We start from the raw sequence: 461,373 nt of genomic DNA, 5'->3' as shown, positions 1-461,373 counted from the left end.
GCCTACCCGACGTACGAGGTGGGGGCCGCCCTCGTCGGCGCCCGCACCCTCGCGACGGACTCGCTCACCGCGATCGGCCCGGAGCGCCCGTCGCTGCTCTGGCTGAACTCGCCCTCCAACCCGTCGGGCCGCGTGCTCGGCGTCGACCACCTCCGCAAGGTCGTCGACTGGTGCCGCGACCGGGGCACGCTGCTCGTCTCCGACGAGTGCTACCTCGAGTGCGCCTGGGACGACGAGCGTCGTCCGGTCTCCGTGCTCCACCCCGACGTCTGCGGCGGCAGCCACGAGGGCCTGCTGACGGTCCACTCGCTCTCCAAGCGGTCGAACCTCGCGGGCTACCGGGCGGCCTTCGTCGCCGGTGACCCGACCGTGGTGGCCGAGCTGCTCGCCGTGCGCAAGAACCTCGGCCTCATCGTGCCCGCGCCGGTGCAGGCCGCCATGGCGGCGGCGCTGGACGACGACGCGCACGTCGAGGAGCAGCACGCCCGGTACGCCGCCCGCCGCACCCGCCTGCGCGCCGCACTGGAGTCCGCCGGGTTCCGCGTCGACCACTCCGAGGCGTCGCTCTACCTCTGGGCCACCCGTGACGACGACTGCTGGGCCACCGTCGACTGGCTCGCGGAGCGCGGCATCCTCGTGGCGCCCGGCGCCTTCTACGGCGCGGCCGGGAGCCGGCACGTGCGGGTCGCGTTCACCGCGACCGACGAGCGCGTCGCCGCGGCCGCCGAGCGTCTCGCCGCCGCGGTCTGACCCGTCCGGCCCACCCGGGACGACTCGGAGACGGCCGGGGACGGCCCGCGGTCAGCTCGCGTACGGCAGCAGCACCCGGAAGGTGCTGCCCGCGTCGGGTGTGCTCCGCACCTCGACCGTGCCGCCGTGCGCCTGCGTGATCGCGCGGACGATCGAGAGACCGATGCCCGCACCGGGCGTGCACGAGCTGACCGCCGACGGCGTGCGGTAGAGCCGCTCGAAGATCACCGGCAGCTCGTCGGCCTCCATGCCGACGCCGGTGTCGGTGACCGAGAGGCAGGCGCGTCCGTCGAGGTCGGTGCAGGTGACCGTGACGGTGCCGCCGGCCGGGGTGAACTTCAGGGCGTTCGAGACGAGGTTGTCGACCACCTGGCGCAGCCGGTGGGCGCGACCGCGCACCGGGGCGAGCCCGCCGTCGAGGCGGGGCAGGACGACGACGTCGCGGCTCGTCGCGTTCGGGCCCGAGACGGCCAGCGCGGCCTCCACGATCGCCGGCAGCGAGACCAGCTCCTCGCCCGGCCCCTCGTCGCCCACCGAGGCCACCGTGAGCAGGTCGTTGACCAGGGCCAGCTCGCGGTGGGCGTTGTTCTGCACGACCGTGAGCATCTCGGCGGCGGTCGGCGTGAGGTCGTCCTCCATGTCGAGCACGAGCTCGAGGTAGCCGATGATCGACGTGAGCGGCGTGCGCATCTCGTGCGACACCGTCGCCACGAGGTCCTCGCGCACCTGGTCGACCTGGCTCTGGATCCGGTGGCGCTCGGTGAGGTCGCGGATCGACGCCGACAGCAGCACCTCGTCGTCCGTCACGAGCGGGGCGAGGGAGATCTCCACCGGCATCTCGGTGCCGTCGCTGCGGACGGCGTGCAGCTCGCGCACCGAGCCCGTCGGCCGCCGGTCGGGGTCGGCGGCGAAGACCGGGCGCGGGTCGCGGCCTGCGCGGTAGCGCGTCGGCACGAGGATCTCGGCGGGCTGACCTATCAGGTCGTCGACGGCGTAGCCGAACACGGCGAGGGCCTGGTGATTGGCGAGCACGACGACGCCCGCGGCGTCGGTGATGACGAGCGGGTCGGGGGAGGCGTCGACGAGCTGGCGGAACCGCTCCTCCGAGCGCTTGCGCTCCGTGATGTCGCGGATGGTCGCGCAGACCCAGCGCTGGCCGGCGTCCTCGATCGTGGCCAGCGAGATCTCGGCGGGGAACTCGGTGCCGTCCCTGCGCACCCCGCTGAGCTCGAGCAGGTCCATCCGGCTCCCGTCGTACCCCTCGCGGAGCGCGGGGTGGTGGGCGCGGAAACGGGGCGGCATGAGCAGCTCGACCGGCTGGCCGAACAGCTCCGCCGCCGTCCAGCCGAAGACCGCGGTGGCATGGGGGTTGGTGAGCACGATCCGACCGGCGTCGTCGGTGACGACGATCGCGTCGGGGATGGCGTCGACGATGCCGCCGTGCAGCGACGGGGCCCGGAGGGCCCGTGTCGCTGCGTCGTGCAGGTCGGTCTTCATCCGGGCCCGTTCCGTGGAGGGTGCAACTGTTCCCGTCCATGGTCGTCCCGCACGCGGTGGGGGAGAAGGGACTTGAGGGACTCTTGCGCAGGTCTGGACCTGGCGTCCCCGCCCCGTCGCCCGCCCCGTGCCCCTGGCCGCCCCCGGCGTCAGAACACGTCGACGTGCACGTGGTCCCGGTGCTCGAGGATCGCGGCGGTCTCGGCGTCGCGACCCGCGGTGTCGACCTCGTAGGTGCGCCAGCCCTGGCCGGAGCGGCGCGCCGTCCAGATCATCCCGTCGTAGATGACGGTGGCGACGTCGAGCCGCTCCGCGTGCGCCACGAGGTAGTGCGCGATCGACCAGCCGGTGCGCTGGGTCTCGTCGGTCACCGGCCGCGTGAACACGTCGAGGGCGCGGCCCTCGTAGTGGGCCGACCCCTCCTGGTGGCCGCTGTCGACCCCGCCCGGGGCGAAGCCGCCGAGGGACAGCTCGCCGTACGCCGCCGCGAGCTCCGTGCGCACGATCGCCGCCCGCTCGGTGAGGCCCGTCTCGTCGAGCTCGTCGCTGGCCTCCGTGAGCCGCACGTCGGTGTCGACCCGGCACGTGAACGAGCCCGGCGACCACCCGGTGAGCGACGAGGCGAGCACGCGGGCGTCGGCGGCGTGGTCCTCGTAGGCCTCGGGGAACCCCGAGCGCTGCACCTGCTGGGCCGCCTCGGTGATGCGGAGGTCCTGGTAGCCCTCCACCTCCTCCAGGCCGTCGTAGAAGGCGTTGGTGGCGTAGAAGGGATCCATCACCTGCTCCTCCGTGCCCCAGCCCTGGGAGGGCCGCTGCTGGAAGAGCCCGAGCGAGTCGCGGTCGCCGTACGTGATGTTGCGGATCTTCGACTCCTGGTACGCCGTCGCCAGGGCGATCGACGCGGCCCGCGCGGGCATGCCCCGCTGGACCGCGATCGCGGTGATCAGCGCCGCGTTCTCGGCCTGCTCGGGGTCGAGGTCGACCGTCGTGCCGTCGACCTCCGCGGTGCAGCCGTCACGACCCGGGATGAAGGGCTCGATGCTGCGGTAGACCCACACGCCCGCCACCACGACCACCCCGACGACGAGGGCGCCCACGGTGAGCCCGACGACGGTCCGGCGCGCGTTCCCCGTCGTCACGGGGCGTCAGTCGTTGGCATGGAGTGCGGCGTTGAGGGCGACGCCCTCGCTCTTCCAGGCCACGGCCTCGACGGCGCCCGTGACGGAGTTGCGGCGGAACAGCACGTTCGAGGCGCCGGAGAGCTCGGCGGCCTTGACCACGCGCTTCTCCGCGCCGGGCTCGACCATCGTGACCTTGGTGCCGGCGGTGACGTAGCAGCCGGCCTCGACCACGCAGTCGTCGCCGAGCGAGATGCCGAGGCCGGCGTTCGCGCCCAGCAGGCAGCGTCGGCCGATGGAGATGACCTGCTTGCCGCCGCCGGAGAGCGTGCCCATGATCGAGGCGCCGCCGCCCACGTCGGAGCCGTCGCCCACGACGACACCGGCCGAGATGCGGCCCTCGACCATCGAGGCGCCGAGCGTGCCGGCGTTGAAGTTCACGAAGCCCTCGTGCATCACGGTGGTGCCGGGGGCGAGGTGGGCGCCGAGGCGCACCCGGTCGGCGTCGGCGATGCGGACGCCCGTGGGCACCACGTAGTCCGTCATGCGGGGGAACTTGTCGACGCCGTGGACGCTCACGTGCAGGCCCGCGGCGCGCAGCCGGGCGCGGACGATCTCGAAGCCCTCGACGGCGCAGGGGCCCGCGGAGGTCCACACGACGTTGGCGAGCAGTCCGAACTGGCCGTCGAGCGAGATCGCGTGCGGCGCGACGAGGCGCGTGGAGAGCAGGTGGAGGCGCAGCCAGACGTCCTCGGTCGAGGTGGGCGCGGCCTGCAGGTCGGCGATCTCCACGCGGCGCACCTCGCGGGTGACGCCCCGCAGCTCGTCGACGCCGGCCAGGGCGTCGAGGTCGGCGCCGGCGGCCTCCGACGGCGCGTCGCCGTGGTCGGGGCTGCCGAGGGCCGGGGCCGGGAACCAGACGTCGAGCACGGTTCCGTCGGCGGCGATCGTGGCCAGCCCGACGCCCCAGGCGGCGGTCGGTGCGGCGGGCGTGGAGGTGGGGGAGCTCGTCTGCGCGGTCACGTGGACCGATGGTACGGACCTCCGCCCGACACGCCGAGGCCCGTCCCGCTACCGTCGTGGCATGCGCGACGTGTTCCGACGCCGGTCGGCCGACCACTCCTTCGACGTGCCCTTCGACGGGTCCGACCTCTGGCCCACCGCCGACCCGCTGGCGGCCCGCGGTCCGCTCGCGGCCGCGCTGCCCGTCGGGCTCGCTGCCGTGGCCGCCGGGGCGCTCACGCTCGTGGACCCCGCGCAGCTCTCCGGCTGGCGCCGCGGCCTCTACCGCGGGGCGACCGCCGCGGTCACCGGCGCCCTCACCTGGGCGGTCGCGCGCGACGACGACGAGCTCGACCAGCTGCCGCCCGAGGTGGCGGCCGCGATCGCCGCCGCGGGCCTCGCCCTCGCCGGCGCCCCGCTCGCCGAGCGGGCCGACGCGGGCCTGCGCACCGGCCTCGAGCGCCTCGGCGTCGCCCGTCCCCGCCTCGTGCTGGCGGGTCTCGCCGTGGGCGGCACGCTCGCCGGTCCGCTCTCCGAGCTCGTGGCGCGGCGGTACGCCGACCGGCTCGGGCCCGACGACGGCGCCGAGGGGTTCGACGCCCCCGTGTGGGAGGAGCGCGCGGTCGACGAGGACGTGCGCGCCCTGGTCGACGCGATCCTGGCCCGCACGGAGGACTACGGCGCCCTGGCGCTGCGGGCCCAGCTCGCGCGCGCCACCACCACCGACCTGCCCCGCGAGGACGACCCGGAGGCCGGCACGTCGGCCACCTTCGAGGTGCCCGAGGACGTCCCGCTGGCCGTGCCGGCCCAGGGCGTGTTCCCGGTCCGGGCGCGCTACCCCAGCGCCCAGGGCGAGCCGATGCTCGCCTCCGTGCACGTCGAGGGCGGACGCCTCGGCATGGTGATCTCCGAGCCGGTCGACCCCGACGGCGACGACCTCGCCGACTTCTTCGACGACGCGTCTCCGGTCGCGTGGCCGCGTCCGGACGACGTCACGTTCTGGATCGACACCCGCACCGGCCCGGAGCCGATCGTCAGCGCCCCGGCCGGGGAGTGACGCTCACGCGGTAGCGCACGAACGCCGGTACGGCGAGCGCCGCGAGCACCACGAACACGACGCTGAGCAGGCCGCCGCCGGCAGCCGCGGCGGACGCCCCGACGAGCGCGGCGGCGCCGCCGTGGGCGACGTCGGCGATGCGCGGCCCGCCGGCCACGACCGCGGTGAACACGCCCTGGAGCCGGCCGCGCACCTCGTCGGAGGCCGCCGCCAGCAGCATGGCCTGGCGGAACGCCGAGGACGCCATGTCGGCGGCGCCCGCCACCGCGAGGAGCACCACCGCCACGACGAGCCACGGCATCGCGTCGCCCCCGGCGAGCCCGGCCGAGACGCCGAACCCGGTGATGGCGAGCCCCCACACCACGATGCAGACGATGACGGCGCGGCCCTGCCGCTCGACCCGGGAGACCCAGCCCGACAGCACGCCGCCGACCACCGCCCCCACCGGGATGGCCGCGAAGAGCAGCGCGAACGCGAGGCCGCCCTCGTCGGGCCCGCCGAAGTCGAGGTGCGCGATCTCGGGGAACAGCGCCCGGGGCATGCCGAAGAGCATCGCGATGATGTCGACGACGAACGACATCATCAGCACGGGCTGCGTGCGCAGGTAGACGAGGCCCTCCACCACCGACCGGATCCCCGGCGTGCCGATCATGCGGTTCTCCACCGGCAGCGGCGGCAGCGCCAGCACGGCGTACAGGGTGGCCAGCAGGCAGACCGTGTCGGCGAGGTAGAGCCACGAGAACCCGACGAACGGGATCAGCACGCCCGCGGCCATCGGGCCGGCGATGGCCCCGGCCTGCATCACGGTCATGTTGAGGGAGGCGGCCGCCGGCAGCAGGGACGTGTCGACCAGCATCGGCAGGATGGCCGTGCGGGTCGGCTGGTTGACCGCGAAGAAGGCCTGCTGCACCGAGAACAGGCTGAGCAGCACCCAGACGTTGTCGAGCCCCGCCGCCGCCTGCGCCCAGAACAGCGCACTGGTGACGATGAGGCCGGTGGTGGTGACGACCAGCAGCAGGCGGCGGTCGAGGTGGTCGGCGAGCGCGCCGCCCCACAGGCCGAAGACGAGCAGCGGGACGAGCCCGAAGACGCCCGTCAGCCCGACGTACGCCGAGGAGCCCGTCATCGCGTAGATCTGCGCGGGCACCGCGACGACCGTCAGCTGGGCGCCGACGACGGTGACGATGTTGGCGACCCAGAGGCGCCGGAACGCCGGGACGGCCAACGGTCGGGTGTCGGCGAGGAGGCCGCGGATCTGCACGGTGCGGGAGGCTACGCCCGTGCTCCTGACGGGCGGTCCGCGGGCGGGCGCGGTCGCAGCCATGACCTAGCCTCGGGCGCGTGTCCGGATCCTCCCAGCCGATCCCTCCCGCCCGACCGACCCGCGTGGCCCTCGCCCTCGGCTCCGGGGGCGCCCGCGGCTACGCCCACCTCGGCGCGGTCCGCGAGCTGCGGGCGCGGGGCTGCGAGATCGTCACCATCGCGGGCACGTCGATGGGCGCCGTCGTGGGCGGGCTCGTCGCGGCCGGCCGGGACGACGACTTCGCCGCCTGGGCCACCGGCCTGCGGCAGCGCGACGTGCTGCGGCTCATGGACTTCAAGCTCTCGGCCCCCGGGGCCGTCGCGGCCGACCGGCTCCTCGGCGCCATCGGCGACCTCTTCGGCGACGCGCTCATCGAGGACCTCCCGATCCCGTTCACCGCGGTCGCGACCGACCTCGGCTCGCGGCGGGAGGTGTGGTTCCAGCGCGGTCCGCTGCTGCCCGCGGTCCGGGCGTCGATCGCCATCCCGGGGTTCTTCACGCCGGTGATGATCAACGGGCGGCTGCTCGTCGACGGGGGACTGCTCAACCCGGTGCCGGTCGACCCGACCGCCGGGGTGCCCGCCGACCTCACCGTCGCGGTCTCCCTGCTCGGCAAGCGCTCGCGGCCCGGGCGCGTGACCCCCACCCAGGAGTCCGCCGCGCCGCAGCGCCTGGAGGAGTGGCGCGGCCGCTTCCGCCGTACGGTCGCCAGCATCACCGGCCGGGACGGCCACGTCGTCGACGACCTGCTCGAGGCGGCGGAGACCCCGGGCTCGGTCGAGACCGCCGCGGTGGTCGAGGTGGCCGGACCGGCCGAGCCCGTCGCCGAGCCCGGCCTGCCCGGCATCGACCCGCTCCCGAAGGACCTGCGCCTCACCGACGTCACCGGCCAGGCCTTCGAGGCGATGCAGGCGCTGGTGCAGCGCTACCGCCAGGCGGCGTTCCCGGCCGACGTCACCGTCGACGTGCCCGTCGACGCCTGCCGCACCCTCGACTTCCACCACGCGGCCGCGATGATCGAGCTCGGCCAGCAGCTCACCGCGGAGGCGCTCGACGCCCACGGGGTTGCCGGTTTCACCGGCTAGGTGACGAACCCGGCACCCGGCGCACGAACCTTCACGCGCCAGGTGCTGGTGTCACCGGCTAGCCGGTGAAACCGGCGCGCACCCTTCGGCCCCGAATCCGATTGGCAGCCCGCCACGTGACCGGCGTACGCTGCGCGGCAGAGGCGTCTGAGCCGTCATCAGCGGCGAGCCTCCGGAAGAACGGCACCGGCGTCCGCGCCGGGGCTCAGTAGAACCGGACGGATGGGCCCGTCACAGCCCCTGACGAAGCGGTCGCACCGGAGCACGATCCCGGAGCGGCAAGCGAGGTGGTACCGCGGTTCCCGCGGCCGGTCATCCGGCACGGGCGTCGTCCTCGTGGCCCCGAGCCCGAGCCCGACGTACCGCAGGAGAGTGCCACCGATGACCTACCCCAAGGTCTCCACGAGCGGGTCCGACCGCATCCCCACCTCCCCGCGCTTCCCCGAGATCGAGAAGCAGGTGCTCGCCTACTGGGAGGGCGACGACACCTTCCAGGCCTCGGTGGACGCCCGGGACGCGGGCGCCGACGGCAGCAACGAGTACGTCTTCTACGACGGTCCGCCGTTCGCGAACGGGCTGCCGCACTACGGCCACCTGCTGACGGGCTACGTCAAGGACATCGTGCCGCGCTACCAGACGATGCGCGGCAAGCGCGTCGAGCGCCGCTTCGGCTGGGACACCCACGGCCTGCCCGCCGAGCTCGAGGCCATGCGCCTCAACGGCATCAAGACCACCGACGAGATCCTCGAGCTGGGCATCGAGAAGTTCAACGACGCCTGCCGGGCCTCGGTGCTGAAGTACACGGGGGAGTGGCAGGACTACGTCACCCGCCAGGCCCGCTGGGTCGACTTCGAGAACGACTACCGCACGCTCAACCCCGACTACATGGAGTCGGTCATCTGGGCGTTCAAGACCCTGCACGACAAGGGCCTCGTCTACGAGGGCTTCCGCGTGCTGCCGTACTGCTGGAACGACGAGACGCCGCTGTCGAACCACGAGCTGCGCATGGACGACGACGTCTACCAGAACCGCCAGGACCCGGCGGTCACGGTCGGCGTGCGGCTGGCCGGCCACGGCCCCGAGGGCGGCGACGACCTGCTCGCCGGCGCGCTCGCGCTCGTCTGGACGACGACGCCGTGGACCCTGCCCTCCAACCTCGCCGTCATGGTCGGCGAGGACATCGAGTACGTCGTGGTCGAGTCCGCCTTCACCGGGTCGACGGAGCGCTACGTCATCGCGGCGGCGCGGCTGGCGTCGTACGCCCGCGAGCTGAAGAACGAGGACAGCGAGTCGGTCGAGGAGCAGGTCGTCGCGCGCTACAGCGGCGCCGAGCTCGCCGGGCGCCACTACACGCCGCCGTTCTCCTACTACCTTGGCCACGAGAACGCCTTCCGCGTCGTGACGGCCGAGTTCGTCACCACCACGGACGGCACGGGGCTCGTGCACACCGCGGGCGCCTTCGGTGAGGACGACAAGGTGGTGACCGACCGCGAGGGCATCGAGGCCGTCATGCCCGTCGGCAAGGACGGCCGCTTCACGGCGCCGGTCACCGAGTACGTCGGGGTGCAGGTCTTCGACGCGAACCCGCTGATCATCGAGCACCTCAAGCACGCGACCTACAGCCTCGACCACGTGCAGCGCCGCGAGGACGCCGACCTCGGCGCCGTCACCTTCGGCACCGTGCTGCTGCGCCGCGAGACCTACGACCACTCCTACCCGCACTGCTGGCGCTGCCGCGAGCCCCTCATCTACAAGGGCGTCTCCAGCTGGTTCGTCGAGGTCACGAAGATCAAGGACCGGATGCTCGAGCTCAACCAGCAGATCCGCTGGGTGCCCGACCACATCCAGGACGGCCAGTTCGGCCGCTGGCTCGAGAACGCCCGCGACTGGTCGATCACCCGCAACCGGTTCTGGGGCTCGCCCGTGCCGGTGTGGAAGAGCGACGACGAGGCCTACCCGCGCCTCGACGTCTACGGCTCGTTCGCCGAGATCGAGCGCGACTTCGGTCGGCTGCCCCGCAACGCGGCCGGCGAGCCCGACCTGCACCGCCCGTTCGTCGACGACCTGACCCGCCCGAACCCCGACGACCCGCGGCCCGAGGGCGAGCGCTCGACCATGCGCCGCGTGACCGACGTGCTCGACGTGTGGTTCGACTCGGGCTCGATGAGCTTCGCCCAGGTGCACTACCCGTTCGAGAACGCCGAGTGGTTCGACGGCACCGCGTCGCTCCAGGGGCACTTCCCGGCCGACTTCATCGTGGAGTACATCGGCCAGACCCGCGGCTGGTTCTACACGCTGCACATCCTCGCGACGGCGCTCTTCGACAAGCCCGCGTTCTCCACCTGCATCAGCCACGGCATCGTGCTGGGCAGCGACGGCAACAAGATGAGCAAGTCGCTGCGCAACTACCCGGACGTCTCCGAGGTCTTCGACCGCGACGGCGCCGACGCGATGCGCTGGTTCCTCATGGCCAGCCCGATCCTGCGCGGCGGCAACCTCGTCGTCACCGAGCAGGGCATCCGCGACTGCGTGCGCCAGGTGATGATCCCGCTGTGGAACAGCTGGTACTTCTTCAGCCTCTACGCCAACGCGGAATCGTACGACGCGGTGCGCCGCACCGACGCGACCGACCCGCTCGACCGCTACGTCCTGGCCAAGCTGCGCCAGTACGTCGCGACCATGTCGACCCAGCTCGACGACCTCGCGATCGCCGACGCGTGCGAGACCACGCGCGGCTTCCTCGACGTGCTGACGAACTGGTACATCCGGCGTAGCCGCGAGCGGTTCTGGTCGACGGGCAGCGACGCGGCCACCGCGACGGGCGCCTTCGACACCCTCTACACGGTGCTCGAGACGGTCTGCCGCGTCACGGCGCCGCTGCTGCCGCTCACGACCGAGGAGGTGTGGCGCGGGCTCACCGGTGGGCGCTCGGTGCACCTCACCGACTGGCCGACGCTCGACGAGCTGCCGGAGGACGACGCCCTCGTCGCCGCCATGGACCTCGTGCGCGACGTCTGCTCGGCCGGCTCCGCGCTGCGCAAGGCCGCCAAGCTGCGCAACCGGCTCCCGCTGGCGCGCCTCACGGTCGTCACGGAGGACCCGGCCGCCCTGGTCGACGTGCTCCCCGGCTTCGCCGCGCTCGTCGCCGACGAGCTCAACCTCAAGGACGTGCGGCTCCTCGACGCGTCGGCCGCCGAGGCGGCGTCGTACGGCGTCAGCCAGCGGCTCGCGGTCAACGCGCGCGCCGCGGGCCCGCGGCTCGGCAAGGACGTCCAGCTCGCGATCAAGGGCTCGAAGTCGGGCGACTGGTCGGTGGCCGAGGACGGCACCGTGACGGCGGGCGGCCTCGCGCTGGTCGAAGGCGAGTACACGCTCGAGACCGTCGCGCAGGGCGGCGAGGGCGAGGCCATCGGCGTGCTGCCGGGCGGCGGGTTCGTCGTGCTCGACACGACCGTCACGCCCGAGCTGGCGGCCGAGGGCCTGGCGCGCGACGTCGTCCGCGCGGTGCAGCAGGCCCGCAAGGACGCCGGCCTCGACGTCTCCGACCGCATCCGTCTCGCGCTCGAGGGCTCCGAGACGGTCACGTCCGCGCTGCGCACCCACGAGGCGATCGTGGCGGGGGAGACCCTCGCGACGGCGTACGCCGTGGGCACCCACGTCGTCCCGGCCCACGCCTTCACGGCCGAGGCACCCGTCGGCGACGGCGACACGGTGCGCATCGCGCTCGTGAAGGCCTGAGGGTCGGCGGTCCGGCCGCCTCGCCGCCTCGTGCAACGCGGTGTCCGGGTGACTGCACACGGGTCAGAACACGTGTGCAGTAGCTCGGACACCGCGTTACACGGGGGCGGGTGGACCTCAACACCCACCCTTGCCCCTCGGAGTTAGGCTGACCTAACTCGCGCTCCCGTACGTCGGCGCGCGTCCACCGACCGAGGAGTCACCCTGCCCGCCGCCACCCGCCTCACCGTCACCGGCTCGGCGCCGCTGACCGAGCACCTCGTCCGCGTCCGCTTCTCGGGCGACCTCGCCTCGTTCGCCGACAGCGTCGAGACCGACCGCTACGTCAAGCTCGTCTTCGAGCAGCCCGGCGTGGTCTACCCCGAGCCGTTCGACCTCCAGGAGATCCGGGCGACCTTCCCGCCCGAGCAGATCCCGGTCGTGCGCACCTACACCGTGCGCGACCTCGACGTGGCCGCCGGCACGCTGGCGATCGACTTCGTGGTGCACGGCGACGAGGGCGTCGCCGGACCGTGGGCCGCGACCGTCGAGCCCGGCACCGCGATCCACGTGCTCGGCCCCGGCGGCGCCTACGCGCCCGACCCGGCCGCCGACGCGCACCTCCTCGTGGGCGACGAGTCGGCCCTGCCCGCGGTCGCCGCCGCCGTCGAGGCCCTGGGCCCGGACGCCCGCGGCCACGTCCTCCTCGAGGTCGCCGGTCCCGGCGACGAGGTCGACCTCCCGGTGCCGGCCGGCGTCGAGCTGCGCTGGCTCCACCGCGGTACGACGGCGCACGAGGCCCCCGCCGAGCTGGTCGGCGCCGGCTCGCCGATGACGACCGCCGTGCTCGCGCTCGCCGAGTCCGCGTGGCCCGAGGGTCGCGTGCAGGTGTTCGTGCACGGCGAGGCCGAGGCGGTCATGCACCACATCCGGCCGGTGCTCAAGGCCCGGGGCGTCGCGAAGGCCGACTTCTCGGTGTCCGGCTACTGGCGCCGCGGCCGCACCGAGGAGGGCTTCCGGGTCTGGAAGTCCGAGCTCGCCCGCACCGAGGGCGACTGACGGGCCCCGGCGACGCCCGGGCGATCCCGCCCGGCTCGCCCGGCGGCCGGGGGGAGGCTGGTTGGATGGTGGCCATGCCCGACCAGCCCCTCCTCGACCTCTCCGCCGACGTCGTCACCCTGACCGCCCAGCTCGTCGACATCGAGTCGGTCAGCCGGGACGAGACGTCGATCGCCGACGCCGTCGAGGCGGTGCTCTCGCCGTACCCCCACCTGCAGGTCGTGCGCCGCGGCAACACCGTCGTGGCGCGCACCGACCTCGGTCACGCCGAGCGCGTCGTCATCGCCGGTCACCTCGACACGGTGCCGCTCAACGCGAACCTGCCCCACCGGCGCGAGCAGACGCCCGAGGGCGAGCTGCTCCACGGGCTCGGCACGTGCGACATGAAGGGCGGCGACGCGGTCATCCTCAAGCTCGCCGCCGAGGTGACGGAGCCGAACCGCGACGTCACCTACATCCTCTACGAGGCCGAGGAGATCGACGCCGAGTTCAACGGCCTGCGCCTGCTCGCCGAGTCCGACCCGGCGCTGATGGAGGCGGACTTCGCGATCCTCATGGAGCCGTCGAACGCGGCCGTCGAGGCCGGCTGCCAGGGCACGCTGCGCGTCGAGGTGCGCACGACGGGGGAGCGGGCCCACTCCGCCCGGGCGTGGCGCGGCGTCAACGCGATCCACGGGGCCGCCGAGGTGCTCGCCCGCCTGAACACCTACGAGGCCCGGCGCCCCGTGATCGACGGGCTGGAGTACCACGAGGGCCTCAACGCGGTCTTCATCCGCGGCGGCGTCGCCGGCAACGTGCTGCCCGACGAGTGCGTCGTCGAGGTCAACTTCCGCTTCGCGCCCGACCGCTCCGAGGCCGAGGCCGAGGCGTTCTGCCGCGAGTTCTTCGCGGGGTACGACGTGCGCCTGACCGACACCTCGCCGGGCGCGCTGCCGGGTCTCGCCGTGCCGGCGGCCGCCGCGTTCGTCGAGGCCGTCGGCGGGCAGGTGGCGCCGAAGTTCGGCTGGACCGACGTCGCCCGCTTCACCGCGCTCGGCGTGCCGGCCGTGAACTTCGGCCCCGGGGACCCGATGCTCGCCCACAAGCAGGAGGAGTTCGTGCCGGCCGCCGACATCGTGCGCTGCGAGCAGCAGCTGCGGGCCTGGCTCGGCGCACCGACCGAGGAGGGACGCGCATGAGCGACACCACCGGCCGCGAGGGCCGCAACGGTCGGGACGGGCGCACGCCCATGCCCACCGGCCCCGAGCGGGTGCGCACCGAGACGGTGCCGCTGCGCGACCGCACGAAGCGCCGCGGCCCGATGCTGCTGCGCCGCGGCCAGGTCGACCTCACCACCACCGACCAGCGCCTCCTCGACTCCGCCGGCGACGCCGACTGGGTGCACACCGACCCGTGGCGCGTCATGCGCATCCAGGCCGAGTTCGTCGAGGGCTTCGGCGCCCTCGCCGAGCTGGGCCCGGCCATCGGCGTCTTCGGCTCGGCCCGCACGCCCGTCGACCACCCCAACTACGCCCAGGCCGAGCAGGTCGGGCGCCTGCTCGCCGAGGCGGGCTTCGCCGTCATCACCGGCGGTGGACCGGGTGCCATGGAGGCGGCCAATAAGGGCGCCTCGGAGGCCGGCGGCGTGAGCGTCGGCCTCGGCATCGAGCTGCCCTTCGAGTCGGGTCTCAACGCCTGGGTCGACAAGGGCATCAACTTCCGCTACTTCTTCGCCCGCAAGACGATGTTCGTGAAGTACGCGAGCGGCTTCGTCGTGCTGCCGGGCGGCGTCGGCACCCTCGACGAGCTGTTCGAGGCGCTCACCCTGGTCCAGACGCAGAAGGTCACGTCGTTCCCGGTCGTGCTGCTCGGTACGGCGTACTGGCAGGGGCTGCTGGACTGGATGCGCGACGTCGTGCTCGCCGACGGCAAGATCCGCGCCTCCGACCTCGACCAGATCCAGCTCACCGACGACCCCGAGGAGGCCGTGCGCCTCGTGGTCGACCAGCTGGCCGACGGTACCGGCGCCCGCCCGTCGGGCTCCTACCCGGACTAGGCGGAGGCGCTCCCATGATGTGGGTCTTCGCCCTCCTGGCCGTCGCCGCGATGGCCGGCGTCGCCGCGGTCGCCGCCGGTCACGGCGACCCGCTGCGCGACGAGTACGTCGACCGGCCCGACACCACCGTGCCGGCGGCCGGCCCCGTGACGGCCGACGACCTGCGCCGCCTCCGGTTCCCGGTCGTGCTGCGCGGCTACCGGATGTCCGAGGTCGACGCGCTCGTCGAGCGCCTCGTGCGCGAGCGCGACGTCGACCTCTACCGACCGACCACCGAGGCCGTGCCCGACCCCGACCCCGCCCCCGACCGGGACGACGCCCCCGCGGAGGCCGGCGACGGCCCTGATGGCGACGCCCACCGGTCCTGAGGCACACTTTCCCGTCGTGCCCCTGTCGTTGACGGTCTACGTCCTCACCGCGTTCGCCACGCTGGTCGTGGTCGTGACCCGACGGCGCCTCCGCGCCGGGGGCGACCGGCACGGCCACGGCGTCTCCAGCCTGGTGCTCGGCGTGCACACGTGGGCGGGCCTGGCCGCCGCGGTGCTCTGGACCGTCTTCCTGCTCCTGCCCTACGACGGCGCCGTGTGGCACTCCCTGCTCGGTCTCGCCGGGCTCGGCCTCTGGTGGACGACCTCCTGGTTCGGCCTGCTGCTCCTGGGCCGCTGGCTGCCCTCGCGCGGCCGCCACTCCGACGACCGCGACGCCGGCTGGTTCGTCGGCCTCGGGCTCTCCCTGCTCGGCCACCTCGGCCTGGCCGCCTCGGCCGTCGCGTTCACCTGGGGCTACCTGACGAACGCGGTCTGAACCACCGACCCGTCCAGACCGGTCACGGGGGAGTCGAGACCCCTCCCGGTGGGGCCCCGCGCGTGGCACGATGCGGCGATGAAGCCTCGTCGCAGCACTTCTCGGGTCCGACTGCTCACGACGTCGCTGGCCCTGGTCAGCGGTCTCTGCCTCACCGCCCTCGTCGGGGTGCCGGCGTCGAGCGCGGGTCCGCGTCTCGTCACCCCGGCGCCCGCGGCCCCCGCGGTCACCACCGCCCCGGCGTCGTCGGCCGCCGCCACCGGCATCATCGGTCGCTGGTCGTTCGGCCGCACCGTCCGCGGCCGCGAGATGGTCGGCTACCACATGGGCAACCCGAACGCCGCCTTCACGGCCGTCGTCGTCTCCGGCATGCACGGCAACGAGGCGGGTACGACGCCCCTCGCGCAGGGCGTCATCGACCTGGCGTCGCGGGGCCGGTTCAGCGAGGTGAACCTCTGGGTGATCCAGGGCTACAACCCCGACGGTCTCATCGCCCGCGACCGGCAGAACGCCCGCGGGGTCGACCTCAACCGCAACTTCGACAACAACTGGCGCCCGCTGACGGGCAACTACTACTCCGGCCCGCGCGCCAACTCGGAGCCCGAGACGCAGGCGATGATCAAGTTCCTCACCCGGGTCGCGCCCGACGTGGTGCTGAGCTTCCACCAGCCGCTCAACGGCGTCGACGTCGACACCAAGTTCCCCAGCTTCGCGCGCAAGACCGCCGAGCTCCTGGCGCTCCCCGAGAAGCGCTTCACCTGCGGCGGCGTCTGCTACGGCACGATGACGGGCTGGTTCAACAGCCGCTTCCCGGGCGTCGCCCTCACGGTGGAGTACGGCCGCAACCCCGACCCGACCTACATGCGCGTGCACGCCGCCGCCCGCGTGGCGGCGCTCCTGCAGCGCTCGGCGGGCTCGGCCTGACCCTCCCCGACGGTGCGCTCGCCGGGTCGGTCGACGCACGCCGCGCGAGGTCGGTCGGTGCGGTGGACGCCAAACCTTCGCTGATGGGGGATAATGGCGGGAGCGAGCCGGCACGGGGGTCAACGGAGATCCCCAGCCGGCTCTTCGACGGCAGCAGCACGAGAGAAGAGGTGCACGGATGGCGGCGATGAAGCCGCGGACCGGCGACGGTCCGCTCGAGGTCACCAAGGAAGGGCGCGGCATCGTGATGCGCGTGCCTCTCGAAGGAGGTGGCCGGCTCGTCGTCGAGCTGAACGCCGAGGAGGCGGGAGCGCTCGGTGACGCCCTCAAGGACGTCGTCGCCTGAGCTGTGTCGCTCCCTGAACCCCTGCCCCTCGACGGTCTGCCCGAGCAGGCGCGCTGGCCGCGCCTGACCCGGACCGACTCTCTGGGCCACGAGCTCGACGCCCACCCCGTCCCCGAGGTCCTCGTTGTCCCGGTGTTCCCGCCGCACGACGAGCCGGCCCCGACGACGGAGCCCGACGACGACCCCGGTGCCGCCGCACCCCCCGCGCTCGTCGTGGGACCCGGCGGCGCCGAGGTCGCCGAGCGGTGGGGCGTCGACCTCCTGGCCGTGCTGGAGGCGCACGGCGCCTCGGGCACGGCGGGGGAGGTCACGCGTCACCCGCTGGTCGCCCCGACCGACGCGCCCGACGCAGGAGCCACGCTCCTCGTGCTCGTCGGCGTCGGCGCGGGCCGTCCGGCCGACTTCCGGCGTGCGGGCGCCGCGACCACCCGCGCCGCCCGCGGCCGTGACCGCGTGGTCACCACCGTCGCGGCCGCGGCCCCCGACGCGGCGACGCTCGAGGCCTACGTGGTCGGTGCCGTGCTCGGGGCCTTCGCGTTCGCCTGGACCCGCGAGCCGTCCTCGCAGGGCCCCGTCGCCGAGGTGCTCCTCGCGGGCCCCGCGTCCGGCGACGACGTCGACGCCACGATCGACCGGGCGCAGGCCCTCGGCCGTGCCGCCTGGACGGCCCGCCTCCTGGCGACCGTCCCCTCCAACCTGAAGTCGCCGGCCTGGCTGGCGTCGCAGGCGGTGGCGGCGGGCGACCAGGCCGGTCTCGAGGTCGAGGTCTGGGAGAACGACGAGCTCGTACGACGCGGGTTCGGCGGCATCGTCGGTGTCGGTCGGGCCTCGGCCACGCCGCCCGTCCTCATCCGCCTCGACTACACGCCGCCCGGGCTCTCCCGCGCGGCCGCGCGCCGTACCCCGCGGGTGGTGCTCGTCGGCAAGGGCATCACCTTCGACACCGGCGGCCTCTCCATCAAGCCCGCCGACGGCATGCGCACCATGAAGCGCGACATGACGGGCGGGGGCGTGGTCATCGCGACCCTCGCCGCGCTCGCCGCCGTCGGCTGCCCCGTCCGGGTCACGGGCCTGGTCGCCACCGCGGAGAACGCGATCGGCGGCGACGCCCTGCGTCCCGGTGACGTGCTCCGCCAGTACGGCGGGCGCACCACCGAGGTCACCAACACCGACGCCGAGGGCCGGCTGGTGCTCGCCGACGCCCTCGCGTACGCCGTGGACGAGCTCGACCCCGCGGTGCTGGTCGACGTGGCCACCCTCACCGGTGCGGGCAAGGTCGCGCTGGGCCAGCGCACCGGCGGGCTGTTCGCCACCGACGACGCCCTCGCGGGTGCCCTCCTCGAGGCCGGGGCCACCTCGGGCGAGCCGCTGTGGCGCCTGCCGCTGGCGGGGGTCTACGAGGAGAAGCTGGCCTCGACGATCGCCGACGCCGACAACGCCCCCGGCGGACCGGGCGCCATCACGGCCGCCCTCTTCCTGCGGCACTTCGTGGGCGACGTGCCGTGGGCCCACCTCGACATCGCGGCGGTGGGCGACTCGCCGGCCGACGCGCACGAGTGGTCGTCGGGCCCGACGGGCTTCGGTGCCCGGCTGCTGCTCACGTGGCTCGCCGGCCTCGACCCGTCCGCGCCGCTGGGCCCCCGGGCCGACTGACCCGGAGCGATCCCGCCGTACCGGACCGTCGTGCCGGACCGCCGTCCACCCCGACCGGACCGGTCGGGCTGCCGCGGGCTCGGGTCAGGCGTGCTTCTTGGCCGCGAGGAGTCCGTCGCCGACCGGGAGCAGCACGGGCGTGAGCTCCTCCGACTCGGCGACCGTGCGCACCAGGTCGCGGATCGCGAGCGTGGTCTCGTCGCGCTTGGCCGGGTCGGCGACGCGGTCGTGCCACAGCGCGTTGTCGAAGACCACGACGCCGCCGGGCCGCAGCAGGCGCAGCGCCTCGGTGAGGTAGGCGGCGTACTCGATCTTCTCGCCGTCGCACAGCACGAGGTCGTAGTGGCCGTCGGTGAGGCGGGGGAGCACGTCGAGGGCGGCGCCGGGGATGGAGCGCACCCGCTGCGAGGGCACGCCGGCCTCGGCGAAGGTCACCTTGGCGAGCCGCTGGTGCTCGGCCTCGACGTCGACCGTGGTGAGGACGCCGTCGGGACGCATGCCGCGCAGCAGCCACACGCCGGAGACGCCGGTGCCGGTGCCGATCTCGACCACCGAGCGGGCGTCGAGCACGGCGGCGAGGAAGCGGAGCGCCGCGCCGGCCCCGGGGCTGACGGGCACGACGCCGACCTCCTCCGCGCGGGCGCGCGCGGCGACGAGCACGTCGTCCTCGGCGACGTACTCCTCGGAGTAGGTCCAGCTCGCGGGGGTGATCGGGGTGGTGATGGTGGGCCTCCTGGGTGCGGGTCCGGCTCCTCGAACTCTAGTGCGTCCACCGCCCCCCGGAGGCCCGCGGCGCGGCGGGGCGGGCGCCGCTTTGAACGGGAGGCCGTTCCCAGGAACACTGGGCGGCGCTCACAGGTTCCTTTCAGCAGCGGTGACTAGCCTCGGGCAGGTCGTCGCTCTCGTGCGACCGGCACGTGTGAGGTCCGCGTCGAGCGGGCAGATCGCAGCACGGCGCGGCCCCGGTGGAGGGGTCGCGGTCAGGCAGCAGGAGGAGGACGCAGTGACCGAGGTGTCGCCCACGAGCCACGCGAGTCCGAGCAGCGGTGCGTCCGGCCCCGACGCCGGCGGTGTGCCCAGCTGGGACGAGGTCGTCGCCCAGCACTCCGACCGTGTGTTCCGCCTGGCCTACCGCCTCACCGGCAACCGCCCCGACGCGGAGGACCTCACGCAGGAGGTCTTCGTCCGCGTGTTCCGCAGCCTCGACTCCTTCACCGAGACCAGCACGGGCTCCTTCGAGGGCTGGCTGCACCGCATCACCACCAACCTCTTCCTCGACCAGGCCCGGCGTCGTCAGCGCGTGCGCTTCGACCAGCTCTCCACCGAGCGCGCCGACCAGCTCGCCGCCCCGGCCCCCGGCCCCGCCGCGGCCGTCGGCGACCGCACCTTCGACGACGACATCGAGCACGCGCTCGCCGAGCTGCCCCCGGACTTCCGCGTCGCGGTCGTGCTCTGCGACATCGAGGGCATGTCCTACGACGAGATCGCCGACATCGTCGGGGTGAAGGTCGGCACCGTGCGCTCCCGCATCCACCGGGGGCGCACCCAGCTGCGCGCCCTCCTGGCCCACCGCGCTCCGAGCGCGGGCCGCACCCGCTACTCCGGTCCCCGGACGGCGCCCCTCCCGGTCGTCGTGCGCGACGCCGCGCAGGCGGCTGCCCGACGCGTGGCCGACAGCGCCGACGGCCTGATGGGCCCGCGGGTCTCGGCGACGGGTCCGCGGTGATCCGATGACGATGCTCGGACACCTCGGCACCAAGGTCAGCGACCTGCTCGACGACCGTCTCGGCGACCGCGACTCCGCGGCCGCCTGGGCCCACGTCGACGGCTGCGCCACCTGCCAGGAGCTCGTGGAGACGGAGGCGTGGGTCAAGAACACCCTCTCCGGCCTCGGCTCCTCGCCCACCTGCGCCTCCGCGAACCTCAAGGACAGGCTCGCGAGCGGGCCGCTGCTGGCGTCGTACGCCGAGGCGACCCCCGCGTGGAGCCTGCCCGAGCCCGACGACCACCGCCGCAACCGCTGGACCCTGGCCGCCCTGGGTGGCGGCGCCGCCGGCGCCGCGGTCCTGGGCATCGTCGCGATGGGCGTCGTGCCCAGCCACGCCCCCGTGACCGACCGCCGCTCGCCCGTCACCAGCATCCGCCAGGTCGCGGACCAGCTGCGCCAGGCTCCGACGGGTACCGCGACCACACGGAGCGCCCCCGGGCACCTGGAGAGCGTGGGCGCCCGCACCGAAGGGACGACCTCCGACCATGACCAGCCCGAGTGACCCGTACGGCGACCGCGACCCGCAGGACCCGTCCGCGCAGGACCCGTCCGCGCGCGATGCGGGCGACCCCGGGACGAACGCCACGCAGCCGCTGTCGTTCCAGCTGAACGACCAGGACGCCGAGCGCCCGGCCGAGCAGCCGTCGCAGGGCGAGGAGCGGCCGGCCACCGCGTCGTACGAGTCGACCCCGCCGCCCGTCGACCACGGGGCCCCCGCCCCGTCGGCGGCGCCGATGCCGGCGTACGGCGCCGGCTGGACCCCGCAGGAGCCCGCGGCGGCCCCCGACCGGCAGGGCTCCTACGAGCAGCAGCGCCCCTACGACCAGCAGGCAGGCGCGCCCGACGCGTTCCCGCCGCCCGGCGCCCCGGCGTCGAGCGTCCCGGCGTACGGCCAGCACGCCGGCGGCTCCCACGCCGCCGAGGGCGTCGGCTTCCTCGGCGGGGTCGGCGCGGCCGGACCCGCCGGCACGCCGTCCCGCGCCGAGCGCAAGGCGGAGAAGAAGCGGGCGAAGCGTCAGCGTCGGTCGCAGACCCCGCGCGGCCGGGTGCCGGGCTGGATGTGGCCCGCCGTCGTCGTGCTCGCCCTCGTGGTGGGCGCCGGTGGCGGCGCGCTCGGCAGCGTGGCCTACGAGAACCTCAACGACGACGGCTCGGGGTCGGGATCGTCCGACACCTCGCTGCCCTCGGCCCCCGGGGTCGACGTCTCGACGACCCCGCCGCTGAGCGAGGACAACACCTCCGTGGCCGCGGTGGCCGAGCGCCTCCTGCCCAGCACGGTCCAGATCTTCGCGTCCGGCGGCGGCGAGAGCGGCACCGGCTCGGGCTTCGTCTTCGACGACGACGGCCACATCATCACCAACGACCACGTCGTGGCCGCCGCGGCCGAGGACGGCGAGATCGAGGTCGTCGGCACCAACGGGGTGCGGTTCTCGGCCGAGGTCGTGGGCCGCAGCTCCGTGTACGACGTCGCGGTGCTCGTCGCCGACGAGGCCCGCGACCTCGAGCCCGTCTCGTTCGGTGCCTCCCGCGACCTCGTCGTCGGTGAGGGCGTCGTCGCCATCGGCTCGCCGCTCGGCCTGAGCTCGACGGTCACGTCGGGCATCGTGAGCGCGCTGAACCGGCCCGTCACGACGGGCAGCTCGGCCGACGACTCGTCGTACATCAACGCCGTGCAGACCGACGCGGCGATCAACCCGGGCAACTCGGGCGGTCCGCTCGTGGACCTCTCCGGCCAGGTCGTGGGGGTCAACTCGGCCATCGCGACCACCGGCGGCACCAGCGGCGCCACCGCCGGCAGCATCGGGGTGGGCTTCGCGATCCCGGCCGAGCAGGTGCTGCGCACGGCGGGCCAGATCATCACGGACGGCGAGGCCAGCTACCCCGTCATCGGGGCCACGGTGCAGACCGGCGGCGAGCAGACCGGTGAGGGCGCGCGGGTCGACGACGTCAACGGCGGCAGCCCCGCCGACGAGGCCGGCCTCGAGACCGACGACCTCATCACGGCGGTCAACGGGCAGGTCGTCACCGACGGCATCGGCCTGATCGTGGCCATCCGCACCTACGAGCCGGGCGAGACCATCCAGCTGACGGTGGTGCGCGGCGGCGACGAGAGCAACGTGGACGTCACCCTCGACGCCCAGACGGGCTGATCCGGAGGGGCTGAGCGGGCGCACCGACCCCGGGGGGCGGGCGGGTCACACCTCGGTGGAGCTGTCCGCCTCGACGTAGGGGTGGGCGTCGACGAACTCCCGCGTCTGGGTGTACATGCGCTGGATGTAGGTCTCGAGCTGCTCGCTCTCGACCCGCCACTGCCCGCGCCCGCCGATCTTGATGGCGGGCAGGTCGCCCCGGCGCACCAACGCGTAGACCTGCGCGCTCGAGGTGTTGAGCACCTCGGCGACGTCGGCGAGCGTGAGGAAGCGGGGCGTTCCGGCCATGGTCCCTACTCTGCCACCGAACCGGGTACGTCGCCCGCACCGGGCCCGTCGGCTGTGGACGAGTCGGTGACCGAGCTGTGGAGAGACACGTGACGGCGCGGGCCGTCGCGGTGATGATGTCTCCCGTGAGTGATCTCGGGGGTGCACGACCAGCAGTCCGTACGACGACGCCGGGCTGGCGCGACCCACGGCTGTGGGTCGGGGTCCTGATCGTCGTCGTGTCGGTCGTCGCCGGCGCGCGGCTGTTCGCCTCGGCCGACGACAGCGTCGCGGTGTGGGCGGCCGACACCGACCTGGTGGCCGGGTCCGCCGTGAGCGCCGACGACCTGCGGGTGGTCCACGTGAGGTTCCGCGACGGCGACGACCTCGAGGGCTACGTGCTCGCGGCCGAGGCGCCCGACGGCGATGCCCTGCTCACGCGCGACGTCGGGGCCGGCGAGCTGCTGCCGTCGGGGGCCCTCGGGTCCGGCGACGACGCCGACGTGGTGCACGTCCCGGTCCCGGTCGAGGGGGTCCGGGTGCCGCCGTCGGTGCGGGCGGGCAGCGTGGTCGACGTCTGGGCGTCGGGCGACGCCCTGACCTCGGCGCAGGACGGCGCCGGCGACGGCTCCGGGTCCCCGGGCAGCGAGGCGCCGTCCCCCGGCGCCCTCCTGCTCCTCGAGGAGGTCCAGGTCGTGGAGGCCCCGTCGGGCGACGCCCAGCTCGGCAGCACGAGCGACCGCCAGCTGGTGATCGCGGTGCCCGACGAGCAGCAGGACGCCGTCGGTCCGGCGCTCGCCGCCATCGCGACGGGCGTGGTCACCGTCACCGTCCGGGCGTGACCCCGTGATCTGCGTGCTCGTCGTGGGCTCCGGCGCGACCTGGGAGTCGCCCGTGCTCACCGCCCTCGGCTCCCGCGCCGACCTCACCGTGCTCAAGCGCTGCGTCGACGTCAACGACCTGCTCGCCACCGCCACGCTGGGACAGGCCGACGTCGCCGTCGTGGGCGTCGACGCGCCCGGGCTCGACGCTGCCGCGGTCGAGCACCTGCGCCGTCACCGCGTCCGGGCGGTGGGCGTCGTCGAGCCGGCGACCGGCACCAGTCCCGAGGTCGTGCGCGCCCGGGCGGCGCGCATCGGCGTGCGCTCGTTGGTCCGGGCCGACGACACCGACGGGCTGCTCGCCGCCGTGGCCGCGGCCCCGGAGCCCACCGCCGTGCGGTCGTCCGCCCCCGGCGGCGGGGGCCGTCCGCCGTCGGAGGTCTCGACGACCACGGCGCCGGCGGTCGCACCGTCCGGCCGCCCCCGGAGCCCCGACGGGCTCGACGGTCCCGACGGGGCCGCCCCGCCGGACGACCAGGGCTCCTCGGGTGGCCGGGCCGTCGCGGTGTGGGGCCCCGCCGGCGCTCCGGGCCGTACGACGGTGGCCGTCACCCTGGCGGCCACGCTCGCGCGCCGGGGCGAGGCCACGCTGCTGGTCGACGCCGACCCCTGGGGCGGCACGGTGGCCCAGCAGCTGGGCGTGCTCGACGAGGTGTCCGGCCTGCTGACGGTCGCCCGCAACAGCGCGGCCGGCGACCTCGAGCAGACCTGGCTGGGCGCCACCCGCACCCTCGAGCCCCACCTGCACCTCGTCAGCGGTCTGCCCCGGGCCGACCGGTGGGCGGAGGTGCGGCCCGACGCGGTCGAGCACCTCGTCGAGCTCGCCCGGGTCGCCGGTCACGTGGTCGTCGACACGGGTTTCTCGCTGGAGGAGGACGAGCTGGCCGACCTCGGCGGACGCCCCGCCCGCAACCAGCTCACCACCTCGACGCTGGCCGTGGTCGACGAGGTGGTGGTGGTCGGCAACGCCGACCCCGTCGGTCTCGCCCGCCTGGCCCGCGGTCTGGGCGACCTGCGGGAGGTGGTGGGCCCGACGCCGGTGCGCGTCGTCGTCAACCGGATGCGCCCCACCCTGGGCTGGTCGGAGCGCGACGTGCTCGCGATGGTCCACGACTTCGCCCGACCGGCGTCGGTGCACTTCCTGCCCGACGACCGGGCGACCACCGACAAGGCCCTCGTCACCGGCCGCCACGTGCTCGACGGGGGTGACTCCCCGCTCGTCCGGGCGGTGGCCGAGCTGGCCGACGCAGTGGTGCCGACCGGCGCCCCGAGCACCGGACGGTCCCGCCGGGCGCGTCGCCGGCGGTGACCCCGCCGTACGGCGGTGCCCCGCGTCAGGAGGCGAACAGCAGGTAGAGACCGCCGGCGGTGAGGGCGATCATCAGGCCCAGCATGGGCAGCTGGCCGGTGAGCTGGTGGTTCTTCGGCAGCAGCGCCAGCGAGCGGTCGTGGGAGGCGACGGCCGCCACGATGTGGCCGACCACGACGCCGCCCACCTGCAGGAAGGCGAGCAGGCCCACGTTGTCGGTGAGGAAGTACGACGCTTGCAGGTCGGCCGTGCCGAGCAGGTTCGAGCCGTTCGCCAGCGGGTCGCTCATGTAGATGACGACCTGCTGGCCGTACTCGAAGAGGTAGGTCAGGTAGTGGGCGCCGATGTAGCCCACGATGATCGGCACGATCGAGTGGCCCATCTGGGCCGGCATCCGGATCCGGGGGATCCCCGCGTCGCTGCCCGTGGCCGCCGACGCCGCCGCGAGCAGCAGCCCGACCAGCACGACGAGGCCCAGCAGGGTGACGTTGAGGATGAGGTCGGAGTCGATGGTGGTGTCCTGCACGAACCGGATGAACGGCAGCGACTCGCGGAACGAGTCGAACGCCGTGCTGCCGAAGAGCACCGCGACGACCGCGGCCAGACCGGGCACGGGCACGATCGTCGAGAGGTTCGCCAGCGGGCTGCGGACGAGCAGGGTGCCATGGTCGTCGCGGCCCCAGATCGAGAGGTGGCCGACGAGCGTGGAGTAGACCTCGAACGGGTCCGCGTGCTCGTAGAAGCGGTTGCCGAACACCGCGCCGCCGATGAGCATGATCGCGAAGTAGGCGGCGAGCCAGAGCCGCACGCTGCCTGTCTCGACGCTGCTGACGCTGACGAGCTCGAGCCACACGAAGGCGTAGAGGCCGACCGCCGCCGGCCAGTAGCCCACCCAGGACGGCAGGTCCCGCATGCCGTGCTCGGGGTCGGTGCCGGCCACGCGGGCGAGCGCGGCGTTGATGGCCCGGACGGGGCTGAACGCCCGGTAGAACCGGCCGAACAGCAGGGAGGCCGGCACGATCCCCACCCACAGCAGCACGTAGAACATGCCGAGCCCCGGGTTGATCGTGAAGTTGGGGCCCGCGACGAGCGCGAAGAACAGGTAGGCGAAGAAGGCCACGCCCAGCAGGCGGGTGACCACCGTCGTGGCCGGGTGGTCGGTGACGACGGCCACGCGCCGTACGAGGTCGGGGCGCCACGGCGCCATCCGCGTCGTGCCGGGGGTGGGGCCGTCGTACCGCGGCCGGCGCCAGGCGACGGCGAGCACCGTGAACGAGGCGGCGAGCGCCAGGACGGAGCCGAGCACGACCAGCTCGAACGGGATCGGCAGGTCGGGGTTGTTGCCGAGCCCGCTGTGGGCGACGACGATCGAGCCGGAGTCGGTCACGGCGGAGGTGACGGCCGACGTCACGGGCGGACGTCGATGCGCACCAGCAGCCGCTCCGGCTCGTGGAGCTCGACGTCGACGCTGCTGGGCGTGTCGATGGTGACGGTGTGCTCGGAGGTGCCGGCCTCGGCCTCGATGGTGAACTCGGGCGACGAGTGCCCGTGGATCTCGGCCGGCACGTCGGTGGTCACGCGGAAGACGATGGGCTGCCCGACGGTCGCCTCGAGGCGCTCACCGTTGGGCCGGACCTCGCCACCCTCGATGGTCACGTCGACGACCAGGGAGTCGGCGGTGTCGCTGCTCCCGGGCGCCGACGGCGCGGTGCTCGCCGAGCCCGATCCGCCGGAGGTGCTCGAGCTCTCAGAGGAGCCGTCGGACCCGGTGTCGTCGGCGTCGTCGGCCTGGCCGCCGCAGGCCACGAGGCCGAGGGTGAGGGCACCCGCCACCAGTGCGGTCGCCGTGCGGCGGTGGGGTCGTCGGGTCACGTGTCTCTCTTTCCTCGCGCGCGGCGCTGCCGCTGGCCGGCTCTGACAGAATCCGTTGAGAAGATTACGGACCGCACGCGAACGACCTCGGAGAGGGGCACGGGATGGCCGAGCGCCTGCGCACGCGCGACATGGCGATCCTCGCGACCGACTCCGCGACGACGCCGCTGCACAACGCCACGCTGGAGGTCTTCGACCCCGGTGCGTCGGGCTTCAGCCACGAGCGTCTGGTCGAGCTGATCGACGACCGGATCACCTTCGTGCCGCGCTACCGCCAGCGCATCCTGGCGGTGCCCGGCCGGCTCGCGAACCCCGTCTGGGTCGACGACCCCCGCTTCGACCTCGGCTTCCACGTGCGTCGCTCCGCGATCCCGCGCCCGGGCACCATGGAGCAGCTGCTCGAGCTGGTGGCCCGCATCGTGTCGCGCCCCCTCGACCGCGGCCGCCCGCTGTGGGAGGTCTACTTCATCGAGGGCCTCGAGAACGGCCGCGTGGCCGTGCTGTCGAAGTCCCACCAGATCCTTGTCGACGGGGTCGAGACGGTCGACCTCGGCCAGGTGCTGCTCGACGTCGGCTCCACTCCGAAGACGATGGAGCACGACGGCTGGCGGCCCGCACGCCGCCCCGCCGGGGCCGGGCTCGTCGTCGACGCCGTGCGCGACACGATCAGCTCGCCCGAGACGCTGCTGGCGACCGGTCGCGGGCTCGGCCAGTCGCTGGCGCGCAGCACGGCCGAGACCCGTCGCCGCCTCACGCACCTCGCCGGCCCGCTGGCGCCGCTGGCCGGCCCCCTCGCGGTCCGCTCGCCCGTCGCGGAGTCGGCGATCACGCCGGCGTCGCTCTCCCAGCAGCGCCGGGTGGTCGGGGTGCGCACCGACCTCGCCGACTACCGCCGCGTGCGGGAGGTGCACGGCGGCACGATCAACGACGTCATCCTGGCCACCGTCGCCGGCGCGCTGCGGGGCTGGCTCATGTCGCGCGACGAGCGCATCGGCGCCCAGCGCAAGCTGCGCGCGCTGGTGCCGATGTCGGTGATCGACGACGAGCTCGAGGCCACCTCGCTGGGCACCCAGATCGCCGGCCACCTCGTCGACCTGCCCATCGGGGAGCCGAGCGCCGTCGTCCGCCTGCACCAGGTGTCCTACTCCTTCAAGGCCCACGGCGAGACCGGCCGCGCGGTCGCCGCCAACCGGCTCGCGGGCATCGCCGGCTTCGCCCCGACGACGTTCCACGCCCTCGGTTCGCGCGTCGCGTTCGCGGAGGCGAGCCGCGGCAAGCGGTTCCACCTCAGCGTGACCAACGTGCCCGGCCCCCAGTTCCCGCTCTTCGCCGCCGGTGCGCAGATGGTCGAGACCTACCCGGTGCACCCGCTGCTGCCGGCCCACGCGCTGGCGATCGGGGTGACGTCGTACGACGGGAAGGTCTCCTACGGCCTGACGGGCGACCGCGACCAGCTGCCCGACCTCGACGTGCTCGGCCAGTGCCTGCGGGAGTCGCTCGACGAGCTCGTCGACAGCGCCAGCGAGGCCCGCCCGCGGGCCCGCCGGGGTCGCCGCCGACCCGACACGTCGCGGACGGAGGCGGGCTCGTGACCGTGCGCGTCTTCGTGCCCGTGACCTCCTCGGGCCTCGCCCGCCTGGTCGCCGACGGCCGGTTGTCGGGGCCGCTGCGCGCCCACGCGGTCACCGACGCGATCCGCTCCGCGTGGCCCGACGGCTCCGAGGAGGAGTGGGAGTACGCCGCCCAGGCGGCTGCCGGGGTCGACTCGCTCGCGCTGCGGGCCGAGGGCGACCGGCCGCGCCGCCTGGTGGTCGCCGCCGACGTGCCCGACGTCGCGCCGGTGGCCGACGACGCGGAGCCGACCCTGGTCGAGGTGAGCGCCGACGTGCCGTGGAAGCGGGTGGCCTCGGCCCACGTCGACGTCGTCGACCTGCCCGCGGCGGCGGTCGCGGCGTACCTCTCGGGCGACGAGCTGCCCGACGAGGTCGACGGTGTGGAGATCGACCACGACCTCGCCTGGTTCGCGACCCAGGAGATCCACACGATCGTGTGAGGGCGCGGGTTTGAGGTGCTCGGGTCCGCCTGACACGATCGAGCGCATGGACGCGATCAGCACGCCGCCCGCACCGGTCAACGAGCCGAACCTCACCTACGCGCCCGGGTCGCCCGAGCGCGCGGGGCTGCTCGCCGAGATCGAGACCCTCGAGAGCAGTGCGCGCGACCTGCCGGCGTACGTCGGGGGCTGGGTGCGCGGCAGCGGCGCCGAGGCCCACGTCGTGCAGCCGCACGACCACGCGCACGTGCTCGGCACCTACCGCAACTCCACCCGCAGCGACGCCGAGAAGGCCGTCGCCGCCGCGCAGGAGGCGGCGCCGGGCTGGCGTGCGCTGAGCTACGACGACCGCGCCGCGGTGATCCTGCGGGCCGCCGAGCTGCTCGCCGGGCCCTGGCGCCAGCGGCTCAACGCCGCGACCGTGCTCGGCCAGTCGAAGACGGCCTACCAGGCGGAGATCGACGCGGCCTGCGAGCTCATCGACTTCTGGCGCTTCAACGTGCACTACGGTCGCGAGATCCTCGCGGAGCAGCCGATCGCCAACAGCCGCGGCATCTGGAACCGCACCGACCACCGCCCGCTCGAGGGCTTCGTCTACGCGATCACGCCCTTCAACTTCACCGCCATCGCGGGCAACCTGCCGACGGCGCCGGCGCTGATGGGCAACACGGTCGTCTGGAAGCCGTCGCCCACCCAGCAGCTCGCCGCCTCGCTGACGATGGAGCTGCTCACCGAGGCGGGCCTGCCGCCGGGCGTCATCTCGATGCTCCCGGGCGACGGGCTCGAGGTCTCCGACGTGCTGCTCGGCCACCGCGACCTCGCGGGCATCCACTTCACCGGCTCCACGCCGACGTTCCAGCACCTGTGGAGGACGGTCGGCGAGAACATCGGCGGCTACCGCTCCTACCCGCGCCTCGTCGGCGAGACCGGCGGCAAGGACTTCATCGTCGCGCACCCCTCGGCCGACCCGGACGCCGTGCGCGTCGCGATGGTCCGCGGCGCCTTCGAGTACCAGGGCCAGAAGTGCTCCGCGGCCTCGCGGGCGTACGTCGCGCGCTCGGTGTGGGAGCAGGTCCGCGAGCAGCTGGTGGCCGACGTCGACGGGCTCGCCATGGGCGACCCGACGGACCTCTCGAACTTCATGGGGGCCGTGATCGACGAGCGCTCGTTCGCGAAGCAGCGCGCCGCGATCGAGCGGGCCCGGGCGACGCCGCACCTCGACGTCGTCGCGGGCGGCGAGACCGACGACTCCGTCGGCTGGTTCGTGCGCCCGACGGTCGTGGTCTCCACCGACCCGACCGACGAGATGTTCAGCACCGAGTACTTCGGCCCCGTGCTCGTCGTGCACGTCTACGAGGACGGCGACTTCGAGGGCGTGGTGCGCCAGCTCGAGGGCATCGCGCCGTACGCGCTCACCGGCGCCGTGCTCGCCCGCGACCAGCGCGCCATCGCCTGGGCGACCGAGGAGCTCCGCTTCGCCGCGGGCAACTTCTACGTCAACGACAAGCCCACCGGCGCGGTCGTGGGCCAGCAGCCCTTCGGCGGCGCGCGCGGGTCGGGCACGAACGACAAGGCGGGCGCGGCCTCCAACCTGCTGCGCTGGACCAGCCCGCGGTCGATCAAGGAGACCTTCGTGCCCCCGACCGACCACCGCTACCCGCACATGGACTGAGGCCCGGGGGGCCGGCCCGTCGTCGGGCCGGCCCTGGCCACGCTCCGCAGGGGGGGTGCTCACGCCGTACGGCGTGGAGGTCCTGACGCGCCTGGTGCGTCAGGACCCGCACGACCTCGGCGGCGCGGGTCAGCGGGCGCCCTCGTCAGCGGCGCCCCTGGGAAGCGGCGTTCAGGCCTTCGCGAGCCAGGCGACGCCGGCGCGGTTCTCGGCCTTGAGGGCCTTCAGGAGCATGTCAGCCACGAGGCCCTCGATCTTGCCGCCGACGAGCGGGATCGACACCTTGATCTCGAGGTCGACGGTCTCGACGGTGCGGGCGTCGGAGCCGCGCAGCTTCGCCGTCCCGACCATCTCCCCGGGCTTGCCGGGGATCGTGACGTGGATGTCGGCGTCGGTGGCCGACCACGTCTCCTTCTGCACGACGGTGATCTCGTCGCCGACGAACTTCTTCGCGAACGACGGGATGCCCTTGGCCGGCTGCACGGTCTCGAAGGTGACGTCGCCGCCCGTGATGCTGACGTCGGAGCGCAGGGCGCGCTGCTCGACGGCGACGCTCCTGCGGAACTCCTCGTCGAGCAGCATGGCCCGCACCGCCTCGATCGGGGCGTCGTAGGTGAGGTCGTGGGTCAGGCGCTTGGCCATCGTCGTTCTCCGTCCAGGATCGGCGTCTGAGCACCCGGCGCGGGCTCGGATCGTCAGCCATCATGGCGCACCGCCCCAGGCGCCGGCGGGAGGCCCGGGGGCGCGTGCGGGGCGAGCGCGGGGGCGCGCCGACGGCGCCGCCCACGCGCCGCGCGGATGCCCTATGGTCGAGTCGTGGCGACGACGCTGGACGGCAGGAAACTCGACAGCAGCAAGGCCGACCTGGTGGCGGACGCCGCCGCCCTCGCGAGGGGGAAGGGGTCGGGTGGTCCTGGGCCGGAAGCGGCCGAGGCGCTCCTGACGGCCTACTACCGCCACGGTGCCCCGGAGGACCTGCTCGACCGGTCGCCGGTCGACCTCTACGGCGCGCTCGCCTCCCACCACCGGCTCGGGCTGCGCCGGGCACCGGGCACCGCCCTCGTGCGGGTCTTCACCCCGACCGTGGCCGACGACGGCTGGACCGCCAACGGCCACTCGGTCGTGGAGGTCGTCACCGACGACATGTCGTTCCTCGTCGACTCGGTGACGATGGAGCTGCAGCGGCAGGGCCGCGACGTGCACGTCGTGCTCCACCCGCAGCTGGCCGTGCGCCGTGACGCCGAGGGCGACCTCACCGCCGTACGCCCGGTCGAGGAGGGCGCGGTCGTCGAGGAGGGCGCCGCCACCGACGGCGGCCACGTCAGCCGCGAGTCCTGGATGCACGTCGAGATCGGCCGCCTGGCCCCGGACGAGGAGGCCGACGACCCCGCCGTGGTCGAGGTCGCCGTGCGCTCCGTGCTCGCCGACAACCGCGCCGCCGTCGAGGACTTCGTCCCGATGCAGGAGGCCATCGGCCGCATCGTCGAGGCCCTGGCCGAGCGGCCCGACGAGGTCGCGCCCGGGATCGACCCGGCCGAGCGCCAGCAGGGCCACGACCTGCTCGCCTGGCTCGCCGACGACCACTTCACCTTCCTCGGCTACCGCGAGTACGAGCTGCGCGCCGCCGGCAGCGACGAGCCCGTCGTCGGGAGCAACGACCCCGACGGGACCGACGTCGCCGAGGCGACCGTGCTCGAGGCCGTCCCGGGCTCGGGGCTGGGCATCCTGCGGGGGGCGGAGCGCCGTACCGACGACGGGCGCGCCGACGTGGGCCGCGGCGACGGACGGGCCACGGCCGCCGACGACGCGCCCGACGGGGGCGCCCGCCGCCTGCCGGCCGCCGTCAGCGCCCACGCGCGCGACCAGGTGCTGCTCGTGCTGGCGAAGGCCAACTCCCGCGCCACCGTGCACCGTCCGGCCTACCTGGACTACGTGGGCGTGAAGACCTTCGCGCCCGACGGCACCGTGACCGGTGAGAAGCGCTTCCTCGGCCTGTTCAGCTCGGCGGCCTACACCGAGTCGCTGACCCGCATCCCGCTGCTGCGCGAGAAGGCCGGTGCGGTGCTCGACCGCCTCGGTTTCGACCCCCGCAGCCACGCCGGCAAGGCGCTGCTCGACACGCTCGAGAACTACCCGCGCGACGAGCTGTTCCAGACGCCCGTCGAGCAGCTGGCGCCCATCGCCGAGGCCGTCATGTACACCCGCGAGCGTCGTCGCCAGCTGCGGATCTTCGTGCGCCGCGACACCTACGGCCGCTACCTCTCGGTGCTCGCCTACCTGCCCCACGACCGCTACAGCACGGCCGTGCGCGAGCGGTTCGCCGACGTGCTGCGCACCCGCCTCGACTCCGACTCGATCGAGTTCGCGGTGCGCCTGAGCGACTCCGCGATGGTGCGCGTCCACTTCGTCGTGCGCCCGCGCGGCGGGGGCCTCGTGGCCGAGACCGACGACGCGTTCGCGGCCGACCTGGAGCACCGCTTCGCCGACGTCGCCCGCTCGTGGCGCGACGACCTGCACGGGGCGCTGCTCGCCGAGTACGGCGAGGTCGACGGCGCCCGCCTGGGCCGTCGCTACCTCGGAGCCTTCCCGGAGGCCTACAAGGAGGACTTCGACGCCCGCACCGCGGCCAGCGACATCGGTCGCCTCGAGGCGGTACGACGGGCGGCCGGCGAGAACGGCGGCTTCGACGTCACGCTCGGTCAGCCCGTGGGCACGCCCGACGGCGAGGCCATGCTCAAGGTCTTCTGGATCGGCGAGCCGCTGTCGCTGTCGGCGGTGCTGCCGATGGTGTCGTCGATGGGTGTCGAGGTGCTCGACGAGCGTCCGTACGAGCTCGAGGGCACCGAGCAGCGCACGTTCGTCTACGAGTTCGCGCTGCGCTACGACGGCGCCCTCCAGTCGGAGGCCCGCGACCTCTTCGGCGACGCCCTGCGCGCGGTCTGGGACGGTCGCAGCGAGGTCGACCGGTTCAACGGGCTGGTGCTCGGCGCCGGCCTGACGTGGCGCCAGGTGATGGTGCTCCGCGCGTACGGCCGCTACATGCGCCAGGGCTCCTCGCCCTTCTCGACGTCGAGCATGGCCGACGCGCTGGCCGGCAACGTCGACATCACCCGGCTGCTCGTGCGGCTCTTCGAGACCCGCTTCGACCCGGACCTGCCCGCCGGCGGGCCCGGCGGCACCGGCTCGGACGCCGACCGTGACGACACCCGCCGCTCGATGCAGGAGAAGATCGAGGGCAAGATCCGCGAGGCGCTCGACCAGGTCGTCAGCCTCGACCACGACCGCATCCTGCGGGCCTACCTCACCCACGTGCGGGCGACCCTGCGCACCAGCTACTACCAGCGGCCTGACACGGGCGGGGTGCGCTCGCACCTGGCGCTCAAGCTGGAGCCGTCCGCGATCCCGGACCTCCCGGCCCCCCGGCCGAAGTTCGAGATCTTCGTCTACTCGCCGCGGGTCGAGGGCGTGCACCTGCGCTTCGGCTCGGTGGCGCGCGGCGGCCTGCGCTGGTCGGACCGGCGCGACGACTTCCGCACCGAGGTGCTCGGCCTCGTCAAGGCCCAGATGGTGAAGAACACGGTCATCGTGCCGGTGGGCGCGAAGGGCGGCTTCTACGCCAAGCAGCTGCCCGACCCGGGTGACCGCGAGGCCTGGATGGCCGAGGGGATCGCGGCGTACCGCACCTTCATCTCGGGCCTGCTCGACCTCACCGACAACCTCGTCGACGGCGCGGTCGTGCCGCCGGAGCGCGTCGTGCGCCACGACGGCGACGACACCTACCTCGTGGTCGCCGCCGACAAGGGCACGGCCACGTTCTCCGACATCGCCAACGCGCTGTCGAAGGACTACGACTTCTGGCTCGGTGACGCCTTCGCGTCGGGCGGCTCGGTCGGCTACGACCACAAGGCCATGGGCATCACGGCCCGCGGCGCGTGGGTCTCCGTGCAGCGCCACTTCCGCGAGATCGGCCTCGACACGCAGACCGAGGACCTCACGGTCGTCGGCGTGGGCGACATGTCGGGCGACGTGTTCGGCAACGGGATGCTCTGCTCCGAGCACATCCGGCTGGTCGCCGCGTTCGACCACCGCGACATCTTCCTCGACCCCGAGCCCGACGCGGCCGCGTCGTACGCGGAGAGGAAGCGGCTCTTCGAGCTGCCGCGGTCGTCGTGGAAGGACTACGACGCGTCGCTGATCTCGGCCGGCGGGGGCGTCTACCCGCGCTCGGCCAAGTCGATCCCGATCTCCGCCGAGGTACGGCGCGCGCTCGGCCTCGGCCCCGACGTCACCGCCCTGCCCCCGGGCGACCTCATGCGGGCGATCCTGCTCGCGCCGGTCGACCTGCTGTGGAACGGCGGCATCGGCACCTACGTCAAGGCGTCGACCGAGACCCACGCCGACGCGGGCGACAAGGGCAACGACGCCATCCGCGTCGACGGCGGCGAGCTGCGCGTGCGCGTGGTCGGCGAGGGCGGCAACCTCGGCCTCACGCAGCTGGGGCGCATCGAGTACGCCCGGTACGGCGGACCGCGCGACGACGCCGGCGCCGGCATCGGGGGCCGGCTCAACACCGACTTCATCGACAACTCGGCCGGGGTCGACACCTCCGACCGCGAGGTCAACATCAAGATCCTGCTCGACCGCGTGGTGCTGGCCGGCGACCTCACCGGCAAGCAGCGCAACGACCTGCTCGCCTCGATGACCGACGAGGTCGGCGAGCTGGTGCTGCGCGACAACTACGAGCAGAACATCGCGCTCGCCAACGCGGCCGCCGTGGCGCCCGCGCTGCTGCACGTGCACGAGGACTGGATGCAGCACCTCGAGCGCGAGGGCCACATCGACCGCCGGCTCGAGGGCCTGCCGTCGTCGGCCGAGGTGCGACGCCGCCTCGAGGCGGGGGAGTCGCTCACGCTGCCCGAGCTGTCGGTGCTGCTGAGCTGGACGAAGATCGTGCTGGCCGACGAGCTGCTCGCCTCCGACCTGCCCGACGACCCGTACCTGCGCGGCGACCTCTACCGCTACTTCCCGACGCCGATGCGCCACCGCTTCCGCGAGCAGATGGACGCCCACCCGCTGCGCCGCGAGATCGTCGTGACGCAGGTGGTCAACGACCTCGTGAACACGGCCGGCATGACGTTCTGGCACCGGCTCGGCGAGGAGACGGGGGCGAGCGCGGCCGAGCTGGCCCGCGCGAACTTCGTCGCCGGCGAGATCTTCGGGGCGGCCGCCGTGCGCCAGCAGCTGGCGGAGCACGACAACCGCATGGACGCGGCGCTCCAGACCCAGGTGCGCCTCGAGATGCGCACGCTCGTCGAGCGGGCGTCGCGCTGGCTCGTGCTCAACCGTCGTCCTCCGATCGACGCCGAGGGGGTCGTGGACTTCTTCGGGGTCCGGATCCAGCAGGTCATGGCCGGCGACCCCGGGCTGCCGGGGCTGCTGAGCGGTCGGGAGCTCGACGCGTACGTCGCCCGCCGCGACGCGCTGACGGCCGACGGGGCCCCGGAGGCCCTCGCGGTGGGGGTGGCGGCGCTGCCGCCGGCGTACGCCCTGCTCGGCGTGATCGAGACGGCGACCCGCATCGACGTCGACCCCGAGACCGTGGCGCGCGTGCACTTCGCGCTGGGGGAGCGGCTGGGGCTCTCGACGCTCCTGGCCCGCATCCTCGTGCTGCCGCGGGCGGACCGCTGGCAGACCATGGCGCGGGCCGCGCTCCGCGACGACCTCCACGCGGTGCACGCCCGGCTCACGGCCCAGGCGCTGGCGTCCTCCGACGCCGACGACTCGGCCCCCGCCCGCGTGGCGGCCTGGGAGGAGAAGGACGCCCGGGCGGTCGACCAGGCGGCCACGGTGCTCGAGCAGGTCTGCGCCGAGGAGCCCGACCTGGCCCGGCTCTCCGTGGGGATGCGCGTCGTGCGCGGACTCGTCGCGAGCGAGCCCGGGGGCGCGTCGGCCGGCTGACCGGTCGACGCCGGGTCACCGACGCCGGGTCACTCCCCGCGGAACACCGGGCGTCGCTTCTCGACGAAGGCGGTCATGCCCTCGCGGGTGTCGGCCGTGCGGAAGAGCGCGACCTGGCCGAGGTTCTCGCGGTCGAGCGCCGCGTCGAGCTGGTGGAGCGTGGCGGCGTTGACGGCGCGCTTCGTCGCCGTCTGGGCGAGCGGTGCCCCGGCCAGCAGCCGGGCGGTGACCTCGTCGACGTACGGCGCGAAGCCGCCGGCGGGCGCGAGGTGGCTGACGAGCCCGGCGTCGTACGCCTCGGTGGCCGTGAGCGGCTCGGCGAGCAGGGTCATCCGCATCGCGCGGGCCCGGCCGATCGCGGCGGCGACGGTGGTCGTCGTCCCGCCGTCGGGCATCAGCCCGATGCGCCCGAAGGTGAGCGCGAACGACGCCTCGGCGGCGGCGACCTGGAGGTCGGCGGCGAGCGCGAGGGAGCAGCCGACGCCGGCCGCGACGCCGTTGACCGCCGCGAGCACGGGCTTGTCGAGCCGGACGACGGCGTGGACCAGCCGGTTCGCGCGGGTGACGGCGTCGTCGTCGAACGAGGCCAGCGGGTCGTCGCCGACGAGAGCGGCGCCCGAGCTGAACGCCTTGCCGCGTCCGGTGAGCAGCACGACGCGCACGTCGGACCGGCCGTAGCAGCGCTCGAGGGTGACGGCGCACGCCTCGGTGATGGCGGCGTCCAGCGCGTTGTAGGTCTCGGGCCGGTCGAAGGTGATGCGCAGGAGCCCGGCGTCGAGGGTGATCTCGACACCGGGCGCCTGGGCGGCGAACGCGGGGACCTCAGACAACGGACGCGCCGGCCTCGCGCATCGCGCCGAGGGCGGCCTCGGTGCTGTCGGGGGCGACGCCGGCCACGAGGTCGCCCAGCACGCGCACGGTGAAGTCGGCGGCGACGGCGTCGAGCACCGTGGCGCGCACGCAGTGGTCGGTGGCGATGCCGACGACGTCGACGTCGGTGACCCCGCGCTCGCGCAGCCAGTCGGTGAGCGTCACGCCGCCCTCGGCCGCGCCCTCGAACCCGGAGTAGGCCGCCTCGTACTCGCCCTTGAGGAAGACGGCCTCCACGGCGCTGGTGTCGAGGTCGGGGTGGAACTCCTCGCCCGGGGTGCCGACCTCGCAGTGCACCGGCCAGGAGTCGACGTAGTCGGGCTGGTCGGACCAGTGGGCGCCCGGGTCGATGTGGTGGTCCTTCGTCGCGACGACGTGGGCGTAGCCGTGGTCGCCCGCGAGGAGCGCGCTCACGTCGGCGGCGACCTTCGCGCCGCCGGTGACGGCCAGCGAGCCGCCCTCGCAGAAGTCGTTCTGCACGTCGACGACGATGAGGGCCCGGGTCGGGGTCGTGGCTGCGGAGGTCATGGTGTCCACCTTAGGTTCGGGTGCGGGTCGGTCGTGCGGTCGTGGCGCGGGGCGTGCGCGGCGGGCGTGCGCTCAGTCGTCGTACACGGTCGGGATGACCGCGTCGCCCCGCGTCAGCGACTGCGCGGCGACCGGGAGCTCGGCCCGGGCCGCGGTGTGGCGGGCGCGGGCCTCGTCGAGGGTCTCCCGGCCGACGACCTCGCCCTTGGCCACCAGCTGCACGTGCAGCGGGCGGTCGGTCGTGCCGGGCTCGGGGGTGGGGAAGTGGTCGATGCCGATCACCTCGGCGGTGGCCACCCCGCGGGCGTCGAGCCGGCGGTAGGCGAACTTGCGGCCACCGACCGACGTCTTGTTGGTGCTCTTCTTCGCCACCGGCACCATCGCGCCGTCGTCGCCCTCGCGGGCCACGAGCTTGTAGACGAACGCGCTCGTGGGGTGGCCGCTGCCGGTCACGAGGCGGGTGCCGACGCCGTAGCCGTCGACCGGCGCGGCGGCCAGCGAGGCGATCGCGTACTCGTCGAGGTCGCTGGTGACGACGATCCGGGTGCCGGTGGCGCCGAGCCCGTCGAGCTGGCGCCGGACGTCGTGCGCGAGCACGCCCAGGTCGCCGGAGTCGAGGCGCACGCCGCCCAGCTCGGGGCCGGCGATCTCGACGGCGAGCCGCACGGCCTCGGCGACGTCGTAGGTGTCGACGAGCAGCGTGGTGCCGGTGCCGAGGCTCCGCACCTGCGCGCGGAACGCGTCGGCCTCCGTGTCGTGCAGCAAGGTGAAGGCGTGGGCGCTCGTGCCGGTCGTCGGCACGCCGTACCGGGCGCGGGCGGCGAGGTTGCTCGAGGCGCTGAACCCGGCGACGTACGCCGCGCGGGCGGCGGCGACGGCGGCCTCCTCGTGGGTACGGCGCGAGCCCATGTCGATGCAGGGCCGGTCGCCGGCGGCGAGCGTCATCCGCGAGGCCGCCCCGGCGATCGCCGAGTCGTGGTTGTAGATGGAGAGCAGCAGCGTCTCCAGCAGCACGGCCTCCGCGAAGGTCGCCTCGACCACCATCAGCGGCGAGCCGGGGAAGTAGGCCTCGCCCTCGCCGTACCCCCAGATGTCGCCCGAGAAGCGGAAGTCGGCGAGCCAGTCGAGCGTGGGCCGGTCGACCACGCCGCCCTCGGCGAGCACCGCGAGCGTCGGCTCGTCGAACCGGAACCGCTCGATGGCCTCGAGCGCCCGGCCGACGCCGGCCACCACGCCGTACCGGCGGCCCTCGGGCAGCTTGCGGCCGAAGAGCTCGAACACCGACCGACGGTGCGCGGTGCCCGAGGCGAGGGCCGCCTGGAGCATCGTCAGCTCGTAGTGGTCGGTGAGGAGGGCGGTGGAGCCTCCAGCAGTAATAGTCATGCTGACAATATAGACAGGTCGGTGGGGCGGGGACAAGGGGTACGTCGGAACCGACCGCCGCAGCCGGTCCGCGGCCGGCTCGCACCGTGGCCGTTTCGTCCATGCGGCCGCGGCTCCGTGGGTCGTAGCGTCGGGGCATGACCACCGACGCCACCCGGCCCGTCCCGTCCGTCCCGCCCGGCCCGCCCGCCCGTGCCAACGCCCTCGGTCTCGTGGTCGCCGACCTCGAGGCCTCCGTCGCCTTCTACCGCCGCTGCGGCGTGGCGTTCCCGTCCGAGGTGGCCGGCCCGCACGTCGAGGCCGAGCTCGTGCCCGGGTTCCGGCTGATGCTCGACTCCGAGGACGTGGCCCGCTCGCTCGACCCCTCCTGGACGCGGGCCGTCGGCGGCGGGGTGTTCGCCCTCGCGTTCGAGTGCGAGGACGCGGCGGCGGTCGACACGCTCCACGCCGCGCTCGTGGCCGCCGGCAGCGCGAGCACCCTGGCGCCGTTCGACGCACCGTGGGGCCAGCGCTACGCCTCGGTGGCCGACCCCGACGGCAACGGCGTGGACCTGTACGCCGCGCTCCCCGCCTGACCCGACCCGACCGGCCGGAACTCCGTGGGCCGCCGACCGGTGAGCGCCCGCACGTCGCGGAAGAGGTGGGCGTAGTCGGCGTACCCCTCGTCGGCGGCCACCCGCGACGGGTCGTCGCCGCGGCGCAGGGCCGCGAGCGTGCGCTGCAGGCGCAGCACCCGCTGCAGCAGCTTCGGTCCGTAGCCGACGTGCTCCCGCGCCAGCCGCCGCAGGGTGCGCTCGCCGAGACCCAGGTCGTGGGCGGTGCGCCGGACGTCGTCGCCCGCCGCCATCCGGGCGGCCAGCGGTGCGGCCCAGGTCGGGGGCGGCCGTTCGTCGAGGCGCGCGGCCACCAGGTGCTCCAGGGTCCGGTCGGGGCGCGGGCTCGCGGCGAGGGCCGACGTCCAGACGGCGACGCGGTCCCCGGGCCAGAGCGCGGCGAGGTCGACCCGGGCGTCGCCGAGCAGGTCGGCCCTCTCGCCGAGCAGGCTCGGCGCGACCCCGGGCGCCAGGCGCAGGGCCGTCAGCCGCGCGCCGACGGGGGCGCCGCCGTACGTGACCGGCCCGGTGTCGGGGCCGGCGACGAGCAGTCCCTCACCGGTCCAGATGACGTCCATGCAGCCGTCCGGGAGGATCACCTGCGGGCCCGGTGCCGGGGTCGCAGTCCAGACGACGGCGGGCACGTGGGTGGACGGGCGCTCGGCGTACGGCGCCCGCGCGGCCGGTGCGGCCCGTGCGGCGGTGTCCATCGCCCCATTCGAGCACGGCCCGGCGCCGGGTGCGGGGGCGACGGTCGAGGGGCCCACCTCCGGTGTGTCACGATGAAGGGGTGTCTGCTGCCAGCCCGGTCGAGCTCGAGCCGACGCTCACTCCCGAGGGCGAGGCCAACCTGGCCAGCCCCTGGGTCACCATCGTCTGGAACGATCCGGTGAACCTGATGAGCTACGTCTCCTACGTCTTCCAGAAGTACTTCGGCTACTCCGAGAAGCATGCCGAGAAGCTCATGCTCGAGGTGCACAACGACGGCAGGAGCATCGTGTCGACGGGCAGCCGCGAGGAGATGGAGCGCGACGTCCAGGCGATGCACGAGCACGGGCTCTGGGCCACGATGGAGAAGGCCGAGTGAGCGGGTTCGCGCGGCACCGCCGCAGCCGCCGCGTCATCGCCACCTTCACCGGCTTCGAGGCCGACCTGCTGCGCTCGCTGGCGGGCCAGCTGGTCGAGCTGCTGCGCAACGAGGCGGCCGTCCCCGACGAGCACGCCGACCCGCTCGAGGCGTTGTTCGACTTCTCCGGCCCGACCACCGAGCCCGAGGACCCGGTGCTCGCCCGGCTCTTCCCGACGGCCTACGTCGAGGACGAGGAGGCGGCGGCCGAGTTCCGGCGGTACACCGAGGGCGGCCTGCGCGACGGCAAGTCGAAGGCGGCCTGCCGCATCATCGACGACCTCGAGGAGGCCGGCCTCCCGGACGAGCTGACCGAGGACGGCCTGATGATCGACGTCGAGCTCGTCGAGGCCGACGCCGAGACGTGGATGCGGTCGTTCACCGACATCCGCCTCGCCCTCGCCACCCGGCTCGGGGTCGAGGACGGCGACGAGGCCCGCTGGCAGTCGCTGCCCGACGACGACCCGCGCGCCCAGGCCCACGACATCTACGAGTGGGTCGGCTACCTGCAGGAGACCCTGGTCGCTGCGCTGACGCGCTGAGCAGGCGTACGACGGGAGCCGCCGCGCCCGGGCGGCCTCGCCGTGACACCCACGTCGGCGGCGTGCTCGAATGAGACGCATGGCAGCTCTCGGACGCCCCCTCGCCCGCCCCGCCCGGTCCTCCCGCGGTCGACGCGCCCTCGTGGCCACGGCCGTCGCCGGTCTGCTCGCCGTGACGACCGCCTGCAGCGGTGACGACGCGGCCGACCCCGAGGTGCCGGACGACACGTCCGAGACCACCGGTGGGGCGTCGCCCGACCCGACGGCGTCCGCCTCCGAGCCGCCGGCCACCGTGTCGCCGAGCGAGACGCCGCGACCGCCCGACGAGGTGCCCGACTCCGAGGTCACCGGGGTGCCGTTCCCGCTGCTGGAGGGCGAGGAGTGCGACGCCGAGGTGACCCTCAGCGGCGTGCGCGAGGCCGAGTGGTCGAGCGCCGGCACCGTCGCGCCGTCCACGGGCGACACCCAGCCGACCACCTACCAGAGCGCCGACGGGGCGTCCGTCGTCACGGTGTACGCCGCCGACGCCGGCTTCGACGCGGCCGTCGTCGTCCAGCTCGAGGGCGCCGCGTTCTCGTCGAGCCCCGGTGACCCCGGGCTGGACGTGGCCGCCGACGGCAGCGGCGCCGTCGTCGACGTCGAGGCGCTGGCCGCCGAGGACCCGGGCACGACGCTCCGCATCCAGGCCACCTTCACCTGCTGAGGCCGCGCCTGGTTGGCTGACCCGTGCGCCGACGGCCTTCCGCGCCGGCGCCTCCCCGAGCAGAGAGACACCGACGTGCCGATCCCCGACTTCATCGTCGCCCTCCGCCAGAAGGTCGGTAACGACGAGCTGTGGCTGCCCGCCACCACCGCCGTGGTCCGCCGGGCCGCCTCCGACGCCGAGGACGGCGTCGAGCTCCTGCTCGTGCGCCGGGCCGACAACGGCGCCTGGACGCCGGTGACCGGCATCGTCGACCCGGGCGAGGAGCCCGCCGTCGCCGCCCGCCGCGAGGCGCTGGAGGAGGCGGGGGTGACCATCACGGTGGACCGCCTCGCCCTCGTGCGCACGACGCCCCTGGTGAGCTACCCGAACGGCGATCGCACCCGCTACCTCGACCACACCTTCGCCTGCACCTGGGTGAGCGGCGAGGCCCACGTGGCCGACGACGAGTCCAGCGAGGTCGGCTGGTTCCGCCTCGACGACCTGCCCGAGCTCAGCGACGAGATGCGGGCCCGCATCGACGCCGCGCTCTCCGGCGAGGTCGCCGCGCGCTTCGACACCTGAGCTCGGCAGACTCCTCGCCATGCGTGCAGTGGTGATCGACGAGGTCCGCGGCCGACCCCGGGTGCTCGAGGTCGACGAGCCGGTGTGCCCGCCCGACGGGGTCGTCGTGCGGGTGGGGGCCACGGGGCTCTGCCGCAGCGACTGGCACGCCTGGGCGGGCCACGACGACATCGCGTTCCCCCACGTGCCGGGCCACGAGCTGGCCGGCGAGGTGGTCGCCGTCGGGCCCGAGGTCACCCGGTGGCGGGTCGGTGCCCGGGTCACCGTGCCGTTCGTCTGCGGGTGCGGGCGCTGCGAGTGGTGCCGCTCCGGGAACGCCCAGGTCTGCCCCGACCAGCAGCAGCCCGGCTTCACCCACTGGGGCTCCTTCGCGGAGCTCGTGGCGCTCCACGCCGCCGACACGAACCTGGTGGGCCTCCCCGACCAGGTCGACCTCGCCACCGCCGCCAGCCTCGGCTGCCGCTTCGCGACGGCCTACCGTGCGCTGGCTGCCCGCGCCCGGGTGCGCGAGGGGGAGTGGGTGACCGTGGTCGGCGCCGGCGGTGTCGGCCTCAGCGCCGTGATGATCGCCCGCGCGCTCGGGGCCCGCGTGATCGCGGTCGACCGGCACCCCGACGCGCTGGCGCTGGCCGCCGACCTCGGGGCCGAGCACGGCCTGCTCGCGAGCGACGGCGACGTGCCGGAGCGGGTCGCCGCGCTCACCGGTGGCGGCAGCCACGTCGCGGTCGACGCCGTGGGCAGCGAGAGCACCTGCCACGACGCGATCCTCAGCCTGCGCCGACGCGGCCGGCTCGCCCAGGTCGGCCTCCTGCCGCCGGTCGACGGCCATCCCCGGGTGCCGATGGCGCGGGTGATCGCCTGGGAGCTCGACGTGCTCGGCAGTCACGGCCAGTCGGCCGCCGACTACCCCGCGATGATGGCGCTCGTCGAGAGCGGCGCCCTGCAGCCGCAGCGCCTGCTCGAGCGCACGATCGGTCTCGAGGAGGCGGCCCGCGCGCTGCCGGGCTTCGACCGGGCGCCGGTCGCGGGCATCACCGTGGTCGACCCGACGCGCTGACGGCGCGGGGCCGGTCTCAGTACCCCGAGAAGTAGTCCGTGCGGACGCCCGCGCACCGGCCGCGCAGGCTGCGTCGTACGGCGTGCACCATCGCCGGCGGGCCGGAGACGTAGGCCCGGCGCGCGGCGAGGTCGGGCACGGCCTCGGCGAGCACGTCGGCGTCCGGACCCGGGGCCGCGACGTGGCGCCAGCCCGCGGGCAGGTCGGTCGGGGGCGTGGGCGAGACCAGCACGACCGGCACGCCGGTGGCGACGAGCTCGTCGCGGTAGGCGACCTGGGGCGGGGTGCCGCCGGGGCCGTCGGGCACGCCGTACACGAGGACCAGGTCCTGCGTCCGCTCCGGCGTCGGGTGGCGCAGCTGGCTGGCGAACGGGGTGATCCCGATGCCGCCGGCGACCAGCACGGCCGGCTCGTCGGCGGGCAGGAGGAAGTCGCCGCCGACGCTGGTCGCCGTCACGACGGTGCCGGGCTCCGCGTCGAGCAGGGCCCGCTTGAAGCTGGACGACCGCTCCGGCACGCGGAGCGCGATCGTCACGTGGGCGGCGTCGGGGGCCGAGCTGATGCTGAACACGCGTCGTACGCCGCGACGGTCCGCACCCGCGTGCGGCACGTGCAGCTCGACGTACTGGCCCGGCGTGAAGCGGACCGGCCGCAGCGGCTCGAAGGCGACCTCCCACGTGCCGGGCGCCAGCTCCCGGTGGCCGACGACCTGCAGGCGCACGCCCCGGCGCTGGCCGAGCGCGAACCCGACGAGGTTGGCCGCCACGAGCGCGAGCTCGGGGGTGGACTCGAAGATCCAGAGGTCGATGGTCGTGCCGGGAGGCAGCAGCAGCGACTGCAGCTGGGGCCACGCGAAGACCAGGGCGGCCAGCACCGCGACGGCGAGCTGCTGGCGGCGCCGCGGGGGCAGCGTGAGGGGCTCGCTCAGCATGAAGCCGGCGAGGAAGACGATGGGGTAGGACCAGAACGCGGTGGTGACGGCGTCGCCGAGCGTGGCGCCGCCGTTGACGAGACCGCCGACCACCACGGCGGCCGTGACCGCCACGAAGGTCGCGCCGACGGCGAGGCGGTGCGTGCGGCGGAGCACCACGAGGGCTCCGATCGCCACGAACAGCAGCGCGGGCTCGTTCGCGACCCACCAGGTCGTGTAGACCCGTGAGGCCGGGTCGACCTGCAGCAGCTCCTGCAGCAGCAGCATCAGCACGACGCCCGCCGCGGCCGGGTTGAGCACGTGGCGGCCGCGGAACGCGAGCACGTACTTCGACACGTTCGCCAGCACGGCGACACCGGCCAGCCACGCGAGCGTCGAGGCGTCGCTCGAGGGCCAGTAGAGGAACCACAGCAGCAGCGCCGTGATGACGGACGACTCGAGGTGCGGCCGGATCCGCCACACCAGGCCGAGCAGCACGTTCGAGAGCACCGACGCCGCGACCACCACGACGAGCGTGAGCGCCATCGCCTCGGTCGTGAAGACCGACTGGATGAGCGAGTTCGTCCACGTCAGCCCAAACGAGACCACCACGAGCGCGACCAGCACGATCGTGACGAGGCGGTACATGGTGACGCGGCCGAGGAGGTCGTCGACCAGCGAGAGCGGGCCGCCCCGGGGCTTCGGGGGGTGCGCGGGCCGCGGGGACGGGGTCGTCTGCGGGGTGTCCTGGGTCATCGGAACAGCTCTCCGGGGAAGTCGGGCGAGGCACGGAGCGCGCCGAGCGCGTCGTACGTGACCCACGTGAAGTCGAGCTCGCGCCGCAGGGTCTCGGGCGGGGCGAGGAAGAGGGCGGTGGCGACGGCGTCGGCCGTGCGGGCGTCGTCGGCGACGACCCACGTGGCGAGCACGTCGGTCGTCGGTGCTCCGGTGCGGGCGTCGAGCACGTGGTGCACGCCGTCGGCCCACGTGCGGCGGTTGGTGGCCGAGGCGCACAGCGCGCGGCGGCCGGGCGCGCCGTCGAGGGAGGCGACGCCGACGGCGTACCCGGGCCGGCGCGGGTGCTCGAGAGCGACCCGCAGCGGCGGTGCGCCCTGCCCCGGGCGGTGGACGAGGTCACCGCTCGCGTCGACGGTGACGCCCGCGCCCGCCACGTGCTGCTCGAGCACCTCGGCGACCAGGTCGACGAGGTAGCCCTTGCCGGCCGCGCCGACGTCGAGCACGAACGGCTCGCCCGTCACGAGGTACGGCGGCTCCCACCGCACGGCGCCCCAGTCGGGGGCCGGCACGTGGCCGGGCGCCGGGCGCAGGGAGTAGGCCGCGTCGTACCCCAGGTGCTCGAGGCTGCCGCCGACGGCCGGGCTCATGGCGCCGGCCGTCAGGCGGTGGAGCGCGTCGTAGACCTCGACGAGGGGCCCGGCGTCGTCGGGGAGCCGGTGGCGCCCCGCGCCCGCCCGGACCGCGTCGACGACCGATCCGGACCGGAACCGCGACCAGTCACGGTCGAAGGCCTCGATCCGGTCGGCGACGGCCCGGCGTGCGGCCGGCCCCACCGGGCGGTCGACGTCGACCGTCCAGGAGGTGCCGATCGCCTCGAACGACCACGACGACACGTCGTCGTCGGTCGTCGGGGCCGGGCCGGGGGTCGCCACGGGTCAGGCCTGCGCCTCGGCGAGGATCTCGTCGATCGCAGCGTTGAAGCCGCCGCTGGTGAGCGACGAGCCCGCGACCTTCGAGACCGACAGGCCGTCGATCTTCTGGCCGACGACCTCGTCGGCGATGCCGTCGGCGAACTCGTTCTGGAACTGCACCGAGTTGCCGCTCTCGGCCTGCGGAGTGACCTCGACGGCCTCGATGGTGCCCTCGGCGTCGATCGTCACGTCGACGGAGACGGACTGCGTGCCGCCCGGGGTGTCGTAGCTGCCCTCGGCTTCGTACTCACCGGCGGTGTAGGTGCCGCCGGTCTCGGCGCCGGCGCCGGTGTCGTCGGTGCCCTCGTCGGTGCTGCTCGAGCCGGTGTCGGTGGACTCGGTCGAGCTGGAGGTGTCGTCGGCGCTGCTCGTGTCGTCGGCCTGCTGACCGATGCCGCAGCCCGTCGTGAGGGCGAGGGTGGAGGTGGCCACCACGGCGAGGAGCCAGCGGCGGGCGGGGGAGAAGGAGGACATGGGTGGGGCTCCTGGTCCGAGAGGGGGATGGGCGAGGGATGCTCGTCGCTTGTAAGTGCAACTGTCGACGATCAAACCCGACGGGCGGGTGCGACACCAGGGGTAAGGCGGACCTAACAGGGAGTTCACAGGAAGAGGGTGGTCTCCCCACAGACCGGGCGACGGACCGGGCGCGGGGGTCCGGATGGTGGCGGCGGTGCGGGCCGCGCCGCGTGCGCCGTACGCTGGACGGGTGCTGACGATCGACCGCGCGACCCACGACGCCATCGTCGCCCACGCCCGCCGCGACCACCCCGACGAGGCGTGCGGCATCGTCGCCGGCCCCGAGGGCTCGGACCGGCCGGAGCGACTGGTCGAGATGGTGAACGCCGCCGGCAGCCCCACGTTCTACGAGTTCGACTCCACCGAGCTGCTCCAGCTCTACAAGGAGATGTGGGACCGCGACGAGGAACCCGTCGTCGTCTACCACTCCCATACCGCGACCGAGGCCTACCCGAGCCGGACCGACATCGGTCTCGCCAGCGAGCCCGGCGCCCACTACGTCCTGGTCTCCACGCGCGAGACCGGGAATAACGACGGCCCTGTGGAGTTCAGGTCGTATCGAATCGTCGACGGCGAAGTGACCGAGGAACCGGTCGAGATCGTCGAGCAGCTACCAGCAAGGAGTGCAGTCTGATGGCCATCGAGGTCCGGATCCCCACGATCCTCCGCACGTACACGGGCGGCGAGAAGGCCGTCCCCGCGAACGGCGACACGCTCGCGAAGCTCATCGACGACCTGGAGGCGAACCACCCGGGCATCCGGGAGCGCCTCGTCGACGGCGAGGGCGGCGACGCCGACCTGCGCCGCTTCGTGAACGTCTACATCAACGACGAGGACGTCCGCTTCATCGGCGGCCTCGAGGCCACCCTCGCCGACGGCGACCAGGTCGTCGTGCTGCCCGCCGTCGCGGGTGGCTGCTGACGCTGTCGAGCGTCTGGCTGCCGGTTTCACCGGCTAGCCGGTGACACCAGCACCTGGCGCGCGAACCTTCGTGCGCCAGGTGCCGGGTTCGTCACCTAGCCGGTGAAACCGGCACACCCCCGGGCACCCCGCCGCCCCCCGAGCCCCCGGAACGCCGGGCACGGCCCGCTGACCTGCGTAGAGTGCCGCTCATGACCGAGCTGGCCGTGCCGCAGCGGCGCACCTTCGTCCTCGTGGACGGCGAGAACATCGACGCCACCCTCGGCAACTCGTTGCTGGGCCGTCGGCCGACCTCGGAGGAGCGGCCGCGCTGGGAGCGCGTCACGACGTACGCGCAGCAGCTGTGGGACCAGCCGGTCACCGGCCTGTTCTTCCTCAACGCGAGCCACGGCTCTCTGCCGAGCGCGTTCGTGCAGGCGCTGCTCGCCCTCGACTACCGTCCCGTCCCGCTGTCGGGGCGCAGCGACCAGAAGGTCGTCGACGTCGGCATCCAGCGCACCCTCGACGCGCTCGTGGGCCGCGACGACGACGTGCTGCTCGTCAGCCACGACGGCGACTTCGTCGACAACATCCGGCCCCTCATGGGCGAGGGGCGCAAGGTCGGCCTGCTGGCGCTGCGGGAGTACGCGAGCTCCGGGTTCACCGCCATCGGCCTCCCGATCCACGACCTGGAGGAGGACGTCCAGGCGTTCAACGTGCCCCTCCCGCGCGTCCGGATCATCCCGCTCGACGACTTCGACCCCGAGTTCTTCCTGCGCTGAGACAGGTCGACCGCCGGGCCCACGCGGGCCCGGCGGCCCGGCCACGCCCGGTCGGCGGCCTGCCCACGCCCGGGCGGTGGCGTGGGTGCCCCAGGCGCCGGGTGGGAGGATGGCGCCATGCGCTACGACGACCTGGTCGCCTCCGTCGGTCACACGCCGCTCGTGGGCCTGCCGCGGCTCTCGCCGAGCCCCGACGTACGCGTCTGGGCGAAGCTCGAGGACCGCAACCCCACCGGCTCCATCAAGGACCGTCCCGCCATGCGGATGATCGAGCAGGCCGAGAAGGACGGGCTGCTGCGGCCCGGCTGTACGATCCTCGAGCCGACCTCGGGCAACACCGGCATCTCGCTGGCGATGGCGGCCAAGCTGAAGGGCTACCGGCTCGTCTGCGTGATGCCGGAGAACACCTCCGAGGAGCGCCGCCAGCTGCTGCGCATGTGGGGCGTCGAGATCTACTCGTCCCCGGCCGCCGGCGGCTCCAACGAGGCCGTCCGGGTCGCGAAGGGCATGGCCGAGGAGCACCCCGACTGGGTGATGCTCTACCAGTACGGCAACGCCGCCAACGCGCTCTCCCACGAGGAGGGCACCGGCCCGGAGATCCTCGAGGACCTGCCCGAGATCACCCACTTCGTCGCCGGCCTCGGCACCACCGGGACGCTCATGGGCGTCTCGCGGTTCTTCCGGAAGGCGAAGCCCGACGTGCGCATCGTGGCGGCCGAGCCGCGCTACGGTGAGCTCGTCTACGGCCTGCGCAACCTCGACGAGGGCTTCGTGCCCGAGCTGTACGACGCCGACCTCATCGACGCCCGCTTCTCGGTGGGGCCGCGCGACGCCGTACGGCGGGTGCGCGAGCTGCTCGAGCTCGAGGGCATCTTCGCGGGCATCTCCACCGGCGCGATCCTGCACGCCGCACTGGGCCAGGCGGCCAAGGCGGTGAAGGCCGGTGAGAGGGCTGACATCGCCTTCGTCGTGTGCGACGGTGGATGGAAGTACCTCTCGACCGGCGCCTACGAGGGCACCGTGGACGAGGCGGAGGACCGGCTGGAGGGCCAGTTGTGGGCGTGAACCGAGCATCGACCGGAGGTCTCCGCCGAGCCGTGCGCCTGGTGGCCCTCGCCGCCGCCACGACCCTGGCGCTGACGCTCGCCTCCCCGGTCGGCTCCGCGGGTGCGACGACCCCCGCCGCCACGGCGGCCAGCGCCGCGGCCGCCGCCACCGCTGCTCCGCCGGTGCTGCCGGTGACCGGCCCGCACACCATGAAGGGCACGGCCCGCCACGGCTACCTGCTGACGCTGGTGGTGGCGCCGTACAACCCGCGGGCGACGTCGTACTCCTACCAGTGGTACCGCGACTACACGCCCATCTCGGGCGCCACCGCGCAGACGTACCGCATCACCGCCGCCGACGTCGACCACCGGCTCCGCGCCGTCGTCACCGCCCGCCGGGCCGGTTGGACCGACGCCCGCACCCTCTCGCAGCCCACCCCCGTCGTGGGCGACACCACCCCGCGCCGCCGCACCGTCGTGTACGACGTGCGCATCGACGGCGACATCCCCGGGTTCCGGGTCGACGAGTTCGGCGTGCAGTCGGGCGAGACCCTGCAGGACCCCCGTGGCTGGCGCGCCGGCGGCACCCACTTCCAGCGCACCGCCAGCCGGGCGCCGTCGGACTTCACCCTCATCATCGCGACGGCCGACCGCCTCCCCAAGTACGCCGGGGAGTGCAGCGTGCAGTGGAGCTGCCGGGTCGGGCGCAACGTGATCATCAACTACACCCGCTGGATGCAGGCCTCCCCGTCGTGGAACGCCGCCGGCGGCTCGCTGCGCGACTACCGCCACATGGTCGTCAACCACGAGGTCGGCCACTTCCTCGGCAACGGGCACGTGGGCTGCGGCTCCGCCGGCTCGCGGGCGCCCGTGATGATGCAGCAGTCGAAGGGCCTCGGGGGCTGCCGCTTCAACCCCTGGCCGCTGCCGAGCGAGTGGTGAGGCCCGCGTGCGATCCGTCGCACGCGACTTCGCCGTACGTGACCTCGCCGACGTCACGTCGCGTCCCCTTCGTGCAACCTCTAGATTGACCTGCTGTGGCACCCCGCTCCGCCGACGCTCCCGTCGGCATCTTCGACTCCGGCTTCGGTGGACTCACCGTCGCGCGGTCGGTCATCGACCAGCTCCCGCACGAGTCGATCGTGTACCTGGGTGACACCGCCCGCCAGCCCTACGGCCCGAAGCCGATCGGGGAGGTCCGGGAGTACGCGCTGGAGTGCCTCGACCACCTCGTCGACCGCGGGGTCAAGGCGCTCGTCATCGCCTGCAACTCCGCCTCCGCCGCGATGCTGCGCGACGCGCGGGAGCGGTACGACGTGCCCGTCGTCGAGGTCATCTACCCCGCCACCCGCCGGGCCGTCGCCGCGACCCGGTCGGGCCGCATCGGCGTGATCTGCACCCAGGCCACTGCCACCTCGATGGCGTACGACGACGCCTTCGCCGCCGCGCCCCAGGTCGAGCTCGTCACGCAGCCGTGCCCCCGCTTCGTCGACTTCGTGGAGCAGGGCGTGACCGGTGGCGACGAGCTGCTCGCCGCCGCCCACGCCTACCTCGACCCGCTGATCGCGGCGGACGTCGACACGCTCGTGCTCGGCTGCACGCACTACCCGCTGCTGACCGGGGTGATCTCGTACGTGATGGGGGACGGCGTGACGCTGGTCAGCAGTGCGGAGGAGAGCGCCAAGGCGGTCTACCAGATGCTCGCGACCACGGGGCTCATGCGCACGACGGGCGACGCGACGTACGAGTTCGTCACCACCGGCGTGGCGGAGGAGTTCGAGCGCATCGGACGTCGTTTCCTTGGCCCCGAGCTGGCGTTCGCCAGCCAGTTCGCCGGAGGTGTCGTGTGAGGCTCACGGTCGTCGGTTGCGCCGGCTCCTACCCGGGGCCCGACTCGCCCGCCAGCTGCTACCTCCTCGAGGCCGAGGGGCCGGACGACGCGCCCGGCGCCGCGGCCGGGGCCACCCGCACGTGGCGGATCCTGCTCGACCTCGGCAACGGCTCCCTCGGGGCGCTGCACCACCACGCCGACCCGCTCGCCATCGACGCGGTCTTCGTCAGCCACCTCCACCCGGACCACTGCCTCGACCTCTGCGGCTACTACGTGCTGCGCAAGTACCACCCGCAGGGCGCGCAGCCCCGCATCCCGGTGTGGGGCCCGGACGGCACGGCCGACCGCCTCGCCCGCGCCTACGACCTACCGCTCGACCCGGGCATGAACGAGGAGTTCGACTTCTCCGACTACGCCCTCGAGCAGCCGCCGATCGTGGTCGGCCCCTTCAGCGTCCTGCCCTTCGAGGTCTTCCACCCGGTCACGGCGTACGCCCTGCGCGTCACGGCCGACGACCGCGTGCTGACCTACTCGGGCGACACCGCGCCGTGCCTCGGCCTCGACCACGCGGCCGAGGGTGCCGACCTCTTCCTCGCGGAGGCCGCCTTCCGCGAGGTCGACACCAACCCGCCGGGCGTGCACCTCACGGGCACCGACGCGGGCAGGATCGCGACCCGCGCCTCCGTCGGGCGCCTCGTGCTCACCCACGTGCCGGCCTGGTTCGACACCGCCGACGCCCGCGCCGAGGCCGTCACGGCCTACGACGGGCCCACCGACATCGCCGTCGCCGGCGCGACCTACGAGGTCTGAGCGCCGCTCAGGCCAGCCCGGCGTCGTGGACGCAGATGGCGATCTGGACGCGGTTGGTGGCCCCCAGCTTCTCGAAGAGCCGTGAGACGTGGGCCTTGACGGTCGGCACCGAGAGGTAGAGCTCGGCCGCGATGTCGGCGTTGGAGAGGCCCCGGCCCACCGCCACGGCCACCTCGCGCTCCCGGTCGGTGAGGGTGGCGAGACGGGCCTCGGCCTCGGCGGCCCGGGGGTCGGTGCCCTCGCGGACCCGGCGGATCAGGGTCTGGGTCACCTTCGGCGACAGCATCGGCTCGCCGTCGGCGACGCGACGGATGGCGGAGACGATGTCGGCCGGGGGAGTGTCCTTGAGCAGGAAGCCGTCCGCGCCGGCCGCGAGCGCGCCGAGCACGTAGTCGTCGGCGTCGAAGGTCGTCAGCACGATCACGCGCGGCGGCGACGGACGGGCGTGGAGGGCGGCGGTGGCCTCGAGCCCGTCCATCACCGGCATGCGGATGTCCATGAGGACGACGTCGGGGCGCAGCGACGCCGCGAGCGTCGTACCCGCCCGGCCGTCGGCCGCCTCGCCCACCACCTCGAGGTCGGCCTGGCCACCGAGCATGAGGCCGAGCGCCGAGCGCACGAGCGGGTCGTCGTCGACGACCAGGACGCGGATCGGGGCGCTCGCGCCGGCGGGCGCGCTGTCGTCGGTGCCGGGGGTGCTCACGGGGTCCACGGTAGCCACGCGCGGACGACGAACGTCGAGCCGTCCCGCTCGGCGAGGAACCGGCCGCCCGCGAGCTCGACCCGCTCCCGCAGCCCGATGAGGCCGAGGCCGGAGCCCGGGGCGGCGGACTCGCCGAAGCCGAGCGGGTTGCGCAGCAGCACCTCGACGCCGTCCTCCGCCGACCCGGCCAGCCGCACGGTGAGCAGGGCGCCGCGGGCGTGCTTGTGGGCGTTCGTGATGCCCTCCTGCACGACCCGGTAGACGGTGCGGCCCAGCTGCTCGGGCACGGGCTCGTCGCCGACACGGTCGGCGAGCAGGTCGTCGATCCACACCCGGACGCCCGCCGACCGCGACTCGGTGACGAGCACGTGCACGTCGTCGTACGTCGGCTGGGGGCGGTTCGCCAGCTCGCCCGTCTCCCGGTCGCGGAGCACGCCGAGCACGCTGCGGAGGTCGGTCAGGGCGGCGTTGGCCTTGACCTGCACGTCGCCGATGCCGCTGCGCAGGGCCTCGGCGTCGAGGTCGGAGCGGAACGCCAGGGCGCCGGCGTGCATGGAGACCTGGCTGATGCGGTGGGCGAGCACGTCGTGCATCTCCCGCGCGATCCGCGCCCGTTCCTCGGCCCGCGCCTTGCCGACCCGGAGGTCCTGCTCGCCCTCGGCCCGCTCGGCCCGCTGCCGCAGCGTGTGCAGCAGCTCGCGCCGGGAGCCGATGTACATGCCCCACGCGACGAGCGCGCCCGAGGCGGCGAGGTTGCCGGTGAAGGTGACCCACACCGGGTCACGGCTGTCGGACGGCGAGATGTACCAGTACACCTGCGCGGCGGCGGTGTTGGTGACGATCAGGAAGGCGATCTGCCAGTAGACGCGCCGCGTGGCCACCGAGACGGTCGCCAGCAGCGCGGGGCCCGCAGCGACCCCCGACACCACGCTCAGCAGCAGGACGACCGTGGCGACCGTGAGCGGCCGGCGGCGGCGGAAGTGCACGACCACGTAGGCCAGGAGCCCGAGCGCCACGTCGACCACGATGCGCCAGGTGTTCTCCCGCCACGAGGTGCCGAACGAGTCCAGGAGCACGGCGCCGCTGATGAACAGCATCACGGCCGTGCGCCACACGTGGCCCCACCGGCTCAGCCGAGGCTGGTAGTCCTCGGGCGCCGTCCGTGCACTGCTCACGCAGCGAGGCTAGTGCCGCCGGGAGCGTCGCGGACCCTGCGCCCGATCACGGTCGCCCCTACTTTGGTCGGCCCGGACCCGCCTCGCGGCCGATGCCCAGCACCCGGCCGGTCGGGCAGGATGAGCGACATGATCACAGTCGAAGGACTCACGAGGACGTACGGCGGGTTCACCGCCGTGAACGACGTCAGCTTCGTGGCGCAGCCCGGTGAGGTCACGGGGTTCCTCGGGCCGAACGGCGCCGGGAAGACGACCACGATGCGGATCCTGGCGGGCCTCACGCGGGCCGACCGGGGCACGGCCACGATCGGCGGCCACGAGTACCGCCAGATCCCCAACCCCGGCCGCCACGTCGGCGTCCTGCTCGACGCCTCGGCCCAGCACGCGGGCCGCACGGGCCGCGAGGTGCTGACGATCGGCGCGAGGACGATGGGCCTGCCCTCCTCGCGCGTCGACGAGATGCTCGCGCTCGTGAGCCTCAGCGACGCCGAGTCGAAGCGGCGCATCCGCAACTACTCGCTCGGCATGCGCCAGCGGCTCGGGATCGCGCACGCCCTCCTGGGCGACCCGCAGGTGCTCATCCTCGACGAGCCCGCCAACGGCCTCGACCCCGCCGGCATCCGCTGGATGCGCGGCCTCCTGCGCGGGTACGCCGAGCGCGGCGGCGCCGTCCTCCTCTCCAGCCACCTGCTGCACGAGGTCGAGCAGATCGCCGACACGATGCTCGTCATCGGCCACGGCCGCATCGTCGCCTCCGGCACGAAGGCCGAGCTGCTGACGTCCACCGGCACGTTCGCCCGCTCGGTCGACGACGCCCGCCTCGCTCCCGCCCTGCAGGCCAAGGGCCTCGCGGTGCGACCCGACGGCAAGGGGCTCGGCATCGTCGTCGACGGCGACGCCCAGGTCATCGGCGAGACCTCGCTCGAGGTCGGCGTCGCCCTCCTCGAGCTGCGACCGGCCGACGGCGCCGGTCTCGAGGACCTGTTCCTCCAGCTGACCGCCGAGACGCAGCGCGAGACCCGCACCGAAGGAGTTCCGGCATGAGCGCCCCCGCCACCGCCCACGGCCCGTCGACGTTCGACCTGTCGAACACGCCGCGCACCCCCCTGACCCGCCTGCTCGCGGTCGAGCTGCGCAAGCTGGTCGACACCCGCTCCGGTCGCTGGCTGCTCATCGTCATGGGTGCCCTCATCCTCGTGGGCAGCGCGATCTTCGCCTACGCGTCGCGCAACGGCAGCGTCGCCTTCTTCGACTTCACCAGCGTCGCCGGCGGCGTGACCAGCGTGCTCCTCCCGGTGCTCGCCATCCTCGCGGTCACCAGCGAGTGGTCGCAGCGCACCAACATGACGACGTTCACCCTCGAGCCCCACCGGGCCCGCGTGGTGGTCGCCAAGCTGCTCGCGACGATCATCGCGGCGGTGCTCTCGATCGTCGTCGCGGTCGCGATCGGCGCCGTGATGACCGCGTTCGCCGGAGCGCTCGGCGCGCAGGTCGACTGGGACCCGAACGTCGAGGGTCTCCTCGGCTTCACCATCGTCCAGGTGATCGGCCTGCTCGTCGGCTTCGCGCTCGCGACCCTGCTCCTCAACACCCCGGCCGCGATCGTGGTCTTCTTCGCCTACTCGTTCGTGCTGCCGGGCCTCCTGGCCATCGCGGGCGTGTACTTCGACTGGTTCGAGGACATCCGCCCGTGGATCGACTTCACGCAGGCGCAGGTCCCGCTGTTCGAGGGCTTCAGCGGCGTCGAGTGGGGCCACCTGCTGGTGTCGGGCCTCATCTGGTTCGTCCTGCCCCTGACCGCGGGCATCACCCGGGTGCTCCGCGCCGAGGTGAAGTGACGATCCACCCCTGACCGGGGGTCGGGCACCGGAGGACGCACGGGGGAGTGTTCACCAGTTCCTGACCGACACGTCACCGCCGTGGCGGCGCAGCGTTCCTGCTGCGCCGCCACGCTGGCGTCCGTGGCCACTCCTCGGAGCCCCCGCCCCGTCAGCCCCGGTCCTGCGACCCCCTCCACCTACCTCCGCTTCGCCGCCGTCGGCGACAGCACCACCGTGGGCGTCGGCGACCCGACGCCCGGCACCCCGGTCGGTCTCGGCGCCGGCGCGACGGGCCGGGACGGCACCTGGCGCGGCTGGGCCCGCCTGCTCGCCGAGGCGCTCGAGGCGTCGTACGACGTGTCGTTCTGCAACCTCGCCGTGTCGGGGGCGACGACGCGGGACGTCGTGGCCCACCAGCTCGCCGAGGCCGTCGACCACCGCGCCGACCTCGTCTCCCTGGTCGTCGGCGTCAACGACACGATGCGCTCCAGCTGGGACCCGGCGGTGCTGCGGCGGGACCTGCTGCACGCGGCGGACGCCCTCACCGCCGACGGGGCGCTGCTCATGACCGCGCGCTTCCACGACCACGGCGAGGTCTTCGGGCTGCCGCGCCTGCTGCGTCGCCCGTTGCAGCAGCGCATCGAGGCCGTCAACGAGGTGTACGACGAGGTGCACGCGACGTACGGCGGGGTGCGCGTCGACCTCGCCGGGTGGCCGGAGGTGCGCCGCCGGGAGTTCTGGTCGGTCGACCGGCTCCACCCCTCCGAGCTCGGTCACCGCGCGCTGGCGCGGGCCTTCGCCGCCGAGCTGGCGGCGGTCGGGTGGTCGGTGGTCCCCCCGGCGGCCGTGGCCGACGGACTCCACGTGCCGAGCTGGCGCACCGACCTCGCGTGGATGGTCAGCGAGGGCGCGCCGTGGGTGGGCCGTCGCGCCCGGGACCTGGCGCCCTGGGCCGCGCGCGCCGCGTGGCAGGGCGCGGTCGCGCGGCGTACCGACCTCGTGCGGGTCGGTGCGGCCGGCCGTCGGGCCGAGGGGTCAGCGGGCGGTCATCACGATGGGGTCGCCGTGGGTGATGGCGATGGTGTGCTCGCTGTGGGCCCCGCGTGAGCCGTCGGTCGAGAGGATCGTCCAGCCGTCGTCGGCCATCTTGATCTCGTCGGTCGTGGCGAGCAGCCACGGCTCGATCGCGATGACGAGCCCGGGGCGCAGCTTGAACCCGCGGCCGGCGCGGCCGTCGTTCGGCACGTGCGGCTCGCCGTGCATGGTGCGGCCGACGCCGTGCCCGCCGAACTGGGTGTTGACGGAGTAGCCGGCGGCGCGGGCGACGCCGCCGATCGCGGCGCCGATGTCACCGAGCTTGTTGCCGGCGCGGGCGACCTCGATGGCCGCGGCGAGGGCCTCCTCGGTGGTGGAGATGAGGGCGAGGTCGGCGGGGTCGGGCGTGCCGACCACGGTGCTGACCGCCGAGTCGCAGACCCAGCCGTCGACCGAGACCGCGAAGTCGAGGCTCAGCAGGTCGCCGTCGGCGAGCGTGTAGTCGTGGGGGAGCCCGTGCAGCACCGCGTCGTTGACCGACGTGCAGAGCACCTTGCCGAACGGCCCGCGGCCGAAGGAGGGCGCGTAGTCGATGTAGCAGGACTCGGCGCCGCGCTCCTTGATCATCTCGTGCGCCAGCGCGTCGAGCTCGAGGAGGTTGACGCCCACGTCGGCCACCTCGACCAGCTTCGTCAGCACCTGGCCGACGAACTCGCCCGCCGGTCGCATCTCGTCGATCTGGCGGGGGGTGAGCAGCTCGATCATCGGTTCTTCCTTCTCGGGGTGCCGGGGGCCGGCGTGGTGGGGAGGCCGGCGGCCCGTGCCTGGGCGAGCAGGCCGACGGCGGCGATCACCAGGGCGGCCACCCCGACGTACGCCATCGTGCGCACGGCGAAGACGCCGTCGGCGCCCTCGGCGGTGGCCGCGGCCGTGATGCTGAAGCCGCCGACCATCACGGCCAGGAGGGCGGCGTGCATGCGCACGGTGCGCACCGGCGGTGCGCCCCAGAACGAGTAGACGGTGCCGGCCGCGACGGCGGCACCACCGATCGCGAGCACGACGCCGACCGTGCGGTTGTCGTCGAAGGCGCCCCCGAGGTCGGCGACCAGCACGAGCAGCGCGACGACCGCGCCGGCGATCGTGGCGTTGACCTGCCAGCGCGACGGGCGGGGCTCCGCCGGGGGTCGGGAGGTGGTGGGCACGGGCATCAGGGTACGGGGCCTCCGCGGAGCGCCCGGGTCTGGCTACGCTCGCCCCATGAGCCCTGACGCCACCGCCACGCCCGCCCCACGCCCCGACGGGCGCGCCGACGACGAGCTGCGTCCGGTGACCATCACGCGCGGGTGGCTCGACCACGCCGCCGGCTCGGTGCTCGTGGAGTTCGGCAAGACGAAGGTGCTGTGCGTGGCGTCGGCCTCCGAGGGCGTGCCGCGCTGGCGCAAGGGCTCCGGCCTGGGCTGGGTGACGGCGGAGTACGCGATGCTCCCCGGCTCGACCCACACGCGCTCCGACCGCGAGTCGGTGAAGGGCCGCATCGGCGGCCGCACCCACGAGATCTCCCGTCTCATCGGCCGCTCGCTGCGCGCGGTCGTCGACTACCAGGCGCTGGGCGAGAACACGATCCAGCTCGACTGCGACGTGCTGCAGGCCGACGGCGGCACGCGCACCGCGGCGATCACGGGCGCGTACGTCGCGCTCGCCGACGCCGTCGCGCACCTGCGCTCGACGGGCGCCCTCAAGGGCGACCCGCTCACCGGCTCCGTGGCGGCCGTCAGCGTCGGGATCATCGACGGCGTGCCGCGCCTCGACCTCCCGTACGTCGAGGACGTGCGCGCCGAGACCGACATGAACGTCGTGATGACGGGCGACGGCGCCTTCATCGAGGTGCAGGGCACCGCCGAGGGCGCACCGTTCGTACGGCGCGAGCTCGACGCCCTGCTGGGCCTGGCCGAGAAGGGCTGCGTCGACCTGACGCGCCTGCAGCGCGAGGCGCTGGGCGCATGAGCGCCGCCGCCGACGCGAGCGCGTCCGCCCCGGGCGCGCGCGTCTTCCTCGCCTCCCGCAACCGCAAGAAGATCGACGAGATGGAGCGCATCCTCTCGGCCCACCTGCCGGGCGTCCAGGTCGTCGGCATCGACGACGTCGAGGGCTACGACGAGCCCGTCGAGGACCAGCCGACCTTCACCGGCAACGCGCTGCTGAAGGCGCGCGCCGGCGTCGAGGCGACCGGCCTGCCGAGCATCGCGGACGACTCCGGCCTCTGCGTCGACGCCCTGAACGGCATGCCGGGCGTGCTGTCGGCCCGCTGGGCCGGGGTCGCCGACGCCGACCGGGCCACGAAGGACGCCGCCAACAACGCGCTCCTGCTGGCCCAGCTCGGCGACGTCCCCGACGTGCGCCGGGGAGCCCACTTCGCGTGCGCCGTCGCGTTCTGCCGCCCGACCGACGACGGCTCGCTGGCCGTCGAGGTGGTCGAGGGTCGCATGGACGGCCACGTGCTCCGCGAGACCCGCGGCGAGGGCGGCTTCGGCTACGACGTGCTCTTCGTGGCGATCGAGCACGACGGCTCCGACGGTGCCCCCGTGCGCACGAGCGCCGAGCTCACCCCCGACGAGAAGGACGCCGTCTCCCACCGCGGCCGCGCCATGCGCCAGCTCGCCCCCCTCGTCGCCGAGGCGCTCGGGGGCTGAGCCGGTCCGTCCTCCGGGCTGGTCCACCCCTGCTCCCGTGCAACGCGGTGTCCGAGTGACTGCACACGCGTCAGAACACGTGTGCAGTAGCCCGGACACCGCGTTACACGGGCTCGGTGCCAGGCCCCCCGCACCCACGCAGCCCCCGGCGCGTGACCACCGCCACCCTTGACCTCCAGCTCGCTGGAGGTCCTAGCGTCGCGGCCATGACGGTCCCCCTCCAGCTCCGCGACGTCTGGGACGAGTTCTGGGCCGCGCCCCGGCTCGCCACGCTCGGCACCGTGCGCGCCGACGGCACGCCCCACCTCGTGCCGGTGCGGGCGATCCTCGACGGCGACGAGCTGCTCGTGCTGACCCGGGCGGCGAGCGTGAAGGCCCGCAACGTCGTACGGCGTCCCTGGGCGGCGGTCTCCGAGCTCACGCCGACGACGTGGTGCACGGTCGAGGGCAAGGCGGTTGTGAGCGAGGACGCCGACGACCTGGCGCGGGGGCGCGCGGCGTACGAGCGGAGGTTCGGCCGCGACGGCTGGACGGGCGCGGACTGCGTCGTGCTGGTCAGGATCGAACGGGTGCTCGGCGGCGGTCGGTGAGGCGCACGACGACCATCCCCCACAGGGCCGCGAACACGAACATGAAGATCGAGTAGACGGCGGCCGGGATCGAGATCTCGGTGGTGTCGAGCACCTCGACGGCGACGTAGATCGCGAGGGTGCCGTTGTGCACGCCGATCTCCATGGACGACGCGATCGCCTGGCCCTCGACGATCCCGAGGGCGCGCGGCACGACGTACCCGATGACGAGGCTCGCCGCGCAGAAGAGGGCGGCCGCGAGGCCGACGTCGGCGAGGTAGTCGCCCACGTTCTCCCGCTGGTCGAGCAGGATGCCGAGCACCAGGACGGCGAGGATGACGGCCGAGCCGATGCGCACGGGCTTGTCGGCCGACGCCGCGAACGCCGGCGCCTTGGCGCGGGCCAGTATGCCCAGCGCGACCGGGGCCAGCACGATGACGAAGACCTCGACGACCTTCGAGAACTGCAGGCTGACGGTGTCGCCCTGGTCGTAGTAGGCGATGGCCAGGTTCGTGATGACCGGCAGCGACACGATCGCGATGACGGAGTTCACGGCCGTGAGGGTGACGTTGAGCGCCACGTCGCCACGGAAGAGGTGGCTGTAGAGGTTGGCGCTCGTGCCGCCCGGTGACGCGGCCAGCAGCATCATGCCGATCGCGAGCAGCGGCGGGAGGTCGAGCAGGAGCACGAGCCCGAAGCAGAGCGCCGGCAGCAGGAGCAGCTGGCAGCCGAGCGCGATCGCCACCGCCTTCGGGTGGCGGGCGACCCGACGGAAGTCCTCCGGCGTCAGCGAGAGGCCGAGCCCGAACATGATGATGCCGAGGGCGATCGGCAGACCGACGGTGGTGAGCGCGGAGTCCATGGCCGGACTCTAGTGACCTGAGTCACAGATGTCCCGGGCTCGGCCGGTCTCGCGGGGGTAGTCCCTGACGATGTGGTCGTCCCTGAGTCGTCCCGGCGACCCGTGCGTCAGGGACTACCCGGGCTGCCGGGGTCGTGCCACCGCCGGGAGGCGTCGGATAGGTTCCGCGCGTGAACCGACACTTCCTCGTCCGCCGTACGTTCGCGCGGGTGGCCCTGCGCCTCTCCCGCTGGAAGGTGGCCGGGGAGGCCCCGCCCAAGGGCATCCTGGTCGGCGCCCCGCACACCTCGAACTGGGACTGGGTGCTCACCATGCTGCTGGCGTGGGACAGCAGCGTGCAGATCCGGCTGCTGGTGAAGAACTCGCTGTTCAAGGGCCCGCTCGGTCCGCTTCTGCGGGCGACCGGCGCCGTCGAGCTCGACCGGAAGAACCCCGGGGCCACCATCCGGGCCCTGCTCGCCGACTCCGCCGTCGACGACGCCTTCCTCCTGGGCATCGCGGCCGAGGGCACGCGCAGCAAGGGCGAGTACTGGAAGTCCGGCTTCTACCGGATCTCGCGACAGACCGGCATCCCCGTCACGCTCGCCTACCTCGACGCGCCGTCGCGCACCGTGGGCTGGGGGCCGACGTTCGAGCTGTCCGGCGACGTGGGCGCCGACATGGACCGCGTGCGGGACTTCTACGCCGACAAGCGCGGCTTCCGGCCCGACGACGCGACCCCGCCGCGGCTGCGCGAGGAGGACGCGCCGCCGGCGGAGTGACGGGCGGAGCGGCGGGCCGGGGGCTCCGGGGGTGCGCCCGGAGAGATTCGAACTCTCACTGGCCAGGACCTAAACCTGGTGCCTCTGCCGTTGGGCTACGGGCGCGCGGGCGTCAGCCTAGGGCCAGCCCGAGGTCCTTGCGCAGCTTCGCCACGTGGCCGGTGGCCTTGACGTTGTACTGCGCCACCTCGACCTTGCCGTCCTCGTCGACGACGAACGTCGAGCGGATGACGCCCTGGACGACCTTGCCGTAGAGCTTCTTCTCGCCGAACGCGCCGTACGCCGCGAGCACCTCCTTCTCGGGGTCGGAGAGCAGCCGGATCGTCAGGCCGTCCTTCTCACGGAACCTCGCGAGCTTCTCCGGCTTGTCGGGCGAGATGCCGAGCACCTCGTAGCCGGCGGCCTGCAGCGAGTCGAGCGAGTCGGTGAAGTCGCAGGCCTGCTTGGTGCAGCCCGGGGTCATCGCGGCGGGGTAGAAGTAGACGATCACCTTGCGGCCGCGGAGGTCGGCGAGGGAGACGGTCTCACCGGTGTCGGACGTGAGGGTGAAGTCGGGCGCGGTGTCGCCGGCGGCGAGGCGGGAGTCACTCATCGGGCAGGTCGATCCTCTCTGGTCGGACAGTTGCTGCGAAGTATCCGCAACAACGTAGAGTTCGTGACGGCCGATGGTGGACATCGACCCGGTCGGGCCCTCGGCCCGACCGATGTCCTCAACCTAGAGGAGACGGCCGTGCACGTGCCTGACGGGTTTCTCGACGCCCCCACCTCCGTCGCGACCGGTGTCGTCGCCGTCGCCGGGGTGGGCCTCGCCCTCCGGGGCGCCCGCCGCGAGCTCGACGACAGGGCCGCCCCCATGGTCGGCCTCGTGGCCGCCTTCGTCTTCGCCGCGCAGATGGTGAACTTCCCCGTCGGCGCCGGCACCAGCGGCCACCTGATGGGCGGTGCGCTCGCCGCCGTGCTGGTGGGGCCGTGGTCGGCGATCCTCTGCCTCAGCGTCGTGCTGCTCGTGCAGGGCCTGCTCATGGCCGACGGCGGCATCACCGCGATCGGCACCAACATCACCCTCCTCGGGCTCGTGGCCGTCGCCGTCGGCTGGGGCGTGTTCGTCCTGCTCCGCGCGGTCCTGCCGTCGCGCCCGTCGATGGTGGCCCCCGCAGCAGCTGTCGGGGCGCTCGTGAGCGTGCCCGTCGCCGCCCTCGTCTTCACCGGCCTCTTCGCGGTCGGCGGCACCGCGCCGGTGGCCCTCGGTGACGTCGCCACCGCCATGGTCGGCTGGCACAGCCTCATCGGCATCGGTGAGGCCGTCGTCACCGGACTGGTCGTGGCGAGCGTGCTCGCGGCCCGCCCCGACCTCGTGCACGGCGCCCGCCCGCTCCTGGCCGACGCTCGCCTGGAGATCCGCACGGCCTCCGGCCGACCCACCACCACCCCGCAGGCCTGAGCGGAGACCGACATGTCGACGACCACCCCCCGAGCGACCCGCCCCCGCCGCGTCAGCCGCCGCGCCTTCTACGCCACCGCCCTCGTCGTGACGATCCTGGTCGCGGGCGGCCTCAGCTACTTCGCCAGCTCGCACCCCGACGGTCTCGAGCACGTCGCCGGGCAGACCGGTTTCCTCGGCTCCGCCGACGACTCGCCGACCGCCGACAGCCCGTTCGCCGACTACGCGACCCGGGGCGTCGACGACACCTGGCTCAGCGGCGCCCTCGCCGGGGTCGTGGGCGTGGCGGTGGTGCTGCTCCTCGCCGGTGGGCTCGCGCTCGCCGTACGACGTCGTGGGCGCCACGACGCCGACGACGCCGACGGCACCGACGACAGCCGCGACACCGTCGACCGCCGGGTGGGCTGATGGGCGCCGGCCACGGGCACGGCGCCGGCCGCTCCCTGCACCACCCCGGTCGCAGCCGCGTCCACCGCGCCCCCGCGCACCTCAAGGTGGTCGCGCTGGTGACGTTCATGCTCGTCGTGGTGGCCACGCCCCGCGGTGCGTCGTGGGCGCCCGTGGCCTACGCGGCGTACGGCGCGTGCGTGCTGGCCGTGGTCCTCGCGGCCCGGGTGCCGGTGCTGTTCGTCGTCCGCCGGATGGTCGTCGAGCTGCCGTTCGTCGTCTTCGCGGTGCTGGTGCCGTTCGTCGCGACCGGGCCGCGCACCGAGGTGCTCGGGCTCACCGTCTCCGAGCCCGGCCTCGTCGCCGCCGGCCACCTGCTCGCCAAGGGCACGATCGGTGTCGCGGCGGCGCTCACGATGGCCTCCACCACCACGGCCCGCGAGCTGCTCGGCGGCCTCGAGCGGCTGCGCATGCCCGCGCTGCTGGTCGAGATCATGGGCTTCATGCTGCGCTACGTCGACGTCGTCACGGGGGAGTGGTCGCGCATGCTCGTGGCCATGCGCTCCCGCGGCTGCGACCCCCGTTCCCCGCGTCACTGGGGCACCCTGGCCCGCGGTCTCGGCGCGCTCTTCATCCGCTCCTACGAGCGTGGCGAGCGCGTGCACCTCGCCATGCTCTCGCGCGGGTACGACGTGGGGCGGGCCCGGTGACCGGCGTGCCCGTCCTCGACCTGGCCGGGGTGGCGTTCGCCTACCCCGACGGACGTCAGGCCCTCTTCGGCGTCGACCTGCGGGTCGACCGCGGCGAGCGCGTCGCGCTGCTCGGCCCGAACGGCGCCGGCAAGACCACGCTCGTGCTCCACCTCAACGGCATCCTGCGCCCCGGCGCGGGCTCGGTGACCGTCAGCGGCACCCCCGTGGAGAAGGCCACGCTGGCGCAGGTGCGGCGTCAGGTCGGCATCGTCTTCCAGGACCCCGACGACCAGCTCTTCTCGGGCACCGTGGCCGACGACGTCGCGTTCGGGCCCCGCAACGCCGGCGTGCGCGGCCCCGAGCTCGACCGCAGGGTCGCGGCGGCCCTCGAGCAGGTCGGCATGGCGGCGTACGCCGACCGCGCCCCCCACCACCTCTCCTTCGGCCAGCGGCGCCGCGTCGCGATCGCCACCGTGCTCGTCATGGAGCCGGAGGTGCTCGTGCTCGACGAGCCGTCCTCGAACCTCGACCCGGCGTCGCGACGCGAGCTCGCCGACCTCCTCGGCACGCTCGACGTCACCGTCCTGATGGTCACCCACGACCTGCCCTACGCCCTCCAGCTGTGCGAGCGGTCCGTGGTGCTCTCCGAGGGGGTCGTGGTCGCGGACGCCCCGACGTACGACGTGCTGACCGACGCCGCCCTCATGGCCCGGCACCGGCTGGAGCTGCCCTTCGGCTTCGATCCACGGGCCGTTGGTAACGTTCACCCCTGACCGCCAGACCCGCCGTGGGCCAGGAGCCGTCGACCCCGTCGACGTAGGAAAGTGGTGCGCAGTGAGCAATGAGCTGAACTCCCTCGAGAGCGACATCGAGGAGACCCGCGAGCGGTTGGCGACGACGATCGACCAGCTGCTCTACCGCTCGAGCCCGAAGACGATCGCGCGTCGCGAGGTCGCCTCGGTGAAGGCGTTCTTCGTGGACGAGAAGACCGGTGCCCCGCGCACCGACAACATCCTCAAGGTCGTCGGCGGCGTCGCCGGCTTCGTGACGGTGATCGTGGTCGTCCGCAAGCTCAGCAGCAAGTGAGCGACAAGACCCCCATCAAGATGCTCCACGACCGCCTCCTGGTCGAGCTCGACCGGGAGGCGGGGGAGCGGCGTTCCTCGGGCGGCATCGTCATCCCCGCCACGGCGGCCATGGGCGCCAAGCGGCTCGCGTGGTCGAGGGTCGTCGCGATCGGCCCCCAGGTGCGGTCGGTCAAGGCCGACGACCGGGTGCTCTTCGACCCCGAGGAGCGGGCCGAGGTCGAGGTGCACGGGGAGACGTACGTCGTGATGCGCGAGCGCGACGTGCACGCCGTGGCGGCCGACCGGTACGGCGACTCCGCCACCGGCCTCTACCTCTGACCGACCAGCGCGGGCCCTCCCGACCGGTGGCGTGGGGACGGCTCCCCACGTCGAGCCGGTGATCTGACACACCCCCTGACCTGCGCGTTTGCGGGTGGAGGGGCCGGGTAGGACGGGTCCGGCGCCGCACCGTCGGCGCCGTCCCGAGATCCCGACCCGGAAAGAGTTCACCCTGATGCGACGCCGCCACCAGCTCGCCGCCGTAGCCGTCTCCGCCCTCCTCGCCACCTCGCTCACCGCCTGCGGCGGCGACGACGAGGCCTCCGACCCCGAGCCCAGCGAGACCTCCTCGTCCGCCGACGAGCCCACCGACGACGCCTCCGACGACGAGGACCGCGGCTGGGGCTCCGACGACGAGACCACGGACGACGCCGACGACGCCGACGACACCGCCGGGTCGGCCGGGGGCGCCGCCTTCGACGGCGAGATCACTCCCGGGGGCACCGAGCTGGCGCTGGGCGAGACGGCGTACGTGCCGTTCTCCTACGCCGGGGACGACGGCGTCATCGCCATCACCGCCACCGAGATCCGCGCCGGCGACCCCTCGGAGATCGCCGAGGCCGAGGGCTCCGAGGGCATGGTGCCGTGGCACATCACCTACACGGTCGAGGGTGTCGAGGGCGCCGACCGCATCGGCGGGGCGCAGCCGTCGCTCGACGCCGTGACGGCCGACGGCACCGTGGGCGGCCAGTTCATCAGCTTCAGCGGCGGCGTCGGCGGTTGCGAGATGGAGTCGGCCGACACCGACTGGGACGGCAGCCCCTACGAGAGCTGCAACACCACCGTGCTGCCGGAGGGCCAGGAGGCCACGATGGCCGGCTTCACCTCGGGCGACGACTACAGCGTCTTCATCGGCGAGCCGGTGCTCTGGCAGTGACCTGACGACGACCGCGGCACCCCCGGCGACGGGTCAGCGACGGCTGGTGGTGCCGCGGTCGGAGCGGGGCTCCGCGCGGCGGGCGCCGCCCCTGCCCGTCTCCGCGGGCCTGGTCTGCTCGTCGCCGGCGGCGACGGCGCGGCCCGCTGCGGCCTTGGCGCCGCGGCCCTTCTTCTTGCCCTTCGCGTCGTCCTCGCGGTAGTAGTACCCGCCGTAGTAGCCGCCCGCCGAGTTGCGGCGGGGCACCCGGTTGAACACCACGCCCAGCACCCGCCCCTTGACCGAGGCCAGGTTGCCGAGCGAGCTCTCGAGCTCGGTGTCGACCGTCGTGCCGTGGGAGACGACCACGAGGGCGCCGTCGGCGAGCGTCGTCAGCACGGCCGCGTCGGTGACCGGCAGGAGCGGCGGCGCGTCGAGCACGACCATCGCGTCCTTCGACATCCGCTCGAGCAGCGCCCGCATCGTCTGCGACCCGAGCATCTCGCTGGGGTTCGGAGGCACGCCGCCGGCCGCCAGGACCGAGAGGTTCGGCACGTCGGGGTGCTCCTGGAGCACGTCGTCGAGGTCGACCCGGCCGATGAGCACGTCGGTGAGCCCCGCGCCCTCCACCAGGCCGAGGGTGGTGGCGACGACCGGACGGCGCAGGTCGGCGTCCACGAGGATGACGGGCTGACCGGACATCGCGATCGCGGCGGAGATGTTCGTGGAGATCGTGGACTTGCCGTCGGACTGCTGCGAGCTCGTCACCACGATGATCCGCGGCGGGTTGTCGATGTCCATGTAGGAGAGGTTGGTCCGCAGCTTGCGGAACGCCTCGGCCGCGATGAACGACTGGCCCTCGGCCTGGTCGGAGACGGCCAGCACCGCGGGCTCGTCACGGGCCCGCTCGAGGCCCTTGGTCGCGGGGATCGCGCCCACGACGGAGACGCCGAACTTCTTCTCGATCTCGGCGCTGCTGCGCAGCTTGCGGTCGAGCTGCGAGCGCAGCGCGGCGTACGAGACGCCGAGGAGCAGGCCCACCAGCAGCCCGAGGGCGCCGTCGCGCAGCGGCACGGGCGAGATGGGGGTGCTCGGCAGGGCGGCTGCCTCGACGGGACGGACCCCGAGCGCCGCGACCTCCTGGCCGTTCGGGTTCTCGATGGCGTCGATCTCGGCGGCGAGGGCCGTCACCCAGGTGTCGGCGAGCTGCTGGGCGAGCTCCGGCGTCGAGGCCCGCGCGGTGACCTTGAGGAGCACCGTGTCGACGGGCACCACGACGTCGATCTGGCCGATGAGCCCGTTCGGCGAGACGTCGAGGTCGAGCTCGTCGATCACCCGGTCGGCCACGGCCCGGCTCTGGGCCACGTCGACGTACGACTTCGCCCGCGACTTGGCGAGCGAGTCGGCCACCGAGCCCAGCCCGGCACCGCCGCCACCCTCGCTGCTGCCGGTGTCGGCCGTGACGAAGCCGTTGGCGTTCGCGGCGTAGACGGCCGGCTGGCTCAACGAGTAGGCCAGGGCTCCGCTGAGGCAGACCAACGTCAGCACGACCGCCCCCACCCAGTGGTTGCGGAGCGCGCGCAGGTAGTCGCTGAGGGACATGGTGACCTTCCGTCGGGATCGCCAGCGATTGTTCCCCGAACCGCGCGCTTCGGCAGCAGAACGGCGATGCTCGTGACAGCGTGGGAGCGTGAGGATCCTCGTCGTCTGCATCGGCAACATCTGCCGCTCCCCGCTGGCCGAGCGGCTGCTGGCGGCCCGGCTCGCGCCCGAGGTCGCCGCCGGTCGCTGCAGCGTCGGGAGCGCGGGTGTCGGTGCGGTCGACGGCCACGCGATGCAGTCGCAGGCGGCGGTACAGCTGGCGCGTCTCGGCGGCGACCCGGACGGCTTCGCGTCGCGCCGGACGACCACCGACCTGGTCAGCGCCCACGACCTCGTGCTCACCGCCACCCGCGACGTGCGGGCGAGCGTCGTCGGTGTCGCCCCGGCCGTGCTGCACCGGGCTTTCACGCTGCGCGAGCTCGCGGCGCTGGCCCCCGTGGCGGCCGAGCTGTTCGACGGGCCGGCCGGTGACGACGTACGTCGCCGCGTGCGCACGCTGTCGTCGCGGCGGGCCACGGTGGCGGCCGGCGATCTCGACGTGCCCGACCCGATGGGCCAGGACGACGCGGTCCACGAGGCGGTCGCGGACCTGCTGGCGGCCACGGTCGACCCGGTCGCGGCGGTCGTCCGCGCGGTGCTCGACGGCCGCCCGGTCGAGGCGCGGGGATGAGCAGATCGTCCCCGGTGGTCCAGACCGGTCAGCCCAGTCGGAGCAGGCCCCGCTCGGAGAGGGTCGTCAGGAACGTCTGCACGTCGCGCCGTACGACGTCGCCCTCCACCCCGAACTCGGCCGCCAGCTGCACCACGAGCGCTCCGAGCGGGCGCGGGGTCTCCAGCGCCTCCCAGACGGCGACGCCGACCGGGTTCAGCTCGAGGTACTCGCCGCGGGCGTCGAGCAGCACGACCGTGTCGCCCATCGGTGTGCCGATGGCGGCGGGGTCGCGGGTCAGCAGCGTGGCGTCGTCGAGGGGCACGGCGTGATCCTGCCACCGACGACGTCGACCACGGGGGTGTTCGCCGAGGTCGCGCTCGGCGGCCTCGGGGTCCGGCTGGTGCTGCGGCTCACCGGTGACCGGGCGCCCGAGCTGCACGAGCGGGTGCTGCGGGCCTGGGACCGCTGCCTCGTGCCCGACGGGCCCGGGGACGCTCGCCGGGTCGTCCAAGCTCCGGTCCTCGAGGTCTGCCTCGCGACCGACGCCGCCGAGCTCACGGCGGCCCGGACCCGGGGGGCCGTGGCGTCCGACGACGTCGACGACCTGCTCCACCACCTCTCGCCCGCCGTGACCCTGCGCCTCATCGAGGCGCGGGCAGGCAGCCTGATGATGCTCCACGCCTGCGCGCTCGCCCACCCGGCGACGGGCCGCGTCACCGTGCTGGTCGCTCCGTCGGGCACGGGCAAGACCACGCTCAGCCGCACGCTCGGTCGCGACTTCGGCTACCTCACCGACGAGACCGCCGGCGTCGACGAGCAGGGCCGGTTGCTGGCCTACCCGAAGCCGCTGTCGGTCATCCCCACGCCCGGAGCGGCCGTGAAGCAGCAGGTCTCGCCGAGCGAGTACGGGCTGCGCGCCCCGGTCGGCGAGACGCGGATCGGGGCGCTCGTGCTGCTGGAGCGCGATCCCGAGGGCCCCGACGCCCCCGAGGTCACGCCCGAGCCGACGGTGCGTGCGCTCGCCGCGCTGGCGACCCAGACGTCGTACCTCGACCGCATCGAGCGGCCGCTCCACCGGCTCGCCGCCGTGGTCGAGCAGGCGGGCGGCCTGCGGCGCGTGCGCTACCGGGAGTCCGCGACGCTGGCGCCGCTGCTGGCCGAGTGGACCGGGAGCGGCGCATGAGCGGGCGGGTGCGGCGCACCGACTGGCGCGACTGGTACGTCGACGGGGGCGAGTCCGCGGTGATGGTGGGGTCGAACGTCGTGGTGCTCTCCGAGCTGGCGTCCGCGCTGCTCGAGGCCGTCGAGGAGGACGGGTGGACCCCGGTCGCGACCGTCGCCGCGGCGCTCCGCGAGGAGTTCGGCGATCCGCCCGGCTCCACCGCCGCCGCGGCGACCGGGGTCGCGCTGGCCGACCTGGCGGCCGAGGGCGTCGTCGAGCTCGACTGAGGCAGCTCGGGTCCCGTTCCGGCGGGCGCCGGGGGACCCGATCGGGTGGTGCCGCGCCTTGGGTCGGGTGCGACGCTCGGAGGCATGACTGACGAGAACCTCGCTGCTCCGTCCGGCACCTTCCGCATCGGGGGCGACCTTCCGGTCGTCCGCCTCGGGTACGGCGCGATGCAGCTCACCGGCGAAGGCGTGTGGGGATGGCCCGCCGACCGCGACGGCGCCATCGCCGTCCTCCGTCGCGCCGTCGAGATCGGCGTGACCTTCTTCGACACTGCCGACTCCTACGGCCCGACCGTCTCGGAGGAGCTCATCGCCGAGGCGCTGCGCCCGTACGCCGACGACGTCGTGATCGCCACCAAGGCCGGCCTCACGCGGACCGGTCCGGGGGAGTGGGTCCCGGTCGGGCACCCGGCGTACCTGCGCCAGCAGTGCGAGCTGAGCCTGCGTCGCCTGGGCGTCGAGACCATCGACCTCTTCCAGCTGCACCGCATCGATGACGCCTACCCGCTCGCCGACCAGGTGGGCGAGCTCGCGAAGCTGCGCGACGAGGGCAAGGTCCGTCACATCGGGCTCTCCGAGGTGACGATCGGGCAGACGCAGGAGGCGCGCGAGGTCACCGAGATCGCCACCGTCCAGAACATGTTTAACCTGGTGAAGCGCGACGCGGAGCCCCTGCTCGACTACTGCGAGCAGGAGGGCATCGGCTTCATCCCGTGGTTCCCGCTCGCGACCGGCGAGCTCTCCCAGGCCGACGGCCCGCTCGCCCAGGCCGCCGCCGACCACGGTGCCGAGCCGTCGCAGCTCGCCCTGGCGTGGCTGCTGCGCCGCTCGCCCGTGATGCTGCCGATCCCCGGTACGAAGAGCGTCGCGCACCTCGAGTCCAACACGGCCGCGGCCGGCATCACGCTGAGCGACGACGAGTACGCCACGCTCGACGCCGTCCGCTGAGCCGTCCGGGTCGGTACCGGGGGCTCACGACCCCGGGCCGCCCAGGGTGGGCGCCGCGCGCAGCAGTGCGGCGTCCACCCAGCCCTGCCGGATGAGCGGGCCCTCGTCGCCGGGCCGCACCGGCAGCGCGTAGACCACCCATGCCTGCCAGACCGAGCCGCCCCGGCGGTCCCAGCGCCGCCACATCACCATGAGACCGGGCACCTGGGTGCCCCCGAACGCACCGCTGAGGTCGACCCAGACGTGCTTCGGCTGCGCGAGCCGCGTCGTCGCGGAGGGCACACGGCCGGGGGCGGACGACATGACCACGATTAGAACATGTGTTCGATGGTCGCCGGACGTCGTCGGGTCGGTCGCGGCCTCGTAGTCTGACCCCGCCGGTCCACCGTCCTCGGGAGCCACGATGTCCCTGCCACCTCTTCCGCCGCCGCCTCCGGGCGCACCGCAGGGCGGGTACGACGCTGCGCGCCCCGCCCGCCGACGGGGCCGCACCTGGCTCGTCGCGGCCGGCGCCGCGCTGGTCCTCGTCGTCGCGGCCGTCGCGGGCACGGCGGTGCTGAGCGACGACGGCGACGACGGGGCCGCCGGCGACGGCCGGACGCCGACATCCGACGTGACGACCTCCGAGGCGACGGCCACGCCGGAGCCGTCGGACGACCCCACCGGGCAGCCGACGGAGGCGGAGGGCGCGCCTGAGGACCTGCCGGCGCTGGAGGCGTCGCTGCCGTACGAGCTCGGCCCCGTGTGCGACTCCGAGGCCACGCTGGCCGGAGGGGTGCCCTGGTCGGGTGAGCCGGCCGACCTGCGCGTGCTGTGGCTGCTCGAGTGGCCGGACCTGCCGGGCTACAACGAGTACGACCTGCTGGGCGCCGAGGGCGAGCCCTGGAACGTCACGACCTCGCCCGGCAGTTGGGGCGAGCCCAACGCCGTGCTCTGCACCCGGGTGGTGCCCGGCACGACCGAGGTGCGGCAGCGGTGCGAGGGAACCTCCCGCGAGGGGGAGCCCCTCGTCTGGGACGTCCACACCGCCGACCTGCGCTTCGACCTGGTCGAGGCCACCACCGGGGAGGTCATCGCCCGGGGTGACCCGTTCCCGGCGGCGGACACCCTGCCGGTGGTGGGGTGCGCGTTCCCGCCGATCAACGCCGTGCCGGGCGAGGTGCTGCCCACCGTGGGACTGCAGCCGGACCTCCTGATCCCGCTCGCGGACGCGTTCGTCACGGGAGTCTGAACGCGGAAGGACCGGCCGCCCCGCGAGGGGTGGCCGGTCCTGTCCGGATCGATCGGCGCGCAGTGCTCAGCGCAGCACGTCGGGCCCGGTCGTGTCGTCGTCGAGCCACTCGTCCTGGATCACGAGGTGGTCGCGGTCCTGGTCACGGTCGTCCTGGCCGCGTCGTCCGCCGCCGGCGCCCGCACCCGCGACCCCGCCACGACCGCCCTGGCCACCGCCCTGGCCGCCCAGCGACGTGCGCGACCCGCGGGACCCGGCCGGGCCGCGCCCGCCGGTGCCGCCGCGGCCTGCGCCACCGCCGCCGACCCCGCCACCGCGGAGCCCGCCGGCGCCGCGCCCACCGGCGCCCGCGCCACGGCCGGCGGCACCGCCACCGGCCGGCGCGACGCCGCCGGTGCGTCCGAGCGCGCCGGGGCCCGCCGTACGGTTCGTGGCGCCGATCGCGCGGGGAGCCGCACCGCCACCGCGGCCGGCCGCGCCGCCACCGCCGGGCACGATGCCCGGACCGGAACCGATGCCGCGGACGGCTGCAGCGCCGAGCGCGGCACCGCCGAGGCCGATGGCGGGTGCGGCGGGGGAGCTGCTGGGCGGACCGACGGACGATCCGCCGCCCCCGATGCCGCCGGCACCGCCGGGACCGGGACCGAAGAGGCCGGTGTCGACGGCCGGCGGTCGGCCGGGCAGCGTGCTGATCGGGTCGCGACCACCGGGGTCGGTGGGCTCGGTCGGGTCGGTCGGACCGATCGGGTCGATGTCGGGGTCGCGATCGATGTCGATGTCCGGGTCGCGGTCGGGGTCGCGGTCCGGGTCGCGCGGGGGGTCCCACTCCGTGACGACCGGCCCGCCGCCGACGCGGCGGATCCCGGAGGTCGGGTCGTTGGGTCCGCCGCCGCCGTTGCCGCCGGGCCCGTTGCCGCCGCCGTCGTCCGGCTGGCGCGAGTAGTCGTTGATCGAGGCGAACATCCGGGCCGTGTCGCCGAGCTGGGGACGCAGGCTCTCCCTGATCTCCCGGCACCGCTGCTCGCGGGCGGCCTGGTCGGCGGCGTGGGAGGACGCCGCCGAGGAGTACTGCCGGTCGACCTCGGCCTGCTCCTCGACCGTGCGGGTCGGGTCGGCGGGCGGACGAGTGGGGCCCTCGCCGACGGGCGAGAGCTGCGCGTACTGGTTCGTCGCGATGCGCAGGGCGGACGCGGCCAGCCGGTTCGCGTCGCGGCCGGTGTCGAGGGAGGCGGCGCGGCGCTCGAGCGCCCCGCGGACGCGGTTGGCGGCGTCGACCATGCTCTGGCGGGCCTCGGGACCCATGAGCTCGTCGGTCCGGACCTCGTCGATCGCCTGGTCGAGTCCGACGGCGAGGGAGCGGATGGACTCGCCGCCCTCGCCCCAGATGCCTGCCTCGGTGTCGATCGCCTCGACGGGGGCGTCGCGCAGGGCGGCGATGAGGGACAGCTCTTCTTGTCCGGGCTGGGGCATGGCTCAGGCCTCCATCACTCGGCCGCCGCGGGGCTGCGGGGCGGGGGTGAACACTGCTGCGATGGCGTCGGCCGCGGCGGTGAAGCCGGCGGCGACGACCTCCTCGGTGGCGCCCATCTCGCTGACGGCCGCGTCGAACGCGACGAGGATGTTGTCGAGGGTCACCATGTCCTGCTGCACGGCCTCGCGCTGCGTGCGCAGGGCGCCGGTGCGCTCGACGGCCGCCCACTCGCCGTTCGGCGAGGCGCCGAAGCGCTGGTCGCCGAGCGCCAGGAAGTTCGACATGGACTGCTGGCTGATGTTGACCAGGCTCACGAGGGTGTTGCGCACCTTCGCCAGGCTTTCGGGTGACATGTTCGTGTTGGTCGCCATGGAGTGAGGCCCCTTCGTTCTCTCCTCGAGAGTCGCCGCCGAGTGCGGGCGCCGCGAAGGTCTTGACCGTTCTGGGGATGGTTCAAACCTCGAACGGCCCAGATGTGCTAGGGCGGACGGAGCCGTCGGCCCGGAATCGCGACAGCCCCCGATCGCAGTGCGATCGGGGGCTGTCGTCCGGCTGGTACGGCATCAGGGACTCGAACCCCGAACCCGCTGATTAAGAGTCAGCTGCTCTGCCAATTGAGCTAATGCCGCGCGGTGAAGCGGGTGCAACCTTAGCAGCGAGTGACGGGGGAGGAAAATCGAGATCGCGTGACGTCGTGCACCCCGCGTTCAGCGCGCGGCGAGCACCGCCTGGGCCGCGTTGTGGCCGCCGAGACCCGAGACCGCGCCGCCCCGTCGGGCGCCGGACCCGCAGAGCAGCACGGACTCCACGCCCGTGTCGACCCCCCAGGCGCGGGCGGGGGTGTCGAGCGCCGCCCGCTGCGGGGCCCAGGGCCAGTCGAGGTCGCCGTGGAAGATGTGGCCGCCGGGCATGGCGAGGTCGGCCTCGACGTCCTGGGGGATCTTCGCCTCGATGCACGGGTCGCCGTTGCCGTCGCGGGCGACGCAGTCGGCGATCGGCTCGAGCAGGTGCTGGTCGAGGCTCGCCAGGGCGCGCTCGACGGCGAGCGCTTTGGTCGCGGCCGGGTGGGCCGTGAACAGCGACGCCGGGGTGTGCAGCCCGAAGTAGGTGAGGGTCTGGGCGCCGGAGCCCGCCAGCTCGCCCAGGATCGACGGATCGGTCAGGGAATGGCAGTAGACCTCGCCGGGCAGCTCGGTGGGCACCCGGCCGGCGGCGGCCTCGGCGTACGCCCGCTCGATGTGGCTCGCCGTCTCGTTGAGGTGGAGCGTGCCGGCGAAGGCGACGGCCGGGTCGGCACCCGAGCGCAGGCGGGGGAGCCGGTCGAGCAGGAGGTTGATCTTGAGCTGGGAGCCCTCCGGCTTCGTGGCCTCGTCGGGGGTGCCCCCGAGCAGTCGCTCCAGCACGTACGGCGCGACGCCCGACAGCACCTGGCCGGCGGCGACGGTGTGGGTGCCGTCGGCGTCGGCCCAGGTGACCTCGGCGCCCCGGGAGCCGTCGGCGACCACGCGTCGTACGTCGGCGCCCGTCACCAGCTCGGCGCCCGCCCGGGTGGCCGCGGCGGCCAGCGCGTCGGTGACCGCGCCCATGCCGCCGACCGGCACCCGCCACTCGCCGGTCCCGTTGCCGATGAGGTGGTAGAGGAAGCAGCGGTTCTGCACCAGCGAGGGGTCGTGCAACGAGGCGAACGTGCCGATCAGGGCGTCCGTGCCGACGACGCCGCGCACGGTGTCGTCGCGGAAGCGGCGGTCGATCGCCGCGCCGAGCGGCTCGAGCACGACGTCGCGCCAGATCTGCTCGGGCACCCGGGCGGCGAGCTCGTCCTCCCGGGGCAGCGGCGCCAGGAGGGTGGGGGCCACGGCGCGCGCGAGCTCCTCCACCTCGGCGTAGAAGGAGACCCACGCGTCGTACGCGTCGTCGGACCCGGTCAGCGCCGCGAACGACGCACGGGTCGCGGGGCCCTCGGGGCGCTCGACGAGCAGGCCGCCCGCCTCTCCCCCCGCCCCGGCGCCGGTCGCGGTGCCCGGCAGGTACGGCGTGTACGACGCCGTGGTGCGCGACTCGAGCCGCACGTCGAGGCCGAGGTCGGCGACGAGCTGCTCCGGCATGAGGCTGACGAGGTAGGAGTAGCGCGACAGACGCACCGGCGAGCCCGGGAACGCGCGGGCCGACACGGCGGCACCGCCGGTGTGGTCGAGCCGCTCGAGCACGGCGACGCTCAGCCCGGCGCGGGCGAGGTAGGTCGCGGCCACGAGGCCGTTGTGCCCGCCGCCGACGACCACGGCGTCGTACGTCGAGCGGGTGAGCCGGTGCGAGTGGGTGACGGGTGCCTCCATGGCGGCCAACCTAGGGGGTCGTCGCGTCCGGAGGGTGGACCCAGGTGGTCTGGACCGGCGGGTGGGTCCGTCCCGTCGTGGGGTGAAAGCCCTGCCGATCGGCGGGGGCGAGGACACAATGACCGCCGTGAGTGCGGCGGCTCGGCGTCGTACCGGACTCGTCGGAAGGGCGCGGTCGTGAGGGTCAAGGGCTCGACGCTGCTGGTCGCCGCCGCGCTGGCGACGCCGCTGCTCGCCCTGGTCGCGGTGCTCGCGACGTCCTCCTGGGTGCAGGCGCTCGTGCTGTGGCCGACCGGGCTCGTGACGGCGACCGCGGTGCTCGCCCCGCCCCGGTGGCGGCTCCCGGTGGTGGCGGCGGGCGGTCTGGTGGCCGGCAGCACGTTCTGGCTGGTCGACGTGCCCCACGGTGCGGCCCTCGGCTTCGGCGCCGCCACGACCGCCCAGGCGTTCCTGGCCCAGCTGGTGCTCTGCCGCGGGTGGCGGGGCCCCCGACCCGGACTGCGCGACCAGCACGACATGGGGCGATGGATCCTCGCCTCCTTCGCCGGCGCTGCCCTCGGCACGACCGTGCTCGGGGTGGTGGTGACCGTCGACGGCTGGCGGTTCGACCTCGGGCAGGTGGTGATGGTGCTGCTCGCGGGGGTCTTCTCGCAGCTGCTGCTCGTGCTGCCCTTCCTCGAGCTCGACGCCGCGGCGCCCGGCGTCTCGCAGCTCGAGCGGGGCGGCCAGTGGGTCGCGACGGTCGCGTCCACGGCAGCGGCCTTCGGTATCCAGGACAGTGCCTACTGGGCCTTCCTCACCGTGCCGTTCCTCGCGTGGGGCGCTCTGCGCCTGCCGCTGCGCGAGATGGTGCTCCAGCTGCTCGTCATCACCGTGACGGTGCTGACCCTCGGCTCCGTCGGCATCGGTCCGCTCGGGTTCGACCAGGCGGGCGACGCCGCGGTGGAGACCGCGACGGTGCTCCACCTGTTCCTCATCGGTGGCGTCCTCCTCGTGGTGCCCTACGCGCTCGTCTCGCAGCAGCTGCGCCGCCGGTCGGCCGAGGCGCACCGGGAGGGGGAGCTGGTGCGCCGGATCATGGACTCGGCGACGCGGACCGCCATCATCGCCACCGACCGGGCGGGGCGGATCACGCTCGTCAACGTGGGGGCGGAGAACCTGCTCGGCTACCGCGGCGACGAGCTGCTCGGCCGGACGCCGGAGGTGATCGTGCCGCGTGGCGAGATCCAGTCCCAGGCCGAGGCCCTCGGCACCGCGCCCTCGTTCGTGAAGATCGCCAAGGTCCTCGCGAGGAACCCCGCCGAGCCGCGGGACTGGCGCCTGCGCCGCAAGTCCGGCGAGGTCCGCAGCCACTCCATGGTCCTCACGCCCATGACCGACGAGGCGGGCGCCGTCGCCGGCTACGTGCTCACCTCGGAGGACGTCACCGCCCGGGTCCAGCGGCAGGAGTCCCTGCTCGCCGCCCTCCTCTCGGAGCGCGAGGCGGTCGAGCGGCTCGAGCAGGCCGACCGGATGAAGGACGCGCTCGTCTCGACCGTCAGCCACGAGCTCCGCACGCCGCTGACGAGCATCCTGGGCTACGCCACGATGCTGGCCGACGGCGACTTCGGCGACCTCGACGGCCCCGCCGAGCAGATGCTCGACCGCATCATCAAGAACGGCGAGCGGCTCCGCTCCCTCGTGGAGAACCTCCTCGTGCTCGCCCGCGTCAACGCCGGGCACCTCGAGGTCGACGCCCACGTGCTCGACCTGCGCGACGTCGTGCGGTCGGCGCAGGAGGTCGTCGTGCCCAGCCTGGTGGCGCGCGACCTCGACGTCCGGATCCGGCTGCCGGAGGGACCGGCCCTCGTCGACGGCGACGCCGGGATGCTCGAGCGGGTGCTGCTCAACCTGCTGACGAACGCCCTGAAGTTCACGCCCGACGGTGGCCGCGTCGACGTCGTCGTGGGCGTGGAGGACGAGGAGGTCGTGATGGACGTCAGCGACACCGGCCTCGGCATCCCCCTGGAGGAGCAGGACCAGCTGTTCACCCAGTTCTTCCGCTCCTCGGTCGCGAAGAAGGAGGCGATCCAGGGCACCGGCCTGGGGCTCTCCATCGCCCACTCGATCGTCGAGCAGCACGGCGGCGTCATCGGTGCCACCTCCGAGGCCGGTGCCGGCTCGACCTTCCTCGTCGTGCTGCCGCGCCTCACCGAGGCGGCCGCGACCGCCCGGGGATGGGCGCCGACCGAGGTCGACCCGGCGGCGCAGGGACTCGAGATCGTCGGCGGCCCGCCCCCGCCGTACGAGCGCGGCCGCACCCGCCCCGCCTGAGGCGTACGGCGGGTCGCGGTGTCAGCGACAGGGCGGATGGGGCGCGCACACCGCAGGGCAAGGGGGGACGGCGGGTCGCGGTGTCAGCGACAGGGCGGACGGGGCGCCCACACCGCGACCGTCGGGGTCTCGAGACGCGGCTCGCTGGGCTCCCTGCTCCTCGACCCCCGGAGACGCGAGAACCCCCGGCCACCGCGAGGTGACCGGGGGTTCCGGTGTCTGGGGTGAGTAACGGGACTTGAACCCGCGACATCCGCCACCACAAGGCGGCGCTCTACCAGCTGAGCTATACCCACCACGACCGCGATCGCGACGTACATCGCGATGGGCCGGAGAAGAGTGTAGCGGGTGTCAGGGAGTGCTCTGACCATCCGGGTCGGGGGCCGGATCGCCGGTCAGACCGGTGAGCGATCCGCCGTGGCGGCCGGCGAGCTCGCGGGCCTGGGCGGAGGTGGGTCCGGGGCGGGGCACGAAGACGGCGTCGCGGTAGTAGCGCAGCTCCTCGATGCTCTCCTGGATGTCGGCGAGCGCGCGGTGGTTGCCGCGCTTCGGGGGCGCCTGGTAGTAGGCACGGGGGAACCAGCGGCGTGACAGCTCCTTGATGGAGGAGACGTCGACGATGCGGTAGTGGAGGAAGGACTCCAGCATCGGCATGTCACGGGCCAGGAACGCGCGGTCGGTGGCGACCGTGTTGCCGGCGAGCGGGGGACGGCTGCCCTCGCCGCAGTGCCGTCGCACGTAGGCGAGCACCTCGGCCTCGGCCTCGGCGAGCGTGATGCCGTTCGCCAGCTCCTCGCTCAGGCCGGACTTCGCGTGCATGTCGCGCACGAAGTCGCCCATCTGCTCGAGGGCCTCGGCCGGGGGCTTGACGATCAGGTCGACACCCTCGCCGAGCACGTTGAGGTCGAAGTCCGTCACCAGGGCGGCGACCTCGATCAGGGCGTCGGCGCCGAGGTCGAGCCCGGTCATCTCGCAGTCGATCCACACCAGTCGGTCGCTCACGACCGACCACCTTACTCACGGGTCCACCGGCGCCGGACCGCCGCCGGGGTCCGTGCGGTGCTCAGGGGGGCCTCAGGATCCCCTTCTAGGTTGTCCGTAGGTTGAGGGTCGCAGCACCCGACGGTGACAGCAGCGACGTAGGCGCGCGAGCAGAGGACGAGGGACGGGACCATGGCGAAGGCGGGCAGGCCGAACAAGGGCGGCGCGGGCAAGGGCGGCAAGCCCGCCGGCACCGGTCCGGCGAAGCAGAGCGCGGCGAAGCGGACCACCGGCTCGGCGACGACGCCTCCGAAGGGAGGCCCCACCCGGGCCCAGAAGGCGCAGGCCGCCCAGCGCGAGCAGGCCCGCAAGGAGCGTCTGCGCGAGTGGACGATCGTCGGCTCCGTCATCGCCGTCGTGGCCGCGCTGATCATCGGTGTCGTGCTCCTGCAGGGCGGCGACGAGATCGATCCCGACGCCGCCGTGCCCGGCTCCGGTCAGTCGGAGAGCTCGGCCGACCCCGGCGCCACGGACCCGACCGCCCCCGCCACCGACCTGCCGGGCGAGGTCACCGAGGACTACGGCATCGCGTTCGGCGACCCCGACGCCGAGCACCGCGTCGTTATCTACGAGGACTTCATCTGCCCGTTCTGCGGTGCCCTCGAGGCCGAGACGAGCGACGACCTCACCGCGCTGGCGGCCTCCGGCGACATCGTGGTCGAGTACCGCGCCTTCAACCTCCTGACGCGCTTCGGCGACTACTCCGAGCGGGCGGCCAACGCCTTCGCGGTCGTCATGGACGCCGCCGGCCCCGCCGCGGCCAAGGAGTTCCACGACGCGCTCTTCGAGGAGCAGCCCTCGGAGTCCGGCCCGTACCTCTCCGACGACGACCTGGTCGACCTCGCGGTCGCGGCCGGCGCCGAGGAGTCCGCCGTGCGCCCCGGCATCGAGGACCTCTCCTTCGGTGACTGGGTCTCCAACGCCACCATCGCGGCCGAGGACAACGACGTGACCGGCACCCCGACCGTGCTCGTCGACGGCGAGTCCATCGGTGGCCAGACCGTCGCCGACCTCGCCGACAACATCTTCAGCGCCGTCGGCGGACGTCCCTGACGGACGCCTCCGACCGACGCCCCAGACCTAGGTGAGCAGCACGCCGGGGTCGGGCAGCGACGTCGGCCGGAAGGCGTAGACGCCGACCAGCCGGAGGCGGGTGGCCTCGACGTACGTCGGGAGCGCGGCCCGGACGGCGGCGTCCGCGCCGTACCCCTCGAGCAGCGCGGCCGTGGCCGGTCCGACGGCTTCGGGCGCGAGCAGGCCCTGCGCGGCCCGCAGCTCAAGGTGGGCGACGAGGTTGCCGAGGTCGAGCGCGGGATCGCCGACGGCCAGGAGGTCGAGGTCGATCAGGCCCAGCGCCCCCGGGCCGTGCCCCGGGGCGAGCAGCAGCTGCTTGTCGTGGAGGTCGCGGTGCAGCGGGACGGCGCGGGTCGGCGTCGGCAGCGCGCCGAGCCGGACCTCGCACTCCCGCAGCCGCTCCGCGAGGTCGCCCGTCACGGTGCGGGCGAGCGCGTCGTACGTCGCCGCGAGCCCCACTGCCCGTCGGGTCGCGGAGGCCTCGTCGGCCGCCGTGTGGGCGCCGGCACCGTCCGGCGCGGCGACGCCGTGCAGCTGCCGCACGAGCGCCCCCACCCGGCGGAGCACCGTGAGCGTCACCTCCCCGGTGGGCAGGAGCTCGTGCAGAGTGCGGCCCGGCAGGGCCTCGGTGACCAGCAACCCCTGCGCGTCGTCGACCCCGAGCACGCGGGGCACCCGCGGGCCGAGCGGTGCCTCGCCGAGGTGGCGCAGCGTCGCCGCGGCCGGCGCCGCCCGACCGGGTCGCAGCACCTTCACGTAGCGCGTGGCGCTCACGTCGCCCGCCTGGTCGTGGGCCTCGGTGCGCAGGACCGCCCGCCGTTCGGGCCGGTGGGCGACGAGCCGCGTGCCGGGCACGGCGAGCAGGGCGGCGAGCTGTGGCAGGCGCCGGTCGGCGCCGTGGCGCTGCACGAGCGCGTGCTGCCCCACCCGGGCGACGGACCCGGGCCGCACCGCGTCGGTGCGGCGCGCGACCTCGGCCGCGCGGGCGCGGTCGGCGAACCACTGCCCGACGCACGGCTTGGAGCCGCCGGCGGACAGCTGGAGCAGCAGGTGGTCGGCACCGCGCGGCTGGGCCTGCCGCAGGTGCCAGCCGTGGGCGGCGAGGTCGGCGTCGATGCGGGCCAGCGACGGCGGGGGGACGGCGCCGAGGCCGTCGTGGTCCACCGGGAGGGCGCTCATCGTGCGGCTCCCGAGGTCGCGGCCCCGACGGCCCCCACGGCCCCGCCGGCGAGCAGCGCCTCGACCTGCGACAGCAGCCCGCGGCAGGCGTCGGGCCAGTCGGCGTGGCACGTGCGGAAGGGGTCGGTGGTGCGCCGCAGCAGGTGGGCCGCGGTGTGGGCCGCGAGCACCGCGGGCGGCGGCAGGTCCCGCCGGTCGGCGTAGCCGGCGAGGAACGCGTCGGCCGCGCCCGGCCCCCGGCCGGAGGCGACGTCGTCGGCGAGCAGGCAGCCGAGGTCGTCGGCGGCGGGTCCGCGGGCGGCGCGGTCGAGGTCGAGCAGCCCGGCCGGCGCCCCCGGCCCGCGGGCGACGAGCTGGTCGCGGGAGAGGTCGCCGTGGAGCACGACGTCGTCCCCGGCGGCGCCGGCCGCCTCGCGCAGGCCGACCTCGCAGGCCGTGACGACCCGGCGGATCCGGTCGGCGTCGGCGGGCAGGAGGAGGGCGAGCTGCTCCCCGGCCTGCCGCACCGCGGCCCGCAGGTCGCGCGTCGTGCGCCGCGGCAGCGTCGCCGTACGCGCGGAGGGTGCCAGGTCGTGCAGCGCGGCGACGAGGTGCCCGGCCTCCGGGAGCGACGGTGCGGCGGCGGCCCGGTCGAGGGGCGTGCCCGGCACCCACGACAGCGCCGCCAGGCCGAGGGCGTCGTCGAGCCCGAGCAGGGCGGGGACGCGCCCCGCCAGGGCGGAGCCGGCCAATGCCCGGGGCCCGCGGAGGGCGTCGGCGAGGTCGCCGGGGCGGACGGCGCGCAGGAGCACCGGCCCGGCGGTGGTCTCCAGGCGGGCCACCCAGCGCCGCTGGGGGTTGTAGGAGAGCGCCGTGGGCGGCCCCATCGGACGCGTGCCCGTCACCCGGGCGAGCAGCTCGGGGCCGAGCCGGTCCTCGGCGAGCGGCCGGAGCGCGGGCAGGTCGCGGTCGGCCTCCGCGCGCACCGCGATGACCCCCCGCTCCGGGTCGACCGCGACGACGCCACCGGGCCGTGCCTTGCGCTGCGTCTTCGCGAGCTTGGCGCGGGCCGAGCCGGCGTACGCCTGCACCAGCAGCAGCTCGGGACCGCAGCGGACCGCGGCGACGGCGCTCGTGCCGGCCTTCATGCGCAGCCGCACCCGCTCGGCGTCGCTGCGTCCGCGGTGGGCCGGGGCGTGCGCGGCCAGCCAGCGGCGGAGCGCCCCGTCGGAGGCGAGCACCCCGAACCCGGGCACGCCGAGCTCGGGCACGAGGTGGGAGTCGGTCTCAGGCACGGGAGGCCTCCGGGAGCGAGGTGACGACGGCCAGCGGCTGCGTGGCGTCGGGGTCGAGCACCGGTGCGGGCGGGTGCGGGGCGCCGGGCGTCCGTACGGCGGGCGCCGTCAGGTCGGCGCCGAGCACCTCGTCGGGCGGCCCGTCGGCGACGACGACGCCGCGCTCGATCCAGACGACGCGGTCGCAGTCGCGGGCGTGGGCGAGGTCGTGGGTGATGACGACGGTGGTGCGGCCGGCGGTGAGGCGACCCAGCGCGGCGAGCACCTCGGACTCCGTGCCCTCGTCGAGCCCGGTCAGCGCCTCGTCGAGCACGACGATCGGGGCGTGCCGCACGGCGGCCCGGGCGATGGCGATGCGCTGGCGCTGGCCCCCGGAGAGGGTCGCGCCGCGCTCGCCGACGACGGTGTCGTAGCCGTCGGGCAGGGCCATGACGAAGTCGTGGGCGCCGGCGAGGCGGGCCGCGGCCTCGATCTCCGCCGGGGTGGCCCCCGGTCGGCCGTACGAGATGTTGTCGGCGATCGACGTGGCGAACAGGACGCTCTCCTGCAGCACCACGGCCACCTGGCTGCGCACCGACTCGACGGTGAGGTCGACCAGGTCGTGGCCGTCCACGAGCACGCTGCCGGACTCGGGGTCGCGCAGCCGGGAGAGTAGGGAGGCGACGGTCGACTTGCCCGACCCGGACGGTCCGACGAGGGCGATGCGCTGCCCGGCCCGCACGTGCAGGTCGACGCCTCGCAGCACCGGGTGGCCCGGCGTGTAGGAGACCCAGACGTCGCGCAGCGTCACGTCGCCGCGGAACGGGCGGGCCGGCTTCGACCAGCTGTGGTCGCGCACGCTCGGCTCCTGCTCGAGCAGCTCGACGATCCGCTCGCCCGAGGCGGCGGCGGCCGCGATCCGGCCGGTGTACTTCGCGAGGTCGCGCAGGGGCTTGAAGGTCGCCTTCAGGTAGGTCAGGAAGACCACGAGGTCGCCCGGCGTGAGCGCGCCGGCGAGCACGCGCTGGGCCCCGACGTACAGCACGACCGCGGTCGCGATGCCCACGAGCACGTCGGTGGTGCGCTCGAGCTGGGCCGAGAGGCGCTTGGTCTGCACGCCGTCGCGCAGGCTGCGCTCGTTGCTGTCGGCGAAACGGCCCTGGAGCCGCTCGGCGAGCGAGTAGGAGTGCACGACCCGCATCGACGACAGCGTCTCGGTGGCGAGCGAGGCGAGCGCGCCCTCGGCCTTGCGCTGCTTGCGGGAGACGGTGTGGATGCTCTTCGTGACGTGGGCGCCGCTGACGAGGAACAGCGGGATGACGGCCACCATGCAGAGCGCCAGCGGGAAGTCGAGGATCGCCACGACGACGACCATCCCGACCATCGTGGCGATGTTGCCGACGAGCGGCAGGCCGGCGGTGACCGCGACCTCCTTGAGGCGTCCGACGTCGGAGGTCACGCGCGTGACGAGGTCGCCGGTGCGCGACTGGTCGTGGAACGCCATCGGCAGGCGCTGCAGGTGGGCGTAGACGTCGCCGCGCACCCGGGTGAGCAGGCGGTTGCCGGCCAGCGCGAAGCAGAGCGTCATCGCGTACGCCGCCGCGGCGCGCAGCAGCACGACGGCCAGCAGGGCGCCCGCGGCGATGATGATCGTCGCCTGCACGTCACCGGGGCCGGAGGCCGCGATGTCGGCCCCGGAGGCCTGCACGACGGCGTCGATGACGAACTTCAGCGGCCACGGCTCCGCGAGGCGGAACAGCACCTCGAGGAACATGGCGAGCAGGCCGCCGGCGAGCAGCGGACGCTCCGCCTTGAGGTGCGGGCGAAGGTGGTGCGCGGTGCGGCGCAGGCCGGGCACGGCCTCCCGCAGGTTCGAGGGCTTCTCACGCGACACGGTCTGCTCCCGGGGTGGTGAGGGCGGGCTCGCCGAGGCCGAGCGGCGCCAGCGAGGTGGCGAGCACGTGGTCCCAGTCGGCGGCCAGGGCGGCGGTGCGGTTGACGGTGCGCAGGGTGCGGCGTCGTACGACGTCGGCGCGCAGCGCCGCGACCGCCGTGGCGAGGGCGGCCGGGTCGTCGGGGGCGACGAGCGTGCCGTGGGTGCCGCCGTCGAGCAGGGCCGGCAGGTCGCCGACCGCGCTGGCCACGACGGGCAGGCCGGCGGCGAGGTACTCCGTCACCTTCAGCGGCGAGAAGTAGAAGTCGTCGAGGGCGGGGTACGGCGCGCAGGCCACGTCCATCCGGTGCAGCTGCGCGGGCACCTCGGCGGCGGGCAGGGCGCCGGTGGTCTCGACGTTCGCGGCGATCCCGAGGTCGGCGGCCTGCGCGCGCAGCGCGTCGGCGCGGGGGCCGTCGCCGACGAGCAGCAGCCGGTACGACGGGTCGTCGGCCATGAGTCGGGCCGCGGCGGCCACGAGCGTCTCGACGCCGTGCCAGGCCTTGAGGGTGCCGACGAACCCGAGGGTGAAGGGTCCGTCGGTGCCGGTCACGGGGCGCGCGGCCGGGGTGACGGCGCGGGTGTCGACGCCGTTGGCGACGGTGCGCACCCGGGTCGGGTCCGCGGCGTACCGGCGGGCCCAGGCGGAGACGGTGTCGCTGACGCCGAACGCGGCGGTCGCCGACGAGAGGGCCGCGGTCGCCACCGCGTGGGCGCCGGCGACGTCGACGAGGCCGCGGTGGGCGGACTGCTCGTCGGGCAGCGGGGCGTTGACCTCGAGCAGCGAGGGCACGCCGGACCGGCGCGCCCAGGCCGTCGCCGTCCGCCCCCAGAGCGCGTAGCGCTCGTAGACGAGGTCGAAGGGCACCTCGCCGGTCAGGGAGTCGAGTGCGGGGGCCACGGCGGCGTCGGAGGCGACGGCCGAGCGCTCGCGGGCGGCGAGGCGCTCGGTGGCGTCCCCGTCGCGGCGGCCGGCGACCGCCGGCAGCTCGTGCACCCGGACGTCCTCGAGCCCGGCCGGGGCGGGACCGCCGGGGCGCGGGGTCAGCAGGTGCACCTCGGCGCCGCGTCGCAGCAGCGCCCGGAGCACCGCCTGGGCGTGGACGGAGGCACCCTTCGTGCCGAACACCGGGATGCCCGGGTCGGTGCAGACGTAGGCGACCCGGAGACGGCGGCGGAGCGTGCTCACGCGCCCACCCCCGCGAGGTCGCGGGCGGTGGCACCCGGAGCAGTGGTGCGCCGGTCCGTGACCGGGCGGGCCACCGAGCGGAAGACCTCCGCGAGCACGGCGGCGTTGCGGCGCACGTCGAAGCGCTCCTCGACCAGCGTGCGGCCCGCGTCGGCGTACGACGCGGCGGTCGCCGGGTCGTCGAGCACGGCGCGCAGCGCGTCGGCCAGCGCGGCCGGGTCGCTGCTCGGGACGATGCGGCCGGTCACGCCGTCGACGACCGCCTCGGGGATGCCGGTGACGGGCGTGGCCACGCACGGGGTGCCGAGCGCCAGCGCCTCGAGCAGCACCGTGGGGAGGCCGTCGCGGTTGCCGTCCTCGGCGACCACGCACGGGGCGGCGAAGACGGCGGCCGAGGCCACGACCTCCTTCATCCGGTCCTGGGGGAGCGCGCCGAGGAAGTCGACGGCGTCGGCCACGCCGAGGTCGCGGGCCAGGGCGTGCAGCCGGTCGCCCTCGGCACCCGTGCCGACGACCTGGAGGCGCACGTCGTACGACGCGCTGCGCAGCGCCGCGACGGCGGCGAGGAGCACGTCGAAGCCCTTCTTGGGCACCAGCCGTCCGACCGTCGCGATGGTGCGGGGGGAGCGCGGGGCGTGCGACCGGGCGAAGCGGTCGAGGTCGAGGCCGTTGTAGAGGCGCACGACGCGGTCGGCCGCCGCGGGCTGGAGCCGGCGGAGGAAGTCGGTGTTGAAGTCGCTCACGGTGACGACGGCGTCGGCGCCGGCCAGGTTGGCGTGGAGGGCGTCGGCGTCCAGGCCGGTGTGGAAGATGTCCTTCGCGTGGGCCGTGAACGAGCAGGTGATCCCCGCGATGCGGGCCGCGACGCGGGCGACGGTGGCCGGGCTGTTCGCGAAGTGGGCGTGCAGGTGGTCGAGGCCCTGCTCGACGGCGGCGGCCGCGACCTCGAGGGCGGCGACCCCCTCGTCGACGGGCAGGGCGAGCACCTCGTCGAGGTGGGCGGCCAGCCCGGGCAGCCGGTGGTGCGTGCGCTGGAGCGCCGCCCACAGCGTGGAGGCCTTCGGCGTGCGGGTCAGGTAGGTGACGGGCGCGCGGACGTCGGCGACCGCGGCGTGGAACCGGCCGTCGTCGGGCTGGCGCATCGAGAACACCGACACCTCCACCGCGGCGCGTCCGGACGGGTCGGCCGACCCCTCGAGGGCCAGGCCCTCGAGCGCCAGCAGCTCGCTGAGCACGAACGTCTCGGAGAAGCGGGGGAACATCGTCAGCACGTAGCCGACGCGCAGGGGAGCGGGGCCGGTCGGGGCGCCGGTGCTGGTGCTGGTGCTGGTCGGGTCAGGCAGAGACATGGCGGAGCTCCAGGGCGTGGTCGGGGGCGAGGAGGGCGTCGGCGAGGGCCGGCAGGCGCTCGAGCCCGTCGAGGTCGACGGTGTGGTGGGCCGGCGGGCGTCGTACGGCGTCGGCCAGCCACGAGGCGAGCGCCTCGGGGGTGGCGGCGTCGGGGGCGAGGTGGTCGAGCTCGGTCCAGGGGCCGAGCTCGTGGACGCGGAGCGTCTGCTCGAGGCGGGGCGTCGTGCGCGGCACCACGAGCGGTGGGCGACCGGAGGCCAGCAGCTCGCAGACCGTGTTGTAGCCGCCCATGCTCACCACCGCGGCGGCGCCGGCGATGAGCGGCAGCGTGTCCTCGACGAACGTGTGCACGACGAGGTCGTCGCGGACGGCGGCCAGGGCGGCGAGCCGCTGGCGCTCCGCGAGCGGCATGCAGGGACCGGTGACGAGCACGGCGTGGTGCCCGGCCGGCAGGGCGGTGCGGGCGAGGGCGTCGGCGAGGGCGTGGCCGTCCTGGCCGCCGCCGACGAGGCAGAGCACGTACGGCGTCGGCGCGGCCGCGGTGCCCGGGGTGGGCGTCAGCGGCGACGGGACCGGCGGGAGGTGCCGGCCGCGGCCCCGGGCGAGGTAGCCCGTGAAGCGGACCATCGCGCCGACCTCGGGGCCCAGCCCGTAGGCGACCACCGGGTCGTGGACGCGGGGGTCGCCGTACACCCAGACCTCGTCGTAGAGGTCGAGCACGGCCTCGGTGGTGCCGGCCGCGTCCCACTCGCGGCGGGCGACGGCGGGGGTGTCGAGGATGTCGCGGAGGCCGAGCACGGTGCGGGTGGGCAGCCCGCGGGGGCCGACGGTACGGCGAGCCGTGCGCAGCGCCGCGTCGAGCTCGCCGCCCATGCCCCGGGCCACCTTGTCGACGACGAACAGGTCGGGGGCGAAGGCGGCGATCGCGGTCTCGATCATGCGGCTGCGCAGCTCGAGCAGCTCGTCGAGGCCGAGGCCCAGCGACGCGGGGGAGTAGCCGCCGTCGCCGTCCTTGGCGACGCCCGGCAGCACGACGAGCTCGGTGCCGGCCGGGAGGGGGAGGGCGGCCGCGGCCGGCGTACCGGTCAGCAGCAGGACGTCGGTGTCCGGGCGGCCCGCGACCAGGCTGGCGGCGATCTCGATGTTGCGGCGCACATGACCCAGCCCCTGGGTGTCATGGGAGTAGAGGGCGATACGACGACGTGGCATGGGGGCTCCCGAGGACTGGGGCGGATCGGTGGCGACGCTCCTCGACGAGCGGCGTGCGACCACGGTGCGTCCGGGAGATGACGTGTCCGTGAGGGGACGGTGAGAGGGCTCTCATGTGCCCGAGGTGGTGGAGGGGCTCCGAGCGCGGCGAGCCGCGTCCCGACCGCCGACGGTCAGGCGGCGCGGTGCCCGAGGCCCCGGGCGAAGCGCAGCACGGCGGCGGCGAAGGCGGCGGGCTGGTCGAGCGGCGCCATGTGGCTCGCCCGCGGCACGATCGCGACCCGTACGTCGCGCCCGGCGCGCACGAACGCGCGGTAGCCGAGGCGGAACTGGTCGAACTGGCCGTTGAGCAGCAGCACGGGGGCGTCGACCTCGGAGAGCATCGACGGCCGGCAGTGCGTCATGACCTCGCTCCAGGCGGCGGTGGTCGGGGTGAAGTAGTAGCCGCCCGCGATGACGGGGTCGATCGTCTCGGCGCCGTACACGCGCCGGAGCACCCGGTCGTTGAGCCGGGTCATGCGCTCGGGCCCGATGCGGTCGGTGACGGCGGCGACACCGCGGTAGAGCGCGGCGCCCGGGCCGACCGGTGTCGTGGACGCGCCGGCGAGCACGAGCCCGGCCAGGCGGTGGCCGTGGTCGGCGCCGTAGGCCATCCCGACGTACCCGCCCAGCGAGTGGCCCACGACCACCGGGAGCTCGTCGTCGGGCACCGCGCGGACCGCCTCGTCGACGACCTCGACGCAGCGCGCCATCGTGAACTCCTCGTCGACCCGGGCGCCGTGGCCGGGCAGGTCGACGAGGGTGACGGCGGCGTCGGCCTCGAGGTGGGGGAGCACGGGCAGCCACTGGGTGCTCGAGAGCCGCGAGCCGTGCACGAGGACGAGGTGGGGGCGCATGTCGCTCCTGGTCAGGCGGGGTCGGTGACGTCGGCGACGGTGGCGGCCACGACACGTACGACGTCGGCGGCCTCGACGCGCAGGCCCACGCCGTGGGCGCCGCCGCCCAGCGAGACGGTGCCGGTGACGCGCTCGTCGGCGACGACGGGCCAGGGGCCGGCCGGGCCCTCGAGCGCCCCGAACGGGGTAATGGTGCCGCGGGCGTACCCGGTGGCGCGCTGCGCCTCGTCGGCCGACGGCATCGAGAGGCGGGAGACCCCGAGGAGGGTGCGCAGCTTCGGCCACGAGATCGACCGGTCGCCGGGCACGAGCACGAGGAGGAAGTCGTCGTCCCCGCGCCGCACGACGAGGGTCTTCACGATCCGGTCGGGGGTGACGCCGAGCAGCTCGGCGGCCTCGGCCAACGACCGGGCGGGTCCGGCCTCGGTGACGGTGAAGGGGATCCCGGCGGCCCGGACGGCGGCCGCCGCGCGCTCGGCGCTCACGCGGTCGCTCCCGCGTCCGTGCTCGGCCGCCACCCCAGCGCCGGGCCCAGCTTCTCGGCGATGTCGGTGATGATCTGCACGTAGTCGTCGTGGCCGAACGTGAACGGCAGCGCGAAGACGACCTCGTCGACGGCCTGGAACCCGGCGTGCTCGTGGAGGCGCTCGGCGATCTCGTCCGAGGTGCCCACGAGGTCGGGCGCGAACATCAGCCGTCCCGGACCCTGGGGCGTCGCGGTGCGCTCGAGCCGGCTGGCGGCGTACGCCGTGTAGCGCTCCCGCTGGTCGGCGGTGGCGCTGTCGGTCGGGATCACGACGAGGCCCTGCGAGACGCGGGCGGCGGCGCCGTCGGGGTGGGCGGCCCGGAACGCGTCGATCTGGCTGCGCTGGATCGTCGCGAAGTCGTACGTCGGGCCGTCTCCCTCGGCCTTGACCACGCTGCTGGTGAGCAGCGACAGCCCCTGCTCGCCGGCCCAGGCGGCCGACCGGAGCGACGCCGCGCCGTACCAGACCCGCGACGCCAGGCCGGGGGAGTGCGGCTGCACGTGGTCGGAGAAGGTCTCGATGCCCTGGACGCCGGAGAAGCTGCTCGCGGGCTCCCCGCGCAGCAGGCCCAGCAGCCGCGTGACGCGGGCGTAGGAGAAGTCCTCGGCGTCGGCGGTGTCGGGGTAGAGGCTGCCTTTGACGTCGTCGAAGTGCATCGGCGGGCCGACGCTGACCCCGGGGTTGAGCCGCCCGCCGGAGAGCAGGTCGACGGTCGCCAGGTCCTCCGCGAGCCGTAGCGGGTTCTCCCAGCCGAGGGGCGTCACCGCCGTGCCGAGGTCGATGCGGCTCGTGCGCTGCGTGGCCGCGGCGAGGAACGTCAGGGGCGACGAGATGCCGTGCTGCAGGTGGCGGTGGCGCACGTAGGCGCTGTCGAAGCCGAGCCGCTCGCCCAGCGCGATCACGTCCAGGGTGCTCTCGTGGCCGGCGCGCGGGTCGGCGGGGTCGAAGAGCCCGATGGTGAGGAAGCCGAGTCGTCGCAGCGGCACGTCGCGGAGGGGCACGGGCCCAGCGTAGGTCGGCGGCCCGAGTCGCGACGGTGGTCTCGCCGACATCGACGGACGACCGCCGTACCCCGGGTTCGGTACGACCGTCATGACACCCCTCGGCGCGACGGCCCAGCCGCTAGGCTGAGATCTCGTGGCGGTCTGGTGGCCGCCCCCGAGGTCAGGAGTGGGCTTGTGCCCGAGACCAGGCTGTGCCTCACCTGCGGTGCCGTCGTCGACGCGACGAAACTGGCGCTGCACCGACAGTTCCACGAGCAGATCGACCACGTCCAGCGCGCCACCGACGACCTGCGCGCCACGCTGCGCCGGGTGGAGCGGCGGTCGATCGACAACTCGACGTCCTGACCTTTCACCCCTTAGCGCACGTGCGTTTCCCCACAATTGAGGCGGTAGGCAGTAGGTTGATTGAAGGACCGCAGGCCCAGGTCAGCACGACAGGACGACACCGGGTCCCGCGGCGACACCGAGGCGGCGAGATGAGCGCGCACCGCGAGCTCCGACGTACGAGCCCCGTCACGCGTGTCCGCACCCCTCTCCACGGAGACCGCCGTACGGCGGAGGTCCACCCCTAGCCGCGTTGCAGGTCGGACTGTCCGCCTCGACACGCTCAGGCGGCGCATCTCGACCAGCACGCATCCACGGAACGCCCCGTCCTCACGCAGGACGGGGCGTTCCGGCGTCCGGGGGTGGGGAGTCCCGGTCAGTGCGAGTCGCCGGGCGCCCTGGCCCCGAGCGTGCTCTCGCGGGCGGACAGCGTCGGCTCGAGGGTCGTCGACGACATCTCGGCCCCACCGATGCCCGCCACCAGGACCTCCATGGCCGTCCGGCCCATCTCGTGCAGCGGTGACCTCACCGAGCTCAGCGGCAGGGGGAGGTCGCTGGCCAGCGGGATGTCGTTGTAGCCGATGACGGCCATGTCCTGCCCGACGGCCACACCGGCGGCGCGGAGCGTGCCGAGCGTGCCGATCGCGGCGAAGTCGTTGACGGCGAAGATGCCGGTGGGCGCGTCGCCGGGCGTGCGGAGGATCTGCTGGCAGGCGCGGCGACCGCCCTCGACGTCGAACCGTGAGGGCACCACGAGGTCCGGGTCGAGCGGGTGACCGGCCTCGCGGAAGACGTCGGAGAAGCCCTGCAGGCGGTCGACGGCCGTGCTGGCGAACGGCTCGCCGGCGACGACGGCGACCCGGCGGTGGCCCAGGTCGAGGAGGTGCTGCGCCGCCAGTCGCCCGCCTGCGCGGTCGTCGCAGGTGACGCTCGGGTGGTGCTGCGACCGGCGGCTCACCAGGACGAACGGGACCTTGCGGGCCTCGAGCCGGTCGATGACCTCGTCGTGGTCGACGCGGGCGTCGCCGAGCACGATGCCGTCGACCTGGCGGGCGAGCAGCATCTCCAGCTTCGCGGCGCGCTCGGCCTCGTCGTCGTTCGTGTTGGTGACGAACGTCTGGTAGCCGTGGCGCCGGCCCTGCTCGTCGATGCCCTCGTAGATGGTGGCGAGGACGAGGTCGGTCAGGCGCGGCACGAGGACGCCGGCGAGCGAGGTGCGCTGGGTCCGCAGGCCCGCGGCCTGCAGGTTGCGGGCGAACCCGACCTCCTGGGCGACCGCACGGATCCGCGCCACGGTGCCGGTCGACCCGACGCGCACCCCCGCGGGCACCGAGGCGGAGAGCGCCCGGGAGGCCGTGGACGGGTGCACCCCGGCGAGCGCGGCGACCGTCGCGAGCGTGGGCCGCCCGGCCTTGTCCAGGTGGGGCAGGTCGTCCCGCACGGCTCTCGACATCAGGCTCCTCCTCGTGGCTCCCGGGGGAAATCTACTGGTGAGCCCTTGCCACCGGGAGCGGCCGCCACTACTTTAGCGCAATCGATTGGCACAAACGATTGGGCACAATGCGCACCGTAGTGGTCGTCACGACCGGAGGAACCATCGCCAGCGCCTCGGACGCGTCCGGGGCGAAGGTCGCGAGCGTGTCCGGCACCGCCCTCCTGGCGGGGCTCGACGCGCCCGCCGGCGTCGCCGTCCGCGTCGTCGAGGCGATGAACCGCAACTCCTACGACATCGACCTCGCCCACATGGACCTGCTCTGGCGCACGGTGGTGGACGCGCTGGCCGACGTCGACACGTGCGGGGTGGTGGTGACGCACGGGACCGACACCCTCGAGGAGTCCGCGATGCTCGTCGACCTCCTGCACGACGACGCTCGCCCCGTGGTCTTCACCGGAGCGCAGCTGAGCCACGACGACCCGGCGACCGACGGCCCCCGGAACCTGGCGGACGCGATCGCGGTCGCGGCGTCCGCGAACGCCCGTGGTCTGGGCGTCCTGGTCTGCTTCGCCGGCGTCCTCCACGCCGCACGGGGCACCCGCAAGGTCCACAACAGCGCGCGGTCCGCCTTCTTCGACGCCGACCACGGCCCGCTGGGCATGGTCGTCGACGGCTGCGTCCGCGTGCACACCCAGCTCACCCGCCCCGCCACGGGCCTCGGAGCGGGCCTCGCGCTCGCCGGCACCCGCGTCGACATCGTCGCGGTCTACCCCGGCGCCGACGCCACCGCGCTGGAGGCGCACCTCGCCCGCGGTGCGCACGGGATCGTCCTGCAGGCGACCGGCTACGGCAACGCGAACGCCCGGATCGTCGCCGCGGTCGGGGACGCCGGGGTGCCCGTCGTCCTCTCCTCCCGCGTCGCGGCCGGCGAGATCAGGCCCGTGTACGGCGGGGGAGGCGGCGGCGTCGACCTGGTCGCCGCCGGCGCGATCCCCGCCGGCCACCTCCGCCCGAGCCAGGCACGCATCCTGCTCGCCGCGATGCTCGCCGCCGGGCGCGACGCCGAGCAGATCGCCGCCGCGTTCGCCGACGCGCCGGTGCGGTTCGTCGAGGCCCCCGAGACCGTCACGCCCGCTCGCGCCTAGCGCGATCTCCCCGTCCGACCCGTCCGACCCGTCCGATCCGTCCAGCAGCCCCACCCCGAAGGAGCCCACCATGAGCGAGACCCCCCGCTCGGCCATCCACCCGCCGGTCAGCCAGGTCCGCGTCGCCGCCGTCCAGTCCGACCCGCAGGTCGGGCTCGAGAACAAGGAGGCCAACGTGGCCGCCACGCTCGAGCAGATCCGGGAGTGCGCCGCCGAGGGCGCCCGCCTGATCGTGCTCCCGGAGCTGGCGAGCACCGGCTACTCGTTCGACACCCGCGACGAGGCGTACGCGCACGCCGAGCCGGTGCCCGACGGTCCGACGTGCACCGCCTGGGCGGAGCTCGCCCGCGAGCTCGACGTGTACGTCGTGGCCGGCATCGCCGAGAGCGACGGCGTCCACCTCTACGACACCGCCGTTCTCATCGGGCCGGAGGGCTTCATCGGGAAGTACCGCAAGACGCACCTCTGGAACCGCGAGAAGCTCATCTTCACGGCCGGTTCGTCGTACCCCGTCTTCGAGACGCGGATCGGGCGCATCGGCCTCCTCGTCTGCTGGGACATCTGGTTCCCGGAGGTCGCCCGCATCCTGACGGCGCAGGGAGCGGACGTCATCTGCTCCGTCAACAACTGGGTCTGGACCCCGCCGCCGCTGTTCGACGACGCCGGCAACTGCATGGCCAGCTACCTCACGATGGGCGCCTCCCACGTCAACAGCGTGCCGATCGTCGCGGCCAACCGCGTCGGCGGTGAGCGGGGCGGCAAGTTCCTCGGCTGCTCGCTGATCACCGGCGTGAACGGCTGGCCGACCTCGCGGATCGCCGACGCCGAGAAGGAGGAGGTCCTGTACGCCGACCTCGACCTCGTCGCGTCCCGCTCGGCCGTGGTGTGGAGCGAGCTGAACGACCTGCCGCGCGACCGTCGTACCGACCTCTACGACCCCCTGCTCGGCTACACCGGCGGCACGCCGGTCGTCCGGTGAGCCGGTCGGTCGCGACGCGGGAGCGCGAGGAGCTCGCCCTTCCCGGGCTGCTGCTCGGCGGCGCCCTGGTCGTCGGTGCGTTCGGGGCCATGGCAGCCGCGCTCTCGGCGGTGCCGACCGGGAACCAGGGCATCGCCGACTACCCGGAGTGGCTCGCGGCGGTGCCCGACGACCTCGTCACCCGGCTCCAGTGGGTGCTCGGCGACATCACGGAGCCGCAGTTCTACAAGTCGTGGATCGCGTCGCTCGGGCTCCTCGTGGGAGCGACCGTGGGCTGGTGGGCCTTCCGGACGAAGAAGCGCTGGGCGGGGGAGCCCATCGCCTACGGCTCGGGCCTCTGGCCGTGGATGCTCGGCGCGGCCGGCACCAGCCTGCTGCTGTCGAACCTGCTCTTCGCGGGTCGGCTGGCGGACGGCTGGCAGCCCACCTTCGTCCCGTTCGTGTGCGTCGCTCCGGCGGTCGTGCTGATCTACGGCCGCGGGTGGTCGACGCTGCTCACCGGCGCGACCCTCGGCGTCGTCACGACGCCGCTCGCGATGCTGCTCATCGACGTCGTGACCGTGCCCCTCGAGCTGCCGGCGGTCGTCGCGAACACCGCCTCGATGAGCATCGGCACCGCGGCGGTGTTCGTGCTCTGCCGGTTCCTGCCGTGGATGACGCTGCCCGTCGCCGCGCCGGAGTCGCAGGAGGAGACGGCGGCGGCCGAGACGAAGGCCCCGACCCTCGTCAGCGACACGGTGTGGATGGTGCGCCGGGTGATCACCGACTTCACCGAGACCCAGTTCTACGCCAATGAGTGGGCCAGCCTCGGGCTGATCGCGGGCGCCGTGGTCACGACGCTGCTCAACCCGGAGTTCGCGTCGTACGGCAGCGGCCTCCTGCCGCAGATCATGCTGGCGCAGGCGCTCACGTCGGCGGTCGGCATCGTGCTGTGGCGCCACCTCTACCGCGGTGGCGGCTGGGCACCGACCTACATCTCGCTCGTGTCGGTGACGCCGGCGACGGTCCTCGCGTACGGCGACAGCTCCCTGGCCCTGGTTCTCGGGGCCGTCGCCGGGGCGGTGCTGTGCCCCGTCATCGCGCGGCCCGTCTCGAACGCGCTGCCGCACGACTTCCACCCGTTCATCGGCAACACCGTCTCGATGGCCGTCGCCACCTCGATCATCGTCCCGGTGATCGGCCTGGTGGTCTGACGGAACCGGGCTCCCGGTCGCGATCGCGGCCGGGACCCCGGTGCGCTCGCCGTCGATCTGGGGCACGCTGGGGTGATGAGGACCGGGACCGCGAAGGACGAGCACACGCTGGTGATCGCGCGGGCGCCGGCGGCGGGACCCGCGTGCCTGACGGGCGCATGAGGGGCCTCGCGCTCATGCTCGTGGCGCCGGTCCTCCTGCTGTCGGCGTGCGCGGTCGGTGACCAGGCCAAGCCGGGCGGAGGGACGACCAGCAGGCTGGAGACCGAGTGCAGCGCGTCGTTGCGCGCGCTGGCGTCGTACTCGGACATCGTCGACGACCTCGACACCCCGCAGTTCGTCGCGACCCTGACGGCCTGCGGCTCCGCGGACGAGTGGCTCGCGGCGGCCCGGTGGCACCCGGAGTCCGTCGGTGTGGCCGACCCGGACAAGGTCGACACGCGCCGGCTCGACGCGGCCTGCGCGGTGCCCGACCGTCAGCGGACGCCCGTGTGCCGGGACCTCGCCGGGTGAGCGGCGCAGCGCCCCGCGGTCAGGGCAGCGGGCAGACCGCGCCCTCGATCGGCTCGAACACGGCCTCGCCGTCGGCGAGCCCGGTGATCGACGCCCCGGTGTCACCGACGGCGTAGCGGCCGGTGCCGAGACGGCCGGGACCGACGCCCTCGGGCCGGCCCGTGCAGTCGATGACGACGTAGTAGCCGCCCTCCTCGTCGTACTCGCTGCGCACCGCCTCGAACACGGCGTCGAGGTCCTCGAGGGTGTCGGTCTCGACGGTGAGGTCGGTCCCGAGGTCGGACTCGGTCACGTCGACGACCTCGTACGGCGGGGCGTCCGGCGCCTCGGGCGTGGGAGTGGCGTCCTCGCCGTCGCCCCCGCTGCAGCCGGCCAGAGCGAGCAGGGCGGCCAGGGTGACGGTGGTCGTCGCGAGCGTCTTCACGGGGGGCAACGCTAGCGATCAGACGGCCGTCGCGTGACCGGATCGCGGGTCGACGCGCGACAGCCCGGTGCCTCGCTCCTGCCCACGCATGCCGTCCGACGCGCAGCCACCGGCCACAGATAGCTCGGCACACAGAAACAGCCGCCCCCGGCGACGTTCGTGCCTAGGCTCCCGGCTATGGACAAGCCGCCCGCCCAGGAGCGCGCCGAGCGCCTGCTCTTCATCGCCGTCGTCCTCGGGATCGCGGGCGCCGTCCTGCTCGGTGTCGGCGCGTCGAGCACCGACGACGGTGCGATCGTCGCGCAGATCCTGGGCTATGTGGCCCTCGTTGTGGGAGGAGGTGTGATGCTCGTCGGCGTCGTCGCACTGGGTGTGCAGCTCGGCGTCACCGCTGCCGACCAGCAGAAGCACATGGAGCAGTACCGGCCCTCGGGCGAGTAGCGGTGGTCACCGCCCATGGCGGGCGCAGAGCCACCAGCTGACGGGTGACGTGCCTCCACTCCGTCACGGTTGCGGAGGCCACCGACCCCACCGGCCGGGTTGAGAACGTGGAGCTGCGCGACGACGCGGAGCTGCTCCCGACCAGGCTCTTGCTCCGGCCCGCGACCGCCGAACAGGAGCATCCGTGACCCGACCCCCGACGGAGGAACCATGAAGACGTCCGTGACTGCTCTGCTGGCATCGACCGCGCTGCTGCTGACGGCGTGCGCCGGCGCAGACGAAAGCGAGGATAGGCGCGTCGCGCCAACCCAGGACGTGACCTCGTCTGCCGCCACGGGTGACGACCGGATCTGGCCGAGCGGCAACGCGCTCAGCACCTACCGCGACAACGAGTCATACCCGTGGCGGGTCAGCATCGTCGACAACGAGGGTGCGCTGCTGACCGGGATGCAGTCCGTCTCCTCGCACCTCGAGCAGCGTGACCTCAGCGACGTCCTCAACACGTGCGACGCCATCTCCCGCGGCATCGGGGGCGACCAGCTCGTCGACCAGACCATTCAGCGCTTCTCCGGGTCTGTCGCTGTCGACGCCGCCCAGGCCGCCGAGCTCATCGAGCTGACGAGGGACTTCGCGTGCCCGGACCTTTGACCGACCTGATCGAGCAGCGGTGGTGAAGCGCCGACGAGTGGCACTTGCTCCACGTCAGCAGCGTGTGACGGGCGACCAATGGGGATGCGCCAGCGTCTAGCGGCCCCGTGGGGACCGAACGGGTTTCCGTGGGGTTTCCGTGGGGCCGCCCGGCTTGGACGGCCCCGCAGCGGCTAGAGGCCGCGCCGTGGGTGCCCCCGACAGGATTCGAACCTGTGACCCGCGGATTAGAAGGCCGCTGCTCTATCCAGCTGAGCTACGGAGGCCGGTGGATCCCCGGATCGCCTGCGGGCGAACGGATCCGGGTGTCAGTATGGCGCACCGCCACCCCCGGATGCTCGGCCGAGGGTGACCCCTCTCGTCACCCCGACCTGGAGAACAGCCGTGCCCGACGCGCCGTCCTACCCGCCGCCCGGCCCGACCGACAGCCCCGGCCCCGACCCCCACGCGCCGTTCCGCCCGCCGACCTCGTCGGGTGCGTCGTACGCGCCGTCCTACCCGACGCAGCAGCCGGTGCCCCACGCCCCGTACGGCGGGCCCGGCTGGCAGCAGGTGCCGCCGCACGCGCCCCAGCAGAAGCCCGGCGGTGCCGTCGGCGTCGTCGCGCTCGTGCTGGCCTGTGTGCCCCTCGTCGTCACGAACATCGTGGGCATCGTGCTCGGCATCATGGGGCTGGCTCGTGGGCGGGAGGGCCGCGCCGGGTACGGGACGTCCCTCGCCGCTGTCGTCGTCGGCACGACGGTGCTGTCGCTGTTCTCCGTCGTCGGCCTCGTCGTGGCGCTGGGCGCCGAGGACGAGCCCGGCACCACCGCGGGCTCCTCCGGCGACGACGGCGACAGCGGGTCCGGCCCCGCGGACGACGTCTGGGAGGACGACCTCCCGGAGTGGGAGCGCCCCGTCGACATGGCGGTCGCGACGACGGCGTTCGGCGACCTCCAGCCCGGCGACTGCTACTGGGACGACGGCTTCTGGGAGGCGATGTATCCGGACGCGCCCGAGGAGGTCGACGTCGTGCCGTGCGACGAGGTGCACGGCTTGCAGGTGCTCGGCAGCTACGAGCTCGACCTCGAGGAGTGGCCCGGCCGGATGGACATGTACGACGAGACCGACCTGGGGTGCGGTGATCTCTTCTTCGAGCTCACGACCGAGGAGTACGTCGACGCCTACGAGACGTGGTGGGTCGGCTACGGGCCGGACCGCGACGCGTTCGAGGCCGGGGAGCGCGCCGTCACCTGCGTCTTCGTGCACGACGAGCTCATCGACGAGTCCGCCGTGCTCCCGTTCAACCGGGGCGCCTGACGTGCTCGGCCGGCGCGAGCGGCGCTGTACCCCTCCCGTGCCGAGCACGGACTACGTGACCTACGGGTCCGGCTACACGCCGCTCGAGGGCAACAGCTGGAACCGCACGACGACCTCGAGCCCGCTCGCGGTGCTCGCCCTGGTGCTGGCCTGCGTGCCGCTCATCGCCACCAGCTTCCTCGGAGCGGCCCTCGGTGTCGTCGGGCTCCTGCGCGGGCGCGACGACCCCCGGGGCGGGTGGGGCGTGTCGCTCGCCGCGGTCGTCGTCGGGGTGCTGCTCGGCGTGGCCGTGCTCGCCGCCCTCCTGGCCGGGATGGAGGCCGAGCGCGACCGCAACCGCGGTGACTTCGGGGCCGGGACGCCGGGCGTCGCCGGCGCTCTGGGGAGTGCTCCCCACGCCTGAGGAGACTGCCGTCACAGGGTCTGGGGGAGTTCCGCCGAACCCCGCGCGCGGCCGTCGTCCGCGCCGTACCGTCTCCGCGGTTCCACCCCCAGCGAGGAGATCAGCGTGAGCGAGCAGCACCCGCCGCCCGGCGGCCCGGTCGACCTGTCGGGGCACCACGACGAGCCGACCCCGCAGTCCGGGCCCGGGGAGTGGTCCTACGCTCCGCCGTCGTCCTCCACGGGGGCGCCGTGGCAGTCCGCACCCGACCAGGGGTACGGCCAGGGGTACGACCAGGGCTACGGCGGCGGCTCCGGGTACGGGCAGGGCTGGGGCCAGGGCCAGCAGTGGCAGCCGCAGCCCCGCAAGCCCGTCAGCAAGCTGGCGGTCACGGCGCTCGTGCTCGCGATCATCCCGGTGACGTTCCCGATCGGCCTGGTGCTCGGCGTCGTCGCCCTCGTGCGGTGCGGCGGCGGCAAGCGCGGAGGCTGGGGCGTGGCCCTCGCTGCGGTGCTCGTGGGCGTCGGGTGGGCCGTGATCGTCGGGCTCAGCGCCGCCATCTCCGCGTTCTCGTTCTCCGAGGACGCGGAGCGTGACGAGTCGGGCTCGGTCGTCTCGGCCGACACGATCGACGTCTTCGCGCTGCGCGTGGGCGACTGCTTCAACGACGACTCCCTCTTCGGCGACAGCGCCGACGAGTACGAGGAGGTCATGACGGTCGACGTCGTGCCGTGCTCGGAGGCGCACGACGCGGAGGTCTACGCGCTGTTCGACCTCGAGGGCACCGAGTACCCCGGCGACGACGAGGTCTTCGAGCTGGCCGAGGAGGGCTGCGAGGAGGAGCTCGACGCGAGCGGCGTCAGCGACGAGGTCTACTACGAGGCCTACGTCAACTTCCTCTCGCCCACGCGGGACAGCTGGTTCGGCGGCGACCGCGAGATCGCGTGCATGGCCTACTTCGACGACCGCACCACCGGCTCCATCCTTGACGCCCCGTGACCGGGCGCCCCGTGACGAGTCGTCGGCCCGCGCCCGCGCGGCCTATCCTTCCGCGGTGAGCCAGCCGCAGCACCCCGGTCCCGAGCACGGCCCCGACGGCCCGGGCATCGACCCCGACGACCTCGCGACGACCCTCCGGGTGCTGAAGCAGGTCTCGACCCTCCACCCCGCGCACCCCGACGTCACCACGGTGAAGCGGGGCGCGTCGTTCATGTACAAGCTGATCAAGAAGACGCGTCGCGCCGAGATCCGCGAGACCCGCCAGTCGCACGACCAGGCGATCATCGAGAGCACCGCGACGGGTTCCGCGCTGCGCATCGACGACGAGACCGCGGGCCTCCCGCTGGTCTCCACCGCGGCGGGTGCCTTCGCGGGCGAGCTGATCACGGCGCGCGGCTGCTACATGTGCAAGGAGGACTTCACCCTCGTCGACGCCTTCTACCACGGGCTCTGCCCGCGGTGCGCCGCGTTCTCCCACACGAAGCGCGACCAGCGCACCGACCTCACGGGCAAGCGCGCGCTGCTGACCGGTGGCCGCGCCAAGATCGGGATGTACATCGCGCTGCGCCTCCTGCGCGACGGCGCCCACCTCACGATCACGACGCGCTTCCCGCGCGACGCGGTCCGCCGCTTCTCCGCGCTCGAGGACTCGGGCGACTGGCTGCACCGCCTCAAGGTCGTCGGCATCGACCTGCGCGACCCGACCCAGGTGATCGCGCTCGCCGACGACGTCGCCGCCGCGGGTCCGCTCGACATCCTGGTCAACAACGCCTGCCAGACCGTACGGCGCTCGCCCGGCGCCTACAGCCAGCTGCTCGAGATGGAGAGCGCGCCGCTCCCCGAGGACAGGCCCCTGCCGGAGATGGTCACCTTCGACCACATCTCCGAGGCCCACCCCGCCGCGATCGCCGGCGCGCTGGGCGACGTGGCCGTGGCCCACCACGAGGGCGAGTCGTCGGCCCAGGCACTCGCCGCCCACAACGCCGCCAGCCTCACCGCGCTGGCGCTGCGGGCCGGCAACGCCAGCCTCGAGGCCCACCTCGCCGGCACCGCCGTCGACGCGGGCGGGCTGCTGCCCGACGTGCAGGTCAACAACTCCTGGACCCAGGTCGTCGACGAGGTCGACCCCCTGGAGCTGCTCGAGGTGCAGTTCTGCAACTCGATCGCGCCGTTCCTGCTGATAAGCCGGCTGCGCCCGTCGATGCGCGAGGCCGTCCGGCGAGGTGCGCGCCGCGCGTACGTCGTCAACGTCTCCGCGATGGAGGGCCAGTTCTCGCGCCGCTACAAGGGTCCGGGCCACCCGCACACCAACATGGCGAAGGCGTCGCTCAACATGCTTACCCGCACGAGCGCGGGCGAGATGTTCGAGACCGACCAGATCCTCATGACCGCCGTCGACACGGGCTGGATCACCGACGAGCGCCCCCACCACGAGAAGCTGCGGATCGCCTCGGAGGGCTGGCACGCGCCGCTCGACCTCGTCGACGGCGCCGCTCGCGTCTACGACCCGATCGTCCGCGGCGAGGCGGGCGAGGACCTGCACGGCGTCTTCGTGAAGGACTACGAGCCCAGCCCCTGGTGACCCGTCGGGGCCCGCGTCGTTGACGCCGGCATGGACACCATCGCCCTCCACGTCCTGCTCGTCGAGCAGATGACGCGTGCCGTCGACGAGCTGGTGCGGCCGACGGGCACGGCCCGCTCCCGCTTCGTCGACCTCGGTGTCGAGGGCGCCCTGGCGTGCGACGTGCTGAGCGACGACGGCCGCGTCTCCGCCGACCGTGGGTCGGCCCGCCGCGCGCGCTGGGCCACGTCCGTCTTCTGCGAGCTGGCGGAGCCCGACCTGGACTCCGGCACGCGCCACCACGTGGCGATGGCGTGCGAGGTCGCGGTCACCCGCTTCGGGCGACTGGTCCGCGGCACGCGCTGACCCCCTCCGGAACCCGCGCGGCGCCGCCCGCGCCGTACGGCGTGGCCTCAGGGCAGCAGGCTGCCCATCCACGCCTCGACGTCGGCCGCCGTACGGGGGAGCGCGGCCGAGAGGTTGTGGGCGCCGTCGGCGGTGACGAGCACGTCGTCCTCGATGCGGATGCCGATGCCGCGCAGCTCCTCGGGCACGAGCAGGTCGTCGGCCTGGAAGTAGAGGCCGGGCTCGACGGTGAGGCACATGCCCTCGGCGAGCTCGCCCTTCGGGTAGACGTCGGTCGAGGCGCGGGCGCAGTCGTGCACGTCCATGCCGAGCATGTGGCTGGTGCCGTGCAGGGTCCAGCGGGCGTAGACGCGGCTGTCGGGGGAGAGGGCCTCCTCCGCGGAGACGGGCAGCAGGCCGAGCGCCTCGAGCCCGTGCGCGAGCACCGACATGGAGGCCTGGTGGATCGACTGGAACGCGACGCCCGGCCGCACGGTGTCGATGCCGGCCTGCTGCGCCGAGAGCACCAGGTCGTAGAGGTCGCGCTGCAGCGGCGTGAACGTGCCGTCGACCGGCAGGGTGCGGGTCACGTCGGCCGTGTAGAGGTTGCGGTTCTCCACGCCCATGTCGAGCAGGATCAGCTGGCCGGGCAGCACGGGGCCGGTGTTGTCGATCCAGTGCAGCGTCGTGGCGTGCGACCCGGCACCCACGATCGAGTCGTAGCCGAGGTCGTTGCCCATCGTGCGGGCGCGCCGGAAGAAGGTGCCCTCGAGCCAGCGCTCGCCGTGCTCGCGGACGCGGTCCCACTCGCGCACCGAGTCCTCGAAACCCAGCGTGGTGATGTCGCAGGCCTCCTGCAGCTGGTCGACCTCCCACTCGTCCTTGACCAGGCGCAGCTCGGAGGCGACGCGGGCGAGCTCGTCGTCGCGGCCCTCGTCGGCGGGCACGAGCGCGTCGACGCGGGCGTCGAGGCCGCGGTGCACACGGGTCTTGCCCGCCTGGGCGAGCACGTCGGGCAGCTCGTCCACGTGGCGCACGGGCAGGCCGAGGGACTGCTCGAGCTCGGCCAGGGAGGGGCGCTCGCCGGCCCACAGCGCGCCGTACTGGCGGTCGCGAAAGAACTCGTCGCTGTCGCGCCCGGAGCGCGGCCGGGCGTAGAGCACCGCCTCGCCGTCGGTGACCACGAGCGTGCCGTCGGTGGTCTGGGCGCCCGAGAAGTAGGTGTGCGCGGTGTCGGGGCGGAAGCGGTAGTCCGTGTCGTTGGAGCGCACCTTGAAGGTACCGGCGGGCAGCACGAGCCGCTCGCCGGGGAACGCCTCGGCCAGACGGGTACGGCGGGCGGCCGCCCACGGCACGACCGGGTGGGGCGGGACCTCGCGCTCGACGTCGGCCCAGCCGGTGCGCATGAAGGCGGCGTACGCCTCCGGGACGGCCGGGTCGTGGGTCTCGACCTTCGGCTCGGCGGCTGACCCGGTGGACCCGGTGGGCTCGGTGGGCTCGGTGGAGGTCTCCTCGCTCATGCGCGCCACCCTACGCCCGGCCCCGGGAGCGGGTCGGGGGAAGCGGGCCGGGCGAAGCCCCTGCTCAGATAGGCTGAGAGGCATGCCAGCACGCCATCGGGACAACGTCGCCTTCACGGTGATCGTGTGGTCCCTGGTGGGTGTCGGGGCGGTCGGCGTGCTCCTCGTCCTCGCGCTGGCGGGGGCGCCCAGCACGCTCCTGGTGGCCACGGTGCTGGCGGCGCTGCCGGTGGGGCCGGTGGTCGCGACCTACCTCTGGCTCGACCGCTACGAGCCCGAGCCGCGCAGCCTGCTGGTCGCCGGCCTGCTGTGGGGCGCGGTCGTCGCCACCACCGCCGCGATCATCCTGGGCGGCATCGGCGGGCTGGTGGCAGGCTTCGACGACACCCGGGCCACGGTGCTGGTCGCGCCGGTGACCGAGGAGGCCACGAAGGGCCTCTTCCTCGTGCTGCTGCTGTGGTGGCGTCGCCACGAGCTCGACGGCGTGCTCGACGGCATCGTGTACGCCGGCATGGTCGGCGTCGGCTTCGCCTTCACCGAGAACATCCTCTACCTCGCCGCGGCCTACAACGGCACGAACGGGCTGGGTCCCGGCGGCGTCGAGGCCCTCACCGGCACGTTCCTCCTGCGCTGCGTGATGAGCCCGTTCGCCCACCCCTTCTTCACGGCCTTCATCGGCATCGGCGTCGGCATCGCCGTCGGGTCGCGCTCGGGCCTCGTGCGGGTGCTCGCCCCAGTGGTGGGGTACGCCGTCGCCGTCGGCTGGCACGCGCTGTGGAACGGCTCGAGCTACCTGCCCGTCGGCTTCCTCGGCACCTACGGGCTCCTCATGCTCCCGGCGTTCCTGCTGCTCGTGGCCGTCGCCGTCTGGTGCCGCTCCACCGAGCGCCGCGTGCTCACCGCGGCCCTCCACGACGCCGCCTCCCGGGGGCTCCTGCCGGCCTCCGACATCCCGTGGATCGCCGACCTGCGGCTCCGCACGCGCGTACGACGCGACGCGCGCAGGGGTGGCGGGTCGCAGGCCGCTGCCGTCGTACGGGAGTATCAGCAGGCAGCCGTCGAGCTCGGGTTCCTCCATCACCGGGTGCTGCGCGGCACGGCACCCACCGACTTCGTCCAACGCGGCCAGGGGCACCTCAGCCGGATGTCGGCAGCCCGGCCCCAGATCCCGATCCCCGCACAGGTGGTGACCGTCCGATGAACTCCCCCGACCCGGGCCCGCAGCAGACCGCGAAGCCGGACAGCAAGCCGGGCACGAAGCCGGGCGCGTCCGGTGCCTCCGGCACGTCCGGGAGCTCCGCGATGCTCACGGCGCTCGTGCAGCTGCACAGCGCGCTCCAGGCGGCCGTCCTGCCGCTGGAGACCAGGGGCGTGGCCGAGCACCGGACGGCCCAGGCCGACATGGTCGACCAGCTGGAGGACTACGCGATCCCGCGCCTCATGTCGGTCGAGGCCCCGCTGCTGACGGTCGTCGCCGGCTCCACGGGCGCGGGCAAGTCGACGCTGGTCAACTCCCTCGTCGGTCACCGCGTCACCCAGGCCGGCGTGCTGCGGCCGACGACCCGGTCCGCCGTGCTGGTGCACCACCCCGACGACGGCACGTGGTTCGGTCCCGACCGGCTGCTGCCCGAGCTGCGCCGCGTCACGGAGCCCACGACGGACCCGGGCTGCCTCCAGCTGGTGCCGACCGACGCCGTGCCGAAGGGCCTGGCGATCCTCGACGCGCCCGACGTGGACTCGGTCGACAAGCACAACCGCGAGCTCGCCGCGCAGCTGATGGCGGCGGGCGACCTCTGGCTCTTCGTGACCTCGGCGGCGCGGTACGCCGACCAGGTGCCGTGGGAGTTCCTCAAGGAGGCGAGCGAGCGCTCGACCGCCGTCGCGATCGTGCTCGACCGCACGCCCGACGACGCCGTCGAGACCGTCGCGACCCACCTCGCCCGCATGCTCGCCAGCCGCGGCCTCAAGGACTCGCCGCTCTTCATCGTGCACGAGGGCGACGTCGGCACCGACGGCGTGCTGCCGCCCGACGAGGTCAACGACGTCGTCACCTGGCTCGCCAGCCTCGCCGCCGACCAGGGCGCCCGCGAGGCCGTGGTGCAGCAGACGCTGTCGGGCACGATCCGCACGCTGTCGCGCCACAGCCACCAGATCGCCGACGCCGCCGAGGACCAGATCGACGAGGCCCGGCGCCTGCGCCGCCACGTCGACAGCACGTACGACGCGGTCGCCTTCGACCTCGAGCAGACGATGACCGACGGGTCGCTCCTGGCCGGCGAGCTGCTCGCCCGCTGGCAGGAGTTCGTCGGCACGGGCGAGCTGCTGCGCTCGCTCGAGACCCGCGTGGGACTCATCCGCGACCGCATCGTCAACGCCGTCCGCGGCAAGCCCCAGCAGGCCGAGCAGCTCGCCGCCGCGGTGGCGGCCACCGCCGGCGCCGAGATCCTGGGCCACGCCGAGCGGGCGACGACCGAGCTCGTCGCGCACTGGCGCGAGTCCGGGGCGGGCGCGGCGCTGGTCGCCGCCGGCGACCGGCTCGAGCGCCCGGCGCCCGAGGTGGGGCGCGCCTCCGAGCGCACGGTGCGCGAGTGGCAGCGCGAGCTCAACGACCTCGTGCGCGACGAGTCCACCGACAAGCGCACGTCGGCGCGGTTCATGGCGTTCGGCGCCGAGGGCCTCGGCGCCACGCTCGCCGTCGTCGTGCTCAGCGGCGACCCGGCCTCCGTCGGTCGCCAGCTGCTCGACGCGGTGCTCGGCCCGCAGACCACGGCCTCGCTGGTGGAGCGCGGCACGCGCACGCTCAAGGAGCGGGTGCGCGTCGTGATCGAGGGGGAGCGGGCCCGGTACGCCGGGGTCGTCGACCGTCTCGAGGTCACGGAGGACGCGTCCGGCCGGGTGCGCGCGGCCTCCCGCCGGGTCGACGACATCCGCTTCTCCGAGCGCTCGCCGCTGAAGGCCACCCACCGCTGATCCGCGCCTGCCGTGACCTGGCGGTGCCCTAGTCTGGGCGCTGCCACGACGACCGGAGTCTCTCGAGATTTCGCATGAGGGAGAACATGAGCTCGACAAGCCCCACGGACGCCATCGGCTCCGCCCAGCCGCGCATCGACCTGGGCGGTCGGGTGACCGCGCTCGAGGAGGCGGCCGAGGCTGCTCGGGGCAGGCTCGACGACGCCCTGGTCGCCCACGTCGAGGATGTGGCCGCCCGCGCGACCGAGCGCATCCGCCTCTCGGCCGGCCACACGGTGGTCGGCATCGCCGGCGCCACCGGGTCGGGCAAGTCGTCGACCTTCAACGCCCTCACCGGGCTCGAGCTGTCGTCGGTCGGCGTGCGCCGTCCGACCACCTCGTGGGCCACGGCCTGCATCTGGGGCAGCGACGGCGCCGAGGAGCTCATGGAGTGGCTGGGCATCCCGCCGCGCCACCAGACGAGCCGCGACTCGATGCTCGACTCCAGCGAGCAGGACCACGACCTCGACGGCGTGGTGCTGCTCGACCTGCCCGACCACGACTCCACCGAGGTCTCCCACCACCTCGAGGTCGACCGTCTGGTGACGAAGGCCGACCTCCTCGTCTGGGTGCTCGACCCGCAGAAGTACGCCGACGCGGCCCTCCACGACCGCTACCTCAAGCCCTACGCGGCGCAGCAGGACGTCATGCTCGTCATCCTCAACCAGGTCGACGCCATCCCCGAGGAGCGCCGCGAGGCGATCCTCGACGACGTCCGCCGGCTCCTCGTCGACGACGGCCTCGAGCGGGTCCCGGTCGTGGGCGTGAGCGCGCGCGAGGGCTGGGGCATGGCCGAGCTGAAGGCCGAGATCGTCCGCCGGGTCGAGGCGAAGAAGGCCATGGTCGCCAAGCTCGACGCCGACATCGTCGAGGCGGCGGAGAAGCTGGCCGCGGCCACCGGCGACGCCCGGGCGCCCGAGCTGGCCGACGGCAGCATCGACGAGGTCCAGGCGGCCGTCGCCGTGGCGGCCGGCGTGCCGCCCCTCGTCGACGGTGTCGCCACCGTCGTCGCCGAGCGCACCCGCCGTGCGACGTCCTGGCCCCCGCTCACGTGGTTCAGCCGCGACCCGCTCCGCCGGGTCGAGGTCGACCTGGGCGACGACGCCGCCGCACTGCTGCGCGGCGCGGGCGAGCACCGTCCCGAGACGGTCAAGGTCCAGCGTGCGCGCCTCGAGGTCGCGGCGCGCGGCCTGGGCGACCGCGTCTCCGAGGGCCTGGTGCCGGCCTGGGCCGAGTCGGTCCAGCGGGCCGCGACGGGCCGGATGGACGAGCTCGCCGGGCGCATCGACTCCACCGTCGCCGACACCGACCTGCGGGCCACGTGGCTCCCGGGCTGGGTCAAGGCGCTCCGGGTCCTCCAGTGGGTGCTCCTCGTCGGGCTCGTCGTCGGCGTGCTCTGGTGGGTGCTGGGCGACCTCGCCGGGGTCGGCTCGCTGCCCACCCCGTCCGTCGTCGGGCTGCCCGCCGGCCTCGCGCTGGCCCTGGTGTCCCTGGTGCTCGCGGGCGTGATCGCGCTCGTCGGTCGCAGCGCGGCCGCCGGGGCGGGACGCCAGGCTGCCGAGGACGTCGACGGCGACCTGCGCTCCGCCACCGACGAGGCCGTCGACTCGCTCGTCCTCACGCCGGTGCGCGCCGAGCTCGAGGCCTACCGGTTGGTGCGGGCCCGCATCGCCTCGGCCCGCGTACGTCGCTCCTGACGCGCCGCTTCTCCTCCCCAGGCCGCTCCCGCGTCCTGCTCGTCCACCGGTCGCGCCGAGCCCCACCACGGGGCACGGCGCCCGGGGTTGGCTTGCTCCCGACGCCCGGCAGCAGCCGGGCCCGAGGAGAGGAGCAGCACCCATGAGCACCACGCAGATCACCGTCCAGGGCTGGGTCGGCAGCGACGTCAGCCACGACATCGCGCCGTCGGGCGTCGCCGTCGCGTCGTTCCGTCTGGGCTCGACGCCCTCGCGCCTGCAGCGCGACGGCTCGTGGCAGGACGGGGAGACGGCCTGGTACACCGTGAAGGCCTGGCGCGCGGTCGCCGACCAGCTGCGCGACTCGGTCCGCAAGGGCCAGCCGGTGCTGGTCACGGGCCGGCTCGTCGTCGACACCTGGCAGCGACCCGACGGCACCACCGCCGTCCGTCACGTCATCGAGGCCGTCGGCCTGGGCCACGACCTCACGAAGGGCACGGCCCAGTTCACGCGGTCGCGCTCCGCCGCCGCCGAGACGGGGGAGCAGCAGGACGGGCAGCGCACCGCCGAGGTGGAGCACCAGGCGGCCTGAGCCGTGTGGCCCCGGTCCCACCGCCCGGTGGGGCCGGGGAACCGTGGTGCGGGGGCGCTCCGGCGTGGCCTACGCTCGTCCTCATGGCCGATTACATCTTCACCCTGAAGAACGTCCGCAAGGCTCACGGCGACAAGGTCGTGCTCGACAACGTCACGCAGTCGTTCCTCAAGGGCGCCAAGATCGGTGTGGTCGGCCCGAACGGCGCCGGAAAGTCGTCGCTGCTGCGCATCATGGCCGGGCTCGACCACGCCAACAACGGTGAGGCGATCCTCGACCCCGACTCGACCGTCGGCATGCTCCAGCAGGAGCCGCCGCTGAGCGAGGGCAAGACGGTGCTCGAGAACGTCGAGGAGGCCGTGGCCGAGACGAAGGCCAAGATGGCCCGGCTCGACGAGCTCTACATGATGATGGGCGACCCGGACGCCGACCAGGACAAGGTCGCGACCGAGGCCGGTGACCTCCAGACCGAGCTCGACGCCTCGAACGTGTGGGACCTCGACAGCCGCCTCGACCAGGCGATGGACGCACTGCGCTGCCCGCCGCCGGACGCGATCGTCGACAACCTCTCCGGTGGTGAGCGCCGCCGTGTCGCGCTCTGCAAGCTGCTGCTCCAGGAGCCCGACCTCCTGCTGCTCGACGAGCCCACCAACCACCTCGACGCCGAGTCGGTGCAGTGGCTCGAGGGCCACCTGGCCACCTACAAGGGCGCCGTCCTCGCCATCACCCACGACCGGTACTTCCTCGACAACGTGGCCGAGTGGATCGCCGAGGTCGACCGCGGTCGCATCCACGGCTACGAGGGCAACTACTCCACCTACCTGGAGACGAAGAAGGACCGGCTCAAGATCGAGGGCCAGAAGGACGCCAAGCGCGCCAAGATGCTGGAGAAGGAGCTGGAGTGGGTCCGCTCCAACGCCAAGGCCCGCCAGACCAAGAGCAAGTCGCGTCTGGCCCGCTACGAGGAGATGGCGACCGCGGCCGAGCGTGACCGCAAGATCGACACCTCCGAGATCAACATCCCCGCCGGCCCGCGTCTCGGCGACATCGTGCTCGAGTCGAAGAAGCTCACCAAGGGCTTCGAGGACCGCGTGCTCATCGACGACCTGTCGTTCTCGCTCCCGCGCGCCGGCATCGTCGGCGTCATCGGCCCCAACGGCGTCGGCAAGACCACTCTGTTCCGCATGATCACCGGCAACGAGGAGCCCGACGAGGGCAAGCTCGACGTCGGTCAGACGGTCAAGCTGTCGTACGTCGACCAGAGCCGCGGCGGCCTCGACCCGAACAAGAACGTCTGGGAGGTCGTGTCCGACGGGCTCGACTTCATCAAGGTCGCCAACTTCGAGATGAACTCGCGCGCCTACGTCGCGTCGTTCGGCTTCAAGGGCCCCGACCAGCAGAAGAAGGCCGGGGTGCTCTCCGGTGGTGAGCGCAACCGCCTCAACCTGGCCCTGACGCTGAAGATGGGCGGCAACCTGCTGCTGCTCGACGAGCCCACCAACGACCTGGACGTCGAGACGCTGTCCTCCCTCGAGGACGCTCTCCTCGACTTCCCGGGCTGCGCCGTGGTCACGTCCCACGACCGGTGGTTCCTCGACCGGGTCGCGACCCACATCCTCGCCTGGGAGGGCGACAACGAGAACCCGGCCAAGTGGTTCTGGTTCGAGGGCAACTTCGCGGCGTACGAGGAGAACAAGATCGAGCGCCTCGGCATCGACGCCGCCCGCCCCCACCGCGTCACGCACCGCCGCCTGACCCGCGACTGACCTCGCGCCCCGCCGACGCCGACGGCCGCCGTACCCCCGCCGGGTGCGGCGGCCGTCGGCGTTCCCGGACCTCGGCGCCCGTCCCACCCGCTCACCCGGTCACCCGGTCACCGGCTCACCGGCTCACCGGGTTGCGGTGTGGGCGCCCCGTCCTGCCTGTCGCTGGCACCGCGACCCGCCGAGCTCGTGAGGTTGCGGTGTGGGCGCCCCGTCCTGCCTGTCGCTGGCACCGCGACCCGCCGAGCTCGTGAGGTTGCGGTGTGGGCGCCCCGTCATTCGCGGTAGGAGATACCCGTGTCATGGGTACGACGTACCGCGAACGGCGGGTCGGGGAGCGCTCACGGGCGTTCGCGGTAGGAGATACCCGTGTCACGGGTACGACGTACCGCGAACCGCGCGCCCGAGCCCCACCCGAGCCCCACCCGAGCCCCGAGCGCGACGAGGACTCAGACCGTCCCGGTCAGCGGATCTCCATCTCGGGGTGACCACCGATGAGGTTGTCGGTGACGGCGTCCATGACGCGTCCGAGGGCGGTGAAGTCGTCCTCACCGGCCACGTCGACGAGGTGGCGTCGTACGCCGGCGACGTGCGCCGGGGCCGCGCGCTGGAGGACCTCCCAGCCGATGTCGGTCATGCCGCAGAGCACGCCCCGTCCGTCCTCGACGCAGTTGTTGCGCAGGACCAGCCCGGCCTTCTCCATGCGCTTGACCGTGTGGGTGACGCGGCTGCGGCTGTGGCGCAGGGCGTCGGCGAGCACGGCCATCCGGAGCTGCCGACCTTCGCACTCGGAGAGCCGGACGAGGATCTCGTACTCCGCCAGCGAGAGCCCGAAGTCGTTGCGCAGCTCTTCGTCGAGCTTGTCCATCAGCAGGGTGGTCCCGATGACGAGGGCGCGCCACGCCCTCTGCTGGTCGGCGTCGAGCCACCGGGTTCCGTCGTCCACGGACCGATCCTAGTGAGTCCGGACGCTGCGTGTGCCTCCGTTCGGGCAGAACCCCGGCCCGTTGTCGGCCGGCGGTGGTAGACCAGGCTCATGGAGGTCACCCGCGACCAGGTGATGGCGTTCCGGGCCGCGGCCCACGGGCTGGGCGACGCGTCGGTCCCGCCCGTCGACCCGCTCGAGCTGCGAGTGCTCGACGTCGGGGTGCAGGACACGGGTGCCGACGGGGCACGCTGGGCGCTGGCGCTGCGGGGTGCCGATCCGGGTCCCGATCTGGACCCCGACCACCTGGTCCTCGCCTGGACGCTGCGCGGGGCGCCGCACGTCTACCGCCGCGCCGACGTGGCGGCCGTGGCGGCCGCGGTGGCGCCGTACGACGAGGGCGACGCGAGCAAGCGCATCGTCGACGCCGGCAGACCGCTGCGCGCGGCGGGCCTGACGGTGCGCGAGGGCCTCGCCGTGGTGGCGTCCACGATGCGCGAGATCGTCACCGGCCCCACGGTGAAGGGCGACCTCTCGCGGGAGCTGTCGGCACGGCTGCCGGCGCCGTACCTGCGGGAGTGCCGGCCCTGCCAGGCGGTCCACACCTACGAGCAGCCCTTCCGGCTCGCGGCCCTCCAAGCGGGGCTCGAGCTCGAGCCGGGCACCTCGCCCCCGGTCGTGCGGCGCGTCCCGGGATGGGCCGGCCCGGCGGCGGAGGTGCCGGCCCGGCTGGACGCGGTGCGCGCGGTGCTGCGGGTCAACGGGCCGATGACACCCGCTCACGTCGCCGGCTACCTCGACGGCACCCTCGCGGCGACGAAGGCCCACGCCGCCGGCCTCGGCGACCTCGTCGACGTCACGCTGCCCGACGACCCCGCCGGTCCGCGCGCCGTGCGGTGGCTGGCCGAGGCCGACCAGGCCCTGCTGGCCGACCCGCCGACCCCGCGGGGCGTCCGTCTGCTCGGCCCCTTCGACCCGTTCCTGCAGTCGAAGGACCGGGCGCTGCTCCTGCCCGACGAGGCCGCCCGCACGGAGCTGTGGCGCACGCTCGGTCGGCCCGGTGCGATCTGGTACGACGGGGAGCTCGTCGGGTCCTGGCGTCCCCGGACCTCCGGCCGCCGGCTCCGGCTCGCGGTGGCGACCTGGTCGGGCGACGCACCCGCCGGAGCGCTGGCGCGGGGCGTCGAGGCGGCCGCCGAGACGCTCGCCGGGGTGCGCGGCCAGACCTACGACGGGCTCGCCTGACGAGCGCGCGCCCGGGGGAGCGGTCAGACCGGCGGGGCGTCGTCCTTGCCCGCGGAGGCGCCCGGCGTACCCGCCGTGCCCGGTGCCGCATCGGGACCCGCCGCGTCGCCCGCCGCGCCGGAGCGGTCGTCGCGGTGCCAGATGACGCGCTGCTGGAACGGGATCTCGATGCCCTCGTGGTCGAACCGGGCCTTGATGCGCTCGCGGAGCGTGCGGGCGACGGCCCACTGCTGCATGGGGGCGGTCTTCACCAGCACGCGCAGGTTGACGGAGTCGGCGGCCAGCATCTCGACCCCGGTCACCTCCGGCTCCTCGATGATGATGCCCCGGAAGTCCTCGTCCTCCCACATGTCGTGGGCGACCTCGGTCAGCACGCGCTTCACGCGCACGAGGTCCTCGCCGTACCCGACGCCGACGTCCACGACGGCCCGCGCCCAGTTCTGGCTCATGTTGCCGATCCGGAGGATCTCGCCGTTGCGGACGTACCAGACGGTCCCGTCCTGCGCGCGCAGCCGCGTGACCCGCAGGCTGACGGCCTCGACCGTGCCGATGGCCTCGCCGGCGTCGATCACGTCGCCCACGCCGTACTGGTCCTCGATGATCATGAAGATGCCGGAGAGGAAGTCCTTCACCAGGCTCTGCGCGCCGAAACCGAGGGCCACACCGACGACCCCGGCGCTGGCGATGAGGGGCGCGACGTTCACGCCGATCTCGGCGAGCACCATGATGCCGACGATCCCGTAGACGACGCCGGTCACGGTGCTCTTCAGCAGCGACCCCATCGTCGCCGCGCGTTGGCCGCGGCGGGCGGCCGCGGCGGAGGTGGCCGTGCCCGCGTCACCGTGCTCGCGCGCGGCGACGTTGCCGAGCGAGATCCGGCCGGACCTGCCGGCGAGCACGCCGTGCTCGGCGCGGCGCACGACGCGGTCGATGAGCCGGTGCAGCAGCCAGCGCGCGAACCAGCCGAGGAGGATGAGGCCCAGCACGGCGGCCGGCTTGCCGAGGAGCACCTCGGCGAGCTGGGAGGCGGTCTCGTTCTCGGTCATGGACCACATGACGCGGCACGACCAGGCTTGGTTGGGGTCACAGACAGCGGGAGTGGCGAGTACGTTCATCGCCGACCAGTATCAACACACCGCTGGTGAGCCCGGGGCACCGACGGGCCCCCTGGGGCCGTGAACGGGACGCGGACCCTCCTCCCGCCGGGTTCTGGCACCATCAGGCCGTGCGCCACCTCTACCTGTGTCCCCTCCGTTGGGCCGACCTCGACCTGCTCGGCCACGTCAACAACGTCGTGTACGTCGACTACCTGCAGGAGGCGCGCATCGACATGCTGACGACGCACGCCCCCGACCGCCGGGCCGACGAGCTCGCCGAGGGGGTGGTCGTGGCGCAGCACCGGGTGACCTACCTGACCCCGTTGACCCTGCGCGACAGCGTCGCGGTGGAGTGCTGGGTGACCGAGATCCGGGCCGCCTCGTTCACGATGGCCTACGAGGTCTTCGACACCGACGCCGACGGGGAGCGCATCGTCTTCCTGCGCGCCACCTCGGTGCTCACGCCGTTCGTCTTCGCCGAGGAGCGCCCGCGGCGCATCACGCCGGAGGAGCGTGAGGTGCTCACCCGCTTCCTCGAGCCCGAGGAGGCCGCACCGCGCCTCTCCCTCTCGACGCCCGAGCTCGACCGCGAGGCCCACTGGCCGCTGCGCATCCGCTTCTCGGACGTCGACGTCTTCGGCCACGTCAACAACGTGAAGTACTTCGAGTACTTCCAGGAGGCCCGCATCCACGCCGCGCGCCGCATGTTCGCGGGCCTGGCGGAGCAGGCGGCCGAGGAGCGCATCGACGTCGTCGTCGCCCAGCTCGACGTGGAGTACAAGCGCCCGATCCTGTTCCGGTCCGAGCCCTACGACTCGTGGACGTGGGTCTCCCGGGTGGGGCGGTCGTCGTACGACGTGAGCAGCGAGATCCGCGACGGCGACCAGCTGCTGTCGCGCTCGCGGTGCGTGCTCGTGAGCTTCGACGCCCGTACGCAGCGTGCGGCGACCCCGCCGCCCGAGTACCACGAGCGGCTGCTGACGAGCCTGCGCTCCTGAGTCGTCACCGGCGGCCCCGACGATCTCGGTGCACACGCGTGCACCGGTGGGTGATTCAAACTTCAACGTCTTTGCTCATACGTCAGTCGGCGCGGGGGTACTGGGGGCTCAGGCCACGGATCCGGGGCTCATCCACCACCAGCACGAGGAGCACCCATGTCCACCCACTCCGCCACCCCCGCAGACCGCCACACTCCCGCAGACCGCCACGCCGTCGTCGAGCGTGAGAAGGAGGCCTTCGGCGGGGTCAAGATCTTCTGCGCCTTCTTCGGCTGGCTGGCCGCCATGGGCATGACGGTGCTGCTGACCGGCCTGGTGGCCGCGGCCGGCGCCGGCGTCGGCCTGGTCACCGACGCCTCCGACGCGGCCGACGCGGCCTCCGCCAACGGGATCTCGGCCGAGGAGATCGGTTGGGCCGGCGTGATCCTGGTGCTGGCCATCGTCTTCGTGGCCTACTACAGCGGCGGGTACGTCGCCGGCCGCATGGCCCGCTTCGACGGCATCCGCCAGGGCATCGCCGTCTTCGGCTGGGCGGTCGTCGCCGCCGTCGTCCTCGCGATCCTCGGGGCCGTCGCCGGCGCCCGCTACGACGTGCTCGACGACCTGAACGTCTTCCCGCGCATCCCGGGCGACCTCTCCGACCTCAGCATCGCCGCCGTCGTCGTCCTGGTGGGCGTCGTGGTCGCCAGCCTCGTCGGCGCGGCGCTCGGCGGTCTCGCGGGCATGCACTTCCACCGCAAGGTCGACCGCACCGGCCTCGGTCGCTGAACCGAACCGGGGGCGAGGCGGCGTCAGTCGTCGAGCGTGTTGACCATGAACTGCGCGGCGTGGGTGACGTACTCCCAGAACCGCTGGTCCTGCTCGGGCGTCAGCGCCGCCTCGTCCAGCCCGGCCCGGAAGTGCACGAGCCAGCGCTCGGCGGCGGCGGGCGTCACGGTGAACGGTGCGTGCCGCATCCGCAGGCGCGGGTGCCCGCGCTCCTGCGAGTACGTCGTGGGCCCGCCCCAGTACTGGACCAGGAAGAGCCGGAAACGCTCCTCGGCGGGGCCGAGGTCCTCCTCGGGATACATCGGTCGGAGCAGCGGGTCGTCGGCGACGCCCGCGTAGAACCGGTGGACGATCGTGGTGATCGTCGGCTCGCCGCCGATCTCGTCGTAGAAGGTGGTCGTCATCGCTCCCCATCATGGCGCACGGGCGAGCACGCGGGGCGGCGGGTGGCACCGACCACGGATTGCTGCCTGGGTGCCCGCGGCCACCGCGGGGGCGATATCCTCGGCTCCGTGACCGCACTCGCGCAGCCCCGTTCCGCTCGACGTCCGCACCGGCGCCTCGCTCGACGCGCTGCCACGCTCGGGGTGGCGACCGCGGCGGTGCTCCTCGTCGCCCACCCGGCCCACGCCGACGTCCCGCTCGGATGGGGTCCGCCGGAGCAGACCGACGGCACCGACTTCCTCACCGTGCTGTGGCTGCTCATCGGCATCCCGCTCGGGCTCATCCTCCTGATCGTGGCCGCCATCTACCTGCCGGCGATCGCTCGCGGGGAGAGCGTGAAGCCCGGCGCCGACCGCCGGGCCGACGCCGAGTGGCTGGGCGGCCCGCGCCGCGCACCGAACGAGCTCGCGGCGCCCGACGGCGAGAACTCCCAGGCGGGTGGCGCAAGTGGGCGCTGGTGACGGGCTCTCCAACCGTGAGCGTCAGCTGATCGACGCCACGATCCGCACGGCGGAGCAGCTCTGCCGCTTCGAGTTCTCGGTCTACCTCGGCCCTGCGCGCGGTGAGCCGCGGGCCTACGCCACGCAGCTCCACAACTCGCTGGTCGCCCCGGCGCGCAGCATCCTGATCATGGTCGACCTCGACGCGCGTGCGGTCGAGATCGTCACGGGTGGCGTCGTGCGCCGCACCCTCGACGACACCCAGGTGCAGCTCGCCATCGCCCAGATGCAGTCGTCGTTCGCCGACCACGACGTCGTCGGCGGCCTCAACCGCGGCATCGTGCACCTCGCGGAGCACGCGCAGACCCCGCGCGACCCGCACGCCGTCACGGGCTGAGCAAGCCCGGGCAAGCCCCAGCAAGCCCGGACGAGACTCCGGTACGACGAAACGCCCCTCCCCGACCAGGTCGGGGAGGGGCGTTCGTCGTACGACGGCAGCCGGCCGGGGTCAGCCCGCGTCGCGCTCCTGGGCGGCGAGGGCACGGGCCATGTCGGACCGGCCCTCTCCGACGTACCGCTTGGCGGCGGGGTTCGCGTCCGAGGTGAGGATCCACTCGTCCACGCGGGCGAGGGTCTCCGGCGAGGTGAGCGGCAGCGGGAACATGCCGACGAGCACCGTGGAGGCGCGCTGCGTGCCCTTCTCCTCCCAGATGGTCTCGGCCGTGGCCAGGTACTTCTCCAGGTACGGCGCGAGCACCTCGGCCTGGTCGGAGCGGCAGAACGAGTAGGCCACCTGGCGCTGCGTCTCGTTCGCGACGTCGTCGCGCTCGACGGCGTCGCGCCACGCGGCGGCCTTGGCCTCGGCGGTCGGACGCGCGGTGCGGGCGGCCGCGGCCCGCTCCTGGCCGGAGATGGTGGTGTCGCGCTCCAGCTCCTCGGCGATCCGGTCCTCCTCCGCGCGGCCGGCGGCCGCGAGGGAGGCCACGAGCGCCCAGCGCACGTCGGTGTCGACGTCCAGGCCCTCGATGACGACGGAGCCGTCGAGGATCGCTGCGACGAGGTCGACCGCCTCGTCGGTGTGGGCGGCCGCCGCGAAGGCGCGGGTCAGCGCGAGCTGCGCGTCCGAGCCCGGCTCGGCGTTCTCGAGCAGCTCCCGCAGGCCGCTCTCCCAGCGGGCGCGCACGGCGGCCCGCCCGGCGGGGGCGGTGTAGTAGGCGACGGCCTGGCCGGCGTACGTGGGCAGGCGGCCGACGGCGGTCATGTCGGTCTCCGTGGCGAGCCCCCGCAGCACGAGCTCGACGAAGTCGGCGGCGCGCATCTCGGCGTCGCGCGTCATGTCCCAGGTCGCGCCCCAGAGCAGGGCGCGCACGAGCGTGTCGTCGAGCGTGTCGACGTGGGCGACCGCCGTGGCGAGCGAGACGTCGTCGAGGCGGATCTTGGCGTAGGTGAGGTCGCCGTCGTTGAGCAGCAGCAGCGCGGGGCGCCGTACGCCCGCCAGCTCGGTCACGACGGTGCGCTCGCCGCGCACGTCGGTCTCGACGTAGCCCTCCTCGCCGGCACGGCGCACGAGGCGGCCGTCGACGAGGTCGTAGAGGCCGATGCCGAGGCGGTGGCGCCGCAGCGTCGGGTAGTCGGGGGCGGCCGACTGGAGGACCGCGAACGAGGTGATGACGCCGTCGGCGTCGGTCTCGATCGCCGGCGCGAGCGTGTTGACGCCCGAGGTCTGCAGCCACTCCTGGGCCCAGCCGGCGAGCTCGCGGCCCGACGCCTTTTCGAGCGAGGCCAGGAGGTCGGCGAAGGTCGAGTTCCCGAAGGCGTGCGCCTTGAAGTAGGCGCGCAGGCCGGCGAGGAACTCGTCGATGCCCACCCAGGCCACGAGCTGCTTCAGCGTGGAGGCGCCCTTGGCGTAGGTGATGCCGTCGAAGTTGACCTCCACGGCCTCGAGGTCGTGGTTGTCGGCGGCGATCGGGTGGGTCGAGGGCAGCTGGTCCTGGCGGTAGGCCCAGTTCTTGCGGGCGTTGGTGAAGCCCGTCCACGCGTCGACGTACTTCGTCGCCTCGACGAGCGCGTGGTGCGACGCCCACTCGGCGAACGACTCGTTGAGCCAGAGGTCGTCCCACCAGCGCATGGTGACGAGGTCGCCGAACCACATGTGCGCCATCTCGTGGAGCACCGTGTTGGCGCGCTGCTCGTAGAAGGAGTGCGTCTGGCGCGAGCGCGGGAGGTACTCGTCGCGGTAGGTCACGCAGCCCGCGTTCTCCATCGCGCCCATGTTGTACTCCGGCACGAACAGCTGGTCGTACTTGCCGAACGGGTAGGGGAAGTCGAACTTCTCCTCGTAGAACGCGAAGCCCTGCTTGGTCAGCTCGAAGAGCTCGTCGCGGTCGAGGTAGGGCTCGACGGACGCGCGGCAGTAGAGGCCGAGATCGATCTCGCCGTGCGCGCCGACGTACGTGTCGCGCACCTCGACGTACTCGCCGGCCACGAGCGCGGTGATGTAGGTCGACATGCGCTCGGTGACGGGGAACCGCCAGACGCCGCTGCCGTCGCCCGTGCGCTCCGGCTCCGGGGTGACGGCGTTGGAGACGACCTTCCAGTCCTCGGGCGCCGTCACGGTGAAGGTGAAGACCGTCTTGAGGTCGGGCTGCTCGAACGTCGTGTAGACGCGGCGGGCGTCGGGCACCTCGAACTGCGAGTAGAGGTAGACGCGGCCGTCGGCGGGGTCGACGAAGCGGTGCAGGCCCTCGCCGGTGTGGCTGTAGGGCAGCAGGGCGCTCACCCGCAGCTCGTTGTCGGCCGCCAGACCGGCGAGCTCGATGCGGCTGTCGCGGTAGACCGCGGCGGCGTCGAGCTCGGTGCCGTTGAGCTCGATGCGCACGTCCGTGCCGCCGACGAGGTCGGCGAAGGTCGTCGCTCCGGGCTCGGCGCAGGTGAAGCGCAGCACGGTGGTGCTGGCGAACATCGCGTCGCCGACGGTCAGGTCGAGCTCCACGGTGGCGGAGGCGACGTCCAGGAGGTCGGCCCGGGAGGCGGCCTCGTCGCGGGTCAGGTTGGTTCCAGGCATGCGCCCGATCATGTCACCGCCCTCCCCGCGGGGGCGGTCGGGGGAATCGGCGGGCACCGGCCCGTGTTGACCTCGGCATGACCACCGATGCGTCCGCAGCCGTCGCTGCGCCCGAGAAGGCCGACAAGACCACCGCCGACTTCTGGTTCGACCCGCTGTGCCCCTTCGCCTGGATCACCTCGCGCTGGATCCTCGAGGTCGAGAAGGTCCGCGACATCGAGGTGAGCTGGAGCGTCATGAGCCTCGCCTACCTCAACGCCGACAAGGACATCCCGGAGGACTACCGGAAGATGCTCGAGACCGCCTGGGGCCCGGTGCGCGTCTGCATCGCCGCCGAGCAGGAGCACGGCAAGGAGGTGCTGCTGCCGCTCTACACCGCGCTCGGCAACCGCAAGCACCTCGAGCAGCAGGACTTCACCCGCGAGGTCATCGAGGCCGCGCTGACCGAGGCCGGGCTGCCGACCGAGCTGGCCGACGCCGCCGACTCGACCGACTTCGACGAGGCGCTCAAGAAGTCGCACCACGCCGGCATGGACCAGGTCGGCATGGAGGTCGGCACGCCCGTCATCTCCATCGACGGCACCGCGTTCTTCGGCCCCGTGCTCACGAAGATCCCGCGCGGCGAGGAGGCCGGCAAGCTCTGGGACGCCTCCGTGGCCCTCGCGGCGTACCCCTACTTCTTCGAGCTCAAGCGCACCCGCACCGGAGAGCTCGACTTCAGCTGAGCCCCCGCGCCTCCCGGTCCGCCGGCGAGCGCGTACGACGACCCGCCCGCGGCCCTGCGCCGCCGGCGGGTCGTCGTGCGTCGGGCTCGGGTCAGCTGGAGGCCGCAGCGGCGGACGAGCTGGCGACGACGGCGGTGATGACGGCGGTGTTGATGGCCTCGACGGCACGACGCACGGCCGCGGAGGCGACCTCGCCCTCCGCGACGGCCTTGGCCCGCTTCTTCACGGCGCGACCCTCGGAGCCCGTGGCGCCGATCGTCTTGTGGGCCCGGTCGATCGCGTGCAGGAGTCCGACCAGCGCCGCCGTCCGCTCGTCCGGCTCCGCGCCGTCGAGCAGCACGGCGCGCACGGTGCGCCGTACCTCGTCCTCGTGGGCCGAGTCGACCGTCGGCCAGGTGGTGCGCGGGAAGAGACCGAGCACGCGGCCCTCCTCCCGGCGGAGGATCCCGCGCTCCACGAGCCGGTCGGTGAGGCGCTCGCGCAGGTCCTTGCCGAGGGGGCCGAGCAGGGCCTGGGCCGTGCGGGGCTTCTGGGCCACCACGGCGAGGGCGTCGGCGAGGAGCGGGTCGTCGACGGACGCCCCCTTCGCAGGTACGACGTGGGGCTGCGCCCCGAAGCCGAGGACCGTCCGCTCCTCCATCTCGACGGCGTCCGCGACGGCGAGCTCGGCGAGCACCGCTCCGGCCAGGGCCTCCTTGACGAAGCTCTGCTGCACCAGCGCGCCCGAGTCGTCGTCGAGCAGGAGCAGCAGCAGGTCCTCCGCGATCAGGCTCATGGAGCCAGCCAAGCAGCCCGGGGCCCTCCGATCCAGGGGCGTCGGGGTCCGTCCCTCGGACCCACCCCGTCGGGGCATCGACGGCCCGGGGGGTCGTGGTCCACCATGGATCGATGGTCTCGGACAACCTCTCGGGTCACACACGTCGCCGCGCCCTGCTGACCGGGGCCGGCTCGATCGCCGCCGCCGGCGCGCTGGCCGCGGCCGGCCCAGCCGCAGCGGCGGCCGCTGCCGCTCCCGCCCGCACCCCCGCCCGCACGACGGCGCGCCCCGCCGCCGACCCCGCCCGTGCCCGGCTGGCCGCCGCCGGCCACGGCGGGCTGCGCCGGGGATCGCTGCCGCTGGGCCTCACCGGCCCGGGCGGGCCGCGCACGGCCACCGCCGCCGGCGACCGGTTCTCGACCGTCGCGGTCACCTGGTCCACCGGGTCGCCGGCGCTCTCGATCCGCACCCGCACCCCCGACGGGGTCTGGCGGGGCTGGGAGCCCTTGAGCCACCTGCACGACGGGCCGACCCGCGACACCGACGAGTGGCGGGCCGCCCGCCGTACGCAGGCCTCGGTGCCGCACTGGGTGGGCGACTCCGACGCCGTCGAGGTCGCCGCCGACGGGCCCGTGCGCGACCTGCGGGTCGAGCTGCTCGACGCCACCCCGCAGGAGCTCGCGCCGGCCACCTCGGGCGTCCAGGCCAGGTCGGCGCCGGTGTCGAAGATCTACACCCGCGCTGAGTGGGGCGCCGACGAGTCGCTCCGCGACGGCACGCTGCGCTACCTGCCCGCGCTGCAGCAGGTGCACGTGCACCACACGGCGGGCGCGAACGGCTACGCGGCGGCCGACGTGCCGCGCATCCTGCGCTCGATCTACGCGTACCACACGCTCACGCTGGGCTGGTCCGACGTGGGCTACAACCTGTTCGTCGACAAGTTCGGCCGGGCCTTCGAGGGCCGGGCCGGCGGGGCCCGCCGGCTGGTCCGCGGCGCCCACACCCTGGGCTTCAACCACAACTCGTGCGGCATCGCGCTGCTCGGCAACCACGAGGGCGCGCGTCCGAGCTCGACCGCGGTCGCGCAGGTGGTGGCGCTGGCGGCGTACAAGTTCGACCTCTACGGGCTGCGCGCCGACCGCAAGATCAACGTGGTCTCGGAGGGCAGCGACAAGTACCCGAAGAGCGCGAAGGCCTACCTCTGGGCGATGGACTCGCACCGCGACACGAACGACACGGCGTGCCCGGGTCGCTACGTGCACGAGGCGATGACCAACATCCGGACGATGACCCAGGCGCGCATCGACGCCTACTGAGTCCGGCGGGTGGCCCGTCGACCGCCGATGGGTGGGTCGGCGGGCCCGGCTCCTAGGATCGACCCCATGAGCCACGTCCTGTCCGCCGTCGCCTGGCCGTACGCCAACGGCCCCCGCCACATCGGCCACGTCGCCGGTTTCGGCGTGCCCTCCGACGTCTTCTCGCGCTACATGCGCATGGCGGGCCACGACGTGCTGATGGTGTCGGGGTCCGACGAGCACGGCACGCCGATCCTCATCGCCGCCGACGAGGCCGGCATGACGGCGCAGGAGCTGGCCGACAAGAACCACCGCCTCATCGTCGAGGACCTCGTCGCCCTCGGCATCTCCTACGACCTCTACACGCGCACCACGACGCGCAACCACTACGCCGTCGTGCAGGAGCTGTTCACCGGCGTCTACGAGAACGGCTACTTCGTCGAGCAGACGACGTACGGCGCCATCTCGCCGTCGACGGGCCGCACGCTGCCCGACCGCTACATCGAGGGCACCTGCCCGATCTGCGGGTACGACGGCGCGCGCGGCGACCAGTGCGACAACTGCGGCAACCAGCTCGACCCGGCGGACCTGAAGAACCCGGTCTCGCGCATCAACGGCGAGACGCCGGAGTTCGTCGAGACGCAGCACTTCTTCCTCGACCTGCCGGCCCTGGCCGACGCGCTGGGGGAGTGGCTCGACGAGCGCGAGGCGTCCGGCACGTGGCGCCCGAACGTCATCCGCTTCTCGAAGAACATCCTCGGCGAGATCCGCCCGCGCGCCATGACGCGCGACATCGACTGGGGCATCCCGGTGCCGCTCGACGGCTGGCGCGACAACCCGACGAAGAAGCTCTACGTCTGGTTCGACGCGGTCGTCGGCTACCTCTCGGCGTCGATCGAGTGGGCCCGCCGCACCGGCGACCCGGAGGCGTGGCGCGCCTGGTGGAACGACCCCGAGGCCCTCGCCTACTACTTCATGGGCAAGGACAACATCACCTTCCACAGCCAGATCTGGCCCGCCGAGCTGCTGGCGTACGCCGGCAAGGGCAGCCGGGGCGGCGAGCTGCACACGTACGGCGACCTCCACCTGCCGACCGAGGTCGTCAGCAGCGAGTTCCTCACGATGGAGGGCCGCAAGTTCTCCTCGTCGAAGAAGGTCGTCATCTACGTGCGCGACCTGCTCGCCCGCTACCAGCCCGACGCGTTCCGCTACTTCGTGGCGGCCGCCGGCCCCGAGGCCCAGGACAGCGACTTCACCTGGGCCGAGTTCGTGCGCCGGACCAACGACGAGCTCGTCGCCGGCTGGGGCAACCTGGTCAACCGCACCGCCACCCTGATCGCGAAGAACTTCGGCCAGATCCCGCCGGCCGGTCCGCTCGAGGAGGCCGACGTCGCGCTGCTCGCGCGCGTCGAGGAGACGTTCGACCTGGTGGGCGACCTCGTGCGCCGCCACCGCCAGAAGGCGGCGATCGGCGAGGCGATGAAGACCGTCGGCGAGGTCAACAAGTACGTCACCGACACCGCGCCGTGGACGCTCAAGGGCGACGACCAGCGCGAGCGCCTCGGCACCGTGCTGCACGTGCTCGCCCAGTGCGTGAGCGACCTCAACACGGTCCTCTCGCCGTTCCTGCCGCACTCCTCGAACGCCGTCGACGTCGTGTACGGCGGGGCCGGCGACCTGCAGCCCATGCCCGCGATCGACGAGGTCGACGACCTCGACGGCGGCGCCGGCTACCCCGTCATCACCGGCGACTACACGACGGCCCGCGCATGGCGCCGTACGCCGCTCGAGGTCGGCCGCCCGGTCGCCAAGCCGACCCCCGTCTTCACCAAGCTCGACCCCGCCCTCGTCGACGAGGAGCTCGAGCGCCTCGGTTCGTGAGGCCGGGCGGGTCGGGCCCTTGCGCGCCGGCCCTGCTCGCGCCCGGCCCCGTGTAACGCGGTGTCCGAGCTACTGCACACGCCTCAGAACACGTGTGCAGTTGCCCGGACACCGCGTTGCACGTGGGTGAGGTGGAGCGACACGACCCCTCTCAGGGCCTGCGCTCGGCGGTGACGTCGAGCTCGACCACGTCGGCGCCGAGCACCTGGGCGGCCTGCTCGTCCGCGGGACCGCTGCCGCGGAACGCCTCGACGGCCGCCTGCGACTCCCAGCGTTCGAGGATGTTGATCCGCCCCTCGTCCAGCAGGTCGGCCGACAGGGCGAAGTCGAGGCAGCCGGGGGCGGCGCGCGCGAGGCGCACCACCTCGCGGCACCCGTCGAGGTACGACGCCCGCTCGGCGGCCGCGACCCGCAGGTGCCCCGCGACGACCACCTGGGGCCCGGTCCGGTGATGGGTGCTCATGGTCCGTGGTGACCCGTGCGGGTCGCCGGACTCATCGGTCGCCGGGTCGCCCCAGCAGCACGGACAGCGGCGAACCGCGTCGTACGACGCCTGCCGGCTGGCTGCCGGCGAAGGTCGCCGCTTCTCGTGCCGGTCGGTCCTCGACCCGGTCGGCACGAACTGCAACGCCCGAGGCGTCTGCCACGTAGAGGGTGTGTGGGCAGAGTCGAGGGGGTGGCCGTGGCCGACGCGCGACGGGCGACGAGGGGTGGGCTCCGGCAGGACCTGAGTAGCGACTTCGCCGAGTGGGTCGCGGCCCGCGGCCCTGCCCTGCACCGGTTCGCGCACCTGGTCACAGGTGGCGCGACCGTGACGGCCGACGCGGCGGACCTCGTCCAGGACGCCCTCGTCGGGGCGTACCCGCGGTGGCAGGAGCTGGCCCGGTCGGGTACGGCGGAGGCCTACGTCCGACGCAGCATCGTCAACGCCTCGGTGACCCGGTGGCGCCAGCAGCGGCGGCTCGTCGCCGTACCGGACGCCGAGCCCCACGTGGCGGCCGACGCCCACCACCCCGACCCGACCGCTGCGCTCGCCGACGCCGCGCTCGCCTGGCGGCTCTGCGCCGACCTGCCACCGACGCAGCGGGCCGCGGTGGTGCTGCGCTTCTACGACGACTGGACGTTCGGCGAGATCGCCCGCGTCCTCGACTGCACCGAGTCCACCGCCCGCTCGCACATCCACCGCGCGCTCGCCGTCCTGCGCACGCGCCTCGCCGAGGAGGGCGACGATGACTGAGGACCGAACGGATCGAGCCGAGGAGGCCTTCCGTGCGGCGTTCGCGGAGCAGGCTGACGACCTGTCGGTCACCGGCGCCGACACCACCGCGTGGGCCGAGGCCGCACGCTGTACGACGCGTCGACGACGGCTCCCCGTCGCCGTGGCGGCTGCGGTCGTCGCCGTGCTCGGAGGCACCCTGCTCGTGGTCGACGTGCTGGCGGAGCCGGGTGGTCCGGCCCCGGCCGAGGCCCCGGTGGTCGAGACCGAGCGGGTCGACGGCGCGATCGCGCCCCGCGACGGGTGGCGTTGGGTCGAGCGTGGTGGTGTGGCCGTGCAGGTGCCGGAGGGGTGGGCGCAGGAGTCTCTGATGTGCGGGGGTGCGTGGACCGGGGGCGCTCCGGCGGTGGCGAGCGTGGGTGCAGACGACTACGCGACCCTGGCGGACTGCATGGGGCGCCCCGGTCGCGACAGCCTGGGCACGGACGCCGTCACGGAGGAGGCGTTCCCTCCGGTCGCGGTCAGCCTGTGGCGCACGATCCTGATCATCGAGGACGCCGGCACGGTCTACGACGGCGACCGGCAGGACGCGGTCGAGGTGCCGGACGGCACGTACACCTACGAGGGCTGGACCCTCGACCGGACGACGTACGGCGGCACCCGGGTGACCCTGCTCAGCGACGAGGAGCACGAGGAACTGGCGACCGAGGTCCTCGCGTCGGTCGTGGTGGACGACCTCAGTCCCTCCGGTTGCCGGGCGATCGAGGAGTTCGGGCAGGAGCGGCACCCGGCGTCGGAGACCGACACCGTGGCCCGCGCCGCGACGGTGTGCGGGTACGGCGCCTTCCCCAGGAAGAGCGGCGACGAGCCCGTGCACGGTCTGGAGGCATCCCGCCGCCTCGATGCCGGGGCCGCCGCCGGGCTGACGGCCGCCCTGCGGTCCGCACCCCTCCTGCCGGAGGACCCCGCCCTCTGCGAGTACCGGCTCGACGTCCCCTACGTCCAGCTCGTACGCCTCTTCGGCGACGACGACGTGCGCGAGCTCGAGGTCGCCGTCTACGACTGCGCCGTCCAGTTCGACGGCACCTGGCGGACCCTCACCGACGAGGTCGCGTCGTTCCTCGTCCGGCCCGACCCCGTGTGACGGGGGGTGTCGGCGGTGCCCCGTCGCCCCCGGGGTCGCTACCGTCCCTCCCATGAGCGCACCCATGTACCTGCCGAAGTTCTTCGTGAAGCAGCGCATCACGATGATGGTGAACCGCTACGAGATCATCGCGGCCAACCCCGACGGCAGCGAGGGGCAGCTGATGGCCGTGGCCCAGCAGAAGCGGATGGCGCTGAAGGAGGAGGTCGTCTTCTTCACCGACGACAGCCGTTCGCGGGCCGTCTTCGGGTTCAAGGCGCGCCGCAAGCTCGACCTCGGCGCCGGCTACGACGTCACCGACGAGAACGGCCAGCCGATCGGCTACTTCAAGAAGGACTTCGGCAAGAGCTTCCTGCGCTCGACCTTCCAGATCGAGGGCCCGGGCTTCGCGGGCTCCGGCCAGGAGCGCAGCCCGTTCGTCGCGATCCTGCGTCGCATCAGCGACTTCCCGTTCCTGCGCTTCCACTTCGACTTCACCGACGCCGCGGGTCAGCCGCTGCTGTCGTCGCAGCGCCAGGCCTCCCTGCGCGACAAGTACACGGTCGACGTGCACGACCCCCGGGTCGACTTCCGCGTGGCCGCCGCCGTCGCCGTGGGGCTCGACGCCCTGCTGGCCCGCTGAGGCCCGCCGTGCTGCACCCGCAGGCCCGCGCCGCCGTCGAGGCCGGCGCCGCCGACCTCTCCGTCACCGACCCCGCGTTCGACGTCGTCACCGCCCGCGCCCTCTCCGTGCAGGCCGCGCTCGCCGTTCCCAAGGAGGCGGTCGCCGAGGCCCTCGACGTCGACGCCGACGGCGTGCCCTGCCGGCTCTACCGGCCCGCCCAGCCCTCGCCGGTGCCGTCGTACCCCGTCGGGCCGGGCGTGATCGTGCACCTGCACGGCGGCGGCTTCGTGCTCAACGACGTCGAGGTGCACGACGCGGTCGCGCGACGCCTGGCCAACCGGTCCGGCCTCGCCGTCCTCAGCGTCGACTACCGCCGTCCGCCCGAGCACCGGTTCCCGGCCGCGCCCGACGACGTCGACACGGTGCTGGGCTGGCTCGACGCGCACGCCGACGAGCTGGGGCTCGCGGGCCCGACGTACGCCCACGGCGACTCGGCCGGCGCCAACCTCGCGCTCGTCGCGGCCCTGCGCCACCCGGGCCGGTTCGCGGCGGTGGCGCTCATCTACCCGTTCCTCGACCCGACCGCGGGCCACGAGTCCTACCGCACGAACACCGAGGGCTTCGACCCGAGCGAGGCGGCCTGGTACTGGGAGCAGTACGCCCGCGACCGCTCCGACCTCGAGCACCCCGACCTCGCGCCCCTGCGCTCGACGGCGCTCGGCACGCTGCCGCCGACGCTCGTGGTGACCGCCGAGCACGACCCGCTGCGCGACGAGGGCGAGGTGCTCGCGGAGCGCCTGGCCGAGGAGGGCGTGCACGTCGTCGGCGTCCGCTACCAGGGGATGGTCCACGGGTTCTGGCGCCACACGGACGTCTTCGACGCGGCCGAGCCGCTGATGGTGCAGGTCATCGGGTTCCTGCGGCTCCACCCGTAGGCCGCGCGCCGGTCGCCGGACCGGACCGCCGCGTGGCGGCAGGGCTCTGAGACACTGCCGCCATGCGCGTTCACCTCGGTTCCGACCACGCCGGCCTCGAGCTCAAGGACCACCTCCTCAACTGGCTCGCCGACCACGGCTACGAGGCCGTCGACCACGGCCCGTTCGCCTTCGACGCCCAGGACGACTACCCGGTCTTCTGCCTGCGGGCGGCCGAGGGCGTCGCCGCCGAGCAGGCCGACGGCCAGGACAGCCTGGGCGTCGTCATCGGCGGCTCCGGCAACGGCGAGCAGATGGCCGCCAACAAGGTCGTCGGCGTGCGCGCCGCCCTCGTCTGGTCGACCGCGACCGCCGAGCTGGCCCGCCAGCACAACGACGCCAACGTGATCTCGGTCGGCGGCCGCCAGCACACGCTGGAGGAGATGACGAGCTTCGTCGACACCTTCCTCACCACCCCGTTCTCCGACGAGGAGCGCCACGTGCGCCGCATCGCGCAGCTCGCGGACTACGAGGTCACCCGCGACCTCCCGCCGCTGCCCGCCTCCGCCCTGCCGGGGTACGACGCCGGCTCCGGCACCTCGGTCTGAGCCCCGCGACGTGCCCGAGGGCCACACCCTCCACCGCCTCGCCGGGGAGCTGGGCGACGCGTTCGCCGGCCGGCGGGTGCGTGTGGGCAGCCCGCAGGGTCGTTTCGCGACCGAGGCGGCGCAGCTCGACGGGGCCGTGCTCGAGCACGCGGAGGCGTGGGGCAAGCACCTCTTCCTCGACCTCGGCGCCGACCGCCTCGTGCACGTGCACCTCGGTCTCTACGGCAAGCTCGACGTACGGCGTACCGACCCCGGCGAGCCGGTGCCCGACCCCGTCGGCGAGGTGCGGCTGCGGCTCGTGACGGCCGGCCCCGACCCGGACGGCACCACGGCGTACGCCGACCTGCGGGGCGCGACGGCCTGCGAGCTGCTGACCGGCGCCGGACGCGACGCGGTGGTCGACCGGCTCGGCCCCGACCCGCTCCGCGACGACGCCGACCCGGACCGTGCCTGGGCCCGCCTCTCGCGCAGCCGCACGAGCATCGCGGCCCTGCTCATGGACCAGAAGGTGCTCGCGGGGGTCGGCAACGTCTACCGCGCCGAGGTGCTCTTCCGCCACCGGCTCGACCCCTACCGCGCGGGTACGACGCTGCGCCGGGGCCGCTTCGACGAGCTGTGGGCCGACCTGGGGGTGCTGATGCGCGAGGGCGTGCGCACGGGACGCATCGACACGGTGCGGCCCGAGCACACGCCGGAGGCCATGGGACGACCCCCGAGGGTGGACGACCACGGCGGCGAGGTCTACGTCTACCGACGCCACGGCCAGGCGTGCCTGGTCTGCGGGGCGACGGTCCGCAGCGCCGACCTGGTCCAGCGCACCCTGTACTGGTGTGGGCGATGCCAGCGCCCGTTCCGCCCCCGCGGCGTACAGTGAACGGATCCGACCGTGAAGGGCAAGGCATGACTGCACTCCACGCGTCGTCTCGGACCACCCCCGTTCCCCGTTCCCGGAGCGTCGTGCGCCGTGACGCACGCCGCTACCTCGCGACGAACCGCGCCCTCGTGGCGCTGGTGGCGACGACCTCCGTGCTCGGCGTGCTCATCTCCCTGGCCCCCACGCGCTTCCCCGTGAACATGCTGATGGTGCCCGTCGTGGTCTCCACGCTGTTCCTGCGACCGCGCCAGCTCGCCCGCTTCATCGTGTTCGCGATGGCGGTGCTCGCCGTGACGCTGCTGTTCCAGCCCGTCTACTCGGCACGGCTCTGGGCGTCGGTCGGTGTCTACTCCTTCGTCGGCCTCTTCGTCTTCGCCACCTCGATGCGCCGCTCGCGGCTCGGCCTCGGCGGCGTCGAGGGCGAGTCGATGCTCGTCGACCTGCGAGACCGGATCCAGGCGCAGGGGCGCCTGCCCGAGCTGCCGGCCGGCTGGGAGGCCGACGCGCTCGTGCGACCGGCCGACGGCACACCGTTCAGCGGCGACTTCTTCTGCGTCTCGGAGTCCGCGTGCGCGGGTCGGCTCGACGTGGTGCTGGTCGACGTCTCGGGCAAGGGCGTGAAGGCCGGCACCCGCTCGCTGCAGCTGTCGGGCGCCCTCAGCGGCCTGCTCGGCGCCGTCGGACCGGAGCAGCTGCTGGGTGCGGCCAACGACTTCCTGCTGCGGCAGAACTGGAGCGAGGGCTTCGCCACCGCGGTCTACCTCTCGGTCGACCTGGGGTCGGGCCACTTCGACGTCTACACCGCCGGACACCCGCCGGCGCTCGTGCTGCGCGCCGGCGAGGCCCTCGAGCGCATCGACCTCTCCGGCCCGCTGCTCGGGGTCATGCCGGACGCCGCCTACCCGGCCGTGAGCGGTCGGCTCGAGCCGGGGGACGCGCTCGTGGTCTACACGGACGGCCTCGTCGAGGCGTCCGGCGTCGACATCGACGACGGCATCGACCTGCTCGGCGAGGTCCTGCTCCGGGAGTCCGCCCCCGCGGGCGACGGCGCGGTGCGCCAGCTCGCGTCCCGGGCGGCGACGGGCGGGCCGGCGGTCGGCGTCGTGGAGCGCGTGGTCGACGAGGTGGGCACCCCGTCCGACGACTGCGCGCTGCTGGTGCTGCGCCGCACCTGAGTTGGGGGCCGTGCCGACCCGTGTGGCACGATGACATCCGCGTGTCGCGGGCCCCGGGGACGGGGCTTCGAGGTGTGTGCGCGGATGTAGCTCAATGGTAGAGCCCCAGTCTTCCAAACTGGCTACGCGGGTTCGATTCCCGTCATCCGCTCCAAGTGTGGTCAACGAGGCCCCGTCTGCGCAGGTCAGGATGCGCGCAGGCAGGTCCGAGCGGGCCCTCTTGGCGGGGCGTAGCGTAGTGGCTAGCGCGCCTGCTTTGGGAGCAGGAGATCGCAGGTTCGAGTCCTGTCGCCCCGACGAGACAACCGATGCATCCCTGCCGAACGACTGAGGAGAAACACCTGTGAAGAGCGCCGTCGAGTCCTTGAGCCCGACCCGGGCCAAGCTCACCGTCGAGGTGCCCTTCGAGGAGCTCAAGCCGAGCCTCGACAAGGCGTACAAGACGATCGCCCAGCAGATCAACATCCCCGGCTTCCGTCGGGGCAAGGTGCCGCCCGCGGTCATCGACCGCCAGGTCGGCCGGGGCGCCGTGCTCGACCAGGCGATCAACGAGGCCCTGCCGAAGGCGTACTCGGAGGCCCTGAACGAGAACGGTCTCGAGCCGCTGACGCAGCCCGAGATCGAGGTGACCCGTCTCGAGGACCGCGAGCTCGTCGAGTTCACGGCCGAGATGGACGTCAAGCCCGAGATCGAGCTCCCCGACTACGAGGGCCTCGAGGCCGAGGTCGAGGATTTCGCCGTCACCGACGAGGACGTCGACACCCAGGTCGAGGCCCTCCGTGAGCGCTTCGGCACCCTCATCGACGTCGAGCGCGCCGCCGCCGACGGCGACTTCGTGACGATCGACCTCGTGGCCACCAAGGACGGCGAGGTCGTCCCGGGCGCCGAGGTCTCCGACATGTCCTACAAGGTCGGTCGCGGCGGCATGCTCGACGGCCTCGACGAGGCCATCGAGGGTCTCTCGGCCGGCGAGTCGAAGGACTTCACGTCCGAGCTCGTGGGCGGCGACCTGGTGGGCGAGAACGTCGACGTCACCGTCAAGGTCTCCGCCGTGCAGGAGCAGGAGCTGCCCGAGCTCGACGACGAGTTCGCCCAGATGGCGTCGGAGTTCGACACCGTCGACGAGCTGGTCGCCGACGTGCGTGCCCGCCTCGAGCGCGGCAAGCGCCTCGAGCAGGCCGCCGCCGCCCGCGACGCGGTGCTCGAGGTCCTCCTCGAGAAGGTCTCGATCCCGCTCCCGGAGACCATGGTCACCGAGACGCTCAACTCGCAGCGCGCCAACATCGAGCAGCAGCTCGGCATGGCGAACCTGACGATGGACAAGTACCTCGAGGACGAGGGCAAGACCATCGAGGAGTTCGAGGCCGACATGGAGCGCAACGTCCGCGACGCGGTCGCCGCCCAGTTCGTGCTCGACGAGATCGCGAAGAAGGAAGAGCTCGGCGTCGAGCAGGCCGACCTCTCGCAGCACATCGTGCGTCGCGCCCAGCAGTCCGGTCAGGACCCGCAGGAGTTCGCGAACCACATGTTCGAGCACAACCACATCCCGGAGCTCATCTCCGAGATCCTGCGCGGCAAGGCCCTCGCGACGCTCGTCGAGTCGGCGGTCGTGAAGGACGCGTCGGGCAACGTGGTCGAGCTCAAGAACCTGCGCCCGGACGGCACCATCGGCGAGCCTGAGGACGAGGCCGCCGAGGGTGACGACGACGCCGCGGTCGAGGCCGCTGCCGACGACACGGCTGACGCGACCGACGCCGACGCCACCGCGGCCAACGAGGCCCCCGCGGCCGACGAGGCCGAGGGCGCCGAGAAGAGCTGACCGGACGACCGACGTAACCAGGTGCGATGACGGGTGACGGGGGCAGGACCGACGGCGCATGGCGCCCGCCTGCTCCCGCGCCCGTCGCGAGCACCGGACCGGAGAACATCCCGGGGTACGTCGACCTGACCGTGGTGGGGCGCGGTGGCGACTCGATCGTCTACCGCGCCCGCCAGGTCACCCTCAACCGCGACGTCGCCATCAAGGTGCTCGGCGTCGACGACGAGGCCCGCACCGCCCGCTTCGCGCGCGAGGTCGAGATCACCGTCGACCTCGGGCGCCAGCACCCCAACATCGTCAACGTGCTCGACATCGGCACCACCGACGACGGCCGCTCCTACCTCGTCATGGACTTCGTCGAGGCCGGCACGGTCCACGACCGGCTCAAGGCCCACGGGCCGCTGCCGGTGCACGAGGTCGTCGAGATCGGCTACGTGCTCGCCGACGCCCTCGCCTTCGCCCACGGCCGCGACGTGCTGCACCGCGACGTGAAGCCGCAGAACATCCTCGTGCTCCCGACCTCGTGGGTGCTCGCCGACTTCGGCATCGCCCGCCTGGCCGGCTCCGAGCACACCGCCTCGGTCGAGACCTTCACCTACCGCCACGCGGCCCCGCAGATCCTCGACGGCATGAAGCCGTCGGCCGGTGACGACCTCTGGTCCCTCGGGTCGACGCTCTACACGCTCCTCGACGGCCGCCCGCCCTTCGCGAGCGACGACCCCGACGAGGACTCCGCCCTCGCCTACATCCGCCGGGCCCGCACCGAGCCCCACCGCCCGCTCACCGTCGAGGGGGCGGAGGGCGTCGCCGCGGTCATCGACCGCTGCCTGGCCAAGTCCGTCGACGACCGCTGGCCCAGCGCCGGCGAGCTGCGCGACGCGTTCGCCGCCCTGCGCTCGACGGCCTGGCTCCCGGGTACGGCGGCCCCGGCGCGGGCCGTCACCCCGTCCCCGGTTGCGGCAGCTCCCGCCGATCTGTCCCCGACACCCACCGCGCCCCGCACGGCGCCCGCCGAGCAGCCGCCCGCCGAGGAGCCGTCGGTCGCGGCGCCCGCGCCGATCTCCCCGGCACCGGTCTCCCCGGCACCGGTCTCGTCGGCACCGTCCTCCCCGGCACCGACCGACGAGAAGCCCCCGGTCGCCGCGCAGCCGCCCGTCGCGCCCGCCCCCGTCGAGGGCGGCTGGGCCCCGTCCGCCGATCCCGAGCCCGTGGCGCTCTCCGTGCTCTCGCACGCCCCGGTGGCCGTCGAGCCCGACGCAGCGCCCACCGGCACCGGCCCCGTGCCCGGCTCCCGGCCCCAGCCCGCCGACGACGGCGGCGCCCGGGGCGGGGAGACACCGCCCCCGGCGCCCTCGGACGAGAAGCGGCCGCGGTCGCGCCGTACGCGCGTGCTCGTGGGGCTCGCCGTCCTGGCCCTCGTCGTGGGCATCGGCCTGAGTGCGGTCGGGTCCGCGCTCCGCGGGGGCGACGACGAGGACGCGGCGGCGGGGGAGACCCCCACGGCCGACGTGATCCCGACCGAGGACACGACCCCGTTCGACCCCGAGGCGCTCGAGGCGCCGCCCGACCCCGAGCTCGCCGTCTTCTTCCAGCGCCTCGACCAGGTCGGGCTCGACGTGGAGATGGAGTGGGTCGACCCCAGCGAGGGGGAGGGCAGCTTCATCATCGCGAAGACGTCCGGACCCGGCGGCGAGATCGTCAGCTACGAGGCGTACGTCGACCCGGGCGTCACCAGCCACGTCATCTCCGGGGCGCTCGCCACCGGCGGCCGCTACTGCTACGCCATCATCCTCACGCTCGCGACCGGCGAGTTCGGCGTCTCCGACGTCCGCTGCCTGACCGTCCCCGAGCGCTGACGGCCCGAGCGCCGACGGCCCGAGCGCTGACGGCCCGAGCGCTGACGGCCCGAGCGCTGACCCGCGTCGGGCAGGGCGCTCAGCGGCGCCCGAGCACCCGCGGGTCGAACGGCCACCACCACCGGCGCCACCACGGCACCTGGCGGCGCAGCGCGCGCCGTACGCGACGCACGGCCGCACCCAGCCGTGGCGCCGGGGCGCCTGCGTCGGGGCCGAACGCGGCCCGGTCGGCGTCGCTGCCCAGCCGGAGGGCCTCGGGCACGCCGTACGTCATGGCGAGGTGCTCCGCGATCCGGGTCGAGGAGTCGGCGGCCGACGGACGTCGCCCCGAGAGCACGAGGCCGTCGAGCACCTCGGCCCACGCGCCACGGGGACCGCGCCGCCGGTGGCGCCACGACCGCAGCGCCCGGGCGACGAGCAGCCCGACGAGCACGAGCACCACGAGGCCGCCGGCAGCGGCGTACGGCGTCCAGCCCTCGTCGAGCACACCGCCCGTGCCGTCCTCGTCGTCGCCACGGGCCTCGGCGGCCGGGTCGGGGTCGGGTGCGGGCGTCTCGGTCGCCTCCGGGTCGGGCACCGGCTGGGGCTGCTCGGGCTGCGGCTCGGGACGCTCCTCGAGGAACTGGTCCTCGTCGGGCGTGGGGGAGAAGGGCACCCAGCCGAGGCCTTCGAAGTAGACCTCCGGCCAGGCCAGCGCGTGCTCGCCCCGCACGACCCGCGTGCCGTCGGCCTGCTCGTCGCCGGGCCGAAACCCGACGACGACCCGCGTCGGCAGCCCCGAGTGGCGGGCGATCACGGCGAACGCGGTCGCGAACTGCTCCGAGGTGCCCTGCTGCGCCCCGGCGACGGTCGCGGGGTCGCCGAGCAGGAAGTCCTCGATGCGCCAGAGCGCGGAGCCCGACAGCGCGGACTCGCTCACCTCGCGCTGGCCGCGGACGGCCCGCTCGATCGCGACCGCCCGCTGGTACGGCGTGGTGGTGCCCGCCACCACCTGGCCCGCGTAGACCGCGAGCTCGTAGGGCATGTCGGGCAGGGCGAGGAACTGCTCGACCGGTACGCCGGGGCCGTCCTCGGCCAGGCCGGCCGCCGGGAGGTCGGAGGGCAGCGGGGCGTCGACGACAGCCGTCACCTCGTACTCCGCGTCCGCCGCACCCTCCGGCGCGAGCAGCGTGCCCGTGCGGGGGTCGACCAGCGCCTCGGTGCCGCTCAGCCCGGTCGGGTCGCCCGGCACGGGCAGCCAGGCGCCGCCGAGGTCGGCCACCCGCACGGCCGTCGTGAACCGGGCCCGGTCGCGGCCGTCGGGCAGCCGGTCGCCGCCCTCGGCCCCGAGCGGCCCGTAGCGGGTCGCGGCGCGCCAGGCCTGGCCGTCGTACTCGTCGAGCACCACGAGCCGCATCGGCGCGACGTCGCCGGAGGTCGTGAACAGCTCGACGTCGGGGTTGGCGGCCCAGGCGGCCAGCTGCGGCAGGGGGCTCGAGACCTCGGTCTGCACGATCGGCGGGTCGATGCGCGAGCGCGGGTCGAACGGTCGGTCGGCGGGCACGAGGGCCGACGACGCGATGAACCCGACGGCGACCACCAGCACCGGGCCGATGAGCGTCAGGCGCGTACGGCGCGAGTCGTTCGTCTCGTCGAGCACGACCCAGCCGATGACGGCGAGCACGACGACGAGGGCGGCCACGAGGCCGATCCGGTCGCCGCGGCCCCCGGTGAGCAGGGCGCCCGCGCCGTACAGGACGAGCGCGCCGAGCAGGGGCGCGACGCGGGCCGGGCGCAGCGAGCGCAGCGCGACCAGCAGCGAGACCAGTCCGGCGAGCAGCAGCGGCGCGACCACGAGGTCGGCGCGCAGCGGGAGGGGCTGCGGTTCGCTCAGGAGCAGGGGGATGGCGTCGCGGACCGTGCCGAGCAGGGTCGTGCCGGCTCCGGCCCCGAGCACGTAGGCGAGCAGCACCAGGAGGGTGGCGAGCACGCTCGCGGTGGCCCACCGGGAGACGCCGAGCCGGGTGATCACGGTCAGCAGCACGAACGGCAGCACGGTGGCGGCGAGCATGATGAGCGGCATCCGCCACCCGCCCCAGGCGAGCGCGACGGACAAGGACCCGGCCGCGGGCAGGGAGGCGCTCCACACGAGGGTGGCGATCGTCGTCCGGCGCTCGCTGCCCGCGGGGGCGTCGGGCTGGCCGGCCGGGGGAGCCACCGGGGCGCGCCGGGCGGGGGCGACGGTGCTCACGCGTCCACCGCCACGTCCCACTGGTCGGCGAGGTTGTGGGAGGTGCCGCCGCGCAGCACGAGCAGGTCGCTCGACTGGCCCGAGGTGACGAGCGGGCGCGGGTCGAGGGAGAGCAGCACGCGGCGCGGGGCGTCGCCGAGGAACAGGTCGAGCTCGGACTCGGAGGCGTGCGAGCCGGAGACCGCCACGACGATGTCGGCGGCGCGGGAGCCGTGCACGCCGGGGCCGGCCCGCTCGACGGTGCCGATCTCGGCGAGGAGGTGCTCGATCTCGGTGCCCTCCGCCCGCGGGAGCCCCGACGGGGAGCCGGGCGAGTCGACCTCGAAGCGTCCGCTGACCACCCGGAACTGCAGCGGGTGGCCGCCCTGGACCGTGACCCGGCACAGGGCCGCCGCGAGCTCCACGGCCTCCTCGAAGAGGTCGGCGTGCTGCTCGGTCGGATAGCTGCCCCACCGGTCGTCGAGGAGGACGCACACGTGCGGCTCGGCGGGCTCGGCGTCGTCGCGCACCATCAGCGTGCCCGACCGTGCGCTCGTCGCCCAGTGGAGCCGGCGCAGGTCGTCGCCCTGGGTGTACTCGTGGAGGCCGACGAGGTCGGTGCCGCCGATGTCGAGGCTGTCGGCGGTGCCGATGGCGGCGCGGCGGGCGCCGGTCAGCATGCGGGTGACGGGGATGCGGCGGGGCAGCACCCGCACGTCGACCACCTCGCCGACCTCGGCGGAGTGCGTGGCCAGCCCCGCGATCCCGTGCCGGCGCACCAGCAGCGGACCGACGCGCAGCACCCCGCGTCGGGGCGTCGGCACGTCGTAGGTGACGTCGACCTCCTCGGCGCTGGTGCTCTCCGGCAACCGCACCGGCACGAGCCGCCCGTCGACCAGCTCGGCGGCCTCGAGCCGCGCCAGACCGCGGCGGCGGCGCGAGGCGACGCGCAGCACCCCGTGGCAGGGATCGTTGCGCACGACGACGGTGGGCTCGACCCTGCGGCGCAGGGCGACCGCGTACGGGCGCAGCACGGCGACCAGCTCGGCGACCAGCAGGCCGAGCAGGCAGAGCCCGACGCCGACGACGACGGGGTAACGCGCGTACGCGCCGGCCGCGACGAGCAGCGCGGCGAGCAGGCCGACCCAGCGGCCGCGCGGGGTGGTGGCCCGCCAGCAGGCGACGAGCCGGGACGGGGGAGCCACGGGCGGGGCCTCAGCCCTGGTCGGGCTGCGGCGGGTGCACGACGTCGAGCACCTCGTGCACCACGTCGATCGGCCGGTGCCCGGCGAGCAGCGCGTCGCGGGTGAGCACCGTGCGGTGCGCCAGCACGGGTTCGGCGAGCCGCTGCACGTCGTTCGGCACCACGTAGTGGCGGCCCTGGGAGGCGGCGTACACCTGCAGGCAGCGCACGAGGGCCCGCAGCCCGCGGGTGGAGGCCCCGAGCCGCACGCGCGGGTCGGTGCGGATCGCGACGCCGATCTCGCGCACGAACCGCAGGAGCGGGTCGGCGACGTGCAGGTGGGTCAGCGCGCGCGAGGCCGTCGCGACCTCGGCGGGCGAGCTGACGACCGGTACGTCGCCGATGCGGCCCGCGGAGCTGCCGGGCCGCAGCACGTCGAGCTCGTGCTCGGCGTCGGGGTAGCCCAGCGAGGTGCGGATGAGGAAGCGGTCGAGCTGGGCCTCGGGCAGCCGGTAGGTGCCGTCGAGGTCGACGGGGTTCTGGGTGGCGATGACGAGGAACGGGTCGGGTACGGCGCGGGTCTCGCCGTCGGTGGTGACCGTGTGCTCCTCCATGACCTCCAGCAGCGCCGACTGGGTCTTGGCGGCGGCGCGGTTGATCTCGTCGGCGAGCACGACGTTGGAGAAGACCGGGCCGGGCCGGAAGCGGACCTCGCCGCTGCGGGGGTCGAACACGGTGGTGCCGGTGACGTCGCCCGGCAGCAGGTCGGGGGTGAACTGCACCCGGCGCATCTCCCCGCCGAGGGCGCGGGCCACCGCGCGGGCGAGCGTCGTCTTGCCCGTGCCCGGCACGTCCTCCAGCAGCACGTGACCGCCCGCGACCGCCGCGACCAGGACGAGGTCGATCGTCGCCCGCTTGCCGTGCACGGCGAGCTCGACGGCGTCCCCGAGCCGCTGGTGCAGCCGCCGGAACTCGGCGACGTCGGCCTCGGAGGGAGGGCCGGGGACAGCCGGGCGGGTGCCGTCGGCGAGTGCGGTCACGAGGGGGTCCTCTCGGGTGGTGACGGGGGACGTGGGCCGGGCGTCGTCGGGTGACGCCCGGCGTGGCGGGTCAGGGGATCTGCTGGCCGTCGCAGAGCGCGATCTGGGTCGTGGTCCACGAGTACGTGAGGCTCTGCACGGTGTTGTTCCCGTTGTCGGCGGTGAACACGACGGAGTGGTTGCGGGTGATCTGGCGGTTGCCGCCGCCGCTGCCGACGCCGCAGGGTGCCCACTGGTAGCCGTACGAGTAGTTGAAGCTGATCGAGGTCGCGCCGCACTCGACCTGCTGGCTGCCCTGGTCCGATTCGGCGCGGCACGTGCCGGCGAAGCCGGCCCAGTCGGCCGCGGGCGCCAGGCTGAGGGTGACGTCACCGGTGCCCTCCTGGCCCAGGTTGCCGCCCGACTCCCCGGTCACGTGCTGGCGTCCGCCGGCCGGCAGGCGGGGAGCGCTCGGCGCACCGGCGTCGATCTGGCGGACGCTGGCGGGGCCGTCCCCCTGCGCGTTGGTGGCGTGCACGCTGGCGCTCGTCGCACCGGAGTCGCACTGCTCGTTGCCGGTGTCGGCGCAGGGCAGCGTGAAGGTGGCGGTGCGGGCGTCCGCGCCGACGCGCTGGGTGGTGGTGGTCTGCGGGTTGCCGCCGGTGACCGTGACGACGTACCCCGTGACGGCCGAGCCCATGGCGTCCGCCTCGCCCCAGGTGACCGTCGCGGTCACGGACCCCGCGTTGTAGGCGCCGCGCGACACGCTGCCGCCCACCGTGCCGGGGGCGGTCGGGCGTCCGCTCGAGACGACGGCGGCCGACGGGGCCGACGGGGCTCGGTTGGTGGCACCGATCGCCGTCACCACGAACTGCACCGACTGGCCCATGGGGATGGTGATGCGGGCCTGGCGGGCGGTGCCGGCGACGCTCGTGAGCGCGACCGAGCTGTTGGTGATGGAGACGTCGAAGTTGAGTGCCGGGACACCGCCGTGGGTCCAGGTGACGTCGACGACGCCCTCGGAGACGATCGTCGCGGTGACGTTGCCGGGCGCCTGGACCTGCTCGGGCGGTGCCACGGTGCCCGGATCGGTCGGCTCGGTGGTGCCGGGCGTGCCAGGGGTGCCGGGCGTGGTGGGCTCCCCGGGACCCGGGGTGTCGGGGGTGCCGCCGGTACCCGGGCCGGTCGGCACACCGGGAGGGGCGCCGGTGCCCGTGCCCGGGGGGATCCCGGGGGGCAGCGCCGGCACCGTGTTCGTGCCGGTCGGCGCCGACGAGCCACCGGTCGGCGGCGTGGCCGTGCTCGACGGCGGATTGCTCGAGGGGTTGGCGGACGGCCCGGACGAGGGGTTCGTGGGCGGGTCCACCGGCGGGACCGGGGGCTCCCGGTCGCGGTCGGCGATCTCCTGGATGTCCTGCACCGGCGGCGGGGTGGTGCGGCCGCCGGAGATCGGGGTCGGCTGCACGCGCTCGTCGTACCGGGTGAGGTCGTCGATCCGCCCGTCGGCCCGGACGATGAGGCCCGCCTGGGAGCCGGGGACGTTGACGATGAGGTTGCCGTCGTCGACGACCAGCTCGGCGTCGCGGTCGCCGGGAACGGTGATGTCGTCGGTGGCGCGAAGGCCCTTGTCGTCGAGCACGACGATCTTGCCGGCCCCGTTGCAGGGCACGTAGACGAGGTTGCGGTGCACCTCCGGGCGGGCCGGGCGGGCGCAGCCGATGCTCGCCATGTCGACCTCGCGGATCTCGCTGGCGCCGACGATGAGCACCGTGCCGGTGGCGGTCGAGGAGACGGGGGCGAGGTCGGCCGGTGCGGAGGCGGGGGCCACGAGCTGGCCCTGCAGGCCCGGCGCGTTCGCGACGACGTCGCTGCCGGTGCCGACCTGGAAGACGATGCCGGCGTCGGGACCGAAGACCGTGACGCCCGCGGGGTGGCCGACGAGCACCGAGTTGTCGCCGGAGTAGTCGACGGTCTCGGTCTGCTCCGTGATGAACCGGCGCTCGTCATCGGACCAGCGCAGCTTCTCGAGCCGGCCGACCTTGTCGATGGCCCAGACGAAGCCCTCGCCGTCGATGGTGGCGTCGGCGAGGCCCTCCGGTGCGAGCCAGCGCTCGCCGATCGCGTCGGTGGTGCTCGTGTCGATGCGGGAGATGGAGCTGGTGGAGCGGTCGACGAGGAAGGCGTTGTCGTCGTGCAGCAGGATCTGGGTCGAGTCACCGGCGCTGACCCGGCGCTGGCCCGACACGAGCACGGAGGCCAGGTCGAGCGAGAAGACCTCGCCGGTCGTGCGGTTGGTGACGAAGAGCCGGCCGTCGGCCTGGGTGACCTCGATGTCCTCGCCCGGGGCGCCGACGGTGAGGCGCTTCTCGGGCTGGCCCGTCGCGGGGTTGATCTGGATGACCTCGCCGCTGGGGTCGTCGCTCACCCAGGTGAGGCCGTCGGTGATGTCGACGACGGTGCGCGACAGTCCCTCGCCGAACGCGAGGCCGGCGACGAGCGAGGCGGCGACGACCACGACGGAGAGCTCGGCGCTGCCGCGCGAGCCGCGGGACTTCCGGGTGCGCTGCGACCGTGGCGCTCCGCCCAGGCGCGCGGGCAGGACCTGCCGGAACCGGTCGCCCAGCGAGCGCCCCGGCCGGGCTGCCCCGTTCTCCTGCGTCATGGTCGTTCCCCGTCCCTCGTCACTCGCTCCCGGCCACCAGCTGTGCCACGGTCGCCGAGCCGTTCTCGCACCACAGCCCCCGACCCGGCCCGGTCAGCGGCTCCACCGACTTCGTCGGCACCGAGACGCCGAAGACGTCCCCCTCGTTCCACTCGGGGTGGACGAGGAAGCCCCGTCGACGCTGCTTCATCGCCGTGACCAACCCGGGCGCGAGCCCGGGCCTGCGGGCCTCGGTGACCTCGACGGACATGACCACCGCGAGCCGTGAGGCGTGCTCGTCGATCATGCGGAGCAGGCGCTCCCGGGCGGCACGGTGGTCGTCCGTCGTCGTAGCAGTGTCCCACCGGTGCACGCCGTCCACCACGAGCAGCAGCCACGGGAAGGAACCTTCCGCGCCCGCGCCGTCCACGTCCGGGGTGCCTCCGAAGAGGGCTGCCTCCAGCTCGTCGACGCAGGTCAGCAGGTCGTCGGGACGCAGCACGCGGGGCGGTGCGTCGGAGCGCAGGGCCACCTCGACGATCCCGTCGAGGGCGCTGGTCTTGCCGGTGCCCGCCCGCCCGGCCACCAGCACCGGCCCGGCCCGGAGGTCGGTCGCGATGACGGCCACGGCGTCGGCGTCGACGGCCACGGCGACGTGGCTGCCGCTCGGGGCCGGCAGGGCGTTGGCGGGCAGGCGGGTCGGCATCGGGGGTACGGCAGCCCCCGCGCGGCCCGCGGTGCGCGGCGCCAGCAGCTCGGAGGCCTCGCGGACCCGTTCGGCCTGCACCGGCGTGCCGGCACCGCCCGTCGTGGCCACCTGCACCATCTGCTTGCCGATCAGTCCGGTGCCGGGAGTGGTCTCGGAGTCGAGGACGTTGCCGGGCACGCCGATCATCAGGTAGTCGTCGCTCGTCGTCATGCGCAGCACGAGACGCCGCCCGAACGAGGCGGCCAGCGCCGTCGGGACCCCCGTGCGGCCGGGGGCCGTGGCGATCACGTGGACCCCGACGCGGCGACCGTTCTGCAGCACGTTCTGCAGGTGCTCGACGTGGTCGCGGGCCAGGCCGCCGGCCTTCTCGAACGACTCCAGCAGCGACGGCAGGTTGTCGAGCAGGAGGTAGACGCGGGGGAGGACGTGCCCGGCGCGCGCCAGGTCCTCGAGGTCGGAGCAGCCCTGGGCGGCGAGGGCCGCGCTGCGGTCGGTGACGGTGCGGCGCAGCAGCCGCACGAGGCGCAGCACGCGCCCCAGCTGCGTCTCGCCGACGATCGCCTCGACCGTCGGGAGGCCGGCGATCGCGGAGAGTCCGCCGCCGGCGTAGTCGATGCCGTAGACGTACGGCGCGACGCCGTGGCCGCTGAACGCGTCGCCCACCGAGGCCGAGATCGCGACCGTGCGCAGCAGCTCGGTCTTGCCGGACCCCGACGCACCGTGCACCAGCAGGTGTCCGACGGAGGTCAGGTCGACCTCGAGGCGCGGCTGGCGCTGGTGGGCCGGGTCGTCCATGCCGCCGACGTAGAGGTGGCCGGAGGGGTGGCGGCCCGCCTCCCGGGCGAGGTCGTCGACGTCGAGCAGCAGCTCGGCCGGCAGGGGCGGGAGCCAGGGCTTGGGCGGCGGCGGGGTGCCCGAGCGCCGGAACGCGGTGACGATCGTCGTCACGCAGCGCTCGAGGTCGGAGCGGGGGTCGAGCCGGGCCTCCCCGGGGGAGTCGGCACGCGGCGGGGCGGTGGCGCTGAACGCCGAGACGTGCACCTTCGAACCGGTGCCGTCGATGGGTTGACGGGCTCCCGTCCAGGCCGACTGCACGAGCTCGGCGGTGCCGTGGCCCGTCCGACGCAGCCAGGCACGACCCGGCGTGCGGCGCGAGATGTGCGCCGCCTCGGGGCTGTCGATGACGTCGCGCGAGTCGTCGGCGCTCGACACGCGCAGCGCGATCCGCAGGTCGGTGTTGGCGCGGATGTTGCCGGTCACGACGCCGGCCGGGCGCTGCGTCGCCAGGAGCACGTGCATGCCGAGGGAGCGTCCGCGCTGGGCGATGTTGACCATCCCGTCGACGAAGTCGGGCACCTCCGCGTTCAGCGCGGCGAACTCGTCGACGCAGATGAGCAGGCTCGGCGGCGCCGCCTGCGGGTGCTCGCGCTCGAGCTGCACGAGGTCCTTCACGCCGTACTCGCCGAGGAGGTGCTCGCGGGCGGTGATCTCGGCGCCGAGGGACGTGAGCGCCCGCTGCACGAGGGCGGGCGTGAGGTCGGTGATGTAGCCGACCGTGTGGGGCAGGTCGGCGCACTCGCGGAACGCGGCGCCGCCCTTGTAGTCGACGAGCAGGAAGCTGATGCGCTCCGGGGAGTTGTTGAGGGCGAGCGAGCAGATCAGGGTCTGCAGCAGCTCGGACTTGCCGGAGCCCGTGGTGCCGGCGACGAGGCCGTGCGGGCCGTCGTCGCGGAGGTCGATGGTGACGGTGCCGTCGATGCCGGTGCCGATCTGGGCACGCAGGCCGCGCGAGGCGCCCCAGCGGCGCAGCACCGCCCCCGAGTCGTCGAGGTCCTCCAGGTCGCCGCTCACCTCGGGCAGCCGGACGACCGACGGGATCGCGGTGCTGGCGGGCAGCACGGCGGCCTCGTCGACGTACGACGTCATGGTGCGTGCGCTGCGCCACGCCCGGGAGAGCGACACCTCGTCGGGGGTCTCGATCCGGGAGACGCCGCCGCGGTCGCCGATGTTGACGCTGCCGTCGGAGAGGTCGACCAGCAGGCTCGTGGCCGCCGGCACCTCGGCGCGGGTGCGACCCAGCCAGAGCAGGTGGAGGTTGCGTTGGGCGGCCACCGAGGCCACCGCCTCGACGGTACGGCGGGGGATGCCCGCGTCCTCGTCGACGATGCAGAGCGTGTGGCCGCGACCGCCGTCCTCGCTGGCGAGGTGGTCGAGCAGCGCGGTGGCGGCCCGGGGACCGACGGCGACGGGCGGCTCGCCGCCCACGCGCACGGTCGCGTGCGGCAGCCAGCGGAGCCACGCCTCGTGGTGGGCCCGACCCCGGCCGAAGCAGCCGGCCACGGTGAGGTCGGACGGTGAGTGGTCGAACGCCAGGCGCAACACCATGGCCCGCACCAGCCCGTCGACGGCGTCGGCGTCCCCGGTCATCGCGACCAGCGGGTGGGCGGTGAGATCGGCCATGACCGGCATGTCGGGCAGCGAGTCGCGCTCGGCGAGCTGGGCCACGACCTCGCGGCGCAGGGGTCGATCGCCGCCCTCCTTGATGCTGCCGCGCAGCATGGCCGGCACGGTGCCGATGCCGAGGCGCGTGTGGAGGAACGCCTGCCGGGTCTCGCTGCGGGCCCAGAGGTAGGGGTCGCGGCCGGCCGCGCGGGTGCGCAGCGTCTCGGCGTCGGGGTAGTCGTCGTGGAACTGCTCGCGCTGGCGGCGGGCCTGGTCGTCGATCACGGCGAGCATGCCGTCGACGTCCGTGCGCCACTCGGCGGCCTCCTCCTCGAACTGCCGCTTGGCGGCGCGCTGCTGCTGGCGCCAGCCGAGGTAGCCGATGATCGGCCACGCGAGCATGTAGACGAGGGCGTACGACGTGCGCGAGCGCGCGAAGATCGCGAGGCCCATGATCATCGGGAGCGCCAGCATCGCCCACGGCAGCGGCGAGGGCCGGTTGCGGTTGGGCGGCGGCGGCACGTCGAGCTCCTCGGTCAGGAGCGGGTCCCCGAAGCGCGGAGGCCGGTAGACCGAGACGGCGGTGTCGTCGACCGGCACCTCGCCCGGGTCGACCACGACGGTGGTGCGCCCGAGCCGGATCGGGGTGCCCCAGTCGACCTCGCGACCGGTCGTGACCTGCTCGCCGGCGATGGTGGTGCCGTTGGCGGAGCCCGCGTCGTACACGGTGGGGCGCGTGCCGAGCACGACGCGCACGTGCTGCTGGGAGACGAGCGGGTCGGAGAGCCGCATGGTGCAGGTCGTCGCGCGCCCGAGCGTCAGGGAGTTCGAGCGGATCGGCAGGCGCTGCCCGCTGTCGGGGCCCTCGGTGACCCGCAGGACCGCGCGGGGCCGCGCTGTCGAGCTCGACCGGTGGAGCCACGAGGCGGGCGCGGTGACGACGTCGAGGAGGTCGCCGGTGCGCAGGCCGCAGTCGGCGACCGCGCGGTCGGCGGGCCACGGGTGGCCGCCGTCGACCGGCACGAGCATCAGGTTCGTCTGGTGGGGCGCGAGGTGGCGGCCGAAGGCGCGGGCCAGGTCGGCGACGGTGGCCTCGTCCTTCGCGTTGACGGCGACGTCGACCGACGGCAGCCCGGACTCCGGGGGAGTGGCCAGCGAGAGCGTCCACTGCTGCACGGACTGCTCCTTCCTCGCTCGTCCGGTTGGGACCCGGGTGCGGACTACCCCGCGATGACGACGTTCAATCCTGCGGCGATCGCGCGGGTGACGCTGCGGGGACGACGACGTCACCGGTGCGCGAACGGGGAACGCGAACGGGGGCCACCGGCGATGCCGGTGGCCCCCGAGCGGCCCGGCGGGGTCGGCCGGGCCGGGCAGGTCAGGCGGAGACCTGCTCCTGCTCCTGCGCCTGGTTGTTGATCAGCGTGGAGAAGTCGTTCAGCTGGGCGACGACCTGCGTGAGCATGGTGCGGTACTCGGAGTTCCACGACGTGCGGGTGCGCTCGGCGTCGGGGCCGACCCACTCGAAGCTCTCGAGCGACTGGGTGAGGCGGGCCGTGAGCTGCTCCAGCTCGCCGGCGCCCTGGGTGATCTGCTGGGCCGACTGACGGCCACCCTCGATGTCCATACCCTTCATGGCCATGGCGGTGCTCCTTCTCGTTTCGTGACTCGTGGGTCAGATGTGTGTGCGTGACTGGTGAAGCGGGTTGAGGCTGGTGCTGCGGCGTGCGCCCGAGGGACGCGGCAGGTGGTCGTCGCTCAGTTGCTGCCTCCCATGCGGCTGCGGACGTGGGAGGTGGCCTCGGCGGCCGTGATGCGGCCGTCGCCGTTGATGTCCAGCTCGCGGTTCTGGTGGTAGGACTGCGTGCCCTGGCTGAACATCGTCGTCTCGGCGTCCATCGGACGTCCGCCGAGGACGCTGGTGTAGACGCCCTCGAGGTCGCCGACGCGACCGCGGTGGGGCTCGAAGTAGCGCTCGACGTACGAGAGCTGCTCCGTGGGCGTCATGCGGGAGAGGGCCTCGGTGCTCGTGCCCAGGCCGGCCGCGGTGTCGGGCATGAACTGGATCAGCCCGGTGGCGCCGCTGCGCGGGTTGACGACGTCGGTGCTGAACCGGCCGCCGGTCTCGAAGCTCATCGTCGCCAGCAGGTGCTCCGGCTGGGCGCCGATGCGGCCCGCCACGCCCTCGAGCTCACGGAGGAACTCGGGGGTGACGTTGCGGTTGCCCTGCACGCCCGTGATCTGGTTGTAGTCGTAGCCGCTCGGGGCCGTGAAGCCGGTGCCCTGCGCGATCTGCTGCGGGTGGTCGGCGCGCCAGGCCTCGTAGGCCGCCTGGGTCTTGCCGCCCCACTGCCCGTCGGTGCCCTGGGTGTCGTAGCCCGACGCCGTGAGCCGCTGCTGCAGCTCCTTGACGCCCTCGCCGCGGCTGCCGCGACCGTTCTCGCCGACGAGCTTCTCGATGGCGGAGTCGCCACCCTGCCCACGGCTGGCCAGGGCCGCTCCGCCCAGGCCGAGGGCGGCCGCGCCGCCCGCCAGCCCGGCTGCCGCGCCGTACGACGGGCGATCGCCGCTGGTGGTGAGCGAGTCGCCGGTCGGGTTGAGCGCCGGGGTGCCGAGCGAGTCGGCGCCGGGGATGGCGCCGCCGGTGGGGGTGACGCCCGTGCTGCTCGACACCGGGGCGCCCTCGGGCACCGAGCGTCCGTCGATGCTGCCGGAGCCCAGCGCCGGAGCGCTGCCGCCACCGGTGCCTCCACCCGTGCCGCCGCCGGTGCCGCCGCCGGACCCGCTGCCGAGGCCGCCACCCGTGCCGCCACCCGTGCCGCCCCCGGTGGAGCCGGAGACCCCGGTCGGCAGCGCGCCGCCGAGCTCGGGGGTGGACGACGCCGTGGTCGGCGCCGCGGTCCGCAGCAGCGAGTCGGGCCCGGAGCCCGGCGTCGTGATCGCCGGCACGGGCTGGGCGCTGAGGCCGCCGCCCCCGCCGAGCGGGCTGGTCGTCGTGGTCGTGGTGCCGGGGATGGTGACGCCGTCGGCCGTCGTGGTCGTGCTCGACGTGGTCGTGGTCGTCGTGCCCGGGGTGCCGGGCATCAGCGGCTGCGTGGGGGCGATGGCCGGGCCGTCGAACTTCGTCAGCGGCGACTCGGACTGCAGGGGGCTCGTGTACTTCGGCAGCGTGCTGAAGTCGACCGTCTCGCCGGCGCTCACCTGGTCCTGGGCCTCGGCGTTGGCGCCGAGCACCTGGGCGAACATGCCGAGGGCCATCGAGATCTTCTGCAGCCAGGGCAGGACCTGGGTCTCGAGGAACGTGGCGTAGGCCGCGCTGGCGCCGCCGGTGAAGAACGAGGCCGCCCGGAGCATCGCGATGAGGGCTCGGACGAACGTGATCACCTGGTCGGTGGTCTCCTTGCCCTCCTGGCACTTCTGCGCAGCCTCGCGGAGTTCGTCGGTGTCTGCTCCGAGAAAAGCCATCGTCCCCTCCTTCGGTCGGTCGCCGGTCCGGTCCGTGCCGGGCCGTGTCGGTCGGTGTGAGCAGGACGCTAGGGCGGCGTCGAGCACCGGGTCGAGAGCTGCGCGGGTGGAAGGTTCCGCCCCGTCGGGGCGGCTCCGGGGCGGTTCGGGGGCGGCTCGGGGGCCGCTCTGGGGCCGCTCGGGGGCCGCTGGGAACGCGAACGGGGCCGGCGGCCTCGGTGGGAGGCGGCCGGCCCCGGTGCGGGGACGTGCGGGTGACGACGGCGGGGACGGGCAGGGATCAGCCGCTGGCCTCGTCCTGGCGGTCGGCGTGCACGCAGAGCACGCGGCCCTGCTCGGAGAGGGACTCGGAGGCCGCGTTGGCGCTGGGCGCGAACGATCCCGTCCAGTCGCTCTCGAAGCCGCTGCGGTCGGGCCCCTCCCACTTCAGGCCCGAGATCATGGCGCTGATGCTGGAGACGACGCCGGCCACCTGGCCGGCCTGCTCGCCCATGTTCTGGCCGACGTTGCGGGCGTACTCGGTGTCCATGCCCTGCATGCTGGAGCTGCTGCTCATGGTGGGTCCTCCCTGGCGGTGGCTGGCGGTCTCTGCTGGCGGGCCGCGACGCGCGGCCGCGGGGATGCTCGTGCCAGGAGGCTAGGAAGACCGGGGGCGGCGGGCTAGGGCTGCCGGGGTGGAACGTTCCGCCGCGTGGCGGCCCGTTCGACGCGATCCAGGTCGTCCGCGGTCACCAGCTGGACCTCGGCGGTGCGTCGGCCGATCGCGAAGCGGACGTTCTGGGCCCGTCCCGTGCCCGCACGGAAGGGGTCGTCGCGCGGACCGAAGGCCAGCGCGGAGATCGAGCGGATGGCGTCGTCGACCCGCTGGGCGCGCTCGAGGTTCCAGGCGTAGCCGTGCCAGTGCAGCACGCGCTCGTAGATCTCGCGGTTCGACGGGGGACGCGGGTAGTCGTCGGTGCCGGTCAGCCACGGCTCGGAGAGAGCGAGTGCGACGTACCACTCGCGGCTGAGCGGCGGCAGGTGCGGCGCGGGGGCGGTGGCGCCGGCGTCGACGTCCTCCTCGTCCACCCCGGGGCGGGGGAGCGTGACGACGGGACCGCTGCCGCTGAGGGTCACGTCGACGACGATCGACAGGTCGTCGTAGGTGCCCTCGGCGCCCGAGCCGACCCGACCCCGCATGACGACGAGCTGGTTCTCGCCCTCGTCGAGCAGCAGGGACATGCCCTCGGCGAGCGTCACGCGCCGCGCGCCACCGGGGGCGTCGAACAGGCTGGAGACCTGGGTCTCGCCGGACCCGTGCCAGCGCAGCCGGGCGATCTCCTCGCCGACGATCAGCTCGCCGAGCACCCGCGAGACGTGGGGGGCGCAGCGGGGGAGCGCGATCGCGGTCACGCGCAGGGCATTCTCGGGCGTGTCGTCCGGGACGGCGTGGTCGGGAGAGCGACCGAAGAACAGGGTCTCCCCCGAGCCCAGGGTCACCGTCGGCAGTCCGGCGCCTCTCAGCGTCACCCGCAGCATGTGTCGATCCAACCACACCTGACCAGGGGTCGGGCCCCCATGCAGGCCGTTCACCAGGGACGATGCGGCCCGACCGAGCCGGTTGAGCCGGTTCGGTGGACGGGTGTGCACCGGATCTCTTGACCTGCTCGCGCGCGCGGCGGACCCTGGGGGCATGTCCGTGCCCGCCCCCCTGCCCGACCCGCCGCGCGCCACCGCCCCGGCCGGCCCCGGCGTCCTCGACGCCCTCGCGCTCCTGCTCGAGGTGGCCGACGAGCTCGTGGTGGGGTCCGTGCGCGACACCCACCGCGCCGTGGCCGACCGCGTGTACGGCGCCGCCTCCGCCGGCACGGGCGGGGTCGCCCGGGCGCTGCGCCCCGGCCACGACGCCGTCGCGGGAGCCGTGTACGCCGCCGTGGGCGGGTCGTTGCGCGGCGCCGCGCGCGGCGTCGGCGCCCTCGCGGACGCCGGGGTCGGGCCGCGACTCGAGGCGCGACCCGCCGGCGCCCTCGTGCGGGCGGCGGTCAACGGCCTGATCGGCGACCGGCTCGACGCCGAGGCCAGCCGTCTGGCCATCCCGTTCTCGGTGCGCGCCGCGGGTCGCGACGTGCCCCTCGACCCGGACGCGCTGGCCGCGGCGTACCCGACCGCGGGCCCACGCCTGGTCGTCCTGCTGCACGGCCTCGGCGAGAGCGAGGCGGCCTGGGGCCTGCACCGCGAGGAGCGCGGCACGACGTACGTCGAGGAGCTCGCCGACGACGGGTGGACCCCGGTGCTGCTGCGCATGAACTCCGGCCTGCCGCTGCGGGCCAACGGGGTCGGGCTCGCCTCCCTGCTCGACCGGCTCGTCGAGGCGTGGCCGGTGGACGTGGAGCGGATCGCGCTGGTGGGCCACTCCATGGGCGGTCTCGTGGTGCGGGCGGCGTCCGCCGTGGTCGCCGCCGAGCACGGGGGCGGCCCCGCGCCGGCCTGGGCCGACCGCGTCACCGACGTCGTCACGCTGGGCACCCCGCACCGCGGTGCCCCGCTCGCGGGCATCGTCGGCCACGGCAGCGACGCGCTCGGGCGGTTCGCGGAGACCGGGGCGTTCGGGCGCATCCTCGACCAGCGCTCCGAGGGCATCCGCGACCTCGTCGACGGGCTCGCCCACGACGTCCCGGCGCTGCCGCACGCCCGCTACCGGCTCGTCTCCGCCACGCTCAGCCGCTCGCCGCGGCACCCGGTGGGGGCCGGCTTGGGCGACCTGCTGGTGCGCGAGCAGTCGGCGTACGGACGCCGCGGCCGGGCGGGGGACGACCTGTTCTCCGAGGTGGACGTCGAGACGCTGCACGTCGGCGGCACCGGGCACTTCGGCCTGCTCAACCACCCCGAGGTGTCCGCCCGCCTGCGGGCCTGGCTGGCCTGAGCGCGCCGGGCGGGGCGCTGTGGGGGTCGGCGGGGGTCGGCCGGGGCCCGGAGAATCCGCTGTTGGCGAACAGGGCCGGGATACCCGTGGAACTGTCCGTCGTGGCGGCTACTGTCGCCGACGTGAACCAGAACCCACAGATGAACGGTGCCGGGGGCTTCAACCCGCTCGACGACCACATCTACTCGCGTCTGCTGCGCGAGCGGATCGTGTTCCTCGGTTCCGAGGTCCGCGACCAGAACGCCAACGCGATCTGCGCCCAGCTGCTGCTGCTGTCGGCGGAGGACCCGGAGGCTGACATCTTCCTCCACATCAACTCGCCCGGTGGCTCCGTCGACGCCGGCATGGCGATCTACGACACGATGAACTACATCCCGAACGACGTGGCGACCGTCGGCATGGGCCTCGCGGCCTCGATGGGGCAGTTCCTGCTCTGCGCCGGCGCCAAGGGCAAGCGCTACGCCCTGCCGCACGCGCGCATCATGATGCACCAGCCTTCGTCCGGCATGGGCGGCTCGGCCTCCGACATCAAGATCCAGGCCCAGCAGTCGCTGCACATCAAGAAGGTGCTGCTCGAGCTCATCGCCGAGCACACCGGCCAGACGATCGAGCAGGTCACGACCGACGCCGACCGCGACCGGTGGTTCACGGCGCAGCAGGCGCTGGAGTACGGCCTGGTCGACAAGGTCGTCCGCAGCGCCCGCGAGGCCGCCGACGAGGGCCGTCCGGCCCACACCCAGGACTGAGAGGTCGAGACGACATGAACTACTACATCCCGCAGTGGGAGGAGCGGACCTCCTACGGGTTCCGCCGCATCGACCCCTACGGCAAGCTCTTCGAGGACCGCATCATCTTCCTCGGCACGCCGATCTCCGACGACGTCGCGAACGCCGTCATGGCGCAGCTGCTCTGCCTGGAGTCGATGAACCCCGACCAGGACATCCAGATCTACATCAACAGCCCCGGTGGCTCGTTCACCGCGCTGACCGCGATCTACGACACGATGCGCTTCATCAAGCCCGACGTGCAGACGGTGTGCCTGGGCCAGGCGGCCTCGGCCGCGGCGATCCTGCTCGCCGCCGGCGCGCCGGGCAAGCGTCTCGCGCTCCCGAACAGCCGCATCCTGATCCACCAGCCCTACACCGAGGGCACGTTCGGCCAGACCTCCGACATCGAGATCCAGGCGAACGAGATCCTGCGCATGCGCGAGCTGCTCGAGACGATGATCTCGGAGCACTCCGGCAAGGACCGCGAGGAGGTCAGCCGCGACATCGAGCGCGACAAGATCCTCACCGCCGAGGCGGCCCTCGAGTACGGCCTGATCGACGGGGTCCTCGACTCCCGCAAGACCTCGCTCCTCGTCTGAGCGAACCTGCTGGTGTCGTCCTGGTTCTTGGTTCGGCGCCCCGTGTCGGCCCGCGCAGCGGGTCGTCACGGGGTACCGTCCGGGATGCGGATCGGGCCGGCACCGCACGGCGTCGGCCGCTCCCGCGGCCGGTGAGCCGCACCTGTTCGACGCACGACCGTCCGACGCCACCGCGCGTCGACGAGACCGGAGGATGATCACCCGTGGCACGCATCGGTGACGGAGGAGACCTGCTGAAGTGCTCCTTCTGTGGCAAGAGCCAGAAGCAGGTGCAGAAGCTCATCGCCGGCCCCGGCGTCTACATCTGCACGGAGTGCATCGAGCTCTGCAACGAGATCATCGAGGAGGAGCTGGGTGAGGGCGCCGAGGTCGGCCTCGACGAGCTGCCCAAGCCCCGCGAGATCTTCGAGTTCCTCAACTCCTACGTGATCGGCCAGGAGCAGGCGAAGAAGTCCCTCGCGGTCGCGGTCTACAACCACTACAAGCGGGTCCAGTCCGCCGCGGCGGCCGCCGGTCGCCACAGCAAGGACGAGAACGTCGAGGTGGCGAAGTCCAACATCCTCGTCGTCGGCCCCACGGGCTGCGGCAAGACCTACCTCGCGCAGACCCTGGCGCGCATGCTCAACGTGCCGTTCGCCATCGCCGACGCCACCGCACTGACGGAGGCCGGCTACGTCGGCGAGGACGTCGAGAACATCCTCCTCAAGCTGATCCAGGCCGCCGACTACGACGTCAAGAAGGCCGAGACCGGCATCATCTACATCGACGAGATCGACAAGGTGGCCCGCAAGGCCGAGAACCCGTCGATCACGCGCGACGTCTCCGGCGAGGGCGTGCAGCAGGCGCTCCTCAAGATCCTCGAGGGCACCACCGCCTCGGTGCCGCCGCAGGGCGGGCGCAAGCACCCGCACCAGGAGTTCATCCAGATCGACACGACGAACATCCTGTTCATCGTGGGCGGTGCCTTCGCCGGGCTCGAGCACATCATCGAGCAGCGCGTCGGCAAGAAGACCCTGGGATTCACCGCCGAGGTGCGCGGCGAGGCCGAGCGCGAGTCGGAGGACCTCCTGGCGCACGTCCGCCCCGAGGACCTCACGAAGTTCGGCCTCATCCCCGAGTTCATCGGCCGGCTCCCGCTCATCGCGAGCGTCAGCAAGCTCGACAACCCGGCGCTCGTTCAGATCCTCACCGAGCCCAAGAACGCCCTCGTGAAGCAGTACGAGAAGCTCTTCGAGCTCGACGGCGTCACGCTGGAGTTCACCGAGGACGCCATCGCCGCCATCGCCGACAAGGCGATGGAGCGCGGCACCGGCGCCCGCGGGCTGCGCGCCATCATCGAGGAGGTCCTCCTCCACTCGATGTACGACGTCCCCTCCCGCGGCGACGTGGCCACCGTGGTCGTCACGGAGGAGTCGGTCAACGGCGACGTGCCCCCGACGCTGGTGCTCCGCGAGCCCGAGGCGAAGAAGAAGAAGTCCGCCTGACGCGCCACGCGCGCCGCACGGCCTGAGCCGACGACCGAGAGCCGGTCCCCACCGCGGGGGCCGGCTCTTGTCGTACGCCGGGGTGGACGTCCGACGACCCACCCGGGTAGTCCCTGACGACGTGGTCGTCCGGGCGGCCCGGTGGCGACCGGTTCGTCAGGGACTACCTCGCGGGGTCGGGATAGTCCGTGACGACCTGCCGTGCGACACGCCGGGGGAGGGCGGCAGATCGTCACGGACCACCGACCGCCGCGAGCCGAGCGGGACGTCATCCGGATGGTGGTGCGGGGAGCGCGGTCCGGATGACGTCACGCCCCGGGTCCCGCACCACCACGAGCCGGGCCCCGAAGGACCCGGCTCGCGGAGGTGGTGCGTGCGTACGACGCGGGTGGGCGCCGTACGGCGGGGTGTCAGCCCTCGGTCGGCGCCTCGGGGGCGGCGAGGTCCGCCGCGACGCTGAGCTCGGTCGCGTCGGCGGCGACGACGAACTCCAGCTCACCGGTGACGGCGCCCGCGGCCCGCAGGTCGGGGGCAGCGGCCTCGGCGGCCCGGATCTCCGCCTCGGGGCCGGTGACGACCGCGCGGGTGACCTCCGTGCGCATCTTGACCTTGGCCTGCGACTTCACGCCGCGCACGCCCGCGAGCGCCTTCGAGATCGCGCGCAGGGTGGCGGGGGAGGCGGCGGCCGCGGAGCCGAGGTCGGCCTCGACGGGCCAGGCGGCGTGGTGCACCGAGCCCTCCTGCCACCACGACCAGACCTCCTCGGTGACGTACGGCAGGAACGGCGCAAGCAGCCGCAGCTGCACGTGCAGCGCGATCGCCAGCGTCGCCCGGGCGGAGGCGGAGGCCTCGGTGCCGGTCGCGTACGCGCGCTCCTTGACGAGCTCGAGGTAGTCGTCGCAGAACTCCCAGAACGTCTTCTCGATGGCCTCGAGCGCCGTCGTGTAGTCGTAGGCCTCGAACGCGTCGGTGGCCTTGGCGACGGTCTCGCGGAGCAGGCCGAGCATCGCGCAGTCGACGGCCTCGGAGACCTCGAAGCGGTTCAGCTCGGTGGCCTGCACGCCGCCGATGACGAACTTCGACGCGTTCAGCACCTTCATCGCGAGACGACGGCCGACCTTCATCTGGGTCTCGTCGAAGGGCGAGTCGAGGCCGGGGCGGGCCATCGCGGCACGCCAGCGGACGGCGTCCGCGCCGTACTTCTCGAGGATCTCGGTCGGGACGACGACGTTGCCCTTGGACTTCGACATCTTCTTGCGGTCCGGGTCCAGCACCCAGCCCGACAGCAGCGCGTGGGTCCAGGGCGCCGTGCCCGACTCGTAGTGCGCCCGCACCACGCGGGAGAACAGCCAGGTGCGGATGATGTCGTGGCCCTGGGTGCAGAGGTCCATCGGGAACACCCGGGCGAAGAGGTCGGGGTCGGACTCCCAGCCGCCGGCGATCTGCGGCGTGAGCGACGAGGTGGCCCACGTGTCCATGACGTCGGGGTCGCCGATGAAGCCGCCCGCCTGGCCGCGGCGGCTCTCGTCGTACCCGCGGGGCGCGTCGGTCGACGGGTCGACCGGCAGCTCGGCCTCGCTGGCCACGAGCGGGTGCTCGTAGTCGGGCTGGCCGTCGTCGTCGAGCGGGTACCAGACCGGGAACGGGATGCCGAAGAACCGCTGGCGCGAGACGAGCCAGTCGCCGTTGAGCCCGCCGACCCAGTTGTCGTAGCGGTGCTTCATGTGGGTGGGCACCCACGTGATCTCGTCGGCGCGGTCCTGCAGCTCGCGGCGCAGGCCGGCGTCGCGGCCGCCGTTGCGGATGTACCACTGCCGGGTCGCCACGATCTCGAGCGGCTTGTCGCCCTTCTCGTAGAAGTTCGCCATGCGCTGCGTCGGGCGGGGGTCGCCGTCGAGGTCGCCGGCCTCGACGAGCTTGGCGACGGTGGTCTCGCGGGCGGAGTGGACGGTCTTGCCGGCGAGCTCCTCGTACGCCGCCCGCGCGGCGTCGCTGGTCAGCCACTCCGGCACGTCGCGCAGGAAGCGGCCGTCGCGGCCGATCACGGTGCGCACCGGCAGCTGCAGCTCGCGCCACCAGGTGACGTCGGTGAGGTCGCCGAAGGTGCAGCACATCGCGATGCCGGCGCCCTTGTCGGGCTCGGCGGCGGGGTGGGCCAGCACGGGGATCTCGACGCCGAACACCGGCGAGGTGACGGTGGTGCCGAAGAGGCCGGCGTACCGCTCGTCGTCGGGGTGCGCGATCAGCGCCACCGCGGAGACGACCAGCTCGGGGCGGGTGGTCTCGACGTACAGGGGGGTGCCGTCGGGCTTGCGGTAGGCGACCCGGTGGTAGGCGCCCGGGTACTCGCGGGCCTCGAGCTCGGCCTGGGCGACCGCGGTCTGGAAGGTGACGTCCCAGAGCGTGGGCGCCTCCTGCAGGTAGGCCTCGCCGCGCGCGTGGTTGCGCAGGAAGGCGCGCTGGCTGGCGGTCTGCGCCTTGGTGCCGATCGTCGTGTACTGCTGCGACCAGTCGACCGAGAGGCCGAGCGTGCGCCACAGCGACTCGAAGACCTTCTCGTCCTCCTCGACGAGCGTGGCGCACAGCGCGATGAAGTTGGGGCGGCTGATCGAGACCTGGCGCTTCGGGTCCGGCTTCTCCGGCGGCGTGAAGTCGGGATCGAAGGGCAGCGACGGGTCGCAGCGCACGCCGTAGTAGTTCTGCACGCGACGCTCGGTCGGCAGGCCGTTGTCGTCCCAGCCCATGGGGTAGAAGACGGTCTTGCCCTGCATCCGCTGGTAGCGGGCCACCAGGTCGGTGTGGGTGTAGGAGAAGACGTGGCCGACGTGGAGCGAGCCGGAGACGGTCGGCGGCGGGGTGTCGATGGAGTAGACCTCCGCCCGCGGGCGGGTGCGGTCGAAGGCGTAGGTGTCGTCGGCCTTCCACTGCTGCGACCAGCGGGACTCGAGGCCCTCGAGCGCCGGCTTGTCCGGTACGACGACAGCCGCGCGCTCTGGCGTCGTCGGGGACTGCTCGGTGTTCTGGGTCTCGGTCATGGGGGGCATGTTACGAAAGGTGACTGCCACCCGCGAAAGCGCGTCGTCGCACGTGAGGTGGGCCGTCGGGCGTCACCTCCCCACGGGTGAGGGTGCAGGCGTGACGCACGGGCACCTCAGGGACACGTCGTTACGTTCGACCACGACCCGTTCCCCGACCGTTCCCGGACCTCTGGAGGCCCCATGACGAAGATCGCGATCATCTACTACTCCTCGACCGGCACCGTCGACGCGATGGCCCGGCGCCTCGCGGAGACGGCGGAGGCGGGCGGCGCGGACGTGCGCCTGCGCCACGTCGCCGAGATCGCGCCGGACGAGGCCGTCGCGAGCCAGGACGCGTGGGCCCAGCACCGCCGCGACGTGGCCGACGAGCCCGTGGCCACGCCCGACGACCTCGACTGGGCCGACGTCGCGCTCTTCGGGTCGCCGACGCGCTACGGCCACGTCGCCAGCCAGCTGCAGGCCTACATCGACACGCTCGGCCCGCTGTGGGGCGCCGGCAAGCTCGCCGACAAGGTCTACGCCGGCTTCACCGCCAGCCAGACCGCGCACGGCGGCCAGGAGTCGACGCTGCTCAGCCTCTACACGTCGTTCTTCCACTTCGGCGGCATCGTCGTGGCCCCCGGCTACACCGACCCGCTGAAGTTCAACGACGGCAACCCGTACGGCGTCGCCAAGGTCACCGGCGCCTCCACCGAGCTCGACGAGAACGACCTCGCCGCGCTCGACCACCTCGTCAACCGTGCGGCCGCGATCTCGCGCCGCCTCGAGGCCGGCGGCAACGGCGCCAGCCGCGACGACGCCTGATCCACCTCGACGCCTGATCCACCTCGACGCTTGATCCATCGCGACGTGGCGGCCGGCACGGGCCGGGCGCGGGGTCCTCACGACCCCGCCCCGGCCGTGTCGGCGGCTGCTGCGGCGCGGCCCTAGACTCGGCCGTGCGATGACTGACTTCGATCCGGGGACCACCCCCCAGGCACGGCCCGCCCGCACGTTCGCCGAGGTCGAGGACGCCCTGCTGTCCCGGTGGCCCGAGACCCGGCTGGAGCCCTCGCTCGACCGCATCGCCGCGTTCACCGAGCTCCTGGGCGACCCCCAGCGGGCCTACCAGGTCGTGCACCTGACCGGCACGAACGGCAAGACGTCCACGGCCCGGATGATCGACCTCCTGCTCCGCTCCCTCGACCTGCGCACGGGCCGCTTCACCAGCCCCCACGTCGAGAAGATGAGCGAGCGGATCAGCATCGACGGCGCCCCCCTCTCCGACGAGGCCTTCGTGCGCGCCTTCAACGACGTGGCGCCCTACACGCACCTCGTCGACGCCGACCAGCCCCACCCGCTCTCCTTCTTCGAGACCGTCGTCGGCATGGCGTTCGCGGTGTTCGCCGACACCCCGGTCGACGTGGCCGTCGTCGAGGTGGGCATGGGCGGCTCGTGGGACGCCACCAACGTGGCCGACGGCGACGTCGCCGTCGTGCTGCCCGTGACGATGGACCACGCCGCCTACCTGGGCGACTCCTCGACGGCGATCGCGGAGGAGAAGGCGGGCATCATCAAGCCCGGCTCCACCGTCGTGCTGGCCTCGCAGGAGGACGCGGTGGCCGAGGTGCTCCTGCGCCGTGCGGCCGAGGTGGGCGCGACCGTCGTCGCCGAGGGCGTCGACTTCGGCGTCGTCACCCGGGCCCCGGCCGTGGGCGGGCAGGTCGTCACGCTCCGGGGGCTGCGCGGCACCTACTCCGAGCTGTTCCTGCCGCTGTACGGCGCCCACCAGGCCCAGAACGCCGCCGTCGCGCTGGCCGCGGTCGAGGCCCTGGCCGGTGACCGTCCGCTCGACGACGACCTCGTGCGCGCCGCGTTCGGCGAGACGACCTCGCCGGGCCGCCTCGAGATCGTGCGCCGCAGCCCCACGATCCTGCTCGACGCCGCCCACAACCCGGCCGGCGCCGAGGCCACGGCGGCGGCGCTCGAGGACTCCTTCACGTTCTCGCCCGTCATCGGTGTCATCGGCGTGATGGCCGACAAGGACCTCGACGGTCTGCTCGCCGCGTTCGAGCCCCACCTGGCGCACCTCGTCTGCACCCGCAACTCGACCCCCCGGTCGCTCCCGGCGAGGGCGCTCTACCAGGCGGCGGTGCCGATCTTCGGCGAGGACCGCGTGACCGTCGCGGCCGACCTCGCCGAGGCCATCGACGCGGCGGCGGCGCTCGCGGAGGCCGGCGAGGCCGGCAGCGGCTCCATCGGCTCGGGCGCCGTGCTCGTCACCGGCTCCGTCGTCACCGTCGGCGAGGCACGGGTGCTGCTGGGAGGCCCCAAGTGACCGAGCCGCACCCCGAGTCGCCTCGCGAGTCGCGTCGTGAGCGGGCCCGGCGGCGCCGGGAGGCGATCGCGGACCCCGAGGTCGTGGTCTACGACCCGGACGACCCGGAGAACCCCGAGCGCCACAAGTCCCCGCGCCGCGGCATGTGCGCCGCCGTCCTCTTCCTCGAGGCCATCGCGCTGGGGCTGGTGACCCCCGTCCTCATCCAGCTGACCGACGTCGGCGTGACCACGGCCGTCGTGATCGGGGTCGGCCTGAGCGTCGCGTGCCTCCTGCTCTCGGGGCTGCTCCGCAAGGAGTGGGCCTACACTGCCAGCTGGGTGCTGCAGGTCCTCGTCGTCGCGACGGGGTTCCTCGTGCCCGCCATGTTCTTCCTCGGCGCGGTGTTCGCGGCCCTGTGGGCCGGCGCCGACCTGCTCGGACGCAAGATCGACCGCGAGCGCACCGCGGCCTGGGCGGCGTACGACGCCTCCCGCGCGGACGGCTGACGTCGATGGCTAGGCTGCGGGCATGACCCAGCGCACCCTCGTCCTGCTGAAGCCCGACGCCGTCCGGCGCGGTCTCGTCGGCGAGATCCTCTCGCGGTTCGAGTCCAAGGGCCTCGCGCTCGTCGCCCTCGAGCTGCGCACGATCGACGCCGCCCAGGCCGACGCCCACTACGCGGAGCACGTCGACCGCGACTTCTACCCCCCGCTGCGCACCTTCGTCACGAGCGGCCCGCTGCTCGCCGCGGTGCTCGAGGGCGACGAGGCGATCGAGGTCGTCCGGGCCCTCAACGGTGCGACCGACGGACGCAAGGCGGCCCCCGGCACCATCCGCGGCGACCTCTCGCTGAGCAACCGCGAGAACCTCGTCCACGGGTCCGACAGCCCGGAGTCGGCGGCGCGCGAGATCGCGCTCTGGTTCCCGGCGCTCTGACGCGCGTCCCACCCCCGACCACCTGACGGCCGGTCGGCAGCCTCCTGCTGCCGATCGGCCGTCGTCGTTCCCGGGGGCGTTTGGGGCGTGCTCCCCACGGGCACCCCTGTTCCCGGTGCCGCACCGTCCGGGTCGTGCGGCGACGAGCGCAGGAGGCGTCGATGACGAACCAGACCGTGCCGACGGGTGGCGGTGGCCCCGGTGGCCCCACCCTCGTCTTCGAGCGTCGGACCGGTTGGACCGGCGACCCGTTCTGGGACGAGGTGCGCCGCCGGTGCCCCGACCTCCCGATCGTGCTGCTGCCCCCCGAGCCGCCGCCGGCGTCGTCCGGCACCGCGCCCCTCGATCCCGTGGGCGACGACGAGCTGCTGGGTGCCGTCCGCAACACCGGGGTGCTCGCCACCGCGCTCCTGCGCACCGCGTTCGCCGACGAGACCCGCCCCGAGGTGACGGCCCGGCTGCGGCCGACCACCGGGGGCGCGACCGTGCTGGCGTCGACCGCCGTGCGGGACGAGCCGGACGCCGCCGAGGCGCTGGACCGTCTCGCCGCCTGGCTCGGCGCCCCCGGCCGGGGCTGGCGCAGCGACGACGTCGACGGTCCCGTGCGGGTGCTCACCGCCGCCCGGGGGCCGCTCACGGTCGTCGCGCGCCACCACGCCGAGACCGGCACGCTCGTCCTCGACGTGCGGCACGGCCGCCTGCCGGCCACCTCCGCGCAGGTACGACGGCTGCGGGCCGCCCTCCGTGAGCACGCCGTCACGACCGGGGGTGACGACCGATGACGCTCGCCGTCACCTTCCTCGAGGTCGGGCGCCGCGCGCACGGCTGGGACGAGCAGAACCTCCAGCTGCTCGCGTCGGCCCGCCAGATCTCCGACGCCCCGACCGGGGGCCTGACGTCGGCGGTGAAGGGTGCGGCCGACGCCTTCCTCACCTCGTGGCACCGCCACGTCACGACGCTCGCGGAGGAGGCGGAGTCGACGGGCGACGACCTGCGCGGCGCCGTCGAGGACTACATGCTCACCGACGACTACACCGCGTCGGCGTCGTACGACCTCTCCATGGACGAGTACGCCGAGTTCCACCAGAACCTGGTGGACCGCTGATGTCCGCCACCATCACGATCCCGGCCGCCTGCCGCACGGTGCCCGAGCTCGACGTCGACACCGCCTCCATCGGCGAGCTCGCCCAGGACCTCCTCGTCGCCTCCACGCAGATCGACGACGTCGGCGAGGTCGCCGGCGGCTCGGCCCGCGTCCCGGACTGGACCGGCGCCGGCTCCTCGGCGTACCACGCCTGGCTGGGGCCGTTCGGCTACCGGGCCGACGCCATGTCGCTCGCCCTGCGCCGCGTCGGGCGTCGCGTCGAGGACCACCAGACCGAGATGGCGCGGCTGGACGACCTGCGGGGCCGGCTGGCCCAGGCGGTCGGTCAGCAGATGTACGCCCTCGACGACTTCGAGCGGCGGGTGCGCGTGCACGTGAACAACCCGCCGGGTGCCGAGGAGGACCCCGCGTCGTACGACCCGACGACCACCGCGCTGCAGCAGGAGAGCCGCACCCTCGACCAGGCCCTGCGCAACCTCGACGAGCAGATCACGAGCTGGGAGACCGACGTCGACACCGAGGAGACGGCCATGGCGGCCGCCTTCCGGCAGGTCATGACGACCGACCAGGTCGAGGACCGGTACGGCGGGGTGGCCGACCCGGCCGACGCCCCGCTCTCCCGGATGCCGCCCGAGTCCGCCGGGCCCGCCGCCGCCCGCGAGTGGTGGGAGAGCCTGACGCCCGCGGAGCGGGAGGCGATCATGACCGCCGCCCCGGGGGCGATCGGCAACCGCGACGGCATCCCCGCCGTCGCCCGCGACGAGGCGAACCGGGTCTCGCTCGACCGCGACCTCGAGCTGTGGGAGGGCCTCGGCGACGACCGGACCCCCGAGGAGGACCGCCAGCTGGAGAACGCGGCCGCCGCCCAGGACGCCCTCGAGGAGTACGAGGGGGAGCGGGACCCGAACGGCAACGAGATCCCGTCGATGCTGTGGATGTACGACCCCGACGCCTTCGGCGGCGACGGTCGCGTCGCCGTCTCCATCGGCGACCCCGACACGGCCGACAACGTCGCGGTCAACGTCCCGGGTCTCACCACCGACGGGCGCGAGATCGGCCAGTACACCGACCAGGCGTTCAACCTGCACCAGTCGGCCACGACGGCCGACCCGTCGCAGACCTACGCGTCGATCGCCTGGATCGGCTACGACGCCCCCAACGACAACCCGTTCACCGGTGACTCGGCGCGGGTGCTGGGGGAGGGGGCGGCCGAGGACGGCGGCGCGCTGCTGGCCGACAGCCTCAACGGGCTCAACGCGGCCCGCGACGACGACTTCAACCTGGTCCCCATCGGCCACTCCTACGGCTCCACCACCCTGGGCCACGCGCTCACCGACCACGACGTCGACGTCGACCGCGCCGCCGTCGTCGGCAGCCCGGGCCTGGGCAGCGGCGTCGACGGTCCGGGCGACCTCGACGTGCCCGAGGGCCAGTTCTACGTCGGCCGCAACTCCGACGACGGGGTGTCCGGGCTGGCCGGCAACGGCTGGGCCCACCTCGGCCCGCTGGGCCTGGGCTACGACCCCTCCGACGTCGACTTCGGCGCGAACCGCTTCCAGGCGGAGGACTCGAGCCGCAACGGCACCAACGACTTCGGCGACAGCCACACGTCCTACTACGACCCGAACACCGAGTCGCTCTCGAACCTCGGCATCATCCTCTCCGGCGGCGAGCCGGTGGGCGCCGAGGGCGTCCACGACCCGTTCTTCCCGTCGTGGGGCAACCTCAACGCCTCCCCGGAGGACCCCGAGGCCGACCGCGACGTCACCCACCCCCAGACGACGCCGTGAGGCGTCTCCTCGGCCCCGTCGCCGCGGTCGTGCTCCTGGTCGGAGCGCTGGCCGCGTGCGACGATGCCGACGTGGCGAGCGACGGGTCGGGCAGCGGGTCGGACGGCGGGTCGGGCGGCGGGAGCAGCGCCACCGACCGGTACGACGACCTGGTCGCCGAGCGCGCCGCGGTGCGGGCCGCCGTGCCCGAGCTGCTCGCGACGCTCACCGACGGGGTCGGGGGCAGCGTCCGGTTCGTCCAGGGCCGCTACCAGGCGTGCGAGAGCACGCTCGACGCGTCGACCTCGTTCCTCTACTCCGCCGACGCCACCGTCGACCTCGACACCACCGGACCCGCCGCGCTCGACGCGGCCCGTCCGGTGCTCGAGGCCGCGGGCTGGTCGGTCGCCGAGCCCACGCAGGAGGCTGCGAACCGCACCCGCGTCGAGGCCACCCGGGACGGCGTGACCGTGGGCCTCACGGCGTACGACGACCTCGCCCCGCTCCGGGTCGGCGCCACCTCGGCCTGCCTGCCCGTCGCCGAGGAGCACCGCGCCGGGCTGGGCACCGACGACGAGCCGTTCCCACCCGCCTGAGGGCGCCGCTGCCCCGCCCCGGACGGCGCGCTGCGGCGCCCGCCACCACGCCGGCCCCGGCGTGCCTCCCTGATCGACCCCCCACGCGCTCCTAGTCTCACGCGTGGGGACGGCCGCTCGCCGTGCCCACCTTCCCCGAGGGCCGCGAGGCCCGCAGCAGACGAGCGAGGCAGCACGCGATGGTGAGAGGCATCATCGGCCGCGACATGGCGGTCGACCTGGGCACGGCCAACACCCTGGTCTACGTGCGCGGGAAGGGCGTGCTGCTCGACGAGCCCTCCGTGGTCGCGATCGACACCGCCTCCCAGGAGATCCTCGCGGTCGGCCACGAGGCCAAGCGCATGATCGGCCGCGCCCCCGACACGATCACGCCCATCCGCCCGCTGCGCGACGGCGTCATCGCCGACTTCGAGGCCTGCGAGCAGATGCTGCGCTACTTCATCCGCCAGGTGCACAAGCGCCGCTACCTCGCGAAGCCGCGCCTGGTCATCTGCGTGCCGAGCGGCATCACCGCCGTGGAGCAGCGCGCGGTGAAGGAGGCCGGCTACCAGGCCGGCGCCCGCCGCGTCTACATCGTCGAGGAGCCCATGGCCGCGGCCATCGGCGCCGGCCTGCCCGTGCACGAGGCGACCGGCAACATGGTCGTCGACGTCGGTGGCGGCACCACGGAGGTCGCCGTCATCTCCCTCGGCGGCATCGTCACCTCCCTCAGCATCCGCACGGCCGGCGACGACCTCGACCAGGCCGTCATCGCCTGGATGAAGAAGGAGCACTCGCTGCTGCTCGGCGAGCGCACGGCCGAGGAGATCAAGACGACGGTCGGCTCGGCGTTCCCGACCTCGGTCGAGCCCGACGCCGAGATCCGCGGTCGCGACATGGTCACGGGCCTGCCCCGCACGGTCACCGTGTCGGCCTCCGAGATCCGCCAGGCGATCGAGGAGCCGATCCACGCCATCGTCGACGCCGTGCGCGCCACGCTCGACCAGACGCCGCCCGAGCTGGCCGGCGACATCATGGACCGCGGCATCGTGCTCACCGGTGGCGGCGCGCTGCTGCGCGGGCTCGACGACCGCATCCGCCACGAGACCGGCATGCCCGTGCACGTCGCCGACGAGCCCCTGACCTCGGTGGCGCTCGGCGCCGGCCGCTGCGTCGAGGAGTTCGAGGCCCTGCAGGCCGTCCTGGTCTCGGACCGCCGGAGGTACTGATGGCGCGCAGGTCCTTCCGCTGGCGTCCGCCCGCCTCGTTCTCCGCCCGCGAGCAGGGCGAGCGCCGTCCACCGACCGCGCTCGTGGTGGCCCTGGCCCTCGCCGGCGCCTCCCTCATCACCCTCGACCACGTCGGCGGCGACAGCTCGCCCGTGGCACCCGCCCGGGCGGTGGTCGGCGAGGTCGTCGGTCCGCTGGAGACGGGGGCGAGCACCGTCGTACGCCCGTTCCTGGCGATCCCGGACTTCTTCACCACCCGCGGCTCGCTGCGCTCCGACGTCGAGGCCCTCGAGGCCGAGAACGCCGAGCTGCGCGGCCAGCTCTCGGCGAGCGACGTCGACCGGGCGCGCCTGGCCGAGTACGACGGGCTCGTCGCCACCGCCGAGCAGCAGGGCGTCTCGCTCGTGCCCGCGCGCGTCGTGGCCCACGGCCCGGCGCAGACCTTCTCGCGCACCGTCACGATCGACGCCGGCAGCCGGGCGGGCCTGACGGCCGACATGACGGTCGTCAGCTCCGACGGCCTGGTCGGCCGCATCCTCGACGTCACGACCTCGACCGCCACCGTGCTGCTCGTCGTCGACGCCGACTCGACCGTCGGCGCCCGCGTGGGCCGCTCGATGGAGGTCGGCTTCCTCTCGGGCCGCGGCCACCTCGACGACCCGGGCCGCCTCGACCTCGAGCTGGTCGACCGCTCCGTCGTGCCGGCGGAGGGCGACGTCGTGCTCACGTGGGGAAGCGAGGAGAGCGGCCCCTACCGGGCCGGCATCCCCATCGGCACGGTGAAGGAGATCTTCTCCACGCCCCGCGACACCACCCAGCGCGCGGTCATCGAGCCGTTCGTCGACTTCAGCACCCTCGACGTGGTGGGCGTGATCGTGCCCGACGGCACGGCCAGCGACCGCACCACCATCGAGGCCGACGGGGGCGTCGGATGACCGCCACCCGCACGGCCGTCACGGCCGGCGCCGTCCTCGTCGCGATCGTGCTGCAGGCCGCCCTCTTCCCCCACGTCGCGTGGCGCGGCGTCGTCCCGAACCTCGTGCTGCTCGTCGTCGTCGCCGGTGCGCTCACCCGCGGCGCCCAGTTCGGCGTCGTGCTCGGCTTCTGCGCCGGGCTGGCGCTCGACCTCGCGCCGCCGGCCGAGCACCTCGCCGGCCGCTGGGCGCTCGCGCTCATGGCGGTGGGGTACGTCGCCGGCATGGTGCGCCGCGAGGCGCGCCCGACCCTGCCGACCGTCGTCGTCACCGCGGCCGTGTGCTCCTTCGTGGGCACGTCGGTCTTCGCGATCCTCGGGCTCGTGCTGAGCGACCCGGCCGTGCCCGTCTCCCAGCTGCTCACCGCGGTGGGCATCGGGGTGGTCTGGGACGTGCTCGTCACGCCGCTGGTGCTGCTCCCGCTCCTGCTGCTGCTCGTGCGGCTCGAGCCCCAGCGGAGGTTCGCGTGAGGCAGGAGACGCCGGGCGCCCGGCGCAGCCGCCTGCGCCTGGTCGTCGTGCAGGCGCTCGTGCTCACCCTCTTCGCCACGCTCTTCGCGCGCCTGTGGTTCCTCCAGGTGCTCGACGGCGAGGCCTACCAGGCGCAGGCCGCGTCGCAGTCGGTGCGCGAGATCGTCGTGCAGCCCCCGCGCGGCCTCGTCGTCGACGCCCAGGGCCGCCCCCTCGTCGCCAACCGCACCGCCTGGGTGGTGGGCGTCGACCGCACGTTGGTCGGCCGCATCGACAGCACCGACCGCGAGGTCGTGCTCGACCGCCTCGCCGGCACCCTCGGGATCGAGCGCGCCGCGCTCGACGCGCGCCTCCTGGACTGCGGCGACGCCGGGTCGGTCGAGGGCAGCTGCTGGAACGGCTCGCCGTACCAGCCGGTGCCCGTGGCCGTCGACGTCGACCGCGCGGTCGCGCTGCGCATCCTCGAGCAGGCCGAGGACTTCCCGGCCGTCGTCGCCGAGGAGCAGACGGTGCGCGACTACCCGCAGCCGTACGGCGTGAACGCCGCCCACCTGCTCGGCTACCTCAGCCCCATCACGGAGAGCGAGCTCGACGCCGCGGAGGCCTCCGACGACCGGTCGGTCAACGGCGCCTCGAACGTCGGCCGGGCCGGCGTGGAGCAGGAGTACGACGAGTGGCTGCGCGGCATGCCGGGCTACCGCCGGGTGGCCGTCGACTCGATGGGCCGCGTCGTGGGCGACGACTCCTCGGTCGAGGCGACGCCCGGCGACACCCTCGTGACCTCCATCGACGCCCAGGTGCAGTCGGTGGTCGAGCAGCAGCTCGCCTCGACCATCGCCACGGCGCGCGCCACGCGCGACGAGGTGACCGGGCGTGACTACGTCGCCGACTCGGGCGCCGCGATCGTCATGGAGGCCGACACGGGCCGCATCGTCGCGATGGCGAGCCAGCCGACGTACGACCCCGAGGTCTGGTCGGGCGGCATCTCGTCCGACGAGCTGGCCTACCTCTACTCCGAGGAGGCGGGCACGCCGCTGCTGTCGCGGGCGATGCAGGGCCAGTTCGCGCCCGGCTCCACCTGGAAGCCGTTCATGACGGCCGGGGCGCTGGAGAACGGCTACAGCACCGACACGCGGCTCGACTGCTCGTCGTCCTACCGCGTCGGCAACCGCGAGTTCCGCAACTACGAGTCCGGGGCCTACGGCAGCATCGGCTTCGACAAGGCCCTCGAGGTCTCGTGCAACACGTTCTTCTACCGGATCGGCCACGCGTTCTGGCAGCAGGCCGGCGGCGACCCCGCCGACATCGACGCCGCCGACCCGCTGGTGGAGGAGGCGAAGGACTTCGGCTTCGGCACCGCCACGGGCATCGACGTGCCGGGCGAGACGTCGGGACGCATCGCCGACCGCGCCTGGAAGCAGGAGTACTACGAGTCCCAGCGCGACTACTACTGCACCGTCGGCGAGGAGGAGGGCGACGACTTCCAGCACCGGTTCGCCCGCGAGTTCTGCGCCGAGGGCAACCTCTACCGCGCCGGTGACGCCGTGAACTTCTCCATCGGCCAGGGCGACACCCTCGTGACGCCCCTGCAGCTGACACGGGCGTACGCCGCGCTGGCCAACGGCGGCACGCTCTACGAGCCCCGCGTCGCGAAGGCCGTCGTCAGCCCCGAGGGCGACCTCGTGCGCGACATCCCCCCGGTCGTCGCGGGCCAGGTCGACGTTCCGGCCGACTACATCTCCTACATCGACGCCGCGCTCTCGAACGTCACCGCCCAGGGCACCATGGCGTGGCGGATGGGCGGCTTCCCGCTCGACCAGGTCGACATCCGGTCGAAGACGGGCTCCGCCGAGGTCTACGGCAAGCAGTCGACCTCGTGGGTCGCGTCGTACTCCGACGACTACGTGGTCGTGATGATGGTGTCGCAGGGCGGCACCGGCTCCGGCACCTCCGGACCCGCGATCCGGGCGATCTGGGAGTCGCTGTACGGCGTGCAGGGCGAGGAGGTCGTGCCCGACGCGGCCGCGATCCCCGGCACCGTGCCGCCCACCGGGCTCCCCACCTTCACCGAGGACGGCTCGATCCTGCCGCCGGTCCGCGACCCCCAGGAGGCCTCGTGAGCATGGTGACCCGGGGCACCGGTCGCGCCGCCCCGTCGGCCCGCGCCGCGTTCCGCACGCGCGTGCCCGGCCTGGACTGGGTGCTCGTCGTGGCGGTCGCGCTGCTCCTCGTCGTCGGCACGCTGCTCGTCTGGTCGGCGACGTCGACGCGGGAGGCGCTGGTCGGCGACGACACCACGGCCTACCTGCGGCGCCAGCTGGTCAACATCGCCATCGGCGTCGTGCTGATGGTGGTGGTGATCGCCACCGACCACCGCTGGCTGCGCATCCTCGCGCCGCTGGTCTACGTCGTCTCGGTCATCGGGCTGCTGCTCGTGCTGGTGATGGGGACGACCATCAACGGCTCGCGCTCGTGGGTCCAGGTCGGCGGCATGTCGATCCAGCCCGCCGAGTTCGCGAAGCTCGCCGTCGTCATCGGGATGGCCCTGCTCGTGGCCGAGCGCTCCGAGGCGTCGTGGCGCCGGCACGTCGGCACGGGCGACGTCGTCGGCATGCTGGCGATCGCGGCCGTCCCGGCCGTGCTCATCCTGGGCCAGCCCGACCTCGGCACGATGCTCGTGCTCACGGCGACGGTGCTGGGCGTGCTCGCCATCGCGGGCGCCCCGCGGCGCTGGCTCGTCGGGCTCCTGGCCGGCGGGGTCGGCGTGGCCGCGCTCGCCGTCACCCAGGGCGTGCTCAAGCCCTACCAGGTCGACCGGTTCATGGCCTTCACGAACCCGGACCTCGACCCCCGCGGCGCCGGCTACAACGTCGAGCAGGCCCGCATCGCGATCGGCAACGGCGGCCTCTTCGGCCAGGGCCTCTTCGACGGCTCGCAGACCCGGTCGGGGTTCGTGCCCGAGCAGCAGACCGACTTCATCTTCACGGTCGCGGGGGAGGAGCTGGGCCTCGTCGGCGCCGGCGCCCTCGTGCTCCTGCTCTGCGTCGTGGTGTGGCGCGCCCTGCGCATCGCCACGAGCTCGCCCGACATGTTCGGCCGCATCGCCGCCGGCGGCATCGCCTGCTGGTTCGGCTTCCAGGCCTTCCAGAACATCGGGATGTGCCTCGGCATCATGCCGGTGACGGGCGTGCCGCTCCCGTTCGTCTCCTACGGCGGCTCGTCGCTGTTCTCCTGCCTGCTCGCGGTCGGGCTGCTGCAGAACATCCACCTGCGCTCCGGGGCGGCCCAGCCGAACCGGTACGTCGCGGGGCCGCGGGTGCTCGCGGGGCGCTGACCCCCGCGTCGTACGCCGAGGTGGTGCGGACGACGTACGCTGGTGCGGTCCTCCCGACCCCGATCCGCCGAGGTGTCCCCGTGCCCGCCGCTGCCCCAGCGTCCGTGTTCCCCCGCCTGGAGCCCAAGCTGCCGAGCGTCTCCAAGCCGATCCAGTACGTCGGCGGCGAGCTCAACTCCACCGTCAAGGAGTGGGACTGCGGCGACGCGACCGACGAGGGCGTGACCGTCCGCTGGGCGCTCATGTACCCCGACGCCTACGAGGTCGGCCTGCCCAACCAGGGCGTCCAGATCCTCTACGAGGTGCTCAACGAGCGCGACTGGATCGTCGCGGAGCGCACCTACTCGGTGTGGCCCGACATGGAGGCCGTGCTGCGCGCCGGTGACGCCCAGGGCCCGATCCCGCAGTTCACCGTCGACGCCCACCGCCCGGTGCGGGCCTTCGACGTCTTCGGCCTCAGCTTCTCGACCGAGCTGGGCTACACCAACATGCTCACCGCGCTCGACCTGGCGGGCATCCCGCTGCACGCGGTCGACCGCACCGAGGACGACCCGATCGTGCTCGCCGGCGGCCACGCCGCCTTCAACCCGGAGCCGGTCGCGGACTTCCTCGACGCCGCCGTGCTCGGCGACGGCGAGGAGATCGTGCTCGCGATCTCCGACGTCGTGCGCGAGTGGAAGCAGCAGGGCCGTCCGGGCAACGACGCGCTGGGCCTGGGCCCGCGCGACGAGCTGCTGCGCCGGCTCGCCGTGTCCGGCGGCGTCTACGTGCCGAAGTTCTACGACGTCGACTACCTGCCCGACGGCCAGATCGCCGCCGTCGTGCCGACGCTGGCCGGGGTGCCTCACCGGGTGCGCAAGCACACCCTGATGGACCTCGACGCCTGGCCCTACCCGGCCAAGCCCCTCGTGCCGCTGGCCGAGACCGTGCACGAGCGCTTCTCCGTCGAGATCTTCCGCGGCTGCACCCGCGGCTGCCGCTTCTGCCAGGCCGGCATGATCACGCGGCCCGTGCGCGAGCGCTCCATCGAGACCATCGGCGCGATGGTCGAGAACGGCATCCGCAAGTCGGGCTTCGAGGAGGTGGGCCTGCTCTCGCTCTCGAGCGCCGACCACACCGAGATCGCCGACGTCGCGAAGGGCCTCGCCGACCGCTACGAGGGCTCGAACGTCTCGCTCTCGCTGCCGAGCACGCGCGTCGACGCGTTCAACATCAACCTCGCCAACGAGTTCTCCCGCAACGGGCGGCGCTCCGGGCTCACGTTCGCGCCCGAGGGCGGCTCCGAGCGGATGCGCAAGGTGATCAACAAGATGGTGACGGAGGAGGACCTCATCCGCACCGTCGCCGCGGCCTACTCCCACGGCTGGCGCCAGGTGAAGCTCTACTTCATGTGCGGCCTGCCCACCGAGACCGACGAGGACGTGCTGCAGATCGCCGACCTCGCCAAGCGCGTGATCGCGAAGGGCCGCGAGGTGACGGGCCGCAACGACATCCGCTGCACCGTCTCCATCGGCGGCTTCGTGCCCAAGCCCCACACGCCGTTCCAGTGGGCCTCGCAGCTCGACCACGAGACCACCGACGAGCGGCTGCGCAAGCTGCGCGAGCTGGTGCGCCAGGACAAGAAGTTCGCCCGCGCCATCGGCTTCCGCTACCACGACGGCAAGCCCGGCATCGTCGAGGGACTGCTCTCGCGCGGCGACCGTCGCGTGGGTCGGATCATCGAGGAGGTCTGGCGCGACGGGGGCCGCTTCGACGGCTGGAGCGAGCACTTCTCGTTCGAGCGCTGGATGGCGGCGACGGAGCGCGGGCTCGCGGGCACCGGCATCGACCTCGACTGGCTGACGACGCGCGAGCGCGGGTACGACGAGGTGCTCCCCTGGGACCACCTCGACTCCGGGCTCGACAAGGACTGGCTGTGGGCCGACTGGGAGGACGCCCTCGCGGTGGCCGACGGCAGCTCCGACGTCGAGGTCGAGGACTGCCGCTGGACGCCCTGCTACGACTGCGGCGTGTGCCCCGAGATGAACACGGAGATCCAGATCGGGCCCACGGGGCAGAAGCTGCTGCCGCTCAGCGTCGTCTGAGGCCGGGTCCGCCCGTGCCCGTCGCTCCGGCCCCGGTCCCGCTGCGCCTCGTCGACGACGTGGAGCGGCGGGCCCGGATCGCGCGGCGGCACGGGGTCGCGCCCGCCGAGCGGTACGACGACGTGATGAGCGCCGTCCGGGCCATGACGGTGCTGCACGCCACCGAGCCCGCCACCGTGCACCTCTCGCTGCGAGCCCGGGTGCACGACGTGACGGTCGCCGACGTCGAGGCGGCGATGTACGACGAGCGTGTGCTGGTGAAGCAGCTCGCGATGCGCCGGACGCTCTTCGGCTTCCCCCGCGAGCTGCTGCCCGCGGCGTGGGGGAGCGCCAGCGCGCGCGTCGCCGTGACCGAGCGGGCCAGGCTCGCGAAGGACGTCGTGGCGGGCGGGCTCACCGACGACGGCGACGCCTGGGTCGAGGCGGCCACCACGGCGGTGCTCGCCCACCTCGCCGACGGCGCCGAGCTGCCGGCCCAGCGGCTGCGCGAGGAGGTGCCGGCGATCGCGGGCCGCCTCACGTACGACGGGCCCGGCGGCGCCGCTTCGCAGCCGGTCGGCCCACGGGTGCTCACGGTCCTCGGGGCCCACGGCGCGCTGATGCGCGGCCGCAACGGCGGCCACTGGCGCACCTCCCGTCCGCAGTGGACCCGCACCGAGCGCTGGCTCCCGGAGGTGCCGGAGCCGCTGGCCCCGGACGAGGGGTACGCCGAGATCGTGCGGCGCTGGCTGTGGACCTTCGGGCCCGCCACCACCGCCGACCTGCAGTGGTGGCTCGGGTCCACCAAGTCGGCCGCGACCCGCGCGCTGGGCGACGTCGGCGCCGTCCCCGTCGAGATCGAGGCCCGGGGACCCGCGCCCGCGGACCGGGCGCCCGCGTGGCTGCTGCCCGACGACCTCGAGCCCGTGTCGTACGACGCGCCCTGGGCCGCGCTGCTGCCGGTGCTCGACCCCACGGTGATGGGCTGGAAGGACCGCACGTTCCTGCTCGGCGACCACGGGCCGCAGCTCTTCGACCGCAACGGCAACGCCGGCACGACCGCCTGGTGGAACGGCGAGGCCGTCGGCTGCTGGACGCAGGACGAGGCGGGCACGGTCGAGCTGCGCCTGCTGGGCGACGTCGGGGCGGAGGCGCGCTCAGCCCTCGACGTCGAGGCCGAGCGGCTGGGCGCGTGGCTCGACGGCACCCGGGTGCTCACCGTCTACCCCTCGCCGCTGATGCGCGCCGCGGGCGGCTGAAGGGTGCACCGTCACGGGGCGGCTATCGTGCTCCGGTGCCCCAGCCCCCCGAGCAGCAAGCCCCTCCGGTCCAGCGTCTGAGGATCCGGTACGCCAAGCGCGGGCGACTGCGGTTCACCAGCCACCGCGACTTCAGCCGGGCGTTCGAGCGGGCCGTGTTCCGCGCCCGCATCCCGATGGCCTACTCGTCGGGCTTCAACCCGCACCCGCGCATCTCCTACGCCAACGCGGCCCCCACGGGCTCGGCGAGCGAGGCGGAGTACCTCGAGATCGCCCTCGCCCAGGTCGTCGACCCCGCCGACGTGCACGCCCAGCTCGACGAGGCACTGCCGCCGGGGCTCGACGTGCTCGAGGTGGTGGTCTCCGCGGGCGGCTCGCTCTCCGACCGGCTGGAGGCCAGCCGCTGGCGGATCGGCACCGCCGTGCCGCTCGCGGAGGCGACGGCCGCCGTCGCCGCGTTCCTCGCCACCGAGTCGGTCCCCGTCTCGCGGATGACGAAGAAGGGGGTCCGCGAGTTCGACTGCCGCACCCCCGTCGTCACCTTCGAGGCCGTCCTGCCCGACGGCGCGGGCGAGGCCGGGACGCCGGGGTCCCTGGTCGAGCTGGACCTGCTCCTGCGCCACACCGTGCCGTCGGTCCGACCCGACGACGTGCTCACCGGCCTCAAGGCCGTCTCGGGGCTCGACGTCGGCGAGGCCCCGCGGCTCACACGGCTCGCGCAGGGCCCGTACGACGAGGAGACCGGCCTCGTGGGCGACCCGCTGGAGGCTTGACCGTTCCGGGTCGACGAGACCCGTGTGCGATACTCGGCGACGGCGAGTGTGTTCCGACACTCCGCCGCGACGTGGTCCGGATCGGTGACAGCGATCCACGGCCAGCGACCGCGGCAGGTGGTCATGGACGCCCGCTGACGGCCCAGCCCTCCGGCTGCCGTCCCACGAAGGCTTTGCGCCCGCGCTCCGGGCCCTCACCCCGGCGCTCGTGGCGTCCGACCGCCCCGTGTGCTCTGCGCGCGGGGTCGATGAGGAGCACAGTGCTCGACGAGAACCAGGTCGACGACTCGGCCACCACCGACACCACCACCCCCGGCAACGACGGGCCCGCCGACGGCGGCCTGTTCAGCGCCCCGGCGGCGAAGAAGACCGCCCGCCGGACCACCAAGAAGGCCGCCGCGGCTCCCGCGGACGCGCCGGACGGCGACGCCGGTGCCGAGGCGCCCGCGAAGAAGGCCGCCGCCAAGCGGGCGCCCGCGAAGAAGGCACCCGCCAAGAGGACGGCCGCCAAGAAGACGGCACCCGCCCCGGTCGACACCCCCTTCGCGGTGCCCGCCGAGGCGGCCGCACCCGCGGAGCCCGCCGCCGCGGAGACCGTGACCGAGCCGACCGAGGCCCCGGCCGCCCCCGCCAAGAAGGCGCCCGCGAAGCGCGCGCCCCGCAAGACCGCCGCGAAGAAGACCGCGGCGTCCGCCGCCGAGCCCACGCCGGCCGCCGAGCCCGCCCTGGTCGCGGTCGACGCGCCGGTCGCCGACGGCGTCGCCGAGCTCGTGGTCGAGCCCGCCGCGGAGGCGCCCGCCAAGAAGACGGCTGCGCGCAAGACCGCGGCCAAGAAGGCGCCGGCGAAGAAGGCGGCCGCCAAGAAGTCGCGTGCGAAGAAGACCGCCGCCCCGGCCGACGCCCCCGAGACCGTCGCCGACGAGCCGGCCGCCGAGACCCCCGAGACCCCCGAGACCGCCGAGGCCACGACCGTCGGCGGTGCGATCTCCGTCCCCCTGTTCCAGGCCCCCGAGCCGACGACGCCGGTGCGTCGGCGTACGCGCAAGAAGGCCGAGCCCGCCCCGGTCGTCGAGACCCCCGCCGAGGAGACCGACGAGGACGAGGAGGCCGTGGCCGAGGCGCCCGTCGAGACCCCGGTCGTCACGGACGCCCCCAGCGCTGACGACGAGAGCGACGACCCCGCGGACTCGGACGACGACTCCGACGACGACACGAACGACGACGCGGACGACTCCGACGACGACAGCAATACGGGCGGCGGCCGGCGCCGGCGCCGTCGCGGTGGTCGCCGTCGCCGCAAGTCCGGTGGCGGTGGCGGGTCCGACGACTCCGACTCGTCCGACGACTCCGGCAGCGACAACGACCGTCCGGGCCGCAACGCCCCGAAGGACGCCGGCACGTCCGACGCCGACGACTCGTCGGACTCCGACGACGACTCCGACGACGACTCGGACGACAACGACAACGAGGGCGGCCAGGGCAGCGGCTCGTCGCGCCGCCGTCGCCGTCGTCGCCGCAGCGGTGACGGTGGTGGCAGCAGCGACAACGGCGGGGACGACCCGGCCGGCACGGTCACCCGCGTGCGCACCGCCCGCCAGGCCGAGGACGAGATCACCTCGATCCACGGCTCCACCCGGCTCGAGGCGAAGAAGCAGCGCCGCCGCGAGGGCCGCGAGGCCGGTCGCCGTCGCGTGCCGATCGTCAGCGAGGCCGAGTTCCTGGCCCGCCGCGAGGCCGTCGACCGCGTCATGGTCGTGCGCCAGCGCGACGACCTCACCCAGATCGCGGTGCTCGAGGACAAGGTGCTCGTCGAGCACTACGTGAACCGCGAGTCGCAGACGTCGCTGATCGGCAACGTCTACGTCGGCCGCGTGCAGAACGTGCTGCCCTCGATGGAGGCCGCGTTCATCGACATCGGCAAGGGGCGCAACGCCGTCCTGTACGCCGGTGAGGTCAACTGGTCGGCGCTCGGCCACAAGGACGGCGCGCCCCGCAAGATCGAGCAGGTGCTCTCCTCGGGCCAGACCGTGCTCGTGCAGGTCAGCAAGGACCCGATCGGCCACAAGGGCGCCCGCCTCACCAGCCAGATCAGCCTGGCCGGTCGCTTCCTCGTCTACGTGCCGGACGGCACCACCAGCGGCATCTCGCGCAAGCTGCCCGACACCGAGCGCTCGCGCCTCAAGGCGCTGCTCAAGGAGATCGTGCCCGACACGGCCGGCGTCATCGTGCGCACGGCCGCCGAGGGTGCCAGCGAGGAGGAGCTGACCCGCGACGTCGAGCGGCTCAAGGCCCGCTGGGAGGACATCGAGGAGAAGGCGTCCGGCAAGGGCGGTTCGCCGCAGCTGCTGTACGGCGAGCCCGACCTCACCCTCAAGGTGGTGCGGGACCTCTTCACCGAGGACTTCAGCAAGCTCGTCATCGAGGGCGACGACGCCTGGGAGACGGTGTCGTCGTACGTCGAGCACGTCGCCCCCGACCTCGCGCCGCGCCTCGAGAAGTTCGAGCACGACACGTCGGCGAACATCTCGAAGGACGTGTTCGAGAAGTACCGCATCGACGAGCAGATCGCGAAGGGCCTCGACCGCAAGGTCTGGCTGCCCTCTGGCGGCTCGCTCGTCATCGACCGCACCGAGGCCATGACGGTCGTCGACGTCAACACCGGCAAGTTCACCGGCTCGGGCGGCAACCTCGAGGAGACCGTCACCAAGAACAACCTCGAGGCGGCCGAGGAGATCGTGCGCCAGCTGCGGCTGCGCGACATCGGCGGCATCATCGTCGTCGACTTCATCGACATGGTGCTCGAGTCGAACCGCGACCTCGTGCTGCGTCGGATGGTCGAGTGCCTCAGCCGTGACCGCACCCGCCACCAGGTCGCCGAGGTCACCTCGCTGGGTCTCGTGCAGATGACGCGCAAGCGCATCGGCACCGGCCTGCTCGAGGCCTTCAGCGAGAACTGCACGCACTGCCAGGGTCGCGGCCTCGTGCTGCACGACCACCCGGTCGACAACGCCCGCAACGGCGACGACGACCGCCGCGGTGGCGGCGGCAACGGCGGCGGCAACGGCGGCGGGAACGGCGGTGCGCGCGACAGCGGCGGTCGTCGTGGTCGCGGCCGCGGTCGTGGCGGGGACCAGGACACCCAGGGCAACCAGGGCAACCAGGACGGGGGCCGCCGCCAGGGCGGCAACGGCGGCCAGAACGGTGGGGGAGCGGCGAAGCCGATCCCGACGCCGGCCGCCGTCGCCGCGATGGCCAAGGCCGAGAACGCCGATCGCCCGCCGCTCGACGAGCTGGACGACCTCGAGGCCGTGGACTCCACGGACACCGAGATCACGTCGACCACCGCCGAGTCGGCCGTGCCCGAGGCGTCCGAGCCCGAGACGAGCGGGACGAGCACCGAGGCGGCGACCGAGGCTGCTGCGCCCCCCGTGGTGCAGCGCACCACCCGGACCCGGCGCTCGCGTCGGTCCGAGCGGTCGGAGCCGGTCGAGCAGGCCGACGAGCAGACCGACGAGGCGGACGCCCCTGCGGCCCAGGTCACCGAGGCGCCGGTCGCCGAGGCGCCCGTCGCGGAGGCTCCGGTGGCGCCGGTCGACGAGCCCGTCGTCGCGGAGCCCGTCGTGGCCGAGCCGGTCGAGAAGCCCAAGGTCGGGACGGTCACCACGACCACCCGCCGGGTCGCCCGCACGGCGACGGTGACCCCGACGCGCGAGGCCGTCGTCATGACGGTCGACGCCGCCGAGGCCCCGGCGCCGGTCGAGACCAAGGCGGCCCCGGCCGTCACCGTCGTCACCCGCACGCGGGGCGGCGCGAAGCGTGGCGGGTCGGGCACCTCGGCCTGATCCCCCGACCACCCCGGAGGGGCGGTCCGCACGACCCGGCCTCGCGTCGCGTCGTACGGGCCGCCCCTCCTGCGTGTCGCCGACGGTCGACGGATGCGTGGCGGACGGATGTGCCTCCGGGGAGCCCCGGCCGGTATCGGTCCGCCACACTCACCGGCCAGCACGTCCGGGCCGCCCCTCCTGCGTGTCCCGGGCGAGGTCGCTCCTCGCCGCACGTGTCCACCTCGTCCACACCTCGGGACCCCGGCGCGGCCCCGTCAATCAACACTAGGTTGATCGACATTACGTAACATCCACGACACACAGTGAGGTGCTCGCCATGTCCTACCGCCCCGAGACCGTGACGGTGCACGCCGGCCAGGAGGAGGCCGACCCGGCCACCAACGCCCGGGCCGTGCCGATCTACCAGACGACGTCGTACGTCTTCGACGACACCGAGCACGCCGCCAACCTGTTCTCGCTGGCGGAGCCCGGCAACATCTACACGCGGATCATGAACCCGACCCAGTCGGTGTTCGAGGAGCGCCTCACCCAGCTCGAGGGCGGTGTCGGCGCGCTCGCGACGGCGTCCGGCTCGGCGGCCGTCACCTACGCCGTGCTGAACCTGACCTACGCGGGCGACAACATCGTGGCGCTCTCCACGCTGTACGGCGGCACCTACGCGCTGTTCGCCCACACGCTGCCGCAGTTCGGCATCGAGGTCCGGTTCGTCGACCCGGAGAAGCCGGACGAGCTCGCCGCCGCCGTCGACGAGAGGACCAAGCTGGTCTTCGCCGAGACCATCGGCAACCCGCGGCTCAACGTCGTCGACATCCGCGCCTGGGCCGACGCGGCCCACGCGCAGGGCCTCCCGCTGGTCGTCGACAACACGACGCCCTCGCCCTACCTCGCCCGTGTCTTCGACCACGGCGCGGACGTCGCGGTGCACTCGGCGACGAAGTACATCGGCGGCCACGGCACGTCGGTCGGCGGCGTCATCGTCGACTCCGGCGCCTTCGACTGGACGGCGCACGCCGAGCGCTTCCCCGGGCTCACGCAGCCCGACGGCGCCTACCACGGCGTCGTGTGGACGGAGGCCGTCGGCAACCTGGCCTACATCATCCGCGCGCGGACCGTCCTGCTCCGCAACACGGGCGCGGCCGTCGCGCCGCTCAACTCCTGGCTGTTCCTCCAGGGGCTCGAGACCCTGCACCTGCGCATGGAGCGCCACAGCGAGAACGCGCTGAAGATCGCGCAGTACCTCCAGGGGCACGACGCCGTGTCCTGGGTCAGCTACCCCGGCCTCGAGGGCGACCCGTCGAAGGCCGTCGCCGACCGCATCTTCACCGGCAAGGGGTACGGCGGGCTCGTCAGCTTCGGTCTGACGTCCGGGCGCGACGGCGGCCGACGGTTCGTCGAGGCGCTCGAGCTGTTCAGCCACCTGGCGAACATCGGCGACGCCAAGTCGCTCGCCATCCACAACGCCACCACCACCCACAGCCAGCTGACGCCCTCCGAGCTCGAGGCCGCCGGCGTGCCCGAGGACCTCGTGCGGCTGTCCGTCGGCATCGAGAACGCCGACGACCTGATCGCGGACCTCGAGCAGGCGCTCGCCCAGGCGAAGTGACGCGGACGAAGTGACGCGCGTCCGATGAGCGGGCTCGGCCGGGTGGAGACGCGGACAGCCGTCGTCGCCACGCCCGCCGACCCGCTCCGGCTGGTCGGCGGGGGAGTGCTCACCCACGTCGAGGTGGCCTACGAGACGTACGGCGACCTGGCCCCGGCGCGCGACAACGTCGTGCTGGTGGCGCACGCCCTCACCGGCGACGCCCACGCCGCCGGCCACCACGGCGACCCGTCGCGCCGGGGCTGGTGGGACAACCTCATCGGCCCCGGGCGGGCGGTCGACACCGACCGGTTCTTCGTCGTCTCGCCGAACCTGCTCGGCGGGTGCCGCGGCACGACGGGCCCGTCGTCGACCGACCCGGCGACGGGAGCGCCGTACGGGCCCGACTTCCCCGACCTCCACGTGCGTGACCTCGTGGAGGTGCACCGGCGGCTGCTGGGCGTGCTCGGTGTCGGGCGGCTGCACGCCGGGGTGGGCGGCTCCCTGGGCGGGATGCAGGTGCTGCAGTGGCTGGCCGACGAGCCCGGGCGGCTCGACCGCGCGGTGCTCGTCGCCGCGACGTCGCTCCTCACCGCCGAGAACATCGGCTTCTCCGCGATCGCACGCGAGGCCATCACGAGCGACCCCGACTACCGGGGCGGCCGGTACGCCGAGGTAGGCGTCCGGCCGGACCGCGGGCTCAAGGTCGCCCGGATGGCGGCCCACCTCACGTACGTCTCCGCGCAGGGGCTGGAGGAGAAGTACGGCCGCGCCGGCATCGAGGGCTACCTGCAGCACCAAGGGGACGTGTTCGTCGACCGCTTCGACGCCGGCTCCTACCTCGTGCTGACGCGCCTGCTCGACTCGTTCGACCCGTTCGCCGACCCCGCGTTCGCGCCGGCCGTCGCCGGTGGCGCGCCCCGGGTGCTCCTGATCAGCTTCGACTCCGACTGGCGCTTCGGCACGGCGCACTCGGCCCGCATCGCGGAGCACCTGGGGGCGGCGGGGCTCGCCGTCCGGCACCACGAGGTCGCCTCGCCGTGGGGCCACGACTCGTTCCTGCTGCGGCCCCCGGGCTACCACGAGCTGGTCGCCGACTTCCTCGTCGAGCGGTGAGGGCCCATGATGGTCGGCGGGTCGCGCGACCGGTCGAGGCCGTTTTGCGGTAACCGGTCGGCGTCCGTAGTATTGCTCCTCGGTGTGCTCAGGTGCGCCGTCTCTGCGTGGCGCCGCGCTCCGGCGTACGACGCCCGGGTCTTCTCGACCTGGACGTCGCGCTGTGCGGTCCAGCAGAACCCCCGATGCGTGATGAGACAAGCAATGACGAAGGAGACCGCGGTGTACGCGATCGTGCGCGCAGGCGCCAAGCAGCAGAAGGTTGCCGTGGGCGACGTCATCGAGATCGACAAGAGCACGGTGGCCGTCGGTGACTCCGTCACCCTCCCCGTGGTCCTCGTCGTGGACGGTGACAAGGTCACGGCCACGAAGCTCGACAAGGCGTCCGTGACGGTCGAGGTGCTCGGCGCGACCAAGGGCCCGAAGATCGTCATCCAGAAGTACAAGAACAAGACCGGCTACAAGAAGCGCCAGGGTCACCGCCAGAAGTACACCCAGGTCAAGGTCACCGACATCTCCGTCTGAGCCTCGTCCCGAGACTCGTCACCTCCGCTCGACTTCACTGAAGGACTGAACTCATGGCTCACAAGAAGGGCGCCGCGTCCACCAAGAACGGCCGCGACTCCAACTCGCAGCGTCTGGGCGTCAAGCGCTACGGCGGCCAGTCCGTCAACGCCGGCGAGATCATCGTCCGCCAGCGTGGCACCCACTTCCACCCGGGCAGCGGCGTCGGCCGCGGCGGCGACGACACGCTGTTCGCCCTCCAGGCCGGTGCCGTCGAGTTCGGCACCCGTCGTGGGCGTCGCGTCGTCAACATCGTCCCGGGCGAGTGAGCTGACGCTCTCTCTCCGCAGCATCTCTACGAAGGGCGTCCCGATCTCCGGGGCGCCCTTCGTGCTTTCCCCCAACTGAACTCCCCAGGAGCCCCCGCATGGCCGTGCCCACCTTCGTCGACCGCGTCACGCTGCACGTCAGCGCAGGACGGGGCGGCAACGGCGTCGCCTCGGTGCACCGGGAGAAGTTCAAGCCGCTCGGCGGACCCGACGGCGGCAACGGCGGTCCGGGCGGGTCGATCATCCTGCGCGTCGCCTCCGAGGTGACGACGCTGCTCGACTACCACCACAGCCCCCACCGCAAGGCCGAGAGCGGCGGCCACGGCGCCGGTGCCCACAAGAACGGCACCCACGGCTCCGACATGGTGCTGACCGTGCCGGACGGCACCGTCGTGCGCGACGACACGGGCGAGGTGCTCATCGACCTCGTCGGGGCCGGCACCGAGATCGTCATCGCCCAGGGCGGCCGCGGCGGCCTCGGCAACGCGGCGCTGGCGTCGTCCAAGCGCAAGGCCCCCGGGTTCGCGCTGCTCGGCGAGCCGGGCGACGACCTCACGATCGTGCTCGAGCTCAAGGTCGTGGCCGACATCGGCCTCGTGGGCTTCCCGAGCGCCGGCAAGTCCTCCCTCATCGCGTCGATGTCGCGCGCGCGGCCGAAGATCGCCGACTACCCCTTCACGACCCTCGTGCCCAACCTCGGCGTCGTCACCGCCGGCGACACGGTCTTCACCGTCGCCGACGTGCCCGGCCTCATCGAGGGCGCGAGCGAGGGGCGCGGCCTCGGCCACGACTTCCTGCGCCACGTCGAGCGCTGCGCCGCCCTGGTGCACGTCATCGACACCGCCACCATCGAGCCGGGTCGCAACCCCGCCGACGACCTCGACGTCATCGAGAACGAGCTCAGCCGGTACGGCGGGCTCGAGGACCGCCCGCGTCTCGTCGCCCTCAACAAGGTCGACGTGCCCGACGGCAGCGAGATCGCCCAGATGGTCGTCGAGGACCTCGAGGCCCGGGGCCTGGAGGTGCACCAGGTCTCCGCGGCCTCCGGCGCCGGCGTCCGCGAGCTGACCTTCGCCATGGCCGCGATCGTCGAGGCCGCCCGCGCCGAGAAGCCGGTCGTCGAGACCGAGCGCATCGTCATCCGCCCCAAGGCGGCGACCGGCGGCGACGACTTCACGGTCACGGCGACGGGCGAGGGCTGGCGCGTGCGGGGCACCAAGCCCGAGCGCTGGGTGCGCCAGACCGACTTCAGCAACGACGAGGCCGTCGGCTTCCTCGCCGACCGGCTCGACCGGCTCGGCGTCGAGGCCAAGCTCGTCTCGCTCGGAGCCCGGGAGGGCGACACCGTGCTCATCGGTCACCCCGACGACTCCGTGGTGTTCGACTTCAAGCCCGGCATCGACGCCGGCGCCGAGATGCTCGGCCGCCGCGGCGAGGACCAGCGCTTCACCGAGGAGCGCCCCGCCCGTGGCCGCCGCCGCGCGATCGACGACGCGTTCGAGACCCGCGAGGAGCACGAGGCCCGCGCCGACGTCGCCCGCCGGGTCGACGGCCCGATGGCCTACGAGATCGGCGGCGACGACGACCCCGACCGTGCCCCGGAGCCGGCCCTGCCCGCGGACCTCGGATGGAGCGAGGACGACCCCTCCCGCGAGAAGAAGTGACCGGCACCCGGGCCGAGGTCACGGGCGCCCGCCGGATCGTCGTCAAGGTCGGCTCGTCGTCGCTGACGACCGCGGCCGGCGGCATCGACCCCGGTCGCCTGCAGGCGCTCGTCGACGCGCTGGTCGCGGTGCACCGCACCGGCACCGAGGTCGTGCTGGTCTCCTCGGGCGCGATCGCCGCGGGCCTCGCGCCGCTCGGGCTGCGTCGCCGCCCGAAGGGCCTCGCCGCGCAGCAGGCCGCCGCGTCCGTGGGCCAGGGACTGCTGGTCGCGCAATACACGGCGGCGCTCGCGGCGTACGGCGTGACGACCGGGCAGGTGCTGCTCACGGTCGACGACGTCACCCGTCGCTCGCACTACCGCAACGCCCACCAGACCTTCGCCAAGCTGCTCGAGCTGGGCGTGCTGCCGATCGTCAACGAGAACGACACGGTCGCCACCCAGGAGATCCGGTTCGGTGACAACGACCGCCTCGCCGCGCTCGTCGCGCACCTCGTGCACGCCGACCTGCTGGTGCTGCTCTCCGACGTCGACGGGTTGTACGACGGCAACCCCGCCCTGCCGGGCACGACGCTGCTGAGCGACGTCCGCACCGACGACGACCTCGCCGACGTGGCGATCGGCTCCGTCGGGTCGGCCGGCGTGGGCACCGGCGGCATGGTGACGAAGGTCGAGGCGGCCCGGATCGCGACCGGCGCCGGCATCCCCGTCGTCCTGACCTCGGCCCCACAGGCCGCCGCTGCCCTGGCGGGGGAGGGCGTCGGCACGCTCTTCCACGCGACCGGCCAGCGCCGCCCCACCCGCCTGCTGTGGCTGCGTCACGCCACGGAGGCCAAGGGGTCGCTGCTCCTCGACGCCGGCGCCGTGCGGGCCGTCGTGGAGCGCGGCGCGTCCCTGCTGGCCGCGGGCGTGACGGGTGCAACCGGCGACTTCCACGCCGGCGAGCCGGTCGACCTGGTCGGCCCCGACGGCGGCGCCGTCGCCCGCGGTCTGGTCAACTTCGACGCCGCCGAGATCCCGCTGCTCGTCGGTCGCAGCACCGGCGAGCTCGCCGAGTCGCTCGGCGCGACGTACGAGCGCGAGGTCGTGCACCGCGACGACCTCGTGGTGCTCTGAGGCTCGTCGACGGTCAGGCGGGCTCTCAGGCCTCCCGGGTGACGATCGTGTCGACCGCCGCCGCGCCCTGCGGGCCCCCGTCGTACGCGTGGGGCACGTCCGCGCCCCAGCGGTGCGACCGCCCGGGACCGAGGTCGACGGGGTCGGCGCCCGCGACCGTCACCGTGAGCCCGCCCCGCACGACCAGCACGTGCTCGACGACGCCCGGCGGGTGCGCCGGCGAGGAGCGGTGCCCACCGGGCGGCAGCTCGATCCAGTAGACCTCGGTGGTCGTCGTGCCGTCGTCGTCGCTCGTGCGGTCGACGTGCAGCAGCCGGGCCGAGAGCGCGCCGTCGTCGGTCGTGGCGCCCGGGGTGTCGCCGAGGAGCGCGACGAGGGGCACGCCCAGGGGGCCGGCGAGGGCGTAGAGCGTCGCCAGGGTGGGGTTGCGCCGGCCCTGCTCGAGCTCGGAGAGCGACGCCTTGCCGACCCCGGCCAGCCGGGCGAGCGCGCTGAGGGTGTGGCCCGCCTCCTCGCGCAGGGTCCGGACGCGCGCGCCCACGGCGGCGGCGGTGGGGTCCGGCGGGGCGGGGACGGGCGGAGGCACCCGCCCATCATCGTTGTTCCGTATACGGAACGCCAGGGGTAGGGTGCGCGACGTGCGTCGTACCCCCACCCACCGCTCCGGCGACCAGACGTCGGCCCCGAGCGCCGCTGGTGCCCGCTCGGCGCCGTACGTCGCCGGTGTGGTCACCGCCCTCGTCGGCTTCACCTCGTCGTTCGCCGTCGTGCTCGCCGGCCTGCGCGCGGTCGGCGCGACGCCCGAGGAGGCCGGGTCGGGGCTGTTCGCCGTGACCGTCGCGTTCGGCGTCGGGATCATCGTGCTGGCCGCCTGGCACCGGGTGCCCGTGACGCTCGCGTGGTCGACCCCCGGGGCGGCGCTGCTCGTCGCCACGGGCACGGTCGACGGCGGGTGGCCCGCGGCCGTGGGCGCCTTCGCGCTCGTCGGGGTGCTGGTGGTGCTCACGGGCTTCGTGCCCTGGCTGGCGCGTGCGGTGGAGCGGATCCCGCCGGCGCTCGCGCAGGCGATGCTCGCGGGCATCCTGCTGCCGCTGGTGCTCGCCCCGGTGGAGGCGGTGGCGGCGATCCCGCTGCTCGCCCTGCCCGTGGTGGCCACGTGGCTGGTCGTCACCCGGCTGGCGCCCCGCTGGGCCGTGCCCGCCGCGCTCGTGACGTGCCTCGTCGTCATCGCGGTCGAGCTCGCGCGCACCGGCACCACCGTCACCGGCTCGCTCCTGCCGGCGCTGACGTGGACCACCCCGACGCTCACCGTGCCCGCGGTCGTCGGCATCGCGCTGCCGCTGTACGTCGTCACCATGGCCTCGCAGAACGTGCCGGGCGCCGCGGTGCTCCGCTCGTTCGGCTACCCCGTGCCGTGGCGCTCGGCGATGGCCGTCACCGGCGTCGGCACCCTGGCCGGAGCGCCCCTCGGCGGTCACGCCATCAACCTCGCCGCCCTCTCCGCGGCGCTGGCCGCGGGGGAGGAGGCCGGCCCGGACCGCGACCGCCGCTGGCTCGCCGCCCTGAGCGCGGGCGTCACCTACCTCGTGCTGGCCGCGCTGTCGGGAGCGCTCGTGGCGGTCACCTCGGCCGCGCCCGCCGGCCTGGTCGAGGCCGTCGCCGGCCTGGCGCTGCTCGGGGCGTTCGGTGCCGCCGCCCTCACCGCGCTCCAGGACACCGCCGGCCGCACGAGCGCGCTCGTCACGCTGCTCGTGGCCGCCGCCGGCGTCACCGTCGGGGGCATCGGCGGCGCGTTCTGGGCGCTGGTCGCCGGGCTCGTCGTCCGCGCCGTGCTGGAGCGGCCCGCGAGAGGTGAGACGCCGCCCACGGGCTGACTCGACGGCCCCCCGGTGGGTACCTCTCCCAGGACGCGGGACGACTCCGCGACGGCGGCAGCCACCACGCCGCCAGCACACGGCCACGACACGGACAGCACACGGGGGACCGGCACGTGACGACGACGGACGGACGGGTGCTCGCGGGCCGCTACGCCCTCGGTCCGCTCCTCGGGCGCGGCGGTCTCGCGGACGTCCACCGGGCGACCGACCGCCGGCTCGGTCGTGACGTCGCCGTCAAGCTGCTGCGCGACCTGCACGCCGACGAGGCCGACCGTGCCCGGTTCGACAACGAGGCCCGCCTGCTGGCGCTGCTGGCCCACCCCGGCCTCATCACCGTCCTCGACGTCGGCGCCGCCGACGACGACCGCCCCTTCCTCGTGCTCGAGCTGGTGGAGGGCGGCACCCTGCGTCAGGCGTACGACGCCGGGCCGCTGCCCGTCGCCCGGGTCGCCGAGATCGGGGCACAGGTCGCCGACGCCCTGGCCCACGTGCACGCCGCGGGCGTGGTGCACCGGGACGTGAAGCCGAGCAACGTGCTCCTGGACGCGCACGGCCGGGCCCGCCTCGCCGACTTCGGGATCGCCCGGTTGGCGGGGGAGTCGCTGCGCGTCACCCGCACCGGCGCCACGATCGGCTCGCCCGCCTACCTCTCGCCCGAGCAGGTGCGCGGCGAGCCCGACCTGACCCCGGCCACCGACTGCTACGCCCTCGGGCTGGTGCTCCTCGAGGCGCTGACGGCGCGGCCGGCGTACGTCGGCTCCGTCCTCGAGGTCGCCGTCGCGCGGCTCACCCGCGCGCCCGCCGTGCCGGCCGGCCTCAGCCCGTCGTGGGTGGCGCTGCTCAGCGGCCTCACCGCCGCGGACCCGACCGCGCGGCCCACGGCGGCCGAGGCAGCGGCGCGCCTGCAGCGTCTCGCCGCCCACGAGTCCCGGGACGCAGGACCCCTCGTCCTGCCCGCCGCCGACGACACCCAGGGCTGGTCGCCGCTGGAGGCCTCCGAGCTCGCGCTCCTCGGCCACCCGCCCGTCGGGGCCGGGCCGGCCGCCACCGGCACCACCGACCTCGTCGTCCCGGTGGCCCCGATCGTGCCGGTCGCTCCCGCCGACGTCCGCGACCGACGCCGACGACGCGTGCTGGTGCCCGCGCTCGCCGGGCTCGTCGCCGCGGTGGTGCTCGCGATCGTCCTCACCGTGCGCGGCGCCGCCCCGGCCCCGGCCGGACCCGACCCCGTCGCCGAGGACCCGGCCCCCGCCGCGCCGACGACCTCGGCGACCCCGGCGCCGTCCGCGAACCCGGTGCCGGCCGGCTCCGGCGGCTCGTCGTCCTCGACGCCCCGGACCACCGCGCCGAGCACGGAGCCGACGACCGAGCCGACCGCCGAGCCCACGAGCGAGCCGACGACGGAGCCGGTGACGGCCCCCGTCGCCGAGGCGACGGCCGACCCGGTGACCGACCCGGTGACCGAGCCCGACCCCGCGACCCAGCCCGACCCCGGCACCGACCCCGGCACCGCACCCGGGAACGACCTCGTCCCGACCCCCACGACGGGCCCGGGGAACGGTGGCGGCAACGGACCGGGCGGAGGGGGCGCCCCCGGCAACGGGCCGGGGACCGGCCCCGGCAGCGGTGGTGGCAGCGGTGGTGGCAGCGGTGGTGGCGGTGGCGGCCCTGCCACCGGCTCCGGGCCCGTCACCGGCGGCTGAGCCCCTTCCGACGCCCTGGCACGCTGTCGGGGTGACGCCGAGCGACGCGCCCCGGCGCCCCACCTCCCCGTCCCGCCTGCTGCCCGCGCTCGGCGCCGTCGTGCTCGCGGTCGTCCTGCTGCCCGCCGCGGCCCTCACCCTGGCCCGCCTGATCGAGCCGTGGGCGCCGCTGCGCGACGCGCTGGTGCTCGTCGTGCCCTTCACCCCGCTGGCGCTGCCGGCGTACGCCGTGGTGCTGGTCGGTCTCGTCGTCGCGGCGCTGGTACGGCGCCCGGTGCGACGCCGGCGCTCCTGGCGGGCCGCGGCCGTCGTCGCGACCGTGGGGCTCGTGGTGCACGCCGCCTGGTTCGCCCCGCAGGTCACGGGCGACCCGACGGACGCCGACGGCCACGAGCTCGTCGTGATGAACCTCAACCTGCTCGAGGGGCGGGCCGCGACCGCCGAGGTCGTGGCGCTGGTCGAGGAGCGGGACGTCGACGTGCTGGTGCTGGAGGAGGTGCCCACCGACGCCCTGGCCCGCCTCGACGCCGCCGGCCTCGCGACGCTCCTGCCCGAGCGCGCCGGCGACACCCGTGACGACCGCCTGACCGCGGGCACGATGGTGCTCTCGCGCCTGCCGCTCGGGCCGGCGGAGCCCCTGGGCACGGTCTTCGACTCCTGGCGCACCACCGTGACGACCGAGGCCGGGGAGCTCGACCTGCTCGCCGTCCACCCGTTCGCGCCCGTGGGCGACCGGGCCGACGCCCGCCGCGACCACGACCTCCTGCGGGCCGCCGTCCGCGACGACGGCGCCGACCTGGTGGTCGGCGACCTCAACGCGACCCCCGACTCCGTGGCGCTGCGCCGGTACGGCGACGTCGGCCTCCGATCCGCCGCCGAGGTCGTCGGGGCGGGGTGGATGCCGACCTGGCCCCAGCACGGCGGCTGGGGCGGGATCTGGGCGCCGCCGCTGCTCCAGATCGACCACGTGCTCGTGGGCGAGCGGGTGCGGGTGGCCGACGTGGGCACGACGAGGGTCACGGGGACCGACCACGCCGCGGTGGTGGCCGTGCTCGTCGTACCCTGGTGAGGTCATGTCCGAGACCTCCCCCCTCCCCGCGGCCCCGCGCCGCGCCTACCTCGACCACGCGGCCACCACGCCGATGCGGGTCGAGGCCCGTGAGGCACTCGTCGCGCACCTCGACCTCGTCGGCAACCCCAGCTCGCTGCACGCCGCCGGACGCGAGGCGCGCCGGGTCGTCGAGGAGTCGCGCGAGACGGTCGCCGACGCCCTCGGCTGCCGCCCCGGCGAGGTCGTGCTGACCGCCGGCGGCACGGAGTCCGACAACCTGGCCCTCAAGGGCCTCTTCTGGTCGCGCCGCGCGGCGGACCCGCGCCGCGTGCGCGTGCTGGTCTCGGCGGTGGAGCACCACGCCGTGCTCGACACCGCCGTCTGGCTGGCCGAGCACGAGGGCGCCACGCTCGAGCTGCTGCCGGTCGACGCCCGTGGCCGCCTCGACGTCGCGGCGCTGGAGGCCACGCTCGTGGCCGACCCCACGTCCGTCGCGCTCGTCTCCGTCATGTGGGCCAACAACGAGACGGGCGTGCTGCAGCCGGTCGAGGCGGTCGTGGCGGCCGCGCACGCCCACGGCGTCCCCGTGCACACCGACGCGATCCAGGCCGTCGGCTCGGTGCCGGTCGACGTCGCCGCCTCCGGGGTCGACCTGCTGACGGCGACCGCCCACAAGGTGGGCGGCCCCCACGGCGCCGGCGTCCTCGTCGCCCGCCGCGGTCTCGACCTGACGCCCCTGCTGCACGGGGGCGGGCAGGAGCGCGACCTGCGCAGCGGCACCGTCGGCGTCCCGGCGGTCGCCGGCCTCGCCGCCGCGTTCGAGAGCGCCGTCAAGGAGCAGGTCGACCACGCCACCCGCGTCAGCCACCTGCGCGACACCCTCGTCGAGGGCGTCCGCGCGGTCGTGCCCGACGTGGTGCTCAACGGGGGCGACGCCGAGAAGCTGCCCGGCATCGCCAACCTGCGGTTCCCCGAGTGCGAGGGCGACTCGCTGCTCATGCTGCTCGACGCCCAGGGCGTCGAGGTCTCGACCGGCTCGGCCTGCTCGGCGGGCGTGCCGCAGGCCAGCCACGTCCTCCTGGCGATGGGCCAGTCCGAGGAGGAGGCCCGCTCCTCGTTGCGCTTCTCGCTGGGCCACACCAGCACCGAGGCCGACGTTGCCGCGCTCGTCGCGGCGATCGGCCCCGTCGTCGAGCGCGCGCGCACGGCGACGCGGCGGGTCCGGCGGTGACCGGCCGCCTGCGCGTGGTCGCCGCGATGTCCGGCGGCGTCGACTCGGCCGTCGCGGCCGCCCGCGCGGTCGAGGCCGGCCACGACGTCACCGGCGTGCACCTCGCCCTCTCGCGCAACCCCGCGTCGTACCGCAGCGGGGCCCGCGGCTGCTGCACCATCGAGGACAGCAACGACGCCCGGCGTGCCGCCGACGTCATCGGCATCCCGTTCTACGTGTGGGACATGAGCGCCGAGTTCCACGACGACGTGGTGGTCGACTTCATGGACGAGTACGCCGCGGGCCGCACCCCGAACCCGTGCCTGCGCTGCAACGAGAAGATCAAGTTCGCGGCGGTGCTCGACCGGGCGCTCGCGCTCGGCTTCGACGCGGTCGCGACGGGCCACTACGCGCAGCTGCGCACGGGCGCCGACGGGCTCGTCGAGCTGCACCGGGCGGGCGACACGGCGAAGGACCAGTCCTACGTGCTCGGCGTGCTCGACCAGTCCCAGCTGGCGCACTCGCTCTTCCCGCTCGGCGACTCGGAGAAGCCCGCCGTACGGCGCGAGGCGGCCGAGCGCGGCCTGCTCGTCGCCGACAAGCCCGACAGCACCGACATCTGCTTCGTCGCCGACGGCGACAACACCGGCTGGCTCGCCGAGAAGCTCGGCGACCGCGCCCCGAACCACGGGGGCGACATCGTCGACGACGCGACCGGCGAGGTGCTGGGCCGCCACACCGGCACCTACGGCTACACGATCGGCCAGCGCAAGGGCCTGCGCATCGGACGTCCCGCGCCCGACGGCAAGCCCCGGTTCGTGCTCGACATCGAGCCCGTCTCCGGCACGGTGCGGGTGGGCCCGAGGGCGGGCCTCCGCGTCGACGCGCTGCGGGCGGACCGGCCCCGCTGGTGCGGTGCCGCTCCGAGCCCCGGCGCGCCGATGGCCTGCACGGTGCAGCTGCGCGCCCACGGGGCCGAGCACCGCGCCGAGCTGCGGGTCGACGACGACGGCGAGGGCACACAGACCGTGCACGTCGACCTCCTCGACCCCGCCGAGGGCATCGCCCCCGGCCAGGCCGTGGTCGTGTACGACGGCACGCGCGTCGTCGGCTCCGCGACGATCGCGGCCACGGTGCGCGCCACCGCCACCGCCACCAGCGCCACGGCCGCCGCGGGGGCCGCCCGATGACGCTCGCGACGGGCGTCGGCTCGCACCCCGGGGAGACCCAGGGCGACCTCGACGAGGCGGTGCGGATGGTGCTGGACCTGCTCGGCACCGGCGACGGCCTGCCGTACCTGCCGGAGGTGCCCGGCCGCGGCGCCGGCGCCGCGATGACCGGTCGCACGCTGGGCCTGCAGACCGGCCTCGACGCCGACCTCCAGCCGGCCGGCTGGCGCCTCACCGGCACGTCCGGGGCGCCCAGCCACGACCAGCGCCGGGCCCGCAGCCTGCTCCGCCAGGACCTCGACACGCTCGAGGACCGGGTGCAGGGCTACACCGGCCCGTTCAAGGTGCAGCTCACCGGACCGTGGACCCTCGCCGCCACCACCGAGCGGCCCCGCGGCGACAAGATCCTGGCCGACCACGGTGCGCGCCGCGAGCTGGGCGAGGCGCTCGCCGAGGGCGCCGCGGAGCACGTGGCGGAGATCCGGCGCCGGGTGCCCGGCGCGACCCGGATCGTCGTGCAGGTCGACGAGCCCGCCCTCACCGCGGTGCTCGAGGCCCGGGTGCCGACGGCGTCCGGGTTCGGCCGCCACCGCACCGTCGACAAGCCGGAGGCCTCCGACGTGCTCGCGCGGGTGCTGGGTGCCGTGCGGGACGCCGGCGGGGAGCCGTGGGTGCACGCGTGCGCGCCGGGCGTGCCGTGGGCGCTGCTGCGCGGGGCCGGGGCCCAGGGGCTCCTGCCCGACCTGTCGCTCCTCGGTGCGACCGACATCGACGCGCTGGCCGAGGCGAACGAGGCGGGGGTGACCCTGGTGCTCGGCGCCGTCGACCCGCGGGCCGAGACGGTCGTGGGCGAGCGGGACGTCGCGACGACGGTCACGCGCTGGCTGGAGATGGTCGGGCTCGAGCCCGGTCCGACGTTCGGGCTCGCGCCCGCGTGCGGGCTCGCGGGGACGCCGGCGTCCGCCGTGCCCGCGCTGCTGCGGTCGGTGTACGACGCCGCCCGCCGCCTCGACGACGCCTGAGACGCGCCCCCGGTGCGCCCCCGGTGCGCCCCCGGTGCGATGCGCCGGGCGACCCGGGCGACTGCCACCCCTGAGGGCGATGGGTGGGCGCGGATCGGCTCGTACGTTCGGGAGGGAAGCCCCGGCGACGGGGAACCACGAGCGAAGGAGCCGACATGAGCGAGACCGCCACCACCGGACTGAGCGGCCGCAGGATCGCGATCATCGCGGGCGACTACTTCGAGGAGGTCGAGCTCACGACGCCGCGTGACGACCTCACCGCCCGGGGCGCCGAGGTCAAGGTCTTCGCGCCCGAGGGCGACTCGATCCAGGCGATGCAGGGCGACACCGACAAGAGCATCACCGTCGACGTCGACGGCAGCCTCGACGACCTCGACGTCTCCGCGTTCGACGCCGTCGTGATCCCCGGTGGCACCGTCAACGCCGACCACCTGCGGACCAACGCCACCGCCCAGAAGGCCGTGAGCGCCGCGCTCGAGGCCGGCAAGCCGGTCGCCGTGATCTGCCATGGTCCGTGGCTGCTGGTGTCGGCGGGCCTGGTGCAGGGCCGTCGGCTCACGAGCTTCCCGAGCCTGGCCGACGACGTGCGCAACGCCGGCGGCGAGTGGGTCGACGAGGAGGTCGTCGTCGACGGCACTCTCATCACGAGCCGCAACCCCGACGACCTGCCGGCGTTCGTGGACGCGATCGCCACCGCGCTGCAGGCCGGCTGACGCCCGGCCGTCCGAGGCGGGGACCCGCGGTCCTCGCTCCGCACCTCGACGGGTGCGGTCCCACGCCCGCGACAGTTGTCGGGCCGGGACCGCACCCGTCGGTGCGTCGGGGGCCGGCTCGCGTCGGCTCGGGTGGGGTCGCGTCGGGTCGCGTCGGCGGGGGTGCGTCGGCGCGGGAACGGCGCGCCGCGGGGTCAGCGGCGGTCGGACAGCTGGAGCAGGTCGAGGCAGCCCTCGACCGCGGCCGCGTTCCACGCGGCAGCCCGGCGGAACATGTAGTGCCCGACCGGGCCCATGTCGCGGAACTCGGCGTCGGCCCCGACCTCGCGGGCACGCTCGACGTACGCCCGGGTCGCCCGCGGGGACGTGATCTTGTCGCGGCTGCCGTGCGCGGCGAGGAGACGCTTGCCGGCCAGGGCCCGCACCGGCTCGCCGGGCGGGAACCACGGGGCGAGGGCGACCACGCCGGCGACGACGTCGTGGTCGGCGACGTGCGCCGCCGTACGCCCGCCCATGGAGTGTCCGAGCAGCACGACCGGGAGGCCCGGGTGGGTGCGCGCGACCTGGTCGAGCGCCGCACGGGCGTCGGCGACGGGGGCGCCGCCGTTCCAGCCCCGGACGGCGTAGCGCAGCAGCCAGGTGGAGAGCCCGCGCTCGGCGAGCTCCGGGGCGACCGAGCGCTGCATGGCCGCCGACCGGCGCCACGAGGCGCTCCGGCCGTCGACCGGCGCCTCCGACCGCTCCTTGCCGCCGTGGAGCATCAGCACGAGCCCGACCGGGTCGGTCACGTCGTGGCGGGTCAGGGCGTCGTCGGGCAGGGCGCGTGCGGTCACGGTGGTCCTTCGTACCCGAGCGGTGGCTGGATGGGCGCGGTCCGGGAACGGTGCCCGCCCCAGGAGCCCAGAGACGTGTAACGCGGTGTCCGAGTCACTCCACACGTGGCAGAACACGTGTGCAGTGACCCGGACACCGCGTTACATCAGGCGGTGCTGCACCAGGCGGTGGTGAGCCGACGTACGGCTCAGCCCATGTGCACCGGGGCGTCAGGTCCGTCGGTGGCGAGCTCCTCGTGCTTGACGTCGAGGAAGGCCCAGACCACCGCGGAGCCGAGCAGGATCATCCCGGCGCCGACGAGGAACGCGGTGGTGCCGCCCTCGGCGAAGGAGCCCAGGTAGGTCGCGGTCTCGACGAGGCCGCCGGCCTGGTCGGCCGGGAGGCCCGCGCCGGTGACGGCCTGCCCGACCTGCGGGGCGAGCTCGTCGGCCCGGGTGCTGGCCACGTGGCTCGCGACCGTGCTGAGAGCGGCGAGCCCGAGGGCGCCGCCGACCTGCTGCATCGTGTTGAGCACGCCCGAGCCGATGCCGGAGTCCTCGGCCCGCACGTGGTGCACGGCGGTCAGCGTCAGCGGGACGAACACGAGGCCCATGCCGAACGACATCAGCAGCAGGAACGGGAAGACCGCGCCCCAGTAGTTGAGGTCGACGATCGGGTCGCCGGCGGCGAGCGACGAGACGACGTCGGCCGCGGCGAAGTCCGACGGCAGCCGCGAGAACCCGAAGAGGGCGACGGCGGCCAGCAGGGTGCCGACGCCCGCGACGAAGCGCGGGTCGATCCGGTTGACCAGGTTCGACGAGAGCGCGGCGCCGCCAACGACACCGAAGGAGAACGGCAGGAACGCGAAGCCGGTGTGCAGGGGCTCGTAGCCCGCGATGTTCTGGATGTAGAGGCTGAGGAAGAAGAACATCGCGAACATGGCGGCCGGCACGATCATCATGGCCACGAAGCTGGCGGCCCGGGTGCGGTTCGCGAAGATGCGGATCGGGAGCAGCGGGTCGGTCACGCGCGACTCGATGACGGCGAACGACACGAGCAGCGCGACACCGGCGCCGAGGGACGCCAGGGTCCACGGGTCGCCCCAGCCGTGCGCCTCCTCGCCGGCGCGGGTCAGGCCGAACACCAGCGCGAGCAGGCCGAGCGTGCCGGTGACGGCGCCGGGCACGTCGAGACGGCCCGTGTTGCGCTCCGACTCGGGCAGGAACCGCGGCGCGAGCACGGCGGCGACGATGCCGATCGGCACGTTGATGAGGAACGTCAGGCGCCAGCCCTGGACGTCGAGGCCCGCGAACGAGTCGAGGCCCGTCAGCCAGCCGCCGAGGATGAGGCCGAAGGCCGCCCCGATGCCGGACATGGCGGCGTACACCGCGAACGCGCGGTTGCGCGCCGGGCCGGCCGGGAACGTCGTCGTGATGAGCGCGAGGGCCGCGGGGGACGCCAGCGCCGCGCCGAGACCCTGGAGGCCGCGGGCGCCGAGGAGCAGGCCCTCGTTGGTGGCGAGGCCGCCGAGCAGCGACGCGACCGCGAAGACGACCAGGCCGATCATGAAGACGCGGCGTCGACCGAGCAGGTCACCGAGGCGGCCGCCGAGGAGCAGGAGGCCACCGAACGCGAGGGCGTAGCCGGTGACGATCCACGACAGGTTCGCGGAGCTGATGGAGAGGTCGGCGCCGATGTAGGGCAGCGCGATGTTCGCGATGGTCGCGTCGAGCACGACCATCAGCTGGGCGACGGAGATGAGCACGAGTGCCCACCCGAGGCGCATGGGACGGCCGTCCTTCTCGGGGGTGGAGGAGGCGTTCGTGCCGGCGGACGGGTCGGGCTTGCCCGCGTCCGGCGCCGGGGCGGAGCCCGCCTGGGACAGGTCGGTCATGGGGTGGTCCTTCGGGTCGTGAAGGGACGAGGCACGCCGTACGGCGCCCGCGGCCGAGCAGGAGGGAGCGCGCCGCGTCGTGCGGTGGCTCGGTGGGGAGAGGAGAGTTGCGGGGTGGAGCGGGGCGTGACGTCCGTACGGCGGGGAGCCGCGGGGCGTCAGGTCGTGGGCCCTGCCGGGGGCCTCGTTGCGGCCGGCAGGATGATCTCGTCGATCACGCGAGTGATCAGGTCGGGGGTCGGGAGGTCGCCCAGCACGCAGGCGCGGTGGAGCACGATGCCCGGGAGGGCGGGCTCGAGCAGGTCGAGGTCCAGGTCCGCGCGGATCTCGCCGCGCGCCTTGGCGCGCACGTAGATCTGGTGCGCGACGGCGAGCTTCGGGCCGAGCACGCGCTCGCGGAACACGGCCGCGAACTCGGGGTCGGTCGTGATCGCGGTCATGACGCTGGTGAAGCTGGCGAGGGTCTCGGGCTCGACCATCCCGCCGGTGCCGCAGAACGTGGCGATCAGGTCGCCGCGCAGCGTGCCGGTGTCCACGGCGTCGGCCGGCGGCTCCTTCAGGGACCCGAGCGCGTCGACGACGAGCTCGGCCTTGTTCGTCCAGCGCCGGTAGAGCGTGGCCTTCGAGGCCTTGGCCGCCGTGGCCACCGCGTCCATCGTGAGCCGGTCGTAGCCGACCTCCGCCAGCACGGCGAGGGTGGCGTCGAGCAGCTGCTGCTCACGGTCGCCCTCGACCCGGGGGCGAGTGGCAGTGCTGGGCGGGGGAGTCATCGTGGTCCTGTCAAGCGATGGAACGAAACAGTTTCGTTCCGTCGAGAAAGGTACGCCCTCTCCCCGATGAAACCAAGTCGTTTCATCAGGTTTCTCGGTGAGGCGCGGGTCACGGTGGCCGGCTGGCGGCGGCAGTTTCGCCGCTCGAGCGGCGAAACTGGTGCTCTGCACCCTGAACTCAGAGCGCAGAGCACCAGTTTCGCGCACCGAGTCGATGCAGCCTTCAACCGCCCCACCCCGACGGCAGGCCGTGACCGTGCGGCTCGCCCTCAGCGCCAGCCGAGCGCCGGGGCGAGGTGGGTCATCACGGACTCGAGCACGTGCGCGTTGTACTCCACGCCCAGCTGGTTCGGGATGGTGAGCAGGAGGGTGTCGGCCGCCGCGACCGCCTCGTCGGCGGCGAGCTCCTCGACGAGCCGGTCGGGCTCCCCGGCGTACGTCTTGCCGAAGCGCGCCTTGCCGCCGTCGATGTAGCCGACCTGGTCCTCGCCGCGCCCCTCCTGGCCGAAGAACGCGCGGTCCTGGTCGTTCACGAGCGGGAAGATGCTGCGGCTCACCGAGGTGCGCGGCGTGCCGGCGTGGCCGGCGGACTCCCACGCCTTGTGGAACAGCGCGATCTGCTCGGCCTGCAGCTGGTGGAACGGCACGCCGGTGTCCTCGGTCAGCAGCGTGCTGCTCATCAGGTTCATGCCCTGCTCGCCGGCCCACTCGGCGGTGGCGCGCGACCCGGCGCCCCACCAGATCCGCTCGCGCAGGCCCGGGGAGTGCGGCTCGATGCGCAGCAGGCCCGGCGGGTTGGGGAACATCGGCCGCGGGTTCGGCTGGGCGAAGCCCTCACCGCTCAGCACCCCGAGGAACACCTCGGTGTGGCGGCGCGCCATCGCGGCGTGGTCGTTCTCCTCGCCCGGGTCGTAGCCGAAGTAGCGGTAGCCGTCGATCACCTGCTCCGGTGATCCCCGACTGATGCCGAGCTGCAGCCGCCCGCCGGAGATGAGGTCGGCGGAGCCGGCGTCCTCCGCCATGTAGAGCGGGTTCTCGTAGCGCATGTCGATGACGCCCGTGCCGATCTCGATGCGGCTCGTGCGCGCACCCACGGCGGCCAGCAGCGGGAACGGCGACGCGAGCTGCCGGGCGAAGTGGTGCACCCGGAAGTAGGCGCCGTCGACGCCCAGCTCCTCCGCCGCCTCGGCGAGCTCGATCGACTGGAGCAACGTGTCGGCCGCCGACCGCGTCTGCGAGTGCGGTGACGGCGTCCAGTGGCCGAAGGACAGGAACCCGATCTTCTTCACGTCCGCCCCAACAACGCAGCGCGCCGGTTCATGCCGCCCCGTCACGTGGTGGGCGCCACCCAGCCCGAGAAGACGGGCACGTCGCGCCAGGGGCCCGCGTGGTCCCCGCGCACCACGGCCACCACGGCGTACGGCCGGTCGAACGTGGCGGAGAGGCGCCGCACGGTCTGCGTGCCCTGCGGCCGGAAGGAACCGGCACGCATCATCGCGGTCACCGCCGCGGCCTCGAAGCCGGTGGCCGAGTACGACGCGACGCAGCGCTGCAGGGCGGCGGTGCCGTTGCGCGCGGTGGTCGGGAAGACGTCGGCCAGGGCCCGGCCGGCGGTGCCGACACCGATGCCGGGCACCTCGGTGAGACCGAGGAGGGTGTCGGCCGACCAGGGCGGCAGGAGCGCCGTACCCGCCTCGACGGGCTCTCCCGTCGGGCGCTCGAGCTCCGTGACCTCGCCCCACGGACCCGGCCCGAGCGGGAGGTCGACGAGGGGGACCGATGTGATGTCGTCGGCGTCCGTGGCGACGGCGTAGGCGGCGTCGAGCGCGGTGCCCGCGTCGGTGCCCCCGGCGGGCAGGACGCTGAGGACCGCCAGGCCGCCCGCGCTCGTGGCGGTGTGGACGACGTACCGCCCACCGGCCACGTCGACCACGCGCACGGCGTGCGCGGCGGGGGAGAGGAGGGCGTGGGGGACGCGCCACGCCCCGCCGAGGCGGTCGGCGGGCACCTCGGTGAAGGGCTCGCGCCACGAGATCCGGGTCGCGAGGGCGGTCGCGAGCATCAGGGTGGTGTCCGGCGGCACGTCGGCCGGGAAGGCGTCGATGAGTCCCAGGGTGTGCTCGCGGGTCCAGGCGTCGAGGTCGGCCTGCGAGGGGATCGGACCCGTCGCGGTCGCGGCCGGGAGCGCCTCGCGCCAGGCGGCGAGCCTCGCGGGGTCGGCGGCGTCGGTCGTGGCCGCCTCGCTCCAGGCAGCCGTGGCGGCGGCGACGTCGGGGTGGGGCTCGGCGAGCAGGCGCCGAGCCGTCGCGGCGGCCGTGTCGACGTCGAGCCCGAGCACCTCGCCGACGGCGGCCCGGGTCGCGTCCTCCCGCGCGGCGGAGCCGGCCAGCGCCACCAGCAACCACACGCCCAGCGGCGAGAGCACGTGGTGGTGGTCCGCGACGTCCTCCGCGGCGTGGAGGCGGGCGCCGTAGGCACGGAGGGCGGGGCCCAGGGCGACCGAGGGGGCGACCGGAGTGTCGACGGAGGGGACGGCAGCGTCGGAGGAGGCCATGACGACGAGTCTGCTCCAGGCGCGGGTACGACGACAGGGCTCGCCCCGCGGGCCGCTCACCGTTGTCGGGGGCGCACGGCAAGATGTGCGTCATGAGCACGAGCGACGAGACGGCCGCCACCCCCGCGCCGCCGGAGGCACGGGAGCGGCACCGCGAGCTGTCGGAGCAGGTCGAGGACGCGCGCTGGCGCTACTACGTGCTCGACTCGCCGACGCTCTCCGACGCCGACTTCGACGCCCGGTTGCGCGAGCTGGAGGCGTTGGAGGAGTCCTACGCCGAGCTCCGCACGCCCGACTCGCCGACCCAGAAGGTCGGCGGCGCCGTCTCGACGGAGTTCACCGCGGTCGACCACCTGCGCCGCATGGAGAGCCTCGACAACGCGTTCTCGTACGACGAGCTGGCGTCCTGGTACGAGCGGCTGGGCCGCGACGGCGTGGAGAAGCCGGCCCTGCTGTGCGAGCTGAAGGTCGATGGGCTCGCCATCAACCTGCTGTACGAGGACGGCCGCCTGGTGAGGGCGCTGACGCGCGGCGACGGCCGCACGGGCGAGGACGTGACGCCCAACGTCAAGACGATCGCGTCGGTGCCCCACCGGCTGACCGGCACCGAGGAGCACCCGGTGCCCGAGCTCGTCGAGGTGCGGGGCGAGATCTTCCTGCCGGTGGAGGCGTTCGAGCGGCTGAACGTCGCGATGACCGAGCAGGGCAAGCAGGTCTTCGCCAACCCGCGCAACGCCGCGGCCGGGTCGCTGCGCCAGAAGGACCCCCGGGTCACCGCGACACGTGACCTCGGCATGGTCTGCCACGGCATCGGCGAGCGGCGCGGCTTCGAGCCGACGGCCCAGTCGGTGGCCTACGAGGCGCTCGCGGTGTGGGGCCTGCCGGTCTCGGAGCGGGTCGAGGTGCTGCCCGACCTGGCGGCGGTGGAGAAGTACGTCGAGCGGTACGGCGCGGAGCGCCACAGCGTGGAGCACGAGATCGACGGCGTCGTGGTGAAGGTCGACGACGTGAGCCTGCAGCGGCGCCTGGGGTCGACGAGCCGGGCGCCCCGGTGGGCGATCGCGTTCAAGTACCCGCCGGAGGAGGTCAACGCGAAGCTGCTCGACATCCTCGTCAACACGGGCCGCACCGGCCGGGTCACGCCGTTTGGGCTGATGGAGCCGACGCGGGTCGCGGGGTCGACGGTCGAGATGGCGACGCTCCACAACGGCCACGAGGTGAAGCGCAAGGACGTGCGCCCCGGCGACACGGTGGTGCTGCGCAAGGCGGGCGACGTGATCCCGGAGATCGTCGGGCCCGTGCTGGCGCTGCGTCCCGAGGGCCTGCCCGAGTGGGTCATGCCGACGACGTGCCCGGCGTGCGGCACCGAGCTCGCCCAGCAGAAGGAGGGCGACAAGGACCTGCGCTGCCCCAACCACCAGCTCTGCCCGGCCCAGGTGCGGGAGCGCGTCTTCCACGTGGCCGGTCGGGGCGCGTTCGACATCGAGATGCTCGGCTACGAGGCGGCCGTGGCGTTCCTCGACGCGGGTGTCGTCGCCGACGAGGGCGACGTGTTCGACCTCGACGCGGCCAAGCTGCTGCGCACCGGGCTGTTCACCCGCGCGGCGAAGAAGGCGGAGCGCGACGCGGGCGCCGACGAGCGGGTGCTGAGCGCCAACGGCCAGCGTCTGCTCGACAACCTCGCGAAGGCCCGTCAGGTGCCCCTGTGGCGGGTGCTCGTCGCGCTGTCGATCCGGCACGTCGGCCCCACGGCGGCCCGTGCGCTGGCCACCGAGTTCGGGTCGATGGCGGAGATCCGCGCGGCCGACCGCGAGCGGCTCGCGGCCGCGGAGGGCGTCGGCCCGACGATCGCGGACGCGGTCATCGAGTGGTTCGACGTCGACTGGCACCGCGCGATCGTCGACAAGTGGGAGGCCGCGGGCGTCAGCATGGAGGACGAGCGCGACGACTCCGTCCCGCGCACGCTCGAGGGCCTCACGGTCGTCGTCACCGGCTCGCTCACGGCCTTCAGCCGCGACGAGGTCAAGGAGGCGATCATCGGCCGCGGCGGCAAGGCCTCGGGCTCGGTGTCGAAGAAGACGAGCTACGTCGTCGTCGGCGACAGCCCGGGCTCCAAGGCCGAGAAGGCCGAGCAGCTCGGTGTGCGCATCCTCGACGAGGCGGGTTTCGTCGCCCTGCTCGACGGTGGCCCCGAGGCCGTCGGCGACGGGCCGGAGGAGGAGGCCGCCGAGGAGGACGCCGCCGAGGAGACGTCGGGGGAGAAAACGGGGGAGTAGGCGGCTCGGTGGTCGAGGAGCGAGCGCAGCGAGCGTCTCGAGACCCACGGTCCACGGCCCGGTGGTCGAGGAGCGAGCGCAGCGAGCGTCTCGAGACCCACCCAGGTGGGACTTCCGTCGTACCCGGTGCGTCGGATCGTCCACCCGCGGACGGGCCCGCCCGGGGCCCGGGCGGAGCGTGTGCGATCGGTGCCACCCGGTGACACCGATCGAACGCACTACGTCGCCCGTGCCCCGCAGCCCGACCCACTGTCGGCCCTCGCACGGTCCCGACGCCGCCGATGTCGTCGTTCGTCCCTAGGATGGAGCCCATGCCCGCACGCGCCGAGATCTCACGCGACGAGGTGGCCCACCTGGCCGAGCTCGCCCGCATCGACCTGTCCGACGCCGAGCTCGACCACCTGGCTCCCCAGCTCTCGGTGATCCTCGAGTCCGTCGCCTCCATCACCGCCGTGGCGGGTGACGACGTGCCGCCGACGTCCCACCCGATCCCGATGACGAACGTCTTCCGCGACGACGTCGTCCGGCCCGGGCTGACGGCCGAGGAGGCGCTGTCGGGCGCCCCGGCCGTCGAGGAGCAGCGCTTCAGCGTCCCGCGCATCCTGGGGGACGAGCAGTGAGCGACCTGACCCGCCGCACCGCGGCCCAGCTCGTCGACGCCCTCGCCACCGGCGAGGTCACCTCGGTCGAGCTCACGCAGGCCCACCTCGACCGGATCGCCGCCGTCGACGGCACGGCCGACGCCGGCATCCACGCCTTCCTCCACGTCGACGCGGAGGGCGCGCTCGCCCAGGCGGCGGCCTCCGACGAGCGGCGCGCGGCCGGCCGGGTCGCCCACGCGCTCGACGGCGTCCCGATCGCGGTGAAGGACGTGCTGACGACGACGGGCCTGCCCACCACGTGCGGCTCCAAGATCCTCGAGGGCTGGGTGCCGCCGTACGACGCGACGGTCGTCGCCCGGGTCAAGGCCGCCGGCCTCCCGATCCTCGGCAAGACCAACATGGACGAGTTCGCCATGGGCTCCTCGACGGAGCACTCGGCCTACGGCCCGACGCGCAACCCGTGGGACCTCGACCGGATCCCCGGCGGCTCCGGCGGCGGTTCCGCGGCCGCGGTCGCGTCCTTCCAGGCGCCGCTCGCGCTCGGCACCGACACCGGCGGCTCGATCCGCCAGCCCGGCGCCGTGACCGGCACCGTGGGCGTGAAGCCGACGTACGGCGGGGTCTCGCGCTACGGCCTCGTGGCCCTCGCCAACTCGCTCGACCAGGTCGGCCCGGTCACCCGCACGGTGCTCGACTCCGCCCTGCTGCACGAGCTCGTCGGCGGGCACGACCCGCTCGACTCGACGAGCATCGACCGTCCCGTCGGCGGGCTCGTCGAGGCCGCCCGCCAGGGCGCGACCGGCGACCTGACCGGTCTCAAGGTCGGCATCATCAGCGAGCTGGCCGGCGACGGCTGGCAGCCCGGCGTCATGACCCGGTTCGCCGAGTCGGTGGCGCTGCTCGAGCAGGCCGGGGCCGAGGTCGTCGAGGTGTCGTGCCCGAGCTTCGTGCACGCGATGGCGGCCTACTACCTGATCCTCCCGGCGGAGGCGTCGAGCAACCTCGCGAAGTTCGACGCGATGCGCTACGGCCTCCGCGTCCTGCCCGAGGGCGTCGACGCCCCCAGCGCCGAGCAGGTCATGCGCGCGTCCCGCGACGTCGGCTTCGGCGACGAGGTGAAGCGCCGCATCATCATCGGCACCTACGCGCTCTCGAGCGGCTACTACGACGCCTACTACGGCCAGGCCCAGAAGGTACGCACGCTGATCAGCCGCGACTTCGCCGCGGCGTACGAGAAGGTCGACGTGCTCGTCAGCCCGACGGCGCCGACGACGGCGTTCCGCCTGGGCGAGAAGCTCGACGACCCGCTGGCGATGTACCTCAACGACCTCGCCACCATCCCGGCCAACCTGGCGGGCGTGCCGGGCATCTCGGTGCCCGCGGGCCTCGCCGACGAGGACGGCCTGCCGGTCGGCTTCCAGGTGCTGGCACCGGCGCTCGCCGACGACCGCGTCTACCGGGTGGGTGCGGCGCTCGAGGCGCTGCTGGAGGAGAAGTGGGGTGGCGCGCTGCTGACGCAGGCGCCCGAGCTGGACGGAGCGGCCCGATGAGCACGACCGAGCTGAAGACCTTCGAGGAGGCGCTCGAGAGCTTCGACCCCGCCATGGGCCTCGAGGTGCACGTCGAGCTGAGCACCCTGACGAAGATGTTCTGCGGCTGCCCGACCGAGTTCGGCGCCGAGCCCAACACGCAGGTCTGCCCGACCTGCCTGGGCCTGCCGGGCGCGATGCCGGCGGTGAACGCGAAGGCGGTCGAGGCCGCGATCCGCATCGGGCTCGCGCTCAACTGCGAGATCGCGGAGTGGTGCCGCTTCGCGCGCAAGAACTACTTCTACCCGGACATGCCGAAGAACTTCCAGACGTCCCAGTACGACGAGCCCATCGCCTTCGAGGGCTACATGGACGTCACGGTGCCGGTCGAGGGGGGCGAGGACGAGATCGTCCGCGTCGCCATCGAGCGCGCCCACATGGAGGAGGACACGGGCAAGTCGCTGCACGTCGGCGGCGCCACCGGTCGCATCCACGGCGCCGACCACTCGCTGGTCGACTACAACCGCGCGGGCATCCCGCTCATCGAGATCGTCACGAAGCCCATCACGGGCATGGGCGAGAAGGCGCCGGCCGTTGCCCGGGCGTACGTCGCGCAGCTGCGCGAGCTGATCATCGCGCTCGGGGTCTCCGACGCGCGCATGGACCAGGGCTCGATCCGCGCCGACGTGAACCTCTCGCTCGCCCCGAAGGGCGCGGGCGGCCTCGGCACCCGCAGCGAGACGAAGAACGTCAACTCCCTGCGCTCGGTCGAGCGCGCGGTGCGCTACGAGATGCAGCGCCACGCGGCCCTGCTGAGCAGCGGCGGCTCGGTGCTGCAGGAGACGCGGCACTGGCACGAGGACACGGGCATCACCACGTCGGGCCGGGAGAAGTCCGACGCGGAGGACTACCGCTACTTCCCCGAGCCCGACCTCGTGCCCGTCGCGCCGTCGCGCGAGTGGGTCGAGGAGCTGCGGGCGACGCTGCCCGAGAACCCGACGGTGAAGCGTGCCCGCCTGCAGGCCGAGTGGGGCTTCTCCGACCTCGAGATGCGCGACACGGTCGGTGCGGGCGCGTTCGGCCTGGTCGAGCAGACGATCGCTGCCGGCGCGACGCCCACCGCGGCCCGCAAGTGGTGGCTCTCCGAGCTCGCCCGCCGCGCCAACGAGGCCGGCGTCGAGATCACGGCGCTCGCCGTGACCCCGGCCGAGGTCGCCGCCGTGCAGGGCCTCGTCGACGCGGGCACCATCAACGACAAGATGGCGCGCCAGGTCTTCGACGGGCTCCTCGCGGGCGAGGGCACCCCCGAGGAGATCGTGGCCTCCCGCGGTCTCGCGCTCGTCTCCGACGACGGGGCGCTCGGTGCGGCCGTCGACAACGCGATCGCCGCGAACCCCGACGTCGCCCAGAAGATCCGCGACGGCAAGGTCGCCGCCGCGGGAGCGCTCATCGGCTCGGTCATGAAGGAGATGCGCGGCCAGGCCGACGCCGGTCGCGTGCGCGAGCTGATCCTCGAGAAGCTCGCCTGACGCGTCGGCCCCGACGCCGTGCGTCGTACGACGGGGTGCCCCGGCCCGGTCTTCGCTCCTCGAGGGGCGGGGCCGGGCCGGTGCTCGTCGAGGACAGTGACCCCGGGGCGAGCCGGGAGTAGGGTGAGGCCGCCCGTCGTCCGACGGGCGCCCTGCCACGCCCGCAACGGGGAAAGCCGGTCGAAGTCCGGCGCTGACCCGCAACCGTAGGCCGCTCCGGGAGATCCCTCCCGCCGCGGCGAGCCGGACCGCCTGCTGCGACGCGTCCTGAACGATCGCTGTCGAGGAACGCAGCGGTGGCTCGCTCACCCGGGTCCGCCGCTGCCGCAGCGGGAAGGAACCCCATGTCCCTCGTCTCCCCGCGGAGCGCCCTGCGCCGCCGCGCCTGGGCCGTCGCCGGCGTCAGCACCGCTGTCGCCGTGGCCGCCGCCGTACCGCTCGCGTCGCCCGTCGCCGCCGCACCCGCCGCACCCGCCGTCTCCGCTGCCCCGGCGGCGTACGACGGGCTGCCGCGCACGTACGCGGCCGGGTGGCTGCTCGATCAGATGAGCGACGGCATCATGACCAACGGCTACGTCTCCGGTGGCCAGGAGTTCTACTTCGAGGACTACGGCATGACCGCCGACGTCGGGCGCGTCCTGGTCGAGTCGGGCTTCGGGAACGAGACGATCGCCGAGATCCTCGACGCGCTCGCCCCGAACACCGCCGAGTCCACCGCTCCCGGCGGCTACGTGAGCGCCGGGTCGACGGCGAAGCTGGCGGCCTTCGTGGACCTGGCCGGGCAGGACGCCCGTGCCTTCGGCGGCACCGACCTGGTCGCCCAGCTCGAGGGACGGGTCAGCACGACGGCGCCGACCGCCGGCCGCGTGAGCGACGACTTCGACCCGTCCGACGAGTTCGGGGCCGACTACGCCAACGTGTTCGGCCAGAGCTACGCCGTCGAGGCCCTCCGGTCCACCGAGAGCGACCTCACGGACAGTGCCGCCGGCTTCCTCGCCCAGCAGCAGTGCGCCGACGGCTCGTTCCGCCTCTACTTCTCGCCCGCCGACGCCCCGGACCAGTCCTGCGACGGCGCCGGCGACACCGGCAGCGTCGACGCGACGGCCCGCGCCGTGCTGGCCCTGCTGCCCGACGCCTCCGGCGACGCCGAGCTGCGGACCGTCGTCGCGGACGCCGTCAGCTGGCTGGTGCGCGTGCAGAAGGCCAGCGGCGCGTTCGACGACGGAGACCAGCTCGGGCCCAACGCCAACAGCACCGGCCTGGCCGGTGAGGCCCTCGGCAAGGCGCGCGCCCTCGAGGGCAACCCCTTCCGCATCGGCGGCCAGGCCGAGCGGGCTGCGGTGTGGCTGCGGCTGCACCAGGTCGCCGAGGCGCCGGGCTGCATCACGGCGCTGGCGAACAACCGGGGAGCGGTCGCGTACGACGACGCCGCGCTCGTGCGCGGTCAGGCCCGCGACATCGACGGCCTCGACGCCAACTACCAGTGGAAGCTGGCGACGGTGCAGTCGGCCGGTGCGCTCGCGTTCGCCCCGGCCGCGTCCGGTCCGCTCGGTTTCCGCTCGCCGACGGGCCGCGTGCGGGCCGGCACGGCCATCCCGCTGGTGGTCGCGGGCCTTGCTCCCGGCCAGCGTGGCTGCTTCACGGGCAGCGGCATCCCGCAGGCCTCGACGACGGGCACGAGCGCCCGTGTGGTGATGCCTCGCGGCAACGGCCTGCGCAACCTCTACCTCAGCACGGGCGACTACCGCCAGCCCGCCCTCCGCATCCAGGTGTGGGCCCTCGACGCCGCCCGGTTCCAGATCTCCACCACCCGTCAGGTGCGGGTCGGCGCCGAGGTGCAGCTGACGCTCGCCGGTCTCGCGCCGGGTGAGCGCTTCACGGTGTCCTACCGCGGCCAGGCGCGCCGGGCCGGTGTCGCCGACGGATCGGGCCGCGCGCAGCTGCGCTTCGTGGGCGCGCTCAACCCGGGCACGTTCGGGCTGAGCGTCGTCGGCGAGTACGCCGACCGCACGGCCAGCTCGTCCTTCGTCGTCACCCGGTGAGGCTCCTCGTCCGTCTCGTCGCCGCCACCGCCCTCGCGGTGACGGCGACGCCGGCGCTCGTGGTCGTCGGCGGGCCCACGGTCACGACCTCCGCCTCGGCGGCGGCGTGCGAGGGGGCCGGCGGCGTGACCGTGGTCGTCGACGGCACCCGGCTGCCCGAGGGCGGCGGGGTGCTCCAGGAGTGCGTCGGCTCGGGTGGCACCGCCGACACGCTCTTCCGCTCGGCGGGTGTGGCGCAGTTCGACAACCCGAGCTCGCCCGGCTTCGTCTGCTACGTCAACGATCGACCCGCCAGGAAGCAGTGCGGCGCCGACACCCAGGCCAACAGCTACTGGAGCCTGTGGTGGTCCGACGGCGAGTCGGGCACGTGGCAGTACTCCGGGCTCGGCTACCGGAGCCTCGACGTGCCCGACGGCGGGTACGTCGCCTGGGCCTGGCAGAACCGTGGGTCGCGCACCCCGCCCCAGGTCGCCGCCGCACCGCGCGCCAGCGCCGAGCCCGGCGGCGGTGCCGGCGGTGGCTCGGGTGCCGGCTCGGGCGGCAACGGGTCCGGTAGCGGCGGTTCCGGTGGTGCTGGCTCCGGCTCCGGATCCGGCGGCTCCAGCAGCGGCTCGGGCAACGGGGGAGGCAGCGGCTCGGGCAACGGGGGCGGCAGCTCCGGCGGCAACGCCCCGTCGCCCTCGACCCCCGGCAGCCCGGGGGCGTCCGCCGTACCCTCGCCCGGCGCGACCTCGACGGCCACCCCGCCGCCGAGCACACCGCCGACCACGGCGCCGACCGATCCTGCCGCGACCACGTCCTCGGCCGCGCCCGGGGAGGTCGCGACGACGCCGGTCGATCCCGACGCCGCGGAGCCGTCGGCGACCGACGAGGCCGACCCCGCCGAGACGTCCGGGGGTCTGCCCTGGTGGGTCGCGCTCGTCGCGCTGCTCGGCCTGGGTGGCGCGGGCGCCGCGGTGGTGCTCGTCCGACGACGCTCGACGGGCCCGGGCCCGCTGCTCTGATGGTGGTCCGATGGCGTCCGTCTCCCGGCTGAGCCGCGAGCTCCACCCCCTCGCGTGGTGGGGCTGGGCGGTCGGTCTGGCGACGGCGGCGTCGACGACGACGAACCCGCTGGTGCTGTTGCTGATCGTCGCGACGGCGTCGGTGGTGGTGCTCGCGCGTCGTACGGACCAGCCCTGGGCGCGCGTCTTCCGGCTCTACCTGCTCTTCGGCGTGGTCATCGTCGTGGTGCGGGTGTTCTTCCGGCTCCTGGTGGGCGGCGCCTACGGCACGACGGTGCTGGTCGAGCTGCCGGAGATCCCGCTGCCCGACTGGGTGCTCGGGATCCGGCTGCTGGGGCCGGTGACGCAGGAGGCGCTGCTGGGCGGCCTGTACGACGGCATGCGGCTCGCGACCATCATCATCTGCGTCGGCGCGGCGAACGCGCTGGTCAACCCGAAGCGCCTCCTGGCCTGCCTGCCGGCGGCGCTCTACGAGGTGTGCACGGCGCTCGTCGTGGCGGTGACCGTCGTGCCGCAGCTGGCCGACAGCGTCCGCCGGGTGCGGGCGGCGCAGCGGCTGCGGCCGTCGCCGCAGGGACGCGGTCGTCGCCACCAGCGGCTGCGGCGCGTGCTCGTGCCGGTGCTCGAGGACGCCCTCGACCGCTCCCTGGCCCTCGCCGCGGGCATGGACGTGCGCGGCTACGGACGCTCCGGCGGTCTCGGTCGCCGCCAGCGCCTGCTCACGGGTGCCCTCATGCTCGGTGGCCTGCTCGGCATCGCGACCGGGGTGTACGGCGTGCTCGACACGACCGCGCCGCGCTGGCTGGCGGCGCCGATGCTCGTCGTCGGGGTCGCGCTCGCCGTCGCCGGGCTGCTGAGCGCCGGGCGTCGCGTGGGCCGCACGCGCTACCGCCGTGACCCGTGGCGCTGGCCCGAGTGGGTCGTGGTCGCCTCCGGGATCGCGACCGCCGGCCTGCTGACGCGGGTGGCGCGCGACCAGCCGCTCCTGGCCCTCCCGAGCCCCCTCGAGGTGCCGACGCTGAGCGTGCTGGCGCTCCTCGGCGCCCTGCTCCCGCTCGTCGCGCTGGTGGCGCCCGCCCCGCCGCTCGTCCGGACGGCGACGCCGGCGCCGCCCTCGACGAGCACCCGCGAGAAGGTGGACGCGTGATCGAGCTGCGAGGGATCACCCTCACCTACGACGACGGCCCGCCGGTGCTGTCCGGCGTCGACCTCGCCGTCGACGAGGGCGAGCTGGTGCTCGTCGCCGGCCGCACGGGCGTCGGCAAGTCGACGCTGCTGGGCGTGCTGCCCGGGCTCGTCCCGCGCTTCACCGGCGGCACCCTCACCGGCGACGTGCTCGTCGACGGGCGCAGCGTCATCGAGCTGCCCCCGCGGGAGCGCGCCCACCTCGTCGGGTACGTCGGGCAGGACCCGGTGGCGGGCTTCGTCACCGACACGGTCGCCGACGAGCTCGCCTACGGCATGGAGCAGCTCGGGCTGCCGCCCGCGACGATGCGGCGCCGGGTCGAGGAGACGCTCGACCTCCTCGGCATCGCCGACCTGCGCGACCGCGACCTGCGCACCCTCTCCGGCGGCCAGCAGCAGCGGGTCGCCATCGGTGCGGTGCTCGCCGTGCACCCCCGCCTGCTCGTGCTCGACGAGCCCACCTCCGCGCTCGACCCGACGGCGGCCGAGGAGGTGCTCGCGACCCTCACCCGGCTCGTGCACGACGTCGGCCTCTCGGTGCTGCTCGCCGAGCACCGGCTCGAGCGGGTCGTGCCGTTCGCCGACCGCATCTGCCTGCTCACCGGCGACGGGGGCGTCCACGTCGGCGACCCCGCCGACGTCCTGCGCACCTCCCCGGTCGCCCCACCGATCGTCGAGCTCGGCCGCGCCCTCGGCTGGGAGCCCCTGCCGCTGACCGTGCGCGAGGCCCGGCGCCGCGCCCGGCCCACGCTGTCCGCGCTGCGCCCGCCGGTCGACGTACCCGAGCCGCCCGCCGAGCCGGACCACGGGCTCAGCGCCTCCCGGGTCACCGTCGTGCACGGTCGGCACGTCGCCGTCCGCGAGGTCGACCTCGACCTGCCCGCCGGGTCGGTCACCGCGCTGATGGGCCGCAACGGCGCCGGCAAGTCGTCGCTCATCTGGGCGCTGCAGGGCAGCCGCAGGCGGTACGCCGGCACGGTCGCCGTCACCGGGCCGCGCGGCGACCGCGTCGACCCGGCCCGCCTCTCCGCCGACGAGCGCGTGCGTGCGGTCGGCCTCGTGCCGCAGTCCGCGGCCGACCTGCTCTACCTCGAGACCGTCGACGACGAGTGCGCCGCCGCCGACGCCGGATCCGTCCGGGAGCCGGGCACCTGCCGCGCGCTGCTCGCGCGCATGGTGCCCGACGTCGACGGCACGCTCCACCCGCGCGACCTCTCCGAGGGCCAGCGCCTGGCCCTCGTGCTCGCGATCGTGCTCGTCGCCGAGCCGCCGGTGGTGCTGCTCGACGAGCCGACCCGCGGCCTCGACTACCCGGCCAAGGAGGCCCTCGCGGTCACCCTGGCCGACCTCGCCGCCCGCGGGCGGGCGGTGCTCGTCGCCTCCCACGACGTCGAGTTCGTCGCCCGGGTCGCGGGCCGTGTCGTGGTGATGGCCGAGGGCGAGGTGCTCTCCGCGGGTCCGGTACGGCGCGTGCTCGCCGAGTCGCCCTCCTTCGCGCCCCAGGTCAGCAAGATCGTCGGCGGCGGCTGGCTGCGGGTCGACGAAGTCGTGGCCGCTGCCGCCGCTCCCGACCGACCGGCCACCGGGGAGGCGTCGTGAGCGAGGTGCGCACCCGCGCCGCGGTCGCCGTACCCGTCGGGCGACGGTCGGCCCTCGTGCTGGCGGTCGCGTCGGTCGCCGGTCTGATGATGCTGGTGTGGCCGCTGCTGGTGCAGGTGGAGGCCGGCACGCGCGTGCAGCCGCCGTTCGTCTTCCTCGCGCTCATGCCGGTCGTGCTGGCGGTGGTGCTGGCCGAGCTGAGCGAGGGCGGCCTCGACTCCCGGGCCCTGGCCATCCTCGGCGTGCTCGTCGCGATCAACGCGGTGCTGCGGGGGATGGGCGCCGGGGTGGCCGGGATCGAGCTCGTGTTCTTCCTGCTCATCCTGGGCGGGCGGGTGTTCGGGGCCGGCTTCGGCTTCGCCCTGGGCTGCCTCTCGCTGTTCGCCTCCGCCCTGCTGACGGCGGGAGTCGGGCCGTGGATGCCGTACCAGATGCTCGTCGCCGCCTGGGTCGGGATGGGCGCCGGGCTGCTGCCGCGTCGCGTCTCCGGACGCGCCGAGATCGTGATGCTGGTCGCGTACGGCGTGCTCGCCGCCTACGCGTACGGGATGTTCCTCAACCTGCAGGGCTGGCCGTACCTGCTCGGCATCGGCATCCCCGGGGTCGACGGCGACGGCCTCATGTTCGTGCCCGGCGATCCGCTGCTGGAGAACCTGCGCCGCTTCGGCGTCTACACGCTGGTCACGTCGACGAGCAGCTGGGACACCGGCCGCGCCCTCACCAACGCCGTCGCGATCGCCCTGCTCGGCCCCGCGGTGCTCACCTCGTTGCGCCGCGCCGCCCGCCGCGCCCGCGTGGTGCGCGTGCCCGTCGACGACTGAGGCGGCGGGCCGTCGCGTCTGCATGCGCGGGAGGTGCCGAGCTGCCGCGTCTGCGCGGAGTGGTCAGTCGGCGGCGGTGGCGAGGCGGCGTCGTACGTCGAGCCAGGCCGCCAGGTCCTCGGCCTCGACCTCGAGGTGGCGCGGCAGGTGTACGACGCCCCCGGGCGCCCGGCCCGGCTCGACCTCGAGCACCACCCGGTCGGTGCCGGTCGAGCGATCCAGACCGACCGAGGTGATCGCCGACCAGGGGTACGTCGCCGCCGCATTTCGCGGGTCGGTGCCGATGGACACCCCGTCATGGGTGACCGTCACGACCAGCGGCATGTGCGGGGCGTCGAGGAACGTGTCGAAGGCGATCTTGAGGAGGAGGACGAGACCAGTCGCCAGCACGGCCCCGGCCAGGCCACCCCACGGGTCGTCCCAGGAGAGCACGTAGCCGAGGGTGACCACTCCGGCGACGACCACGACGACCAGCAGGGCCAGCCCAGTGGCTCGCCGTGCCCCGGCCGCGAGGGCCGTCCGACGCTCGGCGTCGAGGTCGGTGCGCACCTCGACGACGCCCTCCCTCTGCAGGGTCGCGTCGAGACGGGCCGCGACCTCGCCGGACGTCATCGGAGGTCCGGATTCGTCGCCGCGCGGCGTCGTACGTCGAGCCAGGCCGCCAGGTCGCCCGGCGCGACGTCGAGGTGCTCGGGCAGACGGATGGCTCCCTCGGGCTTGCGAGGGCGTCCCATGGCCCGCCCGAGCCGTTTCTCGAGCCACGCGATCGGCCTCGCGGGCTCCTGGGGGCCGACGAGCACCCACGTCGCGTCCTGATGAGCCCCGGTCCGCTCCGCGCGTGCCCAGCGGGAGTCGAGCACGATCGCGGCACACACCTCCGGCGTCGTCTCGTGGTCGATGACGACGCGGGTGACAGCGGTCCAGGGGACGCTCACCCGGTCGTCTCCAGTGCCGACGTCGACGGTCTCGCGTGTCACCGTGACGACCGGCGTGGTGCGAGCCCGGCGCGGGTGCCGAGCCTCCTGGGGCCAGAGGAAGGCCCCGGCCAACGGGGCTGCGAGGACCGCAGCGCTGTCGGGCAGCGGGCTGACCATGACGGCAGCGATCAGGACGCCGAGGATCGAGAGCACCCAGGGCAGTCGCCGAGCGCTGGCCTCTGCCCGGGCCAGTCTTAGCGAGGACCGATCGATCCGGAGAGAGACGACGCCGAAGGTCGCGAGCTCCTGCTGGAGGTCGGCGAAGGTGCGCGGCGGTCGACGACCCACGACACCCCCTCCGACGACGGCCGGACCGAGCGACCACGAGCACGAACGGGCCCAACCTAGAGGGGCCAGGCCGACGACGGGGCGTGAATCATGAACTCCCACCCGTCGGCGACGCCGAGGTGTCGGGTCTGCACGCGTACGACGTCAGCCCCGGCGCTCGCGGAGCGACAGGCGCACGGTCGAGCCCCAGCCGAGCGCGAGCAGCAGTGCCCCGGCCACGAGCAGGCCGAGGACCGGCAGCACCCGCCAGGCCGGGCCGAGGTTGTCGATCCACGCCGGCAGCCAGGGACGGGCCTCGACGTGGGCGGTGGCCGGATTCGTTCCGCCGGACCAGGCGATGGCGCCGCAGGTGATCTCGACGTCTCCGTCCCGCGTGGTGAACGCGAGCTCGGGACGGTAGTCGCCGGCGCTCCCGCCCTGCCGCACGAAGCCGGTCCTCGCAGGGCGAAGGTCCAGGTCGTCGCCCGAGGCGGCGTCGCGGACGACGCAGTCGGGCGCCCGGACGGACTCGTCGCCCCACAGGTAGACGGTCGCCCCGGCCGGGAGCTCGAAGACCCGCGGCACGCCGTCGTCGACCACACGGTCGTCGTCCGTCCACCGGTAGCCGTCGACGCTGAGCAGCAGCACCAGCGCCAGCCCGAGGAACCCGAACGTCAGAAGGGTGGCGCCCTGGAGCCGCAGCCGCTCGGCCCGGAGGAGGGCGCGCGAGGGCAGGCCGGGGTGCAGGGGTGAGACGGTCACCGGTCGATCGTCGACGCGTCCGGCACCGGGGTCGATGGAGCGGCGTACTCAGGCGCCCCGGCCGTCACCCGCCGACGTCAGGGGCGACGCCCCGTCACGAGGTACTGCGGGCGCACCTCGTGGCCGGGCGCGACACCGAAGCGCTCGTCGAGCTCGAGGAGCGCGTCGAGGCGCGTCAGGGTGACGTCCTCCAGCCCCGCGGCGCGGAACAGGTCGGCGGCGTCCTCCATCGTGTGGGCGGCCGCGAGGGGGAGCGCGGCCTGGACCTCCGCGTCGTACGCGCGGGCGAAGGCACCGGGGCCCTCCGTGGTCTCGACCTCCTCGCCGTGGCCGGCCTCGGGGCGGATGCCCTCGGGGTACCACGTGGCGTCGACGCACGCGACGAGCCCGCCGGGCCGCAGCAGCCGGATCCAGCGCTGCACGGCCACGTCCGCGTCGCGCAGGGTCCACAGCACGTAGCGGCTCACGACGGCGTCGAACGCGCCCTCCTCGACCTGCGGCGTGGCGGCCGGGTCGACGGCGTCGCCGCGCACGAACCGCGGCGCGGGGCGGTCGTCCCCGGTGAGCCGGTCGGCGTGGTCGCGGGCGCGCTCGAGCATGCCCTCGGCGCTGTCGAGCCCCGTGACGCGGTGGCCGAGCCCGGCGAGGAGGGTCGCGACGTACCCGCTGCCCGTGCCCACGTCGAGCACGTCGGCCGGGGCGGTGGGGAGGGCGGAGGACCAGACGTCCGCCCAGGCGGCGCGGTCGAGGGCGTAGCGCTCCCCGCCGACCTGGTAGGCGTCGTACGCCGTCGCGCGGCCGCTCCAGTACTGGTCGAGCTTGTCCTGCACGCTCGTCGCGTCGGTCGTGGTGCTCGTGGTGAGGGTCATGCGGACCTCCTGAGGGAGTGGGCGGGACGGAAGAGCAGGTTGATCTCGCCGTCGAGGTCGACACGTCGTACGCCGACCTCGTAGACGGGCTCGAGCACGTCGGGCACGAGGACCTCCGCGGGCGGGCCCTGCGCGACGACGCGGCCCTCGCGCAGCAGCACGACGTGGTCGCAGTAGCGCGCGGCCAGGTTGAGGTCGTGCAGCACGACGACGACGGTCGCGTCGAGGGAGTGCACGAGGTCGAGCACCTCGTGCTGGTAGCGGATGTCGAGGTGGTTGGTGGGCTCGTCGAGCAGCAGGTGCTCGGCCTCCTGGGTGAGCGCGCGGGCGATGAGCACGCGCTGCTTCTCGCCGCCCGAGAGCCCGGAGAACTCCCGCTCGGCGAGGTGGAGGGCCCCGACCCGCTGGAGGGCGGCGGCCGCGAGCGCGTGGTCGTCGGTGGTCGTGCGCTGGTAGGCGCGGCGGTAGGGGAGCCGCCCGAGGAGCACGAGGTCGGCGACCCGCAGCGGCAGGTCGCCGCCGTGCTCCTGCACCACGACCGCGATCTCGCGGGAGACCCGCTCGCGCGGCAGGCCGGCGACGTCGTCGTCGCCGAGCAGCACGTGGCCGGTGGCCGGCTGGAGCGAGCCGTAGAGGGTGCGCAGCAGGGTCGTCTTGCCGCTGCCGTTGGGTCCGACGAGCCCGACCGTCGCGCCCTCGGGCAGGTGCAGCGTCACGTCGTCGACGACGACGTGACGGCCGTAGCGGTGGCCGACGCCGTGGGCGCGGATCACGGCGTGCCGGTGGGGGTGGCGGCCAGGAAGTCCACGATCTGGCCGAGGCCGTCGATGCTCAGCGGGCTGGGCGGCTCGGTGTAGTTGAACAGCAGCGGCAGCACGGCCCCGTCGCGGACGGCGCTGATGCCCCCGGCGCCCGGCTGGCTCGTGACGGCGTCGACGACCTCGTCGGGGTCGCCGTCGCCGTACAGGAGCACCAGCACGTCGGGGTCGCGCCCGATGAGCTCCTCGGCGGTCACCTCGAACACGCGGTCCTCGACGTCGCCGAAGACGTTGGTGAGGCCGGCGGCCTCCAGCTGCGGGGCGGCCATCGAGCGGGTGCCGTACGCGTAGGTCACGCCGCCGCCGACGGTCGGGTAGAGCACCGCCGCGGTGCGGGTCTCGCCGGCGGGCACCCGGGCCGTGATCTCCTCGACCTGGCCCTCGAGGTCGGCGACGGCGGCGTCGGCCTCGTCCTCGGCGTCGAAGATCGTGCCGAAGAGCCGCACCTGGTCGTAGACGTCGTCCATCGACGCGTCCCCGGTCGCGCCGCAGAGCACGGGCTCCTCGATGAGCGGGATGTCGGAGGACGCCAGCGTCTCCCGGTTCAGGTTCTCGACCTCGCCGAGCACCAGGTCGGGCCGCTGGGCGATGACCTCCTCGCGCGAGATCTGCAGGTGGCCGCTGGCGTCGGTGCGGTCGGTGAGCAGCGGGATGTCGGCGAGGGCCGCGTTGGTCTCGTCGTCGTAGTACTCCTCCGGGTACTGCCCGGCGCGCGCGACGACCCGGTCCAGCAGGCCCAGCTCGGCGAGCGCGGGCACGGCGGCGCTCTTCAGCATCACGATGCGCTCCGGCGTCGACTCGAACGTCACGTCGGTGCCGCAGTTCTCGACGGTGACGCCACCGGCGGCGTCGGCGTCGTCGCCGCAGGCGGCCAGGGGGAGCAGCAGCGTCGCGCAGGCGAGGGCGCTCGTCGTACGGCGCAGGGCCGCTCGGGCCGGGGCGGGCGTGGTCATCGGGGGCTCCCTCGGTCGGGTGGTGGTGGGGTACGGCGGGCGCGGTGCCGTGGGGCCGCGCGGGCTGGTCGGCCGGGTCAGGTCGGGACGGCCTGGAACCGGCGGACGAGCAGCAGCAGGAAGGGGGCGCCGACGAGGGCGGTGATGATGCCGATCGGGATCTCCTGCGGGGCCAGGGCGACCCGGGCGACGAGGTCGGCCCACACCAGCAGGATCGCGCCCATGAGCGCGGCGACCGGCACGACGACGGTGTGGGCGCCGCCGACGCAGCGTCGGGCCAGGTGGGGCACGACGAGACCGACGAACCCGATGCTGCCGGCCATGGCGACGACGACGCCGACCATCAGCGAGACGAGCACGAGCAGCTGGGTGCGGAAGCGCTCGGGGGAGACACCGACGGTCAGGGCGGTCTCGTCACCGACGACGAGGGCGTCGAGGCGTCGTCCGAGCAGGGTCAGCACGGCGGCGACACCGGCGACCACGACCACGACGACCGCGAGCGCCTCGTTCCACGCAGCCAGGCCGAGCGAGCCGAGCAGCCAGAACATCACCGAGCGCGAGCCCTCGGCGGAGTCGGAGGCGAAGATCAGGAAGCTGGTGGCCGCCGAGAGGGCGTAGCCGATCGCGACGCCGGCCATGAGCAGCCGGACCGAGGTGATCCGTCCCGCGCTGCGGGCGATGGTGAAGACGAGGAGCGAGGCGCCGAGCGCGCCGAGGAACGCGCTGCCCTGGAGGGCGTAGTCACCGAGCCCGGCACCGAGGCCGAAGAGGATGGCGCCGGCCGCGCCGCAGCTCGCCCCGGAGTTGATGCCGAGCACGTAGGGGTCGGCCAGGATGTTGCGCACCATCGCCTGCAGCGCCGCGCCGGCGACGGCGAGCCCGGCGCCCACGAAGACGGCGAGCACGACGCGCGGCATCCGGACCTCCCAGACGATCGCGTCGTCGGTGACCTCCCAGGTGACGTCACCCGGCACGCCGAGCAGGTGGTGGCCGATGATCCTGGCGACGGTGGCGGGGGAGACGTTGACGGACCCGAGCCCGACCGCCAGCACCACGGAGACCACGAGCAGCGCGGTCAGCCCGAGGAGCCAGGCGATGCTGCGCCGTCGGCGGCCGACCATGCCGAGCGGGTCGCTGTCGCTGCTCGGGGTCAGGCGGGGCGCAACCGAGCCGGAGGGTGCGCCCTTCACGAGCGGCACGCGGGCCGTGTCGGTGGGGGCGGGGGCGCCGGGCGTCATCGTCGTCCTGGTTCTCGAGGGGGGCTCTTGCTGCGAACTCTTTGCAACAGCACCCTACTGGTGGACGGCGGTGCGTCGACTGCCCGGTCGGGCAGGTCGGGTACGTCGGGTGGGTCGGGGCGCGGGTCGTGCGGTGGTGGGGTGGAGGGGCGAGCGCCGCCCGGTGGTTGAGGAGGGCCGCCAGCCGTGTGGTGGTTGAGGAGGGCCGCCAGGCCCGTCTCGAAACCACGGTGGATGTGGCCTCGGTGGTGGAGGAGCGTGCGCCAGCGAGCGTCGTTCGGTGGTTGAGGAGCGAGCGCCAGCGAGCGTCTCGAAATCACGCCGGCGGTGGTTGAGGAGAGGCGCCGGGCCCGCGCCCACGGTGTTGAGGGGTGAGCATCGGCTCCGCGCCTGCGGTGGTTGAGGAGGGCCGCTAGGCCCGTCTCGAAACCACCCCCCTTCTCTGCACTTGAAGGTCGCCTGACCTGGTCAAACAGTTATCCCCAGATCACTCGTCGACCCTGGCATTCGAACGCGTGAGCGAATAGAATCAAGGCATGAGCCAGCCCACCGCCACCTCCGAGCGCACCGCCTTCCCGGCCGCGCTGCTCGACGGTGCGCGGGCCGCCCTGGCACGCCAGCGGACAGCTGAGGTCGAGGTCCTCGTCGCGGTCGCGGACTGGGCCGACGCGCACACCGAGGACGGTGTCGTCGCCGACCAGCACGGCCCGTTCGGACTCCTGCGTTCCGACGCCCACCTCCTGCCCGGCGCGGACGTGTTCGGCGAGCTCGGCGGGCCGGGCGCGCCGTTGGTGTCGGAGTTCTGCGTGGTCGAGATAGCGGCTGCCCTCGGTCTCTCGACCGACTCGGGTCGGCGGCTCGTCGGCAACGCGGTCGAGCTGCGCCACCGCCTTCCGCGGCTCTGGAACCGGGTGGTCGCGGGGGTGCTGCCGGTGTGGCGGGCACGCAAGATCGCCGACGAGACCACGCAGCTCACCCCGGATGGCGCGGAGTTCGTCGACCGGCACCTCGCCCCGGTCGCCCACAAGACCGGCCTGGTGACCGCCCAGAAGCTGGTTGCCGAGGCCATCGCCCGGTTCGACCCCGAGAAGGCCGAGCTCGACCGCGCCGACTCCGACGCCACCCGACGGTTCGACATCGACTTCGACGCCCAGGTGGATCCGGCCCGAGGGGTGGTGCCGGTATCGGGGACCCTCGACCTCGCCGACGCCCTCGACCTCGAGAACGCCGTCTCCCGCGTGGCCGCCGACCTCGCGCTCGCGGGGTCGCTCGACTCCCTCGATGCACGACGCGCATCCGCGGTCGGGGAGATCGCGCGGCGCCAGACGACCCTCGACCTCAGCGGCTGCGACAACGCCGACGCTGTGCGGACCACGACGGGCGAGGCCAGCGACCAGACCGGCAGCGACACCGCGCCGGCCGCGTCGGCTGCGACGCGGTCGAAGGCCCGTCAGGTCGTGATCCACGTCCACCTCTCCGAGGCCGCACTGACCGACCTGGACCCGAACGCCTGCGGCGGCGTCGACCTGGCCCGGGTCGAGAAGACCCGCAGCTTCGTGCTCGCCGAGCAGGTCCGCGAGTGGTGCCGCGCCACCTCCACCCAGGTCGTCGTGAAACCGGTGATCGACCTCCGCGACCAGATCACGGTCGACGCCTACGAGATCCCCGACCGGATCGCCGACCGCGTCCGCCTCACGAGGCCCACCTGCGTCTTCCCCCACTGCACGAGGCCGGCGCGGGGCTGCGACCTCGACCACATCGAGGAATACGCCCCGCCCGACCCGCACCACCCAGGCGACGGCGGGCCACCGGGCCAGACCTCCACGACCAACCTCGCCCCGCTCTGCCGGCGACATCACAGGGTCAAGACCCACCCGTCGCCGAGCGGCATCGGGAGGGAACGCAAGTGGCGCTACCGGCGCCTGCCCGACGGGTCGTTCGTCTGGACCAGCCCCCACGACCAGCAGTACCTCGTCGACCCCCACGGCACGATCCCGCTACCGCCTGACCGCGCCGCCTGACCCACCGCGCGTTGTACCCGCCTGACCGCACACCCCAGCGACACCCGTCACTGGGGTGTGCCGTCATGCCCGGAATCGCGAGGTGGCTTCGAGACGCTCGCTGCGCTCGCTCCTCACCCACCGGTAGTGCTGCGCTCGCTCCTCACCCATCGGCAGCGCTGCGCTCACTACGCTGCTCCCGTGGAGCTGGACGAGGTGCGGGCGGCGATGCGTGCGTTCTACGACGACGGTCCCCTCGGCTCCGTGTCGTGGCCGGACCCGTTTCGGCCGGAGGGGCCTCCCGAGGAGGCCTACAGCCGGGTGACCGACCCCGACCGCTACCGGATCGTCGGGGCGCGGGTCGACGCATGGCGGCACGCGGTGGTGACGCTCGGGCTCGCGGAGGAGGAGCGGAGCGCGTCCGCGCCGACGGGATGGAGCAGTGCGCCAGGGTCGACCGGGGTTCTCTGGCTCCGCCCTCGTCGCCCGGCTGCGCAGCCCCTGCTCCTGGATGTCGGCGCCGTCGAGGTGGCCGGTGACCACGTGCGGATCGGCGTCGGTGACCCGGCGCTCGTGGTCGGTGCCCGGCCGCAGTGCGGATGCGATGCCTGCGACGACGGCTCCGAGAACCTGCTCGACGAGATCGACCGGGTGTTCGAGGCAGTGATCGCGGGCGACTTCGTCCATGCCGAGGACGAGCACTGGTCCGTGACGACGGGCCCCGACGGTTGCTGGTCCGCCTCGGGAGTCGTGGGCGGCGAACAGGCTCCGCGCATCATCGCTGCCGTTCGGTCCGGCGCGACGGTTGGGCGGCGGAGCCTGCTCGGTGGTCCCTGGTGACCTGAGCCTCGCCGACCGTCGAGACGTCAGCCCAGCGCGAGTCGCAGGATCCGGTCGTCGTCGGGGCCGGGCTCGAGGCGCCCGTCGGTGTTGTTGGTGAGCAGCCACAGCGTGCCGTCCGCGGCCGGGGCGACGGCGCGCAGCCGGCCGTACTCGTTGGTGAGGAACGGGGTGGGATCGCTGGCCTCGCCACCGGCCACGGTGATGCGCCACAACGTCTGGCCGCGGAGGGAGGCCATCCAGAGGGTGCCGTCGGCGTACGTGAGGCCGGAGGGGGAGGCCTCGTCGGTGGTCCAGGTGACCTGCGGGTCCACGAAGCCCTGGTCAGTGCCGCCCTCGCCCTCGACCTCGGGCCACCCGTAGTTGGCGCCCGCGGTGATGAGGTTGAGCTCGTCGAAGCGCTGGTCGCCGAACTCGCTCGCCCAGAGGTTGCCGTCGGGGTCGAAGACCAGGCCCTGCACGTTGCGGTGGCCCATCGACCACACGGGCGAGGACGGGTCCGGGTTGTCGGGGGCGGGGTCGCCGTCGGTGGTGATGCGCAGGACCTTGCCGGCCAGCGACGAGGCGTCCTGGGCGAGGTCGGCGTCGTTCGCGTCGCCGGTGCCGACGTAGAGATAGCCGTCCGGACCGAACGTCATCCGCCCGCCGTCGTGACGGTTGGCGCTGGGGATCCCCGTGAGGATCGGCTCACTGTCGCCCATCGTGCCGGCCTCGGTGAGCTGGCGTCGTACGACGCGGTTGTCGTCGTCGGTGGTCAGGTAGAAGTACAGGCTGCGGTCGGTCGAGAAGTCCGGCGACACGGCCACACCGAGCAGGCCCGCCTCGCCGCCCGGCTCGGCCTCGTCGAACTCCCCGACCTCGGTGGTCGTGCCGTCGGGGGCGACCGTCTTCACGATGCCGCTGTCGCGCTCCGGGACGACGGCCGTGCCGTCGGGCAGGATCGCGACGTCCCACGGGGCGTTCAGTCCGGTGGTGACGTCACCGCTCACGGTGGGGGTCCGGGGGGCGACGGCGGGTGCCGCGGACGCGGTCGCGTCGGGCGTGGCGGTCGACGAGGGCTCGGACGGGCTCGGGCTGTTGGTCGCGGGGGACTCGGCCTCCTGGGTGTCGCTCGCGCAGGCGGCCAGGAGGACCAGGGCGGTCGCGGTCAGGGCGGCGGTTGCGGTACGGCGCACTCTGGCGACGCTAGCCGACCGCTGGGCACCGGCCCGGTCAGTAGCCCCGGACCGGATAGCCGAAGCTGACTCGCAGGAGGTCGGGGCCGGCTTCCACCTGGTACCAGACCGGGGCCGGGTCGAGCACGTGCCGGCCCCACTCGTCGTCCTCGAACCCCTCGTGGAGGGGAAGCCCCATCTCGTCGGTCGTTCCTCCCGGGCCCCCGCCCCCGCGCCCACGACGCGGCCTACGACCCCGGCGTGCCGGGTCGGCCCGGCTCGCTCGCCGCAACCCGCACCAGCAGGTCGCGCAGCAGCTGGTGGACCTCGTCGGGCCGCTCCATCGCCACGAAGTGCGTGCCGGGCAGCTCGACGTACGTCGCGTCGCTCATCCGTGCCGCCGCCGACCGCATCGAGCCCGGACCCGCGAGCACGTCGTGGGAGCCCGAGACGAACGCCGTGGGCACGTCGATCGCGCTCAGCGAGACCCGCTGGTGGCGGGCGGTGTGCAGCGCCATGTGGAAGTACCAGTCCAGCGGGGTGGTGAGGAACTCCTTGACCGCGACTGCGGCGGCCTCCTTGTCGGCGATGTCGCCCATGAAGCCGACGGCGCTCAGCAGGTCGATGGTGCGCGGCCCGATCGGCAGGTGCGGCACGACGGCGTTGAGCGCCGGACCCAGCGCCCGGCCCACGTGGGTGATGCCCACGGCGAGACGCCCGCGGACGGGGGCGGGCAGGTGGGTGATCTCGAGCATTGTCGAGAAGGTCGCGCCCGGCACGCCGGCGACGGCGAGCAGGCCGCTCACGCGACCGGGGTGCAGCGTGGCGAGCTCGAACGCCGTGTTGACGCCCATCGACCACCCCATCACGGGCGCGCGGTCGAGGCCGGCGTCGTCCATGATTGCGAGCGCGTCCTCGACGAACGCGTCGATGCCGATGCGGCAGACCTCCGCGGGCCGCGCCGAGCCGCCGACGCCCCGGTGCTGCCATGACACGACGCGCACGTCGCACGCGGGGTCGAGCAGCGCGGGCCACGTGTGGGGGTTCGTGCCGAGCCCGTTGCACAGCAGCACCGTCGGCCCGGGGAGCACGTGGTCGGGGTCGTTGGTCCACGCCCGCAGGAGGGTGCCGTCGGTGCTGGCGACGTCGTGGAACGCGAGGCGGAGGCCGGTGGCGCGGGGCTCGTCGTCGTCGACGGCCCTCAGGGAGGGAGGCACGAGGCCCGATTGTGCACCACGAACCGTCCCGCCACGAGGTGTTCACCCGGGTGAGAGGCGCTCGTCGACTCGACGGCGTGGTGTCGCAGGCATGCATCCATCTCGGAGAACTGTCCTGGGTGCGGGCGCCCTCGTCGGCCCTGCCCTGCTCACCTCGACCGGTGCGGTCGGCTCCGGCGCGGCCGTCGCCGCGGCGCCCGACTCCCGCCGTACGGCGGCCACGCGGCCGTTCCCCACCAGCCCCTTCACCCTCGGCATCGCCTCGGGCGACCCCGCCCCCGACGGGTTCGTCATCTGGACCCGGCTGGCCCTCGAGCCCCTCGCCGACGACGGCCTCGGGGGCGTGCCCTCGCGCCGGTACGACGTGGTGTGGGAGCTGGCGGAGGCCGAGTCGTTCCGCCGGGTCGCGCGCCGCGGCACGGTCTCGGCGGGCCCGGAGACGGCCCACGCCGTCCACGTCGAGCTCACGGGGCTGCGGCCAGGGCGCGAGTACTGGTTCCGGTTCCGCGTCGGGCGCCACGTCTCGGGCGTCGGCCGGGGCGTCACGGCTCCCGCGCCGGGCAGCCTCCCGGCGTCGATGACCGTGGCCTTCGCGTCGTGCTCCAACTACCCGGCGGGCTTCTTCACCGCCTACCGCCACCTCGCCGACGAGCGCCCCGACCTCGTGCTCCACCTAGGCGACTACCAGTACGAGGGCCCCGCCAACGCGGCGAACCTGCGCCCCCACGCCGGGCCCGAGACCACGACGCTCGCCGGCTACCGGCAGCGCCTGGCGCAGTACAAGACCGATCCCGACCTGCAGGCCGCCCACGCCGCCGCCCCCTGGCTGGTGGTCTGGGACGACCACGAGGTCGACAACAACTACGCCGCCGAGGTGTCGGAGAAGCCGGCCGAGCAGCGGCAGTTCGTCGACCGTCGGGTCGCGGCCTACCGGGCCTACTACGAGAACATGCCGCTGCGGCGCACGTCCGTGCCGAGCGGTCCGGGCATGCAGCTGTTCCGCCGCATCAGCTGGGGCCAGCTCGCGACCTTCCACATGCTCGACACCCGGCAGTACCGCTCCGACCAGGCGAACGGCGACGGCTTCAAGCCGCGTGGCGGCGGGTACGACGACCCGGCCCGCTCGCTGCCCGGCCACTTCCAGGAGGACTGGCTGCTCGACGGCTTCGCCGACTCGACCGCGCGGTGGGACGTGCTGGGCCAGCAGGTCTTCTTCGGCGGCCGCCAGAACGCGGAGGCGGCCGTGCCGACGGTGTCGATGGACGCGTGGGACGGCTACCCCGCGTCCCGGCAGCGGATCACGCAGGGCTGGGTCGACGCGGGCGTCCGCAACCCGGTGGTGCTGACGGGCGACGTGCACGCCCACTGGGGGTCCGACCTGTTCCTCGACTACGCCGACCCCACGACCCCGGTCGGCTCGGAGTTCGTCACGACGTCGATCACCTCGGGCGGTGACGGCTACGACGACCCCGACGGCGCCCACCCGTGGGCCGACGACAACCCGAACCTCACGTTCTGGACCAACCTGCGCGGCTACGTCTCCACCACCATCACGCCGCAGGCCATGACGGTCGACTACCGGTGCCTGCCCCGGGTCACCACGCCCGGTGCGGAGGTCTTCACGCGCCGCTCGTACGTCGTCGAGGACCGCGTCCGCGGCATGCAGCAGACCGCCGACGCCCCGCTCGTCACGACGGCCGCGCGGCGCGCCCTCCCCAGCGACGAGCAGGTCGTGGCCGACACGATCCGGGAGGAGACGGGGTACTGAGCGGTCCGGGCCCGGGCGGGCTCAGTCCGGGGCGGGCTCGGCGATCGTCGGCCCGCCCCGGCTCGTGCTCGTGGCCCCCGCCACGGCGGTGACGACGCAGACCAGCGCGGCCACCTGCAGGGCGCTGAGCACCTCGCCCAGCACGAGCAGCGCGGCGAGCGCGGCCGCCGCGGGCTCGAGGCTCATGAGGATGCCGAACACCGACGGCTTCAGGGTGCGCAGCGCGACGAGCTCGCACGTGTAGGGGATCACCGAGCTGAGCAGCCCGACCGCCAGCCCGATGAGCAGCACCCGGACGCTCAGGAGCTGGTCGCCGTGGGCGCCGAGCACGTACGGCGTGAGCGGGATCGTGCCGATGAGGCTCGCGATCGCCAACCCGTCGATGCCGGGCCAGCGGGCGCCGGTGCGGGCGCTGAGCAGGATGTACGACGCCCACGCGGCCCCGGCGACGAGCGCGAACGCGACGCCCACCGGGTCGAGGTCGGCCGGTTCGGCGCCCAGGAGCACCACGCCGGCGGCGGCGAGGCCGACCCACAGCAGGTCCCGGACCCGTCGCGAGCCGAGCAGCGCCAGCGACAGCGGGCCGATGAACTCGATCGTCACCGCGATGCCGAGCGGGATCCGGGAGAACGCCTGGTAGATCGCCCAGTTCATCGTGCCGAGGCTCAGCCCGAAGCCGATCACGACGTACCAGTCCGCCCGGCTGCGTCCCCGCAGCCGCGGACGGGCCCAGGCGAGCAGCACGAGCGTGCTCGTCAGCAGCCGCAGCCACACGAGCGTCGTGGGGGAGAGCTCGTCGAAGAGCCCCTTGGCGACCGCGGCGCCCAGCTGCACCGACACGATGCCGACGAGCACGAGCCACACGGCGCGGGTCACGGTGCTCCTCGGGGACGGGCGGCTGGGGTGGGGTGGGTCGTGGAGCGGGCCGGGTGATCGTAGGGGCACGCGGCCGCCCCCGTGCAACGCGGTGTCCAGGTGTCTGCACACGCGGTGGAACACGTGTGCAGACACTCGGACACCGCGTTACACGGGATGGACGGGATGGACGGCTGGCTGCCCCCCGTGCCCCCGACCCGGCTCGGAGCCGGCGTCAGGCCGGCGGCGGGTCGCTCGGGACGGTCTCGTACGCCGCCTCGACGTCCGCGGTGTCGGTGGTGTCCTCCGGCGACGGCATCGGCGTCGGGACCCCGGCCGTGATGATCGTGCCGTCGGCCCGGTGGCCGCCGATGAGCGGCCGGTCGCCCAGCTCGCCCTCCTGGCACGGGCCCTGGCCGTCGAGCTCCACGTGCACCGGCGCGCCGCGCCGCGCCACGTGCTCGACGCCGCGCACCCGCAGGGGCACCTCGCCGTCGCCCGCCGTGACCGCGACGGTGAAGTCGGTCTGCGTCACCGTGACCTGCACGGTCGTGCCGTGCCACTGCAGCGGGAAGGTGAGCGACGGCCAGTCGGCGGGCAGCCGCGGGTCGAACGAGAGTCGTCCGCCGTGGTTGCGCATGCCGCCGAAGCCCGACACCAGCGCCGACCAGACGCCGCCGGCCGACGCGATGTGCAGGCCGTCGACCGTGTTGCCGTGGAGGTTGGAGAGGTCGACGTAGAGCGACGCGCGGAAGTACTTCATCGCGACCTCGTGGTAGCCCACCTCCGCGGCCATCACCGACTGCACGACCGCCGACAGCGTCGAGTCGCCCGTCGTGATCGGGTCGTAGTACTCGAAGTCGGCCTTCTTCTCCTCCGCCGTGAAGCGGTCGCCCTGGAGGAAGAGCGCGAGCACGACGTCGGCCTGCTTCAGCACCTGGAACCGGTAGATCACCAGCGGGTGGTAGTGCAGGAGCAGCGGGCGCAGCTCGTTGGGCGTGCGGGAGAGGTCCCAGACCTCGCGGTCGAGGAAGTGCTCGTCCTGCGGGTGGATGCCCAGCGCCTCGTCGAACGGGATCGTCATGCCCTCGGCGCAGCGGGCCCACTCGTCGACCTCCTCGACGCTCAGGCCCGTGCGGTGCACGATCTGCGTGTACGACGCGGGGTCGTCGGCCTGCACGGAGCGGACGGCCTCGACGGCCCGCTCCAGGTTGTAGCGGGCCATCACGTTCGTGAAGAGGTTGTTGTTGACGACCGTCGTGTACTCGTCCGGACCGGTGACGCCGTGGATGTGGAACGAGTCGTCGCCGTTGGTGCGCCAGAACCCGAGGTCGGCCCACATGCGGGCCGTCTCGATGAGGATGTCGACACCGTCGCGCGTCAGGAACCCGACGTCACCGGTCGCGTCGACGTACTTGCTCAGCGCGTAGGAGATGTCGGCGTCGATGTGCACCTGCGCGGTGCCCGCCGCGTAGTACGCCGAGGCCTCCTCGCCGTTGATGGTGCGCCACGGGAAGAGGGCGCCCTCCTGGGCCATCTCGCGGGCCCGGTCGCGCGCGGCCGGCAGCATCCGCACGCGGAAGTGCAGGGCGTTGCGGGCGGCGTCGGGCTGCGTGTAGGTGAGGAACGGCAGGACGTAGACCTCGGTGTCCCAGAAGTAGTGACCCTCGTAGCCGGAGCCGCTGACGCCCTTGGCCGGCACGCCCTGCTGGTCGGCGCGCGCGCTGGCCTGGGCGAGCTGGAAGAGGTTGAAGCGGATCGCCTGCTGCAGGGCCGGCTGGCCCTCGACGACGACGTCGGCCGAGGCCCAGAACCGGTCGAACCACTCGCGCTGCTCGGAGTGGTAGTGCGCGACGCCGAGACGGCGGGCCCGGTCGAGGGTGCGGTCGCACCGGTCGGACAGCTCGCGCACGGGCACGCCGCGCGACGAGTGGTAGGCGACGAGCTTGTCGAGGATGACCGTGCGGCCCTCGGTGGCGTCGACGCGCAGCACGTACTTCGCCGAGTCCTCCTCGGCGTGGCGGATGACCTCGTAGCGGTCGTCGCACGTGAGCAGGTGGTCGGCCGCGACGGCGATCGTCATCTTCGAGCGGGCGGCCTGGTAGCCGAGCATCATCCGCTGCTCGTTGGCGTAGTGGCCGCGGGGGAGGAGCACCCGGTGGTCGAAGCCCGCCGACTTGCGGGGGTCGACACCCTCGCCCAGCGAGGCGTCGGGCACGTGGTACTCGTCCTTGCCGTCCTGGCGGTTGAGCATCTGCGAGGAGATGACGATCGGCGCGTTGCCGTCGAGCATCGTGACCTCGAGGCTGAGCAGCGAGAGGTGGCGCTCGGTCATCGACACCATGCGGGTCGACACGACGCGCACCCGCTTGCCCGAGGGCGTGCGCCACACGAGGGTGCGCTTCAGGAGGCCGGAGGCGAAGTCGAGCGCACGCTCGTAGTGCTCGAGGTCGGCGGTGCCCAGGTTGAGGGGCTCGTCGTCGACGTACAGCTTCATGACCTTGACGTCGGGCACGTTCACGATCGTCTGGCCGGTGCGGGCGAAGCCGAACGCGCTCTCGGCGTGCTTGATCGGCCACGTCTCGTGGAACCCGTTGATGAAGGTGCCGTGGGCGTGGGCGTCGCGCCCCTCGGCGGGGTTGCCGCGCATGCCGAGGTAGCCGTTCGCCACCGTGAAGAGCGTCTCGGTGAGCCCGAGGTCGTCCGGGTGGTGGTCGGTCTCGAGCAGGCGCCACTCGTCGACGGGGAAGCGCCCCCGGTCCATCGGGTCCGCGGCCACCTCGTGGGTCATCTTCGCCATCAGCCGGCCTCCTCGGCGGTGTCGGTGTCGGTGTCGGTGCCGGGCACGAGTTCGGCCAGGTCGTCGACGACGAGCGTCGCGCCTGCGTCGACGAGCACCTGGGCGCCCACGCCGCGGTCGACGCCGACCACGGCGCCGAAGTCGCCCGCGGCGCCGGCGCGGACGCCGGAGACGGCGTCCTCGAGCACGACCGAGGTGGCGGCGTCGGCGCCGACCACCGAGGCGGCGTGCAGGAACGTGTCGGGGGCCGGCTTGCCCGGCAGGCCTAGCTCGGTCGCGACCGCGCCCGAGACGACAACCTCGAAGCGGTCGAGCAGCCCGGCGGCCTCGAGCACGGCGGGGGCGTTGACCGACGACGACACGACCGCGAGACGCAGGTCGGTGCCGGCCAGGTGGTCGAGCAGGGCGACGGAGCCGGGGTAGGCCGTCACGCCCTCCTTCTCGAGCACCTCGTTGAACGCGTCGTTCTTGCGGTTGCCGAGCCCGCAGACGGTGTCCTCGCTCGTCGCGTCCTCCGGGGTGCCCTCCGGCAGCGTGATGCCACGGGCGGCGAGGAAGTCGCGCACGCCGTCGTAGCGCGGCTTGCCGTCGACGTGGTCGAAGTAGTCGCGGTCGGTGTACGGCGCGGTGTCGCCCTCGCCCTCCCAACCGGCCAGGAAGGCGTTGAACATCGCCTCCCAGGCCCGCATGTGGACCTCGGCGGTCGGCGTGATCACGCCGTCGAGGTCGAAGAGCACGGCGCGGTACGCGGACCAGTCGATCTTGTTCGTCACGCGCCCAGGCTAGGTGCCGTCGGCCCCGCGCGCTGCCGCGGCCGGGTAAACGGGGTGTGACGTCGTGATCCGGGGGCGCGGCGTACGCTGCCGCCCATGACCGGCGGCTCCCCCCAGACCCCCCAGCAGACCGACGACGGGTCTGCCCCCACGCCCGAGATCGACATCAAGCCCCGCTCGCGGGACGTGACGGACGGCCTCGAGAAGGCCGCCGCGCGCGGCATGCTTCGTGCCGTCGGCATGGGTGACGACGACTGGGTGAAGCCCCAGGTCGGGGTCGCCTCGTCGTGGAACGAGATCACGCCGTGCAACCTCTCGCTCGACCGGCTCGCGAAGGCCGTGAAGAACGGCGTGCACGCCGCCGGCGGCTTCCCGCTGGAGTTCGGCACCATCTCCGTCTCCGACGGCATCTCGATGGGCCACGAGGGCATGCACTTCTCGCTCGTCTCCCGCGAGGTCATCGCCGACTCGGTCGAGACCGTGATGATGGCCGAGCGCCTCGACGGCTCCGTGCTGCTGGCCGGCTGCGACAAGTCGCTGCCCGGCATGCTCATGGCCGCCGCGCGCCTCGACCTCTCGAGCGTCTTCCTCTACGCCGGCTCGATCATGCCCGGCAAGGTCGACGGCCGCGACGTCACGATCATCGACGCCTTCGAGGCCGTCGGCGCCTGCCTGGCCGGCAAGATCAGCCGCGACGAGGTCGACAAGATCGAGCGCGCCATCTGCCCCGGCGAGGGCGCCTGCGGCGGCATGTACACCGCCAACACCATGGCCGCCGTCGGTGAGGCGCTCGGCATGTCGCTGCCCGGCTCGGCCGCCCCGCCGGCCGCCGACCGGCGTCGCGACGGCTACGCGCACAAGTCGGGTGAGGCCGTCGTCGAGCTGCTGCGCAAGGGCATCACCGCCCGCCAGATCATGACGAAGAAGGCGTTCGAGAACGCGATCACCGTCGTCATGGCGCTGGGCGGCTCGACCAACGCCGTGCTCCACCTCCTGGCCATCGCCCGCGAGGCCGAGGTCGACCTCACCCTCGACGACTTCAACCGCGTCGGCGACAAGGTGCCGCACCTCGGCGACCTCAAGCCGTTCGGCAAGTACGTGATGTACGACGTCGACCAGAAGGGCGGCATTCCGATGGTGATGAAGGCCCTGCTCGACGCGGGCCTCATGCACGGCGACTGCCTCACCGTGACCGGCAAGACGCTGGCCGAGAACCTGGCCGACATCGACCCGCCGCTGGTCGACGACGACGTGATCCGCAGCCTCGACCGGCCCATCCACGCCACGGGCGGTCTCACCATCCTCAAGGGCACCCTCGCCCCCGAGGGCGCGGTCGTGAAGAGCGCCGGGTTCGACGAGTCGGTCTTCACCGGCACCGCCCGGGTCTTCGACGGCGAGCGCGCCGCGATGGACGAGCTCGCCGCCGGCGGCCTGAAGGAGCGCGACGTCGTCGTCATCCGCTACGAGGGCCCCAAGGGCGGCCCGGGCATGCGCGAGATGCTCGCCATCACGGGCGCGATCAAGGGCGCGGGCCTGGGCAAGGACGTCCTGCTGCTCACCGACGGTCGCTTCTCCGGCGGCACGACCGGCCTCTGCGTCGGCCACGTCGCCCCCGAGGCGGCCGACGGCGGCCCGATCGCGTTCGTGCGCGACGGCGACACGATCACCCTCGACGTGGCCAACCGCCGCCTCGACGTCGACATCGACGACGAGGAGCTGGAGCGCCGCAAGGTGGGCTGGGCGCCGCTGCCGCCGAAGTACACGCGCGGCGTGCTCGGCAAGTACGCCAAGACGGTGCAGTCCGCGGCCCACGGCGCCGTCACCGGCTGACGCACGTGACCGACTCCGCCGGCGGGGCCGACCGCACGGGTACGGCGCACGCCGCCGCGCTCGACGCGGCGGACCCGCTGGCGTCGTACCGGGAGCGGTTCGTCGGCGCCGGGACGCCGCTCGTCTACCTCGACGGCAACTCGCTGGGCCGGCCGCTGGCCGTCACCGCCGAGCGGCTCGCGGGCTTCGTCACCGACGAGTGGGGCGGGCGCCTGATCCGGGGCTGGGACGAGCGCTGGTTCGACCTGCCGCTCACGCTCGGCGACGAGCTCGGCCGCCTGGCCCTCGGCGCCGCGCCGGGGCAGACGGCCATCGGCGACTCCACGACGGTGCTGCTCTACAAGATGCTCCGGGCGCTCGTCGACGACGCCCGGGCGCGCGACCCGCGCCGTACGGAGATCGTGGTCGACACCGACAACTTCCCCACCGACCGGTACGTCGCCGAGGCCGTCGCCGCCGAGCGCGGGCTGACCGTGCGGTGGCTCGAGGTGCCGACCGACGGCGGCATCGAGGTCGACGCGCTCGGCGAGGTGCTGGGGGGGCGGACCGCGGTCGTGGTGGTCAGCCAGGTCGCCTACCGCTCCGGCCACCTCGTCGACCTCGGGGCCGTCACGGCGGCGGCCCACGCCGTCGGCGCGACCGTGCTCGCCGACACCTGCCACTCCGCCGGCTCCGTGCCGGTCGCGCTCGACGCGGACGACGTCGACGTGGCGGTCGGCTGCACCTACAAGTACCTCAACGGCGGGCCCGGGTCCCCGGCCTACGTGTACGTCGCGGAGCGGCTCCAGGGCTCGCTGGCCCAGCCGATCGCCGGCTGGATGGGGCACGCCGACCCGTTCGCGATGGGTCCCGGCCACACGCCCGCGTCCGGGATGCGCCGGTTCCTCTCCGGCACGCCGTCCGTGCTCGCGATGCAGCCGCTCGCCGACCTGCTCGGGCTGCTCGACGAGGTCGGCGGGGCGAGCGGGGGCGACGCGATCACCGCCGTCCGCGCCAAGTCGGTGGGGCTCACGTCGTACGCGATCGAGCTCGCCGACGCGTGGCTGGCGCCGTACGGCGTCGAGCTGGCCACCCCGCGCGACCCCGACCGGCGCGGCGGCCACGTCACCCTGCGGCACCCGCGCATGCGGGAGGTCGTGGCCGCGCTGTGGACGGCCGACGTGCTGCCCGACTACCGCGACCCCGGGGGCCTGCGGATCGGGCTGTCACCGCTGTCGACGAGCTTCGACGAGGTACGGCGCGGGCTCGCCGCCGTGCGGGACCTGCTGGCGGCGTGACCCCGCCGCCGGGGCGCGGGTTCAGGCCCGGGCGTCGGCGGTCTTCTCGGCCCTGGCCCCGTGCCCGGCGTGCTGGGGAGCCTTGAAGAAGAGCACGGCGAGGATGCCCACGCAGAGCGCTGCCGCGGGCAGGAGCGTGGCCTGCGCCATCGCGTCGGAGAACGGGCCGGCGACCGCGCCGGGCATCGCCCCGCCGCCCGTCTGCACCTGCTCGACGGACGCGCCCGCCCCCGGCAGGTTCGCCGTGAGGCGCGACTGGATGAGCGCGGCGATCGCCGCGCTGCCGAGCACGGCGCCGACCTGGCGGGTCGTGTTGTAGACCCCGGCGCCCGCCCCGGCCGAGGAGAGCGGCAGGTTGCGGGTGGCGGTGGTGCTCAGCGGCGCCCAGAGGAACGCGCTGCCGACGCCGAACAGGCCGAGCGGCAGCAGGATCTGCCACACGTGGGTGTCCGGCGTCATCACGCGGCTGAGCCACAGCAGCGCCGCGGCGGACGCGGTGAAGCCGACCAGCGTGATGCTGCGCGGGTGGGCGCGGTCGACGAGGCGCCCGACGACGGGGGCGAGGAAGCCGGTGCAGATCGCCATCGGCACGAGCAGGAGACCGGTCTCGGTCGGGCTGTAGCCGCGGACGGCCTGGGCCCAGAGCGTGAACGGGAACGCGAACGCCGTGATGGCGAAGGAGACCAGCGTGATGCCCGTGTTCGCGAGCGAGAAGTTGCGGTCGCGGAAGAGGCCGAGGGGCACGAGCGGCTCCGTGCGGATGCGGCTCTGCCACAGCACGAACAGCACGAGCACGACGAGGCCGGCGCCGATGAGCAGCGGCACGGAGAGGACTCCGCTGATCGTGCCCCAGTCGTACTTCTCGCCCTCCTGGATGCCGAAGACCAGCAGGAACATGCCGACCGCGCTCAGCACGACACCGAGCCAGTCGAAGTGGTGGCTGTGGGTCGGCAGCGACGGCACGAGGCGCCAGGCGAGCACGAACGCCACGACGCCGACGGGCACGTTGATGAAGAAGATCCACTCCCAGCCGGGGCCGTCGACGAGCACGCCGCCGAGGATCGGTCCGACGAGCGTGGCGACGCCGGCCGTGGCGCCCCACAGGGCCATGGCGCCGCCGCGGCGGGCGGCGGGGAACGTGCGGGTGATGACGGCCATCGTCTGCGGCGTCATCATCGAGGCGCCGAAGCCCTGGAACACGCGCGCCAGGATCAGGCCCTCGACGCTCGAGGTGAGGCCGCACCACAGCGAGGCCAGCGTGAAGAGCGTCAGCCCGACGAGGTACACGTGCTTGGGCCCGAAGCGGTCACCGAGGCGGCCGGTCACGAGCAGGGGCACGGCGTACGCCAGCAGGTAGGCGCTCGTCACCCAGATGACGTTGTTCACGTCGGTGTCGAGGCCGGTCATGATCGCGGGCGTCGCCACCGAGACGATGGTGGAGTCGACGAGGATCATGAAGAACCCGATCACCATCGCCCAGAGGGCGGGCCAGGGGTTCGTCTCCGGGGGAGTGTCGGTGCGCCCGGCGGGTGCGGGCGGGGTCAGGTCGGCCACGGGAGGTCTCCGGTCGTGAGTCGTGCGACGAGGGTGTCGAGCCAGTCGATCTGGGCGGTGCGCAGCGCGAGGGCGTAGTCGCCCTCGATCCAGTAGGCCTCGGCCACGTCGCGCCGACGCGCGTCGTCGAGCAGCGCGCCGATCTCGTCGCGGTCGGCGCGCAGGGTCGCGACGTACGCCGTCAGGTCGGCCACGACGGTGTCGCGGGGCAGGTTGTGGGCCTCGGCGAGGCCGAGGACGTGCTCGGGGTAGGACGGCGCAGGCTCCCGCAGCAGGTCGCGCAACCGCGCGGTGAGGGCGGCGCGACCGGCGTCGGTGACGGCGTACGTCGTGCGCTCGGGCCGGTTGCCCTCGCGGTCCGTGCCCACCGTGACGACGAGCTCGGCGGCCGCCAGGCGCTCGACGGCGTGGTAGAGCGAGCCGGGCCGGACCTTGAGGATGCGGTCCTCGTGACGGGCCAGCAGCAGCTGGTACATCTCGTAAGGATGCATGGGTCGTTCGGCGAGGAGCGCCAGCGAGGCGACGGCGATCGGGGTGAGCGCCATGGGTGCGTCCCCCCATCATTCGACGATGAATATTCCGCGTGGAATATAGGCGCGCCGGGACGCCGGTGTCCAGACGCGGCGCCTCCGTAGGGTGCGGGCATGACTTCCGAGCAGGAGCAGGAGCACGGGCGGGACGGGCAGGGGCAGAGCGGGCACGGGCAGCCGGTCGGGGCGCCGCTGGACTGGGCGGGCGCGACGGCGGTGTCGCCGGACGTGCTCGAGGGCCGGTGGGTGCGCCTCGAGCCGCTCTCGGCCGACCACGTGAGCGACCTGCACGCCGCGACGGCCACGCCCGAGGAGGACGCGTCGTGGACCTACCTCCCCGAGGAGCGGCCGGGGGACGTGGCCGAGACCGCGCGGCGGGTGGCGGCCGTGGCGGCCGACCGCGCGATGGTGACGTGGGCCGTCGTGCCGGCGTCGACCGGACGGGCCGAGGGCCGGATGTCCCTGATGCGCACCGACCTGCCGAACGGCACCACCGAGATCGGCTGGATCCTGCTGGGCCCGGCGCTGCGACGTACGACGGCCGCGACCGAGGCGGTCGCGCTGCTCGCCGACCTGGTCTTCGCCCACGGTTTCCGGCGCCTGGAGTGGAAGTGCGACAGCCTCAACGCGCCGTCACGGCGTGCGGCGGCGCGCCTCGGGTTCACCCACGAGGGCCGGTTCCGGCAGGCCGTCGTGACGAAGGGCCGCAACCGCGACACGGACTGGTTCTCGATCGTCGACCACGAGTGGCCGGCGCTGCGCGCGTCGTACGACGCGTGGCTCGACCCCGCGAACCACGACGACGAGGGCCGGCAGCGCCGCGGCCTGGTCGAGCTGCGTGGGCCGAGGGCCTGAGGCTCAGGCCACGGGCTCCGCGAACACGACCCGGTTCTCGGTGTAGCGACCGGCCGCGCGGTCGTACGGGCCCGTGCAGGTGATGAGGCGCAGCTGGTCGCCCGCGGTGGCGCCGAAGACGGCCGCGGTCGGGAAGTCGGCCTGGAGGAAGTCCTCGGTGCGCGTGACGGCGTAGGTCACGGTCGTGCCGGCCTCCGTCGTCACGGTGACCTCGTCGCCCGCCACCAGGTCGGGCAGGTCGGCGAAGACGGCCGGGCCGGTCGCCGAGTCGAGGTGGCCGACGAGCACCGTGGGACCGGGGCCGCCGGGTCGCCCGCCGCCGGTGAACCACCCGACGCGCGCGGCGTCGGCCGGCACGTCGAGCTCGCCGCTGGCGGCGATGCCGAGGTCGATGAGCTGCTCGTCGACCCCGATGGCCGGGATGGTCACGGCGGTCGGGTCGGCCGGAGCCATCTCCTGGCTCTCCCCGGGGGCGGACGTCGGCGCGGACGTGGGTGCGGGCGTCGGCGCGGGCGGGGGAGCGCTCGTGGTGGTCCCCGGTGGTGCCTCGGTCACCGACGTCCCCGCGGCGCCGTCCTGCCCGCCGCACCCCGTGAGGAGCGCGACGAGCAGGACGGACCCGGTCAGCCGGAGGCCGAGGGGGCGGTGCAGGTTCAGCGCAGCGCCCCGACGCGACGGCGCAGCATCACGCCGGCCGCGGCGAGCAGGCCGAGCGAGGTGGCCGCGAGCGGCAGCACGGCGGTGCCGGAGCCCGACTCGCCGGCGGCGGTCGCGAGGCCACCGGCGCCGGTGTCGACGCCGCCGACCGGGATCTCCTGCAGCTGGCCGCGCACCGCGCCCGCGGCGAACTCGGCCGTGTGCGTGTCGGCCGAGAAGCCCGAGCCACCGTCGGCCTCGATCTGGGCGAGCGTGAAGCCGTCACCGGTGTCGGTGCCCTCGGGGGCGAGGCCGGTGGTGAACGGCCCCTGGAGGCAGCCGCTGCTGGTGCGCGTGTCGCCCTCACCGGTGGGGTTGGGGAACGAGATGCGCGGCGGGCCGGGGTTGCCCGCGGTCGCCTCGTGGATGTGGGTGGCCGTCTTGGCCGGGCTCTCGTACTCGCCCGTCACGCCCTCGAGCGTGATGTCGTAGCAGATGATCTCCTCGTCGGAGTTGACCATGAAGGTGAAGGTGCCGGTGGCGCCGTCCTGGCCGGGCACGGCCTCGCCGTCGTTGTTGATGATCGTGTCGGGCGTCGCCATCACGGTGTAGGCGCTCGTGAACGTGTCCGGGCGGTCGACCTCGGTCTCGGCGGAGGCCGGCGCGGCGCCGGCCATCACGGCCAGGGGCGCGGCCACGGCGAGGGCGGCCAGTCGGGTGGAGCGTCGGTGCGTCTTCTGCGTCGTCATCGATCTTCCCGTCGTTCGCGGGCCCCGGTCCGGTGCCCTCGTGACGGGGTGTACGACGCGGGTCGGCCCCGCGTTCACCCGGTTCCGAGAATTTTCTGCCGACCACCGGTGAACGCGGCGCCGCGGCCCGACGTACCCCCGGCATGGCCCTCTCGCTCGCGCTCCCCGTGGCGTCGCCCCCCGACGTGGGTGGACGACGGGTCGCGGGGGCGGTCGCTAGGTTGGCCCCCGAGGAGCCCGGACGGCCGGGCGCGACGGAGCGTGCAGGGAGCGGGGAGCAGGTGGGCATGGGGGACGACGAGCTCGACGTCGCCGCCGCCTACCGGTTGCACGGGCGCGACCTCTTCGGCTTCGCGGTCAACGCGACCCAGGACCGCCACCTCGCCGAGGAGTGCGTGCAGGACACGTTCACCCGGGCCTGGCAGGCCCGCGCCCGCTTCGACCCGGCGCGGGGGAGCCTGCGCACCTGGCTGTTCGCGATCGCCCGCAACGTCGTGGTCGACCACGTGCGGGCCCGGCGCCGCCGGCCGCTGCGCGCGGTGGGGGACGACGAGCTGGCCCGCGTGCCCGACGAGACCGACCAGCCCGAGCGTCTCGACGCCCACATGACGCTGCTGTGGGCGCTGGCCCAGATCAGCGAGCCGCAGCGCCGGGTGGTGGTGGCGGTCCGGCTCGAGGGACTCACCTACGAGCAGCTCGCCGAGCGTGACGGGGTGCCCGTGCCCACGTTGCGCACCCGGATGTTCCACGCCCTGCGGGCGCTGCGCGCGATACTCGAGGAGGAGGAGGGAGACGCATGAGCACTGCTGACGAACGCCGCGACGAGCTGGTCGCCGCCGCCGTGACCGACGACCTCGACGACGCCGAGCGCGCCGAGCTCGACGCCCTCCGGGCGAGCGACCCACGGGTGCAGGCCGAGATCGACGAGCTGCGCGCCGTGAGCGACCGCCTCGGTGCGTTGGCCCCGGGCCCCGGTGCGTCCGCGTGGCGTGACGACGAGCCGTCGCCCGCCCTCGCGGGGGCCGTCCTGGCCTCGACCGAGGGGAGCGGGTCGGCCCGTCCGTCCGCTCGTCCGTCCGCTCGTCCGTCCGCGCCGCGCCGTCGGCTCGGCATGGTCGCCGCCGCGGTCGCGCTGGTGGCCGTCGGGGCCGGGGGAGCGCTCGGGGTGCAGCAGCTCGTCTCCGACGACACCGCGGAGGACGACCTGGCCGTCCAGGGCCCGCCCGGCACGCTGGGCGCCGTCGAGCCCGTGGCGTTCGCCGCCGACGACGACCCCGCCGACGTCGACGCCGCCCTCGTCGCCCACACCTGGGGCACCGAGGCCGTGCTCGACGTCGAGGGGCTCCCTCCCGGCCAGGTGTACGACGTGGTCTTCCTCGACGCCGACGGCACCGAGGTGAGCGCGGGTGCGTTCCTCGGCTCGGCCGTCGAGATCCACTGCAGCGTGAACGCGGCGATCCTGCGCGAGGACGTCCGCGTGCTCCGGATCCAGCTGCCCGACGGCACCGTGGTCCGCTCCGCCGAGCTCCCCGCCGTCGCGACCTGACGCTCCACGCCGCCCCGCATCGGGTCGCGGTGTGCGCGCCCCGTCCGCCCTGTCGCTGACACCGCGACCGGTCCGCCCCCATTGGGTTGCGGTGTGCGCGCCCCGTCCGCCCTGTCGCTGACACCGCGACCGGTCCACCCCCACGCACGACACCGGCCGCCGACCCCCTCGCGGGGGCCGACGGCCGGTGTCGTGTCAGGTGCTGCGGGTGGAGCCCCCGGTCAGGAGGCGCCCCCCGGGACGGTCACGACCTCGCCGCGACGACCCGGTGCACCGTAGAGGTGGAGCACGAGGGCGTCCGCGCCGCCCGTGCCGACCAGGTCGATCGTCGCGCCGTTGGTGTCCACGAAGAGCGGACCCTGGGTGGCGACCGCCGGGGTGCCGGCGTCGAACTCGATCGCCCCGGTGGCGTCAGCGGTGCCACCGGCGAAGGCGTCGGCGATCCCGGCCACGTACGTGATCGGGGCGCTGCTGCCGTCGCTCGGGAGACCCACGCTCTCCTTCAGGACGGGCAGGAGCACCACGTCCGTGTCGAAGACGTTCGTGTCCACGTTGGCGTCGAAGAAGTTGACCGGCTGTGCGTCGACCTCCTCGCCCGTGTTGAGGTCCACCGTCACGGCGTAGAGCACGTCCGTGTCGGCGAAGAACTGCAGGTAGACCTCGTAGTCGGGAGCGCCGTCGCCGTCGACGTCGAAGTCGACGAACGGGATGTTGATCCGACCGACCGTGGCCCAGTCGCCCCAGGTGTCGATGCCGAACCAGAGGTAGTCGTCGTCGGCGCCGGCCCCCACGTGCTGGAGGTCCTGACCGCGGTCGGAGTCCTGGTCGACACAGCCGGAGACCGCGCCGCCGGTGCAGACCGGCAGCTGGCCGCTGCGGGCACCGAGCTCGAGCACCGACACCAGCGAGCGCTGGCGCGCCGCCGGGTCGTTGCCCTGGTTGACGCCCGCACCCGAGAGCACGAGCTGGTCGCCCTGGACGGCCGAGGTGGTCGTCGAGTTGGCGCGGGCGGTGCCGTAGACGGGCACCCGGACGGCCGGGGTGGTGCCCTGCTTGATCGTCACGCGGCCCGAGGCGGCGCTGACGTACTGGCGGGGCGCGCCGACCTGGTTCGTCTGCATCGTCGGGTCGATGACGCGGGCGAGCCGGTTGGGGTAGACGACCATGTTCAGCGTGACCGTGCGCGTGGAGCGCGCCGGCACGGTGACCGAGGACGTCGACACCGTGTAGGCGACGCCGGGCTGGCTGGTGATCGGCTCGTAGGCGACCGCGTACGTCCGCGACTGCGACGAGAGGTTGCGCACGGTGATCGTCTTCTGCTTGGTCACCTTGGCCGTCGTGACCGGCGCGTTGACGACGCCGAAGGTGGCCGAGACCGGGTTGTTCTCGCCGGTGGTGTAGGCGAGCGTCGTGGCGGTGGTGGCCGAGCGGGCGTCGATGCGACCGGCGCCGACGCGGGCGGGGCCGTAGCGGCTGCCTGTGCGGTTGAGGCCCGCGAACAGGTCGTTGGTGGCCGTGTTCATCATCGCGGCCTTGACCTCGAGCGGCGCCCACGAGGGGTTCTGCGCCATCACCAGGGCGGCGACACCGGCGGTGACCGGGGCGGCCATCGAGGTGCCGGAGAGCGTGGCGCTGCCGGCGCCGGAGCCGACGGCGGCGGAGCTGATCGTGTCACCGGGGGCGGCGACGTCGGGCTTGACGCCGTTGTAGGAGCCGTGGCCACCACGCGAGGTGAAGCCGGAGATCGTGTCGGTGATGCCGTTGTTGTACGTCGACACGCTCTGCGCGAGCGCGCCGTCGAACTCGACGGTGAGGGTGCCGGCCGCGACCAGGGGACGCAGGCGGGCCGTCTCCGAGCCGGTCAGCTGGATGACCGGGATCGCGGCGTTGCCGGAGATCCCGGCGGCGAACACGTCGAGGTTGCTCGTGAAGATGGCGCCGACGGCGCCCGCCTCGGTGAGGTTGTCGGCACGGGCGACGGAGCCGCAGCGACGGGTCGCGTCGACGTCGTCCCACTCGAGCCACGCCACCTTGCCGGCGACGAGGGCGGCCTCCTCGGGGGTCAGCGCCGTGCAGCCGTCGGCGTTGGCGCCGGGGAGGGCGGCGACGGCGCCCGAGACGGGCGCGCCCGTCGGACCGTTGTTGAGGTAGTCGTAGGCCTGCGAGAACTGGCCGAGAGCGGTGCCCGCCACGTTGGACGGGGCGGTGACGCGCACGGCGTCGCGACGCTCCTGGGAGTCGACCGAGCTGGCGACCGTGAGGGCGCTGGTCGCGCTGCCCGGCGAGCCGCCCGCATCGGTGAGGTCGCCCTCGTTGCCGGCGGACGCGACGGTGAGCACGCCGTGGCGCGTCAGGGCGTCGACGACGTCGTTCTGCGGGTCGTCGGTCGGGGCGTAGGAGGAGCCCAGCGACATGTTGACGATGTCGAGCTTGTCGGAGAAGTCACCGTCGCCGTTCGGGTCGAGCGCCCAGTCGAGCGCCGCGATCGTCTGGTCGGTGCTGCCGCCGCAGCCGAACACCCGGAGGCCGTAGAGCTCGGCCTTCGGCGCCATGCCGGGACCGATCTTCAGGCCGCGGAGCGTGTTCGGGCCGACGTTGGCGTAGTTGCCGGCGAACGTGGAGCCGTCGGGGAGGACGCCGTACCCGCCGGCGCTGCCCGCGACGTGCGTGCCGTGGCCCTCGCAGTCGAGCGGGTTGTCGTCGGGCACGGGGACGGGGCTGTAGTCCGGCGAGGTGGGGTCGGCGTTGTAGTCGTCACCGGCGAAGTCGTAGCCGCCGACGACCTTGGCCTGGCCCAGCGCGGGCAGGCCCTCGGCCCAGCCCGGCTCGGTCGAGGTGGCCGCGGCGGCCTCGAAGGCCTCCACGGTGCCCGCGCCGCCGAAGGTGGCGTGCGTGTAGTCGATACCGGTGTCGATGATGCCGATCTTCACGCCCTCGCCCGTGTTGGCCGAGGCCGACCAGACGTTGTTGGCGCGCAGGAGGCCGGCGGTGTTCGCGTTGTCGATCGTGTGGCGCGTGACCCGCGAGACGCGGACGACGTCGTCACGCTCGGCGATGGCCGCGATGCCGGCCGCGTCGGTCGAGACGGCGACGCCGGGGACGGCGTTGCTGACCGTGTAGACCTCGACGGCGGACGGGTCGGCGGCGGTGGCCGTGTCGACCACGGACTCCGCGTCGTTCTGGACCTCCGCGCGACGGTTCTCCGCACGACGCTTCGGGGTCACGCCGCGCAGCGAGCCCTGGGCCGCCACGTCGGCGGCACCGGCACCCTCGAGCTGGACGAACACCGTCTGCTGCTCGGTGGCGTCGAGGTCGAGGGAGGGGGAGATCTTCGCGCGCTCGAGATCGGGCGCGGCGGGGGCGGGGATGTCCAGCGGGGTGGCGCCGTCACCGGGCTCCGCGGGGCTGGACGTGGCGGGGGCTGCCGTCAGCATGGTCGCCCCGAGGGTGAGCGCGGCGAGGCCGACCCACCGATGTGATCGAGATATGGACACCCGAGAACTCTCTTTCGAATCGGTCCCGCCGGCGTCCGCGGGGCCGAGTGTCCGCGGCCGGAAAAGCTCCGGCGGTTCGTGCACTGTAGATCCGTGATCCCCTCCCGGGACAGCGTCAGGGAGGGGAATTTTCCAGAACGTGACCACCGCGGGGTTGCTCGGTGGGGGCCGGCCCCCACGCGCCAGGGGTGGTCTCCCTTCCCGGCTGTCCCCGGTCGGTGGTCACATGGAGACATGAACGCGACCCTCGACGGTGACCGCATCCTCGACGCCGACCTCCCGGACTGGCGCTTCCTGCTGCGGCGCCTGCACGCCCGTTTCACGTACGACGACTACGCCGTCGGGCTCGCGCTCGTCGCCGCGATCGGCGAGCACGTCCAGGAGGTCGACCACCACCCCGACCTCGACCTGCGGTACGGCGCGCTCGCCGTCGCCACGTCGAGCCACGACGTCGGGGGCGTCACGGAGCGCGACGTGGCCCTCGCCCGTCGGGTCAGCGAGCTGGCGGCCGAGCTGGGCGCCCGTCCCGCGCCGTCGTCGGTGCAGGTGCTGGAGATCGCGCTGGACACCCCGGACCTCGCCGCCGTGCGCCCGTTCTGGCAGGCGGTCCTCGGACTCTCGTACGACGACGCGCGGCCCCACGAGCTCACCGACGGCACGGGCACGGTGCCGGCCCTGTGGTTCCAGGAGTGCGCACCGGAGCCGGCGGGTGCCCCCGAGGGCCGGATGCGCTTCCACCTCGACATCACGGTGCCGCACGACGTGGCCGAGGCGCGGGTGGCCGCCGCTCTCGAGGCGGGCGGCACGCTCGTCAGCGACAGCGCCGCACGGGCCTTCTGGGTGCTCGCGGACGCCCAGGGCAACAAGGCCTGCGTGTGCACCTGGCAGGACCGCGACTGATCTCGGCGCGGCACCTCCCCGACGCCGGGGAGGTGCCCGGCATCTGGGACCGCCGTACCAGGATGTGGAATGCGTGGCAGAGTGGGTTGACGTCGTCACCGTCTGACGGCGACCGTAGGCGCATGCGCATGAACCTTCTCGTATGCACGCGACGCGTGAGCTGAGACCCACAGGTCGAAGTTCCCGCGTCCACCCCTCGTTGCCGTCAGGCCGAGGGGTTTTTTGTTGGGCGGAGCACGGTGGAGGACCATCGGTGACGTCGAACAGCCGGACCCGGACGACACGAACCCGCCGCACCGTTGCGGCTGACCAGAGAGATGCGTCAGATGAGTGAGCAGAGCGCGGCATCCGCCCCGGAGATGACCGGGGCCCAGAGCCTGGTGAAGTCGCTGGAGAACGCGGGCGTCGACACCATCTTCGGCATCCCGGGCGGGGCGATCCTCCCCGCCTACGACCCGCTGATGGACTCCACGCAGATCCGCCACATCCTCGTGCGCCACGAGCAGGCCGGCGGCCACGCCGCCCAGGGGTACGCCGCGGCCACCGGCAAGGTGGGCGTCTGCATGGCCACCTCGGGCCCGGGCGCGACCAACCTGGTGACGCCGCTGGCGGACGCGCACATGGACTCGGTGCCGCTCGTCGCGGTGACGGGCCAGGTGGGCGCGGCGATGATCGGCACGGACGCCTTCCAGGAGGCCGACATCCGCGGCATCACGATGCCGGTCACCAAGCACAACTTCCTCGTCACGGACCCGGCCGACATCCCGCGCACGATCGCCGAGGCCTTCCACATCGCCTCGACCGGTCGCCCCGGCCCCGTGCTGGTCGACGTGGCGAAGTCGGCGCTGCAGGCGATGACGAGCTTCGACTGGCCGACCGGCATCAACCTGCCGGGCTACCGGCCCGTGACGCGGCCCCACAGCAAGCAGATCCGCGAGGCCGTCAAGCTGATCCTCGAGGCGCGTCGCCCGGTGCTGTACGTCGGCGGCGGCGTCATCCGCTCCGACGCCCACCGCGAGCTCCTCCGCCTCGCCGAGTTCACCGGCATGCCGGTCGTGACGACGCTGATGGCCCGCGGTGCGTTCCCCGACAGCCACCCGCAGCACCTCGGCATGCCCGGCATGCACGGCACCGTCGCCGCGGTCGCCGGCCTGCAGAAGAGCGACCTGATGATCAGCCTGGGCGCGCGCTTCGACGACCGGGTCACGGGCAACCTCGACTCGTTCGCGCCGAACGCGCTCGTCATCCACGCCGACATCGACCCGGCCGAGATCGGCAAGAACCGCCACGCCGACGTGCCGATCGTCGGCGACGCCAAGGAGGTCATCAACGAGCTCCTGGCGCTGCTGACCGCGCAGGCCGACGCCGGCCACACCGGCGACTACGAGGCGTGGGTCGCCTTCCTCGCGGGCGTGAAGAAGAAGTACGCGCTGGGCTACGACGCGCCGACCGACGGCTCGCTCGCCCCGCAGTACGTCATCGAGCGGCTGAGCGCGATCGCCGGTCCCGAGGCGGTCTACTGCTCCGGCGTCGGCCAGCACCAGATGTGGGCCGCGCAGTTCGTGCAGTACGAGAACCCGCGCACGTGGATCAACTCGGGCGGCCTCGGCACGATGGGCTTCTCCGTCCCGTCCGCGATGGGCGCGAAGGTCGGTCGTCCCGACGCCACGGTCTGGTCGATCGACGGCGACGGCTGCTTCCAGATGACCAACCAGGAGCTCGCCACCTGCGCCATCGAGGGCATCCCGATCAAGGTCGCGATCATCAACAACGAGTCGCTCGGCATGGTGCGGCAGTGGCAGACGCTGTTCTACAACTCGCGCTACTCCAACACCGACCTGCACTCGAAGCGCATCCCCGACTTCGTGAAGCTCGCCGACGCCTACGGCTGCGTGGGCCTCTCGTGCGACAGCCCGGGCGACGTCGACGCGACGATCAACAAGGCCATGGAGATCAACGACGTGCCCGTCGTGGTCGACTTCCGCGTGCACCGCGACGCGATGGTGTGGCCGATGGTCGCCGCCGGCACGAGCAACGACGACATCAAGTACGCGCGTGACCTCGCGCCCGACTTCGACGAGGACGACCTCTGATGACCGACAAGCACACGCTGTCCGTTCTCGTGGAGAACAAGCCGGGCGTCCTGGCCCGGATCGCCGGCCTGTTCAGCCGTCGCGGCTACAACATCGACAGCCTCGCGGTGGGCCCGACGGAGCACCCCGAGATCTCGCGCATGACGATCGTCGTCGACGTGGAGTCCTCGCCGATGGAGCAGGTCGTCAAGCAGCTGAACAAGCTCGTCGAGGTCATCAAGATCGTCGAGCTCGACCCCACCAACTCGGTGAGCCGCGAGCTGATGATGGTCAAGGTGCGGGCCGACACGGAGACCCGCGGCCAGGTGCTCGACACCGTCCAGCTGTTCCGCGCGAAGGTCGTCGACGTGGCGCCCGACGCGGTGACCATCCAGATCACCGGCAACTCGGCGAAGCTCGCCGACTTCCTCCGCATCCTGGAGCCCTTCGGGATCCGCGAGCTCGTCCAGTCCGGCATGGTCGGCATCGGACGCGGCTCCCGCTCCATCACCGAACGCACGATCCGACCGGTGCCCGTCGCGGTGCCGGCGCCCCCCGCCGCGGTCGTGGTCTGAGGCGCTCGCACCCGCGAGCGACCCCCGGGCCCGGCCCCCGACGTACCCCACCCAGCAGTCCAACCAGAAGGAGAAGCCCGACGTGGCTGAGATGTTCTACGACGACGACGCCGACCTGTCCCTGATCCAGGGCAAGAACGTGGCCGTGCTCGGCTACGGCAGCCAGGGCCACGCCCACGCGCTCAACCTGCGCGACTCGGGCGTCGACGTGCGCATCGGCCTGCCCGAGGGCTCGAAGAGCCGCGCCAAGGCGGAGGAGCAGGGCCTGCGCGTCCTCACCCCCGCGGCCGCGGTCGAGGAGGCCGACGTCATCGTCGTCCTCGCGCCCGACCAGGTCCAGCGCCACCTCTACACGGAGTCGATCGAGCCGAACATCGCCGAGGGCGACACGCTCGTCTTCGGTCACGGCTTCAACATCCGCTTCGGCTACATCCAGCCGCCCGCCGGCGTCGACGTCGTCCTCGTGGCGCCCAAGGCCCCGGGCCACACGGTGCGTCGCGAGTTCGTCGCGGGTCGCGGCATCCCCGACATCATCGCGGTCGAGCAGGACGCCAGCGGCACCGCCTGGGACCTCGCGAAGTCCTACGCCAAGGCCATCGGCGGCACGCGGGCGGGCGTCATCAAGACGACCTTCACCGAGGAGACCGAGACCGACCTGTTCGGTGAGCAGTCCGTGCTCTGCGGCGGCATGTCCCACCTCGTGCAGGCGGGCTTCGAGACGCTGACCGAGGCCGGCTACCAGCCGGAGATCGCCTACTTCGAGGTGCTGCACGAGCTCAAGCTCATCGTCGACCTCATGTGGGAGGGCGGCATCGCCAAGCAGCGCTGGAGCATCTCCGACACGGCCGAGTACGGCGACTACGTCTCCGGCCCGCGCATCGTCGACGCCGGTGTGAAGGACCGCATGAAGGACGTCCTCGCCGACATCCAGAGCGGTGCCTTCGCGAAGCGCTTCATCGACGACCAGGACGCCGGCGCGCCGGAGTTCAAGAAGCTGCGCGAGGAGGAGGCCGGTCACCCGATCGAGGCCACCGGCAAGACCCTGCGCGCGCAGTTCGCGTGGCAGCAGCAGGACGCCGACTACACCGAGGGCTCCGCCGCTCGCTGATCGTCACGCCGTACGGCGCCGCTCGCGGCCCGCACGCACCCGAACGCCTCCGGTCCCCGCGCGGGGACCGGAGGCGTTCGTCGTTCCGGGGAGCGTGGCCCGCGATCACTTCACCTCGGAGCGGGTCACCAGCCACAGCCCGACCAGCATCGGCAGCACCAGCCAGGGGAGCGAGGAGACGCCGAGCTGCGCCCACTGCTCGCCGTCGGGCCAGCCGTCGAAGAGGGCGGTCTGGGCGTAGCCGAAGTCGGCCCACGGCTGGGCGTCGGCCCACCGGTCCTGGAACGCGGCGAGGGTCATCGAGAGCGTCGGCACGACGAACGTGAAGACGAAGTAGCCGACGATCGCGGCGGGCGAGCTGCGCAGCAGCACGCCGAGCATGAAGCCGACAGCCATCCCGAGCAGGTTGGCGACGCCGAGCGAGGCGAACTCGCTCGGCGACACGTCCCACACGGGGTCGAGCCCGGTGAGGAGCGAGCCGACGAGGGTGCCGAGCGCGCCGACGCCGAGGGCCACCACCATCGAGACCACCCCGACGAGCAGGCTGACGACGGCCTTGGCGGCGATCACCCGCCCCCGGGACGGGACCATCGTGAAGGTGGCGAGCCCGCTGCGCTGGCTCCACTCGCTGGTGATCGAGAGGATCGCGAGCATCGGGAGGATCACGGCCATGGGGATGCCGATCGCGGAGGCGAACTGCTCGTAGGTGAGGGCCTCGTCGGGGGCGAAGGCGATCACGGCGCCCGTGGCCAGCACCGCGAGCACGACGATGGAGGCGGACAGCCAGAGACCGGCCCGGGTGTCGAAGGTCTTGCGGGCCTCCACGCGCACGAGGCGGCCGAACGGCGGGCGCGTCAGGTCGGTCCGCGGAGCCCGGGCCGGCGTGCCGGTCGGTGCGGCGGGTGCCGGGGTGAGGGTCGTGCTCATGCTGCTGCTCCTCTCAGGGGCGCGGGGGTCTCCCGCTGGGTGTCGGCGGTGAGCTGGAGGAACATCTCCTCGAGACCGGCGCCGTCGGCGGCCCGCAGCTGTGCGAGCGGCACGTCGGCGCGGTGGGCGAGCCGGCCGACGGCGGGGGCCTCGGCCTCGACGCGCAGGCCGCCGTCGGAGTCGCGCACGACCTCGACCCCGGCGTCGGTGCAGGCGCGCACGAGGGTCGCGGCGTCCGCCGGGTCGGCGGGCACGACGAACGTCCCGGCGCCGGCGAGCAGCTCGGCCTTCGTGCCCTGGGCGACGATGCGCCCGTGGCCGATGACGACGATGTCGTCGGCGACGACCTCGATCTCGCCGAGCAGGTGCGAGGAGAGCAGCACCGTGCCGCCACGCTGCGAGAACCCGCGCAGCACGTCGCGCATCCAGCGGATGCCGGCGGGGTCGAGGCCGTTGGCCGGCTCGTCGAGGATGAGCACGTCGGGGTCGCCGATCAGCGCGGCCGCGATGCCGAGACGCTGGCGCATGCCGAGCGAGTAGTGGCGCACCCGGCGGTCGGCCTCCGTGGCGGTGAGGGAGACCTGCTCGAGGCTCTCGCCGACCCGGGAGATCGGCAGGCCGATGGTGCGGGCGGCGATGGTGAGGATCTCCCGGCCGGTGCGGCCGGCGTGCTGGGCCGAGGCGTCGAGCAGCACCCCCACCTCGCGTGGCGGGTTGGGCAGGTCGGCGAAGCGGCGACCGCAGACCGTGGCGGTGCCGGAGGTGGGCGGCGTGAGGCCGACCATCATCCGCATGGCGGTCGACTTCCCGGCGCCGTTGGGGCCCAGGAACCCGGTGACCCGCCCGGGGCGGGCCGTGAAGGTGAGGTCGTCGACGGCGCGGTGGGCGCCGTACGTCTTGGTGAGCGCGGTGACATCGATCATGGGTCCGAGCCTCGTCCTCCGCAGGTGCCGCGCACATCGGGGAGATGCCTGGCCCGACCCTGAGCGGACCCCGGGGAATGCCGGCCGGCGGCCCGGGGTTGGACGGGTCATGCGCATCGACATCTGGTCCGACGTGGTCTGCCCCTGGTGCTTCGTCGGCAAGCGCCGTCTCGAGACGGCGCTGGCGGGCTTCGACCACGCCGACGACGTGGAGGTCGTCTACCACTCGTTCGAGCTGGACCCCTCCGCCCCGCAGCACGGCCACGAGCTGACGACGGGCGTCCTCGCCCGCAAGTACGGCAAGAGCGAGGCCGAGATGCGGCAGATGCAGCAGGGCCTCATCGACACCGCGAAGCTCGAGGGCCTCGACATGCGGCTCTTCGACAACGTGCACACCCGCACGGTCGACGCGCACCGCCTGCTCCACCTGGCCCTGGCCGAGGGGGGTCCGGCACAGCAGCGGGCGTTGAAGGAGGAGCTGCTCTCGGCGTACTTCCTGCGTGCGGAGAACGTGGGCGACCACGGCGTGCTCCGCGCCGCCGCCCTGGCCGCCGGGCTCGACGCGGGCCGGGTCGACGCGGTGCTGGCCGGTGACGAGTACGCCGACGCGGTCGCCGCCGACATCGCCCAGGCGCGGGCGTACGGCGCGACCGGCGTCCCGTTCTTCGTCGTCGACAGCCGCTACGGCATCTCGGGCGCCCAGCCCGCCGAGGTGTTCACGCAGGCCCTCGAGCAGGCGTGGGCGGAGAGCCACCCGACGCTGGCGACCGTGCCGGGCGCGTCCGACGACGCCGCCGCGTGCGGTCCGGACGGCTGCGCGATCTGATGCCGGCGCGGTGCGTGACGCACCGCGCACGACCAAGGTGAGGCTGGCCTCACCTTTTCGCCGATATGGGGATAGCATCCCATCTCGTGCTCGCCAGCTACCTGATCGGCCTGCGTGAGGGCCTCGAAGCCGCCCTCGTCGTCAGCATCCTCGTCGCCTACCTCGTGAAGACGGGGCGTCGTGCCCTGCTCTGGAAGGTGTGGGCCGGGGTCGCGGTCGCCGTCGCGGTCAGCCTCGCCTTCGGGGCCGCGCTCACCTTCGGCCCGCGCGGCCTCACCTTCGAGGCCCAGGAGCTCATCGGCGGCAGCCTCTCCATCGTCGCCGTCGGCTTCGTGACCTGGATGATCTTCTGGATGGCGGGCAATGCCCGGAGCATGGCGGGCGAGCTGCGCGGCAAGGTCGACGGGGCCGTCGACGCCAAGCCGTGGTCGCTGGTGCTCATCGCCGTGCTGGCCGTCGGTCGCGAGGGCCTCGAGACGGCGCTCATCGTGTGGTCCACGAGCCGGTCGGTGACGGGCGAGGGCACGGCCGACGGCGTCCCGACCTGGGAGCCCGTCCTCGGCGTCGTGCTCGGCCTCGCCACGGCCGTCGCCATCGGCTTCGGCCTCTACCGCGGCGCGGTGACCCTCAACCTGAGCAAGTTCTTCACCTGGACCGGCGGCTTCCTCGTGGTCGTGGCCGCGGGCGTGCTCGCGTACGGCGTGCACGACCTCCAGGAGGCCCGCTTCCTGCCCGGCCTCAACAGCCTCGCCTTCGACGTGACGAGCTGGTACGACGCCGGGTCCTGGTACGGCACGCTCCTCAAGGGCGTCCTCAACTTCTCCCCGCAGACCACGTGGCTCGAGGCGATCGCCTGGGTCGGCTACCTGGTGCCGGTGATGTTCCTCTTCCTCCGCGCCGTACGACGGCGCCCGGCGGCCCCCGGCACCTCGCCGGCCGCTCCCACCCAGCAGAAGGAAATCGCATGACCCGCTCCCTGCGTCCCGGTGCCCGGCGCACCCTCGCGGTCGTCGCCGCCGCGGCCCCGCTCGCCCTCCTCGTGGCGGGCTGCACCGAGAACGTCGACCCCGACGACGCCGCCGAGGGCACGCGTGCGCTCAGCGTCACCGCGTCCGACGACGGCTGCGAGGTCTCCGCGACCGACGCGCCCGCGGGCACCCTCACGTTCGACGTGACGAACTCGGGCGACGAGGTCACGGAGTTCTACCTGCTCGACGGCGACGGCCTGCGCATCGTCGGCGAGGTCGAGAACATCGCGCCCAACACGAGCGCGAAGCTGACCGTCAACGCCGTCGAGGGCGACTACCAGACCGCCTGCAAGCCGGGCATGGTCGGCGACGGCATCCGCGCCGACTTCGCCGTCACCACCTCCGACGAGGAGGTCGAGGTCTCCGAGGACGACCAGGCCGTCGTCGACGACGCGCTCGCGAACTACGCGGCGTACGTCGAGGACCAGGCCGGTCAGCTGCTCGTGAAGACCGAGGAGTTCGCGGCCCTCGTGCAGGCGCGCGACGACGACGCCGCGCGGGCCCTCTACCCGGAGGCCCGCGTGCACTGGGAGCGCATCGAGACCGTGGCCGAGTCGTTCGGCACGCTCGACCCCGACATGGACCTGCGCGAGGCCGACCTCGAGCCCGACCAGGAGTGGACGGGCTGGCACCGCCTGGAGAAGGAGCTGTGGCCCGAGGACGCGGTCGGCTACACGCCGATGACCGACGCCGAGCGCACGGAGTACACCGAGCACCTCGTCGGCAAGACCGAGGAGCTCGTCGCGCTGGTCGCGGAGACCGAGTACACGATCGACGACCTCTCCAACGGTTCGCGCGGCCTGCTCGAGGAGGTCGCGACCGGCAAGATCACGGGCGAGGAGGAGGCCTGGTCGCACACCGACCTCTGGGACTTCCAGGCCAACGTCGACGGCGCCCGCGTGGCCTACGAGGGCGTGCGCCCGCTCGTCGAGAGCAGCGACCCCGACCTGGCCACGACCCTCGACGACGAGTTCGCGTCGTTGCAGGCCCTCCTCGACGCGCTGCGCGAGGGTGACGGCTTCGTCTCCTACGACACGGTCGGCGACGAGCAGCGCGGCGAGCTGTCGGACGCGGTGAACGCGCTCTCCGAGCCGCTGTCGCTGCTGACCGCTGCCGTGGTCTCCTGACGACCGTGCCCGACCAGGAACCCGCGCAGCCCGGGCCCGACGCGCCCCGCCGGGGAGTCTCCCGCCGGGGGCTCCTCGGCGGAGGCGTGCTGCTCGGCGGCGCCGCGCTCGCGACGGGCGGGTACGTCGCGGGCCAGGCCGGTGCCGAGGCTGCGGGCGGCGGGGGCGACACCGCGTCGTACCCGTTCCGCGGCACGCACCAGGCTGGCATCGTCACCGAGGCCCAGGACCGCCTGCACTTCGCGGCGTTCGACGTCATCACCGACGACCGGGACCGGCTGGTCGACCTGCTGCGGCGCTGGACCGACGCGGCCGAGCGGATGACGCAGGGCCAGTCCGCCGGTCCGCTGGGGGCGGTCAACGGGGGCCAGAACCTGCCGCCCGACGACACGGGCGAGGCGCTCGACCTGCCGCCGTCGGGACTCACGGTGACGTTCGGCTTCGGCCCGGGCCTGTTCGACCACCCCGACGACGGCGACCGGTTCGGGATCGCCGACCGCCGTCCGGCCGCGCTCGAGCCTCTGCCGCACTTCCCGGCCGACGTGCTCGACCCCGCGCGCTCCGGCGGCGACCTGTGCATCCAGGCCTGCGCGCACGACCCCCAGGTGGCGGTGCACGCGATCCGCAACCTGGCGCGGATGGGGTTCGGCACCGTCTCGGTGCGCTGGTCGCAGCTCGGCTTCGGCCGCACGTCGACCACGACGACGAGCCAGTCGACGCCGCGCAACCTGTTCGGGTTCAAGGACGGCACCATGAACATCCGGGCCGAGGAGACGCAGGCGCTGGACGACCACGTCTGGGTCGGCGCCGACGACGACCCCGCGGCGGCGTGGCTGACCGGTGGCTCCTACCTGGTCGCCCGCCGCGTCGCGATGACCATCGAGGTCTGGGACCGGCAGCCCCTGGGCGACCAGGAGCGGTTCGTGGGCCGGTTCAAGGGCTCGGGCGGTCCGCTCTCGGGCGGTGCGGAGGACGTCGACCCCGACTTCGAGATGCAGGGCAGCGACGGGCCGATCATGCCCGTCGACGCCCACGTCAGCATGGTGCACCCGAGCCGGTTCGAAGGCGCCCGGATGCTGCGGCGCGGCTACAACTTCGTCGACGGCACGACCGAGCTCGGCGGTCTCGACGCGGGTCTGTTCTTCATCGCGTTCGTGCGCGACCCGCGCACCGGCTTCATCCCGGTGCAGACGGCGATGGCCCGCAGCGACCTGCTCATGGAGTACCTGCGCTTCACCTCCTCCGCCCTGTTCGCCGTGCCCCCGGGCGTCGCTCCGGGCGAGCACGTCGGGCAGGCGCTCTTCGCCTGACGCACCCGTCGCGCGGAGGCCCATGGTGCCTCCCGACCGGCCCTCGCGCGACCGGTCGTCCGCTCGCCTGTGGACGAGCCGCCGGGTCGTCGCGGTCGTCCACAGGCCGGCCGGCGGGCGCTTCCGTCGTACCCCCTCGTCGGGCCACGCTGGTGCCCGTCGACCGGTGTCCGTGCCGGTCGCGACACCGACGAGGAGACGGGGGAGACATGGGCGAGGAGCAGGTGCCGTACGCCGGGGCCGCGGAGGCCCGCGCGGCGATCGACGAGGTGGTGCGCGACGCGGAGGCCCGGGCGGAGCGGGCGCGCCGGTACGCCGCCTCGCTGGAGGAGGTCCGGGTCGTCGGACGCCACGCCGCGGGCGCGACGGTCACCCTCGACCACCTCGGTGCCGTGGTCGCGCTCGAGGTCGACGACCGGCTCGCGGCCGGCGGGGGCGACCGCGTGGGGCGCACGGTCCTGGCGGCGGTCGGGGCGGCGCGGTCGCGTCTGCCCGGCGTGCTCGACCACATCGCGTCGGACGCCTTCGGGCCCGGCTCCGCGACCGCGCAGCACCTGCGGGAGCAGGCGGCCCTGGTCTTCGGGGTCCCGACCCCGTCAGCCCGTACGGCGCCCGCCGGCGCCCTGCCCGACGGGGTGCTCCGGTGACGGCGCGGCTCGCGGCGACCACCGAGGAGCTGCGCCGCCACGCCCGCCGGGTCGAGGCGATCGCGGACGAGTCGGCCGTCGTGCTCGACGCGGCCGCCGGCACCGCGGTCTCGGCCGACGCCTTCGGGCGGCTCTGCTCCTTCGTGCACGGGGCGCTGGCGCCGCTGCAGGTCGGGGGAGTGGCGGCCTGCGCGACGACGGTGGGTGCGCTGACGCTGGCCGCCGGCGAGCTGCGCGCCACCGCCCTCGGCATCGACGTGGCCGACGGTCTCTCCGCGGACGTCGGCCGGGGGCTGGGCGAGGTCGTCGAGCACGTGCGGGGGCTGCCGTGGCGCGAGGTCGGGACGGTGGTCGGCGCATGAGCGACAACCCGTACGTCGCGACCGCCGTCGACAGCACGGGCCCCACGACCGGCTCCGGCCCCCTCGACACGCTCCACACGCTGGGGGTCGCGGCCCGCGACGGCGACTGGATCGAGAGCACGGTGCTCTCCGGCTGCCTCGCCGCCGAGGCGGGCGACCTCGCCCAGGAGGCCATGGCCCAGCGCAGCCTGTTCGGCCCGCTCGTCTCGTTGGGCATCGGCTGGGTGATGGAGCACTTCGACCCCCTCAGCCGCATGCTCGACGACCTCGCGGGCGACCCCGACGCCGTCATGGCGCTCGCCGCGACCTGGGACAACGTGGCTGCCGGTCTCGACACGGTCGCGGACGACTACGGCTCGGCGGCCCGCGTCGCGACGGCGGGCTGGGACGGCATGGCCTCCGACGCGTACGGCGCGTTCGCCGGCTCCCGGGCCCTCATGGTCGAGGCCTGCTCGGTCGCCGCGGCGGGCGTCGGCGGCGCGATGCGGCTCGGCGCGTCGTTGGTCGCCGGGGTGCGCCAGCTCGTGCGGGAGACCATCAGCGGGGTGGTCGCCTGGCTCCTCGAGCGGGCCCCGGCCCTGCTCACCGGGGTCGGCGTGCCCGTCGTGCTGGGTGACCTGGGGAGGCGCGTCGCGAGCGAGACGAGCCGGGTGCGCGGCGTGCTCGACGACCTCGTCAGCGCGTTCAGCCGGCTGCGCGACGACATCGGCGGCATCACGGCGGCGCTCGACGCCGTCGCGATGACCTCCACCGTCGGCCTCGGCGCGGTGCGCCACGCGCTGACGTACGACGACCTGTGAGGCGCGCGTCGGTGGTCGAGGAGCGAGCGCCGGCTGAGCTCCCGGTGGTTGAGGAGCGAGCGCCGGCGAGCGTCTCGAGACCACGCTTCCCGCCCGGGGGGTGAGCCGGTGAGGTGCGCTCCGGTGCCACCTGCTGACACCGGAGCGCACCTCTGGACCGACGCCGTGCGCCAGCCGGGTGATCCGGTGCCACCAGACGGCACCGGATCACCCGGATCGCCCGGGTCTCACGCCTCGGGGCCGGGTGCCTCGGCCGACAGGTCCACCACCCGGTCGATCTCGAGGTCGTCGAGGAACCGCTGGTCGTGGCTGACGACGAGCAGCGCGCCGCGGTAGGCGGCGAGGGCGCCGAGGAGGGCGTCGTACGTCGCGAGGTCGAGGTTGTTGGTGGGCTCGTCGAGGAGCAGCAGCCGGGGCGCCGGTCGGGCCAGCAGCAGCGCCGCGAGCTCGGCGCGGAAGCGTTCGCCGCCCGACAACGACCCCACGGCCCGGTCGGCGCGCGCACCGCGGAAGCCGAACCGGGCCAGCCCGGCGCGGACGTCCTGCAGCTCCGCCTCGGGTGCCTGCGCGCGCACCCCGTCGACCACCGTCGCGCCGGGGTCGAGCCCGTCGAGCCGCTGTCGCAGCAGACCGAGCGGCACCCCCACGTCGACGGTGCCGGCCCGGGCTCCGACGAGCCCCGCGACCGTGTGCAGCAGCGTCGTCTTGCCCGTCCCGTTCGCCCCGACCACCGCGATCCGCTCGGGACCGGTGACCACGAGGTCGATCGCGCGACCGGTGCGGAGCACGAGGTCACGGGTCTCGAGCACGGGGGTGCCACGCCGTACCTCGGTGTCGGGCAGGTCGATGCGCACCGAGGTGTCCTCACGCACCCGCGCCTCCGCCTCCTCGACCTGCTCGCGGGCGTCGTCGACGCGCTCACCGTGGGTGCCGCGCAGCGAGGCGGCGGATCCCTCGGCACAGTTCTTGCGGGCGTTGACCAGGATCTTCGGCAGGTTCTGCGTGGCCTGCGTCCTCCGGGCCACCCGACGGCGCTGCGCGAGCAGCTGCTCGGCCTCGGCCCGGCCGCGCTCCCGGCGCCGCAGCTCGCCGCGCGCGGCGTCGAGCGCCGCAGCGGCCGCCTCCTGCTGGGCGTCGCGCTGCTCGACGTACGACGACCAGCCCCCGGCGTACCAGGTCAGCTCGCCGTCGTGGAGCTCGCCGACCCGCTCGACGCGCTCGAGCAGGTCGCGGTCGTGGGAGACGACGACGAGGTTGCCGCCCCAGGACCCGACGACGTCGTGCACGCGGGCCCGGGCCGCGGTGTCCAGGTTGTTGGTCGGCTCGTCGAGCAGCAGCACGTCGGGCGCGTCCAGCAGCTGGCGGGCGAGCCCGAGGCGCACGACCTCGCCGCCCGACAGCTCACCGAGCCGGCGGTCGAGCACGTCGTGGGGCAGCCCCAGCCGGTCGAGGTCGGCGAGCAGCCGCTCCTCGGCGTCCCACCGTCCGTCGAGCGCGTCGAAGTGGCGCTGGTCGAGCGACCCGCCCTCGATCGCGGCCCGGGCCGCGCGCAGACCGGCGATGCCGACGAACCGGTCGACGGGCTCGGCGACGGCGGAGGTGAGGTCCTGCGCCAGGTAGCCGACCCGGCCGGCCACCGAGGCGTGGCCGGCGACCTCCGCGGCGCCCGGGGGCAGCGCGCCCGCCAGCACGCGGAGCAGGGTCGACTTGCCGGACCCGTTGCTGCCCACGAGCCCCGTGCGTCCGGGTCCGAAGCGGGCGTCGAGACCGCGCAGGGCGGTGGTGCCGTCGGGCCAGGTGACGGTGAGCGAGGCCAGGGTGATGACTGCGGAGGGGAGTGACATGCGTGCTCCTGAGGTGACGTCGGGAGCCGACCGGGGCGCGGGCACGGTGGTGTCGGGCACGGTGGTGCGCGGGGCCTCGGCGGTCGGCAGGGGGCGACGTCAGACGAGCAACAGGAGCCTCTCGAGCGGCAGTGGGACCCGTCGAACCTAGGGGCGCCCCGAGGTCGGGTCAACGGGTTTTCCCGCTCGCTCGCCGGCCCCCGGTAGCATCGGCCCCCGCACACCGTGGTGCAGATCCTCCCGACGCGCGCGCCCGAACGAGGCCCGCGCGCTGCACCGAAGGTGGCGCCCCCGTGATCGACGCGTGATCCAGCCCGAGCCCGGCCGACGGCCCGTCGTCGTCCTCTCCGAGCCCCTGAGCCCTGCGACGGTCGCCGCCCTCGGTCCCGAGTTCGACGTCGTCCGCGTCGACGGGTGCGACCGCACGGCGCTCCTCGCCGCGGTGACCCGCGCCGACGCGCTCGTCGTCCGCTCGGGCACCCGCGTCGACCGCGCCCTCCTCGACGCCGCCCCCCGGCTGCGCGTCGTCGCCCGCGCGGGCGTCGGCCTCGACAACATCGACGTCCGGGCCGCCACGCAGAACGGCGTGATGGTCGTCAACGCCCCCTCGGCCAACGTCGTCAGCGCGGCCGAGCTCACCGTGGCCCTCGTGCTCGCCGCCGCCCGGCACGTCCCGGCCGCCCAGGCGTCCCTCCGGGCGGGGGAGTGGGACCGCTCCCGTTTCGTCGGCACCGAGCTGCACGGCAAGACCGCGGGCATCGTCGGGCTCGGACGCGTGGGCGTGCTCGTCGCCCAGCGCCTCGCCGCCTTCGGGATGGACCTCGTCGCGTACGACCCCTACGTCCAGGCCGGCATGGCCGCGCGCACCGGCGTACGCCTCGTCGACCTCGACCAGCTGCTCGAGCAGGCCGACGTGCTGACCGTGCACCTGCCCCGCACCGCCGAGACCGTCGGCGTGATCGGCGCCGCCGAGCTCGCCCGGGTCCGGCCCGGCGCGATCCTGGTCAACGCCTCGCGCGGCGGGGTCGTCGACGAGGACGCGCTCCACGCGGCCTGCAAGGAGGGCCACCTGGCGGCCGCCGGCGTGGACGTCTTCGCGCAGGAGCCGCCCACCGGCAGCCCGCTGCTCGAGCTCGACAACGTGGTCACCACGCCCCACCTCGGCGCCGCGACCCACGAGGCCCTCGAGAAGGCGGGCCTGGCCGTCGCACGCTCGGTGCGCCAGGCCCTCGCCGGTGAGCTCGTGCCCGACGCCGTCAACGTGCAGGGCGGGGTGATCGCCGAGCCCGTGCGGGCCGGCATCGGCCTCACCGAGCGCCTGGGCCGGATCTTCACCGCCCTCGCCGGCGAGGTGGCGCAGCAGGTGGACGTCGAGGTGCGCGGCGAGATCACCGAGCACGACGTGCGGGTGCTCGAGCTCGCGGCCCTCAAGGGCGTCTTCGCCGACATCACCGGCGAACGGGTCTCCTACGTCAACGCCCCGCTCCTGGCCGCCGAGCGGGGCATGGCCGTCCAGCTCGTCACCGACCCGGAGAGCCCCGACCACCGCAACGTCGTGGCCCTCCGCGGCACGCTCGCCGACGGCACGCGCATCCGGGTCGCCGGCACCCTCGTCGGCATCGCGCAGCGTCCGCGCCTCGTCGCCGTCAACGGCTTCGACGTCGACATCGAGGCCGGCGAGCACCTCGCCTTCCTCTCGTACGACGACCACCTCGGCGTCGTGGGCCAGATCGGCATGCTGCTGGGCCAGGCGGGCGTGAGCATCGCCGGCATGCAGGTCTCCCGCGGCACCGGCCGGACCGGCGGCGCGCGGGGCGACAGCCTGGTCGTGCTCTCCACCGACCGCGCGATCGACGAGCGCGTGCTCGCCGACATCAGCCACGCGATCGACGCCACGGACGCCCGCGCGGTCAGCCTGGTCTGAGGCCGCTCACGCCACCATGACGGGCGATCCGGCGCGGGACCGCCCCGACCCCGCGCCGTCGGCGACCCGGGCCCACGCCCGCGCGAGGCGGGCGACGGCGAGGTCGAGCTGCCCGGCGTCCTGCGCGTAGGGCAGCCGCACGAACCTGTCCAGCCCGCCCGTGGCGGCGAACTGCGGACCCGCCGTGATCACGAGACCGAGCCGCTCCGCCTCGTGGGCGACCTGGCTGGCGCTCGCGTGGGGCACGTCGGGCAGCTCGCACCACAGCACCATCCCGCCGGCGGGCACCGTGAACCGCCAGTCGGGGAGCTCCCGGCGTACCGCGGCGACCAGGTGGTCGCGCTGGACCCGCAGCCGGTCGCGCTGCGCCACCAGTGCCGCCCCGTCCCCGGCCAGCAGGTGGGTGAGCACCAGCTGCTCGAAGACAGGTGCGCCGAGGTCGAGCCCGAGCCGCGCCTCGACGGCCTCGCCGACGCGGGCGGCCGGCATCCGGATCCAGCCCAGCCGCAGCCCGCCCCACCAGGCCTTGCTGGCGCTGCCCAGCGTGATCGTGGAGGGCGCGTACGTCGCGAACGGCGCCGGCACCTCGACCTCGTCGAGCACGAGCGCGCGGTGGGCCTCGTCGACCACCGGCGTCACGTGCGCGTCGGCGAGGTGCCGCGCCAGCGTCGCCCGGTCGGGGCCGGACATGAGGTGGCCGGTCGGGTTCTGGAAGTCCGGGATCAGGTACGCCGCCCGCGGGGCCGCCTGCCGCAGCGCCGCCCCGACCGCGTCGAGGTCCCAGCCGTCGCGGTGCACCGGCGCGGTGGTGATGCGTGCACCGAAGTTGCGCAGGGCGCTGACGGCGTTGGGGTAGACCGGCGACTCGACGAGCGCCCGGTCGCCGGGCCGCAGGAGCGTCCGGGCGGCGACGGCCGTGCCGGAGAGCGCGCCCGTGGTCACCAGCACCTGCTCGGGCCGGGTCGGCAGGCCCTGGCGCTCGTACGACGCCGCGATCGCCTCCGCGAGCTGGGGGAGGGCGGTCGGGAAGTAGCCGTGGCCGCCGAGGTACGCCGGCAGGTCGGCCGCCGCGGCGGCGTACGCCTCCGCGATGCCGGGCGGGGCCGAGGTGGCGGCGCAGACGAGGTCCTGCACCTCGCCCGAACCGACGTCCCGGGTCGCCGGGCTCGACGGGGTCAGGGCGCGGTCGCGGGCCCGACCGCGCCCACCCGGCACCCGGGCGAACGTCCCGGAGCCGCGGCGGGCGACGGCGTACCCCTGGTCGACGAGCAGGGCGTAGGCCCGCGCCACCGTGGTGCGCGAGACGCCGAGCACGCCGGTGAGGTCGCGCTCGCTGGGCAGCTTCGCGTCGTACGGGATGCGGCCGTCGCCGATGGCCAGCCGCAGGGCGCCGGCCAGCCCGTCGTACGCCGGAGTGCGGGAGAACCCGTCGACGAGGGTGGCCATGCGCTGAGGGCTGATCGTGACGCTCATGCAGGCCACTCTTCCGCAAGTGGCTATTCAGGACAAGGCCAATGGGCTGCAGGCTGAGTCCATGAACGTTCCGCGTCGCTCCCTCGTCGACCTCGGTCCCCTCGCCCAGCTGCGGGCCGGGCGCCTCGCGCGCCGGCTCCCGCAGATGACGGTCGGTCTCGTCCTGTACGGCGTCTCGCTCGCCCTCATGGTGCGCGGCGCCGTGGGCCTCGCGCCGTGGGACGTGCTGCACTCCGGGCTCGCCGGTCTCGTGCCGCTGACGCTCGGCCAGGTGCTGATCCTCACCAGCGTCGTCGTGCTCGCGCTGTGGTGGCCGCTGCGGGAGGTGCCGGGGGTCGCGACGGTCGCCAACCCCCTGCTCATCGGGCTCAGCGCCGACCTGTTCATCGCGCTCATCGCGCCGCCCGAGGCGATGGCCGCCCGGATCGCGCTGATGGTCGGCGGCGTCGTGCTCTGCGGCTTCGCCTCCGCGCTCTACATCGGCGCCCAGCTCGGGCGCGGTCCGCGCGACGGGCTCATGACGGGGCTGTCGCGCCGTACCGGCTGGTCGCTGCGGTCGGTGCGCACCGGCATCGAGGTCTCCGTGGTGCTCGCCGGGCTGGCGCTCGGGGGCGTGGCCGGCGTCGGCACGCTGCTCTACGCGCTCGCGATCGGCCCGTTGGCCCAGCTGATGCTGCCGTGGTGCACCGTCGAGCTCGCCTCACCGGCGGTGGCGGTGGGGGAGGGCGACGCGGGCGAGGGTCAGCGGCGCGTGGCGACGACGGCCGAGGCGTCGGAGGCGACCATCACCTCGACCGCGGTGAACCGCTCGTCGGTCAGCCACTGCTCGCGGAGCGTGTCGACCCGCCCGTAGGTGATCGGCGGCCACATCTCGCACGGCACGAAGTCGTCGAGCACGACGATGCCGCCCGGCTCCACGAGGTCGGCGATCTGGTCGACGCCGACCGAGCCCGGGTCGCCCGAGTCCAGGAAGAGCAGCGAGAACGGGCCCTTGCTGCCGAGGGTCGACCAGTCGGCGGCGAGCACCTCGACCTGGGGGTCGTCCACGAAGATCTCGGCCGCGGCGCCGGCGAGCTTCTCGTCCAGCTCGGCGGTGAGGATGTGGGCCGCGCCCCGCACTCCGCTGCGCAGCCAGGCCGTCCCGACGCCGCACCCGGTGCCGAACTCGGCCATCACGCCGCCCCGCGTGGCGGCCAGCATCGCGAGCAGCCGGCCGGTCTCGTTGCGGCAGAAGGAGACGTAGCCCGCGCGGCGGGAGACGTCGAACGCACGGGCCACGATGTCGGGGAGTTCGGGGGGTGCGCTCACCCCGACGAGTCTGCCATCCCGGCCTCGTTGTCTCGCATCGTGAGCCAGTTCACGTGACCCCCTCCTCGGGGACCCGACCGGGGAGTACGGTCGCCCCACTATGCGGAGCGTTCTCGTACTTATCGAGTGCCGCGGCGAGGCCTACTGACGGTGAGGCCACCTCGCCGCGGCGTTCGGCGTTGAACTCGGCCTCATCGGATCCCCGCACCACGGCGACCGGCTCCCACCCCTGATCGGTCGCCCGTGCGGGCCTGACGCCCCGCGACGGAACGCAGCAGGTGGTCACCCCCCGCGCGATCCGCAGCTCCGCCTGGTCCTCTCCCTTGTGATCCATGGGTTCGACAGCCCCGTCGTGGGGGCGTCACGCCGGTCCTCCGGCGCCGCTGCACCCGGCCACCCGTGCCGGCCGCACACCCCGATCCCGCGCCGCGTCCCAGCGGCCACCCGACACCGCGCCCGACCTCGCCGTCGGTGCGCCAGCACCCCAGGAGACCAGCCATGTACGACATGTATCCCGAGTGGGGACCCGCCAGCCACGACCCCGCCAACCCGCACAGCCACGAGGCCGTCCAGCGGTCGCTTGACCTGCGAGACACGCGCGGCGACCGGCCCGACGACAACTAGGCTCGCCCGCCATGACCGACTCCTCCACCAGCCCCACCGGTGCCACCGCACCCGGCTCGCTGAAGCTCGCCGTCATCCCCGGCGACGGCATCGGCCAGGAGGTGACCGCCGAGGCCCTCAAGGTCCTCGAGGTCGCCGCTCCCGCCGGTGTGAAGTTCGAGCCGACCCGCTACGACCTGGGCGCCGAGCGCTACCTCGCCACCGGCGAGGTGCTGCCCGACTCGGCGCTGGAGGAGATCCGCTCCCACGACGCGATCCTGCTCGGGGCCGTCGGCGGCAAGCCCGGCGACCCGAACCTGCCCCCCGGCCTCCTCGAGCGCGGGCTGCTCCTGCGGCTGCGCTTCGAGCTCGACCACTACGTGAACCTGCGCCCGTCCCGGATCTTCCCCGGCGTCACCTCGCCGCTGTCGGAGACCGTGCTCGGCCAGGGCGACGTCGACTTCGTCGTCGTGCGCGAGGGCACCGAGGGCCCCTACACGGGCAACGGTGGCTCGCTCCGCGTCGGTACGCCGGCCGAGCTCGCCACGGAGGTCTCGATCACCACGGCGTTCGGCGTCGAGCGGGTCGTCCGCGACGCGTTCGCGCGGGCCCGGCGCCGCCCCCGCAAGAAGCTCACGCTCATCCACAAGACGAACGTGCTCACGTACGGCGGGGCCGTCTGGAGCCGCCTCGTGAAGGAGGTCGGCGCCGAGTTCCCCGAGGTCGCCGTCGACTACCTGCACATCGACGCCGCCACCATCTTCATGGCGACCGACCCCGCCCGCTTCGACGTGATCGTCACCGACAACCTCTTCGGCGACATCATCACCGACCTCGCCGCCGCCATCACCGGTGGCATCGGCCTGGCCGCCTCCGGCAACGTGAACCCGGACCGCACCACGCCGTCCATGTTCGAGCCCGTGCACGGCTCCGCGCCCGACATCGCGGGCCAGCAGAAGGCCGACCCCACCGCCGCGATCCTCTCCGCGTCCCTGCTGCTCGACCACCTCGGGCACACCGACGCCGCCGCTGCGATCGAGGACGCCGTCATCGCGGACCTCGCCGCCCGCGGGGAGCAGGGCGCCGCGCCGCGCCGTACCGCCGAGATCGGCGACGCCGTCGCCGCGCGAGTAGCCGGCTGAGCCCCGCCACCGACGCACCACCCCCTCGTCGGACCAGCGCCGGGCACGCACGACGTGCCCGGCGCTGGTCCTATTTCGAGCGGATCCACCCCGTCCCCATGCCTCCTCCGGCCCGGAAGGTCGACTAACGTGCCCCCCATGCAGATCAGCACCACCCCCTCCGACGCGGCCGTCCCCGACGAGCGACTGGCCGGGATCCTGGCCGAGCCCGGCTTCGGCACCCACTTCACCGACCACATGTTCACGGTCGAGTGGACGCCCGAGAAGGGCTGGTACGACGCCCGCATCACGCCGTACGGCCCGCTCACCCTCGACCCGGCGACCGCCGTCCTGCACTACGCGCAGGAGACCTTCGAGGGCATGAAGGCCTACCGCCACGCCGACGGCTCCGTGTGGACGTTCCGTCCCGAGGCCAACGCCGACCGCATGGTCCGGTCGTCGCACCGGCTCGCGCTCCCGGTGCTCCCGGCCGACGAGTTCGTGCAGGCCGTCGACGCCCTCGTCCAGGTCGACCAGCGCTGGGTGCCCGACGCGAGCGCGCCCGGCGCGGGGGAGAAGAGCCTCTACCTGCGACCGTTCATGTTCGCGTCCGAGGTCTTCCTCGGGGTGCGACCGTCGCAGCACGTCACCTTCATGGTCATCGCGAGCCCGGCGGGCTCCTACTTCAAGGGCGGCGCGAAGCCGGTGAGCCTCTGGCTGACCGAGGAGTACTCGCGCGCCGGCCGTGGCGGCATGGGCGCGGCGAAGACCGGCGGCAACTACGCCAGCTCGCTCGTCGCGCAGCAGGAGGCCATCGGCCACGGCTGCGACCAGGTCGTGTTCCTCGACGCCGAGGAGGGCCGGTACGTCGAGGAGCTCGGCGGCATGAACATGTACTTCGTGCACCAGGACGGCTCGATCGTCACCCCCGCCACCGGCACGATCCTCGAGGGCATCACGCGCTCCTCGATCATCGACCTGGCCGGCAAGCTCGGCCACCGCGTCGAGGAGCGCCGCATCTCGATCGACGAGTGGCGCGACGGCATCGCGAGCGGCGCCATCACCGAGGTCTTCGCGTGCGGCACGGCCGCCGTCGTGACGCCGGTCGGTCGGCTGCTGTCGCGCAGCGGCGAGGTGCCGAGCGCCACGGGCGACGACGAGGGTGGCCCCGTCACCGCGACCATCCGCCAGGCACTGGTCGACATCCAGTACGGCCGGGCCGACGACACCTTCGGGTGGATGCACCGCGTCGTCTGAGCGTCACTTGCGGTTGTAGAGCCGCATCGTGATCGGGCCGAACACGGCCACGAAGCCCGTGCTGACGGCGGCGACGGTGAGCAGCTCGCCCGTGTCGGGGGTCCCGGCGCAGAGCGAGCGCACGCAGTCGACGACGAGCGTGATCGGGTTGACGTTCACGAACGCCTCGAGCCAGCTCGGCATGGTGGCCGGGTCGACGTACGTGCTCGAGAGGAACGTCAGCGGCATCAGCACCATCATGCTGACGCCCATCACCGACTTCTCCGAGCGCAGCAGCAGGCCGAACATCGTCCACACCCACGAGAACGCGAAGCAGAAGACGAGCAGCACGGCCACGCCTGCCGCGACCCCGACCAGTCCGCCCTCGGGGCGGAAGCCGAGGACGAGGCCCATCGACACGATCACCACGGCCGCGATGAGGTAGCGCAGGAGGTCGCCGAGCAGGTAGCCCACCATCGGTGCCGGACGCCAGATCGGCAGGGTGCGGAACCGGTCGAAGACACCCTTCTCGATGTCGGTGTTGACCGAGACGCCCGTGTACATCGTGATCATCGCGATGCTCGACACCAGGATCCCGGGCAGGAAGAACTGCAGGTACGCCGACGTGGAGCCGGCCAGCGCGCCTCCGAAGAGGTACGTGAACATCAAGGTCATCATGATCGGGAAGAGCGTGACGTCGAAGAGCTGCTCGGGCACGTGCTTGATCTTCAGCACGGCCCGCCAGCCGAACGTCACCGAGGCCGACCACGCCGTCGGGCGGGCGGGCGGCGGGTCGGCGAGGAGGATGCGCGCGATCGACGAGGGTGCCGGGGCGCTCTCGGCCGCGGGCGTCGCGGTGGCCTTCTCGGGCGTCGTCTCCGTGGTGCTCATGCCGCACGCTCCTCGTCGGTGGTGGCGGGTCGGTCGGTGAGGGCGAGGAAGACCTCGTCGAGGCTCGGCTGCCCGAGCGAGAAGGTGTCGACGACGATGCCGGCGTCCGCGAGGGCCCGCAGCGCGGTCGCCGAGCGGTCGGCGGCCAGGGCGGTCGCCGTACCCGCGGCGCCGGGCTCGTCGCCCGGCTCGATGCGCACCGTGAGCGCGACGGGGTCGCTCTCACGCTGGGCGTCGGAGCCGAGGATCGTGGTGAGCAACGTGGCCGCCTCGTCGCGCCGGTCGGGGTCGCGGAGGCGCACGTGCACGGAGCCGAGCCCGACGGAGGCCTTGAGGTCGCCCTTGGTGCCCTCGGCGATCACCCGGCCCCGGTCGATGACGGCGATCCGGGAGGCGAGCTGGTCGGCCTCGTCGAGGTACTGCGTCGTCAGGAGCACGGTGGTGCCCTGCGCGACGACGGCGCGCACGATGTCCCACACCTGGTTGCGGCTGCGCGGGTCGAGCCCGGTCGTCGGTTCGTCGAGGAACAGCAGCCGCGGGGTCGACAGCAGGCTCGCTGCGATGTCGAGCCGGCGCCGCATCCCGCCCGAGTAGCCCTTCGCCTGACGTCCGGCCGCCTCGGTGAGCCCGAACGCGTCCAGCAGGTCGGCGGCGCGGCTGCGCGCCTGCGGCTTGGAGTAGCCGATCAGGCGGCTCAGCAGCACGAGGTTCTCGGTGCCGGTCAGGTCCTCGTCGACCGAGGCGTACTGGCCCGTGAGGCTGATGAGGCTGCGCACCCGGTCGGCCTCGGACGCGACGTCGTGGCCGAAGACCCGGGCCTCGCCGCCGTCGGGCTTCAGGAGGGTCGCGAGCAGCTTGACGGTGGTGGTCTTGCCGGCGCCGTTCGGGCCGAGCAGTCCGTAGACCGTGCCGGGGTCGACCACCAGGTCGACGCCGTCGACGGCACGGTTCGCACCGAAGGTCTTCACGAGGCCGTGGGCCTCGATGGCCGGTGGTGAGGAGGTCACGAGGGCTCCTTGGTGGAGGGGTGGCGGGGTGTCGAGGGAGTGGACCGCGCTCGCCCCCGGAACTCATCGCTCTGCCGCTGTCGGATCCGCACGGCAGGATGAGGTGCCATGACCCATCCGCTCGCCTTCGACGCCGACGACCCCCACCTGGCGCGGGTCCGCGAGATCGCGCTCGCGTTCCCCGGTGCGGAGGAGGCCGTGTCGCACGGTCGGCCCGTCTTCCGCGCGGGCAAGATCTTCTGCCTCTTCGGGGCGGGGGAGAAGCTGGCGCCCGGGCAGCACCGGCCCCACCCGGCCGCCGTCGTGGTGAAGGCCGACCCCGGCGAGGTGGCCGCCCTCGACGAGGACCCCCGCTTCTTCCTGCCCGCCTACTGGGGGCCGTTCGGCTGGCGCGGGCTCGACCTCGACGTCCCGGACGTCGACCTCGGTGAGGTGGCCGAGCTGGTCGACGCCTCCTACCGGCTCGTCGCGGGCACGCGGCTGGTCGCCGAGCTCGACGCTCGTGGCGAAGCGTGACCGACCGCCCCGGGGGGTAGCCTCGCTGCCGTGACGACGGCACCCCCGTCGGGGCAGGAGGCCCCGGGCCACCGCCCACCCGCAGGTCTGCGCGTGGGCGAGTACCGCCTGCTCGCCCGCATCGGCGAGGGCGGCATGGGCGTGGTGCACCTCGCGCAGAAGCCGGGTGGACGGCGCGTGGCCCTCAAGGTCCTGCGCCCCCACGTGGTCGGCGACGACGAGGCCCGCGCCCGGCTCGCGCGCGAGGTGAACTCGCTGAGCCGCATCAAGTCGCCCAAGATCGCCGAGATCGTCGACGCCGACCCGTGGGCCGACATCCCGTACGTCGCCACCCGCTACGTGCCCGGCCTCAGCCTCCACGACCACGTGCGCCAGGAGGGGCCGGTCGACGAGCGCGATCTCTCCCACTTCGCCAGCGAGCTCTGCGCCGCCCTCATGGCGGTGCACCGCGTCGGCGTCCTGCACCGCGACATCAAGCCGTCGAACGTGCTCATGGAGGGCCGCAACCCGATCCTCATCGACTTCGGGCTCGCCCGCGTCGCCGACGACCCCCGGCTGACCCACACGGGCTGGCTGCTGGGCACCCCCGGCTACCTGGCGCCCGAGATCCTCCACGGCGAGGACGCCTCTCCGGCCGCGGACGTCCACGCCCTCGCGTCCACCATCGCGTACGCCGGCCTCGGCCGCGCGCCGTTCGGCCGCGGTCCCGCGATGGCCGTGATGGACCGCGTACGGCGGGGCGAGCACGACCTCGACGGACTGCCGACCGAGCTGCGGGCCGCCCTCGAGGCCGCGCTCGACCCGGAGCCCGCCCGCCGGCCCACGCTGGACACCCTGCGCGCGTGGATCGACCCCGCCAGCGCGGGGGACTCGACCCGCACCCGCCCCGCACCGCTCGGGGTCACGGGCGCCATCCCGTCGACGATGCCCGTCACCTCCAGCCCGCCGGCCTCGGCGCTCGCCGGGGGTGCCCTCGCCGGTGGTGCGGCCGCCGCCGCGGGAGGGGCAGCCGCCCGCGACCTCGGCGACGACGACGGGTGGGACGGGTGGGACGGCTACCCGGCGGACACGCCCGTCGACCCCGAGGCCCGCACCGTGGTCGACGGCCCGGCCCTCTCGCCGCAGGCGGCGGCCACGAAGCGCCTGGCCGACGACGCCCCGACGCTCCTCGACACCCCGGTGGTCGCGCCGACCCCGGCGCCCACGCCGACCCCGGCCCCGGAACGGTCCCCGCGCACCGCCGCCGACCTCCACCCGCCGGCGCAGCGGGCGCCGTACCAGCAGCCCCCGGCCCCGCCGCCGGGTGCGTGGCAGCCCTCCCAGGAGCGGCCGGCGCCCACGCCGTACGCCGGGCCCGTGCCGCTGCGCGACCAGCAGCGACCCGACCCGCGCGCCCGTCCCGCTGTGCCGCCCGACGGGTACGGCGAACCGCCCGCCCCACGGCGGACCGTCGGGGAGCGACTCCGGGCCTCACTGCTCGTGCTGGCGCTGGGGGCACTGCTCACGGCGAGCACCGTCGTGGCGCCCTGGCTGACCCTGATGGGGGTCGGTGTCGCCGTCTGGCTCGTGCGGGCGGTGTCGCTGTCGGGCACGGCGCGACGCGAGCGCCGGGCGGTGCGCGGCGCGCACTGGTCCGACGGTCCGCGCTCCCTGCTCGGGGCGCCCTGGCACCTGGTCGTGTCGGTGCTCGGCTCGTCGATGCTGGTGCTGTGGGCCCTGATCCTCGCGCTCAGCGCGGCGCTCGTCGCCCTCGCCCTGGGCGCGCCCACGGCCGGCTGCCTGGCCGTCGGCGGTGCGGTGCTCGCCGTCAGCGTCTGGACCGGTCCGGGCGGTTCGCGCGTGCGCGGACCGGTGCGCGCGGTGGTGCGGCCGCTGTCGCGCGCGGTGCCCGCGTGGGTGCTGTCGTGGGCGCTCGTGGTCGCCGCCGGGGCGGCCGTCGCGGCGCTGGCCATCGAGTCCGGCACCAGCTGGGCCCCGGCGGGCGACGCGCCCTCGCGCCCGGCCTCGCCGGAGCGGATCGCGAGCGACTTCGTCGACTCGCTGCTGCCCGGGCGCTGACCGTACGGCGGAACGACCCTCGCCGTCGCCCGTGGCTCGTGCCACACTGATCGACGTGGCAGGACCAGACCGACAGCCCGGGCACCCCCGTCCGATCGTCATTCCCTAGCGCGCCGTACCTCCCGGCGCGCCCACCTCTCGTACCCCGAGAGGTTTTTTTGTGCCCGGAGGACGACGCCACGACGAACGAGCGGAGCAGCACCCGGGTCGACGGCCGGTCGACCGACGTACGGAGAAGAGCACCGAGATGACCGACCTCCTCAGCACCGACGGAGCCGTCCTGGACCTCCAGGGTGCGTTCCACGTCTACGACACGACGCTGCGCGACGGCGCCCAGCAGGAGGGGCTCAACCTCTCCGTCGCCGACAAGCTCGCGATCGCGCGCCAGCTCGACGCGCTGGGGGTCGGCTACATCGAGGGCGGCTGGCCCGGGGCGAACCCGAAGGACACCGAGTTCTTCCGCCTGGCCCGCACCGAGCTCGACCTCAAGAACGCCCGGCTCGCGGCCTTCGGCTCCACCCGGCGCGCGGGCACGGCCGCCGCCGACGACCCGCTCGTGGCGGCGCTGCGCGAGAGCGGCGCGCGGACGGTGTGCCTGGTGGCGAAGTCGCACGACCGCCACGTCGAGCTCGCCCTGCGCACCACGCTGGCGGAGAACCTCGCGATGGTGCGCGACACGGTCGCCCACCTGCGGGCCGAGGGCCTGCAGGTCTTCGTCGACGCGGAGCACTTCTTCGACGGCTACCGCCGCAACCGCGCCTACGCGCTCGACGTGCTGGGAGCGGCGTACGACGCCGGTGCCGAGGTCGTCGCCCTCTGCGACACCAACGGCGGCATGCTGCCCGCCTGGGTGGGCGAGATCGTCACGGACGTCGTCGCCACGACCGGCGGTCGGGTGGGCATCCACTGCCACAACGACACCGGCTGCGCGGTCGCCAACACGGTGGCGGCCGTCGAGGCCGGCGCGACCCACGTGCAGGGCTGCATCAACGGGTACGGCGAGCGCACCGGCAACGCCGACCTCATCACGGTGGTCGCCAACCTCGAGCTCAAGCTGGGGCGGCCGGTGCTGCCGCCGGGCAGCCTGCGCGAGGCCTCCCGCATCGCCCACGCCATCGCGGAGGTCACCAACGTCCCGCCCGCGTCGCGCCAGCCGTACGTCGGCACCTCGGCCTTCGCCCACAAGGCCGGCCTCCACGCGAGCGCCATCAAGGTCGACCCCGACCTCTACCAGCACCTCGACCCGGCGGCGGTCGGCAACGACATGCGCCTGCTGGTCTCCGACATGGCCGGACGCGCCTCGATCGAGCTCAAGGGACGCGAGCTCGGCTTCGACCTCTCGGTGGACAGCCCCGAGGGCAAGGCGCTCGTCACGCGCATCACCGACCGCGTGAAGGTGCTGGAGTCGCGCGGCTACACCTTCGAGGCGGCCGACGCGTCGTTCGAGCTCATGCTCGTCGAGGAGGTCTCGGGCCGCCGCCCGGCGTACGTCGACGTCGAGTCGTGGCGCGTGATCACCGAGAGCCGTCCGGGGGCCGACGCGCTGTCGGAGGCCACGGTCAAGCTGAACGCGGGCGGGTCGCGGATCGTCGTGACGGGGGAGGGCAACGGGCCGGTCAACGCGCTCGACCAGGCGCTGCGCTCCGCCATCGGCCAGGTGCACCCGGAGGTCGCCCGCTTCCAGCTCATCGACTACAAGGTGCGCATCCTCGACCAGGGCCACGGCACCGACGCGATCACCCGCGTGCTCATCGAGACCACCGACGGCGAGTCGACCTGGGTGACCGTGGGCGTCGGGGCGAACGTCGTGGAGGCCTCGTGGGGCGCGCTGCTCGACAGCGTCACCTTCGGGCTCTACCGCCGGGGTGCGGGCGCGACCGGCGCGGACGGGGTGTGACGAGCGCCCCGGCGGGGCGTGTGGCGTCGCGTCAGGATCCGCCTGGCAGGATGCGCGCATGACCCTCTTCGGTGCCCACGAACCCGAGCGCGAGCCCACTCCCGGCGTCTTCGGGGTCGACGCGCAGGCGGCTCCCGGCTGGCTGTCGGGCGAGTCGCTGGCCGAGACGCGGGGCCGCGTCCCGATCCTGTACGTCGAGGCCGTGCCGGTGCGCGTCGACCACCTCGGCAACGTCGAGGAGGTCGGCATCCTGCTCCGGGCCTCGGCCGCCGGCAAGATGACCCGCAGCCTGGTCTCGGGTCGCGTGCTCCTCGGCGAGACCGTGCGCCGCGCGCTGCTGCGCAACCTCGAGAAGGACCTCGGTCCCTCGGCGTTCCCGCAGATCCCCGCCAACCCGGTGCCGTTCACCGTGGCGGAGTACCTGCCCCTGCCGGGCGTCTCCCCGCTGCACGACCCGCGCCAGCACGCGGTGGCGCTGGTGTACGTCGTACCGGTCACGGGCGACTGCCAGCCGCGGCAGGACGCGCTCGAGCTCACCTGGCTGACGCCGGCCGACGCGCTGGCGCACGAGGTGCTCGCCGACATGGAGGGCGGTCGGGGCGTGCTCGTGAAGCAGGCCCTCGCCCACCTGGGCGCCATCACCGTCTGACCCCTCCCGAGGCCCCGGGGCCGGGGTCAGAGCCCGGCGACCCGCCGGGCGAGGTCGACCCACGCGGCCTCGAGCCGCTCGACCGGCAGGTGCTGCACCTCCACCTGGGAGCGCAGCACCGGCACCTCGAGCGGGGAGAGCAGCGCCGCCGCGAGCAGCGGCAGGTCGCCGCCGACCTCCAGCTCGGCGAGCAGGTGGCGCACGTGCAGCAGGTTGAACGAGTACGCCGCGTGGGAGCGGCCGTGGATCGACGCGGCCGCCTCGAGCAGGGCGCCGTGCAGGAGGTTCTGCCGGAGCCGTGCCGGCCCGAAGGCCAGCAGCCGCTCGGCCGTGCCCGCCCCCGGCCCGAGCGGCGGGGGGCCCGAGATGACCCGCTCCTGGAACTCCGTCTCCGCACCGTTGAGCACCGCCGCCATGAGACCGGCCCGGCTGCCGAAGCGGCGGAACACCGTGCCCTTCCCGACGCAGGCCTCCGCAGCCACTCGGTCCATCGTGACGGCGTCGACGCCGAGCTCGGTCACCAGCCGGGCAGCGGCACACATCACGGCGTCGCGGTTGCGCGCCGCGTCGGAGCGCTCGCGGGGAGCGTCCGCCATCGGCAGCGGCGAGAAGTGCGTCACGCGGGAGAGCCTAGACGACGGGGGTCGAAACGGACTATGGTCCGGAATGAAAACGGACTGTGGTCCGTTTGAACGTCGAACTGTCACCGACCGCCCGCCGCGGTCCGACCTCCCGGAGATGAATCCCATGACCAGCACCCCCGTCCGCGTCCTCGCCCTCGTCGGCAGCGTCCGCACCGGCTCCGTCAACCGCCGCCTGGCCGAGCGCCTGCGCGACGAGGCCCCCGAGGGCGTCGAGGTCCAGATCGCCGAGGGTCTCGCCGACCTGCCGTTCTACGACGACGACGTCGACGCCGCCGGCGCCCCCGAGGCCGTCGCGCGCGTCCGTGAGCAGATCGCCGCCGCCGACCGCATCCTCTTCGTCACGCCGGAGTACAACGGCCGCATGCCGGCCGTGCTCGCCAACGTCATCGACTGGGGCTCCCGCCCGTACGCCGCCGGCGCCCTCAAGGGCAAGCCGGTCGCGGTCGTGGGTGCGTCCTTCGGCCAGTACGGCGGCGTGTGGGCCCACGACGAGGCCCGCAAGTCCGTCGGCATCGCCGGCGGCGTCGCGCTCCCGAAGGGTCTCTCGGCCACGCCGACGTCGCCCGACCTCAGCACCGACGGCCAGCTCGTCGCCGACGCCCTCGTCGTGCTCCAGGACCTCGTCGCCCACGACGACTCCGTCGCCGCCTGAGCCCCGGCCGTTCGCGGTAGGAGATACCCGTAGGACGGGTACGACCTACCGCGCAACGGTCACCCGTCGTCGAGCCTCGGCCCTTCGCGGTAGGAGATACCCGTCAGACGGGTGCGACCTACCGCGAACCGGTCGCTCGAGGTCGGTCGCGCTCAGTCGTCGCCGAGGCCGCGGGCGTGGAGCGCGTCCCCGGTCGCCCGGGCGTTGGCGACCACCCGCACCACCATCGGCACCAGCAGGGCCCGTGGACTCCTCCCGAGTCCGCGGGCCCGCGCTGCGTCCCGGGTCTGCAGGGCGATCTCGAGGGTCGTGGGCAGCGCCCGGATCATCAGCGAGAACGCCAGGCCCACCCGCGCGGGGTCGACGCCGAGCCGGCGCAGCGGGCCGAGGGCCCAGGTGATGACGTCGATCAGGTCGTCGACGGCCGTCGTGGTCGTGAGCACCGTGGCGAGCAGGATCATCCCGAGCAGGTCGCCCACGGTCTCGACGGCCGGGGCCCAGCCGCGGGTCCACGCCTGGTACGCCGTCAGCGCCACCGCGACCAGGGCGAAGCCGCGCAGCGAGCGCAGGGTGCGCCGCAGCGGTGCGCCCGACCACGCCACGAGCGCGGTCGCCAGGACGACGAAGCCGACGGCGCTGAGCGGTCCCCGCACGACCGTGACCACGACGGCGGTCACCAGGAGGGCGAGCAGCTTGGCGCCCGCCGGCAGGCGGTGCAACCACGTGCGTCCGGGCCGGTAGGCGCCGAGCGGCAGCGTGGTCACGCCGTCGCCCGGTAGTGGGCGACGACGTCGGCGGCCGGGCCGTCGGCCACGACGCGACCCCCGTCGACCATCAGGGCCCGTTCGCAGCGGGCGGCGAGCTCGAGGTCGTGGGTCACCAGGACGAGCTGCTGCTCCAGGCCGAGCAGCAGGTCGCCGACGAGGCGCGCGTTGCGCAGGTCGAGCAGGGTGGTCGGCTCGTCCGCGACCAGCACGTCCGGGTCGGTGGCGAGCACCCCGGCCAGTGCGAGCAGCTGGCGCTGGCCGCCGGAGAGCGCGTGCACGCTGCGGTCGCCCAGGTCGCCCAGCCCGAACCGCTCCAGCACGAGCTGCGCCGCGGCGCGGCGCGCGGTCTTGTCGCGGTGGGTACGGCGCAGGGAGAGCGCGACGTCCTCGAGCGCCGTCGGCATCACCAGCTGCGCGGAGGGGTCCGTGAAGACGAAGCCGACGCGTCGTCGCACGGCGGGTCCGTCGTCGACCACGTCGAGACCGTCGACGAGCACCCGGCCGGCGCTCGGCTCGACGAGCCCGTTGACGAGCCGGGCGAGCGTGGATTTGCCGGAGCCGTTCGGACCGACGAGGGCGATGCGGCGTTCGGTGAGGTCGACCGTGGTGGTGTCGAGCACGAGGAGGTCACCGTCGGCCGTGTCGGCGTGGACGGTGACCTCCTCGAGCTGGATGCGACCCAAGGGGTGTCAGGCGGCGGGCGCGGCGCGGCGCGGGCGGCGTCGCGGCAGGAGGTCCGGGAAGGCGCGGTGGACCGTGTAGGCCACGACCGCCATCGCGATGTTCTTGATGACGTCGCCGATCCAGAAGACCTTGTCGACGTCGAACGCCGCGCTCCAGGTCAGGTCGGCGTTGAGGACGAGGCCCGCCATGCCGAGCGTGTGGATGAAGACGGCGCTGCTGAAGAGGCCGGCCGCGAAGATCGCGGGCGCGGCGAACGCCCGGCGGGGGAGCCGCTCGACGATGAACCCGCACAGGCCGGCCGCGAGGGCGAACCCGAGCAGGTAGCCGCCCGTCGGTCCGACGATCACGCCGAACCCGGAGGCGCCGCCCGAGAAGACGGGCAGGCCCACGGCGCCCGCGGCGACGTACAGCAGCACCGCGAGGAAACCGCGGCGCGCGCCCAGGATGGCGCCGGTCAGCAGGACCGCGAACGTCTGGAGGGTGATGGGCACGGGGCCGGCCAGCTTGATCGCGGGGAGGATCGCGCTGATCGCGATCAGGGCCGCGAACCCGGCGATGAGGGCGATGTCGGTGCCGGTCGAGCGACGGGTCCGGGTCTTCGTGGGCGTGCTGCTGCTCAAGGGATCATGCTCCTGGGATCGTGACCTGAACGGTGGTCAGGTGAACGGCGTTCAGGTTAGGGTCTGCCCGGACCCTGGTCAACGAGGTCCGAGGAGTGGGAGGAGCACGAGATGGGGCGGTACCACCGCCAGGCCCTGGTCGACCGGGCCGTCGACGTGCTCGACCGCTTCGGCCTGGCCGACCTGACGATGCGTCGCCTCGGCGCCGAGCTCGGTGTCCAGCCGAGCGCGCTCTACCACCACTTCGCCAACAAGCAGACGCTGCTCGCGGCCGTCGCCGACGAGATCCTCGTGCGCGGCCGGCGTTTCGAGACCGGGCCCGACGCGCCGTGGGACGACCGCGTGGTCGCGGTCTGCGCCTGGCTGCGTGACGGGATGCTCGCCTACCGCGACGGGGCCGAGCTGGTGGCGACGTCGTACTCGTTCGGGCTCGGGGCGCGGGCGCCGTACGACGCCCTGCGCGAGGCCCTGCGCGCCTCCGACGCCCCCGACGACCTCGTCGAGGTCGGAGCCCGCACCCTGCTGCACTTCGTGTTCGGCCACGTCACCGACGAGCAGACCCACCTGCAGGCGACGAGCGCCGGCGCCATCGTCGACCCGCCCCGCGAGGGGTCGGACTTCGCCCTCGGGCTCGGCATCGTGCTCGACGGCCTCCGGGTGCGCGTCGGCGCCTGAGCCCGTGCCCCGGCTCAGAGGGTGTCGAGGTCGACCGTGCCGCCGGAGCGCCAGTACTGGTTCGCCTCCCGGGTGAGGAACCCGTTCTCGACGAGGTAGCGCCGCAGCGCCGCCACGTCCGGGTGGGAGCGGCGGAGGATCGCGTTCACCTCCAGCTCGGCGTAGACCACACCGAGCTCGAAGCCCTGCGCGAGGTGGTCGAGCACGACGAGGCGCTTCGCGTGCTTGGTCGGGATGGTGTGCAGGCGGCCGTCGGCGTCGAGGAACTGGCGCAGCGTGCGCGCGTTCGCCGCCGCTACCTCGCCGGGGTCGTTCGAGGACATGCGCCGACCGTACGACGCGCTGCTCGCCCCCGCACGCGCGTTTCCGCCGGTGCCGCGGAGGGGACCGTGGACCCATGGCGCCCATGCCCCCTCCCCAGCCGCCCGTCGACCCCGTCGACGGCAAGAGCCCGTACGACGCAGGCCCGTACGCCGGCACCCCGTACGCCGGCACCCCCTACGAGCAGTCGCCGTACCCGGGGGCTTCCCACGGCGGCACGCCGTACGGCGCAGGTGCGTACGGGGGCCCGCCCGTGCACCAGTCGTCCCCGGTGAACGTGGCCGACGTCGTCGTCACCCTGGTGCTGCTGACCGTGCTCGGCGCCTTCACCCTGCTGGGCTCGTTCTTCGGTCTCTTCTTCGGCATGGCGTCCGACGGCTGCTACGACGACGACGCCTGCTACGACCGGGTGGGGGTCGGGGTGGGCCTCGCGTCGGGTGGGCCGTGGGTCGTCCTGCTGCTCGCGACCGTCCTCGCCCTCGTGCTGATGGTGCGACGCAAGCTGGCGTTCTGGGTGCCGCTCGTCGCCGCGGTGGCGTCGATCGCCGTGTGGCTCGCCGGGGCCGCGGTCGCCGCCGGAGGTGCTTCCTAGGAACCGACGCCCGCCGGGGCGTCCGCCACGACCAGCAACCGCTCGCACTCCGCGACCAGCCGCTCGCGCAGCGGCGCGCCGCGCTCGGTGAAGCCGCGCTGCGCCGCGACGTACGCCGCCTTGCCCTCGGGTGTCTCCACGCGCAGCGGCTCGACGCCGAGGTCGCGCAGGTCGTACGGCGCCGCCCGCATGTCGACGAGCCGGATGTCGCGCGCGAGCTCGAAGCAGTCGGCGACGAGGTCGGAGCAGATCATCGGTGTGAGCCGGAAGGCGTGCTTGTAGAGGTCACTGCACCTACCATCATGCAGGCAAAGGCTTGGAGGCTCTCGCGATGACGCTCAACGTCAGCATCTACGTCCGGCTCTCAGAAGACGAGCACGGCACCTCTCTCGGTGTCGCCCGCCAAGAAGAAGCATGCCGCAGGCACGCAGAGGCGCACGGCTGGCGGGTCCACAGTGTCCACATCGACAACGACCTGAGCGCCACTACGGGCGTTCGACGTCCGGCGTTTGAGCGCCTACTGGCCTCCGAGCCTGAGGCGATCCTGGTCTGGCACACCGACCGACTGGTGCGCCTGTCGAAGGAACTAGAGCGGGTCATCGACCTCGGCATCAACGTCTACGCCGTTCAGACCGGTCACGTCGACCTCTCCACCCCGGCTGGTCGCGCAGTCGCCAAGACCGTCACGGCGTGGGCCCAGTACGAGGGCGAGCAGAAGGCGGAGCGCCAGAAGCTCGCGGCCCGCCAGCGCGCCGTGGCGGGGAAGCCGTGGTGGCCCACCAGACCGTTCGGGTTCGAGATGGGCGGCGGTCACCGCGAAGACGAGGCTGCGGCGCTCAGAGAGGCGTACAGGGGCCTCTTGCGGGGCTTCTCCCTGGCCCGCGTAGTCCGTGACCTGAACGCCGCTGGGCACGCCACCAACAAGGGGCGAGCTTGGACCGCTCCGACGTTCCGCTCCGTGCTGCTCAACGCGAGGAACGCGGGTATCCGCGTCTACCGGGGCGAGGAGATCGGCCCTGCCAGTTGGTCCCCGATCGTGACCGAGGAGGAGTTCCGCGCTGTCGTCCACCTGCTCAACGAACCCAAGCGCTTCCGCAACGGTGGACGCGGCGGCAAGGGACGGCGCGAGAACCTGCTCACCGGCCTTGCGACCTGCGGCAAGTGCGGCGGTCCCATCCGAGCCGCTTGGCGTGGAACGCGGGGCGAGGAGGGGGCCTACAAGGTCTACCAGTGCGGCGGCAAGCATTGCGTCAGCCACCCGACGACCTGGGTGGACGGGCGGGTGATGCTGGAACTGACCAAGCGTTCGGAGCAATGGGTGGGAATGGTCTCCGAGGCGAAGGATGACGCGGCGCATGACGTGCCCGCGCTCCAGGCGCGGGAAGCAGCCCTCCAGCACCGCAAGGCAGAACTGGCGGAGATGTTCGCGGACGGGACGATCGACCGAGCCACCTTCACCGCTGGTGTTGAGCGGGTGGGGCAAGAGGCCACGGCCGTGGCGGCAGAGCTACGTGAGGCCGTTAACGCGATCTACGGCTCCGACATCTCCGGGGACCTAGAAGCCCTTGCCGACTTCTACGCGGGTGACGTTGAGGAGGTGCTACTGCCCTCCGGCAAGCCGGACCCGACAGTGGCTTACTTCGATGTTGACCGAGTGCGGGGAGTGGTCGAGCGCATGTGCGAAGAGATCACGCTCCACCCGATCGGCAAGGGTCGGAAGGTTCGCCAGTACGGCGACCACCTGCGGATCACGTTCCGAGAGATGCGCTAGCGGGCCCTCTGGCGAGTTCTGGGGTGCTGGTACTCAAGAGGCCCAGAACCGCACTGGCTGCCTTCCTCGAACGGCTGAGGGGACGTCTGAGAGCCTCTCTGGAGACGAAGCTCTGCCTCTCAGGGCCCGGCTATCAGCCCTCGGTGCCCCTCACGCCGCCGAAAGGATTGATGACGACGCCCGTCGCAGCCCGCTCGCCGGGTGACCGACCCTAGATGCGTCATCAATCACGCGGCACTTCGTCGCGGGCGCTGTCCCTCGCAACTCGTCGCTTCCGGAACCAAGGTCGAAGCACGATCATGACACCGGAGAACGCGGCGAGAAAGACGGGCAGTGCAATTGTAAAAATTGTCCAGCGTGCCAGTTCAAGTTCCTGCAACGTAATCAAAGCCGCCATAGTCGCAACGATCTGAAAGAACACTCGCCACTGTTCAGCGGGGTCACTGAAATCGGTAGTCCGATTGGGCCGCAGAGTCCACTTCTGCCCCTCTGGCGTGAAAACTAGGAAGCCTAGAAGCAAGATGACCGATAGTGAGAGCAACTGTCCGACAACCCGCTCGACCTGGGATACCTCGACCCAGAATCCCCACACGAAGAACACCACGTAGAGAACGAGGTAAGCAAGTTCAGGGATGAATTTGCGGAGCGGGCGGGGTGCTCTCACGACTGCTCGCTAGTCATCCCATTGCCAACGGACTTGCTCTTCCTGTTTGACGAGTCCGTCATGATGACCAGTTTAAAGATTGCAGCGAAGATCGACCCAGCGGCAACCACAATCAGGAACCAGGCCCACAGGTCAACTTTAAGAACGATGTTGGCGGCAATCAGGGTCGCGAACATAATCAGGGCCACCGTGTAGTACAGGATTGTGGTTCGTCGGTCTATCCACTTCCTTGGCCGTCTCTCTCGGGTACTGGCCCGCCCGTGAGGGGTGAAAAGAAGGTACGCGGACAGGCAGAAAATGCCAACAAAGAAAATCTCGACGGCAACTAAGTCAGGTGTCGAATAGTCAAGGAATAGCGAGACAATTGCCCAGAACCCCGACATGACCAGACCAAGCACGAAGATTGCGTTCAGCAGTTTGACGCGCTTCTCGTTGTCCACGGGTGGGCTCACTTCCTATTAGGTTAGGGCAGTCGGTGGGTGGGGTGCCGAGAATAAGACTTCTCGCTTAACCACCTAGCATCCATTTTGATGATGGCTTTAGTGGCAACGGTAAGCGCGGCACCAATAATAGGTACTGCAATAAGCCACAGAGACCAATACGGAATGTCGTACGCCAGAAGCAGAATTCCCATGGTGACAAACATTAAGACGAACGCCCCCCAGTACAGAGTCAACCCGCGACCGGTCTTGGGCAGACTGAACTCAGCCTGCTTGCGCAACCTGACCTGTCCACCGGTCGTAAAAAGCAGATAGCAGCTGTAGAGCGCCAAGCAGGTCCAAAAGACTAGAGCGGCCACACGGTCAAGCGTGGAGTAAGTGGAATTGAATCCGTTCACCAGAACCTGCGTTGCAAAAATTTGCTAAAAGGAAGTACTGATTTCGTCTCGTCGACTTGATCTTCGCGCCACTGACCATTTTCGCCCTATGCCCAATGTTCGTGAAACGCAAACGTAAAATCTATTGGGGTGGGGAGTAGTCCCCATGGGAGTGGGACACCAGGCCACGCGGCCAGTGGCAAATACCCCCCCGGCTCCAATACGCCATCAATAACGGAACCTCTACTTCGACCTAAATCGCAGGTAGAGATTCACGGCTGCCGAGATGACGCAGAGCCCGAAAAATAGAATGACAAAATACCCGGCCAATCTGCCGGTTCCCGTTTCGCCAATCACGATGACTACACCCATAGCCACAAAGATGGCGCTCCCAACCAACCCGATGAACAATTGCGGAGTCGACGGTACCGTCCATGCGGGGGGTTGGTATCTCGCCCTGCCTTTTTTCGCCATGCACTTGACGCTAGCCGCAGCACATCTATCTGCGCTTGGGTTTCGACAAGGACGGAGGGCCGGTGATCAGGTAGTCACCGGCCCTCCCCGGCCTCATCGGTCGAGTCGGATGACCTCTAACACCAGCCGCAGCACGTTAGCTAGGGCGCTGACTGCCGTCAGTACCGTCCGCTGACGCTCGTGCGGGTTCCTCGTGGGCTGTTCCTCGTGCATCATGGCTCCCGTCTGTACCTACGCTGGCATGGACAACGAGACGGCTCCGGTTGCACCCGGGGCCGTTTCTCCGTTTCGGAGAGACGACCGGCCTCGCGTCAGTTGGCGTCCGGCTCAAACCACCGTGTCCTGCGAACAGGCCAAGGAACTACATCCGTGTAACGCCTACCGACGGCTCAAGGAGAGCACACTCCACCGACGCAGGCACGCCCGTCGTCCACACCGCCTGTGCACAACCGACAGAGTTAGGCAACACCAGGCAGGAAACCTGTGGATAACTCGCCGCCTCTTGTTGCCTCTTAACTCCTCTTCGACCATCTTCGACATGCGTTGAGAGGCGTTCATGTGCGTCTATGTGCGTCCGTGTCAGTCTTTGCGCAGGTCAGCGGCTTTCCTCTCCGTGGAGCCCTGCGTTACCAGATTGTTACCCAAATTGCTCGGGTGCATCTTCATCTGGTTGACCAAGTCTTGCCCGCGAAGCCGACGGACTGCCTTTACGGGTGTGGAGGCACTCCGCGTCCCGGTACTAGATGACCTCGATGACCATGCACACGTTGGGGGCATCGTGCTGGCGCAGGCTCCGCTTTGAGCGTCAGTCCGAACGGCAGCAGACCCTTCGAAATTTCCTTCGGTACGAACGAGCTGAGCGGGACTGTGGCACCAGGGTCGGGGGACAGGGTGGTGTCGAGTAGCAGTGATGGCCCCGTTCTCAGTCGAAGTCGTCCTCGCCTAGCTGCTCACATGCCGACGAAAGATGCTCAACCTCGGTCTCGAACTCGTCGAGCACGTCTGCCAGTGAGTCTTCGTCGGCCACGGCGACCCGCATAGCCGCGACGGCGTACGGCGTCACGAAGGGTCGAGCGGAGGGCAAGCCCACGGCGGTGAACACGCTGCGTGCGTAGCTGTCCCACTCAGCCTGGTACCCCGAAGCGCTCTCAGGGGCGGAGGGGATCGAATCGCCCAACTCGTCACAACTGCGACGGATCTGGCTGGGTGCGATTGGCTCGGGCTCCAGATCTGCGATGCTGGTTACGGACGAGGCAAGCGCGGTCCCCGCCTGGCTCCAGGCGGCTTGTATCTCCGTGTCTGTGTCGGCGTCATCGATCGAGCACCCGTAGGCGTCGATGCAGTTGTTCCAGATCTGGTGAGCCTCGACGTAGCTGTTGAGAGCGAGTTCGAGTCCCACCGCTGTCAGCGTGCAATCGAGAGCCCCTTGGGGGTCGTCTGCGAACGTTGACTCGTCGGCGAAGTACACGTCGTACTCAACCTGAACGTCACCGAGATACGTCGTGTAGTCGAGAAGGTTCATACCAACACCAAGTCGCGAGTTCAGTTGCTGAAGCGCGCCTACCAGCGGAGCTGACTTGGTTTCGCAGGTCTCGGCGGCCTCTTCCTGCCGCTCGGCTTCTTCGGTCGCCTCCTCACGTGCCTGGATGGCCTCCGCGCCCTGATCCTCGAAGTCTTCGATCCACGCCACAGCTTCAGCTCGCTCGGGCGGCGGGGCATCGGCGCTCTCGTCAGCAGCGTTGCTGTCGGAGCATCCGGCCACGAGCAGCGAGAGCGCCGCTACGAGGGATAGGTGGGCAGTTCGCTTCATTGATCTGCTCACCGTCAGCGACGGAAGCCGACAACCTGGTGTGAGGTGCACGCCATGACCAGCGCCGCGATCCAGCCGATGATCGTCCAGCCCACCAGAAGGTTGACGAAGAAGACGCCGCCAGCGTTCGACTTGCCCCGCATGCTCGCGATCATCCACGGCAGCATGTAGCCGAGGGTAATGATCGCGAGGACGATGCTGATGGTGACGCTGATGGGGCGGCTCTGGCGGTCGGTAACGAAGTGCTGCTGCATGGGAGTTCCTGTCTCGGCCGTATGGGTGGCCTAGATCGTGGGCTCTCCGGGGTGCGCCTGCACTGTGAATGCTCAAACTTTCACCAAAGCTGACCAGACCAGGGATGGTTTCCAGCCCTCCCGTGCAGCGGCTCGTCTGGCTATGCTCTAGACGTCAGGTGACTCATTCTCGGGGGTTCACAAGATGGCGTACTTGCATGATGGCGGCGGGCCAGGGACTGGCGGCGACCGCCTGGGCTTCGAAACGGACAGCCTCATCACGGCTGCTGGCGGCATCCGGCGCATCATCGACGCGCTCGATACGAATGCGCTCACCATGTTCCAGCTCGATGAGAGCGTGACGGGCTGGCCCGTTGTGGCGCAGTCGCTCACGACCTTCACCGACTCGTGGGACGGGGGACTGCGCACCCTGTCGGGCGATCAACTAGGGATCGCTGACGCGCTAGAAGCGTGCGTAGAAGACTTCCTAGGCGTGGATCTCGACGTGGCTGCGGGACTGCGCTACGCGGAGACGGGTGAGGACTTCGCGTTGTGACCCCGGAGTCGTCGCGGGCTGATCTCGACGCTGGGCTGACGCCGGAGGAGCTGGTGGTCGGGCAGCCCGAGGTAATCGAACAGGCCGCGGCTGAAGCCGACCGGATGGCTGAGCAGCTTCTCGACATTCGCCAGGCCCTCGAATACATCGAGGTGGACTGGGAGGGGGAGGCAGCGCAGGCGTTTCGCAACCTGTTCGACTTCCAGCCCGACCGGTTCAGAGACGCTGCACTTCGCTTTCAAGAGGCCAGCATCGCACTGTCTGACTACGCCGCCACGCTGGCGGCTGCCAAGGCGGTTGCCAGCAACGCGTGGGCCCTCTACCGAGTGGCGAAGGCGGCGATGCCGCAGCAGCTCAGCGTCCCGACTCCCTATGCACCCGACTACGTCGCCCCCGGCAGTTCAACGCCGGAGATGGACCACGCCGTGGAGCGTCTGGCTACGGCACGACACGAAGTTGCCCGCGCAGCGACCACTACGAGCACAGCGCTCACCTCGGCCCGGTTCATGACGCTGGGGGAGACTCACGTGATCGCTCAGCGCCCCGACATCGGGGGCGACAGCGGCGACCTGCTGAGCTTCGCCGCAGGAGCGCTGCGAGCCGTAGGTGACACCGCCATGTTGATGGGTGGCAATCCCGACGTTTTCCGTCCGAACAACGACCTCGATCGCTTGGAGGCTCACTTCGGCGTCGAGCAAGACGAGAACTACCTCTTCGCCTCCATCCTCGTCGGCTTCTGGAATCCCGGCGTTGGGACCACTCGCGCTCCGTTACTTGCCAGCCTTCCGTGGCGACGAACCCGCTTTGGTACTCCTCAGCTTGCAACTCAACTCGCGGAGACCGGCCTAGCTGCTCGCAACTTTGCCGGGCTCGCCGGGATCTCGATGCGTGAACCAGGCGCGTTGTCGCACGCTGCCGTCTACACGATCGGAATGCACGCTGACGCGATCCCGCCGCCGACTCACTGGTCAGCCGAGGCGACACAGCGGTGGGTGTACTTCATGGAGAACCACCCAAGCCGCGGCGTGGCCGACATGGGGACCGAGGCTTCTATCGCCTACGAGCGCCGTGGCGGTGGCACGCAGGGTGTCTTGATCTCTAACTCAGACGGCACCTCGACAGTGCAAGCCGACGGGCTCGGCATCGACGCTGACGGTGTGGTCGCCTTGGAGATGAAGTACGTGAACAACCCTGGCAACGCCACTTCAGTCCATGAGGGGACGATGCCAGTACCCCACGTGCAGGAACAGGCCGACCGAGACCTACGGGACCAGTTGCGCCGATACGGCGATGTGGCGGCCGATGCGGGCAACCCGGTAGATAGGATTCGGATCCCAACTACGAGCGAGCTTGCCGCAGAGCGTGTGCGTCAGTTTGCTACCGAGGCAATTGGTGACCGAGCTGACTGGGAAGTGGTGGTCATGCCATGAGTGTGATCGTGACTGCGCTCAGCGGGAACGCACTGCCGGTCAGCGACTCGCGAGCGTTTCGCGAACTCGTCCTCGCTCGATGGCCCGACGCGCAGTTCATTTCATACGTGGGCACGGCGATGGAAGAGACGACCGACGTTGCAGTCGATGTCTTCGCTGCCGACGAGACGCATGGACGGATCCGGCACTCGTCAAATGGCCTGTCGGTCGCCTGCGACGAGGAAGACTTCAGGTCCGAGCTGGCGGCTTGGGCGAGTGAGTGGAGCGAGAGTGTCCCAGACCTGTTCCTCATGGACGACGGAGCGACCTACGTCATCCCTATCCGTCCCGGCATGACGCCCGAGGATGCAGAGGCTGCGATCGTCACCCCCGACTGGTCAGCCACGCCTCCGTTCTAGGCGGCGCTGGGTGCGCCAGTACCGCCGGTCCTCTGGATTCCGCCCCGCAGCCATCTCAGCGCCGCTCGTAGCGAGCCTGAGGGGCCTCTAGGCGGCAAGACTGACGGGTCTTGGTCGAGGGATAGTTTGGCGTTCTTGTCCGGTCCGGCTGACTGGAACAGACGCGCACCCGGTGCTTCAACGTCGCGCCGCCGCCACGAGTTCGATCAGTTGTCCCATCGGAAGAGGCGTCTCGTCACCTGATCCAGTGGGTGGAGCCCCTAGGACGCGCCGCGCGAACTCCTCGTGAATTCGCTGACGAGTGGCGGAGTCGTCAATGGTGGCAATGAAGTCTTCGAACGAGTCCATTTGAACCTTGATGGAACGGGCCCAGTCCGCTGTGAGTCGGTGGGAGGAACCGAGTCGAGCCACGTACGCCGACAGCCCTCCGATAGCCAGAACAATCGCAGCGTGCGCAAGGGCGTCACCCCAACCGGTGGTGCCTGGACCCAGTCTCACGCCGACAACCCCGGCAGTAATCGCGAGGACAGACGCGCCAGCGCGGAACAACCAGCTTGCGACTCCCTGTTCTCGTGCCAACTTCTCGAAGTGACCGGACAGTTCGGCTTGGGCTTTGCGACTCGTTAGTTCCCTGATCTCTTGCTTCAGTTGCTCTAGCGCGACGCGGTCCTGTTCGACCCTGAGCGCTACTGTCTGTGCCGCCTCTAAGGTCGACGCGCCACGCCGCTCTAACTCGGTTAAGAGCCGAACGTCGTGGATGTGTCGGTGCAGGTCATCGAATCTGGCTACGTGCGTCCTCTCAAACGCAAGATTTCTCCGCTCAGCCTCGCCCGGCTTGTGACTGGTGGGAAAATCAAGCCAGTGCCGAGCGAGATTCAGCACGTTGCTTGTCCGATCCTCCAGCCAGTGCAGGATCTGCACGTCTGAGGCCCACGCATGTTCGTCCTCAGTCGGAAACTCATCGATCCCAAACGCGAACACATTGTTCCTTGCATAATCGAGCAGGACGCCCGCCAAAGGCTGAGATTCATTGGCAGGGTCGAGTAGGTGCTTCCAAGCAAAGTGGTGAACATTGAGCAACAAACGCACTGTCGGAGAAACCGAGCGCTCTTCGAGCACGGTGTCCACGGCTTGTCGGAACTTTTCTAGTTCCGTGTAGGTCTCAGGCGCTTCTTCATGGTGAGCAGTCACAGTGGCACCGTAGTCCGACGGTGACGGCAACGCGCCCTTTTCCCTCGACCCCTAGCCGCAATGGCCCATGACCGTTCCCGTTCTCTCTCGGTAGAGCCACACAGGGAACACGCTCCACGCCGCCAGGAGGCCCTAGTGGCGATCGTTGAACTGGGCAAGGACTCCGGCGCCGCGCGCTCCCCCGCCTCCTCGTGACACCGCTACCTTCGCTCCTGACTGCCAAGGAGCAGCACCGCAGTCCGTGTGACCGTCGCGGCTGTGACGATGCATCGCCGTTCCTCTGCACACCTATCTCACTTGATTCATCTAAGCGGGCGATGGCATTGTGGATTTAGTCAGACGGGTTTCGAGATGCGCGTGATCAAGAATTGCCATGCAGTCACCTGCACGGTGGCGTAGTGTCGCTGCCGAACTTACCGATCCAGCCAGCGATTGGGTCCGTTATCGAATGGACTAACCGGGTAGTCCGCGACTGCATTGAGCTGTGCAGTCCGTTCTGCCACGGCCTCTAGAAGATAGTCCTCTTCAACGTATGGCTCCGTGGCCCAGTTGGCGGTGAGCATTTGTTCAGGATCAACGCCAGTCTTCCTCATGACCGCGCCAGACAGGTTGACGTCCGTCAGGTCCACCATCGGAAGTGCGGCTGAAGTCAAGTTTGCCGCCCAAAAGTCCGATCCTGCCATTTCGCACTGCATGAATGTTGCGCTGCGCAGGTCCGCCAACTCGAAGGTGACGCCCCGCAGGTCACAACCAACAAACTTAGCAAACTTCAAGTCGGAAAAGTTGAACTTGGCCCTTCGAAAATCGACGCCCGAGAACGTCGAGTGACTAAAATCTGCTGACCAAAACTCGACACCCCGGAAATCAGCGCCCGAGATCTCTACTTCTCCGACGCTGTGCCCAGCGAAACTGATCGAAGTTTGCGGCTTTGGGGACAGGCGACCAAGTACCTGCATGGCTCCAGCCACGTCGGCTGGAGCCCGCTTCGCTGGCAGTTCATAAGTTGGCGCCTCTGTTTGAGAGAACCGGAGACGAGTAAGCGACCGCGCCGCCGTCCGGACTCGTCGTCTTCCGGACCTCAAAAGACCCGAGGGCCAGAACCGCACCCGCCAACGAGATTTCAATGCGTGGTTTCGGTTGGCGGCTGACACGAAGGTCATCAGGAGATTGCCAATAGTATCCCGGTCACGAGGAGAGTCGGCGTAGATACGTTCGAGGGCATAGATTCCGCCAAGACGGATAGTTTCACTCTCGGCGGCCAACTGCTCGACGGCCTTGGTGTATCGATCGGTCACGTTCGCGTCACGGCTGGCCGCCAGTTCCCTCGTGCGAGTGGCCTGTCCGTGCCCAGCGACCACAGCTGCCACGAGCCCCACGACCAAGGCAGCGGCTGGCACAGCTACTCGCGACGCATCGCCCCAGTGGACAGGATCCTTGCTAAGCCACGGACGAGCTGCGCCCGTGGAGATCACGCCGGTCGCGTATATCGCCAACCCAACGAGTACCACGCCGCCAGCCATCGCAAGTACCACATCTGTGGAGAGCGACCGCTCTCCTTTCAGTCTAGTCACCCCGGAACTCTATGCCTCCCCGAGTCCATGGCATACCGAGACCTGACTTCTTCGAGAAGGGAAAGAAGCTGGACTATTCTGAACAGGCCGAGCCAGAGTTCCGGGGTCTGAAGGAAGTGAACGTGCGGCAAGTGGTCCTGGCTGCTACCGAACTGGGCGCTGTATTCAATCCCGACCTGTCCATTGTCTGCGTTGCGCTGTTGCGGCACTTCGAACTACGTCGGCCGGTCCGATTGATCGTCTAGCATGCAGGGCATGACGAGTGAAACGACGTACCGTGGCATAGGCAACTGGGATGCGCCCTTTACTCTCACAAAAGTAGCGGTCGCGAGACAGAGAGAGTCGGAGCGCATAACCGCATCGGTTCGATGTACGGAGCCGCCCCTTTCTTGGCAGTCCTATCGCGACGGCGCTCCTTGCCCAGGATGCCTGCTGCCCTATCAGGATCCCGAACCTTGGGAGTTCAAGGGAACTATGCACATGACACTCAACGAACTTCGAGTGTGGGAAGGTGAGAGAGCGCGTTTCGATTCCTTGCACCAAAGTTGCAAAACGGCGACGTTCCACATGGCAAGTTCACTCACTCTGCATTGCGTGAAATGTTGCCCGATGCCGCCTCTATCCCCGGACGTCTTAGAATCGCTCCAACGAGAGCGAACCAAGCCGACGCCGGACCACGACCTGGTTCGCTGGAAGCTCCGGCTCTTCTGCGGGCACGTCACGGAGCGGCGTTCTCACAAGACGTACAGGTCAGCCTCCGATGCGTTCGGTGGTGGCACGACTTGCGACGAGTGCGGCCTCTATCCGGCTACCGTCGTCGACGCGCTGCCCCTCGGGCCGGTCGAGGTCAAATCGCCCAAACCGTCCGGCGCCGCCTCCCGGCCAACACGCTCTCAGCTCGAAACTCGGGTTCGGCAACTGGAGGCTGAAGTCGAAGCACTTAGGGGACGCGACCCAGGGAACTGAGATTTTGGTGGGCGATAAGAGGTTGAATCAATCGCGATGTTTGGGATCTCTGACCAGGTCGGCATCAATGCCCTCACGGCGTGCCACTATGAAGAAGCCCTGCTCGGTCTCAGGGTCGTAGTGAACAACTCCGTCGACGTCGGCTAGGCCTCGTTTCCACGTGTCCAGTTGCGCCTGCACGATGGTGGTCAGTTCGTGCCCGGCCCTGCGTCTCCGCTCTGCTCGAAGCATGTTGTTAGCGTGAGCCCGTGAGTGCTTGGTGGCAACGTCCCAAGGAATCAGTTCGCCTTCCCAGACATATCGGGGCTCCCACCCTCGCTTGATCCGAAGGTTCGAGAACGCGGATGGTGAGATCTGGATATTGTATCGACGCGCATATTCTTCCGTCATCCAGCGGTAGGTCTTGCCCTGCTCAAACCACCGACGAACTTCGGTCTCATCTTGAATTTTTCCCACGACACCCGTCCTCCGAGATGTCTGCGGTGCGTCGAGGTGACGCCCGCCTGCCGACCTATGTCTAGAGTATTGCACCATGGGCGGTCGGTCCCACCGTCCGTCACGAAGGAGGCTCCAAGTTGGTCTCGCGCCGAGTAGTGACCCGATCCTGCGACATGTGCGGGCGCACGCCTGCCGAATTCTTCAGGATCACTGCCGACCGCGTCACGCACGAGGTCGACCTATGCATGACTCATGCGGCGCCTCTGCGCGATATCATGGAACGGTCCTCGCGAAACTGTCACACTGAAGGCAGCGCCTTGCAGGCGGAGAAGAGCAAGGGTCGGGATGATGGCGGAGATTCGCAGTCACGGCCGCGGAGGTCGCGCATGAAGTTAACTACCCTGGCTGAGATCGAAGCTCAGAAGCGCTCATCTGAGTAGCGGATGGTGGTCCTTGGGGGTCATTGAGACCTCCTCTGCCCAAGAGGGAAATCGTTCGAGCGGCCCGTGGCTGCTCAGTAACAGAACACGTCGCCCGCTCCGGCGATGTCCAGCTGCACTCGGTGGGGTAGGTACTCCCACGAGGCAAATAGTGACTCCTGCCGTCGTTTCCGTACCACCTCTTCTTGGAGTACGTCCACTAAATCGAGAAGATAGCTGACATCGTCCGCGGCGTACGCTACCTGCGAATCCGTGAGGGTGGTGGATAGCCAGTCGGACCGCTGTTCATTCTTGGATATGTCGACGCCCAGGTGGCGTTTAAGCACGGGACTGAGACTATGCTCGTGATGCGCGAGGGTTGGCGACAGGATCTTGGAAGCGATCTTAGTGCAGCCCAAGTTGTGCGGTCTTACCGACCACTGATAGGTCATGAATCGAAGGTCAAATGGCGCGTGATGGAAAATCTTCTGCACGTCGGGAAATTGTAGAAGTTTACTCAGACGTTCGGGAACTTCGCCTCGGTCAAGAAGTATGACATGTACTTTTTCCCGGTAGGCGATCTGACAGGTGCCAATCTGGTTTTGCCGCCAGTTCAAGCCGGACGTCTCTATGTCCCACGCGACCCTGCCGGAGTCAACGACTTCATCAAAAGTTTCGGCGTCGATGTCAGCATTTGAAATGAGGATCTGGCGGTTCATTCCGGTGCCCCACGTGGCGGGGAGGGCAATGCAACGGCACTTTGCGCCGCAATGACCTCTATCTCGTCGTGAACAAACTGCCAAAGACTTCCGGTCTTTACGACAAATGTGGGCACGTTTGAACGGCGCTCACGCGAGTGTGAGTAAAGTGTGAGAACTGCTTGCCCATCGAACCGATAGCAGCTAAAGACAAGGTCTCCTTTTCGAACATGGATGCTTAGATCTGCGCCGCCGGTACCACGAAGTCGACCGAACTCCGAGATTGCTTCCTCTACTTTTGTCCGGACCTCGGGCGGCTTCTTCCCAAACCTCTCACTAAGTAGACGCATGGTCTGGGGGTCTCCAGGGTCGGGCAGAAAAACTCTTATCTGGGCTTTCGGGTTAGCTGCCAGTTGCTCAAGACGACTCCAATGCGCGTTGCGCCAGGTGCTTGCGTAGGCGACGACGATATCGACTTTGGTTGCGCCAGTCATGAGGTCGTCCCACGGCACAGTGTCAAGATAGGCGTCAGTAACGTGCTGGATCCCCGACTTCTGTATGTCTGCGCCGAGATTCGCCATAGCCATCACCTCCGAGGCGAGGGATCGTTTGCCAAACAACTCCCAGGCGGCTGAGATAAGCGTTGTCGCGACGACAACGCCACCCATGTTGGAGAAGACCGACTGCCATGTCGGGTTCAACGAGTACGCCCCATCCCGCGCCGCGAGCCACAGCAGAAGAACGCCTACCGCCAGACCGCATGCCGAGTAGAGCGCGACGGACTTGTTCGTACCGGCGATTAGGCCCTTCAAGCGCTCTCCCAAATTCGACGTTGTCGTTCGGAGATCCTATGGCTCCGCGAGCGCTTCGGGGGCTACAAGCACGTGTCTGACATGTTCAAGGAGTCAGCGGGTCAGCTCGCACGAGGCAACAGGGGCAGCGGTCGTAGAGGGTGTGACGCCACCACTCTCGACGCAAGAAACGCCCCCACCGTCCCGAAGGATGGTGGGGGCTTCTTGTTGCTGCTACCTACTCGTCGTGGGGGCCGGGGCTCACGTTGCGATCGGCAACACCGAGCACCGCCGAGAACACTCCTACCCACAGCAGGGCCAGCTCTCCAGTGAGTAGGCCGTAGCCGACGAGCACTGCCGTCAGTGCCAGTGCCACGCGGTAGAGGTACTTCCGCTGGGCCGGGGTGAGCTTGTCGACGATCGCTAGTACGTTCTTCACTCTACACTCTCCTAGTGTGGGGTAAGCAAGGCTCTACACATGCCCTCAGGCTTGCGAGGATGCGTTCTACGGGGCCGCGAGGGGCGGGGTGGCAGGAGCGCCCGCTACCGCTTCGATAGCCCGCCACATGGCCGTCTGCTCAGCCAAGCGAGACTGCCGCTCGGACTCCGAGTCCGTCATGTGGTTGACGATCTGCTCTTGCAGCGTGTTGAGACGACCGTGAATGGTCTCCATCTGGGCGAACACCTGCGTGGTGCGCTGGTCGTTCACCGCGAGCTGACTCATCACCTCTTCGATGTGGGCCAGACGTACTCCGAGTCCGGGGATGGGCGGCGCTAGCGACATGCCGGTGGCCGGATCGATGACGGCCTCTCGACCTACGAGCGCCACCAAACCTCGGTTGAAGTTCTGTATCGGCTCGCGGACCTTCTTCTTGATCCAGACGAACAGCCCCGCCAGCATGATCACCGCAGCCCCTACCGCCGTGATCCATCCGGCGTGAGCCTGAATGGCGGTGGCGATAGAGAGTGCGGCTACCAACGCGGTCATGTCCCGATGGCCGTCCAACGGATAGCGATGGAATCGGTAGACACCACGTTATCTTTCTGACGGACGCCAATCGTGGTGTGGACAGTGCTGGTCGTTCCACCAACCACCACCCAATACCCTCCGCCACTGAAGGCCGTAGCCTGCACGATCGGGGGAGAGGTGAAGGTCTTGGTGAAGGGAATGTTCACCGTTCCCGAGAGGCCGCCAGTAATGTCGATAGTGGCAGTGCCCGTCTCGATAATCGGCACGGCCCCGAAGAGGGCCTCCAGTCGGTCGGCAAGTGCGCGGGTGTGTGCAGCGCCGTCCTTTACGGGATCGGAATCCTCGACGTAGGGAATGTCAAAGTCTTCTGTTGTTCCAGGCATAACGTCTCCCGCCCTACGTCAAGTCGCTGTAGGTGATCAGAGGGTTGATGTTCGAGTAAGTGATGAGCGGATTCAGGTCCGCGTAGGTCATGCGGGTCTTCACGGCGTAGTGCCGCTCAATGGCGGAGAGTCGGGTCTCCAACCCCTTTACGCGGCGACGCATGGCGGACATGGCGTTGAAGCCAGCAGGATCGCCAAGCACCACACCGTGACGCACTCCCTGAGAGCTGACGCGCAGCGAGCGACCGGAGACGATGGAGACGAGTTCCTGTCCGTCCACCACGACCGTCACCTTGTCGCCCATGCCCCAGTCGCGGCCGAAGAGAAAGGCGGAGTCGTCGTTGACCGTGATCTCCGCACTCACCTGCGCCACGCCCTCGGAGGCGAGGAGGTCGATAGCCGACTTGGTGAACTCTTCCTCGTCAAGTACGTAAGCCTGATCAACGAAGCGCTCTACGCGCCGTCCCCACGCCTCGCTAGCGGCCACGGAGTCCTCGGTGGTGACTGTGGTCCACAGGCGGTCTAGCGACTCTTCCTTGGCCCCCACGATCGCGTGTGTGGCCGTTGGAGCGCCCACCGATACGCGGTAGCCGTCCAGGCCCCGGCCGATCGTCAGACGCACCTCTGCGGTGCGGTCTCGCACCTGCTCCACCTCGAAGGACAGGTGGTCGCCACGCTGCACGAGCTGGAACGAGAACTCTCCAGCGGCCACCTCTGCCAGCAGATCTCCGAGGTTGTCGAAGCGTGCTGTCTTGGTGACCACCGGGCCGCGCAGGCGGTTGGTGCTCTGTGCCAGGCGATTGACCCGACGAGCCAGTGGAGCGGTGGGGCCACAGTTCGCCATTGCGAAGCCGTGAAGCACGTGCTCGATAGGCCCCGTGCGGGAGTCGTACTCGCTGCCCTGGTGCTCGGTGTCGTCCGTGCTGGGGTCGGGGTAGGCGAGGCGGTCGAAGAGGTGGATCTCGTCCGACTTGCCGTTAAACTCGACCGTGCTAGGAGAGTCGGTGCTTGCCGAAGTGGTGGGCTTGTCCGTGGGGCCCGAAATAACCACTCCGAAGCGGTCGGTAATGCAGATGCCGGAGCCGGGGTTGAGCAACTGCGGCACCATCGGGTGATCCCTGGGAAGTCGCACCAGCCACGTGCCAATCCCGTTACGAACGAGGGTTACCTCGAAGTCCATCACCTGCGCTTCGATCACACCCACACGGCCGAGGCTCAGGTTGCGAACCTCGACCGTGTAGTTGGCTGCTGGCGAGAGCGTGTCTCGCGGGTAGGAGATGAAGGACAACTAGATCACCAGCCAGTCCCGCACCGTCCAGCGGCAGCGAATGAGATCGGGCCGCTCAGGGATTCCCAGCGGCGTAGCGATAGAGACGGAGTTGTTGGGCTCGCCCGTCCACTCATAGGAGTAGTAGGCATCGTTGGCGTCGTCGCCCGAGAAGAACGCAGAGCCACCACCCACGAAGGGCTTAGAGATGGTGGCAGTAGCAATACGACCATTGAAGGCACGCCCACCCGTGACGGTGATGGTGACTACCTCTTCACCCTCCGGCACGACCACGCGAGCACGGAACTGCTGCTGCCCCTTGGTGACGAACGTGTAGAACCACGAACTGTCGCCAGCAGAGACACGCACCTGCACCGGCCACGAGGGGTTAGCGTCACGCGAGATGTTCAGGTCGAGGCCCACTGTCACCTCGCCAGCCTCCGGCACTGCGGCGTAGCCAATGGCGTTACCAGTAGTGCGCAGAGAGGGCGTGGGGCTGTCGAAGCCCACGAGGATCGACCCGGGGGAGTGGGTGTAGTTCGAGCCGATCCAGTCGAGCGCGTCGGTGAGGTTCGGGTTGAGCATGTAGTTGCGCTTCTCCCACGGCTCCACCTCGTCAACCTCCACCTCGAAGAGGTGCTGTCCCGGGGGAAGTGTTCCTAGTTCGGGAGCGGTGCCCATGCCGTCGTAACGGCTACTGCCGGTCTGGTCGTAGACGGCTCCAGTGGAGGAGTCGACGTAGAGGGTGTCCTCTACGGCCAGCTCGCCTTCCCACTCGAAGGAGTGGCCTTCGTCGTCTTCGACGTAGATCCGATTGGCGGGGCCTCGAAACTCCCACGTCTGGTAGGTGTCTGCGCTGCCCTCGTTGTTGACGATGAAGAGGCCGGGATCGCCAGCCTGTTCCACCGTCTCGGTTGCGTGGTACCAGTAAGGGTCTCCAGCGCGGAGGATGACCGTGGAGGACCACTCGTAGAGCCCTACGGTGTCTTCGCCGTAGGAGAACTCACCACCACCAGCGCGGATCACCTTGGTCCACACATAGGACTCCGTGTCGGTGTCGTGCACCTTGAGAGTCATCTCGCCAGCGAAGACGCGAGCGATCTGGTTCACCTTGTCGCGCAGCTCGGGACGGCTAGGTGCGTACACGTGGAGGGGGAGTTCGATATCCCGCATCTCCACCCGACGCGACCGAAGTCGCCCACCATCTCCTGCTCCCTCGAAGAACTGCAGGGAGACCGAGGGGAGGCCGAAGCCAAGCGCTCCCGCGATGGCCTCGACCCCCTGTCCCTCTTCGGAGATCTCGTGGAGGCTCAACGCCTCGGTGGCGTTCTCTACTGTGACGTAGACCGTCATGATCAGAATGCCTTCCCGATAGCAGCGAAGAGATCCTCTTCGGAGGAGATGGACTGCCCGGGGGCAGCGTTGTAGACGAGCGTGCGGTTGTTGATCGTCGTGCCGCCCGAGGAACTGGCTACGCCTGCGCTGTTGGCGCGAGCGGCAGCCATCGTGTTGGCACTAGCGGCGACCGTGCTGGACGTGGCCTGAGCCGCCTGCACCGCCTGGAGCAACTGGTTAGCGCCCTTGATGTTCGCCAGTGCCGCCGTGATGGTGCTGGAGGCAAGCTGGGTGTTCATGGCGTTGAGCAGCGCGTTGGCGTAGTTGACGATCTGCGTCTGGAGAGTTCCCAGCGAGGCGGTCAACTGCTTGACGCCGTTCTGCGCAGCAACCAGCGCGGGGCCGTACACCTGGTCGCCTGCACTGGCAGCGAACTGAGCGCCCTGTGAGGCGATCTGCTGCTGGAGTGCGGCCACCTGTGCAAGACCCGCCTGTCCGCCCTGGAGAAGGGCGCGTACGGTCGCTAGACCGGCCTCTGGGCCTGCGGCAGCAAGCTGCTCCAGCGTGGTGTTGTCGAGCCCCATCTTCTGGAGCTGCTGCATCGAAGCGGTGAACTCGGTTGCCCGGTCCCTCGCCTGCTGCATTCCCTTGATGATGCCGTCGAAGGTCTTAGCGCCACCGGACACGGGGTTAGCCATGCTGGTGTAGCCATCGACGATCGACTCGCGGAAGTTCTCGACCTCCGAGGTGAGGGAAGCGAGTTCCTGGCGAGCATCGGTGAGCTGCTCAGCCATCGCCTCAGCGAGCTTGGTAGCCGTGCTGAGGTTGCCGAGGTCGTCGCCAAACATGTTGGAAAGCTGCTTGTTCCGGTAGGAACCGGAGAACTTCTCCCCGAGATCCTTCCAGACGTTCTGCACCTGCGACATGAAGCCACCGACGTAGCTGGAGTTGCCCAACGTCTTTTCGGCAGCGGCGATGATGGAAGCGGACATCTCGGTGACGGCCTTGACGACGTTAGCCGTCTTGGCCTTGATGCCGACCTCCATGCCCTGAGCGAAGAACCCACCCACGACCTTCATCACGCGAGAGGGTGAGGCGATACCGAGAGCAGCCCTAGCGGCAGATGCCGCAGACGCGGCCATTGTTGCTGCTGCGCTCGCAGCGGCCCTGGCGGATGCCTGAATGCCCGCAGCCATACCGGCCGACAGCTGAGATCCCATCTTGGAACCAGCGCTGTACATAATTCCGCTCAGGCCGTTAACGCCCGACTGAAGCCGACTCGACGCGCCAGAAGCTGACGAGTTGTTGGTCAGTCCGGTAGTAAGACCCTTGCCCGACTTGGCCCCGATGTCTCGCACATACTTGACGAGGGGGTTGAGGGTGGCGGCGGCGCTCTTGGCAACTCCACCGAGGTTCGGGCGGAGGTTCTGAAGGCTGATCGCCTGGTCGCCAACGCCACGGATCTTGTCGCTGATGCCGTCAAGGCCCGACTCCTCGAACACCGTCGCAACGAGTTCGGGAGTGAGGTTGATGGTGTCGGCGTAAGCGGCAGCCTCGGTAGCGCTGAAGCCAGCCGCTACCGCGTTGTCGATGAACGCCTGACGGGAACGACCGATGATGCCACGCAGGTCTTCACTGCTGGCCCCAAGCTCGCCCTGGGTCTGGACGACCTGAAGGAGGGACTGGAGGTAGGCGTCAGCATTGGCGCTGGCGTCTCGTCCGATCGAGCCTGCGGAGATATCGAAGCCCTGGGAGGCGTCTGTGTTGCGGAGGGCCTCTAGGGCGTCGTAGTAGCCACGCAGCGCCTCGCGGGCGTCGAGCCCGGGAGTGAAGAGGTCGGTGAGCGACTGGTTGAGAGCGTCGAGTTCACCCTTGGTGTAGTTCGCTTCCCACCCGAGGTTGTCGAGTGCCGCGCCCACCTCTTCGGTGCGCCCCGCAACGGATCGCGTGCCAGCGGTGTACTTCTCGATCTCGCCGTTCAGCTCTCGCAGCCTGTCGGCAGCGATCTGAGCAGTGGCGTCACCACCCATGAACATCAGGTTGTCGCTGTTGGCGATACGGCTAAGCGCGTCCAGCTCCGTCATGGAAGAACCGATCTCACGAAGGATCGGGTCGAGCGAAGCGGCTGCCGCCTCTACCTCCTGGAGCGAGGCCCCCACCTTCGGGATCTCGATGCCAGCAGAGCGGGCGGCGTCAGCGATGGTGCCGCTGTAGCGCTTCCACGACTCCTCCTGGACGGCGAGCACTCGCTCCATCCGGGCGAAGTCTTCCTCCGCCTGGGTGAGTCCGTTGTTCGTCCACCCGTCGCCGGAGAGGCCGCTCTTGAGCTGGTCGAGACCGAGCTTAAGAGACTTGATCGGGTTGTTGACGGCGTAGGCCGCGCGCCCCCCGAAGGTGTCGAGCTGGTAGCCGCTAACGTCCCAGCCCTTATCGAACTCGGACCGCGCCTTGCCGATAGCGTCGAACTTCTCCTCGAAGGAGGCGGTAGTGCTACTGAGCGTCTGGTCGAGTTCTCCAAAAATCCTCTCGGCGTCAGCCCCGGCCTGCGAGATCCCAGCGAGCGCACCTGCCCCGGCGCCAATGGCTGCCGTGATGGGGCTGCCCATAGCGAAGCCCATGAGCGCGCCAGATGCGGTGAGCCCGAGCGTTCGCAGTTGGTCATCGGCGATGGATGAACTCAGCGCCAGACCAGCGAGACCGCCAGCCATCAGACCACCGTTGCTACCGAGCTTCTTGAGCGCTCCCGTGAGGCGGCTAGCGCCCGTAGCAGCGCCGTTGAGGCCGGTGCTGGAGGCGATGGTCTGCGTAGTGACGTTGCGCATGGAGCCGGTGAAGGTGGCGAGCTTGCTTACGATCGCGGGACCGAGGAACGAGGCCGCAGCGACGGTGAGACCGATGCCTCCGAGGGGGCCGAGAGCGCCTTCAGCGCCACCACCCAAGTCGCGTATCCCGTTGATCATCGCGTTGATGGGAGTGAGCAGCCCGGTAAGGGTGTCGGCTACGCCTCCGAGGATGCCGCCGAACGACTCCAGGGCGGGGCCAGAGATGGAGATAGCGCTCGTGAGCAACTGCCCCAACTGGTCTACCAGTGGAATGATCTTGGGGGCGAGGTCTGCCGCGATGTTGCCCGCAGTCTCGAACGCCGGAGCGAGAGACTTGGAGATGCTGACGGTGAGCGCACCCACCACATCAACAACGCCCGCGAGCCCCACAGCAAGTGGGGCCATCGAGGGAGAGAGGTTGGTGACAGCCTTCTCGATGTTGCCGAACAAGCCCTCTACAGAGCGCTGAATCTGCGGCTGGTCGAGAGCGTCGAAGATCGTTCCGAGGGCGTCCCCGAAAGCCCGCCCCGCCGAAGGAAGTACCGTCTCCATCGTGCGTCCGAGACGCTTCATGAAGGACTGGAACTCAGGCCCACTTCGCTCGGCAACGAGCGACATTCCTTCGTGTGCTGCATAGAAAACAGCGCTCATGCGGTCCTGGAACTGCACGCCGTTGACTACCTCAGCGACACCCTCCATCGTCTCGCGCATCGTGGAGAGAGTGGCTCCGCCACCAGCCTCCGCAGCACGCGCCAGACCGGCGAAGGTGGAGCCCGTGGCAGAGATAACGCCACCGAGATCCTTGAGGGCGGTAACGCCCTGGTCGATGAAGTTCGTCAGACCCTCGGGGCCCTGCTTAGCAAGCCACCCATCGAAGTCCTGGGTGATGTTTCCGAACCACTCGGCAAGGCGGGGGAGATATCCCGCTCCAACCTCTCCGAGCTTTTCGATAACGCCAACAAAGGAATCTGTGTACCTGGAGGAGACGACGATCGACTTAGCCAGGTCGTCGAACATTCCCTGGAGTGATCCGCCAAGAATGCCGTTAGCACTGTCTGCGAAATTGCCGAAGAAGGTTCCGAGGCTCTTGGAGGTGTCCTCCATGCCGCGAGCGAACTGGGGGAAGGTGTCGTCGATGAAGTTGCGGAAGGGCTCTTCAGCCTTGTCCCAGAAGCCCTGAGACATCGAGTCCTGGAGGTTGCGGAAGCGCTCTCCGACCTCAGGCAGGACGTCATTGAAGTCCTTCAGCACCGCGATGGTCGCGCCCGCACCGATCGCCAGTCCACCGAAGATGCCGGGGAGGGCTAGTGCCACTCCGGCGATGGAGGCGAAGGATGCGCCGAACGTGAGTACGTTGCTGGTGGCGGTGAGCAGGTAGCTGGAGAGGTTAAGCACTCCGAGGCTTACCGCAGCCATCTTCGGTACGGCCCGGTCGAGGTTGCCGATCCAGTCCGCGAAATCTGTGGCGACGCCACGGATGGCTCGTCCGCCAGAGAGGGCAGCGAGAGTGGCCTCTGCCTTAGCGATGCTGTCCTGTCGGACGTTCGCCACGATGTCTGCGATGCGAGTGCGGGAGACGGTGGCAAGGCGGGCCTGCGTAGTGCGAAGCCCCGCCTCGTTGAGACCGACCGTGATCTCAGCGTCGATGTTCTCGATAGCGCGCTTGAGCTTGCGCTTCTCTTCCTCGGTGACGTTGAGCTGAATGTTGATGGCGTCTCGCGCCACCCGCTCCGCCTCTACGAGGGCGTCGTGCACCTCACGCACAGCCTGATCGACGTTCGCTTCGAAGTCGATCTTGACGGGCCGCATGGACTTCTCGGCACGATCGAGCGCCTTCTTGGCGTCGTCACGAAAGTCTGAGGTATCGGGGATTACCTTTACGGCAACCCGACCGATAATCGTTGCGCCTTCAGGCATGTGTCACCTACTTTGCTATTTGATGACGGGAGCCTGCGCAGCGAACAGGCTGTAGATCTGCGAAAGGGAGCGAGGCTTCTTACTTTCCTCGCTCAGGCGCTTAACCTTCGGGCGCTCGATGTGGGGGAACTTCGGCTCCTTCTTCCAATGGATCGTCTTAGCGACGAGAATGGAGAGGAGGTCGTGCAGGTCGGCGGCGATATAGCGGTCGTATCCCCAGCCGTAATGCTCCTTGCCGCCAAGTTCCATGGCGTGCGTAAGAGAGGTGTCGGGCAGTCCCGCGATGTACTGCAAAACAAGAGAAGGGGGCTCCCCGTGACCTTCAATCGTCGCTACGAGATCAATCCCGTAAAAGCGACGGAGGTCAACGAGAAGCCCCTCTCCGTACTTGTTGATCAGAGACGCGAGACTCAGGCTTCCCCCGCCTGGGTCTCCTCCGTCCAGTGCGCCATCACCTGTGCCAGCTCGGTAAGGTCGCCACCGATCTCCTCAAGCAGTCGGTCGGCAAGATCCTTACGGTCCGACAGGGTGCGGATCTGGTGCTCCAGCGAAGCCCGCGTCTCGGCGGTGGTCTCACGGACCGGCTCGCCGTCCTCATCCACGTTCTTCTCGTCCTTGGAGAAGAGGCTGTCGCGCTCCTCGTCGGAGAGCTTCAGGGCGTTGCGAAGGTTGAACGTCTGGCCGTCAATCTCGAACTCGGCGCTACCAAACTTCTTCTTCGCGGCGTTACGAATGTCGTCAAGGGAAAAAGCCATTGTGCGGACTCCTAGCAATTTGCGGACTCTGCGGACTCGGGAAAGGGGTGTAGCCCCCACCCCCTCGGAGTCCGCTCACGAGGGGGTGGGGTGTCTCTGGTGTTGCTCAGGCCCTCAGATGGATCAGGAACCGAGCGGGAGCAGGCCGTAAGCCCACGTGTTCGAGCCGTGCGTCATGGGCCGGATCGAGAGGGGAAGGCTGGCGAGCGAGTCGGTGTCGGGGATCGACACGTCGTCGCCACGGAAGATCTCCGCCTTCGGGCAGTAGATGGCAAACGCCTGGTCGCCGTCGTAGAAGACCGCGAGGAACGAGGCGATCGTCGGAACGGGGGACTGGGGGATCTGGAGCAGACCGTCGACACCCACCGTGGCGTTGGAGCCGTAGTAGAGCTTGAGACCCGCCTCGTCCCACTGCTGAAGCGTGATGTTGAACGTCTCCGTGCGGTCGGCGCGCGTGGTGCGCAGCGAGCGCTTCTGGAGCGTCCCGATGACGGTCTCCTCGCCACCCTCCGAGGTAATCGTCAGGATCTCGTCGAGCGAGGTGTGACCGATCGCGGACCAAGGCGTGCCGATAGCCATAAGGTCGGCGGGCAGATCGGCAACGTCGGACTCGACGTAGGGGGCGGTGAAGTAGTTGCCGGAGTTGACAACGAGAGTTGCGGCGTCGTTAACGGCCACGAATTCCTCCAAGGAATGCAAAAAGCCCCCGCCGTTAGGCAGAGGCTTTGAATGGAAAGACTGAGTTGGTTACTTGATGCGAAGGCTCAAGTCGAAGACGGTTTCGTAGCGAACGACGCCCTTGGGCAGATCGGCGTATTGCACGGGACCAACCGCGCTAGCCCAGTCCGTTACTCGTCGTGGCGATTCCAGAAGCCGTACCTGAGTGAGATGGCCGTTACTGGTGGTCGTCGATACCGGCGTGTTGATCGAGTCGTAGAGGATGACGCGCACAGCCTCGGAGAGAATGGCGGCGTCAGAGTCTGCGTCGATGCCGGAGCAGAACGCTTGGATCGAGACAGCACCCGAGTCGATGAACCGCTTGTGCCCGGACCACTGACCCCAGTTGCTTGCTCGGCGTACGAGCACGATGGGGAAGGTGACTTCTTCGGGGATGAGCGACCTGACCGGAATGGAGTCGGGGAGTCCTGCGCGAAGCAGCGTCAGGCACACGTCCTCAAGGGGCGAGAACCGTGCCAGCTCGAAGATCTCCGGGGGGAGTGAGGTGGCGATGCGTGATCACCCCCTGTTCTTCGACGGCTTGACGGGAACGCCCGTAGCGCGGTGGAGGACGTAAAGCCCTTCCATGCCGCCCTTGCCGGTCTCCTCGTCATCCTTGCGCCCGTACTCGATGCTGAGAGCAGCCTTCTGGCCTCGCTCGTCAGACAGCACGAGGTACCGGTCGATCTCGCCGCTCTCGACCTCGATGGACGCATGGCCCTGATCGCGGTGCTGAGCGAGGAGTGCGCTTGCTGCGTGCTCCATGCGAGAGACGTGGCTGTCGAGAGCCCCTTGGACGGGAGCAAACTCCGCCAACCACTGCTCGAACTTCTTGCCCTTGATCTCGGGGTAGATCTCAGCCATTACGGACGCTCCCGAAGATCGATGGACCAGTGGCGGTTGTGTCGAGTGCCGTGGTGGTACGCGGGAGGATTGGCAACGTCCCAAGACTTGCCCATCATGTCGACACGACCCCACAGGCTGACTCCCTCGATGGGAGCCACTCCGATGCGAGTCATATTGATTTCCTGCTGCCCAGCAACCTCGGCCTGAGCCGAGCGCTGCGGGTAGTACCAAACACGTACCTGAACGGGGTTATCGAGGTCGGGAACCTTGTGTGGATTCCCCCTGCCGTCCATCTGCTCAGTGATGAGATAAACGGTTGCGTCGATTCCCCGGCGTCTCTGATAGACCACAGGGAATCACCACGGCTCGGTGTCGGAAGCGAAGAATGGGAACGTGCCACCTGTGCTGGTGGGAACGCGTCCCACAACCTGACGGCGAGGCTTGCTCTCCCAGGCGTAGACGCCAGCGGTGTGAAGACCACTGTGGAAGCGGCCAGCCATCTCGCCCAGACGCTTCTTCTCGCTAGCAGAGAACGTGGCAGAGCCAGCGTCCTCGCCCTTGTGGTCGCCCCACGAAACTGACTCGTCGCCAGCTCGGGAGTTGGTGTAGCCCTCGTAGTTCTTCATGTGCCGCACTGCGGCCTTGATGACGAGGTTGATCACCTGACGAGGCGAAGAGGCTTCGTCGACCCAAGAATCACTGCCGAAGTCGCGGGCGTCATCGGAGAGGTATGCGATAGCGCCTTGGCACTCTCGCTGCTCACCTTCGTCCATATCGAACGGCAGCCAGTCGGCCACCTGCTCTACGGTTGCAAGCGGGTCCATCACTCACCTCCTTCAGTAACGGGCCGGGGAGCGGAGTAGTTCTCCCCGGCCTCGTCGACTAAGGGGTGGGATCAGGCGCCGTCGCTCAGGCCGTCCGAAGACGTGATGCCCGTGAAGGTCGTCAGCTCCGTGTTGGCGACCTCGACCGAGTAGGCGTTGCCGACCTCGATCTTGACGCCGCGCACGAAGTGGTTCGCAGCGGTCACCTTCGGCTGGCCCGTGGTGCCGTCGAGCACAACCAGCGGGTCCTTGGTGACGTGGAAGGAGTGGTAGGCGTTGAAGACCGACAGCTCCTGCGACTTGCGGATCTCGAAGTCACGAACCCAGCGGAGCGCAACGCCGTTGACCGAAGCCGAAGCGCCGAAGGCGGCAGACTCGGGGACGCTCGGGGCGGCGGTAACGAAAATCATGCCGCCGTTGGTGAGGCCGTAGGACGTACCGCCCGTCAGCTCCTGGGCGCGAACGAAGTTGAAGCCGTAGCGCTTGAAGAGCGTGGCCTCCTTGAGCGCGGTGTCCGCATCGGAGTCCGAGATGTGCGAGCTGGACGCGAGCTTGTCGTCATCAAGCAGCATCAGCTCAAGGTCGGTGTCCGTGTAGATGGTGCGAGCACCCGGCACGAGGAGCTTGTCGAAGACCTGCTTGAGCCTCAGGAGCGAGTTGCGGAGCTTCGCCTGGTCGAGCGTGACGACCACCTCGTAGGGGGCGTCCTCAAGGGCGTCCGCAGCCTTCTTGTTCAGACCGCGACCGATGGCCTCGCCCTGCTTCGTGGCGAGCTTGGCCCAGCCGTCGAAGTCCATAGTGCGCTGCTCGTCGGTGAGGATGACACCCGAGTAGATGTCGTCGCCGAACGTAACCGGCTCCTTGCGCTCGCTGTACTCGTCGAAGATGAGCTCGGTCGAGCGGTTGTTGCGCCAGCCGTAGGTGCGGTAGGGGAGAACGCCCTCGACCTTGATATTGATCGTGTCGTCCTTCGCGCCCTTAAAGGGCTCGATCCCCTCGCGCTGGAAAGCGCCCGGGAGAGTGACGCTGGCCTCAAGGGCCGCAGCGGCGGTGGCGACAATGCGCTCGGGCTTAACTGGAGTGTGAGCCACTTAGGCTCTCCTTTCGAGAGCCCGAAGCGCAGTATATTACTCTACACTTCGGGAGGTAAGAATGAAGGGGGAAAGTCAGAAGCGATTGGATCGAAGGGCGCGGGCGGTCTTCACGGGGTCGAAACCCCCGCCGCCGTCAGCGCCAGCGAGCCCGCCAGAAAGGTCGGGGTCGTCGCTCTCGTCCGAAGGTGCGTACTTGGCAAGCTTGGCCGCGTGAGCCTCAAGCTCCTCGCGGGTGTCACCCTTGAGAACCTCACGGAGGTCGTCGGGGAGCTTGTGCTTGAGGGCAATGTTCTCGACGAGAAGGTTGTGGGTCTCTGCCGCACTCTCGGCCTGAGCCGCAGCGGTAATCTCCGCAATCTCCTCGGGCGTCTTGGCGTCGGCGTACTTGGCCTCCAGGGCCCGGTACTTGGTGCGCCAGTCGCCGTTCTCCTTGCGAACCTTGGAGAGCGCCTTCTTGGCGTCCTCGATAGTCAGCGTGAACTCCTCGTCCGACTCCTTGCCGGAGTCGTCGTCAGAGTTGTCAGAATCGCCCTCAGGGCCCTCGGAAGAGTCGCTTGAGGCATCGGTACCCTCGTCGCCTGCGGGAGCGTCAGAAGCCCCGTCAGAGCCGTCAGAGGACGTGTCTGCGTCGTCGTCAAGTTCCATTCGGAAGCCGCTATAGCGAGCCTTGTTCTCAGCGAAGACCTTCGCCAGGAACTGCTCCTGCTCAGTGGTGAGGGTGATGTTCGGGGATGCCACTAGTAACGCCTCCAGGACGCGTAGAGAGATGCCGCCTCCAGGGCGGCAAGGATGGTTTACAGATAGGTTCGTTTTCACGCAGCGATCTGTTGCGCCGCATTCCTCTCGCGGATTACCTTGCGGAACTCAGCGAGGGCGTCTGACCCCGTGTACTTGCCGCGAATGCGACTACGCCACAGGCCACTCATCTCTCGGGTGAAAGCGAACATGTCGCTATCCATCTGAGATTCGAGGAAGATGGGAACCGCTACGCAACGGCAGTTGTCGTGGTACTGGTCTTGCTCGTCAGAGCGTCCAGCACGAGCGGCAGTTGCCTGCTTGCGCGTCTTGTAGGCGAGGCCCCGAGAGATCAACATGGCACACCAACCGCACGGCTTTCCTGTGAGGGAGAAGCGTGCCCAGCCGATGATGCGGAGGTCGGTCTCTGCGAGGTTGTAGACAAGGCCCCTGGCGGCGTTCTGCGTGATCCGCATAGCCGCTGCGGCCTGACGGTTAGCCGCCTGCTCGAAAGCCTCCGAGATCGCCGCCTGGGCGTCTTCCTTGCCTTCGAGTTCGTCGAGCTTGGTTACGAAGTTTTCGATCCCGAGCGCGTCGAGCACTGTTGCTGCCTCTTGTTCGGAGGCTGCGTTCATGTCGTCGAGCAACTCGTCTAGGTCGAGAAGTTCTTCAAGCTCGATCTCGGCGTCTACATCGCCTGCATCTAGTTCCGGCTGGTCGTCGTAGGTGACGTTCTCTTCGTCGCCCCAGTTGGGAGCGACCTCTCCAACCGTCTCCACCTCAATGTTGTCGACCACCTCTTCGAACTCGCGGCGGAGCTGCTCAAGAGTGACAGGCCCGACTTCTCCAGGAAGTGAGGGAGCCACGCCTGTGCGCAACGCCGAAACGAGGCGGTAGTAGGCGACGGCGAGGTCTTGCGTCTCGCGGCGGATGCCTACGAGGTACTGCAAGATCCGCACCAGCCACGAGGTGTTCGTGACGGCCTGAGCGGTAGAGGGAACTTCCTCTCGGAAGATCTGTAGCGAGTCGACTGCCGAGGCGTTGCCGAGCTGCTGCAACGCCCAGTAGTAGACGAGTTCTACGCGGTCGGCCTCAGCCTGCCTGAGCGGCGTTGTCACGCAGCATCAGTGGCCGCACCAACCGCCTCCGAGGGCTGGGCGCCTGCGCGGAACGAGGGCCGGGTGCGATTGCTGGCGGCAGAGGTCGTCTGCGCCAGGGCGACTGCGGGGCTCTCGCTCTTCTTCTCCTCGTCCCACCACGCCAGTTCGTTGGCGTTGGTGCCGGGAATACGCGGCCAGAGGCCACGTGCAGGCACTCCGAGGTCGCGGAGCTTGAGAAGAGCGTCCGACGTCTGTGACATGGAGATGTTGGAGACGTCGCGCCACACAACCTCGCCAGCGAAGTCGTCTGCGCCCTCGTGCTCGCCAATCTCGGCAGCCACTCGGAAGACCCGCTCCCACGACTCTCCGAAGGACGACTTGAACTCGCCCACCTTGCGGAGCAGGGAGGTCTCCGCAGCGCTGAGCGCCTCTGCCGAGAGGTTCGAGATCTCACCGAGAATGTGGTGAGGGGGAGTCTGGGACAGCGCCGCCATGTGACGGAAGCCCAGCTCGATAGCGGAGATAAAACCGTCGAGCGGCGTCTCGTCGAGAGTGCCGAAACGGCTGTCGGGGTCTTCTGCGAACATGATCCGCTTGGCCGACAGGTTCACGCCGTCAGGAATCGGCTTGCCGTTGGCGTCAAGATCCGGCACCCAGTCGTCCACGTCTTCGAGACGTGAGGCGGGGTCGTCGATCGTGTTGCCGTTGGCGTCAATCGCCTTCATCTTCATGGGCGGAGCCATGCCGGTGACCGTGCGCACCTTGAAAGAGGCGAAGGTCTGGACGATGAGGAGATCGAAGACCGTCTGGTTGATCCGGTCCTGAAGCATGAACATTGGCTCGACGACGCCACAGGTGCGGCCCTCAAGGTCGACGGCAGCGGCGAAGCGAGTGACGGGAGTGCGCGAAGCACCGTGGCGCTTGCCCTCCAGGACGGTTACCGACTCACTGTCTCCGAGACTCTTAAAGCGAACCTCGTAGCGGAAGGTGTCGTCCCACATGACGGCCTTGCCCTTGTCGGACTCGCCATCTCCGTCGCTAGGCCAGCGCGTGACCGTGAAGGCCACGTAAGGCTCGTCGTCGTTAGCAGGGTCTTCATACAGAGCTACCGTCCGCAGGGCCGACAGGCCCCGTGAGACGACGCCTCGCTTGGCGTCCTTCTCGGTGAGCACGAAAGAGTGACCGAACTTGAGGGCGCCCCGGTAGACCGCAGACTGTCGGGCGTCGAGCCCTGACTTCTGCCAGTGATCCCACTCGGGAAGCACGATGCTCTCTGCGGCGTTCTTCGGCTTCTCCTCGCTAGTGTGACCGCGCTTGAAGGAGTCGACGAAGAGCATCTGAGCAGAGGTGCCGGTGATGAACGGGATGACGTTGGTGATCGCCCGGTGGGCGTGCAGCTTGTACTCCGCGTCCGCCAGGTCCGGCATGAAGGGGAGGTCTTGGTCGCCCTGCTCGTAGCGGTCGATCTTCTCCAGACGGTCTAGGTCGTCGTGGAGCACGGCCATAGCGCGGCGTGCGACCTTTAGCTTGTCTTTGACCGCCATTGGGCTCCTTCGATTTTCAGAGGAAATAGCCCCTGCCGGTACGCGGCTTCTTCTCGGTCTTCGCTCGACCGGTACGGAAGTCGTGATACGCCTCGTGCGCCAGCATTAGTGCGGCGTAGGCGTCGACCTTCTTGGGGGATTCACGTGACTCCTTGCCGAAGCTCACGCCAAAGTTGTTCTCTCGACGACGTGCGTTAAGTGCGTGACGTCGGAGTTTCGGATTACCGTCCGTGCGGATTGCCTTGTCGAAGACGGCTGCTAGCAGTCGCTCGTGAGCCATCGTGTTCTTCTTCTGAGAAGCGCGCATGTCCCATGCGATAGCGTGACGCTCGCTAGCCTTTACACTAAGCGTCTCGCGGTACTGCTCTGCCCAGTTGTCGATCTGCGACTCCCACTGCGCAACGTCGGCGTAGAAGCCTTGGACGTTATAGAGACGGAAGGCCAGGTGGACTTCGCTCTCCACGCGGTCTACGTTGACGTGCCAGCCCTCGCCAGCAGGGCCCTCGGGCTTCTCTTCGAGGCAGAGCAGGAAGACCATGCCGTCGTTGATCCTGATGGCTACGAGGGCCGTGGAGTCGTCCGTCTTACCACCGTCGAAGCCGAGAACGATCTTCTCTCCAGCTCGCAGGATCGGTTCGTCTTCACCAATCTGAGGCTCGATGGCAGACCAGTCGGCAGGGCCGATGAGGCTGTCTTCGTCGGCAACGATCTGGTTGAACCACATGCGGCGGTTTCGAGACTTGCTGATCATGGGGTCGTAGAGCGACGGGATTACGTCGTCCACGTTGGACCAAATGGCATCGCCCCGAATCTTCGGGAAGACAATGCGCATGGCCTCTGCGGTGAGTGGCGTCTGCGGGTGAGCCTCTACGGAGTCGTAGAGCATCTTCCCGTCGAACGTTCCCTCTTCCAACGCCTTCTCGTAGCCCTCGCGCATGATCTGCGCTACGGAATCCTCTCCGGGCTCGTAGGCGTTGGTGATGGCGAGGAAGCGGCCACCGACCTTGCGGGCGTTAAGGGCTGTGACCTTGTACATCTCGTGGCCCTTGTTCGCGGCAATCCAGTGCTGCGTCTCTCCGAGGACCGCGAACGTAACTCGCTTACCCTCTAGGGCTCGCGGGTTACTGGTAACGCCCCAAAGCTGCTGTCGGCCACCATTCGCACGGATGGACTCGACACCAGCCTGAACGTCATAGGTCTGCTTGAACGTCTCCGACATGATCGCCGCGAAGACGTCCATTGTGTTGCGGGACTGCGCCTGGTTGACGCCGATGATCTGCACGTAAGCCTGTGGGTGGGCGACGGCTCGCGGAGAGCCATCTGCGTTCCAACCGCCAAACTTCGACGGCCCACAGAGTTCAACGAGGGAGAGCACGGCAAGAAGTGGGTCCTTGCTCAGCTAACCCCAGCCCTTCATGCGCTGGAGAACACCGGTACGCCATGAAAAGCGCCCCTGCTCATCCACCGCATACCAATGGAGGATGAAGCGGAGTTGCTCTAGGGTAAAGGTCCAGTGCGTACCGTCATTCGCCAGCAGGTAAGTAGTTACCCACTCGGCAATCTGCCAGCCGAGAGTGTATTCGGGAAGAATCCACTCTCCGTCTTCGTTCTTCTGCCACGTCGGCCCAATGTAAGTAGGCTCCAGCGCTTCGATTTCCTCGATGGTCAGGGCTGAGATAAGGCTCACCCCCTCTCTCTAAGTCGTCGCCTCCACTCGACGAGGAGGCTGTCGTTCTTTGACCCATTGCACGGAGGGCAAGCGGGTAGAATGTTGGCAATTGCGTGGCGACCACCACGCTTAAGCGGAATCACGTGGTCGCGCTGTAAATCATCTCTGCGCTCATTGCAGTAAGCGCAACGTCCGCCAAGGCGGTTGACAAGGGCTCGCCATTCCGAATCGGGAAAGTGGCGGTAATCAGGATGGCTACGAATCCACTCGGCTCGACGGTCATGAGCACGTCGCCTACGCTCCGGATACTCGCGTCGATAGGCACGAGATCGCTCGACGTATGCCTCGCGGTTCCGGTCGTACTGCGCTCTTGCGTACTCTCGACGATGCTCGGCTTCACGCAGATACCGTTCAGCATCCTTGGCGCGGTGCCGGGCGACCCATTCTTCGTCTTCCCGCTGATCGACGTACCACTTCTTCGTCTTGCAGCTACGCGAACAGAATCGAGCGTCCCGACGCTTATGCGAGATGTCTACCTTGCATTGCTCGCACTCCCGCACGAGCGTCAGGATTCGACCACCTTCAGGCGGTTTCGGTAGTTGTCCATCTGCGCCACCGTCGCTGCGTTCTCGTCGGGCTCCGGGGAAGTAAGTTCGATGCGAACGCGCCTGCGGTCGCCCTCGGTAACGAGAAGGCTGGTGAGCGAGGCGAGGAGCGCCTTGAGCATCTCGGGGGAGCGCTTGTGGTACTCCTCGCCGGTCTCCCGATTGATCTTCGGAGACTTGTAGAGGGAGAGTTCCTCGCACGTCGACCAGGCGAAGGCCCAGTCGGAGTTCTGGAAGAAGTCGGCCTGGCCGGAAGAGACCATGCCGTCCCAGACCATGCGAGCGATGGGGTGCCAGTCCTCATCGGGCTCTGGCACTGCCACGGGGCGAAGCTCGCCCTTGGTTACTGCCTGCTGATCGCTGCCCTTGCGGGCTCGTGGACGGGCCAGTGCGTCTTCACGTTGGGGAATCGGTCCGGGCATCTGGCCCCTCCCTTCACTTCTTGGTCTTGGAGAGCTTGAGACTGTCGAGGTAGGCGATCTGGAAGACGAGACCCTCGTAGGTCTTCTTCATCCCGACCCGCTTGGCGTACTCGGCGTCAGCGCTCTTGTCGGCCCGGAGGGCGTCGAGCTGCTTGACGGTGAAGTAGGCCCGCAGGGGGGCGATCTGAGCCCAGAGGCCCGCGTGGGTGTTCTTCATGCCCTTGGGCGTAGCGCCCTTGCGCTGCTCTAGGTCGTAGAGCCGCTTGAAGGCGGCATTGACCAGGGGGCCCGTGGCGCGCTTGCGCGGGATCGGGGGAGCGACCTTGGGGATGATCACCTTGGGGCCGTCGTCGTAGCCGTTGCTCGCCAGGCCGTTGCGCCCGTTGGCCCACGCCACCACCTGCCGCTCTGCGGAGGGGTGGAGGTTCGGGTTGCCGTAGTCGATCGCGTGAATGTGCGGATCGAAGCCCTGCGCCTTGGTGCGATACCAGGCGACGAAGCCTGCTCGACGCAGCGCCTCTACGGCACGCTGTGGCGTGATGAGCGGCAGCAGACTCCACGAGCGAATGTCGATGACTCCGCCACCGTTGTGCGTCGCGGCGGAAGCCGCAGCGCCGCCAGTGCCCATGTACGAGCCCTGCACGATGGTGAGCTTCTTGCCAAGCAGGTACTCGGCGTAAGCCAGCTTTTCTCGGGTGGACTCGTCTACGCGGAGCCTGCGCCCCGAGGAGTCCTTGCCCAGTTCAACGATCGCCACTAGGGCCTCCTCGAAATGCAAGAAGCCCCATCCCGACTGGGACAGGGCTTGCGGTGATGTGGGGGCGAACCAACCGTGCAGAGTTGGCCGGGGCAGAGTGCTAGCACTTCCTTGCTGTGTCACGGGGTTCGCTGACACCTTGAACCCCGTGAAGACAACGAGCATCCAGTACTGCCCGACCTGCGACCGCCAGACCCGTCACGGGCGGATCGTCGAGAAGAACTTCGGCGGAGAGATCTTCGTCGACATCACGACTTGTGAGGACTGCGGTCGCGACTCCTGAAGGGAGGGCGACGGCGCAGAGTGCGCGGCCTCAGGTGAGGGCGACGTGTGTAGTGACGGGGTTGGTACGGGACCTACAGATCTCCTGGTCGAGGTGTTGTCTTGGTAGAACGTAAATGCCCCGCCTCGAAAAACAGACCTTACGAAGGCGGGAGGTGTCGCTTCGCGAGGCGAGTGGGGCCCGGTCCGGGTTGGACACCCGCCGACAGGCGCAGGCCGCTCGGCTGTTTCGTCAACACATGCCGCACCGGCCGCCTAGATTGCCGGGCATGACGTCAGCCGGGGGAACAGAAGAGGCGAGCATCGAGGCAGCGGAGATGAGTCTCGTCTACACCGACCCGACTCGGGCCACCGATGAGATCGGTGGCCTAGCCGGGCGCGTTCTCATGTCGCTCAACGAGCAGCCCACCGAGTTCTCTATCGCGGTGGGGGCGCGTGCGCCTTGGGCGGGGTCACTTCTTGGCTGTGTGCACGTTATGGCTGATTCATTCTGTTACTACCCTCCCATTGGCTGGAGCGGAGCGCTCGGGATGGCTCCGCCGCCGGAACTGGAGATGCTGCTCGACCGGCTTCGGGCTCTGGCCGATTTGGGGGGAAAGTCTGATAAGGCGGACGCGGCGGTCGAACTTCTCGACGGGATTCTTCTGAATGCGCGGGTGGCTTTCGTCTCGTTTCAGGCCGCCCTTCCACCGGCTTTCTCGGAAGATCTAGAGAGTCAGGGGGCGGCATTCTCCAGATGGGCCGAGGCGTCACGAGCCCGGCGGCAAGTCGATGAACTGGAGACCAGTGGCGCAGCCCAGCAGGTACGGGACGTCCGACGGTTGGCCGAGAACGCGTGGGAACGCCTAAGTGTCCCCGGGGACGATGGTCTTGCGGACCCCGTTGCGGTCTCGCTGTTCCATATGGCTTGCGGCACGACGATCGAGATCAGCCAGCAGGCGTGGGCCGTGGACAGGGACAGCAAGAGGAACGGCGTCGCGATGACCCTGGAGAATCTCGCTGAGGGGCTTCCTAGGGTCGGAACGGCTTTAGATGCCGACGACGTGTACCCCCTGCTAGCCGATCTCTGGATCGCCCTGGATGGCTGGGTAGGTACTACGACGGGTCACATCGCCGGCACTGTGAGGCCGGGCCTGGCGGACAATCCGCTTGCAACGAAGCTGTGGGATCGCGTGGAGGCGGTTTCGGCGATCACGGGAACGCTGAAGGTCAAAGAGGCAGACCGAAACGAGGTGCGCGATCGCGAGGAGCGCGAGAACCAGAGGCAGCGCGACGCGCTGGAAAAGGCCCGCGTTAAGTACGAGAGCGCCATGGATGCGCAAAATGCACTGAAGGCCGCGTTCCAGCAGATGTCCGACGATGAGGCTGGCACGGCGAATCAGCTGCGCCTGCTCGTGTTCTACACGCTGACAGGTCTCGCCGTGATGGCGATAGCCATAGCTCTCATCTTCGCCCGCCAGACCGGGATAAGTACGTGGACCAGCGTCGCGACCCACCTCGGCGTCAGTATCCCCGTGCTGGGACTCGCGGGCTATCTGGCGAAAGAGTCCGCTCAGCATAGAAGAATCAGCAGGTGGGCCGGAGTGATGGCCGTTCAGCTGGCCACAATCCGCAACTATGTTGAGCCGCTGGAGAAGGATCAGGCGCGTGAGCTGATGAAGGCTTTCGGAGACCGTGTGCTTGGCGAGCTGCCACCCGACACTAAGAACGAATCGGACAGCGGCAACCTCACGACCGCGCTCGACATCATCCAGCGATTCGCTACGCAACGGGGCGCATAGGCACCGGCCAGGAGATCAGCCGACGGGCAGGTGCTCGTTCCACCACGCCGCCAGCACGGGCGCCAGCATGGTGTTCCACGCGGCGTTGGGGTGCACGCCGTCTGTGGTGCGTGTGGTCGCACCGGACTGCCCAAGCTGGCCGTGCTGGGTGAGGTCAAAGACGGGGCCGCCGTAGCGCTGGCCGAGTTCGAGGATCGCGGTACGCGCCGCGGCGGTGGTGGCGTGGTAGCCCTCGTTCGCCGGGGTGTAGAGGCTGTGGGGGGTCTCGAACGACACGGTGATCGAGGGCTTGGCCTCGAAGACCTTGCTGAGCACGTAGTTGTAGGCGCCGTACAGCGTGGCCCGGTCGGTCGAGGTGGGCGTGCCGATCGGCTTGTCGCGGTCGTTGTAGCCGTGCGCGAAGTGCAGGTGCTTGATGTTCGCGATGCGGTCGATGATCCGGGCCTCATAGGACTGCCCGCCCCACCCGGGGAACGCAGCCTCAAGCTCGGCCTTGGTCGCTGAAAACGATCGGTCCCGGGTGCCGTCCCACACGATGCCGGACGAGCCGACAGCCTGATTGTCGAGCACGATCCCGGCGAGGGCCGCGGCCTGGGTGACATAGGAATTGGCAGTGGCGATGATGGACGTTCCGAGAACGGTCACAGGCAGCCCCGTGAGACGGGCACCGGGGAGCAGGTTGGCGGGCACCTTCCCGCCCGCGTCGAGGCGCGGGTAGCCGCCCGGCTGATTCGCCCACCGCGACGCCACGACGACAGCCTCGTGGCTGGTGGTCCACGTGAGCGCGGGCAGGTACTGCGTCTGAATCTTTGGGTCGCTGGTTCCGGCCCCAGGGGTGATGGTGTCCCCGACGGCCGGGGCCGGGGAGTTGGCGGCAGGCTGGTACAGAATCGACCCGATGGCGGGCCCGCCCGAGCCCGCCCAGTAGAGGCCGTTAGCGGCGACGTTGGTGGCGGTCCAGACGCCCGGCACGTCGCCGGGCAGGAGCCGCAGGTACGACGCCGGGGTCCACGTGTAGGTCCCGGCCGTGGCCGCTGCCTGGGCGCCGCTGCGGTAGACGACCGTGTAGCCGCCCGAGCCGTTGGGCCGGTAGACGTAGAACTCGATGGTGCGGGCGGCCTCGTCGTTGGCGACCCGGCCAGACATCGACCGGAGCACCGAGGGCTGCGTGATCTTGTGGGTGTCGGCGACCGCGATGAGGACGCGTCGACCACCGCCGACGTTCGCGGCCACCGGGTTCAGGGTGCCGAGGGTGACGGTCGGGGTGGCGGGCGGGGCGGTGTAGCCGTCGGAGACTCCCGTGATGGTGACCGCGGTCGACGCTGCTGCTGCTGCTGCTGCACCGGCCTGGGTGGCAGCCTGGTTCAGGATGCTGGGGTTGGCGGTGATCGCGTCCGAGGCGGCGGCCTGGGCGATCGGCGTGACGCCCGCGCGGATGACGCCGCCCGGGGCCATGCCGGTGTCGATCACCCCGCCGACTGCGGCCCCTAGTTCGTTTGCGATCGGGGTGCCCGGGGTGGCGATATCGGCAGCCACGCGAGTGCGCAGGGCTCCGGTGAACTCCGACTCGTCGTCAGTGGCCGCACTTGCCATGACAGCGTCAGTGGTGCCGAACGCCTCTAGCGTCTCGGTCTTGAACGCCTCGTACTCAAGCCGCGTGATGGGCGTAAGGCCGCCGGGGTTGTTCGCCTCCGTGGGAGCTGCGAGCGAAATGTCCACGCCAGTCGAGATCATGCTCAGCGGCACGTCGATGTCGTACTTGTAGCCACCGTTGAACTCTTCGACCACGCCGTACGTGAAGCCGTTGGGCACGATGTCCAGGTCGTCGCTGGCAGGCAGCATGACCTCAAACGCGCCGTTGTCGAGCACTGCGGCGATCGGACGAGCAATGAGGGTGCGGAGTGCAGCGGCGTCTACAAGGCGCTTAGAGCGAGGCGTGAAGACCACGCGGCCGGTAACTGGCGTGCCGTCCGTACCGACGTAGCGGCCACGGACAGGAACCAAGTCCCAGTTGGGGGAGGGGGAAGCCATCAGTGGCCCTTTCGTTGTTTGGGCAAGAGAAAAGCCCCCTTGGGAGCGAGCGGGAGAGGGGCGCTCTAGCTGCAACCAAGGGGGCGGAGCGGGCGAGCCTGCGTGCGAGGGGAGTCGGCACGTCTCTTAGGGCTCAGCCCGGGCATTAGAAGTCTGGACGGCGTAAGCGAGAAGAGATCGACTCTCGCTTCTTGATACTCGCCGCCGCACCTTCGAGCGAGGATTTGCGCGTGTGATGCCATTCGCATAGCGATTCAAGATTCGCTGGCGAATGATCATCTCCAGGTCGAATGTGATCGACCTGATTCGCGGGCATCGCACAGATGCTCCGCGTCGTTTCCATCTTCGCCTGACAGACGCCACGGTCTCGACGAAGAATGGACTTGCGTAGCGATTGCCAGTTCGCCGGAAGTCGGGAACGTCTATCGCTATTGGCCCAGGAGTTAGACAATCGACAATCTCCTTGGGCAAGTAACGCCTCGACCACGTTTCTCATAAGCTCAACGGCGAATGAAGTGAAAGTGCTAAAGAACACTTCCGTGGACCCGAGGCAGAATCTAGAGGCCGTAAGGCGTGACTCCGTGAGGAGTGAGAGGCAACGGCGAGAAGTGAAGAAAGAGAGTTAAGACGTTAGAAGTGAAGTCTGAGGCTAAAGGCACCGGCGAGTAAAAGAAGTGATGGGCCGTCAGGCCCCAGAAACTTCTACCGCAATGACGGGATAGGACTAATGAGTAAGTAATAACGTCTAACTACTTACTTCCTATTACCTACTTCCTTCTATCTTTCTACTTAGTTAGTAGAAAGGAGTTAAGAGTAAGTAGTTAGTTGTAAGAGAGAAGAAGTAGTAGAGGAGTAAGGGTAGTAAGAAGATAAGGCGTTAGCCTTCTCTTCTTACTACTAAGAGAGTGGAGGTAGAAGAGGAGTAAGAAGTAACGTCTTAGTCTCTTACTCTCTAACCCTCTAGGGTTAGAGTCCAGACGAGCGACTCGTTTCGCACCCCCCTGGCTCTACATCTTGAGAATCTCTTGAGGAACTAGGTACTGACGTCTCATATTTTGGGACGCCCTAGGGGTCAGAAGCCGTTTTCCGATCGCGCCATATATGCCAGCTCGAAGGTGTCTGAGAGCACCGGCAGAGGGTGTTCAAGAGGGCTCGCCGTTCACGTTTCCTGAACGCTTTGCTTTAGTGAAATAGGCGGGTGAAGAATGTCACCTAAGGGGCCATTCAGTGACATTCCCCGGCGTCCGAAGGCCGGTCAAGGCCGTCCGTTAGTCGGTGGAATTGACTCTAGAACCGTGGCAGGGCGACGGTTGCTAAGACTGGGCGGTACCCGCCTATCACTCGAAGGGGGTCATACCCCCCACCTCTTTGGAATCCACCTCGCCTGTCGCCCCCGCCATTCGTCCGGCTGGCGTCGGCTAGGCATAGCCCTAGGGCTGTCTGTGTGGCGTTCTGCGGGCCTATCTCTACGCCAGTGGGCCCGAGTGCCACTGCGTGTCTGTTAGTCCGTTAGAGCACTAGCAGCGTGTATCTCTCTGAGCTTCCTGGGTGGGTAGGGGGCTAGGTGGCGCTGTTGTTGTGTTCTGTATGGGCTGCTGTAGGGCCTGGCGTATGTGCGTTGAGGTAGTTGCTCACTCGTTAGCTGCCGGTGGCTTAGAGGTGCGGTAGTCATACGCAACGCCTAGGGCTATGTGTGGGGTTTGAGTTCCAATGTGCCCTACCTCTTTTGACCCAGGGATGCCCGGCTGTAGGCGGCTGGACCGGCACGCCAACTGGTGTATTGACACCTACGGAAGCGAGCGACTACGATCAACCTGCTGGTGTAAATACACCAATCTCTGTTACTCAACTCGCTGGAGGCTTTGCAATGTCTACTCACGCAACCCGGACCGAGATCGCGAACCGACGTACCGTCGGCGGGTTCCTCGCTCGCACTCCCACCTCTCGCCCGCTCAGACTTGTCGCCTCGGAGATGTGCGCCAATATCGGGGATGGTCGCGTCGAGCTGCGGTTCGATGAAGCCGAGGGTGGCGGATACATCTCCTACGCCCTGTCCGACGCCGAGCGTTTGGACTGGCGGCAGATCTTCAACGAGTTGGGCGCGTTGGGCTGCCAGCTTGTTTCGTACGACTTGGACGAGGGCTACTACACGGACGAAAATCAGATCTGCTGGGGTGTGGTGGCGGCGTGATCGCTCGCGACTCTTTCGCTCAGCGATAGCGGGTGCGGAGCGCCCCCTTCGGTAAAGGTTCACGAGTCCGCTGACGTTCCGGAATTGAGGATCGTCCCACTGTTCGGGCCGCGCGCTACAGCGCCGTTGCGCTGCCGATCGCGGTGAGGACCGAGAAGCCTTTGCGCTGCTAGGCTCGCCGCCTTCGACAAGGAGGGGTGCGATGGGTAGCGCCGCGACCAAAGGGCGGGTAGTTCGTGTCTCTGACGTGGTTTGGGAGGCGGCAATGCGGAAGGCTGCGTCTGAAGGTCGTCGACTCTCGGATGTCATGCGGGGAATGCTTGCCGAATACGCCGGGCTGCCGGACGAGACCGGGCTAGAGGGGTCACCCCGTGACCGGCGTTCGACCGCTAGTCGATCCGACAAGTCTGCGAACTGAAGTCGAAAAGGGAAATTTTCCTAGACACTGTCGTGTAGAGTCTCGCGAGATCGTGTAACGTATCGCGCAACCGAAGGGAAGGGGCAGTAGTGGCACTGATTGGTAGGGACGAAGCACGCAAGCTCGTTGACGAGTTGAAGGCTGCGCTGGTCGCGGTGGATGAGAAGTGGAGGCTCGTGCTCCACACCGAAGCGTGGCGCTCCCTGGGGTACGACTCGCTTCGGAGCTTCTGGCGGGAGGAGATGGCAGGCGTGCGGGTAGGAGATCCCAACGCACTCACCTCGATTGCCTACCGGATGTTCGACGAAGGCGCTGACGAGCTGGAGGTTGCGACTCACGTGACTGGCATGGGCGGAGTCGCAATCGCCAATGCTCTTGCTGGTCATCGGGCTTCCCTGCCCCCGCAGAACCTGGTTGCGGGAATGCGGGTTTCCAGGCCGCTCACCCCAGTCCCAGGGCCCGACGAGACGCTGGTGTCGGCGCACCTGAGGGTCAAGGAGCGTGCGCGTCCGAGCATCCTTCGCGTCTACATGACCAACGACGAGTTGCGGGAAGTGCGTGCGGCAGAGAAACAGATCTCGTCGGAAGGACTGGGAGATCTGTTTCGCCAATTGATCCTTGCGCAGGTTCGGGCGCTTCGTGATGGCCGATAGTCGTCACGGCACCTCTGCGGGGTACATGAGGGACCGTTGCCGGTGCGAGGACTGCCGCACTTGGCAACGGGAGCGCATGCATCGCTACTACAACGGTGCGGGCCGTTCGGCTATGAGGGCTGCCAGTGACGCGTATATGGACCGAGGGATCGTCCGGCAGGTGACGTTAGCGAAGAAGAAGCGTCACGACGTCCGAGTCCAAGAGCACACGCGCTCGCATGCTTACCGCCATGGACACCCGTGGACCGAAGACGACGACCGCGCACTGGTGGCAGGCGTCGGACTCACGTCGTGGGCGCTCGCTCTCAAGCTGGGCAGGACGCGCCGGGCGGTACGAGATCGTCGAGAGAAGTTGGCGCGGAGGGTGGGTGGTTAGAGCTTCGGTTTTCCGTTCCAAGGCTGGCGTTATTACTTCGGGGAGGAGGGGGTAGGTGTGAGCGGGTGTCTGGCGACGCCGCTGGGGCGGACGTTAGGAGTGGCAAGTGAGGCTCTGCCTCGATCCGCCTTGTTGTTGTGACACGTTCCCGAGAGGGGGCTCGGTCCGTTGAAGTGGGCGGGCGAAGACGCAAGCGTTCGGCGGTAGCACTGGACAGCCGGGCTGCATGAGTTTGCCGAAAGAACTGCCGCCGGGCGCGCCTGGGTGCGGTCCCACCCAACGCTCGCGAGATTGTCAGTCGTCGTGTTGGGACGCGCGTACGAACGCAACGATGGCTGCCGCTCGTTCTCGTAGATCGAGCGGCAGTGGCGCGTCAGCCTCCCAGAACTGGACTGCCGCGCGAGCTACGGCGACTTTATCGACGCGGGTGGGTGTGCCGCCAATGATGGCCAAGGGGTCGGCCCACTGACTACCGTCCCAGGTAAGGGTAGCGTTCGGATGGGCGGCGTTGACAGCCCGTGAGAGGACGGCGGGCGGCACGTAGTTCTCGATCGTGCGACCGGCGGTGACCCACGCGAAGCCATGGGAGCCTGGGCGGTCTCCTGCACGGTCGTACTCCTCAACGATGCGCCGCTTCGTGGCGTTGATCGCATCGTCAGGGGTCGTCTTATCGCTGTCGATGAGCACGAGGCTGTTGCGGTTAAGGCGACGTAGCGAGATGAGGTCGTCGGCGAGCGCTTCGGCGTCCGGGTCGTCGCTGGTCAACGAGTTCAGCATGCGACCGCCGTAAAACATCACTGAGTAGTCGATGCCCTCGATGAGTCGTTCGCTGCTCAGCACGTCAAGCCAGTGACGCAGGTAGACCCGGTCGGAGGGGCCCTCGACCCAGATGACGCAGTTTGTCTGAATGAGGTCGGAAGGGCGATACCCGAGGTCGACACACACCGCCGAAGCGTCTCCGGCCGAGCGGACGTGCTGAGCGGTGGAACGGCCGTCGCGTTTTTGAATGTGGACAACGTCTGCCCGGTTGTAGTCGAGGATGTGGGCTGAGTGTGTAGTGACCACATACTGATTGCTGGTGTTCTCGTGCAGATATCGCATCAGTTTTCGCTGGAGCAGTGGGTGCAGGTTGACCTCGGGCTCTTCGATACAGACGAGGTGGTCCTGGAGGACGGTTGCCGCGGCGGCAATGATGATGACTTGGTGTATGCCGGTCCCCATGGCTGCGAGTGACCTAGTGTCGCCGCCCTGTCGGATGAGAATGCCGTCCTGGTTGTGTGGGATGACGATATCGACGCTTTCGTCAGAGAACACGCTCCGCGCGAACCGGTTGATTGCCTCGAATCGCGCTCGCTCCTCGTCGAACGTCTCCAGCTCTGGAGACTGAAGGCGTGCGAGACGTTCAACTAGGCCCTCGCCGCTGTGGATGAGGTTGCTGGCGTCGGCAGATGTCGCGCTCGGCCCGACCCGTCGAAACGCCTCGACCACTTCAACCTGCGGCCATGCACTCGCGGGCCATATCAGTCCAATGAGGTCGACCGCACCTGCGTGCCCGCCGTGCGTATTACCGCCACTCATCGCCTGGTAGGCGTTGTAGTAGGGCGTCTCGTGGGGATAGGAGGCCGTTGCGCCCCGGATTTCCTGGATCCAGTTGGAGTCCACTTCCCACGCAACCCGATCGAAGCCGGGGCGTTGTGACGCTGGTGCCGCTGGCCGGTACCGCACCCAGAACAGGTCGTCCTGGGTGGGACGAAAGTTGGGAGCTTGAAAGAATGACGCCAGCCGGTCCAGATCGTGCACGCTGCCGAGTCGCGGGTTCAGTTTGGCCCAGTTGAAGAGTGGATCGCTCGTGGCTAGACGGTGACCTACCTCAAGGCACAGGCCTCCGGCGTAGGCGGGCTTTGGGATTGCCTCGCCTTCCTGCCCCTTCGAGACGGGCTTAAGATGGTCGTGCACGAAGCGGACCACATTGGACTTGCCCGCATTGTTCTGCCCGGCCAACACCGTCACCTTCCCCATAGGAGAGATGCGTTGTAGGTCGCCGTAGGAGCGGTAGCCGCCGATGCCGATGCCGTCAATCACGCGTCCGATTGTGCTTCACGGGACCGACAGTGGGTGAGGAGCGAGACCGGCAGCGCCGCGCTTGCGGACGTCGCGACGTGGGCCCAGGCATGGCCTCCCCGTTTGGCTGTCAGCGGTGACGCGCCCCGGACCGCTTTGTCGCGCGAAGCGCGCTACATCCGGGGCCAGCGGCGCGCTGGCGTGGCCCATGCCGCCGACAGTCACGATCGCGCGACAGGAGAGTCTGTGGTCCTTGGATTGAGATGCTTGCCGCGACGTTAGGCAGTGGAGCACTGTCTCGGGTGACCGCCCGCTGACGATCACTATGTGCAGGCTCTGCTCTCTCAACGTCAGTGGTTACGACGGTCACACTGTCGCGGTATCGAGCTTGCGGTGGAGCAGACTGGCGAGGGTGCTCAGAGGCTTCGTGAGTCGTCAGCGACGATCGCTAGCAGCGAAGCGGGGTGTCCGGGGCTACGACGATCAACAATCGCACGCTGGTCTACAACGCGGCCCCTGGCTGATCGCAAGGCGTTCTAGTCCGCAGAAGCGACAAGGCCCCCACCGCAACCCAGCGGTGGGGGCCTTGTTGTCGTGAGCAGCTACCGGCGACGAGCGCACATCGACCAACCGATGAGTGCGCCACCGATCGCAGCGGTGAGGTGGGTCAGCAGGAGGAAGCCGTCCATGTCACCTGGTTATCACGTGAAGGAGCTGGTGACATTCCGGAACCTCGGAGAGCAGCGCGTCGTAAGCCGTCTGGTAGTCCGCGCCTTCAGCCTCGATGGGCGAGCTGGGCGCGGTCGGGTCGGACTTCGGTCGGATGGTGCCGGTGAGCGTCACCTAAGCACCGTCGCACGACTTCGAACACCTGTTCTAGTTTCGGAGGATGTCCGACGATCGTGGTCGCATCATGATCGCCACAACAAGGCTGGCTCAGCCGCGACACGTCTGGGTGGATCTGACGGGGTGCTGGGACGGTGGCCACCAGCAGCCCGGGTTGGTGGTCATGTGGCGGCGGTACGACCGGGGCGGACGCGGAAACTTCTTCTGGCAGGGCTAGGTGGTGCGGGCCGACCACGCAGGAGCGCGGAGCCGATGCTCACGCACTCGCGGGTCGATGCGGCCAACATGCGGGCGGCATAATTCTAGGAGGTCACCCCTCTGCTTAGACAGAGGGGTGACTCCAGGCGTGTTATATCGCGATTGCGATTACGGCCAAGATAACTAGTACGAATACCAGTACCTCCAGAGGAGTCCACTGTGCCACGACTTCCTCACCTCCCTCTCCGGTTGCCCGGAGCGGCGAAGCCATCATGTCGCACAGGCGGATCTCGTGTTGCTGATCGGCGAATCTTGTCTCCCGGGTCTCCTGACGGACGTGGTGCAGTACTGCTAGCGTCCGCTGGGTGACTGACGGTGGAGGTAGCGAGGTGGAGGGCGCGGTGCCGCCACCGTTCGCCTTCTTTTCGCTGGACGGCGAACGGTTCAAGGCCGTGGGTATGCCTGCCGATTCTGCTCGTGAGGTCGGGTACTTCAGGGACGCCGTGTTGGAGATCGCGCGTTCTCTGTGGCTCGATCAGAACCCGGGTAGGAAGAAGCTGCCAGACGGGTTCTCGGCCGCATTTGACCTCCGACTCACTTCAGTGGAGCCGGGTAGCGCGAGACCCCATTTGGTGCTGCACCGGGGGGCAGATGCGATCACAGACGAGCACTGGGATGAGTGGGTCACTCTCTACTTTGCTGCTCGCGACGAGTTCACCCATCTCGTCCAAACAGCGGGCGAGCCAGAGGCGCCGTCTCCCGTCTTGGCTAACAGGGCCCTCCAAGCGGTTCGGCGTGTCGGAAGTTCGCTGAGTGAGTCCGAAGAGATTGTCGTCGGTGACCCCGAGCCCACTGGGCGCCGGGCAACTCTTAATCAGGCGACGCGCCGCGTCTTCGTCAGGCCCGAAGTTCCGACACAGTTGCTGGAGCCGACCGAGTGGCACCTGGAAGGCGTAGTCACCGAATATGACGGGGTAGGTCAGAGCTTCCAACTCCAGACGAATTACGGCGTCTCTAAGTGTGTAATCGAAAGTTTCAATGTTGAACTTGCGAACTTTGTTCGCGACGTTTTAGCCCTCGACGGCATTACGGCACCGGATGTCGTCGTCACTGGTGAAACGTTGGACGCAAAGCAGTCGACAATTCAACTCTTCAATGTTAGTTCGGTGCGTCTGGTTAGATCCGTAGAGGAAAAACTGTTGAGTAGTCGTCTGGATGCGCTTTACGCGCTTGAGGCTGGGTGGGACGGTCCCGACTCGCTGCCACCCAGCCTCGCTCTGCGAGCCCCCTTGGAGTTGGCGCTCTCAGAGCTGGCGGCGTTCGGCGTTCCCGTGGATCTGATGCCCACTGGCGATGGTGCGATAAAAGTCGAACTCAAACGTGGGTCAGTTGAGTTGACTGCAGAGTTGATTGATGACGAGATGACCTTGATATCCGATAACTTGGAGACGGACGAGCTTCGCGAGGCTCACCTGCCCTACTCCAGAGACGGTTTTCTAGCATTTTTGCGCGGGGGGCTGATGTGACTGAAGAGACACCGGACCCGAGTCCCAACCCGATCGCACCGCCGCCGGATGAGACTCTTTACCGACAAGCCCACCCCATTCACAAGAAGCTCGACGGTTCGTTGTCGGCAGGAATTTTTACGCCTACCAAGCGCGATCAAGGGATGCTGTCGACTCACCGAGAAAAGATCGGCGCAGCAGAGTCCTATCGCCGATGGACTGAGGATCTCGATCACGATTCTATGGGAACTCTTGGCGTTTCGCTTGAAGAGATCGATGCGGTCGGCGTTGCGTCGGACGACGGGTCAGGACAATATTACGGCCTGCAGGCGATTGACGATGCTGACATGATCGGCGTCCCTGATCACGCCTCGGTGGACTTCGTCGGCGTTCCAACGCCTGGAAAACGTAAGCAGGCGGGTCGCAAGTTGCTCGAAGCCGCTGTCGCCCGCGGTTTTCTATACCAGCCGTAGGTGGCGAGGGCTCCAGCCAGGTGGACTGGACCCCTCGCCCACGCCTAGGGCTCAGTGAGCCCCGTCGTACGCCTCTCGCACCTCGGCAGAGACTCGGCCACGGTCGGGGACGTCCCAGCCATTCTCGCGTGCCCACTCCCGAATCTCCTTCGGGCTGGGGCCGTCACTCGCAGGCTTAGCCGCGGCGCCACCGGCCTTGCGGGCTCGACGCTGACCGCCCGCCTTCCGCGCGTGTCCGACCCACGGAGCAAGAGCCTCGCGCAGAGCTGAGGCGTGCTCGTCGTTAAGGTCGATCTCGTAGGTGACTCCATCAAGACCAAACGTCACGGTCTCGCTCGCTTCGGATTCATCGATGTCGTCGACGAGCAGAATGCTGACCTTCTGTGCCACGTCATTGCCTTTCGTTGTTTTCGACTGTCTATGCCGCCCAGTCTGATGCAGCGTCTCTAGTTGAGCAAACTGGCCGTGGGCGTGTCCGGGCGTCGTTTAGTAGCCCAGACTGGTTAAGTCATTGGCGATCGTCGGACGGGGGGCTGCGATGATGCATACGGTCGCGAAGTGACTACGCCGAATCAGCCGCCGCCCTATGTTCCGCCGAATCGTGAGGCGGCTCCGCTACCCCCGCGCTCGACTGGCCCAGTCCCTGACCGCAGTCGCAGACAGCCCCGAGAAGCAATGCCACTCCATCGGCGTGGCTGGTTCGCACCGGTCGCTGCCCTCGTTGCTGCGACTGTCGGTATCGCGATCGGCGCTCTCGCCACTCCTAGTGACGAAGTTCCTGATCCGACGGACTCTGCGGAGTATCGGGAGGCGGCTTCTGAGCTCGCCGACTCTCAGGGCGAGATCGCTCAGCTTGAGGCGTCACTGGAAGACGCGGAAGGTGCTGCTGACGACGCGGCCGACGAACTGCAAACCGCGATGGGCGACCTGCCGGAACGCGAGCAGGCGCTGGAAGACGGGGCGGCGTGGATCGCAGAACGCGACGCTGCTCTGGACGTGGCCGAGGCGGAGGTCGTGTCTCGGGAGACCGCCGTGGGCGTGATCGAGGAGACGATTGCTGCCAACACGTTCTCGGGGAATGGGCTGTACATCGTTGGCGACGACATTCAGCCCGGCACCTATCGGACAGAGGGTGGCGCAGGCTGCTACTGGGAGCGGCTGTCTGGTCTTTCCGGCGAGTTCGACGACCTCATCGCGAACGAGTTCGCCGAAGGGCCGCAGGCGGTGACCATCTCTAGTGGGGATCGCGCGTTCTCAACCCAAGGATGCGCCGAGTGGACCTTGGCGAACTAGTCAGGCTGATCGGTTGCATCCAGCAGTCGCTCGCACTCCGCAACGAGGCGCGCCCGCAGAGGTTGACCCTTCGCGGTGAACGACCGCTGAGCAGCCACGTACTCGGCCTTGCCCTCTGGCGTCTCAACGCGAAGGGGCTCGTACCCAAGGTCAGAGAGGTCGTAGGGAGCTGCCCTCATATCCAGCTCGCGGATCTCTAGCGCCAGCTCGAAGCAATCCGCAACGAGGTCGGAGCACACCATCGGACTAAGCCTGTATGATGCCTTGTAGAGGTCCATCCCGGCGTGCAGGCAGCCGGGCTGCTCGAAGTCGGGGCGGTCGTCGGCCTGCGGCGCGAGCAGGTTGAGCGGGCGGGCCGGCTCGGTGAAGAACCGGAACGCGTCGAAGTGGGAGCACGCCACCTTGTGGCCCTCGACGACCTCGTCGGTGCCGTCGGCGCCCAGCCGCAGCGGCCAGTCGGCGTGCCGGACCTGCTCGGGCGTGAGGCGGTAGACCATCGCCCACTCGTGCATGCCGAAGCAGCCGAAGTTCGCGGGGCGGTCCAGCGTCGCCCGCAGGAGCCGGCGGAGCGCGGTGAGCAGGGGCCGCTGGCGCTCGACGTACGCCCGCTCGACGCCCACGCGCCCGTCGCCCAGGTCGCCGTACCCCTTGAGACCCGCGTACGCCGCGGCGTCGTCGCCGGCGAGGGCGACGCCGTACCCCGGGTGCCAGCGCCGCAGCTGCGCCGGCCGCTGGGAGTAGTAGGTGAAGAGGAAGTCGTGCACCGGGTGCTTCACGCGCTCGGCCCGGCGCGCCAGGTGGGGAGCGACGAACGCGTCGACCCGGGCCTCGTGCGCGGCCCGTCGCCCGGCGAGGGTCGCCGGGTCGATCGTGGGGGTGTCAGGCAGCACGGAAGGCACCGCACGAGCCTACGAGACCGCACCGTTAGGCTCGAAGGGTGCGTATCGCCCGCTTCACCACAGGAGAAGACCCCCAGTACGGCGTCATCACCGGCGACCTCGACGAGCACGGCCAGCTGAGCGAGGACGCGACCATCGTTGCGCTCGCCGGCGACCCGCTCTACGTGGGCGTCAAGCTGCTCGACGAGCAGCACCAGGTGTCCGACGTCAGGCTGCTCGCCCCCGTGCTGCCCCGCAGCAAGGTCATCGGCATCGGCCGCAACTACGCGGCCCACGCGGCCGAGCTCGGCAACGACGTGCCGACGGAGCCGCTGATGTTCTTCAAGCCGAACACCTCGGTGGTCGGCCCCGGCGACGCCATCAGCTATCCCGTCCAGTCGACCAACGTGCACTTCGAGGGCGAGCTGGCCGTGGTCATCGGCCGCATCTGCCGCGACGTGCCGGCCGAGAAGGCCACCGACGTCATCCACGGCTACACGATCGCCAACGACGTGACGGCTCGCGACCTGCAGAAGTCCGACGTGCAGTTCACCCGCGCCAAGGGCTTCGACACGTTCTGCCCGCTCGGCCCGTGGATCGAGACCGACCTCGACCCGAACGACTTCGCCGAGGGGCGGCGCGTGCAGACGTTCCTCAACGGCGACGTCGCCCAGGACGGATCCACCAAGGACCTGATCTTCGACATCCCGACCCTCATCGCCTACGTCAGCAGCGTCATGACCCTGCTGCCCGGCGACGTGATCCTCACCGGCACCCCCGAGGGTGTCGGCCCGATGCTGCCGGGCGACGAGGTCGAGATCTCGATCGAGGGCCTCGGCACCCTCACCAACAAGGTGGTCGCGCGATGAGCCTCCCCGCCCCCCGGCTCACCAGCGACAAGCCCGTGCGCGTGCGCATGGCGCCGTCCCCGACGGGCAGCCCGCACGTCGGCCTCGCCCGCACGGCGCTCTTCAACTGGGCCTTCGCGCGCCACCACCAGCGTCACGGCGCCGGCGGCACCTTCGTGTTCCGCATCGAGGACACCGACGCCGCCCGCAACACCGACGAGTCCTACACCTCGCTGCTGGAGGTGCTCCGCTGGCTCGGCATGGACTGGGACGAGGGCCCCGAGGTCGGCGGCCCCTTCGCGCCGTACCGCCAGAGCGAGCGCAGCGAGATCTACCGCGACGTGCTCGCGAAGCTGCGCGCCTCGAACTACACCTACGACTGCTACTGCACGACCGACGAGGTCACCGAGCGCCGCAAGGCCAGCGGGTCCAAGGTCATGGGGTACGACGGGTTCTGCCGCGAGCTGACCGACGACCAGGTCGCTGCCTTCGTGGCGGAGGGCCGGGCGCCGGTCGTGCGGTTCCGCATGCCCGACGGCAGCATCACGTTCGACGACCTGGTGCGCGGCGAGATCACCTTCGAGACCCAGTTCGTGCCCGACTTCGCGCTCGCCCGCGCGAACGGCGACCCGCTCTACACGCTCGTGGCGCCCGTCGACGACGCGCTCATGGAGATCACCCACGTGCTGCGCGGCGAGGACCTGCTCTCCTCCACGCCCCGCCAGGTGGCCCTGCACGACGCCCTGACCGCCGTGGGTGTGGGCAACGGGACCGCCCCCCGGTTCGGTCACCTGCCCTACGTGATGGGGGAGGGCAACAAGAAGCTCTCGAAGCGCGACCCCGAGGCGCACCTCCTGGCCTACCGCGACCAGGGGTTCCTGCCCGAGGGACTGCTCAACTACCTGGCGCTGCTCGGCTGGGCCATCGCCGAGGACCGCGACGTCTTCACCCTCGACGAGATGGTCGACGCGTTCGACATCGCCCGGGTGAACCCGAACCCGGCGCGCTTCGACCTCAAGAAGTGCGAGGCGATCAACGCCGACCACCTCCGGATGCTGACCCTCGAGCAGGTCACCGAGCGGTCCGTGCCCTTCCTCGTCGCCGCCGGGCTCGTCGCCGACCCGCCGACGCCCGCGCAGGCGGCCGTGCTCGCCGGCGGCATGCCGCTCGTCGCCGAGCGCATGAACAAGCTCACCGAGGTCGTCGACATGCTCCGCTTCCTCCTCGTCGACGAGGCGGACTTCACCCGGGACCCGGCCGACGTCGAGAAGGTGCTCGACGAGAAGGGCCGCGAGGTCGTGCAGGCGTCGTACGACGCCCTCGCCGACCTCGAGACCTGGAGCACGCCCGCGATCGAGGAGGCCCTGCGCCTCGCCCTGGTCGAGCGGCTCGGCCTCAAGCCGCGCAACGCGTTCGGCCCGGTGCGCGTGGCCGTCACCGGACGCCGGGTCTCGCCGCCGCTCTTCGAGTCCCTGGAGCTGCTGGGTCGCGAGCGCGGCCTGGCCCGCCTCGAGAGCGCGCTGGTCCCGTGACCACGACGCCGCCGGGCCCCGGCTTCCCGCCTCCGCCGGGTGGGTCGCCCGGGCCGGCGGCGCCGTACGACGACGCGGTGAGGCCCGTCGGACCCGTGGGCCCGGGCGGCCCCGGCCACCCGGCCGTCGGCCCGACCATGGACCCGGCCGTCGACCTGGACAAGGCCTATCCGCCGCTCGAGTACCACCTGCTGCAGCGCGCCGGGGACCGCGGCTGGTGGCGCGGGCTCGTGGGCGTGATCGCCCTCGCCGCGGCCATGATGCTCGTGCTCCCGATCGTGACGCTCGTGGTCTTCATCGCGGGCGTGGCGGTGACCGGCGGCGACGCCGGCACCGCAGGCGACCAGATGCTCGACATCGAGAACCTCACGCCGCTCGGCCTCGCCTACCTGATGACGACCCTGGCGTTGCTCATCCCGGCGGTCTGGATCGTCGTGCGGCTGCTCCACGGGCTGAAGCCGCGGTGGACGACGTCCGTCGCCCCGCGCATGCGGTGGGGCTACTTCGCCGCCTGCGTCGGGCTGTCGGTCGTCGCGCTCTTCGCCAGCCTGGTCATGGGCGTCGTGGTGAGTGCGCTCGACCCGAACGCCCTGCCCGGCGACACGGAGGTCGCGGGCCAGCTGAACGCGTTCACCAGCACGACCCGCGACTTCCTGGTCGTGGTGCTGCTGCTCACCCCCCTGCAGGCGGCGGGGGAGGAGTACCTCTTCCGCGGCTACCTCACCCAGGTCTGCGGCGGGATCTTCGCGACCCCGCGGGCGGCCAAGGCCGTGGCGGTGCTCGTGCCGGCCCTGCTGTTCGCCCTGGCGCACGGGGTGCAGGACCCGCCCGTGTTCTTCGACCGCTTCGCCTTCGGGGTGATGGCGGGCATCCTCGTGATCCTCACCGGGGGGCTCGAGGCGGCCATCGCGATGCACGTGCTGAACAACTGGGCGGCCTTCGGCCTGGCCCTGGCGTTCGGTGACATCGCGGCCACGCTGACCCCCACGGGCGGCTCCTGGCTGAGCATCCCGGTCACCCTGACGCAGACCCTCGTCTACCTCGGTCTGGCGGTCTTGGTGCACCGCTGGATGGGCCTCGCGCGCACCGCGGAGTCGCCCGTTTTGATCGCGTCCCGGGGGCGCGTGTATGGTTTCTCCTCGGCCGCCTAAGGGGGGCCTGACCATGGGATATGGTGTAATTGGCAGCACGACTGATTCTGGTTCAGTTAGTCTAGGTTCGAGTCCTAGTATCCCAGCGAGACCGCGGTCACCGGCCGCGGTTTTGATGTGAAACGAAGGCTTTGCTAGAGTTTCACGAGTTGCCCGAAGCCACTGGCTGAGGGTGAGGCCCCCGTTGTGTAGCGGCCTAGCACGCCGCCCTCTCACGGCGGTAGCGCCGGTTCGAATCCGGTCGGGGGTACCTCGAGGCGAAGGCCCCGGTCCATCAGGACCGGGGCCTTCGTCGTACCCGGGGGCGTCCGGACCGTGTGCACGTTCCTGGTGCTCCACGCCCTGCATTCAGGTCGCAGGGTTCCGGTTTCGCCGCTCGAGCGGCGAAACCGCCGCAGGCCGCCGGCCCCGGCTCAGTGCCCGATGCCCAGGAGCCCGACGCCGAAGAGCACGGCGGCGAAGCGCAGCGTGCGGCCCACGAGCACGTTGCCGATGAAGACGTAGCGGTTGATGTTCAGCTGACCGGCGATCACGGCGATGACGGCCAGCGGCGGCACGCCGAGCGAGGCGGCGGCGAAGACGAGGGCGCCGGCGCCGAGGCGGTTGCTGTCGACCTTGGCGCGCCACCGGGTCAGGCGGTCCTGCCACTTGGGGGTCTCGGTCTTGCGCCGTACCCACGCCCACTTCAGCGAGCTGCGTCCGAGCTCGTAGTAGATGACCTTGCCGATCGTCTGACCCACGGCCGCGACGAACGAGAGCAGCCACAGGGTCGCCGCGTCGCCCTGACCGCCACCGACCCCGGTCGCGGCGAGCGCGCCCAGGTAGGCCTCGGCGTTGACGAGCGGGATGAGCGCGGAGGCCACCCCGATCCCCAGGGTGGCGAACAGCCAGCTCACGGGGTCGTGGCCCCCGGGGCGCCGGTGGGGCCGGTCGGCCCCGGCTCGACGGGCCCGCCCGCCGGGATCGGCAGCCCGAGGCGCACGAGCCGCAGGAGCGACCACGACTTGAGCGCCAGCAGGGCCAGGGCGATGGCCCCGCCGAGCCAGACGTTCTCGGTGACGACGAGCAGGATCGCGAAGAGGGCCGAGTTCACCGTCTTGCCGGGCTTCGACCAGTTCCAGAGCCACAGGGTGCGGTCGACGACGTAGAAGTAGTTGGGGCTCGTGACCGGCCACGCCAGGAAGGCGATGGAGAGGTACATGTCCACGACCATGAACTGCACGAGGTAGATCGCCACGGCGACCGACACCTCGGGCACGAGCCACATGAGGCCGACGTAGAACGCGGCGCAGCAGAGGCGGTCGCAGAGGATGTCGAAGATCGCGCCGGCGCGGGTCTCGCGGTCGGTGATGCGGGCGACCCAGCCGTCGAGGGAGTCGCCGAACCAGTAGACGCCGAGGGCGACGAGCAGCAGCGTGCGCGACTCCTGCTGGGCGGCGGCGACGGCGAGGCCGACGGAGAGCACGGTGCGCACGAGGGTGACGGCGCTGGCGGCCGTCAGGAACGTCTCCCGGGCCGGGTCGGCCCAGATCCGGTGACCCGGGCGCGACTCCGTCGGGAGCTTCTTCTCCGACGTGCTGGCGCTGCGCTGCATTGCTCGACCTCGCTCGTTGCTCCCCCACGGTGCGTCGTGCTCCGCTGCTCGACGTCTCCCCGTCCGGGCCGGACCCCCGGCGTGCGCGGGCGCTGCTGACCGTACCGCCTGGGTGCGCCGCCCAGCGGCAGGGACGCGGCGACCGCTCGACGAAGCCTGGACGAACGCCGCGCTCACGTGTCCGATTCCCGCCGTCGCCGGTGGGTGGGGTCCGGCAGGATGGACGCATGTCCTCCTCCGCCCCGACGGCCCCCGGGGCTCCCGTGCTCGACGCGGAGCTCTGCTACCGCGCCGTGCGCAGCCGGGACCGGCGCTTCGACGGCATGTTCTGGACCGCCGTCCGCACGACCGGCATCTACTGCCGCCCGTCGTGCCCGGCGCGCACCCCGGCGTACGGGAACGTCACCTTCCACCCGAGCGCGGCCGCCGCCCAGGGCGCGGGCTTCCGGGCCTGCAAGCGGTGCCTGCCGGACGCGACCCCCGGCAGCCCGGAGTGGGACGTGGCCGGCGAGCTCGCGGGCCGTGCGATGCGGCTGATCGGTGACGGCGTCGTCGACCGCGAGGGCGTCCCGGGGCTGGCGGAGCGGGTCGGCTACACCCCGCGCCACCTCACCCGGCTGCTGACCGCCGAGCTCGGCGCCGGGCCGCTGGCCCTCGCCCGCGCCCGGCGGGCCCAGACGGCGCGCACCCTGCTCGAGAGCACGACCCTGCCGATCACGGACGTCGCCTTCGCCGCCGGCTTCTCGAGCGTGCGCCAGTTCAACGCGACGGTGCGCGAGGTGTACGCCGCGTCGCCCGGCGAGCTGCGGGGTCGCGCGGGCCTGGTCGCCGGTGACGCCCCGGGGGCAGCGGGCACGGCGGGCACGCTCACCCTGCGCCTGGCCGTGCGGACGCCCTTCGCCGCCGCCGCGATGCTGGCCTTCCTCGCCTACCACGTGGTGCCCGGCATGGAGGTCGTCGACGGCACGACGTACGCCCGCACCCTCGACCTGCCGCACGGTCCCGGGATCGTGGTCGTCGACCTGGCGGAGACGGGCGCGACGGACGTCGCCCAGGTGCCGGTGACGTTCCACCTCCTCGACCTCCGCGACACGACGGCCGCCCTCGAGCGGGTGCGGCGCCTCCTCGACGGCGACGCGGACCCCCTCGCCCTCGCCGAGCACTTCGCCGGCGACCCGGTCGTCGCGCCGCTCGCCGCCGCGACCCCGGGCCTGCGCGTGCCGGGCGCCGTCGACGGTCCCGAGCTCGCGCTCCGCGCGGTCGTCGGCCAGCAGGTCAGCGTCACGGGCGCCCGCACCGTCACGGGGCGGATGGTCGCGTCGTACGGCGTGCCGCTGCCCCCGGCGCTGCGCGACGTCGTGCCCGGGCTCACCCACCTCTTCCCCCGGCCCGCCACGCTCGCGGAGGTCGCCGACGTCGACCTCCCGATGCCCCGGGCCCGCGGGCGGGCGCTCGCCGGGCTGGCCGGCGCCCTGGCCGACGGGACGATCCGGCTCGACCGCGGCCCCGACCGCGACGACGTACGACGCGCGCTCGTCGCCCTGCCCGGCATCGGCCCCTGGACGGCCGACTACGTCGCGCTGCGGGCGCTGGGCCACCCCGACGTCTTCCTGCCCACCGACATCGGCGTGCGCAACGCGCTCGTCGGCCTCGGTCACGACGCCACCGCCGTGCCCGCCCTGCTGGCGTCGGCCGAGCCCGGCTGGCGCCCGTGGCGTTCCTACGCGCTGCTCTACCTCTGGAACACCCTCATGCCCGTCGTCGACGCCCCGGTGCTCCCGGCGGCGTCGCTCGACCCGGAAGGACCGTGATGTGGACCGTCATCGACTCACCCATCCGCGAGCTGCGGCTCGTCGAGCACGAGGGGTCGATCAGCGCGATCGAGTTCTCGCCGTTCCGCCCGCCCGGTGACGACGGGCGCGAGCTCGGCGAGCGCGACGACGACCACCCCGTGCTCGTCGAGGCGGCCCGCCAGCTGACGTCGTACTTCGCCGGCGAGCTGCAGGCCTTCACGCTCCCGCTCGCGCCGGTCGGCACCCCCTTCCAGCAGCGGGTGTGGAAGGAGCTGGTGGCCATCGGGTACGGCGAGACCGCGTCGTACGGCGAGATCGCCCGCCGCCTGGGCATGACGAACGCGGCCTCGCGGGCCGTGGGCCTGGCCAACGGCCGCAACCCCGTGCCCGTCGTCATCCCGTGCCACCGCGTGATCGGGGCGGACGGCTCGCTGACGGGCTACGCCGGCGGGGTCGACCGCAAGCAGACGCTGCTCGACCTCGAGCGCCAGGACGCGCTGTTCTGATGGGCGCGCTCTGATGGGGGCCTGGCGCCGCGTCGACGGACGGGTCGTGCACGAGAACGCGTGGATCGTCGTGCACGACGACGAGGTGGTGCGGCCCGACGGGTCGCCGGGGCTGTACGGCGTGGTGGAGGTGCGGCACCCGGCCGTGTTCGTCGTGGCGCTGACCTCCGACGACGAGGTGGTGCTCGTGCGCTGCGACCGCTACACGACGGGGGAGGGCTGGGAGGTGCCGGCCGGCGGCTCCGACGGCGACGACCTCCTCGACGCGGCCCGCCGCGAGCTGGGGGAGGAGGCGGGGCTCCGTGCGGGACGGTGGACCGACCTCGGGCCGGTCACGTCGCTCAACGGCATCGCCCGGGCGCACGGACGCGTGTTCCTCGCGCAGGACCTCGCGCCCGACCCCGGCGCGGTCGAGCAGGCGGTGGAGGGCATCTCCGAGGTGCGGCGGGTGCCCTGGCCCGAGCTGCTGGGGATGCTGGCCCGCGGCGAGGTCGCCGACGGCGAGACGCTCGCCGCGCTGATGCTCGCCGCGGTCGCGCTCGGCCGGGTGGCCTGAGCGGAGAGGCCGGGCCCTACTCGGCGGCGGCGCGACGCAGCGACTCGGAGAGCCGCTCGGCGGCCGCGAGCACCGCAGGGGCGTGCATGCGGCCGGGCTGGCGCGAGAGCCGCTCGAGCGGGCCGGAGACCGACACGACGGCGATCACCTTGCCGCTGGGGGAGCGGACGGGCGCGGAGACCGAGGCGACGCCCTGCTCGCGCTCGCCCACCGACTGGGCCCAGCCACGACGGCGGATGCCCGAGAGCACGGTGGCGGAGAACGCGGCCGTCTGCAGGCCCCGCTGCATGCGCTCCGGGTCCTCCCACGCGAGCAGCACCTGGGCGGCGGACCCGGCGCGCATCGTCAGCTGGGTGCCGACCGGGATGGTGTCGCGCAGGCCGCTGGGCCGCTCGGCGGCGGCGACGCAGACGCGGTGGTCGCCCTGGCGGCGCCAGAGCTGGGCGGACTCGCCCGTGATGTCGCGCAGGCGGGCCAGGACGGGGCCGGCGGCCGCCAGGAGGCGGTCCTCGCCGGCGGCGGCGGACAGCTCGGAGAGCCGCGGGCCGAGCACGAAGCGGCCCTGCATGTCGCGGGCGACGAGGCGGTGGTGCTCCAGTGCGACGGCCAGCCGGTGGGCGGTCGGTCGGGCGAGGCCCGTGCCGGCCACCAGCCCGGCGAGCGTCGCGGGTCCTGCCTCGAGCGCGGTGAGCACCAGCGCGGCCTTGTCGAGTACGCCGACGCCACTTCCCTTGTCCATATGGCAATACTGCAGTCTCAGTCCATGGGACGCAAGGGTTACGCTGCTGCTCGTTGTCAGAACGACCCGTGGCGTTGTACGGAGGAGAACCATGAGCCAGTCAACCGGACGCACCCTGTCCGAGAAGGTGTGGGACGAGCACGTCGTCCGTAGCGCGGCCGGCGAGCCCGACCTGCTCTACATCGACCTCCACCTCATCCACGAGGTCACCTCGCCGCAGGCGTTCGACGGGCTCCGCCTCGCGGGCCGTCCCGTCCGCCGTCCCGACCTGACGCTCGCGACCGAGGACCACAACGTCCCGACCATCGACTGGGACAAGCCGATCGCCGACCCCGTCTCCCGCACCCAGGTCGAGACGCTGCGCACCAACGCCGAGGAGTTCGGCGTGCGCCTGCACCCGCTCGGCGACATCGAGCAGGGCATCGTGCACATCATCGGCCCGCAGCTGGGCCTGACGCAGCCGGGCATGACGATCGTGTGCGGCGACTCGCACACCTCGACCCACGGCGCGTTCGGCTCCATCGCGTTCGGCATCGGCACGTCCGAGGTCGAGCACGTGCTCGCCACCCAGACGCTGATGCAGGCGAAGCCCAAGACGATGGCCGTCACCATCAACGGCTCGCTGCCCGAGGGCGTCACCGCGAAGGACATGGTGCTCACCCTCATCACGCACACCGGCACCGGCGGCGGCCAGGGCTACATCGTGGAGTACCGCGGGCAGGCGATCCGCGAGCTCTCCATGGAGGGTCGCATGACCGTGTGCAACATGAGCATCGAGTGGGGCGCGAAGGCCGGCCTCATCGCCCCCGACCAGACCACCTTCGACTACCTCGAGGGCCGTCCCGAGGCGCCGAAGGGCGACGACTGGGACGCCGCGGTCGCGCACTGGAAGACCCTGGTCACCGACGACGACGCGGTCTTCGACGAGGAGATCGTGCTCGACGCCTCCGAGATGACCCCGTTCGTCACCTGGGGCACCAACCCGGGCCAGGGCGTGCAGCTGGGCGGCCTCGTGCCGAGCCCCGACGACTTCGAGGAGCCGGCCGACAAGGTCGCCGCCGAGAAGGCGCTGACCTACATGGGTCTGGAGGCCGGCACGCCGATGCGCGAGGTCAAGGTCGACACGGTCTTCGTCGGGTCGTGCACGAACGGCCGCATCGAGGACCTGCGCGTCGCCGCCGACATCGTCAAGGGCCGCAAGGTCGCCGACGACACGCGGCTGCTCGTCGTCCCGGGCTCGGTGCGCGTGCGCCTGCAGGCCGAGCAGGAGGGCCTCGACGTCGTGTTCAAGGAGGCCGGCGCCGAGTGGCGCGGGGCCGGGTGCTCGATGTGCCTCGGCATGAACCCCGACCAGCTCACCCCCGGCGAGCGCAGCGCCTCGACCTCCAACCGCAACTTCGAGGGTCGCCAGGGCAAGGGCGGTCGCACCCACCTGGTGTCGGTGCCCGTCGCCGCGGCGACCGCGATCCGCGGCACGCTGTCGTCGCCCGCCGACCTCGCCTGACCCACCCCCGCTGGCCCGGCCGAGCCGGGCGGACGAGAAGGACCACGAGCATGGACAAGTTCACGAGCCACACCGGCATCGGCGTCCCGCTGCGCCGCAGCAACGTCGACACCGACCAGATCATCCCCGCCGTCTACCTCAAGCGCGTGACGCGCAGCGGGTTCGAGGACGGGCTCTTCGCCGCCTGGCGCAACGACCCGGCGTTCGTGCTGAACAACCCGGTGTACGACGGGGGCTCGGTGCTGGTCGCCGGCCCCGACTTCGGCACCGGCTCGTCGCGCGAGCACGCCGTCTGGGCGCTGCAGAACTACGGGTTCAAGGCCGTGATCTCGTCGCGCTTCGCCGACATCTTCCGCGGCAACTCCGGGAAGGCCGGCCTGCTGGCGGCGCAGGTCGACGAGAAGGTCGCCCAGCGGCTGCTCGACCTGCTCGACGAGGAGCCGGGGGCCACGATCACCGTCGACCTCGAGTCGCGCACCGTGCGTGCCGGCTCCGGGGAGAACGCGATCGAGGACTCGTTCGACATCGACGACTACACCCGCTGGCGCCTGCTCGAGGGTCTCGACGACGTCGGGATCACGCTCGGCCACGCCGACGACATCACGACGTACGAGGCCACGCGCCCGAGCTGGAAGCCGGTCACGCAGCGCGCCTGACGGCACGTCCGGGGCCGCCGGGGCCGCTGGCCGTGGCTGGCTAGGGTCGGTGGGATGAGCGACTCGTCCCACCGACCCGACCTGTTCTCCGAGCTGCTGTCGCTGCGCACCTGGACGGCCTTCGACGTCGACGCGGCAGGGCGGGTGCTCGCCGGTCACGACGAGCACGGGAGCCTGCAGCTCGTCGAGCTGGCGCCGGACGGCCGCCGTACGCAGCTGACGGCCCTGCCCGGCCGCTGCCAGGGGCGCTACGTCCCCGGCCGGCGCGCGGTGGTGGTCGAGCACGACCAGGGCGGCGACGAGCTCTGGCAGCTCTCGCTCCTCGACCTCGACCGCTTCGACGAGGGGCCCGGGCCCGGACGCGCCCGCCCCGCCGGCCTGGAGGACCTCGTGCCGCTGGTGGCCGACCCGGCCCACCGGCACGCCCTCCACGACGTCACGCCGACCGCGCTCGTCTACGCCACCAACCGCCGCAACAAGGTCGACATGGACGTCGTCGCCCGCAGCTGGGCGACCGGTGACGAGACGGTGCTGTACGACGGGGGCGGCTACGTGGGCGAGGTCGCCGCCTCGCGGGACGGCGAGCGGCTGGCCGTCGTGCGCCTCAGCCTCCAGCCCGCCTCGACGGTCGTCGACGTGGTGGTCGACGGCGAGGTCCGGCCGGTCACCGATGCCGACGAGCGGGCCGCGCACGACCGGGTGTCCTGGACCCCCGACGGCGCGGCGCTCGTGCTGTCCAGCAACCACGACCGCGAGTTCCGCGCCGTCCTGCGCCTCGACGTCGCCACGGGGGAGTGGCGCGAGCTCGTCGCCGACGACGCGCACGACCTCTGGGTGTGGGCGGCGCCGGACGGGTCCGCGCTGGTGGTCGGCCGCGTCGTCGACGGGGCCACCGAGCTGTCGGTGCACGAGCCCGACGGCACCCGGCGGTGCGCGGTCGACCTGGGCCGGCCGGGGGCCGCGCCGGGTGTGTCGACCGTGACCTGGGCCGACGACGGCAGCGGGTTCGTCACCGCGACGACGGCGCCCGACGAGCCCGCGGCCCTGCACCTCGTCGACCCCGCGACCGGCGCGGCCACGCTCCTCGTCTCCGTGGCCGACGGGCTCGAGCCCGGGCTGCGCGCCGCCCTCACGGTGCCCACCGTCCACCGGGTGCCGACGCCCGACGGCGAGCAGGTGCCCTGCTTCGTCTACGCAGCCGGCGAGAACGGAGCCCCCGAGCTCGCCGGCGCCGCGGTGCTCCACGTGCACGGCGGTCCGGAGGCCGCCGCGCTCCGGATCTTCAACCCCGTCGTCCAGGCGCTGGCGGCCGCGGGACTGACCGTGCTCGTGCCGAACGTGCGGGGCTCCGACGGCTACGGCAAGCGGTGGGTCTCCCTCGACGACGTCGAGCTGCGCCTCGACTCGGTGGCCGATCTCGCGGCGCTGCGCGACTGGCTGCCGGACCTCGGCCTCGACCCCGAGCGGGCCGCGCTGTGGGGAGGGTCGTACGGCGGCTACATGGTGCTGGCGGGCGTCTCGATGCAGCCCGGCCTCTGGGCGGCGGGCGTCGACATCGTGGGCATGAGCTCGCTGGTGACGTTCCTCGAGAACACCAGCGACTACCGCCGGGCCTACCGCGAGCGCGAGTACGGCACGCTGGCCCACCACCGCGACTTCCTCGAGGCCGCCTCCCCCCTCACGCACCTCGCGGCGATCCAGGCGCCGCTGTTCGTCATCCACGGGGCGAACGACCCCCGGGTGCCGCTGTCGGAGGCCGAGCAGATCAAGGCGGCGCTCGACGGTGCGGGCGTGCCGTGCGAGCTGCGGGTGTACGGCGACGAGGGCCACGGGCTCGCGCGCCGTACCAACCGGCTCGACGCCTACCCGGCCGCGCTCGCGTTCCTGGAGCGCCACCTGCGTGGGGCGTGACACCCCCCGTTCATGGGCGCGACACCCCGCCGACGACTAGCATTCACGGGATGGGGGGAACGAGGAAGGGCGGCGCACGCCTGCCGTCATGGCTGCGGCGTGCGCCCCGCAGCGCCTGGTGGGAGTGGCGCGCGGGCCGCGCGGTCGTCGTGTCGGTCATCGGCGCGCTGCTGTGCACCGCCGTGCTCGAGGCGTCGATGCTCTACGAGGACCCGCTGTGGAAGCAGTGGGTCCGCACGCAGCTGATCGACGGCTACGCGTTCTGGGTCGACGCCCTCCTCGTCTGGACCCTGGTCGTCGCCGTGTGGGCGCTGGTCGGCCGGCTCTGGGTGGTGCTCGCCGGGTTCGGGGCGCTCAGCCTGGTGCTGTCGGCCGTCAACCGCACGAAGGTCGAGCTGCGCCAGGAGCCGGTCTACCCGAGCGACCTCGACTTCGTCGGCGAGGCCGGCTTCCTGAGCACCCAGGTCACGACCTCCACCGTCGTCGACGTCCTGGTCGCCGCGGGTGCGGTCGTGGTCGTGGTGCTGGCTCTCGGCCGCGTCGTGCGCCGCTGGGCCCCCGCGCTCGGCACGGAGGGCCTGCCCGGGCAGGGCCGGCGGATCGTCCTCGCCTTCCGCGGCGCCGTGCTCGTCACCTGCGTCGCCCTCCTCCTGCCGGCGCTGTCGTTCCACGACGACCGCAACCCGTGGCGCGGCCTCTACGAGGTGGGCGGTGTCTGGCGACCGTGGAACCAGGCCACCAACTATCGGGCGAACGGCGTGCTCGGCGGCTACCTCTACAACCTGCCGATCGCCGCCATGCCCGAGCCCGAGGGGTACGGCGAGGAGGCCATGGCCGAGATCGCCGAGCGCTACGGCGCCGTCGCCGACTCGGTCAACGCGCAGCGCACGGGCTCCCTGGACGACGTGAACGTCGTGCTCGTGCTGAGCGAGTCGTTCTCCGACCCCACGGCGCTGGACGGCTTCGAGCTCGAGCGCGACCCGATCCCGCTGACCCGCGAGACGATGGCGGGCACGACGGCCGGCGAGATGCTCGCCCAGCTGTACGGCGGGGGCACCGCCAACATGGAGTTCGAGGCGATGACGGGCCAGTCGCTGGCGCTGTTCCGCCCGCAGCTGACGTCGCCGTACCAGATGCTCGTGCCCAGCTACGAGGACTACCCCTCGGCGGTCGGCTGGTTCGAGTCCCAGGGTCACGAGTCGCTCGCCGTGCACCCCTTCTCGACGGGGATGTACCGGCGGGGCGAGGTCTACCGGGTGCTCGGCTTCGACGGGTTCCTCTACCAGGGCAACATGGCGAACCGGGAGTCGGTCGCCGCGAACGGCTTCATCTCCGACCGGTCGGCGTTCACCGAGGTGCTCCAGCGCATCCAGGGCGAGGACGGCCCGCTCTTCGTCAACCTGGTGACCATGCAGAACCACATCCCCGTCCAGGGCAACTACCCCGACCCGCTCGCGGTCGAGGGCGCGGACGCCCCCGACCTCGCCAGCCGGATCGGCCAGTACGCCCGCGGGCTCGAGGAGACCGACGAGGCGCTCGCCGCGTTCCTGGCGTCGCTCGAGGAGACGACGAGGACGACCGGCGAGGAGACCGTCGTGCTCTTCTACGGCGACCACCTCCCCGGCATCTACGACGACACGGTCACGCGCGCGAACCCCGGCACCGCGATGTACGAGACCCCGTGGTTCGCCTGGAGCAGCGCCGGCAACACGGCCGACCCGCAGCCGCTCACGAGCGCCGCGCACTTCATGCCGCTGGCCTACCAGGTCGCGGACGCGCCCGTGCCGCCGTACTACGCGCTGCTCGACGCGGTGCGCGCCGAGATCGGTGCGATGGAGCAGGGGCGGTTCGTCACCCCCGAGGGCGAGGTGCTGCGCCGCGACGAGCTCGACGCGGAGGCGCGGCAGGTGCTCGACGACCTCACGATGGTGCAGTACGACTTCACGCTGGGCGAGCGCTACGCGCTCGACGACATGTGGCCGGGAGCCGCGGCCGGGGCACCCGCGACGCCGTAGCCGGCCCGCGACGTCGGCCCGGTTCCCCGTTGGTCGGGACCGCGACGGGTACCTCCTGGATGGTCGGGCCCCGGACCGCCCGACCAGCCGGCGCGTCCCCCAGCGCGCACCTGACGAAAGGGACTGCCTTGACCTCGATCTCCGCCAACGGCGTCGACCTGCACCACACCGACACGGGGGGCGACGGCCGACCGGTCGTCCTCATCCACGGCTGGCCGCTGAGCGGTGCCTCCTGGGAGAACCAGGTGCCCGCCCTGCAGGAGGCCGGCTACCGCGTCGTGACCTACGACCGTCGCGGCTTCGGTGCCTCCGACAAGCCCACGACCGGCTACGACTACGACACGCTCGCGGCCGACCTCGACGCCGTGCTCACGCAGCTCGACCTCACGGACGCCACGCTCGTCGGCTTCTCGATGGGCGGGGGCGAGGTGGCGCGCTACCTCGGCACGTACGGCGACGACCGCGTCCGCTCGGCCGTCCTCGCCGCGGCCGTCCCGCCGTACCTGCTGAAGACCGACGACAACCCCGACGGCGGTCTGCCCGACGAGGCCGCCCGCGAGATGGAGTCCGGCGCCGCCGGCAACCGCGAGCAGTTCCTCGACGGCTTCACGACCGACTTCTTCTCGGTCGACGGCACCCTCAAGGTGAGCGAGGAGGAGCGTCAGAAGGCGCTCGAGCTCGAGAAGCCCGCCGGCGACGAGGCCCTGGTGCTGTGCATCGGGTCGTTCGCGCGCACCGACTTCCGCGAGGACCTCGCCAAGATCGCCGTGCCGACGCTCGTCATCCACGGCGACGGCGACGCGACGGTGCCGTTCGAGGTCTCGGGCAAGCGTTCGGCGGAGGCCATCTCCGACTCCACGCTCGTGGTCGTCGAGGACGCGCCGCACGGGTTCAACGTCAGCCACGCCGACGAGTTCAACCGGGCGCTCATCGACTTCCTCGCCCGCTGATCGTCACCACGGCCGCCCGTGCGCGGACCTCCGGGTCCGGGCACGGGCGGCCGTCGTGTCTCCACCCGACGTCGTACGGCGCACAGCGGCACCGCCCCGGATCCGCCCGAACTGGCGCCAGGCCATTGTGACCGCCGCCACGAGTGCCTAGCGTGCTCCTCACATCCACGGCGGACGGGCGTCCGCGGGGCCGATCCGGAAGGACATCCGTGAACAAGTCACAGCTCGTCGAGGCGCTGGCCAGCAAGTTCGAGGGCAACAAGAAGGCGGCGGCCCACGCCCTCGACGCGGTGCTCGACACCATCACGCGGGAGGTCGCCCGCGGCGAGAAGGTGGCGATCACCGGCTTCGGTGCCTTCGAGCAGAAGATCCGGGAGGCGCGGATCGTGCGCAACCCCCAGACCGGCGAGCTGATCGAGGCCGCGAAGAAGGCGGTCCCGAAGTTCACGCCCGGGGCCGACCTGCGCAACGTGATCTCGGGGGCGAAGCAGCTGCCGGCGGCCACCGTCGGCGCGGCCGGTGAGGCGGCCAGCGGCCTGGTCGCGAAGGTGTCGCGCAAGCCGGCGAAGGCGCAGGTCCCGGACGACGCCCCGGCGGCGACGAAGGCTCCGGCCGCCAAGAAGGCCCCGGCGACGAAGAAGGCCACGGCCGCCAAGAAGGCTCCCGCCGCCACGAAGGCCCCGGCCGCCACGAAGGCCCCGGCCGCGAAGAAGGCCCCGGCCGCGAAGAAGGCCCCGGCCGCGAAGAAGGCCCCGGCCGCGAAGAAGGCTCCCGCGACGGCGAAGAAGGCCCCGGCGACGGCGAAGAAGACCACCGCGAAGAAGACGACCGCGAAGAAGACGACCGCGACGAAGGCCACCGCGACGAAGGCGGTGCCGTCGACCCCGGAGGCGTCGACGGACTCCTGAGTCAGCGGCGCAGCAGGGCGGAGGTCCGCGGACCGGCGCCCAGGGCGACGGCGCCCACCAGTGCGGCGGCGTCGTCGACGTCGTGACGCAGCGACGGCAGCGCACCCGGCACGGCGAGGGCGCCGGAGTCGGCGTGCGCCGCCGCCGATCCCGGGCCGAAGCGGGGGTCGAACTCCGCGAGCGGCGCGGCGTAGAGGGTCGTGCCCGTGCCGTCGGCGTCCGCGACGTACGACGGGAGGTCCCGGCGGCAGACGACCGCGAGGGCCTCGGCGAGGTCCGCGCTCCGCAGGGCCGGGAGGTCGGCGCAGAGCGCCACCGGCACGCTGCCGGGCCAGCGCCGGCAGGCGTCGGCCGCGCCCTGGCGCAGCGTCCCGTTCAGGTCGCCGTCGAGGGGGTCGGGCACCACGGTGCAGCCGACGGCGGCGAGCTGCTCGGCGAAGAGGTGGTCGTCGGTGACGGCGAGCAGGCCCACCACGCCGGGCGTCGCCAGGACCGCGGTGGCCGTGTCGAGGGCGAACGCCGCGGCCAGCTCGTGACGGGGCACGGGCACGTCGACCAGGCGCGACTTGCCGACCGACGGCGGCTTGACGGGCAGCACGACGACGGCGGGGAGCAGGACGGGCGGGCGGGACGACATCACCCCCGATCCTGCCAGTCGGTCGGGGTGCACGGTGACCGAGCCGCGGGTCGCGACCGAGTAACCTGCACCGGGCACGGCTCCAGGGGGATCGGAGCGGACGAGGGCGAGGAGACGGTGCGTGGCGGTTCGGAAGCTGAGTGAGCGTCGGGGATGGGCCTACACGGTGGCCGCCGGGATCCTGAGGCCCACGCTGCTGGCGGCGACGTCGCGCACCTGGTCCGGCGGCGAGCACGTGCCCGCCACGGGCGGTTGCGTGGTCGCGCTCAACCACGTCACCAAGGTCGACCCGCTCTTCGCCGCCCACTTCCTCTACGACCACGGCCGGCTCTCGCGCTACCTCGCGAAGTCCGGCCTCTTCCGGGTCACCGGGCTCGGGGGGTTCCTCGGCGCGCTCGAGCAGATCCCCGTCGAGCGGGAGAGCTCGGGGACGTCGGCGTACCGCGCCGCCGTCGACGCGGTGCGCGACGGCAAGTGCGTCGTCGTCTACCCCGAGGGCACGATCACCCGCGACCCCGGGCTCTGGCCGATGACCGGCAAGACGGGTGCGGCGCGCATCGCGCTCGCGACCGGCTGCCCGGTGATCCCCGTCGCCCAGTGGGGCACGCAGGACGTGCTGGCGCCGTACGCGAAGGTGCCCCACCTGCTGCCCCGCAAGAGCGTGCAGGTGACGGCCGGTCCGCCGGTCGACCTCGCCGACCTGGTGACCGACGGGCGGCCCGTGACGACCGCGGCCGCGCTGACGGCCACCGACCGCATCATGGACGCGATCACGGGCCTCCTCGCGGAGATCCGGCAGGAGACGCCACCGGCGACGCGGTTCGACCCGCGCAGCCGGGGCGTGAGCGAGTACGGCCGACCACGGCCGACCGACGTGAACGGGCCGGGCGACACCTCGGCGCGGACCGGGGAGGAGCCCGCATGACGAAGGTGGCAGTGCTGAGCGCGGGGTCGTGGGGCACGGCGTTCTCCGTCGTGCTCGCCGACGGCGGCAGCGACGTGACCCTGTGGGCGCGGCGCGAGGAGATCGTCGAGGCGATCACCACCCGCCACGAGAACAGCGACTACATGCCCGGCATCCAGCTGCCCCGGACGGTCGACGCCACGACCGACCCCGAGAAGGCCATGGCCGGTGCCGACGTCGTGGTGCTGTCGATGCCCTCGCAGACGCTGCGGGCGACGCTGGAGTCCTGGCGCGGGTTCGTGCCCCGGGGCGCCGTGCTCGTCTCGCTCATGAAGGGCGTCGAGCTCGGCTCGGTCAAGCGCATGAGCGAGGTGATCGCCGAGGCGGCCGACGTCCCGCCCCGCCAGGTCGCGGTCGTGAGCGGTCCGAACCTCGCGAAGGAGATCGCGCGGCGCGAGCCGGCCGCCTCCGTGGTGGCCTGCGAGGACGAGGAGACCGCCCGCCGGTTGCAGCGCATCTGTCACACGCCCGCCTTCCGGCCCTACACCAGCACCGACGTCGTCGGCTGCGAGATCGGCGGCGCCTACAAGAACGTCGTCGCCCTGAGCGTGGGCATGGCCGTCGGTCTCGGGTTCGGCGACAACACCACCGCCTCGGTCATCACCCGGGGCCTCGCGGAGACGGCGCGCCTCGCCGTCGCCCAGGGCGCCAACCCCCTGACGCTCATGGGGCTCGCCGGCCTCGGCGACCTCGTCGCGACCTGCTCCTCGCCGCTCAGCCGCAACCGCACCTTCGGCGAGCGCCTCGGGAGCGGCATGACCGCCGACGAGATCTACGCCTCGACCCGGCAGGTGGCCGAGGGCGCCAAGTCGTGCAGCTCGTTGCGCGACCTCGCCCGCCGTACCGGCGTGGACGCCCCCATCGCCGAGCACGTCGACGAGGTCGTCTCGGGCACCATCACCGCCCGCGACATGATGGCCGCGTTCGTCGCCCGCGAGACCAAGGCCGAGACGGACTGACGCCCGCCCGTCCCGGCCGGGCCCTCAGCCGAGCTGGTCGAGGGCCTGCACGAGGTCGTCCCAGAGGTCGTCGACGTCCTCGACGCCGACGGAGAGCCGCACGAGCGACTCCGGGATCGTGGTCGCCTCGCCCTTCCAGCGACGGCGGCGCTCCAGCGAGGACTCCACCCCGCCGAGGCTGGTCGCGAAGACCCAGAGCCGGGTGGAGCGGCACAGCAGGTCGGCGGCGAGCGGCCCCTTCGCGACCTCGATCGCGACGATCGCGCCGAAGCCCGGGTAGCGCACGCGCTCGATCGCGGGGTGCGCCTCGAGGCGGCGCACCAGCTCGACGGCGTTGGCCTGGGAGCGCTCGACGCGCAGGTGCAGCGTGCGCAGGCCGCGCAGGGCGAGCCAGGCCTCGAGGGTGCCGGGGATGGCGCCCAGCAGGTCGCGGCGGCCCTTGAGCACGTCGTACAGCTGCGGGTCGCGGGTCACGACCGCGCCGAGCAGCGCGTCGGAGTGGCCGGCGATGAACTTGGTCGCGGAGTGCAGCACGATGTCGGCGCCCTGGTCGAGCGGCTGCTGCAGCAGCGGGGTGGCGAACGTGTTGTCGACGACCACGTAGGCGCCCGCCTCGTGGGCCGCGGCGACGATGGCCGGGATGTCGGCGACCTCGAGGGCGGGGTTGGTGGGCGACTCGATCCAGACGATGGCGGCGTCGTCGCAGGCGGCGACCACCGCGTCGGTGTCGGCGATGTCGACCAGGCGGCTCTGCACCCGGCCGCGCAGCTGCAGGTCGCCCAGCTGGCCGAGCGTGCCCTGGTAGGCGTGGCGGGGCGCCACCACGACGGCGTCGTTCGCCACGAGGTCCAGCACGGTCGCGACGGCGCCCAGGCCGCTGGAGAACGCGAGCGCCCGGCCGCCCTCGAGGCTGCCGAGGGCGTCCTCGAACGCGGTCCAGGTGGGGTTGCCGTAGCGGCCGTACTCCAGGTCGCCGCCTCCGACGTACGTCGCGGCCATCGTCAGCGGGGTGTTGAGGGGGGCGTCGGGGTCGCGGGCGGGCCGACCGGCGTGCACCGCGCGGGTGGCGGGACGCAGGGCCGGGGCGACCGTCTCGGGAGTCGTGGGGGAGTCGTCGGGCATGCCCACCAGGGTAGGGCGCGCCCGGCCGGTAGGGTCAGCGGCCATGAGCGAGCCCACCGCCCGGCGTCCCCGCGTAGCCGTCGTCTTCGGCGGCCGCTCCGCGGAGCACTCCATCTCCTGCATCTCGGCGGGCAGCGTCATCGCGGCCCTCGACCCCGAGCGGTACGACGTGGTGCCCGTCGGCATCGCGCAGGACGGCCGCTGGGTGCTGGAGGACCCGTCGTCCAACCGCCTCGAGCTCGGCCCCGGCGGCGCGCTGCCGACCGTGCAGGGCGAGGAGTCCGTGCAGCTCAGCCCCGGCGCCTCGCCCGAGCTCGTCGTGAGCCCGGCCGACGAGGTGCCCCACGTGCTCGGCGAGGTCGACGTCGTCTTCCCCGTCATGCACGGGCCGTTCGGGCAGGACGGCACCCTGCAGGGCCTCCTGGAGATGGCCGGGGTGCGGTACGTCGGGGCCGGCGTGCTCTCCTCCGCGGTCGGCACCGACAAGCAGTTCATGAAGCGCCTCTTCGAGGCCGCGGGCCTCCCGGTGCTGCCCTGGGTGAGCGTGACGCCGCGCGACTGGGCCCGGGACGAGGCGGGCGTACGACGCCGCGTCGCCGACCTCGGCCTGCCGGTCTTCGTCAAGCCCGCCCGGGCCGGCTCCAGCTTCGGCATCACCCGCGTCGACGACCTCGCCGACCTGGACGCCGCGCTCGACGAGGCCCGCCGGCACGACCCCAAGGTGCTCGTCGAGGCCGCCGCGGTCGGGGCCCGCGAGATCGAGTGCGGGGTGCTCGCGGGGGAGGGCCACGACGACCACGTGACCAGCGCCCTCGCGGAGATCCGCGTCGCGGAGGGCCACGCGTTCTACGACTTCGAGGCCAAGTACCTCCCCGAGGAGAACACGGCGCTCGACGTGCCGGCCGACCTGCCCGACGACGTCGCCGCCCGGGTGAGCGCCCTCTCGGTGGCGGCGTTCGAGGCCCTCGACTGCGAGGGCCTCGCCCGCGTCGACTTCTTCGTCTTCCCCGACGGGCGGGTCGTCATCAACGAGGTCGAGACCATGCCGGGCTTCACGAGCCTCTCGATGTTCCCGCGCATGTGGGCCGCGAGCGGCGTCGACTACCCGACGCTCGTCGACCGGCTCGTGCGGCTCGCGCTCGCCCGCGACGTCGGCCTGCGCTGAGACTGCCGGACGGGCCTCAGACGCAGGGGTCGACCAGCGTCGCGTTCGCCAGCACGGCGGGCGCGATGTCGACCATTGCCTCGACCGGGGGTCGGTGCTCGGCGGGCAGCCGGATCTGCACGATCGGCTCGAACCCGATGGTGGTGATGACGGCGTCGGCCGTCTGGTCGCGGTAGGCGGCGGGCGGTGCGTACCAGCCGACGCCCCCCACCTCCTCGCAGTCGGAGATCTCGCTGAACGACGCCGGCATCGTGGCGCCGCAGAGCACGACGATGGCGGGTTCGCCCCAGCCGCGGGCCAGGACGCCCTCGGGGGTGATCTCCCGCTCCTCCTCGCCGGCGACGGTGGCGGGCAGGTCGGCCACCAGGTCCTCGCAGGCGGCGCGGTCGTCGGCGCTCAGGTCGGGGTCGTCCACGGTCGGGACGCCCTCGACGCGCACGGGTCCGGCCGAGCACCCGACGAGCGCGAGGAGCAGCAGCGCCGCACCCGCGGGGGCGAGGCGGCGGTGCGTCGTACGCACCCTCAGAGGTGGACGACGGGGCACGTGAGCGTGCGGTCGATCCCGTCGAGCTCCTGGATGGGCGCCACGACGTCGCGGCCGAGGGCGTCGACGTCGACGGCCTCGGCGCGCACGATCACGTCGTACGGACCGGTGACGTCGTCGGACAGCGTCACGCCGGGCATCTCGGCGATCGAGGCGGCCACCTGGGCCGCCTTCGCCTGGTCGGTGCGGATCAGGATGTAGGCCTGCACGCTCATCTGCGGCGCACTCCTTCGCGGGGACGGGGGCGGGGCGGGGACAGCCACGACCGGTGCGCGAACTGTACCGGCGCCCCGGGTCCCGGACGGACCCGCGTGCCGCGCGTCGTCGTGGCGGCGGGCTCTGGTGGGATGGTCGCCATGGCCCCGTCCCCGACTCCCGCCCCGCTCCCGCGCGACGCCCTGCTCTCCGAGGTCGGCGAGTTCGCGCTCATCGACGCGCTCACGGCGCTGCTGCCCGCCGGGGGCGAGGACGTGCTCGTGGGGCCCGGCGACGACGCCGCGGTGCTGCGCATCCGCAAGGGCCACGTGGTCGTCTCCACCGACATGGTCGTGGAGAACCGGCACTTCCGCCGCGACTGGTCGGAGGCGGTCGACGTCGGCCACCGCGCCGCGGCGCAGAACATCTCCGACATCAACGCCATGGGCGGGCGCGCCACCTCCCTCACGCTCGGGCTCGCCCTCCCCGGCGACCTGCCGCTCGCCTGGGTCGTCGACTTCACGAAGGGCTTCGCGGCGGAGGCGCAGAGCGTCGGCGCGGTCGTCGTCGGCGGCGACGTGACCCGCGCGGAGGAGATCGTCGCGGCCGTCACCGTGCTCGGCACGTGCACGCAGGCGCCCGTCCTGCGGTCCGGGGCGCGCCCGGGCGACGTGGTGGCGCTCTGCGGTCGTCAGGGCTGGGCCGCGGGAGGGCTGGCCGTTCTCGGCCGCGGCTTCCGCTCGCCGCGCGTGCTGGTGGAGGCCTACCGGCGACCCGCGCCGCCGTACGACGCGGGGCCGGCCGCCGCGGCGGCCGGGGCGACCGCGCTCATCGACATCTCCGACGGGCTCCTCGCCGAGGCGGGACACCTCGCGCGGGCCTCGCTGGTGCACCTCGACCTGCGCACCGAGGCGTTCGAGATCCCCGAGCCGCTGCAGGCGGTGAGCGCCGCCCTGGGGTCCGACGCGCTCGGGTTCGTGCTCACGGGCGGCGACGACCACGCGCTGCTGGCGACGTTCCCCGCCGACGCCGACCTGCCCGAGGGCTGGGCGGTCGTCGGCGCGGTCACCGACCTCGACGGGGCCGACGGTCCGCTCGTCACCGTCGATGGCGCGCCGTACGACGGGGTGCCGGGCTGGAGCCACTTCTGACCCGCGGGGACGCGGCGCAGGAATGACGAGGGCCCGTCCAGCAGTGCTGGACGGGCCCTCGACGTCGAAGGGGGAGAGGTCAGCGCGTGACCTTGCCCGCCTTCAGGCAGCCGGTGCACACGTTGAGGCGCGTGGGCGTGCCGTTGACCTTCGCGCGGACGCGCTGGATGTTGGGGTCGAAGCGACGCTTCGTGATCTTCCGCGACCACGGCCTGTTGTGACCGAAGCCCGGCTTCTTGGCGCAGATGTCACAGACGGCAGCCACCGTGAACTCCTGAAGTCGAGATTACTGAGAAAGTGTCACCGAGGGGCCGACCCGCAGAGCGAGCAGCAGCCCCGAGGCAACCGCGCTACCGTAGCCGACCGACGCCGCCACGTGCTAATCCGCCGTGGCCGCCCCGTTCCGGGCAGGGTCCGGCCCCCGTTCCGGTGCATCGTCCACATCCGCTCACCGGTCGGTCTGTGCGCCGTCGCCGCGCCCGACTAATCTGTCACCTCCCGCGCAGCCGCGCTCGCGGGTTCCCACCGGTTCCCGGGCAGCGTGAGTGGAGGATGAGGCACGGATGGCTGGTCTCGCGCAGTCCGTGCGCCTCGAGGTCGTCGTCCGGTTCGTCGACCTCGCCACCGACGCCCTGGCCGACGCGCGCGAGGAGATCGACGCGCTCAACGTCTTCCCGGTGCCGGACGGCGACACGGGCACCAACATGTTCCTCACCATGTCGGCGGCGCGGGAGTCGCTCCGCGAGTCGCTGACCGGTCTCGGGCTGGCGGGCATCGCCGCCGACGGGCACGCGGGGCGCGTCCACGCCGCCGAGGTGACCCCGGAGCAGCTCGTCGCGGCGCTGCGCGCCCTGGCGCGGGGTGCGCTGCTGGGCGCCCGCGGCAACTCCGGCGTGATCCTCGCCCAGATGCTCGGGGCGGTCACGGGCCACCTCGAGGGGGTCCGCCCCGACTCCCGCGCCGCGGTGCTGGTGGCCGGCGCGCTCGCCGAGGCCACGCGCGCCAGCTACGAGGCCGTCGGCGATCCCGTCGAGGGCACCATCCTCACCGTCGCCCGGGCGGCCAGCGACGCGGCGCTCGCCGCCGCCGAGGCCCCCCGCGCCCGCTCCCGCGACGTGTACGCCGCCGCGGCCGAGGCCGCCCACGAGGCCCTGCTGCGCACGCCCGAGCTGCTGCCCGCTCTCGCCGACGCCGGTGTCGTCGACGCCGGCGGTCGCGGTCTCTCCGTCATCCTCGACGCCGCCGACACGGCGCTCACCGGTCGCCGGCCGCTGTCGACGCCGGCACGCCTGGGGCGCCGCACCATCCCGGTCCCGACCTCCGACCACGCCGGCGCCCCCACGGGCGACGGCGCCGAGCCCGAGCACGCCGGCCCGGCGTACGAGGTGATGTTCCTGCTCGACGGCAGCAGCGACGACGCGGTGCGCGCGCTCCGCGGACGCCTCGCCGACCTGGGGGACTCGCTCGTCGTGGTCGGGACCGACGGGCTGTGGAACGTGCACGTGCACGTCGACGACGTGGGCGCCGCGATCGAGGCCGGCGTGGAGGCCGGGCGGCCCCACCAGATCCGGGTCACCCACTTCGCCGACCGCGCCCGTCACGACCAGGCGCAGGACCACGGGCACACCCACGCCCACGCGACCGACCCCGAGGGCGTCGCCACGGCCGGGCGCACCACGCGGCCCCACGGCCGCGCGGTGGTCGCGGTCAGCGCGGGTCCCGGCCTGGAGAAGCTGTTCGGCGAGGCGGGCGCCGTCGTCGTCCCGGGCGGCCCCGGCGAGCGGCCCTCGGCGGGCATGCTGCTCGACGCGGTGCGCCGCACCGGTGCCGCCGAGGTCGTCATCCTGCCCAACGACCCCGACTCCGTGCGGGCGGCCGAGGTGGCCGCACGCACCGCGGAGGAGGACGGTGACGTGCGCGTCGCCGTCGTGCCGAGCCGGGCGCAGGTGCAGGGCCTGGCCGCCCTCGCGGTGCACGAGCCCGGTCGCGCCTTCGGGCAGGACGTGGTGGAGATGACCGCCGCGGCCCGCCACTGCCGCCACGGCGCGGTCACCGAGGCCGTCCGCCGGGCCATCACCACCGCCGGACCCTGCGAGGCCGGAGACGTGCTGGGCGTCGTCTCGGGCGACTTCGCGGTCGTGGGCCAGGACCGTCTCGTCGTCGCCGTCGAGGTCGTCACCCGGCTCCTCGGCGTCGGCGGCGAGCTCGTCACCATCGTCGCCGGCAAGGACGCCGGCGACCTCGGCAGCCGCCTCGCGGCCCACGTGGAGCACGAGCACCCCGGCGTCGACGTGGTCACCTACGACGGCGGGCAGTCGCGCTACCCGCTGCTGGTCTCGGTCGAGTGAGGGGCCGGGCGGGCACGGCAGGGCCGGGCGTGACGGGGGAGTGACGGTGGAGACGACGGACGGGGGCGGGGCGCGGTGATCACGCTCGACTCCCCGGTGGAGACGGTCCTGGGCGGGGCCGCGAAGAAGGTCGCCAAGGTCCGGGACGCGCTGGGCCTGCACACGGTCGGCGACCTGCTGCGCCACTTCCCGCGCACCTACCTCAAGGTCGGCGAGCTGACGGCCGTCGAGGAGCTGGTGAAGGGCCAGCCGCTCACGGTGGTCGGCCGGGTCTCCGACTGCGCGGTGCGCACCTACCCCGACCGCCGGACCGGACGCACGGCGTACCGCGTCGAGGTGGTCCTGCAGACCGACGGGCCCGACCTGCGCATGACCTTCTTCTCGAAGCACAAGGGTGGCGCCGAGTTCCACCGCAGCCGCAACGAGGTCGGCACGACCGGGGTCTTCATCGGCAAGGTCGACAGCTTCAACGGCCGCTGGCAGCTGACCAACCCGACGATGGTGCCGCTCGACGGGGTCGGGGCCACGACGTACGCCGAGCGCGGCGAGACCCAGCTGCCCCTCGCGGACGCGGCGGGACAGGCCGCGGTCGCCGGGCTCCGGGCCCTCTTCCCGGTCTACCCGAGCACCGCCGGCGTCGAGTCGTGGGACCTGCAGGCCGCGATCGCGTTCGCCCTCACCGTGCTGGAGCCCCCGGCCGACCCGCTGCCCCCGAGCCTGCGGGACACCTACGAGCTCGTCGGCCTCCAGGAGGCGTTCGAGCGGGTGCACCAGCCCGACTCGTACGGCGACGTGACCCGCGGGCTGATGCGGTTCCGGTTCGACGAGGCCCTCGTGACCCAGCTGGTGCTCGCGCGTCGCCGGGCGGCGCACCGCGCGCTCGCCGGACGCCCCCGCACCGGCACCCGTCCCGACGGCACCGTCGGCGGGCTGCTCGCCGCGTTCGACGCGCGCCTGCCCTTCGAGCTCACGGCCGGGCAGCGGTCGGTCGGCGCGGAGATCGAGGCCGACCTGGCCGCCGACCACCCGATGAACCGCCTGCTGCAGGGCGAGGTCGGCTCCGGCAAGACGCTGGTGGCGCTGCGCGCCATGCTCCGCGTCGTCGACTCCGGCGGCCAGGCCGCGATCCTCGCGCCCACCGAGGTGCTCGCGCAGCAGCACCACCGCTCGCTGACCGCCCTCCTCGGGGACCTCGCGGGCGGCGGCATGCTCGGCGGGGCCGACGAGGCGACGGGCATCGCCCTCCTCACGGGCTCGAGCAGCACCGCGCACCGGCGCTCGACGCTGCTCGACATCGTCACCGGCGACGCCGGGATCGTGGTCGGCACCCACGCGCTCCTGGAGGACAAGGTGGCCTTCGCCGACCTGGGGCTGGTGGTCGTCGACGAGCAGCACCGCTTCGGCGTCGAGCAGCGGGCGGCCCTCACGGGCAAGGCCGAGACACCGCCGCACGTGCTCGTCATGACGGCCACGCCCATCCCGCGCACGGTCGCGATGACGGTCTTCGGCGACCTGGAGACGTCGGTGCTCAGCGAGCTGCCCGCCGGACGCGCGCCGATCCAGTCGACCGTCGTGCCGCTGGCGGAGCAGCCGTCGTGGATCGGCCGCGTGTGGGAGCGCGTGCGCGAGGAGGTCGCGGCCGGGCACCAGGCGTACGTCGTGTGCCCGCGCATCAGCCTCGAGCCCGGGTCGCGCGACGCCGAGGAGGTCGAGGCCCTCGACCTGGACGCGGCGGGGGAGCAGGTCGCCGCCCCGGCCGACCGCCCGCCGGCCGCCGCGGTGGAGGACGTGCTCGCCCAGCTCACCTCCGGACCGCTCGCCGGCCTCCGGGTCGCGGCCCTCCACGGACGCCTCGCACCCGACGAGAAGGATGCGGTGATGCGCTCGTTCGCGGCCGGCAGCATCGACGTGCTGGTGTCGACGACCGTGATCGAGGTGGGCGTCGACGTCGCCAACGCCACCACGATGGTGCTGCTCGACGCCGACCGGTTCGGTGTCTCCCAGCTGCACCAGCTGCGCGGCCGCGTGGGCCGGGGCGGTCTGCCGGGTCTCTGCCTGCTCGTCAGCCGGGCCGACGCGGGCACCCCGGCGCGCGAGCGGCTCGACGCGGTGGCCGCGACCACCGACGGCTTCGAGCTCTCCCGGGTCGACCTCGAGCAGCGGCGCGAGGGCGACGTGCTCGGGGTCTCCCAGTCCGGTCGCCGGTCGAGCCTGCAGACCCTGCGGGTGCTGCGCGACGAGAAGACCATCGTGCGGGCGCGCGAGGCCGCCCTCGCCCTGCTCGAGGACGACCCCCGGCTGACCGCCCTGCCCCAGGTCGCCGCGGCGGTCGACGAGCTCGAGGCCTCGGCCGAGGCCTCCTACCTGGAGAAGTCGTGACGCGGATCATCGCCGGACGGGCCGGCGGACGACGGCTCGACACCCCGCGCGGCCAGGCGACCCGCCCGACGTCCGACCGCGTCCGGGAGGCCCTGTTCTCCACCGTCGAGGCGTGGTGCGGCTCGCTCGAGGGCCTGCGCTTCCTCGACCTGTACGCCGGCTCCGGCGCCGTGGGGCTCGAGGCCTGGTCCCGGGGCGCGGGCGTCGTCGAGCTGGTCGAGCACGACCGTCGCACCCAGGCCCTCATCGCCGCCAACGCCCGGGCCATCGGGTTCGACCGGGCCCACGTGAGCCGCGGCACCGTCGGGTCGGTGCTCGGACGGCGGCCGGCCACGCCGTACGACGTGGTCTTCAGCGACCCGCCGTACCCGCTGCACGACGACGCGGTGGCCGCCGACCTGACCGCCCTGGTCGCCCACGGATGGCTCGTGCCGGGCGCCATGGTGGTCGTGGAGCGCTCGTCGCGCAGCCCCGAGCCCCGCTGGCCGGTCGGGATCGTGGTCGACCAGGCGCGCAAGTACGGCGAGACGACGCTCTGGTACGGTCACGCGGCCTCGGCCGACCCGCTCCCGGAGCCGCCCGCCGCCCCGCCCGGCGACCTGTCCGCCGACCCGCCCGCCGACCTGCCGGAGGAGTGATCCCCATGACCCGTGCCGTGTGCCCCGGCACCTTCGACCCCGTCACGCTCGGCCACGTCGACGTGGTGGAGCGCGCCGCGCGCCTCTTCGACGAGGTCGTCGTGGCGGTCGGCGTCAACGCGTCGAAGCGTCGCCTCTTCGACGACGCGGAGCGTCTCGCCATGCTCGTCGAGGCCACGGCCCACCTGCCCGGCGTGCGCGTCGAGGGCTTCACCGGCCTGCTCACCGACTTCTGCACGGCCCAGGGGGCCGACGTGGTCGTGAAGGGCCTGCGCGGCGCGGGGGACTACGAGTACGAGCTGCCGATGGCCCGGATGAACGACCACCTCAGCGGCGTCGAGACGGTGTTCCTGGCGGCGCGCCCGCAGTTCACCCACGTCTCGTCGAGCCTGGTCAAGGAGGTCGCGACCCTCGGTGGCGACGTGGCTCCCTTCCTCAGCGCGGCGGTGCACGACCGCCTCCTGGCGCGTCTCGCCGAGCGGGCGGGTGGCTGACGTGGCCCTGCGTGCCCGCCCCGCCGTCGCCGTCGTCCGGCGCGGTTTGGTCCCTGGATGCCGGGGTGGCTATTCTTTCCCGGTTCTGTCGTGCCCTCTTCCGGAAGTGATCCTCTGAACCGCCTGGACCCGAGAGCGCCGCTCGTGCTCGATACTCGCGAGCTCGGCCGCCGCCCGGGGTCCCAGCGTGAAGTGGTCACCACGGTTCCGGCACCGGCAGATCTCGGCATCGAGGTCCTCGGTGTCCCCGAAGGTGCGCCGGTCGATCTCGACCTGCGCCTGGAGGCGGTCATGGAGGGCGTCCTGGTCACCGGTACGGCACGCGCCGACCTGGTCGGCGAGTGCGCACGGTGCCTGGAGGAGATCGACGACGAGATGTCGGCGGACTTCCAGGAGCTGTACGTGTACACCGACCGGGACGCGCCGTCGGACGAGGAGCAGGACGACGTCCTCGGCGTGCGGCGGCTCGACGACAACGACATGGTCGACATCGAGCCGGTGCTGCGGGACGCGGTGGTGCTCGCACTGCCGTTCCGGCCGCTGTGCCGGGAGGACTGTCCGGGGTTGTGCGTCGAGTGCGGCGCGCGGCTGGCGGACGACCCGGATCACGGGCACGGTGAACCGATCGACCCCCGGTGGGCCGGTCTCACCGGGCTGCTGGAGCCAGGTCGCGACGAGCCCTCGGGCCCGGCCGCGGCCGACGAGAACTGAACGTCCCCATCCTGGGGGCCTGCCGGGTGCCCCGGTGGGCGAGGTACACACCGGCGCCTTGCCGGCGAAGTCAGAGGAGAAGAACAGTGGCTGTCCCGAAGCGGAAGATGTCGCGCAGCAACACGCGTCACCGTCGTTCGGCCTGGAAGGCGATCGCGCCGTCCCTGGTGACCTGCGTGAACCCCGCCTGTGGTGCCCAGCACCTCCCGCACCGCGCGTGCGGCAACTGCGGTCAGTACGGCGCGAAGTCGAGCCGTCGCCAGGTCCTCTGATCGACCTGCACCAGGCCGACGTGCCCGACGCGTCTGCCGCGATCGACTACGCCGAGCTGCGAGCAGCCCTGGGTGAGCCCGTCCTGGACCCGGGGCTGCTCGAGCGCGCTCTGACGCACCGCTCCTACGCCTACGAGCACGGGGGCCTGCCGAACAACGAGCGCCTCGAGTTCCTCGGCGACTCGGTGCTCGGCATCGTCGTCACCGAGACGCTCTACACGGCGCACCCGGACCTCTCCGAGGGCCGGCTCGCCAAGCTTCGCGCCGCGGTGGTCAACGCCCGTGCGCTCGCCGACGTCGCCCGCACGGTCGGCCTCGGCGGTCACGTCAAGCTGGGCCGGGGCGAGGAGACGACCGGCGGTCGCGACAAGGCGTCGATCCTGTCCGACACCCTCGAGGCCGTCATCGGCGCCGTCCACCTCTCCGGCGGCATCACCGCGGCCGCCGACGTGGTCCACCGCCTGTTCGACCCGGTCATGGAGGCCGCGGCCGCGATGGGCGCCGGCCTCGACTGGAAGACCTCGCTGCAGGAGATCGCCGCCGAGCGCGCCCTCGGCGTGCCCGAGTACCTGATCACCGACGAGGGTCCCGACCACCTCAAGACCTTCACCGCGCGCGTGCGCGTCGGCGACGGCGTCTACGGCCACGGTGTCGGCCGCTCCAAGAAGGAGGCCGAGCAGCAGGCCGCGCAGACGGCGTACGGCGAGATCGCCGCGACCGGCCTGCCCTCCGGGCTGCCCGCCCCCCAGCCCACCGACGTGGCCACCGCCCCGACCGCTCCGGCCGACCCCGCTGCCGAGCGGCCCCCCGCGACCCCGGACCCCGGCGGTGCCGGAGCTTCCTGAGGTCGAGGTCGTCCGAGCCGGGCTCGAGCGCCACGTGCTCGGGGCCCGCGTCACGGCGGTCGACGTCCTCCACCCCCGTCCCGTGCGCCGCGACCCCGGCGGTCCGGCGGGTTTCGCCGCGGCCCTCGTCGGTCGCACCCTGGTCGCGGCCCGGCGTCGCGGCAAGTACCTCTGGCTGCCGCTGGACAACGGCGACGCCCTCACGGCCCACCTCGGCATGAGCGGCCAGATGCTCGTGCAGCCGCCCGACTCGCCCGACGAGCGCCACCTGCGGGTGCGGCTGCGTCTCGACGGCGCGGCCGAGGGCCGCGAGCTGCGGTTCGTCGACCAGCGCATGTTCGGCGGCCTGGCCGTCAGCGTCGGGGGTGCCGACCTCCCGCCCGAGATGGCCCACGTCGCGCGGGACCCCCTCGACCCCGCGTTCGACGACGTCGCGTTCGTGGCGGCGGTCCGCCGCCGCTCGTCCGGGGTCAAGCGCATCCTGCTCGACCAGAAGGTCGTGTCGGGGGTGGGCAACATCTACGCCGACGAGGCGCTGTGGCGCGCGCGGCTGCACGGCGAGCGGCCCGGGGTGCGCCTGCGCACGATCCAGGTCGTCGAGCTGCTGGTGCACGTGCGGGCGGTCATGAGTGAGGCCCTCGCGCAGGGGGGCACGTCCTTCGACGCGCTGTACGTGAACGTCAACGGCGAGTCGGGCTACTTCGACCGGTCCCTCCACGCCTACGGGCGCGAGGGCGAGCCGTGCGACCGGTGCGGTGCGCCGCTGCGGCGGACGGCCTTCATGAACCGCTCCTCGTACTTCTGCCCGGTCTGCCAGCCGGTGCCCCGCCGGCGTCGTACGACGCCCGCTCCCTCGGCCTGAGCACGCCCCGCGGCCGGCCCACGGGGCCGCGCCGCGCCCGGCGTACGCGTCGGATTGACCCCGACGGGCCCGGGTGAGACATTTGTAGACGGTCCGGATCCGGGCCACCTCACCACTTCTCCTGATCCCGGAGGATCGTCATGGCCAAGGCGCTGATCGGCTACCTGAACAGCGACCTGCGGGTCCCTGCCCGCTTCGAGGTGGAGAACGCCCGCCTCCGGTCCCGCGTGAACGAGCTGGAGCAGCTCGTGCTGCGGCTCAAGGTCGAGAACGACGAGCTCACCGCCGCCCAGGCCGCGGTCCTGCTCGACCTCGAGACCACCGACGAGCTGCAGCCCGCCTGACGCAGCGCGTCACCGCCGGTCGGACGGAAATCGATTCGTCCGACCACCGCCCGGCCCCGTAGGGTCCCCTCCTCGTGAGGCGGATCATCGAGGTCGTGGCCCCGGCCCGGCTCGGGACCGGCTTCCGGCGCCTCCTCGGCGCCTACTGGACCGCCAACGTCGGCGACGGCATCATGCTCGCCGCGGGTCCGCTGCTCATCGCCTGGCTCACCGACGAGGCCTTCCTCATCGCCCTCGCCGCCGCCGTGCAGCGCGCGCCGTGGCTGCTCGTCGGCCTGTACGCCGGTGTGGTCGCCGACCGCTTCGACCGGCGCCGCATCATCCTCGTCACCAACACGGTGCGGCTGCTCGCCGTGGCCGTGCTGCTCGCGGCCGTCGCGACCGACCTGGTGACCGTCGCGGGGGTGCTGGCCGCCCTCTTCGTGCTGGGCCTGGCCGAGTGCTTCAACGACACCACCATGGCGACGCTGATGCCGATGCTCGTGCCGAAGAAGGACCTCGGTCTCGCCGGTTCGCGCGTGATGGTCGGCGTGATGACGATCAACCAGCTCGCCGGCCCGCCCGTGGGCGCCGCGCTCTTCGTCGCCGGGACGGCCTGGCCCCTGGCGGCCCAGGTGGTCTGCCTGGGGCTGGTGCTGGTGCAGCTGGCCCGGCTGCGGCTGCCTCCCGTACGGCGCGACGCACCCCTCCCGGGCGCCCGCACGGGCGTCTGGCACGAGGTGCGGGAAGGCATCGGCTGGCTGGCCGGCCACGCGGCGGTCCGCACGCTGGCGCTGACCATCCTGATGTTCAACGTGACCTTCGGGGCCACGTGGTCCGTGCTCGTCATCTACACCCACGACCGGCTGGGCCTCGGCGAGATCGGGTTCGGGCTGGTGACCGCGGCGACGGCGGTCGGCGGCATCACCGGGGCGCTGCTCTACGGCACCCTCGAGCGTCGGTTCCCGCTCGGCTCGATCATGCGGGTGGGGCTGGTCGTGGAGACGTCCACGCACGCGGTCCTGGCGCTCACCACGTCGCCGGCCGTCGCCCTCGCCATCCTCTTCGCCTTCGGCGTGCAGGCGTCCGTGTGGGGCACGACGTCGACCGCCGTGCGCCAGCGGGCCGTGCCCGCCCACTTCCAGGGCCGCGTCACCAGCGTCTACCTCATCGGCATGCAGGCCGGCCTCGTCGTCGGTGCGGTGCTCGGCGGCGTGCTGGCCCAGGTGGGCGACGTGCGCACGACGCTCTGGTTCGGCTTCGTCGGCTCGGCCGTCATCCTCGTGCTGATCTGGCGGGTGCTCCCGCAGATCGCCCACGCGGGCACCGACGACGAGGACTGAGACCCGCACCGGACACCCGCACCGGCCGGTCCCGCCGTCAGTCGGGCGTCTCCACGCGTCGCTTGCGCCAGCCGTCGAGGAGGTCGAGCAGTCCCACGACGACGAGCACGACGCCGAGCGGTCGGCCCTGGAACCAGCCGAGCTCGGCGTCGCCGAAGGCGAGGGCGAGGACGGCGCCGGCGGCGACCAGCGCGAGGCCGAGGACGAGGTGCGCGTTCGCTGACATGGCACCACCGTCCCAGCCCGGGCGGACGACGACATCGGGCGAAGGATGTCGGTGGCCCCTGCCAAAGTACGACGACGGGCCCGCCCGGGTCGTGACCTTCGGCACGGGGGCACGCCCGGGGCACTAGCCTGGTCCGACCCGGACGGGCCGGACGTGCGGCGGCGGCGAGGAGCATCGGTGTACCTGAAGAGCCTGACCCTCAAGGGGTTCAAGTCCTTCGCGTCCTCCACGACCCTCCTGCTCGAGCCCGGCATCACCTGCATCGTCGGGCCCAACGGGTCGGGCAAGTCGAACGTCGTCGACGCCCTCGCCTGGGTCATGGGCGAGCAGGGCGCCAAGTCGCTGCGCGGCGGCAAGATGGAGGACGTCATCTTCGCCGGCACGTCGGGGCGCCCGCCGCTCGGGCGCGCGGAGGTGCAGCTGACCATCGACAACTCCGACGGCGCCCTGCCGATCGAGTACGCCGAGGTGACGATCAGCCGCACGATGTTCCGCAACGGCGGCTCGGAGTACGCGATCAACGGCGCCGCCTGCCGGCTCCTCGACGTCCAGGAGCTGCTGAGCGACTCGGGCATCGGTCGCGAGATGCACGTGATCGTCGGCCAGGGCCAGCTGGACTCGATCCTGCGCGCGACCCCGGAGGAGCGGCGCGGCTTCATCGAGGAGGCGGCCGGTGTGCTCAAGCACCGCAAGCGCAAGGAGAAGGCGCTCCGCAAGCTCGACGCCACCGACGGCAACCTGACGCGGCTCAACGACCTGCTCACCGAGATCCGCCGCCAGCTCAAGCCGCTCGGGCGCCAGGCCGAGGTCGCCCGGCGCGCGGCGACCGTGCAGGCCGACGTGCGGGACGCCCGCTCGCGCCTCCTGGCCGACGACCTGGTGACCGCGCGCACCTCGCTCGAGCAGGAGCTGGCCGACGAGTCGGTGCTCGTCGAGCGCCGGGAGGAGGTCGCGGCCGAGCTTTCCTCGACCCGCGAGCGCGAGGCGGCGCTCGAGGCCGCCCTGCGGGAGGACCTGCCGGCCCTGGCCGCCGCCCAGGAGACGTGGTTCGCGCTCGCCGGCCTGCGCGACCGGCTGCAGGGCACGCGCTCCCTGGCCGCCGAGCGGGTCCGCACCTCGACCCAGACCGAGCCCGCCGCGCCCTCGGGCCGCGACCCGGAGCAGCTGGAGGCCGAGGCGGAGCGGGTGCGGGAGAACGAGGCCCGCATCACCGCCGAGGTCGCCGAGAAGTCCGCGGCGCTCGCCCGCAGCGTCGAGGCCCGCACGACGGCGGAGGACGCAGCCGCCGCGGAGGACAAGCGGATCGTGGCGCTCCAGCGGGCCGCCGCCGACCGGCGCGAGGGCCTGGCGCGGCTCCACGGCCAGGTCAGCGCGGTCCGCTCCCGGGCCCGTGCGGCCGAGGACGAGCTGGGCCGCCTCACCGTGGCCCGCGCGGAGGCGCTCGCGCGGGCCGAGCGGGCCCAGCGCGACTTCACCGCCCTCGAGACCCGGGTCGCCGGCCTGGACGCGGGGGAGGAGGGACTCGACGCGGAGCACGAGGACGCGGCGGAGGCCCTCGGCGTGATCGAGGAGCGCCTCGCGGCGCAGCGGGCCGAGCTGCAGGAGGCGGAGCGCTCCCGCTCGGCGCTCACCGCCCGCAAGGAGGCGCTCGAGCTGGGGCTGACGCGCAAGGACGCGGCGGGCGCGCTGCTCGCCGCGGGAGACCGGCTCGAGGGCGTCCTGGGGTCGACCGCGGCGCTGCTCACCGTGCGGCCGGGGTTCGAGACCGCCGTGGCCGCGGCGCTGGGGTCGGCGGCCGACGCGGTGGTCGTCGACGGGCCCGGTGTGGCGGCGGCGGCGATCGACCTCCTGCGGGCCGACGACGCCGGGCGCGCCGGGTTGGTGCTCGCCGGGGGCGAGGCCGGACCCCGCGACTGGCCCGCCCTGCCGGACGGTGCGTCGTACGCGGTCGACGTCGTCGAGAGCCCCGCCCGTCTCCGGGCCGCCCTGGACCACCTGCTCGACCGCGTCGCCGTCGTCGCCGACCTGGCTGCGGCGCAGGCGCTGGTCGCCGACCTCCCCGGGGTCGTCGCCGTCACCCGCGAGGGCGACGTGCTCGCCGCCCACTGGGCCTCGGGCGGGTCGTCGGCCCAGCCCAGCCTCATCGAGGTGCAGGCCGCCGTCGACGAGGCGGCCGAGCAGCTCGCCGCGGCCGTCGCCACCACCGAGCGACTGACCTTCGCGCTGCGGGCCGACGAGGCCGAGCGGGTCGAGGCGCAGCGTCGCGTGGACGTCGCGCTCGCCCGCCTCCACGAGTCCGACGCCGCCCTCGCCGCGGTCGCCGAGGAGCTGGGGCAGCACGGCTCCCAGGCGCGGTCCGCCCGGGGCGAGGCCGAGCGCCTGGAGCGCTCGATCGTCGCCGCCGAGCAGGCGCGCGAGGCCGGGCAGACGGGCCTGGCCGAGCTCGAGGAGCGCCTCGCCCGGGCCGAGGCCGCCCCCGAGGAGGAGCCCGACACCGCCGACCGCGAGGAGCTGGCCGGCGTCGCCCGCGACGCCCGGCAGGCGGAGATGGAGGCGCGCCTCGCGTTGCGCACCGCCGAGGAGCGTGCCCGCGCGATCCACGGCCGGGCCGACAGCCTCCTGCGCACGGCGCGGCAGGAGCGCGAGGCGCGCGCCCGGGCCGCGGAGCGCCGCGAGCGCGTACGACGCCAGGGCGAGGCCGCACGCGCGGTGGCGGCGGGGGTGGAGGTCGTGCTCGCCCGGGTCGAGCTGTCCGTGGCCGAGGCCGCCGTCGTCCGCACCCGCGTCGAGGAGTCGCGCAAGGAGCGGGAGGAGCAGCTGCTCGCCGTCCGGGCACGCCTGCGCGACCTGGGCCGCGAGCACGACGAGCTGGTGAGCAGCGTCCACCGCGACGAGATGGCCCGGGCCCAGCAGCGCATGCGCATCGAGCAGCTCAAGGGCCGCGCGATCGAGGAGCTGGGCGTCGACCCCGACGCGCTGGTCGCCGAGTACGGCCCCGACCAGCTGGTGCCGGCCGAGGCGGGCGCCGGCGCCGGCGCCGACGGGGCCGAGGAGGCCGAGCCCGCGCCGGGCACGCCGTACGTGCGTGAGGAGCAGACGAAGCGCCTGCGCTCCGCCGAGCGTGCGCTGGCCCAGCTCGGCCGGGTCAACCCCCTGGCGCTCGAGGAGTACGCCGCGATGGAGGAGCGCCACCAGTTCCTCACCGAGCAGCTCGACGACCTGCGACGCACCCGCAAGGACCTGCTCGACATCGTGCGGGAGGTCGACGCGCGCGTGCAGCAGGTCTTCACGGAGGCGTGGCTCGACGTCGAGCGCGCCTTCGACCACGTCTTCTCCCGGCTCTTCCCGGGCGGTGAGGGGCGGCTGCTGCTCACCGACCCGTCCGACATGCTGACGACCGGCGTCGAGGTCGAGGCACGACCGCCCGGCAAGAAGGTGAAGCGGCTCTCGCTGCTCTCCGGCGGCGAGCGCTCGTTGGTGGCGGTCGCGTTCCTGGTGGCGCTCTTCAAGGCCCGGCCGTCGCCGTTCTACATCCTCGACGAGGTGGAGGCGGCGCTCGACGACACGAACCTCGGGCGGCTGCTGGAGATCTACGAGGAGCTGCGCGAGAACTCGCAGCTGCTCGTCATCACCCACCAGAAACGCACCATGGAGGTGGGCGACGCGCTGTACGGCGTCACGATGCGTGGTGACGGCGTCTCGGCCGTCATCAGCCAGCGGCTGCGCGACGCGGAGCCGGCGACCAGGACGCGCGAGGCCACCGGCCCGCGCGAGGCACGAGAGGTGGAGGCGTGAGCGAGCGACCGGACCGACCCCGACGGGGCGACTACGTCGCGTGGCGACGGGTGACCACGCGGTGGCGCGACGACGACGCCTACGGCCACCTGAACAACGCGACGTACTACGAGCTGTTCGACACGGCCGTCAACGCGCACCTCTACGACGCCACGGGCACCGACGTCCGCAGGCTGCCTCGCATCGGGCTGGTCGCGGAGACGTCGTGCCGCTACTTCCGCGAGCTCGGCTTCCCCGAGCCCATCGACATGGGTCTCGTGGTCGACAAGGTGGGCACCTCGTCCATCGTCTACCGCATCGGTCTCTTCCAGGGCCCCGACGGCGGACCCGAGGAGGAGGCCGCGGCGGAGGGTCGATTCGTGCACGTGTACGTCGACAACACCCGGGGAGCGGGGGAGCGGCCCGTCGCCCCGATCCCGGACGAGATCCGCGCCGCGGTCGAGCCGCTGCTGCGCTGAGAGCGCTCCGCGTCGGGCGCCGCACGCGCCGATGCGGGGGTTCTTGGACGGGGTGTCACGATGAGAAGCACAACCGTGTCGTTCTCGTCCCCGAAGTGGAGCTCCCCGTGCTGTTCGTCGTCCTCGCGATGATCGTCATCCTTCTCATCGCCGCGGCCGTCGTCGTCCTCGCGTCGCACGACGCCGGACCCGAGGAGACCGAGCGGTTCCCCGTCGTGGCCCGGCTGCGCGCGCGTGTGCCTGCCCTCCCGGTGATCACCGAGGACGAGGACCTGCACCTGCGTCGCTGACGCCGTCGTACCCCTGCGTGGCCTGACCGGTCGCGTCCCGGCACCACCCGAGTGGTTGGATGAGCGCCATGGGTGAGTGGTTGTTCCTGGTCATCGGTCTCGCCGTCGTCGTCCTCGCGGTCGTCGTCGGCCTGGTCGCCACCGTGCGTCGTCGCGGTGCTGCGGCCCTCCCGACCGAGGACGAGGTCCGCGGCGACATCCTCGAGGAGCGGCGCACCAGCGAGGACGAGCCGCCCGCCGGCGTCGTGGCGCCGGAGTCCGGCGCCGCGCCGGTCACGACCGAGCCGGTCGAGGCCCCGGCCCCCGCCCTCGACACTCCCGAGGGCACCGCGTCGCGTCTCGTGCGGCTGCGTCAGCGCCTCTCGCGCTCGCAGGGCGGTCTGGGCCGCGGCCTGCTCGCCTTGCTCTCCCGCGACAAGCTCGACGAGGACACGTGGGAGGACATCGAGGACACGCTGCTCACGGCCGACATCGGCGTCGCGCCCACGCAGCAGCTCGTCGACAACCTCCGCACCCGCCTGCGGGTCGAGGGCTCCAGCGCCGCCGACGTGCGTGCCGTGCTCCGCGAGGAGCTCGTCGCCCTGGTCGACCCGACCATGGACCGCACCCTCAAGGTCAGCGGGGCCGACGGCCAGCCGGGCGTCGTCCTCGTCGTCGGCGTCAACGGCGCCGGCAAGACCACCACCGTCGGCAAGATCGCCCGGATCCTCGTGGCCCAGGACCGCTCCGTCGTGCTGGGCGCGGCCGACACGTTCCGTGCGGCCGCCGTCGAGCAGCTGGCCACGTGGGGCGAGCGGGTCGGTGTCCCCGTCGTGCGCGGCCCCGAGGGCTCCGACCCGGCCAGCGTCGGGTTCGAGGCCGTGAAGCAGGGCATCGCCGACGGCGTCGACACGGTGGTCGTCGACACCGCGGGCCGCCTGCAGAACAAGGCCGGCCTCATGGACGAGCTCGGCAAGGTCAAGCGGGTCGTGGAGAAGCAGGCCCCCGTCACCGAGGTGCTCCTCGTGCTCGACGCGACGACCGGCCAGAACGGCATGATCCAGGCCCGGGTCTTCAGCGAGGTCGTCGACGTGACCGGCATCGTCCTGACCAAGCTCGACGGCTCCGCCAAGGGCGGCATCGTCGTCGCCGTGCAGCGCGAGCTCGGCGTCCCCGTGAAGCTCGTCGGTCTCGGCGAGGGCCCGGACGACCTGGCGCCGTTCGACGCGGGTGCGTTCGTCGACGCCTTGCTGGGCTGATACCTCGTGGCCCGAGCAGTCCACCGCGCCACCACCGGACGCGCGGCTCGGCGCGCCCCCGCGCCGGCGCCCGCCGCCGTGCGCTCCGGCGGCGGCCCGCGGAGGTCGGCCGGAGCGCACGTCAGGGCGAGCGACCAGCGTCCCGACATCCAGGGCCTGCGAGCAGTGGCCGTCGGGTCGGTGCTCCTCTACCACCTCTGGCCGAACCGCCTGACCGGCGGATTCGTCGGGGTCGACGTCTTCTTCGTCATCTCCGGCTTCCTGATCGGCAGCCACCTCCTGCGCGAGCTGGAGTCGAGCGGGCGCATCCGCCTCGGGCGCTTCTGGGCACGCCGCGCGAAGCGGCTCCTGCCGGCCTCGCTGCTCGTGCTGCTCGTCGTCGCGGCGGTCTCGATGGTGGTGGTGCCCCTCAGCCAGCGGCGGGGCGTCCTCGACCAGGTGGTCGGCTCGGCCTTCTACGTGCAGAACTGGGTCCTGGCGTCGAAGTCCGTCGACTACCTCGCGCAGGGTGATGCCCCGTCGCCGATCCAGCACTACTGGACCCTCTCGACCGAGGAGCAGTTCTACATCCTGCTGCCGCTCCTCCTGGCGCTGGTGGCGGTGGCCATCCGTCGTACCGGGGTGCCGGCCCGCGTCTTCGTGCTCCCCGTCCTGCTGCTGGTGACGGCGGTGAGCCTGGCCTACTCGGTCCACCTGACCTCGGCCGAGCCCGGTGTCGCCTACTTCTCGACCGGCACGCGGGCGTGGGAGTTCCTCAGCGGCGCCCTCCTCGCCTGCGTCGCGGCCCCCGTCAACCGGGTCGTCCGCACGATCCTGGGCTGGGGCGGCGCCGCGGCGATCCTGGTGACCGTCGTCGTGTACGACGGCGGGACCGTGTTCCCGGGATACTCCGCGGCCCTGCCGGTCGTGGGCACCCTCGCGGTGCTGGCCGCCGTCAACACGGGGCCGATCGCGCTCGCGAGCCGCCTGCGACCGGTCACCTGGGTCGGCGACATCTCCTACGCGGTCTACCTCTGGCACTGGCCGCTCATCATCCTGCTGCCCTACGTCACCGAGCGCGAGCTCACCACGGTCGAGAAGCTGGCGATCGGTGTGGTCACCCTCGTGCTGGCCTGGGTCTCGACGACCTTCGTGGAGGACCCGGTGCGGTTCTCGCCGCGCCTGCTGGGGGGCGGCCGTCCCGTCAAGGTGGTGGGCGCCTGGATGCTGGCCTGCACCGTGCTCGTCGCCGGCCTCGCGGTCGGCGGCGGCCAGCTCGCCGAGGCGCAGCGGCGGTCGCTGGAGCAGCAGGCCGAGGAGCTCGTCGTCGGGGGCGACTACTCGTGCCTCGGCGCCGGCGCGGTCGACGGCGACACCGAGGGCTGCCCCGACCTGAACGACATCCTGGTGCCGGACCCGTCGTCGGCGGCCGACGACGACTACAACCAGCCGCCGTGCTGGGCGCCGTACGGCGAGACCGAGCCGGCCATCTGCACCCTCGGGCCCCCGGACGACGCCGAGCCGACGCTGCGGGTGCTCGCGATCGGCGACTCCCACAACAACGTCTACCTCCCCACCTACCAGCAGATGGCGCGTGAGCTGGACTGGGAGATCGACGTCACCGGGCGAGCGGGGTGCTCCTGGAGCCTCCGCCCCCAGGCCGACCTCAACGGCGCCCGCCGTGAGGAGTGCACGACGTGGAAGCAGAACATCGCCGACCACCTCGCGTCCGTCGAGCCCTACGACGTCATCCTCACCACGAGCCTGCAGATCGGCAGCCTCGTCGACCCCGGCCCGGGGGAGACGGCCGAGGAGGCGACGGTGGACTCGGTCCGCCAGGCCTGGGAGTCGCAGATCGAGCGGGGCTCCGTCGTGGTCGCGCTCCAGGACAACCCGCTGGCCCGCCCCGACATCGTGCAGTGCGTCGAGCGGGAGGGCGTGCGGGGGGCCGACGAGTGCGCCCTGCCGCTGGAGCGTGCGTTCGCCGGGTACGACGCGCTGTCGGCCGCCGTCGAGCAGACCCCCGGCAGCGCCCTGGTGACGATCCGCGACTTCCTCTGCGACGACGTCGACTGCTCGCCGGTCGTCGGCAACGTGGTCGTCTACCGGGACGTCAGCCACATGACCCAGACGTTCGTCCGGACGCTCTCGCCCTTCGTCATCGACCGGGTCGAGGCCGCGATCAACGAGGCCCGGGACGACCGTCCCTGACCTGCCCGGCCGCGTCACGTTCCCCGCACGGGCCCGATCAGCCGCCTCTCAGGCTCCGTTCATCGGAAAGTAACACCACCGGTAGTCGTGTTGCCTGGCCGAAACAAACCCGGGGCCGCCAGGAAACCTCGGGGTCCGAGGGTTGCACCCGAATGACCGGGGTCCGAGTCAGGGACGACAGTGACGTCGTCCAGGCCCTGCGTCACCGTTGATGCAACTGGAGGTTTGATGGAGCTCGGCACAGGCTATTTGGCCTTCGTCCTGGTGGCGGCGTCGCTGGTGCTGCTCATGACGCCGGGTCTGGCGCTGTTCTACGGCGGCATGACGCGGTCCAAGGGCGTTCTCAACATGATGATGATGTCGTTCGGGGCGATGGCCATCATCGCCCCGATCTACGTGCTGTGGGGCTTCTCGATGTCCTACAGCGACACGCTCGGCGCCAACGCGAGCGGCAGCGACATCGCGATGCTCTTCGCCAACCCGTTCCACCAGTTCGGCCTGGACGGCGTCCAGGGTGCGCTCGGCGAGGACGGCTCGGGCGCGCTGATCACGGTCGGCTTCCAGATGACGTTCGCGATCATCACCACCGCGCTGGTCAGCGGCGCGATCGCCGACCGCGTGAAGTACTCGGCGTGGCTCGTGTTCGTCCCCTTCTGGGTGACGTTCTCCTACTTCCCGCTCGCCCACATGGTGTTCGGCGGTGGCTTCCTCAGCGGTTCCGAGGGCGGCCTGGCCGACATGCTGTTCTCGGGTGACGGCGGCGCGAACACGGCGCCGATCGACTACGCCGGTGGCACCGCGGTGCACATCAACGCCGGTGTCGCGGGCCTCGTGCTCGCCCTGGTGATCGGCAAGCGCATCGGCTTCGGCACGCGCCCCATGCGCCCCCACAACCTGCCGCTCGTCATGCTCGGCGCCGGTCTGCTGTGGTTCGGCTGGTTCGGCTTCAACGTGGGCTCGTGGATCCCGGCCGAGGGCCTGGACGACGGCACCTACTGGGCCGGCGAGACCGGTCTGGTCTGGGTCAACACCACGGTCTGCGCGGCCGCGGCGATCCTCGGCTGGATCGTCATCGAGAAGATCCGCGACGGCAAGGCCACCAGCCTCGGTGCCGCGTCCGGCGTCGTCGCCGGCCTGGTCGCCATCACCCCCGCGTGCGGCGCCCTCAGCCCGGTCGGCTCGATCATCCTCGGCCTCGTCACCGGCGCGCTCTGCGCCCTGGCGGTCGGCCTGAAGTACAAGTTCGGCTTCGACGACTCGCTCGACGTCGTCGGCGTCCACCTCGTCGGTGGTCTCGTCGGCACGATCGCGATCGGCTTCCTCGGCACGAGCACCGGCCTCTTCTACGGTGGTGGCATCGAGCAGCTGGTCGTCCAGACGGCCATCGCGCTCTTCGCCATCCTCTGGTCGGGCATCATCACCCTCGTGATCGCCCTCGCGATCAAGGTGGTCATCGGCTGGCGCGTCGACGAGGACGACGAGGAGAACGCGATCGACAGCTCCGAGCACGGCGAGTCCGGCTACGACCTGGCCGGCGCCGTCGGCGGCCGCACCGGTACGGTTCCTACGACTGAGAAGGACGGGATCTGAGCATGAAGCTGGTCACCGCGGTCATCAAGCCGCACAAGTGGGAGGACGTCCGCGAGGCCCTCGAGACCTTCGGCGTCACCGGCATGACCGTCAGTGAGGTCAGCGGCTACGGCCGTCAGAAGGGCCACACCGAGGTCTACCGCGGCGCGGAGTACGACATCGCGCTCGTGCCCAAGATCCGCATCGAGATCGTGGTCGACGACGGGGACGCCGACGACATCGTCGGGATCGTCGTCAAGACGGCGCAGACCGGTCGCATCGGCGACGGCAAGGTCTGGGTCTCCGGCATCGAGACCGTCGTGCGGGTCCGCACCGGCGACCGCGACGCCGCCGCGATCTGAGGTCCGTCGTCACACGCGTCATCAACACCGCCCGGCCGTCGTCGACGGCCGGGCGGTGTGCTGTCCGGGGGGGTCGTACGACGCGGGTCCCCGCCACCGTGGGAAGGGTGAGGTCCGTGCAGGTCCTGGTCGTCGGATGACCGCCGCCGAGCGCGCTGCGCGCACGGCGGAGGCGGACGAGCTCTGTGCCCGTGCCTACCTCGAGACCGGGGGAGGGGACACGGGGGTGGCGCTGGTCGCCGTGGGTGGGTACGGCCGCCGGGAGCTCGCGCCGTACTCCGACCTCGACGTCGTGCTCGTGCACGACGCCACCACCGAGATCGGCGACCTGGCGGAGAAGATCTGGTACCCCCTCTGGGACGCGGCCGCCAAGATCGACCACTCGGTGCGCACGACCGACGAGACCCTCGAGGCCGCTCGGGCCGACCTCCGGGTCGCGACCGGGCTGCTCGACCTGCGTCACCTCGCGGGCGACCCGAACCTGACGCTGCGGCTGCGGAGCATGATCTTCGCCGAGTGGCGCCGGGGCGCGAAGGAGCGGCTGCCCGAGCTGCGCCGGATGACCCGGGCGCGGCACGAGCTGGTCGGCGAGCTGGCCCACATGACGGTGCCCGACCTCAAGGAGGCCGAGGGCGGGCTGCGCGACGCCACCGCCCTCAAGGCCCTCGTGGCGACCTGGCTCGTCGACATCCCGCACGCGGACCTCGAGCGCAGCCGCCAGGCGCTGCTCGACGTGCGCGACCTCGTGCACGACATCGCCGGTCGCGCGGCCGACCGGGTGGGTCCGGAGGTCTGGGACGAGCTGGCCCGTCGCCTCGACGTGCCGGACGCCGTCGCCGCCCAGGTGCGGGTGCGCGACATCGGCCGCCGCATCGACCACATCTCGCTCACCACCTGGCGCCGGGTGGACGCCGTGCTCGCCCAGGAGACGGTGCCGACCCGCCCCCGCACCCCGGGGCTGGAGCGCATCGCGCCCGGCGTCGCGCTGGCCTCGTCCGAGGTCGTGCTCGACAAGGGCGCCCGCCCCGACGAGGACCCGCTGCTGGTGCTGCGAGCGGCCGCCGAGGCCGCCGAGCGCGACCTGCTCCTGGCGCCGGCGACGGCCGCGCGCCTGGCGCGGGAGTCCCGGCCGCTGCCCGTGCCCTGGCCCGCCGAGGCCCGCCAGCTGCTCGTGCGGCTGCTCGCCTCCGGGCGGGGCCTCCAGGAGGTCTGGGAGACGCTCGAGGAGACGGGCGTGGTCGAGCGCCTGCTGCCGGAGTGGAGCCGGATCCGGAGCCTGCCGCACGCGTCCGTCATCCACCGGTTCACCGTCGACCGGCACGTCGTCGAGACGTGCATCGAGGCCAGCGCCCTCATCCGCAACGTGGCGCGCCCCGACGTGCTCATGGTCGCGGCGCTGCTCCACGACATCGGCAAGGGCGGGCTCACGGAGCACAGCGTGGCGGGGGAGCCGATCGCCCGTGAGGTGGCGACCCGCATCGGGTTCGCGCCCGACGAGGTCGACCTGGTCGGCGACCTCGTCCGGTGGCACCTGCTGCTGTCGGAGACGGCCACGACCCGGGACCCCGACGACCCCACGACCGTCGCGCTCGTCGCCGAGCACGTGACCTCGCCCGAGATGCTCTCGCTGCTCACCGCGCTGACGGAGGCGGACTGCAAGGCGGCCTCGGCCAAGGCCTGGTCGACGTGGCGCGCAGGGCTGATCCGACAGCTCGCCCGCCGTACCCTCGCCGTGCTGCTGGCCCGCGCGACCGGCACCCGGGCGCCGCGCATGAAGGAGGCGGACCGGGCGGTGCCGGCCGAGGTGCGCGCCGACGACCGGGCGGTCTCGGTCGAGGTCGAGCGCACCGACGACGGCGCCCGCATCACCGCGATCGCCGTCGACCGCTTCGGCGTGCTGGCCGACGTCGCGGCGGCGCTGGCGGTGCAGCGCATCCCGGTCCGGGCGGCGCGCGCCTGGCCCCAGGACCGCTACGCCGTCTCGGTGTGGGAGACCCCGGACGGCGAGGTCGACGCCGCGCTGCTGCGCCAGCAGGTCGCCGCCATCGCCGAGGGCCGTCTCGACCCGCGCGAGCGCATCGCGCGCCAGGTCACGTCGCGGCTGGAGCCGACCGTGGTCGTGCGTCCCGAGGCGTCGGCCACGGCGACGGTGATCGAGGTCCGCATGGACGACCGGCCCGGTGTGGTGGCGCTCGTGTGCCGCACGCTGGCCGACCTCGAGATCTCCGTGCGCTCGGCGCACATCTCCACCCTCGGGCCCCAGGCCGTCGACGTCTTCTACGTCCAGGAGGACGCGGCCGGGGTGCTGTCGGACGAGCGCGCCTCCCAGGCGGCCCACGCGCTGCGGGAGATCCTGCGCGCCACCACCGCCTGAGGGGCGACGGTCGCGGTCGGGTCATCGCGAGCGGAGCCCTGACGTAGTCTTTGGCGGGTCGGGCGTGACGCCCGGCCGCACATCGTGGGGCCCCCGCGCCTCTCCCGACCCGCCGAGGACTGACCGACGTGTTCGCCACTCTCTCCGAACGGCTCAACGCCACCCTCAAGAACCTGCGTGGCAAGGGCCGACTCTCCGACGCCGACATCGACGCCACCGCGCGCGAGATCAGGATCGCGCTGCTCGAGGCCGACGTGGCGCTGCCCGTCGTCAAGGAGTTCGTCGGTGCCGTCAAGGAGCGGGCCCGCGGCGCCGAGGTCAGCGGCGCGCTGAACCCCGCCCAGCAGATCATCAAGATCGTCAACGAGGAGCTCGTCACCATCCTCGGTGGCGAGACCCGTCGTCTCCGCTACGCCAAGAGCGGCCCCACCGTCATCATGCTGGCGGGCCTCCAGGGCGCCGGCAAGACGACCCTGGCCGCCAAGCTCGCGCTGTGGCTCAAGGAGCAGGACAAGACGCCGCTCCTCGTGGCCTGCGACCTGCAGCGCCCCAACGCCGTCAACCAGCTGCAGGTCAACGGCGGCCGCGTCGGCGTACCGGTCTTCGCGCCCGAGCCCGGCAACGGCGTCGGCGACCCCGTCAGCGTGGCCCGGGCCTCGATCGAGGAGGCGCGCCGCAAGCTGTACGACGTCGTCATCGTCGACACCGCGGGCCGTCTCGGCGTCGACTCCGAGCTCATGCAGCAGGCCTCCGACATCCGCGACGCCGTGCAGCCCGACGAGGTGCTCTTCGTCGTCGACGCGATGATCGGCCAGGACGCCGTCACGACGGCGCAGGCGTTCCTGGACGGCGTCGGGTACGACGGCGTGGTGCTCACCAAGCTCGACGGTGACGCCCGTGGTGGTGCCGCGCTCTCGATCGCGTCCATCACCGGCAAGCCGGTCATGTTCGCGTCCAGCGGCGAGAAGATGACCGACTTCGACCTGTTCCACCCGGACCGCATGGCGGGCCGGATCCTGGACATGGGCGACGTGATGACGCTCATCGAGCAGGCCGAGAAGACGTTCGACCAGGACCAGGCCCTCAAGGCCGCCGAGAAGCTCAGCGGTGGCGACTTCACCCTCGACGACTTCCTCGAGCAGATGCAGCAGGTGCGCAAGCTCGGCTCGCTCTCGAAGATCATGGGGATGCTCCCCGGCATGGGGCAGTTCCGCGACCAGCTCGAGAACTTCGACGAGCGCGAGATCGACCGCATCCAGGCGATCATCCAGTCGATGACGCCGGCCGAGCGGGCCAACCCGAAGCTGATCGACGGCTCGCGCCGGGCGCGCATCGCCAAGGGCTCCGGCCGCCAGGTCTCCGACGTCAACCAGCTCGTCGACCGCTTCTTCGAGGCGCGCAAGATGATGGTGCAGATGGCCCGGGGCGGCGGGATGCCCGGGATGCCGGGCATGCCCGGGATGCCCGGGGCCGGCGGCAAGCGGGCGAAGGCGAAGCAGGCCCCCAAGAAGGGCAAGGGCAAGCGCGTGTCGGGCAACCCCGCGAAGGCGGCCCTGCAGGCGAAGGCCGACAAGGAGAAGGCGGCCCAGCCCGGCAACCCCTTCGGCGACCCGAGCGGTGAGGGCGTCGACTACCAGAAGGCCGCCGAGGCCCTCGAGCTGCCGGGCGACTTCGCCAAGTTCCTGAAGTGACCGCCCGACCCGTCGTCCTGCGGTGAGCCCGCGGTGAGCTCCGTCCTGGTCGTCGACGGCGCCAACGTCGTCGGCAGCCGCCCCGACGGCTGGTGGAAGGACCGCGCGGGCGCGGCCCGCCGCCTCCACGAGGCCCTCATGGTGGCCGACGTGGACTACGACGTCGTGGTGCTCGTGCTCGAGGGCGGCGCCAAGGGCGGGGTCAGGGCCGGGCGCGACGCCCACGTGCGTACCGTCCACGCGAAGGGTGCCGGCGACGAGACCATCGTGGCCGAGGCGCGCGCCGCGGCGCAGCGCGGCGACCGTACGGCGGTGGTCTCCGCCGACCGCATGCTGCTGGCCCGGGTGCAGGGTGCCGGCGCCGTGGGGCTCAGCCCCACCTGGTTGCTCGACCAGCTCTGACCGGCCACCCGGCAGGGGCCGCTCGCGCGGTGTGACGGGGGTCGCTACGGTCACCCCATGGGTGCGCTGCGGTTCCGGGGTCCGGTCCTTCCCGACGGAGAGGCGCGCGATCTCTACGTCGTCGACGGTCACGTCACCTACGAGCCGCAGCCGGGCGCCGAGACCGCCGCCGAGGGCTGGATCGTGCCGGGGCTGGTCGACGCGCACTGCCACCTCGGCCTCGACGAGCACGGACCGGTCACCGACGCCGAGGCGGAGGAGCAGGCGCTCCTGGACCGTGACGGCGGTGCCCTGCTCATCCGTGACTGCGGCTCCGCGCTGGACACGTCGTGGATGCACGAGCGCGACGACCTGCCGCGCCTGATCCGCGCCGGACGCCACGTGGCCCGCACGAGGCGCTACATCCGGGGGTACGCCGCCGAGGTCGAGCCCGAGGGTCTCGTGGAGCAGGTGCGCCTCGAGGCCCGCCGGGGCGACGGCTGGGTCAAGCTGGTGGGGGACTGGATCGACCGGGAGACGGGCGACCTCAGCCCCTCCTTCCCGCCGGAGGCGTTCGCGGCCGCGATCGCGGCGGCCCACGAGGAGGGTGCGAAGGTCACCGCGCACTGCTTCGGCCACGACGTGCTGCCCGGCCTCGTCGACGCGGGCATCGACTGCATCGAGCACGGCACCGGGCTGACCCCGGACCTCGTGACGCAGATGGTCGCCGCGGGCACGGCGCTCGTGCCGACCGTGATGCAGCTCGACCTCTTCCCGGCGCACGCGGCCGCAGGTGCGCCGCGCTTCCCGGCGTACGCCTCGACCATGACCGACCTGCACGTGCGGCGCCGCGACACCCTGATGGGGGCCTGGGAGGCCGGCGTGCCGATGTACGCCGGCTCCGACGGCGGTGGCCGTGCCCGGCACGGCAACCTCGTCGGGGAGATCGTCGCCCTCGCGGCGCTGGGGCTCCCCGCGCACGACGCCCTCGCCGCCGCCTCGTGGCGCGCGCGGGAGTGGCTCGGGCACGCCCCGACGCTGGCCGAGGGAGCACCCGCCGACTTCGTCGTCACCCGGGCCGATCCCGTGGCCGACCTCGCCACCCTGTGGGCCCCGGCGGCCGTCGTCCTCCGTGGGACGGTCGTGTCCGGCTCCTGAGATGCGCGCCACGATCGTCTCCCGGTGCGGTCGCGGCGGCGTACGTCTTCCCGCCGTCTGCCCAGGCCACGGGACGTCTCACTTGGGTAACGATGAAGGTCTAGACCGTGCTCGGGGGGTGTGCCGCGAGCCCCCCTGCGGTTAGCGTCCGTCGGCGTGGCGCCACTCGGTCCCACCCGCGGGGGTGGGGTGCGCCGACACGACGTATGAATCTGGAGGATTCGTGAAGATCAGGAGAATCACCGCGGCCGCGACAGCGGTTGCACTGGCCGCCGCGCTCGCGGCGTGCGCCCCGCCCGAGGACGAGGACGGCGGTGACGGCGACGGCAACGGCGGCAACGCCGACACCTCCATCACGGTGGGCTGGAACCAGCCGTTCTACTCGTACAACTCGGACACGTCGAACGGCAACGCCACGGCGAACTCCATCATCTTGTACCTGATGAACTCCGGCCTGAACTACTACGACGCCAACCAGGAGCTCATCGCCGACGAGTCGTTCGGCTCGTACGAGCTGCTGAGCGAGGACCCGCTGACGGTCGAGTACACGATCGCCGACGGCGTCGAGTGGTCCGACGGCACGCCCGTCGACGCCTCCGACCTGCTCCTCGCCTGGGCCGCCGGCTCCGGTGTCGTCAACACGGTCGAGGCGGACGCCGTCGAGCGCGACGAGAGCAACTACCCGGTGCTCGACGACGGCGCGGTCTTCTTCGACAGCTCCTCGGCCGGTCTCGGCTTCACCGACATCCCCGAGATCTCGGAGGACGGCAAGTCGCTGACCCTCACCTACAGCGAGCCCTTCGCCGACTGGGAGGTCCAGCTCGACGTCGGTGTCCCCGCCCACGTCACCGCCATGCAGGCCCTCGACATCGAGGACCCGCAGGAGGCGAAGGACGCGCTCGTCGACGCCATCACCACCGAGGACGCCGCGGCACTCTCGCCGATCGCGAACTTCTGGAACTCGGGCTACGACTTCACCGAGCTGCCCGACGACCCGTCGCTCTACCTCTCCAACGGCGCCTACGTCCTCACCGACATGGTCGACGGCCAGTACGCCACGCTGGAGGCGAACGACGGCTACACCGGCGAGCGCCCCGCGGGCATCGAGACCGTGACCGTCTCCTGGAACGAGGACCCGAACGCCCAGGTCCAGCAGCTGGAGAACGGTGAGGTCGACCTCATGGGCCCGCAGGCCACGACCGACATCGTCGACGCCCTGGGCGGCATCGACGGCGTCGAGCTCGAGACCGGCGTCGAGGGCACGTACGAGCACCTCGACCTGGTGTTCAACAACGGTGGTCCGTTCGACCCCGCCACCTACGGTGGTGACGAGGCGACCGCCCTCGCCGTGCGCCAGGCCTTCTTGACCGCGCTCCCGCGCCAGGACATCATCGACCGCCTCATCGCCCCGCTCCAGGACGGTGCCGAGGTGCGCGACTCGCAGCTCATCACGCCCGGTGCGCCCGGCTACGACGAGATCATCGCGGACAACGGCTCCGACCAGTACTCCGAGTCCGACCCGGCCGCCGCCCAGGCGATCCTCGCCGAGGCCGGCGTGACCGCGCCGATCGACGTGCGCACGATGTTCGCCGCCGACAACGTCCGTCGCGACAACATCTTCAACATCATCCAGCCGGTGCTGGCCGAGGCCGGGTTCAACCTGGTCGACGCCCGCAACGCCGACTGGGGCTCCAAGCTGGGCGACGGCACGTACGACGCCGTGTACTTCGGCTGGCAGTCCACGTCGACGGCCGTGACGGAGTCGCAGGCGACCTTCGGCACGGGCGGTCTGAACAACCTCAACGGCTTCAGCGACCCCGAGGTCGACGCCCTGTTCGACCAGCTCGCGGTCACGACCGACGAGGACGAGCAGATCGACATCCAGACGCAGATCGACACGATCCTGTTCGACGCTGCCTACGGTCTGACGCTGTTCCAGTTCCCGTCCGTCGCGGCGTGGAACACCGACCGCCTCGAGGGTGTCGAGCCGGCTCCGCTCAACCCGACCATCTTCTACGGCTACTGGAACTGGTCGGTTCCGGAGTGACCCGTCGTCCCTGACGACACACTCCCTGCAGCACCGTGATCGGGGGCCGTCGGTCGACGACCGGCGGCCCCTGATCCCTGCCACGACGCCTCCCGGGCCGGAGGCGCCGACTCCCAACTCTCGTGTGAGGTCCTCACCCGATGTTCATGTTCCTGACGCGACGGCTGCTGACCTCCGCGCTCGTCGTCCTGATCTCGACGCTCGTGATGTACGTCCTCGTGAGCATCGCGATCGATCCGCTCGAAGACCTGCGTGCGAGCACGGACCCCAACAAGGAAGCGTTGATCGCGTCGCGCACCAATGCGCTCGACCTCAACACTCCCGTGCTCCTGCGCTACCTCGACTGGCTCTCCGGCATCCCGCGCGGCTACCTGGGCGTCAACTGGCAGACGAACCAGCAGGTCACCGAGCTCCTCTCCGGCGCCGTGACCACCACGCTCCAGCTGGTGACCGTCGCCGCCCTGCTCGCGATCATGCTCGGTGTCTTCGTCGGCATCGTCAGCGCGCTGCGCCAGTACTCGGGCTTCGACTACTCGCTGACGCTGCTGTCCTTCCTCCTCTACTCCCTGCCGACCTTCTGGGTCGCCGTCCTGCTGAAGCAGTTCCTGGCGATCGAGTTCAACAACTTCCTCGACGAGCCGGGCATCGCCTGGTGGTTCTACGTCGTGGTGATCCTGGCCTCCGGCATCGTCACGATGGCCGCCGTCGGCGGTACGGCGCGCAAGCGGCTCCAGGTCTTCGGCATCGCCGCCGGGGCGGGCCTCGTGGCCGTCGCCTACATGGACCTGACCGACTTCTTCGTGACCCCCGGGCTCGGCATCATCATGGTCGCGGTCCTGGGCATCGCGATCGCCGTCGGCGTCACCGGTCTCTCGACCGGGCTGGGTGACCGACGCTCGCTCTACGCCGCGCTGACGGTCGCCGTCCTCGGCGTCGTCCTCTACTACCCGATGCTCTACGTCTGGTACTACATCGAGGTCAACTGGCTGATCATCATCGGCCTCGGGGTCCTCACGGTGCTGGTCGGGCTCGGTGTGGGTCTCGTCTGGGGCGGGCCCGACAAGTGGACCGTGGCGCGCACGGCGGCGCTCACCGCCGTACCGGTCGCGATGCTCCTCTTCGTCGACCGCCTGCTGAGCTCGTGGGACTCCTTCGTCGACAACGGCCTCATCCGGGGTCGTCCGATCTCGACGTCGGGCCGGCGCACCCCGAACTTCGACGAGGGGTTCTGGCTCAACACGCTCGACCTCTTCGGCCACCTGCTGCTCCCGACGGTGACGCTGGTGCTGATCTCGTTCGCGTCGTACAGCCGGTACTCCCGGGCCAGCACGCTCGAGGTGCTCAACCAGGACTACATGCGCACCGCCCGGGCCAAGGGCCTCACGGAGCGGACCGTGATCATGCGGCACGCCTTCCGCAACGCGCTGATCCCGCTCGCGTCGATCGTGCCGGTCGACATCATCACCCTCGTCGGTGGCGCGGTCATCACGGAGCGGATCTTCGGCTGGCGGGGGATGGGATTCCTCTTCGCCGACTCGCTCGAGAAGAACATCATCGACCCGGTGATGGCCTACCTGCTGATCGTGGCGATCCTGGCGGTGGTCGCGAACTTCGTCGCCGACCTCATGTACGCCGTGCTCGACCCGCGGATCCGGGTGAACGCATGAGCCGCCCGGCCGCCCACCGTCCCACCGCCTCGGAAGGGGAGAACGCATGACCGTCGAGACCCCGCCGTCGAACGTCCCCGACGAGCCCATCGAGAACGCGCTCGAGCTGAAGGACGTCGAGGGCCTCTCGCAGGGCCAGATCGTCTTCCGCCGGTTCGTCCGGCACCGCGGGGCGATCGGTGGCCTCATCGCCCTCGTGATGGTGGCGCTGCTCGCCTACAGCTCCATCGGCGTCGGCCCCATCCCCGGGTGGTGGAAGTTCGGCCCGAACCAGCAGAACGCGCTCTTCAACGACGGGGGCACGCCCTCGCTCGGCCTGCCGACCTGGCTCGGCGGCGACGGCCTGGCCTGGGGCGACGCCCCGTTCGGCCAGGACGAGATCGGCCGCGACATCTTCGCCCGCACGATGCTCGGCACCCAGACGTCCCTGATGGTCATGTTCGTCATTGGGATCGTCTCCGCCGTCCTCGGCATCGCGGTCGGCGCCGCCTCGGGCTACTACCGCGGCGCGACCGACCAGGTGCTGATGCGCTTCACCGACCTGATCATCACGTTCCCGCTCATCGTCATCGGCGCCGTGCTCGGCAAGATGGTCGGCGCGGGCGGTGTGTTCTGGCTGGCCCTGATCCTCGGTGCCGTCACCTGGACCAGCCTCGCCCGGCTCGTGCGGGCGGAGTTCTTCTCGCTGCGCGAGCGCGAGTTCGTGGACGCGGCCCGGGTCGCCGGGGCGAGCGACCTGCGCATCATCGTCAAGCACATGATCCCGAACGCCATGGGCGTGATCATCGTGAACACGACGCTGCTGATGTCGGCCGCGGTGATCCTGGAGGCGTCGCTCAGCTACCTGGGCTTCGGCATCCAGTCGCCCGACGTGTCGCTCGGCAAGATGGTCGCCGACTACGAGTCGGCGTTCCGCACGCGGCCGTGGCTCTTCTGGTGGCCCGGGTTCTTCGTCATCGTGATCGCGCTATCGGTCAACTTCATCGGCGACGGCGTCCGTGACGCCTTCGACCCCCGCCAGAAGAAGGTCCCCTCGGCCCGGGCCATGGCACGGGCCGCCGGTCGCCAGACGAAGGCCGCGAAGTGACCGCCTCGCTACAGCAGGGTGAGCACCGGGCCGGCCACGGCGAGCACGGCGAGCACGGCCACGGCCACCTGGGCGGGGAGGTCACGCTCCCACGCGCCGACCGGCACGTCGTCGCTCGAGGTGCCCGTCGGGGCGGCGGGCGTGGCCTGGCCGAGGGCCACGGCCCGGTCCCAGCGCTTGCGCAGCATCACGGCGGCCTCGCTGTCCAGGCTGCGGGCACGCTGCATGCCGGTCGGGGCGGGCGTGGCCCACACGTCGTACCGGCCGTCGGTCGTCAGCAGACGCACGCCGTACCGGCCCTCGACCTCGCGCAGCTCGGACCACGGCACCCGCACCTCCGCGAAGGGGTTGCGCACCTCGACGCCCGTGTCGTCGGCGCGCAGGTAGGGCCGCCAGTAGGCGAGCCAGCCGACGGTCCCGACGAGCGCGACCACGCCGCCGTACCGGAGCACGGCCTCCCCGCCGGCCCATCCGATCGAGGCGAGGCACGCGAGCGCCCCCGCGACGATCGCTCCGCCGAGCACCCGGCTGAAGCGGGACTGGTAGGTCTGGACGTACGCCGTCCCCTTCGGCTCCCCGACCGGCTCGTTCCCGCTGCGCGACGTCATGCCCGCAGCCTTGCAGACCACCGCACGACCTTGGAAGGTGACCTGTGACCACCCCCGACGAGACCCCCGGCACCCGCCCGGAGGCCCCCGACGCGCGCACGACCGAGCCGTCCGTGGGCCTGACGAAGCCCTCCGGGACGACGGCGGCCGGTGACGGTCGCCCGCCCGTCCTCGAGGTCACCGACCTCTCGGTGGAGTTCTTCGTCGACGACGCCTGGTTCCCCGCCGCCGCCGACGTGACCTACACGGTCGCGCCGGGCGAGGTGCTCGCGATCGTGGGCGAGTCCGGCTCGGGCAAGACGCAGTCGTCGATGTCGCTCCTCGGGCTGCTGCCCAAGAACGGCCGCGCGACCGGCAGCGCCAAGCTCAACGGCAAGGAGATCCTCGGTCTCCGCGGCTCGGCCCAGCGGAAGGTGCGCGGCAAGGAGATCGCCGTCATCTTCCAGGAGCCGATGACGGCGCTGAACCCGGTCTACCCGATCGGCTTCCAGATCGTCGAGGCCCTGCGCACGCACTTCGTGATGTCGCCCTCGGCGGCCCGGGAGCGCGCGCTCGAGCTGCTGCGGCTCGTGGAGATCCCGGAGCCGGAGCGCCGGTTCCACGCGTTCCCGCACCAGCTCTCCGGCGGTCAGCGCCAGCGCGCCATGATCGCCCAGGCGCTCTCGTGCGACCCGACGCTGCTCATCGCCGACGAGCCCACGACGGCGCTCGACGTGACGGTCCAGGCCGAGATCCTCAAGCTGATCACCGACCTGAAGGACCGGATCGACTCGGGCATCGTGCTCATCACGCACGACATGGGCGTCGTGGCCGACATGGCCGACCGGATGATCGTCATGAAGGACGGTCGGATCGTCGAGACCGGCACGACCGACGACGTCTTCGGCAACCCGCAGCACCCCTACACCCAGCAGCTGCTCAGCGCGGTGCCGCACTTCGGGCGCCACGCGAGCAAGGTGAAGGTCGACGGGGCGCGCACGGTCGTCGACGGGGTCGTGCTCGGCGACCCGGTGCTGGAGCTGACGAACCTCGTGCTCGAGTACCCCAAGCGTGGCTCCCAGCCGGTCTTCCGGGCCGTCGACGACGTCACCTTCACCGTCTCCAAGGGCGAGGTCGTCGGCCTCGTGGGGGAGTCGGGGTCGGGCAAGACGACCATCGGTCGTGCGGCGGTCGGCCTCCTGCCTATCGCTGGCGGCGGGCTCCGCGTCGACGGCGTCGACATGACCAACGCCAAGCGCCGCGAGCTGCAGGAGCTGCGCCGTCGGGTCGGCATCGTGTTCCAGGACCCGGGGTCCTCGCTGAACCCCCGCATCCCCATCGGTGAGTCGGTCGGCGAGCCCCTCTACCTGCACGAGCGGCTGCGGGGCAAGGAGCTGAGCAACCGCGTCGAGCTGCTGCTCGACCAGGTGCACCTGCCGCGCTCGATGCGCAACCGCTACCCCCACGAGCTGTCGGGCGGTCAGCGTCAGCGCGTCGGGATCGCCCGCGCCCTGGCGCTCGAGCCCCAGCTGCTCGTGGCCGACGAGCCCACCTCGGCGCTCGACGTCTCGGTGCAGGCGCGCGTGCTCGAGCTGTTCCAGGAGCTGCAGCAGCAGTACGGGTTCGGCTGCCTCTTCATCAGCCACGACCTCGCGGTCGTCGAGCTGCTCGCCTCGCGGATCGCGGTGCTGCGCCACGGCAAGCTCGTCGAGCTCGGGACGAGCCAGCAGATCGTGACCGACCCGCAGGAGGAGTACACGAAGCGGTTGGTCTCGGCCGTGCCGGTGCCCGACCCCGTCGAGCAGCGCGCACGTCGTGCGGAGCGCGACGCGCTGCTCGCGGCCTCCACGGCCAGCTGACCGACGCCCCGTCCGCGGGGCCTCGACGCCGGTGCGGTCCGGTGGCCGGGTGAATTCGCCCGTCCGCCGGACCTCTGGCAGAATGACCGGTCGAGTCGTGCGGTGCGTGGCCCCTCTCATCCACGCACCGACCGCCCATGGAGGTACGGACACCGGGTCCCCACCCTGACCGTCCGGCCTCACCATCCAAGATTTCGAGGAGACACCACCCACGTGGCCGTCAAGATCCGTTTGAAGCGCCTGGGCAAGATCCGGGTGCCGCAGTACCGCGTCGTCGTCGTCGACTCCCGCAAGAAGCGCGACGGCAGGGTCATCGAGGAGATCGGCAAGTACCACCCGAAGGAGGAGCCCTCGTTCATCGAGGTCACCTCCGACCGGGCCCAGTACTGGCTCGGTGTCGGCGCGCAGCCGACCGAGGCGGTCGAGGTGCTGCTGAAGATCACCGGTGACTGGCAGAAGTTCAAGGGCCTGCCGGGCACCGAGGGCACCCTGAAGGTCAAGGAGCCCAAGCGCGACAAGCTCGAGATCTTCAACGAGGCGCTCAAGGAGGCTCAGAACGAGCCCAAGGGTGCCGCCGTGACGAAGAAGTCGGCCAAGAAGTCGGAGGAGCCGGCTGAGGCTCCCGCCGAGGCTGCTGCTCCGGCCGAGGCCGAGACCGCTTCCTCCGAGGCCTGAGCATGATGATCGCCGAGGCGCTGGAGCACCTCGTCCGGGGTGTCGTCGACAACCCGGACGACGTGTCCGTGCAGGACAAGCAGCTGCGTCGAGGGTCGGTGCTCGAGGTCCGGGTCCACCCCGACGACCTCGGCAAGGTCATCGGTCGCAACGGCCGCACGGCCACCGCGTTCCGCACGGTGGTCAGCGCGCTCGCCGGTCGTGGTGGGGCTCGCGTCGACTTCGTCGACGTCGACCGCCGCCGCTGACCCGGTCGCACCGCACGTCGTACGACGGGCGCCATCCCCCCGGGGGTGGCGCCCGTCGCGCATTTTCCTCCAGCCCCGGCGTGCGCCGTACCCTGCACGACGTGAGCAGCGTGGAGGTCTTCGTCGGACGGGTCGGTAAGCCGCACGGCATCAAGGGCGAGGTGACGGTCGACGTCCGGACCGACGAGCCCGACCGGCGGTTCGCACCCGGTGCCCGTCTCCGCGTCGAGGCCCCGCGCGGGTCCGCCTCGACCCTGACGACCATCGAGGTCGAGTCGAGCCGCTGGCACCAGGGTGTCCTGCTCGTGCGGTTCACGGGTCTCGGCACCCGCAACGACGCCGAGACCGTCCGTGGGCTGCTGCTCCACACCACGCTCGACCTCGGGGACCGCCCCGAGGACCCCGAGGAGTTCTACGACCACCAGCTCGTCGGGCTCGCGGCGTACGACCTCGACGGTGCCCTCCTCGGCGAGGTGACCACCGTGGTGCACGGTGCCGCGCAGGACCTGCTGGGCATCCGCACGCCCGACCGCCGCGACACGCTCGTGCCGTTCGTCGCCGAGCTCGTGCCCGAGGTCGACCTCGAGGCCCGCCGCGTGGTCGTCGCCGACCGTCCCGGCCTCGTCGCGCCGTTCCCGGACGACGCCCCCACGACGGACCCGTCGGCCGACACCTCCTCGACCGACACCCCGGCGACCGGGGCCTGACCGCGCGTGCGCATCGACGTCGTCTCGATCTTCCCCGACTACCTGCGGGCGCTCGACCTCTCCCTGCCGGGCAAGGCCCAGGCCAGCGGACTGCTCGACCTCCGCGTGCACGACCTGCGCGGCTGGACGCAGGACCGGCACCGCACCGTGGACGACACGCCGTACGGCGGGGGCGCCGGCATGGTGATGAAGCCCGAGCCGTGGGGCGCCGCGCTCGACGAGCTCGACGTGGCCGGCGCGACCCTGGTCGTCCCGACGCCGTCCGGCCAGCCGTTCACCCAGGCCGTGGCCCGCGAGCTCGCCGCCGAGGAGCGGCTGGTGGTGGCCTGCGGTCGCTACGAGGGCATCGACGCCCGGGTGGTCGAGCACGCGGAGGCGGCCGGTGCGCGGGTGCGGGAGCTGTCGCTGGGCGACTACGTGCTCAACGGGGGAGAGGTGGCGGCGCTCGCGGTCGTCGAGGCCGTCGTGCGCCTGCTCCCCGGGTTCATGGGCAATCCTGAGTCCCTGGTGGAGGAGTCCCACACCGACGGGCTGCTCGAGTACCCCGTCTACACCAAGCCCGCGTCGTGGCGCGGCCTGGAGGTGCCGCCGGTGCTGCTCAGCGGCGACCACGGGGCCATCTCCGCCTGGCGGCACGCGCAGGCGGTGCGCCGCACGGCCGAGCGGCGGCCCGACCTCGTGCGCCCCGACGCGCTGACGGGGCTCGACGGGGTCGAGGGGGCGTACGACGTGGCGCCCGCGACGGTGGGCGACGCCGGCGAGCTCTGGACGCTCTCGCGCGCCTGCTGGGTCGCGGAGGCCCAGGCCAACCCCGGCGTCCGGATCCCGGCGCTGGAGGAGACGCTCGACGACGTGGTCGCCTCCCTCGGCACCTGGCAGACCGTGGTCGTGCGCTCCGCGGGCCGGCTCGTCGCCTCCGTGCGCGGTCGTCGTGACGACGCGACCTGGGAGGTGGGCCGGCTGATGGTCGCCCCCGACCTGCAGGGCCGCGGCCTCGGACGGTGGCTGCTGGCGTACGGCGAGCAGCTCGCCGCCCCGTGGGTCGCCGACGGCGAGGTGACGTCGTACGCGCTCGTCACCGGCGCCCGCAGCGAGCGGAACCTGCGCGTGTACGGCAAAGCGGGCTACCGGATCGTCGGACCCGCGGAGGAGGGTGCCGTGCGCCTCGTGCGACCCGCGCGCCCCGCCGGCCGTTCGGGCCGGCGCCGCGGTCGCTGAGGCGGGATGCGGGCCCCTCCTCGAGGATGTGGCAGAATCACCCGCTGGCCCAGTCGGCCGGAGGATCGCCCCGAGGAACACGCGGGGGATCCGCGTCCCGCTCCTGCCACAGGGGGAGCAGGCGCTGCCGACCACCACGACCGGGCCGCGAACACATCCGTGAACCATTCCGCGGCTGGCCTGTGGCAACCGTGAGGAGCAACCATGACCAACGTCATCAACCAGCTCGAGCAGGCGCTGAAGCGCGACGACGTCCCGGCCTTCCGCGCCGGTGACACCATCAAGGTGCAGGTGAAGGTCGTCGAGGGCAGCCGCTCGCGCGTCCAGCTGTTCCAGGGTGTCGTCCTCCGCGTGCAGGGCTCCGGCGTGGGCCGCACGTTCACCGTCCGCAAGGTCTCCTTCGGCGTGGGCGTCGAGCGCACCTTCCCGCTGCACTCCCCGATCTTCGAGTCGATCGAGGTCGTGACCCGCGGTGACGTGCGTCGCGCGAAGCTCTACTACCTGCGCAACCTCCGCGGCAAGGCCGCCAAGATCAAGGAGCGCCGCGACATCTGACGACCCTCCCCACGGGCACGTCACGCCGATCGGCGGGCGCTGCCGGTGGGTGGCTAGTCTCAGTCCCGTGACTTCCGACGACCGCGATCCCGCACACCCCCTCGACGACGAGGGCGCGGGGCCGCGGTCGTCGTCGGCTCCGGACTCCCCGGAGCCGGCGGGCTCGACGGCGGGTTCCACGGCGGGCTCGACGGAGACCTCGCCGGCGGCCTCCACCGCGGCCGAGGGCACCGGCGAGCGGGCCGGGAAGCAGCGCCGCAAGCGCAAGCAGCTGCCGCTGTGGCAGGAGACGATCCTGCTGCTCTCGATCGCGCTCGTGCTCGCGTTCGTCATCAAGGCCTTCTTCCTCCAGGCCTTCTACATCCCGTCCGTCTCCATGGAGCCGGGCCTGCAGGTCAACGACCGCATCCTCGTGCAGAAGGTCTCCTACTGGGGCGGCAACAGCCCCCAGCGCGGCGACGTCGTGGTCTTCGAGGACCCGGGCACGTGGCTCAACGACTCCGCCGCCGACGGCCCCTCCAACCCGGTCACCCAGGTGATGGCCCGCATCGGGCTCTACCCGACCGGCGGTCACCTCGTGAAGCGCGTCATCGGCATCGAGGGCGACGTCGTCAGCTGCTGCGACGAGGAGGGCCGCATCCTCGTCAACGGCGTGCCGCTCGACGAGCCCTACATCGTGGAGCAGCCGCTCTGCAACGGCCCCGAGCTCGACGCCGACGCCTGCAACCGCGGCCGTGACGGGTGGGAGACGGTGCCCGTGCCCGAGGGCCACATGTTCGTCATGGGCGACAACCGCGGCCAGTCGGAGGACTCGGTGGCCCGCATGTGCCAGCCCCTCGACACCAGCGAGTGCGTCCCCGGCCCGGAGTTCGTCGACACCGACCTCGTCGTCGGCAAGGTCTTCGCCCTCGTGTGGCCGCGGCAGCACTGGGACTGGATCACGCGCCCGGACGAGACGTTCGCGGACGTGCCCGACCCCTCGTGACCGTGCTCCCACGCGGCTCGACCGTTCGCCGCGACGCCGGCCTCTACGGCTACGAGCGGGCGCTGCGCCGCCACGGCCACGACCTCGTCGCCGGGGCCGACGAGGCCGGACGCGGCGCCTGCGCCGGACCGCTCGTCGCGGGCGCGGCCATCCTTCCCGCGGGCAAGGGGGGCATCGTCCCGGGCCTCGCGGACTCCAAGCTGCTGACCGCCCGGGCTCGCGACCGGGCCTACGACCAGGTCGTACGGCGCGCGCTCGCCTGGTCGGTCGTGGTGGTGGACGCCGACGAGTGCGACCGGCTCGGCATGCACGTGGCCAACATCGAGGCGCTGCGGCGGGCCGTCGCGCGGCTGGACGTGCGTCCGTCGTACGTGCTGACCGACGGGTTCCCGGTCGACGGACTGCCGGCGCCGGGCCTGGCGGTGTGGAAGGGCGACCGGGTCGCGGCGTGCGTCGCGGCGGCGTCCGTGCTCGCGAAGGTGACCCGCGACCGCATCATGGAGGGCATGCACGCCGACTGGCCGGCGTACCGGTTCGACGTGCACAAGGGCTACATCACGGGGCTCCACACGAGCCTGCTGACGGAGCACGGACCTTCGCCCGTGCACCGGATGCGGTTCGTCAACGTACGTCGCGCGGCCGGGCTCGAGCCCTTGCCGCCGGACGCGGCCGAGCCGCCCCGGGGACAGCCCGGTGGGCCGCTAGAGTCGCAGTCGCCGGACGGCCCGTCGGGCGACCCCACCACGGAGGAGAGTCGATGAGCGCCGAGGATCTCGAGAAGTACGAGACCGAGATGGAGCTCAACCTCTACCGCGAGTACCGCGACGTGGTGAAGATCTTCAAGTACGTCGTGGAGACCGACCGCCGGTTCTACCTCTGCAACAAGGTCGACGTGCGCGCCCGCACCGAGCAGGGCGAGGTGTTCTTCGACGTGTCGATGACCGACGCCTGGGTGTGGGACATGTACCGGCCCGCCCGGTTCGCGAAGAACGTGAAGGTGCTGACGTTCAAGGACGTCAACGTCGAGGAGCTCGCCCCCAGCGACATGGAGCCGCCGAAGAGCTGAGGCCGGCTCCCGCCGTACCCGGTCGGTGCGGTGTGGGCGCCTCCGTCCCGCCACCGGTCTAGACCGCCCCAGCACGAACCCGCGTCGTTGGGAACCCCCGGGGCAAATTCTTGCGGGTTTCGTGAGTATCCCGGGACACCGCCGGAGCCCGGTCCTAACCTGCTGGTCGGAAGGGGAGGAGCGCGTCCCCTGGAGCCGGTCCGGAGTGGTCATGGGTGTGGTGCGAGGCGGTCGCCGTCAGGACCAGCGAGGCGCGGCCGCGGTCGAGTTCGCGCTCGTCCTGCCCCTCCTGCTGCTGCTCGTCTTCGGCATCATCGCCTACGGCTACATGCTGAGCTTCCGCCAGTCGATGAGCCAGGCCGCCGCCGAGGGTGCGCGCGCGGCGGCGGTCAACGTGAACGCCGGGGCCCGTGAGTCCGAGGCGATCCGGGCCGTCGAGGAGGCGCTCTCGGCGTACGGCGTCTCCTGCAGCGACCCGGGCATGGAGTGCGACTACACGCTCGTCTCCGGCGGCAGCACGTGCTCCACCCAGTGCGCCGAGATCACCCTTACCTACGACTACGAGTCGGAGCCGCTGATCCCGCTGCCGCTCGTCGGCTTCGCGATGCCCGACACCCTCTCGTACGGCGCGTCCGCGAGAGTCAGCTGATGCTGCGCGGCGTGCGACCGTCGCAGCGCCGCGACGAGCGCGGCGCGGTCGTCGTGATGGTCGCGGTGATGATGGCGCTCCTCCTCGTCGTCGCGGCCTTCGCCGTCGACCTGGGCATGCAGCGCGTCGTACGACGCGACATGCAGGCCCTCGCCGACGTCGTGTCGCTCGACCTGGTGCGCGAGCTCGACGGACGGAAGAAGAGCGAGTACTCCCGGGCCGAGCTCGACGGCGCCCTCGACGAGAGCCTCGCCCGCAACGCCGACGTGCTCGGCGACATCGACGACGTCACCTACGACCTGGGCGAGCTCGACGATGCCGGCCGCTTCGTCACCGTCGGCCCCGACGGCACGCCGACCGCCGTCGAGGTCGTCGCGGGCGCCAGCGTCGACTATGCGTTCGCCCCCGGGAGCGGGTCCGCGGCGCGTACGGCGGTCGCCACCGCCACCGAGTCGGCCTGCTTCCGCGTGGGCTCCTTCATCGCCTCCCTGGACACGAAGGAGAGCGCGCTCCTCAACCCCCTGCTCAGCGCGCTGTTCGGCAGCGCGATCAACCTCGACGCGGCGTCCTACCAGGGCCTGGCCCGGTCCAACGTCTCCCTGCTCGACCTCGTGAACGTCGGCGGTCTCGGTGTCGGCACGGTCGACGAGCTGCTGACGCTCCCGGGCGTGCGGGTCGCCGACCTGTTCCTCGCCTCCGCCCGGGTGCTGGACCGGCAGGGGCAGGCCGTGCAGGCGAACGTGCTCCGCACGCTGGCGGCCACGGTGGGCACGCCCACGATCGCCATCGCCGACCTCATCCAGGCCGAGCCCTCGGACCAGGCCGCGCTGAACGCCGCGCTCAACGTCCTCGACCTGGTGACCGGCACCGCCCAGGTCGTGAGCGGGGGCCGCACGGTCAACGTGCCGAACCTCGGGATCAACCTGCCGGGCGTCGCGCGGACGACGACGACCCTCACGGTCGTGGAGCCGGCGCAGCCGGCGTGCGGCTCCGTCGGGGTCGAGGCCGAGACGGCGCAGGTGCGGCTCGACGTCACCGCGCACGTGGACGCCCGCTCGCTGTCGGTGCTCGGCTCCTCGGTGAGCCTCGACGCCACCGACATCAAGCTCTCCATCGACCTCGGCAAGGCCGTGGCGCAGCTGCGCGGGGTCACCTGCAACGCGGCCGGGCCCGACTCGATGACGCTGGCGCTCAACTCCGCCCTCGTGGGTGCCGTCACCGTCACCGCGACGACGGGCGTGCGGGCCACGATCGGGGTGCCGGCGGGCGACCTGCTCACCCAGGTGCTGGGCCTGCTCGGGCTCGGCAGCCTGCTGTCACCTCCCAGCCTCGTCCTCAACGCACCCGTGGCGATCAGCGCGCGCGCCCCGGCGGGCGGGTTCGACAAGCAGCTCACCCTGCCCCTGCCGGGCAGCTACGAGGTCCCCGTGGGTAGTGGGTCCGGCCCGCTGCTGTCGGTGCCCTCCGTCTCCGTCACGTCGGCCACGGAGCTGAAGCTGCGCTACCGACCCCTGCTGAGCCTCACCGAGCGGGAGCGCACGGTGCTGGCCACGGACGCCCTCTTCGCCAGCGTGGTCAACCCCATCCTGTCGACGCTGACGTCGACGGTCCTCACGCCGATCATCACGACGCTGCAGAACGCCCTGGTCCTGCCCCTTGCCGACCTCCTCGGCCTGCAGCTCGGCGGCGCGGACGTGTTCGCCGTGCGTGAGCCGTCGTGCGGAGCGCCGCGCCTGCAGGAGTAGGCACGCGGGTGAGAGGGCGCCGCTTCCCGTCCCCAGGCGCCCTGCCGAGCGGCGCCGTCCACAGGTCCGGCCGACGGCCCCACGGGGCCGCTGGCACCACCCACCCTGGGCGACGGAGGTGTGCCCATGACCGACCCCATCCGCACCGATGACCCCGCCGGCGCCCGCGCCGACGACCGACGAGGCCTCGGCCGGTACGGCGAGCAGCTCGCCGTCCGCCACCTGACGGCCGCCGGACTGGTGCTGCTCGACCAGAACTGGCGCTGCGACGCCGGCGAGATCGACCTCGTGCTGCGCGAGGGCCGCGTGCTCGTGATCTGCGAGGTCAAGACGCGCACCTCCACGGCGTACGGCGAGCCCCTCGCCGCCGTCACCCCGGTGAAGCTGCAGCGGTTGCGGCGGCTCGGTGCGCGCTGGATGGCGGAGCGCGGCGTGCACCCGCCCGACGTCCGGATCGACATGGTCGGGATCGTGCGGCCCCGCACCGGCGCCGCCACGATCGAGCACGTCCGCGGCCTGGGCTGAGCGTCTCGTCCGACGCGCGTCGCGCGCCGGGTTCCGTCCCCAGGCGCACGGAGCGGGTGCTGCCTCCACAGGCGTCGACGACCGGCCCTGCGAGCCCCTGCTCCCGATCGAGGATCGGACGCAGGAGGTACCGCCATGACACCCACGCCCGGACCGAGGGCCGCCTGATGCCCGTCGCCACCACCCGCACGATCGCCCTCCAGGGCGCGATCGGCCACCTCATCGACATCCAGGTCGACGTCTCGCCGGGAATGGTCACCACGATCATGGTCGGCCGCCCGGACGCGGCCCTCAGCGAGGCCCGGGACCGCTGCCGCATGGCGATCAGCAACTCGGGCTTCCAGTGGCCGACGACGAGGCGCACGACGATCCTGCTGTCACCCGCCGACCTGCCGAAGCGCGGCACCCACTTCGACCTCGCTATCGCTGTCGGCGTCCTGGCGGCCTCGGTCGACCGCGACCGGGACCTGCCGATCCCGACGACCGACGCGGTCTTCATCGGCGAGCTGACCCTCGAGGGCCAGCTGCGCCCGGTGCCCGGCGTGCTGCCGATGGTGATGGCGGCGGCGAGCCGCGGCGTGCGCCGCGTGTTCGTCCCGGAGCCGCAGGCCGCCGAGGCCGCGCTCGTGCCGGGCATGGCGGTCTTCGGGATGCGCTCCCTGGCGCAGGTCGTGGCCGAGCTGCGCGGTGTCGAGGTGCCCGAGGCCCCGCCGGTGCCGGCCGACTCCGGCAGCCGACTGCTGTCGTGGCGCGGTCAGCATCGCATCGAGGAGGGCGACATGGCCGACCTCGTCGGCATCCCCGACGCGCTGTACGCCGCCGAGGTCGCCGCGGCGGGCGGCCACCACATGCTGCTGACCGGACCCAAGGGAGCGGGCAAGACGTCGCTCGCCGAGCGCATCCCGGGCATCCTGCCCGACCTCGACCCCGAGGAGGCGCTCGAGCTCACGGCGATCCACTCGCTGGCCGGTGCCCTGCCTCCGGAGGGCGGGCTGTTCCGGCGCCCGCCGTACTTCGCGCCCCACCACAACGCGAGCGCCACGAGCCTCCTCGGCGGCGGCACCGGCCGGGTGCGGCCCGGCGAGATCAGCCGGGCCCACGCCGGGGTGCTCTTCCTCGACGAGTTCCCGCTCTTCTCCATCGACGTCGTGGAGGCGCTCCGGCAGCCGCTCGAGAGCGGCGAGGTCACCATCGCGCGTGGTGAGGAGTCGGCGACGTTCCCGGCCCGCGGCATGGTGGTGCTTGCCGCCAACCCGTGCCCGTGCGGTGATGCGGGCGACGACGCGGCGCTCTCGCACTGCAACTGCGAGCCGCCGGCGATGCGGCGCTACCAGCGCAAGCTCCGGGGCCCGCTCGCCGACCGGGTCGACATCGAGCGTCGGCTGAGCTCTGCCGACGGCTGGCAGAACGGTGACGAGCTGGCCCCGCGAGAGACGACCGCCGCCGTCCGGGAGCGGGTGACGGCGGCCCGTCAGCGCCAGGCGCAGCGCTACGCGGGGCTCAGCTGGCGCCTCAACGCCCACGCCCCGGCCCAGGCGCTGCGGGAGTCCTGGCCGCTGGGCGCGGACTCCCAGGCGCGCCTCGACACCGAGGTCCGCCAGGGCCGTCTGACCCGACGCGGCGCGACCCGGGTCCACCGCCTCGCGTGGACGATCACCGACCTCGCGGGCCGCGCGGCGCCCGCCGACCGCGACCTCGACGTCGCGCTGGCGCTGCGCCGCGGCGACCCGCTGCCCCTCCGCGCGCTGGAGCGTGCCGGATGAGCGTCACTCCACGCGAGCGCCTGGCCCGGGTGGCGCTGAGCCACCTGGCCGAGCCGGGCGACGTGCGCCTCCTGCGTCTCGCCCGCACCCTCGGTCCCGAGAAGGTGTACGACGCCCTGCTCGCCGAGCGCGAGCTCGACGGCAGCCGCAGCGAGGTCGCCGAACGTCTGGTCCTCCTCGAGCCCGAGCGCCGCCTCGACGAGGCGACCCGTCTGGGGGTGCGCTTCGTCGTGCCCGGGGACGCGGAGTGGCCGACACAGCTCGACGACCTCGCCGACGCCGAGCCGGCGCAGGAACGCGGCGAGGTGCCCGTCGGGCTCTGGGTGCGGGGACCGCTGCGGCTCGACGAGGTCGCACGCTCGGTCGCGATCGTCGGGTCGCGGGCGGCCACGACGTACGGCGAGCAGGTCGCCGGGGAGATGGCCGCCCACGCGGGCCGGCACGACTGGACCGTGGTCTCGGGCGCGGCCTTCGGCATCGACCAGGCGGCCCACCGGGGCGCGCTCGCGGTCACGGGGCCGACGGTCGCGGTGATGGCGTGCGGGGTCGAACGCGCCTACCCCGTGAAGCACGCGCCCCTGCTGGCCCTCATCGCCGAGCGTGGCGCGATCGTCTCCGAGGCGCCGGTCGGCTCCGCTCCGATGCGGGTGCGGTTCCTCGCCCGCAACCGGCTCATCGCCGCCCTCACCCGGGGCACCGTGGTCGTCGAGGCGGCGGTCCGCAGCGGCTCGCTCAACACCGCCGGCTGGGCCGACCGGCTCCACCGGCAGGTGATGGGGGTGCCCGGTCCGGTGACGAGCGGCCTCTCGCAGGGTGTCCACGAGCTCATCCGCGCACGGTCCGGTCTGCTGGTCACCCGCGGCGCGGACGTGCTCGAGGTCGTCGGCGCGGCGGGCGTCGGACTGCTCGAGCCCCTCCGGGAGCGACCGCAGCCGCGGGACGCCCTCACGCCCCGCCAGCGGCAGGTGCTGGACGCGGTACCAGTCGTGAGCGGGGCCCCGATCGCCGCGATCGCCCGGACGGCCGGGCTCGGCGTGGACGCGACCCGTCGCGACGTCCACGAGCTCTACCGCGTCGGTCTCGTCGAGCAGACCGGCCCGGGGTGGCGGCTCTCCGAGCAGGGGAGGCTCTGACCGCCGACGGCGCGGTCCCGGACGGCCCACATCCGTGCCGTGCGGCCCGTCGAGCCTCGCGCCGACGGGTCGCGCGGTTCCTAGACTCGGGGGATGACCGCGAGCCCGCCGACGCCCGAGCCCGGGGACGGCTCCGGCCCCGAGCAGGAGGCCGAGCAGGAGGGTCTGCCCGAGCGCCTCGAGGCGGAGCTCGCGTCGTACGAGCGCCACCTCCGCCACGAGCGCGACCTGGCCGCCCACACCGTGCGCGCCTACCTGGGCGACCTCCGCTCGCTGCTCGACCACGCCTCGCGGATGGGCGCCACCTCGGTCGACGACCTCGACCTCAGGACGCTGCGCAGCTGGCTGGCGCGACAGCAGACGACGGGGCGGTCCCGCACCACGCTGGGGCGCCGGGCCACCGCGGCCCGGGTCTTCACCGCCTGGCTCGAGCGCACGGGCCGGCGTGACGTCGACGTGGGCGCCACCCTGGTCTCGCCACGTCCGCACCGCACGCTGCCGGCGGTGCTCACCGAGGCCGAGACCCGCAGCCTCCTCGACGTCGCGGCCGAGCTCGCGATCACCGCCGCCGCGGCCGACGACGAGGTCGCCGCCGCCGTCGCGCTGCGCGACGTCGCGGTGCTCGAGCTGCTCTACGCCACCGGCATCCGGGTGGGGGAGCTGGCCGGCCTCGACGTGGACGACCTCGACCACGGGCGCTCGGTCGTCCGGGTGCTCGGCAAGGGGAACAAGGAGCGGACGGTCCCGTACGGCCGGCCCGCCGCGCGTGCCGTCGAGGTCTGGCGGGTCCAGGGCCGCCCCGTGCTGGCGACCGGCACGTCAGGACCGGCCCTGTTCCTCGGGGCCCGCGGGGGGCGCGTCGACCAGCGCGCCGTCCGCACGATGGTCCACCGCCGGATCGCCGCCGTCCCCGACGCCCCCGACCTCGCCCCCCACGGCCTCCGCCACACGGCGGCGACACACCTGCTCGAGGGCGGGGCCGACCTGCGCACCGTGCAGGAGATCCTCGGGCACGCCTCGCTCGCGACCACCCAGATCTACACGCACGTCAGCACCGACCGGCTGCGCTCGGCCTACCGCCAGGCGCACCCCCGGGCCTGACCCCCACCGTCCGGTGCGGACTCAGCCCTCCGCCTTCCGCGGGTCTTGGTCCGCGCCCGGAGTGGGGCGAGGCGGTGCGGACTCAGCCCTGCATCTTCCGCGGGTCTCGGTCCGCGCCCGGAGTGGGGCGAGGCGGTGCGGACTCAGCCCGGCATCTTTCGCGGGTCTCGGTCCGCGGCCGGAGTGGGGCGAGCCGGTGCGGACCCAGCCCTGCATCTTCCGCGGGTCCTGGTCCGCGCCCGGAGTGGGGCGAGCCGGTGCGGACTCAGCCCTGCACTTTCCGCGGGCCTTGGTCCGCACCCGCGCGACGGCACCCCACGGAACGCGATCCCGTCAGCGCCAGGCCCGACGGACGGCGTCGAGCGCCCGCAGGAGGGCGGCGCCCGGTGTGCCGGCCGACGCGAGCGGTGACCAGGCGGCGTACGGGTGGGAGCGTGCGACGCCGGCGGGCAACCCCTCCAGTGGCACGAGCCGCACCGGACCGCCGCCGACGAGACGAAGCGGATCGAGGTACTCCTCGCCGCGGAGCCAGCCCCAGTGCAGGCAGGTGCGGGGCGCGCAGTGGGAGGCGAACGGCTCCAGGGTGCCGATCACGTCACCCGCCCCGACCGCCTCGCCGACGGTCACCGAGGCGGTCACGGGCTCGTACGTCGTGCGGGTGTCGCCGTGGGTGACGGTGACGACCCCCTTGCCGGCCAGACGGCCGGCGAACGTGACCTCGCCGGGGAGCGCCGTACGCACGGCCTGGCCGGCCGCCCCGGCGAGGTCGACCCCGCGGTGGCCCGCGCCGTACCGGTCGGCGGGCGGGTCGAAGCCGGCCACCACCTCGGGCTCGGGATCGAGGGGCCACACACCGACAGGGTCGGAGGTGCCGTCGGCGGAGGCAGCGCTCGCAGGAACGGTCGGCACGAGGCCGACGAGGCCGAGCACGAGCAGGAGCAGCAGGAGGGGTCGTCGCATGGGACCACGGTGGCGGTCCGGACCGGGGGAGCGGCGGCATGGCCACGACCTGGGGACGCCGGGCCCGGCCACGGGGCCTGGGGACGCGGGATGGCGCGGATTGGCGCGCCCATCGGCGCAGGACTACGCTGTCTCGAGCAGCCCCGTGTGGGTTGACTTCGCACGCTCGCAGTCCGCGACGGCACCCGGTCCCGGGTGCCGGTCTCCCGCGGGCGCGGCTCTCAGTCCCTCTGCTCCAGCGGAGGGTCGGGCCGCGCGCAGGCGTCAGGGCGACCGGCTCCCGCCGGCCGCGCACAACTGAGAACCGATCAGGAGCTCCGCTCCCGGTCCGCTCTGCGGTGCTTCGGCGCCGTGCTCAAGGGCGGGCGTCACGGGTGCGTCTCCGAAGGAAGAGATCACCATGGCAGTCGTGACCATGCGCCAGCTCCTCGAGAGCGGCGTCCACTTCGGGCACCAGACCCGTCGATGGAACCCCAAGATGAAGCGGTTCATCCTGACGGACCGCAACGGCATCTACATCATCGACCTGCAGCAGTCGCTGGCCTACATCGACCGCTCCTTCGCCTTCGTCAAGGAGACGGTCGCCAAGGGCGGCACCGTCATGTTCGTCGGCACGAAGAAGCAGGCGCAGGAGGCCATCGCCGAGCAGGCGACGCGCGTCGGCATGCCCTACGTCAACCAGCGTTGGCTCGGCGGCATGCTCACCAACTTCCAGACCGTGCACCAGCGCATCAACCGTCTCAAGGAGCTCGACGAGGTCGACTTCGACGACGTCGCCGGCAGCAGCCGCACCAAGAAGGAGCTGCTGCAGATGCGTCGCGAGCGCGACAAGCTCGACAAGACGCTCGGCGGCATCCGTGAGATGAGCCGGACCCCGAACGCGGTCTGGATCGTCGACACGAACAAGGAGCACCTCGCCGTCGAGGAGGCCCGCAAGCTGCGGATCCCCATCATCGGCATCCTCGACTCCAACTGCGACCCCGACGAGGTCGACTTCCCGATCCCGGGCAACGACGACGCGATCCGCGCCGTCGGCCTGCTGACGCGGGTCGTCGCCGACGCCGTCGCCGAGGGCCTCATCGCCCGCTCGGGCGGCAAGTCGGGCGAGGCCACCACGGCCGAGGAGCCGCTGGCCGCGTGGGAGCGCGAGCTGCTCGCCGGCGAGGCCGAGAAGGCTGCCGTCGCCGCGACCGGTGGCGAGAAGGGTGACGCTCCGGCCGCCGAGTCGACCGGCGCGTCGACCGAGGCCGCTGCGGGCGACGCCGCCGCCGAGGCTGCGTCCGCCGACGCCGCTCCGGCCGACGCCGCTGCCGAGGCCCAGGCGGAGACCCCCGCCGAGGCTCCGGCCGCCGAGGCGACCGAGGCTCCGGCCGAGGAGACCACCGAGGCTCCGGCCGAGGCCTGAGTCCTCACCCGCACCACCTCGTGCCGGGCCTGCGAGGACTCCTCGCAGGCCCGGCACGCCGTAGAAGCACTTTTCGCTGACTAGAAGGAAGTGGACCATGGCCAGCTTCTCTGCCGCTGACGTCAAGAAGCTCCGCGAGCTCACCGCCGCGGGCATGATGGACTGCAAGAAGGCTCTGACCGAGACCGACGGCGACTTCGACAAGGCCGTCGAGTTCCTGCGCGTCAAGGGTGCCGCGAAGGCTGCGGCCCGTGGCGCCGAGCGCGAGACCTCCGCCGGTCTCGTCGCGTCCGCCGGCACGGCGCTCGTCGAGCTCAAGAGCGAGACCGACTTCGTCGCCAAGGGTGACGACTTCGTCGCCGCCGCCCAGCAGATCGCCGAGGCGGCCGACGCGGCCAAGCCGGCCGACGCCGAGGCGCTCAAGGCCGTCAAGGTCGGCGACCAGACGGTCGCCGAGCTCGTCGAGGCCCTCGCCATCAAGATCGGCGAGAAGATCGAGCTCGGCCAGGTGGCCGTGTTCGACGGCCCCGTCGTCGTCTACCTGCACCGTCGCTCCGCGGACCTGCCGCCGGCCGTCGGCGTGCTCGTCGAGTACGACGGGGACGAGGCCGCCGCTCGCGGCGCCGCGATGCAGGCCGCCGCGATGCGTCCGCAGTACCTGACGCGCGACGAGGTCCCCGCGGAGGTCGTCGCCCAGGAGCGCTCGATCGCCGAGGCCACCGCCCGCGAGGAGGGCAAGCCCGAGCAGGTCGCCGCGAAGATCGCCGAGGGTCGCCTGAACAGCTTCTTCAAGGACGTCGCGCTGCTCGAGCAGCCGTCGGTCACGGAGAACAAGAAGTCGGTCAAGGCCGTCCTCGACGCCTCCGGCACGACCGTGAAGCGGTTCGCCCGCTTCGAGGTCGGCGCCTGAGCCAGCTCGACCCCTTGGTCGTACGGCGCGCGCGCCGCGTCGTCCGACCAGTAAGGTGAGGCGCGCTGCCCATCGGCAGCCGTTGATCCGCCGCCGCGACCGCGAGGTCGTCGGCGTCTCGAGGAGGCCGGTCCGCATGACGTGGAGAACTCCACCGTCCGCGGACCGGCCTTTCTCGCGTCCGGGGCCTCCACCAGCGCCCCGGCCGCACCTGCTCTGACCTGCGCCGACCCCGCGCTCCGCCGTACGAAAGGAACATCGTGGCCGCCTACCGTCGCGTCCTGCTCAAGCTCTCCGGTGAGGTGTTCGGTGGTGGCAGCGTCGGCGTCGACCCCGACGTCGTCGGCAAGGTCGCCGAGGAGATCGCCGCCGTCGTCGAGGCGGGCGTGCAGATCGCCGTCGTCACCGGTGGTGGCAACTTCTTCCGCGGTGCCGAGCTCCAGCAACGCGGCATGGACCGCGTGCGTGCCGACTACATGGGCATGCTCGGCATCGTCATGAACTGCCTGGCCCTGCAGGACTTCCTCGAGAAGCTGGGCGTGGACACGCGCGTGCAGACGGCGATCACGATGGGCCAGGTCGCGGAGCCCTACATCCCGCGCCGCGCCATCCGCCACATGGAGAAGGGTCGCGTCGTCATCTTCGGCGCCGGCATGGGCATGCCCTTCTTCTCCACCGACACCGTCGCCGTGCAGCGCGCCCTCGAGAGCAAGTGCGACGTCGTGCTCGTCGCGAAGAACGGGGTCGACGGGGTCTACACGGCCGACCCGCGCACCGACCCGACCGCGGTCAAGCTCGACTCGGTCTCGTACGACGAGGCCATCACCCAGGGCCTGCGGATCATGGACCAGACGGCCTTCGCGCTGTGCGGCGAGAACAAGCTGCCGATGGTGGTGTTCGGCATGGAGCCCGAGGGCAACATCCTCCGGGTCGTCCGAGGTGAGAGGATCGGCACGCTCGTCAGTGCCGACGCCTGAGTGACCCGACCGCGGGCCGGGTACGCCGGCTCGGACACGACGAGAGCGCGCGTCGGACCCCCGACGCCGCGCGACGCAGATGTGGACAGGAGCCAGCAGTGATCAACCAGGTGCTCAACGAGGCCGACAGCAAGATGGACAAGTCGGTCGAGGCGACCCGCGAGGAGTTCGCCGCCATCCGGGCCGGGCGCGCCCACCCGAGCATGTTCAGCAAGATCCTCGTCGACTACTACGGCACGCCGACGCCGCTGCAGCAGCTCGCGTCGTTCACCGCCCCCGAGGCCCGCATCATCCTCATCGCCCCCTACGACATGGGCGCGATGACGGCCGTGGAGAAGGCGATCCGCGACTCCGACCTCGGCGTCAACCCGTCGAACGACGGCAAGGTCCTGCGTGCCGTCTTCCCGGAGCTCACGGAGGAGCGCCGCAAGGAGTACATCAAGGTGGCGCGCACCAAGGCGGAGGACGGCCGGGTCTCGGTCCGCAACATCCGCCGGACCGCCAAGCAGAACCTGGAGAAGCTCGAGAAGGACGGCGAGGTCGGCAAGGACGACGTCACCGGCGCCGAGAAGCGGCTCGACGGCACCACCAAGAAGCACGTGGACGCCATCGACGACATGCTCAAGTCGAAGGAAGCCGAGCTGCTCGAGGTCTGAGCTGAGCCGACATTGACCCCCGTGAACCCGCCCGAGCCCGCCTCGTCGACGCACCTGCCGACGAGCGGGTCGTTCGGCGTGCCCGACGACCGACCCGTCGACACCGGCGTGCCGGGCGTCCCGCCGAACCCACCGAAGAAGGACCACGGCCGCGCCGGGCGCAACCTGCCGGCAGCCGTCGCCTCGGCCGTCGTGCTCCTGGGTGCGATCGCCGCGTCGCTGGCGTTCTTCAAGACCGCCTTCATGGTGATCGTGGTGATCGCCGTGGTCGTCGCGGTGTGGGAGCTGCACCAGGGCCTGGCGGCGAAGGACATCGACCTGCCGGAGCAGCCGCTCATGGTGGGCGGCGCGGTCATGGTGGTCGTCGCCTACTTCTTCGGCGCCCCGGCGCTGGTCACCGCCACCGCGGTCACCGCGCTCGCGCTGATGCTGTGGCTGCTGCAGCGCGGGGTCGACGGCTACGTGCGCAACGCCTCGGCGTCGGTGTTCGCGCTGATCTACGTGCCGTTCCTCGGCTCGTTCGTCGCGCTGCTGCTGGCCGAGGGCGGGGCGACCGGCTTCGACCGGTTCGACGACGGGGTGCGCGCCGTCATCGCGTTCATCCTGATCACCGTGGCCTCGGACGTGGGCGGCTACGTCGCGGGCGTGCTGTTCGGCAGGCACCCCATGGCGCCGGTCATCTCGCCGAAGAAGTCGTGGGAGGGGTTCGCCGGCTCGGCGGTCTTCTGCGTCGTCGGCGGCATCCTGCTGATGGTGCTCCTGCTCGACGCCGACTGGTGGATCGGAGTGGCGCTCGGTCTCATCACGGTCGTCATGGCGACGCTCGGCGACCTCTGCGAGTCCGTCATCAAGCGTGACCTCGGCGTGAAGGACATGAGCCAGATCGTCCCCGGCCACGGCGGCCTGATGGACCGGCTGGACTCCCTGCTGGCCACCGCGGCCCCGATCTGGCTCCTGCTCCACTACCTGGTCTTCTGACCCCGGCCCCGGCTGCGCACCGCCGGGGTACGGCGCGTCGCGCGGCGCTCGTCCCGCGGATGCCTACGATGCGCTTGGACCGAGGAGGAACCCCATGCGGGGCAAGTGGATCGCAGCCGCCGTGACCGGTGCAGGCGTCGCGTACGTCGCCCAGCGGGCCCGACGGGGCACGCCCGAGCTGACCGCGGCACCCCCGCGCCCCGTGCTGCCGACCCCGGCCACTGCTCCGGTCATCGCCCCGGAGACCGCCGTGACGTCGCCGTCCGTGGACGAGTCCTCCGCGGTGGTCCTCGATCCCGCCCCGGTGGTGGTGCCCGCGGTCGCGCCCGTCCCGACGGTGGTCCGCACGCCCGTGCCCGAGCGGGTCGTCGCGTCGACCCCGGCCGCCGCGCCGATCGTCCTTCCCGAGCCCGAGCCCGAGCCCGAGCCCGAGCCCGAGCCCGAGCCCGAGCCCGAGCCCGAACTGGTAGCCGCGCCGGTCGCCGTACCGGAGCCGCAGCAGCCCGCGGCGGAGCCCCGCCACGACACGGCCGCCCTCCCCGTCGTACCCCCGCTCGCGGAGAGCTCGTGGGAGCCCGAGCCGCAGCGCCGGCCCGCCCCCGAGCCCGTCCTCGAGCCCGTCCGGGCCCCCGTCGCGACCGAGGTCGGCGCCTTCGCGGCCCGCCCCGGTGACGACCTCGACGAGCTCGACGACGAGGAGGTGGACCCCCGGGAGCGCCGACGGACGGTCGTGGCCCTGGCCGGCTTCTACACCGGCCTGGTCTGCGTGCTGGTCGCCCCGGTGCTCTACGGGATCCTCACGCGCTGGTTCTTCGACTACGAGACGGCGGCGGAGCTCTTCCCGTTCGTGCTCGTGCTGCTCGCCGTCCCCGTGATCCTGGCGGTCCTGCCCCGCACGCGCCGGTTCGGTCTCTACATGCTGCTCGGCATCGCCGTCACCGCGGTGGTCGTGGTGGGCGTCGGTGCCGCGGTCGTCTGGCTGCTGCTGTCGACCGACGTGTTCTAGGCCCGGGAGCGCCGCCCGTCGGGGCATCCGGGCCGGCAGGTGCGAGGGTTCGCGGTTCCTGGGGCCCTCTGGGATGATCGATCCGCTATGTCCGACGCTGCCGCCCGCTCTGCTGGCCCCTCCACTGACCCCGCCCCGGTTCCGGCCGAGGGTGCCACGACGCTTCCCCTGGTGATGGAGGAGCCGCGCGGTCGCAAGAAGCCGCCGCGGCACCTGGCCGACCTCGACGAGGCCGGCCGCAAGGAGCTGCTGGAGGCGTCGGGCCTCCCGGGGTTCCGCGCCAAGCAGCTCTCGGTGCACTACTTCACCCGCCTCACCAGCGACCCGGCCGAGATGACGGACCTCCCGGCCAGCCAGCGCGAGGAGCTCGCCGCCACGCTGCTGCCGCCCCTCCTCACGCCGGTGCGCACCCTCGAGGCCGACAAGGGCACCACCCGCAAGACGCTGTGGCGCCTCTTCGACAACGCGCTCGTGGAGTCGGTGCTGATGCGCTACCCCGACCGCGCCACGATCTGCGTCTCCAGCCAGGCCGGCTGCGGCATGGCGTGCCCGTTCTGCGCCACGGGCCAGGGCGGCCTGCAGCGCAACATGTCGACCGCCGAGATCGTCGACCAGGTGGTCGACGGCGCCCGCGCGATGGCGCGCGGCGAGGTCGCCGGTGGCCCCGGCCGGCTCTCCAACGTCGTCTTCATGGGCATGGGGGAGCCGCTCGCCAACTACAAGGCCGTCATCGGTGCCGTCCGCCGCCTCACGGACCCGAGCCCGGCGGGCCTGGGCCTGTCGGCCCGCGGCGTCACGGTGTCGACGGTCGGTCTCGTGCCGCGGATCCGGCAGCTCACCGAGGAGGGCGTGCCCGTCACCCTCGCGCTCTCCCTGCACGCGCCCGACGACGAGCTGCGCAACGAGCTCGTGCCGATCAACACCCGCTTCTCGGTCGCCGAGACCGTCGAGGCGGCGTGGCAGTACGCCGCGACGACCAAGCGTCGGGTCTCGATCGAGTACGCGATGATGCGCGGCATCAACGACCAGGCATGGCGCGCCGACCTGCTCGGCGACGTGCTCCGCTCGTACGGCGACTGGGGCTGGGTGCACGTCAACCTCATCCCGCTCAACCCGACGCCCGGCTCGAAGTGGACGGCGTCCGACCCGGCCGACGAGCGCGAGTTCGTGCGGCGGCTCGAGGCCAAGGGCATCCCGACGACCGTGCGCGACACCCGTGGCCGCGAGATCGACGGCGCCTGCGGCCAGCTCGCCGCAGCCGAGGACTGATCCGGCCGGGACGACACCCTCCCGGACGACCGGTCCCTCCGGGGCCGATATCGTCCAGCCGACCACAGGTGGTTGCCACCCGGCGTCCCGCTCGGGCGTCGCCGGGGGCCTGAGAGGGAGCAGATCCATGCCCACGCGTCCGACCTCCCCGGATCCCGCCGACGTCGCCGGCCCGCCGCGACGGCGCTACGACTCCCCGCTGCGGCGCGAGCGCGCGGCGGCCACGCGCGCAGCGGTCATCGAGGCGTCGGCGCAGGCCTTCTCCGACCACGGCTACAACGGGGCGACCATGGCCCAGATCGCCGCGACGGCCGGAGTCTCCGCCGACACGGTGGGTCTCATCGGCAACAAGGCGTTCCTGCTGCTGGAGGCGTTCCGCACCAGGTACGCCGGCGGGGGCGGGTGGCAGTCGCTGCTCGAGCAGTCGGACGTGCAGGAGATCTTCGACATCGAGGACCCCGCGGAGGGCATCGACGCCACCGTGGAGTTCCTGGCCCGGGGGCACAGCCGGTCGGCCCGCCTGTGGCTCGTGGTGCGCACGACCGCCGCCACCGACCCCCAGGTGGCCGAGGAGTTCGCCGAGCTCACCCGGCTGAAGAACGAGAGCTTCCTGCACACCACCCGGTGGCTGGTCCGGATCGGTGTCCTGCCGCCGGCCGGCGACGGGGCGCACGACGCGGACGCCGGCGTGGACGACGTCAGCCCGGGCCTGCGGCGTCTCGTGGCCGAGGTCAGCCTGCTGATGTCGGCCGAGATCTACCTCCTCCTCACCGCCGACCACGGCTACTCGCTCGACGACTACCGCGAGTGGCTGACCGCACGACTGCGGGAGCAGCGCACGTAGTCCGCGCGCCCGGGCGCACCGGCAGGGTTTCCCGGCCGGTTCAACTCGCGTCCACCCGCACGCACCGCAGCCGTTCCGCCGGCCTCCCTAGCGTCCACCGCAGGTGATCCACCTCGGCGAAGGGACGCTCGTGCGACGCAACCCCACCACCTCCCGCTCCATCTCCCACCTCCCCGTCAGGCGCGGCGACCGGCTGCGGGTGCTCGTGGTGACGGAGTCGTTCCTCCCTCAGGTCAACGGGGTCACGAACTCGGTACGGCGGGTGCTCGAGCACCTCGCCGCCGAGGGCCACGAGGCCGAGCTGGTCGCCCCGACGGGGCCCGCGACGTACGCGGGGTTCCCGGTCAGCACCTGCCGCGGCGCCCACCTGCCGTTCTACAAGGACTTCCGGATCGGGCTCGAGTCCCGCCGTCGGCTGCGCGGCGTGATGCTGCGCTTCCGTCCGGACGTCGTGCACATCGCCTCGCCGGCGACGCTCGGCTACCAGGCGGCCCGGGCCGCGCAGGAGCTGGGCATCCCGACGGTCGCGATCTACCAGACCGACCTGGTGGGCTTCGCCGAGCGGTACGGGATCGCGGGCGGCACCCGCGCCATGGCCTACCTCACCCGCCGGATCCACACCAGCGTCGACCGCACGCTCGCCCCGTCGACCGCGAGCCTGCGCCAGCTCGAGGAGATGGAGATCCCGGGTCTCGGTCGCTGGCCGCGGGGCGTCGACCTCGAGCAGTTCGGGCCCGAGCACCGCGACGACGACCTACGCGCGCGGCTCGCGCCGGCGGGCGAGCTGCTGGTCGGGTACGTCGGACGCCTCGCCCCGGAGAAGGAGCTGGAGCTGCTCGCGCGCGTCGAGGAGCAGCCGGGGGTGCGCCTCGTCCTCGTCGGTGGCGGTCCGGAGGAGGAGCGGCTGCGGCGCCTCCTCCCGGGGGCCGCGTTCCTGGGCGTGCTCCACGGCGCCGAGCTGGCCGCGGCGTACGCGAGCCTCGACGTCTTCGTGCACACCGGCCGCCACGAGACGTACTGCCAGGCCGCCCAGGAGGCGCTCGCCTCGGGCGTGCCGGTCGTCGCCCCCCGGTCGGGCGGCCCGATCGACGTGGTCGACGACGGCTCCGCCGGGTTCCTCTACCCGCCGGGCGACGCGGCGGCGCTGGCGTCCTACGTCGAGCTGCTCGGCGCCCACCCCGCGCTGCGGCGCCGGATGGGCCTCGCCGCCCGCCGCAGCGTCGAGGGCCGCTCGTGGGCCGCCGTCAGCGCGCTGCTCGTGCGCCACTACCGCGAGGTCGTCGACGGCCGACGCGCAGCGACGGTCCGCGCCGCCTGAGCGACGACCCGGCTCCACCAGGGACGGCGGCCTGGGAGTCGTGGTTGCACAAGATGTAGCAGGACTACTACATTCAGTCTCACGTCCACGACGGTGAGGGTGAGAGATGCGGTTCAGGGGGGCGCTCGAGGAGCGCGTGATCCAGGTCGAGGGCCTGGAGATGACGTACGGCACCACTCGGGTGCTGCAGGGGGTCGACCTGCACGTCGGCCGCGGGGAGGTGGTCGTGCTGCTGGGCCCGAACGGCGCCGGCAAGTCCACGACGATCGAGATCCTCGAGGGCTTCCGCATGCGGTCCGGCGGTCGCGTCGACGTGTTGGGGAGCGACCCGGCGCAGGCGGGGGAGGCCTGGCGCGCCCGCATCGGCGTCGTGCTGCAGTCCTGGCGTGACCACTCGCGTTGGAAGGTGAGGTCGCTGCTCGAGCAGTTCGGCGCCTACTACGCGCCGTACAGCGTGCCGGGCCAGCCGCGGCCCTACCCCGCCGACGAGCTGCTCGAGCGGGTGGGGCTCACGAGCCACGCCCACGAGCGGGTCGGGTCGCTCTCCGGCGGCCAGCGTCGCCGGCTCGACGTCGCGATCGGGCTCGTCGGACGCCCCGAGCTGCTCTTCCTCGACGAGCCGACCGCCGGCTTCGACCCCGCTGCGCGCCGCGAGTTCCACGAGATGGTGCACGACCTCTCCGACGTCGAGGACGTGTCGATCCTGCTCACGACGCACGACCTGTCCGAGGCGGAGAAGCTCGCCGACCGCATCCTGATCCTCGACGGTGGCCGCATCGTCGCCGACGGCAGCGCCGACGAGCTGGCGCGCCGGGTCGCGGGGGTGACAGAGGTGCTGTGGCGCCAGGACGGACAACGCCACGTGCACAGCGCCGAGGCGGACGGCACGGAGTTCGTGCGCTCGTTGCTGGCGACCCACCCGGACGTCACCGAGCTCGAGGTCCGACGCCAGACGCTCGAGGACACCTACCTGGCGATGGTCGCCCGCGCGAGCGACGCCGCGCCCCTCGATCCGGCAGCCGAGCTCGCCGCCGACCCCGCCGCCCACCACGCCGACTCGGAGGCCCTGCGATGAGCACCGTGCCCGCCCCGACCTCCCCGACCTCCCCGCCCGCCCCGTCCGCAGCACCCCGCGGGGTCCGGACCCGGGCGGCGCGCGCCGGCGTGCGCCGCGGGCTCACCGAGTTCGACCGCAGCCTCCACACCGCGGGCGACATCGGCTACTACGTCGTCGGGGCGGTCGCCTTCGCGGCCGTGCTCTGGGCGAACCGCAACGGGGTCCAGGAGGACTTCGGGGTCGCCACGGGTGTCTTCCTGCTGCCCGGCGTGCTCGCGATGATCGTCGTGTTCACGGCCGCCTACGGGCTCGCGACAGGGGTGGCGACCGAGCGCGAGGACGGCACGCTGCTGCGCGCCAAGTCGATGCCGAACGGCATGACGGGGTACGTCGTCGGGTGGATCACGCGCGTCACCTGCGAGGTCGGGTTCGTCGCGGCGCTGATGATGCTCGCCGCCACGGCGTTCACCGACGGGGTGTGGCGCAGCCCCTCCGTGCTGCCCCTGGTGCTGCTCCTCCTGGTGCTCGGGCTGGTGGCGAGCGTCCCCCTCGGGTTCGTGGTCGGCTCGGTGTTCAAGAACCCGCGCTCGGTCGGCGGCTGGGGCTCGCTGGTGATGTTCGCCCTCATCGCGGTCTCCGGGCTGTTCGCCCCGGCGGCGGCCCTGCCGGGCTACCTCCAGGTCGTCGGCCAGGTCTTCCCGATGTACTGGCTCGGCCACGGCCTGCGGTCGGTCCTCCTCCCGGAGTCGGCCGGTGCGGCCGAGCTGGGCGGCGAGTTCGTGCTCGGCGCGGCGGTCGGGGTGCTGGCGCTGTGGGCGTTGCTCGGTCTCCTGCTGGCGCCGGTGCTGCTGCGACGGATGGCGCGGCGGGAGTCGGGCTCGGCCGTCTCGGCCCGCCGCGACAAGGCCCTGCAGCGTGTCTGAGGAGCCGACCGGGCGCCGCGGCCGGGTCACCGCGGTGCCGGGCGGCGCGGGGGAGGCGGTGCACAACCGCATCGCGATGCTGCGCGTCGAGCGCGGCGTCTCGCGCCGCGAGTTCGCCGAGGCCCTCGGTGTCCACTACCAGACCGTGGGCTACCTCGAGCGGGGCGAGTACAGCCCGAGCCTCCACCTCGCGCTACGCATCGCGGCGTACTTCGAGGTGCCCGTGGAGTTCGTGTTCGGGCTCGAGCCGTTCTCCCGGATCGCGCCCTCCTGAGCGCTCGCCGGGGGCTCCAGATGGCCTAGGCTCGCCGTGATGACGAACCTCTCGTACGACGCGCTCGACGTCCACGTGATCCGCGGGCGGGCGGGCGACGACGCCCTGCTCCGGCCCACGAGGCCGCTCGACTTCGCCGGGCTCACCGAGGAGGTGTCGGCCCTCGCGGGGGCGTTCCGCGCCCTCGGCGTCGTGCCCGGGGTGAGCGTGCTCGTGGACCTCGACGACGACGGCGACGAGCTCCTCGCCTTCCTGGCGGCGCTGCGGCTGCGGGCCGTGCCGGTGCTGGTGGAGCACACGCACGCCCAGACCGGTGACGGCGAGACCCGTGACGGCGAGACCGGCGAGGGCGAGACGTCCGGGCACCACGTGTCCGGGGCGACGCTCGCCGTCCGCCACCGGCCCCACCTCGTCGTGACCTCGCGCGAGTGGCCCGGACACGTGCACCAGCCGGCGGCCGTGCTCTACCGCGGCCCCGAGCCGAAGCACCCGGAGACCGAGATCGACTGGGACCTCGCCTACCGGGCGGGCCGCATCGACCCCGCCCCGGCGCTCACGGCCGACCGCGAGTACGCCCCCGGTGCGACCGCGCCCGACGAGCCCACCGCCGCGGTCCTCGCGGACGTGCACGCGGCGGCCGCCGGCGCGACGGCGTACGTCGTGGGCGATCGCGCGGTGCTGGTGCGCGAGGTGCCGGAGGTCGGCACCCGCGTCGGCCGACGCCTCGGCGCCCTCGTGGCCGGCCGGTCGGTCCAGGTCGGGCGCTGACGCCCCCGCCGCCTCAGCAGACGGAGTCGGTCGGCTTCGGGTTGGCCAGGCCGAACAGGGGTCGCAGCGCGAGCCCGACGAACGTGCCGGCGATCGCGAGCACGCCCCACACCCAGCCGTGGAGGCTGAACGACGCGATGCCGCCGAAGTAGGCGCCGATGTTGCAGCCGAAGGCGATGCGTGCGCCGTACCCCATCAGCACCCCGCCGAGGACCGCTCCGAGCGCGAGGCGGCCCGGCACCCGCCGGTGCAGCACGAACGCGCCGGCGGCGGCGCTCGCGACCAGCGCGCCGACGATGATCCCGAGGTCCATCACCGACGTCTTCTCGGCCAGGACGCCGAGGTCGTACTTGGCCGCGTTGCCCGGGTCCTGCCAGTACGTCCAGGACGTCACGTCGACGCCGACGGCGTCGAGCAGCTTGGAGCCCCAGAGCGAGAACGCGAACGTGATGCCCCAGGCGCCGCCCGAGACGGCGAGCGTCAGTGCGTTGAGGCCGGCGAGCAGGAGGGCGCCCACCCACAGCGGCCACGAGCCCCGCAGCGCGCGGCCCCACCCGCGGGCGGCGGGCGGCTGGTCGAGGTCGGGCACGCGGCGGCCCCGGGTCAGCGCGTACGTCGTGGCCAGCACGAGGCCGAGCAGGGCCATCGTGATCAGCCAGCCGCCGAGGTAGCCCAGCGAGGTGTCGGCGAACGAGACCGGTGCGAAGCTCGGCAGCTCGTCGGTCCACCACGGGAAGTGCAGGGCGCCGACCGTGGCGCCGACGACGAACCCGGTCAGCGTGAGCAGGATCGCGCTCTGCCCGCTGCCGATCGCGAAGAGCGTGCCGGACGCGCACGAGCCACCGAGCTGCATGCCCACGCCGAAGAGGAACGACCCGACCACGAGCCCGAACCCGAGGGGGGAGAGGGACGGCGTCGGCACGGCGTCGCCGAACGCGAGCCCGCCGGCCAGGATCGGTGCGAAGAGCGTGGCGGCCACCGCGAGCATCAGCACGTGGGCGCGCAGGGCCTTCGGCTGCCGCACGGCGACGAGCTGCCGCCAGGCCGACGTGAAACCGAACCGGCTGTGGAAGAGGACGAGCCCGAACGCGACCCCGATGGCGAACAGCACGGCCGGCACCTGGCCCGACCGCACCAGGACCAGCCCGCCGAGCGCGACCGCCGCGACGAGCCCGCCGACGACGATCCCGACCTGTGGGGGCGGCGAGACCTCCCGCTCGGTGTGGCGGGCGGGGGCGTCCGTCGGCTGGTCGTCCCGTGCGTCGGCCGGGGCGTCAGCGGGGGTGCCGGGTCCGGTCCGGGCGTCCGTGCTGCTCATGGTGCGTCCTCTCCCGAGGTGGAGGTGTCGCTCCCCAGGTTCCTCCGGTCGGCCGGTGCCGGAGCACCGCGGCCGCTGCGTGAGACGACCCTCAGGGGGTGTGGCGCAGGCGCACGGACAGGCACGTGACGCAGCCCTCGAGCTTCTCGAACTCCGAGATGTCGACGGCGACGGTGCGCAGCCCGCGGGCCTCGTACGCCGCCTGCGTCGCCGGCGCGCGCGCCGACATCAGGACCGTCCGTGCGTCGAGCAGCACGACGTGCGCACCGGGCTCCTCGGGCACGCCGAGGAACCGCGACCACACCGTCGGGTCGTCGACGACGGGCTCGTAGCCGACGACCGTGCCGTCGGGCAGCGCGGTCACGGCCGACTTGAGGTGGAGCACCTTGGTGAGCGGGACGGGGTGGACGCGTGCGCCGTACGGCGCCAGGTGCGCCGCGAGCTGCTCGATGCCCGCCGTGTTGGTGCGGCCGCCCGGCCCGGTGGTGAGCCCGACCCAGACGTCGCCGTCGTGCTTGAGGACGTCGCCGCCGTCGAGGGTGCCCGGCGCCTCGATGTGCGCGATCCGGTAGCCGAGGTCGCGCAGCGTCGCCTCGGTGCCGGCCGTCTCGGGCTTGCGCTCGTCGGCCCCGGGCCGGGTGATGACGGCGAGGTCGCCGTAGACGACGACCGTGTCCTCGACGAACGCGCTGTCGGGGCAGTCGTCGGCCGGCGGCACCTCGACGGTCTCCCAGCCCTCCGCCTGCAGGGCCGCGACGTACGCCTCCCACTGGGCCAGCGCGAGGTCGACGTCGACGGGCACGCGGTCGAGGTGGGTGAGCAGGCCCTCGGCGAGGCGGGGCGAGGGGCGGCGCACCAGCGCCCGGCGGCCGTCGAGCCCGGTCGGGATCGGGGACGGGGGAGCGCTCTGCGGGGACGGTGCGTCGGTCACGGCGCCAACCTAGTTCCTCACCTCACGCTCAGCCACGCCTGCCACACTGCTCCGGTGAACCGCCGCGACATCGTCATCCTCGGCTCCACGGGCTCGATCGGGACGCAGGCCCTCGACCTCGTGCGGCGCCACCCGGACCGCTACCGCGTCGTCGGGCTGACCGCCGGCGGCTCGCAGCCCGACCTCTTCGACCAGCAGGTCGACGAGCTCGCCCCGGCGTACGCCGGGCTCGGCGAGGACGCCTCGGTCGAGGCGGCGGGGATGAGCGCCGACGTCGTGCTCAACGGGATCACGGGTGCGGTCGGCCTGCGCCCCACGCTCGCGGCGCTCGACGCCGGGACGACGCTGGCGCTGGCCAACAAGGAGTCGCTCATCATCGGCGGCCCGATCGTCGTGGACCGGGCGCGCCCGGGCCAGATCGTGCCCGTCGACTCGGAGCACTCGGCGATCGCCCAGTGCCTGCGCGGGGGCCGGGCCGACGAGGTGCGACGCCTCGTGCTCACCGCCTCGGGCGGACCGTTCCGGGGCCGGACCCGCGCCGAGCTCGCCGACGTGACGCCCGCGCAGGCGCTGCACCACCCGACCTGGTCGATGGGGCCGGTCATCACGGTCAACTCGGCCACCCTGGTGAACAAGGGCCTCGAGGTGATCGAGGCCCACCTCCTCTTCGGGCTGCCGTTCGACCGGATCACCGTGGTCGTCCACCCGACGAGCGTCGTGCACTCGATGGTCGAGTTCGTCGACGGCTCGACCCTCGCCCAGGCCAGCCCGCCCACGATGACCATCCCGATCGCGCTCGGGCTCGACTGGCCCGCGCGGGTGCCCGACGCGGCGGCCCCGGTCGACTGGACGCAGGCCCACACCTGGGAGTTCCACCCGCTCGACGACGACGCGTTCCCGGCGGTCGCGCTCGCCCGCGACGCGGGCACCCGCGGCGGCACCGCGCCGGCGGTCTACAACGCCGCGAACGAGGTCTGCGTCGAGGCCTTCCTGGCGGGTCGGCTCTCCTTCGACGCGGTCGTGCCCACGGTCGCCGACGTGCTGGGCCGCCACGACGTACGCTCGTCGCAGCACCCGCTGACCGTCGACGACGTGCTCGCCGCCGACGCCTGGGCCCGTGCCGCCGCCACCACCGCTGTCACCTCCGCCGCCGCGCCGACCGCGCGCCCGCTCCCCGAAGGACCCGCATGACCGCGCTGCTCTACACGCTCGGCGTGGTGATCTTCGTGGTCGCCATCCTGCTCTCCATCGGCCTGCACGAGCTCGGCCACATGATCCCGGCCAAGAAGTTCGGCGGGAAGGTCACGCAGTACTTCATCGGCTTCGGCCCCACGGTGTGGAGCAAGCAGGTCGGCGAGACGGAGTACGGCGTCAAGGCCATCCCCCTCGGGGGCTACGTCAAGATCGTCGGGATGCTGCCGCCCGGCGCCGACGAGCACGCCGAGCAGGTGGGCGTCGACCCGGGCGGTGCGCCCGTCTACCGGGTGCGCAAGTCGAACACCGGCATGTTCACCCAGCTGGTGAGCGACGCCCGCGCCGCCGAGTGGGAGACGATCTCGCCCGACGACGCCGAGCGCCTCTTCTACAAGATGCCGTCGTGGAAGAAGGTCGTCGTGATGGCCGGGGGGCCCACGGTCAACCTCGTCATCGCGTTCGGCATCTTCGCGGCGGTCTTCGCCTCCTACGGCAACCCCAACGACGTGCGCACGACCACCACGGTCGGCGCGATCTCGCCCTGCGTGGTGCCCTACGAGGAGTCCGGCCGCGTCTGCGAGGAGGGCGACGACCCCACCCCAGCCGTGACCGCGGGGCTGCAGGAGGGCGACGAGATCGTCGGCTTCAACGGCACCGAGATCACGGACTGGCGTGAGCTGCAGGGCCTGATCCGGGCCAACGACAGCGGCGCCGCCGAGATCACCGTCGTCCGTGACGGCCGACAGCAGACGCTCACGACCAACACGCGCGTCGAGGCACGGCCCTCCGACGACCCGGCCGACGACCCGACGGTGACGGAGGAGGTCGGCTTCCTCGGCGTGACGCCGCGCTCCGAGTTCGTCGAGGGCGGCCCGATCTACACGCTGCGCCAGATGGGCGACATGACGGTGCGCACCGTCGAGGCCATCGCCCAGCTGCCGGTGAAGGTGTACGGCGTGGCCCGCGCGATCGTCGGCCTCGAGGAGCGCGACCCCGAGAGCCCGATGTCGATCGTCGGCGGCGGGCGTCTGGCGGGGGAGACCGCGGCGCACGAGGAGTTCCCGGTCACCGAGAAGGTCGTGTTCCTCCTGCTGCTCATCGCGGGCTTCAACTTCTTCATCGGCATGTTCAACTTCATCCCGCTGCTGCCGCTGGACGGCGGGCACATCGCGGGAGCCCTCTACGAGGCGGTACGACGGGGGTTCGCCCGCCTGCGCCGGCGCCCCGACCCGGGGTACGTCGACGTGGCCAGGCTGCTGCCGATCGCCTACGTCATGGGGGTGCTGATGCTCGTGATGGGCGTCGTCCTCATCGTGGGCGACCTCGTGGTGCCGCTCAGCCCGTACTCGTGACCGGGGCGGCGGTCGCCGATCGCGCCCCGTCGCGACCCCGGACGTAGCATCGGGGCCATGACCGCCGTCTCCCTCGGCATGCCTGCCGCGCCCCCTCCGGTGCTCGCACCGCGCCGCACGACCCGACAGATCGCCGTCGGCAAGGTCGGCGTGGGCAGCGACCACCAGATCTCCGTGCAGTCGATGACGACCACGCTGACCTCCGACGTCAACGCGACCCTGCAGCAGATCGCCGAGCTCACCGCCTCGGGCTGCGACATCGTGCGCGTGGCCTGCCCGAGCCAGGACGACGCCGACGCGCTGCCCGCCATCGCGCGCAAGAGCCAGATCCCGGTGATCGCCGACATCCACTTCCAGCCGAAGTACGTCTTCGCGGCCATCGAGGCCGGGTGTGCCGCCGTGCGCGTGAACCCCGGCAACATCCGCAAGTTCGACGACCAGGTCAAGGAGATCGCGCAGGCGGCGAAGGACCACGGCACGTCGATCCGCATCGGCGTCAACGCGGGCTCGCTCGACAAGCGCATTCTCGACAAGTACGGCAAGGCCACGCCCGAGGCGCTCGTCGAGTCGGCGGTCTGGGAGGCCTCGCTGTTCGAGGAGCACGGCTTCCGCGACTTCAAGATCTCGGTGAAGCACAACGACCCCGTCGTCATGGTGCGCGCCTACGAGCTGCTCGCCGAGGCCGGCGACTGGCCGCTGCACCTCGGGGTCACCGAGGCCGGCCCGGCGTTCCAGGGCACCATCAAGTCGGCCACCGCGTTCGGTGCGCTGCTGAGCCAGGGCATCGGCGACACGATCCGCGTCTCGCTCTCCGCCCCGCCGGTGGAGGAGGTGAAGGTCGGGCTCCAGATCCTGGAGTCGCTCAACCTGCGCCCGCGGCGGCTCGAGATCGTGTCGTGCCCGTCCTGCGGCCGCGCCCAGGTCGACGTCTACACGCTGGCCGAGCAGGTCACCGCCGGCCTCGAGGGCCTCGAGGTGCCGCTGCGCGTCGCCGTGATGGGCTGCGTCGTCAACGGGCCCGGCGAGGCCCGGGAGGCCGACCTCGGTGTCGCCTCCGGCAACGGCAAGGGCCAGATCTTCGTCAAGGGCGAGGTCATCAAGACCGTGCCCGAGAGCCTGATCGTGGAGACCCTCATCGAGGAGGCCATGCGCCTCGCCGACGAGATGGGCGTCGACGCCGAGACCGGCGAGGCCACCACCGGCGCCCCCACCGTCTCGGTCAGCTGACGCACGACGCGGAAGGCTCCGCGCGTCGACGGCTCCACGCACGCGGTGCGTGAGCGTAGGCTCGCGGAGTGATCACGACGCGGCAGGGCATCCGGGTGCTCGGGCCTGCCGACCTGGACGACTTCCTCGCGCTCGTCGAGCGTGACCCCGTGGTCAACGTCTTCGCCGACTACCGCGCCCGCACCACCCGTCTGCAGCCCCGCTGGCTCGGCGGCGAGGTGTGGGGACGCTACGCCGGGGGCGAGCTCACCTCCGCGTGCCACGTGGCCGCGAACCTGGTGCCGATCGGCGCCGACGTCGACGCCGCCCGCGCGTTCGCCGAGCACGCGCCGCAGCGCATCCGCTCCGTCTCCACCATCGTCGGGCCCCACGAGGCCGTCGAGACCCTCTGGAACGCGGTCGCGCCCCGCTGGGGGTCCCCGCGCGAGGTCCGGCTGGGCCAGCCCCACCTGGAGATCCGCGACACCCCGCTCGTGCCCGCCGACCCGGGCGTGCGCCGTACGACGCGCGCCGACCTCGACGCGCTCTACCCGGCCTGCGTCGCGATGTACACCGAGGAGGTGGGCGTCTCGCCGGAGCGCGGTGGGGGCGCCGATCTCTACCGGGCCCGGGTGGCCCAGCTCGTCGCCCGCGGGTGGTCGTTCGCCCGGTTCGACGCCGAGGGCCGCGTGGTCTTCAAGGCCGAGGTCGCGTGCTCCTCGCCGTACGCCGCGCAGGTGCAGGGCGTCTGGGTGGCCCCCGCCCACCGCGGTCGCGGCGTCGCCGCCGCCGGCATGGCGGCCGTCGTCCAGGCCGTGCGGGCCGACATCGCACCCGTCGTGTCGCTCTACGTCAACGAGTGGAACACCCCGGCGCGACGAACCTACGAGCGCGTGGGCTTCGTCGAATCCGCGCGGTTCACCACCGTCATGCTCTGAGCCGTCCGGGCCCGCCCCGTCGTACGCTCGCCCCCATGACCGACTCCACCGCCGCCCCCCTCACGCTCGGCGCGAAGGGCCTCGCGGCCGCGTTCGTCGTCTCGGGCGTCGTGCACCTCGCCCGCCCCGCGACCTTCCGGCCGCTGATGCCGAAGAAGCTGCCGGCGCCGGACGCCGTCATCAAGGGCTCGGGCGTCGCCGAGATCGCCTGCGCGGCCGGCCTGCTCCACCCGCGCACCCGCACCGCAGCGGGCCTCGCGAGCGCCGCGCTGCTGGCCGGCGTGTTCCCGGGCAACGTGACGATGGCCTACCGCGCCCGCAACGCGAAGAGCCCGGTCTACAAGTGGGGCACGGTGGCGCGGCTGCCGCTCCAGTGGCCGCTCATCCGCATCGCGCTCGGCGCCGCGGGGCGCTGAGCCGGGCCGCCGGACCGCCCGGGGAAACCCGGCGGCGCCACGGGCCGGCGCGCCAGTAGCCTTGCGCCCATGATCCTGAGGATGTCCCAGCTGTTCGTCCGCACGCTCCGCGACGACCCGGCCGACGCGGAGGTGCCGAGCCACCGGCTGCTCGTCCGTGCCGGCTACATCCGTCGCACGGCGCCGGGCATGTACACCTGGCTGCCCCTCGGGCTCCGCGTGTTCCGCAAGGTCGAGGCGATCGTCCGCGAGGAGATGGACGCCATGGGCGCCCAGGAGCTGCAGTTCCCCGCGCTCCTGCCCCGCGAGCCCTACGAGGCGACGAACCGCTGGACCGAGTACGGCGACAGCCTGTTCCGCCTCAAGGACCGCAAGGGCGGCGACTACCTGCTCGGGCCGACCCACGAGGAGATGTTCACGCTCGTCGTGAAGGACCTCTACTCCTCCTACAAGGACCTGCCCGTCTGGCTCTACCAGATCCAGACGAAGTACCGCGACGAGGCGCGACCCCGCGCCGGTCTCATGCGCGGACGCGAGTTCGTCATGAAGGACTCCTACTCCTTCGACGTCACCGACGAGGGCCTCGCCGCGTCCTACGAGGCCCACCGGGCGGCGTACGTGCGCATCTTCGACCGCCTGAACTTCGACTACGCGATCGTCAAGGCCACGTCGGGCGCCATGGGCGGCTCGCGCAGCGAGGAGTTCCTCGCTCGCCTCGACGTCGGCGAGGACACCTACGTCCGCAGCCCCGGCGGCTACGCGGCGAACGTCGAGGCCGTGACCACCCCCGTGCCCGACGCGCTGCCGTACGACGACGCGCCCGCCGCCCACGCGGAGGACACCCCCGCGACGCCCACCATCGCGACGCTCGTCGACCACCTCAACGAGGCGTTCCCCCGCGAGGACCGTCCCTGGACGGCGGCCGACACCCTGAAGAACGTGCTCGTCATGCTGCGCCACCCCGACGGCACCCGCGAGCCCCTGGCGATCGGCCTGCCCGGCGACCGCGAGGTCGACCAGAAGCGCCTCGAGGGCCAGCTCGAGCCCACCGAGGTCGAGCCCATGACCGACGACGACATCGCGGCGTTCCCCGCCCTCGTGAAGGGCTACATCGGCCCGGCGTACGGCGGCCGCACGGTGCTGGGGGAGGAGTCCGAGTCGGGCATCCGCTACGTCGTGGACCCCCGCGTCGTCGAGGGCACGCGCTGGGTGACCGGCGCCAACGCCCCCGGCCAGCACGTCATCGACCTGGTCTGCGGGCGCGACTTCACGCCGGACGGCACCATCGAGGCCGCCGAGGTGCGCGCCGGCGACCCCGCCCCCGACGGCTCCGGTCCGCTCGAGCTCGCGCGCGGCATCGAGATGGGCCACGTGTTCCAGCTCGGCCGCAAGTACGCCGAGGCCCTCGGCCTGCAGGTGCTCGACGAGAACGGCAAGCTCGTCACGGTGACCATGGGCTCGTACGGCGTGGGCGTCTCCCGCGCGGTCCCCGTCATCGCGGAGTACAACCACGACGAGCTGGGCCTCGTCTGGCCCCGCGAGATCAGCCCGGCCGACGTGCACCTCGTCGCGGCGGGCAAGGACCCGAGCCTCTTCGACGAGGCCCAGCGCATCGCCGACGAGCTGTCGGCGTCCGGGCTCGACGTCATCTACGACGACCGTCGGGGCAAGGTGAGCCCGGGCGTGAAGTTCAAGGACGCCGAGCTGATCGGCGTGCCGACGATCGTGGTCGTCGGCAAGGGTCTCGCCGACGGCGTCGTCGAGGTCAAGGACCGCCGCAGCGGCGAGCGCGAGGACGTGGCGGTCGCCGACGTGGTCGCGCGCGTGCTGGACGCCGTCCGCTCCTGACCCGACGCCCCGTCCGCTCCTGACGGGGCGTCCGGGGGGTCGCCCGCCGGGCGCTGGCTAGGCTCGGCGCCATGACGACTCCGGCGGCCCAGCGGGAGAACCGCATCACGTGTCCCGTGCTCCGCAGCAGGGTGACGAGCGCGGAGGAGGCGGCGACGCACGTCGCCCCGGGTGACTCCGTGGGCATCAGCGGCTTCACCGGCGCCGGTCACCCGAAGGCGGTGCCGCAGGCGATCGCCCGCCGGGTCGAGGCGGCCCACGCGCGCGGCGACGACTTCCGCATCGGCCTGTGGTCGGGTGCCTCCACGGCGCCCGAGGTCGACGGCGTGCTCGCGTCCGCGCACGCGCTCGACAAGCGGCTGCCCTACAACTCCGACCCGGCGCTGCGACGGTTGATCAACACGGGCGAGGTCGACTACGTCGACGCCCACCTGAGCCACTCGGCCCAGCAGGCGTGGTTCGGCTTCTACGGCGACCTCGACGTCGCCGTCGTGGAGGTCGCGGCGATCCTGCCCAACGGCCTGCTGGTGCCGGGCAGCTCGATCGGCAACAACAAGACCTGGCTCGACATCGCCGACAAGGTGATCCTCGAGGTCAACCACTGGCACCCGCGCGACCTCGAGGGCTTCCACGACCTCTACTACGGCACGGCGCTGCCGCCGCACCGCATCCCCATCCAGCTCACCCACCCGATGCAGCGGATCGGCGACCCCTACCTGCGGGTCGACCCCGCGAAGGTCGTCGCGGTCGTCGAGACGGACGCGCCGGACCGCAACACGCCGCTCACCGCCCCCGACGCCGACTCCCGGGCCATGGCCGAGCTGCTCGTCGACTTCCTGCGCCACGAGGTGGCGGCCGGGCGTCTCCCGCCCAGCCTGCTGCCCCTGCAGTCCGGCGTGGGCAACGTGGCCAACGCCGTGATGGAGGGTCTGCTCACCTCGGAGTTCGAGGGCATGACCGCCTTCACCGAGGTCATCCAGGACGGTCTGCTCGACCTCCTCGACTCGGGCAAGCTGCGCTCGCTGTCGTCGACCTCGTTCGGGCTCTCGCCCGTCGGCGCGGCCCGGTTCCGCGAGAACGCCGGCACCTACAAGGGGCGGATCCTGCTCCGCAGCCAGGAGATCTCCAACCACCCCGAGCTCGTGCGTCGCCTGGGCGTCATCGCCGTCAACGGGATGATCGAGGCCGACCTGTACGGCAACGTGAACTCCACCCACGTGCTGGGCTCGTCGATCATGAACGGCATCGGCGGCAGCGGCGACTTCGCCCGCAACGCCTACCTCAACTTCTTCGTGTCGCCGTCGACCGCGAAGGGCGGGGCCATCTCGTCGGTCGTGCCGATGGTGAGCCACGTCGACCACACCGAGCACGACGTGCACGTGCTGGTGACCGAGCGGGGGCTCGCCGACCTGCGCGGGCTCTCCCCGACCGACCGGGCGGCGCGGGTCATCGCCGAGTGCGCCCACCCGGCGTACGCGGACCGCCTGGCCGACTACGTCGAGCGCGCGCGGGCCGCGCGCCCGGAGGCGCGGCACACGCCCCATCTGCTGCGCGAGGCCCTCAGCTGGCACGCCGACTACCTGGAGACCGGCCACATGTGAGAGCCGGTCAGGAGGCTCTCAGGCTCTCCTCAACTTCTCGCAATGCACGAAGTTGCAACTGGTGGTCTGTTTACGGATCGCACCCTCGGGTTACAGACTCATGCAGGACGGAACGAACTGACACCGTTTCGCAGCAGCAGACGTCGGACTCGACTCCTTCGAGGGAGATCTCGGGACTTCCTCGGAGGAGCCGAGTTCGGCAGATGCTCTTCTCGGGAATCCCACGGATCGGGCCGTGGGTGCACGACGGGCCTCGACCTCACGGTCGAGGCCCTTCGTGCGTCCGGGGGCGGTTGCCCGGCCCGCTGCTGGTCGGCTGCCGGCCCGCTACTGACCGGGGTACGTCGCCGGTGCGCCGCCGAGGCCGACGACCCGCACGGCCGCGTCGCGCAGCGCCGCGGCCGCCGTACGGCGCCCCTCGCCCACGCTGCTGGCCACCCACGCCGCGTACGTCGTGGCCGCCGCCGTCTCCGCCCGCTGCGCGGCCGCGAGCACCTGCTCGACGGTGTCGAGGGGGGCGGGGGCCACGTACGACGCCGCGGCCGCCACCGGCTCCTCGCCGGCGTCGCGCACCAGCCGGACCAGCAGGTCGCGGCGGGCGCGGTGCGCGTCGTACGCCGCGGTGAGCGTGACCCGCAGCTCGGGGGCGTCATCGGTGGGGACGCGACCGCCGAGGGCGGCGTAGAGCCACACCGCGGCGTGCTCGGCCGCGAGCGTCTCCTGCAGGGCCTCCAGGGGCGTGCTCACGCGGCACCCGCCCCGGCCGCCAGCTGCTGGTCGATCCCGGCCGCCATCATCGCGAGCAGTCGCGCCAGGGCCCCGCTGCGACAGTCCACCGCCAGGTCGGCGAGCGCCGCGGCCAGACCGACCTCGGCCTGCCGCACGGCGGCCAGCAGCGTCGCGGGGTCGGTGGCAGCCGCCGGCGGCACCCCGGTCGCGGTGGTGGAGGGCGAGGAGGACGGTGCCGATCCCGCGTCGGCCGCCCGCAGGTCGTCCAGGTGGGCCGTGTGCAGGTCCGCGAGCCCGGAGAGACCCGGTGCGAGGTCGGGGGCGGCGGCGACCGCGGCGGCGACCTGGGCGGCCACCGGCTCGACGGCGTCGATCGCCTCGGCGACCACGGCGAGGTCCGCCTCGGTGTCGGCGTCGGCCGCGGGGGTGGCGCCGGCGTCGTCCGGCTCGCCGTCGTCGATGCCCGGCAGGTCGCACGCGGTGAGCAGGCCGAGACCGAGGACGGGGGCGGCCACCAGCGCCGTGCGGCGGGTCAGGCCGCGCCGTCGCCCGGTGCCGCGGGGGGCGGCCGGGAGGCGGTACGGCGAGGTGTCGGGCACGCGGGCGAGGGTAGCGGAGGCCCGGCCCGCCGCCCGTCCCGCCGGTGGTCCCGCGGCGTTCGTCGGGGCCCTCGGGGACGGCTATGGTGGTGCGCAGCGCCCACCCGTGGGCCGCGCGCACGCCACAACAGCACAGGAGGTCGAGCAGCGTGACCAGCAGACAGGACGCCGTCGTCGAGGCGGTCGAGTCGACGCTCGTCGGCCCGCTGGCCGACCTCGGCCTGGACGTGGAGGCCGTCGAGCTCACCCCGGCCGGACGCCGCCGGGTGCTCCGGGTGGCCGTCGACCAGGACGGCGGTGTCGATCTCGACGACGTCGCTGCCGCGACGAAGGCCGTGTCGGCCGTGCTCGACGACTCCGACGTGCTGGGCGAGCACCCCTACACGCTCGAGGTCACCTCGCGTGGTGTCGACCGTCCGCTCACCCTGCCGCGCCACTGGCGCCGCAACGCCGACCGCCTCGTGAAGGTGACCCTCGTCGAGGGCGGCGAGGTCGTCGGCCGGGTGCTGGAGTCGGACGACACCGGAGTGCTGCTGGACCCCGAGACCAAGGACGAGGAGCCGACGCGCGTGGACTACGCCGACGTCGCGAAGGCGCTCGTCCAGATCGAGTTCAACCGGCGGCGCTCCTCCGTCGGGGAGGAGAGCTGACATGGACATCGACCTGAGCATCCTGCGGATGCTGGAGCGCGAGAAGGAGATCAGCTTCGACGTCCTCGTCGAGGCGATCGAGCAGGCCCTCCTCACCGCCTACCAGAAGTCGCCCGGCGCCGCGTCCCGGGCGCGGGTGAAGCTCGACCGCAAGAGCGGGCACGTGACCGTGCTCGCGACCGAGCTCGACGACGACGACAACGTCGTCGGCGAGTTCGACGACACCCCGGCCGGGTTCGGGCGCATCGCGGCCACGACGGCGAAGCAGATCATGCTGCAGCGCCTGCGCGACGCCGAGGACGAGATCAAGTTCGGCGAGTTCTCCGGCAAGGAGGGCGACATCGTCTCGGGCGTCATCCAGCAGGGCCGCAACCCCGACGACGTCATGGTCGACCTGGGTCGGCTCGAGGCGCTGCTGCCATCCGGGGAGCGGGTGCCGGGGGAGACCTACGCCCACGGTCAGCGCATCAAGTGCATCGTCATCTCGGTGCGCAAGGGCATGCGGGGCCCGCAGGTCACGCTCTCGCGCACCCACCCGAACCTCGTGCGCAAGCTCTTCGCGCTCGAGGTGCCCGAGATCGCCGACGGCACCGTCGAGATCGCGGCCATCGCCCGCGAGGCCGGCCACCGCTCGAAGATCGCCGTGCACACGAAGGTGGCGGGCGTCAACGCCAAGGGCTCGTGCATCGGCCCCATGGGCCAGCGCGTGCGCAACGTGATGTCCGAGCTCGGCGGCGAGAAGATCGACATCGTCGACTGGGCGGAGGACCCGGCCCGCATGGTCGCGAACGCCCTCTCCCCGGCGCAGGTCACGAGCGTGACGGTCGTCGACCCGGTCGCCCGGGCCGCGCGGGTCGTCGTGCCCGACTTCCAGCTGTCGCTGGCCATCGGCAAGGAGGGCCAGAACGCCCGCCTCGCCGCCCGGCTCACCGGGTGGCGCATCGACATCCGCTCCGACGACGAGCCCGAGCCCGAGGCCCCGACCGACGCTCCCGCCGACGTCCCGGCCGAGACCGGGTCCGAGACCGCCGCCGACGCCTGACCTGCACCGCCGCGGAGCAGAGCGCCGCGGCTCCCGGTTCGGTCCAGGCCGCCCGGGGGAGTAGAGTGTGACGAGTGGCTCGCGGGCGTTCAGCTGTCGCCGGGCCGGATCCCTCCTCACCACGCCCCCGGGCGTCGGAGGCCGTCCGGACCTGTGTCGGGTGTCGCGCACGGGCCACGAAGAGCGAGTTGCTGCGGGTGACCGCAGGTCGTGACGCGGCCGGCCAGCCGGCCGTCGTCCCCGATCCTGCGAGCACCGCCTCCGGCCGGGGTGCCCACGTGCACCCCACGCGCGAGTGCGTCGACCTCGCGGTCCGGCGGAAGGCCTTCTCCCGTGCCCTCAGGGCCGGGACGGGTCTGCCCACGGGCCTCGTGTCGGCGTACGTCGACTCGCTCACCAGCACGACCAGCAGCACCAGCACGACCTGACCGACCGACCGTTGACCGGACGCCACCCGTGGTGCCGGTCGAGACCAGAAGCGGAGCAGCAGCTCATGAGCACTCGATGAGTAACTCGCAATGAGTTTGCACAACCCACCAACGGTCTGAGACCCCCTGAACCGGGTCACAGGCCAGAAGGAGAAACGTGGCCAAGACCCGAGTTCACGAGCTCGCCAAGCAGTACGGCGTCGAGAGCAAGTTCGTTCTCGACAAGCTCAAGGAGATGGGGGAGTTCGTCAAGTCGGCTTCCTCGACGATCGAGCCGCCCGTCGAGATGCGGTTCAAGAAGCAGTTCGGCACCGAGCTGAAGTCGGCCGGTGGCGCCCCCTCCGAGGCGCCCCGTCCCGCTGGCCCGACCGGCAGCCCCTCCGCCCCGACGCGTTCCGCGGCGCACGCCTCCCCGGCGAGCCCCGGTCCCCGTCCCGGTGGTCCCCGTCCCGGCCCCAAGCCGGCCCCGCAGCAGGCCGCCCCCGCGGCGCCTGCCGCTCCCGCAGAGCCCGTGGCCCCGGCCGCGGCTGCGCCTGCGGCCCCCGCCGCTCCGGCGGCTCCGGCTCAGCCCGCGGCTCCGGCCGAGCCCGCGACCCCCGCCGCTCCCGCGGCCGAGGCCGCCCCGGCTCCGTCGCGTCCCGCCCCGGGTGCCCCCGGTGCGCCGTCCCCCGGTCGTCCCGGACCCAAGCCGTCGCCCAAGGCGCCGGCTCCCCGTCCGGTCGGCCGTGGCGGCTCGCCGCGCCCCGGCAACAACCCCTTCGCGACCAACCAGGGCATGGGCCGTCGTCCGGCCCCCGCCAACCCGGCCGCTCCGGCCGCCGGTGGTGCTCCGGCCGCTCCGGGCACGCCCGGCGACCAGCGTCCCCCGCGGCCCCCGGCCGCTCGTGACGGTGGCGCCCCGGGTCGTCCCGGCATGCCGCGTCCGAACCCGGCGATGATGCCGAAGTCCCCGGCCGCCTTCGGCTCCGGTCCCGGCGCCCGTCCCGGTGGTCCGGGCCGTGGTGGCCCGGGTGCGGGTCGTCCCGGTGGCGGTGCCCCGGGCCGTGGTGGCCCCGGTGGCGGTCGTCCCGGCGGCGCTCCCGGTGGCGGTGGCCCCGGTGGTCCCGGTGGTCGTCCCGGCGGCTTCGCCGGTCGTCCCGGCGGCGGTGGCCGTCCCGGTCAGCGTGGCGGCACGCAGGGCGCCTTCGGTCGCCCCGGTGGTCCGTCGCGTCGTGGTCGCAAGAGCAAGCGCGCCCGGCGGCAGGAGTTCGAGGCCATGCAGGCCCCGACGCTCGGCGTCAAGGGTGTGCGCAAGGGCAACGGCGAGACGATCCGTCTCTCGCGCGGTGCCTCGCTGACCGACTTCGCCGACAAGATCGGCGTCGACGCTGCGGCCCTCGTCCAGATGCTGTTCCACCTGGGCGAGATGGTCACGGCGACGGAGTCCGTCAACGACGAGACCTTCGAGCTGCTGGGCGACGAGCTGAACTACACGGTCCAGGTCGTCTCCCCGGAGGACGAGGACCGCGAGCTGCTCGAGTCGTTCGACCTGGAGTTCGGCTCCGACGAGGGCGACGACTCCGACCTGATCGTGCGGCCCCCGGTCGTCACCGTCATGGGTCACGTCGACCACGGTAAGACGAAGCTGCTGGACGCCCTGCGCAGCGCGAACGTCGCGGCCAAGGAGGCCGGCGGCATCACGCAGCACATCGGCGCCTACCAGGTCGTCACCGAGGTCGACGGCACCGAGCGTCGCATCACGTTCATCGACACCCCGGGCCACGAGGCGTTCACCTCGATGCGTGCCCGTGGTGCCCAGGCGACCGACATCGCGATCCTCGTGGTCGCGGCCGACGACGGCGTCATGCCGCAGACGGTGGAGGCGCTCAACCACGCCAAGGCGGCCGGCGTGCCGATCGTCGTGGCGGTCAACAAGATCGACAAGCCGGACGCCGACCCGACCAAGGTCCGCGGCCAGCTGACCGAGTACGGCCTGGTGCCCGAGGAGTACGGCGGCGACACGATGTTCGTCGACGTCTCCGCGAAGTCCGAGCTCAACCTCGACAAGCTGCTCGAGGCCGTCGTCCTCACGGGTGACGCGTCGCTGGACCTCCGGGCCAACCCGGTCCAGGACGCCCAGGGTCTCGTCATCGAGGCGCACCTCGACCGCGGTCGCGGTCCGGTCGCGACGGTGCTCGTCCAGCGCGGAACGCTCCGCGTCGGCGACTCGATCGTGGCGGGCCCGGCGTACGGCCGGGTGCGGGCCATGCTCGACGAGTTCGGCAACGAGCTCACGCAGGCCGACCCGGCTCGTCCGGCGATGGTCCTGGGCCTCTCGGCGGTGCCGGGTGCGGGCCAGAACTTCATCGTGGTGGACGACGACCGCATGGCGCGTCAGATCGCCGAGAAGCGGGAGGCGCGCGAGCGTGCCGCCCTGCAGGCGAAGCGTCGCGTGCGTCGTACGCTCGAGGACTTCATGGAGCACCTGGAGCGCGGCGACGACCAGGAGCTGAACCTCATCCTCAAGGGCGACGTGTCCGGTTCGGTCGAGGCTCTCGAGGACGCCCTGGCGAAGATCGACGTGGGCGCCGACGTCAGCCTGCGGGTCATCGACCGCGGTGTCGGTGCGATCACCGAGACCAACGTCGACCTCGCGGCCGCCTCCGACGCGATCATCATCGGGTTCAACGTCCGCCCGCAGGGCAAGGCGACCGAGATGGCCGACAAGGAGGGCGTGGAGATCCGGTACTACTCGGTGATCTACCAGGCCATCGAGGAGATCGAGGCGGCCCTCAAGGGCCTGCTCAAGCCGGAGTTCGAGGAGTCGGTCCTGGGCCAGGCGGAGATCCGTGCGATCTTCCGCAGCTCCAAGATCGGCAACATCGCCGGCTGCATGGTCACGGGCGGGCTCATCCGTCGCAACGCCAAGGTCCGGGTCCTGCGCGACAGCAAGGTGGTGGCCGACAACCTCGACCTCGCCTCGCTCAAGCGCGAGAAGGACGACGCGTCCGAGGTCCGCGAGGGCTTCGAGTGCGGTCTGGTGCTGCGCAACTTCCAGGACATCAAGGAGGGCGACATCATCGAGGCCTTCGAGATGCGCGAGATCCCGCGCGCCTGAACACCCCAGTGATCGGCCGTCGGGCAGGGCGCGAGCCCTGCCCGGCGGCCGGTTTCGATCGGAGAGAGAACGACATGACCAACCCTCGAGTCCGCCGTATCGCCGACCGCGTCAAGGTGATCGTGGCCGAGCTGCTCGAGCGTCGGCTGAAGGACCCGCGGTTCGGGTTCGTCACCATCACCGACGTCCGGGTCACCGGCGACACCCAGCACGCCACGATCTTCTACACCGTGCTGGGCGACCAGGGGTGGCTCGAGGCCACCGCCACGGCGCTCGAGTCGGCCAAGGGCAAGATCCGCTCCGAGGTCGGCAAGCAGCTCGGCATGCGCCACGTGCCGACGCTGGAGTTCGTGCACGACGCGCTGCCCGAGACGGCCCGCCACCTCGACGAGGTGCTGGCCCGGGCGAAGGCCCTCGACGAGGCTGCTGCCGCCGCGCGCGGCAACCAGTACGCCGGCGAGGCCGACCCCTACAAGAAGCCCCGCGAGGTCCTGGACGAGGACGACGACGCGGCCGACGAGGACGCGTCCGACGAGCCCGCCGACCAGACGGGTCTCGTGACGCCCGACCGCGACGCGTGAGCGAGCCCCTCGCCGGCATCGTCGTCGTCGACAAGCCGGACGGGCTCACCTCGCACGGCGTGGTCAGCCGGGTCCGGCGGCTCGCCGGCACCCGCAAGGTCGGCCACGCCGGCACCCTCGACCCGATGGCGACCGGGGTGCTGGTCGTCGGGGTGAACCGGGCGACCCGTCTCCTCGGCCACCTGATGCTGACCGAGAAGGGGTACGACGCGACCGTGCGCCTCGGCGTCGCGACGACAACCGACGACGCCGAGGGCGAGGTCGTCGCCACGGCGGCGCCCGACCTCGTCGGGTCCGTGACCGAGACCGCCGTCCGTGACGCGCTCGCGCAGTTCGTCGGCGACATCGACCAGGTGCCCACGGCCGTCTCGGCGATCAAGGTCGACGGCAAGCGGGCCTACCAGCGGGTGCGCGACGGCGAGCAGGTCGAGCTGAAGGCCCGGCGCGTGACGATCCACGAGCTGACCGTCGCCGCGGTCCGGGCTCGCACCGTCGAGGACGGGCTCGCCGTGGTCGACGTCGACGTGCACGTCCGCTGCTCGAGCGGCACCTACGTGCGGGCGATCGCCCGCGACCTCGGTGCGGTGCTCGGGGTGGGCGGACACCTGACGGCGTTGCGCCGTACGGCGGTGGGGCCCTTCGACCTGGCCGCCGCCCGCACCCTCGACGAGCTGGGGGAGGAGTTCACGATGGTGCCGATGGCCGAGGTCGCCCGGGCGTGCTTCCCGGTGCTCGAGCTCGACGCCGAGACGGCCGTCGACGTCCGGGTCGGACGCCCCATCGCGGCGCCCGCTGACCTCCCCGGTGAGCCGCCCCTCGCGCTGATCGACCCCGACGGCGCCTTCCTCGCCCTCTACGAGCCCCGCGACGACCGGCTCCGGCCCGTCGCCGTGTTCGTGTGAGCGCGCCGCAGGACGGGCCCGGAGGGCCGACGGTTCCCGGCGCCGGCGTCCCGGCCACCACGGCCGAGCGCCTGGCGGCGACCGAGCGGTGGTTCGCCGCGCACGGCCTGCCCTACTTCGTGCCGGCCAGCCGTGCCCGCGTCCGTGCGGCGCTGCACTGGCGCCGGGTCCTGCCGGGCGTGGTGGTGGTCGGTCTCCTCGCCCTCGTGGTGGCCGGCGGCCTGGCCTGGCTGGGCTCCGACGTGGCCCTCGCCCCCGCGACCCTGCTGACCGTCGCCGGGCTGGGGGCGGCGGCGTACGCCACCTCCGCCCTCGGTGCCCGTCCCCTCGTGCGGTGGGCGGTCTCGCGCACGCTGGGCAGCCTGCCCCAGGTGCTGCCGATGGTGACGCGGGCGCTGCCGCTGCTGCTCATCTTCATCACGTTCCTCTTCATCAACGCGGAGGTGTGGCAGCTCAGCGCCAGCCTGCCCGCGGGGTTCCTCTGGCTCACGGTGCTGATGTTCGGCGCGATGGCCGCGCTGTTCCTGCTGGTGCGGCTGCCCGAGGAGGTCGACCGCACCGACGACGACGTCGACGACGCCCTCCTGCTCGGCGCCTGCCGCGGCACCCCCCTCGAGGCGGACGCCCGCGAGCTGGTGGCGGACCCCGACGCCGACCCCGCCCGCCGCGCGGAGGTGACCGGCCTCGAGCGGTGGAACCTCATCCTCGTGCTGCTCGTCGTGCAGGGGCTGCAGGTGCTCCTGCTCGCCCTCACGGTGTTCGTCTTCTTCGTGCTGTTCGGCACGCTGACGATGCGGCCCGAGGTCGCCGAGAGCTGGACCGGCGGTGCCGTCACCTCCGCGCCCGGCCTGCCCAACCTCACGGTGGAGCTCCTGTCGGTCTCCGTCTTCCTGGCGGCGTTCTCCGGCCTCTACTTCACGGTCGTCGCCGTCACCGACGACACGTTCCGCGGGCAGTTCTTCTCCGGTGTCGTGCTGGAGCTCGAGCGGGCGATCGGCGTGCGCGCCGTCTACCTGGAGCTCGTGGACCGGCGACCGCCCACGGGGGACGCTGTGCAAGGCTGATCGTCGCGAGCGGTCGCCGAGGCGGCCGCGCGAGCGTGTCCCCGTCGTGCTGGTGAGAGGAGTCCGCTGCCATGGTGCAGGTCTGGCGTGCGTTGTCGGAGGTCCCCGACGACCTCGGGCGCACCGTCGCCGTCATCGGCAACTTCGACGGCGTCCACCTGGGTCACCGCCACGTCGTACGACGTGCGCGCGAGGTCGCGGCCGACCTCGGGATCGACCGGGTGGTCGCGGTGACGTTCGACCCGCACCCGATCGCGGTCCTGCGCGCCGAGCACGCCCCGCCCACGCTCAGCACCATCGAGGACCGGGTGGCCCTGCTGACCGAGGCGGGCGTCGACTCCGTGCTGGTGGTGCCGTTCGACCGTGACGTGGCCTCCTGGACCCCCGAGCAGTTCGTGGACCGCATCCTCGTGGACGCCCTCCACGTGCGCGGTGTCGTGGTCGGAGCCAACTTCCGGTTCGGCCAGCGCGCCTCCGGCGACGTGGCCACCCTGCGCGAGGCGGGCGAGACCCGCGACTTCGTGGCCGAGGGGATCGCGCTCGACGGCGGCCCGCAGGTCTGGTCGTCCACCTACGTGCGCAACTGCCTCGCCGCGGGCGACGTGGAGGGGGCCGCCGAGGCCCTGGGCCGCCCGTTCACCGTGCGCGGCGTCGTCGTCCAGGGCGACCAGCGCGGCCGTGAGCTGGGCTACCCGACGGCCAACGTCCCGACCACCGGCCTCGCCGCGGCGCCCGCCGACGGCGTGTACGCCGGCCGCCTCCACCGGCTCGACACCGGCGACGTCCTGCCCGCCGCCATCTCGGTCGGCACCAACCCCACGTTCGACGGCGAGCGCGAGCGCCGTGTGGAGTCCTACGTGCTCGACCGCGACGACCTCGAGCTGTACGGCGTCGAGGTCGAGGTCGAGTTCGTCGCCCGCATCCGCGGGATGGTGCGCTTCGACGGCGTGGACGCCCTCATCGTGCAGATGGCCGACGACGTCCGCCGGACGCGCGACCTGCTCGCCTGACCACCCCTGACCACCGCCGACCTCCTCGGCCCCGCGCGGCCGCTCCCGCCGTACGCGCCCGGCGGTTCGCGGTAGGTGACACCCGTTCCACGGGTACGAGGTACCGCGAACCGCCGGGACCGCGCGAGCCCCCGAGCGCCCTCGGCGCGACACCCCGTACGACGAACGCGCCCACCACCCCGGAGGGCGGTGGGCGCGTCGGCGTGCGTCAGGGTGCGGTGGCTCAGTCCTCGGCGTCGAGGTCCTTCTCGACCAGCGCGACGATCGCCGCGACGGCGGCCTCGTCGTCGCCGCTGACCTCGACCGTGTCGCCGTGGCCGGCGCCGAGGGTCATGATCATGAGGGCCGACGCGGCGTCGACGGGCTCGTCGCCCGGCACGCCGATGGTGATGTCGGCGTCGAGCTCGTCCGCGGCGTCCGCGATGATGCCGGCCGGGCGGGCGTGGAGGCCGACGGCGGAGCCGACGACGGCGGAGACGGTGGGCATGGAGCGTCCTCTCGTGCGGGGGAGTGCGGTCGTGGTGCGGGTGGTGCGGTCAGACGGTCGCAGGCGTCCGGGTCTCGGCCACCGCGGGGGCGGCGGGCTCGGTCGCCACGGCGACCTCGGCCTCCGGCAGGGGAGCCCGGGTGAACGTCTTGAGCGCCACGACCGCGGCCGCGCCGGCGACGGTGCCGACGGCGAGCGAGATCAGGAAGCCCACCACGTTGCCCACGGCGAAGAGCACGAAGATGCCGCCGTGCGGGGCACGCACCGAGACGTCGAGGGCCTGCGAGAGGCCACCGGTGATGGCGCTGCCGAACATGATCGCGGGGATCACGCGCAGCGGGTCGGCCGCGGCGAACGGGATGGCGCCCTCGGTGATGAAGGAGGCACCCATGAGCCAGCCGGCCTTGCCGTTCTCGCGCTCGTTCTGCGTGAACAGCTTCGGGCGGACGACGGTCGCCAGGGCCAGCGCGATCGGCGGCACCATGCCGGCGAGCATGACGGCGGCCATGATCTTGAGCTCGGGAGCGTCGCTGGCGAGGCTCGCGCCACCGACACCGACGGCGGCGAAGCTGTAGGCGACCTTGTTGAGCGGGCCGCCCATGTCGAACGCCATCATCAGGCCGAGGATCACGCCGAGCAGGATCGCGTTGGAGCCCGAGAGCGAGTTGAGGCCGTCGGTCAGGTTCGTCATCACCCAGTTGATGGGCTTGCCGAGCACGACGATCATCAGCAGGCCCGCGACCACCGAGGTCACCAGCGGGATGATGAGCACCGGCATGAGGCCGCGCATCCAGCTCGGGACCTTCCAGCGCGCGATCCACAGCGCGATGACGCCGGCGAGCACGCCGCCGACGATGGCGCCGAGGAAGCCCGTGGCCGGGAGGCCGGTGGCGGGGTCGCCGCCGTCGGTCACGTTGAAGATGTTCATGGCGAGACCACCGACGATGAAGCCGGGGGCGATGCCCGGGCGGTCGGCGATCGCGTACGCGATGTAGCCGGCCAGGGCCGGGATGAAGAACATGAACGCGGTCTTGCCGATGATGAAGAGCAGCGCGCCCAGGTAGGCCGCGAGGCCGGAGCCGAAGAGCACGTGGTCGAGCCCGTACGTCGCGGGGTCGGGCAGGTCGGCCAGCGAGTGGTTGACGGCGATCTGGCCGTACGCGTTCGTGATGTCGTAGCCGCCGAGCAGGAACCCGAGCGCGATGAGCAGGCCGCCCGCCGCGACGAACGGGATCATGTAGGAGACGCCGGTCATGAGCACGCGCCGCGTGCGGCCGCCCCACGACTCGTTGTCGGTGCTCTTCTCGCCGGACGAGGCGTTGCCGCCGTCGCCCTCGACGCGTGCGGCGTTCGGGTCGCTGGCGGCCCTGAGGGCCTCCACGATCATCGCGTCGGCGTCGTCGATGGGGCGCTTGACGGACGAGCGCACCAGCGGCTTGCCGGCGAAGCGGCCGCGGTCCCGCACGCCGACGTCGACGGCGAAGATCGCGGCGTCGGCGGCGGCGATGACCGACGGGTCGAGCGGGGTCGAGCCGGCCGAGCCCTGGGTCTCGACGTGCAGCGTGACGCCGGCGCGCCGGGCGGCGGCCTCGAGGGCCTCGGCGGCCATGTAGGTGTGCGCGATGCCGGTCGGGCAGGCGGTGACGGCCACGAGGGACGGCGGGTTCGCCGACGTGCCGCTCGTCGCGTGCTTGCCGGTGGAGACCGGGGCGCCCGCGGGCACCGTCTCCTTCGCTGCGGGGGCGGCGGCGGGCATGGTGACGGCGTCGGTCACCAGGGCCACGACCTCGTCGGGCGTCGTGGCGGCGCGGAGGCCGTCGGTGAACGCCGGCTTCGCCAGGGCGCGGGCCAGCTGGGTGAGGATCTTCATGTGGAGCGCGTCGCCCGAGGCGGGCGCGGTGATGAGGAACGCCAGGTCGGCCGAGCCGTCCTTGGCCCCGAAGTCGGCCTTCGGCGCGAGCCGGGCGAACGTCAGGGTGGGGGCGTCCACGCCCGCGGTGCGGCAGTGGGGGATGGCGATGCCGCCGGGCAGGCCGGTGGACGACTTCTCCTCGCGGGCGAAGACGTCGGCGAGGACGGCCGAGGCGTCGGTCGCGCGACCGGCGTCGTCGAGCGTCGCGACGAGCGCGCGGATCACGTCGTCCTTGGACGAGCCCAGGTCGGCGTCGAGCCGGACCAGGGCGGGCGTGATCAGCGCGGGGCTGGTGTCGTGGGTCATGAGTCACCTCGGGTGAACGGAACGGGTCGTACGACGACGAGGTCCGGGCGGACCTGGTCGGGGAGGGGGATGGTCGTGCCGGGTAGTCCGGCGGCGGCGCTGCCGTAGGCGACGCCGAGAGCGAGGCAGTCGGCCGGGGCGAGCCCGCGGAGCCGACCGAGGAGGAAGCCGAAGAGGCTCGAGTCGCCCGCGCCGACCGTGCTGACCACGGTGGTCGGGGGCGGGGTGGCGTGCCAGGCGCAGACGCTGCCGTCGGCCTCACGGGCCAGCAGCACGGCACCGTGGCCGCCGAGCGTGGCGAGCACCGTGTCGACGCCGCGGGCCACGAGCTGGTACGCCGCGGCGGCCGCGGCCGCCGGGTCCCGCTCGAGGGTGGCGGCGTCGTCGCCGGTGAACGAGGCCAGCTCGTCGGCGTTGGGCTTCATCAGGTGCGGGGCCGCGTCGGGCAGCGCGTCGACGAGCGCCTTGAGGGGCGCGTCGCTCGTGTCGACGGCGACCTGGGCGCCGCGGCCGCGGAGGTCGGCGGCCATGCCGGCGTACCAGTCGACGGGTGCACCGGGGGGCAGCGACCCCGCGAGCACGACCCAGGTCGCTGCGGCCGCGTGCCGGACCATCGCGGCGGCGAGGGCGTCGAGCACCTCGGGGCCGGCCTCGGGGCCGGGGCTGTTGAGCTTGGTGGTGGTGCCGTCGGGCTCGGCGATCGTCACGTTGACCCGCACCGGGCCGGCGGGCGCGACGGGGCGGCAGTCGACGCCGGCGGCGAGCAGCTCGAGGACGAAGGGGTCCTCGCGGTGCGCGGGCAGGACGGCGACCGAGGGCACCCCGGCGCAGACGGAGGCGCGGGAGATGTTGACGCCCTTGCCGCCCGCCTGCGTGGTGGTCGTGGCGACGCGGTGGACCGCGCCCCGCTCCAGCGGCTCGGCGAGCGCGATCGTCTGGTCGACGCTCGGGTTCGGGGTGAGGGTGAGGATCATGCGACGTCGACCTCCAGGCCGGTGGCCCGCAGGCCGTCGAGCTCGTCCGCGTCGGCGTCGCCGCCGGTGACGAGCGTGTCGATCTCGCCGAGCTCGGCGAAGCGGCGGGTGTGCTCCTCGCCGATCTTGCTGCCGTCGGCGAGCACGACGACGGAGCGGGCGGCGAGCACCAGCGACCGCTTCACGCTCGCCTCCTCCGCGTCGGGGGTGGAGAGACCGTGGTCGGTCGAGATGCCGTTGACGCCCACGAAGGCGACGTCGACGCGCAGGGCCGCCAGTGCGAGCACGGTCTCGGGGCCGACGGCGGCGAGCGTGGTGGGCCGGACCCGACCGGGCAGGAGGTGCAGCTCGACCTGGGGGAGGCCGGCGAGCCGGGCCGCGATCGGCACCGAGTGCGTCACCACGCTGATGCGGTGGCCCGCGGGGAGCGCGGCGGCGAGCTGGGCGGTGGTGGTGCCGGCGTCGAGCAGGATCGTGCTGCCCGCGGGCGGCAGGTAGCGCAGGGCCCGCTTGGCGATCCGCTCCTTGTCGCCGGTGCGGGTGCGGCTGCGGTCGGCCACGCCGGCCTCCACCACGTGGAGGGCGTTCGCGGGGACGGCGCCGCCGTGGACGCGGCGGATGAGGCCCTGACGCTCGAGCATCGTGAGGTCGCGACGCACCGTCTCGGTCGTCACGTCGAACTCGTCGGCGAGCCCGGTCACGGACAGCCGTCCGGCCGCCGCCACCCGCTGGGCGATCGCTCCCTGCCGTTCCTCTGCGTACATGTCACCTCCCGTTGATCTGTGTTTGTGTTGTTCTATGCCCGAACGTGTTGACTGTCAAGGGGGTCGAGGCGGTAACTTGTGAGCATGGTCACCGGAGAAGCCGTCACGCCCGACGCCACGAGCCCCCACGTCCTGCGCGGCACCCCCGTCGTCCCCGGCGTCGCCCACGCGGCGGTCGCCGTGGTGGCGGGCGAGCTCGACGGTGCCGCCGTCGCCGCCTACCGCGCGTCCGCGCCGACCGACGAGGCCGCGGCCCTCGAGGCGTACGACGCGGCGGTCGCCCTGGTCGCGGACGGCTTCGCCACGCGGGCCTCCCACGTGGAGGGTGCGGCGGCCCAGGTGCTCACCGCCTCCGCCGGGCTGGCGCGCGACCGCGGGCTGCGCTCCGGGGTGCGCAAGCAGCTGCGGGCCGGCGCCGACCTCGTCGGGGCCGCCGAGGCGGCGGTCGACACCTTCGTCGCCCTCTTCGAGCAGCAGGGCGGCCTCATGGCCGAGCGCGTCACCGACCTGCGCGACATCGAGCGCCGCATCGTCGCCCGCCTCGCCGGGCTGCCCGAGCCCGGCGTGGTCATGCCCGAGACCCCGGTCGTGCTCGTGGCCGCCGACCTGGCGCCCTCCGACACCGCCGGGCTCGACCCGGCCGTCGTGCTGGCGCTCGTCACCGAGCGAGGTGGCGCCACCAGCCACACCGCGATCATCGCCCGCCAGCTGGGCATCCCGTGCGTGGTCGGCGTCGTCGGTGCGCTGGGCCTCGCCGACGGCACGACGGTGCTCGTCGACGGCACGGCCGGCACGGTCGAGGTCGAGCCCGACGCCACCGACGCCGCCGACCGGGTGGCGGCGGACGGTGCGCTGCGGGCCGCCACTGCCTCCTGGACCGGACCGGCCGCCACGGCCGACGGCCTCCGCATCAAGCTGCTGGCCAACGTCGCCGATCCCGGCTCCGCGGTCGCGGCGGCCGAGCAGCCCGTCGAGGGTGTCGGCCTCTTCCGCACCGAGCTCTCGTTCCTCGACCGCCCCTCCGAGCCGACGGTGGAGGAGCAGGCCGAGCTGTACGCCGCGGTCTTCGCGCCGTACGCGGCGGCGGGCCAGACGGTCGTCGTCCGCACCCTCGACGCGGGCTCCGACAAGCCGATCGCCTTCGCCACCCACGAGGGCGAGGAGAACCCGGCGCTCGGCGTGCGCGGGCTGCGCCTCGCTGCCGACAACCCGGACCTGCTCGTGCACCAGCTCGACGCGGTGGCCCTGGCGGCGGAGCGCTCCGGCGTGGACGCCTGGGTGATGGCGCCGATGGTGGCGACGCGCGACGAGGCTGCGGCCTTCGCCGAGCAGGTGCGCGCCCGTGGGCTGAAGGCGGGCGCGATGATCGAGGTGCCGGCGGCGGCCGTGCTGGCCCACCGGGTGCTGGAGGTCGTCGACTTCCTCTCGATCGGCACCAACGACCTGACGCAGTACACGATGGCGGCCGACCGCATGGCCAGCGACCTCGCGCACCTCACCGACCCGTGGCAGCCCGCTGTCCTGCACCTCGTGGCGATCACCGCCGCCGCGGGCCAGCAGGTCGGCAAGCCGGTCGGGGTGTGCGGCGAGGCCGCCGCCGACCCGCTGCTCGCCTGCGCGCTCGTGGGCATGGGCGTCACGTCGCTGTCGATGGCGTCGGGCGCCGTGCGCGCGGTCGGTGCCCAGCTGGCGCTCGTCACCGCCGAGCAGTGCGAGGAGGCGGCCGAGCGTGTCCTGGCCGCCGCCGACCCGACGGCCGCGCGCGAGGCCGCACGCGCCGTGCTGGTGCCGCGGGGCGAGTGAGCGCCGGGGCGCCGGACCGGGCATTTGGGCGGCGTCGCGGGTCGCTGCTAACTTTGTCAGGTTGCCGTCAGGACGGCCGCGGATTCGAAGTGCCCGGGTGAACAGGCCCCGGCGCGCCGCGCAACGAGCTGGAAGGAGCCCCGCATGTCGATCGGAACCGATGCGGAGACCAAGAACAAGATCATCGCGGAGTACGCGACGACCGAGGGCGACACCGGTTCGCCCGAGGTGCAGATCGCGCTGCTGAGCCACCGCATCGCGCACCTCACGGAGCACCTGAAGACGCACAAGCACGACCACCACAGCCGTCGTGGTCTGCTGCTGCTGGTCGGCCAGCGCCGCCGGCTGCTGAACTACCTGGCCAAGACCGAGATCGCACGCTACCGCTCGATCATCGAGCGCCTCGGCCTCCGCCGCTGAACCCGCCAGGAGCGGCCGCCCCTCGGGTGGCCGCTCCTGCTGCATCCGGCGGGCGCCAGCCGCTATCGTCGGAGGCACGGGTCCCGCATCGCGACGGTGCGGCACCCACAACTGAATGTTCTGACACCCACCAGGAGCGACCCGCACCGATCCGGCCCGGTCCTCGGTAGTGGCCTTCGGGGCGCCCGTCACTCGCGACGCGAGCAGACGGCCTCGCCGCGGGCCTCGATCGAAGACCGGCACGCAGACCGCGGGACCTCGAGGAGGCTCCGCCGTCGTGCGGACTCATGCGCGGATCGCTCCGCTCACAGAAGAGGGACTCACACCCTTGACCGACTCCACCCCCGCCGGGCCCGTCATCTCCGCCGTCGAGACCGTTCTCGACAACGGCAAGTTCGGCACCCGGACCGTCAAGTTCGAGACCGGGCTGCTCGCCCGCCAGGCCGCCGGCTCCGTCACGGCCTACCTCGACGAGGACACGATGCTCCTCTCGGCCACCACGGCCGGGAAGCACCCGAAGGACCACTTCGACTTCTTCCCCCTGACGATCGACGTCGAGGAGCGGATGTACGCCGCGGGCCAGATCCCCGGCTCGTTCTTCCGGTCCGAGGGTCGCCCGGGCGAGGACGCGATCCTCACCTGCCGCCTCATCGACCGCCCGCTGCGCCCGACCTTCAAGAAGGGTCTGCGCAACGAGGTCCAGGTCGTCATCACCGTCATGGCCCTCAACCCGGACCAGCCGTACGACGTGCTCGCGATCAACGCCGCGTCGCTCTCCACGCAGCTCTCCGGCCTGCCGTTCTCCGGCCCGGTCGGCGGCGTGCGCGTCGCCCTCATCGACGGCCAGTGGGTCGCGTTCCCGACCCACAGCCAGCTCGAGACCGCGGTCTTCGACATGGTCGTGGCCGGTCGCGTGACCGACACGGGCGACGTCGCCATCATGATGGTCGAGGCCGAGGCCACCGAGCAGACCTGGTTCCTCGTGCAGGGCGGCCAGCAGGCCCCCACCGAGGAGGTCGTCGCCGGCGGTCTCGACGCCGCCAAGCCCTTCATCAAGCAGCTGTGCGAGGCGCAGGCCGAGCTGGCCAAGGCCGCTGCCAAGCCCGTCCAGGACTTCCCGGTCTTCCTCGACTACGAGGACGACGTGTACGACGCGGTCGAGGCGGCCGTGAAGGCCGACACCGCCGCGGCGATGCAGATCGGTCCGAAGCAGGAGCGCGAGGAGAAGCTCGACGAGATCAAGGCGGCCCTGCTCGCCAAGATCGGCGCCGACTTCGAGGGTCGCGAGAAGGAGATCGGCGCCGCGTTCCGGTCGCTGAACAAGCAGCTCGTCCGCGAGCGCGTCCTGCGCGACAAGGTCCGCATCGACGGCCGTGGCCTCGCCGACATCCGCCCGCTGCACGCCGAGATCGACGTCATCCCGCGCGTCCACGGCTCCGCGCTCTTCGAGCGTGGCGAGACGCAGATCCTCGGCGTCACGACGCTGGCGATGCTCAAGATGGAGCAGCAGCTCGACACCCTCTCCCCGGAGAAGTCGCGCCGCTACATGCACAAGTACGTCTTCCCGCCGTTCTCCACCGGCGAGACCGGCCGCGTGGGCTCGCCCAAGCGCCGCGAGGTCGGCCACGGAGCGCTCGCGCGCCGCGCGCTGCTCCCCGTCCTCCCGGGCCGCGAGGAGTTCCCCTACGCGATCCGCCAGCTCTCCGAGGCCATGGGCTCCAACGGCTCCACCTCGATGGGCTCGGTCTGCGCCTCGACGCTCTCGCTGCTCCAGGCCGGCGTGCCGCTGCGCGCGCCCGTCGCGGGCATCGCGATGGGTCTCATCTCCGGCGAGGTCGACGGCCAGCAGGCGTACGTCGCGCTGACCGACATCCTCGGCGCCGAGGACGCGTTCGGCGACATGGACTTCAAGGTCGCCGGCACGCCCGAGTTCGTCACCGCGCTGCAGCTCGACACCAAGCTCGACGGCATCCCGGCGCCGGTCCTCGCGGCCGCGCTGACCCAGGCGCGCGACGCCCGCCTGGCGATCCTGGACGTCATGGCCGAGGCCATCGACGCCCCGGGCCCGATGTCGGAGACCGCCCCGCGGATCATCACCGTCAAGATCCCCGTCGACAAGATCGGCGAGGTCATCGGCCCCAAGGGCAAGGTGATCAACCAGATCCAGGACGACACGGGCGCGCAGCTCTCGATCGAGGACGACGGCACCATCTACATCGGTGCCAACGACGGGGTCGCGGCCGAGGCCGCGCGCGCCGCCGTCAACGCGATCGCCAACCCGACCATGCCCGAGGTCGGCGAGCGCTACCTCGGCACGGTCGTCAAGACGACCAACTTCGGCGCGTTCGTCTCGCTCATGCCGGGCAAGGACGGCCTGCTGCACATCAGCAAGCTGCGCTCGCTCGCCGGCGGCAAGCGTGTCGACACGGTCGAGGACGTCGTCTCGGTGGGCCAGAAGGTCCAGGTCGAGATCGCCGAGGTCGACGACCGCGGCAAGCTGTCGCTGATCCCGGTCGTCGAGGAGTCGGCGTCCGCCGACGCCGACGCGCCCGCCGAGGGCGACGCCGCGGAGTGACCTCCGTGCGTCCCACGCACCAGCCCGGTCCGGCCGGCCAGCAGTCCGCTGCTGGCCGGCCGGCCGCGTTGGCGGCCTCCCCGGTGCCCTCCCTCACCCACGCCCCCGGTGCGACCCCGCTGCCGCCCGGTGTGCGCCGCACGGTGCTGCCCAGCGGGCTGCGCGTCGTCACGGAGCACGTCCCGGGCGTCCGGTCGGCGAGCCTCGGCGTCTGGATCGGCGTCGGCTCGCGCCACGAGACCCCGTCGCTGCACGGCGCCTCCCACTTCCTCGAGCACGTGCTCTTCAAGGGCACCGCGGAGCGCTCGGCGCTCGACATCTCGGTCGAGATGGACGAGGTCGGCGGGGAGATGAACGCCTTCACCGCGAAGGAGTACACCTGCTTCCACACGCGGGTGATCGACTCCGACCTGCCGCTGGCCGTCGACGTGCTCGGCGACATGCTGACCTCGTCGCGCATCAGCGACGACGACGTCGAGGCCGAGCGCGAGGTGATCCTCGACGAGATCGCCATGCACGACGACGACCCCGACGACGTGGTGCACAACCTCTTCGCGGCGCAGGCGTGGGGCGACTCGCCGTACGGGCGCCCGATCGCCGGCACCGAGGAGTCGATCGCGGCGCTGAGCGCCGCCCAGGTGCGCCGGTTCTACCGCCGCCACTACCGCGCGGCCGGCACCGTCGTCGCCGCCGCGGGCAACGTCGACCACGACGAGGTCGTGGCGATGGTGCGGCGGGCGTTCGGCCGGAACGACTTCCTCGCCACCGAGAGCCTGCCGGCCCCCACGCCCCTGGCCGGTGCCGCCGCGCGGCCCGCCGTACGGCGCGTGCACCCTGGCCGGTCGACGGCCAGCCGCGGGTTCGAGCAGGTCAACGTCGTGCTCGGCATGGCCGGTCTGGCCCGCGCCGACGAGCGTCGGTTCGCGCTCGGCATCCTCACCACCGGCCTCGGCGGCGGCACGTCGTCGCGGCTGTTCCAGGAGGTCCGCGAGCGACGCGGGCTGGCCTACTCGGTCTACGCGTTCACCACGCAGCACGTGGGCGCCGGGCTGGTCGGCGTGGCCGTCGGCTGCCTCCCGGCGAAGGTCGACGCGACGCTGGCCACCGTGCGCGCCGAGCTGGCGCAGGTCGCCCGCGACGGGCTCGACGCCGACGAGGTACGGCGCGGGGCGGGCTCGCTGCGGGCCGGGCTCGTGCTGGGCCTGGAGGACACCGGCTCACGCATGCACCGGCTCGGCAAGGCCGAGCTGCTGGGGGAGCGGCTGCTGGGCGTCGACGAGGTCATCGCCCGCGTCGACGCGGTGACGGTCGAGGACGTCTCCGCCCTGGCGCGCGAGCTGTTCACCCGGCCCGAGGTGATGGCGGTCGTCGGACCCGCCTGACCCGCCTGACCCGGGTGGAGCGTCGGCGCGTCAGATCTGGGCGGTCACGCGCTGGCCCACGACCGCGACGACGGCGGGCGTGCTGCTCCGCGCGACCGAGACGCGGAACCCGCCGGACGTGAGCCCGGCGGACGCGGCCTCGACGATGCGCCGCAGGCCCTCGGGGCGGGTGGCTTCGTAGAAGAGGAACAGCTTGCCGCCGGGCAGCAACTTCTCGTGCAGCAGCGCGATCTCGTCCGGTGCCTCGCGCACCCAGAAGAGGTTCACGTTGAACGCGAACGCCTTGTGGAGCCGCTTCACGGGCACGCGGAGGGTGGCAAGGTCGATCTGGCGGACGGTGAGGCGACCCGCCTCGACGTGGGCCGCGCAGCGGCGCTTCGTGCGGTCGACGCCCGACTCGGAGCGGTCGATCGCGAACAGCTTGCCGGTGTCGAGGCGCGAGCAGACCAGCTCGGCCGCCGCGCCGGGGCCACAGCCGATCTCGAGGATCTGGTCGCCGGGCTGGACGTCCATCACGTCCACTCCCCACCGGATCCGCGCCGGGATCGTCTGCTGCCTCATGGGTACAGCCTGCCACTCGACGCCCGCTCGTGCAGGCACCGCCACGGTCGCGGACACGATCGTCGCCCCGGCGGGGGGCCACGTAGGTTGGTCCCCCGTGAGCGAGAACGAGACGGAGACGACGCGTCGCAGGGTCGGCGTGCTGGGTGCGCGGGGCAAGGTCGGGCGGGAGATCTGCGCCGCGGTGGCCGCCGCCGACGACCTCGAGCTGGTGGCCGAGATCGACGCCGGCGACGACCTGGCGACGCTGACCGCGGCCGGCGCCGAGCTGGTCGTCGACTTCACCCACCCCGACGTCGTGATGGCGAACCTCGAGTTCTGCGTCGCCCACGGCATCCACGCGGTGGTGGGCACGACCGGGTTCGACGACGAGCGGCTCACGCGCCTCGACGCCTGGCTCGCCGACGCCCCCGGCACCGGCGTGCTGATCGCGCCGAACTTCTCGATCGGCGCCGTGCTGATGATGCGCTTCGCCGCCGAGGCCGCCCGCTTCTACGAGTCGGTCGAGATCGTCGAGCTGCACCACCCGACCAAGGCCGACGCCCCGTCGGGCACCGCACGCCGTACGGCGGAGCTCGTCGCCGCGGCCCGCCGCGAGGCCGGCTGCGACCCCATGCCCGACGCCACCTCCACGAGCCTCGACGGCGCCCGGGGCGCGAGCGTCGACGGCGTCCCGGTGCACGCGCTGCGGATCCGCGGGATGGTGGCGCACCAGGAGGTCGTGCTCGGGGGACCGGGGGAGACCCTCACGATCCGGCACGACTCCATGGACCGGGCGTCGTTCGCGCCGGGCGTCCTCGTCGGCCTCCGGGCCATCGGCGCCCACCCCGGTCTCACGGTCGGGCTGGAGCACCTGCTCGACCTCGACTGAGGCCGCACCCGCCCCGGTGGGCGGTCACCCCGTGACGAGGCGCAGCAGCGCGGCCGTCGCGGCCGCCAGGACGACGACCACCAGGAAGTTGGCCCGCAGCAGGAGCGCGACGACCGCCACCGCGAGACCGGCGGCCCGGGCGTCGACGACGACGGAGCTGCCGTCCGCCGCCGTCTGCACGGCCACCAGGGCGGCCAGCAGGGCGACGGGCAGGGCCAGGGCCGCCCGCCGTACGAACGGGCGCTCCAGCACCCCTGTGGGCAGCGAGAGCCCGGCCAGCTTCAGCAGGTAGCAGCCGGCGGCCAGCGCCAGCAGCGCCGCCCACGTCGTCGTCACGCGTCCGCCCCCTCGGTCGGCGCAGGGCGCCCGGGCAGCGCGGCGGCGACGAGCGCCACCGACGCGGCCGCGAGCACCGGTACGCCGGCGGGTGTCGCCGGGACGAGCACCAGGGCGAGCGCGGCGGCGACGAGCGCCACCCGACGGGCCGAGGAGTCCTGCAGGCGGGGCCACAGGAGCGCCAGGAACGCGGCGCCCACCGCGGCGTCGAGCCCGTAGGTGCGGGGGTCGCCCAGCGCCGTGCCCGCCAGGGCCCCGACGAGCGTCATCAGGTTCCAGAGCGCGAAGACGGCACCGCCGGTGACCAGGAAGCCGACGCGCGCGTCGGGCACGGTCGACGCGGTGCCGGCGACGGCGCTCGACTCGTCGATCACCAGGTGCGCCGCTCCGGCGCGACGCCACCCCCGCCAGGCGAGCAGTGGCGTGAGCCGGAGCCCGTAGAGCGTGTTGCGCGCGCCCAGCATCAGCCCGGTGGCGGCACCCGACCATGGGGAGCCGCCGGCGGCGAGGACGCCGATGAACGCGAACTGCGAGGCACCCGTGAAGACGAGCAGCGACAGGGCGCAGGTCTGGAGCACGCTCAGGCCGGAGGTGACGCCGACGGCACCGAACGACGTGCCGTAGAGACCGGTGGCGAGCCCGACGGCGAGCCCCTCGCGCACGAGCGCCCGGCGGTCCGGGTGGGGCGAGGTCACCGGCGCACGCTACCGCCCGGGGTGGGGCAGGTGGGCCGGGTCTCGGGCCGGGTCTCGGGCCGGCCTTCGGGTCGGGGGCTACCGGTGGGAGAAGTCGTGCACGAGGACGAACGCGGCCGCCAGGCCGAGGGCGGCTCCGGTGGTGAGCGCGACCGGCATGACGAGGGGCACGGTGGACAGCAGACCGGCGATGACGCCGGCCGTCAGGAAGAGCAGGACGGCGACCGCGACGAGCACCCTGCGGTGCAGGCGGGGCAGGGGACCGAGCAAGGACGGGCTCCCTTCGGAGGGTCGCTCACGCGAGAGCTGTGAGCCGCATCACACTAGGCCCGTCGTCCGAGGAGTTCAAGTGCCGGGCGGGCGGGGCGGCCTCAGGCAGGGTCGGTCAGACCGGCGTGGAGCCGGACCTGGCGCACGACCCGGCGACCCGTGCCGTCGGCGTCGAGCTCGCGGTGGGCGCCGTCCGGACCCCACCCCGAGGAGGTCAGGAAGGCGCGCCCGGTGTCGTCGTCGCTGTCGAGCCAGGCGCTCACGCGGCTGAACCGGTCGGCCTCGAGGGTCTCGACGCAGGCATGGAGGAGGCGGGAGCCGTGGCCCTGCGCGCGGTGGGCGGGGTCGACGGCCAGCTCGGCGAGCTGCGCGTCCCGCACCGGGTCGGCGTCCGGGTCGGGATCGGGCTGGAGCACGGCGTACCCCACGAGGGCCGGACCCTCGAGGGCCACGAGCACGCGGTTGCGGCTGTCGCCCGGGCGGCGCAGCGAGGTGTCCCAGGTGGCGGCGACCTCGGCGTCGGACGGCAGGCCCACGCCGGGCCCCCCGGAGGCGGGGGAGCCCAGCCGCTCGGCCCAGTAGGTGAGCTGGAGGCGCGCGAGGGCGGGCGCGTCCTGCGCCCACGCGACGCGCACGGACCGACCGCCGAGGTCGCTCACACGGCCCCGTGGCCCGGGTGGCCGTGCCCGGTCGTCCGGATCACCGGTAGGTCTCGGGGAGGCGGGCGCCGATCTTGACCTGCGGCTTGGGCAGGCGCATGGGCTTGATCTGCATGGAGCGGGTGACCGCGTAGAAGGTGAGGCCCTTGAGCGAGTCGTCGGGGAAGCGACGGCGCACCTCGCGCCGCATCTTGAAGCGCAGGAACGTCATGTCGAGCAGCACGAGCAGCAGCGTCATCATCAGGATGAGCGAGCCCGTGTTGGCGAGGTCGGCGCTGCCCGAGTACTGCATCACCAGCGAGATGACCATCAGCGGCAGGATCAGCTCGGTGAAGGAGAACCGCGAGTCGACCAGGTCGCGCACGAGGCGGCGCACCGGACCCTTGTCGCGCACCGGCATGAAGGTGTCGTCGCCGGTCTTCATCGCCTCGCGCACCTTCTGCTGCTTGGCGAAGCGGTCGGCGCGCTCGCGGGCCGTCTGCTCCTTGCGCGTGCGTGCGGGCTTGGCCCGGGCGCGGGCCGCGGCCTCCGCCTCCTTGCGCGTCGGGGTCGGTCGACCCTTCGCGCCGGCGCGGGGCACGACCTCCTCACCGGTCGTCGTGGGCGCAGCGGCCTCGGGGGCGGTCTTGCTGGTCGTACGACGGAACAACGTGAGCCTCACAGGAGCGGGACCGGAGCGGTGATGCGTCCACGGCGGCCGGGGCCGGCGGAGCGCGGGATCGGGGGCCACCCTACCGACCCCGACGCGGTCGCCCCACGGTCGCCCGGCTTGAGGTTTGGGCCTACTGTTGAGCGGGAAGCCGCATCACGGCCGTCGGTCGGTGCGCTGGGGGGTACGTCGTACCCGCCGCACCCGACACCGATGACGACGGCGCACACCGCGAGACGTCCCGAGGAGATGCCCCCGATGAGTCTGATGAAGCGCATGAGCCTGATCTTCAGGTCGAAGGCCAACACGGCGCTGGACCGCGCCGAGGACCCTCGCGAGACCCTCGACTACAGCTACCAGCGCCAGGTGGAGCTGCTGAGCAAGGTACGACGCGGCGTCGCCGACGTCGCCACCAGCCGCAAGCGCGTCGAGCTGCAGATCAACCAGATCCAGCAGCAGGCCGACAAGCTCCAGGGCCAGGCCCAGAAGGCGATCCAGGTCGGTCGTGAGGACCTCGCCCGCGAGGCGCTCACCCGCAAGTCGGGCCTCACCTCGCAGATCTCCGACCTCGAGGCGCAGCACGCGCAGCTCCAGGGCGAGGAGGAGAAGCTCACCATGGCGCAGCAGCGGCTGCAGGCCAAGGTCGAGTCCTTCCGCACCCGCAAGGAGACCATCAAGGCCACCTACACCGCGGCCGAGGCGCAGACGCGCATCGGCGAGGCGATGTCGGGCATCAGCGAGGAGATGGGCGACGTCGGCATGGCCGTCCAGCGCGCCGAGGACAAGACGGCGCAGATGCAGGCCCGCGCCGGCGCCATCGACGAGCTCATCGCCTCGGGCGCCCTCGACGACGCCTCCTCCATGAACCGCGGCGACGACATCGCCCGCGAGCTCGACGCCCTCAGCTCCAACGCGGACGTCGAGGCCGAGCTGGCCGCGCTGAAGGGTGGCGGCTCCGCCCCGCAGGCCATCGAGTCCTCCCCGCAGGGGGGCGACATCCTCCAGACCGAGCCGACGAAGCAGAGCGAGGGTGGTCAGGCGTGATCGTCCGCATCCTGGGTGAGGGCCAGTTCGACATCACCGACGCCTGCTTCGACTCGCTCAACGTGCTCGACGACGCGGTCGAGAAGGCCGTGGAGGAGAACGACGTCGAGGCGTTCCGCCCCGCCCTCGCCGCCCTCCTCGCCGGTGTGCGCGCCGAGGGCGTGCCCCACGCGGTCGACGCCCTCGACGAGTCCGACCTGATCCTCCCGCCGGAGGACGCCTCCATCGACGAGGTGCGCGACATGCTCAGCGACGACGGCCTGATCCCGGGCTGATCGCGACCTCGTGGCACGCACCCGCTTCCTGCCCGACCGGGGCCTCACGGCCCGGATGACCCTCGTCCTGTTCCTGCTCGGTGCCCTGTTCGTCGCGCTCGTCGTCGCGATCATGGTCGCGGTGCGGAGCCCGGGGCTCGCGGTGCTCGTGGGCGTCATCGGCCTCGGCATCGCCTTCTACCAGTGGTGGTCCTCCGACAAGGTCGCCATGCGCGCCATGCGGGCCCGGGAGGTCACGCCGGAGCAGGCACCCGAGCTGCACGGCATGATCGACCGGCTCTGCGCCCTGGCCGACATGCCCAAGCCGCGCGTCGGCGTGGCCGACATGGACCTGCCGAACGCCTTCGCCACGGGCCGCTCGCCGAGCCGGTCGGTCGTCTGCGTCACGACGGGCATCCTGCGGACGCTGACGGCGGAGGAGCTCGAGGGTGTGCTCGCCCACGAGCTGTCCCACGTGGCCCACCGCGACGTCATGGTGATGACCATCGCCTCGTCGGCGGGCATCGTCGCCGGGATGGTCACGCAGGGCGCCCGCTTCGGTGCCCTGTCCGGCGTCGGTCGCAGCCGCGGGAACAACAACAACGGCGGGGCGGCGGCCCTCGTCATCGCGCTCGTCGTGTCGCTGGTCGTCTACGCGGTGAGCTTCTTCCTCACGCGGCTGCTGTCGCGCTACCGCGAGCTGTGCGCCGACCGCGCCGGCGCCTACCTGACGATGAAGCCGGCCGCCCTGGCGTCGGCGCTGCAGAAGATCACCGGTGAGATCTCGATGATCCCGCAGCGCGACCTGCGCACCACGGGTGCCATGAACTCCTTCTTCATCGCCCCGGCCATCAGCGGTGCGACGGTCAAGACGCTCACCTCGACCCACCCGTCGCTCGAGCAGCGCCTCGAGCAGCTGGCGCGCATCCAGGCCGACCTCGGCAGCACGACGTACTGACACCGCACGGCGGGGAAGAGAGAGCGACGACGTGGGGTTCTGGGACGCCATCACCGGCCGGCGCGCGCCGCGCCAGGCGCGGCTCGACGCGCTGTTCGGGGTGCCGAGCGCCGCGATCACGCTGCAGGCGGCCGCCGACCTGGCGCCCACCGGCGTCGGCTCGGTCTGCTACCGGGCCGCCGAGGGGGCCGCGTTCTCGTCGGCCCAGGCCGACATCGTCGAGCTGCTGAACGGTGACCCCGAGGCGCCCGACGTCGAGCGCAGCGTCGACGAGTTCGGGTTCAGCTGGCTCGTCGTACGGCGCGACCCCAGCGACACCGCCGGGCTCTGCACCGACCTGCACGCCGTCAACGTGATGCTCGAGGAGCAGGGCTTCGGTCCGTCGCTGCTGTGCTCCGTGGTCGGGTTCGCCGGCGCGGGGGAGCGCCGGGTCGGCCTCGTCTACCTCTACAAGCAGGGCACGTTCTACGCGTTCGCGCCCACCGGTCCCCAGAGCCGTGACAACCTCCTGGAGATCAGCGTGCGCGACCACCTCGCCGGCGAGCTGCCGGTCGAGAAGGACCTGCAGCGGTGGCTGGCGCTCTGGGGTGCGCCGGGGCTGTGAGGCGGCACGCGGTGGTGGCAGGCACGACGGGGGTCAGGGCCGAACGGGAAGAGGTCGCACGATGAGCGTGGAACCGATGTCGCAGGTCGACGCGAAGATCGCCCAGTACGAGGTGCTCGAGGACGACTCGGCTCGCAACGAGCTGCAGTCGGTCGTCGAGATGGCGGCGTGGGTGGCCCAGGTGCCGCTCGCCACCATCAACCTCATCAGCACGACGCAGCAGCACCAGATCGCGACCGTGGGGTTCGACGGCTCCATCTGCCGGCGCGAGGACTCGATGTGCGCGGTGAGCGTGGCGGCCGAGGGGCCGGTCGTGGTGCCCGACGCCAGCGCCGACCCCCGCTTCGCCGAGAACCCGTTCGTCACCGGGATCCTGGGCGACGTGCGGTTCTACGCGGCGCACCAGCTGGTCACCCCCGACGACGTCGTCATCGGCACCCTGTGCGTGTTCGACACGGTGCCCCGTGAGCTCGAGGACTCGCGTCGGCGCGCCCTGCAGACGCTCGCCGACCGGGTGGTCGACCTGCTGGAGCTCTCGTTGCGCACGCGCGCGCTCGACGAGTCGCTGCGGCGGATGGCCCTGATGCGCGACGAGCTCGCCCGGTCGAACGAGCACCTGGCCGCGTTCGCCGGTCAGGTCAGCCACGACCTCCGCAACCCGCTCTCGACCGTCGCGATGTCGCTCTACCTGCTCCGCGAGCAGATCGGCGACGAGAACAACGGGTCGATGGTCGACCGGGCGCTCCGCGGCACCTCGCGCATGCAGTCGCTCATCGAGGACCTGCTGTCCTTCGCCCGGCTCGGCGGGGCGCTGCGGCGGGAGCCGGTCGACCTGCGGGTCGTCGTCCAGGAGGTGCTCGCCGACCTCGCCGTACCGCTCGAGGGCGCCGAGGTGGAGGTGGGCCCGCTCCCGGTGGTCTCGGCCGACCCGACGCAGATGCGGGCCGTGCTGCAGAACCTGGTGGCGAACGCCGCGAAGTTCACCGCGCCGGGCGAGCCCGCGCGCATCACCGTCGGCGCCCGCCCGGCACCGTCCTCGTGGCGGATCGAGGTGGGCGACCGGGGGCCCGGCATCGACCCGGTCGACGCGCAGCGCGTCTTCGACCCGCTCGTGCGGCTCGACGAGAAGGCCGAGGGGTCCGGCATCGGCCTCACGACCTGTCGTCGCATCGTGGAGGCCCACGGCGGCACGATCGGCCTCACGCCCCGCGAGGGGGGCGGCACGGTCGCCTGGGTCGACCTGCCGTTCGACTGAGCCGTCTCCGGCCCGGCCGCCGGGCCCCACGCCGTACGACGAGAGGCCCGCACCCTGCGCAGGGTGCGGGCCTCTCGTCGTACGGAGCAGCGGTGTCAGGCCGAGGGGGCCGAGGGGGCCGCGGTGCGGCCCGGCAGGTCGAGCATGCGCTGCAGTGCGACCTTGGCCCACTTCTCGGTCTCGGGGTCGACCGAGATGACGTTGGGCACGACGCCCGCCACCAGCGACTCGAGCGCCCACACCAGGTGCGGGAGGTCGATGCGGTTCATGGTGGAGCAGTAGCAGACCGTCTTGTCGAGGAAGGTGATGCGCTTGTCGGGGTGGGCGTCGGCGAGCCTCTTCACGAGGTTGAGCTCGGTGCCGATGGCCCACGAGGAGCCGGGCTCCGCCGCCTCGATCGTGTTGATGATGAACTCGGTGGAGCCGACGAGGTCGGCCTTCGTGACGACCTCGTGCTTGCACTCGGGGTGCACGAGGATCCGCACGCCCGGGATCGTGGCCCGCAGCTCGTCGACCACGGTCTCCGAGAAGCGGCCGTGCACCGAGCAGTGGCCCTTCCAGAGGATGACGCGGGCCGCGCGGAGCTCGTCGGCGGTGAGGCCGCCGTTGGGCTTGTGCGGGTTCCAGACCACGCACTCCTCGAGCGAGATGCCGAGCTTGAGCACGGCGGTATTGCGCCCGAGGTGCTGGTCGGGCAGGAAGAAGATCTTGGCCTGGCCCTCGGGGCGCTGGGCGAGCGCCCACTCGAGGGCGACGTCGGCGTTGGACGACGTGCAGACCGCGCCGCCGTTGCGACCGCAGAACGCCTTGATGTCGGCCGAGGAGTTCATGTAGGTGATCGGGACGATGTCGTCGGCCACCCCGGCGTCGGTCAGCGCGTCCCACGCGTCCTCGACCTGGGCGAGCGCCGCCATGTCGGCCATGGAGCACCCGGCGGCCAGGTCGGGCAGGATCACCTGCTGCTCGGGACCGGTGAGGATGTCGGCCGACTCGGCCATGAAGTGCACGCCGCAGAAGACGATGTAGGGCGCGTCGGGGCGCGCCGCGGCGTCGCGGGCGAGCTTGAACGAGTCGCCCATGACGTCGGCGAACGCGACGACCTCGTCGCGCTGGTAGTGATGGCCGAGGATGAACACCTGGTCGCCCAGGGCCTCCTTGGCGGCGCGGGCGCGGGCCACGAGGTGCGGGTCGGACGCGGGCGGCAGGTCGCCGGGGCAGTCGACGCCCCGCTCGGAGCCGAGGTCGCGGCCGCGGCCCAGCGGGAGGAGCGGCAGGTCGACGATGGTCATGGGGTCCATCGTAGGTCCTGCGGCAGGATGGCGACGTGCGTGTCCTCATCGCCCCCGACAAGTTCGCCGGCACCCTCACCGCCGGCGAGGCGGCGCGCGCGATCGCGGAGGGCTGGCGCCGCCACGCGCCGGACGACGAGGTCGACCTCGCACCGGTCGCCGACGGGGGTCCCGGGTTCGTCGACGTCCTCCACGACGCCCTGGGCGGCGACCTGGCCGCCGTAACCGTGAGGGGCCCGTACGGCGATCCCGTCCCCGCGACCGTCCTCGTCGTCGGCGACACGGCGTACGTCGAGTCCGCGCAGGCCTGCGGCCACGCGCTGTGCGACCCGGCGCGCGCCGAGGAGGCCGCCACGACCGGCGTCGGTGACCTGGTGCGTGCGGCGGTGGCGTCGGGCGCGCGCCGGGTCGTGGTCGGTCTGGGCGGCAGCGGGGCGAGCGACGGCGGCGCCGGGCTGCTGGCGGCCCTCGGCGCGACCGCGGACCGCCCCCTCGACGCCGGACCGCGCGGCCTGGCCGGCATCACCCGCGTGGACCTCGGTCCCGCCCGGGTGGCCGTGGCCGGTGTCGAGCTGCTCGCGGCCCGCGACGTCGCCGGACCGCTCACCGGTCTCTTCGGCACGGTCAAGACGTTCGGCGTCGAGCGCGGCGTCGCGGAGGAGCGCATCCCGGCGGTCGACGGGCTGCTCGAGGAGTGGGCGGTCGCAGCGGGCCGGCGGGTGTCGCTCGACGAGGGGGCCGGCGCCGCGGGCGGGCTGGGCTTCGCGCTGCTGCTCCTCGGCGCGACGAGCGAGCCCGGCGTCGACCTCGTGCTCGCGGCGGTCGGCCTGGCCGCGCGCAGCCGGGCGGCGGACCTGGTGCTGACGGGGGAGGGGCGCTTCGACTACGGCAGCCGGGCGGGCAAGGTGCCGTACGGCGTCGCCCAGGTCGCCGCCGAGGCCGTGCGGCCCTGCGTCGTGCTGGCGGGCGAGGTGCTGGTCGGCACGCGGGAGATGCGCACGCTGGGCGTCGAGGCGGCGTACGCCCTGGTCGACGAGGTCGGGGTGGAGCAGGCCCTGGCGGCGGCGTACGACGCCCTCGCGCTCACCGCGACGCGGGCCGCGCGGGCGTGGTCGCGCTGAGACGCCCGCACCCGTGGTCGAAACGGACCATGGTCCGCATCTGACCCCCCGCTGCCCTCGGGAATAGACCCGGGGTGTGTCACCATTGGAATCACTGCACGCACCAGTCGATTCCTTTGGGAGAGCGCACATGACCGAGCAGGTCGACATCCAGCCGACGACCGAGCGTCGTACCGACCAGATCAACCTGAGCGCCGTGGCCGCCTCGAAGGTCCAGAGCCTCCTGTCGCAGGAGGGTCGCGACGACCTCGCGCTCCGCATCTCCGTCCAGCCCGGTGGCTGCTCGGGCCTCCGTTACCAGCTGTTCTTCGACGAGCGCACGCTCGACGGCGACGTCGTCACCGACTTCGACGGTGTCTCGGTCGTCGTCGACCGCATGAGCGTGCCCTACCTCAACGGCGCCGAGATCGACTTCGTCGACTCGATCGAGAAGCAGGGCTTCACGATCGACAACCCGAACGCGACCGGCTCCTGCGCCTGCGGCGACTCGTTCCACTGAGCCGCTGACCGCGTGACGCCGGGCGCCCGCGCCCGGCACGACGAAGGCCCCCACCGTGATCGGTGGGGGCCTTCGTCGTCACCTCCCGGGTGCCGTGGATGCGTGAAACGCGGCGGGAGGAGCGGCAGGTGGCGCGCTTCGTCGCCGCCCCAGGCGGCGCGACGCGGTGCGGTCCTGGTGCTCGGGGTCAGTCCTGGTAGATCGCCGCGGCCAGCCGGGCGGCGGCCTCGCTGACCTGGATCTGCGGCTTCGCGGTCTCCCGCGGCTGGTCGGCGTACTCCAGCGAGGGGGCCGGTCGGAGGGCGGCACGGCGTACGCGGTCCGCGGGCGACGTCAGCGAGAGCCGGCGCGTGGCGGCCTGGCAGTCCGACCGGAGCTCGGCCGGAGCGGCCTGGTCGTCGTACGCGGGGCGCAGCGGCGTGCCGGTGGCGGTGTTCGGGCTCATGCTCCCCGACGCTAGGGGCTACCGTCGGGTACCCCCAGAGGTACTCGACGGTAGTGTTCCGCGGCCGCGAATCGGCACGCCCGCCCGGCTCGCGTAGGGTTCGCCGACGTGTCGCTCCTCATCACCGGCTCCATCGCCACCGACCACCTGATGTCCTTCGCGGGCAAGTTCTCCGACTCGCTCGTGGTCGACCAGCTCGACAAGCTGTCGGTCTCGTTCCTGGTCGACGACCTCGAGGTACGTCGGGGCGGCTGCGCCGCCAACATCAGCTTCGGTCTCGGCAACCTCGGGCTGCGCCCCGTGCTCGTCGGGGCGGTGGGCGAGGACTTCGTCGACTACCGCGCCTGGCTCGAGCGCCACCAGGTCGACTGCGACTCGGTCCGGGTCTCCGAGACCCGCCACACCGCGCGCTTCGTGTGCACGAACGACTCCTCGATGGCGCAGATCGCCTCCTTCTACGCCGGCGCGATGAGCGAGGCGCGGGAGATCGAGCTGAAGCCGATCGTCGACCGCGTCGGCGCTCCCGACTACGTGCTGGTCGGTCCGAACGACCCCGAGGGCATGCTGCGCCACACCGACGAGTGCCGCCAGCGCGGCTACGCCTTCGTGGCCGACCCCTCGCAGCAGCTGGCCTTCGGCGACGGCGACCTCATCCGGCCCCTCATCGACGGCGCCGACATCCTCTTCTCGAACGAGTACGAGGCCGCCCTCATCATCTCGAAGACGGGCTGGAGCCACGAGGAGGTGCTCGACCGCGTCGGTACCTGGGTGATCACGCTCGGCCCCGACGGCGTGCGCCTCGAGCAGAAGGGCCAGGAGCCGCTCGTCGTGGCCGCCGTGCCGGAGACGGCCAAGGTCGAGCCCACGGGCGTCGGCGACGCCTTCCGGGCCGGGTTCCTCGCGGCCCTCTCGTGGGGCCTCGGGCACGAGCGGGCGGCGCAGCTGGGCTGCCTGCTCGCCGTGTACGTCGTGGAGCAGGTCGGCACGCAGGAGTACAGCCTCGGCCGCGCTGCGTTCCTCGCCCGCCTCGAGGCGACCTACGGCGCCGACGCCGTCGCGGACGTCGAGCCACACCTGCGCACGCTGCACCCCTGAGGCGCGGGGAGCCCTGCTCCCCTCACATCCCCACCTCGGCGCGGAGCCGGGCCACCACGCCGGGCAGCACCGCCAGGAACCGGTCGACCTCCGCCTCGGGGGTCTCCGGACGCAGCGACAGCCGCACGTTGCCGTGCGTCAGTGCGCCCATGGCCGCGAGCACGTGCGACGGCTCGAGGGTGGACGCCGCGCACGCCGAGCCGCTGCCCACGCCGAACCCGAGACGGTCCAGCTCCGTGACCAGCGCCTCGCCGTCGACGTAGAGGCACGAGAACGTGAGCAGGTGGGGGAGCCGGTCGTCCGGGTCACCGACCACGTCCACGTCGGGCACCGTCGCGGCCACGGTGCGCCGTACCCGGTCGACCAGCGCGTGCACGCGCGGCCCGGCCTCGGCGGCCTCGGCCGTCACCGCCTGCAGTGCCGCGGCCGCCGCCAGCGCCCCGGCGACGTCCTCGAAGCCGAGCGCGCGGGGGTCGCTGCGGTCGTCGGCGGGGGAGGGGGAGCGCCAGCGCACGTGCTTGCGCACGACGAGCACCCCGACGCCCGGGGGGCCGCCCCACTTGTGCGCCGACGCCGCGGCGACCGCCCAGCCGGCCGGCAGGGGATGCCAGCCGACGGAGCTGCAGGCGTCGAGCAGCACCGGCACGTCGCCCGCGAGCTCGGCCGCCTCGGCCACCGGCTGCACGGTGCCCACCTCGTGGTTGGCGGTCTGCAGGGCCAGCAGGGCGACGCCGCCGTGGGCGGCGCGGGCGTCGGCCAGGGTCGTGCGCCAGGCGTCGAGGTCCAGGCGGCCCCGGGCGTCGACGGGCACGCTGACGGTCGTCGTGCCGTGCTCGGCGGCCGACCAGGCGGCCGCGTGCAGCACGGACGAGTGCTCGACCGCCGCGTGGGCGACGACGGGGCCCACCCGTCGCCGGCCCCGGGCCAGGCCGAGCAGTCCGCGGTGCACGGCCTCGGTGCCGCTGGACGTGAAGGTGACCTCGTCGGCCCGGACGTCGAGGCCGGCGGCGACCACCTCGCGGGCGTTGTCGAGCAGCTGACGGCTGAGGCGTCCCGCCCGGTGCAGGCGGCGCGGATCGGCGTACCCGTGCTCCCACGCCGCCTGCAGCGTCCGGGCCGCGGCGGGGTGCAGGGGGCGGCCCGAACCGGTGTCGAGATCGGTCCACGGAGCGTCCTCGCGGGGCATCGCGGCGGTGGTCGCGGGCGCACCGGGTACCGGGGGAGGAGGCGGAGGACTCCCTGCGCCGACAGCGTCGCTCACGCGCACGACCGTAACCGTGCCGACACCCGGCGAGGTAGGTGACCCTCACGGTCCGTCGGGGTCGGGATTCGGTTAGTCTGCTGGCTGTTGTGTGGTCGTCCTAGAGAGAGGCTCGTTCGTGAGTCTGCAACTCCCCAGGCGGCACGGTGCCGAGGTTCGTCGCGGCTCGTCGCCGCGTGCGAAGCGAAGCGTCCGTCTCGCCGCGTTCCTGGGCCTCGCCCTGCTCTTCCTCAGTGGCTGCTCCGAGCAGGAGCAGTACCAGATCCGTCACCTCGGACTCCCTGGCCAGGCCACGGAGGAGGCGCCCCACATCGCCAACCTCTGGATCTGGGCGTGGGTCGCCGCAGCCGTGACGGGCGTGCTCGTGTGGGGCCTCATGTTCTGGGTGGTCGTGCGCTACCGGCGCCGCCACGACGACGAGGTCCCGGTGCAGACGCGCTACAACCTGCCGCTCGAGATCTTCTACACGATCGCCCCGATCATGATGGTGATCGTCTTCTTCTTCCACACGGTCAGCGTGCAGAACACCGTGCTCGACGACGCCGAGCCCGACCTGACGCTCGAGATCGTGGGCCAGCAGTGGTCCTGGACCTTCAACTACCCCACCGACAACGTGGGTGTGGCGGGCGACGAGGAGGCACTCGACGAGAGCGAGTACGCCTACCTCGTGGGCACCGCCTCGCAGATCCCGACGCTGGTGCTGCCCGAGGGCCGCACCGTGCGCTTCAACCTGCACTCGCCCGACGTGATCCACGGTTTCTGGATCCCGGGCTTCCTGATGAAGATGGACGTCATCCCCGGCCGTACCAACAGCTTCCAGGTGACGCCGACCGAGGTGGGCACGTTCAAGGGCAAGTGCACCGAGCTCTGCGGCACCTACCACTCACGCATGCTGTTCAACGTCGAGGTCGTTCCCGAGGACGAGTACGAGGCCTACGTGGCCGAGCTCGCCGAGGGCGGCAACGTGTCCGACACGGGCCCGCTCCTCGGCGGCGACGACGTGCGCACCACGACGGGGCTGGGCAACGAGAACGACGGAGGCACCGAGTGACCGCCACCCTTCCCGCAACCGGAACGCTTCTCCCCGGGAAGAAGCCGCTGGGTGAGCAGGTCGTCCGTCTCCTGACGACGACCGACCACAAGCTCATCGGCAAGATGTACCTGATCGTCTCGTTCGCCTGGTTCTGCATCGGCGGGCTCATGGCGCTCGTGATCCGTTCCGAGCTGGCCTTCCCGGGCCAGCAGGTCGTGAACGACGAGACCTACAACCAGCTGTTCACGATGCACGGCACGATCATGCTGCTGCTGTTCGCGACGCCGCTGTTCTTCGGGTTCGCGAACGTGATCATGCCGCTGCAGATCGGTGCGCCCGACGTGGCGTTCCCGCGGCTCAACATGTTCAGCTTCTGGCTGTTCCTCTTCGGCGGCATCATCGCCGCGGCGGGCTTCCTGACGCCCCAGGGCGCCGCGAGCTTCGGGTGGACCGGCTACGTGCCGCTCTCCAACGAGGTCCGCTCACCCGGTGTCGGTGGCGACATGTGGATCATGGGCCTCTACATGGCCGGCCTCGGCACGATCCTCGGTGGCGTCAACTTTATCACCACGATCATCTGCATGCGTGCGCCCGGCATGACCATGTTCCGGATGCCGCTGTTCGTCTGGAACACGCTGATCACGAGCCTGCTCGTCCTGATCGCGTTCCCGATCCTCGCCGGCGCGCTGCTCATGCTGGAGTCCGACCGCACCCTGGGCACCCACGTCTTCGACGCCTCCCACGGAGGCCCGATCCTCTGGCAACACCTGTTCTGGTTCTTCGGGCACCCCGAGGTCTACATCATCGCCCTGCCGTTCTTCGGCATCGTGACCGAGATCCTCCCGGTCTTCAGCCGCAAGCCGATCTTCGGGTACGGCGGCCTCGTCGGCGCCACGCTCGGCATCGCGATCCTCTCCGTCGCCGTGTGGGCCCACCACATGTTCGTGACGGGCGCGGTGAACCTGCCGTTCTTCTCGGGCATGACGTTCCTGATCGCGGTGCCCACCGGAGTGAAGTTCTTCAACTGGATCGGCACGATGTGGGGCGGGTCGCTGTCGTTCGACACCCCCATGCTGTGGTCGATCGGCTTCCTCGTGACGTTCCTCTTCGGTGGTCTCACCGGCGTGCTGCTCGCCAGCCCGCCGCTCGACTTCCACGTGTCGGACTCGTACTTCGTGGTCGCGCACTTCCACTACGTGGTGTTCGGCACGGTGGTGTTCGCGATGTTCGCCGGCTTCTACTTCTGGTGGCCGAAGATGACGGGCAAGATGCTCGACGAGCGTCTCGGCAAGCTGCACTTCTGGCTGCTGTTCATCGGCTTCCACACCACGTTCCTCGTGCAGCACTGGCTGGGTGTCGAGGGCATGCCGCGCCGGTACGCCGACTACCTCGCCGACGACGGCTTCACCGTCCTCAACCAGATCTCCACCATCGGCTCGTTCGTGCTGAGCGCCTCGATGCTGCCGTTCTTCTACAACATCTACGTCTCCGCCAAGGGACCGAAGGTGGAGGTGGACGACCCGTGGGGCTGGGGCCGCTCGCTGGAGTGGGCGACCTCGTCGCCGCCGCCGCGCCACAACTTCCACTCGATCCCGCGCATCCGTTCCGAGTCGCCGGCGTTCGACCTCCACCACCCGGAGATCGCCGCGCTCGAGCTGGAGCAGAACGACGCGGAGCGGGAGGGTCGGTTCGCCGACGCGCCCGACGTCGAGGGCCGCAAGGCACACGTCAACGACGTGATGGACGACGACACGACGAAGGGTGACCAGAAGTGAAGGCCATGCGCGCAGAGGTCTGGATCTTCGCGATCTGCACCTTCTTCTTCGTGCTGGTGACGCCGGCGTACTGGTTCGTCACCGACAGCAGCGACGAGGGCCCCGAGTGGACCGGCACGGCCGCCCTCGTCATGACCGCCCTGCTCGCCGCGATGGTGACGATGTACCTCGCCGTCCAGGCCCGCAAGCTCGACGACCGCCCCGAGGACCTCAAGGACGCGGAGATCGCCGACGGCGCGGGCGAGCTGGGCTTCTTCCCGCCGTACTCCTGGTGGCCGCTGTGGTGCGCGATGACGTTCGGCGTCCTCGTGCTCGGCGTGATCTTCGGCTGGTGGCTCTTCCTCATCGGGATGGGCCTCGGCGTCCTGGCCCTCTCCGGCTGGGTGTTCGAGTACTACCGGGGCGTGCACGCGCACTGACCCCCGCACGTCGGGTCGGGCGGTCGGTGGATCGCCCGCGTTACCCTGGAAGGCGCTCGTCGAGCTGGTCTCGACGGGCGCCTTCGGCGTTCCCGGGTCCATCGGTCCGCGCCGAGCACCGTCCAGCACGGAGGAGACGACGATGAGCAGCAACGGGCACGGGGGCTTCCACCTCACCCGACGGGGGATCGTGCGACTGGTCGGCGCCGCGGGCGTCGCGGCCGCGGCGGGTGGCGTGCTCGCCGCCTGCTCCTCCTCGTCCGACGAGCCCGACGCGGGTACGGCGGGCGGCGGCGCCGGTGGCGAGCAGGCGGCGAGCGATCCCGTCCAGATCGTCACCAACGTCGAGGGCACGGAGCCGTTCCCGGTCGACCACGTCGTGCGCGTGGAGGCCCAGGGCGGCGCGCTCGACACCGTCGTCGTCCGGACGGCGGACGGCGCGGAGCTCGCCGGCGACCTCCTCGAGGGCGGGGCGACCTGGGTGGCGTCCGCGCTGCTCGAGCCCGACACGTCGTACTCGGTGACCGCCACCGCGGGGGAGCAGACCACCGACGTCACGTTCTCGACCGTGGCCCTCACCCTCGCCGAGCAGACCTTCGCCTCCGTCGCGCCCCTCGCGGGCGAGGTCGTGGGCGTCGGCATGCCCGTGGTGGTGGCGTTCGACCTCCCGGTGACCGACCGGGCCAGCTTCGAGCGCCACATGACGGTGACCTCCGAGCCGGCCCAGGAGGGCTCGTGGCACTGGTACAGCGACACCGAGGTGCGCTGGCGCCCCGCGACGTACTGGGAGCCCGGCACGACCGTCACCGTCGACCTCGCCGTCAACAGCGTGCCGGCCGGGGGAGGCATCTACGGGCAGGAGAGCCGCCAGGTCGCGTTCGAGGTCGGGAGCTCGGTGATCCACCGCATCGACGTCGCCGCCCACCAGATGGTGTCGTCGATCGACGGGCAGGTCGTGCGCACGATGCCGGTCAGCGGCGGCAAGCCGGGCTACGAGACGCGCTCCGGCATCAAGGTCGTGATGGAGAAGTTCCGCACGAAGACCATGGACGCCGCGACGACGGGCGTCAGCCCCGGCGACCCGGAGTACTACAACATCAGCGACGTCGAGTACGCGCTGCGCCTGACGAACTCGGGCGAGTTCATCCACGCGGCCCCGTGGTCGATCGGCTCGCAGGGCTCGGCCAACGTCAGCCACGGCTGCGTGGGCATGTCGACGCAGGACGCCGGCTGGGTCTTCGAGAACAGCAAGCGCGGCGACGTCGTCGAGGTGACCGGCACCGACCGCCAGATGACGCTCGAGAACGGGTACGGCGACTGGAACGCCACCCCGGCGGTGTACGCCGAGGCCTCCGCCCTCTGAGCCCCTCCTAGGGGTAGGCGAGGCGCTCCGGGGTGAGCACGAAGTGCTCCCGGAGCCACTCGTACTGGAGCCCCAGCCCGACCGCGGCGACCGCCAGGAGCACGGCGAGCCGAGCGACCCTGGGCCACGAGCGTCCCAGGCTCGGGAAGGGCCACCACAGCGCCAGGAACAGCACGGCGTACCGCTCGATGCTGGGGGTGGGGCGCGTCGCGACGAGCAGGTACGCGCCGTACGAGAGCACCCACGCCCGCACCTCGAGCCCCCACAGCCGTGCGGCCGGCTGCAGCGTGATCGCCAGGACCAGCAGCACGATGACCGCGACCTCGACGGCGGCGCTCCCGCCGTGCCCGCCGACGAGCTGGTAGGCCCACGACGGCCAGCCCGTCTCCTCGGTGAGGATCCAGGCCTGCTGCGTCAGGTAGTAGGCGTCGGCCTCGCCGGTGACGAGGGCCGTCACGAGCGGCCAGAGCGCGAACGACAACCCGGTGACGAGACCCGCCCCGACGATGCGGCGCAGCTCGGCCCGGGACAGTCCCTCCTCGCTGCGCCAACGGACGAACGCGTGCACGGCCAGCACGGGCACCAGGGCGGGCACGATCGGCCGCGCCAGCGAGAGCACGAGGGCCACGACGGTCAGCCGGCCGTAGCGACGCCGGGCGATCGCGTCGAGCGCGAGCACGACGAGCAGCAGCCCGAGCGCCTCGCTGTAGGCCGTCTGCAGGATGGACGCGGCGGGACTGACGCTGAGCGCCGTGGTGGCCACCAGCGCCACGAAGGTGCCCCCTGAGCGCGCCACCAGCCGGTGGAAGAGCACGAGGCCCACGGTCGAGCACACGACGCTCAGGAGGGCCGCCACGACCCCGAAGGGCAGCTGCGTGAGGACCATCAGCACGCGGACGAGCAGGGGGAACGCGGGGAAGAAGGCCCAGGGGTTCTGCTGCACCTCGCCGTCGACGCGGGGGAGGGTGCCGGGGTAGCCGTCCTCGGCGATCGTCCGGTACCACTGCCCGTCCCAGTTCTCGACGACGCGGAAGTAGCCGGGGTCGGCCGGCACCGGCTCGTAGAGGTAGAAGCCCTGGCCCACCGCGAGCGCCAGCTGGTCGCGCCCGAGGTGCACGATCATCACCGCGTCGGCGACCCGGGTCAGCAGCACGACGACGAGCGGGGCGACCCACCAGGGGACGCGGGGGAGGGGAGGGGTGTCGCCCCCACGACGGCGGAGGACCCCGCGGAAGGGTCCGGGCGTACGACGAGCGCCCGAGTCCGTGGAGGACTCGGGCGCTCGTCGTGTGGAGGCCACTGGTGGTGGTCTCAGTCGGTCTTGCTCAGCTCGTTGTCGCGACCGTCCGAGCTCTCGATCTCGTGCCCGTCGTGACCGTGGTCGCCGTGGTGCTGGGCTTCCTCGATCTCGGCCGGCGTGAGCGGCTGGACGTTGCTGCCGGCGTACCAGGCCGAGAGACGGGCCCGCAGACGCTGGCCCCGGGTGCCCGGAGCCTGCACGCCGTTGGCGTCCTTCTCGGACTCCAGCGTGTAGACCTCGTCGCCGTCACGCTGCGTGATCGTGAAGGTGTCGCCCGCGGGGAGCGGCTGGTGCCGCTCCGAGTAGGCGCCCTCCGGCGAGCGCTCCAGGATGCCGGACTCGTAGCCGTGCAGGACCTTCTCCCGGTCGTGACGCTGCAACGAGATGCACCAACGTCTGGTGACGATGAAGGCGATGATCGGCCCGAGGAACACCATCACCCGGAGTATGTAGGTGATCTGGTTGATGCTCAGGTCGAACCTGATCGCGATGATGTCGTTGCCTCCGGCGATCCAGAAGAGGCCGTACATCGTCATCAGCGCCACCATGAACGCCGTGCGCGTCGGAGCGTCGCGCGGGCGCTGGAGCAGATGGTGCTCCCGCTTGTCGCCGGTGATCCAGCTCTCGATGAACGGGAGCAGCAGCAGCGTGATGATCGTCAGCGTGGGCAGCAGGATGATCGGGACGAAGACGTTCCAGCTGAGCGTCACGCCCAGCAGGTGCCACTCGAACCCGGGGCCCGGCATGATCCGCAGCGCGCCGTCCGGCCAGCCCATGTACCAGTCGGGCTGGGAGCCCGCCGTCACCTTCGACGGATCGTAGGGCCCGTACATCCAGACCGGGTTGATCGTCATCAGGCCGCCCATGATCGCGGTGACACCGAAGACGATGAAGAAGAAGCCACCGGCCTTGGCGGCGTACACGGGGAGCATCGGGAAGCCGACGACGTTCTTCTCCGTGCGGCCGGGTCCGGGCCACTGCGTGTGCTTGTGGTACACGAGCAGCAGCATGTGGGCGGCGATGAGGCCGAGCAGCAGGCCCGGGATCAGCAGCACGTGGATGATGTAGAGGCGCGGGATGATGTCGGTGCCGGGGAACTCGTCGCCGAAGAGCAGGAACGAGCCGTAGGTGCCGACCACCGGGATCGACTTCACGAAGCCGTCGGCCGCGCGGACGCCGGTGCCCGAGAGCAGGTCGTCCGGGAGCGAGTAGCCGGTGAAGCCCTCCAGCGTGCCGAGCACGAGGAGCATGACGCCGATGAGCCAGTTGATCTCGCGCGGCTTGCGGTGGGCGCCGGTGAAGAAGACGCGCATCATGTGCACGAGCATCGACGCGATGAACAGCATGGCCGCCCAGTGGTGCATCTGCCGCAGGAGCAGACCGCCGCGCACGTCGAACGAGATCGTCAGCGAGGAGTTGAACGCCTCGGAGATGTAGCTGCCGCGCAGGGGGGCGTAAGAACCCTGGTACTCGATCTCGCCCATGCTCGGGTTGAACCAGAACGTCAGGAAGACGCCCGTGATGAGGAGGATGACGAAGCTCCAGAGAGCGATCTCACCCAGCATGAAGGACCAGTGGTCCGGAAAGACCTTGCGCAGGTTCTTCTTGGCCAGACCGGCGAGGCCGAGGCGCTCGTCGGCCCACTGGGCCGCGCCCCCGACCTTGCTCGGCTTGCCGCCCCTGGCGGCAGTGGTGCCGTTGGTGTCGGCGACCTGTGACGTCGTGCTCATGTTCAGCCACGCTCCCAGTAGCTCGGGCCGACCGGCTCGTCGAAGTCGTCCATGGCGATCAGGTAACCCTCGTCGTCGACGCCCAGGTTCATCTGGGGCAGGGCGCGTGCAGCGGGGCCGAAGATGACCTTTCCGCTGTCGGCGAGGTCGAAGGTCGACTGGTGACACGGGCAGAGCAGGTGGTGGGTCTGTTGTTCGTTGAGGGCGATGGGGCAGCCCACGTGGGTGCAGATCTTCGAGTAGCAGACGATGCCGTCGACGTCCCAGTTCTCACGGTCCGGGTTGCGCACGATGTCGCCGGGAGACATGCGGACGAGGATGACCGCAGCCTTGGTCTTCTCGATGAGCAGCCGCTCGTGCTCCAGCTCGGGCAGCTCCTCGCCGTTGGCGAGCACCGGCGCGGGCAGGTGGCCCTCGGCGTCGGGCACGAGGCCCTCGGGCTCGCCGTTGACCAGGTCGCCGATCTGGAGGTCGCTGCGGTGGATCTTGGTGCCGATGACGTCGCGCACGACGTACATGCCCGGCTCCCAGAACGTGGTCTCGAGGCGCGAGGGGCTCATGTCGTTCGGACCCAGGTCGCGCAGCGCGACGACCAGGGGGACACCCATGAAGCCGAGCGCGCCCAGGAGCGTGTTGCGGATCAGCGGGCGACGGCCGATGCCGGACTCGTCGAGCCCGTCGGTGAGCGCCTGGAGGGTGACGGCGCGGTCCTCGTCGGAGGACGTCGCCGGGTGGCGGAGCTCGGCGATCTCCTGGTCGGCCATGAGCTTGCGGGCCCACTGGATGATGCCGACGCCGATGCCCAGGAGCACGCCGCCGAGGGTCAGGCCGAGGAAGAGGTTCGACGCCCCCATGCCCATGAACGTGTCGGTCTCGCGGAGGTCGCCGATCTCGAAGCTGAAGTAGGCGACGACGAAGAGGACGGCGCAGACCATCGAGAAGACGAAGAGCCCGGCGACCTGGCGCTCCGCGCGCTTCTCGGCCTTGGGGTCGACGTCGGTCGGGCGCCACGTGTGCGCCGGCAGACCGGGGGCCACGGGCTCGGGAGCCACGACCTCCTTGCCGGTCGCGGTGGTGCCGGGGGTCGTGTCGGTGCCGGGGCCGGGGCCCTGCGCGGGGAGGTTCTCCTGGTCGCTCACGCCTGTGCCTTGCCCTTCTTGGTGCGC

At 72.5% G+C, this 461,373-nt stretch carries 433 protein-coding genes, 8 tRNA genes and 1 pseudogene (2 of these 442 cut by a window edge); 278 read left to right on the top strand and 164 right to left on the bottom strand.

What is annotated here, in order from left to right; translation table 11 throughout:
- Positions 1–750, top strand: partial view of a succinyldiaminopimelate transaminase gene (dapC, locus tag K329_RS0105915; protein ID WP_028472323.1) — the 3' portion only. 378 nt of this gene lie to the left of the window's left edge; only the last 750 of its 1,128 coding nucleotides appear in the window; the start codon falls outside the window, past its left edge; it ends in the stop codon at positions 748–750.
- Between the two features lie 51 nt (positions 751–801).
- On the opposite strand, the gene K329_RS24940 is transcribed toward dapC, so the two are convergent.
- The 3 genes from K329_RS24940 to dapD form a co-directional block, all read right to left on the bottom strand.
- The gene (locus K329_RS24940; protein ID WP_052336399.1) at positions 802–2,247 is read right to left on the bottom strand and encodes a PAS domain-containing sensor histidine kinase; all 1,446 of its coding nucleotides are present in this window, start codon (positions 2,245–2,247) and stop codon (positions 802–804) included.
- A gap of 149 nt (positions 2,248–2,396) precedes the next feature.
- Positions 2,397–3,386: a VldE C-terminal domain-containing protein gene (locus K329_RS24935; RefSeq protein WP_157571582.1), complete on the bottom strand. Its 990-nt coding sequence runs from the start codon at positions 3,384–3,386 to the stop codon at positions 2,397–2,399.
- A 6-nt stretch (positions 3,387–3,392) separates the two neighbouring features.
- Positions 3,393–4,388, bottom strand: coding sequence for a 2,3,4,5-tetrahydropyridine-2,6-dicarboxylate N-succinyltransferase (gene dapD, locus K329_RS0105900; protein ID WP_084541000.1), 996 nt, complete (start codon positions 4,386–4,388; stop codon positions 3,393–3,395).
- Between the two features lie 61 nt (positions 4,389–4,449).
- Between dapD and K329_RS0105895 the strand changes: the two genes are divergently transcribed.
- Positions 4,450–5,424 (top strand): hypothetical protein, encoded by a 975-nt coding sequence (locus K329_RS0105895; protein WP_028472321.1) that lies wholly within the window; start codon positions 4,450–4,452, stop codon positions 5,422–5,424.
- Here K329_RS0105895 and K329_RS0105890 read toward each other — a convergent pair.
- Entirely contained in the window at positions 5,402–6,748 is a 1,347-nt protein-coding gene (locus K329_RS0105890; RefSeq protein WP_084540999.1) for an MFS transporter, read from the bottom strand. The genes K329_RS0105895 and K329_RS0105890 overlap by 23 nt on opposite strands.
- A gap of 17 nt (positions 6,749–6,765) precedes the next feature.
- Here K329_RS0105890 and K329_RS24930 point away from each other — a divergent pair, with 17 nt between their 5' ends.
- The 10 genes from K329_RS24930 to K329_RS24910 all read left to right on the top strand — a co-directional run bounded on the left by K329_RS24930 (position 6,766) and on the right by K329_RS24910 (position 18,350).
- Complete coding sequence (locus K329_RS24930; RefSeq protein ID WP_245596445.1) at positions 6,766–7,812, top strand: patatin-like phospholipase family protein; 1,047 nt, start codon at positions 6,766–6,768, stop codon at positions 7,810–7,812.
- A gap of 381 nt (positions 7,813–8,193) precedes the next feature.
- Entirely contained in the window at positions 8,194–11,550 is a 3,357-nt protein-coding gene (gene ileS, locus K329_RS24925) for an isoleucine--tRNA ligase (RefSeq protein ID WP_043642057.1), read from the top strand.
- A gap of 204 nt (positions 11,551–11,754) precedes the next feature.
- Positions 11,755–12,588 (top strand): siderophore-interacting protein, encoded by an 834-nt coding sequence (locus tag K329_RS0105875; protein WP_028472319.1) that lies wholly within the window; start codon positions 11,755–11,757, stop codon positions 12,586–12,588.
- A 65-nt stretch (positions 12,589–12,653) separates the two neighbouring features.
- Complete coding sequence (gene dapE / locus K329_RS0105870; RefSeq protein WP_028472318.1) at positions 12,654–13,766, top strand: succinyl-diaminopimelate desuccinylase; 1,113 nt, start codon at positions 12,654–12,656, stop codon at positions 13,764–13,766.
- Between the two features lie 122 nt (positions 13,767–13,888).
- Entirely contained in the window at positions 13,889–14,623 is a 735-nt protein-coding gene (locus K329_RS0105865; protein ID WP_245596460.1) for an LOG family protein, read from the top strand.
- A 14-nt stretch (positions 14,624–14,637) separates the two neighbouring features.
- A complete protein-coding gene (locus K329_RS24920) occupies positions 14,638–14,991 on the top strand; it encodes a DivIVA domain-containing protein (protein ID WP_052336398.1) in 354 nt (117 codons plus the stop codon).
- A 16-nt stretch (positions 14,992–15,007) separates the two neighbouring features.
- A complete protein-coding gene (locus K329_RS0105855; RefSeq protein ID WP_028472316.1) occupies positions 15,008–15,427 on the top strand; it encodes a hypothetical protein in 420 nt (139 codons plus the stop codon).
- Between the two features lie 78 nt (positions 15,428–15,505).
- On the top strand, positions 15,506–16,351 hold the full coding sequence (locus K329_RS29375; RefSeq protein WP_028472315.1) for a M14 family metallopeptidase: 846 nt from the start codon (positions 15,506–15,508) through the stop codon (positions 16,349–16,351).
- Positions 16,352–16,529: 178 nt separating this feature from the next.
- Positions 16,530–16,697: a DUF3117 domain-containing protein gene (locus K329_RS30180; RefSeq protein WP_084540995.1), complete on the top strand. Its 168-nt coding sequence runs from the start codon at positions 16,530–16,532 to the stop codon at positions 16,695–16,697.
- A gap of 3 nt (positions 16,698–16,700) precedes the next feature.
- Positions 16,701–18,350: a leucyl aminopeptidase family protein gene (locus tag K329_RS24910; protein WP_245596444.1), complete on the top strand. Its 1,650-nt coding sequence runs from the start codon at positions 16,701–16,703 to the stop codon at positions 18,348–18,350.
- A gap of 84 nt (positions 18,351–18,434) precedes the next feature.
- Here the strand turns inward: K329_RS24910 and K329_RS0105835 are convergent, their stop codons facing one another.
- The gene (locus tag K329_RS0105835; RefSeq protein WP_425411467.1) at positions 18,435–19,010 is read right to left on the bottom strand and encodes an O-methyltransferase; all 576 of its coding nucleotides are present in this window, start codon (positions 19,008–19,010) and stop codon (positions 18,435–18,437) included.
- 283 nt (positions 19,011–19,293) lie between these two features.
- Between K329_RS0105835 and sigE the strand changes: the two genes are divergently transcribed.
- The 3 genes from sigE to K329_RS24900 are packed head-to-tail and all read left to right on the top strand — an operon-like array spanning position 19,294 to position 22,268.
- Positions 19,294–20,076, top strand: coding sequence for an RNA polymerase sigma factor SigE (gene sigE, locus K329_RS24905; protein WP_425411471.1), 783 nt, complete (start codon positions 19,294–19,296; stop codon positions 20,074–20,076).
- 4 nt (positions 20,077–20,080) lie between these two features.
- Complete coding sequence (locus K329_RS0105825) at positions 20,081–20,620, top strand: hypothetical protein (protein ID WP_028472313.1); 540 nt, start codon at positions 20,081–20,083, stop codon at positions 20,618–20,620.
- Positions 20,604–22,268, top strand: a complete 1,665-nt coding sequence (locus K329_RS24900; protein ID WP_052336396.1) for a trypsin-like peptidase domain-containing protein — start codon at positions 20,604–20,606, stop codon at positions 22,266–22,268. Before K329_RS0105825 ends, K329_RS24900 begins: the two co-directional genes overlap by 17 nt.
- 45 nt (positions 22,269–22,313) lie before the next feature.
- Here K329_RS24900 and K329_RS0105815 read toward each other — a convergent pair whose 3' ends face one another.
- Positions 22,314–22,556, bottom strand: a complete 243-nt coding sequence (locus K329_RS0105815) for a helix-turn-helix domain-containing protein (protein WP_028472312.1) — start codon at positions 22,554–22,556, stop codon at positions 22,314–22,316.
- A 125-nt stretch (positions 22,557–22,681) separates the two neighbouring features.
- Between K329_RS0105815 and K329_RS24895 the strand changes: the two genes are divergently transcribed.
- Together K329_RS24895 and K329_RS24890 are read left to right on the top strand one after the other, a co-directional pair.
- A complete protein-coding gene (locus K329_RS24895; protein WP_157571581.1) occupies positions 22,682–23,377 on the top strand; it encodes a hypothetical protein in 696 nt (231 codons plus the stop codon).
- A gap of 4 nt (positions 23,378–23,381) precedes the next feature.
- The gene (locus K329_RS24890; protein ID WP_084540993.1) at positions 23,382–24,725 is read left to right on the top strand and encodes a CpaE/TadZ family protein; all 1,344 of its coding nucleotides are present in this window, start codon (positions 23,382–23,384) and stop codon (positions 24,723–24,725) included.
- A gap of 25 nt (positions 24,726–24,750) precedes the next feature.
- On the opposite strand, the gene K329_RS0105800 is transcribed toward K329_RS24890, so the two are convergent.
- Positions 24,751–26,136 carry a hypothetical protein gene (locus tag K329_RS0105800; protein WP_245596443.1) on the bottom strand — a complete coding sequence of 462 codons (1,386 nt, stop codon included), beginning with the start codon at positions 26,134–26,136 and terminating at the stop codon, positions 24,751–24,753.
- The gene (locus tag K329_RS0105795) at positions 26,133–26,597 is read right to left on the bottom strand and encodes a hypothetical protein (RefSeq protein WP_028472310.1); all 465 of its coding nucleotides are present in this window, start codon (positions 26,595–26,597) and stop codon (positions 26,133–26,135) included. The genes K329_RS0105800 and K329_RS0105795 overlap by 4 nt, the downstream gene beginning before the upstream one ends.
- Positions 26,598–26,701: 104 nt before the next feature.
- Between K329_RS0105795 and K329_RS0105790 the strand changes: the two genes are divergently transcribed.
- From K329_RS0105790 to pruA, 3 genes are read left to right on the top strand one after another with little or no spacing between them, the layout of a single operon-like run.
- On the top strand, positions 26,702–28,189 hold the full coding sequence (locus K329_RS0105790; RefSeq protein WP_028472309.1) for a wax ester/triacylglycerol synthase family O-acyltransferase: 1,488 nt from the start codon (positions 26,702–26,704) through the stop codon (positions 28,187–28,189).
- Positions 28,186–28,650, top strand: a complete 465-nt coding sequence (locus K329_RS0105785; protein WP_211225727.1) for a DUF6912 family protein — start codon at positions 28,186–28,188, stop codon at positions 28,648–28,650. The genes K329_RS0105790 and K329_RS0105785 overlap by 4 nt, the downstream gene beginning before the upstream one ends.
- A gap of 46 nt (positions 28,651–28,696) precedes the next feature.
- A complete protein-coding gene (pruA, locus tag K329_RS0105780) occupies positions 28,697–30,322 on the top strand; it encodes an L-glutamate gamma-semialdehyde dehydrogenase (protein WP_028472307.1) in 1,626 nt (541 codons plus the stop codon).
- Between the two features lie 171 nt (positions 30,323–30,493).
- On the opposite strand, the gene K329_RS29370 is transcribed toward pruA, so the two are convergent.
- Positions 30,494–30,964, bottom strand: coding sequence for a DUF2505 domain-containing protein (locus K329_RS29370; protein ID WP_052336394.1), 471 nt, complete (start codon positions 30,962–30,964; stop codon positions 30,494–30,496).
- A 174-nt stretch (positions 30,965–31,138) separates the two neighbouring features.
- On the opposite strand from K329_RS29370, the gene K329_RS0105770 reads away from it, so the two are divergent.
- Positions 31,139–36,280, top strand: coding sequence for an NAD-glutamate dehydrogenase (locus K329_RS0105770; RefSeq protein ID WP_028472306.1), 5,142 nt, complete (start codon positions 31,139–31,141; stop codon positions 36,278–36,280).
- 29 nt (positions 36,281–36,309) lie between these two features.
- On the opposite strand, the gene K329_RS0105765 is transcribed toward K329_RS0105770, so the two are convergent.
- The 3 genes from K329_RS0105765 to K329_RS0105755 all read right to left on the bottom strand — a co-directional run bounded on the left by K329_RS0105765 (position 36,310) and on the right by K329_RS0105755 (position 39,061).
- On the bottom strand, positions 36,310–37,110 hold the full coding sequence (locus K329_RS0105765; protein ID WP_028472305.1) for an enoyl-CoA hydratase-related protein: 801 nt from the start codon (positions 37,108–37,110) through the stop codon (positions 36,310–36,312).
- Entirely contained in the window at positions 37,103–37,678 is a 576-nt protein-coding gene (locus tag K329_RS0105760) for an isochorismatase family protein (protein WP_028472304.1), read from the bottom strand. Before K329_RS0105760 ends, K329_RS0105765 begins: the two co-directional genes overlap by 8 nt.
- A 72-nt stretch (positions 37,679–37,750) precedes the next feature.
- Complete coding sequence (locus K329_RS0105755; RefSeq protein WP_028472303.1) at positions 37,751–39,061, bottom strand: nicotinate phosphoribosyltransferase; 1,311 nt, start codon at positions 39,059–39,061, stop codon at positions 37,751–37,753.
- A 137-nt stretch (positions 39,062–39,198) separates the two neighbouring features.
- Between K329_RS0105755 and K329_RS0105750 the strand changes: the two genes are divergently transcribed.
- Complete coding sequence (locus tag K329_RS0105750) at positions 39,199–39,636, top strand: VOC family protein (RefSeq protein WP_028472302.1); 438 nt, start codon at positions 39,199–39,201, stop codon at positions 39,634–39,636.
- Here K329_RS0105750 and K329_RS24880 read toward each other — a convergent pair.
- Positions 39,573–40,364: an AraC family transcriptional regulator gene (locus tag K329_RS24880; protein WP_052336392.1), complete on the bottom strand. Its 792-nt coding sequence runs from the start codon at positions 40,362–40,364 to the stop codon at positions 39,573–39,575. The genes K329_RS0105750 and K329_RS24880 overlap by 64 nt on opposite strands.
- An 80-nt stretch (positions 40,365–40,444) precedes the next feature.
- On the opposite strand from K329_RS24880, the gene clpS reads away from it, so the two are divergent.
- The 5 genes from clpS (at position 40,445) to K329_RS0105720 (ending at position 43,646) form a co-directional block, all read left to right on the top strand.
- Positions 40,445–40,741, top strand: coding sequence for an ATP-dependent Clp protease adapter ClpS (clpS, locus tag K329_RS0105740; RefSeq protein WP_028472301.1), 297 nt, complete (start codon positions 40,445–40,447; stop codon positions 40,739–40,741).
- Positions 40,738–41,322: a DUF2017 domain-containing protein gene (locus K329_RS0105735; protein WP_028472300.1), complete on the top strand. Its 585-nt coding sequence runs from the start codon at positions 40,738–40,740 to the stop codon at positions 41,320–41,322. The genes clpS and K329_RS0105735 overlap by 4 nt, the downstream gene beginning before the upstream one ends.
- 79 nt (positions 41,323–41,401) lie before the next feature.
- On the top strand, positions 41,402–42,025 hold the full coding sequence (locus K329_RS0105730; RefSeq protein WP_157571580.1) for a hypothetical protein: 624 nt from the start codon (positions 41,402–41,404) through the stop codon (positions 42,023–42,025).
- Between the two features lie 75 nt (positions 42,026–42,100).
- Positions 42,101–42,589: an NUDIX hydrolase gene (locus K329_RS0105725; protein WP_028472298.1), complete on the top strand. Its 489-nt coding sequence runs from the start codon at positions 42,101–42,103 to the stop codon at positions 42,587–42,589.
- Positions 42,590–42,608: 19 nt separating this feature from the next.
- The gene (locus K329_RS0105720; protein WP_028472297.1) at positions 42,609–43,646 is read left to right on the top strand and encodes a zinc-binding dehydrogenase; all 1,038 of its coding nucleotides are present in this window, start codon (positions 42,609–42,611) and stop codon (positions 43,644–43,646) included.
- Positions 43,647–43,662: 16 nt separating this feature from the next.
- Here K329_RS0105720 and K329_RS0105715 read toward each other — a convergent pair whose 3' ends face one another.
- Genes K329_RS0105715 through K329_RS31210 form a run of 3 tightly spaced genes read right to left on the bottom strand, consistent with a single transcriptional unit; the run spans position 43,663 to position 46,739 of the window.
- Complete coding sequence (locus tag K329_RS0105715; protein ID WP_052336391.1) at positions 43,663–45,312, bottom strand: ferredoxin--NADP reductase; 1,650 nt, start codon at positions 45,310–45,312, stop codon at positions 43,663–43,665.
- Entirely contained in the window at positions 45,309–46,226 is a 918-nt protein-coding gene (locus K329_RS0105710; protein ID WP_245596442.1) for an FAD:protein FMN transferase, read from the bottom strand. The genes K329_RS0105715 and K329_RS0105710 overlap by 4 nt, the downstream gene beginning before the upstream one ends.
- Before the next feature lie 3 nt (positions 46,227–46,229).
- On the bottom strand, positions 46,230–46,739 hold the full coding sequence (locus K329_RS31210) for an FMN-binding protein (protein ID WP_043642055.1): 510 nt from the start codon (positions 46,737–46,739) through the stop codon (positions 46,230–46,232).
- A gap of 232 nt (positions 46,740–46,971) precedes the next feature.
- On the opposite strand from K329_RS31210, the gene K329_RS0105700 reads away from it, so the two are divergent.
- From K329_RS0105700 to K329_RS0105670, 7 genes are all read left to right on the top strand, one after another.
- The gene (locus K329_RS0105700) at positions 46,972–47,415 is read left to right on the top strand and encodes a M67 family metallopeptidase (RefSeq protein WP_028472294.1); all 444 of its coding nucleotides are present in this window, start codon (positions 46,972–46,974) and stop codon (positions 47,413–47,415) included.
- Positions 47,415–47,702 carry a MoaD/ThiS family protein gene (locus tag K329_RS0105695; RefSeq protein ID WP_028472293.1) on the top strand — a complete coding sequence of 96 codons (288 nt, stop codon included), beginning with the start codon at positions 47,415–47,417 and terminating at the stop codon, positions 47,700–47,702. The genes K329_RS0105700 and K329_RS0105695 overlap by 1 nt, the downstream gene beginning before the upstream one ends.
- A 191-nt stretch (positions 47,703–47,893) precedes the next feature.
- Complete coding sequence (locus tag K329_RS0105690; RefSeq protein WP_043642483.1) at positions 47,894–48,463, top strand: NYN domain-containing protein; 570 nt, start codon at positions 47,894–47,896, stop codon at positions 48,461–48,463.
- A gap of 117 nt (positions 48,464–48,580) precedes the next feature.
- Entirely contained in the window at positions 48,581–49,528 is a 948-nt protein-coding gene (locus tag K329_RS0105685) for a PLP-dependent cysteine synthase family protein (protein ID WP_028472291.1), read from the top strand.
- Between the two features lie 32 nt (positions 49,529–49,560).
- The gene (locus tag K329_RS29365) at positions 49,561–50,451 is read left to right on the top strand and encodes a DUF3152 domain-containing protein (protein ID WP_052336390.1); all 891 of its coding nucleotides are present in this window, start codon (positions 49,561–49,563) and stop codon (positions 50,449–50,451) included.
- A gap of 95 nt (positions 50,452–50,546) precedes the next feature.
- On the top strand, positions 50,547–51,359 hold the full coding sequence (murI, locus tag K329_RS24865) for a glutamate racemase (RefSeq protein ID WP_043642053.1): 813 nt from the start codon (positions 50,547–50,549) through the stop codon (positions 51,357–51,359).
- Positions 51,356–52,150 (top strand): MBL fold metallo-hydrolase, encoded by a 795-nt coding sequence (locus tag K329_RS0105670; RefSeq protein WP_028472290.1) that lies wholly within the window; start codon positions 51,356–51,358, stop codon positions 52,148–52,150. Before murI ends, K329_RS0105670 begins: the two co-directional genes overlap by 4 nt.
- A gap of 7 nt (positions 52,151–52,157) precedes the next feature.
- Here K329_RS0105670 and K329_RS0105665 read toward each other — a convergent pair whose 3' ends face one another.
- Positions 52,158–52,853: a response regulator gene (locus K329_RS0105665; RefSeq protein ID WP_052336494.1), complete on the bottom strand. Its 696-nt coding sequence runs from the start codon at positions 52,851–52,853 to the stop codon at positions 52,158–52,160.
- The gene (locus tag K329_RS0105660; protein WP_028472288.1) at positions 52,850–54,028 is read right to left on the bottom strand and encodes a sensor histidine kinase; all 1,179 of its coding nucleotides are present in this window, start codon (positions 54,026–54,028) and stop codon (positions 52,850–52,852) included. Before K329_RS0105660 ends, K329_RS0105665 begins: the two co-directional genes overlap by 4 nt.
- Before the next feature lie 129 nt (positions 54,029–54,157).
- On the opposite strand from K329_RS0105660, the gene K329_RS0105655 reads away from it, so the two are divergent.
- The 3 genes from K329_RS0105655 to K329_RS24860 all read left to right on the top strand — a co-directional run bounded on the left by K329_RS0105655 (position 54,158) and on the right by K329_RS24860 (position 56,955).
- Entirely contained in the window at positions 54,158–55,072 is a 915-nt protein-coding gene (locus K329_RS0105655) for an ABC transporter ATP-binding protein (protein ID WP_028472287.1), read from the top strand.
- Positions 55,069–55,866, top strand: a complete 798-nt coding sequence (locus K329_RS0105650; protein WP_028472286.1) for an ABC transporter permease — start codon at positions 55,069–55,071, stop codon at positions 55,864–55,866. The genes K329_RS0105655 and K329_RS0105650 overlap by 4 nt, the downstream gene beginning before the upstream one ends.
- A 123-nt stretch (positions 55,867–55,989) precedes the next feature.
- On the top strand, positions 55,990–56,955 hold the full coding sequence (locus K329_RS24860; protein ID WP_084541059.1) for an SGNH/GDSL hydrolase family protein: 966 nt from the start codon (positions 55,990–55,992) through the stop codon (positions 56,953–56,955).
- Here K329_RS24860 and map read toward each other — a convergent pair.
- The gene (gene map / locus K329_RS0105640) at positions 56,884–57,648 is read right to left on the bottom strand and encodes a type I methionyl aminopeptidase (RefSeq protein WP_028472285.1); all 765 of its coding nucleotides are present in this window, start codon (positions 57,646–57,648) and stop codon (positions 56,884–56,886) included. The genes K329_RS24860 and map overlap by 72 nt on opposite strands.
- A complete protein-coding gene (locus tag K329_RS24855) occupies positions 57,645–58,085 on the bottom strand; it encodes a hypothetical protein (protein WP_157571577.1) in 441 nt (146 codons plus the stop codon). The genes map and K329_RS24855 overlap by 4 nt, the downstream gene beginning before the upstream one ends.
- Before the next feature lie 55 nt (positions 58,086–58,140).
- Between K329_RS24855 and rph the strand changes: the two genes are divergently transcribed.
- The 3 genes from rph (at position 58,141) to K329_RS24850 (ending at position 60,163) form a co-directional block, all read left to right on the top strand.
- The gene (rph, locus tag K329_RS0105630; RefSeq protein WP_028472284.1) at positions 58,141–58,887 is read left to right on the top strand and encodes a ribonuclease PH; all 747 of its coding nucleotides are present in this window, start codon (positions 58,141–58,143) and stop codon (positions 58,885–58,887) included.
- Positions 58,884–59,573, top strand: a complete 690-nt coding sequence (locus K329_RS0105625) for a non-canonical purine NTP pyrophosphatase (RefSeq protein WP_028472283.1) — start codon at positions 58,884–58,886, stop codon at positions 59,571–59,573. Before rph ends, K329_RS0105625 begins: the two co-directional genes overlap by 4 nt.
- A gap of 206 nt (positions 59,574–59,779) precedes the next feature.
- Positions 59,780–60,163, top strand: a complete 384-nt coding sequence (locus K329_RS24850; protein WP_052336389.1) for a pyridoxamine 5'-phosphate oxidase family protein — start codon at positions 59,780–59,782, stop codon at positions 60,161–60,163.
- Here the strand turns inward: K329_RS24850 and K329_RS0105615 are convergent.
- Positions 60,129–61,004 carry a bile acid:sodium symporter family protein gene (locus K329_RS0105615; RefSeq protein WP_028472282.1) on the bottom strand — a complete coding sequence of 292 codons (876 nt, stop codon included), beginning with the start codon at positions 61,002–61,004 and terminating at the stop codon, positions 60,129–60,131. The genes K329_RS24850 and K329_RS0105615 overlap by 35 nt on opposite strands.
- A 170-nt stretch (positions 61,005–61,174) precedes the next feature.
- On the opposite strand from K329_RS0105615, the gene K329_RS0105610 reads away from it, so the two are divergent.
- A complete protein-coding gene (locus tag K329_RS0105610) occupies positions 61,175–61,765 on the top strand; it encodes a 1-acyl-sn-glycerol-3-phosphate acyltransferase (RefSeq protein ID WP_028472281.1) in 591 nt (196 codons plus the stop codon).
- 32 nt (positions 61,766–61,797) lie between these two features.
- Here K329_RS0105610 and K329_RS0105605 read toward each other — a convergent pair.
- A tRNA-Leu gene (locus K329_RS0105605) sits at positions 61,798–61,870 on the bottom strand.
- 7 nt (positions 61,871–61,877) lie between these two features.
- A complete protein-coding gene (gene bcp, locus K329_RS0105600; protein WP_028472280.1) occupies positions 61,878–62,357 on the bottom strand; it encodes a thioredoxin-dependent thiol peroxidase in 480 nt (159 codons plus the stop codon).
- Between the two features lie 138 nt (positions 62,358–62,495).
- Between bcp and K329_RS0105595 the strand changes: the two genes are divergently transcribed.
- From K329_RS0105595 to K329_RS0105565, 7 genes are all read left to right on the top strand, one after another.
- Positions 62,496–63,206 (top strand): energy-coupling factor ABC transporter permease, encoded by a 711-nt coding sequence (locus K329_RS0105595; RefSeq protein ID WP_028472279.1) that lies wholly within the window; start codon positions 62,496–62,498, stop codon positions 63,204–63,206.
- 12 nt (positions 63,207–63,218) lie between these two features.
- On the top strand, positions 63,219–63,614 hold the full coding sequence (locus tag K329_RS24845) for a PDGLE domain-containing protein (protein ID WP_084540991.1): 396 nt from the start codon (positions 63,219–63,221) through the stop codon (positions 63,612–63,614).
- Positions 63,614–64,303, top strand: coding sequence for a cobalt ECF transporter T component CbiQ (cbiQ, locus tag K329_RS24840; RefSeq protein WP_043642050.1), 690 nt, complete (start codon positions 63,614–63,616; stop codon positions 64,301–64,303). Before K329_RS24845 ends, cbiQ begins: the two co-directional genes overlap by 1 nt.
- A 5-nt stretch (positions 64,304–64,308) precedes the next feature.
- The gene (locus K329_RS0105580) at positions 64,309–65,058 is read left to right on the top strand and encodes an energy-coupling factor ABC transporter ATP-binding protein (RefSeq protein ID WP_245596441.1); all 750 of its coding nucleotides are present in this window, start codon (positions 64,309–64,311) and stop codon (positions 65,056–65,058) included.
- Between the two features lie 61 nt (positions 65,059–65,119).
- Positions 65,120–65,371 (top strand): DUF3618 domain-containing protein, encoded by a 252-nt coding sequence (locus K329_RS0105575; protein WP_028472277.1) that lies wholly within the window; start codon positions 65,120–65,122, stop codon positions 65,369–65,371.
- Between the two features lie 20 nt (positions 65,372–65,391).
- Positions 65,392–65,691 (top strand): GroES family chaperonin, encoded by a 300-nt coding sequence (locus K329_RS0105570; RefSeq protein ID WP_052336492.1) that lies wholly within the window; start codon positions 65,392–65,394, stop codon positions 65,689–65,691.
- A 175-nt stretch (positions 65,692–65,866) separates the two neighbouring features.
- Positions 65,867–66,568: a hypothetical protein gene (locus K329_RS0105565; protein ID WP_052336388.1), complete on the top strand. Its 702-nt coding sequence runs from the start codon at positions 65,867–65,869 to the stop codon at positions 66,566–66,568.
- 33 nt (positions 66,569–66,601) lie between these two features.
- On the opposite strand, the gene K329_RS24835 is transcribed toward K329_RS0105565, so the two are convergent.
- Positions 66,602–68,149, bottom strand: a complete 1,548-nt coding sequence (locus tag K329_RS24835) for a tyrosine-protein kinase domain-containing protein (protein WP_052336387.1) — start codon at positions 68,147–68,149, stop codon at positions 66,602–66,604.
- A gap of 88 nt (positions 68,150–68,237) precedes the next feature.
- Here K329_RS24835 and K329_RS30725 point away from each other — a divergent pair, with 88 nt between their 5' ends.
- Positions 68,238–68,819 carry an arsenate reductase/protein-tyrosine-phosphatase family protein gene (locus K329_RS30725; RefSeq protein ID WP_028472431.1) on the top strand — a complete coding sequence of 194 codons (582 nt, stop codon included), beginning with the start codon at positions 68,238–68,240 and terminating at the stop codon, positions 68,817–68,819.
- A gap of 28 nt (positions 68,820–68,847) precedes the next feature.
- Here the strand turns inward: K329_RS30725 and K329_RS29360 are convergent, their stop codons facing one another.
- Positions 68,848–69,123, bottom strand: coding sequence for a PqqD family protein (locus tag K329_RS29360; RefSeq protein ID WP_052336386.1), 276 nt, complete (start codon positions 69,121–69,123; stop codon positions 68,848–68,850).
- A 3-nt stretch (positions 69,124–69,126) separates the two neighbouring features.
- On the opposite strand from K329_RS29360, the gene K329_RS0105545 reads away from it, so the two are divergent.
- From K329_RS0105545 to K329_RS0105535, 3 genes are all read left to right on the top strand, one after another.
- Positions 69,127–69,984 carry a hypothetical protein gene (locus K329_RS0105545; RefSeq protein ID WP_052336385.1) on the top strand — a complete coding sequence of 286 codons (858 nt, stop codon included), beginning with the start codon at positions 69,127–69,129 and terminating at the stop codon, positions 69,982–69,984.
- Positions 69,981–70,250, top strand: a complete 270-nt coding sequence (locus K329_RS0105540) for a PqqD family peptide modification chaperone (protein WP_028472273.1) — start codon at positions 69,981–69,983, stop codon at positions 70,248–70,250. Before K329_RS0105545 ends, K329_RS0105540 begins: the two co-directional genes overlap by 4 nt.
- 84 nt (positions 70,251–70,334) lie before the next feature.
- Entirely contained in the window at positions 70,335–71,198 is an 864-nt protein-coding gene (locus K329_RS0105535) for an aldo/keto reductase (RefSeq protein ID WP_028472272.1), read from the top strand.
- 24 nt (positions 71,199–71,222) lie between these two features.
- Here K329_RS0105535 and K329_RS0105530 read toward each other — a convergent pair whose 3' ends face one another.
- The gene (locus tag K329_RS0105530) at positions 71,223–71,501 is read right to left on the bottom strand and encodes a hypothetical protein (protein WP_157571575.1); all 279 of its coding nucleotides are present in this window, start codon (positions 71,499–71,501) and stop codon (positions 71,223–71,225) included.
- 100 nt (positions 71,502–71,601) lie between these two features.
- Between K329_RS0105530 and K329_RS0105525 the strand changes: the two genes are divergently transcribed.
- Positions 71,602–72,429: a hypothetical protein gene (locus K329_RS0105525; protein WP_028472270.1), complete on the top strand. Its 828-nt coding sequence runs from the start codon at positions 71,602–71,604 to the stop codon at positions 72,427–72,429.
- A 66-nt stretch (positions 72,430–72,495) separates the two neighbouring features.
- Here the strand turns inward: K329_RS0105525 and K329_RS29355 are convergent, their stop codons facing one another.
- From K329_RS29355 to K329_RS0105500, 4 genes are all read right to left on the bottom strand, one after another.
- Positions 72,496–73,899, bottom strand: a complete 1,404-nt coding sequence (locus K329_RS29355) for a hypothetical protein (protein WP_028472269.1) — start codon at positions 73,897–73,899, stop codon at positions 72,496–72,498.
- A gap of 3 nt (positions 73,900–73,902) precedes the next feature.
- Entirely contained in the window at positions 73,903–74,271 is a 369-nt protein-coding gene (locus K329_RS0105515; protein WP_157571574.1) for a hypothetical protein, read from the bottom strand.
- A gap of 182 nt (positions 74,272–74,453) precedes the next feature.
- A tRNA-Lys gene (locus K329_RS0105505) sits at positions 74,454–74,529 on the bottom strand.
- A 78-nt stretch (positions 74,530–74,607) separates the two neighbouring features.
- Positions 74,608–76,233: a phytoene desaturase family protein gene (locus K329_RS0105500; protein WP_052336384.1), complete on the bottom strand. Its 1,626-nt coding sequence runs from the start codon at positions 76,231–76,233 to the stop codon at positions 74,608–74,610.
- Between the two features lie 177 nt (positions 76,234–76,410).
- Here K329_RS0105500 and K329_RS0105495 point away from each other — a divergent pair, with 177 nt between their 5' ends.
- Positions 76,411–78,546 (top strand): sensor histidine kinase, encoded by a 2,136-nt coding sequence (locus tag K329_RS0105495; RefSeq protein ID WP_028472266.1) that lies wholly within the window; start codon positions 76,411–76,413, stop codon positions 78,544–78,546.
- Between the two features lie 220 nt (positions 78,547–78,766).
- Here the strand turns inward: K329_RS0105495 and K329_RS0105490 are convergent.
- Positions 78,767–78,842, bottom strand: a tRNA-His gene (locus tag K329_RS0105490).
- A 55-nt stretch (positions 78,843–78,897) separates the two neighbouring features.
- Positions 78,898–79,548 carry an oligoribonuclease gene (orn, locus tag K329_RS24820; RefSeq protein ID WP_043642046.1) on the bottom strand — a complete coding sequence of 217 codons (651 nt, stop codon included), beginning with the start codon at positions 79,546–79,548 and terminating at the stop codon, positions 78,898–78,900.
- A 171-nt stretch (positions 79,549–79,719) separates the two neighbouring features.
- Here orn and K329_RS24815 point away from each other — a divergent pair, with 171 nt between their 5' ends.
- A complete protein-coding gene (locus K329_RS24815) occupies positions 79,720–80,640 on the top strand; it encodes a DsbA family protein (RefSeq protein ID WP_052336383.1) in 921 nt (306 codons plus the stop codon).
- Positions 80,641–80,667: 27 nt separating this feature from the next.
- Here K329_RS24815 and K329_RS0105475 read toward each other — a convergent pair whose 3' ends face one another.
- From K329_RS0105475 to K329_RS0105435, 9 genes are all read right to left on the bottom strand, one after another.
- Positions 80,668–81,840 carry a phosphotransferase family protein gene (locus K329_RS0105475; RefSeq protein ID WP_157571573.1) on the bottom strand — a complete coding sequence of 391 codons (1,173 nt, stop codon included), beginning with the start codon at positions 81,838–81,840 and terminating at the stop codon, positions 80,668–80,670.
- Complete coding sequence (locus K329_RS0105470) at positions 81,837–83,114, bottom strand: aminoglycoside phosphotransferase family protein (RefSeq protein ID WP_028472264.1); 1,278 nt, start codon at positions 83,112–83,114, stop codon at positions 81,837–81,839. The genes K329_RS0105475 and K329_RS0105470 overlap by 4 nt, the downstream gene beginning before the upstream one ends.
- On the bottom strand, positions 83,107–84,987 hold the full coding sequence (locus K329_RS24810; protein ID WP_084540989.1) for an ABC transporter ATP-binding protein: 1,881 nt from the start codon (positions 84,985–84,987) through the stop codon (positions 83,107–83,109). The genes K329_RS0105470 and K329_RS24810 overlap by 8 nt, the downstream gene beginning before the upstream one ends.
- On the bottom strand, positions 84,977–86,215 hold the full coding sequence (locus K329_RS24805; RefSeq protein ID WP_043642044.1) for a glycosyltransferase: 1,239 nt from the start codon (positions 86,213–86,215) through the stop codon (positions 84,977–84,979). The genes K329_RS24810 and K329_RS24805 overlap by 11 nt, the downstream gene beginning before the upstream one ends.
- Positions 86,212–87,564 carry a glycosyltransferase family 4 protein gene (locus K329_RS24800; protein WP_052336382.1) on the bottom strand — a complete coding sequence of 451 codons (1,353 nt, stop codon included), beginning with the start codon at positions 87,562–87,564 and terminating at the stop codon, positions 86,212–86,214. Before K329_RS24800 ends, K329_RS24805 begins: the two co-directional genes overlap by 4 nt.
- On the bottom strand, positions 87,551–88,774 hold the full coding sequence (locus tag K329_RS24795; RefSeq protein WP_157571572.1) for a glycosyltransferase family protein: 1,224 nt from the start codon (positions 88,772–88,774) through the stop codon (positions 87,551–87,553). Before K329_RS24795 ends, K329_RS24800 begins: the two co-directional genes overlap by 14 nt.
- A gap of 173 nt (positions 88,775–88,947) precedes the next feature.
- Complete coding sequence (locus K329_RS0105445; protein WP_043642042.1) at positions 88,948–89,670, bottom strand: alpha/beta fold hydrolase; 723 nt, start codon at positions 89,668–89,670, stop codon at positions 88,948–88,950.
- Positions 89,671–89,681: 11 nt separating this feature from the next.
- On the bottom strand, positions 89,682–90,155 hold the full coding sequence (locus K329_RS0105440; protein WP_028472262.1) for an aminoacyl-tRNA deacylase: 474 nt from the start codon (positions 90,153–90,155) through the stop codon (positions 89,682–89,684).
- Positions 90,152–91,198 carry an LLM class flavin-dependent oxidoreductase gene (locus K329_RS0105435; protein ID WP_028472261.1) on the bottom strand — a complete coding sequence of 349 codons (1,047 nt, stop codon included), beginning with the start codon at positions 91,196–91,198 and terminating at the stop codon, positions 90,152–90,154. The genes K329_RS0105440 and K329_RS0105435 overlap by 4 nt, the downstream gene beginning before the upstream one ends.
- A gap of 177 nt (positions 91,199–91,375) precedes the next feature.
- Here K329_RS0105435 and K329_RS30720 point away from each other — a divergent pair, with 177 nt between their 5' ends.
- A complete protein-coding gene (locus tag K329_RS30720; RefSeq protein ID WP_157571571.1) occupies positions 91,376–91,546 on the top strand; it encodes a hypothetical protein in 171 nt (56 codons plus the stop codon).
- Positions 91,547–91,901: 355 nt separating this feature from the next.
- Here K329_RS30720 and K329_RS0105425 read toward each other — a convergent pair whose 3' ends face one another.
- Entirely contained in the window at positions 91,902–92,978 is a 1,077-nt protein-coding gene (locus tag K329_RS0105425; protein WP_052336380.1) for a LacI family DNA-binding transcriptional regulator, read from the bottom strand.
- A 107-nt stretch (positions 92,979–93,085) separates the two neighbouring features.
- Here K329_RS0105425 and K329_RS24790 point away from each other — a divergent pair, with 107 nt between their 5' ends.
- The 4 genes from K329_RS24790 (at position 93,086) to K329_RS0105405 (ending at position 96,789) form a co-directional block, all read left to right on the top strand.
- Entirely contained in the window at positions 93,086–94,105 is a 1,020-nt protein-coding gene (locus K329_RS24790) for an asparaginase (protein WP_084540988.1), read from the top strand.
- Positions 94,106–94,175: 70 nt separating this feature from the next.
- Positions 94,176–95,084, top strand: a complete 909-nt coding sequence (locus tag K329_RS0105415; protein WP_052336378.1) for a nitrilase family protein — start codon at positions 94,176–94,178, stop codon at positions 95,082–95,084.
- A complete protein-coding gene (locus K329_RS0105410) occupies positions 95,081–96,277 on the top strand; it encodes a hypothetical protein (RefSeq protein ID WP_052336377.1) in 1,197 nt (398 codons plus the stop codon). The genes K329_RS0105415 and K329_RS0105410 overlap by 4 nt, the downstream gene beginning before the upstream one ends.
- 158 nt (positions 96,278–96,435) lie before the next feature.
- The gene (locus tag K329_RS0105405; RefSeq protein WP_028472257.1) at positions 96,436–96,789 is read left to right on the top strand and encodes a hypothetical protein; all 354 of its coding nucleotides are present in this window, start codon (positions 96,436–96,438) and stop codon (positions 96,787–96,789) included.
- Between the two features lie 19 nt (positions 96,790–96,808).
- Here the strand turns inward: K329_RS0105405 and K329_RS24785 are convergent, their stop codons facing one another.
- Positions 96,809–97,213 (bottom strand): hypothetical protein, encoded by a 405-nt coding sequence (locus K329_RS24785; protein WP_043642040.1) that lies wholly within the window; start codon positions 97,211–97,213, stop codon positions 96,809–96,811.
- Between the two features lie 177 nt (positions 97,214–97,390).
- On the opposite strand from K329_RS24785, the gene K329_RS0105395 reads away from it, so the two are divergent.
- Positions 97,391–97,654, top strand: a complete 264-nt coding sequence (locus K329_RS0105395; RefSeq protein WP_028472256.1) for a hypothetical protein — start codon at positions 97,391–97,393, stop codon at positions 97,652–97,654.
- Positions 97,655–97,864: 210 nt separating this feature from the next.
- Positions 97,865–98,302, top strand: a complete 438-nt coding sequence (locus K329_RS0105385) for a hypothetical protein (RefSeq protein WP_028472255.1) — start codon at positions 97,865–97,867, stop codon at positions 98,300–98,302.
- Positions 98,303–98,494: 192 nt separating this feature from the next.
- On the opposite strand, the gene K329_RS0105380 is transcribed toward K329_RS0105385, so the two are convergent.
- Positions 98,495–98,568: transfer RNA gene (locus K329_RS0105380), tRNA-Arg, on the bottom strand.
- 82 nt (positions 98,569–98,650) lie between these two features.
- Between K329_RS0105380 and K329_RS0105375 the strand changes: the two genes are divergently transcribed.
- The 5 genes from K329_RS0105375 (at position 98,651) to K329_RS0105355 (ending at position 102,909) form a co-directional block, all read left to right on the top strand.
- Complete coding sequence (locus tag K329_RS0105375; RefSeq protein ID WP_157571570.1) at positions 98,651–99,601, top strand: DUF4190 domain-containing protein; 951 nt, start codon at positions 98,651–98,653, stop codon at positions 99,599–99,601.
- A gap of 55 nt (positions 99,602–99,656) precedes the next feature.
- Positions 99,657–100,004, top strand: coding sequence for a hypothetical protein (locus K329_RS0105370; protein ID WP_157571569.1), 348 nt, complete (start codon positions 99,657–99,659; stop codon positions 100,002–100,004).
- A 105-nt stretch (positions 100,005–100,109) separates the two neighbouring features.
- Positions 100,110–100,982, top strand: coding sequence for a DUF4190 domain-containing protein (locus K329_RS0105365; protein WP_028472252.1), 873 nt, complete (start codon positions 100,110–100,112; stop codon positions 100,980–100,982).
- 55 nt (positions 100,983–101,037) lie between these two features.
- Positions 101,038–102,564 (top strand): SDR family NAD(P)-dependent oxidoreductase, encoded by a 1,527-nt coding sequence (locus K329_RS0105360; protein ID WP_052336376.1) that lies wholly within the window; start codon positions 101,038–101,040, stop codon positions 102,562–102,564.
- 30 nt (positions 102,565–102,594) lie between these two features.
- On the top strand, positions 102,595–102,909 hold the full coding sequence (locus K329_RS0105355) for a hypothetical protein (RefSeq protein ID WP_028472250.1): 315 nt from the start codon (positions 102,595–102,597) through the stop codon (positions 102,907–102,909).
- A gap of 47 nt (positions 102,910–102,956) precedes the next feature.
- Here the strand turns inward: K329_RS0105355 and K329_RS0105350 are convergent, their stop codons facing one another.
- The gene (locus tag K329_RS0105350) at positions 102,957–104,408 is read right to left on the bottom strand and encodes an aminopeptidase P family protein (RefSeq protein ID WP_028472249.1); all 1,452 of its coding nucleotides are present in this window, start codon (positions 104,406–104,408) and stop codon (positions 102,957–102,959) included.
- Between the two features lie 82 nt (positions 104,409–104,490).
- Between K329_RS0105350 and K329_RS0105345 the strand changes: the two genes are divergently transcribed.
- From K329_RS0105345 to ettA, 5 genes are all read left to right on the top strand, one after another.
- A complete protein-coding gene (locus tag K329_RS0105345) occupies positions 104,491–105,609 on the top strand; it encodes a PrsW family intramembrane metalloprotease (RefSeq protein WP_028472248.1) in 1,119 nt (372 codons plus the stop codon).
- Complete coding sequence (locus K329_RS24780; RefSeq protein ID WP_245596440.1) at positions 105,606–107,378, top strand: dynamin family protein; 1,773 nt, start codon at positions 105,606–105,608, stop codon at positions 107,376–107,378. Before K329_RS0105345 ends, K329_RS24780 begins: the two co-directional genes overlap by 4 nt.
- Positions 107,379–107,464: 86 nt before the next feature.
- Positions 107,465–109,114, top strand: coding sequence for a GTPase (locus tag K329_RS0105335; RefSeq protein WP_052336375.1), 1,650 nt, complete (start codon positions 107,465–107,467; stop codon positions 109,112–109,114).
- 142 nt (positions 109,115–109,256) lie between these two features.
- Positions 109,257–109,685 carry a single-stranded DNA-binding protein gene (locus K329_RS24775; protein ID WP_052336374.1) on the top strand — a complete coding sequence of 143 codons (429 nt, stop codon included), beginning with the start codon at positions 109,257–109,259 and terminating at the stop codon, positions 109,683–109,685.
- Positions 109,686–109,768: 83 nt separating this feature from the next.
- Positions 109,769–111,451 (top strand): energy-dependent translational throttle protein EttA, encoded by a 1,683-nt coding sequence (gene ettA, locus K329_RS0105325; protein ID WP_028472246.1) that lies wholly within the window; start codon positions 109,769–109,771, stop codon positions 111,449–111,451.
- A 460-nt stretch (positions 111,452–111,911) separates the two neighbouring features.
- Here ettA and K329_RS0105320 read toward each other — a convergent pair whose 3' ends face one another.
- Positions 111,912–112,394 carry a MarR family winged helix-turn-helix transcriptional regulator gene (locus K329_RS0105320; RefSeq protein ID WP_028472245.1) on the bottom strand — a complete coding sequence of 161 codons (483 nt, stop codon included), beginning with the start codon at positions 112,392–112,394 and terminating at the stop codon, positions 111,912–111,914.
- Positions 112,395–112,484: 90 nt separating this feature from the next.
- On the opposite strand from K329_RS0105320, the gene K329_RS0105315 reads away from it, so the two are divergent.
- Positions 112,485–113,618, top strand: a complete 1,134-nt coding sequence (locus K329_RS0105315) for a DNA glycosylase AlkZ-like family protein (RefSeq protein ID WP_028472244.1) — start codon at positions 112,485–112,487, stop codon at positions 113,616–113,618.
- Positions 113,619–113,641: 23 nt separating this feature from the next.
- On the opposite strand, the gene K329_RS24770 is transcribed toward K329_RS0105315, so the two are convergent.
- Entirely contained in the window at positions 113,642–114,664 is a 1,023-nt protein-coding gene (locus K329_RS24770) for a mechanosensitive ion channel family protein (RefSeq protein WP_245596439.1), read from the bottom strand.
- A gap of 179 nt (positions 114,665–114,843) precedes the next feature.
- Between K329_RS24770 and K329_RS0105305 the strand changes: the two genes are divergently transcribed.
- Positions 114,844–115,713: an acyl-CoA thioesterase gene (locus tag K329_RS0105305; RefSeq protein WP_028472243.1), complete on the top strand. Its 870-nt coding sequence runs from the start codon at positions 114,844–114,846 to the stop codon at positions 115,711–115,713.
- A 156-nt stretch (positions 115,714–115,869) separates the two neighbouring features.
- On the top strand, positions 115,870–116,481 hold the full coding sequence (locus tag K329_RS24765) for a hypothetical protein (RefSeq protein WP_052336373.1): 612 nt from the start codon (positions 115,870–115,872) through the stop codon (positions 116,479–116,481).
- A 23-nt stretch (positions 116,482–116,504) separates the two neighbouring features.
- On the opposite strand, the gene K329_RS0105295 is transcribed toward K329_RS24765, so the two are convergent.
- Positions 116,505–116,885, bottom strand: coding sequence for a globin (locus K329_RS0105295; protein ID WP_028472242.1), 381 nt, complete (start codon positions 116,883–116,885; stop codon positions 116,505–116,507).
- 108 nt (positions 116,886–116,993) lie between these two features.
- On the opposite strand from K329_RS0105295, the gene K329_RS0105290 reads away from it, so the two are divergent.
- Both K329_RS0105290 and K329_RS0105285 read left to right on the top strand, forming a co-directional pair.
- Positions 116,994–117,386, top strand: coding sequence for a hypothetical protein (locus tag K329_RS0105290; protein WP_157571568.1), 393 nt, complete (start codon positions 116,994–116,996; stop codon positions 117,384–117,386).
- Complete coding sequence (locus K329_RS0105285; protein ID WP_028472240.1) at positions 117,373–117,762, top strand: DUF5130 family protein; 390 nt, start codon at positions 117,373–117,375, stop codon at positions 117,760–117,762. Before K329_RS0105290 ends, K329_RS0105285 begins: the two co-directional genes overlap by 14 nt.
- Positions 117,763–117,873: 111 nt before the next feature.
- Here the strand turns inward: K329_RS0105285 and pepN are convergent, their stop codons facing one another.
- Complete coding sequence (gene pepN, locus K329_RS0105280; RefSeq protein WP_028472239.1) at positions 117,874–120,429, bottom strand: aminopeptidase N; 2,556 nt, start codon at positions 120,427–120,429, stop codon at positions 117,874–117,876.
- A 77-nt stretch (positions 120,430–120,506) separates the two neighbouring features.
- Here pepN and K329_RS0105275 point away from each other — a divergent pair, with 77 nt between their 5' ends.
- The gene (locus K329_RS0105275; protein ID WP_028472238.1) at positions 120,507–121,154 is read left to right on the top strand and encodes a mycothiol-dependent nitroreductase Rv2466c family protein; all 648 of its coding nucleotides are present in this window, start codon (positions 120,507–120,509) and stop codon (positions 121,152–121,154) included.
- Between the two features lie 91 nt (positions 121,155–121,245).
- Here the strand turns inward: K329_RS0105275 and K329_RS0105270 are convergent, their stop codons facing one another.
- Positions 121,246–121,929: a GOLPH3/VPS74 family protein gene (locus K329_RS0105270; RefSeq protein WP_028472237.1), complete on the bottom strand. Its 684-nt coding sequence runs from the start codon at positions 121,927–121,929 to the stop codon at positions 121,246–121,248.
- 113 nt (positions 121,930–122,042) lie between these two features.
- Between K329_RS0105270 and K329_RS24755 the strand changes: the two genes are divergently transcribed.
- On the top strand, positions 122,043–123,227 hold the full coding sequence (locus tag K329_RS24755) for an N-acetylmuramoyl-L-alanine amidase (RefSeq protein ID WP_028472236.1): 1,185 nt from the start codon (positions 122,043–122,045) through the stop codon (positions 123,225–123,227).
- Between the two features lie 66 nt (positions 123,228–123,293).
- Positions 123,294–125,087: a methionine--tRNA ligase gene (gene metG, locus K329_RS0105260; protein WP_028472235.1), complete on the top strand. Its 1,794-nt coding sequence runs from the start codon at positions 123,294–123,296 to the stop codon at positions 125,085–125,087.
- Between the two features lie 151 nt (positions 125,088–125,238).
- Here metG and K329_RS0105255 read toward each other — a convergent pair whose 3' ends face one another.
- Positions 125,239–125,550 (bottom strand): putative quinol monooxygenase, encoded by a 312-nt coding sequence (locus K329_RS0105255; RefSeq protein ID WP_028472234.1) that lies wholly within the window; start codon positions 125,548–125,550, stop codon positions 125,239–125,241.
- Positions 125,551–125,769: 219 nt separating this feature from the next.
- Between K329_RS0105255 and K329_RS24750 the strand changes: the two genes are divergently transcribed.
- The 11 genes from K329_RS24750 to K329_RS29350 all read left to right on the top strand — a co-directional run bounded on the left by K329_RS24750 (position 125,770) and on the right by K329_RS29350 (position 135,297).
- Entirely contained in the window at positions 125,770–126,324 is a 555-nt protein-coding gene (locus tag K329_RS24750; protein ID WP_245596438.1) for a SigE family RNA polymerase sigma factor, read from the top strand.
- A complete protein-coding gene (locus K329_RS0105240; protein WP_028472233.1) occupies positions 126,317–127,447 on the top strand; it encodes a hypothetical protein in 1,131 nt (376 codons plus the stop codon). The genes K329_RS24750 and K329_RS0105240 overlap by 8 nt, the downstream gene beginning before the upstream one ends.
- A 52-nt stretch (positions 127,448–127,499) precedes the next feature.
- A complete protein-coding gene (locus K329_RS0105235; RefSeq protein WP_028472232.1) occupies positions 127,500–128,069 on the top strand; it encodes an LURP-one-related family protein in 570 nt (189 codons plus the stop codon).
- 8 nt (positions 128,070–128,077) lie between these two features.
- Positions 128,078–128,986 (top strand): alpha/beta hydrolase, encoded by a 909-nt coding sequence (locus K329_RS0105230; RefSeq protein WP_028472231.1) that lies wholly within the window; start codon positions 128,078–128,080, stop codon positions 128,984–128,986.
- Between the two features lie 62 nt (positions 128,987–129,048).
- Positions 129,049–129,573 carry a ribose-5-phosphate isomerase gene (locus tag K329_RS24745; protein WP_052336372.1) on the top strand — a complete coding sequence of 175 codons (525 nt, stop codon included), beginning with the start codon at positions 129,049–129,051 and terminating at the stop codon, positions 129,571–129,573.
- A 10-nt stretch (positions 129,574–129,583) separates the two neighbouring features.
- Entirely contained in the window at positions 129,584–130,447 is an 864-nt protein-coding gene (locus K329_RS0105220) for an Fpg/Nei family DNA glycosylase (protein WP_028472230.1), read from the top strand.
- A gap of 83 nt (positions 130,448–130,530) precedes the next feature.
- Positions 130,531–131,622, top strand: a complete 1,092-nt coding sequence (locus K329_RS0105215; protein WP_052336371.1) for a PP2C family protein-serine/threonine phosphatase — start codon at positions 130,531–130,533, stop codon at positions 131,620–131,622.
- 80 nt (positions 131,623–131,702) lie between these two features.
- Positions 131,703–131,776, top strand: a tRNA-Gly gene (locus tag K329_RS0105210).
- Between the two features lie 70 nt (positions 131,777–131,846).
- Positions 131,847–131,919 (top strand) — tRNA-Pro (locus K329_RS0105205).
- A 46-nt stretch (positions 131,920–131,965) separates the two neighbouring features.
- Positions 131,966–133,441 carry a trigger factor gene (gene tig / locus K329_RS24740; RefSeq protein ID WP_043642034.1) on the top strand — a complete coding sequence of 492 codons (1,476 nt, stop codon included), beginning with the start codon at positions 131,966–131,968 and terminating at the stop codon, positions 133,439–133,441.
- Positions 133,442–133,467: 26 nt separating this feature from the next.
- Complete coding sequence (locus tag K329_RS29350) at positions 133,468–135,297, top strand: serine/threonine-protein kinase (RefSeq protein ID WP_028472228.1); 1,830 nt, start codon at positions 133,468–133,470, stop codon at positions 135,295–135,297.
- Between the two features lie 79 nt (positions 135,298–135,376).
- Here the strand turns inward: K329_RS29350 and K329_RS24730 are convergent, their stop codons facing one another.
- The 9 genes from K329_RS24730 to K329_RS24710 form a co-directional block, all read right to left on the bottom strand.
- On the bottom strand, positions 135,377–137,527 hold the full coding sequence (locus tag K329_RS24730; RefSeq protein ID WP_043642032.1) for a transglutaminase TgpA family protein: 2,151 nt from the start codon (positions 137,525–137,527) through the stop codon (positions 135,377–135,379).
- Positions 137,524–138,711, bottom strand: a complete 1,188-nt coding sequence (locus K329_RS24725; RefSeq protein WP_052336370.1) for a DUF58 domain-containing protein — start codon at positions 138,709–138,711, stop codon at positions 137,524–137,526. Before K329_RS24725 ends, K329_RS24730 begins: the two co-directional genes overlap by 4 nt.
- 10 nt (positions 138,712–138,721) lie before the next feature.
- A complete protein-coding gene (locus K329_RS0105180; RefSeq protein WP_028472227.1) occupies positions 138,722–139,729 on the bottom strand; it encodes an AAA family ATPase in 1,008 nt (335 codons plus the stop codon).
- 70 nt (positions 139,730–139,799) lie between these two features.
- Positions 139,800–142,370 (bottom strand): hypothetical protein, encoded by a 2,571-nt coding sequence (locus K329_RS0105175; RefSeq protein WP_028472226.1) that lies wholly within the window; start codon positions 142,368–142,370, stop codon positions 139,800–139,802.
- A gap of 19 nt (positions 142,371–142,389) precedes the next feature.
- On the bottom strand, positions 142,390–146,676 hold the full coding sequence (locus K329_RS0105170) for a type VII secretion EssC family protein (RefSeq protein WP_028472225.1): 4,287 nt from the start codon (positions 146,674–146,676) through the stop codon (positions 142,390–142,392).
- A gap of 202 nt (positions 146,677–146,878) precedes the next feature.
- A complete protein-coding gene (locus K329_RS0105165; protein WP_028472224.1) occupies positions 146,879–147,142 on the bottom strand; it encodes a hypothetical protein in 264 nt (87 codons plus the stop codon).
- Between the two features lie 116 nt (positions 147,143–147,258).
- Positions 147,259–148,965 (bottom strand): peptidoglycan-binding domain-containing protein, encoded by a 1,707-nt coding sequence (locus tag K329_RS29345; RefSeq protein WP_052336368.1) that lies wholly within the window; start codon positions 148,963–148,965, stop codon positions 147,259–147,261.
- A 280-nt stretch (positions 148,966–149,245) separates the two neighbouring features.
- The gene (locus K329_RS0105155) at positions 149,246–149,521 is read right to left on the bottom strand and encodes a hypothetical protein (RefSeq protein ID WP_028472223.1); all 276 of its coding nucleotides are present in this window, start codon (positions 149,519–149,521) and stop codon (positions 149,246–149,248) included.
- A gap of 104 nt (positions 149,522–149,625) precedes the next feature.
- Positions 149,626–150,483, bottom strand: coding sequence for a hypothetical protein (locus K329_RS24710; RefSeq protein ID WP_157571566.1), 858 nt, complete (start codon positions 150,481–150,483; stop codon positions 149,626–149,628).
- A 154-nt stretch (positions 150,484–150,637) separates the two neighbouring features.
- Between K329_RS24710 and K329_RS24705 the strand changes: the two genes are divergently transcribed.
- From K329_RS24705 to clpX, 4 genes are all read left to right on the top strand, one after another.
- Positions 150,638–151,867, top strand: a complete 1,230-nt coding sequence (locus K329_RS24705; RefSeq protein ID WP_052336367.1) for an esterase/lipase family protein — start codon at positions 150,638–150,640, stop codon at positions 151,865–151,867.
- A 140-nt stretch (positions 151,868–152,007) separates the two neighbouring features.
- On the top strand, positions 152,008–152,613 hold the full coding sequence (locus tag K329_RS0105140; protein WP_028472222.1) for an ATP-dependent Clp protease proteolytic subunit: 606 nt from the start codon (positions 152,008–152,010) through the stop codon (positions 152,611–152,613).
- Between the two features lie 14 nt (positions 152,614–152,627).
- Complete coding sequence (locus K329_RS0105135; protein WP_028472221.1) at positions 152,628–153,233, top strand: ATP-dependent Clp protease proteolytic subunit; 606 nt, start codon at positions 152,628–152,630, stop codon at positions 153,231–153,233.
- A gap of 203 nt (positions 153,234–153,436) precedes the next feature.
- Positions 153,437–154,717, top strand: a complete 1,281-nt coding sequence (clpX, locus tag K329_RS0105130; protein WP_028472220.1) for an ATP-dependent Clp protease ATP-binding subunit ClpX — start codon at positions 153,437–153,439, stop codon at positions 154,715–154,717.
- A 410-nt stretch (positions 154,718–155,127) separates the two neighbouring features.
- Here clpX and valS read toward each other — a convergent pair whose 3' ends face one another.
- Positions 155,128–157,752, bottom strand: coding sequence for a valine--tRNA ligase (gene valS / locus K329_RS0105125; RefSeq protein ID WP_028472219.1), 2,625 nt, complete (start codon positions 157,750–157,752; stop codon positions 155,128–155,130).
- Between the two features lie 183 nt (positions 157,753–157,935).
- Between valS and wrbA the strand changes: the two genes are divergently transcribed.
- The 23 genes and pseudogenes from wrbA (at position 157,936) to proB (ending at position 184,696) form a co-directional block, all read left to right on the top strand.
- Entirely contained in the window at positions 157,936–158,559 is a 624-nt protein-coding gene (gene wrbA, locus K329_RS0105120; RefSeq protein WP_028472218.1) for an NAD(P)H:quinone oxidoreductase, read from the top strand.
- A 139-nt stretch (positions 158,560–158,698) separates the two neighbouring features.
- Positions 158,699–160,072: a bifunctional folylpolyglutamate synthase/dihydrofolate synthase gene (locus tag K329_RS0105115; protein WP_028472217.1), complete on the top strand. Its 1,374-nt coding sequence runs from the start codon at positions 158,699–158,701 to the stop codon at positions 160,070–160,072.
- The gene (locus K329_RS0105110; protein ID WP_245596437.1) at positions 160,069–160,560 is read left to right on the top strand and encodes a DUF4233 domain-containing protein; all 492 of its coding nucleotides are present in this window, start codon (positions 160,069–160,071) and stop codon (positions 160,558–160,560) included. Before K329_RS0105115 ends, K329_RS0105110 begins: the two co-directional genes overlap by 4 nt.
- 22 nt (positions 160,561–160,582) lie before the next feature.
- Positions 160,583–160,990, top strand: coding sequence for a nucleoside-diphosphate kinase (gene ndk, locus K329_RS0105105; protein ID WP_028472215.1), 408 nt, complete (start codon positions 160,583–160,585; stop codon positions 160,988–160,990).
- A gap of 161 nt (positions 160,991–161,151) precedes the next feature.
- Complete coding sequence (locus K329_RS0105100) at positions 161,152–161,772, top strand: hypothetical protein (protein ID WP_028472214.1); 621 nt, start codon at positions 161,152–161,154, stop codon at positions 161,770–161,772.
- A complete protein-coding gene (locus K329_RS0105095; protein WP_028472213.1) occupies positions 161,769–162,095 on the top strand; it encodes a hypothetical protein in 327 nt (108 codons plus the stop codon). The genes K329_RS0105100 and K329_RS0105095 overlap by 4 nt, the downstream gene beginning before the upstream one ends.
- A complete protein-coding gene (locus K329_RS0105090) occupies positions 162,095–163,885 on the top strand; it encodes an alpha/beta hydrolase (protein ID WP_028472212.1) in 1,791 nt (596 codons plus the stop codon). The genes K329_RS0105095 and K329_RS0105090 overlap by 1 nt, the downstream gene beginning before the upstream one ends.
- Complete coding sequence (locus tag K329_RS0105085) at positions 163,882–164,460, top strand: hypothetical protein (protein WP_028472211.1); 579 nt, start codon at positions 163,882–163,884, stop codon at positions 164,458–164,460. Before K329_RS0105090 ends, K329_RS0105085 begins: the two co-directional genes overlap by 4 nt.
- Before the next feature lie 179 nt (positions 164,461–164,639).
- Positions 164,640–165,668 (top strand): rod shape-determining protein, encoded by a 1,029-nt coding sequence (locus K329_RS0105080; RefSeq protein ID WP_028472210.1) that lies wholly within the window; start codon positions 164,640–164,642, stop codon positions 165,666–165,668.
- Positions 165,668–166,603, top strand: coding sequence for a rod shape-determining protein MreC (gene mreC, locus K329_RS24700; RefSeq protein WP_052336366.1), 936 nt, complete (start codon positions 165,668–165,670; stop codon positions 166,601–166,603). Before K329_RS0105080 ends, mreC begins: the two co-directional genes overlap by 1 nt.
- Positions 166,600–167,112, top strand: coding sequence for a rod shape-determining protein MreD (gene mreD / locus K329_RS0105070; protein ID WP_028472209.1), 513 nt, complete (start codon positions 166,600–166,602; stop codon positions 167,110–167,112). The genes mreC and mreD overlap by 4 nt, the downstream gene beginning before the upstream one ends.
- Positions 167,109–169,232, top strand: a complete 2,124-nt coding sequence (mrdA, locus tag K329_RS0105065) for a penicillin-binding protein 2 (RefSeq protein ID WP_028472208.1) — start codon at positions 167,109–167,111, stop codon at positions 169,230–169,232. The genes mreD and mrdA overlap by 4 nt, the downstream gene beginning before the upstream one ends.
- 2 nt (positions 169,233–169,234) lie before the next feature.
- Complete coding sequence (gene rodA, locus K329_RS0105060; RefSeq protein WP_052336365.1) at positions 169,235–170,446, top strand: rod shape-determining protein RodA; 1,212 nt, start codon at positions 169,235–169,237, stop codon at positions 170,444–170,446.
- 80 nt (positions 170,447–170,526) lie between these two features.
- Positions 170,527–172,530, top strand: a complete 2,004-nt coding sequence (locus K329_RS0105055; protein WP_028472206.1) for a TIGR03960 family B12-binding radical SAM protein — start codon at positions 170,527–170,529, stop codon at positions 172,528–172,530.
- 14 nt (positions 172,531–172,544) lie between these two features.
- Entirely contained in the window at positions 172,545–173,768 is a 1,224-nt protein-coding gene (locus K329_RS0105050) for a winged helix DNA-binding domain-containing protein (RefSeq protein ID WP_245596436.1), read from the top strand.
- 35 nt (positions 173,769–173,803) lie between these two features.
- Positions 173,804–174,541 (top strand): TIGR03936 family radical SAM-associated protein, encoded by a 738-nt coding sequence (locus K329_RS0105045; protein WP_028472204.1) that lies wholly within the window; start codon positions 173,804–173,806, stop codon positions 174,539–174,541.
- A gap of 248 nt (positions 174,542–174,789) precedes the next feature.
- Positions 174,790–177,606, top strand: a pseudogene (locus tag K329_RS29340) (Rne/Rng family ribonuclease); the annotation flags it as partial.
- 1,096 nt (positions 177,607–178,702) lie between these two features.
- A complete protein-coding gene (locus K329_RS0105035) occupies positions 178,703–179,989 on the top strand; it encodes an O-acetylhomoserine aminocarboxypropyltransferase/cysteine synthase family protein (RefSeq protein WP_028472203.1) in 1,287 nt (428 codons plus the stop codon).
- Positions 179,990–180,013: 24 nt separating this feature from the next.
- Entirely contained in the window at positions 180,014–181,084 is a 1,071-nt protein-coding gene (metX, locus tag K329_RS0105030) for a homoserine O-acetyltransferase MetX (protein ID WP_028472202.1), read from the top strand.
- A 222-nt stretch (positions 181,085–181,306) separates the two neighbouring features.
- On the top strand, positions 181,307–181,609 hold the full coding sequence (gene rplU, locus K329_RS0105025; RefSeq protein ID WP_028472201.1) for a 50S ribosomal protein L21: 303 nt from the start codon (positions 181,307–181,309) through the stop codon (positions 181,607–181,609).
- 53 nt (positions 181,610–181,662) lie between these two features.
- Entirely contained in the window at positions 181,663–181,917 is a 255-nt protein-coding gene (rpmA, locus tag K329_RS0105020; RefSeq protein WP_028472200.1) for a 50S ribosomal protein L27, read from the top strand.
- A gap of 98 nt (positions 181,918–182,015) precedes the next feature.
- On the top strand, positions 182,016–183,581 hold the full coding sequence (gene obgE, locus K329_RS24685; RefSeq protein ID WP_052336363.1) for a GTPase ObgE: 1,566 nt from the start codon (positions 182,016–182,018) through the stop codon (positions 183,579–183,581).
- Positions 183,545–184,696 (top strand): glutamate 5-kinase, encoded by a 1,152-nt coding sequence (proB, locus tag K329_RS0105010; RefSeq protein ID WP_052336362.1) that lies wholly within the window; start codon positions 183,545–183,547, stop codon positions 184,694–184,696. The genes obgE and proB overlap by 37 nt, the downstream gene beginning before the upstream one ends.
- Positions 184,697–184,721: 25 nt before the next feature.
- On the opposite strand, the gene K329_RS0105005 is transcribed toward proB, so the two are convergent.
- Positions 184,722–185,282 (bottom strand): helix-turn-helix domain-containing protein, encoded by a 561-nt coding sequence (locus tag K329_RS0105005; RefSeq protein WP_052336361.1) that lies wholly within the window; start codon positions 185,280–185,282, stop codon positions 184,722–184,724.
- Between the two features lie 52 nt (positions 185,283–185,334).
- Between K329_RS0105005 and K329_RS24680 the strand changes: the two genes are divergently transcribed.
- The 7 genes from K329_RS24680 to K329_RS0104970 all read left to right on the top strand — a co-directional run bounded on the left by K329_RS24680 (position 185,335) and on the right by K329_RS0104970 (position 193,441).
- Entirely contained in the window at positions 185,335–186,570 is a 1,236-nt protein-coding gene (locus K329_RS24680) for a benzoate/H(+) symporter BenE family transporter (RefSeq protein ID WP_211225726.1), read from the top strand.
- A gap of 116 nt (positions 186,571–186,686) precedes the next feature.
- Entirely contained in the window at positions 186,687–188,276 is a 1,590-nt protein-coding gene (locus K329_RS24675; protein ID WP_052336360.1) for a serine/threonine-protein kinase, read from the top strand.
- 31 nt (positions 188,277–188,307) lie between these two features.
- Complete coding sequence (locus K329_RS24670) at positions 188,308–189,345, top strand: endonuclease/exonuclease/phosphatase family protein (RefSeq protein WP_052336359.1); 1,038 nt, start codon at positions 188,308–188,310, stop codon at positions 189,343–189,345.
- A 4-nt stretch (positions 189,346–189,349) separates the two neighbouring features.
- Entirely contained in the window at positions 189,350–190,558 is a 1,209-nt protein-coding gene (locus K329_RS31415) for a cysteine desulfurase family protein (RefSeq protein ID WP_028472197.1), read from the top strand.
- Positions 190,559–190,566: 8 nt separating this feature from the next.
- Positions 190,567–191,727, top strand: coding sequence for a tRNA 2-thiouridine(34) synthase MnmA (mnmA, locus tag K329_RS0104980; RefSeq protein WP_211225756.1), 1,161 nt, complete (start codon positions 190,567–190,569; stop codon positions 191,725–191,727).
- Complete coding sequence (locus tag K329_RS0104975; RefSeq protein ID WP_028472195.1) at positions 191,724–192,728, top strand: uroporphyrinogen decarboxylase/cobalamine-independent methonine synthase family protein; 1,005 nt, start codon at positions 191,724–191,726, stop codon at positions 192,726–192,728. Before mnmA ends, K329_RS0104975 begins: the two co-directional genes overlap by 4 nt.
- Before the next feature lie 155 nt (positions 192,729–192,883).
- Positions 192,884–193,441, top strand: coding sequence for a type 1 glutamine amidotransferase domain-containing protein (locus K329_RS0104970; protein WP_028472194.1), 558 nt, complete (start codon positions 192,884–192,886; stop codon positions 193,439–193,441).
- 194 nt (positions 193,442–193,635) lie between these two features.
- Here K329_RS0104970 and K329_RS0104965 read toward each other — a convergent pair whose 3' ends face one another.
- The 5 genes from K329_RS0104965 to K329_RS0104945 form a co-directional block, all read right to left on the bottom strand.
- Positions 193,636–194,274, bottom strand: a complete 639-nt coding sequence (locus K329_RS0104965) for an alpha/beta hydrolase (protein ID WP_028472193.1) — start codon at positions 194,272–194,274, stop codon at positions 193,636–193,638.
- A 188-nt stretch (positions 194,275–194,462) separates the two neighbouring features.
- Positions 194,463–196,148, bottom strand: a complete 1,686-nt coding sequence (locus K329_RS0104960; protein ID WP_028472192.1) for an MFS transporter — start codon at positions 196,146–196,148, stop codon at positions 194,463–194,465.
- 158 nt (positions 196,149–196,306) lie between these two features.
- The gene (locus K329_RS0104955) at positions 196,307–196,918 is read right to left on the bottom strand and encodes a TetR/AcrR family transcriptional regulator (RefSeq protein WP_028472191.1); all 612 of its coding nucleotides are present in this window, start codon (positions 196,916–196,918) and stop codon (positions 196,307–196,309) included.
- A 269-nt stretch (positions 196,919–197,187) separates the two neighbouring features.
- Positions 197,188–198,207 carry an LLM class flavin-dependent oxidoreductase gene (locus tag K329_RS0104950; RefSeq protein ID WP_028472190.1) on the bottom strand — a complete coding sequence of 340 codons (1,020 nt, stop codon included), beginning with the start codon at positions 198,205–198,207 and terminating at the stop codon, positions 197,188–197,190.
- A 41-nt stretch (positions 198,208–198,248) separates the two neighbouring features.
- The gene (locus K329_RS0104945; RefSeq protein WP_052336358.1) at positions 198,249–199,472 is read right to left on the bottom strand and encodes a serpin family protein; all 1,224 of its coding nucleotides are present in this window, start codon (positions 199,470–199,472) and stop codon (positions 198,249–198,251) included.
- Between the two features lie 92 nt (positions 199,473–199,564).
- Between K329_RS0104945 and ligA the strand changes: the two genes are divergently transcribed.
- From ligA to K329_RS0104900, 9 genes are all read left to right on the top strand, one after another.
- On the top strand, positions 199,565–201,748 hold the full coding sequence (gene ligA / locus K329_RS24665) for an NAD-dependent DNA ligase LigA (protein WP_052336488.1): 2,184 nt from the start codon (positions 199,565–199,567) through the stop codon (positions 201,746–201,748).
- A gap of 311 nt (positions 201,749–202,059) precedes the next feature.
- On the top strand, positions 202,060–202,368 hold the full coding sequence (gatC, locus tag K329_RS0104935; RefSeq protein WP_028472188.1) for an Asp-tRNA(Asn)/Glu-tRNA(Gln) amidotransferase subunit GatC: 309 nt from the start codon (positions 202,060–202,062) through the stop codon (positions 202,366–202,368).
- Positions 202,365–203,900, top strand: coding sequence for an Asp-tRNA(Asn)/Glu-tRNA(Gln) amidotransferase subunit GatA (gene gatA, locus K329_RS0104930; protein ID WP_028472187.1), 1,536 nt, complete (start codon positions 202,365–202,367; stop codon positions 203,898–203,900). The genes gatC and gatA overlap by 4 nt, the downstream gene beginning before the upstream one ends.
- Entirely contained in the window at positions 203,897–205,408 is a 1,512-nt protein-coding gene (gene gatB, locus K329_RS0104925) for an Asp-tRNA(Asn)/Glu-tRNA(Gln) amidotransferase subunit GatB (RefSeq protein WP_028472186.1), read from the top strand. The genes gatA and gatB overlap by 4 nt, the downstream gene beginning before the upstream one ends.
- Before the next feature lie 344 nt (positions 205,409–205,752).
- Complete coding sequence (locus tag K329_RS0104920; protein ID WP_028472185.1) at positions 205,753–207,450, top strand: prenyltransferase/squalene oxidase repeat-containing protein; 1,698 nt, start codon at positions 205,753–205,755, stop codon at positions 207,448–207,450.
- Positions 207,447–208,454 carry a hypothetical protein gene (locus K329_RS0104915; RefSeq protein WP_028472184.1) on the top strand — a complete coding sequence of 336 codons (1,008 nt, stop codon included), beginning with the start codon at positions 207,447–207,449 and terminating at the stop codon, positions 208,452–208,454. The genes K329_RS0104920 and K329_RS0104915 overlap by 4 nt, the downstream gene beginning before the upstream one ends.
- Before the next feature lie 10 nt (positions 208,455–208,464).
- Positions 208,465–209,601, top strand: coding sequence for an energy-coupling factor transporter transmembrane component T (locus tag K329_RS24660; protein WP_052336357.1), 1,137 nt, complete (start codon positions 208,465–208,467; stop codon positions 209,599–209,601).
- Positions 209,598–211,238 carry an ABC transporter ATP-binding protein gene (locus K329_RS0104905; RefSeq protein ID WP_028472183.1) on the top strand — a complete coding sequence of 547 codons (1,641 nt, stop codon included), beginning with the start codon at positions 209,598–209,600 and terminating at the stop codon, positions 211,236–211,238. Before K329_RS24660 ends, K329_RS0104905 begins: the two co-directional genes overlap by 4 nt.
- Positions 211,235–212,059: an ECF transporter S component gene (locus K329_RS0104900; RefSeq protein WP_028472182.1), complete on the top strand. Its 825-nt coding sequence runs from the start codon at positions 211,235–211,237 to the stop codon at positions 212,057–212,059. The genes K329_RS0104905 and K329_RS0104900 overlap by 4 nt, the downstream gene beginning before the upstream one ends.
- 63 nt (positions 212,060–212,122) lie before the next feature.
- Here the strand turns inward: K329_RS0104900 and K329_RS0104895 are convergent, their stop codons facing one another.
- The 7 genes from K329_RS0104895 to K329_RS0104865 form a co-directional block, all read right to left on the bottom strand.
- Complete coding sequence (locus tag K329_RS0104895; RefSeq protein ID WP_028472181.1) at positions 212,123–212,671, bottom strand: hypothetical protein; 549 nt, start codon at positions 212,669–212,671, stop codon at positions 212,123–212,125.
- Positions 212,668–213,324: a hypothetical protein gene (locus K329_RS0104890; protein WP_028472180.1), complete on the bottom strand. Its 657-nt coding sequence runs from the start codon at positions 213,322–213,324 to the stop codon at positions 212,668–212,670. The genes K329_RS0104895 and K329_RS0104890 overlap by 4 nt, the downstream gene beginning before the upstream one ends.
- 144 nt (positions 213,325–213,468) lie before the next feature.
- Positions 213,469–214,065, bottom strand: coding sequence for a hypothetical protein (locus tag K329_RS0104885; protein ID WP_028472179.1), 597 nt, complete (start codon positions 214,063–214,065; stop codon positions 213,469–213,471).
- Between the two features lie 77 nt (positions 214,066–214,142).
- Positions 214,143–214,934, bottom strand: a complete 792-nt coding sequence (locus K329_RS0104880; RefSeq protein ID WP_052336356.1) for a class I SAM-dependent methyltransferase — start codon at positions 214,932–214,934, stop codon at positions 214,143–214,145.
- Positions 214,931–215,707 carry an ABC transporter ATP-binding protein gene (locus K329_RS0104875; RefSeq protein WP_028472177.1) on the bottom strand — a complete coding sequence of 259 codons (777 nt, stop codon included), beginning with the start codon at positions 215,705–215,707 and terminating at the stop codon, positions 214,931–214,933. Before K329_RS0104875 ends, K329_RS0104880 begins: the two co-directional genes overlap by 4 nt.
- A complete protein-coding gene (locus K329_RS0104870; protein WP_084540981.1) occupies positions 215,704–216,705 on the bottom strand; it encodes an ABC transporter substrate-binding protein in 1,002 nt (333 codons plus the stop codon). Before K329_RS0104870 ends, K329_RS0104875 begins: the two co-directional genes overlap by 4 nt.
- 77 nt (positions 216,706–216,782) lie before the next feature.
- The gene (locus tag K329_RS0104865; RefSeq protein WP_084540980.1) at positions 216,783–217,943 is read right to left on the bottom strand and encodes a FecCD family ABC transporter permease; all 1,161 of its coding nucleotides are present in this window, start codon (positions 217,941–217,943) and stop codon (positions 216,783–216,785) included.
- Positions 217,944–218,479: 536 nt separating this feature from the next.
- Between K329_RS0104865 and K329_RS0104860 the strand changes: the two genes are divergently transcribed.
- A complete protein-coding gene (locus K329_RS0104860; RefSeq protein ID WP_028472174.1) occupies positions 218,480–219,964 on the top strand; it encodes an HNH endonuclease signature motif containing protein in 1,485 nt (494 codons plus the stop codon).
- 126 nt (positions 219,965–220,090) lie between these two features.
- Positions 220,091–220,783, top strand: coding sequence for a DUF6226 family protein (locus tag K329_RS29335; RefSeq protein WP_052336355.1), 693 nt, complete (start codon positions 220,091–220,093; stop codon positions 220,781–220,783).
- Between the two features lie 26 nt (positions 220,784–220,809).
- Here K329_RS29335 and K329_RS0104850 read toward each other — a convergent pair whose 3' ends face one another.
- Genes K329_RS0104850 through K329_RS24650 form a run of 3 tightly spaced genes read right to left on the bottom strand, consistent with a single transcriptional unit; the run spans position 220,810 to position 223,154 of the window.
- Positions 220,810–221,958, bottom strand: coding sequence for a PQQ-dependent sugar dehydrogenase (locus K329_RS0104850; protein WP_028472173.1), 1,149 nt, complete (start codon positions 221,956–221,958; stop codon positions 220,810–220,812).
- A gap of 37 nt (positions 221,959–221,995) precedes the next feature.
- Positions 221,996–222,136 (bottom strand): hypothetical protein, encoded by a 141-nt coding sequence (locus K329_RS30715; protein ID WP_157571564.1) that lies wholly within the window; start codon positions 222,134–222,136, stop codon positions 221,996–221,998.
- Positions 222,137–222,185: 49 nt separating this feature from the next.
- Entirely contained in the window at positions 222,186–223,154 is a 969-nt protein-coding gene (locus tag K329_RS24650; RefSeq protein ID WP_245596435.1) for an alpha/beta fold hydrolase, read from the bottom strand.
- Positions 223,155–223,245: 91 nt separating this feature from the next.
- On the opposite strand from K329_RS24650, the gene K329_RS0104835 reads away from it, so the two are divergent.
- On the top strand, positions 223,246–224,922 hold the full coding sequence (locus tag K329_RS0104835) for an alkaline phosphatase D family protein (protein ID WP_028472172.1): 1,677 nt from the start codon (positions 223,246–223,248) through the stop codon (positions 224,920–224,922).
- A 21-nt stretch (positions 224,923–224,943) separates the two neighbouring features.
- Here the strand turns inward: K329_RS0104835 and K329_RS24645 are convergent, their stop codons facing one another.
- From K329_RS24645 to K329_RS24635, 3 genes are all read right to left on the bottom strand, one after another.
- Positions 224,944–225,798, bottom strand: a complete 855-nt coding sequence (locus tag K329_RS24645; RefSeq protein WP_245596434.1) for an EamA family transporter — start codon at positions 225,796–225,798, stop codon at positions 224,944–224,946.
- A 214-nt stretch (positions 225,799–226,012) separates the two neighbouring features.
- Entirely contained in the window at positions 226,013–228,568 is a 2,556-nt protein-coding gene (locus K329_RS24640; protein WP_043642418.1) for a glycoside hydrolase family 65 protein, read from the bottom strand.
- Positions 228,569–228,576: 8 nt separating this feature from the next.
- Positions 228,577–229,350 carry an HAD family hydrolase gene (locus tag K329_RS24635; protein WP_245596433.1) on the bottom strand — a complete coding sequence of 258 codons (774 nt, stop codon included), beginning with the start codon at positions 229,348–229,350 and terminating at the stop codon, positions 228,577–228,579.
- A gap of 96 nt (positions 229,351–229,446) precedes the next feature.
- Here K329_RS24635 and ilvD point away from each other — a divergent pair, with 96 nt between their 5' ends.
- Together ilvD and K329_RS24630 are read left to right on the top strand one after the other, a co-directional pair.
- On the top strand, positions 229,447–231,180 hold the full coding sequence (gene ilvD, locus K329_RS0104815) for a dihydroxy-acid dehydratase (RefSeq protein WP_052336353.1): 1,734 nt from the start codon (positions 229,447–229,449) through the stop codon (positions 231,178–231,180).
- A gap of 5 nt (positions 231,181–231,185) precedes the next feature.
- Positions 231,186–232,457: a kynureninase gene (locus tag K329_RS24630; RefSeq protein ID WP_052336352.1), complete on the top strand. Its 1,272-nt coding sequence runs from the start codon at positions 231,186–231,188 to the stop codon at positions 232,455–232,457.
- A gap of 21 nt (positions 232,458–232,478) precedes the next feature.
- On the opposite strand, the gene K329_RS24625 is transcribed toward K329_RS24630, so the two are convergent.
- Complete coding sequence (locus K329_RS24625) at positions 232,479–234,011, bottom strand: DHA2 family efflux MFS transporter permease subunit (protein WP_342665398.1); 1,533 nt, start codon at positions 234,009–234,011, stop codon at positions 232,479–232,481.
- A complete protein-coding gene (locus K329_RS30710) occupies positions 233,999–234,556 on the bottom strand; it encodes a PadR family transcriptional regulator (protein WP_028472170.1) in 558 nt (185 codons plus the stop codon). Before K329_RS30710 ends, K329_RS24625 begins: the two co-directional genes overlap by 13 nt.
- A 99-nt stretch (positions 234,557–234,655) precedes the next feature.
- On the opposite strand from K329_RS30710, the gene K329_RS24620 reads away from it, so the two are divergent.
- Positions 234,656–235,396 (top strand): GNAT family N-acetyltransferase, encoded by a 741-nt coding sequence (locus K329_RS24620; protein ID WP_052336351.1) that lies wholly within the window; start codon positions 234,656–234,658, stop codon positions 235,394–235,396.
- Positions 235,397–235,399: 3 nt separating this feature from the next.
- Here K329_RS24620 and K329_RS29330 read toward each other — a convergent pair whose 3' ends face one another.
- Both K329_RS29330 and K329_RS0104785 read right to left on the bottom strand, forming a co-directional pair.
- Positions 235,400–235,849 carry a class F sortase gene (locus K329_RS29330; RefSeq protein ID WP_245596432.1) on the bottom strand — a complete coding sequence of 150 codons (450 nt, stop codon included), beginning with the start codon at positions 235,847–235,849 and terminating at the stop codon, positions 235,400–235,402.
- A gap of 200 nt (positions 235,850–236,049) precedes the next feature.
- Positions 236,050–236,781, bottom strand: coding sequence for a CHRD domain-containing protein (locus tag K329_RS0104785; RefSeq protein WP_028472169.1), 732 nt, complete (start codon positions 236,779–236,781; stop codon positions 236,050–236,052).
- Between the two features lie 287 nt (positions 236,782–237,068).
- Between K329_RS0104785 and K329_RS24610 the strand changes: the two genes are divergently transcribed.
- Both K329_RS24610 and K329_RS29325 read left to right on the top strand, forming a co-directional pair.
- On the top strand, positions 237,069–237,581 hold the full coding sequence (locus K329_RS24610) for an RNA polymerase sigma factor (protein WP_043642026.1): 513 nt from the start codon (positions 237,069–237,071) through the stop codon (positions 237,579–237,581).
- Positions 237,578–238,327, top strand: a complete 750-nt coding sequence (locus tag K329_RS29325; RefSeq protein WP_052336349.1) for an anti-sigma factor domain-containing protein — start codon at positions 237,578–237,580, stop codon at positions 238,325–238,327. The genes K329_RS24610 and K329_RS29325 overlap by 4 nt, the downstream gene beginning before the upstream one ends.
- Before the next feature lie 221 nt (positions 238,328–238,548).
- Here the strand turns inward: K329_RS29325 and K329_RS24600 are convergent, their stop codons facing one another.
- A complete protein-coding gene (locus K329_RS24600; protein ID WP_169721566.1) occupies positions 238,549–241,821 on the bottom strand; it encodes a S8 family peptidase in 3,273 nt (1,090 codons plus the stop codon).
- A 234-nt stretch (positions 241,822–242,055) separates the two neighbouring features.
- Here K329_RS24600 and K329_RS0104765 point away from each other — a divergent pair, with 234 nt between their 5' ends.
- The 4 genes from K329_RS0104765 (at position 242,056) to ilvC (ending at position 246,476) form a co-directional block, all read left to right on the top strand.
- Complete coding sequence (locus tag K329_RS0104765) at positions 242,056–242,721, top strand: VOC family protein (RefSeq protein WP_028472168.1); 666 nt, start codon at positions 242,056–242,058, stop codon at positions 242,719–242,721.
- 305 nt (positions 242,722–243,026) lie between these two features.
- The gene (locus tag K329_RS0104760; RefSeq protein ID WP_425411470.1) at positions 243,027–244,814 is read left to right on the top strand and encodes an acetolactate synthase large subunit; all 1,788 of its coding nucleotides are present in this window, start codon (positions 243,027–243,029) and stop codon (positions 244,812–244,814) included.
- On the top strand, positions 244,814–245,368 hold the full coding sequence (ilvN, locus tag K329_RS0104755; protein WP_028472166.1) for an acetolactate synthase small subunit: 555 nt from the start codon (positions 244,814–244,816) through the stop codon (positions 245,366–245,368). Before K329_RS0104760 ends, ilvN begins: the two co-directional genes overlap by 1 nt.
- An 82-nt stretch (positions 245,369–245,450) precedes the next feature.
- Positions 245,451–246,476 carry a ketol-acid reductoisomerase gene (gene ilvC / locus K329_RS0104750; protein ID WP_028472165.1) on the top strand — a complete coding sequence of 342 codons (1,026 nt, stop codon included), beginning with the start codon at positions 245,451–245,453 and terminating at the stop codon, positions 246,474–246,476.
- A 105-nt stretch (positions 246,477–246,581) separates the two neighbouring features.
- On the opposite strand, the gene K329_RS0104745 is transcribed toward ilvC, so the two are convergent.
- Positions 246,582–247,403 (bottom strand): ABC-2 transporter permease, encoded by an 822-nt coding sequence (locus K329_RS0104745; RefSeq protein WP_028472164.1) that lies wholly within the window; start codon positions 247,401–247,403, stop codon positions 246,582–246,584.
- Positions 247,400–248,326: an ABC transporter ATP-binding protein gene (locus tag K329_RS0104740; protein ID WP_043642021.1), complete on the bottom strand. Its 927-nt coding sequence runs from the start codon at positions 248,324–248,326 to the stop codon at positions 247,400–247,402. Before K329_RS0104740 ends, K329_RS0104745 begins: the two co-directional genes overlap by 4 nt.
- A gap of 109 nt (positions 248,327–248,435) precedes the next feature.
- Between K329_RS0104740 and K329_RS0104735 the strand changes: the two genes are divergently transcribed.
- The 7 genes from K329_RS0104735 (at position 248,436) to K329_RS29320 (ending at position 254,426) form a co-directional block, all read left to right on the top strand.
- Positions 248,436–249,152 (top strand): DsbA family oxidoreductase, encoded by a 717-nt coding sequence (locus K329_RS0104735; RefSeq protein ID WP_028472162.1) that lies wholly within the window; start codon positions 248,436–248,438, stop codon positions 249,150–249,152.
- Between the two features lie 86 nt (positions 249,153–249,238).
- Positions 249,239–250,120, top strand: coding sequence for an iron uptake transporter permease EfeU (gene efeU, locus K329_RS0104730; RefSeq protein ID WP_028472161.1), 882 nt, complete (start codon positions 249,239–249,241; stop codon positions 250,118–250,120).
- Entirely contained in the window at positions 250,117–251,307 is a 1,191-nt protein-coding gene (gene efeO, locus K329_RS0104725; RefSeq protein ID WP_028472160.1) for an iron uptake system protein EfeO, read from the top strand. Before efeU ends, efeO begins: the two co-directional genes overlap by 4 nt.
- Positions 251,308–251,312: 5 nt before the next feature.
- Positions 251,313–252,617, top strand: coding sequence for an iron uptake transporter deferrochelatase/peroxidase subunit (gene efeB, locus K329_RS0104720; RefSeq protein WP_028472159.1), 1,305 nt, complete (start codon positions 251,313–251,315; stop codon positions 252,615–252,617).
- Between the two features lie 209 nt (positions 252,618–252,826).
- Entirely contained in the window at positions 252,827–253,264 is a 438-nt protein-coding gene (locus tag K329_RS0104715) for a hypothetical protein (RefSeq protein ID WP_028472158.1), read from the top strand.
- Positions 253,261–253,626 carry a type VII secretion target gene (locus K329_RS0104710; RefSeq protein ID WP_028472157.1) on the top strand — a complete coding sequence of 122 codons (366 nt, stop codon included), beginning with the start codon at positions 253,261–253,263 and terminating at the stop codon, positions 253,624–253,626. The genes K329_RS0104715 and K329_RS0104710 overlap by 4 nt, the downstream gene beginning before the upstream one ends.
- Complete coding sequence (locus K329_RS29320) at positions 253,623–254,426, top strand: hypothetical protein (RefSeq protein ID WP_052336348.1); 804 nt, start codon at positions 253,623–253,625, stop codon at positions 254,424–254,426. The genes K329_RS0104710 and K329_RS29320 overlap by 4 nt, the downstream gene beginning before the upstream one ends.
- A 227-nt stretch (positions 254,427–254,653) precedes the next feature.
- Here K329_RS29320 and K329_RS0104700 read toward each other — a convergent pair whose 3' ends face one another.
- Positions 254,654–256,270: an ABC-F family ATP-binding cassette domain-containing protein gene (locus tag K329_RS0104700; protein WP_028472156.1), complete on the bottom strand. Its 1,617-nt coding sequence runs from the start codon at positions 256,268–256,270 to the stop codon at positions 254,654–254,656.
- Positions 256,271–256,574: 304 nt separating this feature from the next.
- Between K329_RS0104700 and serA the strand changes: the two genes are divergently transcribed.
- Complete coding sequence (gene serA / locus K329_RS0104695) at positions 256,575–258,194, top strand: phosphoglycerate dehydrogenase (protein WP_028472155.1); 1,620 nt, start codon at positions 256,575–256,577, stop codon at positions 258,192–258,194.
- A gap of 6 nt (positions 258,195–258,200) precedes the next feature.
- Here serA and yczR read toward each other — a convergent pair whose 3' ends face one another.
- On the bottom strand, positions 258,201–259,667 hold the full coding sequence (gene yczR, locus K329_RS0104690; RefSeq protein ID WP_028472154.1) for a MocR-like transcription factor YczR: 1,467 nt from the start codon (positions 259,665–259,667) through the stop codon (positions 258,201–258,203).
- 61 nt (positions 259,668–259,728) lie between these two features.
- Here yczR and yczE point away from each other — a divergent pair, with 61 nt between their 5' ends.
- The gene (gene yczE / locus K329_RS24590) at positions 259,729–260,520 is read left to right on the top strand and encodes a membrane protein YczE (protein ID WP_211225725.1); all 792 of its coding nucleotides are present in this window, start codon (positions 259,729–259,731) and stop codon (positions 260,518–260,520) included.
- Here yczE and K329_RS0104680 read toward each other — a convergent pair.
- Complete coding sequence (locus tag K329_RS0104680; protein ID WP_052336347.1) at positions 260,409–260,975, bottom strand: O-methyltransferase; 567 nt, start codon at positions 260,973–260,975, stop codon at positions 260,409–260,411. The two genes, yczE and K329_RS0104680, sit on opposite strands and share 112 nt — an antisense overlap.
- Before the next feature lie 498 nt (positions 260,976–261,473).
- On the opposite strand from K329_RS0104680, the gene K329_RS31880 reads away from it, so the two are divergent.
- From K329_RS31880 to K329_RS0104655, 3 genes are all read left to right on the top strand, one after another.
- Positions 261,474–261,599 carry a hypothetical protein gene (locus K329_RS31880; RefSeq protein WP_281169794.1) on the top strand — a complete coding sequence of 42 codons (126 nt, stop codon included), beginning with the start codon at positions 261,474–261,476 and terminating at the stop codon, positions 261,597–261,599.
- An 11-nt stretch (positions 261,600–261,610) separates the two neighbouring features.
- The gene (locus K329_RS0104660) at positions 261,611–262,720 is read left to right on the top strand and encodes a 3-isopropylmalate dehydrogenase (RefSeq protein ID WP_052336346.1); all 1,110 of its coding nucleotides are present in this window, start codon (positions 261,611–261,613) and stop codon (positions 262,718–262,720) included.
- A gap of 138 nt (positions 262,721–262,858) precedes the next feature.
- Entirely contained in the window at positions 262,859–263,956 is a 1,098-nt protein-coding gene (locus K329_RS0104655; RefSeq protein WP_028472150.1) for a branched-chain amino acid aminotransferase, read from the top strand.
- A 3-nt stretch (positions 263,957–263,959) separates the two neighbouring features.
- Here the strand turns inward: K329_RS0104655 and K329_RS0104650 are convergent, their stop codons facing one another.
- Together K329_RS0104650 and K329_RS0104645 are read right to left on the bottom strand one after the other, a co-directional pair.
- Complete coding sequence (locus tag K329_RS0104650) at positions 263,960–264,826, bottom strand: ABC transporter permease (RefSeq protein ID WP_028472149.1); 867 nt, start codon at positions 264,824–264,826, stop codon at positions 263,960–263,962.
- Positions 264,823–265,833, bottom strand: a complete 1,011-nt coding sequence (locus tag K329_RS0104645; RefSeq protein ID WP_028472148.1) for a daunorubicin resistance protein DrrA family ABC transporter ATP-binding protein — start codon at positions 265,831–265,833, stop codon at positions 264,823–264,825. The genes K329_RS0104650 and K329_RS0104645 overlap by 4 nt, the downstream gene beginning before the upstream one ends.
- A gap of 108 nt (positions 265,834–265,941) precedes the next feature.
- Here K329_RS0104645 and K329_RS0104640 point away from each other — a divergent pair, with 108 nt between their 5' ends.
- The 4 genes from K329_RS0104640 to K329_RS0104625 all read left to right on the top strand — a co-directional run bounded on the left by K329_RS0104640 (position 265,942) and on the right by K329_RS0104625 (position 270,953).
- On the top strand, positions 265,942–266,349 hold the full coding sequence (locus tag K329_RS0104640) for an MmcQ/YjbR family DNA-binding protein (RefSeq protein ID WP_028472147.1): 408 nt from the start codon (positions 265,942–265,944) through the stop codon (positions 266,347–266,349).
- A gap of 30 nt (positions 266,350–266,379) precedes the next feature.
- The gene (locus K329_RS0104635) at positions 266,380–268,407 is read left to right on the top strand and encodes a serine/threonine-protein kinase (protein ID WP_157571563.1); all 2,028 of its coding nucleotides are present in this window, start codon (positions 266,380–266,382) and stop codon (positions 268,405–268,407) included.
- Positions 268,408–268,654: 247 nt separating this feature from the next.
- Positions 268,655–270,304 (top strand): citramalate synthase, encoded by a 1,650-nt coding sequence (gene cimA / locus K329_RS0104630; RefSeq protein ID WP_052336345.1) that lies wholly within the window; start codon positions 268,655–268,657, stop codon positions 270,302–270,304.
- 58 nt (positions 270,305–270,362) lie between these two features.
- Positions 270,363–270,953 (top strand): NUDIX hydrolase family protein, encoded by a 591-nt coding sequence (locus tag K329_RS0104625; RefSeq protein WP_084540977.1) that lies wholly within the window; start codon positions 270,363–270,365, stop codon positions 270,951–270,953.
- Between the two features lie 26 nt (positions 270,954–270,979).
- Here the strand turns inward: K329_RS0104625 and K329_RS0104620 are convergent, their stop codons facing one another.
- Entirely contained in the window at positions 270,980–271,573 is a 594-nt protein-coding gene (locus tag K329_RS0104620; protein WP_043642017.1) for a TetR/AcrR family transcriptional regulator, read from the bottom strand.
- A 127-nt stretch (positions 271,574–271,700) separates the two neighbouring features.
- Between K329_RS0104620 and K329_RS0104615 the strand changes: the two genes are divergently transcribed.
- On the top strand, positions 271,701–272,249 hold the full coding sequence (locus K329_RS0104615) for an NADPH-dependent FMN reductase (RefSeq protein ID WP_043642015.1): 549 nt from the start codon (positions 271,701–271,703) through the stop codon (positions 272,247–272,249).
- Positions 272,250–272,401: 152 nt separating this feature from the next.
- Here K329_RS0104615 and K329_RS0104610 read toward each other — a convergent pair whose 3' ends face one another.
- The 3 genes from K329_RS0104610 to K329_RS24580 are packed head-to-tail and all read right to left on the bottom strand — an operon-like array spanning position 272,402 to position 274,320.
- Positions 272,402–273,013 (bottom strand): energy-coupling factor transporter transmembrane component T family protein, encoded by a 612-nt coding sequence (locus K329_RS0104610; protein ID WP_028472141.1) that lies wholly within the window; start codon positions 273,011–273,013, stop codon positions 272,402–272,404.
- On the bottom strand, positions 273,010–273,699 hold the full coding sequence (locus K329_RS0104605) for an energy-coupling factor ABC transporter ATP-binding protein (protein WP_028472140.1): 690 nt from the start codon (positions 273,697–273,699) through the stop codon (positions 273,010–273,012). The genes K329_RS0104610 and K329_RS0104605 overlap by 4 nt, the downstream gene beginning before the upstream one ends.
- A 6-nt stretch (positions 273,700–273,705) precedes the next feature.
- Entirely contained in the window at positions 273,706–274,320 is a 615-nt protein-coding gene (locus K329_RS24580) for a biotin transporter BioY (protein ID WP_043642013.1), read from the bottom strand.
- 111 nt (positions 274,321–274,431) lie between these two features.
- Between K329_RS24580 and K329_RS0104595 the strand changes: the two genes are divergently transcribed.
- Positions 274,432–274,995 (top strand): TetR family transcriptional regulator, encoded by a 564-nt coding sequence (locus K329_RS0104595; RefSeq protein WP_028472139.1) that lies wholly within the window; start codon positions 274,432–274,434, stop codon positions 274,993–274,995.
- A 14-nt stretch (positions 274,996–275,009) separates the two neighbouring features.
- Here the strand turns inward: K329_RS0104595 and K329_RS24575 are convergent, their stop codons facing one another.
- A complete protein-coding gene (locus tag K329_RS24575) occupies positions 275,010–275,318 on the bottom strand; it encodes a DUF2087 domain-containing protein (RefSeq protein WP_052336344.1) in 309 nt (102 codons plus the stop codon).
- Positions 275,319–275,392: 74 nt separating this feature from the next.
- Between K329_RS24575 and K329_RS0104585 the strand changes: the two genes are divergently transcribed.
- The gene (locus tag K329_RS0104585; RefSeq protein WP_028472138.1) at positions 275,393–275,908 is read left to right on the top strand and encodes a DUF6264 family protein; all 516 of its coding nucleotides are present in this window, start codon (positions 275,393–275,395) and stop codon (positions 275,906–275,908) included.
- On the opposite strand, the gene K329_RS0104580 is transcribed toward K329_RS0104585, so the two are convergent.
- A complete protein-coding gene (locus K329_RS0104580) occupies positions 275,905–276,162 on the bottom strand; it encodes a hypothetical protein (protein ID WP_028472137.1) in 258 nt (85 codons plus the stop codon). The two genes, K329_RS0104585 and K329_RS0104580, sit on opposite strands and share 4 nt — an antisense overlap.
- 77 nt (positions 276,163–276,239) lie before the next feature.
- Between K329_RS0104580 and K329_RS24570 the strand changes: the two genes are divergently transcribed.
- Positions 276,240–277,679, top strand: coding sequence for a recombinase family protein (locus tag K329_RS24570; protein ID WP_052336343.1), 1,440 nt, complete (start codon positions 276,240–276,242; stop codon positions 277,677–277,679).
- Between the two features lie 223 nt (positions 277,680–277,902).
- Here K329_RS24570 and K329_RS0104570 read toward each other — a convergent pair whose 3' ends face one another.
- The 4 genes from K329_RS0104570 to K329_RS0104550 form a co-directional block, all read right to left on the bottom strand.
- Positions 277,903–278,343 carry a hypothetical protein gene (locus K329_RS0104570; RefSeq protein WP_028472136.1) on the bottom strand — a complete coding sequence of 147 codons (441 nt, stop codon included), beginning with the start codon at positions 278,341–278,343 and terminating at the stop codon, positions 277,903–277,905.
- Positions 278,340–278,783, bottom strand: a complete 444-nt coding sequence (locus tag K329_RS0104565; RefSeq protein WP_028472135.1) for a hypothetical protein — start codon at positions 278,781–278,783, stop codon at positions 278,340–278,342. Before K329_RS0104565 ends, K329_RS0104570 begins: the two co-directional genes overlap by 4 nt.
- 1,773 nt (positions 278,784–280,556) lie before the next feature.
- A complete protein-coding gene (locus K329_RS0104555) occupies positions 280,557–281,444 on the bottom strand; it encodes a hypothetical protein (protein ID WP_157571562.1) in 888 nt (295 codons plus the stop codon).
- Between the two features lie 14 nt (positions 281,445–281,458).
- Positions 281,459–281,698 (bottom strand): superinfection immunity protein, encoded by a 240-nt coding sequence (locus K329_RS0104550; RefSeq protein ID WP_043642009.1) that lies wholly within the window; start codon positions 281,696–281,698, stop codon positions 281,459–281,461.
- Between the two features lie 184 nt (positions 281,699–281,882).
- On the opposite strand from K329_RS0104550, the gene K329_RS0104545 reads away from it, so the two are divergent.
- Genes K329_RS0104545 through K329_RS0104535 form a run of 3 tightly spaced genes read left to right on the top strand, consistent with a single transcriptional unit; the run spans position 281,883 to position 284,061 of the window.
- A complete protein-coding gene (locus K329_RS0104545; protein WP_028472131.1) occupies positions 281,883–282,233 on the top strand; it encodes a hypothetical protein in 351 nt (116 codons plus the stop codon).
- Positions 282,230–283,663, top strand: coding sequence for a WXG100 family type VII secretion target (locus tag K329_RS0104540; protein WP_028472130.1), 1,434 nt, complete (start codon positions 282,230–282,232; stop codon positions 283,661–283,663). The genes K329_RS0104545 and K329_RS0104540 overlap by 4 nt, the downstream gene beginning before the upstream one ends.
- 8 nt (positions 283,664–283,671) lie before the next feature.
- Positions 283,672–284,061 (top strand): hypothetical protein, encoded by a 390-nt coding sequence (locus K329_RS0104535; protein WP_157571561.1) that lies wholly within the window; start codon positions 283,672–283,674, stop codon positions 284,059–284,061.
- A 177-nt stretch (positions 284,062–284,238) separates the two neighbouring features.
- Here K329_RS0104535 and K329_RS30705 read toward each other — a convergent pair whose 3' ends face one another.
- The 26 genes from K329_RS30705 to K329_RS29300 all read right to left on the bottom strand — a co-directional run bounded on the left by K329_RS30705 (position 284,239) and on the right by K329_RS29300 (position 309,897).
- Positions 284,239–285,252 (bottom strand): AAA family ATPase, encoded by a 1,014-nt coding sequence (locus tag K329_RS30705; protein ID WP_157571560.1) that lies wholly within the window; start codon positions 285,250–285,252, stop codon positions 284,239–284,241.
- A 413-nt stretch (positions 285,253–285,665) separates the two neighbouring features.
- Positions 285,666–286,547, bottom strand: coding sequence for a pentapeptide repeat-containing protein (locus tag K329_RS30175; RefSeq protein WP_169721565.1), 882 nt, complete (start codon positions 286,545–286,547; stop codon positions 285,666–285,668).
- 1,269 nt (positions 286,548–287,816) lie between these two features.
- Positions 287,817–288,245, bottom strand: a complete 429-nt coding sequence (locus K329_RS30170; RefSeq protein ID WP_084540975.1) for a hypothetical protein — start codon at positions 288,243–288,245, stop codon at positions 287,817–287,819.
- 496 nt (positions 288,246–288,741) lie between these two features.
- Complete coding sequence (locus K329_RS30165; RefSeq protein ID WP_084540974.1) at positions 288,742–289,365, bottom strand: ribonuclease D; 624 nt, start codon at positions 289,363–289,365, stop codon at positions 288,742–288,744.
- Positions 289,362–290,156, bottom strand: a complete 795-nt coding sequence (locus tag K329_RS30700; RefSeq protein ID WP_157571558.1) for a hypothetical protein — start codon at positions 290,154–290,156, stop codon at positions 289,362–289,364. Before K329_RS30700 ends, K329_RS30165 begins: the two co-directional genes overlap by 4 nt.
- 217 nt (positions 290,157–290,373) lie before the next feature.
- Positions 290,374–290,574 carry a phage holin gene (locus tag K329_RS24560; RefSeq protein ID WP_052336341.1) on the bottom strand — a complete coding sequence of 67 codons (201 nt, stop codon included), beginning with the start codon at positions 290,572–290,574 and terminating at the stop codon, positions 290,374–290,376.
- A 66-nt stretch (positions 290,575–290,640) separates the two neighbouring features.
- Entirely contained in the window at positions 290,641–291,123 is a 483-nt protein-coding gene (locus tag K329_RS0104515; protein WP_028472128.1) for a hypothetical protein, read from the bottom strand.
- The gene (locus tag K329_RS0104510) at positions 291,120–291,488 is read right to left on the bottom strand and encodes a hypothetical protein (protein ID WP_028472127.1); all 369 of its coding nucleotides are present in this window, start codon (positions 291,486–291,488) and stop codon (positions 291,120–291,122) included. Before K329_RS0104510 ends, K329_RS0104515 begins: the two co-directional genes overlap by 4 nt.
- Positions 291,489–291,501: 13 nt before the next feature.
- On the bottom strand, positions 291,502–292,776 hold the full coding sequence (locus K329_RS24555) for a Gp37-like protein (protein ID WP_052336340.1): 1,275 nt from the start codon (positions 292,774–292,776) through the stop codon (positions 291,502–291,504).
- Positions 292,777–294,108 carry a phage tail family protein gene (locus K329_RS0104500; RefSeq protein ID WP_028472126.1) on the bottom strand — a complete coding sequence of 444 codons (1,332 nt, stop codon included), beginning with the start codon at positions 294,106–294,108 and terminating at the stop codon, positions 292,777–292,779.
- A gap of 2 nt (positions 294,109–294,110) precedes the next feature.
- Positions 294,111–298,829 carry a GumC domain-containing protein gene (locus K329_RS29310; protein WP_157571557.1) on the bottom strand — a complete coding sequence of 1,573 codons (4,719 nt, stop codon included), beginning with the start codon at positions 298,827–298,829 and terminating at the stop codon, positions 294,111–294,113.
- Between the two features lie 15 nt (positions 298,830–298,844).
- On the bottom strand, positions 298,845–299,123 hold the full coding sequence (locus K329_RS0104490; RefSeq protein WP_052336339.1) for a hypothetical protein: 279 nt from the start codon (positions 299,121–299,123) through the stop codon (positions 298,845–298,847).
- Positions 299,124–299,239: 116 nt separating this feature from the next.
- On the bottom strand, positions 299,240–299,584 hold the full coding sequence (locus K329_RS0104485) for a phage tail assembly protein (RefSeq protein ID WP_028472123.1): 345 nt from the start codon (positions 299,582–299,584) through the stop codon (positions 299,240–299,242).
- Positions 299,585–299,707: 123 nt separating this feature from the next.
- Positions 299,708–300,274, bottom strand: a complete 567-nt coding sequence (locus tag K329_RS24545) for a phage tail tube protein (protein ID WP_157571556.1) — start codon at positions 300,272–300,274, stop codon at positions 299,708–299,710.
- 57 nt (positions 300,275–300,331) lie between these two features.
- Positions 300,332–300,754: a hypothetical protein gene (locus tag K329_RS0104475; protein ID WP_211225724.1), complete on the bottom strand. Its 423-nt coding sequence runs from the start codon at positions 300,752–300,754 to the stop codon at positions 300,332–300,334.
- 66 nt (positions 300,755–300,820) lie between these two features.
- Positions 300,821–301,165, bottom strand: coding sequence for a DUF5403 family protein (locus tag K329_RS0104470; protein WP_028472121.1), 345 nt, complete (start codon positions 301,163–301,165; stop codon positions 300,821–300,823).
- A gap of 338 nt (positions 301,166–301,503) precedes the next feature.
- A complete protein-coding gene (locus K329_RS0104465; RefSeq protein ID WP_028472120.1) occupies positions 301,504–301,971 on the bottom strand; it encodes a hypothetical protein in 468 nt (155 codons plus the stop codon).
- Positions 301,972–302,042: 71 nt separating this feature from the next.
- Positions 302,043–303,062: a hypothetical protein gene (locus K329_RS0104460; protein WP_028472119.1), complete on the bottom strand. Its 1,020-nt coding sequence runs from the start codon at positions 303,060–303,062 to the stop codon at positions 302,043–302,045.
- Positions 303,063–303,137: 75 nt separating this feature from the next.
- Positions 303,138–303,803 carry a hypothetical protein gene (locus tag K329_RS0104455; protein WP_028472118.1) on the bottom strand — a complete coding sequence of 222 codons (666 nt, stop codon included), beginning with the start codon at positions 303,801–303,803 and terminating at the stop codon, positions 303,138–303,140.
- A gap of 74 nt (positions 303,804–303,877) precedes the next feature.
- A complete protein-coding gene (locus tag K329_RS0104450; protein ID WP_028472117.1) occupies positions 303,878–304,918 on the bottom strand; it encodes a VG15 protein in 1,041 nt (346 codons plus the stop codon).
- Positions 304,915–306,444, bottom strand: coding sequence for a phage portal protein (locus K329_RS24540; protein ID WP_043641999.1), 1,530 nt, complete (start codon positions 306,442–306,444; stop codon positions 304,915–304,917). Before K329_RS24540 ends, K329_RS0104450 begins: the two co-directional genes overlap by 4 nt.
- Before the next feature lie 16 nt (positions 306,445–306,460).
- Positions 306,461–307,819, bottom strand: a complete 1,359-nt coding sequence (locus tag K329_RS24535) for a hypothetical protein (RefSeq protein ID WP_211225723.1) — start codon at positions 307,817–307,819, stop codon at positions 306,461–306,463.
- Positions 307,820–307,843: 24 nt separating this feature from the next.
- On the bottom strand, positions 307,844–308,131 hold the full coding sequence (locus tag K329_RS31410) for a hypothetical protein (protein WP_211225722.1): 288 nt from the start codon (positions 308,129–308,131) through the stop codon (positions 307,844–307,846).
- The gene (locus tag K329_RS32060; protein WP_169721564.1) at positions 308,128–308,673 is read right to left on the bottom strand and encodes an HNH endonuclease; all 546 of its coding nucleotides are present in this window, start codon (positions 308,671–308,673) and stop codon (positions 308,128–308,130) included. The genes K329_RS31410 and K329_RS32060 overlap by 4 nt, the downstream gene beginning before the upstream one ends.
- 5 nt (positions 308,674–308,678) lie before the next feature.
- Positions 308,679–309,140, bottom strand: a complete 462-nt coding sequence (locus K329_RS0104430; protein ID WP_028472115.1) for a phage terminase small subunit — start codon at positions 309,138–309,140, stop codon at positions 308,679–308,681.
- Positions 309,141–309,153: 13 nt separating this feature from the next.
- Complete coding sequence (locus tag K329_RS29300) at positions 309,154–309,897, bottom strand: hypothetical protein (RefSeq protein ID WP_052336337.1); 744 nt, start codon at positions 309,895–309,897, stop codon at positions 309,154–309,156.
- A 148-nt stretch (positions 309,898–310,045) separates the two neighbouring features.
- Between K329_RS29300 and K329_RS31875 the strand changes: the two genes are divergently transcribed.
- Positions 310,046–310,180, top strand: a complete 135-nt coding sequence (locus K329_RS31875) for a hypothetical protein (RefSeq protein WP_281169793.1) — start codon at positions 310,046–310,048, stop codon at positions 310,178–310,180.
- Between the two features lie 268 nt (positions 310,181–310,448).
- Positions 310,449–311,960 (top strand): hypothetical protein, encoded by a 1,512-nt coding sequence (locus K329_RS0104420; RefSeq protein ID WP_157571554.1) that lies wholly within the window; start codon positions 310,449–310,451, stop codon positions 311,958–311,960.
- 15 nt (positions 311,961–311,975) lie between these two features.
- Here the strand turns inward: K329_RS0104420 and K329_RS0104415 are convergent, their stop codons facing one another.
- Positions 311,976–313,991 (bottom strand): SGNH/GDSL hydrolase family protein, encoded by a 2,016-nt coding sequence (locus tag K329_RS0104415; protein ID WP_157571553.1) that lies wholly within the window; start codon positions 313,989–313,991, stop codon positions 311,976–311,978.
- A 1,972-nt stretch (positions 313,992–315,963) separates the two neighbouring features.
- Between K329_RS0104415 and K329_RS0104405 the strand changes: the two genes are divergently transcribed.
- Positions 315,964–316,182, top strand: coding sequence for a hypothetical protein (locus K329_RS0104405; protein WP_157571552.1), 219 nt, complete (start codon positions 315,964–315,966; stop codon positions 316,180–316,182).
- A gap of 507 nt (positions 316,183–316,689) precedes the next feature.
- Complete coding sequence (locus K329_RS0104395; RefSeq protein WP_028472110.1) at positions 316,690–317,253, top strand: hypothetical protein; 564 nt, start codon at positions 316,690–316,692, stop codon at positions 317,251–317,253.
- 670 nt (positions 317,254–317,923) lie between these two features.
- On the opposite strand, the gene K329_RS24510 is transcribed toward K329_RS0104395, so the two are convergent.
- Positions 317,924–319,711 carry an AAA family ATPase gene (locus K329_RS24510; protein ID WP_084540973.1) on the bottom strand — a complete coding sequence of 596 codons (1,788 nt, stop codon included), beginning with the start codon at positions 319,709–319,711 and terminating at the stop codon, positions 317,924–317,926.
- 1,388 nt (positions 319,712–321,099) lie between these two features.
- Here K329_RS24510 and K329_RS0104375 point away from each other — a divergent pair.
- The gene (locus tag K329_RS0104375) at positions 321,100–322,260 is read left to right on the top strand and encodes a hypothetical protein (protein ID WP_157571551.1); all 1,161 of its coding nucleotides are present in this window, start codon (positions 321,100–321,102) and stop codon (positions 322,258–322,260) included.
- Positions 322,257–322,712: a hypothetical protein gene (locus K329_RS30695; protein ID WP_157571550.1), complete on the top strand. Its 456-nt coding sequence runs from the start codon at positions 322,257–322,259 to the stop codon at positions 322,710–322,712. The genes K329_RS0104375 and K329_RS30695 overlap by 4 nt, the downstream gene beginning before the upstream one ends.
- Before the next feature lie 51 nt (positions 322,713–322,763).
- Here K329_RS30695 and K329_RS0104370 read toward each other — a convergent pair whose 3' ends face one another.
- The gene (locus K329_RS0104370; RefSeq protein ID WP_028472108.1) at positions 322,764–323,102 is read right to left on the bottom strand and encodes a histone-like nucleoid-structuring protein Lsr2; all 339 of its coding nucleotides are present in this window, start codon (positions 323,100–323,102) and stop codon (positions 322,764–322,766) included.
- A 285-nt stretch (positions 323,103–323,387) separates the two neighbouring features.
- Between K329_RS0104370 and K329_RS29295 the strand changes: the two genes are divergently transcribed.
- On the top strand, positions 323,388–324,005 hold the full coding sequence (locus K329_RS29295) for an Rv1352/Rv1906c domain-containing protein (RefSeq protein ID WP_052336335.1): 618 nt from the start codon (positions 323,388–323,390) through the stop codon (positions 324,003–324,005).
- Here K329_RS29295 and K329_RS0104360 read toward each other — a convergent pair.
- A complete protein-coding gene (locus tag K329_RS0104360; protein ID WP_342665397.1) occupies positions 324,002–324,904 on the bottom strand; it encodes a 3-methyladenine DNA glycosylase in 903 nt (300 codons plus the stop codon). The two genes, K329_RS29295 and K329_RS0104360, sit on opposite strands and share 4 nt — an antisense overlap.
- A gap of 38 nt (positions 324,905–324,942) precedes the next feature.
- Between K329_RS0104360 and K329_RS0104355 the strand changes: the two genes are divergently transcribed.
- The 5 genes from K329_RS0104355 to K329_RS0104335 all read left to right on the top strand — a co-directional run bounded on the left by K329_RS0104355 (position 324,943) and on the right by K329_RS0104335 (position 328,664).
- Positions 324,943–325,752 carry a fumarylacetoacetate hydrolase family protein gene (locus K329_RS0104355; RefSeq protein ID WP_028472106.1) on the top strand — a complete coding sequence of 270 codons (810 nt, stop codon included), beginning with the start codon at positions 324,943–324,945 and terminating at the stop codon, positions 325,750–325,752.
- Positions 325,749–327,263, top strand: a complete 1,515-nt coding sequence (gltX, locus tag K329_RS0104350; protein ID WP_052336334.1) for a glutamate--tRNA ligase — start codon at positions 325,749–325,751, stop codon at positions 327,261–327,263. The genes K329_RS0104355 and gltX overlap by 4 nt, the downstream gene beginning before the upstream one ends.
- Positions 327,260–328,414: a CPBP family intramembrane glutamic endopeptidase gene (locus K329_RS0104345; protein ID WP_245596431.1), complete on the top strand. Its 1,155-nt coding sequence runs from the start codon at positions 327,260–327,262 to the stop codon at positions 328,412–328,414. The genes gltX and K329_RS0104345 overlap by 4 nt, the downstream gene beginning before the upstream one ends.
- Before the next feature lie 14 nt (positions 328,415–328,428).
- Positions 328,429–328,500: transfer RNA gene (locus K329_RS0104340), tRNA-Gln, on the top strand.
- Positions 328,501–328,591: 91 nt separating this feature from the next.
- Positions 328,592–328,664 (top strand) — tRNA-Glu (locus K329_RS0104335).
- A 163-nt stretch (positions 328,665–328,827) separates the two neighbouring features.
- Here K329_RS0104335 and K329_RS0104330 read toward each other — a convergent pair.
- Together K329_RS0104330 and K329_RS24500 are read right to left on the bottom strand one after the other, a co-directional pair.
- Complete coding sequence (locus K329_RS0104330; protein ID WP_028472103.1) at positions 328,828–329,310, bottom strand: YqaA family protein; 483 nt, start codon at positions 329,308–329,310, stop codon at positions 328,828–328,830.
- Positions 329,307–330,008, bottom strand: coding sequence for a CDP-alcohol phosphatidyltransferase family protein (locus K329_RS24500; protein ID WP_084540972.1), 702 nt, complete (start codon positions 330,006–330,008; stop codon positions 329,307–329,309). Before K329_RS24500 ends, K329_RS0104330 begins: the two co-directional genes overlap by 4 nt.
- Positions 330,009–330,235: 227 nt before the next feature.
- Between K329_RS24500 and K329_RS0104320 the strand changes: the two genes are divergently transcribed.
- From K329_RS0104320 to K329_RS0104310, 3 genes are read left to right on the top strand one after another with little or no spacing between them, the layout of a single operon-like run.
- A complete protein-coding gene (locus tag K329_RS0104320) occupies positions 330,236–331,819 on the top strand; it encodes an AlkA N-terminal domain-containing protein (protein WP_043641993.1) in 1,584 nt (527 codons plus the stop codon).
- A complete protein-coding gene (locus K329_RS0104315) occupies positions 331,819–332,307 on the top strand; it encodes a methylated-DNA--[protein]-cysteine S-methyltransferase (RefSeq protein WP_028472101.1) in 489 nt (162 codons plus the stop codon). The genes K329_RS0104320 and K329_RS0104315 overlap by 1 nt, the downstream gene beginning before the upstream one ends.
- 13 nt (positions 332,308–332,320) lie before the next feature.
- Positions 332,321–332,863, top strand: a complete 543-nt coding sequence (locus tag K329_RS0104310; protein WP_028472100.1) for an NUDIX domain-containing protein — start codon at positions 332,321–332,323, stop codon at positions 332,861–332,863.
- A gap of 16 nt (positions 332,864–332,879) precedes the next feature.
- On the opposite strand, the gene K329_RS0104305 is transcribed toward K329_RS0104310, so the two are convergent.
- Positions 332,880–333,602, bottom strand: coding sequence for an IclR family transcriptional regulator (locus tag K329_RS0104305; RefSeq protein ID WP_028472099.1), 723 nt, complete (start codon positions 333,600–333,602; stop codon positions 332,880–332,882).
- 91 nt (positions 333,603–333,693) lie between these two features.
- Between K329_RS0104305 and leuC the strand changes: the two genes are divergently transcribed.
- From leuC to K329_RS24495, 6 genes are all read left to right on the top strand, one after another.
- Positions 333,694–335,106, top strand: a complete 1,413-nt coding sequence (leuC, locus tag K329_RS0104300) for a 3-isopropylmalate dehydratase large subunit (protein ID WP_043641991.1) — start codon at positions 333,694–333,696, stop codon at positions 335,104–335,106.
- 50 nt (positions 335,107–335,156) lie between these two features.
- Positions 335,157–335,762 carry a 3-isopropylmalate dehydratase small subunit gene (gene leuD, locus K329_RS0104295; protein ID WP_028472097.1) on the top strand — a complete coding sequence of 202 codons (606 nt, stop codon included), beginning with the start codon at positions 335,157–335,159 and terminating at the stop codon, positions 335,760–335,762.
- A gap of 54 nt (positions 335,763–335,816) precedes the next feature.
- Entirely contained in the window at positions 335,817–337,673 is a 1,857-nt protein-coding gene (locus K329_RS0104290) for a S9 family peptidase (protein WP_043641989.1), read from the top strand.
- A 50-nt stretch (positions 337,674–337,723) separates the two neighbouring features.
- A complete protein-coding gene (locus K329_RS0104285; RefSeq protein WP_084540971.1) occupies positions 337,724–339,688 on the top strand; it encodes an LTA synthase family protein in 1,965 nt (654 codons plus the stop codon).
- Between the two features lie 128 nt (positions 339,689–339,816).
- Positions 339,817–340,638 (top strand): alpha/beta fold hydrolase, encoded by an 822-nt coding sequence (locus K329_RS0104280; RefSeq protein ID WP_281169792.1) that lies wholly within the window; start codon positions 339,817–339,819, stop codon positions 340,636–340,638.
- Between the two features lie 209 nt (positions 340,639–340,847).
- Positions 340,848–341,546, top strand: a complete 699-nt coding sequence (locus K329_RS24495; protein ID WP_052336333.1) for an HU family DNA-binding protein — start codon at positions 340,848–340,850, stop codon at positions 341,544–341,546.
- 1 nt (position 341,547) lies between these two features.
- Here the strand turns inward: K329_RS24495 and K329_RS0104270 are convergent, their stop codons facing one another.
- Positions 341,548–342,183: a CofC family guanylyltransferase gene (locus tag K329_RS0104270; RefSeq protein WP_043641987.1), complete on the bottom strand. Its 636-nt coding sequence runs from the start codon at positions 342,181–342,183 to the stop codon at positions 341,548–341,550.
- A 121-nt stretch (positions 342,184–342,304) separates the two neighbouring features.
- On the opposite strand from K329_RS0104270, the gene K329_RS24490 reads away from it, so the two are divergent.
- Together K329_RS24490 and K329_RS0104260 are read left to right on the top strand one after the other, a co-directional pair.
- Positions 342,305–343,108 carry a lysophospholipid acyltransferase family protein gene (locus tag K329_RS24490; RefSeq protein WP_052336332.1) on the top strand — a complete coding sequence of 268 codons (804 nt, stop codon included), beginning with the start codon at positions 342,305–342,307 and terminating at the stop codon, positions 343,106–343,108.
- Entirely contained in the window at positions 343,105–344,106 is a 1,002-nt protein-coding gene (locus K329_RS0104260; RefSeq protein ID WP_028472092.1) for an NAD(P)H-dependent glycerol-3-phosphate dehydrogenase, read from the top strand. Before K329_RS24490 ends, K329_RS0104260 begins: the two co-directional genes overlap by 4 nt.
- A 24-nt stretch (positions 344,107–344,130) precedes the next feature.
- Here the strand turns inward: K329_RS0104260 and K329_RS0104255 are convergent, their stop codons facing one another.
- A complete protein-coding gene (locus K329_RS0104255) occupies positions 344,131–345,228 on the bottom strand; it encodes a trans-sulfuration enzyme family protein (RefSeq protein WP_052336331.1) in 1,098 nt (365 codons plus the stop codon).
- Between the two features lie 43 nt (positions 345,229–345,271).
- Here K329_RS0104255 and K329_RS0104250 point away from each other — a divergent pair, with 43 nt between their 5' ends.
- Positions 345,272–346,393 carry a D-alanine--D-alanine ligase family protein gene (locus K329_RS0104250; RefSeq protein ID WP_028472090.1) on the top strand — a complete coding sequence of 374 codons (1,122 nt, stop codon included), beginning with the start codon at positions 345,272–345,274 and terminating at the stop codon, positions 346,391–346,393.
- 16 nt (positions 346,394–346,409) lie between these two features.
- Here K329_RS0104250 and K329_RS0104245 read toward each other — a convergent pair whose 3' ends face one another.
- Together K329_RS0104245 and K329_RS0104240 are read right to left on the bottom strand one after the other, a co-directional pair.
- Positions 346,410–346,913, bottom strand: a complete 504-nt coding sequence (locus K329_RS0104245) for a DUF3515 family protein (RefSeq protein ID WP_052336330.1) — start codon at positions 346,911–346,913, stop codon at positions 346,410–346,412.
- A gap of 2 nt (positions 346,914–346,915) precedes the next feature.
- Complete coding sequence (locus K329_RS0104240) at positions 346,916–347,152, bottom strand: Lrp/AsnC family transcriptional regulator (RefSeq protein WP_028472088.1); 237 nt, start codon at positions 347,150–347,152, stop codon at positions 346,916–346,918.
- A gap of 141 nt (positions 347,153–347,293) precedes the next feature.
- On the opposite strand from K329_RS0104240, the gene K329_RS0104235 reads away from it, so the two are divergent.
- Positions 347,294–348,283, top strand: a complete 990-nt coding sequence (locus K329_RS0104235; RefSeq protein WP_052336483.1) for a thiamine-phosphate kinase — start codon at positions 347,294–347,296, stop codon at positions 348,281–348,283.
- A gap of 79 nt (positions 348,284–348,362) precedes the next feature.
- On the opposite strand, the gene rpmB is transcribed toward K329_RS0104235, so the two are convergent.
- Entirely contained in the window at positions 348,363–348,548 is a 186-nt protein-coding gene (rpmB, locus tag K329_RS0104230) for a 50S ribosomal protein L28 (protein ID WP_028472086.1), read from the bottom strand.
- Positions 348,549–348,846: 298 nt separating this feature from the next.
- On the opposite strand from rpmB, the gene K329_RS0104225 reads away from it, so the two are divergent.
- The 10 genes from K329_RS0104225 to K329_RS0104175 all read left to right on the top strand — a co-directional run bounded on the left by K329_RS0104225 (position 348,847) and on the right by K329_RS0104175 (position 358,498).
- Complete coding sequence (locus K329_RS0104225) at positions 348,847–350,631, top strand: DAK2 domain-containing protein (protein WP_043641985.1); 1,785 nt, start codon at positions 348,847–348,849, stop codon at positions 350,629–350,631.
- A 75-nt stretch (positions 350,632–350,706) separates the two neighbouring features.
- Complete coding sequence (locus tag K329_RS0104220) at positions 350,707–353,010, top strand: ATP-dependent DNA helicase RecG (RefSeq protein WP_028472084.1); 2,304 nt, start codon at positions 350,707–350,709, stop codon at positions 353,008–353,010.
- Positions 353,007–353,648: a 16S rRNA (guanine(966)-N(2))-methyltransferase RsmD gene (gene rsmD, locus K329_RS24485; protein WP_052336329.1), complete on the top strand. Its 642-nt coding sequence runs from the start codon at positions 353,007–353,009 to the stop codon at positions 353,646–353,648. Before K329_RS0104220 ends, rsmD begins: the two co-directional genes overlap by 4 nt.
- A gap of 5 nt (positions 353,649–353,653) precedes the next feature.
- Complete coding sequence (gene coaD / locus K329_RS0104210; RefSeq protein WP_028472083.1) at positions 353,654–354,142, top strand: pantetheine-phosphate adenylyltransferase; 489 nt, start codon at positions 353,654–353,656, stop codon at positions 354,140–354,142.
- Between the two features lie 57 nt (positions 354,143–354,199).
- Positions 354,200–354,853: a YceD family protein gene (locus K329_RS24480; RefSeq protein WP_084540970.1), complete on the top strand. Its 654-nt coding sequence runs from the start codon at positions 354,200–354,202 to the stop codon at positions 354,851–354,853.
- Positions 354,854–354,939: 86 nt separating this feature from the next.
- Positions 354,940–355,125, top strand: a complete 186-nt coding sequence (gene rpmF, locus K329_RS0104195; RefSeq protein WP_028472082.1) for a 50S ribosomal protein L32 — start codon at positions 354,940–354,942, stop codon at positions 355,123–355,125.
- Positions 355,126–355,145: 20 nt separating this feature from the next.
- Positions 355,146–355,970, top strand: a complete 825-nt coding sequence (rnc, locus tag K329_RS24475) for a ribonuclease III (protein WP_425411465.1) — start codon at positions 355,146–355,148, stop codon at positions 355,968–355,970.
- Positions 355,954–356,832, top strand: coding sequence for a bifunctional DNA-formamidopyrimidine glycosylase/DNA-(apurinic or apyrimidinic site) lyase (gene mutM, locus K329_RS0104185; RefSeq protein WP_028472081.1), 879 nt, complete (start codon positions 355,954–355,956; stop codon positions 356,830–356,832). Before rnc ends, mutM begins: the two co-directional genes overlap by 17 nt.
- A gap of 140 nt (positions 356,833–356,972) precedes the next feature.
- Positions 356,973–357,176 (top strand): hypothetical protein, encoded by a 204-nt coding sequence (locus K329_RS0104180; protein WP_028472080.1) that lies wholly within the window; start codon positions 356,973–356,975, stop codon positions 357,174–357,176.
- 74 nt (positions 357,177–357,250) lie between these two features.
- Complete coding sequence (locus K329_RS0104175) at positions 357,251–358,498, top strand: MFS transporter (protein WP_028472079.1); 1,248 nt, start codon at positions 357,251–357,253, stop codon at positions 358,496–358,498.
- A 37-nt stretch (positions 358,499–358,535) separates the two neighbouring features.
- Here the strand turns inward: K329_RS0104175 and K329_RS24470 are convergent, their stop codons facing one another.
- Entirely contained in the window at positions 358,536–358,724 is a 189-nt protein-coding gene (locus K329_RS24470; protein ID WP_043641980.1) for a hypothetical protein, read from the bottom strand.
- A gap of 177 nt (positions 358,725–358,901) precedes the next feature.
- On the opposite strand from K329_RS24470, the gene smc reads away from it, so the two are divergent.
- From smc to K329_RS0104100, 14 genes are all read left to right on the top strand, one after another.
- On the top strand, positions 358,902–362,519 hold the full coding sequence (smc, locus tag K329_RS24465; RefSeq protein WP_043641978.1) for a chromosome segregation protein SMC: 3,618 nt from the start codon (positions 358,902–358,904) through the stop codon (positions 362,517–362,519).
- Positions 362,516–362,977 (top strand): acyl-CoA thioesterase, encoded by a 462-nt coding sequence (locus tag K329_RS0104160; protein ID WP_028472078.1) that lies wholly within the window; start codon positions 362,516–362,518, stop codon positions 362,975–362,977. The genes smc and K329_RS0104160 overlap by 4 nt, the downstream gene beginning before the upstream one ends.
- A 95-nt stretch (positions 362,978–363,072) precedes the next feature.
- Positions 363,073–363,267 carry a hypothetical protein gene (locus K329_RS0104155; RefSeq protein ID WP_028472077.1) on the top strand — a complete coding sequence of 65 codons (195 nt, stop codon included), beginning with the start codon at positions 363,073–363,075 and terminating at the stop codon, positions 363,265–363,267.
- Between the two features lie 59 nt (positions 363,268–363,326).
- Positions 363,327–364,505 carry a signal recognition particle-docking protein FtsY gene (ftsY, locus tag K329_RS0104150; RefSeq protein WP_028472076.1) on the top strand — a complete coding sequence of 393 codons (1,179 nt, stop codon included), beginning with the start codon at positions 363,327–363,329 and terminating at the stop codon, positions 364,503–364,505.
- A gap of 6 nt (positions 364,506–364,511) precedes the next feature.
- Positions 364,512–366,695, top strand: a complete 2,184-nt coding sequence (locus K329_RS0104145) for an acyltransferase family protein (protein WP_084540969.1) — start codon at positions 364,512–364,514, stop codon at positions 366,693–366,695.
- 228 nt (positions 366,696–366,923) lie between these two features.
- A complete protein-coding gene (locus K329_RS24460; protein WP_052336328.1) occupies positions 366,924–368,285 on the top strand; it encodes an ammonium transporter in 1,362 nt (453 codons plus the stop codon).
- A 2-nt stretch (positions 368,286–368,287) separates the two neighbouring features.
- Complete coding sequence (locus K329_RS0104135; RefSeq protein ID WP_028472074.1) at positions 368,288–368,626, top strand: P-II family nitrogen regulator; 339 nt, start codon at positions 368,288–368,290, stop codon at positions 368,624–368,626.
- A 136-nt stretch (positions 368,627–368,762) separates the two neighbouring features.
- Positions 368,763–371,000 (top strand): [protein-PII] uridylyltransferase, encoded by a 2,238-nt coding sequence (locus K329_RS24455; RefSeq protein ID WP_043641976.1) that lies wholly within the window; start codon positions 368,763–368,765, stop codon positions 370,998–371,000.
- A 128-nt stretch (positions 371,001–371,128) separates the two neighbouring features.
- Positions 371,129–372,691, top strand: a complete 1,563-nt coding sequence (gene ffh / locus K329_RS0104125; RefSeq protein WP_028472073.1) for a signal recognition particle protein — start codon at positions 371,129–371,131, stop codon at positions 372,689–372,691.
- Positions 372,692–372,724: 33 nt separating this feature from the next.
- Positions 372,725–373,093, top strand: a complete 369-nt coding sequence (locus K329_RS0104120) for a hypothetical protein (RefSeq protein ID WP_028472072.1) — start codon at positions 372,725–372,727, stop codon at positions 373,091–373,093.
- 57 nt (positions 373,094–373,150) lie between these two features.
- Positions 373,151–374,230, top strand: a complete 1,080-nt coding sequence (locus K329_RS0104115) for an amidohydrolase family protein (RefSeq protein ID WP_028472071.1) — start codon at positions 373,151–373,153, stop codon at positions 374,228–374,230.
- A 223-nt stretch (positions 374,231–374,453) separates the two neighbouring features.
- Positions 374,454–376,277, top strand: coding sequence for an ABC transporter family substrate-binding protein (locus K329_RS0104110; RefSeq protein WP_043641974.1), 1,824 nt, complete (start codon positions 374,454–374,456; stop codon positions 376,275–376,277).
- Positions 376,278–376,417: 140 nt separating this feature from the next.
- The gene (locus tag K329_RS0104105; RefSeq protein ID WP_028472069.1) at positions 376,418–377,944 is read left to right on the top strand and encodes an ABC transporter permease; all 1,527 of its coding nucleotides are present in this window, start codon (positions 376,418–376,420) and stop codon (positions 377,942–377,944) included.
- Between the two features lie 46 nt (positions 377,945–377,990).
- On the top strand, positions 377,991–379,031 hold the full coding sequence (locus K329_RS0104100) for an ABC transporter permease (protein WP_028472068.1): 1,041 nt from the start codon (positions 377,991–377,993) through the stop codon (positions 379,029–379,031).
- A gap of 8 nt (positions 379,032–379,039) precedes the next feature.
- Here K329_RS0104100 and K329_RS24450 read toward each other — a convergent pair whose 3' ends face one another.
- Positions 379,040–379,639, bottom strand: coding sequence for a PH domain-containing protein (locus tag K329_RS24450; RefSeq protein WP_157571548.1), 600 nt, complete (start codon positions 379,637–379,639; stop codon positions 379,040–379,042).
- Positions 379,640–379,683: 44 nt separating this feature from the next.
- Between K329_RS24450 and K329_RS0104090 the strand changes: the two genes are divergently transcribed.
- The 15 genes from K329_RS0104090 to K329_RS0104020 all read left to right on the top strand — a co-directional run bounded on the left by K329_RS0104090 (position 379,684) and on the right by K329_RS0104020 (position 393,847).
- Positions 379,684–381,477, top strand: coding sequence for an ABC transporter ATP-binding protein (locus tag K329_RS0104090; RefSeq protein ID WP_245596430.1), 1,794 nt, complete (start codon positions 379,684–379,686; stop codon positions 381,475–381,477).
- Between the two features lie 213 nt (positions 381,478–381,690).
- Positions 381,691–382,152 carry a 30S ribosomal protein S16 gene (rpsP, locus tag K329_RS0104085; protein ID WP_028472066.1) on the top strand — a complete coding sequence of 154 codons (462 nt, stop codon included), beginning with the start codon at positions 381,691–381,693 and terminating at the stop codon, positions 382,150–382,152.
- A gap of 5 nt (positions 382,153–382,157) precedes the next feature.
- On the top strand, positions 382,158–382,400 hold the full coding sequence (locus K329_RS0104080; RefSeq protein WP_028472065.1) for an RNA-binding protein: 243 nt from the start codon (positions 382,158–382,160) through the stop codon (positions 382,398–382,400).
- A gap of 101 nt (positions 382,401–382,501) precedes the next feature.
- Positions 382,502–383,107, top strand: a complete 606-nt coding sequence (rimM, locus tag K329_RS24445; RefSeq protein WP_084541045.1) for a ribosome maturation factor RimM — start codon at positions 382,502–382,504, stop codon at positions 383,105–383,107.
- Between the two features lie 6 nt (positions 383,108–383,113).
- Entirely contained in the window at positions 383,114–384,325 is a 1,212-nt protein-coding gene (gene trmD, locus K329_RS0104070; protein WP_028472064.1) for a tRNA (guanosine(37)-N1)-methyltransferase TrmD, read from the top strand.
- A 204-nt stretch (positions 384,326–384,529) separates the two neighbouring features.
- Positions 384,530–384,880: a 50S ribosomal protein L19 gene (gene rplS, locus K329_RS0104065; protein ID WP_028472063.1), complete on the top strand. Its 351-nt coding sequence runs from the start codon at positions 384,530–384,532 to the stop codon at positions 384,878–384,880.
- A gap of 67 nt (positions 384,881–384,947) precedes the next feature.
- Complete coding sequence (gene lepB / locus K329_RS0104060; protein WP_028472062.1) at positions 384,948–385,865, top strand: signal peptidase I; 918 nt, start codon at positions 384,948–384,950, stop codon at positions 385,863–385,865.
- Complete coding sequence (locus K329_RS24440) at positions 385,862–386,626, top strand: ribonuclease HII (RefSeq protein ID WP_084540968.1); 765 nt, start codon at positions 385,862–385,864, stop codon at positions 386,624–386,626. Before lepB ends, K329_RS24440 begins: the two co-directional genes overlap by 4 nt.
- Positions 386,623–386,931 carry a DUF2469 domain-containing protein gene (locus tag K329_RS0104050; protein ID WP_028472061.1) on the top strand — a complete coding sequence of 103 codons (309 nt, stop codon included), beginning with the start codon at positions 386,623–386,625 and terminating at the stop codon, positions 386,929–386,931. Before K329_RS24440 ends, K329_RS0104050 begins: the two co-directional genes overlap by 4 nt.
- 211 nt (positions 386,932–387,142) lie before the next feature.
- Positions 387,143–387,580, top strand: coding sequence for a TadE/TadG family type IV pilus assembly protein (locus tag K329_RS0104045; RefSeq protein WP_157571547.1), 438 nt, complete (start codon positions 387,143–387,145; stop codon positions 387,578–387,580).
- On the top strand, positions 387,580–389,325 hold the full coding sequence (locus tag K329_RS0104040; protein WP_028472059.1) for a pilus assembly protein TadG-related protein: 1,746 nt from the start codon (positions 387,580–387,582) through the stop codon (positions 389,323–389,325). Before K329_RS0104045 ends, K329_RS0104040 begins: the two co-directional genes overlap by 1 nt.
- A gap of 126 nt (positions 389,326–389,451) precedes the next feature.
- On the top strand, positions 389,452–389,850 hold the full coding sequence (locus K329_RS0104035) for a YraN family protein (protein WP_052336326.1): 399 nt from the start codon (positions 389,452–389,454) through the stop codon (positions 389,848–389,850).
- A 167-nt stretch (positions 389,851–390,017) separates the two neighbouring features.
- Positions 390,018–391,613 (top strand): YifB family Mg chelatase-like AAA ATPase, encoded by a 1,596-nt coding sequence (locus K329_RS0104030; RefSeq protein WP_028472057.1) that lies wholly within the window; start codon positions 390,018–390,020, stop codon positions 391,611–391,613.
- Positions 391,610–392,746: a DNA-processing protein DprA gene (gene dprA, locus K329_RS0104025; RefSeq protein WP_028472056.1), complete on the top strand. Its 1,137-nt coding sequence runs from the start codon at positions 391,610–391,612 to the stop codon at positions 392,744–392,746. The genes K329_RS0104030 and dprA overlap by 4 nt, the downstream gene beginning before the upstream one ends.
- 93 nt (positions 392,747–392,839) lie before the next feature.
- Positions 392,840–393,847: a tyrosine recombinase XerC gene (locus K329_RS0104020; protein ID WP_084540967.1), complete on the top strand. Its 1,008-nt coding sequence runs from the start codon at positions 392,840–392,842 to the stop codon at positions 393,845–393,847.
- A gap of 333 nt (positions 393,848–394,180) precedes the next feature.
- Here the strand turns inward: K329_RS0104020 and K329_RS24435 are convergent, their stop codons facing one another.
- Positions 394,181–394,807, bottom strand: coding sequence for a M23 family metallopeptidase (locus K329_RS24435; RefSeq protein ID WP_084540966.1), 627 nt, complete (start codon positions 394,805–394,807; stop codon positions 394,181–394,183).
- 400 nt (positions 394,808–395,207) lie between these two features.
- Here K329_RS24435 and rpsB point away from each other — a divergent pair, with 400 nt between their 5' ends.
- The 13 genes from rpsB (at position 395,208) to K329_RS0103950 (ending at position 407,192) form a co-directional block, all read left to right on the top strand.
- Entirely contained in the window at positions 395,208–396,212 is a 1,005-nt protein-coding gene (rpsB, locus tag K329_RS0104010; RefSeq protein WP_028472054.1) for a 30S ribosomal protein S2, read from the top strand.
- Between the two features lie 97 nt (positions 396,213–396,309).
- Positions 396,310–397,122: a translation elongation factor Ts gene (gene tsf / locus K329_RS0104005; RefSeq protein ID WP_028472053.1), complete on the top strand. Its 813-nt coding sequence runs from the start codon at positions 396,310–396,312 to the stop codon at positions 397,120–397,122.
- Between the two features lie 260 nt (positions 397,123–397,382).
- Positions 397,383–398,099 (top strand): UMP kinase, encoded by a 717-nt coding sequence (gene pyrH, locus K329_RS0104000; RefSeq protein WP_043641964.1) that lies wholly within the window; start codon positions 397,383–397,385, stop codon positions 398,097–398,099.
- A 101-nt stretch (positions 398,100–398,200) separates the two neighbouring features.
- A complete protein-coding gene (gene frr / locus K329_RS0103995; protein ID WP_211225752.1) occupies positions 398,201–398,755 on the top strand; it encodes a ribosome recycling factor in 555 nt (184 codons plus the stop codon).
- Between the two features lie 21 nt (positions 398,756–398,776).
- Positions 398,777–399,733, top strand: a complete 957-nt coding sequence (locus tag K329_RS0103990; RefSeq protein WP_342665396.1) for a phosphatidate cytidylyltransferase — start codon at positions 398,777–398,779, stop codon at positions 399,731–399,733.
- Positions 399,734–399,827: 94 nt separating this feature from the next.
- On the top strand, positions 399,828–400,739 hold the full coding sequence (locus K329_RS31405; RefSeq protein WP_052336325.1) for a hypothetical protein: 912 nt from the start codon (positions 399,828–399,830) through the stop codon (positions 400,737–400,739).
- Between the two features lie 174 nt (positions 400,740–400,913).
- Complete coding sequence (gene rlmN / locus K329_RS0103980; protein WP_043641962.1) at positions 400,914–402,008, top strand: dual-specificity RNA methyltransferase RlmN; 1,095 nt, start codon at positions 400,914–400,916, stop codon at positions 402,006–402,008.
- 127 nt (positions 402,009–402,135) lie between these two features.
- On the top strand, positions 402,136–402,852 hold the full coding sequence (locus tag K329_RS29285; protein WP_052336324.1) for a TetR/AcrR family transcriptional regulator: 717 nt from the start codon (positions 402,136–402,138) through the stop codon (positions 402,850–402,852).
- A gap of 130 nt (positions 402,853–402,982) precedes the next feature.
- On the top strand, positions 402,983–404,170 hold the full coding sequence (locus K329_RS0103970) for a glycosyltransferase family 4 protein (RefSeq protein WP_245596429.1): 1,188 nt from the start codon (positions 402,983–402,985) through the stop codon (positions 404,168–404,170).
- Between the two features lie 106 nt (positions 404,171–404,276).
- Entirely contained in the window at positions 404,277–405,245 is a 969-nt protein-coding gene (locus K329_RS24415; RefSeq protein WP_084540964.1) for an ABC transporter ATP-binding protein, read from the top strand.
- Positions 405,242–406,150: an ABC transporter permease gene (locus tag K329_RS0103960; RefSeq protein WP_084540963.1), complete on the top strand. Its 909-nt coding sequence runs from the start codon at positions 405,242–405,244 to the stop codon at positions 406,148–406,150. The genes K329_RS24415 and K329_RS0103960 overlap by 4 nt, the downstream gene beginning before the upstream one ends.
- Positions 406,143–406,424 (top strand): helix-turn-helix transcriptional regulator, encoded by a 282-nt coding sequence (locus tag K329_RS0103955; protein WP_245596428.1) that lies wholly within the window; start codon positions 406,143–406,145, stop codon positions 406,422–406,424. The genes K329_RS0103960 and K329_RS0103955 overlap by 8 nt, the downstream gene beginning before the upstream one ends.
- A gap of 39 nt (positions 406,425–406,463) precedes the next feature.
- The gene (locus K329_RS0103950; RefSeq protein ID WP_028472045.1) at positions 406,464–407,192 is read left to right on the top strand and encodes a hypothetical protein; all 729 of its coding nucleotides are present in this window, start codon (positions 406,464–406,466) and stop codon (positions 407,190–407,192) included.
- A gap of 13 nt (positions 407,193–407,205) precedes the next feature.
- Here the strand turns inward: K329_RS0103950 and K329_RS24410 are convergent, their stop codons facing one another.
- Together K329_RS24410 and ddaH are read right to left on the bottom strand one after the other, a co-directional pair.
- Entirely contained in the window at positions 407,206–408,510 is a 1,305-nt protein-coding gene (locus tag K329_RS24410; protein ID WP_084540962.1) for a YeeE/YedE family protein, read from the bottom strand.
- Between the two features lie 91 nt (positions 408,511–408,601).
- On the bottom strand, positions 408,602–409,441 hold the full coding sequence (gene ddaH / locus K329_RS0103940) for a dimethylargininase (protein ID WP_281169791.1): 840 nt from the start codon (positions 409,439–409,441) through the stop codon (positions 408,602–408,604).
- A 54-nt stretch (positions 409,442–409,495) separates the two neighbouring features.
- Between ddaH and dxr the strand changes: the two genes are divergently transcribed.
- The 7 genes from dxr (at position 409,496) to scpC (ending at position 417,996) form a co-directional block, all read left to right on the top strand.
- Positions 409,496–410,632, top strand: coding sequence for a 1-deoxy-D-xylulose-5-phosphate reductoisomerase (gene dxr, locus K329_RS24405; RefSeq protein ID WP_052336323.1), 1,137 nt, complete (start codon positions 409,496–409,498; stop codon positions 410,630–410,632).
- The gene (locus K329_RS0103930) at positions 410,629–411,987 is read left to right on the top strand and encodes a M50 family metallopeptidase (protein WP_028472044.1); all 1,359 of its coding nucleotides are present in this window, start codon (positions 410,629–410,631) and stop codon (positions 411,985–411,987) included. The genes dxr and K329_RS0103930 overlap by 4 nt, the downstream gene beginning before the upstream one ends.
- 57 nt (positions 411,988–412,044) lie before the next feature.
- Positions 412,045–413,214: a flavodoxin-dependent (E)-4-hydroxy-3-methylbut-2-enyl-diphosphate synthase gene (gene ispG, locus K329_RS0103925; RefSeq protein WP_028472043.1), complete on the top strand. Its 1,170-nt coding sequence runs from the start codon at positions 412,045–412,047 to the stop codon at positions 413,212–413,214.
- A gap of 68 nt (positions 413,215–413,282) precedes the next feature.
- Positions 413,283–414,131, top strand: coding sequence for a GNAT family N-acetyltransferase (locus K329_RS0103920; protein WP_157571546.1), 849 nt, complete (start codon positions 413,283–413,285; stop codon positions 414,129–414,131).
- Positions 414,132–414,166: 35 nt separating this feature from the next.
- Positions 414,167–414,547 (top strand): DoxX family protein, encoded by a 381-nt coding sequence (locus K329_RS0103915; RefSeq protein ID WP_028472041.1) that lies wholly within the window; start codon positions 414,167–414,169, stop codon positions 414,545–414,547.
- A gap of 69 nt (positions 414,548–414,616) precedes the next feature.
- A complete protein-coding gene (locus K329_RS0103910; RefSeq protein ID WP_028472040.1) occupies positions 414,617–416,395 on the top strand; it encodes a proline--tRNA ligase in 1,779 nt (592 codons plus the stop codon).
- Positions 416,396–416,466: 71 nt separating this feature from the next.
- Complete coding sequence (scpC, locus tag K329_RS0103905) at positions 416,467–417,996, top strand: succinyl-CoA:acetate CoA-transferase ScpC (RefSeq protein ID WP_043641957.1); 1,530 nt, start codon at positions 416,467–416,469, stop codon at positions 417,994–417,996.
- Positions 417,997–418,323: 327 nt separating this feature from the next.
- Here the strand turns inward: scpC and K329_RS0103900 are convergent, their stop codons facing one another.
- A complete protein-coding gene (locus tag K329_RS0103900; RefSeq protein ID WP_028472038.1) occupies positions 418,324–418,743 on the bottom strand; it encodes a DUF4439 domain-containing protein in 420 nt (139 codons plus the stop codon).
- The gene (locus K329_RS29280; protein ID WP_052336322.1) at positions 418,740–419,324 is read right to left on the bottom strand and encodes a hypothetical protein; all 585 of its coding nucleotides are present in this window, start codon (positions 419,322–419,324) and stop codon (positions 418,740–418,742) included. The genes K329_RS0103900 and K329_RS29280 overlap by 4 nt, the downstream gene beginning before the upstream one ends.
- A gap of 149 nt (positions 419,325–419,473) precedes the next feature.
- Between K329_RS29280 and rimP the strand changes: the two genes are divergently transcribed.
- The 8 genes from rimP to K329_RS0103855 all read left to right on the top strand — a co-directional run bounded on the left by rimP (position 419,474) and on the right by K329_RS0103855 (position 428,098).
- Entirely contained in the window at positions 419,474–419,974 is a 501-nt protein-coding gene (gene rimP / locus K329_RS0103890; RefSeq protein WP_028472037.1) for a ribosome maturation factor RimP, read from the top strand.
- A gap of 1 nt (position 419,975) precedes the next feature.
- Complete coding sequence (gene nusA, locus K329_RS0103885; protein WP_028472036.1) at positions 419,976–421,016, top strand: transcription termination factor NusA; 1,041 nt, start codon at positions 419,976–419,978, stop codon at positions 421,014–421,016.
- Between the two features lie 74 nt (positions 421,017–421,090).
- The gene (locus K329_RS24395) at positions 421,091–421,444 is read left to right on the top strand and encodes a YlxR family protein (RefSeq protein ID WP_084540960.1); all 354 of its coding nucleotides are present in this window, start codon (positions 421,091–421,093) and stop codon (positions 421,442–421,444) included.
- Between the two features lie 157 nt (positions 421,445–421,601).
- Entirely contained in the window at positions 421,602–424,541 is a 2,940-nt protein-coding gene (infB, locus tag K329_RS0103875) for a translation initiation factor IF-2 (protein WP_028472035.1), read from the top strand.
- 74 nt (positions 424,542–424,615) lie between these two features.
- Positions 424,616–425,122 (top strand): 30S ribosome-binding factor RbfA, encoded by a 507-nt coding sequence (gene rbfA, locus K329_RS0103870; RefSeq protein WP_028472034.1) that lies wholly within the window; start codon positions 424,616–424,618, stop codon positions 425,120–425,122.
- Positions 425,119–426,024: a tRNA pseudouridine(55) synthase TruB gene (gene truB / locus K329_RS0103865; protein WP_028472033.1), complete on the top strand. Its 906-nt coding sequence runs from the start codon at positions 425,119–425,121 to the stop codon at positions 426,022–426,024. The genes rbfA and truB overlap by 4 nt, the downstream gene beginning before the upstream one ends.
- Positions 426,021–427,088, top strand: a complete 1,068-nt coding sequence (locus K329_RS0103860) for a hypothetical protein (RefSeq protein WP_157571545.1) — start codon at positions 426,021–426,023, stop codon at positions 427,086–427,088. Before truB ends, K329_RS0103860 begins: the two co-directional genes overlap by 4 nt.
- 71 nt (positions 427,089–427,159) lie before the next feature.
- Positions 427,160–428,098 carry a bifunctional riboflavin kinase/FAD synthetase gene (locus K329_RS0103855; RefSeq protein WP_211225721.1) on the top strand — a complete coding sequence of 313 codons (939 nt, stop codon included), beginning with the start codon at positions 427,160–427,162 and terminating at the stop codon, positions 428,096–428,098.
- 223 nt (positions 428,099–428,321) lie between these two features.
- Here K329_RS0103855 and K329_RS0103850 read toward each other — a convergent pair whose 3' ends face one another.
- From K329_RS0103850 to K329_RS0103835, 4 genes are read right to left on the bottom strand one after another with little or no spacing between them, the layout of a single operon-like run.
- A complete protein-coding gene (locus K329_RS0103850) occupies positions 428,322–428,585 on the bottom strand; it encodes an HPr family phosphocarrier protein (protein WP_028472030.1) in 264 nt (87 codons plus the stop codon).
- A gap of 49 nt (positions 428,586–428,634) precedes the next feature.
- Positions 428,635–430,803 carry a PTS fructose transporter subunit IIABC gene (locus tag K329_RS24390; RefSeq protein ID WP_052336321.1) on the bottom strand — a complete coding sequence of 723 codons (2,169 nt, stop codon included), beginning with the start codon at positions 430,801–430,803 and terminating at the stop codon, positions 428,635–428,637.
- Complete coding sequence (locus K329_RS0103840; protein WP_028472029.1) at positions 430,800–431,777, bottom strand: 1-phosphofructokinase family hexose kinase; 978 nt, start codon at positions 431,775–431,777, stop codon at positions 430,800–430,802. Before K329_RS0103840 ends, K329_RS24390 begins: the two co-directional genes overlap by 4 nt.
- Positions 431,774–432,541, bottom strand: a complete 768-nt coding sequence (locus K329_RS0103835; protein ID WP_028472028.1) for a DeoR/GlpR family DNA-binding transcription regulator — start codon at positions 432,539–432,541, stop codon at positions 431,774–431,776. Before K329_RS0103835 ends, K329_RS0103840 begins: the two co-directional genes overlap by 4 nt.
- Before the next feature lie 84 nt (positions 432,542–432,625).
- Here K329_RS0103835 and ptsP point away from each other — a divergent pair, with 84 nt between their 5' ends.
- The 4 genes from ptsP (at position 432,626) to K329_RS0103815 (ending at position 438,721) form a co-directional block, all read left to right on the top strand.
- Complete coding sequence (gene ptsP, locus K329_RS0103830) at positions 432,626–434,344, top strand: phosphoenolpyruvate--protein phosphotransferase (protein ID WP_052336320.1); 1,719 nt, start codon at positions 432,626–432,628, stop codon at positions 434,342–434,344.
- A gap of 144 nt (positions 434,345–434,488) precedes the next feature.
- On the top strand, positions 434,489–434,764 hold the full coding sequence (rpsO, locus tag K329_RS0103825; RefSeq protein WP_028472026.1) for a 30S ribosomal protein S15: 276 nt from the start codon (positions 434,489–434,491) through the stop codon (positions 434,762–434,764).
- Between the two features lie 328 nt (positions 434,765–435,092).
- On the top strand, positions 435,093–437,339 hold the full coding sequence (locus K329_RS0103820; protein WP_052336319.1) for a polyribonucleotide nucleotidyltransferase: 2,247 nt from the start codon (positions 435,093–435,095) through the stop codon (positions 437,337–437,339).
- Positions 437,340–437,344: 5 nt separating this feature from the next.
- Complete coding sequence (locus K329_RS0103815) at positions 437,345–438,721, top strand: M16 family metallopeptidase (RefSeq protein ID WP_028472024.1); 1,377 nt, start codon at positions 437,345–437,347, stop codon at positions 438,719–438,721.
- Positions 438,722–438,751: 30 nt separating this feature from the next.
- Here the strand turns inward: K329_RS0103815 and K329_RS24385 are convergent, their stop codons facing one another.
- Positions 438,752–439,282, bottom strand: a complete 531-nt coding sequence (locus tag K329_RS24385; RefSeq protein ID WP_043641953.1) for a class I SAM-dependent methyltransferase — start codon at positions 439,280–439,282, stop codon at positions 438,752–438,754.
- 97 nt (positions 439,283–439,379) lie between these two features.
- Here K329_RS24385 and dapB point away from each other — a divergent pair, with 97 nt between their 5' ends.
- The gene (gene dapB / locus K329_RS0103805) at positions 439,380–440,153 is read left to right on the top strand and encodes a 4-hydroxy-tetrahydrodipicolinate reductase (RefSeq protein ID WP_052336317.1); all 774 of its coding nucleotides are present in this window, start codon (positions 439,380–439,382) and stop codon (positions 440,151–440,153) included.
- A gap of 24 nt (positions 440,154–440,177) precedes the next feature.
- Here dapB and K329_RS31400 read toward each other — a convergent pair whose 3' ends face one another.
- The 5 genes from K329_RS31400 to K329_RS0103780 all read right to left on the bottom strand — a co-directional run bounded on the left by K329_RS31400 (position 440,178) and on the right by K329_RS0103780 (position 442,774).
- A complete protein-coding gene (locus tag K329_RS31400; RefSeq protein ID WP_028472022.1) occupies positions 440,178–440,489 on the bottom strand; it encodes an AzlD domain-containing protein in 312 nt (103 codons plus the stop codon).
- The gene (locus K329_RS31395) at positions 440,486–441,184 is read right to left on the bottom strand and encodes an AzlC family ABC transporter permease (protein ID WP_028472021.1); all 699 of its coding nucleotides are present in this window, start codon (positions 441,182–441,184) and stop codon (positions 440,486–440,488) included. The genes K329_RS31400 and K329_RS31395 overlap by 4 nt, the downstream gene beginning before the upstream one ends.
- Positions 441,185–441,262: 78 nt before the next feature.
- Positions 441,263–441,454, bottom strand: coding sequence for an OapA N-terminal domain-containing protein (locus K329_RS0103790; protein WP_028472020.1), 192 nt, complete (start codon positions 441,452–441,454; stop codon positions 441,263–441,265).
- A 101-nt stretch (positions 441,455–441,555) separates the two neighbouring features.
- Positions 441,556–442,113: a GNAT family N-acetyltransferase gene (locus K329_RS0103785; protein ID WP_028472019.1), complete on the bottom strand. Its 558-nt coding sequence runs from the start codon at positions 442,111–442,113 to the stop codon at positions 441,556–441,558.
- A 40-nt stretch (positions 442,114–442,153) separates the two neighbouring features.
- A complete protein-coding gene (locus K329_RS0103780; RefSeq protein WP_245596426.1) occupies positions 442,154–442,774 on the bottom strand; it encodes a DUF3043 domain-containing protein in 621 nt (206 codons plus the stop codon).
- Positions 442,775–443,020: 246 nt separating this feature from the next.
- On the opposite strand from K329_RS0103780, the gene K329_RS0103775 reads away from it, so the two are divergent.
- From K329_RS0103775 to K329_RS0103755, 5 genes are all read left to right on the top strand, one after another.
- Entirely contained in the window at positions 443,021–443,806 is a 786-nt protein-coding gene (locus tag K329_RS0103775; protein WP_028472017.1) for a PspA/IM30 family protein, read from the top strand.
- Positions 443,803–444,081: a PspA-associated protein PspAA gene (pspAA, locus tag K329_RS0103770; protein ID WP_028472016.1), complete on the top strand. Its 279-nt coding sequence runs from the start codon at positions 443,803–443,805 to the stop codon at positions 444,079–444,081. Before K329_RS0103775 ends, pspAA begins: the two co-directional genes overlap by 4 nt.
- A 10-nt stretch (positions 444,082–444,091) precedes the next feature.
- Positions 444,092–445,018 carry a zinc metalloprotease HtpX gene (htpX, locus tag K329_RS0103765; RefSeq protein ID WP_028472015.1) on the top strand — a complete coding sequence of 309 codons (927 nt, stop codon included), beginning with the start codon at positions 444,092–444,094 and terminating at the stop codon, positions 445,016–445,018.
- 31 nt (positions 445,019–445,049) lie between these two features.
- Positions 445,050–445,622 carry a PspA-associated protein PspAB gene (gene pspAB, locus K329_RS0103760; RefSeq protein ID WP_028472014.1) on the top strand — a complete coding sequence of 191 codons (573 nt, stop codon included), beginning with the start codon at positions 445,050–445,052 and terminating at the stop codon, positions 445,620–445,622.
- Between the two features lie 61 nt (positions 445,623–445,683).
- Positions 445,684–446,877, top strand: coding sequence for a sensor histidine kinase (locus K329_RS0103755; RefSeq protein WP_043641951.1), 1,194 nt, complete (start codon positions 445,684–445,686; stop codon positions 446,875–446,877).
- Positions 446,878–446,972: 95 nt separating this feature from the next.
- Here the strand turns inward: K329_RS0103755 and nadA are convergent, their stop codons facing one another.
- Complete coding sequence (gene nadA, locus K329_RS0103750) at positions 446,973–448,166, bottom strand: quinolinate synthase NadA (protein WP_028472012.1); 1,194 nt, start codon at positions 448,164–448,166, stop codon at positions 446,973–446,975.
- A gap of 35 nt (positions 448,167–448,201) precedes the next feature.
- Here nadA and K329_RS0103745 point away from each other — a divergent pair, with 35 nt between their 5' ends.
- Both K329_RS0103745 and erpA read left to right on the top strand, forming a co-directional pair.
- Positions 448,202–449,287, top strand: a complete 1,086-nt coding sequence (locus tag K329_RS0103745) for a glycerate kinase family protein (RefSeq protein WP_028472011.1) — start codon at positions 448,202–448,204, stop codon at positions 449,285–449,287.
- Positions 449,288–449,417: 130 nt separating this feature from the next.
- Complete coding sequence (erpA, locus tag K329_RS0103740) at positions 449,418–449,786, top strand: iron-sulfur cluster insertion protein ErpA (protein WP_043641949.1); 369 nt, start codon at positions 449,418–449,420, stop codon at positions 449,784–449,786.
- 187 nt (positions 449,787–449,973) lie between these two features.
- Here erpA and K329_RS0103735 read toward each other — a convergent pair whose 3' ends face one another.
- Entirely contained in the window at positions 449,974–450,231 is a 258-nt protein-coding gene (locus K329_RS0103735) for a hypothetical protein (protein WP_052336315.1), read from the bottom strand.
- Positions 450,232–450,339: 108 nt separating this feature from the next.
- Between K329_RS0103735 and K329_RS0103730 the strand changes: the two genes are divergently transcribed.
- Entirely contained in the window at positions 450,340–451,326 is a 987-nt protein-coding gene (locus K329_RS0103730; protein WP_028472008.1) for a carbohydrate kinase family protein, read from the top strand.
- A 22-nt stretch (positions 451,327–451,348) separates the two neighbouring features.
- Here the strand turns inward: K329_RS0103730 and K329_RS0103725 are convergent, their stop codons facing one another.
- Positions 451,349–452,512 (bottom strand): cysteine desulfurase family protein, encoded by a 1,164-nt coding sequence (locus tag K329_RS0103725; protein WP_028472007.1) that lies wholly within the window; start codon positions 452,510–452,512, stop codon positions 451,349–451,351.
- Positions 452,513–452,705: 193 nt separating this feature from the next.
- Between K329_RS0103725 and ctaC the strand changes: the two genes are divergently transcribed.
- The 4 genes from ctaC to K329_RS0103705 all read left to right on the top strand — a co-directional run bounded on the left by ctaC (position 452,706) and on the right by K329_RS0103705 (position 457,177).
- Positions 452,706–453,638: an aa3-type cytochrome oxidase subunit II gene (gene ctaC / locus K329_RS0103720; RefSeq protein ID WP_052336314.1), complete on the top strand. Its 933-nt coding sequence runs from the start codon at positions 452,706–452,708 to the stop codon at positions 453,636–453,638.
- Positions 453,635–455,395: an aa3-type cytochrome oxidase subunit I gene (ctaD, locus tag K329_RS0103715; protein ID WP_028472005.1), complete on the top strand. Its 1,761-nt coding sequence runs from the start codon at positions 453,635–453,637 to the stop codon at positions 455,393–455,395. Before ctaC ends, ctaD begins: the two co-directional genes overlap by 4 nt.
- Before the next feature lie 5 nt (positions 455,396–455,400).
- Positions 455,401–455,814: a cytochrome c oxidase subunit 4 gene (locus K329_RS0103710; RefSeq protein ID WP_028472004.1), complete on the top strand. Its 414-nt coding sequence runs from the start codon at positions 455,401–455,403 to the stop codon at positions 455,812–455,814.
- Positions 455,815–455,956: 142 nt separating this feature from the next.
- On the top strand, positions 455,957–457,177 hold the full coding sequence (locus K329_RS0103705; protein ID WP_084540957.1) for a L,D-transpeptidase: 1,221 nt from the start codon (positions 455,957–455,959) through the stop codon (positions 457,175–457,177).
- Positions 457,178–457,184: 7 nt separating this feature from the next.
- Here K329_RS0103705 and K329_RS24380 read toward each other — a convergent pair whose 3' ends face one another.
- The 4 genes from K329_RS24380 to qcrC form a co-directional block, all read right to left on the bottom strand.
- Positions 457,185–458,330 carry a hypothetical protein gene (locus tag K329_RS24380; protein WP_052336313.1) on the bottom strand — a complete coding sequence of 382 codons (1,146 nt, stop codon included), beginning with the start codon at positions 458,328–458,330 and terminating at the stop codon, positions 457,185–457,187.
- 158 nt (positions 458,331–458,488) lie between these two features.
- Positions 458,489–460,207, bottom strand: a complete 1,719-nt coding sequence (gene qcrB / locus K329_RS0103695; RefSeq protein WP_028472002.1) for a cytochrome bc1 complex cytochrome b subunit — start codon at positions 460,205–460,207, stop codon at positions 458,489–458,491.
- A gap of 2 nt (positions 460,208–460,209) precedes the next feature.
- Positions 460,210–461,346: a cytochrome bc1 complex Rieske iron-sulfur subunit gene (gene qcrA, locus K329_RS0103690; RefSeq protein WP_084540956.1), complete on the bottom strand. Its 1,137-nt coding sequence runs from the start codon at positions 461,344–461,346 to the stop codon at positions 460,210–460,212.
- A protein-coding gene (qcrC, locus tag K329_RS0103685; protein ID WP_084540955.1) for a cytochrome bc1 complex diheme cytochrome c subunit crosses the window boundary here: on the bottom strand, positions 461,343–461,373 show its end. It continues 851 nt past the right edge of the window; only the last 31 of its 882 coding nucleotides appear in the window; the start codon falls outside the window, past its right edge — the gene reads right to left on this strand; it ends in the stop codon at positions 461,343–461,345. Before qcrC ends, qcrA begins: the two co-directional genes overlap by 4 nt.

It is taken from the genome of Nocardioides alkalitolerans DSM 16699 (assembly GCF_000426525.1).
Classification (GTDB): domain Bacteria; phylum Actinomycetota; class Actinomycetes; order Propionibacteriales; family Nocardioidaceae; genus Nocardioides; species Nocardioides alkalitolerans.
This window is presented reverse-complemented; position numbering and strand designations above follow the sequence as displayed.

Bases quoted from the DNA above. Each gene is read 5' to 3' on its own strand.
- K329_RS24940 (WP_052336399.1), bottom strand. From the start codon at position 2,247: ATGAAGACCGACCTGCACGACGCAGCGACACGGGCCCTCCGGGCCCCG.
- K329_RS0105895 (WP_028472321.1), top strand. From the start codon at position 4,450: ATGCGCGACGTGTTCCGACGCCGGTCGGCCGACCACTCCTTCGACGTG.
- K329_RS0105890 (WP_084540999.1), bottom strand. From the start codon at position 6,748: ATGGCTGCGACCGCGCCCGCCCGCGGACCGCCCGTCAGGAGCACGGGC.
- ileS (WP_043642057.1), top strand. From the start codon at position 8,194: ATGACCTACCCCAAGGTCTCCACGAGCGGGTCCGACCGCATCCCCACC.
- dapE (WP_028472318.1), top strand. From the start codon at position 12,654: ATGGTGGCCATGCCCGACCAGCCCCTCCTCGACCTCTCCGCCGACGTC.
- K329_RS0105865 (WP_245596460.1), top strand. From the start codon at position 13,889: ATGCTGCTGCGCCGCGGCCAGGTCGACCTCACCACCACCGACCAGCGC.
- K329_RS24920 (WP_052336398.1), top strand. From the start codon at position 14,638: ATGATGTGGGTCTTCGCCCTCCTGGCCGTCGCCGCGATGGCCGGCGTC.
- K329_RS29375 (WP_028472315.1), top strand. From the start codon at position 15,506: ATGAAGCCTCGTCGCAGCACTTCTCGGGTCCGACTGCTCACGACGTCG.
- K329_RS30180 (WP_084540995.1), top strand. From the start codon at position 16,530: ATGGCGGCGATGAAGCCGCGGACCGGCGACGGTCCGCTCGAGGTCACC.
- K329_RS0105825 (WP_028472313.1), top strand. From the start codon at position 20,081: ATGACGATGCTCGGACACCTCGGCACCAAGGTCAGCGACCTGCTCGAC.
- K329_RS24900 (WP_052336396.1), top strand. From the start codon at position 20,604: ATGACCAGCCCGAGTGACCCGTACGGCGACCGCGACCCGCAGGACCCG.
- K329_RS0105815 (WP_028472312.1), bottom strand. From the start codon at position 22,556: ATGGCCGGAACGCCCCGCTTCCTCACGCTCGCCGACGTCGCCGAGGTG.
- K329_RS0105790 (WP_028472309.1), top strand. From the start codon at position 26,702: ATGGCCGAGCGCCTGCGCACGCGCGACATGGCGATCCTCGCGACCGAC.
- pruA (WP_028472307.1), top strand. From the start codon at position 28,697: ATGGACGCGATCAGCACGCCGCCCGCACCGGTCAACGAGCCGAACCTC.
- K329_RS29370 (WP_052336394.1), bottom strand. From the start codon at position 30,964: ATGGCCAAGCGCCTGACCCACGACCTCACCTACGACGCCCCGATCGAG.
- K329_RS0105760 (WP_028472304.1), bottom strand. From the start codon at position 37,678: ATGACCTCCGCAGCCACGACCCCGACCCGGGCCCTCATCGTCGTCGAC.
- K329_RS0105755 (WP_028472303.1), bottom strand. From the start codon at position 39,061: ATGACTATTACTGCTGGAGGCTCCACCGCCCTCCTCACCGACCACTAC.
- K329_RS0105750 (WP_028472302.1), top strand. From the start codon at position 39,199: ATGACCACCGACGCCACCCGGCCCGTCCCGTCCGTCCCGCCCGGCCCG.
- K329_RS24880 (WP_052336392.1), bottom strand. From the start codon at position 40,364: ATGGACACCGCCGCACGGGCCGCACCGGCCGCGCGGGCGCCGTACGCC.
- K329_RS0105730 (WP_157571580.1), top strand. From the start codon at position 41,402: ATGGCAGCTCTCGGACGCCCCCTCGCCCGCCCCGCCCGGTCCTCCCGC.
- K329_RS0105720 (WP_028472297.1), top strand. From the start codon at position 42,609: ATGCGTGCAGTGGTGATCGACGAGGTCCGCGGCCGACCCCGGGTGCTC.
- K329_RS0105715 (WP_052336391.1), bottom strand. From the start codon at position 45,312: ATGACCCAGGACACCCCGCAGACGACCCCGTCCCCGCGGCCCGCGCAC.
- K329_RS31210 (WP_043642055.1), bottom strand. From the start codon at position 46,739: ATGTCCTCCTTCTCCCCCGCCCGCCGCTGGCTCCTCGCCGTGGTGGCC.
- K329_RS0105695 (WP_028472293.1), top strand. From the start codon at position 47,415: ATGGCCATCGAGGTCCGGATCCCCACGATCCTCCGCACGTACACGGGC.
- K329_RS0105690 (WP_043642483.1), top strand. From the start codon at position 47,894: ATGACCGAGCTGGCCGTGCCGCAGCGGCGCACCTTCGTCCTCGTGGAC.
- K329_RS0105685 (WP_028472291.1), top strand. From the start codon at position 48,581: ATGCGCTACGACGACCTGGTCGCCTCCGTCGGTCACACGCCGCTCGTG.
- K329_RS0105655 (WP_028472287.1), top strand. From the start codon at position 54,158: ATGATCACAGTCGAAGGACTCACGAGGACGTACGGCGGGTTCACCGCC.
- K329_RS0105650 (WP_028472286.1), top strand. From the start codon at position 55,069: ATGAGCGCCCCCGCCACCGCCCACGGCCCGTCGACGTTCGACCTGTCG.
- map (WP_028472285.1), bottom strand. From the start codon at position 57,648: ATGATCGAGCTGCTCACCCCCCGCCAGATCGACGAGATGCGACCGGCG.
- rph (WP_028472284.1), top strand. From the start codon at position 58,141: ATGAGCCCTGACGCCACCGCCACGCCCGCCCCACGCCCCGACGGGCGC.
- K329_RS0105625 (WP_028472283.1), top strand. From the start codon at position 58,884: ATGAGCGCCGCCGCCGACGCGAGCGCGTCCGCCCCGGGCGCGCGCGTC.
- K329_RS24850 (WP_052336389.1), top strand. From the start codon at position 59,780: ATGACGGTCCCCCTCCAGCTCCGCGACGTCTGGGACGAGTTCTGGGCC.
- K329_RS0105615 (WP_028472282.1), bottom strand. From the start codon at position 61,004: ATGGACTCCGCGCTCACCACCGTCGGTCTGCCGATCGCCCTCGGCATC.
- bcp (WP_028472280.1), bottom strand. From the start codon at position 62,357: ATGAGTGACTCCCGCCTCGCCGCCGGCGACACCGCGCCCGACTTCACC.
- K329_RS24845 (WP_084540991.1), top strand. From the start codon at position 63,219: ATGTCGACGACCACCCCCCGAGCGACCCGCCCCCGCCGCGTCAGCCGC.
- cbiQ (WP_043642050.1), top strand. From the start codon at position 63,614: ATGGGCGCCGGCCACGGGCACGGCGCCGGCCGCTCCCTGCACCACCCC.
- K329_RS0105570 (WP_052336492.1), top strand. From the start codon at position 65,392: ATGCTCCACGACCGCCTCCTGGTCGAGCTCGACCGGGAGGCGGGGGAG.
- K329_RS0105565 (WP_052336388.1), top strand. From the start codon at position 65,867: ATGCGACGCCGCCACCAGCTCGCCGCCGTAGCCGTCTCCGCCCTCCTC.
- K329_RS24835 (WP_052336387.1), bottom strand. From the start codon at position 68,149: ATGTCCCTCAGCGACTACCTGCGCGCGCTCCGCAACCACTGGGTGGGG.
- K329_RS0105540 (WP_028472273.1), top strand. From the start codon at position 69,981: ATGAGCGGGCGGGTGCGGCGCACCGACTGGCGCGACTGGTACGTCGAC.
- K329_RS0105535 (WP_028472272.1), top strand. From the start codon at position 70,335: ATGACTGACGAGAACCTCGCTGCTCCGTCCGGCACCTTCCGCATCGGG.
- K329_RS0105530 (WP_157571575.1), bottom strand. From the start codon at position 71,501: ATGTCGTCCGCCCCCGGCCGTGTGCCCTCCGCGACGACGCGGCTCGCG.
- K329_RS0105525 (WP_028472270.1), top strand. From the start codon at position 71,602: ATGTCCCTGCCACCTCTTCCGCCGCCGCCTCCGGGCGCACCGCAGGGC.
- K329_RS29355 (WP_028472269.1), bottom strand. From the start codon at position 73,899: ATGCCCCAGCCCGGACAAGAAGAGCTGTCCCTCATCGCCGCCCTGCGC.
- K329_RS0105515 (WP_157571574.1), bottom strand. From the start codon at position 74,271: ATGGCGACCAACACGAACATGTCACCCGAAAGCCTGGCGAAGGTGCGC.
- K329_RS0105500 (WP_052336384.1), bottom strand. From the start codon at position 76,233: ATGGAGGCACCCGTCACCCACTCGCACCGGCTCACCCGCTCGACGTAC.
- K329_RS24815 (WP_052336383.1), top strand. From the start codon at position 79,720: ATGGCGAAGGCGGGCAGGCCGAACAAGGGCGGCGCGGGCAAGGGCGGC.
- K329_RS0105475 (WP_157571573.1), bottom strand. From the start codon at position 81,840: ATGAGCGCCCTCCCGGTGGACCACGACGGCCTCGGCGCCGTCCCCCCG.
- K329_RS24800 (WP_052336382.1), bottom strand. From the start codon at position 87,564: ATGTCTCTGCCTGACCCGACCAGCACCAGCACCAGCACCGGCGCCCCG.
- K329_RS24795 (WP_157571572.1), bottom strand. From the start codon at position 88,774: ATGCCACGTCGTCGTATCGCCCTCTACTCCCATGACACCCAGGGGCTG.
- K329_RS0105445 (WP_043642042.1), bottom strand. From the start codon at position 89,670: ATGCGCCCCCACCTCGTCCTCGTGCACGGCTCGCGGCTCTCGAGCACC.
- K329_RS0105425 (WP_052336380.1), bottom strand. From the start codon at position 92,978: ATGTCGAGAGCCGTGCGGGACGACCTGCCCCACCTGGACAAGGCCGGG.
- K329_RS24790 (WP_084540988.1), top strand. From the start codon at position 93,086: ATGCGCACCGTAGTGGTCGTCACGACCGGAGGAACCATCGCCAGCGCC.
- K329_RS0105415 (WP_052336378.1), top strand. From the start codon at position 94,176: ATGAGCGAGACCCCCCGCTCGGCCATCCACCCGCCGGTCAGCCAGGTC.
- K329_RS0105405 (WP_028472257.1), top strand. From the start codon at position 96,436: ATGAGGGGCCTCGCGCTCATGCTCGTGGCGCCGGTCCTCCTGCTGTCG.
- K329_RS0105395 (WP_028472256.1), top strand. From the start codon at position 97,391: ATGGACAAGCCGCCCGCCCAGGAGCGCGCCGAGCGCCTGCTCTTCATC.
- K329_RS0105385 (WP_028472255.1), top strand. From the start codon at position 97,865: ATGAAGACGTCCGTGACTGCTCTGCTGGCATCGACCGCGCTGCTGCTG.
- K329_RS0105355 (WP_028472250.1), top strand. From the start codon at position 102,595: ATGGACACCATCGCCCTCCACGTCCTGCTCGTCGAGCAGATGACGCGT.
- K329_RS0105350 (WP_028472249.1), bottom strand. From the start codon at position 104,408: ATGAGCGAGGAGACCTCCACCGAGCCCACCGAGCCCACCGGGTCCACC.
- K329_RS0105345 (WP_028472248.1), top strand. From the start codon at position 104,491: ATGCCAGCACGCCATCGGGACAACGTCGCCTTCACGGTGATCGTGTGG.
- K329_RS24780 (WP_245596440.1), top strand. From the start codon at position 105,606: ATGAACTCCCCCGACCCGGGCCCGCAGCAGACCGCGAAGCCGGACAGC.
- K329_RS0105335 (WP_052336375.1), top strand. From the start codon at position 107,465: ATGAGCTCGACAAGCCCCACGGACGCCATCGGCTCCGCCCAGCCGCGC.
- K329_RS24775 (WP_052336374.1), top strand. From the start codon at position 109,257: ATGAGCACCACGCAGATCACCGTCCAGGGCTGGGTCGGCAGCGACGTC.
- ettA (WP_028472246.1), top strand. From the start codon at position 109,769: ATGGCCGATTACATCTTCACCCTGAAGAACGTCCGCAAGGCTCACGGC.
- K329_RS0105315 (WP_028472244.1), top strand. From the start codon at position 112,485: ATGGAGGTCACCCGCGACCAGGTGATGGCGTTCCGGGCCGCGGCCCAC.
- K329_RS24770 (WP_245596439.1), bottom strand. From the start codon at position 114,664: ATGACCGAGAACGAGACCGCCTCCCAGCTCGCCGAGGTGCTCCTCGGC.
- K329_RS24765 (WP_052336373.1), top strand. From the start codon at position 115,870: ATGTCCACCCACTCCGCCACCCCCGCAGACCGCCACACTCCCGCAGAC.
- K329_RS0105295 (WP_028472242.1), bottom strand. From the start codon at position 116,885: ATGACGACCACCTTCTACGACGAGATCGGCGGCGAGCCGACGATCACC.
- pepN (WP_028472239.1), bottom strand. From the start codon at position 120,429: ATGCCTGGAACCAACCTGACCCGCGACGAGGCCGCCTCCCGGGCCGAC.
- K329_RS0105275 (WP_028472238.1), top strand. From the start codon at position 120,507: ATGACCACCGATGCGTCCGCAGCCGTCGCTGCGCCCGAGAAGGCCGAC.
- K329_RS0105270 (WP_028472237.1), bottom strand. From the start codon at position 121,929: ATGAGCCTGATCGCGGAGGACCTGCTGCTGCTCCTGCTCGACGACGAC.
- K329_RS24755 (WP_028472236.1), top strand. From the start codon at position 122,043: ATGGTCTCGGACAACCTCTCGGGTCACACACGTCGCCGCGCCCTGCTG.
- metG (WP_028472235.1), top strand. From the start codon at position 123,294: ATGAGCCACGTCCTGTCCGCCGTCGCCTGGCCGTACGCCAACGGCCCC.
- K329_RS0105255 (WP_028472234.1), bottom strand. From the start codon at position 125,550: ATGAGCACCCATCACCGGACCGGGCCCCAGGTGGTCGTCGCGGGGCAC.
- K329_RS0105240 (WP_028472233.1), top strand. From the start codon at position 126,317: ATGACTGAGGACCGAACGGATCGAGCCGAGGAGGCCTTCCGTGCGGCG.
- K329_RS0105235 (WP_028472232.1), top strand. From the start codon at position 127,500: ATGAGCGCACCCATGTACCTGCCGAAGTTCTTCGTGAAGCAGCGCATC.
- K329_RS24745 (WP_052336372.1), top strand. From the start codon at position 129,049: ATGCGCGTTCACCTCGGTTCCGACCACGCCGGCCTCGAGCTCAAGGAC.
- K329_RS29350 (WP_028472228.1), top strand. From the start codon at position 133,468: ATGACGGGTGACGGGGGCAGGACCGACGGCGCATGGCGCCCGCCTGCT.
- K329_RS0105175 (WP_028472226.1), bottom strand. From the start codon at position 142,370: ATGACGCAGGAGAACGGGGCAGCCCGGCCGGGGCGCTCGCTGGGCGAC.
- K329_RS0105165 (WP_028472224.1), bottom strand. From the start codon at position 147,142: ATGGCCATGAAGGGTATGGACATCGAGGGTGGCCGTCAGTCGGCCCAG.
- K329_RS29345 (WP_052336368.1), bottom strand. From the start codon at position 148,965: ATGGCTTTTCTCGGAGCAGACACCGACGAACTCCGCGAGGCTGCGCAG.
- K329_RS0105155 (WP_028472223.1), bottom strand. From the start codon at position 149,521: ATGAGCAGCAGCTCCAGCATGCAGGGCATGGACACCGAGTACGCCCGC.
- K329_RS24710 (WP_157571566.1), bottom strand. From the start codon at position 150,483: ATGCTGCGGGTGACGCTGAGAGGCGCCGGACTGCCGACGGTGACCCTG.
- K329_RS24705 (WP_052336367.1), top strand. From the start codon at position 150,638: ATGTCCGTGCCCGCCCCCCTGCCCGACCCGCCGCGCGCCACCGCCCCG.
- K329_RS0105140 (WP_028472222.1), top strand. From the start codon at position 152,008: ATGAACGGTGCCGGGGGCTTCAACCCGCTCGACGACCACATCTACTCG.
- K329_RS0105135 (WP_028472221.1), top strand. From the start codon at position 152,628: ATGAACTACTACATCCCGCAGTGGGAGGAGCGGACCTCCTACGGGTTC.
- valS (WP_028472219.1), bottom strand. From the start codon at position 157,752: ATGACCGAGACCCAGAACACCGAGCAGTCCCCGACGACGCCAGAGCGC.
- wrbA (WP_028472218.1), top strand. From the start codon at position 157,936: ATGACGAAGATCGCGATCATCTACTACTCCTCGACCGGCACCGTCGAC.
- K329_RS0105115 (WP_028472217.1), top strand. From the start codon at position 158,699: ATGACTGACTTCGATCCGGGGACCACCCCCCAGGCACGGCCCGCCCGC.
- ndk (WP_028472215.1), top strand. From the start codon at position 160,583: ATGACCCAGCGCACCCTCGTCCTGCTGAAGCCCGACGCCGTCCGGCGC.
- K329_RS0105100 (WP_028472214.1), top strand. From the start codon at position 161,152: ATGACGAACCAGACCGTGCCGACGGGTGGCGGTGGCCCCGGTGGCCCC.
- K329_RS0105095 (WP_028472213.1), top strand. From the start codon at position 161,769: ATGACGCTCGCCGTCACCTTCCTCGAGGTCGGGCGCCGCGCGCACGGC.
- K329_RS0105090 (WP_028472212.1), top strand. From the start codon at position 162,095: ATGTCCGCCACCATCACGATCCCGGCCGCCTGCCGCACGGTGCCCGAG.
- K329_RS0105080 (WP_028472210.1), top strand. From the start codon at position 164,640: ATGGTGAGAGGCATCATCGGCCGCGACATGGCGGTCGACCTGGGCACG.
- mreC (WP_052336366.1), top strand. From the start codon at position 165,668: ATGGCGCGCAGGTCCTTCCGCTGGCGTCCGCCCGCCTCGTTCTCCGCC.
- mreD (WP_028472209.1), top strand. From the start codon at position 166,600: ATGACCGCCACCCGCACGGCCGTCACGGCCGGCGCCGTCCTCGTCGCG.
- rodA (WP_052336365.1), top strand. From the start codon at position 169,235: ATGGTGACCCGGGGCACCGGTCGCGCCGCCCCGTCGGCCCGCGCCGCG.
- K329_RS0105035 (WP_028472203.1), top strand. From the start codon at position 178,703: ATGTCCTACCGCCCCGAGACCGTGACGGTGCACGCCGGCCAGGAGGAG.
- metX (WP_028472202.1), top strand. From the start codon at position 180,014: ATGAGCGGGCTCGGCCGGGTGGAGACGCGGACAGCCGTCGTCGCCACG.
- rpmA (WP_028472200.1), top strand. From the start codon at position 181,663: ATGGCTCACAAGAAGGGCGCCGCGTCCACCAAGAACGGCCGCGACTCC.
- obgE (WP_052336363.1), top strand. From the start codon at position 182,016: ATGGCCGTGCCCACCTTCGTCGACCGCGTCACGCTGCACGTCAGCGCA.
- proB (WP_052336362.1), top strand. From the start codon at position 183,545: ATGGAGCGAGGACGACCCCTCCCGCGAGAAGAAGTGACCGGCACCCGG.
- K329_RS31415 (WP_028472197.1), top strand. From the start codon at position 189,350: ATGTCCGAGACCTCCCCCCTCCCCGCGGCCCCGCGCCGCGCCTACCTC.
- K329_RS0104975 (WP_028472195.1), top strand. From the start codon at position 191,724: ATGACGCTCGCGACGGGCGTCGGCTCGCACCCCGGGGAGACCCAGGGC.
- K329_RS0104970 (WP_028472194.1), top strand. From the start codon at position 192,884: ATGAGCGAGACCGCCACCACCGGACTGAGCGGCCGCAGGATCGCGATC.
- K329_RS0104960 (WP_028472192.1), bottom strand. From the start codon at position 196,148: ATGACCGACCTGTCCCAGGCGGGCTCCGCCCCGGCGCCGGACGCGGGC.
- K329_RS0104955 (WP_028472191.1), bottom strand. From the start codon at position 196,918: ATGACTCCCCCGCCCAGCACTGCCACTCGCCCCCGGGTCGAGGGCGAC.
- K329_RS0104945 (WP_052336358.1), bottom strand. From the start codon at position 199,472: ATGGCCTCCTCCGACGCTGCCGTCCCCTCCGTCGACACTCCGGTCGCC.
- ligA (WP_052336488.1), top strand. From the start codon at position 199,565: ATGAGCACGAGCGACGAGACGGCCGCCACCCCCGCGCCGCCGGAGGCA.
- gatC (WP_028472188.1), top strand. From the start codon at position 202,060: ATGCCCGCACGCGCCGAGATCTCACGCGACGAGGTGGCCCACCTGGCC.
- gatB (WP_028472186.1), top strand. From the start codon at position 203,897: ATGAGCACGACCGAGCTGAAGACCTTCGAGGAGGCGCTCGAGAGCTTC.
- K329_RS0104920 (WP_028472185.1), top strand. From the start codon at position 205,753: ATGTCCCTCGTCTCCCCGCGGAGCGCCCTGCGCCGCCGCGCCTGGGCC.
- K329_RS24660 (WP_052336357.1), top strand. From the start codon at position 208,465: ATGGCGTCCGTCTCCCGGCTGAGCCGCGAGCTCCACCCCCTCGCGTGG.
- K329_RS0104895 (WP_028472181.1), bottom strand. From the start codon at position 212,671: ATGACGTCCGGCGAGGTCGCGGCCCGTCTCGACGCGACCCTGCAGAGG.
- K329_RS0104880 (WP_052336356.1), bottom strand. From the start codon at position 214,934: ATGACCCTCACCACGAGCACCACGACCGACGCGACGAGCGTGCAGGAC.
- K329_RS0104870 (WP_084540981.1), bottom strand. From the start codon at position 216,705: ATGACCACGCCCGCCCCGGCCCGAGCGGCCCTGCGCCGTACGACGAGC.
- K329_RS0104865 (WP_084540980.1), bottom strand. From the start codon at position 217,943: ATGACGCCCGGCGCCCCCGCCCCCACCGACACGGCCCGCGTGCCGCTC.
- K329_RS0104860 (WP_028472174.1), top strand. From the start codon at position 218,480: ATGAGCCAGCCCACCGCCACCTCCGAGCGCACCGCCTTCCCGGCCGCG.
- K329_RS30715 (WP_157571564.1), bottom strand. From the start codon at position 222,136: ATGGGGCTTCCCCTCCACGAGGGGTTCGAGGACGACGAGTGGGGCCGG.
- K329_RS0104835 (WP_028472172.1), top strand. From the start codon at position 223,246: ATGCATCCATCTCGGAGAACTGTCCTGGGTGCGGGCGCCCTCGTCGGC.
- K329_RS24640 (WP_043642418.1), bottom strand. From the start codon at position 228,568: ATGACCCACGAGGTGGCCGCGGACCCGATGGACCGGGGGCGCTTCCCC.
- ilvD (WP_052336353.1), top strand. From the start codon at position 229,447: ATGACCGGCGGCTCCCCCCAGACCCCCCAGCAGACCGACGACGGGTCT.
- K329_RS30710 (WP_028472170.1), bottom strand. From the start codon at position 234,556: ATGGCGCTCACCCCGATCGCCGTCGCCTCGCTGGCGCTCCTCGCCGAA.
- K329_RS24620 (WP_052336351.1), top strand. From the start codon at position 234,656: ATGACTTCCGAGCAGGAGCAGGAGCACGGGCGGGACGGGCAGGGGCAG.
- K329_RS29330 (WP_245596432.1), bottom strand. From the start codon at position 235,849: ATGGCTCCGGCCGACCCGACCGCCGTGACCATCCCGGCCATCGGGGTC.
- K329_RS0104785 (WP_028472169.1), bottom strand. From the start codon at position 236,781: ATGACGACGCAGAAGACGCACCGACGCTCCACCCGACTGGCCGCCCTC.
- K329_RS24610 (WP_043642026.1), top strand. From the start codon at position 237,069: ATGGGGGACGACGAGCTCGACGTCGCCGCCGCCTACCGGTTGCACGGG.
- K329_RS29325 (WP_052336349.1), top strand. From the start codon at position 237,578: ATGAGCACTGCTGACGAACGCCGCGACGAGCTGGTCGCCGCCGCCGTG.
- K329_RS0104765 (WP_028472168.1), top strand. From the start codon at position 242,056: ATGAACGCGACCCTCGACGGTGACCGCATCCTCGACGCCGACCTCCCG.
- ilvN (WP_028472166.1), top strand. From the start codon at position 244,814: ATGACCGACAAGCACACGCTGTCCGTTCTCGTGGAGAACAAGCCGGGC.
- K329_RS0104745 (WP_028472164.1), bottom strand. From the start codon at position 247,403: ATGAGCACGACCCTCACCCCGGCACCCGCCGCACCGACCGGCACGCCG.
- K329_RS0104740 (WP_043642021.1), bottom strand. From the start codon at position 248,326: ATGATCGATGTCACCGCGCTCACCAAGACGTACGGCGCCCACCGCGCC.
- K329_RS0104735 (WP_028472162.1), top strand. From the start codon at position 248,436: ATGCGCATCGACATCTGGTCCGACGTGGTCTGCCCCTGGTGCTTCGTC.
- efeO (WP_028472160.1), top strand. From the start codon at position 250,117: ATGACCCGCTCCCTGCGTCCCGGTGCCCGGCGCACCCTCGCGGTCGTC.
- K329_RS0104715 (WP_028472158.1), top strand. From the start codon at position 252,827: ATGGGCGAGGAGCAGGTGCCGTACGCCGGGGCCGCGGAGGCCCGCGCG.
- K329_RS29320 (WP_052336348.1), top strand. From the start codon at position 253,623: ATGAGCGACAACCCGTACGTCGCGACCGCCGTCGACAGCACGGGCCCC.
- K329_RS0104700 (WP_028472156.1), bottom strand. From the start codon at position 256,270: ATGTCACTCCCCTCCGCAGTCATCACCCTGGCCTCGCTCACCGTCACC.
- yczR (WP_028472154.1), bottom strand. From the start codon at position 259,667: ATGAGCGTCACGATCAGCCCTCAGCGCATGGCCACCCTCGTCGACGGG.
- yczE (WP_211225725.1), top strand. From the start codon at position 259,729: ATGAACGTTCCGCGTCGCTCCCTCGTCGACCTCGGTCCCCTCGCCCAG.
- K329_RS31880 (WP_281169794.1), top strand. From the start codon at position 261,474: ATGTACGACATGTATCCCGAGTGGGGACCCGCCAGCCACGACCCCGCC.
- K329_RS0104660 (WP_052336346.1), top strand. From the start codon at position 261,611: ATGACCGACTCCTCCACCAGCCCCACCGGTGCCACCGCACCCGGCTCG.
- K329_RS0104655 (WP_028472150.1), top strand. From the start codon at position 262,859: ATGCAGATCAGCACCACCCCCTCCGACGCGGCCGTCCCCGACGAGCGA.
- K329_RS0104650 (WP_028472149.1), bottom strand. From the start codon at position 264,826: ATGAGCACCACGGAGACGACGCCCGAGAAGGCCACCGCGACGCCCGCG.
- K329_RS0104640 (WP_028472147.1), top strand. From the start codon at position 265,942: ATGACCCATCCGCTCGCCTTCGACGCCGACGACCCCCACCTGGCGCGG.
- cimA (WP_052336345.1), top strand. From the start codon at position 268,655: ATGACCGACCTCCTCAGCACCGACGGAGCCGTCCTGGACCTCCAGGGT.
- K329_RS0104625 (WP_084540977.1), top strand. From the start codon at position 270,363: ATGACCCTCTTCGGTGCCCACGAACCCGAGCGCGAGCCCACTCCCGGC.
- K329_RS0104615 (WP_043642015.1), top strand. From the start codon at position 271,701: ATGACCAGCACCCCCGTCCGCGTCCTCGCCCTCGTCGGCAGCGTCCGC.
- K329_RS0104595 (WP_028472139.1), top strand. From the start codon at position 274,432: ATGGGGCGGTACCACCGCCAGGCCCTGGTCGACCGGGCCGTCGACGTG.
- K329_RS24575 (WP_052336344.1), bottom strand. From the start codon at position 275,318: ATGTCCTCGAACGACCCCGGCGAGGTAGCGGCGGCGAACGCGCGCACG.
- K329_RS0104585 (WP_028472138.1), top strand. From the start codon at position 275,393: ATGGCGCCCATGCCCCCTCCCCAGCCGCCCGTCGACCCCGTCGACGGC.
- K329_RS0104580 (WP_028472137.1), bottom strand. From the start codon at position 276,162: ATGATCTGCTCCGACCTCGTCGCCGACTGCTTCGAGCTCGCGCGCGAC.
- K329_RS24570 (WP_052336343.1), top strand. From the start codon at position 276,240: ATGACGCTCAACGTCAGCATCTACGTCCGGCTCTCAGAAGACGAGCAC.
- K329_RS0104555 (WP_157571562.1), bottom strand. From the start codon at position 281,444: ATGAAGCGAACTGCCCACCTATCCCTCGTAGCGGCGCTCTCGCTGCTC.
- K329_RS0104550 (WP_043642009.1), bottom strand. From the start codon at position 281,698: ATGCAGCAGCACTTCGTTACCGACCGCCAGAGCCGCCCCATCAGCGTC.
- K329_RS0104545 (WP_028472131.1), top strand. From the start codon at position 281,883: ATGGCGTACTTGCATGATGGCGGCGGGCCAGGGACTGGCGGCGACCGC.
- K329_RS30165 (WP_084540974.1), bottom strand. From the start codon at position 289,365: ATGAACCGCCAGATCCTCATTTCAAATGCTGACATCGACGCCGAAACT.
- K329_RS0104515 (WP_028472128.1), bottom strand. From the start codon at position 291,123: ATGACCGCGTTGGTAGCCGCACTCTCTATCGCCACCGCCATTCAGGCT.
- K329_RS0104510 (WP_028472127.1), bottom strand. From the start codon at position 291,488: ATGCCTGGAACAACAGAAGACTTTGACATTCCCTACGTCGAGGATTCC.
- K329_RS0104500 (WP_028472126.1), bottom strand. From the start codon at position 294,108: ATGACGGTCTACGTCACAGTAGAGAACGCCACCGAGGCGTTGAGCCTC.
- K329_RS29310 (WP_157571557.1), bottom strand. From the start codon at position 298,829: ATGCCTGAAGGCGCAACGATTATCGGTCGGGTTGCCGTAAAGGTAATC.
- K329_RS0104485 (WP_028472123.1), bottom strand. From the start codon at position 299,584: ATGGCTTTTTCCCTTGACGACATTCGTAACGCCGCGAAGAAGAAGTTT.
- K329_RS0104470 (WP_028472121.1), bottom strand. From the start codon at position 301,165: ATGGCTGAGATCTACCCCGAGATCAAGGGCAAGAAGTTCGAGCAGTGG.
- K329_RS0104465 (WP_028472120.1), bottom strand. From the start codon at position 301,971: ATGGACCCGCTTGCAACCGTAGAGCAGGTGGCCGACTGGCTGCCGTTC.
- K329_RS24540 (WP_043641999.1), bottom strand. From the start codon at position 306,444: ATGGCGGTCAAAGACAAGCTAAAGGTCGCACGCCGCGCTATGGCCGTG.
- K329_RS0104430 (WP_028472115.1), bottom strand. From the start codon at position 309,140: ATGCCCGGACCGATTCCCCAACGTGAAGACGCACTGGCCCGTCCACGA.
- K329_RS0104420 (WP_157571554.1), top strand. From the start codon at position 310,449: ATGACGTCAGCCGGGGGAACAGAAGAGGCGAGCATCGAGGCAGCGGAG.
- K329_RS0104415 (WP_157571553.1), bottom strand. From the start codon at position 313,991: ATGGCTTCCCCCTCCCCCAACTGGGACTTGGTTCCTGTCCGTGGCCGC.
- K329_RS0104405 (WP_157571552.1), top strand. From the start codon at position 315,964: ATGTGCGCCAATATCGGGGATGGTCGCGTCGAGCTGCGGTTCGATGAA.
- K329_RS29295 (WP_052336335.1), top strand. From the start codon at position 323,388: ATGCCACTCCATCGGCGTGGCTGGTTCGCACCGGTCGCTGCCCTCGTT.
- gltX (WP_052336334.1), top strand. From the start codon at position 325,749: ATGAGCCTCCCCGCCCCCCGGCTCACCAGCGACAAGCCCGTGCGCGTG.
- K329_RS24500 (WP_084540972.1), bottom strand. From the start codon at position 330,008: ATGCAGCGCAGCGCCAGCACGTCGGAGAAGAAGCTCCCGACGGAGTCG.
- K329_RS0104320 (WP_043641993.1), top strand. From the start codon at position 330,236: ATGTCCTCCTCCGCCCCGACGGCCCCCGGGGCTCCCGTGCTCGACGCG.
- K329_RS0104315 (WP_028472101.1), top strand. From the start codon at position 331,819: ATGTGGACCGTCATCGACTCACCCATCCGCGAGCTGCGGCTCGTCGAG.
- K329_RS0104310 (WP_028472100.1), top strand. From the start codon at position 332,321: ATGGGGGCCTGGCGCCGCGTCGACGGACGGGTCGTGCACGAGAACGCG.
- K329_RS0104305 (WP_028472099.1), bottom strand. From the start codon at position 333,602: ATGGACAAGGGAAGTGGCGTCGGCGTACTCGACAAGGCCGCGCTGGTG.
- leuC (WP_043641991.1), top strand. From the start codon at position 333,694: ATGAGCCAGTCAACCGGACGCACCCTGTCCGAGAAGGTGTGGGACGAG.
- leuD (WP_028472097.1), top strand. From the start codon at position 335,157: ATGGACAAGTTCACGAGCCACACCGGCATCGGCGTCCCGCTGCGCCGC.
- K329_RS0104290 (WP_043641989.1), top strand. From the start codon at position 335,817: ATGAGCGACTCGTCCCACCGACCCGACCTGTTCTCCGAGCTGCTGTCG.
- K329_RS0104285 (WP_084540971.1), top strand. From the start codon at position 337,724: ATGGGGGGAACGAGGAAGGGCGGCGCACGCCTGCCGTCATGGCTGCGG.
- K329_RS0104270 (WP_043641987.1), bottom strand. From the start codon at position 342,183: ATGTCGTCCCGCCCGCCCGTCCTGCTCCCCGCCGTCGTCGTGCTGCCC.
- K329_RS0104260 (WP_028472092.1), top strand. From the start codon at position 343,105: ATGACGAAGGTGGCAGTGCTGAGCGCGGGGTCGTGGGGCACGGCGTTC.
- K329_RS0104255 (WP_052336331.1), bottom strand. From the start codon at position 345,228: ATGCCCGACGACTCCCCCACGACTCCCGAGACGGTCGCCCCGGCCCTG.
- K329_RS0104250 (WP_028472090.1), top strand. From the start codon at position 345,272: ATGAGCGAGCCCACCGCCCGGCGTCCCCGCGTAGCCGTCGTCTTCGGC.
- K329_RS0104240 (WP_028472088.1), bottom strand. From the start codon at position 347,152: ATGAGCGTGCAGGCCTACATCCTGATCCGCACCGACCAGGCGAAGGCG.
- K329_RS0104235 (WP_052336483.1), top strand. From the start codon at position 347,294: ATGGCCCCGTCCCCGACTCCCGCCCCGCTCCCGCGCGACGCCCTGCTC.
- K329_RS0104225 (WP_043641985.1), top strand. From the start codon at position 348,847: ATGGCTGGTCTCGCGCAGTCCGTGCGCCTCGAGGTCGTCGTCCGGTTC.
- coaD (WP_028472083.1), top strand. From the start codon at position 353,654: ATGACCCGTGCCGTGTGCCCCGGCACCTTCGACCCCGTCACGCTCGGC.
- K329_RS24480 (WP_084540970.1), top strand. From the start codon at position 354,200: ATGCCGGGGTGGCTATTCTTTCCCGGTTCTGTCGTGCCCTCTTCCGGA.
- K329_RS0104180 (WP_028472080.1), top strand. From the start codon at position 356,973: ATGGCCAAGGCGCTGATCGGCTACCTGAACAGCGACCTGCGGGTCCCT.
- K329_RS24470 (WP_043641980.1), bottom strand. From the start codon at position 358,724: ATGTCAGCGAACGCGCACCTCGTCCTCGGCCTCGCGCTGGTCGCCGCC.
- ftsY (WP_028472076.1), top strand. From the start codon at position 363,327: ATGAGCGCCATGGGTGAGTGGTTGTTCCTGGTCATCGGTCTCGCCGTC.
- K329_RS24460 (WP_052336328.1), top strand. From the start codon at position 366,924: ATGGAGCTCGGCACAGGCTATTTGGCCTTCGTCCTGGTGGCGGCGTCG.
- K329_RS0104135 (WP_028472074.1), top strand. From the start codon at position 368,288: ATGAAGCTGGTCACCGCGGTCATCAAGCCGCACAAGTGGGAGGACGTC.
- K329_RS24455 (WP_043641976.1), top strand. From the start codon at position 368,763: ATGACCGCCGCCGAGCGCGCTGCGCGCACGGCGGAGGCGGACGAGCTC.
- K329_RS0104115 (WP_028472071.1), top strand. From the start codon at position 373,151: ATGGGTGCGCTGCGGTTCCGGGGTCCGGTCCTTCCCGACGGAGAGGCG.
- K329_RS0104105 (WP_028472069.1), top strand. From the start codon at position 376,418: ATGTTCATGTTCCTGACGCGACGGCTGCTGACCTCCGCGCTCGTCGTC.
- K329_RS0104100 (WP_028472068.1), top strand. From the start codon at position 377,991: ATGACCGTCGAGACCCCGCCGTCGAACGTCCCCGACGAGCCCATCGAG.
- K329_RS24450 (WP_157571548.1), bottom strand. From the start codon at position 379,639: ATGACGTCGCGCAGCGGGAACGAGCCGGTCGGGGAGCCGAAGGGGACG.
- K329_RS0104080 (WP_028472065.1), top strand. From the start codon at position 382,158: ATGATCGCCGAGGCGCTGGAGCACCTCGTCCGGGGTGTCGTCGACAAC.
- rplS (WP_028472063.1), top strand. From the start codon at position 384,530: ATGACCAACGTCATCAACCAGCTCGAGCAGGCGCTGAAGCGCGACGAC.
- K329_RS0104050 (WP_028472061.1), top strand. From the start codon at position 386,623: ATGAGCGCCGAGGATCTCGAGAAGTACGAGACCGAGATGGAGCTCAAC.
- K329_RS0104045 (WP_157571547.1), top strand. From the start codon at position 387,143: ATGGGTGTGGTGCGAGGCGGTCGCCGTCAGGACCAGCGAGGCGCGGCC.
- K329_RS0104040 (WP_028472059.1), top strand. From the start codon at position 387,580: ATGCTGCGCGGCGTGCGACCGTCGCAGCGCCGCGACGAGCGCGGCGCG.
- K329_RS0104035 (WP_052336326.1), top strand. From the start codon at position 389,452: ATGACCGACCCCATCCGCACCGATGACCCCGCCGGCGCCCGCGCCGAC.
- K329_RS0104030 (WP_028472057.1), top strand. From the start codon at position 390,018: ATGCCCGTCGCCACCACCCGCACGATCGCCCTCCAGGGCGCGATCGGC.
- dprA (WP_028472056.1), top strand. From the start codon at position 391,610: ATGAGCGTCACTCCACGCGAGCGCCTGGCCCGGGTGGCGCTGAGCCAC.
- K329_RS0104020 (WP_084540967.1), top strand. From the start codon at position 392,840: ATGACCGCGAGCCCGCCGACGCCCGAGCCCGGGGACGGCTCCGGCCCC.
- K329_RS24435 (WP_084540966.1), bottom strand. From the start codon at position 394,807: ATGCGACGACCCCTCCTGCTGCTCCTGCTCGTGCTCGGCCTCGTCGGC.
- rpsB (WP_028472054.1), top strand. From the start codon at position 395,208: ATGGCAGTCGTGACCATGCGCCAGCTCCTCGAGAGCGGCGTCCACTTC.
- tsf (WP_028472053.1), top strand. From the start codon at position 396,310: ATGGCCAGCTTCTCTGCCGCTGACGTCAAGAAGCTCCGCGAGCTCACC.
- K329_RS31405 (WP_052336325.1), top strand. From the start codon at position 399,828: ATGCGGGGCAAGTGGATCGCAGCCGCCGTGACCGGTGCAGGCGTCGCG.
- rlmN (WP_043641962.1), top strand. From the start codon at position 400,914: ATGGAGGAGCCGCGCGGTCGCAAGAAGCCGCCGCGGCACCTGGCCGAC.
- K329_RS29285 (WP_052336324.1), top strand. From the start codon at position 402,136: ATGCCCACGCGTCCGACCTCCCCGGATCCCGCCGACGTCGCCGGCCCG.
- K329_RS24415 (WP_084540964.1), top strand. From the start codon at position 404,277: ATGCGGTTCAGGGGGGCGCTCGAGGAGCGCGTGATCCAGGTCGAGGGC.
- K329_RS0103960 (WP_084540963.1), top strand. From the start codon at position 405,242: ATGAGCACCGTGCCCGCCCCGACCTCCCCGACCTCCCCGCCCGCCCCG.
- K329_RS0103950 (WP_028472045.1), top strand. From the start codon at position 406,464: ATGACGAACCTCTCGTACGACGCGCTCGACGTCCACGTGATCCGCGGG.
- K329_RS24410 (WP_084540962.1), bottom strand. From the start codon at position 408,510: ATGAGCAGCACGGACGCCCGGACCGGACCCGGCACCCCCGCTGACGCC.
- K329_RS0103930 (WP_028472044.1), top strand. From the start codon at position 410,629: ATGACCGCGCTGCTCTACACGCTCGGCGTGGTGATCTTCGTGGTCGCC.
- ispG (WP_028472043.1), top strand. From the start codon at position 412,045: ATGACCGCCGTCTCCCTCGGCATGCCTGCCGCGCCCCCTCCGGTGCTC.
- K329_RS0103915 (WP_028472041.1), top strand. From the start codon at position 414,167: ATGACCGACTCCACCGCCGCCCCCCTCACGCTCGGCGCGAAGGGCCTC.
- K329_RS0103910 (WP_028472040.1), top strand. From the start codon at position 414,617: ATGATCCTGAGGATGTCCCAGCTGTTCGTCCGCACGCTCCGCGACGAC.
- scpC (WP_043641957.1), top strand. From the start codon at position 416,467: ATGACGACTCCGGCGGCCCAGCGGGAGAACCGCATCACGTGTCCCGTG.
- nusA (WP_028472036.1), top strand. From the start codon at position 419,976: ATGGACATCGACCTGAGCATCCTGCGGATGCTGGAGCGCGAGAAGGAG.
- rbfA (WP_028472034.1), top strand. From the start codon at position 424,616: ATGACCAACCCTCGAGTCCGCCGTATCGCCGACCGCGTCAAGGTGATC.
- K329_RS0103855 (WP_211225721.1), top strand. From the start codon at position 427,160: ATGGTGCAGGTCTGGCGTGCGTTGTCGGAGGTCCCCGACGACCTCGGG.
- K329_RS0103850 (WP_028472030.1), bottom strand. From the start codon at position 428,585: ATGCCCACCGTCTCCGCCGTCGTCGGCTCCGCCGTCGGCCTCCACGCC.
- K329_RS24390 (WP_052336321.1), bottom strand. From the start codon at position 430,803: ATGACCCACGACACCAGCCCCGCGCTGATCACGCCCGCCCTGGTCCGG.
- K329_RS0103840 (WP_028472029.1), bottom strand. From the start codon at position 431,777: ATGATCCTCACCCTCACCCCGAACCCGAGCGTCGACCAGACGATCGCG.
- K329_RS0103835 (WP_028472028.1), bottom strand. From the start codon at position 432,541: ATGTACGCAGAGGAACGGCAGGGAGCGATCGCCCAGCGGGTGGCGGCG.
- ptsP (WP_052336320.1), top strand. From the start codon at position 432,626: ATGGTCACCGGAGAAGCCGTCACGCCCGACGCCACGAGCCCCCACGTC.
- rpsO (WP_028472026.1), top strand. From the start codon at position 434,489: ATGTCGATCGGAACCGATGCGGAGACCAAGAACAAGATCATCGCGGAG.
- K329_RS24385 (WP_043641953.1), bottom strand. From the start codon at position 439,282: ATGAGGCAGCAGACGATCCCGGCGCGGATCCGGTGGGGAGTGGACGTG.
- K329_RS0103775 (WP_028472017.1), top strand. From the start codon at position 443,021: ATGAGTCTGATGAAGCGCATGAGCCTGATCTTCAGGTCGAAGGCCAAC.
- K329_RS0103755 (WP_043641951.1), top strand. From the start codon at position 445,684: ATGAGCGTGGAACCGATGTCGCAGGTCGACGCGAAGATCGCCCAGTAC.
- nadA (WP_028472012.1), bottom strand. From the start codon at position 448,166: ATGACCATCGTCGACCTGCCGCTCCTCCCGCTGGGCCGCGGCCGCGAC.
- erpA (WP_043641949.1), top strand. From the start codon at position 449,418: ATGACCGAGCAGGTCGACATCCAGCCGACGACCGAGCGTCGTACCGAC.
- K329_RS0103735 (WP_052336315.1), bottom strand. From the start codon at position 450,231: ATGAGCCCGAACACCGCCACCGGCACGCCGCTGCGCCCCGCGTACGAC.
- K329_RS0103725 (WP_028472007.1), bottom strand. From the start codon at position 452,512: ATGCCCCGCGAGGACGCTCCGTGGACCGATCTCGACACCGGTTCGGGC.
- K329_RS0103710 (WP_028472004.1), top strand. From the start codon at position 455,401: ATGCGCGCAGAGGTCTGGATCTTCGCGATCTGCACCTTCTTCTTCGTG.
- K329_RS0103705 (WP_084540957.1), top strand. From the start codon at position 455,957: ATGAGCAGCAACGGGCACGGGGGCTTCCACCTCACCCGACGGGGGATC.
- qcrB (WP_028472002.1), bottom strand. From the start codon at position 460,207: ATGAGCACGACGTCACAGGTCGCCGACACCAACGGCACCACTGCCGCC.